Raw genomic sequence first — 455,762 nt, 5'->3', positions numbered from 1 at the left:
CTCGCTCAGCTCCTCGTTGGCCACCGCCTCCCGCAGCACGTCCTCCACCACCGTGATGGCCCGCTGGCGCACCACCATCAGCGTCGACTGCCAGGCCCGGTTGGTGCGCCACAGCTCGGCGACGTAGAGCTGGGTGAGCGCCGGGTAACGGGAGATGAAGTCCAGCCCGGCCCGGATCATCGCGTCCAGCGCGTCGATCCGGCTGCCGCCCCGGTCCGCCACGTCCTCCGCGGCAGCCTGCAAGGAGGTCGCCAGCAGCTCTATACCGTGCCGCAGCAGCTCCTCGAAGAGAACGTTCTTGCTCGCGAAGTTGTAGTAGACGGTGCCCTTCGCGACGCCCGCCCGCTCGGCGATCTCGTCCACCGTGGTGGAGGAGAAGCCCTGTTCGGCGATGAGGGTGACCGCGGCCTCGAAGAGCTTGCGCCGGGTGGCGTCGCGGCGTGTAGTGGAGCTGTCCATGGAGGCGATTGTGCCGTTACCCATGGGGTGCGCGCTCACAGGCTCAGCTCCGGATGCAGGTCCTTCATCCGCACCACCTGGCGGCCGCGCGCCGTCAGGGACGTCAGCACCAGCGCCCCGGCGGTGAACGCCAGCAGCACCGCACTGCCCTGCCATACGGGCGCGAGGTCACCGCCCGTGATCAGCCGGCGCAGCCCCTCCACGATGTAACTCATCGGCAGATACGGGTGGATGGCGCCGAAGAAGCCGGGGCTGGTCTGCACCGGGTAGGTGCCGCCCGCCGAGGTCAGCTGGAGCATCAGCAGCGCCAGCACCAGGATCCGTCCGGCCGGCCCGAACTGCGCGTTGAGCCACTGCACGATCGCCGAGAAGCAGGCCGTGACCAGCACCAGGAAGCCGATCGTGCCGGCCGCCCGCACCATCTCCAGGCCGAGCGCGAAGTGCAGTACGGACATCAGGGCCGCGGTCTGCAGCACCCCCACGCCCACCACCGGCAGCCAGCCGGACACCGCCACCCGCCAGGCGGACGCGCCCATCGCCAGCGCCCGCCGGTTGAGCGGCTGGATCAGCATGTACGCCACCATGGCGCCCACCCACAACGACAGCGGGATGAAGTACGGGGCGAACCCGGTGCCGTAGTTCGGCGCCTTGTGGGCGGAGTCCGAGGCGAGCTGCACCGGGTCGGACATGACCAGGGTGCGTGCGTCGCGGTCCTTCTTGCCGTAGTCGGGGATCTTCTTCACCCCGTCGTGCAGCCCGCCGGCCAGCTTCCGGGAGCCGTCGGAGAGCTTGAACAGCCCGCCGTCCAGGGTGTGCGCGCCGCTCTTCAGCTTGCCCACGCCCGAGTCCAGGTCGCCCATACCGGACGCGGCCCGGCCCGTGCCGTTGTGCAGTTGGTGGGCCCCGTCGTCGAGCTTGCCCGCACCGGCGGCCAGTCGGGCGTTCCCGGCGGCCAGCTTGTGGGCGCCCGCGGACACCTTGTGCGCGCCGTCGTTGAGGTCGTTGATCTTCTTGACCGCGGCGTCCATGTCGGCGCCGAGCGTCGGCCCGTGCTTCGCCAACTCGCCCGCAAGGTCGTGCAGGGCGGCCAGGTCCCGGTCCAGCTGGTCCAGGTTCTTCTGGTCGTGCACGTACCCGCTGATCTCCTCGGCCTTGTCCGCCGCGGTGGCCGCGTCGTCCTTGAGCCGCTTCAGCTCGTCGCAGGAGGTCTCCAGGGTGATGCCGCTCTCACAGCGCGAGTGGTAGTACCTCGCCAGGTGGTCGGAGATCCCCCGGGAGAGCTTCGCCCCTGTGGAGGCCGCCGCCGGCAGCGCGCCCAGGTGGTCGCGGACCGCCTGCGAACCGTCCGCGACGAGCTGCGCCGCCTCGCCGATCTCCTTGCCGTGCGCCCGGACGAAGGGCCCCACCTTGCGGTCGATGCCGTTGACCGTGTCGGCCAGCTGCTGAGTGCCGTCGGCCACCTGCCGCGAGCCGTCGGCCAGTTGGCGCGACCCGTCGGCCGCCGTGCCGGCTCCCCGCGCCAGGTCGGAGCTGCCCTGGGAGAGCCGCCCGGCCCCCGAGTCGAGGTCGCCCAGGCCGGTGACGAGCCTGCCGCTGCCGTCCTTCGCGGTGCCCAGCCCGTCGGCCAGTTTGCCCGCGCCGTCCTTGGCCCGCCCGATGCCGTCCCGGAGGCGGCCGGCGCCGTCCGCGGCCTCCTGGGTCTTGTCGTGCAGGGTCGAGAACGAGACGAAGATCTTGTCGAAGAAGGTGCGCGACGCCTTCTTCGAGGCCGCCGCGCGCACCTCGGAGAACACCGTCCGGGAGATCTGCCCGACGATGTAGTTGTTCGCGTCGTTCGTCCGCACCTTGAGGGCGCCGGTCTCCGGGTGGTCACCGGAACTGGAGGCGATCCGCCGGCTGAAGTCCTTCGGGATGGACAGCGACAGGTAGTACGTGCCGTCCTCGACGCCCCTGGCGGCCTCCTCGGCGTCCACCGGGCGCCAGTCGAAGGTGTGGCTGTCGGCCAGTCCGTCGACGATGTTGTCGCCCGCCGAGATCCGCTTCCCGCCGACGTCCGCGCCCTTGTCCGCGTTGACCAGCGCGACCGGTATCTTGTCCAGCCGCCCGTACGGGTCCCAGAAGGACCACAGGTACAGCGCGCCGTACAGGAGCGGCAGCAGCAGAAGGGCCGCCAGCGCCGCGCGCGGCAGCTTCCCCCTCCCGAACCGCTTCAGCTCAAGCGCGGCCAGCTTCGGCGAGCGCATCGGCCGCCCCCTCCTCGTCGTCGTTCTCGTCCTGTGCGGGGCGCTCGTCGTCCCCGTTCTGCGCGGGGTGCTCGTCGCGCTTGTCCTGCGAGGAGGGCTCGTCGTGCCGGTCCTGTGAGGGCTGCTCGTCGTGGTCGTCCTCAGAGGTGGCCTGCTCCGGGCGGCCGCCCGTATCCACCAGCACCACGCCCTCGCCGCCCTCGGGGGGCTCGCTGCACACCGCGAGCACCGTCGTGCCGGCCGCCGCCAGCCCGCGCAGCATCGTCCAGGCCGCCGCACGCTCCTCGTCGGACAGCTTCAGATCGGTGTCGTCGACGGCGAGCAGCCGCGGGCCGCCGATCAGCGCCAGTGCCACGGACAGCCGCAGCGCCTCCAGCCGCTCCAGGTCGCGCACGGAGGTACGGATCCCCTTGGGCAGCGTCTCCAGATCGAGGCCGGCCGCCTCGAGCGCGCCGTCCACCAGTGCGCGGGCCTCGGCCCTGCGCTCCCGGCGCGGACGCAGCAGCGCACGCGGCGAACCACCGAACCGTCCCTGCAACAGGGCGCGTTCGCGCAGATGCTCGCCTACAGTGAGAGAGGGATCAAGCTCGGCGACGCCCGGCACATGGGCGAGCGCGGACACGGACCGGACCGCGGCCATCTTCTTCGGCAGCGGCAGCCCGCCGACCTCGGCGGTGCCCGCGGCCGGCTTCATCCGCCCGGTGAGCGCGAGCAGCAGACACGTACGGCCCGAGCCCGAAGGGCCCTGTACGGCGATCAGCGATCCGGGCTCGGCAGTGATGTCGATGTCCCTGAACGCCCATCCGCGGGGGCCTTTGACCCCGAATCCCGCGGCCGTGACCGCCGCCCCGTGCGGGGTGCTGTCCACGATCCCCTCCCTTGAACTGACCAGTCAGTTCAAAACACTATGCAGCATCCCACCCCCCGTTCCGCAAGAGGGTGTGGCGAATCGATGGGCAATCCGCCGGGATTCCCTCGGGGTTCCACGGGGATTCGTCCGCGCTCGGCCGGACTTTTCGTGGTGAGTCGGACGGGTGGGGCAGTGGGGGCTCTGGTCGGGATCGGGGCCGGGGTTCCGGTCGCAGTCTGCTCGGGAATCCGGGCGGGAGTGTGCGCGGAGTGCGAAATCCTTCCCGTTTCCCACGAAAGGGCAGGTCAGGGGCGATTGTCAGTGGTGTACCTCACGATGGGGTCATACGGTCCGAATCAGCATTCGGTCCCAACCGGCATGCGACGACAGGAGGTTCGTCATGGCAGCTCGTCCCAACGGGGGCAGCTCCGCTGCGTACGGTCCCCCGAGCGATGTCCACCCCGTCCTGCGGCGGGCCACCGCACCACCCGCCGCCCTCGACCTGCTCGCCCAGGCCCAGCACGGCCTCGACGAAGCCCAGATCCTGGAAACCCCCAACGAGCGGTTCGCCACGGCCCATCTGGCCGCGCTGCGCACCGCCGCCGCGGTCCTCGCCGTCCGCGGCCGTCCGGAGACCACGGTACGGCGCAGGCAGCGTATCCGGAGTGCCTGGGAGGTGCTGCCGGAGGTCGCCCCCGAACTCACGGAGTGGAGCGCCCTGTTCGCCGCCGGAGCCGCCCGCCGGGCCAAGGCCGAGGCCGGCATAGCCGGCGCGGCCAGCCGCCGCGACGCCGACGATCTCCTGCGCGATGCCGCGATGTTCCTGCGCCTGGTGGAGCGCATGCTGCTCCTCCAGCCGTCCCTGCCGCCCCAGCGGGCGGGGTAAGGGGGAGGGGAGCCCGGGGGCGGCAGTCCGAAATCTCCGGGAGAGGTGGTGAGGGGGGTGAGGGGGGTGAGGGGGGAGGGAGGGGAAGAGGGGAGAGGGCGACTTCCTGCCCCTTGCGGTCCCACACCCTGGGGCACCCTCCGGGGCAGCCCCTTCGGCACCCTCCGGGGCTCCAGCCGTCCCCGGGGCGCCACCCAGATCGCCACCCGGGCCGCGGCCCTCCCCCGGCGACCACCCCATCAGCGATCACGCCCCGCATGACGATCACGGCATAACGATCACGCCGCGCGCAATCCGTTCGGCTCTGCAATCGGCGGATGGCGTGGGACGGAATAGGGTGGTGGACGCCTAGATGTTCATGCCCCCGCCGAGGAGCCACCCGCCGTGTCTGACCCGCTGCGCCCGCGCGCATCCCTTCGTACCGCCGTGGTCTGGGACGTCCTCAAGGACGCCCTGGAGCGCCGGGTCAAGGCCGCCGGGCGCGACGCCCTGGACGTCCTCGACACCGGCGGCGGCTCCGGCAACTTCGCCGTGCCGGTCGCCCGCCTCGGCCACCGCGTCACCGTCGTCGACCCCAGCCCCAACGCCCTCTTCGCCCTGGAGCGCCGCGCCGCGGAGGCGGGCGTGGCCGACCGGGTGCGCGCCGTACAGGGCGACGCCCACGGCCTGTTCGACGTCGTCGAGCGTGGCGGCTACGACACCGTGCTCTGCCACGGCGTGCTGGAGTACGTCGACGACCCGGCCGAGGGCATCCGCAACGCCGTCGACGCGCTGCGCCCGGCCGGCACCCTCAGCCTGCTCGCGGCCGGTCTGGGCGGCGCCGTCCTCGCCCGCGCCCTCGCGGGCCACTTCACCGAGGCCCACAAGGCCCTCACCGACCCCGCCGGTCGCTGGGGCGAGGGCGACCCGATGCCCCGCCGGTTCACCGCCGACCAGCTCACCGAGCTGATCGCCTCTACCGGCCTGGAGGTCGGCTCGGTCCACGGGGTGCGGGTCTTCGCCGATCTGGTCCCCGGCGTGCTGGTCGACACCGAGCCGGGTGCCATGGACGCGTTGCTGAAGCTGGAGGCGGCCGCCGCCGAGCAGCCCGCGTTCCACTCCGTGGCCACGCAGCTGCACGTACTCGCGGAGCGCGACTGACCCGCACGGCACGGCCGGCTACCGCGTGCAGTCGGCCACAGGCCACCCGATCAGCCCCTTCGCCCCGTATGATCGGGGTACGACGTTCCGGCATGACGGACAGGCGGGTGGGGAATGCAGGCAGCATCACCACCGGCCGCTGCGGCGGCCCGGACAGTGAATTGGCGTCGAGGGGCGGGTTTCACGGGGGCGAATCCCTGCCTATCCTGAAAGGGTCGCACCCCGGTCGCCCCCCGCGACCGACGAGTAGGAGGACTCCGTGCCGCTCTCGGAGCACGAGCAGCGCATGCTCGAGCAGATGGAGCGAGCGCTGTACGCCGAAGATCCCAAGTTCGCGACAGCGCTTGAGGGAAGCGGGCTGCGTACGTACACCCGGCGACGGGTCTACCAAGCGGTCGCGGGCTTCCTGGTGGGTATCGCCCTGCTCATGGCCGGCATGGTCGCGCAGCAGATCTGGATCAGCGTGGTGGGATTCCTCGTCATGCTCGGCTGCGCGGTGCTGGCGGTCACTGGATGGCGCAAGGCTCCCAAGCCCGGTGAGCAGCAGGCCGGCGCGGGTGCGGGTACGGCGGCACGCCGGCAGACCAGGCAGCGGCGCTCGATGATGAACCGCATCGAGGACCGCTGGCAGCGGCGTCGGGACGAGCAACAAGGTCACTGACGCCCCGAGGTCCGGCACCTCAACCGGTCTGGATCTCTCCTTCTCCGCGGTGCCGTTTTTCTTCGTAGTGCTGTGGTCCTTCAGTTCTTCGTGATGCTGTGGCCGCCCGTCGGGAACGGGCGGCCACAGCGCGTTTTGTGTGTCGCTCAGGCCGCCTGACCTCGGCTCACCTGCGTGCTACCTGAGCGGCCGCGCCTTCCTGAGCGCACCTTGCTGATCACCCTGGTCACGGTTGATCACCTTGGTCATGGCCCGCTGTTCCTGCTGCGCCGGTCATGCCCGCCGCCGGCGTTCCGGCCGTAGGGCTGCCAGTGCGCGTCGTGCCGAGGCGACGGGGCGGCTGGTACGGCACCGGAGTATCAGGGACGCCCAGCGGGCCGCGCAGGCCCACCGGAGGCGGGCCGCGGAGCGCGGGGCGAGCAGGGCGCGCAGCCGTATGCCACGCGTCGCGCCGGCCTGCAACCCGGCCCGCACCTGTTGTACGTCCGAGGCGAGGCCGGATGCCGGCTGGGGCCGCGGGGCGTACAGGACCTGCTCGACGGCGGCCGCGACGCGGTGCGCGGCCGCTGCGGGCTCCGGTTGCAGTTCCCCGACGCGAATGATCCGCGCGGCCGCCTTGCGCGGCGTCAGCGACTCGTCCGGCAGGATGCCGAAATCCCAGGCGGTGTCGAGCAACTCCTGCCAGGCGGCGAGGGCGGTCGCCGTATCGTCCCGGCCCGGGCCGCCGGCCAGCCGCCCGTTGCGGATACGCAGCCGCCACAGCAGCGGGAGCGCGGGCAGCACCAGGACGAGCAGCGCGGCCAGCGCGATGCCGGCCACCGCCCAGGGCGAGGGGCCGTCGTCGGACGGGGGGACGCCGGACTCCGCGGGCAGGGCCGCGCAGGCCGAGCCCGCACCGGACGGCCGCTCGCCGGGTCCGCACGAGGGCGTTGTCGACGGGGCCTCGGGGGAGGCCTCGGGCCGGGAGGGCGCGGGCGCCGGGTTGTCGGGGTCGGCCGTGTCCGAGGTGTCGGGGTAGGCGTAGTCCGGGATGGTGCCCCGGCTCGGGGTCGGCTCGAAGCGGGTCCAGCCGATGCCCTGGAAGTACAGCTCTGGCCAGGCGTGCGCGTCCTTGAGGCTGACCGACGTCGTGCCGTCCGGCTGCTTCGTGCCCGGGGTGAATCCGACCGCGACCCGGGAGGGGATGCCCAGCGTGCGGGCCATCGCCGCCATCGAGAACGAGAAGTGGACGCAGAAGCCTTCCTTGTCCCGTAGGAAGCGCGCTATGGCCTGGGAGCCGCTGCCCGCCCGGACGTCGGTGTTGTAGTTGAACCCGCCGTAGAGCGCGAACCAGTCCTGGAGCTTGACGGCCCTGGCGTAGGCGGTCGGTGCGCCCTTGGTGACCTGGCGGGCGGTGCTCCGCACGACCTCGGGGAGCGAGTCCGGGACCTTGGTGTACTCGCGCAGCAGGTCCGCGGGCGGCGCCGCGGCGCCGGCCAACTGTCGGGACGTGGGCCGCACCTGCAGGCTCTCGACCTGGTACTGCAGACCGCGGGTGTTCTGCCCGCGGTCCCCGACGAGCGTGCGGCCCTGGGGTTCGTAGCGCCAGCGGCCGGAGATGTCCACCTTGGAGGCGGGGAAGGGGAGCGGCAGCCAGTTCTGGGCGTACCACTGCGCGGTGGAGATGGAGGTGTTGATGCGGTTCAGGTCGACCCTGGGGCTGAGGCCGGTCGGTTGGGGGAGCCGCTCGGGGACGTCGGTGACCGTCCGCTCGGACGGCTTCCAGGTCGTGCCGTCGAACTGGTCGAGGGCGACGATCCGCAGATACAGATCCCGGGTGTCGGCCGCGGTGGTGCGGTAGTTGAGGACCTCTTTGTCCTCGGGTTGGTTGAGGCTGTCCTGCAGCGACACCAGGGGGTTCACCGCGGAGATCGTGCCGCCACCGCCGCCGGGGCCCGCACCGCTGCCGGTGCGGCCGAGCAGTCCGCCACCGAGGGAGGGCAGTGCGGCGGGCACCACCAGCGCGATGCCCAGCACCAGGGCGCCGATCCGGTGGCCCGTACGGACCGGGGTCGGGGCGGCTGCGCCCGCCCTGGCGGCGAAGCCCTGGCCGCCCGGCCGGTCCGCTCCGGCAGCCGGGCCGCCGAACACCCGGCCCCACTGGGAGAGCCGGTCCCGGCCCTCGGCCAGCAGGAGCAGCAGATAGCCGGCCGCCGCGAGCAGGAACCACAGCCAGCCCGCGCCGCCCTGGGTCAGCCCGGCCGCCACCGAGTACAGCGCGAGCAGCGGCAGCCCGGCGGGAGCGGCGCTGCGGTACGTGACCGCCAGCGCGTCGACGATCAGGCCGATCACCAGGACACCGGCGATCAGCAGCAGTCGGATGCCGGGGGTGACGGGGGCCGGGATGGCGTACCGGCCGACGTCCTGGACGCCGTTGTTCAGCAACCGGCCGAACTCCGCGAGGGCGTCCGGGCCCGGCAGCAGCCCGAGGATCGCCTCGCTCGGGGCGAAGAGGAAGGTCAGCAGCAGGACGGACACCAGGGCCTGGGCACCGATGGTCAGCGGCCTGGCGAGGGGGACCCGGCGGGCCGCGGCTCCCGTGCCGGTCAGGAACGCCAGCAGCACCGCCGCCTGGAACATCCAGCCGGCCGGTTCGACCAGCGGCAGCAGCGCGCCGGCGGCGCACAGGGTGGCCACCGCCGCGGTCAGCGCCAGCCGCGCCCGGCCGCTCATGTCCCTGCCCCGCATCGTCCGGGGCGGCCTTCGTACGCCCCGCGGTCGTGCGCCAACGTCCAGCTCCCCCTCATGTCCGTCCCCCTGCCACCGCCGCCGAGCCCTCGCCCGTCTCTCCGCCCACGTCGGCCGCCCGTTCGGACATCGTCCCCGCACGGTCCGCCGCCACCCGCCACAGGTCGGGGAGGGAGTCGCCGGGTGTCACCGGCAGCGCCGTCCAGCCCGCCCGCCGCAGCAGCCGCAGCCGCTCGGTCACCGGGACCTGGCCGGTGGAGAACCTGATGCCGCCGGGGCCCCGGGTCCAGGCGTCACCGTCCAGGACGAAGGCGATCGCGGCGCCCGTACGCCGGCGCATCTGCCCGGCGACCGCGGCCTGTTCGTCGTCCAGATCGCCGAAGAAGGCGACCAGCAGTCCTTCGCTGCCGCCGCGCAGCACGTCGTACGCCGCCGAGAGTCCCTCCTGCTCGGAGTGCTCCACGACGGCGAGGGTGTCCAGCAGCAGGCCCGCGGCGTCGGCGGACGCCGCGCCGCCGGCGAAGCCGCCGTGGCCGTCGGGACCGGGCACGGACGTACCGGTGTCCGTCAGCAGCCGGACCGAGAAGCCGCGCTCCAGCAGATGCACCGCGGTCGACGCGGCCGCCGTCACCGCCCACTCGAAGGCGGAGTCGGGGCCGCCTCCCGGATGGGCGAGCTCGCGGGTGTCGAGCAGGACCGTGCAGCGCGTCTTCTGCGGCTGCTCCTCCCGGCGCACCATCAGCTCGCCGCGGCGCGCCGTGGACCGCCAGTGGATCCGGCGCCGATCGTCGCCGTGCCGATAGTCGCGCGGAATGATGTCGTCGTCGCCGGCCAGTGCCAGCGAGCGCTGCAGTCCGTCGCCGTACCCGGCCGCCTCGCCGGCCAGCCGGACGGCGGGCAGCGGCTCGGTCCGGGGCACCACCGTCAGCGTGTCGGAGGCGCTGAAGGAGCGGGTCAGCTCGCACATGCCGAACGGGTCGGACAGGCGCAGCTGCAGCGGTCCCAGCGGATAGCGGCCGCGCAGGTCGGAGCGGACGCGGTAGGAGACCTCGCGGCGGCCGCCGGCCTCGACGCGGTCCAGGACGAAGCGCGGCCGGGGGCCGAGGACGTAGGGCACCCGGTCCTGGAGCATCAGCACGCCCGTGGGCAGCCGGGAGATGTTCTCCATCCGCAGCCGGACCCGGGATTCGGCGGCCGCGGGCACCCGGGCGGGGGAGAGCGTACGGCTGCCGGCGACGCGGTAGCGGGTGCGGTGCAGCACCAGGACGCACACCAGCGGCAGGGCCGCGAGCAGCAGCCCGACCCGCAGCAGATCCGCCTGCCCGAGGAGGTAGGAGCACACCGCGGCGGCCACCCCGGCGGCCAGGAACGACCTGCCCCGTGTCGTCAGCCCCCCGAGGGCCGTCCGTAGCCCGCCCCGCTCGGGCGTCCCCTTGATGCCCCCCTCCGCCATCACAACCCCCGTACGCCGGGCGGCTGCCGGCCGTGGCTCCGCCACGGCTGCGCGGAGGGGTCGGGGACCGGGACGCGCTGCAGGATCTCCAGCACGAGCTGTTCGGCCGAGCGGCGGTTCAACTGGGCCTGGGCGGTGGGCAGCAGGCGATGCGCGAGCACCGGCACCGCCAGGGACTGCACATCGTCCGGCAGGGCGTAGTCCCGCCCCAGGAGCGCGGCGGAGGCCTTGGCGGCGCGCAGCAGATGCAGCGTGGCCCGCGGCGAGGCACCGAGCCGGAGCTCGGGGTGGCTGCGGGTGGCCACCACCAGGTCCACGACGTATCTGCGGACCGTCTCGGCGACATGGACCTCGCGCACCGTGTCGATCAGCTTCAGGATCTCGTGGGCGTGCGCCACCGGCTGGAGGTCGTCGAGCGGGGAGGCGCCACCGTGCACATCGAGCATCTGCAGCTCGGCCGACGGGCTGGGATAGCCGATCGACACCCGCGCCATGAAGCGGTCCCGCTGCGCCTCGGGGAGCGGGTAGGTGCCTTCCATCTCCACCGGATTCTGCGTGGCGACGACCATGAACGGGCTGGGCAGTTCATAGGTCTGCCCGTCCATCGTGACCTGGCGCTCCTCCATGGACTCCAGGAGCGCGGACTGCGTCTTGGGAGAGGCGCGGTTGATCTCGTCGCCGATGACGATCTGGGAGAAGATCGCGCCGGGCTTGAACTCGAAGTCGCGGTGCTGCTGGTCGAAGATGCTGACGCCGGTGATGTCGGAGGGCAGCAGGTCGGGCGTGAACTGGATGCGCCGCACCGAGCAGTCGATGGAGCGGGCCAGGGCCTTGGCGAGCATGGTCTTGCCGACGCCGGGAACGTCCTCGATCAGCAGATGGCCCTCGGCGAGAAGCACGGTCAGCGCGAGCCGTACGACCTCCGGCTTGCCTTCGATGACGCTCTCCACCGACCGGTGGACGCGCTCCGCGGTGGCGGTCAGCTCCCCCCGGGCGCTCGGCTTCCCCCGCACGGGCGGACCCTCAAGGCTCGCTCGTTCGTCATACGTCGTCACTCGGCCCTCCTCGGCCCTGCACTACGGGCCGATGCCCCCTCTGCGGACCCGGCCCCTCCCCGAACACGCGCGTCCCGCCCGGCCACCGCCGGCGCGACGTCACCTACGCATTCTTGCTGCCCGCGCGGCTCCGCGTCATGACCTGTGGATAACTCACCACGCAATATCCGTACCTTCCCGGCGAACCGGTCCTTCCGGCTCGATCCACGGGTCCACCGGGAAGGTTGCGCAGGTCAGGCGCGCGGCTCGATTTCCCGCAGCAGACCCGTTGTCACGTCGAACACAAAGCCGCGGACGTCGTCGGTGTGCGGAAGGAAGGGGGAGGTGCGCACTCGCTCCATGGACTGCCGGACATCCTCGTCGAGGTCCTTGAACGCCTCGACGGCCCAGGTGGGGCGCTGTCCGACCTCGTCCGCCAGCTCGTGGCGGAAGTCCTCGGTCAGGTTGAGCAGACCGCAGCCGGTGTGGTGGATGAGGACGACGGAGCGGGTGCCGAGGGCCCGCTGGCTGATCGTCAGGGAGCGGATGATGTCGTCGGTCACCACACCGCCCGCGTTGCGGATGGTGTGGCAGTCGCCGAGTTCGAGGCCGAGGGCGGCGTGCAGGTCGAGGCGGGCGTCCATACAGGCCACCACGGCGACCTTGAGGACCGGCCGGGCGTCCATGCCGGGGTCGGTGAAGGCGGCGGCATAGCGCTGGTTGGCCTCGACGAGACGGTCGGTAACCGTGCCACCGCTACGGGCGGCGGGGTCGTCGGCGGACTGGGACAGCGGCTTCGACGCAGGTATGGGCATGGATTCACGGTAGTCGCCACATGCTGTTTCGGCTGCATGAGAGGCCGGGCATAGGGGGCAACATCACTCCTTGTGAGGTAATGCACAGGGCCGCCCGCGCGCCCGCCATCCGGGTGAGAGGCCGTCGCGAGGCCCGCGGAAAGCCGTCGCAGGACGCGCGGAACCGGTTGATTGACCGGGACAGCCGGTGGACTAAAGTGGCGCGAAGTGGGAGGCGTGACGCTCTCCTTGGATACCGAATTCCTCGCGTGCGCGAATCGTACGTACGGCTCGGCCTCCTCCCGCTCCTATGGTCTTCCGACGTCACTTCCCCGTCGCCGGAGGGCCACTTCCCCTTCAGAGCGGGCGGGGACCAAGCGGTACGTGCGGCATCCCCCAGCCAGCGGCCGGGGGACCCACCTGCCGCCCGGCCCATCGGAAGGCGCATGAGCAGCAATACTCGCCACGTACCCGTCATGCTCCAGCGTTGCCTGGACATGCTCGCCCCCGCGCTCACCGAGCCCGGTGCGGTCGTCGTCGACTGCACGCTCGGCCTCGGAGGGCACAGCGAGGCGTTGCTCACCGCCTTCCCGGCGGCCCGCCTCATCGCCCTCGACCGTGACCCGGCCGCCCTGAAGCTCGCGGGTGAGCGGCTGGCTCCCTACGGCGAGCGCGCCACCCTGGTGCACGCCGTCTACGACGAGCTCCCCGAGGTCCTCGACCGGCTCGGGACCCCGCGCGTTCAGGGCGTGCTGTTCGACCTCGGCGTCTCCTCCATGCAGCTCGACGAGGCCGACCGCGGCTTCGCGTACGCGCAGGACGCCCCGCTGGACATGCGGATGGACCAGACGACCGGCATCAGCGCCGCCGAGGTCCTCAACACCTACGCACCCGGTGAGCTGGTGCGGATCCTGCGCTCCTACGGAGAGGAGAAGCAGGCCAAGCGGATCGTCGCGGCCGTCGTACGCGAGCGCGAGAAGGAGCCGTTCACCAACAGCGCGCGGCTGGTCGAGCTGATCCGCGACGCGCTGCCGCAGGCCGCCAAGCGCACCGGCGGAAACCCCGCCAAGCGCACGTTCCAGGCGCTGCGCATCGAGGTCAACGGAGAGCTGGCGAGCGTGGAGCGGGCCATCCCGGCCGCGGTGAAGGCCCTCGCCGTCGGCGGCCGGATCGCCGTCCTGTCGTACCAATCGCTGGAGGACCGGCTGGTCAAGCAGGTCTTCGCGGCCGGTGCGAGCAGCACCGCGCCGCCCGGACTGCCGGTCGTCCCCGAGCGCTACCAGCCCCGTCTGAAGCTGCTGACCCGTGGCGCCGAACTCCCCACGGAGGAGGAGATCGCCGAGAACCGCCGCGCCGCCCCCGCCCGGCTGCGCGGCGCGGAGCGGATCCGCGAGAACGTCGAGGACACCGCGTGAGAGGCCAGGGGCGGCCGCGGAGACAGAAACGGCTCTCCGCGCTGTTCCCCTCCTCCGCCGCGGCCCGCGGCACCGCGGCACGCACCCCTTTCGTGCTCCTGATCGTCGTCCTGCTCGGCTCCGGACTGATCACCCTGCTGCTGCTCAACTCCGCGCTCAACCAAGGGTCGTTCGAGCTCGACAAGCTGGAGCGCGAGACCGGCGAGCTGACCGACGAGCAGCAGGCGCTGCAGCAGGAGGTGGACGCCTCCTCCGCCCCGGACGCGCTGGAGCGCCGCGCCCGTGAGCTGGGGATGGTGCCCGGCGGCTCCCCGGTGTTCCTGCTCCCGGACGGCAGGGTGCTCGGCCGGCCGCACACGGCCACGTCCCAGGGCGCGCCGCTGAGCACCTCCGCCAAGCCCTCGGCGTCCGCGCTCCTGGGCGCGGCCGCACTGACCGCCCCGTCCGACTCGTCCGCCCCCTCCGCCCTGTTCGTCCCGCCGGCGCCGCCGGTCGCGCCGCCCTCGATCGAGCCGCCGGTCCCGGTCGGCTCCGTCACGCTGGCCCCGGAGAGCACCCCGCGGCCGGCGGGCCCCCATGGCACCCCGACCGCGTCGGCCTCTGCGGTCTCCCCGGCCCCCAGAGCCGCCCCCGCATCCCCGGCCACCGCCACCCCGTACGTCCCGTTCGCCTCCGGCGCCCCCACCGCGCCCGCATGGGTGCCGGCGCCCGCCCCCTCCCCGACGACCTCCGGCAGGTGAACGCGGCATGACCGAGCCCAGGGAACCCCGCCGGGTACCGCGCCCCGCCCAGCGCGGCGGTCGGGCCGGGAACCGCGCCGGCCGGCCGCCCGCAGCCGGGCGCCCGCGGCCCAAACCCGGCACGCCCCGGCAGGGCACTCCCAGGGCCGGCAACGGCCGACCCGCCTCTCGGCCGGTGCGCCCCCGCTCCGGGCCGCCGCCGCTGCGGCTGGCCAGCCCGCGCCCCCGGCTGCGGCTGGTCGCCCTCGGGCTGACGCTGGTCATGCTGGTCTTCGTCGTACGGCTCTTCCAGGTGCAGGCCGTGGACGCCGACGCGTACGCCGCCAAGGCCAACGAGAACCGCTATGTGCCGGTCAAGCTGGCCGCCGAGCGCGGGGCGATCACCGACCGCAACGGCGTGAACCTGGCCACCACTGTGGACGCGTACGACATCACCGCCGACCCGAGCCTGCTGACGCCGGACAAGACCAAGATCGACGACGCCCCCCGACGGGCCGCCGCGCTGCTGGCGCCGCTCCTCGGCGAGGACGCGGCCACCCTCACCCGCAAGCTCGACCAGCCCAAGGTCCGCTACGTCCTGCTCGCCCGGCAGCGGACCCCGCAGGTCTGGAAGCGGATCAAGGACCTCCGCAAGGACCTCGACGTCAAGGCGGCCACCGCCCCCAAGCGCGCGCCCCGCCCCAACGTGCTGGTCGGGATCTTCGCCGACAAGCACTCCAAGCGCCTCTACCCCAACAAGGACCTGGCCTCCGGCGTCCTCGGCTTCGTCAACAGCGCGGGCAAGGGCGGCGGCGGCCTGGAGGCGCGCCTGGACAAGCAGCTGGCGGGCAAGGACGGCAAGTTCGTCTACGCCCAGTCCGGCGGCCGCCGGGTGCCCACCGCCGACACCCAGGAGATCCCCGCCGTCCCGGGTACCGACGTCGAGCTGACCCTGGACCGCGACATCCAGTGGGCGGCCCAGCAGGCCATCGCCGAACAGGTCGCCAAGTCCGGGGCCGACCGCGGCTACGTCGTCGTCCAGGACACCCGAACCGGCGAGATCCTGGCGCTGGCCAATTCCCCCGCGTTCGACCCCAACGACGTCTCCCGGGCCGACCCGGAGGCGCTGGGCAACGCCGCGCTCTCCGACGCCTTCGAACCGGGCTCCACCAGCAAGCTGATGTCGATGGCCGCCGTACTGGAGGAGGGCGTCGCCACCCCCTCCACCCGGGTCACCGTGCCCAACCGGCTGCACCGCGGCGACCGGCTCTTCGCCGACGACGTCGACCACAAGACCTGGCATCTGACGCTCAACGGCGTACTCGCCAAGTCCAGCAACATCGGCACGATCCTGGCGACCGGCCAGCTCGGCAGGACCCAGCCCGAGGCCAACCGGGTGCTCTACTCCTATCTGCGCAAATTCGGCATCGGCAAGCCGACCGGGCTGGGCTTCCCCGGGGAGACCGCCGGCATCCTGGCCACGCCACAGCACTGGAACACCTCGCAGCAGTACACGATCCCGTTCGGTCAGGGGCTGTCGCTCTCCGCCCTGCAGGCCGCCTCCGTCTACTCCACGATCGCCAACGGCGGCGAGCGCATCGCCCCCACCCTGGTCCGCGGCGGCACCGGACCCGACGGCCACTACGTCCGGGCGCCCAGGCCCGCCAAGAACCGCGTGGTCGGCAAGGAGACGGCGCGCACGCTGGCCGCCATGCTGGAGTCGGTGGTGGACGACGAGGAGGGCACCGGTTCGAAGGCGAAGATCGACGGCTACCGGGTCGGCGGCAAGACCGGCACGTCCAACCGGGTGGACCCCAAAACGGGCCGCTACCACGGCTACACCGCCTCCTTCGCCGGCTTCGCGCCCGCCGACAAACCCCGGATCACGGTCTACTGCGCCGTGCAGAACCCCACCAAAGGCAGCTATTTCGGCGGCCAGGTCTGTGGTCCGATCTACCAGCAGGTCATGGCGTTCGCGCTGAAAACCCTCCAGGTCCCGCCGACCGGCGCCAAGCCCCCGCGGCTGCCGGTCACCTTCACGCCAGGCCAATGAAATCGAGGCAATTCCGCCGTGACGACCATCACCCCCGCCGGGTCCCCCGAGCACCGAAGCCGCGCCTCCACACAACCCTCACTTCGCCCCGGGCCCGATCGGCCCGGTACGCTCACCGCCGTGTCACACGCTGATCAGTCCCCGAAAGCCCCGCACGCTGAGAAGGGTGGCCCCGGCAAGTACCCGGGAGCGCCGCGCCCTGACCAGGTCCGCCCCACCCCCCTGGCGGACCTCGCCGAGCAGCTGGGCACCCCGATCTCCGCCGCGGGCCACCCCGGTGGCGACGCCGCAGAGCCCGTCGCCGTCACCGGGATCACCCATGACTCCCGGGCGGTCCGGCCCGGCGACGTCTATGCCGCGCTGCCCGGTGCCCGGCTGCACGGCGCCGACTTCGTCGCCCAGGCCGCCGACCTCGGCGCCGCGGCGATCCTGACCGACCCGGCGGGCGCCGAGCGCGCCGCCGCGACCGGTCTGCCGGTCCTGGTCGTCGACAACCCGCGCGCACGGATGGGCGCCCTGGCCGTCTCGATCTACGGCGCGCCGGGCGAGGACCTGCTCCAGATCGGCATCACCGGAACCTCCGGCAAGACCACCACCGCCTACCTCATCGAGGGCGGCCTGCGGGCCGCGGCCGCCAAACGCCCCGACGGGGGGCTGACGGGCCTGATCGGCACGGTGGAGACCCGTATCGGCGACGAGCGCATCAAGTCCGAGCGCACCACCCCCGAGGCCACCGACCTGCAGGCGCTGTTCGCGGTCATGCGCGAGCGCGGCGTCCGCGCCCTGGCCATGGAGGTCTCCAGCCACGCGCTGGTCCTGGGCCGGGTCGACGGCTGCGTCTTCGACGTCGCGATCTTCAACAACCTCAGCCCGGAGCACATGGAGTTCCACTCCGGCATGGAGGACTACTTCCAGGCCAAGGCCCAGCTGTTCACCAAGGCCCGCAGCCGCGCCGGGGTTGTGAACCTCGACGACGAGTACGGCAGGCGGCTGGCCGAGGGCGAGTCCGAGGTCCCGGTCACCACCTTCTCCGCCGAGGGCCACCCGGATGCGGACTGGCGCGCCTCCGACGTCGAGGTCGGCGCGCTCGGCTCGACCTTCACCGTGCACGGCCCCGACGGCCGGACCGTGCGGGCCGCGTCCCCGATCGCCGGCCCGTTCAACGTCGCCAACGCGCTCGCCGCGATCGTCTCGCTGGTCGTCGCCGGCATCGACCCGCAGACCGCGGCCGACGGCGTCGCGGCGGTGCCCGGCGTCCCCGGCCGCCTGGAGCGCATCGACGCCGGCCAGCCGTATCTCGCGGTGGTCGACTACGCGCACAAGACCGACGCCGTCGAATCGGTCCTGCGCGCGCTGCGCAAGGTCACCGACGGCAAGCTGCACGCCGTGCTCGGCTGCGGCGGCGACCGCGACCCGCACAAGCGTGCCCCCATGGGCTCCGCGGTGGCCCGTCTCGCCGACACTGCCATCCTGACCTCCGACAACCCCCGCACCGAGGACCCGCTCGCGATCCTCGCCACCATGCTCGCGGGCGCCGCCGAGGTGCCGGTCCACGAACGCGGCACGGTGCTGGTCGAGGAAGAGCGGGCAGCCGCCATCGCCGCAGCCGTCGCCCGCGCCGAGCCCGGCGACACCGTGATCGTCGCGGGCAAGGGCCATGAGCAGGGCCAGGACATCGCCGGAGTGGTCCGCTCCTTCGACGACCGTCAGGTGCTGCGCGAGGCCATCGAGGCATCACTGAAGTCGCAGCAGTCACCGCAGCCGAACCACCGGGGATGACACACCGCCATGCGCGCACAACCCTTTTGCCGCCACCGCCCGCCCCGTATCGGGGGTGACCTGTGATCTCCCTGTCGCTCGCCGAGATCGCGAGCATCGTCGGCGGGCAGCAGCACGACATACCGGACGCCGGCCGCCAGGTGACCGGGCCCGTCGTCACCGACTCCCGCGCGGTACGCCCCGGCGGTCTGTTCGTGGCCTTCGCCGGGGAACGCGTCGACGGCCATGACTTCGCGCAGGGCGCCGTCGAGGCGGGCGCGGTGGCCGTCCTGGCCGCCCGCCCCGTCGGCGTCCCCGCGATCGTCGTCGACGACGTGGTCGCCGCGCTCGGCGCGCTCGCCCGCGCCGTCGTCGACCGCCTGGGCACCACCGTCGTCGGCCTCACCGGCTCGGCCGGCAAGACCAGCACCAAGGACCTGATCGCCCAGCTGCTGCAGCGGCACGGCCCGACGGTCTGGCCCGAGGGCAACCTCAACAACGAGATCGGGCTGCCGCTGACCGCGCTGCGCGCCGATGCCGCCACCCGCCACCTCGTCCTGGAGATGGGCGCCCGCGGCGTCGGCCACATCCGCTACCTCGCCGAGCTGACGCCGCCGAGGATCGGTGTGGTGCTCAACGTCGGCAGCGCGCACATCGGCGAGTTCGGCGGCCGCGAGAAGATCGCCGAGGCGAAGGGCGAACTCGTCGAGGCGCTGCCGTCGGCCGAGCACGGCGGGATCGCGGTGCTCAACGCCGACGATCCGTACGTCCGCGCCATGGCCGCGCGTACGACGGCCCGTACGGTCCTGTTCGGTGAGTCCGAGGACGCCGCCGTACGTGCCGAGAATGTCCGGCTCACGGAGCTCGGACAGCCCGCCTTCACGCTTCACACACCCTCCGGGTGCAGTGATGTGACCATGCGGCTGTACGGTGAGCACCACGTGTCGAACGCGCTCGCCGCGGCCGCCGTCGCCCATGAGTTGGGCATGCCCGTAGACGAGATCGCCACCGCGCTCTCCGAAGCCGGCACGCTCTCCCGCTGGCGTATGGAGGTCACCGAGCGCGCGGACGGCGTGACGGTCGTCAACGACGCCTACAACGCGAACCCGGAGTCCATGCGAGCGGCGCTGCGAGCGCTGGTCGCGATGGGCGCAGCCGCCAAGGCGAAGGGCGGTCGGACGTGGGCGGTGCTCGGTGAGATGGCCGAGCTCGGTGAGGAGTCACTCGCCGAACACGACGCGGTCGGGCGGCTGGTCGTCCGGCTCAACGTCAGCAAGCTCGTGGCAGTCGGCGGCAGGGAAGCGGCCTGGCTCGACATGGGCGCCAAGAACGAGGGTTCGTGGGGTGAGGAGTCGGTGCACGTGTCCGACGCGCGGGCGGCGATCGACCTGTTGCGCAGCGAGCTGCGGCCGGGAGACGTCGTGCTGGTGAAGGCGTCCAGGTCGGTGGGGCTGGAGCGGGTCGCCGCAGCTTTGCTGGACGACCAGGGCATGGTGGGCGCCGCGGGCGCTGAGGGTGGAGCCGCGACCCGATGAACTCGATGAAGCAGATCCTCTTCTCCGGAACGATCGGGCTCTTCCTGACCCTGATCGGCACCCCGCTGCTGATCAAGCTGCTGGCGAAGAAGGGGTACGGGCAGTTCATCCGCGATGACGGCCCCCGCACCCACGGCAGCAAGAAGGGCACGCCCACCATGGGCGGTATCTCCTTCATCCTGGCCACGATCATCGCCTACGCCCTGACGAAGGTGATCACCTCCAGCGATCCGACCTTCTCGGGTGTGCTGGTGCTCTTCCTCTTCGCGGGCATGGGCCTGGTCGGCTTCCTGGACGACTACATCAAGATCGTCAAGCAGCGTTCGCTGGGCCTGCGGGCCAAGGCGAAGATGGCCGGCCAGCTGATCGTCGGCATCGCCTTCGCGGTGCTCTCGCTGCAGTTCGCCGACATGCGCGGACAGACCCCGGCCTCCGACCGGCTGTCCTTCACCCAGGACTTCGGCTGGCAGATCGGCCCGGTGATCTTCGTGATCTGGGCGCTGTTCATGATCCTGGCGATGTCCAACGGCGTGAACCTCACCGACGGCCTCGACGGCCTGGCCACCGGCGCCTCGGTGATGGTCTTCGGCGCGTACACCTTCATCGGCATCTGGCAGCACCAGGAGTCCTGCGCCAACCAGATCACCGCCGGACCGGGCTGCTACGAGGTGCGCGACCCCCTCGACCTCGCGGTCGTCGCCTCCGCGCTGATGGGCGCCTGCTTCGGCTTCCTGTGGTGGAACACCTCACCCGCCAAGATCTTCATGGGCGACACCGGCTCGCTGGCCCTGGGCGGCGCGCTGGCCGGTCTGGCGATCTGCTCCCGCACGGAGCTGCTGCTCGCCCTCCTCGGCGGCCTCTTCGTCCTGATCACCATGTCCGTGGTCATCCAGGTCGGCTCCTTCAAGCTGACCGGCAAGCGGGTCTTCCGGATGGCGCCACTCCAGCACCACTTCGAACTCAAGGGGTGGTCCGAAGTCCTTGTGGTGGTCCGCTTCTGGATCATCCAGGGCATGTGCGTCATCGTGGGACTCGGCATCTTCTACGGCGGCTGGCAGGCGGCGAAGTGACCACGCACGGCTCGACCGACCACCCCACGGGGTTCGCCGGTCTGCACATCACCGTCGCCGGCCTGGGCGTGAGCGGCGTTCCCGCCGCCCGCGCGCTGGCCGGCCTCGGTGCCCGCGTCACCGTCGTCAACAGCAGCGACGGCGACCGCGAGCGCGCGCAGGCCGCGGAGCTGGAGAAGCTGGGGGTCACCGTCCGCCTCGGCGACGGCGACACCCTCCCCGAGGGCACGGAACTGATCGTCACCACCCCGGGCTGGAAGCCGACCAGCCCGCTCTTCCTCGCGGCCGAGAAGGCCGGCATCGAGGTGTGGGGCGATGTCGAGCTCGCCTGGCGGCTGCGCGGCCGGGGCGGCAAGAAGGCAGCCCCGTGGCTGGCCGTCACCGGCACCAACGGCAAGACCACCACCGTCCAGATGCTGGCCTCGATCCTGGAGGCGGCCGGTCTGCGGACCGCCGCCGTCGGCAACATCGGGGTCCCGCTCGTGGACGTGGTGCTCGGCGAAGGGCAGCAGGAGGGCACGTCCTACGACGTGCTCGCCGTCGAGCTCTCCAGCTACCAGCTGCACTGGGCTCCGTCGGTACGGGCGCACTCCGCGGTCGTCCTCAACCTCGCCCCGGACCATCTGGACTGGCACGGCTCGATGGAGGCGTACGCCGCCGACAAGGGCCGGATCTACGAGGGCAACACCGTCGCCTGCGTCTACAACGTCGCCGACCCGGCGACCGAGGACCTGGTCCGGGCGGCCGACGTCGAGGAGGGCTGCCGCGCGATCGGCTTCACCCTCGGCACCCCCGGCCCCTCCCAACTCGGTGTCGTCGAGGGCATCCTCGTCGACCGCGCCTTCGTCGAGAACCGGCACCAGCAGGCCCAGGAGCTCGCCGAGGTCGCCGACGTCCGGCCCGCGGCGCCGCACAACATCGCCAACGCGCTCGCCGCGGCGGCGCTGGCCAGGGCCTTCGGCGTCGCCCCCGGCGCCGTACGCGACGGGCTGCGCGCCTTCCACCCGGACGCACACCGCATCCAGCACATCGCGGACGTCGACGGCGTCACCTACATCGACGACTCCAAGGCCACCAACACCCACGCCGCCGAGGCGTCGTTGGCGGCGTACGAGCACATCGTGTGGATCGCCGGCGGGCTCGCCAAGGGCGCGACCTTCGACGAGCTGGTCCAGAAGTCCGCGGACCGGCTGCGCGGGGTGGTGCTGATCGGCGCCGATCGAGCGCTGATTCGCGAAGCCCTGGCGCGACACGCCCCCGATGTCCCGGTGGTCGACCTCGACCGGACCGACACTGGGGCCATGCCGCAGGCGGTCCGGGAGGCGACCCGTCTGGCCGCGCCCGGCGACACCGTCCTGCTGGCTCCGGCCTGTGCCTCGATGGACATGTTCGTCAACTACAACAAGCGGGGCGAGGCCTTCGCCGAAGCGGTCCGCGAGCTGACCGCAGGGGACCGGTAGACCCTTTCTCCCCGCTGCCGCCGGACCGGCGGCGAGCGCACCCGTGGAGGGGACGAGGATGACGGCCCGATCGGCGAAGGCGGCAGCCCCGCGCCGGCCCCGCCGGACCACGCCGGTGCGCCCGCCGCGGGGCGGCCGTCCCCCGGGCGGCCCGCGGGGGCTCCACATCCGGCTGAGGCGGGCCTGGGACCGTCCGCTGACCGCGTACTACCTCATCCTCGGCGGCAGCCTGCTGATCACCGTCCTGGGGTTGGTGATGGTCTACTCGGCGTCCCAGATCAAGGCGCTGCAGTCCGGGCTGGCCCCGACGTTCTTCTTCCGCAAACAGCTGCTCGCCGCCGTCCTCGGCAGCGGGCTGCTGGTGCTCGCCGCCCGGCTCTCGGTACGGGTGCACCGCATGCTGGCCTATCCGCTGCTCGCCGGCTCGGTGTTCCTGATGTGCCTGGTGCAGATTCCGGACATAGGGGTCGCGGTCAACGGCAACCAGAACTGGATCAGCCTCGGCGGGCCTTTCCAGATGCAACCGAGCGAGTTCGGCAAGCTCGCGCTGGTCCTGTGGGGCGCCGATCTGCTCGCCCGCAAACAGGACCGGAGGCTGCTGACACAGTGGAAGCACCTGCTGGTGCCGCTGATCCCGGTGACCTTCCTGGTGCTCGGGCTGATCATGCTCGGTGGCGACATGGGCACCGCGATCATTCTCACGGCGATCCTCTTCGGGCTGCTGTGGCTGGCCGGGGCGCCGACACGGCTGTTCGTAGGGGTGCTGGGCGCCGCCTCGGCGATCGGTGCGCTGCTGATCATGACGAGCGCCAACCGGATGTCCCGCCTGGCCTGCATCGGAGCGACCGATCCGGGGCCCGGTGATCAGTGCTGGCAGGCCGTGCACGGGATCTATGCCCTCGCATCCGGCGGATTCTTCGGTTCCGGGCTCGGCGCGAGTATGGAAAAATGGGGTGAACTACCTGAACCGCACACCGACTTCATCTTCGCCATCACCGGGGAGGAACTGGGTCTGGCGGGGACGCTGTCGGTGCTCGCCCTCTTCGCGGCTCTAGGCTATGCGGGTATCCGCGTGGCCGGACGCACGGAGGACCCCTTCGTACGGTACGCCGCGGGAGGCGTGACCACCTGGATCACGGCCCAGGCCGTGATCAACGTCGGTGCGGTGCTCGGCCTGCTGCCGATCGCCGGTGTCCCGCTCCCGCTGTTCTCCTACGGAGGCTCCGCCCTGCTGCCCACGATGTTCGCCATCGGGCTGCTGATCGCCTTCGCGCGTGACGAGCCCGCTGCACGGGCGGCGCTGGCCATGCGGCAGCCGGTCTTCGGCAGGAGACCGGCTGGGGTGAGATGGAAGACGATGAGACGGCGCGTCAAGAAGCGGTCGTCTGGAGAGCGGTGAATTTCGGTGCATGTCGTACTCGCCGGTGGGGGGACCGCCGGCCACATCGAGCCCGCGCTCGCCCTCGCGGACGCCCTGCGGAGGCAGGACCCCACCGTGGGGATCACGGCACTCGGCACGGAGAAGGGGCTGGAGACCCGGCTCGTCCCGGAGCGCGGCTATGAGCTGGGCCTCATCCCGGCCGTACCGCTGCCCCGCAAGCCCACCCCCGAGCTGATCACCGTCCCCGGGCGGCTGCGCGGCACGATCAAGGCCGCCGAGCAGATCCTGGAGCGCACGAAGGCGGACTGCGTGGTCGGCTTCGGCGGCTACGTGGCGCTGCCCGGCTATCTGGCCGCCAAGCGGCTCGGTGTGCCGATCATCGTCCACGAGGCCAACGCCCGCCCCGGCCTGGCCAACAAGATCGGCTCGCGGTACGCCAAGTTCGTCGCCGTCAGCACCCCGGACAGCAAGCTGCGCGGTGCCCGCTATGTCGGCATTCCGCTGCGCCGCACCATCGCCACCCTGGACCGCGCCGCGGTCCGCCCCGAGGCGCGGGCCGCCTTCGGTCTGGACCCCAATCTGCCGACGCTCCTGGTGTCCGGTGGCTCCCAGGGCGCCCGCCGTCTGAACGAGGTCATCCAGGCCGCCGTTCCGGCCCTGCAGCGCGCCGGCATCCAGGTCCTGCACGCGGTCGGTCCGAAGAACGAATTGCCGCACGTGGACAACATGCCCGGCATGCCCCCCTATGTCCCGGTACCGTACGTGGACCGGATGGATCTCGCGTACGCCGCGGCCGACATGATGCTCTGCCGCGCGGGCGCGATGACCGTCGCCGAGTTGTCCGCCGTCGGGCTCCCGGCCGCGTTCGTCCCGCTGCCCATCGGCAACGGCGAGCAGCGGCTCAACGCCCAGCCGCTGGTCAACGCCGGCGGGGGCCTGCTGGTCGACGACGCCCAGCTGACCCCGGACTGGGTGCAGAGCAGCGTGCTCCCGGTTCTGGCCGATCCGCACCGGCTGTACGAGATGTCCCGCGCGGCCTCCGAGTTCGGCCGCCGGGACGCCGACGAGCTGCTGGTCGGCATGGTCTACGAGGCGATCGCGCAGCACAACAAGTAGCGCACTAGGGAAGGCAGGGAGCGTGGCCGGACCGACAACCGCCCGGCGCGGCGAGAAGAAGTCACCGTCCGGCCCGCCCTCCGCCCCGGAGGCGCACGGACGCAGATTCCCTTGGGTGCGCTTCCCGTTTCGCGCGCCGGGCCGCCGCGGTCTGATCATCATCACGGTTCTCGCGGTGCTGCTCGGCGCGTTCGGCGTCTGGGCGCTCTACGCGTCGAGCTGGCTGCGGGTGGAGCGTGTGCGGGCCACCGGGACCGAGGCCCTGACCCCGCGTGAGGTCGTCGCCGCGGCCCGCACTCCGATGAACACACCGCTGATTTCGGTGGATACGGACGCACTCGCCCGCCGGCTGCGCGCGCGGCTGCCGCGCATCAGGACGGTTGACGTCGAACGGTCCTGGCCGCACACGATCGGTCTGAAGGTGACGGAAAGGACGCCGGAACTGCTGATGCCGACGGGCGGAAAGTTTGCTGAAGTGGACGCCGAGGGCGTTCGGTTCGCCACCGTCGGCGCCGCCCCCAAGGGCGTTCCGCTTCTGGAAATGGCCGCTTCCGACTCCCCGAGCCTGCGCGAGTTCGGAATCGACCGGTTGCGGCGCGCCGCGGTCGAGGTCGCTCGGGATCTGCCCCCGGCCGTACGCAAGGACCTCCGCAAAGTGCGGGTACGGTCCTATGACGCCATCACCCTCCAACTTTCCGGTGACCGTACGGTCGCCTGGGGCAGCCGCGAACAGGGCGCCGAAAAGGCGAAGGTGCTGACCGCGCTGCTGAAAGCCGCACGTGACGCGCGCCACTTCGACGTCTCGGTTCCCAGCGCCCCCGCGGTATCGGGGAGTTGACGTACTCAGCCGCAGGCCAGCACCCTGGATGGCTACGACTATGGGTGATCACATAGGGTGAAAAGAAAAACGGGAGGTTCGGCGTGTTCGTTGAACGGGCGCGCCTTGTCGACTTAGTGTCTCGTTCCAAAGGGACTATGGAACCAAGGAACACAGGCACAGGTAACCCTAAACTTCAACGTTAGGGTTCGGGTCGGCGATACGAACCGCCCCAATCGGCATCAGTCGGCGTCCACACGCACGTGCGGCGACGACACGTAACTCGAGGCGAGAGGCCTTCGACGTGGCAGCACCGCAGAACTACCTCGCAGTCATCAAGGTCGTCGGCATCGGCGGCGGTGGCGTGAACGCCATCAACCGGATGATCGAGGTCGGGCTCAAGGGCGTCGAGTTCATCGCGATCAACACCGATGCGCAGGCGCTGCTGATGAGCGACGCCGACGTCAAGCTCGACGTCGGCCGCGAAATGACCCGCGGCCTCGGCGCCGGCGCCAACCCGGATGTGGGGCGCAAGGCGGCCGAGGACCACCGCGAGGAGATCGAGGAGGTCCTCAAGGGGGCCGACATGGTCTTCGTGACCGCGGGTGAGGGTGGTGGCACCGGCACCGGCGGCGCACCCGTCGTCGCCAACATCGCGCGCTCGCTGGGCGCCCTGACGATCGGTGTGGTCACCCGGCCGTTCACCTTCGAGGGCCGCCGTCGCGCCAACCAGGCCGAGGACGGCATCGCCCAGCTGCGCGAAGAGGTAGACACCCTCATCGTGATTCCCAATGACCGACTGCTGTCCATCTCGGACCGCCAGGTGAGCGTGCTCGACGCGTTCAAGTCCGCGGACCAGGTGCTGCTGTCGGGTGTCCAGGGCATCACCGACCTGATCACCACCCCGGGTCTGATCAACCTCGACTTCGCGGACGTCAAGTCCGTGATGTCGGAGGCCGGCTCGGCCCTCATGGGCATCGGCTCGGCGCGCGGCGACGACCGCGCGGTGGCCGCCGCGGAGATGGCGATCTCCTCGCCGCTCCTGGAGGCCTCCATCGACGGCGCCCGCGGGGTGCTGCTGTCCATCTCCGGCGGCTCCGACCTCGGTCTCTTCGAGATCAACGAGGCCGCGCAGCTGGTCAGCGAGGCGGCACACCCGGAAGCCAACATCATCTTCGGCGCGGTCATCGACGACGCGCTGGGCGACGAGGTCCGGGTGACGGTCATCGCCGCGGGCTTCGACGGCGGTCAGCCGCCGGCCCGTCGCGATGCGCAGGCCGCCCTGTCGTCCCCGAAGCGCGAGGAGCCGGCCCCGGCCCCGAGCCGTCCGGCCGCCCCGCCGGAGCCGCGTACGCCGTCGTCCTTCGGCGGCCTGGGTTCGGTGCCGGTACGGGACGAGGAGCCGGCGCCCGCCGAGTCCTCCTCCTCGCTGGGCGAGGTCTCCTCGTCGCCGGCGGGCACCCCGCAGGTTCCCCCGGCTCGTCCGTCGTACTCCGACTCCGCGGCCGAGGAACTGGACGTTCCCGACTTCCTGAAGTGACGTAAAGCACCGAAGTGATAGGGCAACAGCACCACGAGAGCGGCGCGCACTTCGCCTTCACCGACAGGTGGGGCGGGGTGAGCGCCGCTCCGTATGAGCAGCTCAACCTGGGCGGCGCGGTCGGCGACGACCCGCAGGCCGTCCGCGCCAACCGTGCGCTCGCCGCACGGGAACTCGGCCTCGACCCGGCCGCGGTGGTCTGGATGAACCAGGTCCACGGCCGCGACGTCGCCGTCGTCGACGGACCCTGGCGCGACGCCGATGTCCCGTGTGTGGACGCGGTGGTCACGGCCCGCCGGGGTCTCGCGCTCGCCGTCCTGACCGCCGACTGCACCCCGGTGCTGCTGGCCGACCCGGTCGCCGGGATCGCGGGGGCCGCGCACGCCGGCCGGCCCGGCCTGGTGGCCGGGGTGGTACCGGCGGTCGTCGGGGCGATGGTGGAACTGGGCGCGATGCCGGAGCGGATCCTCGCCTGTACCGGACCCGCCATCTGCGGCCGGTGCTACGAGGTGCCCGCGGCGATGCGCTCCGAGGTCGCGGCGGCGGTGCCCGAGGCGCATGCGACGACCAGCTGGGGCACGCCCGCGGTGGATGTCACCGCAGGTGTGCGGGCCCAACTCGCCGCGGCGGGCGTGGCGGTGCGTGAGGATTCCCACATCTGCACGCGGGAGTCCGCGGACCACTTCTCTTATCGGCGCGACCGTACGACCGGGCGGCTCGCGAGCTATGTGTGGCTCGGGGAGATCCCCGGCCGGGGGCTGGGGGAGGCCGAGCTGTGACGGACGACCGCAAGACGCAACTGGCCGACAACCTGGCGCGGGTGGAAAATCGTATCTCCGCCGCCTGCGCCAAGGCGGGGCGGCCGCGCGACGAGGTGACCCTGATCGTGGTCACCAAGACCTACCCCGCGAGCGACGTCCGGTTGCTCGCGGAGCTGGGGGTGCGCCAGGTCGCGGAGAACCGCGATCAGGAGGCCGCGGGCAAGGCCGCTGAATGCAGTGATTTGCCCCTTACTTGGCACTTCGTTGGACAACTACAGACCAACAAGGTGCGGTCTGTGGCCGGTTATGCCGGAATTGTTCAGTCGGTCGACCGGGCGCGACTTGTCACCGCGCTCTCCAAGGAAGCGGTCCGCGCCGAGCGCGAGCTGGGGTGCCTCGTCCAGGTGGCACTTGACGCGGAGTCGGGGGAGCGGGGCGCCCGTGGCGGGGTGGCGCCGGACGGTGTGGCGGACCTCGCGGAGGCGATCGCCGGGGCCCAAGGGCTGCGTCTGGACGGTGTGATGACCGTCGCGCCGCTGGCCGGGCCGTACGCCGGACGGCAACTCGCCGCATTCGAGCGACTCATGGAAATCTCAACCGACCTGCGCACCACCCATCCTGCTGCCAACATGGTGTCAGCGGGCATGAGCGCGGACCTTGAGGACGCCGTGGCGGCCGGGGCGACACATGTGCGCGTCGGCACTGCGGTACTCGGAGTCCGACCACGGCTCGGGTAACGTCGCCAAGCAAGTCGGACCACAGCACAAAATATGGTCATTCCCGCAGAAAGCGGGAGGCCCGCGTGGATCCAAGGCCCCCGGTGACGGAGCCGATCCACCACAGAGCGGAGGACGCAGAGAATGGCCGGCGCGATGCGCAAGATGGCGGTCTACCTCGGCCTCGTGGAGGACGATGGGTACGACGGCCGGGGGTTCGACCCCGACGACGAGTTCGAGCCCGAGCTTGACCCGGAGCCTGATCGGGGACGGCGGCAGCAGCACCAAGTGCAGCCCGAAACGCGGCCGGAACGGGACGAACCCGTCCGTGTCGTGACGCCTCCGGCGCAACGCGAACCTACCCCGCTCGCCGCGGAAAGCGGACGACCCGCGCGAATCGCACCCGTGGCATCCATCACACCCGACCGCCCGAATCTGGAGAAGAACGCACCGGTGATCATGCCCAAGGTTGTGTCCGAGCGGGAGCCGTACCGCATCACCACACTCCACCCCCGGACCTACAACGAAGCCCGTACCATCGGGGAACACTTCCGCGAGGGCACTCCGGTGATCATGAATCTCACGGAGATGGACGATACCGATGCGAAGCGACTTGTCGACTTTGCGGCCGGTTTGGTGTTTGGTCTTCACGGGAGCATCGAGCGGGTGACGCAGAAGGTGTTCCTGTTGTCGCCTGCTAACGTCGATGTCACGGCGGAGGACAAGGCCCGTATCGCAGAGGGCGGGTTCTTCAACCAGAGCTGAGACGCAACACCGGGCGCACCAGGGCCCGTAAGGTCAACACAGAAGCAAGGTCAAGGGGAGAGGGACGCGCGAGATGAGTGTCGCTGGTCAGGTGATCTATATCGCGCTGTACTGCTTCCTGATCGTGTTGATCTTCCGGCTGGTGATGGACTATGTCTTCCAGTTCGCCCGTTCATGGCAACCGGGCAAGGCGATGGTGGTCATTCTTGAGGCCGCCTACACTGTCACTGATCCGCCACTCAAGCTTCTGCGGCGGGTAATTCCGCCGCTGCGTCTCGGGGGCGTGGCGCTCGACCTGTCCTTCTTCGTACTGATGATCATCGTGTACATCCTGATCACCGTCGTGAGGTCGGTGTTGTTGGTGTGAACGATACGGTCTTGCCGATTGCCGACGACTACGTTGAGGTGAAGTAGAGATGCCGTTGACCCCCGAGGACGTGCGGAACAAGCAGTTCACGACCGTCCGCCTCCGAGAAGGCTATGACGAGGACGAGGTCGATGCCTTCCTCGACGAGGTTGAAGCAGAACTGACCAGGCTGCTCCGGGAGAACGAGGACCTGCGCGCCAAGCTGGCCGCGGCCACCCGTGCCGCCGCGCAGAACCAGCAGCAGGGTCTGCGCAAGGGACCGGACCAGCAGCAGGAGCAGCAGCAGCGTCCCGGGGCTCCCGTGCCCGCCGCCATATCCGGTCCGCAGCCGGTGCCGCCGCAGCAGCAGGGGATGGGTGGCCCGCCCCAACTGCCCGGTGGTGCACCTCAGCTGCCGCCCGGTCCCGGTGGTCACGGCCCGCAGGGTCCGCACGGACCCGGCCCGATGGGCCCCGGCGGTCCCATGGGTGGCCCGATGGGCGGCCCCGGTGGACCGCAGCTGCCGCAGGCCCAGCAGGGTGGCCCCGGCGGTGACAGCGCCGCGCGGGTGCTCTCGCTGGCGCAGCAGACCGCCGACCAGGCGATCGCGGAGGCCCGTTCCGAGGCCAACAAGATCGTCGGCGAGGCGCGCAGCCGCGCCGAGGGCCTGGAGCGGGACGCCCGCGCCAAGGCCGACGCGCTGGAGCGGGACGCGCAGGAGAAGCACCGCGTGGCGATGGGCTCGCTGGAGTCGGCCCGCGCGACGCTGGAGCGCAAGGTCGAGGACCTGCGCGGCTTCGAGCGCGAGTACCGTACGCGCCTGAAGTCCTACCTGGAGAGCCAGCTGCGTCAGCTGGAGAACCAGGCGGACGACTCGCTGGCTCCGCCGCGGACCCCGGCGGCCGCCTCGCTGCCGCCGTCGCCGTCGATGGCATCGGCCGGTGCGGGCACCATGGGCGGCAACCACACCATGGGTGGCGGCCAGTCGATGGGCGGCAACCACTCCATGGCCGGGCAGCCCAGCGGCGGTCCGTCCTACGGTGGTCAGCAGCAGATGTCGCCGGCGATGACCCAGCCGATGGCTCCGGTGCGGCCGCAGAGCCCGCAGCCGATGCAGCAGACGCCGTCGCCGATGAGGGGTTTCCTCATCGACGAGGACGACAACTGACGCCCGCCTAGCGCGTAACGTCGGCAATCAGGGCCGGGCCCCGAGGGATTCCCTCGGGGCCCGGCCCTTTGTGCTGCCGGGTTCGCGAGATGTGGTCGTCCGTCCTGTCATGGGTGGATATCGCCACCTGGGACATGAATTGGCCTTCGCATTCCCTTTCGGGAAGGGGGCGGATAGGGGGGAAGCAGGGGGGTGAGGCGAAAGGTGTGCGTAACGGCGGAGGTAATGGCGGTTGTAGGGGCGGGTGGGAAAGCGGAAAAGGAAAATGCCCCGGCGTGGTGTACGCCGGGGCATTTGTGCGGTGAGGGGGCTGGTTACACCTTGCGGAGGTGGAAGGTGAGGGCCAGTGCCTCGTCCGTGAAGGCGGGGCCGAAGGAGTCGTCCGGCTCGCCGGGGGCGAAGTCCGTGGCGAGGACCTCGTCGGAGATCAGGCCGGTGTGGTCGGTCAGCGCCGTACGGACCTCGTCGTCCGTGGAGCGCCAGCGCAGCGCGATCCGGTCGGCGACGTCGAGGCCGCTGTTCTTGCGGGCCTCCTGGATGAGGCGGATGGCATCGCGGGCCAGGCCCGCGCGGCGCAGCTCGGGGGTGATCTCCAGGTCGAGGGCGACCGTGGCGCCCGCGTCGGAGGCCACCGACCAGCCCTCGCGCGGGGTCTCGGTGATGATCACCTCGTCGGGGGCGAGCGAGACGGTCTCGCCGTCGACCTCGACGCTCGCCGTGCCCTCGCGCAGCGCGAGCGAGAGGGCCGCGGCGTCCGCGACGGCGACGGCCTTGGCGACCGCCTGGACGCCCTTGCCGAACCGCTTGCCCAGCGCACGGAAGTTGGCCTTGGCGGTGGTGTCGACCAGCGAGCCCCCGACCTCCGAGAGCGAGGCCAGCGAGCTGACGTTCAGCTCCTCGGCGATCTGCGCGCGCAGGTCCTCGGGCAGGCCCGCGAAGCCGTGCGCCGCGACCAGTGCGCGGGACAGCGGCTGACGGGTCTTGACGCCCGACTCGGCACGGGTGGCGCGGCCCAGTTCGACCAGGCGGCGGACCAGCAGCATCTGGGCGGACAGGGTCGGGTCGATGGCCGCCTTGTCGGCCACCGGCCAGCCGGCGAGGTGGACGGAGTCGGGGGCGTCCGGGGTGACCGGGACGACCAGGTCCTGCCAGACCCGCTCGGTGATGAACGGGGTGAGCGGTGCCATGAGGCGGGTGACGGTCTCGATGACCTCGTGGAGCGTGCGCAGCGCGGCCGCGTCGCCCTGCCAGAAGCGGCGGCGGGAGCGGCGGACGTACCAGTTGGACAGGTCGTCGACGAAGGCGGAGAGGAGCTTGCCGGCGCGCTGGGTGTCGAAGGACTCCAGGGAGTCGGTGACCTGCTCGACCAGGGTGTTCAGCTCGCCGAGCAGCCAGCGGTCCAGCAGCGGCCGGTCGGCGGGGGCCGGGTCGGCGGCGGACGGCGCCCACTGGGTGGTACGGGCGTACAGCGCCTGGAAGGCGACGGTGTTCCAGTACGTCAGCAGCGTCTTGCGGACGACTTCCTGGATGGTGCTGTGGCCCACCCGGCGGGCGGACCACGGCGAGCCGCCGGCCGCCATGAACCAGCGGACCGCGTCGGCGCCGTGCTGATCCATCAGCGGGATCGGCTGGAGGATGTTGCCCAGGTGCTTGGACATCTTCCGGCCGTCCTCGGCGAGGATGTGGCCCAGGCAGACGACGTTCTCGTACGAGGACTTGTCGAAGACCAGGGTGCCGACGGCCATCAGGGTGTAGAACCAGCCGCGGGTCTGGTCGATGGCCTCCGAGATGAACTGCGCCGGGTAGCGCTTCTCGAACAGCTCCTTGTTGCGGTACGGGTAGCCCCACTGCGCGAACGGCATCGAGCCCGAGTCGTACCAGGCGTCGATGACCTCCGGGACGCGGGTGGCGGTGCCCTGGCAGGTCGGGCAGGCGAAGGTGACGTCGTCGATGAACGGGCGGTGCGGGTCCAGGCCCGACTGGTCGGTGCCGGTCAGCTCGGTCAGCTCGGCCAGCGAGCCGACGCAGGTGAGGTGGTCCTCCTCGCAGCGCCAGATGGGCAGCGGGGTGCCCCAGTAGCGGTTGCGGGACAGCGCCCAGTCGATGTTGTTGTTGAGCCAGTCGCCGAAGCGGCCGTGCTTGACCGAGTCCGGGAACCAGTTGGTGTTCTCGTTCTCGCGGAGCAGGGCGTCCTTGACGGCGGTCGTGCGGATGTACCACGACGGCTGGGCGTAGTAGAGCAGCGCGGTGTGGCAGCGCCAGCAGTGCGGGTAGCTGTGCTCGTAGGCGATGTGCTTGAAGAGCAGGCCGCGGGCGGCGAGGTCCTCGACCAGGGCCTCGTCGGCCTTCTTGAAGAACTGGCCGCCGATGAGGGCGAGTCCCTCCTCGAAGGTGCCGTCGGGGCGGACCGGGTTGACCACCGGCAGGTCGTACGCCTTGCAGGTCTTGAGGTCGTCTTCACCGAAGGCGGGGGCCTGGTGGACCAGGCCCGTACCGTCGTCGGTGGTCACGTACTCGGCGTTGACGACGAAGTTGGCGCCGTCCAGCTCGACCAGGGAGAACGGGCGCTCGTAGGACCAGCGCTCCATCTCGCGGCCGGTGAAGGACTGCCCGGTGGCCTCCCAGCCCTCGCCGAGGGCCTTCTCCAGCAGCGGCTCGGCGACGACCAGCTTCTCGGTGCCGTCGGTGGCGACGACGTAGGTGACGTCGGGGTGCGCGGCGGCGGCGGTGTTGGAGACCAGGGTCCAGGGGGTCGTCGTCCAGATCAGCAGGGCGGCCTCGCCGGCCAGCGGGCCCGACGTCAGCGGGAGGCGGACGTAGACCGAGGGGTCGACGACGGTCTCGTAGCCCTGCGCCAGCTCGTGGTCCGACAGGCCCGTGCCGCACCGCGGGCACCAGGGGGCGACGCGGTGGTCCTGGACCAGCAGGCCCTTGTTGAAGATCTCCTTCAGCGACCACCACACCGACTCGATGTAGTCGGGGTCCATCGTGCGGTACGGGGCGTCGAGGTCGGTCCAGTACCCCATACGGGTCGTGAGCTCGGCGAAGGCGTCGGTGTGGCGGGTCACCGACTCGCGGCACTTGGCGTTGAACTCGGCGATGCCGTACGCCTCGATGTCCTTCTTGCCGTTGAAGCCCAGCTCCTTCTCCACGGCCAGCTCGACCGGGAGGCCGTGGCAGTCCCAGCCGGCCTTGCGGTCGACGTGATAGCCCTGCATCGTGCGGAACCGGGGGAAGACGTCCTTGAAGACGCGCGCCTCGATGTGGTGCGCGCCGGGCATGCCGTTGGCCGTCGGGGGGCCCTCGTAGAAGACCCACTCTGGCCGGCCCTCGGACTGCTGGAGGGTACGGGCGAAGACCTTCTGCTCCTGCCAGAACTCGAGCACGGCGTGCTCGAGGGCGGGGAGGTCTACCTGGGCGGGTACCTGGCGGTACTGGGGCTGCTCACTCATCGGGGGCTTCCTCCGGCGGACACCTGCTGCGTTCTCCGTCCGGAGGGACGAGAGCCTGGGCTCCCGCGGTACCACCCTCCTTGGCGGCCGCTACTGCACCGCCCCCTCATTGGGGTCGCGCTGCCGGTTCTACTCGCCCTGGGCGGCCCGCGACCCGTGGGCGGAGCCCACTGTCCAAGCCCGTGGGCAAAGCCCACTGTCCAGCGCTTTCTTCCGGCGACTCCGGGGTGATCTTCACGTCGTGCACGCCCCCGGGCTTCCACCGTCCCCGGGTCGCTGCCGGCTGCGTACGACGCTACTCGTCCCATCAATGCCTGTCGCTGGGCCCAGTGTACGGGGCCGCGCCGACAGCGGCCGACCGAATTAAGGCGGCCGGGGGCGGGGAGGGCCGCCGGGGCGCCGTACGGGGACGTCCGCGCCGTCGCCGTGACCCGAATGGCCAGCGGCCGGGTGCCGGACCGCCGGGCGGGTCACCCGGCGGGCGGCTGGGCACAACAGAGGCAGACCGGACTTCCGGGCCGGGTGGCAGGACCCGTCGGGCGGTGCGCCCCGTTGCCGCGTGCCGTGCGGCGACTTATCGTTCCGTCACGATTCGCGAACAAAGTCACATATGCGAAGGGGTCGCGGCCATGGTGGCGAAGAAGACCGCCGCGCAGAAGAGCACGACGCCTGCCGACGAGGCCGTCGCGAAGCGGCCTGCACCGAAGACCCGCGCTCCGAAGAAGGCCGCCGCGAAGGAGGCCGCCGCCGAGAAGACGGCGGCCGGCACGACCACGCCCGACGAGACAGAGGCCGCGAAGCCCACGGCCAAGAAGGCCGCCGCCAAGAAGGCGGCGGCGAAGAAGACCGCGACGAAGGCTCCGGCCAAGAAGGCCGCGGTGCCCGCTAAGAAGACGGGAGCCAAGACGGTGGTGGCGAAGAAGACCGCGGCCGCGACGGCCAAGACGCACGCCGATGACGCCCCGGTGCCCACGGCCCGGATGGCCGCACCGGGCGAGCTCGCCGTACGTCCCGGTGAGGACCCCTGGACGCCCGCCGAGGTCGCCGAGGCGCGCACCGAGCTGATGGACGAGGTGGGGCGGCTGCGGGCGGAGATCACCTCGGCCGAGGACGCCATCGCCGGCCTGATGCGCGACTCCGGCGACGGCGCCGGCGACGACGAGGCCGACACCGGCACCAAGAACATCACCCGCGAGCACGAACTGGCCCTGGCCTCCAACGCCCGCGAGATGCTCCACCAGACCGAGCGGGCGCTGGGCCGGCTGGACACCGGCACCTACGGGCTGTGCGAGAACTGCGGCAACCCCATCGGCAAGGCGCGGATGCAGGCGTTCCCCCGGGCGACGCTGTGCGTGGAGTGCAAGCAGAAGCAGGAGCGCCGCTGAGGCGGGGATACCCGGGTGGGGTGTCGCGGGCGGCACCCGTACCGCCCGCCCCCGCACGTGTGTGCCGTACTCTCGTGATTCAAGCCAGGCACGGTCTGGCCGCGGACACGACGGGCTGAGGGACTCACACGTGGCAGAGGCGGAGCGCATCACCGGTACGCCGGAACCCGAGCCGGGTTCCGGGACGGATCCCACCGCGGGGTCCGAAGGGGGAGGACCGGCGGAGTCGGAGCAGGGCGCCGGCCGCGGCAAGCGGAAGATCGTCGCGCTGCTGCTGATCGCGTGCTTCGTCTACCTGCTCGACCTGGGCAGCAAGGTCCTGGTCGTCGAGAAGCTGGAGCACCACGAGCCCATCCAGGTCATCGGGACGCTGCTGCAGTTCAGCGTGATCCGCAACCGGGGTGCCGCGTTCAGCATCGGCGAGGCGCTGACGATCTTCCTCACGATCATCGCGGCGACCGTGATCGTGGTGATCGCCCGGATCGCCCGCAAGCTCTACAGCCTGCCCTGGGCCATCGCGCTCGGGCTGCTGCTCGGCGGCGCCTTCGGCAACCTCACCGACCGGATCTTCCGCTCGCCGGGGATCTTCGAGGGCGCGGTGGTCGACTTCATCGCCCCGGCGCACTTCGCCGTCTTCAACCTCGCCGACTCCGCGATCGTCTGCGGCGGCATCCTGATCGTGATCCTGTCCTTCCGGGGGCTGGACCCGGACGGCACGGTGCACAAGGACTGACCGAGCGCCCCGCCCCGCGGCGTGGTGCGGTGGGGCGGGGGCCGTTGGTGGTTGGTGTGGGATCGGTGTGGTCCACAAGGGCTGAGTGATTGCCCCCACATCGTGGCCGAGCGGGGCGGGGGCCGTTGGTGGTTTCTCGCCGGGTGGGGTGCCGTGGCCTGGCCTGCTGGTGCCCCGCGGCGGCTGGGCACGCTGCTGCAACTGCCATACTCGTGGGGTGAGCACCATTCCCGAGATCCGCACCCTGCCCGTACCGGACGGCCTGGAGGGCGAGCGCGTGGACGCCGCGCTGGCCCGGATGTTCGGCTTCTCCCGTACGAAGGCGGCCGAACTCGCCGCCGCCGGAAAGGTCCGGGTCGACGGGTCCGAGGTGATGAAGTCCGAGCGGGTGCGCGGCGGCGCCTGGCTGGAAGTCGAGATGCCGCAGGCCGCGCCGCCCGTGGAGATCGTCGCCGAGCCCGTCGAGGGCATGGAGATCGTGCATGACGACGACGACATCGTCGTGATCGTCAAGCCGGTCGGAGTGGCCGCGCACCCCAGCCCCGGCTGGAGCGGGACGACGGTCATCGGCGGGCTCGCCGCCGCCGGCTTCCGCATCTCCACCTCCGGCGCCGCCGAGCGCCAGGGCATCGTGCACCGCCTCGACGTCGGCACGTCCGGTCTGATGGTCGTGGCCAAGTCCGAGCGCGCCTACACCCTCCTCAAGCAGCAGTTCCGCGAGCGCACGGTCGACAAGCGCTACCACGCCCTGGTCCAGGGCCACCCGGACCCGATGAGCGGCACCATCGACGCCCCCATCGGCCGGCACCCGAACCACGACTACAAGTGGGCGGTCACCGCCGAGGGCAAGGCGTCGGTCACGCACTACGACCTCATCGAGGCGTTCCGCGCGGCCAGCCTGCTCGACATCAAGCTGGAGACCGGGCGCACCCACCAGATCCGGGTGCACATGTCCGCGCACCGCCACCCGTGCGTCGGCGACCTGACGTACGGCGCGGACCCCACCCTCGCCAAGCGGCTGGGCGTCGGCCGGCAGTGGCTGCACGCGGTCCGCCTCGGCTTCGAGCACCCCGCGGACGGCGCCTGGGTCGAGTTCGAGAGCGCCTACCCGGACGATCTGCAGCACGCCCTCGACACCGTGCGCGACGAGAGCAGCTGACACGGCGCGTCCGGCACCGGGGGGCCGGAGCGGCGGATCTGTGAGCATCTGGCACGCTTGGGGCGGAATGTGAGCGAATCCGACCATCCCGGAGCGTCGTCACCGTGGACCAGCTGGCTCTGATCTCCCTCCTGCTGCTCGGAGCCGTGGTCATGGTCCCGGTCGGCGACCGGCTGGGACTGCCGTCACCGGTGCTGATGACGCTCGCCGGGGCCGTACTGGCGCTGCTGCCCTTCGTGCCCAACGTCGAGGTGCCGCCCGAGTTCATCCTGCCGGTGGTGCTGCCGCCGCTGCTCTACGCGGCCGTGCAGCGCACCTCCTGGCGGCAGTTCACCGCCAACCTGCGCCCGATCTTCCTGCTCGCGGTGCTGCTGGTCTTCGCCACCACGGCCGCGGTCGCCGCGGTCGCGCAGGCGGTGGTGCCCGGGATGCCGCTGGCCGCCGCGGTGGTGCTCGGCGCGCTGGTCGCCCCGCCCGACCCGGTCGCCGCGACCGCCGTCGCCGGAAAGCTGGGACTGCCCCGCCGGATGGTGTCGATCCTGGAGGGCGAGGGGCTGTTCAACGACGTCACCGCGATCGTGCTGTACCACGTAGCGCTCGCCGCGGTCGTCAGCGGAAGCTTCTCGGTGCCCGGTGCGTTCGGTGCGCTGGTGCTGTCCGCGGTCGTCGCCATGGCCGTCGGTCTGCTGCTCGGCTGGGTCACCAACAAGCTGATGGGGATGCTCGGCGACCCGACGCTGCAGATCGGGCTGACGCTGCTGGTGCCGTTCACCGCGTACATCCTGGCCGAGGAGCTGAAGGGCTCCGGCGTGCTGGCGGTGCTGACCACCGGGCTGTTCCTGGCCGAGTACGCGGTCGACGCCGACGACGTGCTGGGACGGCTCGCCGGATACACCTTCTGGGAGGTCGTCGACACCCTCGTCACCGGCGTCGCCTTCGGACTGATCGGCCTGGAGCTGCACAACATCTTCTGGGCCGCGTCGGGCCGCTGGGACCAGCTGTTCGGCGCCGGCGCCGCCGTCGTCGCGGTGGTCGTCGCCGTCCGCCTGCTGTGGCTGCTGCCCGCCGCCTGGCTGGCCAAGCGGATGCACAAGCGCCGCGACTACGACGAGGACATCCCGATGAGCTGGCGGGAGACGGTCATCCTGTGGTGGTCGGGGATGCGCGGGGTGGCCTCGGTGGCGCTGGCGCTGGCCCTGCCGTACGAGATCGACGGCGTCGCCTTCCCGGACCGCGCCGAGATCCTCTTCATCGCCTTCGCGGTGGTGCTCTCCACCCTGCTCGTCCAGGGCCTCACGCTGCCCTGGCTGGTGCGCACCCTCCGGGTGCGGGCCACCTCCGACGTCGCCGACGCGCTGGAGCGCGACCTGGCGATCCGGGTGATCAAGGCGTCCAAGCGCCGGCTGAAGGAGATCCTGGAGGTCGAGGAGCTGCCCGAGGAGGTCAGGGACCAGCTGGCGCGCCGGGCCTACGACATCGGCGCCCGGATCGCGCCGGACATCGTCGACGACGAGCGGCGCGAGCTCTTCGAGAAGCGCATCACCCGGATGAGGAAGGTGCAGCGCATCCAGGGCGAGATGCTCTCGGCGGCCCGGCACGAGGTGCTGGCGGCGCGCAGCGAACCGGGCGCGGACCCGGAGGTGGTGGACCGGGTGCTGCGCCAACTGGACATACGGAGCCTGCGGGCCGCGCCGTGACACCGGGGCAGGGCCTCACCGCTGCGGCGGCTCCCCGCCCCGGCTCGTCGGCGCCGGCCCGGTGCTGATCCGCGGCAGCGCGTAGGCGTGCTCGGTGCGCAGCCACTCGATGATCCGCTCGCGGACCTCGCAGCGCACCGTCCAGAGGGTGTCCGCGTCCCGGGCGGTGACCAGCGCCCGCACCACGATCGTGGACGCGGTGGTGTCGGTGACCACCAGGCTCCAGGACCGGCCGTCCCAGTCCGGGGACTCCTGGAGGATCTCGTGCAGCCGCTGGCGCATCTTCTCCACCGGCGCGGCGTGGTCGAGGTGGAACAGGACGGTCCCGGTCATCTGGGCGCCGCCGCGCGACCAGTTCTCGAACGGCTTGCCGGTGAAGTACGACACCGGCATGGTGATCCGCCGCTCGTCCCAGGTCCGCACGGTCAGGAACGTCAGGGTGATCTCCTCGACGGTGCCCCACTCGCCGTCCACCACGACCGTGTCCCCGATCCGCACCATGTCGCCGAAGGCGATCTGCAGCCCCGCGAAGAGGTTGCCGAGGGTCGACTGGGCGGCGACACCGGCGACGATGCCCAGCAGCCCGGCCGACGCCAGCATCGAGGTGCCGACCGCCCGCATCTCCGGGAACGTCAGCAGCATCGAGGCGGCCGCGACGACGATCACCACGGCCGTCACCACCCGATGGATCAGCGTCACCTGGGTCCGCACCCGCCGCACCCGCGCGGCGTCCCGGGCGCCCGCCGCATAGCGCGAGTAGGACGACTCCACGATCGCCTTCGCGGCCCGTACGGCGAGCCAGGCGGTGGCCGCGATCAGCACCAGGCCCAGCGCCTGGCCGGTCCCCGCCCGGTGCTCCTGGACCACCCCGATCCCGCTCTCGTCGTACGAGCCGCGCAGCAGGGCCGCGCACAGCGCCACCTGCAGCGGTATCCGGCAGCGGCGCAGCAGCCCCCACAGCGGGGTCTCCGGGTGGGCGGCGTCGATCCGGCGCAGCGCGCGGTCGGTCAGCCAGCCCAGGACGAGCGTGATGACGAGCGAGCCGCCGGCCACGGCGACGGGACGCAGCATGTCCTCGACGGACACGAGAATCCTCCTCGGGTCGAAAGCGCTTGAGAGTGCTGCTACCCGGTCTCCCCTGCCGTCAATGGCACGATGGGGCCAGAACGATCCGACCCAGGGAAGTGATGCAGTGCCGGCCTCCACCGAGCCCGTGACCAGCGGGCCCTTGACGATTGCCCTGTTCCATTCGGTGTGCGGGCTGCGCCCGGCGGTGCAGGCCGCCGCGGACCGGCTGCGCGCCGCGGGACACGAGGTTCTCGTCCCCGATCTGTTCGACGGCAGGACCGCCGAATCGGTGCCGGACGGCATCCTGATCAAGGAGGAGATCGGCAAGGAGGAGCTGCTCAAGCGCGCCATCACGGCCGTCGCGCCGTACTCCGACCGCGGGCTGGTCTACGCCGGGTTCTCCTTCGGCGGCTCGGTCGCCCAGACCCTCGCGCTGGGCGACGACAAGACCCGCGGGCTGTTGCTGCTGCACGGCACCTCCGACATCGCCGAGGGCGCCGTGGCCGACGATCTGCCGGTGCAGCTGCATGTCGCCGACCCGGACCCCTACGAGCCGCACGACTGGCTGAACGCCTGGTATCTGCAGATGCGCCGGGCCGGCGCGGACGTGGAGGTCTTCCGCTACGCCGGCGCCGGCCATCTGTTCACCGACCCCGGGCTGGCGGACTACGACGCCGAGGCGGCCGAGAGCACCTGGAAGGTGGCGCTGGGCTTCCTGGACAGCCTGTGAGCGGTCCGTAGCGGCGCGGCGGGCCCGGGGGACCAGGACGGCCTAGGCGACCGGCCCGTCGGCCCGCTCGATCTGCCGGCTGCCCGTCCGCGTGCGGTACGAGCGCAGATGCGTGCTGGTGGCCTGCGGGTCGGTCTTGTCGGAGATGCCGAAGTAGTCCATCTGCGTGCGCTCGGCGCTGACGTCCAGGACCCCGTAGCCGTGCGAGTCCATGTCCAGCCACTTCACATGCCGGTTGGCGGCCCTGATGGCGGCGACGCCGGCCAGCGAGACGGTGTGCGGGGCGACGTGCAGGAAGTCGTCGACGTTGTCGGAGGTGACGGAGGTGACCACGAACTCCGTCGCCACCGGCCGGGTGGCGGGGTAGGTCGCCGCCTTCAGCGGCACCTCGTTGGCCCAGGCCATGTGGATGTCGCCGGTCAGGAAGACGGTGTTGTCGATACCGCGGTCGCTGAGGTGGCTCAGCAGCTCGTGCCGGTCGTCGGTGTAGCCGTCCCACTGGTCGGTGTTGGCCGCCAGGCCCTCCTTGGGTATGCCGAGGATCTCGGCGAGCGGGCCGAGCAGATGGGCGGGCACGGCGCCGAAGGCGACCTGCGAGACCATGACCGAGGTGCCGACCAGCCGCCAGGCGGTGTCCGAGCGCTCCAGGCCGGCCTTGAGCCAGTCCAGCTGGGCCCGCCCGGTGATCGTCCGGCTCGGGTCGTCGACCGCGCCGCTGCCCGGCTTGGCCTGCTCGTCGCGGAACGACCGCAGATCCAGCAGGTGCAGATCGGCGAGGGTGCCGAAGCGCAGCCGGCGGTAGGTGGTGCCGGCCGTCGAGGGGCGCACCGGCATCCACTCGAAGTACGCCTGCTTCGCGGCGGCCATCCGCGCCGACCAGGGGCCCTCGGTGTCCGGCGAGTGGTTCACCGCGCCGCCCCGCCAGGCGTTGTCGGCGAACTCGTGGTCGTCCCAGATGGCGATGACGGGGTGGGTGGCGTGCATGGCCAGCGCGTCCGGGTCGGTCTTGTGGGCGCCGTGCCGGATGCGGTAGTCGGCGAGCGTGAGCAGCTCGTGGGCGGGGGAGTGCGGGCGGACGACGTACTTGAAGTCCGGGTACTCGCCGGACTTGTACTCGTAGAGGTAGTCGCCGAGGTGCAGCACCGCGTCCAGCTCCGTTCGGGCCGCCAGATGCCGGTACGGCGAGAAGTAGCCGGACTCCCAGTTGGCGCAGGAGACCACGCCGAAGCGGACGTTGCCGGCCGCGGTGTCGTGCGCGGGGGCGGTGCGGGTGCGGCCGACGGGGGAGTGCTGCCCGTCGACGGTGAAGCGGTAGTAGTAGTGGGTGGCCGGGCGCAGACCGCGCACGTCCGCCTTGACGGTGTGGTCGGTGGCCGCCGAGGTCTTCACCGAGCCCCGTGCGACGACGGTGGCGAAGTCCTTGTCGGCGGCCACCTGCCAGCGCACGTCGGTGGCCGGCCCGCGGCCGGAGCCCGGGATGGCCGACGGCGTCGGGGTGACCCGGGTCCACAGCAGCACGCCGTCCGGGAGCGGGTCACCGGAGGCGACGCCGTGCTGGAAGAACCGGCTCTGCTCCGGGGCCTGTTGGGCGTAGGCGGTGGCGGCGCCGGCGAACGGCAGGAGTGCGGCGGTGGCGGCTACGGCCGTGACGGCAGTGCGGCGCGAGATCTGGTCATGATCGGTCACGGCCGCTCACCTTACTGGCCGGTAAACGACAACGGGAGGGCGATTCCCGGGAATACCGAGAATTCGCCCGCCCGTTGGCCGTAAGCCGCTCAACGGGCGCCCGAGGGGTCCTTTTCGCCCTCGCGAATGCCCTTTCCGCCACCCTTGCCGCCGTCCGTCCCCTTCGCCGGGCCGAACTCCTTGTCGATCATCTTCCTGAAGTTGGCCTGGGCGAGCTGGTTGTACTGCGCCTGCGTCATCTGACGCTGCGGGATCTGGTCCATCACCAGCTTCTTGTCACCGTGCATGAAGGTCGGTGTGCCCCTGACCCCCTTGCGCCCGAACAGCGCGGTCATGTCCATCGCCCAGCGGTCGTAGGTGCCCTTCTCGACCGCGGCCTCGAAGGCCTTGTTGTTCTTCAGCTCGGGCACCTCGCCGGCGACCTTGAGCAGCTCGGAGTCCTTGGCGTAGAGGTCCTCGCGCTCGTCGGGGTGGTACTTGGTGGAGTACAGCGCCGTCTTGTACTTCAAGAAGGCCTCGGGGCTGACCTCCAGCGCCGCTCCGAGCGCGCTCAGCGCGTTCTTCGAGCCCTCGCCGCCCGCGTTGTCGTCGATGAAGGTGTACATCGTGAAGCGGACCCGGTACCGGCCGTCCTCGATGTCCTTGAGCAGCGCCGGGCCGCTGCTCTGCTCGAAGGACGCGCACGCCGGGCAGCGGACGTCCTCGAAGACCTCCAGGGTCTCCTTGGCCTTCGGGTCGCCTATCAGGATCTCGGTGTGGTTCTTGCCCTCGGTGTACTTCGGCGCGACGGGCTTGTTCTCCTTGGCGGCCTCCCAGCCGGTGGGCTCGTTGGCCTTCATCACGGCGAAGCCGATACCGCCGGCCACGGCCAGGATGCCGACGACCGCGCCCGCCACGACGAGTTGGCGGCGCAGCCGCTCCTGCTTCTTCTGGCGCTCGCGCTCGGCGCGGATGCGTTCGCGGGCCGCCTGCTTGTTGGCCTGGCTGTTGCGGTTGCTCATGGGTGGTCCCGTTCCCCTCAAGGGTGTTCGTCTCCTACGGACTGGTCAGGCGGCGAACGGACGGGGCGGGCCGCGACGCCGTACGCAGTGCACCAGGAGGGGGAGCGGGCGGGCCGGCGGCAGCGGGCGCAGCGGGCGGATCCGCCGGCGGGGCACAGCGGTCGCGGCGCCGGCCACCGCGGCGGCGGTCCGCAGTGGGCGGAAGGTGGCGGTCGCGGCCGCGCGCAGCAGGGCGTCCAGGGCGGCGTCGCCGCGGTGCAGCCAGCCGGCGGCCAGCAGGCCGACCGCGAGATGGGCCGCGAGCAGCAGCCAGGGCCCGGACACCGGTCCGGCCGACGGCAGCGGGGAGCCCGGATGGGCCGCGAAGCGCGCCAACGGGGTGCCCAACTCGCCGCCCGCGCAGAGCAGATGGAGGCCGACCGCGCGCAGCGGTCCGGTCAGGGGGCCGCCGGCCGGTCCGTAGCAGGCGTGCTGCCCGGTGGTGAAGACGGTGTCCGCGGCCAGCTCCAGCGGCACCAGCAGCGCCGCCACGGGCCGGTAGCCGCGCCCGCGGCCGGTCAGCGCGTAGGCGGCGGCGAAGACGCCGGCGCAGACCCAGGCGACCGTGACGGGCGGCAGTGGGGAGCGCGAGAGCAGCACATGGGAGGTCGCGGACAGCGTGACGCACAGCGCGGTGAACAGCGCCGCCCGCACCGCCCTGAGTTCACCGCCCGGCGCGCCCGCGGGCCGGCCGCCCGGGCGCACCGCCCTCGCCTGCATGGGCGGGAGTCTGCCATGTGCACGGCAGGGGCCCGGGTCAAGATTTGGCATCGGCCGGCGCGCTCACCGCGCGCCGGCCGAGGGATCAGGGTCGCGCTCCGGTCACTTCTTCAGGACCTTGTCGACCATGGAGTTGAAGGCGGCGGCGTTCGACGGGGCCGCCTTGCCCTGGGGGGTGTCCGTGCCGATCACCGTGTCGTTGACCTTCACGGTCGGGGTGCTGGTGACGTCCTTGTGCGAGTTGAACTCGGTCGACACCTCCAGCGCCCAGCGGTCGTAGGTGCCGGCCTTGACGGCCTTCTGGAAGGCGGCGTTGCCCTTGAGCGCGGGGATGGTGTCCGCGACCTTGATCAGGTAGCTGTCGTCGGCGAACTTGTCCGGGCCGGTCTCCTCGGGGTGGAACTCCTTGGAGTACAGCGCGTACTTGTACTTCAAGAAGGCGTCCGGGCTGACGTTCAGGGCGGCGCCCAGCGCGGACAGCGCGTTCTTGGAGCCGGTGCCCTTGAGGTTGCCGTCGAGGAACGTGCCCAGGTGGTAGGCCGCCTTGTACTTGCCGTCCTTGATGTCCTTCTCGACGGTCTCGCCGACGTTCTGCTCGAAGCTGGCGCAGCCCGGGCAGCGCGGGTCCTCGAAGAGGCTGAGGGTGTTCTTGGCGTCCGCCTTGCCGATGACGATGGTGGTGCCCTCGGCGCCGGTGGTGTTGGCGGGCTTGACCAGCTTGGCCTTCGCCGCCTTCGTCCACGCGCTGCTGTCGCCCGCGGTCTTCTCCGCCGTGGAGTCGCCGCCGCCCGAGTTGGCGACCGCCACGCCGATACCGCCGGCGATCGCCAGCACGCCGACGATCGCACCGCCGACGGTCAGCTGCCGGCGGACCCGCTCCTTCTTCGCCTGCCGCTCACGCTCGGCGCGCAGCCGCTCGCGGGCTGCCTGCTTGTTGGCCTGGCTGTTGCGGTTGCTCATGACTGTTCCTGCTCCGTGGAATCCGTGGGTGGGGTGCCTGCCGTCGAAGGCGTACGCACGCGGGGTACGGGCGTACGCGCGCTGCGCGGGCCGGGTGCGAGGACCGGGCGGTCACGCAGCGAGTGCGCAGGGCGGCCCACGGCGCACGACGCAGTGCACCAGCAGAGGGGCGGTCCGCGCCGGGCGGCCGGCCCGGACGGGCACCGGCGCGGGGCGGCGCGGGGCGGCCACGGCGCCGATGACCGCGACGGCGATCAACAGCGGGCGGAAGGCGAAGCCGGCCACCGCGCCCAGCACCTGGGCCAGCGCCGCCTCGCCGCGGCGCAGCCAGCCGGCCGCCAGCAGCCCTATCGCCAGATGCGCGGCGAGCAGTAGCAGTCCGGTCGTGGCGGGCGCGGCGCCGTCCTCGGACAGCCGCGTCAGGGGGCCGCCGACCTGGCCGCCGCAGAGCAGATCCACGCCCAGGGAGTGCAGCGGGCCGGCCACCGGGCCGCCCGCCCCGCCGTAGCAGGTGTGCTGGCCGAGGCTGAAGACCAGGTCGGCGGCGAGTTCCAGGGGGACCAGCAGCGCCGCGATCCGTCCGTAGCCGCGCTCCCGGCCGGCCAGCGCGTAGGCGAGCGCGAAGACGGCGGCGGAGAGCGCGGCGACGGTGGTCAGCGGCAGCGGCATGCGGGACAGCAGCACATGGGATGCCGCGGACAGCGTCACGCACAGCGCCGTGAAGAGCGCCGCGCGCAGTGCCCGCAGGTGTGCCGCCGAGATGTCCATTGCTGCCGAGTGTGCCATGGGCCGGGATAAGTGGCGCCTAAGGGTGATCTAAGTCGCACATACCGGGAAAATCGGTGCGTACGGGACTCGTCGCTCGGCCCTCGGGCAGGGCGTCCGCCCCCTACAGGCCGGGGATCCGGCCGTTGCGGAAGAGGTCGACGAAGATCTGGTGGTCGGCGCGGGCCCGGGCCCCGTAGGAGTGCGCGAAGTCCACCAGCAGGGTCGCGAAGCCGCCCTCGTCGGCCGCGATGGCCGCGTCGATGGCCCGCTCGGTGGAGAACGGCACCAGGGAGTGGCCGCTCTCGTCGTCCGCCGCGGCGTGCATCGTGGCCGTCGCCCGGCCCAGGTCGGCGACGACCGCGGCGATCTCCTCCGGGTCGTCGATGTCCGACCAGTCCAGATCGACCGCGTACGGCGAGATCTCGGCGACCAGCTGGCCCGCGCCGTCCAGCTCGGTCCAGCCCAGCCACGGGTCGGCGTGGTCCTGCAGGGCCCGCTGCGAGATGACCGTGCGGTGGCCCTCGTGCTGGAAGTAGGAGCGGACCGCGGGGTCGGTGACGTGCCGGGAGACGGCCGGGGTCTGCGCCTGCTTCATGTAGATCACCACATCGTTCTCCAGGGCGTCGCTGTTGCCCTCCAGAAGGATGTTGTACGACGGCAGGCCCGCCGAGCCGATGCCGATGCCGCGCCGGCCCACCACGTCCTTGACCCGGTAGGAGTCCGGGCGGTCCAGGCTCGACTCCGGCAGCGTCTCCAGATAGCCGTCGAAGGCGGCGAGGACCTTGTAGCGGGTCGCCGCGTCCAGCTCGACGCTGCCGCCGCCGGCCGCGAAGCGGCGTTCGAAGTCGCGGATCTCGGTCATCGACTCCAGCAGCTGGAACCGGGTCAGCGCGCGGGCGTCGCGCAGCGCGTCCAGCAGCGGGCCCTCGGCGGTGTCCAGCGTGAAGGGCGGCAGCTCCTCCTTGTCGGAGTTCTTGGCCCGTGAGGCCAGCGCGTGGATCCGCTCGCGGTAGGCGGCGGCGTAGGTGCGCACCAGGTCGGTGATCTGCTCGTCGCTGAGGGCCTTGGCGTAGCCGATCAGCGCGACCGAGGCGGCGAACCGCTTGAGGTCCCAGGTGAAGGGGCCGACGTAGGCCTCGTCGAAGTCGTTGACGTTGAAGATCAGCCGGCCGGTGGCGTCCATGTAGGTGCCGAAGTTCTCGGCGTGCAGATCGCCGTGGATCCACACCCGGCCGGTCCGCTCGTCCAGATACGGGCCGCCGTCCCTGCCGCCGTCCTGGGCGGCCTGCGCCTCCAGGTCCCGGTAGAACAGGCACGCCGTGCCCCGGTAGAAGGCGAAAGCGGAGGCGGCCATCTTCCGGAATTTCACGCGGAAGGCCGCGGGGTCGGCGGCGAGCAGCTCTCCGAAGGCGGTGTCGAAGACGGCGAGGATCTCCTCGCCGCGCTGCGCGGCGTCCTGCGCCGGGGCGTGCTGGGACGGCATCGCTGGGTGCCTCCTGAGGTGCGGAAAACGGTACGAGCGTCATGACGGACCCGCGTCACGGAGGGTGGCGCGGATCTGTCACTGACAACGGGCGGGAAGGTGTTCGAGTGCCCGTCGACAACGGGTGAGGGTACGCCTGGGGCGCCCGCGATTGTCAGTGGGGAGTCGTAGACTTCGAGACCGTCGAATCCTCCCCCAGTCGACACGGGGAGGTGCCCCGTCCTCAACCGTTTCCCGGAGGTCCTCCGCTGTGGCAGCCTCGTCCAGGCCCCCGTTCACGCACCTGCACGTCCACACCCAGTACTCACTGCTGGACGGTGCGGCGCGGCTGACGGACATGTTCAAGGCGGCCAACGAGATGGGCATGACGCACATCGCGATGTCCGACCACGGCAACCTCCACGGCGCGTACGACTTCTTCCACTCGGCGCAGAAGGCCGGGGTGACGCCGATCATCGGCATCGAGGCGTATGTCGCCCCCGAGTCGCGGCGCAACAAGCGCAAGATCCAATGGGGCCAGCCGCATCAGAAGCGCGACGACGTCTCGGGTTCGGGTGGTTACACCCACAAGACGATCTGGGCGGCGAACAAGACCGGTCTGCACAACCTCTTCCGGCTCTCCTCGGACGCGTACGCCGAGGGCTGGCTGCAGAAGTGGCCGCGGATGGACAAGGAGACGATCTCCCAGTGGTCGGAGGGGCTGATCGCCTCGACCGGCTGTCCGTCCGGTGAGCTGCAGACCCGGCTGCGCCTGGGGCAGTTCGACGAGGCGTTGAAGTCCGCGGCGGAGTATCAGGAGATCTTCGGCAAGGACCGGTATTTCCTGGAGCTGATGGACCACGGCATCGAGATCGAGCGCCGGGTCCGCGACGGGCTGCTGGAGATCGGCAAGAAGCTCGACATCCCGCCGCTGGTGACGAACGACTCGCACTACACCTACGCCCATGAGTCGACGGCGCACGATGCGCTGCTGTGCATCCAGACCGGCAAGAACCTCTCCGACCCGGACCGTTTCCGCTTCGACGGCACCGGCTACTACCTCAAGTCCACGGACGAGATGTACGCCATCGACTCCTCGGACGCCTGGCAGGAGGGCTGCCGCAACACGCTGCTGGTCGCCGAGCAGATCGACACCACCGGGATGTTCGAGAAGCGCGACCTGATGCCGAAGTTCGACATCCCGGAGGGCTTCACCGAAGTCACCTGGTTCCAGGAGGAGGTCCGGGTCGGCATGAACCGCCGCTACCCGGGCGGCGTCCCCGAGGACCGCCAGAAGCAGGCCGAGTACGAGATGGACATCATCATCCAGATGGGGTTCCCCGGCTACTTCCTCGTCGTCGCCGACTTCATCATGTGGGCCAAGAACAACGGCATCGCCGTCGGCCCCGGCCGAGGCTCCGCGGCCGGTTCGATCGTCGCGTACGCCATGGGCATCACCGACCTCGACCCGATCACGCACGGCCTGATCTTCGAGCGGTTCCTCAACCCCGAGCGCGTCTCCATGCCCGATGTCGACATCGACTTCGACGAGCGCAGGCGCGTCGAAGTGATCCGGTATGTGACAGAAAAGTACGGCGCCGACAAGGTCGCCATGATCGGCACGTACGGCAAGATCAAGGCGAAGAACGCCATCAAGGACTCCGCGCGCGTGCTCGGATATCCGTACGCGATGGGCGACCGCCTCACCAAGGCCATGCCCGCCGACGTCCTCGGCAAGGGCATCGACCTCTCCGGCATCACCGACCCCAAGCACCCGCGCTACAGCGAGGCGGGCGAGATCCGGGGGATGTACGAGAACGAGCCGGACGTGAAGAAGGTCATCGACACCGCCAAGGGCGTCGAGGGCCTGGTCCGGCAGATGGGTGTGCACGCGGCCGGCGTGATCATGTCCAGCGAGCCGATCGTCGACCACGCGCCGATCTGGGTGCGGCACACCGACGGCGTCACGATCACGCAGTGGGACTACCCCCAGTGCGAGTCGCTCGGCCTGCTCAAGATGGACTTCCTGGGCCTGCGAAACCTGACCATCATGGACGACGCCGTCAAGATGGTGAAGGCCAACAAGGGCATCGACCTGGAGATGCTCTCGCTCCCGCTGGACGACCCGAAGACCTTCGAATTGCTCTGCCGCGGTGACACGCTCGGCGTCTTCCAGTTCGACGGCGGCCCGATGCGTTCGCTGCTGCGCCAGATGCAGCCCGACAACTTCGAGGACATTTCCGCCGTCTCGGCCCTGTACCGGCCGGGCCCGATGGGAATGAACTCGCACACGAACTACGCCGAGCGCAAGAACGGCCGCCAGGAGATCACGCCGATCCACCCGGAGCTCGAAGAGCCCCTGAAGGAGACGCTCGGCCTGACCTACGGCCTGATCGTGTACCAGGAGCAGGTCCAGAAGGCCGCCCAGATCATCGCCGGGTACTCCCTGGGCGAGGCCGACATCCTGCGCCGCGTGATGGGCAAGAAGAAGCCCGAGGAACTGGCGAAGAACTTCGTCCTGTTCCAGGAGGGCGCGAAGAAGAACAACTACTCCGACGCCGCGATCCAGGCCCTGTGGGACGTCCTGGTCCCGTTCGCCGGCTACGCCTTCAACAAGGCGCACTCCTCCGCGTACGGCCTGGTCACGTACTGGACCGCCTACCTCAAGGCGAACTACCCGGCCGAGTACATGTCGGCGCTGCTCACCTCGGTCCGCGACGACAAGGACAAGTCCGCGGTCTATCTGAACGAGTGCCGCCGGATGGGCATCAAGGTGCTGCCGCCGAACGTCAACGAGTCCGAGGCGAACTTCGCCGCCCAGGGCGACGACGTGATCCTCTTCGGCCTCACCGCGGTCCGTAACGTCGGCCAGAACGTCGTCGACTCGATCATCCGTTGCCGCAAGGCCAAGGGGAAGTACGCCTCCTTCCCCGACTACCTCGACAAGGTCGACGCGGTGGTCTGCAACAAGCGCACCACCGAATCGCTGATCAAGGCCGGCGCGTTCGACGAGATGGGCCACACCCGCAAGGGTCTGACGGCGCACTACGAACCGATGATCGACAACGTCGTCCAGGTCAAGCGCAAGGAGGCCGAGGGGCAGTTCGACCTCTTCGGCGGCATGGGCGACGACAGCGCGGACGAGGGCCCCGGCTTCGGTCTGGACGTGGAGTTCTCGGACGTGGAGTGGGACAAGACCTACCTCCTCGCCCAGGAGCGCGAGATGCTCGGTCTCTACGTCTCCGACCACCCGCTCTTCGGCCTGGAGCATGTGCTGTCCGACAAGGCCGACGCCGCCATCGCCCAGCTCACCGGCGGCGACTACTCCGACGGCTCCATCGTCACCATCGGCGGCATCATCTCCGGCCTGCAGCGCAAGATGACCAAGCAGGGCAACGCCTGGGCGATCGCCACCGTCGAGGACCTGGCCGGCTCCATCGACTGCATGTTCTTCCCCGCGACCTACCAGCTGGTGTCCACCCAACTCGTCGAGGACACCGTGGTGTTCGTCAAGGGGCGGCTCGACAAGCGCGAGGACATCCCGCGGCTGGTCGCCATGGAGATGATGGTCCCCGACCTCTCGGAGGCGGGCACCAACGCCCCGGTGACGATCACCATCCCGACGGTCAAGGTCACCCCGCCGATGGTCGAGAAGCTCGGCGAGGTGCTCAGCAGCCACCGCGGCTCCACGGAGGTGCGGATCAAGCTGCAAGGGGCGCGCAAGACCACGGTGCTGCGACTGGACCGGCACCGCGTCACACCGGACCCGTCGCTCTTCGGTGACCTCAAGGTGCTGCTCGGTCCGTCCTGCCTGTCGGGCTGACCCGCGGCGGGCCGCCGGTCCGCGCTGCCCCGAGGGGCGCGTCCGCTGTGGACGCGCCCCTCAACTCATCTGCGGCATAGGTCAGTTGTGGCCGAAGCGCCGCTCGCGGTTCTTGCGGGCCAGGTCCCCGGGCGTCGCCGAGGTGGACTTCGACTGGGCCTCCATGGACGACTGCTGGGCCTGCTGCTGACCGCGTTCAGCCGCGGATGCCGCCTTCTGCTGCTGACTGCGGTTCTGCTTCTTGTCCTTGGCCATGACCATTGCCTCCTGAGGGGGAATCTGGGATCGGGGCCGGGACCAGACTTACATGCCGGACAGAAGCCTGCATTTCGGGCAATTACCCTCTGTAATACGCGCGATCACGCGCCGTGCTCAAGATCCTCGCCGAATCCGCCACGCCGATGATCGAGTTCGGGCTGATAACCCCCGTACGGTCGGGCAGACTCGAAGGAAAGTCGAAGGAAAACTCGTGCCACGTGCCGAGCCGGGGGGCGACCGGACTTTCAGCACCTCAGGGAAGAGGGTGGAACGTGGATCGCTGCGTCGTGCTGGTGGACGCCGGGTACTTGCTCGGCGCCGCCGCGAGTCTGCTCGCCGGAGAGCCCGTCCGTTCCCGGATCACCGTCGATCACGCCGCCCTCATCCAGGGCCTGCGCCAGCGCGCCGAGGCGGACACCGAGCGCCCGCTGCTGCGGATCTACTGGTTCGACGGCGCCCCCGACCGGGTCCCGCAGCCCGAGCACCGCAAACTGCGCGTGATGTCCCGGGTCACCGTCAGGCTGGGCGCCCTGACCCGAAGCGACGGCCGCTGGGCGCAGAAGGGCGTGGACGCCGCCATGCACGCCGAGCTGACCGAGCTGGCCCGCAACCGGGCCTGCTCCGACATCGTCCTGGTCACCGGCGACGGCGATCTGCTGCCCGGACTGATGTCGGCCAAGGAGCACGGCGTCGCCGTCCACCTGTGGGCCGTCCAGGCCGCCGACGGCGACTACAACCAGTCCGAGGACCTGGTCGCCGAGGCGGACGAGCGGCGGGTGCTGGACCGTACCTGGATCACCCGCGCGGTGCGCGCCAAGGAACTCGGCGGGCCCTGCTCGCCGTCGCCCGCCCCCCGCCCCGAGATCGCCGCCATCCTCTCCGCGCCACTGCCCGAGTCCGCGGTCGCGGCCGCCGCGGCCGCCGCGGGCCCGGAGACCCCCGACCGCACGCACGAGCACAACGGGTCCAACGGCGCGGCGCGGCCCGCGGCCCGCACCGACGCCGGCCCGCAGCCCGACGACGAGCCGGACGCCGCCGCCGGGCGGGGCGGCGTCCCCACCCCCAAGGACCTGGCCGGGCTCGGCCGGGACCGCGCCACCGGCCAGCAGCCCCCGCCCGCCGCCGGCGCCACCCTGCGCTGGTCGTCCGACAAGGGCTGGGTCGAGCGCGGAGGCCCGGTCGGCGAACCCTCCGAGACCGCCGGCCTGCCCACCCTCGCTCAGCTCACCAGCGCCGAGCAGCGCTGGGCCGACCGCGAGGAGGACATCACCGCCGTCAGCGGCGACCCCTTCGAGGTCGGCCAGGTCTTCGCCCGCCGCTGGACCGACCGGCTCTCCGACACCGCGCATCTGCAGCAGCTGTCGACGGAGTACCCGCGCATCCCGCACCGCATCGACGGCGAACTGCTGCGCTACGCCGCCCGGTTCGGGCTGCTCGCCCACAAGGACGACCAGATCGACGAGCACGACCGCTACGCCATCCGGGCCGGATTCTGGCGCGAGGTCGATCTGCGGACGGCCGCCGAGCACGCGCCGGCCGGTGACTGACGGCCCCCGCCCGCCGCATTCCGGCTCGCCCCCGGAGCCCCGCGGGCCGGTGGCGGGCCGGGGACGCGTACCCTCGTAGCTCGTGAGGACGGGCGCAAAACAGGCGGAGCGCGGCGGGCCGGTGTGCGCCGTGCGGGACCTGGTCAAGACGTACCCCGCGGTGCGTGGGCGCCGCGGGGCGGCCCGGGCACCCGCCGTACGGGCCAACGACGGCATCACCCTGGACGTGCGCCGCGGCGAGATCTTCGGGCTGCTGGGCCCCAACGGCGCCGGCAAGTCCACCCTGGTACGCCAGCTGACCGGACTGCTGCGCCCGGACTCCGGCAGCATCGCCGTACTCGGCCACGACCTGGTGCGCCACCCGGAGCGGGCCGCCCGGCTGCTCGGCTACCTGGGGCAGGAGTCCACCGCCCTGGACGAGATGACGGTCGCCCTCGCCGTGGAGACCACCGGCCGACTGCGCGGCCTCGGGGCGCGCGAGGCGCGCGCCGAGCGGGACGCGGTGACCGACGAGCTGGGCCTGGCGGACATCGCCGGCCGGGCGCTGAAGAAGCTCTCCGGCGGTCAGCGGCGGCTCGCCTGCGTCGCCACCGCGCTGATCGGCGAGCGGCCGCTGCTGGTGCTGGACGAGCCGACCACCGGTATGGACCCGGTCGCGCGGCGCGCCGTATGGGCCGCGGTGGACCGGCGCCGGGCCGAGCGGGGCGTCACGGTGGTGCTGGTGACCCACAACGTCCTGGAGGCCGAGAGCGTGCTCGACCGGGTCGCGGTGATCGACCGGGGCCGGGTCATCGCCTGCGACACGCCCGGCGGACTGAAGGACATGGTGAGCGACGAGGTACGGCTGGAGCTGGTCTGGCGCGACCGCCCGCCGCTGGACGTCCCCGAGGTCGCCGCCCTCGAAGCCGGTGCCCGCATCTCCGGCCGCCGCTGGACCCTCCGCCTCCCCGCCGACCGGGCCCGCTCCGCGGTGGCCGCGGTCACCGCGGGCCCCGCCTTCGCGGCCCTCGACGACTTCACCCTCGCCACGCCGAGCCTGGAGGACGTGTATCTGGCGCTCGGCGGGCGCGGCGAGGGGCTGGTCAAGGCGTGAGCGGGTGGATCGAGTCGCGGGGGCGCGGCGGACGTATCAAGTGCTGCGAAGGCAGCGAGGAAGGCCGGGTGGCAGCGTGAGTACGGTTCCCGCGCAGGCGGTGGCCGGGGCGGTGGCGGGCGCCGGGGCCTGGTCCGAGACCGGGGCCGCCCCGCTGGCGCCGCGCGCCCGCCTGCTGCCCGCGCTCGGCGCCGTCTACCGCGCCCAGCTCTCCCGGGCCCGGGTCGCACGGATCCCGCTGCTGTTCGTCGCCACCTTCCAGTCCATCGGGATCATGGTCCTGCTGCGCGGGGTGGTCGACGACGGCGAGGCGGCGCGGTCGGTGGTCTCCGGCTCCAGCGTGCTGGTCGTCGCCTTCGTGGCGCTCAACCTGCTCGCCCAGTACTTCGGTCAGCTGCGGGCCGGCGGCGGGCTCGACCACTACGCGACGCTGCCGGTCCCGCCGGCCGCCGTGGTGCTCGGCGCGGCCGCCGCCTATGCCTCCTTCACCGTCCCGGGGACGATCGTCACCGCCGTCACCGGCTGTGTGCTCTTCCAGCTGCCGATGGCCAACCTCTGGGTGCTGGCCGCCGTGCTTCCGCTCGCCGGAGCCGCGCTGGCCGGCCTCGGCGCGGCCCTCGGGCTGCTCGCGCCGCGCCCCGAACTCGCCACGCTCTGCGGCCAGTTGGGCATGTCGGCGGCGCTGCTGCTGGGGGTGCTGCCGGCCGAGCGGATGCCCGAGGTGATCGGCTGGGCCCGCGATCTGCTGCCCTCGACCTACGGTGTGGAGGCGCTGGCCCGCAGCTTCGACGTGCACCCCGACTGGGTGGCGGTCGCCGCCGACCTGGGCGTCTGCGCGGCCGTCGGCGTGCTCTCGCTGGCCATCGCGACCTGGGCGTACCGCAGGGCGGCGGCCCGATGACCGGTGCCGGCACCCCGAACAGGCGTCCTGCTGCCGGGCCCCACGGCCCCACCTGGCACGATGACGGGGTGACCGCACCGCTGACGCCATCCGACAACCAACCGCCCGAAGAGCCGCAGTACCCGCAGGCCGCGCCCGCGGCCCCGGCCGGCCACGACGGCCCGGCGAACCCCGAGCTGCCGCGCGAGCTGCGCGAGGGCGCGGTGATCGCGATCCTGGTCGCGGTGAGCGGCGTGCTGCTCGGCGTGCTGTGGAACTGGCTCGCGCCGCATGTCCCGTTGATCGCGGACGCCCGCAACGTCTATCTGAAGAACACCGAAGGCGAGGAGGCGATCGGCGCGGACGGCACCTTCGTGCTGCTCTCGCTCGGCTTCGGTGTGCTCACCGCGGCCGTGGTGTTCCTCTTCCGCCGGCGCGGCGGCATCCCGCTGGTCGTGGCGCTGGTCCTGGGCGGGCTGCTGGGCGCGGCGGTGGGCTGGGTGACCGGCATGTGGCTGGGCCCCACCCCCGACGTGGTCGCGCACGCCAAGCAGGTCGGTCCCGGTGTGGCCTTCGACGGGCCGCTGCGGCTGCAGTCGAAGGGCGCGCTGCTGGCCTGGCCGATCGCCGCCATGGTCACGCAGCTGGCGCTGACCGGGCTCTTCGGTCCCCGCGACCCGGAGCCGCCGGCGCCGGACTGGTCCGGGAGCCACGACTACCACGGGCCGCACGATCACCACGCACCGGACGACCGGCCCGCCCCGCACGATCAGCACGCACCGAACGACCGGCACGCACCCCACGGGCACCACGGGCAGCAGCCGCCGAACGCGACCTGACCGGCGCGCGGCACCACCAGCGGCGGCCGGGTCCACCGGCCGCCCCGCGGCCCCTCAGCCGCGCGCGATCGACGCCACCCGGGCCCCGGTCAGCGCCACCAGGTCCTCCGGCGCCAGCTCGACCTCCAGCCCCCGGCGCCCCGCCGAGACGCACACCGTCGGGCGTCCCTGGGCCGAGGCGTCCACGACCGTACGCAGCCGCTTGCGCTGCCCCAGCGGCGAGATCCCGCCGAGGACATAGCCGGTGCTGCGCTCGGCCGCCGCCGGATCGGCCATCGCGGCCTTCTTGCCGCCCACCGCGGCCGCCAGCGCCTTGAGGTCCAAGGACCCCGACACCGGCACCACGGCGACCGTCAGGGTGCCGTCGACATCCGCCAGCAGCGTCTTGAACACCTGGTCGGCGGGGACACCGAGAGCCTCGGCGGCCTCCTCGCCGTACGAGGGAGCGGCCGGATCGTGCTCATAGGCGTGCACCGTGAACGGGACACCGGACGCGGTGAGCGCCACCGTCGCGGGCGTCCCACCGGATTTCCTGGACTTCTTCGCCAACGTCTTCGGGCCTCGTGTCAGTTCGGGCTGGTCGGCTGCCTGGTCAGATCCACGGCCGGCAGCGACGGGAGCTTACCGAGCAGCGCCGACTCCTGGCGAAGGAGTTTCAGCTCCTGCCCCAGCCGGGTGGCGGTGTCGGGCGCCTCCAGCAGCAGCTGCTTGGCGGGGACGTCCAGCACGGCCGCCGCCGCGACGAGGTAGGACAACACGGACGGATCGGCCGGCAGGTCCTGCCCGCTCGACAGCGTCCGCTCGTTCGCCCAGGCCAGCCGCTTCTGATACGTCCGAAAGGCCCGTACGACCCCGGAGGCGAGCGCGCCCGCGCCCTCCCCCTGGCTCTCCTCCAGCTCCTCCAGCTCGCCGGTCAGATACGGCCCGGAGGCGTCCACCGACAGCAGCCGGAAGCGGGTCGTGCCGGTGGCCAGGACCTCATAGCCGGTGTCGTCGGCGGACGACTTCTCCCGGATGGTCGCCGCGTCCGCGACGCAGCCCACCGAGTGGAACGCCTGCAGCGGATCGTCCCCGAAGCCCGCCGCGGGGCCGCCCTCGGACGGCAGCGTGGCGTCCGGCATGCCCTGGGCGGTGGGTGCCACCTCCCGGCCGTCCCGGATCGCGACCACCGCGAAGCGGCGGTCGTCCTCGGGCACCGCGCTCAGATCGCGCATCATCGCCCGGTACCGCGCCTCGAAGACGTTCAGCGGGAGCACGAGTCCCGGGAACAGCACCGAGTTCAACGGGAAGAGGGGGAGGCGCAGGGAGGTCACAGCCCGTAAGCCTAGACGCTGCGCTTGGCTTGCTTCCCACGTGGTGGGGCCGTCGTCTTTCGGCTGTCCCGCCGTTGCGCCTGCGGCGGGCTGGTTGCCGCTGCGCGGGGCTGTTCGGGGCCGGGTGCGGCCCTCCGGACTTCGCCCTGCGGCCCGCCCCCTCCCGTGGGTGGGGGAAAGGACGCGGGTGGGGGTGGGCATAGTCCCGTACGTGCGGGTCGTGGACCACTCACGCCCACTCCACTTACCGTCTTCCGTCCCCCCACGGGAGGGGACGGGCTGGAGGACGAAGTCTGTAAGCCCGGCACCGCACCCGACGCACAAACGCCCGCCGCTGGGGGTACCTCCCACGCCCTTAGGGCAGTGGGGGAGCAACGGCGCGAAACCCCCGCGGCGGGACAGCCGACAACGTGGGACTAGGCCCGCCGCAGTAGGCGGGACGCGCCCGCTGCCACCGTCGTCGCCAGGATCCAGCCGGCGAGGATCAGTACGGCGGCGGCCCACTGGGCGGTGCCGCCGGGTTTCCAGGCGGCGCCCTGGTTGAGGTCGATCACGGGCAGCAGGAGGTCGAGGGCGTAGAGGTAGGGGTTCCAGGGGGGTGCCTCGCCCGCCTTGAGGGGCGGTGGCGGGGACGTCGAGAAGTAGACCGTGCCGATCGCCCACAGGATGCCCATCCAGACCGCGGCCCGCCCGGGGCGATAGCCGTACGCCACCGTCCAGTCCTGCAGGAAGCCCCAGGCCTTCGCCGCCAGCGGCAGCGTCTCGCGGCGCCGCCGCTGCTTGGCCAGCAGCACCTCACGGGCGTCGGAGTCCTCACCGCTGCGGCGCAGCGAGGTGGCGAGCATCTCGTACGGCTCGGGCGCGTACTCGGGGGTCGCCGCGGCCACCCACTGCAGCCGCTGCGCGAGCGGGAAGTGGCCGCGCGGGATCAGCGTCTCGTAGGCGAAGCCGGCCATCCACAACCCGCCGAGCCCCGGCCAGCTCGCCGACTTGTCGACGAGGTTGACGACCCGGGCGCCGGAGAGGATGACCCGGCCGCGCTGCGGCCGTTCGCCGAGGAAGCGCAGCTCGGGGGTCTGGATGCGGCGCAGCGAGAGTTCCTGGTCGGACTCCATGATGAAGCGGGCGTGCTCGAAGTCCACGGCGTCGCCGAACCGGCCGTCGTCCAGCCGCATCCCGCCCTCGCACTCGAAGCGCTGCATACGGGTGCCCCGCGAGGGGGTGTGCGCGATGCCGTAGGGGGGAGTGGCGCTGCTGGAGAAGGGGGAGTTGGCCAGGCCCGCGGCGGTCAGATAGAGGGTGCGCTCGACGGTGAGCTGGGGGGCGTTCAGCGCCCGGCGGCCGAAGGGGTTGCTCAGATGGCTGCCGCGCAGGCTCATCGACACGCCGATGGTGGCGCCGCGCAGCGACAGCTCGCCGTAGGACTCCAGCATCTCGGCCTGGAGGTCCTGGGTGACGGCCAGCCCGTCCGCCATGATCGACCGGCCCTGGCGGTCCTTGTGCACGACCGCCTGGTTCAGCATCAGGTCGGTGCCTATGTGCGCGTCGGTGAGGCGGACGCCGGACTGCACCACGCAGCGCGGCAGATGGAGGTCGCCCTCGGTGTGCAGCCGGGCCGCCTCCAGCCGGGGTATCGCGCAGTTCACCATCCGCAGGGTGGTGAACCGGCTCTCCGGCAGCACCACCTCGGCCTCGAAGCGGCAGTCCCGCAGCTCCACGAATGGCTCGATCGTGCCGCCCGCAACGTCGAGAGTGTCCGTGATGTACGCACCGGTGAGCTTGAGGGCCGACACCCGGCCCGGCTGCGCCGGCGGCCCGTCGAGCAGCAGCAGCGCCACGACCCGCGCCCGCACCCGGCGCTCCGGGCCCCACAGATGCTGCCCGTGCGGATCGTCGCGCACCGGGTCGCCGATGTGCAGATCGCAGGTGCTGCCGTTGCGGAAGGCCTGCCACATGCTCCATTCCGCCGACGTCAGTCGCAGGTCGGCGGGCGCATCGCCGTCCCTGGGCTCGGTCACTGTGTCCCCCTTGCTCCGTGGTGTGGCGCGACCTCTTCGGACGCACTTCGCGCGTGGTCTGCGCGCGGCACCGCACACGTCCCGCAGGTCTCCCCGTACGCCGCTACGTGGCCCTTGCCCGCCCGGTGACCGCTTGAACACGCGCGGTCAGGGCCAACTCCGGTCAACTTCACGAGGCCGGTTCACCGGGCGTCCGGGGCCCGCGTCGCTGTGTATCACTGAGTGATACACGGGATCGGGCCAGGGATCGGGTCTGAGACACTGGGGAGGTGATCTCCCGAATCGATCTGCGCGGTGACGCCCTCCCCGAGGGTGGCGCCCTGCGCGACCTGCTGCCCCGTGCCGAGTTCGACGTGGAAGCCGCCCTGGAGAAGGTGCGGCCCATCTGCGAGGACGTACGCCATCGCGGCACCGCGGCGCTGATCGAGTACGCGCGGCGGTTCGACGGTGTCGAGATCGAGCGGGTGCGGGTGCCCGCCGAGGCCCTCAAGACCGCCCTGGAAGAGCTGGATCCGGCCGTCCGCGCCGCCCTGGAGGAGTCCATCCGGCGCGCCCGGATCGTCCACCGCGAGCAGCGCCGCAGCGACGTCACCACCAAGGTCGTCCCCGGCGGCACGGTCACCGAGCGCTGGGTCCCGGTCGAGCGGGTGGGGCTGTACGTACCGGGCGGCCGCTCGGTCTACCCCTCGTCCGTCGTGATGAACGTGGTCCCCGCCCAGGAGGCCGGCGTCGAGTCCCTGGCCGTGACCTCGCCGCCGCAGGCCGAGTTCGAGGGCCTGCCGCACCCGACGATCCTGGCGACCTGCGCGCTGCTCGGCGTCGACGAGGTCTACGCCGCCGGCGGCGCCCAGGCCATCGCGATGTTCGCCTACGGCACCGAGGAGTGCCCGCCCGCCAACCTCGTCACCGGCCCCGGCAACATCTACGTCGCCGCGGCCAAGCGCCTGCTCAAGGGCCGGATCGGCATCGACTCCGAGGCCGGGCCCACCGAGATCGCGATCCTCGCGGACGACACCGCCGACCCCGCGCACGTCGCCGCCGACCTGATCAGCCAGGCCGAGCACGACCCGATGGCCGCCGCCGTCCTGGTCACCGACTCGGTGGCGCTGGCGGAGAAGACCGAGCAGGAGCTGGCACCGCAGATCGCGGCGACCCGGCACGTCGAGGACCGGATCGCCCCGGCCCTGGCCGGCCGGCAGTCCGCCATCGTCCTCGTCGACGGCATCGACGAGGGCCTGCGGGTCGTGGACGCCTACGGCGCCGAGCACCTGGAGGTCCAGACCGCCGACGCCGCCGCCGTGGCGGCCCGGGTCCGCAACGCCGGCGCGATCTTCGTCGGCCCGTACGCCCCGGTCTCGCTCGGCGACTACTGCGCCGGCTCCAACCACGTCCTTCCCACCGGCGGCTGCGCCTGCCACTCCTCGGGGCTCTCCGTGCAGTCCTTCCTGCGCGGCATCCATGTCGTGGACTACACCCGCGACGCACTGGCCGAGGTCGCCCACCATGTGGTGACCCTCGCCGAGGCCGAGGACCTCCCGGCCCACGGCGCGGCGATCAAGGCAAGGTTCGGTTGGAAGGTCCCCCAGAGCAAGTGAGCAGGCACGTGACCCGCATCGACGATCTCCCCATCCGGGACGAGCTGCGCGGCAAGTCCCCCTACGGCGCCCCGCAGCTGGACGTGCCGGTACGCCTGAACACCAACGAGAACCCCTACCCGCTGCCCGAGCCGCTGGTCGCGCGGATCGCCGAGCGGGTGGCCGAGGCCGCCCGGCAGCTCAACCGCTACCCCGACCGGGACGCGGTCGAGCTGCGCACCGAGCTGGCCCGCTACCTCACCCGCACCGGCGGCCACGAGGTCGCCAAGGACCAGGTCTGGGCGGCCAACGGATCGAACGAGGTCATCCAGCAGCTGCTGCAGACCTTCGGCGGCCCCGGCCGCTCGGCCATCGGCTTCGAGCCCTCGTACTCCATGCACGCCCTGATCTCGCGCGGCACGGGCACGGAGTGGATCTCCGGCCCGCGCAACGACGACTTCGCCATCGACCTGGCGGCGGCCCGGGAGGCCATCGCCGAGCGCCGGCCCGACGTGGTCTTCGTCTGCTCGCCGAACAACCCCACCGGCACCGCCGTCGAGGCGGAGACGGTGCTGGCGCTGTACGAGGCGGCGCAGGCCGCCAAGGCGGACACCGGCGGTGCGCTGGTGGTGGTCGACGAGGCCTACGGCGAGTTCAGCCACCGGCCCTCGCTGCTGCCGCTGATCGAGGGGCGGCCGAACATGGTGGTCTCGCGGACCATGTCCAAGGCGTTCGGTGCCGCCGGGCTGCGGCTGGGGTATCTGGCCGCCGATCCGGCCGTGGTCGACGCCGTCCAGCTGGTCCGCCTGCCGTACCACCTGTCGTCGGTCACCCAGGCCACCGCGCTGGCCGCGCTGGAGCACACCGATACGCTCCTGAAGTACGTCGAGCAGCTCAAGGCCGAACGGGACCGCCTGGTCACCGAGCTGCGGACGATCGGCTGCGAGGTCACCGCCTCCGACGCCAACTTCGTGCAGTTCGGCCGATTCGATGGCGAGGGCGGCGCCCACGCCGCCTGGCGGGCGATCCTCGATCAGGGCGTACTGGTCCGTGACAACGGCGTACCGGGCTGGCTGCGGGTCACCGCCGGCACCCCGGCCGAGAACGACGCGTTCCTCGACGCGGTTCGCACGCTGTTCAAAGAACGCAGCTTGAAGGAGAACGAGCGATGACCCGCGTAGGACGCGTGGAGCGCACAACGAAGGAAACGTCCGTGCTCGTCGAGATCGACCTCGACGGCAGGGGGGACGTCGAAGTGGCGACGGGTGTCGGCTTCTACGACCACATGCTCGACCAGCTCGGCCGGCACGGCCTGTTCGACCTCAAGGTCAAGACCGACGGCGATCTGCACATCGACACCCACCACACCATCGAGGACACCGCCCTCGCGCTGGGTGCCGCCTTCAAGCAGGCCCTCGGCGACAAGTCCGGCATCTACCGCTTCGGCAACTGCACCGTCCCGCTGGACGAGTCGCTCGCCCAGGTGACCGTCGACCTCTCCGGCCGCCCGTACCTGGTGCACACCGAGCCGGAGAACATGGCGCCGATGATCGGCAGCTACGACACGACGATGACCCGGCACATCTTCGAGTCCTTCGTCGCGCAGGCCCAGATAGCGCTGCACATCCACGTGCCGTACGGCCGCAACGCCCACCACATCGTGGAGTGCCAGTTCAAGGCGCTGGCCCGGGCCCTGCGCTACGCCAGCGAGCGCGACCCGCGCGCCGCGGGCATCATTCCGTCCACCAAGGGAGCGCTGTAGTCCCGTGAACGGTATGTCCACCGCCTTCATCCTCGTCGGACTGTTCCTCCTCGGCGGCGTCTACTCCTTCTGGAAGCAGCAGCTGCCCAAGAGCCTGATCGTGCTGCTGTCCGTCGGCTCGGCGATGTGCCTGGCCGCCGGCGTGCTGCGGCTGGGGGTGTGGAGTTGACCGCCGCCGCACCCCGTAAGAAGGTCGTCGTCTTCGACTACGGCTTCGGCAACGTCCGCTCCGCCGAGCGCGCCCTGGCGCACGTCGGCGCGGACGTGGAGATCACCCGGGACTTCGACCGGGCGATGAACGCCGAGGGGCTGCTGGTCCCCGGCGTCGGCGCGTTCGCCGCCTGCATGCGCGGACTGCGCGAGGCCCGCGGCGACTGGGTCGTCGGCCGCAGGCTGTCCGGCGGCCGCCCCGTGATGGGCATCTGCGTCGGCATGCAGATCCTCTTCGGCCGGGGCATCGAGCACGGTGTGGAGACCGAGGGCCTGGACGAGTGGCCCGGCACGGTCGGCCCGCTGAAGGCCGACGTCGTCCCGCACATGGGCTGGAACACCGTCGAGGCCCCCGAGGGATCGCAGCTCTTCGCCGGTCTGCCCGCCGACGCCCGCTACTACTTCGTGCACTCCTACGCGGTGCACGACTGGGAGCTGGAGGTCGGCAACCCGCACCTCGCCGCCCCGAAGGTCACCTGGGCCACGCACGGCGACCCGTTCGTGGCCGCCGTGGAGAACGGCCCGCTGTGGGCCACCCAGTTCCACCCCGAGAAGTCCGGCGACGCCGGCGCCCAGCTCCTGACCAACTGGATCAACACCCTGTGAGCCCCCAGATGCCGAAGCTTGAACTCCTTCCCGCCGTCGACGTCCGCGACGGCCAGGCCGTCCGCCTGGTCCACGGCGAGTCCGGCTCCGAGACCTCCTACGGCGACCCGCTCCAGGCGGCCCTCGCCTGGCAGCGGTCCGGCGCCGAGTGGCTGCACCTCGTCGACCTCGACGCGGCCTTCGGCACCGGCGACAACCGCGCGCAGATCGCCGAGGTCGCCCGCTCCATGGACATCAAGGTCGAGCTGTCCGGCGGCATCCGCGACGACGACTCGCTGGCCGCCGCCCTGGCCACCGGCTGCACCCGCGTCAACATCGGCACCGCGGCCCTGGAGAACCCCGAGTGGGTCGCCAAGATCATCGCCGAGTACGGCGACCGGATCGCGGTCGGCCTGGACGTGCGCGGCACGACGCTGCGCGGCCGCGGCTGGACCCGCGACGGCGGCGACCTCTACGAGACGCTGGCCCGCCTGGACTCCGAGGGCTGCGCCCGCTACGTCGTCACCGACATCAACAAGGACGGCACCCTCCAGGGCCCCAACCTCGAACTGCTGCGCAACGTCTGCGCCGCCACCGACCGCCCGGTCGTGGCCTCCGGGGGCGTCTCCTCCCTCGACGACCTGCGAGCGATCGCCTCGCTGGTGCCCGAGGGCGTGGAGGGCGCGATCGTCGGAAAGGCGCTCTACGCCGAGGCGTTCACGCTGGAGCAGGCCCTGGAGGCCGTGGCGACATGAGTGGCGTACGCCGCTTCACGGCCGGCGACCCGCGGGCGGAGGACCCCTGGGCGGACGCCTTCGGCCGCTCCCGGGCGGTGGCGCTGCCCAACGGCCTGGTGCTGGTCTCCGGCTGCGCCTGCGTCATCGACGGACAGGTCGTCGCCGCCGACCCGTACGAGCAGGCGGTCACCTCCTTCCGGACCGCGCTGTCGGCGCTGGAGCAGGTCGGCCTCGGCCGTGACGACGTCGTACGCACCCGTATGTACCTGACCCACGCCCGGGACGTGGACGAGGTCGGACGCGCTCACAAGGAGCTGTTCGACTCCGTCCGCCCCGCCGCATCCATGATCATCGTCTCCGGTTTCGTCGACCCGCGCCTGGTCGTCGAGGTCGAGCTGGAGGCGTACAGAGAGGCCCCCGCGTCATGACCCTGGCCGTACGAGTCATCCCCTGCCTGGACGTCGACAACGGCCGGGTCGTCAAGGGCGTCAACTTCCAGAACCTCAGGGACGCCGGCGACCCCGTCGAGATGGCGAAGATCTACGGTGAGGAGGGCGCCGACGAGCTGACCTTCCTCGACATCACCGCCTCCTCCGGCAACCGCGAGACCACCTACGACGTCGTCCGCCGCACCGCCGAGCAGGTCTTCATCCCGCTCACCGTCGGCGGCGGCGTCCGCACCCCCGACGACGTCGACAAGCTGCTGCGCGCGGGCGCCGACAAGGTCGGCGTCAACACCGCCGCCATCGCCCGCCCCGAGGTGATCCGCGAGATCGCCGAGCGCTTCGGGCGCCAGGTCCTGGTGCTGTCCGTCGACGCCCGCCGCACCGACGCCGGCACCCCCTCCGGATTCGAGGTCACCACCCACGGCGGCCGCCGCGGCACCGGCATCGACGCCGTCGAATGGGCCCACCGCGCCGCCGAGCTGGGCGCCGGCGAGATCCTGCTGAACTCCATGGACGCCGACGGCACCAAGGACGGCTACGACGTCGAGATGATCGAGGCCGTCCGCAAGCACGTCACCGTCCCGGTGATCGCGTCCGGCGGCGCGGGGAAGCTCGCGGACTTCGCCCCGGCCGTCGCCGCCGGCGCCGACGCGGTGCTGGCCGCCTCCGTCTTCCACTTCGGCGACCTGCGCATCCCGCAGGTCAAGGACGCACTGCGGGAGGCGGGCCACCCGGTCCGCTGAAGCGCGCGCGACGCGGCCGGGGCAGTCTCCCCGGCCGCGCCCCGGTACCGCTCAGCGCCCCTTGCGCGCCGCCCGGACGAACTCCCGGTTCATCTTGGTGATGCTGAACAGCGGAATGCCCTTGGGGCAGGCCGTGGCGCACTCACCGGCCAGCGTGCAGCCGCCGAAGCCCTCCTCGTCCATCTGCGCCACCATGTCCAGCACCCGGCTCTCCCGCTCGGGCGACCCTTGTGGCAGCACGTTGAGGTGGTTGACCTTCGCCGAGGTGAACAGCATCGCCGCGCCGTTCGGGCAGGCCGCCACGCACGCGCCGCAGCCGATGCACTCGGCGTGCTCGAAGGCGAAGTCGGCGTCCGGCTTGGGCACGGGCGTCGCATGCGCCTCGGGCGCGGCGCCGGTCGGCGCGGTGATGTAGCCGCCGGCCTGGATGATGCGGTCGAAGGCCGTGCGGTCGACGACCAGGTCCTTGACGACCGGGAACGCGGAGGCCCGCCACGGCTCGACGTCGATCGTGTCGCCGTCCTCGAAGGACCGCATGTGCAGCTGGCAGGTGGTGGTGCGCTCCGGGCCGTGCGCGTCGCCGTTGATGACCAGCGAGCAGGCGCCGCAGATGCCCTCGCGGCAGTCGTGGTCGAAGGCGACCGGGTCGTCGCCCTTGAGGATCAGCTCCTCGTTGAGGGTGTCGAGCATCTCCAGGAACGACATGTCCTGCGAGATGCCGTCCACCTCGTACGTGGACATGGCGCCGGGGGCGTCGGTGTTCTTCTGGCGCCAGACGCGCAGGGTGAGCCTCATGCGTAGCTCCGCTGGGTGGGGTGGACGTACTCGAAGACCAGGTCTTCCTTGTGCAGGGTGGGCGCCGCGCCGGTGCCGGTGAACTCCCAGGCGGCCGCGTAGGAGAACTCCTCGTCCTGGCGGGCGGCCTCGCCGTCGGGGGTCTGCGACTCCTCGCGGAAGTGGCCGCCGCAGGACTCGGCGCGGTGCAGCGCGTCGAGGCACATCAGCTCGGCCAGCTCCAGGTAGTCGACGATGCGGTTCGCCTTCTCCAGGGACTGGTTGAACTCCTCGCCGGTACCGGGGACCTTGATGCGGCGCCAGAACTCCTCGCGGATCTGCGGGATGCGGTCCAGGGCCTTGCGCAGGCCCTCGTCGGTGCGGGCCATACCGCAGAACTCCCACATCAGCTCGCCGAGTTCGCGGTGGAAGGAGTCCGGGGTGCGGTCGCCGTCGACGGCGAGCAGCTTCGCCAGCCGCTCCTCGGTCTCCCGCACGACCTCGACGGTGGCGGGGTGCGCGGCGTCCACCTCGTCCTTGTGCGGGTTGCGCGCAAGGTAGTCGTTGATGGTGGCCGGGAGCACGAAGTAGCCGTCGGCCAGGCCCTGCATGAGGGCGGACGCGCCGAGCCGGTTGGCGCCGTGGTCGGAGAAGTTGGCCTCGCCGACCGCGAACAGTCCGGGGACGGTGGTCTGCAGGTCGTAGTCGACCCACAGCCCGCCCATCGTGTAGTGCACGGCCGGGTAGATCCGCATCGGCACCTTGTACGGATCCTCGTCGGTGATCCGGTGGTACATGTCGAAGAGGTTGCCGTACTTGGCCTCGACCGCCTTGCGGCCCATGCGCGCGATGGCGTCGGCGAAGTCCAGGTACACGCCCTGCCCGCCGGGCCCGACGCCCCGGCCCTCGTCGCAGACGCTCTTCGCGGCCCGCGAGGCGATGTCACGGGGTACGAGGTTGCCGAACGACGGGTAGATGCGCTCCAGGTAGTAGTCGCGCTCGTCCTCGGGGATCTGGTGCGCCGGACGGGTGTCGCCCTGGGCCTTCGGCACCCAGATCCGTCCGTCGTTGCGCAGCGACTCGCTCATCAGCGTCAGCTTCGACTGGTGGTCGCCGGTGCGCGGGATGCAGGTCGGGTGGATCTGGGTGAAGCACGGGTTGGCGAAGTAGGCGCCGCGCCGGTGCGCCCGCCACACGGCGGTGGCGTTGGAGTTCATGGCGTTCGTCGAGAGGTAGAAGACGTTGCCGTAGCCGCCGGACGCCAGCACGACGGCGTCCGCGAAGTAGGTGTCGATCTTGCCGGTGACCAGGTCGCGGGCGACGATGCCGCGCGCCTTGCCGTCCACGACGACCAGGTCGAGCATCTCGGTGCGGGCGTGCATCTCGACGTTGCCGGCGGCGATCTGCCGGGACAGCGCCTGGTAGGCGCCGAGCAGCAGCTGCTGCCCCGTCTGGCCCCGGGCGTAGAACGTCCGGGACACCTGCACCCCGCCGAACGACCGGGTGTCGAGCAGACCGCCGTACTCACGGGCGAACGGCACGCCCTGGGCCACGCACTGGTCGATGATCTCGACGGATATCTGCGCGAGCCGGTGCACGTTGGACTCCCGCGCCCGGAAGTCGCCGCCCTTGACGGTGTCGTAGAACAGCCGGTGCACCGAGTCGCCGTCGTTGCGGTAGTTCTTCGCCGCGTTGATGCCGCCCTGCGCGGCGATGGAGTGCGCCCGGCGCGGCGAGTCCTGGAAGCAGAACTGCACGACGTGGTAGCCCTGTTCGGCGAGCGTGGCCCCCGCCGAGCCGCCCGCGAGACCGGTGCCGACGACGATGACGGTGTGCTTGCGGCGGTTGGCGGGGTTGACCAGCTTCGCCTCGAAGCGGCGGGTGTCCCAGCGCTCGTTGACGGGCCCGGACGGGGCCTTGGCGTCGGCGATCGGCTCCCCGGTCGCGTACTGCGGGTACGTGGTCATGGATTCAGCTCACCAATCCGCTCATGACGCCCACGGGCACGGCGATGAAGCCGAGCGTGAGCAGTACGGCGAGGACGTTGCCGGCGGTCTTCAGGGCGCGGTCGCGGGTGCGGCTGCCGACGCCGAGGGTCTGCGCGGCGCTCCAGAACCCGTGCTGGATGTGGAAGCCGAGGGCGACCATCGCGACGATGTAGACGACGTTGCCGTACCAGGTCGAGAAGGTGTCGATGACGTTCTGGTACGGGTGCCCGGCCTGGAAGCCGTTCGGGTGCACCGTGCCGGTCGTCAGGTCCAGGACGTGCCACACGATGAACAGGCCGAGGATGATCCCGCCCCAGCGCATGGTGCGGGTGGCGTAGTTGGCGCGCTGCCGCTTGTGCACGTACTTGCCGGGCCGCGCCTTGATGCCGCGGCGGCTGAGCTGGTAAGCGGACGTGGCGTGGGCGACGACGGCGACCACGAGGACGACGCGGATCAGCCACAGCGTCCACTCGTAGTGCATGAAGGGCTCGCCGACCGTGCGCAGCCAGTGCGCGTAGTGGTTGAACTCGCCCGACCCGAAGAAGATCTTCAGGTTGCCGATCATGTGGACGACCAAGTAGAGCAGCATGATCAGGCCGCTGACGGCCATCACCGTCTTCTTGCCGACGGACGAGTCCCAGAACGCGCGCCCACCCGTCGCCCGACCACCGCCCCTCACGGAGCGCTCTCGCCCGCGTTTCTCCTTCGAAGGCCGTCGTTCTGCCCGTGTGTCCAGTGCCATGAGTCCCGAAGGTAAGGACCGAGCTACCCATCAGTCCAAGACATGGTCCGGCTCATCTCCATAGGCTGAAGCTATCGATGCTTTACATTCGCCTTATGCAGCTGCAGCAGCTCCGCTACTTCACCGCCGTGGCCGACACCCGCCACTTCACCCGTGCCGCCGAGCGCGAGCATGTCGCCCAGCCCTCCCTCTCCCAGCAGATCCGCTCCCTGGAACGGGAGTTGGGCGCCGAGCTGTTCCACCGGGCCCGCGGCCACATCACCCTCACCGACGCCGGCGAGACCCTGCTGCCGCTCGCCCGGAGGATCCTCGCCGACACCGAGACCGCCCGCCGCGAGGTGCAGGAGGTCGCCCAGCTGCGCCGCGGCCGGCTCCGCCTCGGCGCCCCGCCCAGCCTCTGCGCCAGCCTCGTCCCCGACGTCCTGAGCGCCTTCCACGCCACCTATCCCGGCGTCGACCTGTTCGTCACCGAGGACGGCTCGCAGGACCTGGTCCGCGCGCTGGCCGACGGTGAACTGGACCTGGCCCTGATCATCACCCCGCTCCCGGACCAGGCCCCGGCGCTGGCCACCTCCGACCTGCTGCGCGAGGAACTCGTCGTGGTCTCCGCCCCGGACCGGTCCGCCCCACCGGCCGGCCGCCGCACCCGCATCCGGGTCGAGGACCTCCGCGGCCGCCCGCTGGCGATGTTCCGCCGAGGCTACGACCTGCGGGAATTCACCACCGCGGCGTGCCGCGCGGCCGGCTTCGAACCCACCTTCACCGTCGAGGGCGGCGAGATGGACGCGGTCCTCGGATTCGTACGCGCCGGGCTCGGCATCGCCGTCGTCCCCAGCATGGTCGCCGAACGCTCCGGGCTGCGCGTCACCCGCTTCGCGACCCCCGGCATGCACCGCGTGATCTCCGTCGCCCACCGCGGCGACGTCTCCCCGCCGCGCGCCGCCCGCGAGCTGGAGCGGATCCTCCGGCAGCGCCTCGAACCGGGGTCCCTGAGGGCCGGGGCGCGCGGCGCCGTGGCGGGTGATCCGGGCCGGTCGTAGGCTGGCGGCATGTCGACCCATGCCAAGCGTGAACGGCTCCTTCTCGCCGACCTGTTGGAGAGCGCGGGTCCCGAGGCGCCGACCCTGTGTGAGAACTGGACCGCGCGGGACCTGGCCGCGCATGTGGTGGTGCGCGAGCGGCGCGCCGACGCGGCGGGCGGGCTCCTGGTCAAGTCGCTGGCGGCCCGGCTGGAGCGGGTGCAGGCGGAGTTCGCCGCCAAGCCGTACGAGGAGCTGATCCAGCTCATCAGGAGCGGGCCGCCGCGGTTGTCGCCGTTCTCGCTGAAGCAGATCGACGAGGCGTCCAACACGGTGGAGTTCTACGTCCACTCCGAGGACGTGCGGCGGGCGCAGCCCGACTGGAGCCCGCGGGAGCCGGACCCGGTCTTCGCGGACGCCCTGTGGTCGAGGATCGAGCGGATGGCCCGGGTGCTGGGCCGCAAGTCGCCGGTGGGGCTCGTGCTGCGGCGGCCGGACGGGCGGACCGCGGTGGCGCACCGCGGCGCCCCGGTGGTCACCGTCGTCGGGGAGCCGGGCGAACTGACCATGTTCGCCTTCGGCCGGCAGGACGTGGCCGACGTGGAGCTGGACGGGGACAAGGAGGCGATCGAGCGGCTGCGGGGCGCGAAGCTGGGAGTGTGAGCGGGGGCGGGCCAGGGGGTCGGGGTTGCCCCCAGGGGGGGTCGAACGCATCCCGTAGGGGGTGCGAACGCCCCCTGCGGGGCCACAACGCGGCGGGTGCGGGACGTATTCCTGAGCATCGCCGGGTCCGCTTCCCCGACGGTCCCTAGGTCCGCAGCACCACCACCGCCACCACCACGGCCACCACCACCGCCGCCACGAACACCGCCGCCAGCACCAGCGCCGCCACCCGCGCGGCGCGGTCCGGGTCCGGCGGCGGTGGCGGCACGGGTGGTGAAGGAGGCATGTCTGCAGGATGCCGCACGGCACAATGGACCCATGACCAGCAGCCGCACCACCGCCGCCGACTCCCTGTTGGACCCCGCCATCGCCGCCCGCCTCAAGCGGGGCGCCGACGGCCTGGTCCCCGCCATCGCCCAGCAGTACGACACCGGCGAGGTGCTGATGATGGGGTGGATGGACGACGAGGCGCTGCACCGCACCCTGACCACCGGGCGCTGCACGTACTGGAGCCGCAGCCGCCAGGAGTACTGGGTCAAGGGCGACACCTCCGGCCACTTCCAGTACGTGAAGTCGGTGGCGCTGGACTGCGACGCGGACACCGTCCTGGTCAAGGTCGACCAGGTCGGCGCCGCCTGCCACACCGGCGCGCGCACCTGCTTCGACGTGGACGTACTGGCCACCGAGGTCGACCGGGACCAGTAGGCTCCGCTGCCATGACCACGGGAACCACCGGCACCGCCAATCCGGACCTCGACACCTTCCGCACCCTCGCCAAGGACCGGCGGGTCATCCCCGTCACCCGGCGCCTGCTCGCGGACGGCGACACGCCGGTCGGGCTCTACCGCAAACTCGCCGCCGAGCGCCCCGGCACCTTCCTGCTGGAGTCCGCCGAGAACGGCCGCACGTGGTCGCGCTACTCCTTCATCGGCGTCCGCAGCGCCGCCACCCTCACCACCCGCGACGGGCAGGCGCACTGGCTCGGCACCCCGCCGGTCGGCGTCCCCACCGACGGCGACCCGCTCGCCGCGCTGCGCGCCACCGTCGAGGCCCTGCACACCCCCCGCGACCTCATCGAGGGCGCGGGGCTGCCGCCGTTCACCGGCGGCATGGTCGGCTACCTCGGCTACGACGTCGTGCGCCGCCTGGAGAAGATCGGCGACAGCACCACCGACGACCTCCGGCTGCCCGAGCTGAGCATGCTGCTCACCTCCGACCTCGCCGTCCTCGACCACTGGAGCGGCACGGTCCTGCTGATCGCCAACGCGATCAACCACAACGACCTCGACACCGGCATCGACGAGGCCTACGCGGACGCGGTGGCCCGCCTGGACACCATGGCCGACGACCTCGCCCGGCCCGCCCCCGCCGGCGCCGCGGCCCTGCCGCCGTCGCAGATCCCGCCGTTCACCGCCGAATGGGGCGGCGCGGACTACCAGGAGGCCGTCGAGGACGTCAAGGAGCGCATCCGGGCCGGCGAGGCCTTCCAGGTCGTGCCCTCCCAGCGTTTCGAAACCCCCTGCACGGCAAGCGCGTTGGACGTCTACAGGGTGCTGCGGGCCACCAACCCCAGCCCGTACATGTACCTCTTCCGCTTCGAGGGCGGCGACGGCCCGGACAGCGCCTTCGACGTGGTCGGCTCCAGCCCCGAGGCGCTGGTGAAGGTCGAGGCCGGCCGCGCCATGGTCCACCCCATCGCCGGCACCCGCCCGCGCGGCTCATCCGTGCCGGAGGACCAGGCCCTGGCGGACGAGCTGATGGCCGACCCCAAGGAACGCGCCGAGCATCTGATGCTGGTCGACCTGGGCCGCAACGACCTGGGCCGGGTCTGCGAACCGGGCAGCGTCGAGGTCGTCGACTTCATGTCCATCGAGCGCTACAGCCATGTGATGCACATCGTCTCCACGGTCACCGGAACGGTGGCCGAGGGCCGTACCGCCTTCGACGTGCTCACCGCCTGCTTCCCGGCCGGCACCCTCTCCGGCGCCCCCAAGCCGCGCGCCATGCAGATCATCGAGGAGCTGGAGCCGACCCGGCGCGGCCTGTACGGCGGCTGTGTGGGCTACCTCGACTTCGCGGGGGACTCCGACACCGCCATCGCGATCCGTACGGCGCTGCTGCGCGGCGGCACCGCCTACGTCCAAGCCGGCGCCGGCGTGGTCGCCGACTCCGACCCGGTGGCCGAGGACACCGAGTGCCGCAACAAGGCGGCCGCGGTGCTGCGCGCGGTGTACACGGCCAATCACCTGGGCAAGTAGCCGGCCGCGGGCCCGGGGCCACCCCCGCGCGCCGGTCCCCGCCGGCCGGTGCGCGATAGTGGTACGCGTGAGTGCCGCACCCCAGACCCCCACAGACGCCGCGCCCGCCCCCGCGCCGGCGCCGGCCCCCGCGCCCCGCAGCGCCAAGCGCAGCCTGGCCCTGGCACTGCTGGCCGGCGCGGCCGGCGCGGGCCTGGCGCTGCTGGCCTCCGGCCGCACCTGGGCCCGGGGCTCCGCGGTGCTGGCCCAGGGCGAGCTGCCGCGCACCGTGACCGGTGCGGACGTCACCGGCGTGCCCGGCGCGCTGGCCGTCGTCGGCCTGGCCGCGCTGGTCGCGGTCTTCGCGGTGCGCCGGGCCGGCCGGATCGCGGTGGCCGCACTGCTGGCGCTGAGCGGTGCCGGCATCGTCACCGCCGCGGTGCTGGGCAACGCCGACACCTCGGCGCTGCGCGAGAAGGCCGCCACCGCGGTCGGTCTGACCGGCGCCGATGTGCATCACGTCACGCACACCGGCTGGCCGTGGGTGGCCGCGGCCGGCGGTCTGCTGCTGCTGATCGCCGGGTTGCTGGCGCTGGTGCACGGACGCCACTGGCCTGCGATGTCGGGCCGTTACGAGCGCACGCCCGGCGGCGCCCGCGGTCCGCGGCGTGCCGCGGCCGCCCCGGATCCGGACCGTCCGGAGGAGATCTGGAAGTCCCTGGACCGCGGCGAGGACCCCACCCGGTAAGGGGGACCGGCGCGGCATCGGTGACAATGGACCGCGAGGATCACCGCGCCCCGACCCCGGCGCGAGAGAGCAACGAGGAGCAGTCAATGTCGAGCAGTGGCCACGGACACACCCCCGCCGCCTGGACCGGCGTCATCATCTCGTTCATCGGCTTCTGTGTCGCCGGAGCCTTCATCGTGCTGAACAACGTGCCGGGCTTCTGGGCCGGCATGGTGCTGATCGGCGGCGGTGCCGTGGTGGGCGGTCTGATGCGCGCGGCCGGCCTGGGCCAGGAGCCCAAGCGCTCGGCGAAGCCGGCTGTCCAGGCGCAGCCGCAGGAGAGCTGACCACGCTCCCGTGGCGCCGGGTCCCGGCGCCACCTCGCACCACCCCCGAAGGCGCCGCTTCCCGGCCCGTACGCACCCGCGGGTGCCGTACCCGCCGTCCGTGCACACCCCGTACGGCGGCCGAGAAGCTGCGCCTTCGCGCGCGCGGCAGCACAATCGGCACGTGAGCGATCCCTTGGCGCAGGCCCGGCCGGAAGCCCGGCCGGCGGGCGGCGTGCCCCGCCGTCTCGCCGCGCCCCTGGGCGCCCTCGCGGCCGTCGCCGCCGCCTTCGCCGTCGTCGGCGCCGTCGACCCGAACGAGCCCGGCCACTACCCCGTCTGCCCGCTGCTGCACCTGACCGGCGTGTACTGCCCGGCCTGCGGCGGCCTGCGCAGCGCCCACGCCCTCGCGCACGGCGACCTGACCGCCGCCCTGGGTGCCAATGCGCTCGCGGTGGCCGGCTTCGCCGCCTGCGCGGTCTTCTGGGCGGTCTGGTTCGGCCGGGCCGTGCGGGGCCGCCGTACGCCGGGCCCCCGCCCGCGCGCCGTCCACCGGTGGGCCCTGGGCGGGCTGCTGCTGGCCTTCACGGTCGTCCGCAACCTCCCCTTCGGCAGCGGTCTGGCGCCGTGACCCGGGGCCCCGGAGATGTCCAGCTTGTGGGACCGCCGTCAACCGGATGCGGGACCTGGATCCCATGGCGGATACCATCGGAGAACCGGAGGGGACAGCTCGTCCCACGGTCCGCTGTCCATCGCCGCTCAAGAAGGAGGCCGCTCGCGTGAGTGTGCTCGACGAGATCATCGACGGGGTCCGCGCCGACCTCGCTGAGCGGCAGGCGCGCGTCTCCCTCGAGGAGCTCAAGGAGCGGGCCCGCAAGGCACGCCCCGTGATGGACGGTGTCGCGGCACTCAAGGGCGAGAGCGTCACGGTGATCTGCGAGGTGAAGCGCTCCAGCCCGTCGAAGGGCGCGCTCGCCGCGATCGCCGACCCGGCCGGCCTGGCCGCCGACTACGAGGCGGGCGGCGCCGCCGTCATCTCCGTCCTGACCGAGCAGCGCCGCTTCGGCGGCTCGCTGGCCGACCTGGAGGCCGTCCGCGCCCGGGTCGACATCCCCGTGCTGCGCAAGGACTTCATCGTCACCGCCTACCAGCTGTGGGAGGCCCGCGCCTACGGCGCCGACCTCGCCCTGCTGATCGTCTCCGCGCTGGAGCAGGAGGCCCTGGTCTCGCTGATCGAGCGGGCCGAGTCGATCGGGCTGACGCCGCTGGTCGAGGTGCACGACGAGGAAGAGGTCGCCCGCGCGGTGGACGCCGGCGCCCGGATCATCGGCGTCAACGCCCGCAACCTCAAGACCCTGGAGGTCGACCGGGGCAACTTCGCCCGGATCGCCCCCGAGATCCCCGACCACATCGTCAAGATCGCCGAGTCCGGTGTCCGCGGGCCGCACGACCTGATCGCGTACGCCAACGACGGCGCGGACGCGGTGCTGGTCGGCGAGTCGCTGGTCACCGGCAAGGACCCCAAGACCGCGGTCGCCGACCTGGTCGCCGCGGGCTCCCACCCGGCGATCCGCCACGGGCGGGCCTGACCGCCCGGATCGCCGACATGACCGCCGCCTCCCGCATCCGCCGCCCGAGCCACCGCTCCGGCCCCGCCGTGCTGCTCGCCGCGGCCGCCGGGGGCGGGCGGCATGCGGCGCTGGGGCGCGGGTGCCGGCCGCGCGGGTGCCGGGCACCGGCGCGCCGGGTCCATGGACGGCGGGTCCGCTACCACATCGGTTCGGAGCCGGGACAGATCAACGGGCGCCGATGGCGCACGGCCGCCGCGCGCTGACGCGTCGGCCCCCTGCCGGCGTCGCGGTGGCGGTCAGCCACCGCGCGGCGGCAGCACGCCGTCGCGCCGTGCGCGCATACCGTGATGTGCCCTCTCCCGACATAACCGGACTTTCCGGGGCGGCAGCCCCGGCCTAGGAGTGCGTCAGATGTCCTCCGATTTCTTCCTTCCCGACCCCGAGGGGCGCGTGCCCAGCCCCGAGGGCTACTTCGGCGCCTTCGGCGGCAAGTTCATCCCCGAAGCGCTGGTCGCCGCGGTCGACGAGGTCGCCGCCGAGTACGAGAAGGCCAAGGCGGACCCCGCGTTCGCGGCCGAGCTCGACGACCTGATGGTCAACTACACCGGACGCCCCAGCGCGCTCACCGAGGTGCCGCGGTTCGCCGAACACGCCGGCGGGGCCCGGGTGTTCCTCAAGCGCGAGGACCTCAACCACACCGGCTCACACAAGATCAACAACGTGCTGGGCCAGGCGCTGCTCACCAAGCGGATGGGCAAGACCCGGGTCATCGCCGAGACCGGTGCCGGCCAGCACGGCGTCGCCACCGCCACCGCCTGCGCCCTCTTCGGCCTCGACTGCACCATCTACATGGGCGAGATCGACACCGAGCGCCAGGCCCTCAACGTCGCCCGGATGCGGATGCTCGGCGCCGAGGTCATCGCCGTGAAGTCCGGCAGCCGCACCCTCAAGGACGCCATCAACGAGGCCTTCCGCGACTGGGTCGCCAACGTCGACCGCACCCACTACCTCTTCGGCACGGTCGCCGGGCCGCACCCCTTCCCGGCCCTGGTCCGCGACTTCCACCGGGTCATCGGCGTCGAGGCCCGCCGGCAGATCCTTCAGCGCGCGGGCCGCCTGCCGGACGCCGCCCTCGCCTGCGTCGGCGGCGGCTCCAACGCCATCGGCCTCTTCCACGCCTTCCTCCCCGACACCGGCGTCCGCCTGATCGGCTGCGAGCCGGGCGGCCACGGCATCGAGACCGGCGAGCACGCCGCCACCCTCACCGAGGGCACCCCCGGCATCCTGCACGGCTCGCGCAGCTACGTCCTGCAGGACGAGGACGGCCAGATCACCGAGCCGTACTCGATCTCCGCCGGCCTGGACTACCCCGGCATCGGCCCCGAGCACGCCTACCTCAAGGACGTCGGCCGCGCCGAGTACCGCGCCGTCACCGACGACGCGGCGATGCAGGCGCTGCGGCTGCTGTCGCGCACCGAGGGCATCATCCCGGCGATCGAGAGCGCCCACGCGCTGGCCGGCGCCCTGGAGATCGGCCGCGAGCTGGGCCCCGAGGCCCTGCTGCTGGTCAACCTCTCCGGGCGCGGCGACAAGGACATGGACACCGCCGCCCGCTACTTCGGGCTGTACGACGGCGAGAGCGCGGCGGACACCGCCCGCGCGGCAGAGCAGGGGGAGAAGTGATGGCGGGCAACATCGAGCTGCTGAACACGGTGCTGGCGCAGGCCCGCACCGAGAACCGCGCCGCGCTCGTCGGCTACCTCCCGGCCGGCTTCCCGACCGTGGACGGCGGCGTGCGGGCGATGACCGAGATGCTGGACGGCGGCTGCGACATCGTCGAGGTCGGCCTGCCGCACAGCGACCCGGTCCTGGACGGCCCGGTCATCCAGACCGCCGACGACATCGCGCTGCGCGGCGGCGTCAAGATCGTCGACGTGATCCGCACGGTCCGCGAGGTGCACGCCGCCACCGGCGCCCCGGTGCTGTGCATGACGTACTGGAACCCCGTGGACCGCTACGGCGTGGAGCGGTTCGCCGCCGACCTGGCCGAGGCCGGCGGCGCCGGCTGCATCCTGCCGGACCTCCCGGTCGAGGAGTCCGACGTGTGGCGCAAGGCCGCCGAGCAGCACGGGCTCGCCACGGTCTTCGTGGTCGCGCCCAGCAGCCGGGACGAGCGGCTCGCCAAGATCACCGCGGCCGGCAGCGGCTTCGTCTACGCCGCCTCCCTGATGGGGGTCACCGGAACCCGCGAGTCCGTCGGCCGCGAGGCTCAGGAGCTGGTGGCCCGCACCCGCGCCACCGCTGGTGCCCGCCGTGGGCTCCCCGTCTGCGTCGGCCTGGGAGTCTCCAACCCCGAGCAGGCCGCCGAGGTGGCGCAGTTCGCCGACGGGGTGATCGTCGGTTCGGCGTTCGTCAAGCGGCTGCTGTCGGCGGACGGCGACCTGGCGGCCGGGCTCGCCGGGGTCCGCGCCCTGGCGGGTGAGCTGGCCGAGGGCGTACGCAATCGCCGCTAGACGAGCGGCCGGGGCGTCCACGGCGGTCCGGTGCGCGGTCCCTCGATAGGGCGAACATCGGTGCGGAGGGGTGCGGCGGCACCCCTCCGCTTCGTTGTGCACGGGCGTGAACCAGAAGAATCATGAGGGTAGGAGAAGCGCCCGCGAGCGGCTTCAGGCACAGCGGGCGAAGGAGCAGGCGCGCGCCCGGCGGAGCCGCCAGGTGATCGTGGCCGGGTCGCTGCTGGCGGCGCTGGCGATGGCCGGCGGCGTCGCCGTGTGGGTCACCGCGGCCGGTAACGGCGAGAGCGGCACCGACAACGAGACGGCCCGTCCGAAGCAGGCCGGCGGGGGTGATCGGCCCGCCGTCCCCGTCGGCGCACCCGACGCCCCCTCCACCCTGACGGTGTGGGAGGACTTCCGGTGCCCCGCCTGCCAGCAGTTCGAGACCGGCTTCCGCAAGGTGACCCATGAGCTGGAGGACTCCGGCCAGCTCAAGAGCGAGTACCACCTCGTGACGATCATCGACGGCAACATGGGCGGCCAGGGCTCCCTCAACGCCGCCAACGCCGCCCTGTGCGCCCAGGACGCCGGGAAGTTCCGCGACTTCCACGACGTGCTCTACTCCCACCAGCCGCCCGAGTCGCAGGACAAGTTCGCCGACAAGCAGTACCTCCTCCGGCTGGCCGGCAAGGTCAAGGGCCTGGCCTCGCCCGCCTTCACCAAGTGCGTCAACGACGGCACGTACAACGGCTTCGTGCGCAAGTCCGACGACGCCTTCGGCAAGTCCGGATACCGGGGCACCCCGACCGTCCTGCTCAACGGCAAGGACCTCGCCAAGGAGCAGAGCGGCCGGGTCACCCCCGCGGTCCTCAAGAAGCTGGTCCGGGCCGCCAACAAGGGCAAGAAGCCGGGGAGCGTCTCCCCGAGCGCGAGCACACCCGCCGCGCCGGGCAGGGGCGCGGCGGCGGGCGCGAGCGCCTCGCCCCACGCGAAGCGGGCCGGGGCGGCGAGCGCCTCGCCGCGGACCGGCGCGGTGCCGTCCCCCTAGGCCCCGCTTCGGTGCGCACGGTCCTGGTGGGTGCACGCGGCCGCCCGGGGCCCGCGGTGTCACGCTGCGCCGAGGGCGTCGTTACGCAGCCGTTGCCGGGCGGGTTGTCGCCGACCCCGCCCGGCGCGGTAGCGTCGACCCTGCCATGGACCTCGCATTCATTCCCAGCCCGTCGGTCGGCGTCGTACACCTCGGCCCGATCCCGTTGCGCGGCTACGCGTTCTGCATCATCATCGGCGTCTTCGTCGGCGTCTGGCTCGGCAACAAGCGCTGGATCCAGCGCGGCGGCCGCTCCGGAACCGTCGCGGACATCGCCGTGTGGGCCGTGCCCTTCGGACTGGTCGGCGGCCGCCTCTACCACGTCATCACGACGTACGAGCCGTACTTCGGCGAGAACGGCCATCCGATCGACGCCCTCAAGGTGTGGGAGGGCGGCCTCGGCATCTGGGGCGCGGTCGCGCTCGGCGCGGTGGGCGCCTGGATCGGCTGCCGCCGCCGCGGTATCCCGCTGCCGGCCTACGCGGACGCGCTGGCGCCCGGTCTGGCCCTCGGCCAGGCGATCGGCCGCTGGGGCAACTGGTTCAACCAGGAGCTGTACGGCAAGCCGACCGACCTGCCGTGGGGGCTGGAGATCAGCTCCGACCCGGCCATCGGGCGCATCGGCGGCACCTACCACCCGACCTTCCTCTACGAGAGCCTGTGGTGCCTCGGCGTCGCGGCGCTGGTGATCTGGGCCGACCGGCGCTTCCGGCTCGGCCACGGACGGGCCTTCGCGCTGTACGTCGCCGCCTACTGCGCGGGCCGCGCCTGGATCGAGTACATGCGGGTCGACGAGGCCCACCACATCCTGGGCCTGCGGCTGAACGTCTGGACCGCGCTGATCGTCCTCGTCCTGGCCGTCGTCTACTTCGTGGTCTCCGCCAAGCGGGTACCGGGCCGCGAAGAGGTCGTCGAGCCCGGGGCGCTGGAGGAGCGCGCACAGCGCGAGGCCGCCGACGGCGGCGCGGACGCGGAGAGCACCGACGGCGACAGCGGCAAGGTCTCCGTCGAGAAGGCGGGGGAGAAGCCCGCCGCGGGGAAGGACTCCGAGGAGCCCGAGGCCGAGGAAGCCGAGAAGGCCGCGAAGACCGAGAAGGCCGCGAAGACCGAGAAGGAAGCGAAGGCCGAGGAGTCCGCCGAGGACGCGCCGGATGCGGCGAAGGACGCGGCGGACACCGCGGACGCCACCGACGCCAAGCCCGCCGGGAGCGGCAGCAACAAGAAGTCCTGAAGGCGGCCCGACTGCCGACAGCGCCGGCCGGATTCGAGCGATCGAGTCCGGCCGGCGTGCTTTTCGTCCCCGTGGCTCAGCGGCCCCGCCGCTCGGCCAGCGACAGCACCCGCCGGGCCCCGGCGACCACCGCCGCGTCCACGAACCGCCCCTCCGGCAGCGCCTGCGCCCCGCCCTGCGCCGCGGCCGCCCGCACGATCCGCTCCGCCGCCTCGACCTCCTGCGACGACGGCAGATGGGCCGCCTCGATGACCGGGAGCTGGCGCGGATGGATCGCGGCCCGGCCCAGGAAACCCAGCGCCCGGCCCCGCGCGCTGGAGCGGGCCAGGCCCTCCAGGTCGCGGACGTCCGGGTAGACCGACTGCGGCGGCGGGGGCAGCCCGGCCGCCCGGGCCGCGACCACGGTCCGGCTGCGCGGCCAGGCCAGCCCCGCATCGTCGCGCACGCCCAGCTCCGCGCCGAGATCGGCCTCACCGACCGCGATCCCGCGCAGCGCCGGGTGCGCGGTGGCGATGGCGAAGGCGTGCTCGATGCCGAGCGCGGATTCGAGCAGGGCGTAGAGCGCCGGGGTGGCGGGCAGCGCACCGGCGTCGGGGGCGGGGGAGGGCGTGAGCACGGTGGTGGCGCTGGGTGGGGCGGCGGTGGCGGACGCGGGGGCGCCGGGCGCCGCACCGCGGCCGCGCCCGGCGGCGCGGCGCCCGGCGAGGGCGACGACGACGGGCGGCCCCGCCGTCGTCGCCCACCCGGCCGCCCGATGGATGTCGGCCGGCCCCTGCACCTTGGGCAGCCGCAGACCGGCCAGGCCCGGCAGCGCGGCGAGGGTGCGGATCTCGGTCTCGGCGAGCGGGCCGTCCAGCGCGTTGACCCGGACGTGGACGGGCGACGGGCCCGGAGCCGGGTCGCTGAGCAGTTCGGCGGTGGCGCGCAGCGCATAGTCCTTGCGGTCCGGGGCGACCGCGTCCTCCAGGTCGACCACCACCACATCCGCCCCGCAGCCGAGCGCCTTGGCGACCACCCCGGGGCGGTCGCCGGGCACATACAGCCAGGTCAGCGGCGTGCCTAGGGAGGTCTCGCCGGGCGCCCGGGTCATAGCGCGCCCGCCGCCCGCAGCCCGGCGATCTCCTCCGGGTCCATACCGAGCCCGGCCAGCACCCGGTCGGTGTCGGCGCCGTGCGGGCGGCCGGCCCACTGGATCGCCCCCGGGGTCTCGGAGAGCCGGAAGAGGACGTTCTGCATCCGCAGCGTGCCCAGCTCCTCGTCCGGGACCTCGGTGATCGTCCCCAGCGCCTGGTACTGCGGATCCGCCAGCACATCGCGGACGTCGTAGATCGGCGCGATGGCCGCCTCGGCCTTCTCGAAGGCGGCCAGGACCTCGGCCCGGTCGTGCCGGGCGATCCAGTCGCCGACCGCCGCGTCGAGCTCGTCGGCGTGCCGGGCCCGTCCCGCGCCGGTGCCGAACCAGGGCTCGTCGATCACCTCGGGCCGGCCGACCAGCCGCATCACCCGCTCGGCGACGGACTCCGCGGAGGTGGAGACGGCCACCCACGAGCCGTCGGCGGTGCGGTAGGTGTTGCGCGGCGCGACGTTGGCGGAGCGGTTGCCCATCCGCTGCTGGAGGTGGCCCAGCTGGTCGTACCAGAGGGGCTGCGGGCCGAGGACGGTCAGCATCGGCTCGATCAGCGCCAGGTCGACGACCTGGCCGCGGCCGGTGGTGTCCCGTCCGCGCAGCGCGGTCAGCACGGCGTACGACGTGGTCAGCGCGGCGATCGCATCGGCCAGGCCGAACGGCGGCAGGGTCGGCGGGCCGTCCGGCTCCCCGGTGATCGCGGCGAATCCGCTCATCGCCTCGGCGAGGGTGCCGAACCCGGGACGCCGGGCGTACGGGCCGAACTGCCCGAAGCCGGTGACCCGGGCCAGCACCAGGCGGGGGTTGACGGCCGACAGCTCCTCCCAGCCCAGGCCCCACTTCTCCAGGGTCCCGGGCCGGAAGTTCTCGACGACGACGTCCGCGTCGGCGGCGAGCCGCAGCAGGACGTCCCGGCCGCCGGGGTGGGACAGATCGAGCGTCATGGTGCGCTTGTTGCGGCCCAGCAGCTTCCACCACAGCCCGATGCCGTCCTTGGCGGGCCCGTGGCCGCGCGAGGGGTCGGGCCGCCGAGGGTGCTCGACCTTGATCACCTCGGCGCCGAAGTCCCCGAGCAGGGTGGCGGCGAGCGGCCCGGCGAACAGCGTGGCGAGATCGAGCACCCGCAGCCCGGCGAGCGGGCCGGGGCGGGGCCCGGGCTCCGGCGCCGCCGGGCCGCCGGCGGGCTCGGTCATCCCGGTCAGGGACGGGTCGGTCATGATGCGTCAGGCCTCCGGTCGGTCGGGGTGGGTACGACGAGCGCGGCGGTGCGCGCGGCGAGGGCGTCGAAGCCGACGCCGTCCAGCGCCGCGACGCTGGTGGCGAGCCGGTTGCGCAGCGGCCGCGTCCAGCGCTCCGGCAGGGCGGCGGGCGAACCGGCGAGCAGCCCGGCCAGCGAACCGGCCGTCGCGCCGTTGGAGTCGGTGTCCCAACCGCCGGACACCGCACGGCAGATGGAGCCGGTGAAGTCGCCGTCGGCATGGGTGAGCGCGGCGGCCAGCAGCGCGGCGTTCGGCACGGCGTGCACCCAGTGGTGGCGGCCGTACGCGGCGTGCAGCCGGTCGACGACGGCGCCGAAGCCCTCCGGGGTGCCGGTCGGCTCGTCGCGTGCCGCCGCGACGGCGAAGCGGACGGCCCGCGCGAGCCGGGAGCGCGGGGGGATCACGGCGAGCCCGGCCCGCAGCGCGCCGTGCACGTCGGCGGTGCCGCCGGCCGCCTCGGCGAGCGCGCCGGCCGCGAACATCGCGCCGTACACCCCGTTCGCGGTGTGGCTGAGCGCGGCGTCCCGCCAGGCCTGGGCCGCGGCGGCCGCCGGGTCGCCGGGGTGCGTCCAGCCGTGCACGTCCGCGCGGATCAGCGCACCGATCCACTCCCGGAAGGGGTTGCGGTGCCGCGCGGTGAACGGCGGCTCGACGCCGTCCAGCAGGTTGCGGTAGGCGACCCGCTCGGCGGTGAACGTCCGCCCGGCCGGCAGCTCGTCCAGCCACAGCCGCGCCACGTCGCCGGTACGGAAGCCGGGGCCGTGGCGTTCGAGGAGCAGCAGGCCCAGCAGCGGGAAGTTGAGGTCGTCGTCCTCGGGCATACCGTCGATGTGCTCGGCGAGCGAGGTGGCGCGGCTGCGGCGGTTCCAGGGATGCCGCGCGGCCACCGCCGGATCGAGGCCGATCCCGGTGAAGTACGAGGCCAGCGGCCAGTTCCCGGTCGAGCGGGCGAGCCCGCGGATGCCGCTCAACGGCAGCTTCTCCACCGGCTTGCCCAGCAGGCAGCCGGCCGCCCGCCCGAGCCAGGCGGCCTCCAGGCGGGCGGTGGGCACGGTCCCGCCCCGCCGTGTCGCCGCGGCCGCCGGACGAGGCGGGCACGCCGCCTGGATCTCGGCCAGCTCCGTGGGCTCATCGGCCGCCGACGGGCAGGGCAGCGCGGCCAGTTCGTCGAGCAGCTCCCGGGCCAGGGCGCGCAGCGCCGGGTCGCCCGGCCCCGGGGAGGCGCCCGCCCGGCCCGGTGCCGGCGCCCCGCCCGCCGCCCGCCACCGGCGCGCGACGGCGGCGGCGTTCCGGCCGTCCTCCGCCGCCTGCCGCAGCTCGTGCCCGAGCAGGTCCTCGGGCTGCACCCAGGTCACCCGCAGCGGCTCCCCGGGAGCGGGGCGCGCCGCGCGGGCGGTGGCCACCGGCGTGGCCGTCACCGTCCGCCCGCCTCCGTCATCGCCGGGATGGCCGAGATCGCGGTGAAGGCCTGCTCGTGGGTGCGGGCGCGGGCCCGGTCGCGGGTGAAGACCTCGCGGGCGACGGTGGCCAGTGCGGCACCCGGCGCCTGGAGGTCCAGCCGACTGGCGCGGGCGACCTCGGCGGCCCACTCGGCCGGTACCGCCGAGGCGCCGTGCAGGGCGCCGGCCAGCGCGCCGCTCATCGTGGCGATCGAGTCGCAGTCGCGCCCGTAGTTGACCGAACCGAGGACGGCGGTCCGGAAGTCGCCGCCGCCGATCAGCAACATGCCCAGGGCGATGGGGAGTTCCTCGACGGCGTGCAGCCGGGAGGGGCGGCGGGCGCCGAGCGAGGGGTTGCGGTAGTCCGGGCCGACGGTGTCGAAGGGGGCGACCGCGGCGCGCAGCGCGCCCGCCGCAGAGGCGCGGTCGGTGACCGACGCCGCGGCCTCGCAGACCGCTTCGATGGCGGCGCGGGTGCCGTCCTTGGCGAGCCGCAGCGCCTGGACGACGACCGAGGAGGCGGTGGCCCCGGGGGCGAACGCGGCGGCGACGGCCGCGGCGAACACCCCGGCCGCCTCCCGCCCGTAAGAGGACTGATGGGTACCGGAGATGTCCAGCGCCTCGGCGTAGGCCCGGTCCGGATTACCGGCGTTGACGACGCCGACCGGCGCCATGTACATCGCCGCACCGCAGTTGACGATGTTGCCGACGCCCGCCTCGCGTGGATCGGCGTGCCCGTAGTGCAGCCGCGCCACGATCCACTTCTCGGCGAGGAAGATCCGCTGCAGCGGCAGTGCCTCGGTCTCCAGCTCCGGGATCCAGCGCGGGGTGCCGATCAGGTCCGGGACGAGGTGGTCGGCGATGTCGTAGGCGTCGAGGTGGTCGCGCACCGACTCGTAGACCCGCACCAGCGCATGGGTCATCAGGGTGTCGTCGGTGACGTGCCCGTTGCCCTTGTGGTACGGGGCGATCGGGCGGGCGGTGCGCCAGTCGTCGTGGAACGGGCCGACGATGCCCTCGACCGGTCCGCCGTGCCGTTTGACGATCTCCTCCGGCGTCCGGCCCTCCACCGCCCCGCCGAGCGCGTCGCCGACCGCGGCGCCGATCAGGCACCCGGCGGCCCGGTCCTCCAAGGACGGCGGTGCCGTGACGGCCGGTGCGCCGGGTGCGGCCGGCAGGACCTGGGTGACCTGGGTAGCGGGGACGCCCGGCGCGCTCGGCGTCGTCTCGCTGGTGTACGTCATCTGCGGATGAGTCCTTCCACGGTGGGGGTGAGGGGCGGGGGCGAAGCGGCCTCCGCCTCGGCTTGCGGGGCGGCGGGGGAGACGGCCTCCGGCGCGGCGCGGGCGGCGGCTTCCGGGGCGGCCGGCGCCGTGGCGGCGAGCCGCCCGGCCAGCTCGACCAGGTCCGTGCCGGCCAGCCGCGGCAGCGCGCAGCCGGACAGCACCCGGCAGGCGTCGCGCCAGGTGCGCGGCAGCGCCCGGGCGCCGCCCAGGGCACCGGTCAGCGCGCCGGCGAGGGCGGGCGCGGAGTCGGCGACCCGGGAGAGGCAGGCGGCGGCCGGGACCGCCTCGGCGACCAGCCCGTCCGTCGCCAGGGCGAGCGCCAGCGCGACCGGGACGGTCTCGGCGGCGGCGATGCCGTAGCTGTAGACGTGGTCGACGATCTCGTGCTCCAACACCGGGACCAGTGCGAAGGCGGTGCCCGGCCGGCCGGGCCGGTCGGCGGCGAAGGCCCGCGCGAGGTGGATCGCGTGCAGCGCGTTGCGGCGGATCTCGGTGCCCTCGGGGAGCTGGCCGAGCGCGGTCTCCACACAGTCGCCGGCCGGGGCCCCGCCGATCGCGGCGGCGATCGCGGCGGCCATCGCGCGGGCGCCGTGCACCCCGTCGCCGTCCTGGGTGTAGCGCGCGTCGTACTCGGCGAGGTCGGCCGCAGCGGCGGGCTCACCGGGGTGCACCACGGCCAGCACGGCGGCCCGCACGCATGCGGCGTCGTCGAAGAAGTGCGGATTGTCGTGCCCGGTGGCGGGCGGCCGCAGCCCGGCGGCGAGGTTGCCGAGCCCGGCCCGTACGGAGATCCGGGCGCGCAGCGGAAGTACGGCGGACTCCACCTCGGGCGCCCGGTCGGCGGCCGCGGCGACCTCGTTGGCCAGCGCGTTCCAGGCGAGGTCGAGGGCCGCGCGCATCCGGCGGTCCCGACCCAGGCCGCTCAGCAGCGCACCGGCCGCGGTGAGCACCGACTCGGCGGCGAAGGCCGCCCACTCGGCGTCGTCGGAGGGGCCCAGCCGCAGCGGCTCCGGCGGCTGGTTGAGGGCGATCGGCACCGGCAGCGTGGTGGTGGCGTTCTGCTCGGCGAAGGTGTCCAGCTCCCGGGTCAGCCGCCGGGTCCACTCCGGCATCCGCGCCGCCCGGTGCCGGGCCGCCGGCCACCCGGCGGCGTCGCCCGCGGCGAGCCCCAGCAGCAGGCCCTCGATACGGCTGCCGGCACCGGGGCCGGCCACGGCGGCGCTGTCCCCGTTCATCCGGCGACCGCCTCGACCGGGGAGCCCGCCCCGGGTTCCGCCGCGACCTCGGCGTCCGCCCCGGCCGGCGCCAGCAGGTCGGCGACGTCCAGGACGTGGTAGCCGGCCATCGAGGGCAGGCAGCTGCCGCGCGCCGGGCCGATGGCGTCGGCCCACGCCGCGGGGATCGCCGCGGCCCCGCACAGCGCACCCGCCAGCGCACCGGCCACCGCCGCCGTGGTGTCGGCGTCCCGGCCCATGTTCACCGCGGTCAGTACGGAGTCGGCGAAGTCGCCGCGGGCCGCCGCGAAGGCGCCGAAGGCCAGCCCCACGGCCTCGGGCGCGAGGTCCGTCCAGGGGTAGCCGCCGATCACGACGGCGGAGCGCACCGCGCGCTCGGTCCCGAGCCGGGTGATGCCCGGGTCGTGCCGGCAGCGCTGGGCGGCGCCGACCGCGCGGCGCAGCGAGCGGGCGGTCCAGGAGTCCTCCGGCACCACCGACAGCGCGGCGGCGATCACCACGTCGGTGATGGGGGTCCTCCCTGGCCCTCCGGACCCCGTCGAAGGGCCTTGGGGGAGGTCGACCATGGCGGCGGCGACCCCGGCGGCCACCGCCCGGCCGCCGTAGATCCCCTCGCCGTCATGGCTGACCGTGCCGTCGATGGCGACCAGCCGGGCCGCCTCGGCGGGCCGGCCGGCGGCGAACACCCCGAACGGCGCGGCGCGCATCGCCAGCCCGTCGCTCCAGGCGTGCCGGTGCTGCGCGGAGATCGGCGCGGCCAGACCGCGGCGCAGGTTCTCCAGCGTGCCGCGTTCGCTGAAGCCCGCGCCGCGGAACGGCCCCTCGTCGCGGTCGGCGATCCACTGGTGCCAGGCGGCCTCGACATGGGCGACGGTCAGCGCCGAACCGTGCGCCGCCAGCAGCAGCCCCGAGAAGATGGCGTACTCGGTGTCGTCGGTGCCGGCCGGGTCGTCCTCGACGTAGCCCTCGATCCGGCCCCAGCGGCGCCGGATCTGAGAGGGCTTCATGTTCTCCGCGGGGGCGCCGAGCGCGTCGCCGACCGCCAGCCCGAGCAGTGCGCCACGGGCCCGGTCGCGCGGGGAGCCGGGCACGGCGGGGGATGCCGGCTCCGGGGGCGTGGGGTGCTCGCTCATGCCGAAACCTCGCTTCGCTCGGCCCCGCATTCGCGCGGGCGCGCACCTCTCCATGGTTCGCTCGCTGCGCTCGCTCATGCCGAAACCTCGCTTCGCTCGGCCCCGCATTCGCGCGGCGCGCACCTCTCCATGGTTCGCTCGCTGCGCTCGCTCATGCCGAAACCTCGCTTCGCTCGGCCCCGCATTCGCGCGGCGCGCACCTCTCCATGGTTCGCTCGCTGCGCTCGCTCACGCCGTATCCGTGCCACGCGGCGGGCCGCCTCTCCTGCCACCGGCGCCACGGTCACCCGGTCGACGCCCCCGGATGCCGCCGCGGGACGGGCCCCCGCGAAGCCTGTGATCGGGATCTCAGCGCCCATCTCGCGGAAAAGCCGCAGGTCAGCGCGGTAAGTTCGGCCTTCCTTGCTAGCGCGGAAGGGCAATCCGCGCATAGCTTCGAGGTGTTGAAGGGGGAAGCGCCGCCATCGGCCCACACCTCGCTGAAGGGAGTAGGTCCCGATATGTCCGTCATGGAGATCATGGATGCCGCGGCACCGACGCATGCGGCCCACCGCGACAACCACACCCACCGCGATGTGAACGGCGGCTGGCTGCGCCCCGCCGTCTTCGGCGCGATGGACGGCCTGGTCTCGAACCTCGCCCTGATGACGGGTGTCGCCGGAGGCGCGCTGTCGCAGCAGACGATCATCATCACCGGACTGGCGGGCCTGGCCGCCGGAGCCTTCTCCATGGCCGCGGGCGAGTACACCTCGGTCGCCTCGCAGCGCGAGCTGGTGCAGGCCGAGCTGGACGTCGAGCGGGCCGAGCTGCGCAAGCACCCCAAGGACGAGCTGGCGGAGCTGGCGGCGCTGTACGAGTCGCGCGGCGTCGAGCCGGAGCTGGCCCGCGAGGTCGCCGAGCAGCTCTCCCGGGACCCCGAGCAGGCCCTGGAGATCCACGCCCGGGAGGAGTTGGGCATCGATCCGTCCGACCTTCCTTCGCCCACCGTCGCCGCCCTGTCGTCCTTCGGATCGTTTGCGCTGGGCGCCCTTCTGCCTGTCCTTCCTTATCTGTTGGGGGCCTCCGCCATCTGGCCGGCGGTGCTGCTGGCGCTGGTCGGACTCTTCGCCTGCGGCGCCGTCGTGGCGCGGGTGACGGCGCGTTCCTGGTGGTTCAGCGGGCTGCGGCAACTCACCCTCGGCGGCGCGGCCGCGGGTGTGACGTACGTCCTGGGAGTGGCGTTCGGAACCGTCGTAAGCTGACGTGTGAGTGATGTGTCATACGGGTGACGGCATAATTACTCTGTTACCCAACGGTTTCGGTTTGTCGACGACCGGGCATAAGGCCCTGGCGTCGCGGGCAATGTCGCTCGCCGAACGCCGCCTTGTGAGACGGCTCCGATTCCGTCCGCGTCCTGAGATCACCGCGCTGCGGTGTCCGCATGTTGGAAGCCCCTTTTCGCTTTTCGAGAAGGGAGTCATCCTGTAACCTGCACGAAATTTCGCGGAGGGCCAACGTCGTCCCTCGGCAATGCCTATGCCACGACGACGTATGGGAGAGCCGATGCGCTTCGCGTCCACGCACTCCGCGACCCCCGGCAGCACCACCGGTGCCGCCTGGTCGCCCATGGACGGGCGCCCCGCCCAGCAGGGGATGTACGACCCGCGCAACGAGCACGACGCCTGCGGCGTCGGCTTTGTGGCCACCCTCACCGGCGAGGCCAGCCACGCACTGGTCGAGCAGGCGCTCACCGTCCTGACGAACCTGGAGCACCGCGGTGCCACCGGCTCGGAGCCCGACTCGGGCGACGGCGCCGGCATCCTGCTCCAGGTCCCGGACGCGTTCCTCCGCGAGAACGTCACCTTCGAGCTCCCCGAGGCCGGCTCCTACGCCGTCGGTATCGCCTTCCTGCCGTCCGACGCCCAGGAAGCGGCCGCGGCCGTCTCGCACATCGAGACGATCGCCGTCGAGGAGGGCCTGGACGTCATCGGCTGGCGGGTCGTCCCCGTCGCCCCGCAGCTGCTCGGCAACGGCGCCCGCGCCACCATGCCGGCCTTCTCCCAGCTCTTCGTGGCGGACGGCGAGAACACCGGCCTGGCCCTGGACCGCAAGGCCTTCGCGCTGCGCAAGCGCGCCGAGCGCGAGGCAGGGGTCTACTTCCCCTCGCTGTCCGCCCGGACCATCGTCTACAAGGGCATGCTGACCACCGGCCAGCTGGAGCCCTTCTTCCCGGACCTGTCCGACCGCCGCTTCGCCACGGCCATCGCCCTGGTCCACTCGCGGTTCTCCACCAACACCTTCCCGAGCTGGCCGCTGGCCCACCCCTACCGCTTCGTCGCGCACAACGGCGAGATCAACACGGTCAAGGGCAACCGCAACTGGATGCGCGCCCGCGAGTCCCAGCTCGCCTCGAAGCTCTTCGGCAGCGAGGAAGACCTCGCGCGGATCTTCCCGGTCTGCACCCCGGACGCCTCCGACTCCGCCTCCTTCGACGAGGTCCTGGAGCTGCTCCACCTCGGCGGCCGTTCCCTGCCGCACTCCGTGCTGATGATGGTCCCGGAGGCGTGGGAGAACTCCACCTCCATGGACCCGGCCCGGCGCGCCTTCTACCAGTACCACTCCACGATGATGGAGCCCTGGGACGGCCCGGCCTGCGTCACCTTCACCGACGGCGTCCAGGTCGGCGCGGTCCTCGACCGCAACGGCCTGCGCCCCGGTCGCTACTGGGTCACCGACGACGGCCTGGTCGTGCTCTCCTCCGAGGTCGGCGTCCTGGACATCGACCCGTCCAAGGTCGTCCGCAAGGGCCGCCTGCAGCCCGGCCGGATGTTCCTCGTCGACACCGCCGAGCACCGCATCATCGAGGACGACGAGATCAAGGCGCAGCTCGCCGCCGAGCATCCCTACCAGGACTGGCTGGAGTCCGGCCTGATCGAGCTGGCCGACCTGCCCGAGCGTGAGCACATCGTGCACACCCACGCCTCGGTCACCCGCCGCCAGCAGACCTTCGGCTACACCGAGGAGGAGCTGCGGGTCATCCTCGCCCCGATGGCCAAGGCCGGCGCCGAGCCCATCGGCTCGATGGGCACCGACTCGCCGATCGCCGCGCTCTCCGAGCGCCCCCGGCTGCTCTTCGACTACTTCACCCAGCTCTTCGCGCAGGTCACCAACCCGCCGCTGGACGCCATCCGCGAGGAACTGGTCACCTCGCTGATCTCCTCGCTCGGCCCGCAGGGCAACCTCCTGGAGCCCACCGAGGCCTCCTGCCGCAGCGTGACCCTGCCCTTCCCGGTCATCGACAACGACGAGCTGGCCAAGCTCGTCCACATCAACGCCGACGGCGACATGCCCGGCATGAAGGCCGTGACCCTCTCCGGCCTCTACCGGGTCTCCGGCGGCGGCGAGTCGCTGGCCGCGCGGATCGAGGAGATCTGCGCCGAGGCGGACGCGGCCATCGACGACGGCGCCCGGCTGATCGTGCTCTCCGACCGTCACTCCGACGCCGAGCACGCCCCGATCCCGTCGCTGCTGCTGACCGCCGCGGTCCACCACCACCTCATCGCCACCAAGGAGCGCACCCAGGTCGGGCTGCTCGTCGAGGCCGGCGATGTGCGCGAGGTGCACCACGTCGCGCTGCTCATCGGCTTCGGCGCGGCCGCGGTCAACCCGTACCTGGCGATGGAGTCCGTCGAGGACCTGGTCCGCGCCGGCACCTTCCTGCCGGGCATCGAGCCCGAGACCGCCATCAAGAACCTCATCAAGGCGCTCGGCAAGGGCGTTTTGAAGGTCATGTCCAAGATGGGCATCTCCACCGTCGCCTCCTACCGGGGCGCGCAGGTCTTCGAGGCCGTCGGCCTGGACGAGGCGTTCGTCGCGAAGTACTTCCAGGGCACCGCCACCAAGATCGGCGGCGCGGATCTGGACGTCATCGCCAAGGAGGTCGCAGCCAGGCACGTCAAGGCGTACCCGGTCTCCGGCATCGCCGCCACGCACCGCGCGCTGGAGATCGGCGGCGAGTACCAGTGGCGCCGCGAGGGCGAGCCGCACCTCTTCGACCCGGACACCGTCTTCCGGCTCCAGCACTCCACCCGCTCGCGCCGCTACGACATCTTCAAGCAGTACACCGACCGGGTGAACCAGCAGTCCGAGCGGCTGATGACGCTGCGCGGCCTGTTCGGCTTCAAGTCGGACCGCCCGTCGATCCCCCTCGACGAGGTCGAGTCGGCGTCCGAGATCGTCAAGCGCTTCTCCACCGGCGCCATGTCGTACGGCTCCATCTCCCAGGAGGCGCACGAGACCCTCGCCATCGCCATGAACCAGTTGGGCGGCAAGTCCAACACCGGTGAGGGCGGCGAGGACCCCGAGCGCCTCTACGACCCGGCGCGCCGCTCGTCCATCAAGCAGGTCGCCTCCGGCCGCTTCGGTGTGACCAGCGAGTACCTGGTCAACTCCGACGACATCCAGATCAAGATGGCGCAGGGTGCCAAGCCAGGCGAGGGCGGCCAGCTGCCCGGCCACAAGGTCTACCCCTGGGTCGCCAAGACCCGGCACTCCACCCCCGGCGTGGGCCTGATCTCCCCGCCGCCGCACCACGACATCTACTCCATCGAGGACCTGGCTCAGCTGATCCACGACCTCAAGAACGCCAACCCGGTCGCCCGCATCCACGTGAAGCTGGTCTCCGAGGTCGGCGTCGGAACGGTCGCCGCGGGTGTCTCCAAGGCGCACGCGGACGTGGTCCTGATCTCCGGCCACGACGGCGGCACGGGCGCCTCCCCGCTCACCTCGCTCAAGCACGCGGGCGGCCCCTGGGAGCTGGGCCTGGCCGAGACCCAGCAGACCCTGCTGCTCAACGGCCTGCGCGACCGCATCGTCGTGCAGACCGACGGCCAGCTCAAGACCGGCCGCGACGTCGTCATCGCCGCCCTGCTGGGCGCCGAGGAGTACGGCTTCGCGACCGCCCCGCTGGTCGTCTCCGGCTGCGTCATGATGCGCGTCTGCCACCTGGACACCTGCCCGGTCGGCATCGCCACCCAGAACCCGACGCTGCGCGAGCGGTTCAGCGGCAAGGCCGAGTACGTCGTCAACTTCTTCGAGTTCATCGCCGAAGAGGTCCGCGAGCTCCTCGCCGAGCTGGGCTTCAGGACCCTCGAAGAGGCCGTCGGCCACGCCGAGCTGCTGGACACCGCCAAGGCCGTGGACCACTGGAAGGCGCAGGGCCTGGACCTGGCCCCGCTGCTGCACGTCCCCGAACTGCCCGAAGGCGCGGTCCGCCACCAGGTCACCGTCCAGGACCACGGTCTGGAGAAGGCGCTCGACAACGAGCTGATCAAGCTCGCCGCCGACGCCCTCGCCGCCGACACCGCCGAGGCCGCGCAGCCCGTGCGCGCCCAGGTCGCCGTCCGCAACATCAACCGCACGGTCGGCACCATGCTCGGCCACGAGGTGACCAAGAAGTTCGGTGGCGCGGGTCTGCCCGACGACACCATCGACATCACCTTCACCGGCTCGGCCGGCCAGTCCTTCGGCGCGTTCCTGCCGCGCGGCATCACGCTGCGCCTGGAGGGCGACGCCAACGACTACGTCGGCAAGGGCCTCTCCGGCGGCCGCGTCGTCGTCCGCCCGGACCGCGGTGCCGACCACCTCGCGGAGTACTCCACCATCGCGGGCAACACCCTCGCCTACGGCGCCACCGGCGGCGAGCTGTTCCTGCGGGGCCGGGTCGGCGAGCGCTTCTGCGTCCGCAACTCCGGTGCCACGGTGGTCTCCGAGGGCGTCGGCGACCACGGCTGCGAGTACATGACCGGCGGCAACGCGGTCGTGCTCGGCGAGACGGGCCGCAACTTCGCGGCCGGTATGTCCGGCGGCTTCGCCTACGTCATCGACCTGGACCCGGCCAACGTCAACAAGGAGCTGGCCTCCGCGGTCCACGCGCTGGACGACGCCGACAAGCAATGGCTGCACGACGTGGTGCGCCGCCACCAGGAGGAGACCGGCTCGACCGTCGCCGAGAAGCTCCTCGCCGACTGGGATGCGGCCGCTGCCCGCTTCAGCAAGGTCATCCCGCCCACGTACAAGGCAGTGCTCGACGCCAAGGACGCCGCTGAGCAGGCCGGACTCTCCGAGTCCGAGACCCACGAGAAGATGATGGAGGCGGCGACCAATGGCTGACCCCAAGGGCTTCCTGACCCACCAGCGCGAGATCGCCAAGACCCGCCCCGTCGAGGAGCGCGTCAAGGACTGGAACGAGGTCTACCAGCCGGGCTCGCTGCTGCCGATCATCAGCAAGCAGGCCTCGCGCTGCATGGACTGCGGCATCCCCTTCTGCCACAACGGCTGCCCGCTCGGAAACCTCATCCCCGAGTGGAACGACTACGCCTACCGCGAGGACTGGACCGAGGCCAGCGAGCGGCTGCACGCGACCAACAACTTCCCGGAGTTCACCGGTCGCCTCTGCCCCGCCCCCTGTGAGGCCGCCTGCGTGCTGGGCATCAACCAGCCGCCGGTGACCATCAAGAACGTCGAGGTCTCCATCATCGACAAGGCGTGGGACAGCGGCGACGTCACCCCGCAGCCGCCCGAGCGCCTCTCCGGCAAGACCGTGGCCGTCATCGGCTCCGGCCCGGCCGGTCTGGCCGCCGCCCAGCAGCTGACCCGGGCCGGCCACACCGTGGCGGTGTACGAGCGGGCGGACCGCATCGGCGGTCTCCTGCGCTACGGCATCCCCGAGTTCAAGATGGAGAAGCGCCACATCAACCGCCGCATCGAGCAGATGCGCGCGGAGGGCACCAAGTTCCGTACGGAGGTGGAGATCGGCCGCGACATCGACGCGAAGAAGCTGCGCAAGCGCTACGACGCCGTCGTCATCGCCGCCGGCGCCACCACCTCCCGCGATCTGCCGGCGCCCGGCCGCGACCTCAAGGGCATCCACTTCGCGATGGAGTACCTCCCGCTCGCCAACAAGGTGCAGGAGGGCGATCTGACCGTCGCCCCGATCACCGCCGAGGGCAAGCACGTCGTGGTCATCGGCGGCGGCGACACCGGCGCGGACTGCGTCGGCACCGCCCACCGCCAGGGCGCGGCCTCCGTCACCCAGCTGGAGATCATGCCCAAGCCGGGCGAGGAGCGCAGCGCCGGCCAGCCCTGGCCGACCTTCCCGATGCTCTACAAGGTCACCTCCGCGCACGAGGAGGGCGGCGAGCGGGTCTACTCCGTCTCCACCACCCACTTCGAGGGCGACGAGGACGGCAACGTCCAGTTCCTGCACCTGATCGAGGTGGAGTTCAAGGACGGCAAGCTGGAGCAGAAGCCGGGCACCGAGCGGAAGATCCCGGCCCAGCTGGTCACCCTCGCGATGGGCTTCACCGGCACCGACCAGGAGAACGGCCTGGTCGAGCAGTTCGGCCTGGAGCTCGACCAGCGCGGCAACGTCGCCCGTGACGGTGACTTCGCCACCAACGTCCCCGGCGTGTTCGTCGCCGGCGACGCCGGCCGCGGCCAGTCGCTGATCGTGTGGGCCATCGCCGAGGGCCGCTCCGCCGCCCGCGGTGTGGACCGCTTCCTCACCGGAGCCAGCGCCCTGCCGGCTCCCATCAAGCCGACGGACCGCGCACTGACCGTGTGACCGGCAGTGTGAGCGACCGTCTCTGAGTGTCCCGTACAACGTCGTACGGAGGCATGGGGACCGGGGACACCCCGATCCCGACCGCGGCGCCTGTCTCCTTCCCCGACCGGAGGGCAGGCGCCGCGGGTCTTCGCGGGAATACCCCCCACCCCCACCCCGTTGTGGCCCGCAAGGGGCCCTCACGTCCCCTACGGGATCTGTTCGCCCGCCCCCTACGAGCCGCTGCGCTCGTAGGGGAAGCGCCGCCCCAACTGCCGCGCCAGCTCCTGGGCCGGAGCCGGTACGGCCTGTGCGGGGGGAGCGGCCGGCGGCCGGAAGTCGTGCACCGGCGGATGCCACGCCCCCAGGTCGATCCGGCGGTCGCTCAGCGGCAGCACCCACCGCGGGTCGGCGTGCACCCGCAGCACCTGCGCCTCGATCTGTGTCCACGCCCCGTCGGTCACCGTGCGCTCACCGACCCGGCGCGCTTCCAACTGCACCGGGCAGTGCACCAGTCGGGGTGGTCGTACCAGCTCGGACGGCTCCGTCCATGGTGCGTCCGTCGACGGCGCCATGGCGCCCGTCCCTTCCTCGGTCCCCGTCGCGTCCGGCGGCAGATTGAACACCACGTCCGGGCGTACCGCGAGGTTCTTGGCGGTGCGCCCCCGGGTCGGCAGCCAGAGGCTCACGACCGGGCCGAGCTCCCACCGGATCCGCAGCTCGACCAGCACGAATGTTCCGTCGTCGTTCTCCGTGGACAGCAGCGCCGGGGTGACCGAACTGCTCTTCTCCAGCGCGCCTTTCATGCCGTCGAGGATAGAAGCCAGATGATTCGGTACTCACCGAAATGTTATCAGAGGTTACTCTGTGTACATGAACCGATGGGACGCCGATCAGGAAAGCCTCGCGGAGACGCCCGACCTCGCCGCTCTCGCGGCGCTGCTCGCGGACCGCACCCGCGCCGCCATCTGTATGGCCCTGCTCGACGGCGGCACCTGGACCGCCGGTGAACTCGCCGAATACGCCGGTGTGGCGCCCTCCACGACCACCGAGCACCTCAACCTCCTGGTCTCCGGCGGCCTCCTCGCCGAGGAGCGCCAGGGCCGGCGGCGCTATGTGCGCCTGGCCGGGCCGGGCACCGCCGAGATCCTGGAGAACCTCGCCGGCCTGGCCCCCTACCGCCATGTCCCGATCCGCTCCCTGGCCGAGGCCAACCAGCGCAGAGCCCTGCACCATGCCCGTACGTGCTACGACCACATCGCCGGCGCCCTCGGCGTCGCCCTCGCCGAGGCGATGACCGAACGCGGTCTGCTCGCCCGGGAGTACGGCCTGGTGCTGACCGGCGCCGGCGCCCGGTGGCTGACCGCCGTCGGTATTCCCGACACCGGCCCCTCGGCCGCCCACCGCGCCCATGTGCGCACCTGCTTCGACTGGACGGTGCGCCGCCAGCACCTCTCCGGCGCGGTCGGCGCCGCCCTCTACCGCCACGCCCTGGACCGCGCGTGGATCGTCAAGTCGCCCACCACTCGTATCCTCGGCGTCACCGAGGCGGGTCGTACGGCCTTCCGGGAGCTGCTCGGCCTGCCCGACGAGGCGCTCTTCCCGTCCCTCCCGCTCACGTCCCCCCGCGCCTGACCGTCGCGGGGGCGCCCGTAGAGGCGCTCAGTCCTCGCCGACGTGGCGGATCCGGTCGTCGCCGAGCCTGTGCTGGGTGTCCTGGAGCAGGATCCGCAGCAGTCCGGCGAGCTGCTCCTGCTGCTCGGGCGTCAGCCCGCCGACCAACTCGGCCTCGCGGCACAGCACTTGGTCGACGGTGGCCTCGACCAACTCATGGCCGGCCGGGGTGAGTTCGACCAGGACCGTACGCGTCCGGCCCTCGCCCGGCCGCCGGGTCACCAGCCCCTCGCGCTCGGCGCGCGCCACCCGCTGGGAGATCGCCCCCGCGGTGACCATCGAGCGCCGGCCGAGCTCACGGGTCGTCAGGGTGTACGGCTCGCCGCCGCGGCGCAGCACGCTGAGGAGGTCGAGGGTGGCCGTGTCCACCCCGGCGGCGGCCAGCACCCGCCGCCGGTCGTCGCCCAGGAGCTTGGCCAGCTGCCAGATGGGCGTCACGATCCCGATGGAGGAGACCGGAGTGCCGGGGCGTTCGCGCTCCCAGGCGGCGGCGATCTCCTCGACGGGGTACGGGGCGGCCTGCGCCGCGGGGCGGTCGCGGCCGCCCTCCGCCTCGAAATCCCTTGCCACTGGCCCTCCCGGTGATGTTATGTTCAGCTCTAAATATAGACCTAAACGAAGTCCTGGTCCGTGATCCGGATGGAGGGCTGAACATGATGGACGGAGCTCAGCGTATGTCACGCACCATCCTCGTCACCGGCGGCGGAACCGGCATCGGGCGCGCCGTCGCCCACCACTTCGCGGCCCAGGGCGACGAGGTCGTCGTCACCGGCCGCCGCCCCGGCCCCCTCCAGGAGACGGCCGGCGGTCACCCGGGCGTCCGCCCGCTGGTCTGCGACCACACCGACCCCGAGTCGCTCACCGCGCTGCTGGCCCGGCTCCCCGCCCACATCGACGTCCTGGTCAACAACGCCGGCGGCAACACCGACTTCGACACCGCGGGCGACGGCGCAGGCGACCTCGCCGCCTACGCCCGCGACTTCCGCGCCAACCTCGACGCGAACCTGCTCAGCGCCGCACTGACCACCAAGGCGGTGCAGGACCGGCTGGCCCCCGGCGGCGCCGTCGTTCACATCGGATCGATCGCCGCCGACCAGGGGGCGGGCTCCTACGGGGCGGCCAAGGCCGGCCTCGCCTCCTGGAACGTCGAGCTGTCGCGGACACTCGGCCCCCGCGGCATCACCGCGAACGTCGTCGCACCCGGCTATATCGCCGACACCGCCTTCTTCCGCGACCGGCTCACCGCCGAGCGCCGCGAGAGCCTGGTGGCCGCCTCGGCCGTGGGCCGCGCGGGCTCCCCGGACGACATTGCGGGGACGGTCGCCTTCCTGGCCTCACCGGCCGCCCGGCACCTCACCGGCCAGGTGCTCAACGTCAACGGCGGTACCCGCACCACCCGTTGACAGAGTCTAGGCGTCGCCCTCCACCAGGCGGGCCGGGAAGCCGCCGGTCGCCACCGGGCCCCAGCGGCGCGGAACCACCCGGATCAGCGACTTGCCCTGCTTGCGCATCGCCGCCCGGTACTCGTCCCAATCCGGGTGCTCGCCGGCGATGTTGCGGTAGTACTCCACGAGCGGCTCGATCGAATCCGGAGCGTCGATCACCTCGGCCTCGCCGTCGATCTGCACCCACGGGCCGTTCCACTCGTCGGACAGCACGATGACGCTGACCGACGACACCCGCCGGGCGTTGCGGACCTTGGCCCGCTCCGGATACGTCGACATCACCAGCCGCCCGGAGTCGTCCACCCCGCAGGTCAACGGCGAGCCCTGCGGGGTGCCGTCGCTGCGGCGGGTGAGCAGGATCGCGCGGTGACGGGGGCGGACGAACTCCAGCAGCTCGGGCAGCTCGACACGGTTGGTGCTGGCGATGGAAGGGCTCATACGGCCGAGCGTAGGGCGTGGAGCGCGCTCGAAGGCGAACTCGCGGGCGACGGCCCCGCCGCGTCGCGCCCGGCCGGCGGCGATCAGCCCTTGAGCAGCTCCTTGCCGGTGGCCGCGTCCACGACCTTGCGGTCGCCCAGCGGGCCCTTGAGCTTGACCTTCACCTTGTCGGTGGCCAGCATCTCGGTGCACATCCCCTTGGCGCTCTTCTTCTTGCCCCAGCCGGTCACCACCACCAGCCCCTTGGACTCCTGGCTGCGCGCACCGAAGCGGGCGTCGCAGGCGCTGTGCCCGACGGTCACCGTGATCTCCCGTATGTCCTTGCCCTCGGAGCCCTTGGGGCGGTCCGCGCCGACCAGCGGCAGCAGCGCCTCCTGCCGCCCCGCCACCGGCGAGACCTTCGGCCAGTCCCGCGCTATCTGGTCCGCCCGGCGCTCGAAGGCGTCCTGCTTCTTCGGCGGGGGCGCGCTGCCCACGGTCTGCTGCTTCTGACCGCAGCCGGACAGGGCCACGGCGCCGGACGCCGCCAGCGCGAGCACGATGGCGAGCGAACGGGTGCGGGAGAGGTGGGATCCTCGCATGACATGCCTCCTTGGTTCAGCTGTCTGACGTGCCGAAGGCAAGACGGGTTCCGGCCGGATCCGGACGCGTTCGCGGTCCGCTCAATCCGCCCACGGCGCAAGCCGTCCCGCAGCGGCCCGACCGCCCCTTAGCGTCCACACCATGGACGCATTCACCCCGATCACCCCCGCCCGGATCACCACCTCCGTCTGGCAACTCCCCTTCCCCGTAGGGCACGTGTACGCCATCGCCCTCCCCGACGACGGATACGCGCTGGTCGACACCGGCCTTCCGGGGTCGGCCCCCGCCATCCTCGACGCGCTCGCCCGGATCGGCGGCCGGCCGGAGCGGCTGCGGCAGATCGTGCTCACCCACTCCCACCTGGACCACATGGGCTCCGCCGCCGACCTCGTCGCCGCCACCGGCGCCCGCGTACTGGCCGGCGCGCTGGACGCCCCGTACATCCGCGGTACCGCCCCGGAGCCCGTGCCCGCCTTCACCGCCACCGAACGCACGCTGTACGAAGGGATCATGGCGGACCTCGCCGCCGCCGGGGTCCCGCCGCTGCGCCCCACCGCGGTCGACGTCGAACTGCACGACGGCGACACCCTCGACGGCTGGCCGGAGCCGGTCCGGGTCCTCCATGTCCCCGGCCACACGCCGGGCGCGATCGCGCTGCACCTGCCCGGGAGCCGGCTGCTGTTCCCCGGCGACGTCATCGGCACCGGCCCCGACGGCGGGCATGCGGTCCTCGGTCCGGGCAACGTCGAACGTGAGGCGGCCATCGCGGCCTTCCGGCGGCTGGCCGCCCTCGACGACGTCGACACGGTGTGCGTGGCGCACGGCGAGCCGATCCGCACCGGCGCCCGGGAGGTGCTCGCGGCGGCGCGCCCGGAGGAGGACTGGCTGTGACCCGGGTGCCCCGCCGGGGACCCGGGCGGCTCAGCCCGAGTCGCGGGCCTGGACGTGGAAGGTGCCCAGCCGGTGGGTCGCGGGGGCGGTGCCGGGGGCGCGGATGAGGGTGTCGACCAGTTCCGCGATCCGGTCCGGTGCGGTGATCTCGGCGCGGACGCTGGTCAGCCGGGGACGCAGCAGCCGGGCCAGCAGCAGATCGTCCGCGCCGACCACCGCGATGTGGTCGGGGGAGCCGGCACCGATCGTGCGGCCGGCGTCCTGGAGGGCGCGCATCAGCAGCATCGCGTACTCGTCGTTGTAGGCGAACACCGCGTCCAGGTCCCATCGCGGCCAGTCGGCGGCGAGCCGCGCCGCGGACTCCTCGGTGAGCGCGAGGTCCAGCGGCCGCACCCGGACGCCGGGGTGGGCGGCGGCCGCGGCCCGTACGCCGGCCAGCCGGGGCTCCGCGAAGGCGGCGAGGCCCGGCTCGGCGGGCCGCACCACCCCGATCCGGCGCCGGCCGCCGGCCAGCAGATGCTCACCCGCCCGCAGGCCGGCCTCGCGCTGGTCGAGCAGGAGGGTGTGGGCGCCGGGCGGTGCCGACGGCCCGTGGGTGAGGACCGCGGCCGTACCGGAGCGGTGCAGCAGCTCGACGGCGGCCGCGTCCAGCGGCGGGCCGTGCAGGGTCAGCACGGCGGCCGGCCGCAGTTCGGCCCAGGCGCGGGCGGCCGCCACCGGGGAGGCGGCGGGCGCGCCGTGCAGTACGACGGTGTAGCCGAGGCCGTGCAGCGCGGTCTGGAAGCCGGCCAGGAACCGGGTGAAGAGGGGGCCGAAGACCGGCACCGTGTCGGCGTGCGCGGCCAGCAGCACGATGCTGCCCCGGCCGGCCCGCAGGCTCCGGGCCGCCGCGTGCGGCACGTACCCCAGCTCCTCGGCCGCCGCCCGTACCCTCGCCTGGGCGTGCTCGCCGACCCGCCCGGCGGCCTGCCCGTTCAGGACGTAGGAGACCGTCGCGCGGGAGACCCCGGCGCGCCGGGCAACGGCCGCGCTGGTCGGGGGCGTTGGGGTGGCCCGTGGGCCGGCTGGGTCAGTCATGCTGCTGGGCATCCTCGCACAGGGGTTTTGCCCGGAGGGTCGGGGCGCGGCACATTCCTCACGACTACTGACACGTGTAACGTCGGGCGGGTGCGTCCCGGCCCCGAGCAAGTCCCGGTCCGGGAGCGCCGGTAGAGCGGAGCGGACCTGCGGGAGAGGGCACGGGCATGGAACTGCACACCCACGAATGGGGCGCCGGCGAGCGGATCGCGGTGCTGGTCCACGGGATAATGTCCGACCACCGCACCTGGCGCCGGGTCGGCCCGGCGCTCGCCGAGCGGGGCTACCGCGTCATCGCCGTCGATCTGCGCGGCCACGGCCGCAGCCCGCGCGGCGAGTACGGCACCGAACTGTACGCCGACGACCTGGTCGAGACCCTGCCGGCCGCCCCCGAAGTCGCCATCGGGCACTCCCTGGGCGGCCTGGCGCTCTCCCTGGCCGTGGAGCGGCTGCGGCCGCGGCGCGCGGTCTACAGCGAACCGGCGTGGTCGCTCGGCCGGGTCGAACAGCCCGTCGACCCGGCCGTGTTCGTCACCTTCAAGACCGCCCACCGCACGATGGTGCGGAGCTTCAACCCGCGCTGGGACGACATCGACGTCGACATCGAACTCGCCACGGTCGCGGACTGGGACACCGGGACCGCCCTGGCGCTGTCCGCCGAGCGGCTCCAGGACCGGACACCCGAGAAGCCGGTCGTCCCCTCGCTGGTCCAGATCGCGGGGGAGGGCTTCCTCTTCCCGGACGGGGCGGCGGCCGCCGCCGACCTGACCGACCGGGGCTTCGAGGTCCGCACGGTGCCCGGCGCGGGCCACACCATCCACCGCGACGACTTCGACGGCTTCCTGGCGGGGCTGGAGGGGTGGGTGTAGGGACGCGCCCCTCAGGGCCCCCGGCTCGACGGGCCGACCTCGGCCGTAGCGGTCGACGCCCGCTGTTCGCCTTGCGTGGTACGGGAGTTCCCTTTCCTTTCCGTTGGTTCACCTGGTGGACTGAATGATCGTTTCTGCGTGAAACCTACTCATGGGTCGGCCCGCGGGAGTTCGTCTCGGAGGTCCTTATCGGACCGGCGCGGTGGCCGTAGTTTCCCCTGTGACCAGTCGGCGGCGCTCAACCGACACCTTTCGTCTCCGATGAAGGAGCAGATGTGGAACGCCGTAGTCTTCTTCGTGCCGCCGCCGTCGGCGTCGGCACGGCAGCCTTCTCCGGTTCGCTCTGGCGCCAGGCCATGGCCTCTCCCGCACTCCCCGGCACCAGCCCGTACGGGGCCCTGCAGCCGGCCGACGCCAACGGCATCATGCTTCCGGCGGGGTTCAGCAGCCGGGTGATCGCCCGCTCCACGCAGACCGTGTCCGGCACGGGCCACACCTGGCACAGCGCCCCCGACGGCGGTGCGTGCTTCGCCGACGGGTCGGGCTGGATCTATGTCTCCAACGCCGAGGTCGGCAGCGGCGGTGGCGGTGCGGGCGCGGTGAAGTTCAACAGCGGCGCGGCGATAACCGGTGCGTACACCATCCTGTCCGGCACCCACCGCAACTGCGCCGGGGGCGCCACCCCGTGGGACACCTGGCTGTCCTGTGAGGAGGTGAGCAACGGCTTCGTCTACGAGACCGACCCGTGGGGCGTGAACGCCGCGGTCCAGCGGCCCGCGATGGGCCGGTTCCACCACGAGGCGGCCGCCGCCGACCCCGTCCGGAAGGTGATCTACCTGACCGAGGACCAGCCGGACGGCTGCTTCTACCGGTTCGTGCCCACCGTCTGGGGCAACCTGTCCTCGGGCACCCTGCAGGTGCTCAAGGAGGTCTCCGGGGTGCTGTCCTGGGCGAACGTGCCCGACCCGGACGGCAGCCCCACCCCCACCCGCGACCAGGTCTTGGGGGCCAAGCTCTTCAACGGCGGCGAGGGCTGCCACTACCGCTCCGGCATCTGCTACTTCACCACCAAGGGCGACAACCGGGTCTGGGCCTACGACGCGGCCGCCGGCACCATCGCCGTCGTCTACGACGACAACGTCGCCGGCGCCCCGCTCACCGGCGTGGACAACGTCACCGCGGCCGCCGTAGGCGACCTGTACGTCGCCGAGGACGGCGGCAACATGGAGATGTGCGTCATCACCCCCGATGACATCGTCGCCCCGTTCCTGCGGATCACCGGTCAGTCCTCCTCCGAGGTCACCGGCCCGGCGTTCAACCCCGCGGGCGACCGGCTGTACTTCTCCTCCCAGCGCGGCACCTCCGGCTCGGGCAGCGGCGGCATCACCTACGAAGTGACCGGGCCCTTCCGCACCTCGCTGTGAACCTCGCTCCGCTCTCCTGACCGCCTCATGACCGGTGGGCACCGGCGCTCTCGGCACCACCGGTCCCCTTTCGCGGCGCGCGGCACGGAAGGCGGGGGAGAGGGGCGGGACGGCGGCGGTCCTCGTCTCATACCGCGCCGTGCTGCCGGACCAGCAGCGTCCCCAGTGCGGTGCGCCGGTGCCGTACGGACCGGCCCGCGCGGTCCGTGGTGATCAGCCCCGCGCCGCGCAGCGCGGCGGTGTGGGCGGAGGCGGTGGCGTTGCTGACGCCCAGCCGCCGGGCGAGCCCGGTGGTGGAGTGCTCCGCCGCGAGCAGCAGCAGGACGTCCAGGCGGGTGCGTCCCAGCACCTCGGCCAGCGCGTCGGCCGTACCGTTCGCCCCGGCCGGGGTGAGCGGCAGGCCCGGACCGGCCGGGTAGGTCAGGAACAGGGGGTGGCCGGGCAGGTCGGCGATGAGGGGCGGACCGCTCCAGTGGAAGGTGGGCTGGAGCACCAGGCCGCGCCCGCGCAGTCTGCGGTCGGACTCCCCGGGCCCCGCGAACTCCCAGACGTCGCCGCGGAGTCGGCCGCCGGGCACGAGCCGGTCGAGTGCGGCGCCGATACCGTGCTCGGCCACCGTCAGCGCATGGCGGGTGAACTCCGCCCGGTGCAGGTCCTGCACCACGGGCCATACGGGGCGCACCGCCGCTTCGAAGGCCGCGTGCCGTGCGCGGCGCAGGAGTCGGAAGGCCTCGGCGTCGCCCCGGTGCAGCGCGCGGATCCACGGCGGAGCCGGGGCCGGGTGCCGGGCGTAGACCCGCTCGATCTCGGCGCGGACCACCTCCGGGCGGTCGGCCCGCACCGCGTCCAGCCCCTCCGTCAGGCTGTCGCTGAACACGTCGAGGAACCGGGGGGCTTCGCCGGCGGGGACCAGGTCCGCCAGGGGCTCGGCGGCGGCCGGCAGCGCCCGCAGCAGCCGTTGCCGCCAGCGACCGAAGAGCACCGCGTCGTCCGGTCGGGACATCCGCAGCAGGGCCACGTTCAGCTCCTGCAGCGGGGCCGGCCTGGGGGCGAACCGGACCCGGGCGAAGTCGGCGGCCGTGAAGTGGATCCGGATCACTACATTCCTCCGCGGCACCGCGCCATCGTTTCGGCCTGGCCCTCAACGCTCGCCCGTACCGCGGCCGGACGCCAGCATTCGGGTCATGTCCTCCTCATTCACTCATGGCGCCGGCGCGGTGACCCGGCGGACCGTCACCACCTCGGCCGCGCTGGCCGCCGCGCTGCTGCTCACCGGTGGCGGCCGCGCGGCGGCACGGCCCGGGGCGGCGGCGCCCGCCGGCGGCCGGACCCTGCGACTGCCCGCGCCGACCGGTCCGCACCGCATCGGCCACACCACGCTGTATCTGGTCGACCCCGCCCGGCGCGACCCGTGGGAACCCGCCCTCGCCGTACGGGAAGTGATGGCCACGGTCTGGTATCCGGCCCGCGCCGTCCACGGCCACCCGGTCGCCCCGCAGATGACCGCGGCCGCCGCGGCGCTGTTCGGGCGGATCGACGCCGAGATCCACCACCTCCCGAAGTCCGGTGTGGACTGGGCGGCCACCATGACCCACGCGCACATCGGCGCCCCGGCGCAGGCCGTACGGCGCCCGGTGCTGCTCTACAGCCCGGGGGGCGGTGATCCGCGCACCCTGGGCACCGGGGTCGCCGAGGAACTGGCGAGCCACGGCTGTGTGGTGGTGGCCGTCGACCACCCCGGCGACGCCGGCGAGGTCGCCTTCCCCACCGCGAGGGCGGGGCGGGGGCGGGTCCGCCCGACCGTCTTCCGGGGCGATCCCCGCACGTCCCCGGAGACCTTCCGCACCGCGATCGGCACCCGGATCGCGGACCTCCGCTTCGTGCTGGACCAGTTGGAGGTCCTGGCGGACGGCGGCAACCCCGACGCGGCCGGCCGCCCGCTGCCGCCGGACCTCGGCCGGGCGCTGGATCTGCGGCGGGTGGGCGCCTACGGCCACTCGGCCGGCGGCACCACCGTGGCCGAGGCGATGTACGAGGACCGCCGGATCGGCGCGGCGGTCGACATGGAGGGCTACCTCGACCACCCGGCGCCCGGCCCGGACCGGGCGGGGGAGCTGTTTCCGGTCGCCCGCCACGGGGTGGACCGTCCGCTGCTCCTGCTGGAAACCGACGGCTTCCCCGGCCGCGCGGAGCTGGCGCGGTCCTGGGCGGCGATGCTCGCCCACCCGCGAGGACACACCCGCCGGCGGCGGATCGACCACGCCGCGCACGCGGTGTTCACCGACTACGCCGCGCTGGCGCCCCAGTTGCAGGCCGCCGGACTGATGCCGCCCGAGGACCGGGTCACGCTGGTCGGCGCGATCGAGCCGGCCGTCTCGGTGCCCCTGGTGCGGCACCACATCCGGTCGTTCTTCGCCCGGCACCTGCCCGGACGCTGACCGGCCGGTCCGGGTCCCGGCGACGGGCCCCGGTCCGGGTCCCGGCGACGGGCCTCGGTCCGGGTCCCGGCGACGGGCCGGTGCCCGCTCACGTATCGCAGTCCAGCAGGGACTTGCACAGCCCGCAGCGTGCCTGGAGCCGTCCGCGCACCGGGACCCGGATCCGCTGATCGCACACCGGGCAGCGGAACGACACCCGTGGCGGCGGCCCCTCGAAGGCGTAGCCGCCGTCCGGGCCGGGCGGCCGGCCGGTGCGCCGCGGATCCTGCGCCGCCCGGCGGTCCTTGGCGTAGCGGAGCCGGGCGGCCCACCCGGCTCCGGCGAGCGGCGGCCGGCGCGCGTCCTGGCGGGCCCGCGCCGCGCCCGCCGCATACGCGTCGTACGCCTGCGGGCTGGTGAACCACGGGGCCGGGTCCTCACCGAAGAACTCCGCCCGCTTGGCGAGGACATAGCCGAACTCCTCCGGCGTCAGATAGCCCAGCTTCTGGGAGAACGGGCCGTGCTCGCGGTAGGCGTCCAGCAGCAGCCAGCCCGTGCCGAGGTACGCCGCCGCGGTGTCGGTGAGGATCTCGTTGTCGCGGGTGCCGGGGAACGACAGGTCCAGGCGGTGCAGATAGACATGCATCACCTCATGGGCCAGCGCGGCGCCGATGTCCCTGCGGTGCTTCTTGAAGCGTTCGTTGAGTTCGATGAAGTACTCGGGTCCCGCGGTGAGTTCGACGTTCGCGGCGTGTTCCATCTCGCGGAAGCCGACCACCGCCCGTGCGTCCGGCAGCCGCAGCTGCCGCACCATGGCACGGGCGACGCGCTGCGCCCCCAGATACAGGTCCTCGGTGTCGTCGAAGGCCACATCGACCGGGAGCACGCTGGTGGCGAAGGTGCTCACCGTGTCGTACGACAGGCGTTTGAACACGGCGTGGACGGCCGCGCGCACCGTGTCGAGATGAGGGAATCCGTGCTCGATACCGCTGCCACCCATGGTCACCCGGCCCACTCTACGACTGCCCCGGTTCGTCCGGTATGGGCCGTACGGGGCGTGGGTAGTAAGGGAGTTGGCTGGATGCGCACCCTTGTCACCCTGATCGCCCACTCCACATAATCCAAGGGCGCTTCACGGACTCATCCCCCACTGGGTCCGGACGCCTTACGGCGTGCCGCCGTCCTCCACGCACTTTTTCGGCGGGTACGTCCGGCTCCGGTGTTGGCATGGGCTCGTCAGCGACGTGCAACCCCCCACGAAAGGAAGCCCGTTGCGCAGCTACCGGAAGCTCCTGAAGAGAACCACCGCCGTCGGCGCGATCGCCCTGGCCGCCTTCAGCCTCCAGCCCGGCTCGGCCTCCGCGGCCCCCGCCCCCGACCCGTCCGGCTCCCACACCAAGGTCGTCGGCGGCACCAAGGCCGAACAGGGTGAATACCCCTTCATGGTCCGGCTGTCGATGGGCTGCGGCGGCGCCCTCTACGCCAAGGACATCGTGCTCACCGCGGCGCACTGCGTCGACGGCAGCGGTGACAACACCTCCATCACCGCCACCGCGGGTGTGGTCGACCTGGAGGACTCCAGCGCCGTCAAGGTCAACTCCACCAAGGTCCTCCAGGCCCCCGGCTACAACGGCAAGGGCAAGGACTGGGCGCTGATCAAGCTCGCCAAGCCGATCGACCAGCCGACCCTGAAGATCGCCGAGAACGACAAGCTCAACACCGGCGACTTCGAGATCGCCGGCTGGGGCGCCGACAAGGAAGGCGGCGACCAGCAGCGCTACCTCCTCAAGGCGACCGTGCCGTTCGTGGACGACGCCACCTGCCAGAAGGCCTACGGCGACCAGCTCACGCCCGGTGACGAGATCTGCGCCGGCAAGCTGGACACCGGCGGCGTCGACACCTGCCAGGGCGACTCCGGCGGCCCGATGTTCCGCAAGGACGACGCCGGCGAGTGGCTCCAGGTTGGCATCGTCTCCTGGGGCGAGGGCTGCGCACGGCCCGGTAAGCCCGGTGTCTACAGCGAGGTGAGCACCTTCGCCGCGGACATCAAGAAGGCCGCGGGCGAGCTCGGCGGCTGACCGCACCACCCACGCGCACCACGGCCCGGGGAGCAGCGGCTCCCCGGGCCGTCGCGGTGTCCGCGCTCCCGGACCCCGGCCCGGGACTTTGGTCCCCCGCCCGCGGGGCTTTGGTCCGTCCGCGCCCGGGACCAAACTCACCCCCGCGACCGGGCCCTGTGGCGTCAGCGACGGCCCTACGACCCATGGCCGGACCCGCGGGTCCCTCCCTAGCGTGAACGGCATGTCCACCGAGCCCCGCACCCGGCCCCCGGCGCGCGACCGCGACCACCGCGTGACGGTCGCCGCCGCCCTGCTCCTCGCCGCCTGCGCCGCGGCCCTGGCCTACGTCCTGCTGGGCGGCCACCACGACGACCCCGTCGAGACGGAGTCGACCGCCGACGCCCCCGCCCACACCGTCCTGGGCTAGGCCGCCTGCCGAGGCCCCGCCCCGGCCGCGGGCCGCCATCACCGCCGGTCAGATGGACTGACCCGCACGGCCGCGGCGGCCCCGAGGGCTCCCAGGAGGGAAGGCGGAGGCGAGCGATGCCGATCAGCGTGGTCATCGCGGACGACCAGGAGATGGTCCGCACCGGCTTCCGGATGATCCTGGAGAGCCGGGACGACATCGAGGTCCTCGACGCTGGCCCGCCAGGGGGGAGGGGATCGCGCTGCTGGTGCTGCTGACCGCCGTGGCCCACCGCGCCCCCGGCCGCACCGCCGCGCGCCGGGCTCGCCGAGGTCCGCGCGCTGACCGACGCCTTCGCCCGCACCGGCCCGCCGGTCGTGCTCTGCGTGGACCCCGGCGCCGCCGACACGCTGCCCGCCGACGTGGCCGCGGCGGTCTACCGCATCGTGCGCGAGGCGCTGACCAACATCCGCAAGCACGCCGCGGACGCCACGGCGGTACGGATCGGGCTGCGGTCCGTCGCCGGCGGCGTGGAACCGCGCGTCGCCAACGACGGCGGCGCCCCGGCGCGGCTGGGCGAACAGGCCCGCGGCGGCTTCGGACTGGCCGGACTCACCGAACGGGCCGAGGCGATGGGCGGCCGGCTCGCCGCCGGCCCCGCCGCGGAGGGCGGCTGGGAGCTGATCGCCGTACTGCCCCTGGACGGCGACCGGCCCGCCTGACCCCGGCGGCGACATCTGTCCAACACCTGCCCCTCCTTTGTCCATAGGCGCACCCCCCGCCCCGGCAGCACGCTGTCCGCCGACAGCCAGTGCACGCCCGAAGGGGAGGACAGCGCGCGTGAACCCACAGACAGGTGCCCCGCGCGGGCCCAGCCGCAGAAAGCTCGTCGCCGCCACCGCGCTCGCCTCGGTCGCCGGCGCCCTGCCGCTCGGCGCGTCCCCCGCCGCGGCCGCACCGCGCGCGGACGAGCGCGCGCTGCGCTCCGACGCGCTGGAGGTCCGGGTCGACACCGCCTTCCCGCGCATCGTCTCCTACACCGACCGCGGCACCGGCGCCGTGCTGCACGGCCAGGAGACCGCGCTCACCCAGGTCCTCGTCGACGGCACCGCCCGCACCCCCCGCGTCACCCACCGGGCCCGCGCCGACCGTGCCACCTACACCCTCGCCTTCGACGGCGGCACCCGGATCACCGTCGAGATCGCCGTCCAGGGGTGGCGGACCACCTGGCGCGTCACCGACGTCACCGACACCCCCGCGCTCCGCGTCGGCACCCTGGAGATCCCCGGCCTCGCCCTGCTCAGCGTCCGCAGCGACCAGCCCGGAGCCGCCCTGCTGGCCGCCCGCATCGAACTGGACAAGGCCAAGAGCGGCGACACCCTGATCAAGGTCTCCGACACCACCCCCGCCGAGGCCGCACCCACCGGCTGCGCCTACGCCGTCGTCGCCACCGACCAACTGGCCGCCGGCATCGAGACCAACAGCGTCCACGACACCCCTGAGGGCGCCACCACCTGGGAGAACGGCCGGCTGTCGCGGCAGACTCTCAAGGGCGACGGCTTCGTCAAGGCGCAACTGGTCCCCGGCCAGTGGACCCACCGGGCGGCCGGAGCGCCGGTGGCGGCCACCGACCCGCTGCCGCAGGCCACCGTCATCGTCACCCGCGACCGCAACGGCGACGGCCGCACCGACTGGCAGGACGCCGCCATCGCGCTGCGCGACATCATGGTCATGCCGCTGGGAGCCGACGAACAGCATCTGCGGGTGGTCGCGCACATCCCGTTCAACTTCGCCAGCCAGGCCACCAACCCGTTCCTCGCCACCCTCGACAACGTCAAGCGGATCGCGCTGGCCACCGACGGACTGCGGCAGTTCACCCTCCTCAAGGGCTACCAGTCCGAAGGCCACGACTCCGCGCACCCCGACTACGGCGGCAACTACAACGAGCGGGCCGGCGGCCTCGCCGACCTCAACGCCCTGGTCCGCGCCGGCAAGAAGTGGAACAGCGACTTCGCGGTGCACGTCAACGCCACCGAGTCCTACCCCGTCGCGCACGCCTTCTCCGAGACGCTGGTCGACAAGGACGACAAGCAGTGGGACTGGCTCGACCAGTCCTACCGCATCGACGCCCGCCGCGACCTGGTCTCCGGCGACATCGCCCGGCGCTTCGCGCAGCTGCGCAAGGAGACCGACCCCGCCCTCAACACCCTCTACATCGACGTCTTCCGCGAATCCGGCTGGAACTCCGACCGCCTCCAGCGCCATCTGCGCGACCAGGGCTGGCACCTCACCACCGAATGGGGCCACGGCCTGGAACGCTCCGCCCTGTGGTCGCACTGGGCCACCGAGACCGACTACGGCCCCGACACCTCCCGCGGCATCAACTCCCAGCTGATCCGCTTCCTGCGCAACCACCACAAGGACGTCTTCGCCGACAAGTGGCCCACGCTGCTGGGCAACGGCCGGATGGGCAACTTCGAAGGCTGGGTCGGCAAGACCGACTGGCACGCCTTCCACACCGTCATCTGGACCGAGGCGCTGCCCGCCAAGTACCTCCAGGCCTACCCCATCAAGACCTGGGGCGCACACGAGATCACCTTCGAGGGCCCCACCCGGACCTCGGTCAGCGACGCCGGCTCCGCTTCCGTGGACTCTTCGAAGAGCGGAGGCGGAGCGCGGCGGAGCGGCACCCGCAAGATCACCACCGACGGCCGCCTGGTCTACGACGGCGGCACCTACCTGCTGCCCTGGGAGCCCCGCCGCGCCACCGACCCCGGCAAGCTCTACCACTACAACCCCCACGGCGGCACCACCAGTTGGACCCTGCCGCGCGGCTGGTCGTCGGCCAGCGCCGTGCACGCCTACCGGCTCACCGACCAGGGCCGCACCCAGGAGACCCCGATCCCCGTCACCGGCGGCCGGATCACCCTCACCGCGCAGCCCGGCGTCGCCTACGTCCTCTACCGCGACCGGGCCCCCGCCCAGGGCGGCCCCGACTGGGGCGAGGGCACCGCACTGACCGACCCCGGCTTCCACTCCGGGACCCTCGACGCCTGGCAGACCACCGGCCCGGCCTCCGTACGACGTAGCGACCTGGGCGACTACGAGCTGGTCGTCGACGCGGGCGGCGCCGCCGCCGTCACCCAGAAGCTCACCCGCCTCGTCCCCGGCACCTACGCCGCCTCCGTGCAGATCGAGGTCGGCGCGAAGCCGGGGGAGCGGCGGCGGGCCGCCCTGGAGATCCGCACCGCCGACGGCGTCACCGCCGCCAACTGGACCGACACCTCCACCGCCGGCAACTACGTGGCGGCCGACCGCAAGTCCGGCACCCGCTTCCAGCGCCTCTTCACCCGCTTCACCGTCCCCGAGGGCGGCGGCCCGGTCACCCTCGCCCTCACCGCCGCGGCGGGCCGCGCCCGGGTCCGGTTCGACAACGTCCGCGTCGTCCCCGCCGAACCCACCGCCAAGAAGGGCACCCTGGTACACGAGGACTTCGAGCACGTCCCCCAGGGCTGGGGCGTCTTCGTCAAGGGCGACGCGGGCGGCAGCACCGACCCCCGCACCCATATCGCCCAGCGGCACGCCCCGTTCACCCAGCGCGGCTGGAACGGCAAGGCGGTCGACGACGTCATCGACGGCGGCCAGTCGCTCAAGTCGCGCGGCGAGAACACCGGCCTGGTCTACCGGACCGTCCCGCACACCGTCCGCTTCACCGCCGGCCGCCGCTACCGCGTCACCTTCCGCTACGCGAACGCCACGGCCGGCCAGTACGCCTGGATCACGGGCGTCGACGAGCCCGCACTCCGCGAGCTGACCCGCAGCCCCCTGCCCGTCGCCACCCGACCCACCACCCACACCTACGAGTTCACCGCACCCGACCACGGCGAGGCCTGGGTCGGACTGCGCAAGACCGGCGACGACGGGACGGCGGAGTTCGTCCTCGACGCGTTCGAGGTGCGCGAGGTGTAGCGCAGCCGGCCGTGGGGGCGGGTCGGTGCGCCCCCACGGCCCCCTTCAGCCCTGCGCCGCGCAGGGCCCCAGACCGGGCGCCCCCGCCCCTTCCCCCACCAGGGCCGGGGCGCCCTCCCACTCCCACAGCAGCAGCTCGTTGCGGCCTTCGCGCAGCACCGGGCCCGGCACGAACAGGGCGCGCTGCGGCCCCACCGACCGGTAGCGGCCCAGGCAGAACCCGTTGATCCAGGCGACCCCGTGGCTCCAGCCCGGCAGCACCAGATCGGCGTCCCCCGGCCGCCCGGCCACCGTCACCGTCCCCCGGTACAGCCCCGGATCCCCGCCGGCCCCCGCCACCTCCCGGAACGGGACCCTCGCCAGCGCCCCGGCCTCCTCCAGCGCGTCCAGCCGCAGCCCCCGCGACCGTACGCCGTGCAGATACTGCCGCTCGTGCAGCACCCCGCCCACGATCCCCTTGGACTCGGCCAGCCGCGGCCCGTAATTGACCCGCCCCAGGGACGCCACCCACAACTCCACCGACGCCGGCCCCGCCACCTCCCCGATCACGGCGTCCTCGGAGTCCATCACCGCCCGGCGCTCCCCGTCGACATACACCACCGCCCGGTCCCGCAGCCCGCTCACCCGCAGCGGATACCGGCCCCGCGGCCCCGGCACCGCCACCCGGTAGCGGACCAGCCCCCGGTCCACGTCCAACTCCTCGAACGTCGCCGGGACGCCCCCCTCGACCTCGTCGCCGCCCAGCGTCGCCATCACCTCCCCGGCCGGCGCCCACTCCTCCACCACCGCCGCCGCCGGACCCGCCAGCCCCGGCGGCGGCTCGGGTACCGCCGGCAGCGGCCCGTCGGCCCATGGGGCGAGCACCTCCCGAAAGCGCCAGAACTTCTCCGTCGGACGCCCGCGCTCATCGACCGGCGCCCCGTAGTCGTACGACGTCACGGTCGCCCGCAGCTCCCCGTCGTGCAGCTCACCCGCGCGGTTGGCCCCCGCCCACCCGCCGAAGCTGGTGCCGCCGTGCGCCATGTAGACATTGACCGAGGCCCCGCACTCCAGAACCTCGCGCAGCGCCTCCGCCGCGTCCTTGGGCGCGCGCGGCGCCTCCGCCCGCCCCCAGTGCGCGAACCACCCGCACCAGAACTCCATGCACATCAGCGGCCCGCCCGGCTGACGGCGCCGCAGCGCCGCGAACGCCTCCCGCGCCCCCGAACCGAAGTTGACGGTGGCGAGCACACCGGGCACCGACCCACCGCTGAGCATGTGCTCCTCGGGCCCGTCCGAGGTGAACAGCGGCACCCCCACCCCCAGCTCGCGCAGCCGCCCCACGAGGTGCGCCAGATAGCGGGCGTCGCTGCCGTACGAGCCGTACTCGTTCTCCACCTGCACCATGACCACCGGACCGCCGCCCGCGCCGCCGGGCCCCGCCGCCGTGCACTGCCGCGCCACGACCTGCGGCAGCAGCCGCGCGAACCAGGCGTCCACGGCCCGCAGGAACTCCGCGTCCCGGGTGCGCACCCGCCGGCCCAGCGGCCCGGTCAGCCAGTGCGGCAGCCCGCCGTTCTCCCACTCCGCGCAGATATACGGCCCCGGGCGGACGATCGCCCACAGCCCCGCCGCCCGCGCCGCGTCCAGGAACCGGCCCAGCGCCTCGGGGTCGGCGAACTCACCGGGCCGCGGCTCATGAAGATTCCACGGCACATACGTCTCGACGCAGTTCAGGCCCATCGCCCGCAGCATCGCCAGCCGATGGCCCCACTGCCCCTCGTGCACCCGGAAGTAGTGCAACGCCCCCGACAGCAGCCGCACCGGCCGCCCGTCCAGCGTGAAGTCCCGCTCACCCACCGCGAATTGCGCCACGTCACCCCGCCCCTGTGTCGTCCTGCCGCGTCATCGGTCAGCCTCACCCTCTGGCGGCGCGGCGGTCCATGGACAAAGATCGGCCCTGATTGGACGGTTCGACGGAGCGGCACGGCGGCACGGTGGCGGAGGCCGCCATCACGGCAGAGGTACCAAGCGACGGGAGGTCCGGGCGTGTACCACACCTGGATGCGGTACTTCACGCCGAGCCCGCTCCACCACCGGCTCGGCCTGGTGTGCCTGGGAGTCGGCCTGCAGCACGGCACCCTGCCCACGGTCGGCCCGCGCACCCTCGACCACCACGTCGCCCTCGTCATCAGCGCCGGCCGCGGCTGGTACACCGCCCCCGACGGCCGCCGCCGGCCGGTCACCGCCCCCGCCCTGTTGTGGCTCATCCCCGGCGTCCCGCACCACTACGGAGCCGACGCCGAGACCGGCTGGGACGAAAGCTTCGTCGACTTCACCGGACCGGCCGCCGCGACCTACACCGAACTCGGCTACATCGAACCGGACCGGCCCCTCGTACCGCTCGCCGACACCGGCCCGGCACGGACCGCCGTCGGCCGCATCGCCCGCGCGGCGCGACGCGGCAACCCCCTGCTGGAGGTGGAGACCGCCGCCGCCGTCCACGAACTCCTGGTCGCCCTGCGCCGCGCCCGCGCCGACACCGACGCCGACGGCGATCCCGTCCTGGGCGCCTTGGCCCGGGACGCCTTCCTGCCGCTCACGGTCGCCGAGCACGCCGCCCGGCACGGCATGACCCCCGCCGAACTGCGCGCCGCCGTGCGGCGCGGCGCCGGCTGCAGCCCCAAGGACTACCTCCTCGGCATCCGGCTCGGCCGGGCCAAGGAACTCCTCATCGGCACCGACCTGCCCGTCGCCGCGGTGGCCCGCCGGGTCGGCTACGACGACCCCGCCTACTTCAGCCGGCTGTTCACCCGCCGGGTCGGCACCGCCCCGGTCCGCTTCCGCGACCGCCAGGTCCGCTCCGTCCCCGGCGGCTGGTCCACACAGATCCCCGACCCCGATGATCCGCCGCTGGTGCGCTGAGCCCGGGTCGGCTGTCGGGCCTGGTGCGCGCTCGCTTCGTTGTGCGGGGGCCGGAGGGGACACCCCGTACCCCGTCCTCGGCGCGGGCGCATCTGGTACGAGGATCGGGTACCCCGGCGTCCGCTCCGGTCCTGCGGGCGGGGCACGGGGCATCCCCTCCGACCGTCCATGTGGGCGGCTGACCGACCGTACCGATGACGGTCAGCGCTTGCCGGTGGTGCCGCCGGGCCGCAGACGGGACACACGTAGGCCGGAGGGGACGTACGGGGGTCCGCCCGCAGGACCGGAGCGAACGCCGGGGTGCCCGATCCACGTACCAGAGACGCCCGCGCCGAGGACGGACCCCCGTACGTCCCCTCCGGCCCCCGCGACACCGACGAACCCCGCACGGCGCGAGCCCCGACGGCGGGACACGCGGACCCGGCCCCGCCCAGAGCCCGTCAAACCCCCGTGCACCGCCCACCGGCCGTACGGCAGCATGTCCCCATGACCGCACTGCAGCGCGACGAGGCGCAGACCCGAGCCCGACTCATCGACGTCCACCGCTACGCCGTCGAACTCGACCTCACCCACGGTGAGGAACAGTTCGGCTCCAGTACGGTCATCCACTTCACCGCCAAGGCGGCCGGCGACACCTTCGTCGAGCTCAAGCCCGCCGAGCTGCACTCCGCCACCCTCGACGGCCAACCCCTCGACCCCAAGGCCCTCGAATCCAACCGCCTCCCGCTCACCGGCCTCGCCCCCGGCGACCACGAACTGCGCCTCGACGCCACCATGCGCTACTCCCGCACCGGCGAGGGCATGCACCGCTTCACCGACCCCGCCGACGGCGAGAGCTACGTCTACACCCAGCTGTTCATGGACGACGTCCAACGCGTCTTCGCCGCCTTCGACCAGCCCGACCTCAAAGCCGTCTTCGAGCTGACCGTCACCGCCCCCGAAGGCTGGAGCGTCCTCGCCAACGGCATCACCGAACACCTCGGCCAGGGCCGCTGGCAGGCCGCCCCCACCCCCCTGATCTCCACCTACCTCGTCGCCGTCGCCGCCGGCCCCTGGCACTCCGTACGCACCGAACACGCCGGGCTGCCCTTCGGCATCCACTGCCGCCGCTCCCTCGCGCCGCACCTGGACGCCGACGCCGAGGAGATCCTCGACCTCACCCGCCGCTGCTTCGACCGCTACCACGAGATCTTCGAGGAGCCCTACCCCTTCGACTCCTACGACCAGGCCTTCGTCCCCGAATTCAACGCCGGCGCCATGGAGAACCCGGGCCTGGTCACCTTCCGCGACGAATTCGTCTACCGCTCGGCCGTCACCGACACCGAGCGCCAGACCCGTGGCATGGTCATCTCCCACGAGATGGCCCACATGTGGTTCGGCGACCTGGTCACCCTCCAGTGGTGGGACGACATCTGGCTCAACGAGTCCTTCGCCGAGTACATGGGCTACCAGGTCCTGGCCGAAGCGACCCGCTTCACCGACACCTGGACCGACTTCGCCGTCGCCCGCAAGGGCTGGGGCTACGACGCCGACCAGCGCCCCTCCACCCACCCCGTCGCCCCCACCCCCGAGGACGTCCCCGACACCGCCTCCGCCCTGCTCAACTTCGACGGCATCTCCTACGCCAAGGGCGCCTCCGCCCTGCGCCAGCTCGTCGCCTGGATGGGCAACAAGGACTTCCTGACCGGCATCAACGACCACTTCGCCCGGCACCGCTTCGGCAACGCCACCCTCGCCGACTTCATCGACTCCCTCGCCCGCGCCACCGACCGCGACGTCCACGCCTGGGCCGCGCGCTGGCTGCGCACGACCGGCGTCGACACCCTCACCCCCGAAGTCCGCGAGAACCGCGACGGCACCTGGAGCCTGGCCGTCCACCAGACCGGAAGCTCCGACGGCACCCGCCCCCACCACCTCACCGTCGGCCTCTACGACCACGACCCGCACACCCCCGGCCGCCTCCTCCCGCGCACCCCGCTGTCCTGGGACCTGCCGCACGACGGCGACCACACCGCCACCGGCGGCCGCCCCGCCCTGGTCCTGCTCAACGACCAGGACCTCGGCTACGCCAAGGTCCGCCTCGACCCCCGCTCCTGGGACACCGCCCTCGCCGCCCTGTCCGGCCTCCCCGACCCGCTGACCCGCGCCGTCGTGTGGAACGCCGCCCGCGACATGGTCCGCGACGGCGAACTGCCGCCCACCGCCTACCTCGACGCGGCCCGCGCCCACCTCCCGTACGAGACCGACCTCGCCATCGTCCAGGGCGTCCTGGCCTTCGCCCGCACCCAGATCGCCGACCGCTACCTGACCGCCGACCGGCGCCACACCGCCCTGGCCACCCTCACCGCCCTCAGCCGCGACATACTCCGCCGCACCGAAGGCCCCGAGAACGGCACCGCCACCGGACTGCGGCTGGTCGCCGTCCGCGCCCTCATCTCCAGCGCCACCACGCCCGAAGGCATACAGGACTGGCTCGACGACGGCAGCGTCCCCGGCGGCCCGCACCTCGACCCCGAACTGCGCTGGCGCATCCTCGGCCGGCTCGCCACCCTCGGCGCCACCACCCCCGAGGCCATCGACGCCGAACTCACCCGCGACCCCAGCGCCACCGGCCGCGAAGGCGCCGCCCGCTGCCACGCCGCCCTCCCCGACCCGGCCGCCAAACAAGCCGCCTGGGACGCCCTGTTCACCACCGACGAGGGCACCGCCCTGTCCAACTACCTCTTCACCGCCACCGCCACCGGCTTCTGGGCACCCGAGCACCACGACCTGCTCCGCCCCTACGTCGCCCGCTACTTCACCGACGTCCCCGCCCTCGCCGCCGCCCGCGGCCCCGCCCTCGCCGCGGCCGCCGGCCGCGACGCCTTCCCCGCCGTCGTCGTCGAGGAGGACACCCTCCGCCTGGGCGAGACCTGCCTCGCCGACGGCGACCCCACCCCCGCCCTCCGTCGCAAGCTCATCGACCAACTCGACGACCTGCGGCGGGCGTTGGCGGTACGGACCGCCGCGGCGGGCGACGGCGCATAGCGCGCGGCCCCCGCACAGCGGGTGCCGCCGGACCGGCAGCCGGCGGCACCCGAACACTGCGGTACACCCGTACCACTTTCGGGTGGTATGACCGCAAGTGCTGGATGCGGAGCGTATCGGAGCAGTAACTTAGGGCCGCCTAACGACTATCCGAACGGATGGCCTTCGCGGCGCAGCCCGAACGCCCCTCACGGAAGAGCGCATCCATGTCCGTGCCCCCTGCCGGCACCGCCCTCGCAGGCGGCACCAACGGCCCCCGCGCACTGCGCCCCCTCCTCGACACGGTCCTCGACGCCCTCACGACCGGCGCCGAGGACCGCGCCGGCCCCCTCCCGGCCGGCGGCCCCGACGCCGTCGCCCGCGCCGTACACGACGCCTGCCACCCCCTGCTCCCCGAACACGGCACCGGACCGCACGCCGCCCTGCGCACCCTCGTCCACACCCTCGCCGCCGGCGCCGCCGACCCCGCCGACCCCCACTGCGCCGCCCATCTGCACTGCCCGCCACTGGCCCTGGCCACCGCGGCGGACCTCGCCGCAGGCGCCCTCAACCCCTCCATGGACTCCTGGGACCAGGCCCCCGCAGCCTCCGCCCTCGAAGCCCTCACCAGCCGCGCCCTCGCCCGGCTCGTCTACCCCCGGGCCACCGCCCCCGACGCCCTGATCACCACCGGCGGCACCGAATCCAACCAACTCGGCATCCTCCTCGCACGGGAGACCGCCGCCGGCAACGCCCCCCTCCAGATCGTCTGCGGCGCCAACGCCCACCACTCCATCCACCGCTCCGCCTGGCTCCTCGGCCTCCCGCAACCCCTCACCCTCCCCACCCCCGACGGCACCCTCGCCCCCGACACCGTCCACACCTGCCTGGCCAACCTCGCCGGCCACACCGGCCCCGTCCTCCTCACCGCCACCGCGGGCACCACCGACTCCGGCGCCATCGACCCCCTCCCCGCCCTCGCCGACCTCGCCGAACACCACGGCGCCCGCCTCCACATCGACGCCGCCTACGGCGGACCCCTCCTCTTCAGCGACACCCACCACACCGCTCTCGAAGGCCTCACCCGCGCCCACACCGTCGCCCTCGACCTGCACAAACTCGGCTGGCAACCCGTCGCGGCCGGCCTGCTGGCCGTCCCCGACCCCGCCACCCTCGCGCCCCTCACCCACCAGGCCGACTACCTCAACGCCGACGACGACACCGAAGCCGGCCTCCCCGACCTCCTCAGCCGCTCACTGCGCACCACCCGCCGGCCCGACATCCTCAAGATCGCCGTCACCCTCAAAGCCCTCGGCCGCCACGGCCTCGGCGCACTCGTCGACCGCACCCTCGCCGCCGCCCAGGACCTCGCCGACCTCATCGAGGCCCACCCCCACTACGAACTCCACTCCCGCCCCACCCTCAGCACCGTCCTCTTCCGCCCCACCCACGCCGACGACACCACCCTCGCCACCATCCGCCGCACGCTCCTCACCGACGGACAAGCCGTCCTGGGCCGCGCCACCACCCCCACCGGCCTCTGGCTCAAGGCCACCCTCCTCAACCCCCACACCCAAACCGGAGACCTCACCACCCTCCTCAAACTCGTGGAAGGCCACATCCCCCGATGAGCACCGCTCCCGAAAGCCCCATCACCACCCACACCGCGAGCCCCGACGAACCCCTCGACCTCGCCGGCATCGGCATCGGCCCCTTCAACCTCTCGCTCGCCGCCCTCGCCCACCCCCTCACCCAACTGCGCACCGCCTTCTACGACCAGCGTCCCGCCTTCCGCTGGCACCCCGGCCTCCTCATCGACGGCGCCACCCTCCAAGTCCCCTTCCTCGCCGACCTCGTCACCCTCGCCGACCCCGCCAGCCCCTGGAGCTTCCTCAACTACCTCAAGACCCGCGAACGCCTCTTCCCCTTCTACTTCGCCGAGCGCTTCCACATCCACCGCGCCGAATACGACGCCTACTGCCGCTGGGTCAGCGAAAACCTCCCCAGCCTCCACTTCGGCCACCAGATCGACGCCGTGCGCTGGAACCCCGAACACGAGGCCTTCGAGATCGACTTCACCCAACTCGGCACCGAAGGCGAAGCCGAGGCCCTCGGCCGCACCTACGCCCGCAACCTCGTCCTCGGCATCGGCACCACCCCCCACATCCCCGTCCCGCTCCGCCCCCTCGCCGACGCCCCCGCCGTCCCCGTCATCCACTCCGCCGACTACCTCGACCACCGCGAGCAGCTGCTCGCCGCCGACCACATCACCGTCATCGGCGCCGGCCAGTCAGGCGCCGAGATCTTCCTCGACCAGCTCCGCGCCCGCCCCACCGGCCGCGAAGGCATCCACTGGCTCGCCCGCACCCCGGCCTTCGCCCCCATGGAATACAGCAAACTCGGCCTCGAACACTTCACCCCCGACTACACCCGCTACTTCCACGCCCTCCCCGAACGCGTCCGCGACGACCTCGTCCCCCGCCAATGGCAGCTCCACAAGGGCATCGACCACGACACCCTCGCCGCCATCCACGACGAGCTCTACCGCCGCACCCTCGACGGTGGATGGCCCGACGCCACCCTCACCCCCGGCGTCTCCGTACGCACCGCCGGCCGCGTCGGCACCACCAAGGTCGAACTCCACCTCGACCACACCCAGCAAGGCACCCGCTCCCGCCTCACCACCGACGCCGTCGTCCTCGCCACCGGCTACCGCGAACGCCGCATGGACACCCTTCTCGCCGCCCTCGACCCCTACGTACGCCGCGACGCCGCCGAACGCCCCCGCATCGACGCCGATCACCGCCTGGTCCTCGACCCCGGCGTCACCGGCTCCCTCTACGTCCAGAACGCCGAAACCCACACACACGGCGTCGGTGCCCCCGACCTCGGCCTCGCCGCCTGGCGCAGCGCCACCATCCTCAACTCCCTCACCCAGACCACCCCCTACCCCCTCCCCACCCGCACCGCCTTCACCACCTTCGGCCTTCCCCAGCCCACCGCTGGCCGCGCCGGTGCCGTCCCACGCCAGGGATCCACCCTCGTCCCACGCCACTGACCCACGGCGGCGATGCCTCCCCGGCACCGCCGCCGCCCCTCAGAGGCAGCGATTGTCATGCTCCTGACTGGGCTGGCGTGTCCCATGGCACCCGTGCCCACCCGGCCGCCGTACCCCCACCGGCCCAAACTCCCACCCCACCCCTCCGCGATATGCAACCCTTCGCCCACCCGTACCCCAAGGAGCCCCGATGACCGACCCGAGCCACGACGCCCCCATCGAAGACACCCCCATCGACACCACCCCCGCCACCCCCACCGCCCTGCCCTACGGCACCCCCGACACCCCCCGCCTCGCCGTACGCGGCGAAGCCCGCCTCGAAGTCGACCCCGAGATCGCCCGCATCACCGTCACCGTCAGTGCCCGCGGCACGGACCGCGCCACCGCCCTCACCGACCTCACCCGCCGCAACGAACAAGCCCTCACCCTCATCAAGAGCTACGGCGACGCCATCGAAAAACTGGAAACCGGCGCCTTCAGCCTCACCCCCCAACTCACCGAAAAGGGTCGCCACGAACGCATCCGCGCCTACCACGGACGCGTCACCCACACCGCCACCCTCAACGACTTCACCACCCTCGGCGAACTCACCACCCGCCTCGCCGACCTCGACCTCACCCGCGTCGACGGCCCCTGGTGGGCCCTGCGGCACGACTCACCCGCCCACCGCGACGCCCGCACCCAAGCCGTACGCGAAGCCGTCCAGCGCGCCCGCGAATACGCCGAGGCCCTCGGCGCCCACCTCGACGCCATCGTCGAACTCGCCGACCTCGGCGCCGAGAACACCGCCCCCGTCGCCGCCCCCGCCATGCGCTCCTTCGCCGGCTACGGCGGCGCCCCCGTCCAGGAATCCGCCCCCGCCCTCGATCTCGAACCCCAGCGCCAGACCGTCTACGCCAATGTCAACGCGCGCTTTACGATGACCCGCCCCGCCCTATGACCACACTGCGAGACGCCACCGCGCGAGGGCGGAAATCCGCTCATCGGAGCGCCATCGCGCGCATTCCATTACTTGTCAACAGCCTTTCACCAAGCGCTCGTTGAGCAGTCACTTCTTTACAGTTCCCTACCGCCCGGTAAGTCATAGAGTCGAAACATGCGCCGAGCAAAGATCGTCTGCACACTGGGACCCGCCACCGACTCGTACGAGCAGATCAAAGCCCTCGTCGAGGCCGGAATGGACATCGCCCGCTTCAACCTCAGCCACGGCACCTACGCCGACCACGAGGCGCGATTCGACCGGGTCCGCAAAGCGTCCGAAGAAACCCGCCGCAGCGTCGGCATCCTCGCCGACCTTCAAGGTCCGAAGATTCGCCTGGGTCGATTCCGAGAAGGCCCCGTACTTCTCGAACGCGACGACGAGTTCACGATCACCGTCGAACCGTCCACCGAAGGCGACCGCCACATCTGCGGCACCACCTACCCCGGCCTCGCCGACGACGTCACCACCGGCGAACGCATCCTCGTCGACGACGGCAAGGTGACCCTGGAGGTCACGGGAGTCACCGGCCCCCGCGTCCACACCAAGGTCATCGAAGGCGGCATGGTCTCCGACCACAAGGGCCTCAACCTCCCCGGCGTCGCCGTCTCCGTCCCCGCCCTCTCCGAAAAGGACCAGGACGACCTCCGCTGGGCCCTGCGCTACGGCGCCGACATCATCGCCCTCTCCTTCGTCCGCAGCGGCCGCGACATCGAAGACGTCCACCGCATCATGCGCGAGGAAGAGCGCTTCCTCCCCGTCATCGCCAAGGTCGAAAAGCCCCAGGCCGTCGACAACATCGACGACATCGTCGCCGCCTTCGACGGCATCATGGTCGCCCGCGGCGACCTCGGCGTCGAAATGCCCCTCGAAACCGTGCCGATCGTCCAAAAGCGGGCCATCAAACTCGCCAAGCGCAACGCCAAGCCGGTCATCGTCGCCACCCAGATGCTCGACTCGATGATCGACAACTCCCGCCCCACCCGCGCCGAAGCCTCCGACGTCGCCAACGCCGTCATCGACGGTACCGACGCCGTCATGCTCTCCGGTGAAACCAGCGTCGGTAAGTACCCCACCGAAACGGTCAAGACGATGAGCCGCATCGTCGAGGCCGCCGAGGAAGACCTCCTCGCCAAGGGCCTCCCGCCGCTCACCGAGGCCAACAAGCCCCGCACCCAGGGCGGCGCCGTCGCCCGCGCCGCCGCCGACATGGGCGACTTCCTCGGCGCCAAGTTCCTCGTCGCCTTCACCCAGTCCGGCGACACCGTCCGCCGCCTCTCCCGCTACCGCTCGCCGATCCCCCTCCTGGCCTTCACCCCCGACCCGGCCACCCGCTCCCAGCTCAACGTCAGCTGGGGCGTGGAGACGTTCCTCGGCCCGACCGTCGACTCCACCGACGAGATGGTCGCCCAGGTCGACGAGCAGCTGCTGAAGCTCGGCCGCTGCCAGAAGGGCGACATCGTCATCATCACCGCCGGCTCCCCGCCCGGCGTCCCCGGCTCCACCAATCTCGTCCGCGTCCACCACATCGGCGAGGACGACGCCCCGAAGTAGCCCCATCCGCACCACACTTGAACCCGCTGGGCCGAGGAACTGACTGCCGTCCCCGTCAGTACTTCGGCCCGATGTGTTGGTCCATGAGGGCGACGGAGGCGCGCCGGGCGACGGAGATGTTCTCCGCCTTACGGGATTGCCGCGCGGTCTTCCATTCGACGCCGACCCTGTCGAGGGCGTCCGTGTAGAGCCGCAGGATGTCGGCGGACATGTTCGTGAAGAAGTACCGGGGGTACTCGTAGCGCTTGCGCTCGCCACCGACCACGCGCGTCGTCCAGTTCGTGATCCGGCAGCCGTCGGAGTGGATGAGCCCGCGGAGGAACTCCCAGGGGTGCTCGTCCACGATCTGCTGCTGCCAGGCTTCGAGGACGATCGGCCGTTCGTGCTTCTTGCCGGGGCCGTGCTGCGGGAAGAGGCAGGGCCAGTGGTGGCTGTAGCTCGTCACCATGACGCAGCCCTGGCGCTGGACGACGCACACGCTGTTCATCGGGCGGACCGCCTTCACCGCCTCGCGGCACGCCCCGATCAGGCCGGGCCAGGCATCCGCGCACGCGATGCGCAGCACATACCCGCGCCCGCGCGGCTGTCTGCTGATACAGCCGTCACCGAGATAGAGGCCGAGCAGGTATGCATAGGCCATGGCCGCCTCGGGCGGTCGTGGTACACCCTCGCAGCGCGGACACTCCGTCGCGCGCGAAACCGGCTCTATGCGGATCTGCCAGGAGCGGATCGCGTACCGGGATATTCCGGTTTGCTTGCTTACGGAATTGAGGCTGCGGCCTTGGGCGACGAGGGCCAGGGTGTGCTCGCGCGTCTTGCGATCGTACATACATGCGAGCTTGGGGTGGTGGCGGTCATTCCGCGCCTGTTCGGGCTGGCGTTCGCCCCATCGAGCGAACTTTCCCGAATTTCAGGTGACCTTGGAATTGAAGGAGAAGTGCCCCGGGTCGGACTCGAACCGACACTGTATGGGTTTTGAATCCATTGCCTGCTGCCAATTGGGCTACCGGGGCCAGCGGAATCCAAGGGTAACGCCCACCTGCTGTGGGACTACCTTACAGGAGCTAGGTAGGCTCATGGGGCACCGCCTGCCTGAACGAGGAGTCCCGTGAGCCCCGCCGAGCCCGAGCAGCCCGTCGCCGATGACGATCAGTCGCATGTCCCGCCGCTGACCACGCGCGTCGTGATCGCCGAGGACGAGGCCCTCATCCGTCTCGATCTCAAAGAGATGCTGGAGGAGGAGGGCTACACCGTCGTCGGCGAGGCCGGGGACGGGCAGACCGCCGTGGACCTGGCCCGGGAGCACCGCCCCGACCTGGTGATCCTGGACGTGAAGATGCCGGTTCTGGACGGTATCTCGGCGGCCGAGAAGATCGCCGAGGAGAGCATCGCGCCGGTGCTGATGCTGACCGCGTTCTCGCAGCGCGAGCTGGTGGAGCGGGCGCGGGACGCGGGGGCGATGGCGTATCTGGTGAAGCCGTTCTCCAAGAGCGATGTCGTGCCGGCGATCGAGATGGCGGTGAGCCGGTTCACCGAGCTGAAGACGCTGGAGAAGGAGGTCGCCGACCTCACGCAGCGGCTGGAGACGCGCAAGCTGGTGGACCGGGCGAAGAGCATTCTGCAGACGCAGTACGGGCTGACGGAGCCGGCTGCCTTCCGGTGGATCCAGAAGACGTCGATGGACCGCCGGCTGTCGATGCAGCAGGTCGCCGAGGCGGTCATCGAGGACGCCGAGGAGAAGAAGAAGCAGAAGAAGGACCAGTAGTCGCGCGTTGTGCGCGGGCGGCCCCGTACCGGTGGATACCGGTACGGGGCCGCTTGTTTGGGGGGTGGGGTGGTCAGTCCTCGCCCAGGTACGCCTTGCGGACGGATTCGTCGTGCAGGAGCGATTCGCCGGTGCCGGAGAGGGAGATCCGGCCGATTTCCATGACGTGGGCGTGGTCGGCGAGGGAGAGGGCGGCCTGGGCGTTCTGTTCCACCAGGAGGATGGTGGTGCCCTCGGAGCGGAGTTCGCGGATGGTCTCCATGATTTTCTGCATCATGATCGGCGAGAGGCCCATGGAGGGTTCGTCGAGCATGAGGAGTTTGGGGCGGGACATCAGGGCCCGTCCCATGGCGAGCATCTGCTGTTCGCCGCCGGAGAGGGTTCCGGAGGCTTGTTTGCGGCGTTCTCCGAGGATGGGGAAGAGCTCGTAGATCCGCTGGATGTCGGATTCGATGCCGTTGGCGTCCTTGCGGAGGAAGGCGCCGAGCTGGAGGTTCTCGGCGATGGTGAGGCGGGGGAAGAGCCGGCGGCCTTCGGGGGAGTGGGCGAGGCCGCGTTCGACGATCTTGTGGGCGGGCACGCCGTTGAGGGGTTCCCCGTCGAAGGTGATCTTTCCGGCGAGCGGCTTGAGCAGGCCGGAGAGGGTGCGCAGGGTGGTGGTCTTTCCGGCGCCGTTGGTGCCGATGAGGGTGACGGCCTGACCCGCTTCGACGGAGAACGAGATGCCCTTGACGGCTTCGATCTTGCCGTAGGCGACGCGGAGGTCCTCGACCTCGAGAAGTGCGGTCATGGGGTGTCTCCGGTCTGTTCCTCGGCCGGCTGGTGGGCCGGCTCCGCGGTGTCGCTGGTGGTGTCCGGTGCCACGGGCTCTCCGAGGTATGCGGCGATGACGCGTTCGTCCGCCTGGACGACGTCGGCGGTGCCTTCGATGAGTTTCTGGCCTTGGACGAGCACGGCGACGCGGTCGCAGAGGTTGAAGATGAACCGCATGTCGTGCTCGATGACGAGTACGGCGGTGCCCTGGTCGCGGATGGCGAAGACGAGTTCCTGGGTGGCGCGGGTCTCTTGGGGGTTCATGCCCGCGGTGGGTTCGTCGAGCAGGAGGAGTCCGGGCTCGCTGGCGAGGGCGCGGGCGATTTCGAGCTTGCGCTGTTCGCCGTAGGGGAGGTTGCGGGCGAGGTGGTCGCGTTTGTGGGCGAGCCCGGTGAATTCCAGGAGTTCCATGGCGCGTTCTTCGCTGCCGAGTTCGGCCTTTTTGAAGCCGGGGCCTCTGAGCAGCGCCGACCAGAGGCCTTCCTTCGTGCGCGTATGACGGCCCACGAGGACGTTCTCCAGGACGGTCATGTTGGCGAAGAGGCGGATGTTCTGGAAGGTGCGGGCGATGCCGGCCTGGGTGACGAGGTGGGGCTTGCGGGAGAGGCGGGTGCCTCGGTAACTGACCGTGCCCTCGGTGGGGGTGTAGAGGCCGGTGAGGCAGTTGAAGAAGGTGGTCTTGCCGGCGCCGTTGGGGCCGATGAGACCGACGATCTCGCCGCTGTTGACGGTGAGGTCGACGCCTCGTACGGCGGTGAGTCCGCCGAAGCGCATGGTGACACCGGAGGCTTCGAGCATGGTGTCGGTGGCGGTGATGGTGGATGGGGTCATGGTGTCGTCACGCCTTTGCCTTGGTGACGCCGATCGTCGCGTCCGCGTCGGGCAGGCGCTGGTCGGGCACGTCGAGCTGGCCGGTCTCGTGGAATTCGAGCTGCTTCCTGCGGTCGGCGATGAGGCCTTCGGGGCGGAAGCGCATCAGCAGCACGAGGGCGATGCCGAAGAGGAGCAGCTGGTAGTCCTGGAGGAAGTCGAGCTTGGCCGGGATGAGGAAGAGCAGGGCGGCGCCGACGAGGGGTCCGCTGAGGGTTCCCATGCCGCCGAGGATGACGGCGGCGAGGAGGAAGGCGGAGTTGGGCGGTTGGGGCCCGGCGAACTGGAACTGCTCGGGCGTGGCCGTCGTCACCACGTGTGCGTGGACGGTGCCGGCGAGTCCGGCGAGGGCGGCGCCGAGGGCGAAGGCCATGAGGCGGAGCCGGAAGCTGTTGATGCCCATGGCGATGGCGGCCGTTTCGTCTTCGCGGATGGCGATCCAGGCGCGGCCGATGCGGGAGGCTGCGGCGCGTCGGAAGACCATGACGACGAAGGCGGTCACGAGGATCATCAGCAGGTAGTAGTTGCCGTAGGTGGCGACGGGGATGCCGAGGATGTCGTGGGGTTCGCCGAAGTTGAAGCCGAAGATCTCCAGGTTGGGGATGTTCGGGATGCCCATGGCGCCGTTGGTGACGTCGGGGCCGGTGGTGCCGTTGAGGTTGAGCATGGCGATGCGGAAGATCTCACCGAAGCCGAGGGTGACGATGGCGAGGTAGTCGCCGCGTAGCCGGAGAGTCGGGGCGCCGATGAGGACGCCGAAGACGAGGGAGGCGGCGGCGCCGGTGAGGAGGGCCGCCCAGAAGGGGAACTGGATGCCCAGGGCGGATTCGGCGGAGCCGGAGACGAGCGCTGCGGCGTAGGCGCCGACGCCGAGGAAGGCGACGTATCCGAGGTCGAGGAGGCCGGCGAGGCCGACGACGACGTTGAGACCCAGGGCGACGGTGGCGAAGATCAGGATGTTGGCCCCGATGATCGTGTACTGGTCGGTGTCCTGGGTGAAGGGGAAGCTGGCGGCGGCGATGAAGGCGGCGCACAGGGCCGGGCCGCGGTGTGCGTGGGTGAGTTCGGTGAGTCGCTTGATCAGTCCTGCCCGGTTGAGGGCGGGGATGGCGATCACCATGAAGAGGAGGTATCCGACGAAGGGTGCGCCGTCGTCGGTGTCGATGCCGTAGGTGAAGGCGAGGAGCCCGGCGGCGAAGGCGCCGGCGATGATGAGGATTTCGGCCCAGCCGGGCAGCTCGCGGGTGCGGCGTTTGACGGGGGTGGCGGCGAGGGCCGCGGTGAAGCGCTGCCAGGCGTCCTTGGGCGGGGTGTCCGGGGCGTGGTCGGCGGGGAGGCCGAGCGCGGCGAGGAGGGTGAGCAGCGAGGTGACGCCGGCGAGGAAGCCGCCCGGTTCGAGGTTGACCAGTCCGCCGAGTTGGACGGCGATGGCGATGAGGGTGAACCAGGTGGCGGCGAAGGTGGCGAGGGCGGCGAGCAGCACGGGGGCGTTGCGGCCGCCGGGGGTGAGCCACTGCAGGCCGCGGATGCCGAGTCCGGCCGCGGCGAGGAGGAGGGTGAGGACGCCGCCGACGAGGGTGAGGAGCTGGAGTCCGGCGGGGGATCCGTAGTAGGTGAGTTCGCCGGGGAAGTCGTTGCTCCAGGTCCAGGCGAGGCCGGTGGAGACGGCGGTGGCGAGGGCGGCCGCCGCGGTGGCGATGCGGGCGGGGCGCTCGGGAAGCGGGAGGACGCCCGGGGTGCCGGGGGCGGTCGTCTTGGTGATCTCTGTGGTCATCGCTATCACGCCCGATCCGCGACGCGTTCGCCCAGGAGGCCTTGTGGTCTCAGGAGGAGTACGAGGATGAGGAGGACGAAGGCCCAGACGTCCTTCCAGGCTCCGCCGCCGAATTGCTGCATGCCGGGGATCTCTTCGATGTAGGCGGTGGCGAGGGCTTCGGCGATGCCGAGGACGACGCCGCCGAGCATGGCTCCGTAGATGTTGCCGATGCCGCCGAGGACGGCCGCGGTGAAGGCCTTGAGGCCCATGATGAAGCCCATGCGGAACTGGACCTCGCCGGTGCGCAGCCCGTAGGCGACGGCGGCGACGCCGGCGAAGGCGGCGCCGATGGCGAAGGCGAGGACGATGATCCGGTCGGTGTTGATGCCCATGAGCTTGGCGGTGTCGGGGTCCTGGGCGGTGGCCTGCATGGCGCGGCCGCTGCGGGTCTTGGCGACGAAGAAGCCGAGGGCGATCATGCAGGCGGGGGCGGCGATGAGGACGAAGAGGTCGCCGCGCTGGACGGTTGCGCCCAGGATCTCGAAGGAGTGGCCCTTGAACTGGGGGAAGACCCGGGCTTTGTTTCCGCCGGGGTACCACTTCCAGATGGCTTGCTGGAGGGCGATGGAGAGGCCGATGGCGGTGATGAGCGGGGCGAGGCGGGGTGCGCCGCGTAGGGGGCGGTAGGCGAAGCGTTCGGCGGCGACGCCGACGAGGACGGATACCGCGATGCCACCGATGAGCATGATCGGCAGGGCGAGAACGAGTGACATGCCGGTGGGGAGGGCGAGGTAGACGCTGAGTGCGCCGAAGCCGCCGACCATGAAGATCTCGCCGTGGGCGAAGTTGATGAGCTGGACAATTCCGTAGACCATCGTGTAGCCGATCGCGATGAGTCCGTACATCGCGCCGAGGATGAGTCCGTTGGCCAGCTGTTGCGGCAGTTCATTCACCGCAGGGCCTCCGTTGCGTGGGTGAGGGATCCAGCGCGGCTGTCAGTGGGGGATCCAGGATCGCTGGGGGTTACGAGGTTCCGGGGGTGCCGGTGTGCCGGTGTGCCACGGGCCGCGCCAGGGTCGTTCTGGGTGTCCTGGCGCGGCCCGGATGTCTCGGCGTTGAGGGGTCTCGTCGGTGGGTCGGCTCTTACTTCTTGAAGGGCGCGCTGTAGCGGGAGGCCCACTTGCCCTTGTCGACCTGGTAGGCGGTGATCATGGTGTTGGTGGTGTCGCCGTACTTGTCGAAGGCGACGGGGCCGGTGACGCCGTCGAAGCTGACCTTGTTCATGGCTTCGGAGACCTGCTTGCGGGCGTCGTCGGGGAGCTTGCCGTCGTTGCCGTCGACGACGGCCTTGACGGCCTGGATGAGGGCCCAGGTGGCGTCGTAGGTGGAGCCGCCGTAGGCCTCGTAGGCCTCCTTGAAGCCGGCCGCCTTGTAGTCGGCGATGAACTTCTTGGCGGAGGGGAGTTCTTCGACGGGCTTGCCGACGGAGGAGGCGTAGTCGCCCTGCGCCTTCTTGTTGAGCTTGATGTAGTCGGCGCTGTACATGCCGTCGCCGCCCATGAGGGGGACGGTGACGCCGCCGTCCTTGAGCTGCTGGCTGAGGGGGCCGGAGGCGGGGTATTCGCCGCCGTAGAAGACCAGGTCGGGCTTGGCGGACTTGACCTTGGAGACGACGGCCTTGAAGTCGCGGTCTTCGGGGCTGACGTGCTCGGTTCCGACGATCTTGCCGCCGAGCTTGGTGAACTGGTCCTTGAAGGAGGAGGCCAGGCCGACGCCGTAGGTCTTCTGGTCGTCGATGATGTAGGCCTTCTTGACCTTCATCTTCTCGAAGGCGTACTGACCGTCGAAGGCGCCCTGCACCTCGTCGGTGGTGGCGGTGCGGAAGTACGTGGGGAACTGGCGGACGCGCTTGTCCTTGCGCCAGTCGGGGCCCTGGGTGAGGTCGGGCGTGGTGTTCGCCGGGGATATCAGGGTGAGGTTGTTCTGCTTGGAGACCTGCTGCATGGACTGGGCGACGCCGGAATTGAGCGGGCCGACGATGCCGAGGACGTCCTCGTCGCCGGCGAGCTTGGTGGTGTTCTGCTGACCGACGTTGGGCAGGGCCTTGTCGTCGAGGGCTTCGAGCTTGAAGGTGACGCCCTTGACCTCGCCGGCCTTGTTGGCGTTGTCGATGGCGAGCTGGGCGGAGTTGCGGATGCCCAGGCCGAGCGCGGAGAGCTCGCCCGTGGTGGGGGCGTCGAGGCCGATGACGACGGTCGTCTTGGAGCCGTCGCCGCTCTTGTTGTCGCCGCGGGAGCCGCACGCGGAGAGCGTGAGGGCGCCTGCGGTGACTGCGGTGGTGAGGATGAGCAAGGAACGGTGACGCACGATCAGTCCTTTCCCTGGCGCGGCCATGGCTGTCGCGTGGCCGTTTCGCCACCGGGCTGTAAGTGGTACAGGGATGTCCGTCCTCACAGTGAGCCCGGTGGCGCGGTGACTGGCGGTGACTCTAGAGCGGTGTTCGTCGGCTCGGCAGAGGCGCTGACCAGGATGTGACGCTCTTGTTATGACCGGCTACGAGCGTTTCGGTCTCATGCTCCTTACAGCCGGGGGCGGACGCGGCGCGGAGGATGAACTTGCACTTCCGTGGGTGAATCTGAACTGGGGTGTCGGTATTGCGTCCGGGTATCGGACGCGGTGGGCGCGGCGGGGGCGCGGTCGGCCGGTCGCCCGGTGCGCGGGTTGAGGTGGGATTGCATGCATGTTACTCAGCGTTACGGATACGCGAACGGCCCCGCTCCCAAGGTGGGGCGGGGCCGTGGTGGACGGTGGCGCTGTGCCGTCCGTTTTTGGTCAGCCGCGGTAGGTGTCGGTGTCGACGTCGCGCAGCATGCAGGTCAGGCGGGCGGTGCAGACCCGCTTGTCGTGCTCGTCGGTGATCACGATCTCGTAGGTGGCGGTGGAGCGGCCGCGGTGTACGGGGGTGGCGACGCCGGTGACCAGTCCGGAGCGGACTCCGCGGTGGTGGGTGCAGTTGAGGTCGACGCCGACGGCGGCCTTGGTGGGGCCGCCGTGCAGCATCGAGCCGACCGAGCCGAGGGTCTCGGCCAGGACGGCGGAGGCGCCGCCGTGCAGCAGGCCGTAGGGCTGGGTGTTGCCCTCGACGGGCATGGTGCCCACGACGCGCTCCGGCGCCGCCTCGGTGACCTGCACGCTCATCCGCTCGCCGAGGTGTCCGGCGGAGAAGAGGGCGGGCAGGTCGATGCCGAGGCCCGCCCACTGGTCGAGGATCTGCTGCGGAAACTTCGTGGTGTTCTGCTCGCCCATGCTTACGGCTCCGTTCGCTCGCCCGTGATCGTCGTCGATCCGTGCCTGTTCCTATCAGGCCGCTGAGCGGGCGCTCAGCGCGGGGGCTGTCCGTTGCCGCCGGCGGCCTGGTGGCGGTCAGTGCCGGTGGGGGGCCTCCAGGCGGATCACCACGGACTTGGAGGCGGGGGTGTTGCTGGTGTCGGCGGTGTGGTCGAGCGGGATGAGGACGTTGGTCTCGGGGTAGTAGGCGGCCGCGCAGCCGCGGGCGGTGGGGTAGTGCACGACGCGGAAGCCGGGCGCCCGCCGCTCGCTGCCGTCGGTCCATTCGCTGACGAGGTCGGTGTAGTCCCCGTCGGCCAGGCCCCGTTCGAGGGCGTCGTCGGGGTGCAGGAGCACCACGCGGCGGCCGTTCTTGATGCCGCGGTAGCGGTCGTCCAGGCCGTAGACGGTGGTGTTGTACTGGTCGTGGGAGCGCAGCGTCTGCAGCAGCAGCCGTCCTTCGGGGGCGGTGGGGTAGGAGACGGGCGCGGCGGTGAAGTTGGCCTTGCCGGTGGCGGTGGGAAAGCTGCGGCTGTCCCTGGGGGCGTGCGGCAGGGCGAAGCCTCCGGGGCGGGCGACCTTGGTGTTGAAGTCCTCGAAGCCCGGGATGACATGGGCGATCCGGTCGCGGATCGCCGCGTAGTCCTTCTCGAACTTCTCCCACGGGGTGCGGCTGGCGTCGCCGAGGACGCGGCGGGCCAGGCGGGCGACGATGGCCGGCTCCGACAGCAGGTGGGAGCTCGCGGGCGCCAGGCGGCCGCGGGAGGCGTGCACCATGCCCATGGAGTCCTCGACGGTCACGAACTGCTCGCCGCTCTCCTGCAGATCGCGTTCGGTGCGGCCCAGGGTCGGCAGGATCAGCGCGCGGGCGCCGGTGATCACGTGCGAGCGGTTGAGCTTGGTGGAGACGTGGACGGTCAGCCGGGCGCGGCGCATCGCGGCCTCGGTGACGTCCGTATCGGGCGTCGCGGCGACGAAGTTGCCGCCCATCGCGAAGAACACCTTGGCCCGGCCGTCGCGCAGCGCACGGATGGCGCGGACGACGTCGAGGCCGTGCTCCCGGGGCGGCGCGAAGCCGAACTCCTTCTCCAGGGCGTCGAGGAAGGCGGGTGCGGGCCGCTCGAAGATGCCCATGGTGCGGTCGCCCTGGACGTTGCTGTGGCCGCGTACGGGGCACACGCCGGCTCCGGGGCGGCCGATGTTGCCGCGCAGCAGAAGGAAGTTGACGACCTCCTGGATGGTGGGGACGGAGTGCTTGTGCTGGGTCAGGCCCATCGCCCAGCACACGATCGTGCGCTCGGAGGCCAGGACCATGGCCAGCGCGCGCTCGATCTCCTCGCGGGTCAGGCCGGTGGCCCGCAGCGTCTCGTCCCAGTCGTCGTCGGCCCGCGCCAGCGACGCGAACTCCTCGAAGCCGTGGGTGTGTTCGCGGACGAAGTCCTCGTCGACGGCGCCGTCGGCGGCCAGGACGAGGCGGTTGAGGGCGCGGAAGAGCGCCTGGTCGCCGCCGAGGCGCACCTGGAGGAACAGGTCGGTCAGGGCGGTGCCGCCGCCCGCCAGGCCGCGGGGGGTCTGGGGGTTCTTGAAGCGCTCCAGTCCGGCTTCGGGCAGCGGATTGATCGAGATGATCTTTGTGCCGCCGGCCTTGGCCTTCTCCAGGGCGGTGAGCATCCGGGGGTGGTTGGTGCCCGGGTTCTGGCCGGCGACGATGATCAGGTCGGCCTTGTAGAGGTCCTCCAGCAGCACGCTGCCCTTGCCGATGCCGATGGTCTCCGTCAGGGCGGAGCCGGACGACTCGTGGCACATGTTGGAGCAGTCGGGGAGGTTGTTGGTGCCGAACTCGCGGGCGAAGAGCTGGTAGAGGAAGGCGGCCTCGTTGCTGGTGCGCCCGGAGGTGTAGAAGACGGCCTCGTCGGGGGAGTCCAGGGCGGTCAGTTCCTCGCCGATGAGGTCGAAGGCCCGCTCCCAGGGGACGGGGACGTAGTGGTCGGCGCCCTCGGCCAGGTACATGGGGTGGGTGAGGCGGCCCTGCTGGCCGAGCCAGTAGCCGCTGCGGGTGGCGAGGTCGGTGACGGGGTGTGCGGCGAAGAAGTCCGGGGTGACGCGGCGCAGGGTGGCCTCTTCGGCGACGGCCTTGGCGCCGTTCTCGCAGAACTCGGCGGCGTGGGTCTTGTCGGGCTCGGGCCAGGCGCAGCCGGGGCAGTCGAAGCCGTCGGGCTGGTTGACGCGCAGGAGGGTCAGGGCGGTGCGGCGCACGCCCATCTGCTGCTGGGAGATCCGCAGGGCGTGGGTGATGGCGGGCAGGCCGACGGCGGAGTGCTGGGGTTCGCTGACCTTGGGTGCGTCCTGGACGGGGTCCGACGCGGGCGGCTTGCCTGCCATGGCGCTCTCCCTTGAGCCGTGAGCTGGTGCTCGCTCCGCCCTGGCGGCGGATCGTTGCGGTACGCATCAGATCCTGTCACGGACCGGGGTCGGCGGTGTAGGGGCGATCGCGGGCGGTGCGGGGCGGTGTTTCGCGGTGCGGGGCGGGCGGTGTGCGGCGGGGGCCGGACCGCCGCGGCGGGGATTGTCAGTGGGGCGTGGCAGGATCGGGGGCGTGGCAGCAAAGGCAGCGAAGAAGAGCGAAGCGACCGGCACCGAGGCGGCGGCGGGCGGTCGTCCCCGCCTGCTTCTGATGGACGGGCATTCCATGGCATATCGGGCGTTCTTCGCCCTGCCCGTGGAGAATTTCACGACCGTCACGGGACAACCGACCAATGCGATCTACGGCTTCGCGTCGATGCTCGCGAACACTCTGCGCGACGAGGCGCCCACGCACTTCGCGGTGGCGTTCGACGTCTCGCGCAAGACCTGGCGGTCGGCGGAGTTCGCGGACTACAAGGCGAACCGTTCCAAGACGCCCGACGAGTTCAAGGGCCAGGTCGAGCTGATCGGCGAGCTGCTCGACGCGATGCACGTCAAGCGCTTCGCCGTGGAGGGGTTCGAGGCCGACGACGTGATCGCCACGCTCACGGAGCAGGCCACCGCGCAGGGCTTCGAGGTCTCGATCGTCACCGGCGACCGCGACGCCTTCCAGCTGGTCTCCGACGACGTCACGGTCCTCTACCCCACCAAGGGCGTCTCGGAGCTGACCCGCTTCACCCCGGAGAAGGTCTTCGAGAAGTACGGCCTGACCCCCGCCCAGTACCCGGACTTCGCCGCGCTGCGCGGCGACCCGTCCGACAACCTCCCCGGCATCCCGGGCGTCGGCGAGAAGACCGCCACGAAGTGGATCAACCAGTTCGGTTCGTTCGCGGAGCTGGTGGAGCGCGCCGAGGAGGTCAAGGGCAAGGCGGGCGTCAACTTCCGTGAGCACCTGGAGGCGGTGAAGCTCAACCGCCGGCTGACCGAGATGGTGCGCGACGTCGAGCTGCCCTGCGGTCCCCTGGAGCTGGTCCGCGAGGCCTACGACCGCGAGGCGCTCACGGTCTTCCTCAACGCCCTGGAGATCCGCAACCAGGGCCTGCGCGACCGGCTGCACGCCGTCGACCCGGGTGCCGCCGAGGCCGCCGAGGAGGCCGCCCCGGCCGCCGGCGTCGAGGTGGACGGCACGGTCCTGGGCACCGGCGAACTCGCCGGTTGGCTGGCCGAGCACGCCACGGGCCCGCTGGGTGTGGCCACCGTCGACGTCTGGAGCCTGGGCAGCGGCAGCGTCGCCGAGGTGGCGCTGGCCACCGCCGGCGGCCCGGCCGCCTGGTTCGACCCCGCCCAGCTCGACGAGGCCGATGAGCGGGCCTTCGCCGCCTGGAGCGCGGACGCGGCCCGCCCCAAGGTGATGCACAACGCCAAGGGCCTGATGCGGGTCTTCGGCGAGCACGGCTGGCGCATCGACGGCGTCACGATGGACACCGCGCTGGCCGCCTATCTGGTCAAGCCCGGCCGTCGCTCCTTCGCTCTGGACGCCCTGTCCATCGAGTATCTGGGGCGCGATCTCGCCCCGGCGGCCGCCGGCGACGGGCAGCTGGCGTTCGGCGCGGACGAGGAGGCCGAGGCGGACGCCCTGATGGGGCAGGCGCGGACGGTCCTCGACCTGGGCGTGGCGTTCGAGGCGAAGCTGGCGGAGGTCGGTGCGGCCGAGCTGCTGCGCGATGTGGAGCTGCCGACCAGCGAGCTGCTGGCCCGGATGGAGCGGGCCGGTATCGCTGCCGACCGGGGCTGGCTGGAGCGCATGGAGCAGCAGTTCGCCGGCGCCGTGCAGCAGGCGGTGAAGGAGGCGCATGCCGCCGCGGGCCATGAGTTCAACCTGGGCTCGCCCAAGCAGCTGCAGGAGGTCCTCTTCGGCGAGCTGGGTCTGCCCAAGACGAAGAAGACCAAGACCGGCTACACCACCGACGCCGACGCCCTGGCCTGGCTGGCTTCGCAGACCGAGAACGAACTCCCGGTGATCATGCTCCGCCATCGTGAGCAGGCCAAGCTGCGCACGACGGTCGAGGGGTTGATCAAGACCATCGCCGCGGACGGCCGGATCCACACCACCTTCAACCAGACCGTGGCCGCGACCGGCCGGCTGTCGTCCACGGACCCCAATCTGCAGAACATCCCGGTGCGTACGGACGAGGGTCGGGCGATCCGCCGCGGCTTCGTCGTCGGCGAGGGCTTCGAGTCCCTGCTGACGGCCGACTACAGCCAGATCGAGCTGCGGGTGATGGCCCATCTCTCCGAGGACGAGGGCCTGATCGAGGCCTTCACCTCCGGCGAGGACCTGCACACCACCGTCGCCTCCCATGTCTTCTCGGTCGCCACGGACCAGGTCGACGCGGAGATGCGCCGCAAGATCAAGGCGATGTCCTACGGCCTGGCGTACGGCCTGTCGGCCTTCGGCCTCGCCCAGCAGCTGGGCATCCAGCCCGATGAGGCCCGCAAGCTGATGGACAACTACTTCGAGCGGTTCGGCGGGGTGCGCGACTACCTCCGCCGCGTCGTGGAGGAGGCCCGCGCCACCGGCTATACGGAGACGATGCTCGGTCGCCGCCGCTATCTGCCCGACCTCAACAGCGACAACCGCCAGCGCCGCGAGATGGCCGAGCGGATGGCGCTGAACGCCCCGATCCAGGGCACCGCCGCCGATATCGTCAAGATCGCGATGCTGCGGGTCGACGCCGCGCTGCGGGCGGCGCAGCTCCGGTCCCGGATGCTGCTCCAGGTCCATGACGAAATCGTCGTCGAGGTGGCCCCCGGCGAACGCGAGAAGCTCGAGGAGCTGGTCCGCCGGGAGATGGCCGCGGCGGTCGAACTGCGCGCCCCGCTGGACGTCTCGGTCGGCTCGGGCAAGGACTGGGAGTCGGCGGCGCACTGACCCGCCACGGGGGCCGGAACAGCTCCGGCCCCCGCCCGGGCCCGCCCTCGCGCCGGGCCCACGGCTCAGCCGCGGACCCGCGCGGCCCGGTCGGACACGCCCTCGCGCTCGGCCGCGTCCGGCCGCACCCGGTGTGCCCGCCGCTGCAGCAGCCGTACGGCCACGGCGTACAGCGGTAGCCCCAGAGTGAGGCCCGCGCCGGCGCCGAAGAGCACGGTCGGGATGTAGTCCGGCCAGGTCGCGGCGTCGCCGTAGACGGCGTGCGCCCGCAGGGTCCGGTGTGTCGCGCCGACCAAAACGCACAGGGCGAGCGGTGCGGTCAGCAGCAGCCGCAGCCGTACGGTCAGGTGGGGCACGGCGCCCGGGTCGGGCACCGCGGCCACGGCGCCCGCGGGCCCGCCCGTGGCCCGCAGCGCCGACCACCCGAACCACGCCATGGCCACCAGCGCCAGCGCCGAGGTGCCGTACTGCACATACGTCGCCACCGGCAGACCGCCCACGGTGTCGTTCAGAGCGGGTATCAGGCGGGTGCCCCAGCGGCCCGGGTGGGTGAAGGCGTCCCATACGACATGGGACGCCGATCCGAGCACCGCCGAGACGATGAACCACCCCACCAGCGCGGCGAGTTCGCGGGGCCCGCGCGGTCGCCAGGGGCGGCCCCGCAGCAATGTGTGCATCCGGCCCCGCCAGGCCCGGGGCAGCAGCGCCAGCGCCGGCTCGCGCAGCAGCAGCCAGCCGCCGACCAGCCCCGCGGTGACCAGGACGTCCACCGTCAGCACACCGGGCAGCGAGTGGGTGGCGTCACCGAACTCCATGGCGCCCGGCACCACGGTGTCCGCGTAGTACGTCATGTCCGGCGCGAAAGACCCCGCGACGAGCGCCGAGGAGACCAGCGGGCCACGGGCCGCGCCGGTCCGCCGGATAGCCGGGAGCACGGCGGCGGCATGGCTGAGCGTGAACGGCATGAGCATCTCCTTGAACGATTCGGATCATTATGTGTCCGATGACGGTGGTAGATGCCGGGCCCGAGTTGTCGTAGTGTCGCCTGAGTTGACGCGCCGGGGGGCGCGGTACCGCGTCGGTGACGCGGGTCGGGCACAGCGGAGGGGACCACGTATGGCAGCCACATTCCGACGGCGGCTCGGCCGGGGAGCGGCCTCGACGGCCGTGGCGGCCCTGGTGTGCGCCGCCCTGACGGCCTCTCAGGCGCCGGCCGCCACCGAGAGCGCGGCCGCCGGGGAGAGGGAGCCGGCCCCGCCTCCGGCCGACACCCCCATCGACGGCGGCTCGGCGTACTACACCGACCTGCCGCCCCTCAAAAGCCCGGTACCGCCGAGCGGTTCGCAGCACCCCAAGGGCGGTCCCGTCGTCACCGGCCCCGCCCAGGCCGGCATCCCCGCCACCGTTCTGGCCGCGTACAAGAAGGCCGAGTCCCGGATCGGCGGGTCCGATCCGGGCTGCCGCCTGCCCTGGCAACTGCTCGCCGGCATCGGCAAGGTCGAATCCGGCCAGGCGCGCGGCGGAGCGGTCGACGCCGAGGGCACCACCCTCCAGCCGATCCTCGGCCCGCAGCTCAACGGCCACGGCTTCGCGCGGATCACCGACACCGACGGCGGCCGCTACGACGGCGACCTCACCCATGACCGTGCCGTCGGGCCGATGCAGTTCATCCCCTCCACCTGGTCCGGCGGCGGCCCCGACGGCACCGGTTGGGGTGCCGACGGCAACGGCGACGGCAAGAAGGACCCCAACAACGTCTTCGACGCGGCGCTCGCCGCCGGCCGGTACCTGTGCGCCGCCGGCCGCGACCTGTCGACCCGGCAGGACGTCGACCGCGCGATCCTCGGCTACAACAACTCCGAGGAGTATCTGCGGACGGTGCTGTCCTGGTACGCGTTCTACCGCACCGGCACCCACGAGGTGCCGGACGGCAAGGGCGTACTCCCCGTCCAACGGGGCGGCGGCAACGGCGGGCACGGCGGCGGCCGGACCGAAGGCGGTACCGGCAAGGGCCACGGCCGGGGCGCCGGCGCCGGCCACCACCCCGCCGAACCGAAGCCGCACGGCCCCGCCGAGCCCAAGCCGGGCAAGCCCGCCGAGCCCAAGCCGGGCAAGCCCGCCGAGCCCAAGCCGGGCAAGCCCGCCGAGCCCAAGCCGGGCAAGCCCGCCGAGCCGAAGCCGGGCAAGCCCGCCGAGCCCGGCGGCACCGACCCCGCACCGGGCGGCAAGGACCCCCAGAAGCCCACCCCCAAGCCGCCCACCGAGCCCGCCCCGCTCACCGCCCTGGTGCGGGTGGGCGACAAGGACGTGAGCGCCACCGCGGGCGGCGACTTCGCCGCGTCGCCGCGGGTGCGGGCCGAGGACGCGACGGGCAAGCCGGTCGCCGGCGCCCCCGTCCGCTTCACCCTCCCCGCGCCCTCCGGTGCCCGCTTCCCCGACGGCGCGACCGCCGTCACCGTCACCACCGGCAAGGACGGTCTGGCCACCGCGCCCACGCTGCACGCGGGCGACAAGACGGGCGCCTTCACCATCCGGGCGACGGCCGTCGGCCGCACCGTGCCCGCCGTCGCCTTCGATGCCACCGTCAAGGCCGCGCCGGCGCCGAAGGCCGACAAGCTCGTGCGCACCTCGGACAAGGAGCTGACGACGACCGCCGGCCAGGCGTTCGCGGCCGGCGCGGTCGAGATCAAGGCGACGTACCAGGGCAAGTTCGCGGCGGGGGTGCCGGTCACCGCGACCATGGTCACCGACGACCCGGACAAGCCCGTGGAGAACGACAAGGGCCCCTACTTCGAGGACCCCGAGGCCACCGGCGCCGACAAGGGCAAGCCGGTCCGCACCCGCACCGGGCTCACCACGGACGCCGACGGCCTGCTGAAGCTCCCGAAGATCTGCACCGACACCCGCACCGGGACGTTCCTGCTCCGGCTGACCACCGCGGACGGTGCCGTACTCACCGTCGAGCTCAAGGTCACCGCACCGGACCGCGCATAGGCCCCGTGGACCGGGCCGGCAACCGTCCGGTCCTGCGCCGCCGTTCCGCCCTCCGTCCAGGGCGGGACGGCGGCGCGCCACGTCCTCGGGTGAAACGTGTTCTCATCTCGGCCGCCCGTTGCTACGGTGCCCCCGCCCTGACGCCGTCGAGGATCCGGGGATCCCTCCCCGGACACGCACCGCATCCCGGGAGGCCGGCCATGCGCGCCCTGACAGCAGCCGCGATCGGACTGGCCGCGGCGCTCGCTCTCCTCTTCACCCTCACGGCGATCGGCGCGCCCAGCGGCACGACCTCCCCCAAGCCGCTGCTGACCACCGTCCCCGAGCACCCCTGAGGGAGGGACGCCGCCGTCATGCGCCGCACCGCCAGCCTGGTACTGCTCGCCTTCGCCGTCTTCTTCACCGCCCTGTCCCCGCTGATGCGGTGGTACGCCTTCCCGCGGCTCGCCAAGATCCCGCCCAGCCAGTACCAGGACATGGTCCTGGAGGCCAGGCCCGCCACCCTCATCGACTACGGCACGATGAAGGCCGAGCGGGTCCCCAAGGTCACCATCGTCCAGACCCTCAAGGGCGACGTCGCCGCCTCCGACCGCATCGAGAAGACCGCCGGCCGCGACGTCGTCGTCTGGGACGCGCTGTCCTATGTCGCCGGCCCCGACGGCAAGATGGTCTCCCAGATCCCCGAGCGCTACATCTTCGACGCCCACTCCCAGGAACCCGTGCACGCCACCGGGGAGATGGTCGACGGCGACCCGGTGCGCCGTAACGGCATCGAGTACAAGTGGCCGTTCCTCACCGAGCAGCGCGACTACACCTACTTCGACGCCCAGACCCGCACCTCCGCGCCCATCCACTACAAGGGCACCCGCACCTTCCGCGGCCTGGAGGTCTACTACTTCGAGCAGACCATCCCCTGGACGAAGGTCGCGCTCCCCAAGAAGATGCCGGTCAAGGGCATCACCCCGCAGGCCGTCGCGAAGATGGGCACCACCCGCTGGTACAGCACCAAGCGGATGTTCTGGGTCGACCCGGTCACCGGCGCACCGGTCAACGGCGAGGAGATCCACAAGGAGGAACTGCGCGGCGGCGATCTGCTGCCCGGCGGCGGCAGGGTCACCGCCTTCGCCGGCCATGTGAAGATGCGCGCCGACTACGTCGACTCCACCGTCGCCCTGGTGACGTCCCAGCGCACCCTCGTCCTGCTGCTGACCAGCTACCTGCCCTGGGGATTCGTGGTCCTGGGCGCGGCACTGCTCGCCCTGAGCCTGCATCTTGAGGCCCGCGGCCGGCGACCCGGCGCCGGACCCGCCGCCACCGGCCGTGCGGCCCCCGACACGCCCGAGGCTCCGCTCAGCCCCGCTTGAGCCGCGCCGTGGTGTGCCGGGTCGGCTGTGCGGTCGTCGGGTCCTCCGGCCACGGGTGCTTGGGATAGCGGCCGCGCAACTCGGCGCGCACGGAGCGGTATCCGTCCTTCCAGAAGGAGGCGAGATCGGCGGTGACGGCGGCCGGGCGCCCCGCGGGGGAGAGCAGATGCACCAGTACGGGCACCCGCCCGCCGGCCACCCGCGGCGACTCCTGCCAGCCGAACAGTTCCTGCAGCTTCACGGCCAGCACGGGCTGCTCGCCGCCGTAGTCCACCCGTACCCGCGAACCGCTCGGCACCTCGATCCGCTCCGGCGCCAGCTCGTCGAAGCGGGCCGCGTCGCCACTCGCCCAGGGCAGCAGCCGGGCCAGCGCCTGCCCCGCGTCGATCCGCTCCAGATCGGCCCGCCGCCGTGCCCGCCCGACTTCGACCCCGAGCCAGTCCTCGACCCGCTCCAGCAGCGCCGCGTCCGACACGTCGGGCCACGGCGCCCCCAACTCCCGGTGCACGAACGCCATCCGCTGCCGCAGCGAGGCCGCGCCGGGCGACCACCGCAGCAGACCGAGCCCCTCTCGCCGCAGCCCCGCCACCACCGCGTCCCGCAGCAGTTCCGCACCGGGTGCGGTCAGCGGCCGCGACACCAGCTCGATCGCGCCGAGCCGGGTCACCCGCCGGGCCACCACGTCCCCGTCCGACCAGTGCACCTCCTCGCCCGAGGAGTACAGCGCCCGCGCCGCCGCACGCGCGGTCCCCTCGTCGATCACCGCCGCCAGCTGCACCCGAGCCGACACCGCCGCCACCGGCCGGTCCGCCACCGCGACGGCCAGCCACGCCGCATCCCGCAGCCGGGAACCGCCCCGGCCGGCCCGCGGACCCGACCCCGCACCCGCCAGCTCGGCACCGGTCCCGGACGCCATGAGATAGCTCCCGGCACCGCGGGCCCGTGCCACCCGCTCGGGGAACGCCAGCGCGGCGATCAGACCGGCGACCGCGTCGTCGGATGTCGGCGCACCGGCGCCGCCGCCCCCGCTCGTTGCCGCACCGGCGCCGGCCGCCCCGCCCGTCCCCGGCTCCGCGCCCGCCGACGCCAGCCGCCGCGCCTCCTGCCGCCACCGGGCGGCGTACGCGTCGCCGCCCCGCCGCGCGGTGCGCCACGCCTCCGCCAGATCGTCCCCGTACGCCCGCGGCGGCTCCTCGCTCAGCAGCGCCACCACCTCCGCGGCGCGCCGTACGCCCACCTCGGGCGCTCCGTCCAGCAGGGCGCGCGCAAGCCGGGGATGCAGTCCGACCCGCGCCATCCGGGTGCCCCGCTCCGTCGCCCGGCCGTCCTCGTCCACCGCGCCGATCGCCGTCAGCACCTCCCGCGCCGCGGCCAGCGCCCCGGCCGGCGGCGCGTCGAGCAGCGCCAGACCACTCGCCGCCGGATCGCCCCAGCAGGCCGCCTGCAAGGCGAACGCGGTCAGATCGGCCACCTTGATCTCCGGCTCGGGGAACGCCGGCAGCCGCCCGTCCTCGCCCTGCGACCAGCAGCGGTAGACCACACCGGGCGCCTCGCGCCCCGCCCGGCCGGCCCGCTGGCGGGCCGCCGCCCGGGAGGCCCGTACGGTCGCCAGCGCGCTCAGCCCGCGTGCGTGATCCATCCGCGGCACCCGCGCCAGCCCGCTGTCCACCACCACCCGTACACCCGGCACGGTCAGGCTGGACTCCGCCACGGAGGTCGCCAGCACCACCCGGCGCCCGCCGTCACCACCCGCCAGCACCGCGTCCTGCACCTCGGCCGGCGCCCGCCCGTGCACCTGCAGCACCTCGGCGTCCACCCCGGCCAGCTCCCCGGCGACCCGCCCGATCTCCCCGACACCGGGCAGAAAGCACAGCACGTCACCCGACCGCTCGCGCAGCGCCCGCCGCACCACGCCCGCCACATGCGTCAGCAGCGCCGGATCCACCCGCATCCCGTGCGCCGGCCGCACCGGCCGCTCCGGTGGCGCCCACACCGCCTCCACGGGGTGCGACACGCCCGCCGCCTCGACCACCGGCGCCGCCCCCTGGGAGCCCCCCAACAAACGGGCCCACCCCTCGGCGTCCGTCGTCGCCGACGCGGCCACCAGCCGCAGCTCGGGCCGCAGCGTCTCGCGTACGTCCAGGAGGAAGGCCGCACAGGTGTCGGCGTCCAGATGCCGCTCGTGGCACTCGTCGAGCACCACGACATCGACCCCGGCCAGCTCCGGATCACGCTGCAGCCGCTGCAGCAGCACACCGGTGGTCACCACCTCCACACACGTACGCGGCCCGGCCCGCCGCTCACCACGCACCGTGAATCCGACCTGGTCACCGGCCTTCTCGCCCAGCAGCCAGGCCATCCGCCGCGCCGCGGCCCGGGCCGCGATCCGCCGCGGCTCGGCGACCAGCACCCGCCGCCGGGGCCCCGCGCCGGTCAGGCCCGCGAGCTCCAGCGGCACCAGCGTCGTCTTGCCGGTGCCCGGCGGGGCGCACAGCACCGCCGCACCGGCCTCCTCCAGGGCGGCGCGCAGCGCGGGCAGCGCGGTACGTACGGGCAGCTGGGCAAGGGCGTCACGGGCGATCACGCCCCCAGTCTGCCGCCCCGGCCTCCCGCGCCGGCCCGGGTGCCCCCGTTACCCCTCCGCCACGCACACGAAGATCGCCGTCCCCGGGATCAGGTGCCCGCGCAGCGGCGACCAGCCTCCCCACTCCTGGGTGTTGCCCTCCGGCCATTCCGGCTCGACGAGGTCCACCAGCCGGAACCCGCCCGCCACCACGTCCCGCACCCGGTCGCCCAGCGTCCGGTGGTGCTCGACGTACACCGCCCGGCCGGTCTCGTCCTGCTCCACGTACGGCGTGCGGTCGAAGTACGAGGCCGCCACCGACAGCCCCTCGGGCCCCGGCTCGTCGGGGAAGGCCCAGCGGATGGGGTGCGTGACGGAGAAGACGAACCGGCCGCCGGGCCGCAGCACCCGCCGTACCTCGCGCAGCACCCGCACCGGATCGGCGACGAACGGCAGCGCGCCGTACGCGGAACAGGCCAGGTCGAAGCTGCCGTCACGGAACGGCAGCGCCCCGGCGTCCGCCTCCACCAGCGCGGTGGCGTCGTCGTCCGTGGCCTCGGCGATCCGCAGTGCGTGCTGCAGTTGCCGATGGGAGAGGTCGAGCGCCACCGGGCGCGCGCCCTGCGCCGCCAGCCAGCGGGAGCACTGCGCGGCGCCGGCCCCGACCTCCAGGACCCGCTGCCCCTTCAGTCCCTCGGCCGGCCCCAGCAGCCCGGCGTCCGCCTCGTCGAGCCCCTCGGGGCCCCAGACGAACCGGTCGTCCCCGAGGAACGCTCCGTGCTCGCTCTGATACTCGTCCGCGTTGCGGTCCCACCAGCCACGATTGGCGCGGCTGCTCTCGGTGTCCGAGGCGTCGCGGCGGGTCGCCTCCGGCTCGTGCTCTTGGTTCATCGCGCCCGTCGTCGTAGTCTTCGCTCTGCTTGTAGCTGCAGGGACTGTGAGGCCGTTCGACCTCGCGGAACACCGCGCGTGCCGTTTATGGGGCGTTCTGTCCCGGGTGTGCGCGTTCGCGCATTGACCGCGTCCGGCTGCCCCCGTATGCTACAAGTTGCGCTGCGGGCCTGCGCGCCTCAGACGGAGCAGGCCGCGCTCGCATCTGTATGTACCCCTCGGTTTTGAGGCGTTCCGGATCGTTCCCGGTGCTCTGGCACTCGTGGTCCTCCGAAAAGAGCGTCTCCGACACTGTCCGGCTTATGCAGAGGCGATACGGGCTCTCGGCGTAGCAGTACCTACGACTTCAATGTCCGTACCGGAGCCCTTTCCCACATGACGAGCAGCACCGAGACCACCGCCACCACCCCGCAGGTTGCGGTCAACGACATCGGTAACGAGGAAGCCTTCCTCGCCGCGATCGACGAGACGATCAAGTACTTCAACGACGGCGACATCGTCGACGGCGTCATCGTGAAGGTCGACCGGGACGAGGTCCTGCTCGACATCGGTTACAAGACCGAAGGCGTCATCCCGAGCCGCGAGCTCTCGATCAAGCACGACGTCGACCCCAACGAGGTCGTCGCCGTCGGTGACGAGATCGAAGCCCTTGTTCTCCAGAAGGAGGACAAGGAAGGCCGCCTGATCCTCTCGAAGAAGCGCGCCCAGTACGAGCGTGCCTGGGGCACCATCGAGAAGATCAAGGAAGAGGACGGCATCGTCACCGGTACCGTCATCGAGGTCGTCAAGGGTGGTCTCATCCTCGACATCGGCCTCCGTGGCTTCCTCCCGGCCTCCCTGGTCGAGATGCGCCGCGTCCGCGACCTTCAGCCCTACGTGGGCAAGGAGCTCGAGGCCAAGATCATCGAGCTGGACAAGAACCGCAACAACGTGGTCCTGTCCCGCCGTGCCTGGCTGGAGCAGACCCAGAGCGAGGTCCGCCAGACCTTCCTCACCACCCTCCAGAAGGGTCAGGTGCGCTCCGGCGTCGTCTCCTCCATCGTCAACTTCGGTGCCTTCGTGGACCTGGGTGGCGTCGACGGTCTCGTCCACGTCTCCGAGCTGTCCTGGAAGCACATCGACCACCCGTCCGAGGTCGTCGAGGTCGGCCAGGAGGTCACGGTCGAGGTCCTGGACGTCGACATGGACCGCGAGCGCGTGTCCCTGTCGCTCAAGGCGACCCAGGAAGACCCGTGGCAGCAGTTCGCCCGGACCCACCAGATCGGTCAGGTCGTCCCGGGTAAGGTCACCAAGCTCGTTCCCTTCGGTGCGTTCGTGCGCGTCGACGAGGGCATCGAGGGCCTGGTCCACATCTCCGAGCTGGCCGAGCGCCACGTCGAGATCCCGGAGCAGGTCGTCCAGGTCAACGACGAGATCTTCGTCAAGGTCATCGACATCGACCTCGAGCGCCGCCGCATCAGCCTCTCGCTGAAGCAGGCCAACGAGTCCTTCGGTGCCGACCCGTCGGCGGTCGAGTTCGACCCGACCCTGTACGGCATGGCCGCGTCCTACGACGACCAGGGCAACTACATCTACCCCGAGGGCTTCGACCCCGAGACCAACGACTGGCTCGAGGGCTACGAGACCCAGCGCGAGGCGTGGGAGAACCAGTACGCCGAGGCGCAGCAGCGCTTCGAGCAGCACCAGGCCCAGGTCATCAAGTCGCGCGAGGCCGACGAGCAGGCTGCGGCCGAGGGTGCTGCGGCGCCGGCGGCGCAGGGTGGCGGCCAGGCCGGCGGCGGCAACGCCGGTGGCGGCGGCTCGTACTCCTCGGAGTCGGCGGACAACTCCGGCGCCCTGGCGTCGGACGAGGCGCTCGCCGCGCTCCGCGAGAAGCTGGCCGGCGGCCAGAGCTGAGCTTGCGCCGACAGGCGGCGGTTCGCCGCTGCTAGGCACTAGCCGATAGGCGAAGGCCCGTTCCCCTCCGGGGGAGCGGGCCTTCGTCGTGTGTGGGGGCGAGGCGAAGGTCGGGGCTGGGAGCTGGGGCCCAGGCCGGAGAGGGGGGCGGGCAGAGGCTGGGGTGCAGGTCAGCCCACTGGAATGCCCGGATTGGCGACGCCGCGGCCGCCGGTGACCGTGTTGTCGCCCGCGATGGTGACCGGGCAACCGGACGCGTCGTAATGGGTGATGTTGAAGCCGTAGCGGCCCGACCCGGTGGCACCGCTCAGGTCGGACTTGTTGCCGCGGAAGACCGTTCCGCAACCCCAGCCCGGCTGTTGGGAGTGGGTCTCATAGCCGTTGTTGCTGGTGTGCTTGCCGGTGTTGTTCTCGACGACGACCTTGTTGCCCTTGATGTCGACCCAGGAGTCGTCGAAGTGCGCGCCGGTCAGCCCACTGCCGTCGAACGAATTGCCGATGATCTTCGCACCGGTGGTGCCTTCCTTGATGTCGATGTTCTCGCCGCCGACACCGGGCCCGATGGTGTTGCCGAGGATCTGGACATTGTCGCTCTTGTCGTCGGTGCCGCCCGCGCTGCCGACGTAGACCCCCTCGCCCATGCCGCTGCCGTCCTTGCCGGTGTCACGGATGGTCGAGTTCTTGATGACGCCGTTCCTGCTGGACTTCCGGAAGTGCACGCCCTCCATGTCCAGGTCGCGCACGCCGACGGAGTCGATGACGACACCGTCCGAGGCGTCCATCATGATCCCTTTCTGCCCGCCGGTGACGGTGAGGCCCTCGACCGTCCAGTACGAGGCGCCGTTCAGGTGCAGCCCGTAGCCGCCGCTCGCGGTGAGCAGCGCCTTGGGCGAACCGGTGAGCGAAATCCGGGACGAGGAGGTGCCGGCGGCGGTGGTCTTGAAGTTGCCGCGGTACGTGCCGTCGGCGAGCTGAATCCGGTCACCCGGCTTCGCCCCGGCGAGCGCGTCCTTGAGCTGCGCGGCCGTCGAGACGTCGATCACTCGGGACGGGGAGGGGGAGACGGGGGCGCCTGCGGTGGCCGCGGTGACGGAAGTGGCCGACAAGGCCAGCGGGAGTAATGCGGCGGCGCCCAGGAGGACGGCGCGGGGGCCTATCGGGAGGAGAGGCGTGCGACGAGTGGGCATACAACATCCTTCGTGTATATGAACGTTGAGTTTGAGTGTGAACCGTTCTGTGGGGGTGAAGGTAGGGCTGGGGGTGGGGTGCGTCAAGACTTCAGGTGGTGGGGGGCGAGGGGTGAACTGCCCTCCCTCGTGGGGGTGTTGTATTCAGGTTCTTGAATTCGGGGTGGGAGGGGGCGACGGGGCGGTGGGCAGGTGCCAGGGGCATGTCGAACCGGGCTTCCGGGGGTGGCGCACGTCTGGAGGTGGGGCCGCGCCCGGTGGCGGGCGGGGTCTGCGCCTTGCGGTAAGGGACCCGCGCTCGGTGATGAGGGGGCCGGTGCCCGGCGGGGCGAAGAGTGTCCGGAAAGGGTAGGGGTCATATCCGTAGCCGGGAATGCTCGCGGTCGACCGCACGTTGGCGTTCATGAGAACGAGGAGGAGCGGTCACTGTGTTGGATCCCCAGAGTTTGTACACATGGGAGCCGAGCGGGCTCGCGGAGGTCGAGGCGATCGCCTCCAGGGACTCCGCGGGTCTCGTGCTGCTGTACCACTTCGACGGCTACATCGACGCCGGTGAGACGGGCGACCAGATCGTCCAGCGGCTGCTCGACGGCCTGCCGAACGAGGTCGTCGCCCGCTTCGACCACGATCGCCTCGTCGACTATCGCGCCCGGCGCCCGCTGCTGACCTTCGAGCGCAACCGCTGGACCGCCTATGAGACCCCGAGCATCGAGCTGCGGCTCGTGCGCGACACCACCGACGCGCCGTTCCTGCTGCTGTCCGGCCCCGAGCCGGACGTGGAGTGGGAGCGCTTCGCGGGTGCCGTGAAGGAGATCGTGGAGCGGCTCGGCGTGCGCCTCTCGGTGAACTTCCACGGCATCCCCATGGGCGTCCCGCACACCCGCCCGGTGGGCATCACCCCACACGGCAACCGCACGGATCTGATGCCGGGCCACGCCAGCTTCTTCGACGAGGCCCAGGTGCCCGGTAGCGCGGAGGCGTTGATCGAGTTCCGGCTGGCCGAGGCGGGGCACGACGTACTGGGCGTGGCGGCGCATGTGCCGCACTACATCGCCCGGTCCGCGTATCCGGACGCCGCGCTGACGGCCCTGGAGGCGGTGACGGCCGCGACCGGCCTGGTGCTCCCCGGGGCGGCGCATTCGCTGCGGACGGAGGCCCTGCGGACGCAGGAGGAGATCGAACGGCAGATCTCGGAGGGCGACGAGGAACTGGTCGCGCTGGTCAGCGGGCTGGAGCATCAGTACGACGCGGTGGCCGGCGCGGAGACCCGGGTGAATCTGGTGGCCGAGCCGGTCGACCTTCCGTCGGCCGACGAGATCGGGAGGGAGTTCGAACGCTTCCTTGCGGAGCGGGAGGGCGACGGCGGCGCCTGAGGGGGCCGCGCCTCAGCGGGGACCGGCACCTGAGCCAAGGGCGGTGCGTGAGGCGGGGCGTGGCCTGATGTGGGGCCGTGGCCTCCTGCGCGCCGGGCGCCTCGGCGCACCGTATAGCGTGGGCCCATGGTGAAGGTGGGGCTGACCGGCGGCATCGGCGCGGGTAAGAGCGAGGTGTCACGACTGCTGTCGTCGTACGGCGCCGTGATCGTGGACGCGGACAAGATCGCACGCGAGGTCGTCGAGCCGGGTACGCCCGGACTGGCGGCGGTGGTCGAGGAGTTCGGGGACGGCGTTCTCACACCGGAGGGCACGCTCGACCGGCCGAAGCTGGGCGGGATCGTCTTCTCCGACCCCGAGAGACTCAAGGCGCTGAACGCGATCGTGCACCCGTTGGTGGGCGCCCGCTCGGCCGAACTCGAGGCGTCGGCGGGGCCGGACGCGGTGGTGGTCCACGACGTGCCGCTGCTGACGGAGAACGGCCTGGCGCCGCTGTACGACCTGGTGGTCGTGGTCGACGCCGCCCCGCAGACCCAGCTGGACCGCCTGGTACGACTGCGCGGCATGGCTGAGGACGAGGCGAAGTCCCGGATGGCGGCCCAGGCGACCCGTGCCCAGCGGCTGGCGGTGGCGGATCTCGTCATCGACAACGACGGACCGCTGGAGGCTCTGGAACCGCAGGTCCGCGCGGTGTGGGAGCGCCTGCGGGACGTATGAGCCCGGACGGTACCCTCACCGCCATGACTCCTCCTTCCGATCTCGACGCCAAGACCACCGGCTCGGAGCCTGCGGCTGCCGCGGCGGCCGCTTCCGGTGCCGCCGCCTCTCCCTCCGCCGATGACGCGGGCCCCGCGTCGTTCGTCGTGAACATCCCGGGCATCGCGGACGCGGATCTGGAGCCGGAACCGCTCGACCCCTCGCAGATCGTTTCCGGGGAGCCGGAGGTGACGGGCAAGGTCCTCTGGGAGTCGCCGGACGGCCGCCAGCTCCGGGGTATCTGGCAGATCACGCCGGGCGTGGTGACCGACACCGAGGCCAATGAGCTGTTCGTGGTCGTCAGCGGACGTGCCACAATCGAGGTCGAGGGCGGTTCGGTGCTCGAGGTGGGACCGGGCGACGCATGCGTCCTGCGCGAGGGCGACCGCACCCGCTGGACCGTCCACGAGACGCTGCGCAAGGCCTACCACATCAGCCTGTAGCGGGTGGCCGGCCCCGGGGCTGCGGGTGGCGGCCGGCCCCGGGGCTGCGACCTGCTGGGGCGATGGTGTCGGGGCCCGTTGAGGCTCCAGCGTCGGAGCCGGTTGCAGAGGTGTCGCCGTGGCCCCCTGCGGTGGCGGTGACCGTGGCTCGCTGCGGCGATGGCACCGTGGCCCGCTGCCGCGCTGGTCGCCGCGGCGCCCTGCATCGGTGGTGCGGCAACGCCTCGTCGCCCTGCGATTGCTTGTCGGATCGGCGGCTCCGGAGCGGCCCCGGCTCGGTTGGGCCACCTGGCTCGGTCGGAGGCACCGGGCCCGGTTGAGGCCATCCCGGCCGGGGAATGCCGCGACCGACGGGGTTGTTGTGCCGCAGGTGACGCCGTACGGCTCGTGGCTGAGGTATGCCCCGGTGGCGACGGCAACGGGAGAGGAGCAGGACGTGCCCGAGATCAGCCCCGAGACGCATGTCATCGACTTCCGCGCTGCGGAACAGCTGTTGGAGGCCCGCGACCCGCGCGGCGCGATCCGGCTGCTGGACTCGGTCATCACCGCACACCCCGAGAACACCGCGGCCCGGCTGCTGCGCGCCCGTGCCTTCTTCCTCGCCGCCCAACTGCGCCCGGCGGAACTCGAGTTCCAGATAGTGCTGGAACGCGAGCCGGACAATGCTTTTGCCCATTTCGCGCTGGGTCGCACTCTGGAGCGCGCGGGCCGGCTGGACGAGGCGCTGCGCCACTTCCGCCTGGCAGCCGCCCTGGAACCGCGCCCGGACTTCGTTCAGGCCGCCCGCTTCGCACACGGCGACACGGGCAACGGCGAACACACCCCATGACGAGATGGTCAGCGGCGAACGGCCCGGAGGCGATCAGCCGGGCCGTGGGCCGCGGCCGCCGGCACCGCCCTGCCACGCGGGGCGGCGAACGCGCCCTCGCCCCTGAGGTTGCCTACGGCTTGCTGCCGGGTCGGCGGCGGGTGTCCCTGCGTATCTCGAACGCTTCGTTCCGGCCACGATCAGGCTCGTAGGGCGGTACGTCCCTGCCCGGTTGGTAGTGCGGTCCCTGGCGAATGTGGCGGATCACCATGGCCAGGTCCATGACCGCCACCATGGCCACGGCGGCACACGCCGCCGCCCATTCCGGCCGGCCGACGTCGACGAAGGCCACGGCTCCGGCGGTGGCACACAGCAACCCCCACAACGCCAGCCCACAGCGCATTCTCAGCGGGCTGCGTGCGTGCAGCGGCTCATTTCCCGTACGCATCGGCATCCATCTCCTACTTCCAGGATCCACCCGATCGACGGGCCGGTCACCTGTCTCCCCCTGCCTTTCCCCCGCCCCCCCGGGGGCCCCTCCCCCCCCCGCCCCACCCCCTTCCTCCCACCCGCGCCGCACGCCGGCTCCCTCACGCCGGCTCCCTCACCCCGGCTGCCTCACGCCGAGGCCCTCTCGCCCCCTCCAGTTATCTGCCGTTTCACGCCTGCGGCCTCTCGCTCCTCCCTTTCAGTCGCTCCCTCCCCCCCCCCGCTCCCGGTCGTCCGTGCTCATGGCGTGGGTCGCCCGCGGGATGGTTGTTGATCCAGGACAGCCCGCCGATGTCGAGCAGTGATCGCGCCCGGGTGACGGCGACATACGCCAGGCGTGCCTCGTCGATATCGACGGGCCCGGGGACCGGTGAGCCGTCCTCGCTTCGCTCGTCGAGATCGTCGGGGGCTGTGAAGTCGTCCGCGATGCGCACGCTCGCCCACTCCCGTCCCTTGGCCCGATGCGCCGTGGACACCGTCACCTCGGCGGAAGTCTCGGGCGAGAGCCGGTCGAGGGCCTGGAGTACCGCTTGCGCGCCGTGCTCGTCGACGAGCTCCACCAGGGGCAGCAGATCCCGGCCGGCGGGGTCGAACTCTGCGTACTCACGCAGCTCCGCCCAGGTCTCGAAGAGCATCAGCTCGGGATGGGCGGTACGGCGCCCGGCCTCCAGGTCGTGTGCGGCGCGTGCGAGCGCGCTCAGTGCCTCGCCGCCGCCCGCGAGCGCGACCCGGCGGTCCGCCTCCAGCTGCCGTATCACCTCCACCATCGCCCCCACATTCGTTCGGCACAGGATCGCGTCCGGGGCGCGGACCCTGTGTAACTCCGTCTCCAGGCGGGGCGAGCCCGTGAGTCGGATCGGTGCGCCGACGATCGCCAGCCAGCGGTTGGCCTCGGCCGCCAGCGCCGGTCCGAAACGGAAGGAGCGGGAGAGGCTGAGCTGTCTGCCGTCGAATCCGGACATCACATCGCGCGCACCGCGCCAGCCGTAGATGGCCTGGGCGGAGTCCCCGACCAGCACCAGCTGTGCATGGTCGCGCTGAGCGGTGAAGACCTGCTCGACCACGGGATTGGTGTCCTGCGCCTCGTCCAGCAGCAGGAAGTCCGCCTTGATGACCGGCTCGCGCAGCGCCCACATCTTCAGGTAGTGATCATGCTCGAAGCGGACGACGCCGTGGTCCGGATGCTGGAGGTCGGCCCAGGCCGTGCGTGCGTAGGGCAGGACGAGACCGGCGAGTTGAGCGTGCAGCGGCTCGGATTCGGCGCCGCGCAAGGGCGGGACGTGGTGTGGTGCGATCCGGCTGTCGGCGGACTGGCAGAAGCGGGTGACGGTGCGCAGGACCGTATAGGAGAGCGCCCTGTTGTCGACCTTGCGTGCTCCGATGCGTACGGACATGCCGTCGTCGATGCCCAGGGCCGCGCCGGTGCGCCACCCCGCTTGCCGAGGGGCGTTCATCCGCGCCTGGTAGCCCCTGCCCACGGCGGTGTAGGCGAGGGCGTGCGCCGTTCCGCAGGCGACCTCGTCGGGGAATTCCCGGGCGGCGTGGCGGGCGACGGCTCTGTTGAAGGCGATGTACCGGCCGGGCCTGCCCTGTCGCCGTGCGGAGTGCGCGAGCATCGCGAGGGTCGTCGTCTTGCCGGTGCCGGCACCGGCCTGGATCACGAGATGCGCGCCGGTCGCAAAGGCCTCCGCCGCGGCGGTCTGTTCGGGCGTGGGGGTGTGCATGAGGCTCCTCACCGGGATGGGATGATTACTGAGAGTGATGACGTCACTCACTGTAATCGAATGTGGGGTGAGTGCAAGAGGCTTTCTGTGGCCTGTGGATAACTCCGTCCTCGCGCGCGGTAGCGCGGGCCGGATGCGTTGTCAGTGCCGTCTGATTCCATCGACAGCGGACGACAGGTCGCCGAGGCGGCTCGTGGGGCGCGAGACGGGAGGTTGGGGAGGCGTAGTGCGTACGACCGTAGACTCGCAGGTCGGGCGCGCCGGAGCGGGCCGCGGGCGGTCGGCCCGGCGGGTGCCACAGTCGGCAGTGCAGGACCGGACATCAGGGGATGGCATGACAAGGCGGTGGGAGGGCGGCGGTCGGGCCGCCGCCGTGGCCGGCTGTGCCGTGGCCTTCCTGCCCGCCCAGCCGCCGCGCGCCGGCAAGATCGCTCTTTGGCGGCCCGACGGCGGTCCGCTCCCGGAAGCCGACGGGGGAGAGGGAGCGGAAACTCCGGGCGAGGGTCAGGCGATGGAGCGAGTGCAACTGACCGTTGCCCGACTGCACGGCAACGGCGCCCGCAGTCGCACGGTTGCCGCGGTGCTGCTCCCGCTGGCCGAGGCCGTGCCGCTGCTGGTCCGCGCCCGGCACGACCCGGCCGCCGACCCGGCCGCCGCCTGCTGGGGCGCGGCCACCCTGCACGCGCTGCACCTCGCCGCGCGCGGCAGGCTGCTGCCGGGCCTGACCGCCGACGACACCGACGCCTGGCGCGCCGGCCCGCTCGACCCCGAAGACATCGCGCACCTCCGGGCCATCGCCGCCGCCATGCCCGCCGAGGCCTACCCCGTGCCGCTCCCCGGCAGCCGCCCGCTCCAGCTGCACGACCCCGCGGCCCTGGTGCGGCTCTACGTGGACGCGGTCATCGACACGCTGCCGCGCACACCCGCTGCCGGACTGGTGGCCGGTGCCCCGTTCGCCGCCAGTGAGCCGCAGCGGCTCCCCGGCGCACGGGAGTGGGCCGCCGAGGTCGCGGCGGGTGTCGATGCCGGGGTGCGGCTCTCCCTGCGCCTGGACCTCGCGCCGCACCGGCTCTTCGACATCCGGGACGAGGGCGGGGCGGGCGGAGCCGAGGAGCGCAGCGCGGCGGCCGCCGTCCTACAGGTGCACAGCCTCACCGACCCGACCCTGGTGGCCGACGCCCGCGCCCTGTGGGAGGGCGAGGGCCCCGAACACTTCGGGCCCCGCTCCCGCGTCGACACACTCCTCGCGCTGCGCCGCGCCGCCCGCGTCTGGACCCCCCTCACCCGCCTCCTGGAGCGTCCCGTCCCCGACGTGCTGCCCCTGGGCGAGGATGAGTTGTACGACCTGCTGGGCGAGGCCGCCCCCCGTCTGGGGGCCGCGGGCGTGGCCGTCCACTGGCCCAGGGAACTGGCCCGCGGGCTGACCGCGACGGCGGTTCTGCGCCCGGCACCGGGCTCCGCCGCGGACGGCTTCGGCTTCTTCGACTCCGGTGAACTACTGCAATTCCGCTGGCAGTTGGCGATGGACGGGGCTCCGCTCACGGAGGCGGAGATGGACGCCCTGGCCGAGGCGCACCGCCCCGTCGTGCGGCTCCGCGACCAGTGGGTGCTGGTCGACCCCGGACTCGTCCGCAAAGCCCGTAAGCGCGAACTGGGCTATCTGGAGCCGGTCGACGCCCTCGCGGCGACGCTTCACGGCACCACGGAGGTGGACGGTGAAACGGTCGAGGTGGTGCCACTCGGGGCGCTCGCCGCACTGCGCGGCCGCCTCACCGACCAGACGCATCCGCTGCCCCAGCCACCCGGACTGCGAGCGACCCTCCGTGACTACCAACTACGGGGCATGACCTGGCTCGACACCATGACCTCGATCGGGCTCGGTGGATGCCTCGCCGACGACATGGGCCTGGGCAAGACGGTCACCGTCATCGCGCTCCATCTGCACCGGCGGCCCACCGAACCCGTCCTGGTGGTCTGTCCCGCCTCCCTCCTCGGTAACTGGCAGCGGGAGATCGAGCGCTTCGCGCCCGGTACGCCCGTACGCCGCTTCCACGGCGCCGGCCGCAGCCTCGACGGCCTGAACGGCGGCTTCGTCCTGACGACGTACCAGACGATGCGCGGTAGCGCCGCCCAACTGGCCGCCCGGCCCTGGGCGTGGGTCGTCGCCGACGAGGCCCAGCATGTGAAGAACCCCCGCTCCTCGACGGCCAGAGCGCTGCGCGGCATCAAGGCCCCCGCCCGGATCGCCCTCACCGGCACACCGGTGGAGAACAACCTCTCCGAGCTGTGGGCCCTGCTGGACTGGACGACCCCCGGCCTCCTCGGCCCCCTCAAGACGTTCCGAGCGCTGCATGCCCGTGAGGTCGAGGGTGGCGAGGACCCGGAGGCGGCCGAGCGGCTGGCCAGGCTGGTGCGCCCGTTCATCCTGCGCCGAAAGAAGTCCGACCCGGGGATCGCGCCCGAGCTCCCGCCCAAGACCGAGACGGATCATCCGGTGGCGCTGGGGCGCGAACAGGCCGCGCTCTATCAAGCCGTCGTCCGCGAGACCCTCTCCCGGATCGAGACCGCCGAAGGCATCGCGCGCCGGGGCCTGGTCATGAAGCTGCTCACCGCCCTCAAGCAGATCTGCAACCACCCCGCGCAGTACCTCAAGGAGGCCGCCCCGGGGCTGGCCGCCCGCTCCGGGAAGCTCGAACTCCTCGATGAACTCCTGGACACCATCCTCGCCGAGGGCGGCGCCGCATTGGTCTTCACCCAGTACGTGAGCATGGCGCGGCTGCTCGAACGGCACCTCGCCGCCCGAGGCGTCCCGACCCAGCTGCTGCACGGCGGCACCCCCGTCGCCGAACGGGAGAGGATGGTCGACCGCTTCCAGTCCGGGCAGGCCCCGGTCTTTCTGCTGTCCCTGAAGGCGGCCGGCACCGGCCTGAACCTCACCCGCGCCGGGCATGTGATCCACTACGACCGCTGGTGGAATCCGGCGGTGGAGGAACAGGCCACCGACCGCGCCTACCGCATCGGCCAGACCCAGCCCGTCCAGGTCCACCGGCTCATCGCCGAGGGCACGGTCGAGGACAACATCGCCCAACTCCTCAGCGCCAAACGGGCGCTCGCCGACGCGGTGCTCTCCGGTGGGGAGACCGCGTTGACCGAACTGACCGATGCGGAACTGGCCGATCTCGTCTCCCTCAGGAGGCCCGGATGAACCGCCGCCCCACCTCGGGGCGCGCCGCCGCGGCCGACCGTCAGGCCCGCGCGGACCGCACCCGCACCTTCCCGCCCCTGCCCGTCCGGACCGGTGCCCGGGGGCTGTTCGCCGAATCCTGGTGGGGGAGCGCCTGGCTGGACGCGCTGGAGAGCGCCGCCCTCGACAGCGCTCGGCTCGCCCGCGGCCGGACTTACGCCCGCGACGGCCATGTCGACACCATCAACATCACACCGGGCCGCATCGTCGCCACCGTGCGCGGCAGCAGACCGCGCCCCTACAGCGCCGAGATCCGCCTCAGGACCCTCACCGGCCAGGAGTGGGACGCCCTCCTGGACGCGATCGCCGCGGACCCCGGGCAGCTCACCGCCCTGCTGGCCAAGCAGCTGCCCAGCGCCCTGGCCGAAGGCGAGGTGCGCCTCCTCCCGGGGCCGGGCGACCTCGTTCCCCGATGCTCCTGCCCCGACAGCGGCAGGCCCTGCAAACACGCCGCCGCGCTCTGCTTCCAGGTGGCCAGGCTCCTGGACGCGGATCCGTTCGTCCTGCTGCTGATGCGCGGCCGCGGTGAACGCGAACTCCTCGACGAACTCTCCCGCCGCAACGCCGCCCTGACCGCCCGTGAAGCCCGCGCGCACACCTTCGGCACCACCGCAGCAGCCACCGGCAGGCAGCGGCCCGAAACACCTGTACGGGCCGATGCTGGCAAACGCCTGGCCGAGGTGGCCCCGAGCGCCGCGCCCGAGGAATCGGCGGCACCCGGAACGCCGACGCCCCCTGGTGTCCTCGCCCGCACGGCTCTCGCCGACCGCCCCCGGCCGCCGCTCCCGGCGCCCCTGCCGTTGCCGCCCCAGCACGGTCACCCGCCTGCCCTGCCGGACGGCGACAACCTCCCCTTCGACCCCGCCACCCTCGAATTCCTGGCCGCCGACGCCGCCACCCGCGCCCACGCCTGCGTATCCGCCGCCGGATCACCGACACCCGGGGGCGGGCAGCAGGCCCTGCCAAGCCCGTACCCGGATCTACCCCCGTGGCAGGACGCCGTCCGCCTGGCCGCCACCGCCCACCCCACCGCCGGCCTGACCGCCACCACCCGGGCCCTCTACCGCGACCTCGCGGCCGTGACCGGCCGCACACCCACGGACGTGGCCCGCTCCGTCGCGGCCTGGCGCCAGGGCGGCCCAGAGGGCCTCGCCCTCCTCGACGCCACCTGGAACCCCCCGGCCGGTGACTTCGACCGGGCCCGCAGTGCCCTCCTGGCCGCCGATCTCCCCGCCCTGCGCCCCCGCCACAACCACCTCACCGACCCCGACCGCGGCATCCAGCTCCGCTTCGGCCGCGACAACCGCTGGTACCCCTACGAATCCGAACCAGGCGCCGAGGACTGGTGGCCCACCGGACCGGCCGACCCCGACCCCGTGGGCGCCCTCACCGCCCTGCTCGCACGATGACTAACCTCAAGGCCGTGGAAGGTCTCGACACACTCACCCGATCCCTCGCCCAGCGCACCCCCGAACAGCTCGCGGCGCTCCTCACCCGCCACGCCGAGCCGCTCGCCCGCCGCCCCGCCCCCACCGAACTACGCGGCCTGGCAAGCGCGTTGTGGTCCTACGAAACCCTCCACCACCTGGTGCTGCACCTCGACCACCCCCGCCTCCAGGTGCTCGCCGCCACCGCCCGCCTCAGCCAGGAACGCGCCGCACGGGACGCCCACGGCCCCACCGCCCCCGCCGCGGGCGCCGACTACCAGTCCCTGATGGCGCACCGGCTGTCCTTCGCCCAACTGGCCACCGCCCCCGTCCCGCCCGAGGACGTCTTCACCGCCCTCGGCGTCACCGGGCACGCCCGTACCGCCGCAGAAGCCGGACTGCGCGCCCTCTATGACGACGGACTCGCCGCCCCGACCGAGGACGGCAGCGTCGTCGTCCCGCCGCGCGCCCCGCAGCTCCTGGCCGCCCACGACCTCGGCCCGTTCCTCGTGCACGCCCCCGAGCTCGTCCCGGACGACACCGCCGACCCCGGGACGCCCGCCGCATCGGTCCCCGCGACCTCGCTGCACGACGAGTCCCGGGCCGCCGCGGCGACCCTCGCCGCCACCGTGGACCGCCTGCTGGCCTCACTGGCCACACAGCCCGCCGCGCTGCGCAAGGCGGGCGGCCTGGCCGTACGGGAGATCAAGCGGCTCGCCAAGGCGGCCGGCGCCTCCGAACCGCACACCCGCCTCCTCCTCGACCTCGCCCTCGCCGCCGACCTGATCGCGCTGACCCGCACTCCGGCCGGCATCACCGCCCTGCCCACCGGCGCCTACGACGACTGGCTCCTCCTCCCGCCGGGCCGGTGCCTGGCCCCCGTCCTGGCCGCCTGGTCCGCCCTGTGGGCCATCCCCACCCACACCCCGTTCGGCGAGACCCCCACCGCGCTGGTCCGTGGCCACGACCGGCACGCGCCCGCACTACGGCACGCCCTCCTCGCCACCCTGGCCGCCGTCCCCCTGGGCGCGGGGGCACCCCTGCCGCACACGCCATCACCCGGACCGGAGCCCGCGCGCACCGACGCCGCGCTGCGCGGTCTCCTGGAGGCGGCGGACTGGCACCGCCCCCTCGCCGTCAGCCGGCAGCCGATGGCCGCGGAACGCGCCGCGCACACCCTCCACGAAGCGGCCTGTCTGGGACTGGTCGCCCACGGCACCCTCACCCCCCTCGGCCGCGCGCTGCTCGCCGACCCGCGATCCCTCGACGAACCGCTCGGCGACCTGCTCCCGCCGCTGCTCGAACGGGCCCACTTCCAGGCCGATCTGACCGCGGTGGTGCCCGGCCGCCCCGCCGCCGCGCTCGCCGGGCTGCTCGCCTCCGCGGCCGACCGCGAGTCCGAAGGGCACGCCGTGACCTGGCGCTTCACCCCCACCTCGGTGCGCCGCGCGCTGGACGCCGGCCACAGTGCCGGCACCCTCCTCGACGACCTCACCCGCGCCTCGACGACGGGGACCCTGCCGCAGCCGCTGCGCTACCTCGTCCAGGACGCCGCCCGCGCCCACGGCCGGATGCGGGTCCTGCCCGCCGCCTGCTGCATCCGCTCCGACGACGAAAGCCTGGTCAAGGAGCTGGCCGCGCACCGCGCACTACATTCCCTCGCGCTACGGGCCATCGCCCCGACCGTCCTGGTCAGCAGCAGCCCACCGGCGGCCACCCTGGAGGCCCTGCGCGCCGCGGGCTACGCACCCGCCCTGGAATCCGACACCGGCGCCACCACCGTCGAACGGCTCCCCGCACACCGCACCACGGCCCCCACCCCCACCCGCGATCCACACGCACCCCTCACCCTCGCGCGCCGCCTCCTGGGGCTCTCGCCAGGTTCCCAGGACACCGCCACAAGCAGCGGGGTGTGATGACCCCGTGGCGGGCCGCGGCCGCGGTGTCAGTGCCGTCAAGTAGCGTTCTGGAGTGCGGAGTCGATCCGGCGGTCCGAGCAGATCGACCGGCCGAGGAAGGACGAGGTCGACGTGGGGGAGCACGGGGTGGGGGACGGCGTACGGAACGAGTTCGGTGGCAGCGCGTACGGTCCGGTGGTGCAGGCCGGGGCGATCCACGGAGGGGTGCACTTCGAGGTGCGGCGGCCGGAGGTTCCGGTGCCCCGGCAAGTGCCCGCCGGAGTCGCCCAGTTCGTCGACCGCGAGCCGGTGATCGAGGCCATCAGCGGATCGGTGGGGGAAAGCGGCGGGGTGGCCGTGCTCAGCGGTCTGCCGGGGGTGGGCAAAAGCGCGACGGCGCACAGATGGGCGCAAGGGGAGCGCGGCCGGTTCCCCGGTGGAGAGTTCTATGTCGACTTCGCCGAGCTGAGGGCCCAGGTGGGCGGGGACGTCTCGGCCGGCGTCAGCCGCTGCCTGCGGGCGCTGGGAGTCGAGGACCAGTATCTGCCGGGGACACTCGGCGAGTTGACCGGGATGTTCCGCAGCCGGACGGCCGACAAGCGGGTGCTGGTGGTTTTGGACGACGTGACCGAGCCGGCGCAGGTACGGGCGCTGATCCCGGGCGCACCGGGAAGCGTCGTGCTCGCGACGAGCCAGGGCATGCTCGGGGAGCTGCTGACGGTGGGGGCGCGCCTGCTGCCCCTGGAACCCCTCACCGGCGCGCACGGCCTGCAACTGCTCCAGCGCCTGTGCGGAGAAGAGCGCATCATGGCGGACGGGGCGGCCGCCGCCGAGCGGATCGTGGCGAGCTGCGGCGGGCTGCCGGTGGCGCTGCATGTGGCCGCCGCGCGGCTGGTGATGCACCCGCGGTTGTCGGTCGAGGCGCTCGCCGGTGAACTGGCGGATGACGAACGTCGGTTGGATGCCCTGCGCAGGGGAGGTGAACGGGTCGTGACGGCGGTCTTCGCGGTGGCGTACGCCGGGCTGTCCGAGGAGACGGCGCGGCTGTATCGGGTGCTGGGCCTGTACCCCGGGCGCCGATGGGACACAAAGACGGCTGCCGCGGCTGCCGGGATCAGCGGCCCTGAGGCGGCCGAGCAGCTCGAAGCCCTGGAGACCGCGAGCCTGATCACGGTGGCGGCGGACGGGCGGTACGACTTCCACGATCTGGTGCGACTGCACGCCGGACAGCAGGCGGTCGACGAGGACACCGAGACCGAGCGCACCGCCGTCGTACGCCGGGTGGCGGACCATCTGCTCACCCGGGCCGCACACGCCGACCTGGCCGTCATGGGCCGCCGGATGCGCATCGGAGGGTATGTCGAGCGCCTGGAGGGGACGGATCGGAGCCTCGGCTTCCGGGACCGTCAGGAGGCGTTGGAGTGGCTGGACGCCTGGCGCGGCGAGCTGCTTCTCGTCCAGCGGGCCGCCGCGGACCGCCGGTGGCATCGCCACGCCTGGGAGCTGGCCGAGGCGCTGACCGCGCTGTTCCTCAACCGCAGGTACCTCAACGACTGGGCGGTGTCCGGGGAGCTCGGCGCCAGGGAGGCCGCGGCGGACGCCAATCCGGCCGCCGAAGCCCGGCTGCGTTCGCTCCTCTCGCGTCCGTTGATGGATCGCGACGAGCTGGACCGGGCCCGCGGCGAACTGGAGACGGCCATCGCACGGGCCGACGAATCCGGCCATACGCTGCTGCGTGCCTCCGCCCGGGAGTTCTACGGGCGGTACTGGGACCGCTGCGAGCCGGAACGCGCCGTGGCGACATACGAGGAGGCGATGACGCTCTACCGCGCCGCGGGCGACGAGCGCGGTATCGCCATCGGCCGCTACTTCATGGGCTGCGCACAGCACGCCGTCGGCCGCACCGACGACGCACTCGTCACGCTGCAGGACGCCTACGACGGATTCATGGCGATCGACGACCGCCGGATGGGAGCGCGTGCACTGGCCGCCCTCGGGGGCGTGCGGAGGGAGCTGGGCCGCACCGACGAGGCGGTCGCGGCCCTGGAGGAGGCCGTGCGGATGCTGCGTGAGCGCGGTGCCGTCCACTACGAGGCCCCGGTGTGCGAGGCGCTGGCCGAGATGGCCGAGGAGCGCGGGGACCGTGAGCGGTGGCGGCAACTGCTCACCCGGGCGCTGGAGATATACGAGGCGGGCGGCGGCCCGCGCGCCGTCGAGCTGCGCCGCAGGCTGACGGAGGCCGAGGAGACGCCTGAGTAGCGGGGCGAAGAAGGGGGTTATGCACCGTGGCCGTGGCGGGCGACGCTCAGCGCGGCGTCCTCCGTGCGGTTGCCGAGGGCGAGGGTGACGATACCGGCCAACGGGCGTCGCGAGCGCACAAGGGCGTAGACGACGCCGGCCAGCACAGCGGGGTCGGCCATGAGGCCGGTGGCGCACACCTCGACCGTACGGCCGTCGCGCAGCCCGATGCGGCAGCCGCGGCCCGCGACGGTGGCAGCGGCGAGCAGACAGCCGGAGTAACGGGCGAAGGTGTCCTGGATCCATCGGTCGGCGGCGACAGCGGTGGGGGCTGGATCGCGGCGGACCAGGACCGAGGCGCTCTCCGCCAGTTGCCGGTCCCACTCGTCATCGGCGCTGGAGAGGTGGCGGAAAGGGCCGTCGGGAGCGTCGGATCGCTCGGGGACGGCGAAGGAGTCGACGGCGGCAGGGGTGCGCTCGACCGACACCCGGGGGCCGTCGGGTCCCTCGTCGACCGAGGTGGTGACGTAGGCCGCGGTGACCTTCGCCGGTTGGCCCTGCGGTACGGGAGGTTCCGGCGCCCGGCGCGGGGGCGGCGGACCGGTTGGCTCGGGGAGGTCCAGGAAGTCGTAGACGGCGGACCGGATCAGGGCCAGGGCCCGGCCCGGGGCGGCGAAGGCGCTCTCGCCGAGCTTGCGGAGGCGGGCGGCGGTGTCGTCGCCGGCCGAGTGCGCGGCATGGAGCGCCTGCTCGATCTGCGGCCGGAGCGGCGCGTCGGCAGCGAGCCGGGGTGCGATCCGCCCCAGCTCGGCCATGGGGGTGCCGGCCACGGCCTCGTCCTTGCTGAACGCGCCGAGCAGCAGGGGCGTACCCAGCGCGGCACCGTAGAAGGTGACCGATCCGTGGTCGCCGATGAGAAGGTCCGCGGCGATCAGCGTGGCCTGCCAGCCCGCCGTCGGCGCAATGGTCAGCAGCCCGGCGCCATGGGCGGAGTCGAGGAGGGAACGGACGGCGTGATGGCCGTGAGCGGAGGGGATATTGGGGTGGGTGACCAGGGCGACGGCGTAGTCGTCCAGGGGCAGTTCGGCGAGCAGCCGGGCCGGAAGCGCGGGGTCCCGGCCCAGGAGCGAACCCGCGCGCCAGGTCGAACTCAGCATGACCAGGCGGCTGTCGTCCGGTACGCCGAGGGCCCGGCGGTAGGTGGCGCGCAGATCCCGCCCGTCGCGCAGTGCGTCATAGCAGGGGTCGCCGACCAGGAGAGTGTGGCCTGCGGTGGAGGGGTGGGCGGCGGCCAGCTGGGCCGCCTGGTCCGGGTGCGAGAGCGCGAGCCGGGCTCGTCCGCTGCGTAGCAGGTCGTCCGGTACGACTCCGGCGAGTCGGTCCCCGTCGCCGCGGGAGTCCGGGACGACCTTGTGGAAGCCGACACCGTGCGGGAGGACCAGGACGGGGGCGGTGTGGTGTGACGCGGTGAGGTCGGCGTTCTCGGACGCCGTGATGATCAAGTCGGGGGTGATGCGGGCGAATTGGTGCCAGGGCAGGATGCGGGCGCCGGCCGAGGTCAGCAGGGCGTGGACGCCGTCGTTGAACGCGGAGGTGGGGTCGTAGGCGAAGACGAGGGAGACGCGAGGGTCATCGCGCAGCACCGGACGCAGGACGTCGAGGACCCGGACGGTCGAGGTGACGGTGCGCGCCACGGCCACGACGATGCGCTCGCCGGCGAACGTCAGCCAGCGCTCGGGGTCCTCGCCGACGGGCACCCGCAGCGGCGGTATGTGGCAGTGAGCGCCGTCGCGGCCATCGGCGCACGGCCAACCGCAGGCGCCCGCACAGCCGCTCGCGGCTCGCGGCTCGCGGCTCGCGGCTCGCGGCTCGCGGCTCGCGGGCATGCTGCTGTTAGCGCGTGTCACGGTTGTCCGCAACCCCTTGATGGTGATCCCAGCTGTCCTTGGCGCCCCCACGGTAGATCAGCGGCACTGCGCGCAGGTGACCAGGTGTGCGGTGCGTAGAGCACGGACGGGCTCGTGGCCATGACCCCCGGGTGTATCCGGTCATGGCCTCGAGCGCGTCCGTTGCCCCAGGGCCGGACAGGCTCCAGTCGTCAGTCGTCTCCCGGCTTCCGACGGCTTGCCCCGTTGAAGCGCCACCGGGCCGTCGGCCCGAGGCCGAGCGTCCGGGGACGACGCCTGGAGACGGCGGGCAGCGCCGCGACGGCGGGGCTGGCACCGGCCGCTGCGGCGGACCGCGCGCCGGTGGCCGACGCGGATTCGGCCGCCGCCGGCAGGGGAGCCGGGACCGCTATCGCAGACTCCTCCCAGCCCGGTGAACCGCCGCTCGCCGGGCGGATCGGAGCCGTCGTCCGTGCCCGGAGCAGGCCGAGCGCTGCCGACGGGTGCGGAAACGGAGCCGTACGGGCACAGGACGCGACGACATCGACATAGGCGCGACAGACGGCGGCGCGACCGAGGGTGGGGGAGTGGAGGTCCTCGCCGGTGGCCAGGGACCACGGTCCCTGGACGATGCGGCCGATGGTGCGCTGCACCTTCCGGGCGATGCCGGCGTCGTCCATCCCGTGCCGTCGCAGCGTCTCGCGCAACGCGGCGGCGCTGTGGGCGGCGATGGACAGGCCCTGGCCGAAGTCGGGGCTGACGGAGACCACGGCGCCGCCGAGCGCGATGAACCCCGTGGGCCAGGACGCCAGCTGCTCATAGCGCCGCCGACGGTTGGACGTGTCGCGGGCCAGCCGCACCTCGCTGAGCGGTTCGGCTCCGGCGATCAGGTCGCCTATGGCGGAGTTGCCCGTGCGGCGGGCGAACGGGACGAACCGGTTGGCGTGTTCGGTCGGATGCTCGTCCCCGGTGCCGGTGAGGGTGACCAGCCAGCGTCCACCTTCGATGGGCACCAGTGTGGCCGTCCTCGAAGGGACCGGTCGTCCGGCGGTGCGCTGCCCGGGAGCGGGGGTGGTGAGGCGTGTACGGGACGTGAGCACCGGCACGTTCTCGGTGCCCTCGGGGGCGCGGAAGATGCGGGTCGCCGAGACGATCCCGGGGTCCGAGACGTCCTCGCACGCGGCGGGCAGCCCCAATGCGGTCAACCGGTCCTGGGTGGTGGAGTGCCGGCCGGTGGCGTCGATCACCAGGTCGGCATCCAGCCGATACGTTTCGCCGGTGGTGGTGTCCCGTACGCGCACCCCGGTGACATGCTCCGCGGTGCCCGTGAGGCCTTCCGCCTCGGTGCCGTCGAGGACGGACACACCGGGGAGGGCCGGCACCTGCCGGCGCACGACCCGGTCGAGCAGATCGCGTGAGCAGGCGACCAGATACGGCGAGCGCCGCCGCCCTAACCAGCCCTGCGGGGAGCCGGCGGCGAGCTCCGCGGGCAGCGGAATCCGGCGGGCCCCCTCGGCCAGCCATCCGTCCACGCTGCCGGGCAGCAGGGCGTCGACCAGCCGAGCTCCCTCCGCCGCCAGCAGGTGGGCGTGCCTGGCCTGCGGAAGGTCCGTGGGAAGGGCGGGGGTCCGCGGCAGCCGGTCGCGCTCGACGACGATGACATCGGCGTGTGCGGACAGTGCGGCGGCGGCGAGCATGCCGGTGAAGCCGCCGCCGAGCACCACGGCGAGGTGCGGGTGGGTGAACTGCAGCCCGCTGCTGCTCGTACTGCTCGACGAGTTCATGAACAGTCCCTTTCTCGGCGGCGGCGCACGATCTCCCGGTGGGAGCGGGACTCGTCCAGAAAGGGCGGTGCCGCATTCATGCGGGAGCGTCGGCGCGCGGCGGCGATGACGGCGTCGGTGGCAGCCGTGAACGAGGCCGTCAACGAGGACGGCAGGGACGCGGACGCGGTCCGCAGGATGCGCAGAGGTGCCGGTGGAAGTGGTCGTGCCAACTGTGGGTCCCGGCAGGCCGGCGCGATCGCCGGCCTGCCGCCCCCCGATTTCCCCATCATGATTCCCCCTCAGGCCGTGCCCGGGCTGCCCCGTGCGCGGCCACGTCCTCCGCCACCCGCCCGTGTCACCGGGTGGGGCGGGCGAGCACACCTGCCTCGCGGAGCGTGCTCGGCCCCTGGGGACGCAGCCGTCACATCTGGTCAACGGCGGACACAATTCGGATCGTAGGCGGCGGCGATCACATCCGGTAGCCAGGTTTAGGCAACGGACGCGTGAGAGCCACCCCGGGGATACCGATGGGTAGATCCGAAGCAAAACGGTGTAATGGGTGGAAAGCGCCGCGCCCGTTTCTCGCGTCGCGAGAAAACGCACGGGAAATCCACGTGGGAGGGAGGGCTGCGGCAGGCGAACCCCCGGAGGGTTGGCGCGAAATGATCGGACTCCGGCGCTCCGGTCGGCTCCGTGCCTACCCTGTGCGGGCACCGCACCGGAGAACTTGAGGGAGAGTCGTGCGCGCGATTGTGATGCGAGAATTCGGCGGCCCGGACGTGCTGCGGCTCGAGGACGTGCCCGAACCCGCGCCCCGCGCCGGCCACTCGCCGGTCGAGGTGACTCTCGCGGGCGTCAATTATGCGGATGTGCACGTACGGGAAGACACTTATCTCAAGCCCGTGGAGTTGCCGTACACGCCCGGCAACGAGGTCGTGGGGACCATTGACGGCATGCGGCGCGTCGTCGGGCTGTGCCGCGGCGGCGGATACGCGGAGCGGGCCCTGCTGCACCGCCGCGTCACCTGGGACGTGCCCGACGCCGTCAGCGACGAACAGGCCGTCGCGCTGGCGCTGCAGGGCAACAGCGCCTGGCATCTACTGTTCACCTCGCTGCGGATCACCGCGGGCGAGACCGTCGTCGTACCGGCCGCGGCGGGCGGTGTCGGCTCGCTGGCCGTCCAGCTCGCCGCGCACGCCGGCGCGCGGGTCATCGCCCTGGCGGGCTCCCCGGAGAAGCGCAAACTGGCCCAGGAGTTGGGCGCTCACGCGGTCGTCGACTCGACCGCCGAGGACCTGACGGAGCGCATCCTGGAGGCGGCCGGCGGCCCGGTCGAGGCCGCACTGGAGATGACCGGTGGCGTCACCTTCGAGCAGATCCTCGCCGCCGTCGCACCGCGCGGTCGGCTGGCCGTCTACGGGTTCGCCGGCGGCGGTGAGACGAATGTGCCGACGCGTGACCTGATGGCGCGGTCCATCACGCTCTCGGGCTTCTGGCTGCCGCAGCTCTACGCGGACCGCACGGCGCTGCCGACGTCCATGCAGGCACTGTTCGGCGCGGTCGCCGACGGTTCGCTCAAGCCGTTGATCGGCGCCGTCCGCCCGCTCGGCGAGGCGGCGCGGGTGCACCGCGACCTCGCCGCCCGCACCCAGACCGGGAAGCTGGCCCTCGACGTCACCCGCTGATTCCGGTAGTCCGGGGTACCGGGCGGGCACAACGGCTGCGGGAGCGCACCCCGGGGCCGTCCGCCGGGAAGTGCGGTCCGAGCCGCGGGAGACGGGGGCGCCGGCTCGTAGGGGAAATGCCGTGCGTCTTCGGGCGCGGAACTCTGTCAGGGGAGAGAACACACGATGGGCAACAGCACCACAGCGTCCCAACCGGCGGCCTCGCCCGCCTCCGCTTCGGGAACCGCCGCCGAGTCCGAGGGCCCGGGCCGTCCCAAGAGCGCGCGCCGGACGACCAAGGGCGCGTCGTCCGCGGGCTCCCGGGCGTCGGGATCCAGCCATGCCGAGCGGGTCTTCCTCGTCCAGACGGCCTTCGCCGAACTGGGCGGATCCGCCCATGGACCCGGCGAGATCGCCGAATTCACCGGCCTGGACGACTCGGTCGTCTACCGCATCCTGCAGTCCGGTATCTACCAGCGGATCTTCGAGCGGGTCGACCGGGGCCTCTACCGGCTGCGGACCTCGGCCGCCCAGCTGGCCTTCACCGCGCTCGACCACCGCCTCGACGGCGCACAGACGGTGCTCAGCGACCTGCGGACGGCCACCGACGGCGGACTGGCGTTCCTCTACATGGTGGCACCGTTCTCCGGCGCGCAACGGCAGTGTGTCGACATGGCCGTCGGCGACTCCGACCTCGCGGAGCTGGGCATGACGCCGCGCGATGTGCTGTCCGTGACGCGCTCCCTGCGCACCGGCGCCTCCGGGCGGACGATCCTCGCCTACCTGCCGGAGGTGCTGCAGCAGCGGGTGCTGGCCGAGCCCGTACCCGACCAGGCGGGACCGGGCGTCTACCGGGACAACGACGCGCTGATGGAGTCCCTCGCGGAGGTGCGCGACCTCGGATACGCACTCGGGTACGAGGAGTGCATGGCCGGATGGAACTCCTGCGCGGCGCCGATCATGTGGGACGGCTCCATCATGGGTGCGGTCCTGCTGCTCAAGCTCAAGTCCGTGATGCCGAAGGCCCCCGAGGGTGTCATCGAGGCGACGAAGGAGGCGGCGGCCGTACTCAGCCGCTACGGAGCCGCCCGCCCGACCGCCGACCAGGCCTGAACCGCGCCACCAGGCCACCAGGCCGTTCATGAACCGGCTTTCCTCTCCGGGACGGTGCCGGCAGCCGCACAATGGAGTACCGACGACGCACAAGGGGGTCCCATGGAACCGGAGTTGGTGGCGCTCGCCACAGCGGGGGCGACGACGCTGGTGCAGCAGATGGCGACGGACGGCTGGACGGCGGTCCGCGGCAGGATGGCGGCCTTCCTCGCCCGGCGCCGGGGCACCGTGGACGAGGAGGCGGTCGAGGGCGAGCTGGAGGTCTCCCGCGCCGATCTCGTGGCCGCCCGGCAGGAGGGCGACCAGGACGGCGTGGACGGAGTGACCACGGCCTGGCGGCTGCGGCTGCAGCGGTCACTGCGCGAGGACCCGGCCGCGGCGGCCGAACTGCGCGCTCTGCTCGACGAGGTGGCGCCCGACCGGGACCGCACGACGGTACGGGACGTGCACAACACCATCAGCGGAGGTGTCCACCACGCCCCGGTGATCCAGGTCGGTTTCGTCTCCGGGAACTCCACCTTCCACACACCGCCGGGCCGGCCGCACTCCGGTTGACGTGCCGCGCCGGGCGCCGTGCGACCGGGCAGAATGGCGGTGTGCGGCTCGAAGCGATCACCTGGGAACGGCTCACCGAAGCGCTCGCCGAGCGCATCGTCACGACGACGGCGAAGGACGGGAGTCCCTGGCTGAGAGTGGCCATCGACGGGGCTCCCGCTGCCGCGCCCGGTGAACTGGCGGGCCGGCTCGCCGAGGCGCTGCGGATGCGGGGGCGGGCGGTGCACAAGGCCGGCACCTTCGGCTTTCTGCGCCCCGCCTCCCTGCGGCTCGAATACGGCCGTGCGGATCCCGACGCCTACCACGACGAGTGGTTCGACCGGCAGGCGCTGTGGCGCGAGGTCTTCCAGCCGCTGGATCCCGGTGGCAGCGGGCGGGTGCTCCCGGACCTGTGGGATCCGCCGGCGGACCGGGCGACACGCAGTGCCTACGTGACGCTGCCGCCGGGCGGCGTCCTGCTGCTGGACGGCCCCCTGCTGCTCGGTCACTGGTTTCCCTTCGATCTCTCCGTCCATCTGAAGCTCTCGCCGGCCGCGCTCGCCCGTCGCACCCCTGAGGGCGAGCGCTGGACGCTGCCCGCCTTCGCGCGCTACGAGGCCGAGACACGGCCCGAGGAGGCGGCGGATGTCGTCGTACGGGCCGACGATCCCCGTCGGCCGGCCTGGAGCGGACCCGCCTGAGAGCCGGGCCTCAGACGAGCTGCCGGATCTCGCCACGGACGCGGTAGAAACCGCCCGAGGCCGCCGACAGGTCCTCGACGACATACCGCACCCCGGCCCGGCGTATATGGCGCGGGAACTGGACGTTCCAGGACGGCTCATAGCCCTCGGAGACCACATGGACCCGCAGCCGGCCGCCTTCCTGGACGCACTCCACCACGATGCCCGAGGCGGCGGCGGAGGCCACCGTCTGCACCGTGGTCGACGGGGTGTACGTCGGCAGCGCGGCGGCCGACTTCACATCCCGGGCCACCGGCACCGTGCCCGACTGGGCGTCGGCGATGGCCGCGTCGCTCGCGTCGACGCACACCAGGGAGCCGTCGGTGGTGACCATGTACAGCTTCTCGTCCAGATACTGCATCGACAGCGCCGATCCGCCGCCGGTGCCCAGCTTCCACAGGCGGGTGCCGTCGGCGGCGAAGCAGTACACCGACGAGGCCGAGTCGCCGGCGAAGACATAGCGGCCGCCGGGGGCCGTGGCGCAGGAGTAGACGACCGTGTCGCACTGGTAGGAGGCCTCCAGCGCTCCGCCGGCCTTCGACAGCCGTTGCACGACCTTGCGGTTCGTGCCGGCGTACACCGAGTGGTCCTCCTGCCAGCCGAACAGGACCGCGCCGTTGGTCGGGGTGTGCCACAACTCGCCGCTGCCGTCGGCGGCGTAGGCGGTCACGCCGCGCTGATGGCCGTGGTAGATGGCGCGTTCGTCCCTCCGCACCATCCAGGCGTGCTCACCGGAGCTGCGCCGGGACCACTGGTACTCGTCCTCGTGGTCGATGACCGTCAGCCCGCCGTTGCGGTCGGCGACGTGGAGAATGCCCTCCCGGATGTCCAGCCAGAAGATGTCGACGTCGGGGGCGACGTCGTAGGCCGCGAAGGGGAGCTTGGAGGACAGGTCGTAGACCGTGCCGTCGTCGCAGCCGGCGTAGATCCAGAAGTCGTCCGCCACCAGGCACTTGACGCCGTCGGGGAGCTGATAGCGCGCCAGGACCTCACCGTCATGGCCGAGCGTGTAGACATCCCCGCTCTGATTGCCGACCCAGCAGCGGTCCTCGTCGATGTGGATGCCGAACGCCGCGGCGCCCGTACGGAACCGCCACAGCACCGGTGCGACGGCGCGGGCCGTCGACGGGGCGGACGTCACCTGGCGTCGCGTCACCGGGCGGGCGGCGCGCTGCCCCTGGACGGCGGGGGCGTAGCCCTTGCGGACCTTCTCACCGATCTTCCTGGCGGCCGCGGCCTGCGCCTTCTCCCGCGTCGGGAAGGTCGAGGACTGCTGCTGGCCGGCCGCACCGATCCGCCCGTAGCGCACCGAGACGACCGTGTCGTCCACCGCCACCTCGTAGAACTTGTGGGCGCCGCCGCCCTCTTGCGACAGCTCCAGATACGTCGTGGTCACGGACATGGTTCTCCCCTCCCCGGGCGGCCCCCACGGCCGTCCCCCGCTGCTGAAAACCGTACGACCGGCCACTGACAATCGGCCTTCGAGCGCTTGCCGCGGACCGCTGATCGCCCCGCCGGCGGGGGCGGTTAGCGTGAGGGGGTGACGACTTCATTCAACGCATCCGCCCCGTCCGACGCGGCCGCGGCGCTGCCCGGCAGCCAGGGCCCCACCGCAACCGTGGAGGCCCGGCCGCGCTCCGTCGGCGCCGTGCAGACGTCCTACGCGCCCGACCCGGACGGCGACCCGGACCCCGGCGAGATCGTATGGACCTGGGTGCCCTACGAGGAGAACGACGGGCGGGGCAAGGACCGGCCGGTGCTGGTCGTCGCGCGGGAGGCCCACGGCACGCTGCTGGCCGTCCAGCTCTCCAGCAAGCGGCACAACAACGACCGGGAGTGGGTCCCGATCGGGGCCGGCCCGTGGGACCGCGCGGGGCGCGACTCGTGGGTGGCGGTGGACCGTGTGCTGCGGGTGCACCCGGCCGGGATGCGGCGCGAGGCCTGTGCGCTGGACCGCGGCCGCTTCAACCTCGTCGTCAACCGGCTGCGCGAGCGCTACGGCTGGCGCTGACGGCGGCGTCGGCCCTCAGGCGTCCGCCACGGCCAGCAGCTTGGTGACGGTGTTCCAGTTGCGGGCGGTGGCCGTCACCCCCAGAGGGGCGCGGCTCACCGCGGCGGCGAGCTTGGAGCGGCCCATGCCGCCCGGGCACCACAGATACAGTTCGCGCCCGGTCAGCCGGAACCGGTCGGGCGCGAAGGCGTCCGGGTCGAGGGCGTCCAGCCGGGAGGTGTCGGCCGGCACCGCCGACAGGAACGTCACATGCAGGTTCTTGGGCTCCGGCACGGCCTGCGGAAACGGATTCGCGGCGATCGCCGCGGCCAGCTCGTCGCGGGTCCGGACGACGACCGGCACCGTCAGGCCGAGCTCGGCGGCGATCCGGTCCTGGAGCGTCCGGGCCGTCTCCTCCGGCGGTGTACCGGGGTCGGCGAAGACGATATTGCCGGTCTGCAGCAGGACGGAGACGTCCCGGAACCCCAGGGACTCGGCCAGCGCCAGCTGCCTGGCCTTGGGGAAGGAGTTGTGGCCTCCGACGTTGATGCCGCGGAGCAGAGCGATCTGACGGGACATGGCGCTGCCATTCGTGAGGGTCCGGCCCGGGTGCGGACGGACGACGGCCGGGATCAGAAGAGCGGGGCGGGCAGCACACCTTCGAGGGCCAGCAGCAGGCGCTTGGTCTCCAGGCCGCCGCCGAATCCGCCGATCCCGCCGTCGCTGGCCACGACGCGGTGGCAGGGGACGACGACCGGCAGCGGATTGGAGCCCATCGCGGCGCCCACCGCACGGGCCGCGCCCGGCTCCCCGACGCGGTCGGCGAGGTCCTGATAGCCGACCACGCTGCCGTAGGGGACGTCGGAGGCCAGGGCATGCAGGACCCGGGCGTTGAAGCCGGAGGACAGCGACCAGTCCAAGGGGACGGTGAAGGACCGCAGATCCCCGGAGAAGTAGGCGGTCAGCTCGGCGGTGGCCGTCGCCAGATGGGGAGTCTCCGGGAGCGGTGGCCCGCCGAAGAACTGCTCCAGTCGGGTCAGCGCGCGGCGGGTCGTCCGCTCGTCGGCATGGAAGGCGACCTGGGCCAGGCCCTCCCGGGTCGCGGCGAGCAGCAGCGGGCCGATCGGGGTCTCCAGACGCGCCCAGGCCCACTCGCGCCGGCTCGCGGGCCCCGCCGGCGGCGTGGAGGCCTGTTCGGAAACCTGCTCGGAATGCGTCACCTGATCAGGGTAGGACGAACCACCGACAACGCGACGGGGAACGGGCCGTCGCCCGGTGCCGCTCCCCGTCGGTACCGGGCGCTCAGGCGCCGTTCTTGTGCCTGTTCTCCAGCGCGTCCTGCACCACATCGGGCTTGTTGGTGATGATGCCGTCCACATCCAGGTCGGCGAGCTTGATCGCGACGGCCGGGTCGTCGACGGTCCAGGTGTACAGGTCCAGCTGCCGGCGGTGCGGGCCCTTCAGGCCGTGGACGGCGGCGACGTACTCCGGGGTGACCGCCGTGTGGACGGGATTGATCTGATCGCAGTACTTGGCGTACTTGGGGAGGTCGGCGACGGACGGGTTGCCCAGGAAGCCCGTCTTGATGTCCGGCCGGAGCGTGTGCACGGTCTTGAGGGTGTCGGCGTTGAAGCTCTGGATGATCAGACGGTGCTTGAGGTGGTCCCTGTCCAGCCAGCCGCCGCGGCGCAGCTCGCGGAGGGTCTGCATCTCGATGCCCGGGTAGAGCTCCGGCGACTTGAGCTCCATCAGCAGGTTCTGGTCGTTGTGCTCGACCTCGTCCATGTAGTCCTCGAGCGTCGGCACCCGCTCGCCCTCGAACTTCTGCCCGAACCAGCTGCCCGCGTCCAGCTTCTCGATCTCCTTGAGGGTGAAGTCCGCGACGTTCCAGGGGGAGCGGTCGGGGAAGACCTTCTTGACGTTGGTCGTCCGGGCGAGCGAGTTGTCATGGAGGATGACCAGCTCACCGTCCTTGGTGCGCTGAACGTCGTTCTCGACCCATTCGATGCCGAGCTCGGCGGCCGCGTCGATGGCGGCGAGGGTGTTCTCGGGCGCGTACGACGAGGCGCCGCGGTGGGCGACCGTCACCGGAGTGTGTCCGTGCGGTGAGGCCTGGGCGGCGTTGGTGGAGAGGACGAGCGCGGACAGACCCATGAGCGCACCGGCGACAACGGTGGCGACGGGGCGGATACGCATACGGACTCCTCGTGACGTCGTGGGCGTGAGCGAACGTGAGTGACGTGTACCGGGTCGGACGGGCAGAGGCTCGCAGCCGGGCCAGAGCGGGAGGCGGTCGTACGGTGGCCGAGGGCTGAACGAGAAATGGCCGGTCTTCCGTGGAGCGTCGCGCAATTGCAGGATGCCCGGAAAAGCCGTGCAACAGACGTGCGCTCCGATGTCGTCCAACTTGCCGGAGTCGCGGCATCCGCGCATCTTGGCCGATGGTGCGTCACCCATCGTGCTTCTGACCGGTTTTGGTCATATGTAGTGAATGAGCGGCCACCGCGCCTCCGCTCCGTTCGCGAGCGCGCCGCTCTCATGGCAGGGGCCCGGGACGTGTGCCCGGCACCCTCCGCGGCGGTGACGCCGGTGGCTTCGCGCGCCGCTCCGCCGTCGCCGCCGCCCGGCGTCCCCCGCTCGCCGAGCGGCTCGCAGCGGCTCGCCGCGCCGACCGATACCGCCGTAAATCCGCAGGTCGGAGCGATTTTCACGCCGGTTGTCAGCGCTGGGTCGTACGGTGGATCCCATGCGGCCCGAATCAAAGATCGAACGCACGGTGGCGCCCTTCGAGGTCGTCAGCCCCTACCAGCCCAATGGCGACCAGCCGGCGGCCATCGCCGAGCTGGAGCGGCGCATCCGCGGGGGTGAAAAGGACGTCGTCCTGCTGGGCGCCACCGGCACCGGCAAGTCGGCGACCACCGCATGGATGATCGAGAAGCTGCAGCGGCCGACGCTCGTCATGGCGCCCAACAAGACCCTCGCGGCCCAGCTCGCCAACGAATTCCGCGAGCTGTTGCCGAACAACGCCGTCGAGTACTTCGTCTCCTACTACGACTACTACCAGCCCGAGGCCTACGTCCCGCAGTCCGATACGTACATCGAGAAGGACTCCTCCATCAACGAGGAGGTCGAACGGCTGCGCCACTCCGCGACCAACTCGCTGCTCACGCGGCGTGACGTCATCGTGGTCGCCTCGGTGTCCTGCATCTACGGCCTGGGTACGCCGCAGGAGTACGTCGACCGGATGGTCCCGCTGAAGGTCGGCGACGAATTCGACCGCGACCAGCTCCTGCGCCGCTTCGTCGACATCCAGTACACGCGCAACGACGTGGCCTTCACCCGGGGCACCTTCCGGGTCCGCGGCGACACCATCGAGATCTTCCCGGTCTACGAAGAGCTGGCCGTGCGGATCGAGATGTTCGGCGACGAGATCGAGGCGCTGTCCACGCTCCACCCGCTCACCGGCGAGGTCATCAGCGACGACCGGGAGCTGTACATCTTCCCGGCCAGCCACTACATCGCCGGTCCGGAGCGCATGGAGCGGGCCATCGCCGGGATCGAGGCCGAGCTGGCGGACCGCCTCGCCACCCTGGAGAAACAGGGCAAGATGCTCGAGGCCCAGCGGCTGCGCATGCGCACCACGTACGACATCGAGATGATGCGGCAGATCGGTTCCTGCTCGGGCATCGAGAACTACTCGATGCACATGGACGGCCGCGAGCCCGGGTCCGCACCCAACACCCTCATCGACTACTTCCCGGACGACTTCCTCCTGGTCATCGACGAGTCGCACGTCACCGTCCCGCAGATCGGCGCGATGTACGAGGGCGACGCCTCGCGTAAGCGCACCCTCGTCGACCACGGCTTCCGGCTGCCGTCCGCCCTCGACAACCGCCCGCTGAAGTGGGAGGAGTTCCTGGAGCGCATCGGCCAGACGGTCTACCTGTCCGCGACCCCCGGCCCGTACGAGCTCGCCCGCGGCGACGGCTTCGTGGAGCAGATCATCCGCCCGACCGGCCTGGTCGACCCGGAGGTGGTGGTCAAGCCCACCGACGGGCAGATCGACGATCTGGTGCACGAGATCAGGGCACGTACGGAGAAGGACGAGCGCGTCCTGGTCACCACCCTGACCAAGAAGATGGCCGAGGACCTCACGGACTACTTCCTGGAGCTCGGCATCCAGGTCCGCTACCTGCACAGCGACGTGGACACCCTGCGACGCGTGGAGCTGCTGCGGGAGCTGCGATCGGGTGAATACGACGTCCTGGTGGGCATCAACCTGCTGCGCGAGGGCCTCGACCTCCCCGAGGTGTCCCTGGTGGCCATTCTGGATGCCGACAAGGAGGGCTTCCTGCGGTCCGGTTCGGCGCTGATCCAGACGATCGGACGCGCGGCGCGCAACGTCTCCGGCCAGGTACACATGTACGCCGACAAGGTCACCCCGGCGATGGAGAAGGCCATCGAGGAGACCAACCGCCGGCGGGAGAAGCAGCTGGCGTACAACAAGGAGCGCGGCATCGATCCGCAGCCGCTCCGCAAGAAGATCGGTGACATCGTCGCCACGATCGCCCGCGAGGAGATCGACACCCAGGAGCTGCTGGGCTCGGGCTACCGCAAGTCGGGCGAGGCCAAGGAGGCCAAGGGCAAGGCCCCGGTGCCGTCGCTCGGTGCGCAGGCCGGCAAGGGCAAGGGCAAGGCGGGTGCGGTGCTGACGGACCGTCCCGCCGCCGAACTGGCCGAACTCATCGAGGAGATGACGGAGCGGATGCGGGCCGCCGCGGCCGAGCTGCAGTTCGAGGTCGCCGCCAGGCTGCGCGACGAGGTGGGCGAACTGAAGAAGGAGCTGCGGCAAATGAGGGAGGCCGGCGTGCAGTGACCGGGGCGCGACGGGCGGGCCGCGGCCGTCCCGGTGTTGCAGAAACGCCACAAAACGCGGGCCCGGCGCGCCCCGGGCCCGCCGTCGTGCGTAGGGTCGAGGGGGCCCGCCGGAGAGCTGGGCGGGGACAGTACGGAGAAGGGACGGCGCGTGTCGGTCAATTTGTCCAAGGGGCAGGGCATCAGCCTGCAGAAGTCCGACGGCGGAACGCTGACCGCGGTGCGGATGGGGCTCGGGTGGCGCTCGGCGCCGCGCCGCGGCCTGTTCGGGAGGCGCACCAACGAGATCGACCTCGACGCCTCCGCGGTGCTGTTCGCCGACAAGAAGCCGATGGACGTCGTCTTCTTCCAGCATCTGATCAGCGATGACGGCGCCGTCCGGCACACCGGCGACAACTTGGTCGGCGGTGCGGGCCAGGGCGGCGACGACGAGGCGATCCTGGTCGACCTGGCACGGCTGCCGGTGCACATCGACCAGATCGTGTTCACGGTCAACTCCTTCACCGGTCAGACCTTCGCCGAGGTGCAGGACGCCTTCTGCCGTCTGGTGGACGAGACCACCGGCCAGGAGCTGGCCCGCTACACCCTCACGGGCGGCGGCGACTACACCGCCCAGGTGATGGCCAAGGTCCACCGCGCGGGCGGCGGCTGGCAGATGACCGCCATCGGTGAGCCCGCCGCCGGCCGTACGTTCCAGGACCTGGTGCCGGCGATCGTGCCGCACCTGTAAGCACCGCACGTCGCGGCGGCGCGCCCCGGGCCGTGCCGCCGCATCCCGGGCCCGCGCCCGGGCTCGGCCCGGGACGCGATCACCATCAGGGGGAACAACGATGACGGCCGAGCTGGTCCGGGGGCAGAACCATCCGCTGGACCGCACACGGGTGGAGGTCCGGATCACGGCGGGCGGCCCCGTCGTGGCCGGGGTGACGCTCGGCGACGAGCAGGGCAGGCTCCAGGGAGCCGAGGCGGTGGCCCACCCCGGCGCGCCCCGGCGTACCGGCATCGAGGTTCCCCGTCAGGCGGCCGCCGAGCACCGCATCGCCGTCGACCTCGACGCACTGCCCGAGGCCGTCCACCGGGTCAGCGTGCTGCTGGCGCTGCCCACCGGCATCGGCACGCTGACCACCTTCGGCGCCGCCGCCGCGCCGTCCGTGGCGGTCACCGGCCTCGACGGCACACACCTGGCCGACTACACCGTCACCGGCCTGGGGGCCGAGTCCGCCGTCGTCGCCGTGGAGCTGTACCGCAGGCAGGACGCCTGGAAGGTGCGCGCGGTGGGCCAGGGTTACGCCGACGGCCTCACCGCGATGCTGCGCGACCAGGGGCTCGCGCAGGCGGCGGAGCTCGCCGCGGAGATCGAGCAGGCGGTCGGCCTGGGGCACGCCCGCGCGGTGCCGGCGCCCGCGCCGGCCGCGGCGAGCCGGTCCGAACGGCCGGAGCGCTCCGCGGCGGGTCCGGCCGCCGCGCCCACCGCGCAGCGGCCCGCCCCCGCGCCCCCGACGGCGGCCGACGACCTGGCGGCATCCGGGACCGGCGCGGCGGGATCCGGGACCGCGCCCAAGGCCGCCGGGTCCCCGGCGTCCCACAGCCCCGTCGACTACCGGCACCCCGCGCGCCGCAGTGCCCCCGCACCCACCGGTCCGGCCCCGGCCGCTCCCGACGGTCCCCCGCTCCCCGTCGCCGGTGACGCCGCCGGATGGAGCATGGAGGAGCGGCTCTACAACCAGGTCTGGGGCATGTTCGAGGACCTGGCCCGTTCGGTCGCGGCGTACCGCAGCGCTTCCGACTTCGCCGAGTCCCGCCTGGAGCAGGAGCTCGACAGGGCCCTCGCCGACCCGCGCGACCGCCTCGGTACGGCCGCCGATGTCGCCCGTGCCACCGCCCGCGACAAGCACGCCACCCTGGTCACCCAGGCCCGGGCGGCTCTGGACCGCGACCTCGGGCAGCTCGCCGCCGAGTCGGAGGTGGTCGAGCCGGCCCTGCCGCCCGCCTTCGCCCGCTGGGACAACCCCGTATGGCAGGGCTATCACGTACCACTGGAGCGCCCGATGGCGCTGCGCCTGGGCGATCTGCACCTTCCGGAGGTCCTGGACCTGCGCATCCCCATGCTCGTACGCCTCCCCCTGGAGCGCGGCCTGTGGATCGACAGTGGGCCCGACACATACGACCGCGGCGGTTTTCTCCCCGAGCGCGAGTACGGCCGGCGGGAGCTGGGCAGCGCGCTGACGGACGGGCCGCCGGACGAGGCCGAGCTGCGCCGGCTCGCCACGGAGACCGCCGTGGCCATCGCCGCCCGGTTGCTGGCGGTTCACCCCGCAGGCGAGTTCGCGGTCCAGGTCATCGATCCGGGCGGCACGGCGGCGCCGGCGCTGGCACCGCTCCTGGAGTCCGGTGTGCTCGCCCCTCCGCTGCCCGGCGCCAAGGGGGTGTCCGCGGTCCTGGAGGGGCTGACCCGGCGGGTCGACCTCGTCCAGATGGCCGTGCGCAGTCGCGCCGCGGACGCGCTGCCGCCGGATCTCGACACCGCCGAGCAGCTGCTGATCGTGCACGACTTCCCGCACGGCTTCGACGACCGCGCTCTGACCCGGCTCCGCTATCTGGCCGACGAGGGCCCCGCGGTCGGGGTGCATCTGATGATGGTCGCCGATCGCGCTCAGGCCCGGGAGTACGGCCCGGTCCTGGACCCGCTGTGGCGCTCCCTGCTGCGGATCACGCCGGTGCCCGACGCGCACCTCGCCGATCCCTGGGTCGGCCACGCCTGGACGTATGAGCCGCCGCTCGCCCCGAGGGGCAGCCAGGTGGTGCGCCAGGTGCTCGATCGGCTCGCACAGGCCCGCCGCGCCGGACAGAGCTGAACCGGACGGCGCCCCGCCCGGGACACGGCCCCGGCGAGCCGGACGTGACGCCTGCCCGGCACCTCTAACCCGCTGACCAGCTACTTTACCCATTTCTTTACTATTCCTTGGGCTTCCTTTACCCTTCTTGGTGCGGAGGGGAGTATTCCCATCACGACGTACCCGTCATCACGGATTGCGAGTGTGACGAGATCCCGGGGCGTCGGCCCCGTTCCCTCAGATGGAACGGGGCGGAAGAGACCTCCGGCAGCGACGACGCTGTGAGTGCCGTACGACTCTGCCGGAGGAGCAGTGGACGTTTCCCTGAACCTGTGGGTGCTGACCATCCTTGGTCTCTGCGCCCTGATAGCCGCCGATTTCTTCATCGGCGGACGCAAACCGCATGAGGTCTCCATCAAGGAGGCCGGAATCTGGACCGCCGTCTGGATCGCGCTCGCCGCGCTGTTCGGCCTCGGGCTGCTGCTCTTCGGCGGCACCGCGCCGGCCGGGGAGTTCTTCGCGGGCTTCATCACCGAGAAGTCCCTGAGCGTCGACAACCTCTTCGTCTTCGTGCTGATCATGGCGAAGTTCGCGGTCCCCGCGATCTACCAGCAGCGCGTGCTGATGGTCGGCGTACTGATCGCGCTGGTGCTGAGGGCCGGCTTCATCGGCGCCGGCGCCGCGATCATCGCCAACTTCTCCTGGGTGTTCTACATCTTCGGCGCGTTCCTCATCTGGACCGCCTGGAAGCTCATCAAGGAGGCCCGCGCCGAGGAGGAGGACGAGGAGTTCGAGGAGAACCGCTTCCTGAAGCTGGTCGAGAAGCGCTTCCCGTCGACCGACAAGTACCACGGCACCAAGCTGTTCATCGTCGAGAACGGCAAGCGGCTGATGACGCCGATGCTGATCGTCATGCTGGCGATCGGCACCACCGACGTCCTGTTCGCCCTGGACTCCATCCCCGCGATCTTCGGCCTCACCCAGGACCCGTACATCGTCTTCACCGCCAACGCCTTCGCCCTGATGGGTCTGCGGCAGCTGTACTTCCTGATCGGCGGGCTGCTGAAGAAGCTGGTCCACCTCTCCTACGGCCTGTCGATCATCCTGGGGTTCATCGGCGTGAAGCTGGTGCTGCACGCGCTGCACGAGTCCGGAGTGGCCGTTCCGGAGATCAGCATTCCGGTCTCCCTGGGCGTCATCTGCGCCGTGCTCGTCGTCACCACGATCACCAGCCTGCGCGCCTCGAAGAAGCAGGCGGCGGTCGAGGCCGAAAAGGCGGCCGCCGGCAAGGACCCCGTCGACGCCTGAGGCTCGACGCCCACGGCGCACCACCGACGGCGCCCGGCCCCGCTCCCGAAACGGAGTGGGGCCGGGCGCCGTCGCCGCCAGAAGTCCTTCGCTACCAGCCCCGCTTGCGCCATTCCGCCAGATGCGGCCGCTCCGCGCCGAGCGTGGTGTCGTCGCCGTGCCCCGGATAGACCCAGGTCTCATCGGGGAGTGCGCCGAAGAGCTTGCTCTCCACACCGTCGATCAGGCTGGCGAAGTGCTCGGGATTGCCCCAGGTGTTGCCGACGCCACCGGGGAACAGGCAGTCACCGGTGAACAGATGGGGTGCGCCGTGCGGGTCGTCGTAGACCAGCGCGATGCTGCCGGGGGTGTGGCCGACCAGATGGCGTGCGGTCAGCGTGACGCGTCCGACGGTGATCGTGTCGCCGTCATCGACCAGAACGTCCGTGGGCACGGGGATGCCCTCGGCGTCGTGACGGCCCGCGTAGGTGCGCGCACCCGTCGCGTCGACCACCTCGCGCAGCGCGCCCCAATGGTCGCCGTGCCGATGCGTGGTGACGACGGACGCGATGCCGCTGTCGCCGATCAGCGCGAGAAGGGTGTGCGGATCGGCGGCCGCGTCGATCAGCAGCTGCTCATCGGTCGCCCGGCACCGCAGTACGTAGGCGTTGTTGTCCATCCGGCCGACCGCGACCTTCGAGATCATCAGGTCGGACAGTTCGTGCACGTCGGCCGCTCCGCCGACCTTCACTGCTCCGCTATAGCCCATGAGTCCACTCTAGAGCGGGGGTACGACAGGCAGCGCGGAGCCGTGGCTGTCCAGCGCGGAGCCGTCGTCGCGTCCGGTGAGCCAGCCCACCAGCGCCGTCGCGGAGCCCGAGACCACCACGGGCGCGGCCTCGGTGCCCGGGGTGGCCGCCGTCCGGCCGGTGCGCCAGCGGCGGCCGTCGTCCGTGCGCAGCTCCAGTGCCGGTAGATCCGGGTGGCCGGCGAACTTGATCGTGGCGAGGAAGGCGAGATAGCCGTCGACGAAGCCGGGCGGCAGTTGGTCGAGGGTGTGGCCGACGCCGAGATCGAGGTGGTGCAGCTCCACCTCGGCGAGCCGGCGCAGCGGCAGCCGGTCGGCCCGTTCGACGACGCCGTTGCGCATCTCGACCTCGTAGGACCGGCGCTCCTCCGGCAGCCCGTCCACGGCGGCGTCGAACCGCTCGGCGCTCTCCTTGAGGTCCACCAGATGCGCCGCCAGCGGTCGGTCGGCGTCCCGCTCGATGTCGGCGTCCCGGGCCCGGGCGCTCGCGTACATCGGCGCGGGGACGTCCGTACGCGCCCAGGTGAGGAGGTTGACCAGCGCGTCCGCGTTGCGTGCCAGATGGGCCAGGACATGGCCGCGGGTCCAGCCGGGGAGCAGCGACGGCTCGCCGATCGCCGTGTCGTCGAGCTTGCTCACCGAGACCAGCAGCCGTTCGGTGGCCTGGCGTACGGCGGCCACGTCGTGCGGGAAGTCAGGCGGGGTGACGGTCATGGTCCGACGCTAGCGCCACGAAGGCGAGTTCGGGAGTCGTCCGGCGCGTTCGGGGGCGTACGCGGGCGGGGCGGGCGGCGCGCGGCGGCCCGGGGGCCGACGGGACGCCGCCCGCGGAGTCTCCCGGTGGTCAGGCCGCCGCGTCGGGCGCCCCGAACCACCGGCGGAGCGCGGCGTCCAGGTCGTCCGGGGCGGTGGCCGAATCCGGGGTGTCCGCTGCCCAGGCGGTGCAGCCGTCCGGCCGTACCAGGAGGCCGGCCAGGTCGGGCCGTCCGGAGCAGACCGCGGTCAGCACCCGCAAACGGGAGCCGTACCCGGCGGCGCGCCCGCGCAGCCCTTCGTCGTCGGCGAGGTCGAGCAACAGCCCCCACCCGCCGCGCAGATGGTCCGCGAGCCGGCTGCCGTCGGCCAACTCCAGGTCGGGGGCGCTGCGGCCGGTCAGCGGATGGCCGCCCGGCAGGTCGTAGCGGTGCTGGACGCCGGAGATCTTCTTGGCGAAGAAGGTGGTGGCGGCGACGGTTCCGGTCAGCTCGGTGAGCACCGTGCGCAGCGCCCGGGCGTGCGACTCCGGCCGCATCAGTGCCACTTGGGCCCGGGTCCACTCCAGCACCCATGCGCCTATCGGGTGCCGCTCCGCCGTGTAGGTGTCGAGCAGCCCCTCCGGCGCCCAGCCGTGCACCGTGGCGGCCAGCTTCCAGCCCAGGTTCATCGCGTCGCCGATGCCGAGGTTCAGCCCCTGGCCGCCGAAGGGCGAGTGCACATGCGCGGCGTCGCCGGCCAGCAGCACCCGCCCCGCCCGGTAGTCGGGTACCTGGCGGGCGTTGTCCGTGAAGCGGGTCGCCGAGAGCACCTTGTGGATCTCGACCTCCTCGACACCGGAGACGTTCCGCAGGGACGTCTGCAACTCCTCGGCGGTAACGGGCGCTTCACGGTCCGCGGGTGGTCCGTCGAACTCCACGGTGAGGATCCGGCCGGGCATCGGGCCGTGCGCGTAGGTGCCGGTCCCGGTCCAGTTCCAGCCGGCCCCCAGCTTCTCGGATCCGGACATCTCCACGATGGCCTGATGGCCGGTGATCTCGGGATCCGTCCCCGGGAACGGGAAGCCGGCGAGCCGACGGACCGTACTGCGCCCGCCGTCGCACCCCACCAGCCAACCGGTCTGCAGCGACCCGTGGGAGGTATGGACGCGGACGCCGTCCTCGTCGGTGTCGAAACCGCTCAGCGTGACCCCGCGGCGCAGGGCGACGCCCAGTTCGGCGGCGCGGTCGGCGAGCAGCCGCTCCAGGGCCTCCTGGGGGACGAGGCCGACCTCGGAGGCGGGGCCGGGGCTCTCGAAGTCCGGGTCGGACTCGTCCAGGAGATCGCCGCGCAGCATGATGCCGGCGAAGTGCCCGGCGAACCTCGGAGGCCGTTGCACCCCGGACGCGCCCGCGGCCTGCCGTTGGCGCAGGAACGAGCTGAACTTCTCGACGGCGGCGCGCTGCACCTCCGCCAGGTCGGGCAGCATCCCGCGCCGGTAGAAGGCCTCCGCGCTGGGGGAGTTGATCGCCCCCGCCTTGATCGTCGTGTCCACCTCGGTCAGCCGCTCCAGGACGACGACCCGGACATCGGCCAGTGCCAGTTCGCAGGCGAGCATCAGCCCCACCGGGCCGCCCCCTGCCACCACTACGTCTGCGTCATGCTTCATGAGCGAGAGTGTAGCCACTAAAAGTTTTTTGTGACTACAAAATTTTGGAAGGGGCGGCCTAGGATTCCGGACATGGTGGATGAGCAGCGGCGCGACGGCGCGGGGACGGCCGGTGGCGGATGGATCGCCGGCCAGGAGGCGGAGACCGGCTTCGGCGAGGAGGACGGCCGGCTGACGCTGCGCGAGCGCAAGAAGCTGCGCACCCGGCAGCGGATCTCCGGCGAGGCGACGCTGCTGTTCATCCGGCGCGGCTTCGACAACGTCACCGTGGCCGAGGTGGCCCGCGCCGCCGAGGTGTCCACGATGACCGTCTTCAACTACTTCCCGCGGAAGGAGGACCTCTTCCTCGACCGGATTCCCGAGGGGCTGGAGCTGCTCACCCGCGCCGTCCGGGAGCGCGGCGCGGGCGAGACGCCGCTGGCCGCGCTGCGCCGGCTGACGTCCGAGCTGCTGGAGCAGCGCCATCCGCTGGGCGGGGTGGGGGAGGGGTTCGAGCACTTCTGGCGTACGGTGCTGGACTCGCCGGCGCTGCGCGCACGGGGCCGCGAGGCGGTCGAGGAGCTGGAGGGCGCGCTCGCCGGGCTGCTCGCCGAGGCCGCGGGCGGTGACGCCGCGCGGCCGGATCACGGCTCCCGGCTGGCCGCGGCGCTGATCGTCGCGGGGGTCCGGGTGGCGTACGCCGAGGCCGCCGGCCGGCAGCTGCGGGGTGACCCGGCGGACGCGGTGGCCGTTGAGCAGGTCGAGGTGCTGCGGCGGACGTTCGATGCGCTGGAGCGGGCGCTGCCCGGGGGCGGCTGAACCGCCGGGGTGGCGGGTTTCCGCAGCGTACGGGCGTGTGGCCGGGCGGGAAGGATGTGGGGCCGCCACACGTTTGGGTGAAGAGGGCCGGCGAACCCCGTAAATCGAATGCGCGTGCTATAGGCTCGTGTGTGGCATCCCAAAGACAGTGCCGTGGCGGGCCCCATACCCTGGGGCAGGGGCTCCGCTCCGCTTCGCCGCCTCTGCTCATTCACCGAGCGGCGGACGCAGAGCCGCGGCTCCCGCCCCTCTCCAAGAAAGGTGCCGACCGGCGTGGCCGACCGTCTCATCGTCCGTGGCGCTCGCGAGCACAATCTCAAGAACGTCTCGCTCGACCTCCCCCGCGATTCCCTCATCGTCTTCACGGGGCTGTCAGGGTCGGGCAAGTCCTCGCTCGCCTTCGACACGATCTTCGCCGAGGGGCAGCGGCGCTATGTCGAGTCGCTCTCCTCCTACGCCCGGCAGTTCCTCGGGCAGATGGACAAGCCCGATGTGGACTTCATCGAGGGCCTGTCCCCCGCGGTGTCGATCGACCAGAAGTCGACCTCGCGCAACCCGCGCTCGACGGTCGGCACGATCACCGAGGTCTACGACTACCTCCGCCTGCTGTTCGCCCGCATCGGCAAGCCGCACTGCCCCGAGTGCGCGCGCCCCATCGCCCGGCAGTCGCCGCAGGCGATCGTCGACAAGGTCCTGGAGCTGCCCGAGGGCAGCCGCTTCCAGGTGCTCTCCCCCCTGGTGCGGGAGCGCAAGGGCGAGTTCGTCGATCTCTTCTCCGACCTCCAGACCAAGGGCTACAGCCGGGCGCGGGTCGACGGCGAGACCATCCAGCTCTCCGAGCCGCCCAAGCTGAAGAAGCAGGAGAAGCACACCATCGAGGTGGTCGTCGACCGCCTCACGGTCAAGGAGAGCGCCAAGCGGCGGCTGACCGACTCCGTCGAGACCGCCCTCGGGCTCTCCGGCGGCATGGTCATCCTCGACTTCGTGGATCTGGAGCCGGACGACCCGCAGCGCGAGCGGATGTATTCGGAGCATCTGTACTGCGCCTACGACGATCTGTCCTTCGAGGAGCTGGAGCCCCGCTCCTTCTCCTTCAACTCGCCCTTCGGCGCCTGCCCGGACTGCACCGGTATCGGTACGCGCATGGAGGTCGACCCCGAGCTGATCGTCCCGGACGAGGACCGCTCCCTCGACGAGGGTGCCCTCCACCCCTGGTCGCACGGCCACACCAAGGACTACTTCGGCCGCCTCGTCGGCGCGCTGGCCGATGCCCTCGGCTTCCGTACGGACATCCCCTGGGCCGGGCTGCCGGCCCGCGCCAAGAAGGCCCTGCTGCACGGCCACAAGACCCAGATCGAGGTGCGCTACCGCAATCGGTACGGCCGCGAGCGGGCCTACACCACCCCCTTCGAGGGTGCCGTGCCGTTCGTCAAGCGGCGGCACTCCGAAGCGGAGAGCGACAGCAGCCGCGAGCGCTTCGAGGGCTATATGCGCGAGGTGCACTGCCCGACCTGTGAGGGCACCCGGCTCAAGCCGATCGTGCTCGCCGTCACGGTCCAGGAGAAGTCGATCGCCGAGGTCGCGGCCATGTCGATCAGCGACTGCGCCGACTTCCTGCGGGACATGAAGCTCGACGCCCGCGAGAAGAAGATCGCCGAGCGGGTCCTCAAGGAGGTCAACGAGCGGCTGAAGTTCCTGGTCGACGTCGGCCTGGACTACCTCTCGCTGAACCGCGCGGCCGGCACCCTCTCCGGCGGTGAGGCCCAGCGCATCCGCCTCGCCACCCAGATCGGCTCCGGACTGGTGGGCGTCCTCTACGTCCTGGACGAGCCGTCGATCGGCCTGCACCAGCGCGACAACCACCGGCTGATCGAAACGCTGGTGCGGCTGCGCGACATGGGCAACACCCTGATCGTCGTCGAGCACGACGAGGACACCATCAAGGTCGCCGACTGGGTCGTGGACATCGGCCCCGGCGCCGGTGAGCACGGCGGCAAGGTCGTGCACAGCGGCCCGATGAAGCAGCTGCTGGCCAACAAGGAGTCGATCACCGGGCAGTATCTGTCCGGCAAGAAGGCCATCGCGACACCGGACATCCGGCGGCCCGCCGACCCCAAGCGGCAGCTGACGGTCCACGGCGCGAAGGAGAACAACCTCCGCGACATCGACGTCTCCTTCCCGCTCGGGGTGTTCTCCGCCGTCACCGGCGTCTCCGGCTCCGGCAAGTCGACGCTGGTCAACGACATCCTCTACACCCACCTCGCGCGCGAGCTGAACGGCGCCAAGTCGGTCCCGGGACGGCACACCCGGGTCGCCGGCGACGACCTGGTGGACAAGGTCGTGCACGTCGACCAGTCGCCGATCGGCCGCACCCCGCGGTCGAACCCGGCCACGTACACCGGTGTCTTCGACCACGTCCGCAAGCTCTTCGCGGAGACGATGGAGGCCAAGGTCCGCGGCTATCTGCCGGGCCGCTTCTCCTTCAACGTCAAGGGCGGCCGCTGCGAGAACTGCTCCGGCGACGGCACGATCAAGATCGAGATGAACTTCCTGCCGGACGTGTACGTGCCGTGCGAGGTCTGCCACGGCGCGCGCTACAACCGCGAGACGCTGGAGGTCCACTACAAGGGCAAGTCCATCGCCGAGGTGCTGGACATGCCCATCGAGGAGGCGCTGAGCTTCTTCGAGGCGGTGCCGACCATCGCCCGGCATCTCAAGACGCTCAACGAGGTCGGCCTCGGCTACGTCCGGCTCGGTCAGTCCGCGCCGACGCTCTCCGGTGGTGAGGCCCAGCGGGTCAAGCTGGCCAGCGAGCTCCAGAAGCGCTCGACGGGCAGCACGGTCTACGTCCTCGACGAGCCGACCACCGGTCTGCACTTCGACGACATCAGCAAGCTGATCAAGGTGCTGTCCGGACTGGTCGAAAAGGGCAACACGGTGATCGTCATCGAGCACAACCTCGATGTGATCAAGACGGCGGACTGGGTCATCGACATGGGCCCCGAGGGCGGCAACGGCGGCGGAATGGTCGTCGCCGAGGGCACGCCGGAGGAGATCGCATCGATCCCGGCCAGCCACACCGGCAAGTTCCTGCGGGAGATCCTCGGCGACCGCGTCAGCGACGCAGCGCCGGTGCCGGCGCAGGCGAAGAAGCCGGCCGCCAAGAAGACCGCGGCGAAGAAGACCACGGCCAGGAAGACGACGGCGCGGGCCGGCCGGGCCTCCTGACGCCGAGGGCCGTTCCGGCCGGGCCGTCACCGCTCCCGCACCAAGGGCGCGGTGGCGGCCCGCCGCCGTCGGCGCCCCGACCGACCGGTCCACGGTGCGCTACGTCGCCAACCCCATGACGACCGACCGGTCCAAGGAGTTCCTACGTCGCCCACTCCATGGCGAACGGCCGGTCCAGGGGCTCCTACGCCGCCAACTCCGCGGCGAACGGCGGTTCCGCGCCCGCGCGTGAGCAGGTGATGGCGGCCGCGCGGGCGGCGAAGCGCAGGATGTCCAGCCAGGCGTCGGCGCCCAGTGCGGCGACGGCGGCATACGAGAGGGCGCCATGGGCGTCCAGGCGGTGCAGCAGCGCCGCATTGACCGTGTCGCCGGCGCCGATGGTGTCGACGACGGTGACCCGCTCGCCCGGCACCGTCAGCTCACCGCCGTCCCGCGTCAGCACCGTCAGCCCGGCACCGCCACGGGTGATCACGATCGCCGCCGGCCCCGCGCCCAGCCACTCCCGGGCGGCCGCGCCGACCGCGTCCCAGCCGCCACCGGTGCCCGCCCCGGCCAGCCACAGCGCGTCCTCCTCCGACAGCTTCAGCAGCGCCAGATCCGGGAGCCAGGAGCGGAAGCGGGCCCGATAGGCGTCCGGGTCGGGGATCAGACCGGGCCGGATATTGGGGTCGAGCGCGGTGAAGACCCCCCGCCGCGCCTCCCGGCGCAGCAGCGACTCATATGCGCTCGCACCTGGTTCCAGGACCAGCGAGCAGGTGCCCAGAGAGACCGCCCGGACCGCGTCGGGCAGCGCCGGCGGCAGGGCGAAGAGCCGGTCGGCGGTGCCGTCGGCGTAGAACCCGTAGCCGGCCGACCCGTCCGGGCTGATGTCCGCCACGGCGAGTGTGGTCGGCTCACCGCCGCGCTGCACCAGCGAGGTGTCCACCCCGGCGTCGCGCAGCCCGTGCAGCAGCGCCTCGCCGAAGGTGTCGGTGGAGACCCGGGAGCAGAAGGCGGTGGGCGAGCCCAACCGCCCCAGCGCGACGGCGGTGTTGTAGGGCCCGCCGCCGCGCCGCGGCAGCAGCGTCGGCAACTGGCCGTCCAGAGAGGGGTCCTGCGGGCTGGGGACGAGGTCGATCAGCGCCTCGCCGGCGACGACGATCACGGGGTGCGGTTCCTTTCCAGGGCGGCCGGGGGTGCGGCCGGGACGGTGGCCGGGGCGGGTTCGGCGCAGCCGCACGACGTACGGTGCACGAACGCGCAGGGGAGGCGAAGGGTGCGCGCCGGACGGTCCGGTTCCTCCAGGCGTGCCAGCAGCAGCCGGACCGCCGCGGCCCCGATGTCCTTGCTGGGCTGGGCGATCGCGGTCAGTCGGGGCGTGAACAGGTCCGCCCACGGGAAGTCGTCGAAGCAGGCCAGCGCGATGTCCCGGGGCACCTCCAGGCCCAGTTCGCCCAGCGCCCGGAGCGCGCCGATCGTCATCGCGTTGTTGGCGGTGATGATCGCCGTGGGCGGCTGGGGCGCGGCGAGCAGCCGGCGGGTGGCGTCCTGGGCGCCGTCCGCCTCGGAGTTGCCGCCGGCGAGGAGTTCGGGCGCGAAGGGCAGGCCGCGGGCGCGCAGCCCCTCGCGGTAGCCCTGCAGCCGCTCGGTCGTCGTGCTCAGCCCGGGCAGCCCGGCCACCAGGCCGATCCGGGTGTGTCCCAAGTCGGCCAGGTGCTCGACCAGTTGGCGCACCGGACCGGTGCTTTCGGCGCAGACCTGGTCGTACGCGTCACCGACCAGCCGGTCCAGGAAGACGGTGGGGACCCTGCGCCGGGCCAGATAGCCGACCGTCTCCGCGGGCTCCGCGGACGGCGCGACGATCATGCCGTCCACCCGCCGCTCGTGCAGCAGCTGGACGACCTTGCGCTCATGGCGCGGGTCGTCGTGCGGATCGGCGAGCAGCAGGCTGTAGCCGGCCTCCAGCGCGCCCGCCTCGACGCCCTGGAGGATCTCGGTGAAGTACGGGTTGCTGATCGCGGAGACCGCGAGGCCGATCGAGCGGGTGCGGGAGGTCACCAGCGAGCGGGCCAGGGTGTTGTGGGTGTAGCCGAGTTCCTCGATGGCGCCGAGCACCGCGGCCCGGGTGTCCGGGCGCACCGACCGGGTCTCGTTGAGCACATGCGAGACCGTGGCGACGGAGACCCCCGCCCGCCGCGCCACATCCACCATCGTCGTCATCCGGCTTCTTCCTCCCCGCGTGCGGGGCGCCACGGCGGCGCCCACGGCCGCCGCTGCACGGCCCGTCCCACCACATTACGAGTATCCGCCCGCAAGCGTAAACGCTTACGCAAGCGTTTACGTCTTGGCGTCCTTTTCTGTAGGGTCCCCGACATCGCAACCCGCACGACGTCGTGAGGAGGCGCCTTCATACGCGCTCTCGTGGTCACCGCACCGGGCAATCCGGGCAGCGCGGTGCACGGACTCAGCCGGCTGCCGCGCCGCCCCGGCGAGCACTATCTGATCTACGGCGCCGGGACCATGGGCCTGATGATGGCCGCGCTCGTACGGACCGCGGGCGCCGCCTCGGTCTGCGTCGTCGACCTCAACGAGGACCGGCTGGCGTTCGCCGAGACCTTCGGCGTGGACGCGGCCGTGACCGACGCCGGCAGGCTCGGCCGACCCGGCTTCGAGGTCGTGGTCGACGCCACCGGTGTCATCGCGGCCATCGAGGACGGCCTGGGGCGGGTACGCCGCGGCGGTACGTTCCTGCAGTTCGGCGTCGCCGACCCGGCGCGCTCGGCGGCCTTCTCGCCGTACCGCGTCTACCACCACGAGATCGACATCATCGGCTCGATGGCGGTGCACCACAGCTTCCAGCCCGCCATCGACCTGCTCGCCGCCGGCCTCGACCTCGACGCGCTGGTCAGCGACGTCTACGGCCTGGACGGGTTCGACGAGGCGGTGGCCCGCTTCCGGGCGGGCACCGGCCGCAAGATCCATCTCGCCCCGCAGAAGGGCTGACTCCGTGCCCGCACGCATCAAGAACCGGCACCCTGGGCGCGTCCCTCTCCCCGGGTGCCGGCTCGCTGATCGCCTTCCGGTTCGTGATCGGCGTCGGCATCGCCTCCGTCGTCGTACCGCTCTACCTCACCGAACTCGCGCCCCAGCACGCCCGCGGCGGGCTGACGTCCCTGATGCAACTCCTGGTGACCGTCGGCATCTTCGTCGCCTACGTCACCGACTACCTGCTGGCCGGCGCCGGGGCCTGGCGCTGGATGATCGGCCTGGGCGTCGTCCCGGCCGCGATCCTGGCGCTGGGCATCATCACCCAGCCGGAGAGCCCGCGCTGGCTGGTGGGCAGGGGCCGCGTAGAGGAGGCCCGTACGGTCCTGACCCGGCTGCGCGGCGACGCCGGCGCGGCGGGCGAGGAGCTGGCCGAGATCGAGCGGGCCGAGCGCACCGAGCGGGAACAGAGCGAGCCGCTGACCCTGCGGGGGCTTGCCTCCCCGCGGCTGCGGCCGGTGTTCGCGGTCGCGGTCTCCTGGGGCCCGGTGCGGTGGGTGATGCTGCCGGAGCTGTTCCCGATGCGGATCCGGGCCGCCGCGGTCGGCCTGTGCGTGCTGTTCAACTGGCTGTTCAACAGGGTCGTGGCGCTGGTCTTCCCGTCCCTGCTGCACGCCTGGGGCGCGGGGGCGAAGTTCCTGTTGTTCGCCGGGACGACCCTGCCGGGCTTCCTCTTCGTCCAGCGGCTGCTGCCGGAGACCAAGGGCCGCAGCCTGGAGGAGATCGAAGCGGACCTGCTGCAGGGCAGGGCGGACCGCCGCGGAGGCGCGCAGACCGCCCCGGTATCGTCGGAGGCCGGCGCCGCCCACCGATCAGGAGCTATGACATGACCGCGTCCCCCGACCGCCGGACCGTGCTGCGCGGGGCCGCGCTCGTGGGCGCCGCCTGCTTCGGTGCCGCCGCCTGTGCTTCGGGGGAACAGAAGTCGAGCCGCCCGGCCTCGGACGCGCCGATCGAGCTGGGTCCGGCCTCGGAGGTGCCGGTCGGCGGCGCCAAGATCTACGGCGACCAGCGGCTGCTGGTCTCGCAGCCCACCAAGGGCGAGTTCAAGTGCTTCAGCACCGTGTGCACGCACATGGGCGCGATCCTGAACAAGATCGAGAAGGAGCAGGGCGTCTGCCCGCTGCACGGCAGCCGCTTCCAGGTGGCCACCGGCGAGGTCGCCCAGGGCCCGGCGACCCGCCCGCTGGAGGAGGTCCCGGTCCGGGTCAAGGGCGGCAAGCTGATCGCGGGCTGAGGCGGCCGAGCGCCGCCCGGCGCCTCCCGGTCCCGGCCGACGGCGCCCTCCCACCGGAGGCTGCCCTATCCCCAATCCCACCCGATGCGGCTCTCTATCCCCAATCCCACCCGATGCTGTTCTCTATCCCCAATCCCACCCGATGCGGCTCTCTATCCCCAATCCCACCCGATGCTGTTCTCTATCCCCAATCCCACCCGATGCTGTTCTCTATCCCCAATCCCACCCGATGCCCAGTATCCCGGGCCGCACCCCCTGCTCCACGAGGTGCACGGAGCGGTGCCGGCCGCTGAGCGTCAGCTCCTGCTGGGCGCTGCGCGGGGCGCCCGCCGAGGCCTGGGTGAAGCGGCGGCAGCGCACCGGCAGCGCCGCCTCGTCGAAGCGCACCTGAAGGACGTACTGACCGCCGGCGAAACTGAAGCCGCGCAGGTACTCGGTGCTCGGTCCGCCGCTGCCGTCCTCGAAGGCGTAACCGAAGACATGGGTGTCACCGGCCCGCAACCGGGTGTCGAAGAGCAGCTCGGCGACCACCACCCCGGCCGCGTCGTCCCCCCGCACCCGGCCCAGCCGGCAGTTCTCCCCGGGGTGCACCCGCATCCGGGCCGGCTCGCAGCCCGACTCGCCCCGATGGATGGCGATATAACGGTCCACGCCGTCCCGGTGGGCGCGCACCACCTGCAGCGACTCCCGCTCGATCAGCCGGCGTTCGGGCCCGATGCGGACCCGCTCGTGATGCCCCACGGTGTGCAGCCCGCCGTCCGCCGGGGTCTCCAGTTCGGTGAAGAGGCGTTGCAGCGCGTCGGCGGGCACCACCAGCGAGCGGTACGAGCGGGCGGCCGGCCGCTCGGCCTCCGGGCGGTGCCCGCCCTCCGGGACCAGCAGCCGGTGCAGCGAGTACGCGGGCAGGTCGAGGACCTCCTCCAGGGCGCGCACCGCCCGCAGCGATTCGGGGCGCTGCGGCCGCCGGGCGCCCTGCTGCCAGTAGCTCAGGCTGGTCACCCCGATGGTGATACCGCGCTGGGCGAGCTTGTGCTGGACGCGGGTGAGCGCGAGCCCCCGGGCGGTGAGCGCGGAGCGCAGTGCGAGATGGAAGGGGCCGGTCCGCAGCAGCTGTGCCAGCTCCGCCGACTGGGGGGTGTCCTGTGCCATTGCCTCAATCCTCCGGCGCGCAGGTGAACGTTCACAACCGGATCGCGCGCCGCGTGCTCTTCCTGCCTGTTCACTGCAGTACGCCGGGCACCAGCCGTTCACATCTGGGCCCGTCCGTCCACACCCCCATGTCACCTCGCATTGAAGCGTGTTGACCTGCCTGCGACAACACCCGATGCTCCTTCGCAAGCATCCGGATGCGCTCCTCTCCCCCTCACCCCCCAGTCGGGAGGAACGCCATGACCCGTGCACCCCACGCACGCAGTCCACACCGCAGATGGCTGTCGGCGGCGGCGCTCACGGCCGCCGCACTGACCGCGCTCCCCGGGGCCACCGCCACCGCGGCCACGCCCCTCGCGCCCTCTGCGCACACCGCCACCGCACCGCACAGCGCCACTTCCACCGCCTCCACCACTTCCCCGCACGCCGGCGCACCCCGCGCCGCCAACCGCCTCAACATCTCCATGCAGGCCCAGGAGCAGTCCAACTGGTGCTGGGCGGCCTCCGGCAACACCATCGCGACCTGGTACGGCAGGAACTACAGCCAGAACGAGTTCTGCAACGCCGCGTTCAACCGCCAGCAGGGCAGTACGTGCCCCAACAACCAGGCGACCCTCGGCAATGTGCAGACCGCATTCGACTCGATGGGGATCAACTCCGGCTCATATGTGTCGGGGTGGCTCCGCTACGGCACCGTCCAGAGCGAGATCAACGCCAACCGTCCCGTCGAGACCCGCATCCAGTGGTCCTCCGGTGGCGGCCATATGCACGTCATCTACGGCTACGACACCGACCGCAACTGGGTCTACTGGGGTGACCCCTGGGGCTCCAACGACCGCTACAACTGGGGCGACTTCGACTACTACGTGAACGGTAGCTCCTTCTCCTGGACGCACTCCCTCTACCGGATAGGAGCCTGAGGCCATGACGCAGCGCACCGCCGTCCGCGCCGTCGCCACCGGCGCCCTCGCCACCGCCCTCATCGGCCTCGCCCCGCACGCCGCGCTCGCCGCCCCCGTGCCCGGGCCCCAGGCGCCGGCCCGGGCGAGCGTCGCCGCCGCCCGCCAAGCGGCCACCTCCGAGGCGACGCTGGACACCCTCGCCCGCTTCTTCGCCGCCGAGGGCAAGCGCGGGGGCGCCCGCGCGGCAGCCCCCGGCACCCCGAAGGCCGCCCCACACATCGAGGGCGCCACCGTGCCCGTCTACGTCCTGTCACCGGACTTCGTCCGAGGCGGCGGCAAGGACCCCGTCGCCCGCCTGGAGTTCCTCGCCAGCAAGGCCGTCGCCGCCGACGGCCGCACCGCCTCCGTATGGACCGTGCGCCGGGGCGGCGCCTGGAAGGTCGTCAACATCGCCAGCGGAGACGACGAGGCCCGCTACACCGCGGCCGGGGCCGCCCGGGACAGTGCCGGCACGGTCTTCCACGAGCCGCAGATCGACGCCTGGTACGTGCAGCGCGGCGACCGTATCGAGCCGCTGGACGCGGAGGCCCGTAAGGCCGTCGGCGCGGCCGGCACCACCGTGGCGGCCTACCGGAAGCGGGTGGCGAAGGCGTACGGGGACAAGCTCCCGGGCTCCGCGTACGACAAGCGGGGCGAGGCCGGCGGCTACGGCGCGGCCGCCCCCGACGCCAAGGCGCCCGCGGCCGGGGCGCCCCTCGCGCAGCAGCCCGCGGACAAGGAGCGCGCGGCCGCTGCCCAGAAGCCCGCTGAAGGGGGCGCGGTCACGGACGACACCCTGCCGGTGACCGCCGCGACGACGGTGGCGGCCCTCGCCGCCGCGCTCGCCCTGGGGCTGTCCGCCACGGCGGCGCTGCGCAGGCGGCGCGGCGACTGACCCGGCCCGCCGGTGAGCCGGCCCGGCCGGTCGGCGGCCGGGCGCGGCGAGTGACGCGTCGGCTCCGGTGCGGCCGCCGACGTGGCCTGTGCCCCGCCCCCTCCCCCCTCCCCCATAGGGGAGGGGGCGGGGGAGGGTTCGGGGGTGGGGGAGGCGACGACCACGGCCGAATTCCGCCGCCCCACCACGGCCGGACTACGCCCCCGCCACGGCCGCATTCCACACCCCACCACGGCCGACTTCGCCTCCGCCACGGCCTGACTCCGCCCACCACCAAGCCCATTGACACCCCACCGATCCGCTTCCCCCTCCCCCCCGCCGCGCCCCACACCCTGCCCCGGCCCCTCCCACCCCCGCCCCGCAGGCCGTGCTCCCCGCGTCGCAGCTCCCGCCGCCCGCAGGCTCCTCAGCCCCCGCGGCGCCGTCCCGCCGCGGCCCGGGAGCGAACCGGAGCGATCCGGAAACCGTGATTGTCGGTGGCGGTCAGTAGGGTGGTGTTCATGGCAGACCCCAGCAGCTACCGACCCAAGCCGGGACAGATCCCCGACTCGCCGGGGGTCTATAAGTTCCGCGACGAGCACGGCCGGGTCATCTACGTAGGCAAGGCCAAGAGCCTGCGCCAGCGCCTGGCCAACTACTTCCAGGACCTGGCCGGCCTCCATCCGCGTACGCGCACGATGGTGACCACCGCCGCCTCCGTGGAGTGGACCGTCGTCTCCACCGAGGTCGAGGCGCTCCAGCTCGAATACAGCTGGATCAAGGAGTTCGACCCCCGCTTCAACGTCAAGTACCGCGACGACAAGAGCTATCCGTATCTCGCGGTCACCCTCAACGAGGAGTTCCCGCGCGCCCAGGTCATGCGCGGCGCCAAGAAGAAGGGCGTGCGCTACTTCGGCCCGTACGCCCATGCCTGGGCGATCCGCGAGACCGTCGACCTGATGCTGCGCGTCTTCCCTGTGCGCACCTGCTCCGCGGGCGTCTTCAAGCGCTCCGCGCAGATCGGCCGCCCCTGCCTGCTCGGCTACATCGGCAAGTGCTCGGCTCCCTGTGTCGGCCGGATCTCCCCCGGGGAGCACCGCGAACTGGCCGAGGAGTTCTGCGACTTCATGGCGGGCCGTACGGGCGCGTACATCCGCCGGCTGGAGAAGCAGATGCAGGAAGCCGCCGAGGAGATGGAGTACGAGCGCGCCGCCCGGCTGCGGGACGACATAGGCGCGCTCAAGCGGGCCATGGAGAAGAGCGCCGTGGTGCTCGCCGACGCCACCGACGCCGATCTGATCGCCGTCGCCGAGGACGAGCTGGAAGCCGCCGTCCAGATCTTCCACGTCCGCGGCGGCCGGGTGCGCGGACAGCGCGGCTGGGTCACCGACAAGGTCGAGGCCGTCACCACCGGTGACCTCGTCGAGCACGCCCTCCAGCAGCTCTACGGCGAGGAGCGGGGCGATGCCGTCCCCAAGGAGGTCCTGGTACCGGCGCTCCCCGAGCCCGTCGAGCCGGTCGCGCAGTGGCTCACCCAGCGTCGCGGCTCCCAGGTCTCGCTGCGCATCCCGCAGCGCGGCGACAAGAAGGACCTGATGGCCACGGTCGGCCGCAACGCCCAGCAGGCGCTGGCCCTGCACAAGACCAAGCGGGCCTCCGACCTGACCACCCGCTCCCGGGCCCTGGAGGAGATCGCCGAGGCGCTCGGCCTGGATTCGGTGCCGCTGCGCATCGAGTGCTTCGACATCTCCCACCTCCAGGGCGACGACGTCGTCGCCTCGATGGTGGTGTTCGAGGACGGTCTCGCCCGGAAGAGCGAATACCGCCGCTTCCAGATCAAGGGATTCCAGGGTCAGGACGATGTCCGGTCCATGCACGAGGTCGTCGGCCGCCGCTTCAAGCGCTACCTCCAGGAGAAGCAGAAGTCGGGGGAGTGGACGGAGGAGCCGGACGACGACGCCCCGGTGGAGGCCGACGGCCAGGTGGACCCGGACCGCACCGCCGGCGGCCCCGTCGACGACGACGGCCGCCCCAAGCGGTTCGCCTACCCTCCCCAGCTGGTGGTCGTCGACGGCGGCGCCCCCCAGGTCGCGGCCGCCCGCCGGGCCCTGGACGAGCTGGGCATCGACGATGTCGCCGTCTGCGGCCTGGCCAAGCGCCTGGAGGAGGTCTGGCTGCCCGAGGACGACGATCCGGTCGTGCTGCCGCGCAGCAGCGAGGGCCTCTACCTCCTCCAGCGCGTCCGCGACGAGGCGCACCGCTTCGCCATCACCTACCAGCGCAGCAAGCGCACCAAGCGGCTGAAGTCCTCGCCGCTCGACACCGTCGCGGGCCTGGGCGACACCCGCCGCCAGGCACTCCTCAAACACTTCGGTTCGCTGAAGAGGCTGCGGGCCGCGACGATCGACGAGATCTGCGAGGTCCCGGGCGTCGGGCGCAAAACCGCGGAGACGGTCGCCGCGGCGCTGGCCGGGGCGGCGCCGCCCGCCCCTGCGGTGAATACCGCCACAGGAGAGATCATTGAGGATGACGGGGTCCCACCGGCCGCGTTGTCGGCAGAACGGGGGCAGGAACGATGAGCACACCGCACGAAGAGCAAACCGAGAGAGACGGTGCACAGGTGAGTACGGGCACGGTCGGCGAGTCCGACCAGGGAGAGAGCGCCGCGATCCCCGAGTTGGTGATCATCTCCGGGATGTCCGGCGCCGGCCGTAGCACGGCCGCGAAGTGCCTGGAGGACCTGGGCTGGTTCGTCGTCGACAACATCCCGCCCGAGCTGATCGCGCCGATGGTGGAGCTGGGCGCCCGCTCGCAGGGCAACGTCGCCCGCATCGCGGTCGTCGTCGACGTCCGCGGCCGCCGCTTCTTCGCCAACCTCAAGGAGTCGCTGGCCACCCTCGACGCGCAGAACGTCAAGCGCCGCATCGTCTTCCTGGAGTCCTCCGACGAGGCCCTGGTGCGCCGCTTCGAGTCGGTGCGCCGCCCGCACCCCCTCCAGGGCGACGGCCGGATCGTCGACGGCATCGCCGCCGAGCGCGATCTGCTGCGCGAGCTGCGCGGCGACGCCGACCTGGTCATCGACACCTCCAGCCTCAACGTCCATGAGCTGCGCGCCAAGATGGACGCCCAGTTCGCCGGCGAAGAGGTCCCCGAGCTGCGCGCCACGGTGATGTCCTTCGGCTTCAAGTACGGCCTGCCGGTCGACGCCGACATGGTCATCGACTGCCGCTTCATCCCCAACCCGCACTGGGTCCCCGAGCTGCGCCCCTTCACCGGCCTGAACGACGAGGTCTCCGACTACGTCTTCGGCCAGCCCGGCTCCAAGGAGTTCCTGGACGGCTACGCCGAGCTGCTGCGGATCGTCGCCGAGGGCTACCGCCGGGAGGGCAAGCGCTATGTGACCATCGCCGTGGGCTGTACGGGCGGTAAGCACCGCAGCGTCGCGATGTCCGAGAAGCTGGCCCGCCGCCTGGTCTCCGAAGGAGTGGAAACCGTCGTCGTCCACCGGGACATGGGGCGCGAGTGAGCGGGCGCACACCACGGCTCCGCCGGGTCCGCAGATTCGTCCCCAGCGTCCGTACGACGAAGGGCGCCACTCCCAAGGTGGTGGCGCTCGGCGGCGGTATGGGCCTGTCCGCCTCACTGGCCGCGCTGCGCCGCATCACGGGCGATCTGACGGCCGTGGTCACGGTCGCCGACGACGGCGGCTCCAGCGGCCGGCTCCGCGACGAGCTGGGCGTGCTGCCGCCGGGCGATCTGCGCAAGGCGCTGGCCGCGCTGTGCGGGGACGACGACTGGGGCCAGACCTGGGCCCGGGTCATCCAGCACCGCTTCCAGAGCGAGGGCGAGCTGCACGACCACGCCGTCGGCAATCTGCTGATCGTCGCCCTGTGGGAGCAGCTCGGCGACCACGTCCAGGCGCTCGACCTGGTCGGCAAGCTGCTCGGCGCCCATGGCCGGGTACTGCCCATGTCGGCGGTGCCCCTGGAGCTCCAGGCCCAGGTCAGGGGCCACGACCCGGACCGCCCGGACGAGGTCTCCACGGTCCGGGGCCAGGCGACGGTGGCGCTCACCCGCGGTGAGGTGCAGTCCGTCCACGTGGTCCCCGAGGACCCGCCGGCCGTCCCCGAGGCGGTCGCCGCGGTGCGCGACGCCGACTGGGTGGTGCTCGGCCCCGGCTCGTGGTTCTCCTCGGTGATCCCCCATCTGCTGGTGCCGGAGCTGCGCGAGGCGCTCCAGGAGACCAAGGCCCGGAAGGTCCTCTCGCTCAACCTCGCGCCACAACCCGGCGAAACCGATGGCTTCTCCCCGCAGCGTCATTTGGAGGTTTTGGCCCGACACGCCCCTAAACTCGCCTTCGACGTGGTGCTGGCCGACAGGGCCGCCGTGCCCGACATCGAAGGTCTGACGGCTGCCGCCAAGCAGCTCGTCGGCAGCGAGGTCGAGCTGGCGGCGGTCGCGGCACAAGGAGACGACGCCCGGTCGCACACCGGGGGAGCCCCCGACCGGCACGACCCGGAGCTGCTGGCAGCCGCGTACGACCGTATTTTTCGGATGCATGGAAGGATCGGCCCATGGCGATGACGGCTGCGGTGAAGGATGAGATCTCCCGGCTCCCCGTCACCCGGACCTGCTGCCGGAAGTCGGAGGTCTCGTCGATCCTGCGTTTCGCGGGCGGACTGCACCTCGTCAGCGGGCGCATTGTGATCGAGGCGGAGCTGGACACGGGCATCGCCGCCCGGCGGCTGCGCAAGGACATCCTGGAGATCTTCGGGCACAGCTCCGACCTCGTGGTGATGGCCCCCGGCGGCCTGCGGCGCGGCAGCCGCTATGTCGTACGGGTGGTGGCCGGCGGCGATCAGCTGGCCCGCCAGACCGGCCTGGTCGACGGCCGCGGCCGCCCCATCCGCGGGCTGCCGCCGCAGGTGGTCTCCGGCGCGACCTGCGACGCCGAGGCGGCCTGGCGCGGCGCCTTCCTCGCCCACGGCTCGCTCACCGAACCCGGCCGCTCCTCCTCGCTGGAGGTCACCTGCCCCGGCCCGGAGGCCGCGCTGGCACTGGTCGGCGCCGCCCGCCGGCTGGGCATCGGCGCCAAGGCCCGCGAGGTGCGGGGGGTGGACCGCGTCGTCGTCCGTGACGGTGATGCGATCGGCGCCCTGCTGACGCGGCTCGGCGCCCATGAGTCGGTGCTCGCGTGGGAGGAGCGGCGGATGCGCCGCGAGGTCCGCGCCACGGCCAACCGCCTCGCCAACTTCGACGACGCCAACCTCCGCCGCTCGGCGCGCGCCGCGGTCGCCGCGGGCGCCCGGGTCCAGCGGGCCCTGGAGATCCTCGGCGAGGAGGTCCCCGAGCACTTGGCGGCCGCCGGCCGGCTGCGCATGGAGCACAAGCAGGCCTCGCTGGAGGAGTTGGGCGCCCTCGCCGACCCGCCGTTGACGAAGGACGCCGTCGCGGGCCGGATCCGGCGCCTGTTGGCGATGGCCGACAAGCGCGCCCAGGACCTCGGCATCCCCGGCACCGAGTCCAACCTCACCGAGGAGCTCGCCGAGGGGATGGTCGGCTGAACCGAAGCCGCATCCTTCGTCGTACCCGCCCCCGGCGCCCGCACAGGGCGCCGGGGGCGCGGTCGTATGCGGACGGGTTTCGCGAGCGCGGACGGAACGGGCGTCAGAGGGGCTGAAGGTCGCTCACTTGAGCACCTTTGGGCGCCGATGTCAATGTCACGTACGTCTCGTTCAGGGGGTAGGGTCGGAGGCGGTCGGGGACATCCCATACAGCTCGCCGGTAACTGCGCCGGCGTACCAACGAGGAGATCGGTTCGTGACGATCCGCGTAGGCATCAACGGATTCGGCCGCATTGGTCGTAACTACTTCCGCGCGCTCCTGGAGCAGGGGGCGGACATCGAGATCGTCGGTGTCAACGACCTGACCGACAACGCCACCCTGGTCCACCTGCTGAAGTACGACAGCATTCTGGGTCGTCTCAAGCAGGACGTCAGTCACACCGACGACACCATCACGGTCGGCAACCAGACCTTCAAGACGATGGCCGAGCGCGACCCGGCGGCGCTCCCCTGGGGCGAGCTCGGCGCCGACATCGTCATCGAGTCGACCGGCATCTTCACCAAGCGGGCCGACGCCGCCAAGCACCTCGCGGCCGGCGCCAAGAAGGTCCTGATCTCCGCGCCCGCCAAGGACGAGGACATCACCATCGTGATGGGCGTCAACCAGGACAAGTACGACGCGGCCAACCACCACGTCATCTCCAACGCCTCCTGCACCACCAACTGTGTGGCGCCGATGGCGAAGGTCCTCGACGAGAACTTCGGCATCGTCAAGGGCATGATGACCACGGTCCACGCCTACACCAACGACCAGCGCATCCTGGACTTCCCGCACAGCGACCTGCGCCGCGCCCGCGCCGCCGCGGAGAACATCATCCCGACCTCGACCGGTGCCGCCAAGGCCACCGCCCTGGTCCTCCCGCAGCTCAAGGGCAAGCTGGACGGCATCGCCATGCGCGTCCCGGTCCCCACCGGCTCGGTCACCGACCTCGTCCTGGAGCTCGACCGCGAGGTCACCAAGGACGAGATCAACACCGCCTTCCAGAAGGCCGCCGAGGGCCAGCTCAAGGGCGTGCTGGAGTACACCGAGGACCCGATCGTCTCCTCGGACATCGTCAACTGGCCGGCCTCCTGCACCTTCGACTCCCAGCTGACGATGGCTCAGGGCAAGCAGGTCAAGGTCGTCGGCTGGTACGACAACGAGTGGGGCTACTCCAACCGCCTGGTGGACCTGACCGTCTTCGTCGGCGGCCAGCTCTGATCCCTGGTTCACAGCCGAGGCACCGAGATGTGAGGACGGGGCTCGTACGACGCGATGAGGCGTCGTGCGGGCCCCGTTCCGCGACCGACCGACCCATGTGATGGAGTCACTCCTCATGAAGACGATCGACGACCTCCAGGTAGCGGGTAAGCGGGTCTTTGTCCGCGCCGACCTGAACGTGCCGCTGGACGGCACCGGCATCACCGACGACGGCCGGATCCGTGCCGTCGCCCCGACGATCGCCAAGCTCGCCGAGCGCGGCGCCAAGGTGATCGTCGCCTCCCACCTGGGCCGTCCCGAGGGCGCCCCGGACCCGGCCTTCTCGCTGGCCCCCGCGGCCGTGCGGCTGGGGGAAATCCTCGGCAAGGACGTGGCCTTCGCCACCGACACCGTCGGGGAGTCCGCCGCGGCCGCCGTCGCGGGCCTGGCCGACGGCCAGGTTGTTGTGCTGGAGAACCTCCGCTTCAACGCGGGTGAGACCAGCAAGGACGACGCCGAGCGGGGCGCCTTCGCCGACCGGCTCGCCGCCCTCGCGGACCTGTACGTGGGCGACGGCTTCGGCGCCGTGCACCGCAAGCACGCCTCGGTGTACGACCTGCCCCGGCGCCTTCCGCATGCTGCCGGCGATCTGATCGCCACCGAGGTCGGCGTGCTGAAGAAGCTCACCGAAGACGTCAAGCGCCCCTACGTGGTCGCGCTCGGCGGCGCCAAGGTCTCCGACAAGCTCGCGGTCATCGACCAGCTGCTGGAGAAGGCCGACCGCATTCTCGTCGGCGGCGGCATGGCGTACACCTTCCTCAAGGCCAAGGGCCACGAGGTCGGTATCTCGCTGCTCCAGGAGGACCAGGTCCCGGCCTGCCTGGAGTACCTGGCGCGGGCCGAGAAGCGCGGCGTGGAGTTCGTGCTCCCCGTCGACGTCCTGGTTTCGTCCGAATTCCCGGACCTGAAGACCAAGGCCCCGGCCAACCCCGACATCGTCGCGGCGGACGCCATCCCGGCCGACAAGGAGGGCCTGGACATCGGCCCGAAGACCCGCGAGCTCTACGCCGCGAAGCTCGCCGACGCGGGCACGGTCTTCTGGAACGGGCCGATGGGCGTCTTCGAGCACCCCGACTACGCCGGCGGCACCAAGGCCGTCGCGAAGGGGCTGCTGGACTCGCCGGCCTTCACCGTCGTCGGCGGCGGTGACAGCGCCGCCGCGGTCCGGCTGCTGGGCTTCGACGAGAATGCTTTCGGCCACATCTCGACCGGTGGCGGCGCCAGCCTCGAATACCTCGAAGGCAAGACGCTCCCCGGCCTCGCCGCTCTGGAGGACTGAAACACCGTGAACGCTGTCAGTAACGACCGCACCCCGCTGATGGCGGGCAACTGGAAGATGAACCTCAACCACCTCGAGGCCATCGCGCACGTCCAGAAGCTCGCCTTCGCCCTCACCGACAAGGACTTCGACGCCGTAGAGGTCGCGGTGCTGCCGCCCTTCACGGACCTGCGCTCGGTGCAGACGCTGGTCGACGGCGACAAGCTCAAGATCAAGTACGGCGCCCAGGACCTCTCGGCGCACGACTCCGGTGCCTACACCGGTGAGATCTCCGGCCCGATGCTCGCCAAGCTCAAGTGCGCCTTCGTGGCCGTCGGCCACAGCGAGCGCCGCCAGTACCACGGCGAGAACGAGGAGATCTGCAACGCCAAGGTCCAGGCCGCCTTCCGCAACGGCCTCACGCCGATCCTGTGCGTCGGCGAGGGCCTGGACGTCCGCAAGGCCGGCAACCAGGTCGCGCACACCCTCGCCCAGGTCGACGGCGGTCTGAAGGACGTCCCGGCCGAGCAGGCCGAGACCATCGTGATCGCCTACGAGCCGGTGTGGGCCATCGGCACCGGCGAGGTCGCCACCCCCGAGGACGCGCAGGAGGTCTGCGGTGCGATCCGCGGCCGCCTCGCCGAGCTCTACAGCCAGGAGCTGGCCGACAAGGTCCGCATCCAGTACGGCGGCTCGGTCAAGTCCGGCAACGTCGCCGCGATCATGGCGCAGCCGGACGTGGACGGCGCGCTGATCGGCGGCGCGGCCCTCGACGCGGATGAATTCGTGAAGATCGTCCGCTTCCGCGACCAGTAGCAGCTATGACGAGGGCGAGCCCTCGTCGTACCCTGTCGGGGCCGGGACCGGTGCAAGCGCCGTCCCGGCCCCGCACCATTTGTTTGATGGGTCTTGATCCAGACGTCTTGATCTGTCCGTCCGTCCGTCAGTCCTAGAGAGTTGGTCCAGCCGTGGTCATCGGGTTCTCGATCGCCCTCATCGTCTTCAGCCTGCTGATGATGATGCTGGTGCTCATGCACAAGGGAAAGGGCGGCGGCCTGTCCGACATGTTCGGTGGCGGCATGCAGTCCTCCGTCGGTGGCTCCTCGGTCGCCGAGCGCAACCTGGACCGCATCACCATTGTGATCGGTCTGTTGTGGTTCGCCTGCATTGTCGTCCTCGGTGTCCTGATGAAGCTCGGGAGCTGACATACCGTCGGAGGCGCGGCCTATCATGAAGGCGGCGTCCTTGGACGGGTAACTCCGGTCACTGGACGCGCGTTGGGCCTTACGTAGACTGGGGCGTTCCGCAGCGCAGCTGCTGTGAAGGCGTGGCAGCACCATTACGCAGGGAGTTACGACCGTGGCAAGTGGCAACGCGATCCGAGGAAGTCGGGTCGGGGCGGGGCCGATGGGGGAGGCCGAGCGCGGTGAGTCCGCGCCGCGCATCCGCATCTCCTTCTGGTGCTCCAACGGGCACGAGACGCAGCCCAGCTTCGCCGGCGATGCGCAGGTTCCGGACACCTGGGACTGCCCGCGCTGTGGTTTCCCGGCCGGCAAGGACCGGGACAGCCCGCCGGACCCGCCGCGCACCGAGCCCTACAAGACCCACCTCGCCTACGTCCGGGAGCGCCGCAGCGACGCCGACGGCGAGGCGATCCTCGCGGAGGCGCTCGCCAAGCTCCGCGGCGAGATCTGACGGGATCCGTACGCACACGGCCGGCCCGGCCGGAGGGACACGCCCTCCGGCCGGGCCGGCCGCGTTGGTGCGGACCCAACTCCCCGGCGCCGTCGGCCGTCGCCGCCACCCGTTCTTCAGGCCCCCGACAGCGTCCCGTCGGACGGTGGACAGATACCTCTCCCCCCTCTCGGCTTCGCTCGAGTGGGAGGTGCACCCATCACGCGCTGATCAATTAGGTTGGGGGGTGGCGGGGCCGCTACGAGATGAAGAAGGCTGATGTCCGAGATGAACGCAGAAGGCCGCAGCAGGCTCGACCAGACGCCTGAGTGGACCGCGTTGAGCAAGCACCGCGAGCAGCTGGGGGAGGTGCATCTGCGTGAGCTTTTCGAGCGGGATCCCGCGCGCGCCGAGCGCTACACCCTCCAGGTCGGCGATCTGCACCTGGACTACTCCAAGCACCTGGTCACCGACGAGACCCTGCGGCTGCTGCGGGAACTGGCCGCGGCGCGCGGCGTGGCCGGCCTGCGGGACGCGATGTTCCGCGGTGACAAGATCAACATCACCGAGCGGCGCTCCGTGCTGCACACCGCGCTGCGCGCGCCGGGCTCGGCGGTCATCAAGAGCGACGGCGAGAACGTCGTCCCCGCGGTGCAGTCCGTCCTGACGAAGATGGGCACCTTCTCCGACCGGGTCCGCTCGGGCGACTGGAAGGGTCACACCGGCAAGCGCATCAAGACGGTCGTCAACATCGGCATCGGCGGCTCGGACCTGGGCCCGGCGATGGCGTACGAGGCGCTGCGCGCCTACACCCACCGGGACATGCAGTTCCGCTTCGTCTCCAATGTGGACGGTGCCGACCTGCACGAGGCGGTGCGCGATCTGGACCCGGCCGAGACGCTGTTCATCATCGCCTCGAAGACCTTCACCACCATCGAGACCATCACCAACGCCACTTCGGCCCGCGACTGGCTGCTGACCGGCCTGCGGGCCGACACCGACGCGGTGGCCAAGCACTTCGTGGCGCTGTCGACCAACGCCGAGAAGGTGGCGGAGTTCGGCATCAACACGGACAACATGTTCGAGTTCTGGGACTGGGTCGGCGGCCGCTACTCCTACGACTCCGCGATCGGTCTGTCGCTGATGATCGCCATCGGCAAGGAGCGGTTCCGCGAGATGCTGGCCGGCTTCCACCTCGTCGACGAGCACTTCGCCGCCGCCCCGCCGGAGGAGAACGCCCCGCTGCTGCTGGGCCTGCTCGGCATCTGGTACGGCAACTTCTTCGACGCCCAGTCGCATGCGGTGCTGCCCTACAGCCACTACCTCTCCAAGTTCACCGCCTATCTGCAGCAGCTGGACATGGAGTCCAACGGCAAGTCCGTGGACCGAGAGGGCAATCGGGTCGGCTGGCAGACCGGCCCCGTCGTCTGGGGCACACCCGGCACGAACGGCCAGCACGCCTACTACCAGTTGCTCCACCAGGGCACGAAGATGATCCCGGCGGACTTCATCGGCTTCGCGCAGCCCGTCGAGGACCTCCGGCCCGGCCTGGTCGCCCAGCACGACCTGCTGATGGCCAACCTCTTCGCCCAGGGCCAGGCGCTGGCGTTCGGCAAGACGCCGGACGAGGTGCGCGCCGAGGGCGTGGCCGAGGAACTGGTGGCGCACAAGACCTTCCAGGGCAACCGCCCCACCACCACGATCCTGGCCAAGGAGCTCAGCCCGTCCGTGCTGGGCCAGCTGATCGCGCTCTACGAGCACAAGGTGTTCGTGCAGGGCGCGGTGTGGAACATCGACTCCTTCGACCAGTGGGGCGTGGAACTCGGCAAGGTCCTCGCCAAGCGGGTCGAACCGGCCCTGACCGACGGTGCCGACGTGCCGGGCCTGGACGCCTCGACTGCCGGCCTGGTCGCCAAGTACCGCGAGCTGCGCGGCCGTTGAGCACCTTTTTGCGCCTGAGCCGGCGGCGCCGCTCTCGCGGACGGGGTGTCTCGCCGTGGGGGTTGCTCAACTGATGGTTGCTGGATGAGTAAGGGCCCCACACCCTCAGGTGTGGGGCCCTTGTCAGCGGAAGACGCCTCTCAGGCCGAGGCCGGCGGGTAGAGCCCGCGCGGCAGCCGGGTCGCCGCCGCCTCGTCCAGGAGCCACAGGGTCCGGTTGCGGCCCCGGGCGCCGGCCGCGGGGGCCTGCACCTCACCGGCGCCGGAGAGCGCGATGGCCACGGCGTTGGCCTTGTCCTCGCCGGCCGCCAGCAGCCAGACCTCCCGCGCCGCGCGGATCGCGGGCAGGGTGAGCGAGACACGGGTGGGCGGCGGCTTCGGCGCGCCGTGCACACCGACCACCGTCCGCTCCGTCTCCCGTACGCCCGGCAGCTCGGGGAAGAGCGAGGCGACATGGGTGTCCGGGCCGACGCCCAGCAGCAGGACGTCGAAGGTCGGCACCGGGCCGCCGCCGGCGCCGGCCGGCGGTGAGGCGGTCTCATGGGCCGCCGCGGCGGCGAGTTCGGCCGCGTACGCCTCGGCGGCGGCGTCGGCGTCGTTGCCGTACGGGCCGTCGGACGCGGGCATGGGGTGCACCCGGGCCGGGTCCAGCGGGACGCTGTCCAGCAGCACCTCGCGGGCCTGGGTGTGGTTGCGCTCGGGATCGCCGTCCGGCAGCAACCGCTCGTCCCCCCACCACAGGTGGAGCCGCGACCAGTCCACCGCGTCCCGGGCGGGCGCCTCGGCGAGGGCCGCGAGCAGCCCGTTGCCGTTGCGCCCGCCGGTCAGGACGACGGAGGCGAAGCCGCGGGTGGCCTGGGCGTCCACGACCTTCGTGATCAGCCGGGCCGCCGCGGCCTTGGCCATCAGCTCCTTGTCGCGGTGGACGACGACCTGCGGAGCACTCACTTGGCGGCCGCCTTCTTGGCGGGCTTGGCGGTCGCCTTCTTCGCCGCCGGCTTGTCCGCGGCGCCCTCGCCGGCGTCCGCGGCCGGGTCCCCGGCCGCGGGCTCGTCCGAGGCGTCACCGAGCCGGTCCACACCGAACTTCAGCGCACCGGCGTAGATGTCGTCCGGGTCGAGCCGGCGCAGCTCCTCGGCGAGCAGCTCCGAGGTCTCCCGCCGCTTGAGCGCCACCGCGCGGTCCGGCTGGTTGCGCATGGAGAGCGTGGCCAGCGAGCCGTCCGGGCGGTCCAGCACGATCGAGCCGCCGCTGGACTCCATGCGTACGGCCGTGAGGCCGGGGCCGGCCGAGACCTTGCGGGTGACCGGGACGTTCAGCCTGCCGGCCAGCCACATGGCGAGCAGCTCGCAGCTGGGGTTGAACTCCTCGCCCTCCACCTCGGCCGAGGTGACCGTGCACGGGGCCTGGTCGAGCGCCGCCGCGAGCATCGAGCGCCAAGGGGTAATCCGGGTCCAGGACAGGTCCGTGTCGCCGGGGGTGTACGTCTCCGCGCGGGCGGTCAGCTCCCGCACGGGCTGCTCGGCGGCGTAGGCGTCGGTGACCCGGCGCTGGGCCAGCGCACCGAGCGGGTCCTTGGCGGGGTCCAGCGGGGCGTTGACCGCCCACCAGACCACGACCGGGGCGTCCGGCAGCAGCAGCGGCAGCACCACGGACTGGGCGTGGTCGATCGCCTCGCCGTAGAGCCGCAGTATCACCGTCTCGCCGGTGCCGGCGTCCGTGCCGACCCGCACCTCGGCGTCCAGGCGGGCCTTGGCCCGGTCGCGCGGCGACCGGCTGACCCGCTTGATGACGACGAGGGTGCGCGAGGGGTGCTCACGGGACGCCTCGTTGGCCGCCTTGAGGGCGTCGTAGGCGTTCTCCTCGTCGGTGACGATGACGAGGGTGAGCACCATGCCGATGGCAGGGGTGCCGACCGCGCGACGGCCCTCGACCAACGCCTTGTTGATCTTGCTGGCCGTGGTTTCCGTCAGATCGATCTTCATGGCCGACGCCAGCTCCGTCCGTCTCGTGCGAGCATTTCGTCCGCCTCGATGGGGCCCCAGGTGCCCGCCGGGTACTGCGCGGGCTTGCCGTGCTTGTCCCAGTACGTCTCGATCGGGTCGAGAATGCGCCAGGACTGCTCGACCTCTTCCAGCCGCGGGAAGAGGTTGGCGTCACCCAGCAGCACATCGAGGATCAGCCGTTCGTAGGCCTCCGGGCTGGACTCCGTGAAGGACTCGCCGTACGCGAAGTCCATCGACACGTCCCGCACCTCCATCGAGGTGCCCGGGACCTTGGAGCCGAACCGCACGGTCACGCCCTCGTCCGGCTGCACCCGGATGACCAGGGCGTTCTGCCCCAGCTCCTCGGTGGCGGTGTGGTCGAAGGGGGAGTGCGGAGCACGCTGGAAGACCACCGCGATCTCGGTGACCCGGCGGCCCAGCCGCTTGCCGGTGCGCAGGTAGAACGGGACGCCCGCCCAGCGGCGGTTGTCGATGGACAGCTTGATCGCGGCGTAGGTGTCGGTCTTCGACTTGGGGTCGATGCCGTCTTCCTGGAGGTAGCCGACGGCCTTCTCGCCGCCCTGCCAGCCCGCCGCGTACTGCGCGCGCACGGTCTCCTTGCCGAGGTCCTTGGGCAGCCGGACGGCGCCCAGCACCTTGGTCTTCTCCGCGACCAGCGCATCCGCGTCGAAGGAGGCGGGCTCCTCCATCGCGGTCAGCGCGAGCAGCTGCAGGAGGTGGTTCTGGATGACGTCGCGGGCGGCACCGATGCCGTCGTAGTAGCCGGCCCGGCCGCCGATGCCGATGTCCTCGGCCATCGTGATCTGGACGTGGTCGACATAGCCGCGGTTCCACAGCGGCTCGAACATCGTGTTGGCGAACCGCAGCGCCAGGATGTTCTGGACCGTCTCCTTGCCCAGGTAGTGGTCGATCCGGAAGACCTCGTTGGGCGGGAAGACCTCGTGGACGATCCGGTTGAGCTCCTGCGCGCTCTCCAGGTCGTGGCCGAAGGGCTTCTCGATGACGGCGCGGCGCCAGGAGTCCTCCTTCTGGTCGGCCAGCCCGTGCTTCTTGAGCTGCTGGACGACCTTGGGGAAGAACTTCGGCGGCACGGACAGGTAGAAGGCGAAGTTGCCGCCGGTGCCCTGCGCCTTGTCGAGCTCCTCGATCGTCTGCTTGAGCGTCTCGAAGGCCTCGTCGTCGTCGAAGTTGCCCTGGACGAAGCGGCAGCCCTGGACCAGCTGCTGCCAGACCTCCTCGCGGAACGGCGTACGCGCGTGCTGCTTGACCGCCTCGTACACCTCCTGCGCGAAGTCCTCGTCCTCCCACTCACGGCGGGCGAACCCGATGAGCGAGAAACCCGGCGGGAGCAGTCCGCGGTTGGCCAGGTCGTAGACGGCGGGCATCAGCTTCTTACGGGACAAATCGCCCGTGACGCCGAAGATGACCAGGCCCGACGGCCCCGCGATACGCGGGAGCCGTCGGTCCGCGGCGTCACGAAGCGGGTTGGCTCCGTGTGAACCAGACAAGGGAGATCAGCCCTCCGAGGGAGCGAGGCGCTTGAGCTCCGCCTCAGTGGACTTGAGCAGGTCGTTCCAGGCCGCCTCGAACTTCTCCACGCCCTCGTCCTCCAGGAGCTGCACGACGTCGTCGTAGCTGATCCCGAGCTGCGCGAGCGCGTCGAGGTCGGCCTTGGCGGTCGCGTACGAGCCGCGCACCGTGTCGCCGGTGATCTCACCGCGGGCCGCGGTGGCCTCCAGCGTGGCCTCCGGCATGGTGTTGACCGTGCCCGGGGCGACCAGCTCGTCGACGTACAGGGTGTCCTTGTAGTCGGGGTCCTTGACGCCGGTCGAGGCCCACAGCGGACGCTGCTTGTTGGCGCCGGCCTTGTCCAGGGCGGCCCAGCGGTCCGAGGAGAAGACCTCCTCGTAGGCCTGGTAGGCCAGCCGGGCGTTGGCCAGCGCGGCCTTGCCCTTGAGGGCCTTGGCCTCCTGCGTGCCCAGCTTCTCCAGGCGCTTGTCGATCTCGCTGTCCACACGGGACACGAAGAACGACGCCACCGAGCGGATCAGGGACAGGTCCAGGCCCGCGGCCTTGGCCTTCTCCAGACCGGCCAGGTAGGCGTCCATCACCTCGCGGTAGCGCTCCAGCGAGAAGATCAGCGTGACGTTGACGCTGATGCCGAGGCCGATGACCTCGGTGATCGCCGGCAGGCCCGCCTTGGTCGCCGGGATCTTGATCAGCGTGTTCGGGCGGTCCACCAGCCACGCCAGCTGCTTGGCCTCGGCGACGGTCGCCACGGTCTTGTGCGCCAGGCGCGGGTCGACCTCGATGGAGACCCGGCCGTCCTGGCCGCCGGTGGAGTCGAAGACCGGCCGCAGGATGTCGGCGGCGTCCCGGACGTCCGCCGTCGTGATCATGCGGATGGCCTCGTCGACGGTGACCTTGCGGGCGGCGAGGTCCTTGACCTGCTGCTCGTAGCCGTCACCCGAGGAGATCGCCTTCTGGAAGATCGACGGGTTCGTCGTGACACCGACGACGTGCTGCTGGTCGATCAGCTCGGCGAGGTTGCCGGACGTGATGCGCTTGCGCGACAGGTCGTCCAGCCAGATGGCGACGCCTTCGTCGGAGAGCCGCTTGAGTGCGTCTGTCATGGGATCTTGCATCTCCTACTGGTTGAGTACGGGCGTCAGCGCGCGGCGGCTTCGAGCTCCGCGGCCGAGGCCAGGGAGTCGCGCGCGGCGGCGGCGACCGCGTCGGCGGTGAAGCCGAACTCGCGGAAGAGGACCTTGGCGTCGGCCGAGGCGCCGAAGTGCTCCAGCGACACGATGCGACCGGCGTCACCGACGAAGCGGTGCCAGGTCAGACCGATGCCGGCCTCGACGGCGACCCGGGCCCTGACGGACGGCGGCAGCACGCTGTTCCGGTAGGCCTGGTCCTGCTGGTCGAACCACTCCACCGACGGCATCGAGACCACGCGGGTGGGCACGCCCTCGGCCTGCAGCTGCTCGCGCGCCTCGACGGCGAGCTGCACCTCGGAGCCGGTGCCGATCAGCACGACCTGCGGCGCGGCGCTCTGCCCGTCGGGGCCGGCGGCCTCGAACAGGACGTAACCGCCCTTGGCGGCGTCCTCGTTGGCCGGGTACGTCGGCACGCCCTGTCGGGTCAGCGCGAGGCCGTGCGGGGCGCCCACGCCGAACTCCTTGGTGTGGCGCTTGAGGATCTCGCGCCAGGCGATGGCGGTCTCGTTGGCGTCGGCCGGTCGGACGATGTTCAGCCCCGGGATGGCGCGCAGCGAGGCCAGGTGCTCGATCGGCTGGTGCGTCGGACCGTCCTCGCCCAGACCGATGGAGTCGTGCGTCCACACGTACGTCACCGGCAGGTGCATCAGGGCCGACAGCCGGACGGCGTTGCGCATGTAGTCGGAGAACACCAGGAAGGTGCCGCCGTAGATGCGGGTGTTGCCGTGCAGCGCGATGCCGTTCATCTCCGCGGCCATGGAGTGCTCGCGGATGCCGAAGTGGATCGTGCGGCCGTAGGGGTCGGCCTCCGGCAGCGGGTTGTCCGCCGGGAGGAACGAGGAGGTCTTGTCGATCGTGGTGTTGTTCGAGCCGGCCAGGTCGGCCGAGCCGCCCCACAGCTCCGGGATCACCGCGCCGAGCGCGTGCAGCACCTTGCCGGACGCGGCGCGGGTGGCGACGGACTTGCCGGTCTCGAACGCCGGGAGGTGGTCCTCCCAGCCCTCGGGCAGCTCGCCCGCGGCGATCCGGTCGAACTCCGCGGCGCGCTCCGGGTTGGCGGTGCGCCAGGCGGCGAAGGACTTCTCCCACTCCTTCTTGGCGTCGCGGCCGCGGTCGAGGGCGGCGCGGGTGTGCGCGAGCACCTCGCCCACGACCTCGAAGTGCTGCTCGGGGTCGAAGCCCAGGACGCGCTTGGTGGCCGCGACCTCCTCCTCGCCCAGCGCCGAGCCGTGCGCGGCCTCGGTGTTCTGGGCGTTGGGGGCCGGCCAGGCGATGATCGAGCGGGCCGCGATGAACGACGGGCGCCCGGTCTCGGCCTTGGCGGCCTCAAGGGCCTTGGCCAGACCCGCGGGGTCCAGGTCGCCGTTGGGCAGCTGCTCGACGCGCTGGACGTGCCAGCCGTAGGCCTCGTAGCGCTTGAGGGTGTCCTCGGAGACCGCGGTCTCGGTGTCGCCCTCGATGGAGATGTGGTTGTCGTCCCACAGCAGTACGAGGTTGCCGAGCTTCTGGTGGCCCGCCATGGAGGATGCCTCGGCGGCGATGCCCTCCTGGAGGCAGCCGTCGCCGGCGATGGCGAAGATGGTGTGGTCGAACGGAGAGGTGCCCGGCGCCGCCTCGGGGTCGAACAGACCGCGCTCGTAGCGGGCCGCCATCGCCATGCCGACGGCGTTGGCGACACCCTGGCCCAGCGGGCCGGTGGTGGTCTCCACGCCGGTGGTGTGGCCGTACTCCGGGTGGCCGGGGGTCTTCGAGCCCCAGGTGCGGAAGGCCTTGAGGTCGTCCAGCTCCAGGCCGTAGCCGGCGAGGTAGAGCTGGATGTAGAGGGTCAGGCTGGAGTGCCCCGCGGAGAGGACGAACCGGTCGCGGCCGGTCCAGTTCGCGTCCGCCGGGTCGTGCCGCATGAGCTTCTGGAACAGCACATAGGCGGCCGGCGCCAGGCTCATGGCCGTACCCGGATGGCCGTTCCCGACCTTCTGCACGGAATCCATGGCCAGGACGCGGACGGTGTCCACCGCCCGCTGGTCCAGTTCGGTCCACTCGAAATCTGTGGTGGTCGGCTTGGTGCTCACCCTGAGTCAGGGCTCCTCTCCACATGTCGAATGCCGCGGACGGTATGCCCGCCAGGCGGTGTCGAGCCTACCCCCGCCAGTGCGTGCGCCTTTTCGACGCTCAGTCGGTGTTTTCGGCGCTCAGGCGGTGCTCAGTCGGCGCGCTCGACGCTCAATCGGTTGGGGGCGGCCCGCGGGGCTCGTTGCTTTGGGCAACCACATCAGGACCCCCGGCATTCCCGGTCCGGATCCGGCAGCCATACGACCAGAGTGCCGGGCACCCGTCGCGTTCGCCTCCCGAACATCGGGCGAACGCCCGGGAAATCCCGCCGGCGCCACCCTCCGGTCCCGGCCCCAACACGACCGACCCCCGCGAAGATCGCTGTATGGCCAACGTCTAAAGTGGCGTGGTACGCGCAAGCTTTGCCGGGTTTACACGGCCGGAAGGGCTTGCATGCCTTATCTCTTCCGCGGCGGGAGCCGCTGATGTTACTTCCAGGGGTGTGCGTGACGGCCGTCGAATCCCGTCCTGCGGGTGGGGGTGCCTCCCCTGCCGTTCAGGCCATGGAGGAGCTCTCCCAGAGCCCCGGGGGCCCAGATCACCGCTCGCCCGGTGCCCGCGTCAAGGCGTTCGTGGAGCTCACCAAGCCGCGCGTCATCGAGCTGCTGCTGATGACGACGATTCCGGTGATGTTCCTGGCGGCCGGCGGCGTCCCCGACCTGTGGCTCGTGCTGGCGACCTGCGTCGGCGGATACCTCTCCGCCGGCGGCGCGGCCGCCTTCAACATGTACATCGACCGCGACATCGACGCGCTGATGGACCGCACCTCGCAGCGACCGCTGGTCACCGGCATGGTCTCGCCGCGCGAGTGCCTGGTCTTCGCGTCCGTCCTCGCGGTCGGCTCCACCGCCTGGTTCTGGTTCCTCGTCAACCCGCTGTCGGCGATGCTGTCGCTCGGGGCGCTGCTCTTCTACGTCGTCGTCTACACGATGATCCTCAAGCGGCGCACCTCGCAGAACATCGTCTGGGGCGGCATCGCGGGCTGTATGCCGGTCTTCATCGGCTGGTCCTCGGTGACCAACTCGGTCTCCTGGGCGGCGCTGGTCCTCTTCCTCGTCATCTTCTTCTGGACGCCGCCGCACTACTGGCCGCTGTCGATGAAGGCCAAGGACGACTACGAGCGGGTCGGCGTGCCGATGCTGCCGGTCATCGCCGGCAACAAGGCCGTGGCCCGGCAGATCGTCGCCTACAGCTGGGTGATGGTCGCGGTCTCGCTGCTGCTCCAGCCGCTGGGCTACACGGGCTGGTTCTACACCGCGGTCGCGCTCGCCTGCGGCGCCTTCTGGCTCAAGGAGGCGCACGGCCTGCAGTCCCGCGCCAAGGCCGGGATCACGGGTGCCAAGCTCAAGGAGATGCGGCTGTTCCACTGGTCCATCACCTATGTCTCGCTGCTGTTCGTCGCCGTCGCCGTGGATCCCTTCCTTCGGTGATTACCGGCGGGTAGCATGCTGTTCATGGCAGACACCCAGCAGGCGGACGAGCAGCCGGCGGCGGCCACCGGCCAGGCCGGCAGGACCGACAAGCGCACGGCGAAGCTCGCCCAGCAGATCCGCGCCTTCGCCCAGTCGCACGGCGGCACCGCTGAGGGCCAGCTCGCGCACATCGGCCGCGGCCGCACCCGGATCGCCCTCGTCGGCGCCAACGGCGAGTGGGGAAACCTCGTCGCGGACAGCTTCGACTCCGCCAAGGAGGCCGCGGCCAAGGCCGGGATCACCCTCCAGGACGACTTCGACGGCGAGCTGGCCGCCAAGGTCCGCACCGGCCCGTACGAGTGGTCCCGGATGGCGGGCATCCAGGTGGGCGGCCCGGCCAACCCCTGACGGCCCCGTAGGGCGGCTCCGGGGCGCACACCACAAGCGGAGCCCGCTACCTCACCACCACCTCCTCCGTTAAGCCCACGGGCGCGGCGCTTCGACCGCCCCCGGTGGGCTTTCGGCGAGGAGGAGCGGATGGACGGCCTTCCCTTCCTGGTAGATCAGCCACCGCTCATCGACGGGTACAGCCACGGTGCGGTCCACGGCGAGCTGGGCCTCGGCTCCTTCGAGACCCATCTGGCGACCGCGGTCGGCGCGCACGGCCCGGCACCGGCCGGCACCAGCTACTTCGACAGCCTCATCGGCCTGGCGATACGCCGCTGGTGCCCCCCGCTGCTCGGCCTGGAGCCGCACTGTCCGCCGGCCCGCTATCTGGCCCGCAGACGCGAGGTGGGCGCCTACAAAGCCGGCCGGATGCTGCTGCGGGGCTCCGGCATCGGCACGTTCCTGCTGGAGGCCGGCACCCCCAGCGACCTGACCTCGGCCACCGAGATCGCCACCGCCGCCGAGGCCCGCGCCCACGAGGTGGTACGCCTGGAGCCGCTCGCCGAGCAGGTCGCCGACACCTCCGGCAGCGTCGACTCCTTCATCGGCTACACCGCCGAGGCCCTCTACGCGGCGGCCCAGCACGCCACCGCCTTCGCCTCCGGCGCCACCTACTGCGACGGCACCGCTCCCGAGGCCGGTGAGGTACGCCGCGCCGCGGACCGCTGGCTGCGCGCCCGCCGACCCGGTGACCGGCTCGCCGAGCCCGCGCTCGTACGCCATCTGCTGTGGAGCGCGGTGGCCACCGGCCTGCCCGTACAGCTCCACGGCCCCGACCCGCGCCCCCTGGCGGCCTTCCTGCGGGCCACCGCCGGCATCGGCTCGGATCTCGTCCTGCTCCCCGCGGCCCCGCACCACCGCCGGGCGGCGCAGCTCGCCGCCGCCCACGCCCATGTCTACGCCGACGCCGGCCCCCGGCCCGAGGAGACCCTCGCCCAGGCGCCGTTCGGCAAGCTGTTGTTCTCCTCGGGGGCCCGCGGGCTGCCGGAGCTCTATGTGACCGGCGCCCGGTTCTTCGTCCGGGCCATGGAGCGCCTGGTGCGGGAGTGGACCACCGAGGGGCTGTGCGGCCCCGAGGACGGGCGGCGCATCACGGAGATGGTCGCGTCGGGGACCGCGCGCCGGGTCTACCGGCTGGGCGCGGAGGCCACCGCGGCCTGCTGAGGCTCCGCTGCCTCGGGCTCCGCGGCCTCGTCGGCCGCCTGCGGTACGGGACCGCGGTCGCGCAGTGCGAGCAGCACCCGCAGGACGCAGATCCACACCAGTGTCGAGCCGAACATGTGCAGGCCGACGACGAGCTCCGGCAGGCCGAGGAAGTACTGGACGTACCCGAAGACGCCCTGCAGGGCCAGGCAGCCGAGCAGCTCCAGGACCCTGCGGCGCGGGGCGGCCGGGGCCTTGACGGCGCGCAGCGTGAACCACGTCGCGACGCTCAGCCCCACCACGATGTAGACGAAGTCCACATGCAGCTGGGTGATCTCCTGCCAGTCCAGCGGGATGCGGTGGACTTTGTGCGCATCGCCGGCGTGCGGGCCCGCGCCGGTGACGGCCGTGCCGATGACGGTGAGCGCGGCGGTCGCCGCCACCAGCAGCCAGGCCAGCTGTCGCACCGGGCGGGCGGTCAGGTCGCGCGGCTCCTCGTCGCCCTCCTTGGCACGCTGCCAGGTCAGCACGCAGACCGTGAGCAGGGCGGTGGTGAGGAGGAAGTGCGCGGCGACGAGGTAGGGGTTCAGGCCGGTCAGCACCACGATGCCGCCCCAGACCGCGTTGCCCATGACGATCCAGAACTGCCCCCAGCCGAGCCGGGTGAGCGAGCGGCGGTGCGGCGCGCGGGCCCGTGCGGCCACGATGAACAGCCCGATGAAGGCGCACAGCACGTACGTCAGCATCCGGTTGCCGAACTCGATGAGGCCGTTGATGCCCATCGCGGCGGTCGGGGTCAGGCTCTCCGGCGTGCACTTGGGCCAGGTCGAGCAGCCCAGACCGGACTGGGTGAGCCGGACCGCGCCGCCCGTGACGACGATGATCACGGCCATCACGACGGTCGCCAGCGCGGCCCGTCGTACGAAGGCCGCGGACGGCTGCCAGCGACGGGCGATCAGCTCAAGAGGATTCAGCGTGTTCGGCACGGAAGACATCGTAGGCGGCGGCTTGTGCAAGTTTTCACGAGGGGGTCGGGGGAGTCGGCTCCCCGGGGGAAGATGCAGTACGAGGGGGTCCGGGGGGAGTCGGCTGACCGGGGGAAGCGCGGTACGAGGGGGTCCGGGGCGTGGAAAGGTGTCCCGCCCCGGCACCCCTCGTCGCTACTCCCAGCGGAAGAACCGTGCCGCCGCGCCCAGCCCGAGCACCGCCCACGCGGCGAGGATCCCGAGGTCGGCCCAGGGCACTCCGGCGCCGTGCTGGAGCACCTCGCGCAGCCCGTCCGACAGCGCGGAGATCGGCAGCAGCCCGAGCACCGACTGGGCGGCGTCGGGGAACTTCTCCAGCGGGACGATCACCCCGCCGCCGACGAGCAGCAGGAGGAAGACGAGGTTGGCGGCGGCGAGGGTCGCCTCGGCCTTCAGCGTTCCGGCCATCAGCAGGCCGAGGCCGGAGAACGCCGCCGTACCGAGCACCAGGAGCAGCACGACCGCGAGCGGGTTGCCCTGGGGGGACCAGCCCAGCGCGAAGGCGATGACGGTCAGCAGGACGATCTGCAGGACCTCGGTGACCAGCACCGAGCAGGTCTTGGCGGCCATCAGCCCCCAGCGGGGGAGCGGGGAGGCGGCCAGCCGCTTGAGGACGCCGTAGCGGCGCTCGAAGCCGGTGGCGATGGCCTGCCCGGTGAACGCGGTGGACAGCACCGCGAGGGCGAGGACGCCCGGCGCGAGGAAGTCCACCGCCTTCCCGGCCCCCGTGTCGACGATGTCGACGGCGGAGAACAGCACCAGCAGCAGTGTCGGGATGACCACGGTCAGCAGCAGCTGCTCGCCGTTGCGCAGCAGCATCCTGGTCTCCAGGGCGGCCTGCGCGCGGATCATCCGGGGCAGCGGCGCCGCCCCGGGCCGCGGGGTGAACGTGCCGGTTGCGGTACCGGCCTCGGTGGCGGTCATGCGCGCAGCTCCTTACCGGTGAGCTCCAGGAAGACGTCCTCCAGGGTGTGCCGCTCGACGGCTATCGCGTCCGGCAGCACCCCGTTCTGCGCGCACCACGAGGCGACCGTGGCCAGCAGCTGCGGGTCGACCTTGCCGTGCACGCGGTACGAACCGGAGGTCGGCTCGGTGGCGACGCTGTCCGCGGGCAGGGCCTTGAGCAGCGAGGCGAGGTCCAGCCCCGGCCGCCCGGTGAAGCGCAGGCTGTTCTCCGCGCCGCCGCGGCACAGCTCCTCCGGGCTGCCCTGGGCGATCACCCGGCCGCCGTCGATGATCGCGACATCGTCGGCGAGCTGCTCGGCCTCGTCCATGAAGTGCGTGGTCAGCACGGTGCTCACGCCGTCGGCGCGCAGCTCCCGTACGAGGTCCCAGGTCGCGCGGCGGGCCTGCGGGTCGAGGCCGGCCGTCGGCTCGTCGAGGAAGACCAGCTCGGGGCGGCCGACCACGGCCATCGCCAGCGCCAGGCGCTGCTGCTGGCCGCCGGACAGCCGCCGGTAGGGCGTCCGGCCGCAGGAGCCCAGGCCGAGGCGCTCGATGAGGGTGCCGACGTCGAGGGGGTGGGCGTGCAGGGTGGCGGTGTGCCGCAGCATCTCCTCGGCGCGGGCGCCCGCGTAGACGCCGCCGGACTGCAGCATCACGCCGATCCGCGGCCGCAGTGCCGCGGCGTCGGCCACCGGGTCCAGGCCCAGGACGCGGACCCGGCCGGCGTCCGGGCGGCGGTAGCCCTCGCAGGTCTCGACGGTGGTGGTCTTGCCGGCGCCGTTGGGGCCGAGGACGGCGGTGACCTCGCCGCGGGCGACGGTCAGGTCGAGCCCGTCCACGGCGGTCTTGGTCCCGTATCGCTTGACCAGGCCGACGATCTCGACGGCAGGCTCTCGGCCGGGGGTCCGGGGGGCGCCCCCCGGGGAGCTGCTGCGCATGCCGGGAAGTCTACGAAGACGGACCGGGTGGTCATCAACGGGGGTTTGGCGTCCAGGGGGCGCGGGGCCGGGCGCCATGTGGGGCGCCCGGGGCCTGACGGGCGCAGGGGGCCGACGGGACCCGGCGGGGCCGGGGGTGGTCAATCCGGCGGAGTGCGGCGCCATGATTTTCGGCCGCCGTGTTCGCCATGATCGCGCTCGCCCTCACCGGGGCGCGCCACCGCAGGTCGGAGCCCCTTTCGAGGCCCTCGGAGGGGGCTTGAATTAGGTAAGCCTAAGTGATAGAGGCCACGAGTCCACGGTGTGGACGAGGCTTGAACCGGTTTGACGAATTACGCAACAATGGCGTTGTGAAATACGCGAGCGAGGATCAGCGGGAGCCCGTGGTCGACCAGACCGCCGGGCCCGCCGCCTCCGCGCACGGGCGCACCGAGCAGGCGAGAGCGACCGCCCCGGCGCCGCACGACGAACAGCAGGGCACCCGCAACAGGGTCGCCCGCTCCATCCTCGACCACGGTCCGTCCACCGCGGCCGAGCTCGCGCTCCGCTTGGAGCTGACCCAGGCCGCGGTCCGCCGCCATCTGGACGCGCTGGTCGCCGAGGGCGTCGTCGAGCCCCGCGAGAAGCGGGTCTACGGCACGCGCGGCCGCGGCCGCCCGGCCAAGGCCTTCGCCCTCACCGACTGTGGGCGTGACGCCTTCGACCAGGCCTACGACCAGCTCGCCTCCGACGCGCTGCGCTGGATCGCGCAGAGCGCGGGCGGCGGCGAGAAGGGCGAGGCGGCGGTCGCCGCGTTCGCCCGCGCGCGGTTCGCCGCGCAGGCCGAGGGCTACCGCGAGGCGGTCGAGAGCGCCGAGCCGGAGGCCCGTACCGAGGCCCTTGCGAAGGCGTTGACCGCCGACGGGTACGCTGCTACGGCGCGCAGCGCCCCCAATCCCCAGCTCGGTGAACAGCTCTGCCAGCACCACTGCCCGGTCGCCCATGTCGCCGAGCGGTACCCGCAGCTGTGCGAGGCGGAGACCGAGGTCTTCTCCCGTCTGCTCGGGACCCACGTACAGCGTCTTGCCACCATCGCCCACGGTGACGGGGTGTGCACGACCTTCGTCCCGAAGGCCGGTGCCGGCAAGCCCGCTCACAGCACCACCACGAAGACCACCACAGCATCTGCAAGCACGGCCGGGAGGAACCCCGCATGACGCTCCCCACGGAGACTGCTCACCCTGAGCTCGAGGGCCTGGGCAAGTACGAATACGGCTGGGCCGACTCCGACGTGGCCGGCGCCTCCGCCAAGCGCGGTCTCTCCGAGGCCGTCGTCCGCGACATCTCGGCGAAGAAGAACGAGCCGGAGTGGATGCTCAAGCTCCGCCTCAAGGGTCTGCGCCTGTTCGACAAGAAGCCCATGCCGAACTGGGGCTCGGACCTGTCGGGCATCGACTTCGACAACATCAAGTACTTCGTCCGCTCCACCGAGCAGCAGGCCGCCTCCTGGGAGGACCTGCCCGAGGACATCAAGAACACCTACGACAAGCTCGGCATCCCCGAGGCGGAGAAGCAGCGCCTGGTCGCCGGTGTCGCCGCGCAGTACGAGTCCGAGGTCGTCTACCACCAGATCCGCGAGGACCTGGAGGAGCAGGGCGTCATCTTCCTGGACACCGACACCGCGCTGAAGGAGCACCCGGAGCTCTTCCAGGAGTACTTCGGCACGGTCATCCCGGTCGGCGACAACAAGTTCGCGTCGCTGAACACCGCGGTGTGGTCCGGCGGCTCGTTCATCTACGTCCCCAAGGGTGTCCACGTCGACATCCCGCTGCAGGCCTACTTCCGGATCAACACCGAGAACATGGGCCAGTTCGAGCGGACGCTGATCATCGTCGACGAGGACGCCTACGTCCACTACGTCGAGGGCTGCACGGCGCCGATCTACAAGTCGGACTCGCTGCACTCCGCGGTCGTCGAGATCATCGTCAAGAAGGGCGGCCGCTGCCGCTACACGACCATCCAGAACTGGTCGAACAACGTCTACAACCTGGTCACCAAGCGCGCCGTCGCCTACGAGGGCGCGACCATGGAGTGGGTCGACGGCAACCTCGGCTCCAAGGTGACGATGAAGTACCCGGCGGTCTACCTGATGGGCGAGCACGCCAAGGGCGAGACCCTGTCCATCGCCTTCGCGGGCGAGGGCCAGCACCAGGACGCCGGCTCCAAGATGGTCCACATGGCGCCGAACACCTCCTCCAACATCGTCTCCAAGTCGGTGGCGCGAGGCGGCGGCCGCACCTCCTACCGGGGTCTGGTCGAGATCGGCGAGGGCGCCGCGGGCTCCAAGTCCAACGTGCTGTGTGACGCCCTGCTGGTGGACACCATCTCCCGCTCGGACACCTACCCCTACGTCGACGTCCGCGAGGACGACGTCTCCATGGGCCACGAGGCGACCGTCTCCAAGGTCAGCGAGGATCAGCTCTTCTACCTGATGGCCCGCGGCCTGACGGAGTTCGAGGCCATGGCGATGATCGTGCGCGGCTTCGTCGAGCCGATCGCCCGTGAGCTGCCGATGGAGTACGCGCTGGAGCTCAACCGGCTGATCGAGCTGCAGATGGAAGGCGCGGTCGGCTGACGCCCGGCCTCCAGCAGCGACTGACTCCCTGAACGCAGAAAGCGAGCACTACGACAGCCATGGCTGAGGCTCAGAACATCCCGGCGGGTTCCACGACCACCGGCTCCATCGCGGTGGCCGCGGAGTCCACCGTCGCCACCCGGATGAGCGCCCCGCCGTCCTACGACGTGGCGGACTTCCCGGTGCCGCACGGCCGCGAGGAGGAGTGGCGCTTCACGCCCCTCGCGCGCCTCAAGGGCCTGCACGACGGCAGCGCGACGGCCGGCGGCCCCGACCTGAAGATCGACATCACCGCGCCCGAGGGCGTCACCCACGAGCTGGTCGACCGCGCCGACCCGCGGGTCGGCAAGGCCGGCAAGCCCGTCGACCGGGTCGCGGCGCAGGCGTACAGCTCCTTCGAGAAGGCCTCGGTCGTCACGGTCCCCAAGGAGACCGTGCTCACCGAGCCGATCCGCATCGCCGTTCACGGCGAGGGCGGCACGGCCTTCGGCCACCAGGTCATCGAGCTGGGCGCGTTCGCCGAGGCCGTCGTCGTCATCGACCACACCGGTGACGCGGTGCTCGCCGCCAACGTCGACTACCTCCTGGGCGACGGCGCCAAGCTGACCGTCGTCTCCGTCCAGGACTGGGACGAGCAGGCCGTCCACACCGGCCAGCACAACGCCCTGATCGGCCGGGACGCCACCTTCAAGTCCGTGGTCGTCACCTTCGGCGGCGACCTCGTCCGCATCCACCCGCGCATCACCTACGCGGGCCCCGGCGGCGAGGCCGAGCTCTACGGCCTGTACTTCACCGAAGAGGGCCAGCACCACGAGCACCGCCTCTTCGTCGACCACGAGGCGACCAACTGCCGCTCCCACGTGACCTACAAGGGCGCGCTGCAGGGCCAGGACGCGCACGCCGTCTGGATCGGCGACGTCCTGATCCAGGCGTCCGCCACCGGCACGGACACCTACGAGCTCAACCGCAACCTCGTCCTCACCGACGGCGCGCGGGTCGACTCGGTGCCGAACCTGGAGATCGAGACCGGCGAGATCGTCGGCGCCGGCCACGCCTCGGCCACCGGCCGCTTCGACGACGAGCAGCTCTTCTACCTGATGGCCCGCGGCATCCCGGCCGACGAGGCGCGCCGCCTCGTCGTGCGCGGCTTCTTCGCCGAGCTGGTCCAGCAGATCGGCCTCCCGGACGTCGAGGAGCGCCTGATGAGCAAGATCGAGGCCGAGCTGGAAGCGTCCTCGGTATGAGCTACGTACGCGCAGCGGCGCTCAGCGAGCTGGAGGAGGACACCCCCAAGCGGGTGGAGCTCGACGGCGTCCCCGTCTCTCTCGTCCGCACCGAGGGCGAGGTGTTCGCGATCAACGACATCTGCTCGCACGCCAACGTCTCCCTCTCCGAAGGCGAGGTCGAGGACTGCTCGATCGAATGCTGGCTGCACGGTTCGAGCTTCGACCTGCGCACCGGCAAGCCGAACGGCCTTCCCGCGACGCGCCCCGTCCCCGTTTACCCCGTAAAGATCGAAGGGGACGACGTGCTCGTCTCCGTCACCCAGGAGTCCTGAGTCACCCATGGCAACGCTTGAGATCCACGACCTGCACGTCTCCGTCGAGGCCGAGAACGGCCCGCGCGAGATCCTGAAGGGCGTCGACCTGACCGTGAAGCAGGGCGAGACGCACGCCATCATGGGCCCCAACGGCTCCGGCAAGTCGACCCTCGCCTACTCCCTCGCGGGTCACCCCAAGTACACGATCACCGGCGGCACCGTCACCCTCGACGGCGAGGACGTCCTGGAGATGTCCGTCGACGAGCGCGCCCGGGCCGGCGTCTTCCTCGCCATGCAGTACCCGGTCGAGGTTCCCGGTGTCTCGGTCTCCAACTTCCTGCGCACCTCCGCCACCGCGATCCGCGGCGAGGCCCCCAAGCTGCGGCTGTGGGTCAAGGAGGTCAAGGAGGCCATGGAGCGCCTGAGCATGGATCCCGCGTTCGCCGAGCGCAACGTCAACGAGGGCTTCTCCGGTGGTGAGAAGAAGCGGCACGAGATCCTCCAGCTGGAGCTGCTCAAGCCGGCCATCGCGATCCTCGACGAGACCGACTCGGGTCTGGACGTCGACGCGCTGCGGATCGTCTCCGAGGGCGTCAACCGCGTCCGCGAGACGGGCGAGGTGGGCACCCTGCTCATCACCCACTACACGCGGATTCTCCGCTACATCAAGCCCGACCGCGTCCACGTCTTCGCCAACGGCCGGATCGCCGAGTCCGGCGGCCCGGAGCTGGCGGACAAGCTGGAGGCCGAGGGCTACGAGGCGTATGTGAAGGGTGGCGCAACCGCGTGACACAGCTGCCGGGCCTCCTCGACACAGAGGCGATCCGTAAGGACTTCCCCATCCTGGACCGTCAGGTCCACGACGGGAAGAAGATCGTTTACCTGGACAACGCGGCGACCTCCCAGAAGCCGCGCCAGGTCCTCGACGCGCTCAACGCCTACTACGAGCGCCACAACGCCAACGTCCACCGCGGCGTGCATGTGCTCGCCGAGGAGGCCACGGCGCTGTACGAAGGCGCCCGCGACAAGGTGGCGGCCTTCATCAACGCGCCGAGCCGCAACGAGGTGATCTTCACCAAGAACGCCTCGGAGTCGCTCAACCTCGTCGCGAACATGCTCGGCTGGGCCGAAGAGCCCTACCGGGTGGACCGCGAGACCGAGATCGTCATCACGGAGATGGAGCACCACTCCAACATCGTCCCGTGGCAGCTGCTCGCGCAGCGCACCGGCGCGAAGCTGAAGTGGTTCGGCATCACCGACGACGGCCGCCTGGACCTGTCCAACATCGAAGAGATCATCACGGAGCAGACGAAGATCGTCTCCTTCACGCTGGTCTCCAACATCATGGGCACCATCAACCCGGTCGAGACGATCGTCCGCCGGGCCCAGGAGGTCGGCGCGCTGGTCTGCATCGACGCCTCGCAGGCCGCCCCGCACATGGTGCTGGACGTGCAGGCGCTGCAGGCCGACTTCGTGGCCTTCACCGGCCACAAGATGTGCGGTCCGACCGGTATCGGCGTCCTGTGGGGCCGCCAGGAGCTGCTGGAGGACCTCCCGCCGTTCCTCGGTGGCGGCGAGATGATCGAGACGGTGTCCATGCACTCCTCGACCTACGCGCCCGCGCCGCACAAGTTCGAGGCCGGTACGCCCCCGATCGCCCAGGCCGTCGGCATCGGCGCGGCCGTGGACTACCTCACCTCGATCGGTATGGACAAGATCGCCGCGCATGAGCACGCGATCACCGAGTACGCCGTCAAGCGGCTGCTGGAGGTCCCCGACCTGCGCATCATCGGCCCGAGCACGGCCGAGGAGCGCGGCGCGACGATCTCCTTCACCCTTGGCGACATCCATCCGCACGATGTCGGCCAGGTGCTGGACGAGCAGGGCATCGCGGTCCGGGTGGGGCACCACTGCGCCCGTCCGGTCTGCCTGCGCTTCGGAATTCCTGCGACCACGCGAGCGTCGTTCTATCTGTACTCCACGCCGGCCGAGGTCGACGCCCTGGTCGAGGGCCTGGAGCACGTCCGCAACTTTTTCGGTTAACCAAGGCACAGCGGATGAGGACGGGACTGACTGAGCCGTGAAGCTGGATTCCATGTACCAGGACGTCATCCTGGACCACTACAAGCACCCCCATGGGCGCGGTCTTCGGGACGGCGACGCCGAGGTGCACCACGTCAACCCCACGTGCGGCGACGAGATCACGCTGCGCGTGCGGCTCGACGGCGCGAAGATCGAGGATGTGTCCTACGAAGGCCAGGGCTGCTCCATCAGCCAGGCCAGCGCGTCGGTGCTCAACGACCTCCTGGTCGGCAAGGAGCTGGGCGAGGCACAGCGGATCCAGGAGACGTTCCTGGAGCTGATGCAGTCCAAGGGGCAGGTCGAGCCGGACGACGCGATGGAGGAGGTGCTGGAGGACGCGGTGGCGTTCGCCGGCGTCTCGAAGTACCCGGCACGCGTGAAGTGCGCGCTGCTGAGCTGGATGGCCTGGAAGGACGCCACGGCCAAGGCCCTCTCCGAGGAGGCGAAGACCGCATGACCGAGAGCCCGACCACCACCAAGCCGGCCTCCGAGGAGGAGGTCCGTGAGGCCCTCTACGACGTCGTCGACCCGGAGCTGGGCATCGATGTCGTCAACCTCGGCCTGATCTACGGCATCCACGTCGACGACGCCAACATCGCCACCATCGACATGACGCTGACCTCCGCGGCCTGCCCGCTGACCGACGTCATCGAGGACCAGGCGAAGTCCGCCACGGACGGCATCGTCAACGAGCTGAAGATCAACTGGGTCTGGATGCCCCCGTGGGGCCCGGACAAGATCACCGACGACGGTCGCGAGCAGCTCCGCGCGCTCGGCTTCAACGTCTGATCTCGCGCGCGTACAAGGCCCCGGCTCGATGCCGGGGCCTTGTCGCGTTCAGCGGCGCCTCCGCCTCCCTTGCGCTGTGGCGGGGCCGGCTCCGGCGCCGGGCGCCGGCAGCCCCTTGGTCTCGGCCGTGGCGTCCCGCAGCGCCGGCGCCGCCGCCGCGAAGTAGCGGAAGAGCACCCGCAGCTCGTCCTCGCTGAAGGCCCCGAACACCTCGGCCATCCGCCGGCGCGCGGGCCCGAAGGCCGCCTCGTCCTCCTCCGGCGGGAGCGGCAGCGGCTCGACCAGGACCCGCCGCCGGTCCTCGGGGTCGGTGGTCCGCCGCGCCCGCCCGGCGCGCACCAGCCGGTCGACGAGCCGGGTGGTGGCGCTCTGCGAGAGCCCGATCCGTTCGGCCAGGGCGCCGGTGGTGAGCGGCCCGGCGAGGTCGAGCGCGTGCAGCGCGTACAGATCGGTGGGGTGCTGGCCGAGCGCGTCGGCGGCCGCCTGGCCGTGCAGCACGGTGGCGGTGACATAGCCGCGGTAGCTGTCGGCGTGCTGCCGCAGCAGGGTGTCGCGCTGCTCGTCGGACATCTCGCTCACCTTCCGGGGTGGCACCCCTGATGACTGTTTCGGGGGCCGCCCCCTTGCCATATATTTGCACACCTGCATATATTGCATGCGTGCATGCAAATGATTCGGGAAGTCGATACCCGTCAGGGGGAGCCATGGATGCAGCGGTCCACGAGCGTGAGGCGGCGGCCGTGCGGGAGCGCTTCGAGGCGCACCGCCTCGCCTGGGGCGACGCCGACGGCTACGGCCGTTCGTTCGCCGAGGGCGCGGACTACCTCACCTACTACGGCGGCAGGCTGGCCGGCCGTGAGGGCATCGTCGAGGGGCACCGCGGCCTCTTCGCGGGCGTGCTGAAGGGCTCCCGCCTCTGGGCGGAGATCACCGACCTGGAGTTCCTCGCGCCGGACGTCGCCCTCCTGCACGCCCGGGGCGCGGTCCTCAAGGGGAAGCGGACCCGCCCCGGCCGCCGCGCGCTCTCTGTCCAGACGTACGTCATGACCCGGGAGCCGGCGGGTGGCTGGCTGATCCGCGCCTTCCAGAACACCCGCTACCGGCCCCGCGTCGAGGCGCTGGCAGGCGCCCTGGCCCGGCTGGCGCCCAAGGCCGGCTGAGTCCGCGATATGTACGCACGTACGCAACGTTGTGTACGCTCGTACGCATGGCCTATGTGACGCTCGCCTGCGCGATCGTGTCCGAGATCCTGGCGACCACCTCGATGAAGTACAGCGACGGCTTCAGCAGGCTGTGGCCGTCGCTGGCGACCGCGCTCGGCTATCTGCTGGCGTTCGCCCTGCTCGCCCAGACGCTGAAGTCGATGAGCGTCGGGACCGCGTACGCCATCTGGTCCGGCGCCGGGACGGCGGTGATCGCGGCGATCGGGATGGTGTTCCTGGGGGAGAGCACCAGCGCGCTCAAGATCTTCGGGGTGCTCCTGGTCATCACCGGGGTCGTGGTGCTCAATCTCGACGGGGCGCACTGATGCCCCGGCGCTACGACCCGGGCCGCCGGCAGCGGATCATCGAGGCGGCGATCGCGGTGGTCGGTGAGCGGGGTATCGCCGGGCTCAGCCACCGCGCGGTGGCCGCCGCGGCGGACGTCCCGCTCGGCTCGACGACGTACCACTTCGCGACCCTCGATGACCTGCTGATCGCCGCGCTGCGGCAGGTCAACGGCGAGTGGCTGGCCGACTACGCGCGCTGGGTCGACGGGATCGACCTGACGGCGCCGCTCGCCGACGAGGTGACCGCGCTGGTCGGGCGCACCCTGGCGGGGGACCGCTCGCGGGTGGAGCTGGAGTACGAGCTGTATCTGGCGGCGCTGCGGCATCCGGCGGTACGGCCGATCGCGGCCGAGTGCCTGGACGAGATGGTGGCCCTGCTCGGACGGCGGATCGAGGATGTGCACACCGCGCGGGCCGTGGTGGCGTTCACCGACGGACTGCTGCTGCAGCAGCTGCTGACCGGCCGGCCCTTCGAACCCGCCGCGGTACGGGCCGGATTGGCCGGGGTGCTGGGCTGAGGCGGCCCCCGGGGGCGTGGCGAACCGGCTTGTGCGGCCCTACGAACGCCGTTGTGCGACCGTACGGCGCGGGCCCGATCGCTGAGACCGGTTCGCCACCGCGGGCGCCCTCCGGTTAGGTTTCGAACATGACCGATGCTGCTTCCTCCCGTACCACCGGCGCCGTCGCCGCCGGGCTCGCCACCGTCGCCTCCGACGGCACCGTCCTCGACACCTGGTTCCCGGCGCCCGAGCTGGTCGCCGTGACCGCCGAGGGCCCCGGCCCGGCCGGCACCGAGCGCCTCGACGACGAGCGCGCCACCGAACTGCTGGGGGCCGCCGCCCTCAAGGCGATCGGTCCCGACCCGGTCCGCGACGTCGAGGTCGTCGCCGTCCGTACGGTCATCGCCTCCCTCGACGACAAGCCGCTGGACGCGCACGACGCCTACCTGCGCCTGCACCTGCTCAGCCACCGGCTGGTCAAGCCGCACGGGCAGAACCTGGAGGGCATCTTCGGCCTGCTGGCGAACGCCGCCTGGACCTCGCTGGGTCCGGTGGCCGTCGACCAGCTGGAGAAGGTGCGCCTCAACGCCCGCGCCGACGGCCAGCATCTGCAGGTCACCAGCGTCGACAAGTTCCCGCGGATGACCGACTACGTCGCGCCCGCCGGGGTGCGGATCGCGGACGCCGACCGGGTGCGCCTGGGCGCGCACCTCGCGGCCGGCACCACCGTCATGCACGAGGGCTTCGTCAACTTCAACGCCGGGACCCTGGGCACCTCCATGATCGAGGGCCGGATCAGCGCGGGCGTGGTCATCGGTGACGGCACGGACATCGGCGGCGGCGCCTCCACCATGGGCACCCTGTCCGGCGGCGGCAAGCAGATCATCTCGATCGGCGAGCGCTGCCTGCTCGGCGCCGAGTCGGGCATCGGCATCGCGCTGGGCGACGAGTGCGTCGTCGAGGCCGGTCTGTACGTGACCGCGGGCACCCGCGTCACCATGCCCGACGGCCAGATCGTCAAGGCCCTGGAGCTCTCCGGCGGCGACAACATCCTCTTCCGCCGCAACTCCACCACCGGCGCGGTCGAGGCCCGGCCGAACAAGGCGGTCTGGGGCGGACTCAACGAGATCCTGCACAGCCACAACTGACGGCTGCGCGACGGCGGCACCGGGCGGCCCGGCGGAGGAACCTCCGCCGGGCCGCCGCTGTTACCGTCCTGTGGCACGGGGCCGCCGCGGGCGCCGATAGGCTTGCGCCATGCGTGATCTTGTAACGGGGATGCGGTATCTGGGCAAGGGCCAGCGCTGGGTTGCCCGGCACGGCCGGTGGTGGGGATTCGGGCTGATCCCGGCGCTGATCGCGCTGGTGCTCTACGCGGGGGTGCTCACCGCGCTCGCCATCTGGTCCGGCGATATCGCCGCCTGGGCCACGCCGTTCGCCGACGACTGGGGCTCGCCCTGGCAGGGGCTGCTGCGTGGGGTGTTCGTGGCGCTGCTGTTCGCCGGCGGACTGATGCTGTCGGTGCTGACCTTCACGGCCGTCACGCTGCTGATCGGCGACCCCTTCTACGAGTCGCTGTCGGAGAAGGTGGAGGAGAGCGAGGGGCTCTGCCCGCCGGGAACGGACCGGCCGCTGTGGCAGGAGATCTGGATCGCGCTGCGGGACAGCGTCCATGTGCTGCTGCGGGCCGCCGGGTTCGGCATCCTGCTCTTCCTCCTCGGCTTCGTCCCCTTCATCGGGCAGACCGTGATCCCGGCCATCGGCTTCTGCGTCTCGGGCTTCTTCCTCGCCGTCGAGCTGACCTCGGTGGCGATGCAGCGCCGGGACATCCCGGTGCGCGAGCGGCTGCGGATGATGCGCGGCCGCAAGGGGCTCGCGGTCGGCTTCGGCACCCCGCTCGTGCTGCTGTTCCTGATCCCGTTCATCGCCGTGGTGCTGATGCCCGGCGCGGTGGCCGGTGCGACGCTGCTGGTGCGGGACCTGGTGGCGGACGAGGAGGAGCCGCCGGCGGCCGATCCGGCCGGGGCGCCGTACGGGCAGCCCGCGCCGCAGGCCGGTTTCGGCCCGGCGCCCGGCCACCTTCCGCCGCACTCGGGTCGGGCGCCCCGGCAGTCGCCGCCCGCTCCACATCCGCAGCCCGGTCCGGGCTCGTCCGCAGGGCGTCCGCCGACCGGCTGGTGAACTCCTTACGCAACTCCTCATGGTCGCTACGCGGTTGAGCGCGCGACCGGACGGCGCGGAGCGGCCGCCGCACCTCTCGGTGCGACGGCCGCTCGGGCTTCACAGGCCCATCACGCGTCAGTCGGCATTCCGCGAACGCCTCAGGTCCTGGGTCCGCTCGGCCGCGGACTCCTCCGACGACTTCGGCTTCCGCTGGTCGGAGCGCCGCTCGGCGGCACGGTCCTTGTTGCCCGACTTACGGTTCTGCGCCTTCGGCATGGTGACTCCCTATGTCTCGCCGAATGTTGCTTACGTGCCCAGTACCGCACCCCCGGCGACGGTTGGCGCCCGGACGTGGGCCGGTCGAGTGACGGGAGTATCACCCGGGGTGATGCCGGGGCCCGGGATTCCGGCGTGGGCAGGGGCTCACGGCCGGATGCGCAGCACCTGCGGATCGTGGTCGCTGGCCTGGTCGGCGTACTCGGCGTTGAGGTGCACGATGTCGTAGTCGGTCCTGGTCAGATGCCGGCTGGTGAGCATGTGGTCCAGCACCTGCGAATTGCCGTTGTAGACATAGCCGTAGCGCTCCGCGGCGGGCAGCTTGCCGACCAGGTCGGTGAGCACGCCCCCGTCGGTGAGCTGCTTCAGGGCCGGCGAGAACGGGTAGTCGTTGAGGTCGCCGGCGACCACCACATCGGCCCGGGGGTCCTTGGCCAGCAGGTCCTTGACGAAGGTGTTCACCAGCCCGGCCTGCGCCGTGCGCTGGGTCTCGGAGGACCGGGCCGGCGGCTGGAAGCGGCTGTCCAGGCCCTGGTCGCCGCCCTTGGAGTTGAAGTGGTTGGCGATCACGAACACCCGGCTTCCCGGGCGGCTGTTGAGCGAGAACTGGCCGACCAGCGGCTTGCGGCTGGTCTTCCACGCCGGGTCGGCGGGCGCGATCCGGCCGGGGGAGGCGGACAGCGCGGCCTTGCCGTGGTCGTCGACCACCTTCACCGGCGTGGTGGCGTCGCCGCCCTTGACGTCGGTGAAGGACACCCGTTCGGGGTTGAACAGGAACGCGACCCGGATGTTGCCCCCGGGCTGGCCGCCGTCCTGGTCGTCGACCGGGTCGATCTGCCGCCACTCGTAAGCCGGCCCGCCGGCCGCCTTGACCGCGTCGGTCAGCTTCTTGAGGGTGGCCCCGGCGGTGACCACGCCGTCGTCGGTGGGGCCGTTGTCGTCCTGGACCTCTTCGAGGGCGACGACATCGGGCGCGGACAGGTTGCCGACCAGCGCCTTGGCGAGGCGGTCGAACTTGGCCTGCGGGGTCTTGGGGGAGAGGTTCTCGACGTTGTACGTGGCCACCGACAGCTCGTCGGGCCGCTGCTTGCGGGTGGTCTCCGGCGCCGGGCCGTGGTCGGCGAGCTTGCCCAGCTCGGTGGCCTGGAGGGTGTAGCCGCCGAAGCTGTCGTAGTCCAGCGGCCCGGCGGTGGTGCCGGTCAGCTCGTCGCCGACGTCGGCCACCGGGAACGGCCGCTCGTCGAAGGGGATCAGGGACGCCACCTTGACCCGGCCCCCGTTGGGGTCGGCGTACGAGCGGTAGAGGGTGCCGCCGCGCGCCGTGCGGTTGTGGCCCGGCTCGGCGGTCACCCACAGCTCGTGGTGGGTGTTGGTCGCACCGACGACCGGGGTGCCCTTGACCGCGACGCGCATCCCCTCCAGCGACTCGTAGCGGTCCAGCGCGTACGAGGTGGGGCGCAGCGTGAGGCTTTCGATGCTCTTGCCGCCCGCGTCGGGGGCGTAACGATTCGGCACGGAGGCCGGGTTGAGGGTGAAGGCGGCCGGCAGCGACGCCTTCGCGGAGACGGTCTGCCAGGTCGCATCGGTGATCTCGGTGACGGACTGCAGCCCGGCGTCCTTGCCGCCCGGGTAGTACTCGACGACCGTGCCGGAGAAGGTGATCGCCTCGCCGACGGTCACCTTCGGCGTCTCCTTGCCCGTGAAGACGAAGACCGCCTCGCTGGTGGCCGGGTCGCGGTCCGGGTGCGGGTCCTGCACCCAGAAGCCGCGCGCCGAACCGAACGAGCGGATCGCGGTGACCGTGCCGGGCACATCGCCGACCTTCGTGCCGGCCAGCGGGGATATTCGGGTGCTGCCCTGGATGTCGTGGATGCGGGTGCCGGCCGCGGAGGCCGACTGCGTGGCGGTCAGCAGCCCGCCGGCGAGGGCGGCGGCGGCCACCGCGCTGAGGGCGACCGGCCTGCGGAGCGGACGACGGGACGGCATGCATGCCTCCGAGGGGAAGTGGGGGGTGAATACGGGGTCTCGCGGCGCTGTGCGCACGGACGCGGCACGGTGCGCGCTACGCGCGTCAATCTCCGGTGTGCGCAAGGGAGTTGTCAAGGTACTCGCGGTTACCGGCGGACGGTGCGGGGGTGAACCGTCCGAGATACGGAGAATTCCGTCTACGCTGGGGCGGCGCACGAGCCCGCAGTCCGTACGAGGAGCTGAGCACCAGATGTCCGCAGACCGCCCGACCCTGCCGCCGGTGCGGCTGACTTCCGAAGCGGAGCTGGCCCGGGACGCGCTGAGCGCCCCGCTGATGGCCCGGGCCGCCAAGCTCGCCCGCTGGGCCGAGCGCGGTGTCCCGGTCGGCGTGGGCGGCGAGATCCTGGAGGAGTCGCTGGCCGCCGCCACCGAGCTGCTCGGTCTCGCCGGCGACGAGGACGGCCCCGCCTACACCGCCGAGGCCTGGCAGCTCGCGGTGGACACCGGGCTGGTCGAGATCGAGGAGACCGAAGAGACCGAAGAGACCGCGGCGACCGCGGCGACCGCGGCGGAGGACGACGGCGCCGAGGGGCCCGGTGACGCCGCGGTCGGCATCGCCACCCCCGGCGAGGAGCTGAACCTGCTCACCTCCGGCAGCCCGCAGGACGTCCTGGACATCTGGCTCTGCGGCATGGAGACCGTGCTCGCCGACGCCGCGGCCCCGGACCTCGCCGACATCGCCGAGCAGATCGCCGAGGGCGGCGAACTGGACCTGGACTCGATCGACTGGAACCCGGAGGAGGAGGCCGAGCTGCTCAACGGCATCCTCGGCAACCTCTACCTCCTCACCGCCGTCGCCGAGGGCGCCGACCAGGACGTTCCGCTGCCCGCACTGGCCGCCTCCATGATCGTTCCGGACGATATGGACGAGCCCACCGACGACATCCTCGAAGAGGTCTCCGAGGCGATGATGCGCCTGGACGACCAGTTCCGGGTGCTGGAGCCGATCGGGCTGGTCGCCTACCGGCCCCTCGACGAGGCGCTCATCGAGGAGCTGGACGAGGCAGGCGAGACGGTCCGCTCCGCCGAGCCGCTCACCGACGAGGACGTCTCCCGCTACGGCCTGGTCCGCCTCACCCCGCTCGGCGTCTACGCCGTACGCGCCCGGCTGCTGGACGCCGGCGCCGACGCCCCGGCGGTCGGCGACCTCACGGACAAGGGCGCCGAGGTCCTCCTCGACGCGCTGCCCGACTACCCCGAGGCGCTCGCCCAGAGCGAGTCCGAGCTCTGGCTCGCCGCCCGCACCCCGCTGGACGCCGCCCGCGACCTGCTCGCGGCCGCCCGCGGCGACGACGAGCACGCCCCGCACCGCCGGCTCGCCGCCCAGCAGACCCTCTCCCTGGTCTCGCCCGACGCCGAGGACGCGCTGCGCGAGGTGCTCGACGACCGGCAGCTGGGCGGGCTGGCCCGGGTCTGGCTCGCCGAGCGCGCGCTGCCCGGCATCCCCGAGCCGTCCCAGGAGATGATCTTCTGGCTGACGGTGGACACCCTCGCGGCGCAGCTGGGCAGCGTCGACGAGGGCGCCGAGGCCGAGCTGCGCGACCTCGTCCAAGGCCTGACCGACCAGCACAGCGGGTTCTTCGACAGCGCCTGGCGGGTCGACCACCCGGCCACCGCCGAGGTCCTGGAGGCCATGGGCCGTCTGCACCCCGACAAGAAGGCCGCCAAGGAGGCCCGCAAGGCCGCGTTCAAGGCACGCTCGCGCCGGTCGGACTGATCGCGCGGGGCCGGGCCGGCAGTGCCCGCGCCGGGGGCCCGCCGGGTGGGGTGATCCACCGGGCGGGCCCCCGGCCGCTTCCGGACAGGCCGCAACCGCTTCCTGGATGTCGCGCCGCGTTCAGCTGGAGTTCGACGGCGCACGAAAGCGTGTGCGCGCAGGCACAGGGGAGCAGAACCGGCCATCTGGGAGATGACAATGCCGCTCACGCGCAGAGACTTCGCCAAACGTTCCGCCCTCACCGGCGCCGGGGTCGCGCTGGCCGGCAGCGTCGGCGTGCTGGCCACCGCGCCCGGAGCCATCGGCGAGGAGGCCCCCGACGGCGCACCGGACGGCCAGGGCGACCGGATCGGCTACGGACCGCTGATCGAGGACCCCGACGGCATCCTCGCGCTGCCCGCCGGCTTCTCGTACCGGATCATCACCCGCTCCGGCGTCACCAAGCTCGACAGCGGTGAGTCCACCCCCTCCAACCACGACGGCACCGGCACCTTCGAGGGCCACCGCGGCACCACCCTCCTGGTCAACAACCACGAGCTGAAGGGCCCGCGCGCCGACTGGCCGCACCCGGTGCCGCTGGCCGAAGGGCTGGTCTACGACCCGGCGGCGTCCGGCGGCTGCACGGTCGTCGAGGTCGCCAAGGACGGCACCCCGGTCGGCGAGTGGGTCGGCGTCGCCGGTACGTCCACCAACTGCGCGGGCGGCACCACCCCTTGGGGCACCTGGCTCACCGGCGAGGAGACCGAGGACCGGGCCGGCGAGCACGGCATGACCAAGGACCACGGCTACGTCTTCGAGGTCGACCCCTACGACCGCCGGGCCGGCCGCGACCCCAAGCCCCTCAAGGTGCTGGGCCGCTACGCCCACGAGGCCGTCGTCGTCGACCCCAAGCGCGGCCACCTCTTCCTGACCGAGGACGCCGCCGGCCCCAACGGCCTGTTCTACCGCTGGACCCCGCCGCACGGCTTCCGCCACGGCCGCGGACAGCTGCGCTCGCTGGCCGCCGACTCCGGCGTGCTGGAGGCCTTCAAGTGCTTCGACTCCGGCGGCCGGTTCGTCGACGACCTCTCGCGCGCCACCAAGACCGGCACGGTCTACGGCGTCGACTGGGTCGAGGTCCCCGACCGCGACGCGCGGACGGTCTCGGTGCGCAAGCAGTTCAAGGACGGCGAGGTCACCCGCGCCCGCAAGCTGGAGGGCCTGTGGTGGGCGGACGGCGGCGCCTACGTCGTGTCCTCCTACGCCCGTGCGGAGAGCCCCGTCCAGCACGACGGACAGGTCTGGTTCTACGACCCGCGGCGGCGGACCCTGACCCTGAAGGTGCTGCTGGGCGTCAACCCCGACCCCGCCGAGGACGGCGCGTTCGACGGCCCCGACAACATCACCGTCTCGCCCTACGGCGGACTGATCATCGCCGAGGACGGCGAGGGCGTACAGCACCTCTTCGGGGCCACCGACGACGGCCGGACCTACCCGATCGCCCGTAACGACCTCAACATCGGCACCCCCGAGAAGCCGGAGTTCAGCGAGTTCACCGGCCCCGTCTTCTCCCCGGACGGACAGACGCTGTTCGCCAACATCCAGGACCCCGGCATCATGCTGGCCATCACCGGGCCCTGGAAGCGGCAGCGCCGCCGGCGCTAGCGGCGATCGCGACGGCCGGGCCGGGCTCAGCCCGCCCCGGCCGTCAGCACGTAGTAGTCCAGCAGACCGGTCTCGTACGCCGTGAGATAGCGGCGCGCCCACCGGTCCCGGGGCTCCGGTTGCTGGGCCAGATAGCGGTCGTACGGCTCCCAGACCCCGTCGCCGATCGGCCGGACCCGGACGTCGCGCAGACCCGCCGCGACCAGCGTCGCGGCGACCTCGTCGACCACGTGCGGGACGTCCAGGCCGTCGGCGTACGGCGGCAGCAGCTCGGGCAGTACCCGGGCGGCCTCCCGGCTGCGGGCGAAGAACGTCGTCACCGCCAGCCGGCCGCCGGCCCGCAGCACCCGCGCCGCCTCCCGGGCGAACCCGGCCAGATCGCGGAAGTGCTGCGCGGCCTCGACGGAGTAGAGCAGGTCGACACAGTCGTCGGGGAGCGGGATCCGCTCGGCGGCGCCCAGCACGAAGTCCAGCCGGCCGGCGCGGCCCGCGGGCCCGCCCAGCAGCGCCGCGTTGGCCTCCCGGGCGCGGGTGATCTGGTCCGGGTGGGCGTCCAGGCCGATGACCGAGCCCAGCGCGAACTCCCGCAGCGCCAGCGCACAGCCCAGCCCGCGCCCGCAGCCGACCTCCAGGGCGGTGCGGCCCTCCGGCCGCTCGAAGGTGCCGAGCACCAGGCGGTAGAGGTCCTCTTCGCTGCGCACCCGGTCGGCCTCGGTCAGCGGCCGGCCGTCGATGTCCGCCAGCCCCGCCCAGTAGCCGAAGTTGATGAAGCCGCCGGCGAAGGCCGGAACGGTGCTCAGGTCGTGCTCGCCGTAGATCTTCACGACCCGCTCGGGAAGTTCCGGCGGTGGCTCGGGGCCGTCCGGGTGACCCGCGGGTCCGGCTGCGCCGGCCGGCGGCGGCTGCTGGGCCATCGAACGCTCCTCGTGCGGGCCGCGGTGGGGGCGGGGAATCTTGCGGGCGTACGGACGTTGAAGCAGAGGTGGTGAGCTCGACGATACGGACGACACAATTCTCGATCCTGGACCGTTCCCGCACCAGGGAAGGCCATCCGGAGGCGGCGGCGCTGCGGGACACGGTGGACCTGGCGCGGCGCGCCGAGGAGCTGGGCTACCACCGCTTCTGGGTCTCCGAGCACCACAGCGTGCCCGGGGTCGCCGGCTCCGCGCCCACGGTGCTGGCCGCCGCGGTGGCCTCGGCGACCTCCGCCATCCGGGTCGGCACCGGCGGAGTGATGCTGCCCAACCACCGGCCGCTGGTGGTCGCCGAGCAGTTCGGGGTGCTGGAGTCGCTCTTCCCCGGCCGGATCGACATGGGCCTGGGCCGGTCGGTGGGCTTCACCGGCGGCATCCGCCGCGCGCTGGGCGCCGAGAAGGACGCCACCGACGACTTCGCCGACCGGCTCGCCGAGCTCCTCGGGTACTTCACCGGCACCCAGACCGCCCACCCGCAGGTCCACGCCCGCCCCGCCGAGGGCCTGCGGATCCCGGCCTTCGTCCTGGCCACCGGCGCCGGCGCGCAGGTCGCCGCGGCGGCCGGGCTGGGCCTGGTCATCGGAGACTTCCGGGGCCGGCAGCAGATGCTGGACGCCATCGACGCCTACCGCCAGGAGTTTCGCCCCTCGGCCCTCTGGGAGCGGCCGTATGTGGTGCTCTCCCAGACGGTGGCCGTGGCCGGCACGGCGGAGCGGGCGCGCCGGCTGCTGCTGCCGGAGGCCCGTTCGCTGGCGTACTCCCGCACCCACGGCGTCTTCCCGCCGCTGCGGCCCGCCGAGGACGGACCGGCCGTGGCCGCCCTGCCCGAGCGTGAGCGCGGCTTCTACGAGGACGCCCTGCGCGGCCAGATGTACGGCACCGAGGAGCAGGTCGCCGATGCCCTCGGCACGCTGCTCGACCGCAGCGCCGCGGACGAGGTGCTGGTGACGACCAGCACCTACGAGCGCGCGGCGCTGCTGGAGTCGTACGAACGGCTGGCCCGGGTGGCGGGGCTGGTCGCCCGGCCCGCCGGGCCGGCCCTCACAGCGCCTGCCCGCCCGGCTTGACCATCCCGCGCACCGTCCGGGCGTCGACGAACTCGCCCATCGCCGTCATCTCCCACTCGCCGGAGAACTGGCGGATGAGCTTGGCCATCATCACGCCGGTGCGGGGCTCGGAGTGGGTGAGGTCGAAGCGGACCAGCTCCTCGCCGCTCTGCGCGTCCAGCAGGCGACAGTAGGCCTTGGCGACGTCGGAGAACTTCTGGCCGGAGAAGGAGTTCACGACGAAGACCAGGCCGGTCACCTCCGGCGGGACGCCGCCGAGGTGGACGGTGATGGCCTCGTCGTCGCCGGCGCCCTCGCCGGTGAGGTTGTCGCCGGAGTGCTGGACGGCGCCGCCCAGGATCATCAGCTTGCCGAAGAAGCAGTTGTCGATCTTCTTGCGGTCCGGTCCGTAGGCGATGACGGAGGCGTCCAGGTCGATGTTCTTGCCGCGGAAGGCGGGCTCCCAACCGAGGCCCATCCGGACCGAGCCGAGCAGCGGCCGGCCGCCCTTGACCAGCGAGACGGTCTGGTTCTTCTGGAGGCTGACCCGCCCCTTGTCGAGGTTGACCTTGCCGGAGCCGGGCGCGGGGGCAGCGGGGGCCGGCGGAGGGGCAACCGGGGCCGGGGCGCCGGCCGGCGGTCCCCACTGCCCGGCGGGGGCCGGGGGCGCGGGCGGCGCGGCGGGGGCCGGGGCGGCCGGGGGAGTCTGCGGGGCGGCGGCGGGCGCGGCCGGCTCCTCCACGCTGACGCCGAAGTCGGTGGCGATACCGGCCAGCCCGTTGGCGTAGCCCTGGCCGACCGCGCGCACCTTCCAGGCGCCGTTGCGGCGGTAGATCTCGACGACCACCAGCGCGGTCTCGGTGCCCAGCCGGGGCGGGGTGAAGGTGGCGAGGGTGCTGCCGTCGTCCGCGTTGCGGACCGTGCCGGTCGGCTCCGTGCCGGCGAAGGTGGCGCCGGGGGTGTCCAGGCTCGCGGTGACCACGATCTTCTCGATGCCGTCGGGGACGGCGGTGGTGTCCACCGTGATGGTGTCACCGCCGCCGGGCGCCGCGGAGTGGGTCACGCCCGGTCCGGCGGGCTGGTTGTAGAACACGAAGTCGTCGTCGGAGCGCACCTTGCCGTCGGCGGCGAGCAGCAGGCCCGACACATCCAGCCGCACGGGGGCGGTGACGTCCACCGCCACCCGCGCGGCGGTGAGCGGGAGGTTCGAGCCAGGAGTCATAGCGGTCATGCCGGAACCAACGATCGGGCGGCCTTTGCGGTTCCATTACCTGCGGCCGGACGGCGGCCCGCGCCGGCCGTCATCGCTCGCGGGAGTTGCCGAAGAGCAGCCGGTAGGCGATCAGCAGGACCAGGGCCCCGGCGATCGAGGCGATCCACATGGACGGTTCGCCGAAGTCCTTCGGAATCGGGCGGTGCAGGAACTTCGTGGACAGCCAGCCGCCGATGAAGGAGCCCACGATGCCGATCAGGGTCGTGCCGACCAGTCCGCCCGGGTCCCGTCCCGGCAGCAGGACCTTGGCGATGACGCCCGCGATCAGCCCCAGTACGAGCCAGCTGACGATGCCCATGATGCGTTCCTCGTTCCTGCGCGGAGTGTTGGTACGTACACGAGGACGCCACCCGGGCGGGCGGGGTTCCGTGCCGTGGCACGGGCCACGTGCGGATCCGGCCGCGGCGCGGCGGCCGGATCACCGCCCCTCTCAGTACGGCCACCGGGGCGGATCGGTGCAGAAGGCGCCGCCGAGGTGGGCGTGTTCGGGGGAGTCGGGATCCAGTTCGCCCTGTTCGGCGATGAGTTGCGCGGCGTACGGCTCGGAGTCGTCCTGCGGCTCGTACCCCAGGGCACGGGCGGTCGACAGGTCCCACCACAGGCGGGTGTTGGCGGAGGAGCCGTAGACGACGCGGTGGCCGACGTCCGGTGCGGTGAGCGCGGCGTGCAGCAGCCGGGCGCAGTCGGCCGGGCTGAGCCAGATCGACAGCATCCGCACCGAGGTCGGTGCGGGGAAGCAGGAGCCGATGCGGATCGAGACGGTCTCGATGCCGTGCAGGTCCCAGTAGAGCGAGGCGAGATCCTCGCCGAACCCCTTGGACAGTCCGTAGTAGGTGTCGGGGCGGCGCGGGGTGTCGACGGGGATGGCGGCGGATCCGTCGGCGGGGCGCGGGGTGAAGCCGACGGCGTGGTTGGAGGAGGCGAAGACGATCCGTTTCACGCCGGCCTCGCGTGCCGCCTCGTAGAGGTGGTAGGTGCCCTCGATGTTGGCGCGCAGGATCTTCTCGAACGAGGCCTCCAGGGAGATCCCGGCGAGGTGGACGACGGCGTCGACGCCGCGTGCGGCCTCGCGCAGCGCCTCCTTGTCGGCCAGGTCGGCGGTGATGACGTCCTCGTCGCCGGCCGCGTCGTCGATGGCGCGCCGGTCGAGGAGGCGCAGCCGGTAGCCGTGGGGCGGCAGCAGTTCGCGCATCAGGGTGCCGAGCCCGCCGGCGGCGCCGGTGAGCAGGACGGTGCGGGGTGCGGTGGTCATGGGCGGGAACTCCTCCGGCTGGGTGGCGGGACGGCCCGGGTCGCGGCGTCGTGCGTGCCGGGGGACCGCCGCGCTGCGGGGCGGTCGGCGCTGCAAGGCTATGTCCACGAACGGAATTCAGGTGGGTGGACAAAGCGTGCTGGGCGGGATCGCCGCCGGTCAAGACGGTTGAGGGACCGGGTAAATCCGCTTGCGGGGCGGCAGTTGTGTGCTCTTGACCCGTGCCGGACGGCTGCTCTAGCGTGGCGAGTTCAGAAATATGGACGCAGATCAGAAACGCGCACGAGCATGTGAGGGAGAGCCCGTGACCGCACACCCTCCCCCAGCCACCGCTGGGAGGCACCCCCGGCTCGCCGACCGCCTCGACGGACCGCTGTTCTTCCCCGTGACCGCGTACGCGCCCGACGGCGCCCTGGACCTGACGGTCTTCCGGGCGCATGTGCGGGCCGGCGTCGACGCGGGCGCGGCCGCCGTCTTCGCCTGCTGCGGCACCGGCGAGTTCCATGCGCTCACCCCCGAGGAGTTCGCCGACTGCGTCGCGGCCGCGGTCCAGGAGGCCGCGGGACGCGTCCCCGTCGTCGCCGGTACGGGCTACGGCACCGCGCTCGCCGTCCACTTCGCCCGCCTCGCCCGCGAAGCCGGCGCCGACGGGCTGCTCGCCATGCCGCCCTACCTCGTCGTCGCCGACCAGGAGGGGCTGCTGCGGCACTACACCGAACTCGCCGCCGCCGCCGAGCTCCCGGTCATCGTCTACCAGCGCGACAACGCCGTCTTCACCCCCGCCACCGTCGCCGCCCTGGCCGCGACCCCGGGCATCATCGGCCTCAAGGACGGTCTGGGCGACCTCGACCTGATGCAGCGCATCATCAGCGCCGTCCGCACCGACGCCCCCGACGAGGACTTCCTCTACTTCAACGGCCTGCCCACCGCCGAACTCACCGGCCCCGCCTACCTGGGCCTGGGCGTGCGCCTGTACTCCTCCGCCGTCTTCGCCTTCGCCCCCGAGATCGCCCTCGCCTTCCACCGGGCGTTGGCCGCCGGCGACGACGACACCGTGAACCGGCTGCTCGACGGCTTCTACGGACCGCTGGTCGAACTGCGCAACCAGGGCCGCGGATACGCCGTATCGCTGGTCAAGGCGGGCGTACGGCTGCGCGGCCTGGACGTCGGCACGGTCCGGCCCCCGCTCGGCGAACCGGCCCCCGCGCACATCGAGGAGCTGGCCGGGCTGATCGACCGCGGTCTGGCCCTGGCCGCCCAGGCGCCCGGAGCCGGCGCCTGATGCGCACCGCCGCCTTCCTCTACCCGTGGGACGTGGTCGGCGACCCGGCCGCCGCCGAACGCCTCGCCGGCCTCGGCGTCCGGCAGGTCTCCCTGGCCTCCGCCTACCACTCCACCCGCGCCCTCACCCCGCGCCACCCCCGCCACCGCATCGTCACCGCCCGGCACGCCGCCGTCTACTACCCGCCCGACCCCGCCCGCTGGGCCGGCCGGGAACTGCGGCCCTACGTCCAGGACTGGACGGCGGGCCCGGACGCCTTCGGCGCGGCCGCGCGGGCGCTGGCCGACGCCGGGGTGGAGGTGCACAGCTGGGTCGTCCTGGCGCACAACTCCCGCCTGGGCGCCGAGCATCCGACCGTCGTCGTCCGCAACGCCTACGGCGACCCCTACCCCTGGGCGCCGTGCATCGCCCGGCCCGAAGTGCGCGCCTACCTCGTCGCGCTCGCCGCCGAGGCGGCCGTACGGCCCGGCGCCCGCGGCAGCGAGCTGGAGTCCTGCGGCTGGTACGGACTGGCCCATCTGCACGCCCACGACAAGATCGGCGGGGTGCCGCTCTCCGGCGCCGCCCAGTATCTGATGTCGGTCTGCTTCTGCTCGGTGTGCGCGCACGGGTACGGCGAACTCGGCATCCCGGCAGCGGAGTTGAGAGCCGCCGTGGTGCGGGCGATGGAGCCGTTGTGGACGGCCGACCCGGGCGGGCCGGAGAGGGGCGTCCCGGGTGGTTGGGAGAGGGGCCTCCCGAGCGTCCCCTCTGGGCCGGAGCCGGCCGAAGGCCCTTGTGGGAGGCGGGGGGAGTGGGCGGCGGTCGAGGCGCTGCTCGGCGCGGAGCCCGCGGGGCTGCTGCGCGCCTGGCGGGACCGGGCCGCCCGGACGCTGCAGCGCACGGCGGCGCGGGCCGTACGGGATGCCGCGGCGGACGGGTTCCGGGTGCTGCTGCACGCCGACCCCGCCGCGCACCGCTGCGGCGCCAACGCCGGGGTGGACCCGGTGGACGTGCTCGCGCACGCCGACGGCGTGGTGCTGCCGTGCACCGGCGACGCCGCCGCCCGCGCCGCCGTACTCGGACCGTTCACCGGCCGCCCGCGCGGGGCCGCTGCCGGCCCGGACGCCGGGGCGGCTCCCTCCGCCGAGGCCGCCGCGGTCGCGGTACCGACGGTGGCCGCCAACCTCACCGTGGTCTCCGGCATGGGCGGCAGCCCCCGTACGCTCGCCGCCGACGCCGCGCACGCCGCCTCGCTGGGCGCGACGGAACTGCGCCTCTACCATGCGGGATTGGCAAGTGACGCGGACCTGACCGCTGTATGGGACGCACTGCGCGAGATCGGGTGCGGGTGAGCGGATGCGCCTCTACGGAGTGGAGAGGTTCCCGGTCTTCACATCGTCCACGAACGAGGACCAGGACGACGCCGGGAAGACCAGCCTCGGGCCGTGCGGGGCCTTGCTGTCACGGACGGGAACGACGCCCGGGATATTGGCGGCAACTTCCACGCAGGTGCCGCCGTTGTCGCTGTAGGAGGACTTGTACCAACGGGGGGATTCGGTCGTCACGGGGTGCCCTTTCGCAACTGCTCGATCATGGCCACTGACGTCGCTTGAGAGAGCGCTTCGGCCTGTAATTGATGGTAAGCCGTCAGCATGGGCATCACGGAGGTGTTCTCTCGGTCGAGGTGTCCCTGGGCTTGAGACTCGGCGTAGGCGATCACGGACCGGTCTGGCAGCGTCAAGAGGTTGACGGGCAGATTGAGCGTGCGGCGCTCGCCTATCTCGTACGGTGCCACCTGTAGCAGCGTGTTCGGCAGCTCGGCCCACTCGACCAGGCGCGCCAACTGGGCGTCCATGACGGAGCGTCCGCCAACGGGTCGACGGATGCAGCTCTCGTCCATGGTCACAAACACCATGGGTGGACGGGGCCGGATAAGTGCCGCTTGCCGTTCGGCCACGAGCGAGACGCGTTCATCTGCCTGTTCGGGCGTGATGGCACCCCGCCGCACGCCGCTCTCCGCCAACACTCGTGCGTACTCAGGTGTCTGCAACAGGCCGGGAATGATCCCGATTTCAAACTGTCGGATCTCTACTGCCCGGCCCTCGTACCCGACGTACTCCGGAAAGCCCTCCAGCAGGCTGCCGTGTTTGATCTCGCGGTACTCACGCTCGAACGAGTCTGCTGTGCCCTCAAGGCCGAAGACGCGGTCCAGGCTACGCGAGAACCGGAGAGTCGGAGGTTTCCGAGCATTTTCGACGGCCGAAACATGCACGCTGGAATATTCCGCGCGCTCGGCAAGATCGTCTTGAGTCCAGCCGCGCGCTTCCCGCAGACTGCGTAAACGCGCTCCGTAGGCCGCCTGAGGGGAGGCGTCCGGGTTCAACTCGTTGCGATTCAAGGGGCGTTCACTGTCCTTCCGTCCGCAAGTCACAGGTTGAAGGGCCCCTGACTCTAGGTCACGCTGAGGCATCCCGGTAGTGGAAGCGCTACGGAGAGGAGTTGCCGTGCCCGGCAAGCTGACCCCACCCGTACAACTCGGCGAACCCCAGCCCAAGCCGAAACCTGCGGCCAACTGCGACATCTGCCAGGCGCTGGTACATGAGCGTCAGATCGCGCAAGCGCGGGGCGACCTGAGCAAGGTCGTCGACCTGAACATCGAACTTCGAAGCCACCCGGGGCACAAGCAGTGACAGCGCAGCTTGCCAGCGTCCTGCGGGACCGCCGGACCCCCGGCTAGCCATGAGGCCGTGTTCCCTAGGGGCTCGGCTGAGACCAGGATGAAGACTCGCCCTCTCAAGGAGGAGAATCGTGAACATTCGATTGATCACCCAGTTCGCACAAGGTGGCGGGCACGGCAAGGATGAGGGCGATGGGGACGGGCATCCCGGTCGGCCGTGGTCGCCGACCGATGAGCCCCACCCGGACGGTTCGACGCCTCCCGGCGATGGGGACCACCGGAAGTGACGGGTTCTGGTGAGCAGGCGGGGCGGCCCACTCGTGAGGAGTTGGGCCGTCTTTTCCTGGACGCAGGTGTCGTGTCGCCCGACTGGGCCAAGGCGTATGAAGACGTGCCCCGCTCCCACTTCCTGCCAGAGTTGATGTGGCCGCACGACATGGCTACCGGCCGGAATGTCGCGGTCGACAAGGAGCAGGACCCGCAGGTGTGGCGGAGGTACGCCGACTCGGACGACCCCATCGTTACCCAGTGGGACGACGGCGCGCACGACGGCCATGAGCCGGGCAAGTTGTTCAGCTCGTCGTCGTCCATGCCGAGCCTGGTCTTCTCCATGCTGGCCGACCTTGACGTAGAACCGGGTCAGCGCGTGTTGGAGATCGGTGCCGGCACCGGATGGAACGCCGCCCTTCTCGCGTACCGACTCGGAGCCGCGAACGTCGTCACCATGGAGGTGGACGGCACCGTCGCGTCGGAAGCCCAGCAGGCATTGGACCGCTTCGGGCTCCCGGTGGAAGTGGTGCATGGAGACGGCTTTCTCGGCCATGCGAAACGGGCACCGTACGACCGCATCATCGCCACGTGCGGTCTACGAAAGGTCCCGTTCGCGTGGGTGGAGCAGTCCAGCCCCGGAGGGGTGATCCTCGTTCCCTGGGGGACGTATTACGGGCCCAGCGAAGCCACCGCCCGCCTGGTGGTCGCCGAAGACCGCCGGAGTGCGTCAGGGCCGTTCTCGCGCCCCGTGGCATTCATGCGTATGCGTTCTCAGCGGTTCGTGTGGCCCCGGCATGATGAGTACGTGCCGGCGGGCGCGATGGATGCTGCGGACACGTCGTTCACGACGATGGCCGAGGCGGAGTTCTGCGGCACGGGGAGCTTCGACGTGATCGGATTCGCGTTGGGCCTGCGCGTGCCTGCCGTCGCCCACACTGCCGACCGCAAACGTGACGGCAGGCGCGCCGTGTGGTTCTACGGACTCTCGGACCAGTCATGGGCGGTCGTCGTCTTCCGCGATGACCGTGAGGTAGCCAAGGTCTATCAGTCGGGTCCCCGACGTCTCTGGGACGAAGTGGAAGCCGCGTACAGATGGTGGGTGGAGCAAGAGCGCCCCGGCTTCAACCGCTTCGGGCTGACCGTGGACGCCGACGGCGAGTGGGCATGGCTGGACTCACCTGGCAATCCCGTGTTGGCCCAGTAGCCGGACAGCCGGACAGCCGGACAGCCGGACAGCCGGACAGGGCGCATGGCTGTGCCCCGTGGCCCCGCCGCAGCCCCCACCCCGCCCCACCTCACCCCGGCCGTACGAACCCGCACTCGTACGCGGCGATCACCGCCTGGGTGCGGTCCCGTACGCCGAGCTTGGCTAGGACCCCGGCCACATGCGTCTTCACCGTGGCCGGTCCCACCCCCAGCCGCTCCGCGATCTCGGCGTTCGTCAGCCCGGCCGTCATCTGCCGCAGCACCGCCCGCTCCCGTTCGGACAACCTGGCACGCAGCGTCCGTACCGCGTCCTGCGAGGCCCGCTCCCCGGCGTGCCGGGCGGCCAGACCGCGCACCGCCGCCGGGAACAGCAGCGAGTCGCTGCGCGCCACCAGCCGTACGGCCTGGACCAGGTCCTCCGCCCCGGACCGCTTGAGCAGGAACCCGCTGGCGCCGGCCCGCAGCGCGTCGTACACATAGGCGTCGTTCTCGAAGGTCGTCACGACGATGATGCGCGGCGGCTCGGCCATCCCGGCGAGCACCTGCTCGGTCGCGCGGATCCCGTCGATCTCCGGCATCCGCACGTCCATCAGCACGATGTCCGGGCGCAGTTCGCGGATCAGCGGCACCGCCGCCGCGCCGGTCGCCGCCTCGCCCACGACCTCCATGTCGTCCTCGGCGCCCAGGATCGCGCGCAGCGCCGTACGCACCATCCGCTCGTCGTCGGCGAGGACGATGCGCAGCGGACGGGGCCGGTCGCGGCCGCTGCCGCCGTTCCCGTTCCCGTTGTCGCAGCCGTCGCCGTCGCCTTGGCCGGCCGTGCGGCCGCCGTCCCGCGTCGTGGTCATCTCCCGCGCCCCCTGTCTCCCGGCCGGGCTCCCGGCGGATGTCTCGGTGTTCCTACGGTCTTGGTGTGCCTACGGCCTCGGCGTTCCTACGGCTGTACATCGCTGCGCGCACCGCGCTCCCTCCCCGCCAGCGGCAGCCGGGCCGTCAGCCGCCAGACGCCGTCCTGGGCCCCGGCCGCCGCCTCGCCGCCCAGCAGCCTGGCCCGCTCGGCGATCCCCAGCAGCCCGCGGCCCCCGCCCGTGCGGGGCGCCGGGACCGGCGAGCCGGGCGCCGGGCCGGCCACCGGCCCGCTCACCGGGTTCTCCATCCGCAGTGTCAACTCCCGCTCGGTGCGGTGCACATAGAGCTCCACCGGCACCGGCCCGGCGTGCCGCAGCGCATTGCTCAGGCCCTCCTGCACGATCCGGTACGCCTCCCGCGAGACCATCGGCGGCAGCCCCTTGTGCCGCCCCTCCAGCGTCGTCTCGACCCGGACGCCCGCCGCGCGGGTCCGTTCGAGCAGCGCCTGCAGCCCGTCCAGGGTGGGTGCGGGCGCCGCCGGATCGCTGCCGTCCTCCTCGCGCAACAGGCCCAGTACGGTGTCCAGTTCGGCGACCGCGTCCCGGGTGGTGTCCTCGATGGCGGCCAGCGCCTGCCGGGCGAACTCCGGATCGGTGTCCAGTACCCGGCGGGCCGCGCTCGCCTGGAGGGTGACCGCGCTCAGCGCATGCCCCACCGAGTCGTGCAACTCGCGGGCCAGCCGGTTGCGGGTCGCCAGATCGGCGGCCCGGCGCTCGGCGGCGGCCAGCCGGTCGGCGGGCGTGGGCCCCAGCAGGACCGGCGCCAGACGGGCCATCAGCCGCCCGGCTCCCCAGGACGTGCCGACTACCAGCGCCAGCAGCGCCAGCCCGGCGAGCGGGCCGAGCACGCCGGGGAAGGTCTCCTGCCAGGCCGGGAAGCCGCGCTGCAGACCCGTCGAGAACGGAAGGATCATCAGGGATATCGCGGCCGGTGGCGCGGCCAGCGACATCCCGCTGACGATCCCGCCGGCCGCGTTGTGCACCAGGAACCACAGCGCGGTACGCCGTCGGGCGGTCCACGAGTACCCCGGCTCGTCGGCCATCAGTTCTCCCGGCACACCGCAGAACGTCCGTACGGCGCCCGCCGCCATGGACCGCGCCGGGGCGAAGACCAGCCCGGCCAGCCAGGCCAGCGGCAGGGCGGCGCCGAACGCGAGGAACTGGGTCGCGGTGTCGCGGTAGGGGTCGGCGCCGTCCATGACCAGCGACACCAGGACCGAAGCCACCAGGAAGTACGGCATGAGGATCGCGCCGCCGATCACCAGATGGACCCAGCGCAGGGCGTTTCGCCGCAGTCGGTTCATTCGCACCGCACGGCCCCGGGGATCGAGGTGTGCGCGCGCCGGGGCGTCCGGACGGGCTGAGCGGTCATGGTGAGCAGTCTTCCGGCGCCGCCGCCCGCGCGCCTCGGCCGCGCCGACGATCCGCCTCCGCCGTACGGGGGAGGGAGGTCCGGGCGGTGTGGGGCGGGGTAGTGCCGGACGGGGAGGGGGGCCGGACGGTGCCCTCGGGTCACAGCCGCCGGGTGGCGAGCGTCAGCCGGTCGCGGGCGTCGAAGAGCATGTCCTTGATCATCTGCTCGTGGTCCGGGGTCAGCCGGGCCACCGGCACCGAGCAGCTGATCGCGTCCCGGGCCGGGGTGCGGTAGGGGATCGCGACGCCGAAGCAGCGCAGGCCCAGGGTGTTCTCCTCGCGGTCGACCGCATAGCCCTGTTCGCGCACCGCGTGCAGCTCCTCGATGAGCTTCTCGCGGTCGGTGATGGTGTGCTCGGTCAGCTGCGCGAGGGTCGCCGGCAGCAGCGCCCGTACCTGGTCGTCGGTGTACGTCGCGAGCAGCGCCTTGCCCAGCGAGGTGGAGTGCGCGGGCAGCCGCCGGCCGACCCGGGTGAAGGGGCGCAGATAGTGCTGCGACTGGCGGGTGGCGAGGTAGACGACGTTGGTGCCGTCCAGCCGGGCGAGGTGGATGGTCTCGGTGGTGTCGTCGGAGAGCCGGTCCAGTGTCGGTCGGGCCGCCGCCACCACCTCGTCGCCGTCGATGTACGACGTGCCGACCAGCAGCGCGCGCACGCCGATGCCGTAGCGGGTGCCGGTCGCGTCCGTCTCGACCCAGCCCAGGTCGACGAGGGTGCGCAGCAGCATGTAGAGGCTGGACTTGGGGTAGCCCACGGCTTCCTGGACGGAGGCGAGCGAGTGCATACCGGAGCGGCCCGCGAAGTACTCGAGCAATTCGACCGTCCGCACCGCGGACTTGACCTGGGATCCACCGGTATCGGCAGTTGACATCGCCCTTGACCCCTCTGTTCGGACAGCCATAGAGTCCCAGATGTTCAATATCCGGGATGAAGTTCAGCATATCGAACGATGTCTGGTGTGCTGCAAGGCGCGAAAGCCCCGGGAGCGACCGGGCCGCGCACTGCGCGCCCCGGGACGGAGCGGCCCGGAACAGCACAACAGCCCAGTACGGCGCGGTACGGCAGCACTCGGGAGGAATGCACGGTGGCAGCGGCAGCAGCAGCACCAGTCTGGAGTGTCGACCCCCGAACCGGGAAGCGGCGGGAGCAGGTTGCGGTGGAGGCCACAGCCGACGAGGTGGACGCGGCGGTCCGCGCGGCGCACGCCGCCCGGGGCGCGCTCGCCGAACGAGCCGTGCGCGCCGCCCTGCTGCGCCGCGCCGCCGAGCTGCTCGACGAGGCGGGCGAGGCGGTCATCGAGGCCGCCGACGCCGAGACCGCGCTCGGCCCGGGCCGCCTCACCGGCGAACTCGTCCGCACCACCTACCAGTTGCGGGCCTTCGCCGACCTGGTCGAGGACGGCGCGTTCCTCGACGTACGGATCGACCGCGCCGACCCCGCCCTCACCCCGCCGCGGCCCGACCTGCGCCGCTACAAGATCCCGCTGGGCCCGGTAGCGGTCTACTCCGCCAGTAACTTCCCGCTCGCCTTCTCCGTGCCCGGCGGCGACACCGCAAGCGCCCTCGCGGCCGGCTGCCCGGTCGTGGTCAAGGCGCACCCCGACCACCCCGCCACCTCCGAGCTGTGCGCCGCGCTGCTGCGCCGGGCCGCGGCCGAGGTCGGCCTGCCGAACGGTGTGGTGAAACTGGTGCACGGATTCCAGGCCGGTATCGACCTGGTCCGCCACCCGCTGATCGCCGCGGCCGGCTTCACCGGCTCGGTACGCGGTGGCCGCGCCCTGTACGACGCGGCCGCGGCCCGCCCGCGTCCGATCCCCTTCCACGGCGAACTGGGCAGCCTCAACCCGGTCGTGATCACCGAGGCCGCGGCGGACGAGCGCGCCGAGCAGATCGGCGCGGGGCTGGCCGGCTCGATGACGCTGGGCGTCGGCCAGTTCTGCGTCAAGCCCGGCCTGGTCCTGGCGCCCGACGGTGAGCCGGGCGACCGGCTGGTGAAGTCGCTGACCGCCGCGGTCAGCGACACCGAGGCCGGGGTGCTGCTCGACCACCGGATGCGCCAGGCGTTCCTCGACGGCGTCGCCGCCCGCGCCGGGCTCCCGGACGTCGAGGCACCGGTGACCCCCGGCGCGGGCGGCGAGCACACCGTCAGCGCCGGCTTCCTCACCGTCCCCGCTGCCCGCCTCGCCACCGAAGGGCCGCACGACCTCCTGCTGGAGGAGTGCTTCGGCCCGATCACCGTGGTCGCCCGCTACGCCGACGAGGCCGAGATCGGCGCCGTCCTCGCCCGGCTCCCCGGCAACCTCACCGCGACGCTGCAGCTCGGCGAGGCGGAAGGAGCCGGCGGCGACGGCTCCGGGCTGGGCGCCCGGCTGCTGGCCGAGGTCACCCCGCTCGCCGGCCGCGTCGTCGTCAACGGCTGGCCGACCGGCGTCGCGGTCGCCCCCGCCCAGCACCACGGCGGCCCCTACCCGGCCACCACCTCCACCGCCACCTCCGTCGGCGGCACCGCCGTCGAACGCTGGCTGCGCCCCGTCGCCTACCAGGACACCCCGCCCGCGCTGCTGCCGCCCGAGCTGCGCGAGGACAACCCGCTCGGCCTGCCGCGCCGGGTGGACGGCCGCCCCGAGGGCGGGTAGGCCTGCACGGCGTGTACCCCGCCCCCGACGAGTCCGCCCTGACGGTCCGCGCCGCCACCCGCGCGGACCTGGAGGCGATCGCCGCCCTGGACACCGGCGCCCGCGCCGCCCACCACCACGCGCGCTACCCCGGCACACCCTTCGACGCCCCGGCCGAGCACACCCGCTGCCGCCGCGCCTGGTCCCGCGCCCTGCACCGCGACGACACCCCCGTGCTCTGCGCCGTACGGCACGGCACGGTCCTCGGCGCCGCCGCGTACGGCGGCGAGGGCACCCGGGCCGCCATCAGGCCCGACCGGGACTCCCGGGCCACCGTCAAGCTCGACCAGCTCCATGTCGACCCCGCGCACTGGGGCACCGGCGTCGGCCGGGCCCTGCACACCGCCTGCCTGCACGCCTGGCGCAGGGCCGGTTTCGCCCGCGCCGTCCTCGACGTCCGCTGGCACAACCACCGCGCCCGCGGCTTCTACGCCGGCCTCGGCTGGCGCCCCGACCGCCGCCCCGCCCCCGACGCCACCCACCTCACCCTGAGGCTGGACCTGGCTCCCGGCGCGCTCCCGCCTCCGGGGAGCCCTCCCGCCGCGCGATGATCTGCAGCCGCTCGGCCGTCCGCCCGTCCGGCGTCGCCACCGAACCGGTCCGCTCCGCCACCACACCGAAGCCCGCCGCCCGCAGCAGGGCGCGCAGCCGCTGCGGCGGATGGTGCCGGAACACCCCGCCGTCGGGCGTCTCGAACACCCCGTACGTGCCGTAGCGCCCGGCGAAGCGCGCATACCGCTCCCGGTTGAGGGCGTCGTCCTGCACCGGCACATCGCTCAGATACAGCACCCCACCGGGCCGCACCAGCCGCCCCAGCTCCCCGACGATCGCCGACTGGTCCGCGTCCCGGGGAACGCAGGTGAGCACCGCGAACAGCAGCGCCGCGTCGAAGAAGCCGTCCTCGAACGGCAGCGGGAACCCCGCCCACCGCATCAGTTCCAGCCCCGGATGCTCCCGCCGCCCCCGCGCGATCAGCGCCGCCGAGACATCCACCCCGCGCACCCGGTGGTAGCCGAGCCCGGCCAGCTCGGCGGTGAGCCGCCCGTAGCCGCAGCCGTAGTCCAGCACCCGCGCGTCTCGCGGCAGATACGCCTTGAGCAGCTCCGGATCGAGCGGATGGGTGAAGGTCTTGGCCGACCCGGTGGTCTCCCAGAACCCGAGGAAATCCTGTGGCGAGGTCATGCCCGGACGCTACCCGCGGAATAGCCCGGCGCCCCGCGTGGTTGAGCCGGGACGTCCCCCGAGAAGGAAAGTCAGCTCATGCGCGTCGAAATCTGGTCCGACATCGCCTGCCCCTGGTGCTACATCGGCAAGGCCCGCTTCGAGGCCGGGCTCGCCGCGTTCGCGCACCGCGACACCGTCGAGGTGGTGCACCGCTCCTTCGAGCTGGACCCGAAGGCGCCGGCCCCCACGGACATCGCCGTCCTCGACATGCTCGCCGCGAAGTACGGCGTGAGCCGCGCGCAGGCCGAGGCGATGGAGGCCCGGGTCGCCGAGACGGCCGCGGCGGAGGGGCTCGACTACCGCGCGGGCCGCATCCACGGCAACACCTTCGACCTGCACCGGCTGCTGCACGCCGGCAAGGCGCACGGCGTCCAGGACGCGCTGCTCGACGCCTTCTACCGCGCCAACTTCGCCGAGGCCCGCCCGCTCGGCGACCCCGCCGTCCTCCGCGAGATCGCGGTCGGCGCCGGGCTGCCCGAGCAGGAGGCCGACCGGGTGCTCGCCGACTCCGCCGCGTACGCGACGGAGGTCCGCGCCGACGAGCGCGAGGCCGCCGAGCTGGGCGCCACGGGCGTGCCGTTCTTCGTCATCGACCGCCGCTACGGCATCTCCGGCGGCCAGCCCGCCGAGGTGTTCCGGCAGGCCCTGGAGCGGGCGCACGAGGAGACGGCGGTGCAGATCCTGCCGGCCGGCGACGCGGAGGTCTGCGGGGACGACGGCTGCGCCGTTCCCGGGAAGTGAGCACGGGCGGCCACCGAAAGGCCGTGGACGGGGCGGGCCCGCGCCGCGCACAGTGGGATCATGCAGCGACGTGAGCCACTCGGCGGGGCGGAATTCGCGCCCGAGACGACCTATCTGAACTCCGCGTCCAGCGGACTCCTCCCACGGCGCAGCGCGGCGGCCCTGCGCGCGGCCGTGGTGGAGTCCGCCTCCTACGGCACGATGGGCCGCGACTACTTCGCCGCCCCCAACGCGGCCCGCGCCGCCTTCGCCCGGCTGCTGGACGTCCCCGCCGAGCGCGTGGCCGTCGGCAGTTCGGTCGCGGTGCAGTCCGCCCTGATCGCCGCCTCCCTCCCACCGGGCTCCGAAGTCCTCGTCCCCGAGGGCGACTTCAGCTCCCTGGTCAACCCCCTGGGCAGCCACCCCCACGTCAAGCTGCGCACCGTACCCCTGGAGGCGCTCGCCGACGCGGTGCGCCCCGGTACCGCGCTCGTCGCGTTCAGCGCCGTACAGTCCCTCGACGGCCGGATCGCCGACCTGGCGGCCGTACGGGAGGCGGCCCGGGCCCATGGGGCGCGCACCTTCGTCGACGCCACCCAGGCCGCCGGCTGGCTGCCGCTGCGCGCCGGGGACTTCGACTACCTCGTCAGCGGCGCCTTCAAATGGCTGCTGTGCCCCCGCGGTACGACCTTCCTGGCGTTCGGCGGCGACGCGTCGGAGGACTCCGCCTGGCCGGCCGCGCTGCACGCCGGCTGGGTGGCCGGGGAGGACCTCGACGAGTCCACCTACGGCCTGATCCGGCCGGCCGCCACCGCCCGGCGCTTCGACGAACCGCACGCCCACTTCTCCTACGTCGCCGCCGAGCACTCCCTCGCGCTCGTCGAGGAGTTGGGCGTGCCCGCCGTCCACACCCACAACACCCATCTCGCCGCGTACTACCGCGAAGGGCTCGCCGCCCGCGGCCTGACGCCCCGCCCCGCGCCCGGCTCGGCGATCGTCTCCACCCCCGGACTGGCCGACGCGGAGCGCCGCCTGACCGAGGCGGGGGTGCGGATCTCGGTGCGCGGCGGACTGCTCCGCGCCGCCTTCCACCTCTACAACTCGACCGACGACGTCGACCGGCTGCTGTCGCTGCTGGCATAGCGACGGCGCGGCCGCCGCACAGACCCTGCTGTGCGGCGGCCGCGCCACCGGTACCGCCCCATGCCGTACCGACCTACGTCACGACCATGCCTACTTCACCGGCGTGAAGTCCCGCGCCCCGATGTACTCCGGGCGCCGGACCGGAGCCGCGAACGGCTCCACCGCCGCGTTCTCCACGCTGTTGAACACGATGAAGACATTGCTGCGCGGGTACGGCGTGATGTTGTCGCCCGAGCCGTGCATGGCGTTGCAGTCGAACCACGTCGCCGAACCGGCCTTGCCGGTGAACAGCTTGATGCCGTGCGCGTCCGCCATCTTCGTCAGCGCCTCGTCCGACGGCGTGCCCGCGTCCTGCATCTGCAGCGACTTCTTGTAGTTGTCCTTCGGCGTCTCGCCCGAACAGCCCAGGAAGTGCTGATGCGAGCCGGGCATGATCATCAGGCCGCCGTTGGTGTCGTAGTTCTCCGTCAGCGCGATCGAGACCGACACGGTGCGCATGTTCGGCAGACCGTCCTCGGCGTGCCAGGTCTCGAAGTCCGAGTGCCAGTAGAAGCCGGAGGCACCGAAGCCGGGCTTCACATTGATCCGCGACTGGTGGACGTAGACGTCCGAGCCGAGGATCTGACGGGCACGGCCGACCACACGCGGGTCGGAGACCAGCTTGGCGAACACCTCGCTGATCTTGTGCACCTCGAACACGGACCGTACGCTCTGCGACTTGGGCTCGACGATGGCGCGCGGGTCGGTGCGCATCTCGGGGTCGAGTACCAGCCGGTCCAGTTCGGCGCGGTACACCGCGACTTCCTCCGCCGTCAGCAGTTCCCCGATGGCGAAGAAGCCGTCGCGTTCGAAGTCGCTCAGCTCGGACGGCGCGAAGGGGCCGGCCGCTCCGGGCTGCGACCACACCACCGGGTCCTTCCGAGGGGTGATGACCTCAGCGGTCCCACGGGTCGGGTACAGGTCGGCGGTGCGCTCGGGTGCGGTGGTCATGGTGTTGCCTTCCTCTCCTCTCGTACGGAATCTGGCTCTGCGTGCGTGTGGGTGCCTTCCTCGGCGCTGCCGGACGGGGCAGGTCGGGTGACTCCTCAGACCGCCTCGGGCTCGGGCTCGGTGAGAAGCGGGTAGACCCCGTTCTCGTCGTGGTCCTCACGGCCGGTGACCGGCGGGTTGAAGACGCACAGGCAGCGGAAGTCCTTCTTGATCCGCATGGTGTGCTTCTCGTGCCCGTCGAGGAGGTACATCACGCCGGGCGTGATGATGTGCTTCTCGCCCGTCTCGTCGTTGGTCAGCTCGGCCTCGCCCTCGACGCAGACGACGGCCTCGATGTGGTTCGCGTACCACATCGACGTCTCCGTACCGGCGTACAGGACGGTCTCGTGCAGCGAGAAGCCGACCCGCTCCTTGGCGAGCACGATGCGCTTGCTCTCCCACGTGCCGGACGCGGCCTTGACGTGGCGGTCGGTGCCTTCGATGTCCTGGAAGGATCGGACGATCACGGTGAGTCGGTGCCTTTCTGTGGAACGGTGGTGGAACTGTCCGAGGTGGTCAGGCGCAGTCGCGGACCGCGCGGGCGAGGGTGCGAAGGCCCTCGTCCAGCTCCTCGGGGGTGGTCGTCAGTGCGGGCAGCAGCTTGATGACCTCGCTCTCCGGGCCGGAGGTCTCGATCAGCAGACCCAGCTCGAAGGCGCGCTTGGCGACCTTGCCCGCGAGGGGCTTGTCGATGCACTCCAGGCCCCACACCAGACCGCGGCCGCGGTACTCGGCGATGGCCTGGGGGTGCTCCTCGACGATGGCCTTCAGGTGCGCTTCGACGATCTCACCCCGGGCGAGAGTCTGCTTCTCCATCTGGCCGTCGGCCCAGTAGGTGTCCAGCGCCGCGGCGGCGGTCACGAAGGCCGGGTTGTTGCCGCGGAAGGTGCCGTTGTGCTCGCCCGGCTCCCAGATGTCCAGCTCGGGCTTGAACAGGGTCAGCGCGAGCGGCAGGCCGTAGCCGCTGATGGACTTCGAGACGGTGACGATGTCCGGCACGATGCCCGCCTCCTCGAAGGAGAAGAAGGCACCCGTACGGCCGCAGCCCATCTGGATGTCGTCGACGATCAGCAGCATGTCCTGGCGCTCGCACAGGGCGGCCAGCTCACGCAGCCACTCGGTGCGCGCGACGTTGATGCCGCCCTCGCCCTGCACGGTCTCCACGATCACGGCCGCGGGCTTGTTCAGACCGGAGCCCTGGTCCTCCAGCAGCCGCTCGAACCACAGGAAGTCCGGGGTCTGGCCGTCGAGGTAGTTGTCGAACGGCATCGGGGTGCCGTGTACCAGCGGGATGCCGGCACCGGCGCGCTTCATGGAGTTGCCGGTGACCGCGAGGGCGCCCAGCGACATCCCGTGGAAGGCGTTGGTGAAGGACACGATCGACTCGCGGCCCTTGACCTTGCGGGCCAGCTTCAGCGCGGCCTCGACGGAGTTGGCGCCCGTCGGGCCCGGGAACATGACCTTGTAGGGCAGGTCGCGCGGCCGCAGGATGATGTTCTGGAACGACTCCAGGAACGCCCGCTTGGCCGTGGTGGACATGTCCAGGCCGTGGGTGATGCCGTCGCGCTCGATGTAGTCGATCAGGGCGCGTTTGAGCACGGGGTTGTTGTGCCCGTAGTTCAGCGAACCGGCACCGGCGAAGAAGTCGAGGTAGGTGTGCCCGTCCTCGTCGGTCAGTCGGCTGCCCTGGGCACGGTCGAAGACGGTGGGCCAGCCACGGCAGTAGCTGCGCACCTCCGACTCCACGGTCTCGAAGACGCTCAGATCGGGCTGGGTGATGGTCACAGCATGCTCCTGGGAGACGAGTGCGAAGGATGAGGAAGTCTGTGGGTGGGGGGATGGGCGGTGCCGGCGGTCTCACAGGGTGATGCCGGATCCGTGGGCCGCTGCGGCGCGCTGTCCGCGCGGCCCGGGGGGCGCTACTGCCCGGGGGCCGGTGGAGTGAACGGGCCTATGAGGTGCAGCACCTCCGGCTCGTGGCCCTGCTCGGGGAACAGCCCCGCGTCGAAGAGCACCTCGCGTCTGACGGGCACGCAGTGCCGCTCGGCGAAGGACGCGAACAGCCGGTTGGAGGCCGTGTTGTCGGGGGTGATGGTGGTCTCGACGAAGCGAATGCCCAGCTCGTCCATGGCGCGCGTGGTCAGCCCGTCCAGAAGCGCCGCCGCCAGGCCCTTGCCGCGGTGCGCGTCGTCGACGGCGACCTGCCACACCACGAGGGTCTCCGGGCGCTCGGGGCGGAGGTATCCGGTGACGAAGCCGGCCGGCTCGCCCTCCGCGTCACGGGCGACGACGGAGGTGGCGGCGAAGTCGCGACACCACAGCAGGTAGCTGTAGGACGAGTTGAGGTCCAGCACCCGCGAGTCGCGGGCGATGCGCCAGATTGCTGCGCCGTCCTCCACCCGTGGGGTGTCGAGCTTGAAGCCCTCCGGAAATTCTCCGATATCGCTGCGGGCACCTGCATGGTCTGCTTGTGCGGCGGTCATGGGAATTAAATTTACCCAGGGAAAAAGGAAATTGCATCGCGGGCAGGGGTTACGTGAGCGCTCGGGATGTGTTATCGCGCGGGGGCGCCCGGGCGCGCGATCTCGTCAAAAATTGTCCCGATTTGACCAGGAAGTTCGGGGCGAAACGGACACCCTGTGTAGTCGGTCACAGCTCCGTAACAGCCGCGAGATGCGTCCGAATTACGGTATCCGGCGCTAGCGAAATCTTGGCGTTTGAGCTGCGGAAAAGCGGGCAGAAGAATACGGGAAGCTACGCTTGCAGGGAATTGGGAATTCGCCTCCAGTGACCCTTCTGGAAGGTCAGGAAACCCGCCCGGCAAGGCCGTGGCAAGGCCTATGGCAAGGTCCGCGAGAACATGCGGCGGGTTTTGGTGAAACATCCGACGAAACGTCGGTGGAATCCGCCCCGCAGCGATCCGGCCGGGCCCGCCGCCGCGGCCCGGTGAGTCCGCCCGCCCGGCGATCGACCGCAGCTCACCCGCCCGCCCGGCAATCCACCCGGCCGATGCTCGACCACCCCGCCCCGACCGCCCGGTCGGGCCGCCTAAAGTGCCTGTATGACGTCCATGAGTGAAGGTGCGGTGCTGCACCTCAAGGGGAGGGTCCTCGTCGGGCCGGACGAGGTGCGCGACGAGGTGTGGGTCGTCGGCGGCCGGGTCACGTTCGACCGGCCGGCCCTGGCACGCGATGCCACCACGGTCCAGGGCTGGACGCTGCCGGGCCTGGTCGACGCCCACTGCCATGTGGGCCTGGACGCGCACGGCCCGGTGGACGCCGCCACCAGCGAGAAACAGGCGCTCACCGACCGTGACGCCGGCACCCTACTGATCCGCGACGCCGGCTCGCCCTCCGACACCCGCTGGGTCGACGAGCGTGACGACCTGCCGCGGATCATCCGCGCCGGCCGCCATATCGCCCGCACCCGGCGCTACATCCGCAACTACGCGCATGAGATCGAGCCCGAGGACCTGGTCGCCTACGTCGCCCAGGAGGCCCGCCGCGGGGACGGCTGGGTCAAGCTCGTCGGGGACTGGATCGACCGCTCCACCGGCGATCTCTCCGCGTGCTGGCCCCGCGGCGCGGTCGAGGCGGCCATCGCCGAGGCGCACCGGCTCGGCGCCCGGGTGACCGCCCACTGCTTCGCCGAGGACACCCTCGCCCCGCTGGTCGAGGCCGGCATCGACTGCATCGAGCACGCCACCGGACTCACCGAGGACACCATCCCGCTCTTCGCCGAGCGGGGCGTCGCCATCGTCCCCACCCTCGTCAACATCGCCACCTTCCCGCGGCTCGCGGACGGCGGCGCGGAGAAGTTTCCGCGCTGGGCGGACCACATGCGACGCCTCCACGCGCGCCGCTACGACACCGTGCGGGCCGCCTACGACGCCGGCGTGCCCGTGTTCGCGGGCACCGACGCCGGGGGTTCGCTCGCCCACGGCCTGGTCGCCGACGAGATCGTCGAGCTGACCAAGGCCGGTCTGCCCGCCGTGGCCGCGCTGTCCGCCACCACTTGGGGCGCGCGGGACTGGCTCGGCCGCCCCGGCCTCACCGAGGGCGCCTCGGCGGACCTGGTGGTCTACGAGAGCGACCCGCGCGAGGACGTACGGGTGCTGGCGGCGCCCCGCAGGGTGGTGCTGCGGGGGCAGGTCGTCGGCTAGGGACGTGTCGGAGGGCGGTGCGAGGGGCCGGGGCCGGACGGGCCTCGGCCCCTCGGCGTGCGCGGCGGCGAGACGGCGCTGCCTGCGCCACCTGCGCCACCTACGAAGTCAACGGCGTCATCGGTGGCGCCCCGACGCGGTGGGCAGGGTGAACCGCGCCCGTCAACCCGGATCATCCGGCAGGTGGGGCGGCTGTGACACAGGTGATGCAGCGTGCCGCAGGAATCGAATCAAAGCGCGAAAACCACCCATTGGGGTGAACTCACCTCACGTGGCTGCCCGTTCACCCTCGGTGCGGACACGATGTGCGGGTCGAGGTCGCCGGCCCGCGTGATGTCCCCCATCGGCGCGGTCGGCGGCTCCATCTCTCTCGTGGGGGTTCCACACACGTGTCCATCAGTCCCACCTACTTCTCCGGCATGCCCAGACGCCTCGCCGCGACCGTCGTCGCCACGGCGCTGACGGCCGGCCCCGCCGCCCTGCTCGGTGCGGCGCCCGCGCACGCCACCGGGGACCACGGCTCGACCCGCGGCACGTCCGGCGCGGTCGTGCTGCGCACCGGGCTGAACGTCGGCCTGCTCGACAAGGGGGGCGACGTCCCGCTGAACGTCGTCCTGAACGAGGTGCGCGCACCGGCCTCCGCGGAGAAGACCGCGCTCAGCGTCGACCTCGACGGGGTCGACCAGGGCAAGCCGTTCAGCGTGCTGCGCGCCGACGTCGCCACCGCACGGGCCACCGCCGACCGCCGCAAGGCCGAGGGCTACGCGAACCTGGTGCACGCCAAGGTCCGGCTGCCCGGTCTGCCGCTGCTGTCCCTGATCGAGGTCCAGCAGGTCACCGCCAAGGCGGTGTGCGAGGCGGGCGAGCGGCCCCGCGCCGAGTCCAATGTGCTGGGCGACGTCCGCGTCCTGGGCAAGAAGGTCACGCTCACGGCGGGCGGCACGACGGAGGTCAAGGTGCCGGGCGTCGGCGAGGTGCGCCTGGACCTGTCCAAGAAGAGCGTCGCGGACCGGAGCGCCGCGGCCACCGCGCTCGAACTGAACGTCGCGGTCAATCCGTTGAAGCTGAACGTCGCCGACGTGCGCGGCAAGGTCACCCTCGCCCGTGCCACCTGCACCGCCCCGCACGGCAAGACGCCCGAGCAGGGCGGCTCCGGTGGCAGCGGCGGCCCGTCGCAGCCGGGCGGCGGCAGCAAGCCCGACGGTGGCAACAAGCCGGCCGGCGGCGGCACCGAGGTGAGCCGGGCCGGCTCCGGGGCCGACTCCCCCGACCTCGCGGAGACCGGCGGCAGTTCGGTCACCCCGTACCTCGCCGGAGGCGCGGCCCTGCTGATCGCCGCGGGTGCCGGATCGACGCTCTACGCTCGCCGCCGCCGCACCGCCGCACCGCAGGGCGGTCGCGGCTGACAGCCCCGTACCCCGTGCCGGTGCTGTGGGGGCGCCGTGTGCGGGGTACGGCCCGGGGTGCGCCGTTACGTGCCGGAGGCGGCGCGTAACGGCGCACCGCGCCTGCCGTGCGGCCGGGCCGTCGGCGGCTCAGCGGGCGGCCGGCGCGTCCCCGACCCGGCGGTAGTGGTCGAACTGGGTCACTCCGTGGTAGCCGTAGCTCTCGGGGTGCAGTTCGTGCAGGGCGACCCCGGACCGGGCGAGCGGGCCGAGGATGTCCGACAGCAGCGCACCGGCCTCGGCGATGAAGGCGGCCTTCTCCGCGGCGCTGTTCGTGCCGAGGGTGATGCTCGCCTCCACGTGCGCGTCGCGGCCGCCGGTCAGGGGCCTGCCGTCGACGAAGTACCCGCCGGCCGGAACGGGGTTGACGTGGACGATGGTGCGGGCGCTCGACTTGCCCAGGACCGAGACCGCCAGCCCGGTCAGCCCCTCGGCGAGGGCGCGCTGGACATCGGTGGGGAGGTCGGGGTCGGTGACGGTCACACGGAAGTACGGCATGGCTCTCCTCGGCAGCGGCTTGCTCCGTGCCGCCCGATCGGGCGGCACGGAGCAAGCCTCGCCAACCTGGGACCATAGATCCAACGCATGGATGTCATAGCGATATGAGGCTGCCGCATGACCGTCAACCTCGCCCAGCTGAGGGCGTTCCTCGCCGTCGTCGACGCGGGCGGCTTCAGCGCGGCCGCCGCCGAACTGGGCCTGAGCCAGTCGGCGGTGTCGCACGCCGTCGCCTCCCTCGAACGCGAGCTGACCGCCCCGCTGCTGGTCCGCGCGACCCCGGTGCGGACCACGGCGCTCGGTGGGAGGGTCCTGCCGCACGCCCGTATCGCGCTGTCGGCGGCCCGGTCCGTGGAGCAGATCGCGGCCGACGCCACCGAGACCATGACCGGCACCGTGCGGCTGGCCTCCACCCCGACGGTCTGCCAGGGACTGGTCCCCGGCCTGCTGCGGCACTGGCGCGAGGACCAGCCGCGGATCACGCTGCGGGTCTTCGAGGGGGACAGCGCCGAGGTGGCGACCTGGCTGGAGGAGGGGACGGCCGATGCCGCCGTCCTGATCGACCCCCCGCCCGGCCCCGGCATCCAGCTCGCCATGGACGGCTACCGGGCCCTGCTGCCGCGCGACCACCCCCTCGCGGACGAGCCGGCCGTCGACATCCGCGACCTGGAGGACGACCAGTTCCTGATCTCGCCCAACGGCTGCGAGGCCCGCATCCGCACGATCCACCGCCTGGCCGGGCTGCGCTTCACCCCCGCGCACCGGGTACGGGACCTGGCGACCCTGATCAGCATGGTGCAGGCCGGTATCGGCGTGACCGTGCTGTCGGAGGTCTCCCGCTCGCTGATCCCCCCGGACCTGGTGCTGCTGCCGCTGCAGCCGCAGACCTCGCGCCGCCTGGTACTGACCGGACCGCACTCCCGCCCCTGGCACCCGGCGGTGCGCACCCTGGCGGAGTCGGCCGCCGGCCATCTGGCCCGCACCGCCGCCGCGCCGTCCGGGCCGGAGCAGCTCGCGCACACCCCCTAGACCCGCCCGAGGACCTCCGCCAGCGCCGCGGCGAACCGGTCCGTCGTCGCGCGGTCCCGTACCGCCAGCCGCAGCCAGTCCGGGCCCAGCCCGGGGAAGGTGTCGCCGCGGCGCACCGCGAAGCCGCGCTCCCGCAGCCCGGTCCGTACCTCCGCCGCCCCCGGCAGTCGGATCAGCACGAACGGGCCCGCAGCCGGGCCGGCCACCCGGATCTGCCCGAACTCGCCCAGCCGGGCCAGCAGATGGGCCCGGTCCGCGGCGATCTCCTCGGCCGCCGCGGCGGCCTCCGCCAGCGCCTCGGGCGCGCAGCACGCCTCGGCGGCGGCCAGCGCCGGGCTGGAGACCGGCCACAGCGGCTGCGCCCGCTCCAGGGTGGCAATGGTGTCCTCGGCGGCCAGCACATAGCCGATCCGCAGCCCCGCCAGCCCCCAGGTCTTGGTGAGGCTGCGCAGCACCACCAGCCCCGGCAGATCCGTGCGCCCGGCCAGCGACTCCCGCTCGCCGGGCACCGCGTCCATGAACGCCTCGTCCACCACGAGCGTCCGGCCCGGCCGCGCCAGCCGTGCCAGTACCGCCGCGGGGTGCAGGACGGACGTCGGATTGGTGGGGTTGCCGACGACGACCAGATCCGCGTCCCGCGGCACCGCGTCCGGATCCAGCCGGAAGCCGTCCCGTTCGTCGAGCAGCACCCGCCCGACGTCGTACCCGGCGTCCCGCAGCGCCGCCTCCGGCTCGGTGAACTGCGGATGCACCACCACCGGCCGACGGGCCGGCAGGGCCCGCGCGATCAGCACGAACGCCTCCGCGGCGCCCGAGGTCAGCAGCACCCGCTCGGCGGGCAGCCCGTGCCGCGCGGCGATCGCGCGGCGCGCCGCCCGCCCGTCCGGGTAGGCGGCGAGGCCGTCCAGGGACGCGGCGATGCGGTCCTTGAGCCAGGCCGGGGGAGTGCCGGTGCGGACGTTGACCGCCAGATCCGTCAGCCCGGCGTCCGCGCCCCGCACCTCGGCGTCGCCGTGATGCCGCAGATCGGGCTCGGGCGCCGGGTCGGCCGGGCCGGACTCCCGCAGCCGTACCGACTCGGTGGACGCGGGCATGCTCACCGGTCCCCGGCGCGCGCCGCCACCGCGGCGCCCGGCCACGCCGCGCCGCCCGCGACCGTCTCGCGGTAGCGCTCCATGACCACCTCGGCCACCTCGTCGCCGGTGCCGATCGCCTGCGCGCCGTACACCTCGATGTCGGGGTACGCCGCGGCCCAGCCCTCGGTCTGCATGCACAGCCGCTCGAACAGGCCGCCGGGGAAGAAGAAGTACGGCAGGACCACGATCCGGTTCGCGCCGTCCGCTCCGGGGGCGGCCGCGGCCAGTGCCCGGCACCGGTCCAGGCCCGCCGGCACATCGGGCGCCGCCTGCTGGACGAACGCGGTCTCCACGCCGGCGAAGCCGCGCCCCTCCCACAGCAGTCGCGCGGCGCGGGCGACCTCGGCGTTGACGTAGGGATCGTTCGACCCGCGCCCCACCAGCAGCACCGTCGTACGGGCCCGGTCCTGGGGCCGGCGGGCGCCGCCGCCCAGCGCGTCGTCCATCCGCTGCTCCAGCACCTCCAGCAGCCGGGGGTGCGGGCCCGGCTCGGCGCTGCTGGCGAAGCCGACTCCCGGGTGGCGCGCGGCCGCCCGTTCCAGTGCCTCGGGCAGCGTCGGACCGCCCGACCCGGTAGGCGTCAGCAGCAGCGGTACGGCGGCGACGCGGGTCGCGCCCCGCTCGGCCAGCTCGTCGACGGCGTCGTCCAGCGGCATCGGCGCGTCCGTCGGACCGAAGAACCCGCCGGCGACGGGCACGTCGGGGTGGCGCGTGCCGAGCAGGCGCACCAGGCTGCTCAGGGCCTCGGCCCCGTCCTCGTCACGGGTGCCGTGACCGGCGATGAGCAGTGCGGGAGGGGTGGTCACTGATTCTCCTTGGTGCCGGTGGTTTCGCCGTCGGGTGCTTCGTCGCCGATGACCCCCGTCCGCCGGCCCGGGCCACGGCGGGGCGGGGCGAGGGAGGTCATGACGATATCGGCACCCGTGATCGGGGCGGCTGCCGCTCCCTCCCTACCAGCGGTAAGCGCACCGTTCTCTGTTACTGCCGGCGCCGCGAGCGCGCAGGTGGCACGGGCCGGCCGTCCGGGCGGCGCCGACTTCCGCTTGCCGGCGACCAGTTCGGCGCCCGGCCCCGCGGCCAGCAGCGCGGCCGCCTCGGCCACGCTCGGCGTGCCGACGGCGGCGGCCGCGGCCGGGGACGGATCCGGTACCCGTACGGCCGCCAGCGCCGCCGCCGGGAACGACAGCAGCGGCACCCCGAGCCGGTGCGCCGCCCCGGTCAGACCCGGCTCGGCGGCCTTGGTGGCCACCGTCGCCAGCGCCGCGACCGGCCGGTCCGCCTGCCCCGCCGCCGCCCGCGTGGCCGTGATCAGGTCCAGGACCTCGCCGACCGGGACGCCGCGGCTCGCGCCCACACCGGCGATCAGGGGCGCACCGGTCCCGCCGGCGACGTCGGCCGTACCGCGCTTCACCGCGCGACGGCTCCCCGCCCGAAGACCACCGGGCCGTGCCGCCCCTCCAGGACGGCGGTCAGCTGCCCGGCGGGTCCGGCGGCGATCGGCTCGCCCGGCCACCGGACGCCGAGCGCCGCCAGCTCGTCCCGGGCCGCGGCGGGCTCGGGGTGCGTGGCGCCGAGCGAGACCAGCGGCACCACCGGCAGGGCGCGGGAGGGATGCGGGGTCTCGCCCCAGTCGAGCAGGAAGGGCGTCAGGCCCTCCCCGGGAGACGTCAGCTGCCAGGCGATCCGGCCGCCGTCCGGGGTCCGCCGGGCCATCGCCACCGGATCGCCCGGGTCGTACCCGCGGGCCCGTGCCGCGGCGACCCGGGCGGCGATCCCGGTGACGCGGACGGCCCAGGTGACCAGCCGCGGCCCGGTCAGCGCGTCGACGCCGAACCACCGCGGCCCGTCCGGCGCGGGCTGCTCCGGGTCGGGTCCGATGATCTCGAAGTACGCCCCGCCGCCCAGGCCCAGCAGCTCGTTGCGGGTGCCCCGCCCCGGATGGCTGCCGCCGCGCACCGGCCGTACCCCGGTCAGTTCGCAGACCTCGGCGACCGTGGCCTCCAGGTCGGGCGTGGCGTAGACGAGATGGTCGAGAACGGCGGGCGCCCCGGCCGCACCGACGGTGCCCGTCATCGGACGGCGCCCTGTGCCGTCGCGCCCCGGGTCGCGCTCCGTGCCAGCCGGGCGGCCAGCGACGGCTCCGCCGCCCAGTGCACATGCAGATACGACGCATGTACCCCGCCCGTCACGAAGCCCTCCACGCGCCGCTCGGGGTGGGTCAGCCCCCACGCCGGCTCCGCGCCCGCGCCCGGCTCCAGGACCGTGCGGTGGAACTCATGGCCGCGCACCCGTGTCCCGGCCGTGGCCAGCGCATTGTCCCGAAGCGCCACCGCCTCCCGGTAGCCGAGGGTCAGCCGCTCGGTCATCCGGGCCTCGGCGGGCAGCACCCCGCACATCGGCTTCCCGTCGATCGCGCGGGAGAGGTACAGCAGCCCGGCGCACTCGGCGGACACCGGCGCCCCGGAGGCGGCCAGCTCGGCCACCGCGGCGCGCAGCGGGGCGTTCGCCGACAGATCCGGCGCGTACACCTCGGGGAAGCCACCGCCGATCACCAACCCGTCGGTGCCGGGCGGCAGTCGTTCGTCCCGCAGCGGGTCGAACGGGGCCACCTCGGCGCCCGCGGCGGCCAGCAGCTCGGCGTGCTCGGCGTAGGAGAAGGTGAACGCGGCGCCGCCGGCCACGGCGATCAGCGGCTTCGCGGCGCCGGCCGCCGCCGGCTCCGTGCTCGCAGCCGCCACCTCCGCCGCCGGATCCCACGGCGCGTCCGGCAGCTCCGGCACCGTATGGGCCAGCGCCAGCAGCGCCTGGAGGTCGCAGCCCGCGCGCACCCGTGCGGCCAGTTCGCGCACCGACTCCAGCGCCTCGGCCCGCCGTTCGGCGACCGGCACCAGCCCCAGATGCCGCGACGGCGTACCGGCCCGCCCGTCGCGGCGCAGCGCACCCAGCACCGGCACCCCGGACGAGTCCATCGCCTCGCGCAGCAGCTGCTCATGGCGGTCCGAGCCGACCTTGTTGAGGATCACCCCGGCCAGCCGCACCTCCGGGTCCCAGGACGCGAAGCCGTGCACCAGCGCGGCCACCGACCTCGACTGCGAGGAGGCGTCCACCACCAGCACCACCGGCGCCCGCAGCAGCTTCGCCACCTGCGCCGTCGAGGACAGCTCGCCCCTCCCCGACGCCCCGTCGAACAGCCCCATCACGCCCTCGACGAGCGCGAGATCGGCGCCCGCCGCGCCGTGCAGGAACAGCGGTGCGATCCGGTCGGGACCGCACAGGTAGGCGTCCAGGTTGCGGCCGGGGCGGCCGGTCGCCAGGGAGTGGTAGCCGGGGTCGATGTAGTCGGGACCCACCTTGTGCGGCGACACCGTGAGCCCGGCCTCGGCGAACACCGCCATCAGGCCGGTGGCCACCGTCGTCTTGCCCGCGCCCGACGACGGCGCGGCGATCACCAGCCGCGGAATCGACCCGTTGCTCATGCCCGGCTCACCATTCGATGCCCCGCTGGCCCTTCTGACCCGCGTCCATGGGGTGCTTGACCTTCGTCATGTCCGTCACCAGGTCGGCGAAGTCCAGCAGCGCCTCGGGGGCGTCGCGCCCGGTGATGACGACATGCTGCGTACCGGGGCGGTCGCGCAGCACCGACACCACCTCCTCGGTGTCGATCCAGCCCCACTTCAGCGGGTAGGCGAACTCGTCGAGCACCAGCAGTTTGTAGGTCTCCGCGGCGAGGTCCCGCTTGACCTGCTCCCAGCCCTCGCGCGCCGCGTCCTCACTGGAAGCGATGTCGCGCTGCACCCAGGACCAGCCCTCGCCCATCTTGTGCCAGGCGACGGTGCCGCCCTCGCCGGATTCGCCGAGCACCTTCAGTGCCCGCTCCTCGCCGACCTTCCACTTCGCCGACTTCACGAACTGGAACACCCCGACCGGCCAGCCCTGGTTCCAGGCGCGCAGCGCCAGCCCGAAGGCGGCGGTGGACTTGCCCTTGCCCTGGCCGGTGTGGACGAAGACCAGCGGACGGTTGCGGCGCTGGCGGGTGGTGAGCCCGTCGTTCGGTACGACGGACGGCTGTCCCTGCGGCATTACGCGGCCTTCCTGTTGGCGTGATCGGTCCTGTTGCCCTGCACGGTCCGTACGAGCGCGGAGACGCTGTCCGCGCGCAGCTCGTCGAGGGTGACGGCCGTGCCCTGCAGCTCCCGGGCCAGTTCGCCCGCGAGCCCCAGCCGCACCGGGCCCGCCTCGCAGTCCACGACCACCGAAGCGGTGCCCTCGGCGGCCAGCAGCCGGGCGGCCCGGGTGGCCCGCGCGACCGGGTCGGGGCCGCCGGTCGCCCGCCCGTCGGTGACGACCACCAGCAGCGGGCGGCGCGAGGCGTCCCGCATCCGCTCCACCCGCAGCACCTCGTGGGCCCGCAGCAGCCCCTCCGACAGCGGCGTCCGGCCGCCCGTCGGCAGTTGCTCCAGGCGCGCGGCACCGGCCTCGACCGATGACGTCGGGGGCAGCGCCAGGTCGGCGCCGGCGCCCCGGAAGGTGATCATGCCGATCTTGTCGCGGCGCTGGTAGGCGTCGAGCAGCAGCGAGAGCACCGCGCCCTTGACCGCGCTCATCCGCTTGCGCGCCGCCATCGAACCGGACGCGTCCACGACGAACAGCACGAGATTGCCCTCGCGGCCCTCGCGCACCGCCTCGCGCAGATCGTCCCTGCGCACGACCAGGCCGCTGCCCCGCCGCCCGCGCGCGTGCTGGTGCGGGGCCGCGGCCTGCACGGTCGCGGCCAGGTGCAGCTTGCCCAGGGCGCCCCGGGGGCGGCGGGCACCGGTCGTCCGGCCATGTGCCGTACGGGCCCGGGAGCGGCGGCCGTCGGCGCCCTCGCCCAGGCCCGGTACGTCCAGCCGGCGCGTCCGGAACGGCTCGGTGGCCCCGACGGCCGGCCTCTCACCGGCCGCGCCCGCCTGCGGCCGGGGCTCGGGCTCGGACTTCTCGGGAGCCTCGGGTGCCTGCGGGGCCTCCCGCTCCTGCTGGTGCGGCAGTTCGGTCCCCGGAGGCTGCGGCGACTCCTGCGGCCCGCCCTCCCGCGGCGGCGGCGCCCCGCCCGGACCGCCCCCGTCGGGACCGTCGTCCGGACCGTCCGGCTCCGGATCGTCCTCGCCGTCCGCGCTCTCGTCCGCCCCGCCGAACTCCTCCAGCGTCCGGTCGAGCTTGTCCTCGTCCAGGCCGGGGGCGTCGAACGGATTGCGGCGCCGGCGGTGCGGCAGCGCCAGCAGCGCCGCCTGCCGGACGTCCTCCTCCTCGACGTCCGTGCGCCCCGCCCACGCGGCCAGCGCCGTGGCGGTGCGCGCCATCACGATGTCCGCGCGCATCCCGTCCACCTCGAAGGCGGCACAGGTCGCCGCGATCTGGCGGAGCGCCGCGTCCCCCAGCACCACGCTCGCCAGCAGCTCCCGGGCGGCGCCGATGCGCCCGCGCAGCGCCTCCTCCTCGGCCGCCCAGCGCGCCGCGAAGCCGGCCGGGTCGGCGTCGTAGGCCAGCCGCCGGCGGACCACCTCCACCCGCTGCTCCGGCTCGCGCGAGGCCGCGACCTCGACCGTGAGCCCGAACCGGTCCAGCAACTGCGGCCGCAGCTCGCCCTCTTCGGGGTTCATGGTCCCCACGAGCAGGAAGCGGGCCGCGTGCCGTACGGAGACGCCCTCGCGCTCGACGTAGGAGGCGCCCATGGCCGCGGCGTCCAGCAGCAGGTCCACCAGGTGGTCGTGGAGGAGGTTGACCTCGTCGACGTACAGGATGCCGCGGTGCGCGTCCGCCAGCAGCCCCGGCTCGAAGGCCTTCACGCCCTCCGACAGGGCCCGCTCGATGTCCAGCGCGCCGACCAGCCGGTCCTCGGAGGCGCCGACCGGCAGCTCGACCATGCGCGTCGGGCGGTGCTCGACGGCGCCCGGCTCGTGCGGCCCGTCAGGGCAGCCGGGGTCGGGGGCGGCGGGAGCGCAGGCGAAGCGGCAGCCGCCGACCACGTCGACGGCCGGCATCAGAGCCGACAGCGCGCGGACCGCGGTGGACTTGGCGGTGCCCTTCTCGCCGCGTACCAGCACACCGCCGACCGCGGGGCTCACCGCGTTCAGCAGCAGCGCGAGCCGCAGGTCGTCCATCCCCACGACCGCGGTGAAGGGGTACTGCGGGGTCGTGTTGTGCACCGTTGTCATGCCTTGTCATCCTCCACGTCGCCGGCCCGATCCGTCCCATGCGTACCCCTCATGGCGCCCCCGGAGGCACGAACGGCAGCCCCTCCGGCACCCCTTCCTCGATCAGCCGGAGCAGCGCGTCGGTGTCCGCGTGCTCCTCGATCAGATCGCCCAGCCGGTCCAGCTGCTCCTCGCGCAGACCGGCGAAGCTCGTGTCGGGGGCCGGGACGAAGGCCCGCCCCGCGTCCGCCGCCACCCGCCGCAGGAACGCCCGGCGGAAGCCGTCGCTCTCCAGCGAGCCGTGCCAGTGCGTGCCCCATACGGAGCCGACCCGGCAGCCGTCGAGGCCGTGCCCTCGGCCATCGGACATGAACGCCTCGTCGCCGCCGGTCACTTCGGCGACGCCGTGGTGGATCTCGTACCCCTCCACCGGCTCGCCCAGCGCCACGCCGGCCGGCCGCGCGAGGGTCTTCTCCGCCGCGAACCGCACCCGTACGGGCAGCAGTCCCAGTCCTTCGACCGTGCCCGCCCTCGACTCGACCTCGTCCTCGATGCGCTCGCCCAGCATCTGGAAGCCGCCGCAGATACCCAGCACCGGGCGGCCCTCGGCGGCCCGCCGGACGATCGCGTCCGCGAGGCCGCGCTCGCGCAGCCACGCAAGCGCCCGGACGGTGCCCCGGGTCCCCGGCAGCACCACCAGATCCGCGTCGGCCAGTTCCTCGGCCCGGTCCACGAACCGCACCACCACGCCCGGTTCGGCGGCCAGCGCGTCCACGTCCGTGAAGTTCGACATCAGCGGGACGGCGGCGACCGCGACCCGCAGCACATCGGCGCCGTGCGGCGGCGCCACCACGCTCTCGCGGACCGCACCGCGCAGTGAGAACCGCAGGCCGTCCTCCTCGTCGATGCCCAGCCCGTGCGCGAACGGCAGCACGCCCAGCGTCGGCCGCCCGCTCAGACGCCGCATCATCTCCAGGCCGGGCTCCAAAAGCGTCACATCGCCCCGGAACTTGTTGACGAGGTACCCCGCCACCAGCGCCTGGTCCTCCTTCGACAGCAGCGCGGTGGTGCCGAAGAAGGACGCGAACACCCCGCCGCGGTCGATGTCGCCGACCACGACGACCGGTATCCGGGCGGCCCGGGCGATGCCCATGTTGACGATGTCGGTGCGCCGCAGGTTGATCTCGGCGGGGCTGCCGGCGCCCTCGCAGATCACCGCGTCATGGGTACGCCGCAGCTCGGCCAGGCAGTCGGTCACCGTGCCGAGCAACTGCTCCTGCCGGCCCGCGTGGTAGCCGCGGGCACTGAGCTCGCCGACCGGCTTGCCCAGCAGCACCACCTGGCTGCTGCGGTCGCCGCCCGGCTTGAGCAGCACGGGGTTCATCAGCGCGGTCGGCTCCACCCGCGCCGCGGCGGCCTGCATCGCCTGGGCCCGGCCGATCTCCGCGCCCTCGCGCGTGACGAACGAGTTCAGCGACATGTTCTGCGCCTTGAAGGGCGCCACCCGCACGCCCTGGCGCACCAGCCAGCGGCAGATCCCCGCCGTCACCACGCTCTTGCCGGCGTCCGACGTCGTACCGGCCACCAACAGGCCCCCGCCGACGGTCCCGCCGGACACCTTGCTCCGCCCGTTCACCGGCTCTTCCTCCCGCTCCCGCGGCGCGCCGCGCTCCTGTGGGACACCGCGCCCGCCACCAGCCGCCCCGCCACCGTCGTCGCCAGCGCCAGCGCGCTCACCTTCCGCGACAGCCGTACCGCCCGCTCGATGTCGCCCGCCGCGACCGGCCGCGCCCCGCCGTTGAGCACCGGGCGGTGCTCGACCCGCCCGCCGTACGCCAGCGTGCCGCCCAGTCGGACGCCCAGCGCACCCGCGAACGACGCCTCCACCGGGCCCGCGTTGGGGCTCGGGTGCGCCCCGCCGTCCGCCCGCCAGGCCCGCAGCGCGCCGCGCCGGTCGGGGCCGGCGAGCACGGCCAGGGTGGCCGTCAACCGGGAGCCGGGCCAGCCGGCGAGGTCGTCGAGCCGGGCCGAGGCCCAGCCGAAGCGGCGGTGGCGCGGCGACTTGTGACCCACCATCGCGTCCAGCGTGTTCACCGCCCGGAACGCCACCAGGCCGGGCACCCCGCCGAGCGCGCCCCACACCAGGGCGCCCACCACCGCGTCCGAGGTGTTCTCGGCGACCGACTCCACCACCGCGCGGGCCAACTGGGGCCCGTCCAGCGCCTGCGGATCGCGCCCGCACAGATGCGGCAGCCGCTCCCGCGCCACGTCCAGATCGCCCGCCGTGAGCGCTCCGCCGACGGCGCGTGCCTCCCGGCCCAGCGAGGTGCCGCCCAGCACGGCCCAGACCGTCGCCGCGGTCAGTGCGACCCGGGCGCCGCGGGAGCGTCCCGCGGCGCGCTGGAGCAGGGCGGCTCCGGCGGCCGCACCGCCCGCGCACAGCACGGCATGTGCCGCGCCGTACCCGCGGTGGTCGCGCCACAGCCGGCGCTCCACGGCGCCCGCGGCCCGGCCGAACGCGGCCACCGGATGGCCGCGCCGCGGATCCGCCGCGATCAGGTCGGCGAGGAAGCCCAGGGCCGCGCCGCACGCGTATCCCGCGTGTTCGCCGCGCATCGGGTCAGACCGCCGGAAGGGGCCCTGTGGGGCCGTGCAGTGGTGCTCTCGAAGGGCAGCCGGGCATGGCGGTATGTCCTCACTCAGGGTCCGCGCCCTGGCTCGACGTGACGGCGACAAGAGTCTCCTGGCTCCCGGATCGGCGTGGCCCCCGGCCTTCCAGTCCTGGTACGCCGTCAGACGTACGCGAGGCGGACCGTGGCCTTCGCTGGAGGAACGCTCCCCGGTGACAGTGGCGGGACCGCGCCGGATTCTCACCGGACTTCCTCATCTGTCGCCGATTGGCTCCGGCAGTCCACCACGCCCCGCGAACGCCCGTCAACTCATCCTTGACCTGCGACGCTGCCCCGTGGCAGGCGCTGTGGCACACGCCACAGGGTGGCGGCCGCGTCACAGACGGTTGCCTGAGCCCCTGATCCCACGTCACTATCTGTTGCACGGGGGCGAAGGGGCCGCCGGAAGGGGGCTGGGGGATGCCGGAGAGCGCCGGTCATCACGAGATCCGCATCAGGATCACGGGGACGAACAATCCGCAGCAGGACATCGACGACCTCCAGGTGTGGCTGGAGCGCGAACCCTGGCTGAGCCGCCGGGACCACACGTGGGAGCAGCGGCCGCGCCCCGCCCAGGACGCGGCCGGCACGGACGGCGCCGCCGCGGCCGGCCCCGGCGACATGGCCGTGGGAGTGGACGACCTGATCCTGGTGATCGTCGGCGCGGTCGCCGCCGAGGTCACGAAGGGGCTGGGCATCGCCCTGCGGGAGTGGCTGCGGCGCCGCAAGGAGGAGCGGGCCGAGGGCGAGGCGCCCGCCGTCGACGCCGGCACGGGCGGTGAGCTGCAGGCGGTCGGCGACACCGACCGCCCCGATCCGGGCGGACCGGCACGTGAGGGCGGCAGCACCGGCGAGGGCTGACCCGGATGTCCGAATACGACGCGCGGGGAAAGATCAACCGGGCGCTGCTGGTCTGTGTCCATGACTACACGACCCTGACCGGCCTGCCGGCGGTGGAGGACAACGCCACCGAGCTGCGGCGGGCGCTGACCGCCACGGACCTGTTCACCGCCGACGAGGTCGAGCTCTGCCGCCCCGCGGAGCCCTGGGAGCTGGGGCAGGCCCTCAAGGCCGCCGCCGACGAGGCCCGCGGTCTGCTGCTGGTGCACTTCTCCGGCCACGGCCGGGTCGGCAGCGACGGCGGCGATCTGCAGCTGATGGTCGGCGCCTCGGTGCCCCGGCAGAGCCACACCACCGTCTCCTGGCAGGACATGGTGCTCTCCTGCCTCGACAACGCGCGGGCCGAGCGCATCGTGATCGTCCTGGAGTGCTGCTACGCCGGCAACGCCGACGGCGCCTTCCACTCCCTGCGCAAGCCCGTGTCGCTGCTGATGGCCGCCCAGCCCAACCGCCGGATCTTCAGCGGCGACGAGCCGGCCGGCGGCAGCCTCTTCACCCGCGCCGTGGTGGAGGTCCTCGAACGCGGCATCCCCGGTCGGCGCTTCGTCGCCTTCGAGGACCTCGTACGGGAGCTGCGCACCCGGCTCGCCGACGAGCGGACCCCGATGGGGGACGTCTGGGAGCCGCGCTCCGCGAAGCAGAACACCCTCGACGACGTCATCCTGTCCTTCGCCACCCCCGAGGCCCGGCTGCCGACGCCGCCGCGGGTCCGTTTACGCCGCTGGTTCAACCGGCACATCCGGGCCCGGATGCGGCTCCTGCTCGCGCTGTGCACGGTCCTCGCGCTCACCGCCGCCACGCTGGTCACCGTGCACGCGCTGCGCCCGCCGCCGGACTGCCCGCCCGCCCTCGAACTGCGGCTGCTCACCGCCCCGGAGGCCGAACCGACCCTGCGCCAGGCCGCCTTCGGGTACGAGATGTCCGAGCTCAACACCCGCCCGCTGCACGGCGAGGACGATCTGCCCGCGGGCTGCCGGCGCGCCCAGATCACCGTCTACTCCGCCGCCAAGGACCAGGTCGACCAGGGCTTCGCCGCCGCCGACCGCTGGCAGGGCCAGGCCCAGGGCACCGGCAAGGACCTCCAGGACGCCAAGGGCACCGACCCCCTCTACCGGCCGGGACCCCAACCCGACCTGTGGGTCCCCGAATCCACCGCCGACTACGAGGAGGCCCGTCGCGGTATGCCGCCCACCGGATCCCCCGCGACCCTGCACAACACCGGCCCGGTGGCCTACAGCCCGCTGGTCGTCGGCATCCCGGCCACCGAACGGCTCGCCGACGTCGAACCGGTCGGCGCCTCCTGGCAGGAACTCCTCACCGGCACCGACAGCGCACACCGCGACCTGCGTCTCCTGCGCCCCAGCCCGGTGCTCTCCGGCACCGGACTGCTGCACACCATCGGCCTCTACCTCGCCAACGACGGCTCGCACATCGACGCGTCCGGCGCCCCCGACCCCGCCCTCGCCGAGAGCGCCGAGCAGCGGCTCTCCGCCCCGGGCAGCCAGTACGCGGGCAGCACCGAGCTGCTGTGCTCGCTGCGCCCCGACGCCGCCGGCGGCACCCCCGGCAGCGGACGCGCCGCCCGCTCGGCGCCGCTGGTCTCCGAGAAGTCCCTCGCCGACTTCAACCTCGGCCACGCCATCGGCGGCTGCCCCGCCCTGGGTTCCCCACCGCCGCCCGGCGACCGCTTCGCCGCCTACTACCCCAGGAACGTCCCGGCCCTGGACCACCCGCTGATCCGGGTCGACTGGCACGGCGCCGGGGACGCCGCCCCCCGGCAGGCCGCCGCCGACCGCTTCGCCGACTGGCTGCGCGCCCCGGACGGCGGCCAGCGCGTCCTCACCGCGCACGGCTACCGCGCGGTGCCCGGCAAGGACGGCACGGTGCCCGCGCCCGCCGCGAACTCCCCGCTGCGCAGCAGCCGCGCCAACACCGACCTCGACGCCCCGGTCATCCCCTTCACGGCCGGCGCCGACCAGGTCGCCCGGGTGCTGGACGGCTACGACCGGGCGCAGAAGTCCAGCCGGCTGCTGATCCTGATGGACGCCTCCACCTCGATGGCCGACGGCGGCAAGCTCCCCGTCGCCCTCGGCGCGGCCGGGCGGGTCCTGGAGATGGTCGGCGACCGCCACACCTACGGCCTGTGGACCTTCCCGGACCGCGCGCACCCGGGTGATCCGGCGGCGGTGCGCCGGGCCGTTCCGCTCGGCACCGCCGCCCCGGCGCCCGGTAAGGCCGCACTGGACCGGATCGCCAAGGGGGGAGCGGACGCGCTGGTCGAGCACGGCGCCGCGATGGAGGAGGCGCTGACCGTCGCCGTACGGGAGATGAAGAAGTCGGCCGTCAGCAATCAGGCCATCGTGCTCATCATGGACGAGGACGACGGCGGGCCCGGGCGCGCGGCGGGTGTGGAGCGCACCCTGACCGCGCTGCTGAAGAGGCAGCCCGCGGTGCCGGTCCTGACGCTGGTGATGGGCCGGTCCGGCTGCGACACCTTCGTCCTCCAGGGACTGGCCGGCGCCTCGAAGGGGCAGTGCGTGCCCGGCGGTCCGCAGGCCCCCGACCTGCTGGCCGGACTGGTCGCCTCCGTCGGCACCGCGGGCAGGGAGGACCGGTGAGGACGCCGCGCGGCGCGCTGCCGGCCACCCTGTTGTGCCTGACGCTGACGGCGGCGGTCGGCGGCTGCGCGTCGGGCCCGGAGCCCGGCCCCGAGAAGGGGCCGATCGTCTTCGCCACCGGCAGCGACCTCAGCAGTACGGGCGTCCGCCAGGACCTCATCGAGGCCTTCGAGCGGCGCACCGGCCGCTCGGTGCGGATCGTCAAGCTCCCCGACACCGCCGACGGCCAGCGCAGCCAGCTGCTGGCCGCCGGCCAGTCCGGCAACAGCGACTACGACGTGCTCAACCTCGACGTGGCCTGGACCGCGGAGTTCGCCGAGGCGGGCGTCATCCGCCCCTGGGGCACGGCCCTGGACGGCGACTTCCTCGACAGCGTGGTCAAGACCGTCGACCACGACGGCAAGATCTGGGGTGTCCCCTTCAACAGCGACGCCGGGCTGCTGTACTACCGCAAGGACCTCCTCCACGAATACGGCTATGACCAACCGCCCGCCAACTGGGGCGAGCTGAAGAACGTGGCCGGCCAGGTGGCCGACGCCTACAACCGCCGGCTCGCCCGCGAGGGCAAGGGCGCCAAGGCCCCCAAGATGTACGGCATGGTCGCCCAGTTGCGGCCCTACGAGGGGCTGACCGTCAACACCCTGGAGTCCGCCTGGGCCAACGGCGGCGACCCGGACGCCCCGAGCTTCACCAAGGGCGAGCAGGTCGGCGCGCTCCAGCAGGGCGTCGCCGACGTCAAGGACCGGCTCGACTCGATCATGCCGCACGAGGCCACGGCGATGGACGAGACGGAGAGCCGCCGCTGGTTCGCCGACGGCCGCGCCCTGTTCATGCGCAACTGGCCGGTGGAGTACGCCTCGGTCGCCGAGAAGCTCACCCCCGGCAAGCAGTTCGCGGTCGCCGAGCTGCCGGCCCGCCCCACCGACGGCAAGCGGATGTCCGTCCTGGGCGGGCAGAATCTGGCGATCTCCGCCGGCAGCCGCCGGCCGGCCGGGGCGCGGGCCCTGATCGAGGCGCTGACCAGCCCCGGCAGCGAACGCTGTCTGCTGGAGCGGGGGTTCGCCGCGACCCGCGACTCGTCGTACCGGGAGGCGGCCAAGGCGCCCGCCTGCCCGCTGCCGCCCGAGCGCGGTGAGCACGGCACGGGGCGGCGGGCGCCGTGGCCCGGTCAGGAGCCGCCGTACACCCGGACGCTGTACGCGGCGCTGCGGGCGGCCCAGCCCCGTCCGCGCAGCGCCCACTACCAGACCTTCAGCAAGGTCGTGCAGATCCGGGTGTCCGAGTACCTCAACAGCCGCGGCGGTACTGCGATCGCCGACGCGCTGGCCCGCGAGGCCGACGAGGCGCTCAGCGGGCGGGGGTGATCCCCGCGCCCGGGGCCCGGCCCCGTGGGCCGGCACAGCACGAGGCGCCCGGTGGAACGCGGCGGCAGCCGCCTTCCACCGGACGCCTCGTGTCGTCCGCGTCGCCGTTCGTCCGCCGATGCCGGCGGACGCGTCAGCCGGCGACGATCAGATAGATGCCGTACGCCACGGCCGCCGCGCACAGGGCGAAGGCGGCCATCGCACCGGCCCGCGCGCCCGCACCGGGAGCGGTGGCCACCGCGGCCTCGCCCTCCTGGCCCGACTTGCCGGAGGTGCCGACGATGCCGACGGTGAACAGGCCCACGATCCCGACCGTCACCACGAGGCTGACGCCGAAGACCTGGCCGAGAGCTGCCCAGTCGATGCTCATGCAGTGTTCCTTAGGTGAGAGCCGCTAGCGGGTGACCGTCGCGGCCTGGGCACGCGGGGCGGGAGGAGTGGCGGCGTCGGCCGCCGGCGCTTCGGAGTCCTCGGAGGCGTCGGCCTGCGGGGCCCGCTGGCCGGCCGGGGGAGGGGAGACGGTGCGCAGCGCGGCGGTCACCACGCCCACCGGCTCCGCGGCCGGACCTTCGTTGACGTTGGTGTGGTCGATCGGCTTGCGCCGGGAGGCCGCCCAGATCGCGCCGCAGATGCCGAGCGCGAGGATGGCCACCGCGGCCACGCCCCAGTCGCCCTGCTTGGCCAGGAACGCGGCGCCCGCCGCGACCGCACCGGCGGCCGGCAGCGTCAGGCCCCAGGCGGCGACCATCCGGCCGGCCGTGGACCAGCGCACCACGCCGCCCTTGCGGCCCAGGCCCGAACCCATCACGGAACCGGAGCAGACCTGGGTGGTGGAGAGCGCGAAGCCGAGGTGGGAGGAGGCCAGGATGGTGGCCGCGGCGCCGGTCTGGGCGGCGAAGCCCTGCGGCGGCTGGATGTCGGTGATGCCCTTGCCCATCGTGCGGATGATCCGCCAGCCGCCCAGGTACGTGCCGAGGGCGATGGCCAGACCGGCCGAGGCGATGACCCACATCGGCGGGTCGGCGTGCGGGGCGACCACTCCGCCGGTGATCAGCGCGAGGGTGATCACACCCATGGTCTTCTGGGCGTCGTTGGTGCCGTGGGCGAGCGAGACCAGGGCGGCCGAGGCGATCTGGCCGGCGCGGTAGCCCTTGGCGGTGTCGGCCTCGGCGCGGCCCTTGGCCAGTCGGTAGGTGAGCCGGGTCGCGGCCATGGAGGCCAGGCCCGCGACGATCGGGGCGGCCACCGCCGGGATCAGGACCTTCATGACCACGGCCTCGCCGTGCACGCCGTTCGTACCGACGGAGACCAGCGTCGCGCCGATCAGACCGCCGAAGAGCGCGTGGGAGGAGCTGGAGGGGAGACCCGCGAGCCAGGTCAGCAGGTTCCAGATGATGGCGCCGACCAGGCCGGCGAAGATCACTTCAGGTCTGATGCCCGCACCCTCGTCGATGATCCCGCCGGAGATGGTCTTGGCGACCTCCACCGACAGAAACGCTCCGACGAGGTTCAGTGCCGCTGACATCGCCACCGCGGTCTTGGGTCGCAAGGCGCCGGTGGAAATGGTGGTGGCCATTGCGTTGGCCGTGTCGTGGAAGCCGTTCGTAAAGTCGAACACCAAGGCCGTGACGATCACGATCCCGATGAGAAGCGTGATGTGTTCCATTCACCCAGGCAATCAGTTCGAAGGTCAGTGTCGCTCGGGACCGTACGGAGAGTGGGTGAACGGAAGGTGAACTGGGACGGGCGCCGCGATGACGCACCCGCAGTGTTCACGCGGAGGTGTATCTGACGTCACTTCCGCATCACCCGTCGGCTGGCTTCTTGGGGTTTGCTGGCGGAGACCCGTCGCACGGGCCCTGGTCGTCCCGGTGATCGCCGCGGGGCCGCGAAGGCGCGCGGAGGGCTCCGTCGCGGAGCCGGGTGCAGGGCGATCCGCTTCGACGTTAACGGATGATCGGCGCAAGGCGGTTTAAATCCGGCCAATCACCCGTAGTGTCGCAGTTGTCCCCAAATGGCGGATAGCGGACCGGCGGGCCCCCGGCGTACCCTTCCCCGGCCCGCTCGTACGGTGACGCGGACCGCATCCGCATTCGCCGCACCGCGCCGGAGGACCCATGAAGGACCACCCCGACCAGCTCGCCGCCGCCTGGAGCGAACTGGTCGCCACCGCCCGCAGGACCGTCGCCGACGGGCTGGTCGTCGGCACCTCGGGCAATGTCTCCCGCCGGCTGAAGGACCTGGTCCTGGTCACCCCCAGCGGCGTCCCCTACGACCGGCTCGGGCCCGGCGACATCACCGCCGTCGACCTCGAAGGGCGCCAGATCATCGGCGCGCTCCGGCCGACCAGCGAACTCCCCATGCACCTGGCGGTCTACCGCAGCACCAAGGCCACCGCCGTCGTCCACACCCACGCCCCGCACGCCACCGCCGTCTCCACCCTCGTCACCGCACTCCCGCCGATCCACTACATGGCCGCGGAGCTCGGCGGTCCCGTACGTGTCGCCCCCTACGCCCTCTACGGCAGCGACGAACTCGCCGACCACCTGCTCGCAGCGCTCCGCGACCGCACCGGCGCGCTACTGCGGAACCACGGCACCCTCACCTACGGCGACAGCCTCGACCAGGCACTGGACCGCACCGCCCAACTGGAGTGGATGTGCCGGGTCTGGCTCACCGCCCAGTCCGTCCCGGGGCACACCCCCAGCCTGCTGTCGCCCGGTGAGCTGGCGCAGGCCGGCGAGCGGCTGCGCGGCTACGGCCAGCACGGGGACTGAGCCGCCGCGAACGGCCGTCCGCCGCGCCCGGCACCCGCCGGGACCGCCCTCCGCGCCCCGCCGAGTGGCCGCACCCGGGACCGCTGCGCACACTGGTGAGGTGCGTCTGGGTACTGCGGCGGCCGTGGCCGCCGCCACCGTGATCGGTGCCGGGGCGGCCGCCGTGGCGGTCGGCCGGTACGCCGGCGACGTCGCCCTGAAACCCTCGCCCGACCATCCTCTCCCCGGCGACTCCCGCCTCACCGTGCACTCCTCCACCGACGAGCGCATCGCCCTCACCCGCAGTCTGGTCGCCCTGCGGCCCGGTACCTACGGCCTCACCGGCGCGGGCTGCCACGCCGTGGTCGGCTCCGTCGTCCACGGCGCCCCGCACCCCGTCGACGCCGTCGTACGTCGCCTGGAGCGGGTCACCCACGGCACCCTCAAACCGGGCAAGCGGATGCGGCTCACCCCGCAGGTGCACATCGGCAACCCCCGCGACGCCCTCGGCCTCGACTGCGCCGACGTCGACATCCCCGGAGAACTGGGCCCCCTCCCGGCGTGGTTCGTCCCCGCCGTACGCGACACCTGGGTCATCACCGCGCACGGGCTCGGCACCACCCGCGAGCACCCCATGGTCGTGATGCCGTTCCTGCACCGCCACCGGCTGCCCGTACTGGACCTGGCCTACCGCAACGACCTCGGCGCCCCCCGCACCGCCGACGGCATCAACCACCTCGGCCACACCGAATGGCGCGATCTGGACGCCGCGATCCGCTACGCGGTCCGCTACGGCGCCCGGGACATCGTGCTCTACGGCTGGTCGGTCGGCGCGACCATGGCGCTGCGCGCCGCCGCCCACTCCGCGCTGCGCGACCGGATCAGCGGACTGATCCTGGACTCGCCGGTCCTCGACCGGCACGCCACGGTCCGCGCGCTGGCCGCCGCCCGGGGAGCCCCGCGGGCCCTGCTGCCGCTGGTCGTACGCGCCGCCGAGGGCGCCACCGGGATGCCCGTGGACCGGCCGGCGGACGCCGCCGACCCGGCCGAGCTGAACGTCCCCACGCTGCTCTTCCACGGCCCCGACGACCTGATCGCCCCCTGGGCGGCCTCCCGGGCCTTCGCCGCCCGCCGCCCGGAGCTGATCACCCTTCAAGCGGTGCCGCACGCTCCGCACGCCGCGATGTGGAACGCCGACCCCGCCGGCTACGAGGAGGCGCTGCGCCGCTTCCTCACGCCCCTGATGTGACGCCGCCCGCCCCTGAGGGAGCGCCGCCCGCCCCGTCCCGGGCGACGCGGTCTCGGTGACGCCCGGGCATACGGGGGGACAACTCCCCACATCCAGGATGGGTCGGCGGGATGGCGCCGCCCCGCTAGATCGCAAGTCGGGTTCCGATTGGGCTTTCGGGCCGTCAGCGGCAAGACTGCTCCTGTGACGTCCCGTACTCCGCGCGACTCCCGGCTCCGACTCGTCCCCCGTCAACCGGTTGCGGCCGCCCGCCGGGCGGTGACAACCCGGGCCAAGCGCCCGGCGCCCCGCCCACCCGAGGGCACCCCGCCGCCCGCGGAGCTGGCCCGGCAGGCCCGCGCCGTGCTGGCCGGCGCGGCCCGGCTCGCCCGCTGGGCCGACAGCGCCGGCGGTGCCGACGGCAGTCTGCGCGCCGGCCCGGACGGGGCGCTGCCGACGGCCGCCGTGGAACGCGCCGCCGAAGCCCTCGGCCTGACGCCGCAGCAGGTCCGCGTCGACTGGGACCGGGCCCGGCTCGCCGGACTCGTCGAGCTCCACGACGGCCTCGCCCGACCCGGCTGGCGGCTGCGCGCCTGGGACCGCGACGACACGGCCGTGCTGCGCGGCTGGGTCGCGCTCTTCGACGCCTGGTCGCTGGCCCGCCCCACTCCGGCCGGCGCCGGTCCCACCATCGTCGCCGAAGTCGTCGAGGCGCTGCCGCAGCTGCTGTCCCTGCTGCATCTGTCGGCCGGGCCCGTCCGGTTGCCGGTGCTGCTCGACATGCTCGACCAGCGCGTCAGCGAACTGCGTACGGAGCGCTGCGAGGTCCCCTACGGGCAGGACCCCGCCACCTGCGAGGGCACCGGCGCCGCCGGGGCGGCGGGGCCGGCCGACGACGCCGCGGGGGCGTCGCTGGCCGAACTGCTGGGCTGGGCGCTGGACGCACTGCTGACCGTCGGCGCGCTGGTGCCGCCGCACGGCGCGCGGGGTCGCTCCCGCGAGGGCGGATCCTTCGACGGCGGATACGGCGACGCCTATCAGGGAGCGCACGACGCGTCCGAGGCGCAGCTGACACCGCTCGGCAACTGGTCGGTATGGGTCAAGCTGGAGCAGATCTGTGTCGCCGCGCAGAGCCCGGCCGGCAACATCGAGCAGTCCGCGGAGGCGATGCTGCGCGGTTGCGCCCGGCTGACCCCGGGACCGGCCCGCGCCGAATACCGCGCCTGGCTCGCCGCCCGCTCCGTCGGCTCGGCCGTCGAGGAGCTGCTGGTCGTGGCCCGCGGCGAGGACGCGCTGCTGCGCGGCCTGGCCTTCGAGGCGCTGCGCGCGGTCGGCGCACCGGCCGAGCCCGCCGTCCGCGCCGCCGCCGACGAGCCCGGTCTGCGCCCCTACGCCCTGCTGTGGCTGGTCGAGCACGAGGGCGGCGACCCGGAGACCGCGCCCGACGTGCTCACCCGCGAGGAGTCGACCTGGCTGTGGGTGGACACCGCGGCCGCGGTCGCCGACCACGGTGAGACCCAACTGCTGGTGCGCCACCTCGACTCGGCGGTCCAGGGCTCCGTACCGCGCCTCCTGGCGGAGGTGCGCGCCGTCGGGCACCCCCGCACCGTCCAGGTGCTGGTCGCGCTGGCCGCGGCGCACCCCGATCCGGCACTGGCCAAGGCCGTCCGCCGGGCGGCGTTCCAGGTCCACACCGGCGGTGCGTGACCCGTTACGGCGTGCGGGGCCGGGCCGCGGCTCAGGCCCCGGCGCCGCTCGGGGCGTAGGTGCCGAAGCTCCAGATATTGCCCTCGGCGTCCCGGGCCATGTAGTCCCGGGAGCCGTAGTCCTGGTCGGTGGGCGGCATCAGGATTTCCACACCGGCCTGCTCGGCCCGCTTGAAGTGCGCGTCGGGGTCCTCGACCACGACATAGACACCGGCCGGCCCGGCGTCGCCCATCGCCGCGTCGAAGATGCCGCCGCGGCCCTTCGAACCGAGCATCACCACGCCGTTGCCGTAGGAGAGTTCGGCGTGCAGCACCATGCCGTCCTCGCCCTCGTACTTGGCGCCGACGGTGAAGCCGAAGGCCTCCGTCAGCTGCTCGACGGCGGCCTGGGCGTCCCTGTAGAGCACCGTCGGACACATCGTCGGTGCGCCCGTCGTCGCGCCTGCCATGGTGATCACCGAACCCTTCCTGAGCGTCGGGAGGTTGCGGATCGAACAGGTCTGAGTGACCCGACTCACAGTCTCGCACCGGGGTCTGACAACGCCCGGCCCACGCCGCCCGGCACGCCGCCGGCGCCGCGCCGCCCGGCCGCCCGCCCGGCTCCCCGGCCGAACGGGGGACGCGGCGCCGGCCGCCCGCCGTGTCGCCCCGGAGCGCTCCCCGGGCCCCTTCGTCCGTCGCTACGCTCGTCGATCGACCGGCAGATATCCGTCGATCTCCGACGAGGGGGACCCGGGTGTCCACACCTCCCACCGCGCCCGGCCGGCGCATCGGGCGCGGCCTGTGCCCCGTGGCCCTCCCCCTCGTCGCCGCCCTTTTCGCCCTGCCGTCGGCCACCGTCGCCCGCGGTCCCGCCCCGCACGACGACCGCCGCACCGTCGCGCCGGACGCCCTGCCCGGTGGCGGCGAGGCCCGCCGGGATCCGCCGGCTCCCGTGGCCGAGGGGGACCGACCGGTCGCCGTCGACGCCTCCGGGCAGGTCACCGCGGGGCGCACCCCGCCGGGCGGCGCCCCCGGTGACGGTCCGGAAAAACTACTTGCACCGGCCCGTTAGACTGCCCCCTATGGCAGTTCTCCTTTGGGTTCATTAGACGGCGCAGACCGCTCTCGGACCGTCCCGTCCAATCCGCCGTCTTCCTGCCCTGGAGCTTTTCCCATGATCACCGCCTCCGGCCTTGAGCTGCGCGCCGGCGCCCGCGTCCTCATCGACTCCGCCTCCTTCCGTATCGCCAAGGGCGACCGCATCGGCCTGGTCGGCCGCAACGGCGCCGGCAAGACCACCCTCACCAAGGTGCTGGCCGGCGAGGGCATCCCCGCCGCCGGCACGGTCACCCGCGGCGGCCAGGTCGGCTATCTGCCGCAGGACCCGCGCACCGGCGACATGGACGTGCTCGCCCGCGACCGCATCCTGTCCGCCCGCGATCTGGACACCGTGCTGCGCAAGATGCGCGAGAACGAGGACCGGATGGCGAACGGCAAGGGCGCCACCCGCGACAAGGCGATGAAGAAGTACGAGCGCCTGGAGACCGAGTTCCTGACCAAGGGCGGGTACGCCGCCGAGGCCGAGGCCGCGACCATCGCCGCCAGCCTGGGCCTGCCCGACCGCATCCTCGGCCAGCCGCTGCACACCCTCTCCGGAGGCCAGCGCCGCCGCGTCGAGCTGGCCCGGATCCTCTTCTCGGACTCCGACGTCCTGCTGCTCGACGAGCCGACCAACCACCTCGACGCCGACTCCATCGTCTGGCTGCGCGACTACCTCAAGACCTACCGCGGCGGCTTCATCGTCATCTCGCACGACGTCGACCTGGTCGAGACCGTCGTCAACAAGGTCTTCTACCTCGACGCCAACCGGTCGCAGATCGACGTCTACAACATGGGCTGGAAGCTCTACCAGCAGCAGCGCGAGGCCGACGAGAAGCGCCGCAAGCGCGAGCGGGCGAACGCCGAGAAGAAGGCCGCGGCGCTCAACTCCCAGGCCGACAAGATGCGGGCCAAGGCCACCAAGACCGTCGCCGCGCAGAACATGGCCAAGCGCGCCGACAAGCTGCTCGCCGGCCTGGAGGCGGTGCGCGCCGCCGACAAGGTGGCCAAGCTGCGCTTCCCGGACCCGGCGCCGTGCGGCAAGACCCCGCTGACCGCCGAGGGTCTGTCGAAGTCCTACGGCTCCCTGGAGATCTTCACCGACGTCGACCTGGCCATCGACAAGGGTTCCCGGGTCGTCATCCTGGGCCTGAACGGCGCGGGCAAGACCACCCTGCTGCGGCTGCTGGCCGGCGTCGAGCAGCCGGACACCGGCGAGGTCCGCCCCGGCCACGGCCTCAAGCTCGGCTACTACGCCCAGGAGCACGAGACCCTGGACCCGGACCGCACGGTCCTGGAGAACATGCGCTCGGCCGCCCCGGACATGGACCTGGTCGCCATCCGCAAGACGCTCGGCTCGTTCCTCTTCTCCGGCGACGACGTCGACAAGCCCGCCGGGGTGCTCTCCGGCGGCGAGAAGACCCGGCTCGCCCTGGCGACGCTGGTCGTCTCCTCCGCCAACGTCCTGCTGCTCGACGAGCCCACCAACAACCTCGACCCGGCCAGCCGCGAGGAGATCCTCGGCGCGCTGCACACCTTCACCGGTGCGGTGGTCCTGGTGACGCACGACGAGGGGGCGGTGGACGCGCTCCAGCCCGAGCGCATCATCCTGCTGCCGGACGGCGTCGAGGACCTGTGGGGCCAGGACTACGCGGACCTGGTCGCCCTGGCCTGACCGGCGCGGCGGCACTGCGTAGGAGTCACGCGGGGCGGTCGGGGCGGTTGGATCAAGCCCGTATGGATCATTCGGCCGACGTGTGATCCATCATCTGAGTGAGAACGGCTCGTACATCGGCGAGTCTGCGGCATCCGGCCGGGTCCAGGGGACCCGGCCGACGCTTTTTCGGCCACATGCCGTCTGACCTGCGACTTCTCACGGTGCGCGGCGGCCGAGTGACTCTCGGAAAGACCGGAATGTGAGGTTCCATCCCCGGCGGCCGGGTGTCCACCGGCAAAGGATGTCGTACCGAACCTTGCGGAATGGGTGGCCAGGAAGCCGGGGAGGGGTGATCATGAGAGTCCAGAGCGCACTTCCCACGAGGAGGCACGGGTGGCCGAGACTCTGAAGAAGGGCAGCCGGGTGACCGGCGCCGCGCGCGAGAAGCTCGCGGCAGACCTGAAGAAGAAGTACGACTCCGGTGCGAGCATCCGGGCGCTGGCCGAGGAAACCGGCCGCTCCTATGGATTCGTGCATCGGATGCTCAGCGAATCCGGTGTGAACCTGCGCGGTCGCGGCGGAGCCACAAGGGGCAAGAAGGCCGCCTCGGCCTGACGGTCGCGCCTTTGGGTATCGCGGTGTCCCCCCGGTCGACCGAGCCGTCGACCGGGAGGTTACCGTTCAGTCACTTACGCACGCAGGTGCGGCTGGCTGACTCGGAGGCGCTCATGACTCTGCTCGACAAGGACGGCGTGCGGCTCGACGTGGACGGTGACATCGCCACGGTGACCCTCGCCAACGCGGCCAAGCGCAATGCGCAGTCCCCCGCCATGTGGCGGGCGCTGGCCGAGGCGGGTTCGCTGCTGCCGGGAAACGTCCGGGTCGCGGTGCTGCGCGGTGAGGGCAGGTCCTTCTCCGCCGGCCTCGACCGGCAGGCGTTCACGCCCGAAGGCTTCGACGGCGAGCCGTCGTTCATCGATCTGGCGCGCGGCACGGACAGCGCACTGGACGCCACGATCGCCGAGTACCAGGAAGCGTTCACCTGGTGGCGGCGGAACGACCTGGTGTCCATCGCCGCCGTGCAGGGGCATGCCATCGGGGCGGGCTTCCAGCTCGCCCTCGCCTGCGATCTGCGGGTGGTCGCGCAGGACGTGCAGTTCGCCATGCGTGAGACCAGCCTGGGGATCGTACCGGACCTGACCGGCACGCACCCGCTGGTCGGGCTGGTGGGCTACGCCCGGGCGCTGGAGATCTGCGCCACGGGGCGCTTTGTGCACGCCGAGGAGGCCGAGCGGACCGGCCTCGCCAACCTCGTCGTGCCCGGGGAAGAACTCGACGCCGCGGTGGCCGACCTGGCGGCCGCGCTCACCGCCCCGCCCCGGGACGCCGTCATCGAGACCAAGGCCCTGCTGGCCGGCGCCGCCGGCCGTACGTACGAGGAGCAGCGCATCGCCGAGCGGGCCGCCCAGGCGCGCCGGCTGCGGGATCTCGCGGGCGTGGGGGAGTAGCACCGGGCGAGTGCCGGCTCCGCGGCCGGCCGGGCGGCCCGACGGCCCCCGCCCGCCGGCACCCCTTCGCCGGTACCACCCCTTCGGTCCCGCTCCACGGCCGTGACCAGGTCAGTCCCGCTCCACGTCCGTGACCAGCACGGCGACCGTCGACGGCGCGGCCGGCGCGGCCGCCACCGCTTCCCGTACGGCATGAGCGACATCCAGCGCCCGATGACCGGCCGCGACCGCCAGCTGGACCAGTGCATGGCCGTCGGTCAGCCGCACCGGACGCGACGGCCCGCCGAGCGCGGGCGCCAGTCGGGCCACCCCCGCCACCCCCAGCGCGACGGCGGCGATCCCCGCCGGGCCCTCCTGCGTCGCGCCGGTCCGCTCGCCCGCCAGGGGGGAGGCCGTCGGGGGCTCCGTGCGGGGCGCGCGGGACGTGGGCGCCGCTTCCTCGCCCGCCTCCAGCAGCCCGCTCACCCGCAGATCCACCACGCCCACCACCAGCCCCAGGTCCTGGACGGCCGCCTCCAGCAGCGCCGCGCGGACCTGGTCGGCGACGGCGGGCAGCGGCCGGTCGGCGACCGCGGCTGCTGCCTCGAAGTCCGCCTCGATCCGCAGCGGGCCCGGCGGCAGCGCGCTCATCGGTGCCGGCACCGCGGGTTCGGGTGCGTGCTCGGGATCGGCGACCGACAGCCGCAGCGTGCCCAGGCGCACCCCGGCCGGGAACGCGGTGCCCGCGCGCAGTGCGCCGGCAGCCGCCCGCTCGGTGATCCAGGACCCGTCCGCGGGCCCGCCCAGCGGCAGCACCCGCCCGATCCCGAGCTGCTGCCGCACCGACTGCGCCAACTGGTTCGCGGCCACCGCGCACCCCTTTCTGGGCGGGAGACCCCGGCCCGTCCCCGACCCGTCCCGGACGACGTCCCCAGCCTGCCGCAGACCGGCCCGTACGGCAGGCCGGTGTGCCCGGCGGCGCCGTGGGGACACTCCTCTGCCGCATCCCCGGAGCGGCTCCGGGGCACCCGGCCTAGTGTGGGGATCGGAGCGGGCGGCCCGCTTCTCCCCGCGGAAAGGGACACACGGCGATGAGCGAGAGCCAGCAGCACGCAGAGGGGGCCAGGGCACCGGTCAAGAGGGGCGGTGGCGACCCCGCGTCCCGTGGGCGCACCACCATCGCCGACGGTGTCGTGGAGAAGATCGCCGGTCTCGCGGCCCGGGACGTCGTCGGTGTGCACGCCATGGGCAGTGGCCTGGCCCGCACGCTCGGTGCCGTACGCGACCGGGTGCCCGGTGGCGGCGGGCGGTCGGCCACCGCGACGCGCGGGGTGAAGGCCGAGGTCGGCGAGGTGCAGACCGCGCTGGACCTGGAGATCGTGGTCGACTACGGCGTCGCCATCGCCGATGTCGCGCGGTCCGTCCGGGAGAACGTCATCGCCGCCGTGGAGCGGATGACGGGCCTGGAGGTCGTCGAGGTGAACATCGCGGTCAGCGACGTCAAGCTGCCCGACGAGGCGGACGAAGAAGAGGAAGCCGAACCGCGGCTCCAGTGAGCGGGCCCGTCCGGAGCGGCAGCGAAGGAGCGCACGATGAGCATGGCCGTGGTAGGCCTCTTGGCCGGTATGGCGCTGGGCTTCGCCGGATACTTCGGCGGCTTCGGTGCCTTCGTGGTGGTGGCGGCGCTGGGCGCGATGGGGTTCGTGGCGGGCAAGTTCGCGGACGGGGACCTGGAGGCCGGCGACTTCTTCCGTTCCCGCACCGGTGACCGCGACGAACGGCGGCGGTGAGGCCGGGTGGCGACGGGGTCCGCGCCGGCCGCTGCCGCCGACGTACCGGCGGGCGAGCGGGGCGCGACCAGCATCGCGGACCGGGTGGTGGCGAAGATCGCCGCGCAGGCCGCGCGGGAGGCGCTGCGCGCCGAGTCCCCGCACGGCCGTACGGACGCGCATGCGACGGTGACCGTCCACCGGCGCGAGGACCGGGAGCACCTCGGCGAGGCCCGGGTACGGATCGCGGTGGAGCTGGGCTACCCCTCGGACATCGGCGCCCAGTGCCGCCTGGTGCGCCGTCATGTCACCGAGCGGGTCACGGCGTTGGCGAGCATGGCGGTGCCCGAGGTGGCGGTGGAGGTCGAGCGGTTGCGCTCCCCGCTGCTGGAGGGCAGGGGCCGGGAGAGGGTGCGATGAGCGACGACGCCGCCGAACCGCCGGACACCCGGCGACTGCCCACGCTCGGCGACCAGCCACCCGACCAGCCACCCGACCAGCCGTCCGACCCGGCGCCGGGCGCGGACGACGGGTCGGCGCCCGCCGCCTTCGACGACGGCCGGACCGGGCGCTGGTGGTCCGCCCGCCGGGTGCCCGCCGCCGTGGTCGCGCTGGTGCTGCTGGGCGCCGCGGGCCTGCTGCTCTACGACGTGGCCGCGGTGCGCGCGCACCGCCCCGCGATGGCCTGGCGCCGGGGGCTCGCCCGCCAACTGGCCACCGTCCACCTCGACAGCCCCTGGGTCCTGGGCGCCGCGGCGCTGGCGATGGTGCTCGGCATCTGGCTGATCGTGCTGGCCGTCACCCCCGGTCTGCGCCAGGTGCTGCCGATGCGGCCCGCCGCCCCGGGCGTCCGGACCGGTCTGGACCGGGCGGCCGCCGCACTGGTGCTGCGCGACCGCGCCATGGAGGTCGCCGGGGTCCAGTCCGTACGGATGACCGTCGGCCGCCGCAAGGCCAAGGCGCACGCCGTCTCGCACTTCCGCGCGCTGGACGAGGTCCGCGCCGACCTCGACACCGCGCTCGGCGACGGCCTGCGGCAGCTGGGCCTGGCCCACGGGCTCGCGCTGACCGTGCACGTCCGGCGCCCGAAGAAGAGGTGAGCGCGATGCGCCAGGTCCGCAGAACGGCCAACCGGGTGCTGCTCGGCCTGGCCGGCGTGCTGCTGCTCGGCACCGGCGGGCTGGTGCTGTTCGGCGGGCTCGGCCTGCCCGCGAAGTGGCATCTGGGCCTGCCCGCCGGATGGCCCTGGCACGGCCCCGACGGCGTGCTGCTCTCCGCGCACCAGCGCACCCGCTGGACGGACCAGGGCTGGTGGTGGCCGGCCGTCATCGCCGCGCTGGCCGTCGTCGTCCTGCTGATGCTGTGGTGGCTGCTGGTCCAGCTGCGCCGGCGCCGGCTGGACGAGATCCTCGTCGACAGCGGCGACGGCGAGGGCGCCCTGCTGCGCGGCCGGGCCCTGGAGGGCGTACTCGCCGCCGAAACGGAGTCCCTGGAGGGCGTCGAACGGGCCGGTGTCCTGCTCACCGGCCGCCGTGGCGAGCCCCGGATCCGCGCCGTGCTGGCCCTCGCGCCGCACGCCGACCCGGGGACCGTCGTGCGGCGCCTGTCCGACGAGGCGGTGGCCCACGCCCGCCGCTCCGCCGGGCTCGACCGGCTGCCGGCGGAGGTCCGCCTGCAGGCCGTCAAACACCGTGCGGAGCGGGTCAGTTAGCTACCTCGGTGGGCGCACGCCCGCTCAGAAGCCGCGGCGCGAACCGCCGTCCACCGGCACCATCACGCCGGTGACGTACGACGCCGCCGGCGACAGCAGGAAGGCCGCGGCGCGACCGAACTCCTCGGGCTTGCCGTAGCGGCCCAGCGGGATCGCGGCGGAGTTGCGGGCGCGGCTGCCCTCGGGGTCGCCGGAGAGCGCGTCGAGCTGGGTCATCCGGTCGGTGGCGATCCGGCCGGGGATCACGCCGACGACGCGGATGCCGCGCGGGCCCAGCTCGTTGGCGAGCGACTTGGCGAAGCCGGCGAGGCCGGGGCGCAGGCCGTTGGAGATGGTCAGGCCGCTGATCGGTTCGTGCACCGAGCTGGAGAGCACAAAGCCGATCACCCCGCCCTCGTCGAGTTCGGCGGCGGCCGTGCGGGCCAGCCGCACCGCGCCGAGGAAGACCGTCTCGAAGGCCGACTGCCACTGGTCGTCGGTGTTGTCGGCGGCGGTGCCCGGCGCCGGGCCGCCCACGCTGATCAGCACGCCGTCCAGGCGGCCGAAGCGCTCGCGGGCCGCCGCCACCAGGCGCGCCGGGGCGTGGGCGTCGGCGTTGTCGGCCGCCACCCCGAGGGCCCGCTCGCCCAGCTTCGCGGCCGCGGCCGCCGCGCTCTCCTCGGTGCGTCCGGTGATCACGACGTTGGCGCCGTCGGCGACCAGCTCGCGGGCGGTGGCGAAGCCCAGGCCGCGGGTCGCTCCGGTGACGATGTATGTCCGGTCGGTGAGTCCAAGATCCATGGCCCTAGTGTGCCGGGACCCCGTCCAGCAGACCGAAGGCGGTACCCACCAGGCCGATATGGCTGAAAGCCTGCGGGAAGTTGCCCAGCTGGCGGCGCGCCACCGGGTCGTACTCCTCGGCGAGCAGCCCCACGTCGTTGCGCAGCGCCAGCAGCCGCGCGAACAGCTCGTCGGCCGCCGTCCGCCGGCCGTTCAGCGCCAGCGCGTCGACGAGCCAGAACGAGCAGGCCAGGAACGCGCCCTCACCGCCCGGCAGCCCGTCGACCGACCCGCCCTCGGTGCTGTAGCGGCGCAGCAGGCCGTCCTGCGACAGCTCCCGGCGCACCGTGTCGATGGTGCCGGTCACCCTCGGGTCGTCACCCGGCAGAAAGCCGACGCGGGGGATCAGCAGGGTCGCGGCGTCCAGCTCCGTGGAGCCGTAGTGCTGGGTGAAGGCGCCGCGCTCGGCGTCGTAGCCCCGCTCGCACACCTCCCGGTGCACCTCGTCGCGCATCGCCCGCCAGCGGCCGAGGTCCCCGCCCAGATGGGGAGCGCCCTCCATGGCCCGCACCGCCCGGTCGGCCGCCACCCAGGCCATGACCTTGGAGTGCACGAAGTGCCGGCGCGGCCCGCGGATCTCCCACAGCCCCTCGTCGGGATCGCGCCACGTGGACTCCAGGTAGTCCACCAGCGCGCGCTGGATGCTCCAGGCGTGCGGCTCCGCCGGCAGCCCGGCCGTGCGCGCGATGTGGAAGGAGTCGATCACCTCGCCGTAGACGTCGAGTTGGCGCTGCTGCACGGCGGCGTTGCCGATGCGTACGGGCGAGGAGCCGGCGTATCCGGTCAGCCACGGCAGTTCGGACTCCGGCAGCCGCCGCTCACCGGCCAGCCCGTACATGATCTGCAGATCGTCGGGGGCACCGGCGACCGCCCGCAGCAGCCAGTCCCGCCAGGCGCCGGCCTCCTCCAGATACCCGGCCTGGAGCAGCGAGTCCAGGGTGAGGCTGGCGTCGCGCAGCCAGCAGTAGCGGTAGTCCCAGTTGCGGACGCCGCCCAGCTCCTCGGGCAGCGAGGTGGTGGGGGCCGCGACGATGCCGCCGGTGGGCGCGTAGGTCAGGGCCTTGAGCGTGATCAGCGAGCGGATCACGGCCGCGCGGTGCGGGCCGTCGTAGCGGCAGCGCGCGGACCACGCGTGCCAGTCCTCCAGGGTGTCCTGGAGCGCCTCGAACGGTTCGATCTGGGTCGGCCGGGGCTCGTGCGAGGGGTGCCAGGTCAGCACGAACGCGGTGCGCTCGCCCTCGGCGACGGTGAAGTCCGAGCGGGTGCTGAAGTCCTTGCCGTAGGTACTGCCTTGGGAGGGGGTGCGCAGCCAGACGGAGTCCGGTCCGGCGATCGCGACCCGGCAGCCCTCGGCGGCGCGCACCCAGGGCACCACCCGCCCGTAGTCGAACCGCAGCCGCAGCACCCCGCGCATCGCGACCCGGCCGCCGAGGCCCTCGACGATCCGTACGACATCGGGTGCGCGGTCGCGCTGCGGCATGAAGTCGGTGACCCGGACCCGGCCCTCGGGGGTGTGCCAGACGGTGTCGAGGATCAGCGAGTCGCCGCGGTAGGAGCGCTCGGCGCGGGCCTCGGGGGACTGCGGTGACAGCCGCCAGTGGCCGTTGTCCTTGCCGCCGAGGAGGGCGGCGAAGCAGGCGCCGGAGTCGAAGCGGGGCAGGCACAGCCAGTCGATCGAGCCGTCCCGGCCGACGAGTGCGGCGGTCTGTAGATCGCCGATGAGCGCGTAGTCCTCGATGCGTGGGGGCACTCAGCGTGCTCTTCCCGCCCGGCCGGTGCGCTACTCGGCGGTGACGGCTGTCCGGGCTAGGTCCGATCCATCGGACGGGCCCTACGCCGTGGCGTCCGCGGACTCCCGGGCGTCCTCTGCCTCACCGGACGTCTTGGCCGCGGCCGCCGCTGCCGCCGCGCGGTCGCGGCGCTCGCGGCGGACCAGGATCACCCAGCCGACCGGTACCGCCCCCGCGAACAGCCACCACTGGATCGCGTAGGCCATGTGCGGGCCGATGGAGTCGTGGTCCGGCTCGGGCACCAGCTCCGGCTTGCCGCCCGGCTGCTTGGGAGCGGTCTGCTCGACATAGCCGCCTAGCATCGGCCGGCCGGTCCGCTTCGCCTGCTCCTTGCTGTTGATCAGCATGACCTGGCGGGCGGGCAGGCCCCTGGTGTCCTTGATGCCGCTGGCCTCGGTGGTCTCGTCGGCCATCATCCGGCCGGTGACGGTGACCTTGCCCTTGGGGGCGGCGGGGACGTCCGGGAACTTGGTGAGGTCGTCGCCCGCGGAGATCCAGCCGCGGTTGACCAGGACGGCGTCGCCGTCGCCGAGGACCAGCGGGGTCAGGACGTAGTAGCCGATGCTCTGCTCGTCGGCGGCGGTGCGCTGGCGGACCACGACCTCGTGGGCGGTGTCGTAGCTGCCGGTGGCGGTGACCGTGCGCCACATCTCGCGCCGCGGCAGGTCCCGGCCGGGGGCGGTCAGGTCGGTGACCGGGACCGGCTTCGCGGCCAGGCTGGAGGCGATGAGCTGGTTCTGCGCCACCTTGTGCTCATGGCGGTGCAGCTGCCAGTAGCCCAGCTTGATCATGACGGGGATCAGCACGAGACCCACGAGGGTGAGGATCACCCACTGCCGGGACAACAGGAAGCGGTACACGGTCTCGACGGTACCCGGGGCGCCGCGGCCGCCGAGCCCGGGGTCCCCCCTCGGCAGGGGCCGGGGGAGGGGCGGCCGGGCCGTTCAGACCCGGTCGACGATCCCCACCCTCCCGTCCGAGCGGGCGCAGTGGGCGCTGCAGTACCACTTGCCGTCGGCCTCGACGCCCTGGCCGATGACCTGGACCCGGCAGTGCTCACAGATCGGCGCCATGCGGTGGATGGCGCAGGCGAAGCAGTCGAAGACATGCACCGCGCCCTGCGCGTGCACCTCGAACGTCATCCCGTAGTCGTTTCCGCAGACCTCACAACGTGCCATGCGCCACAGGGTGCGGGCGCGCCCCGCCCGGGGCGAGGCGCCGGCGGGTGTGTTGGACCGGCTTCACCCGGAAGCAGGCGGCTAGCTAGCTAGCTAGCGGCCGGCCGGCTGCACGTCCTGGAGCAGTTGCATGAAGGCCGCCTCGTCGATCACGACCGTGCCGTACGCGGCGGCCTTGGCGGTCTTGGAGGTCTGGGCGTCCGGATCGTTGGTCACCAGCAGGCTGGTCAGCCGGGACACGCTCGTCGCGACATGCAGCCCGGCCTCGATCGCCCGGTCCTCCAGCAGCTCGCGGTCCACCGAGGTGTCGCCCGAGAAGGCGACCCGCATCCCCTGGACGAGCCGGCCGCCGGCTTCATAGCGCCCCGGATTGGGATAGGGGCAGGCCGGGCGCTTGCGGGACGGCCGCCAGGACGTCGGGCGGTACGAGGAGGAGGCGGGGCGCTGCCGGGGCGCGGGGGCGTCCGACCACTCCGTCAGCGGCTGGCAGCTCAGCAGCGGCAGCCGCAGGTTCTCCCGCGCGGCCCGCCGCAGACTGGGGCGGAACGCCTCGGCCAGTACCCGGGCGTCGTCCAGTGCGTGGTGGGCGCGCTGCTGGACGACGCCGTAGTGCGCGGCGAGCGACTCCAGCTTGTGGTTGGGCAGCGGCAGCCGCAGCTCCTTGGAGAGCGCGATCGTGCACAGCCGCTGGCGCACCGGGGCGGTGGCCGCGGCGCGGGCGTACTCACGGGCGATCATCGACCAGTCGAACATGGCGTTGTGCGCGACCAGCACCCGGTCCTGAAGGCGCTCCGACAGCTGCGGCACGATCTCCGGGAAGAGCGGCGCGTCGGCGAGCACGGCGCTGGTCAGGCCGTGGATCCACACCGGCCCCGGATCGCGCTGCGGATTGACCAGGGTGTACCAGTGGTCCTGGACCTCGCCCCGCGCGTCGAGTTGGTACACGGCCGCGGAGATGATCCGGTCGTCGCGGGCCAGCCCCGTGGTCTCCACGTCGACCACCGCGTATCCCTGGGGATACCCGGACGGCCAGGGAGCCGACGGCGTCTGCGGGCCCGGCTGCTGCCCGATCTTCGGCGCGATCGGGCCGGCTGCTGCCATGGGGTCTTCGAGCATGGTCACTGAGGATACGGGCCACCACTGACAGCCACCGAACCGCCGTCGGCCACGAGGGCCCGCGGCATGGTTGTTGACGGACCGACCGGGCGGCCCCGGCCGGCGCGCGGGCTGTCGTCCGCGCCTGCCCGCGGCCGGGAACGGGGGCCTTCCGGAGCGTCAGGACGCGGGGCCGACGGGCCGCCGCGCAGGCGTCCCGGGCTCCCCGGCCGCGAGCAGCGAGGCCACCACCGCCTCCAGCGCGGCCGCGAACAGCCGCTCCGTGTCGGCCGGCGCGGCCAGCGCGCGGGCCAGCGCCGGATCGTGCCCGGCGGTGGGGGAGTCCCACAGCTCGCCCTCGCTGGGATGCTGCTCGGGTGACCGCTCCCGGGCACGCTCGACCAGTACGTAGCCGACGACCTGGAACTGGACGGCGCGCACCGCCTCGGCGGCGGCCCGTCCGCGCAGCCCCGCGGTGTGCATCTCGCGGACCAGCGCCTGCTGCGCGGGCAGGAACATCCGTTCCGTCAGGCCGCGTTCGTGCACCATCGCGATCAGCTGCGGCCGCTCGCGCAGCGCTGTGCGCAGGGCGCGGGCGACCGAGACGATGCGCGCGTGCGGGGTCCGCCCGATGGGGTGGATCTCGCCCATCTCCCGGACGGTGCGTTCGACGAGCGCGTCCAGGAGGGACTCGCGGTTGCCGACGTGCCAGTAGATGGAGGTGACGGCGGTGCCCAGCTCCGTGGCGAGCCGGCGCATGGTCAACGCGGCGGGGCCGTGCGCCCGGACCAGCCGAGCGGCCGTGGCCAGAACCTCTTCGCTGGTCAGCGCGGTACGTGTCATGCCCCCCACCTACCCTTTCAACTCCCGTTCCCGCAAGGCTCTTTACCCTTGGCCGCGCACGCTGTAACAGTGTTACAGGCGGGCGCCGCAACCGGCGCCATCCACGGCACCCGCCGCTCGACCTCCGTACGACCCCGCACGTCAACCCCCGCGAGTCACCGACGACGAAGGGCGGTACGACATGGCACGCATACGCTACGGAGCGCGCACCGAGGCGGAGATCGCCGCGGCGCGCACCGCCGCCGCCAAGCTCCCCGACATCTGGTCCACCGGCGTGGTCGCCCTCTGGGAGAGCGATCCGGACGCGGTCGCGGCCGTCCTGCCGCCCCCGCTGAAGCCCACCGGCCGCCCGCTGGTCCGGGCCGCCATCAGCACCGTCGACCTGCCCGGCTACCCCCTGGGTGCCGGCTCGGTCGCCGTCGCGGCCGCGCACCACGGCGTCGAGGGCTGGTATCCGCTGGTCATGCCGATGACCCACGAGCGGGCCCTGATCGGCGGCCGGGAGGTCTTCGGCGAGCCCAAGAAGCTGGGCGAGGTGACGGTGGAGCGCGACGGCCTCGTGGTGCGGGCCGCGCTCGCCCGGCACGGCATCGCGTTCGTCGAGGTGCGCGGCGCGGTCAGCGGCGGCCTGCCCCTCCCGGAGCCGTCGCAGAAGACGGACTTCTACTTCAAGTTCCTGCCGTCGGTGGACGGTTCGGGCTTCGACGCGGACCCGGTCCTCGTGCACTGCCTGCGCGACGAGAAGGTCAGGAAGCTGGAGCGGATCACGGGGGACGTCGTCCTGCGGGAGTCGATGTACGACCCGGTCGCCGACCTCCCCGTGCGCACCCTGGTGGAGATCACCATCGGCGAGAAGACCACCGACCAGAAGGGCAGGGTCGCCGAGCGGGTCGGTGCCCGGGCCCTGCTCCCGTACATCCATCAGCGCTACGACGACCCGCAGCAGATCCTCGACGGCCCGCCCGAGGGGAGCGCCTGACATGGAGCTGCGACCGGGGCAGGTCGCCGTCGTCACCGGCGCGGCGAGCGGTGTCGGGCTCGCCATGGCCCGGAGGTTCGCGGCCGACGGCCTGAAGGTGGTGCTCGCCGACGTCGAACAGGGCGCCCTGGAGAGCGCGGCGGCCGGGCTGCGGGCGGACGGGGCGACCGTCCGCGCGCGCGTGGTCGACGTCGGGGAGCGCGACGAGGTCGTGGCGCTCGCCGAGGACACCTACGCCACGTTCGGCGCCTGCCATGTGCTGTGCAACAACGCGGGCGTCGGCTCCGGCGCCGAGGGCCGCATGTGGCAGCACGAACCCAACGACTGGAAGTGGGCGTTCGCGGTCAACGTGTGGGGCGTCTTCCACGGTGTCCAGGCGTTCGTCCCCCGCATGATCGCGGGCGGGGAGCCGGGCCATGTCGTCAACACCTCGTCGGCCGACGGCGGGATCGCCCCGCTGCCCACCGCCTCGGTGTACGCGGTCACCAAGGCCGCCGTCGTGACGATGACGGAGTCCCTGTACGCGCATCTGAGGGCCGAGCGGGCACGAGTGGGCGCCTCGGTGCTCTTCCCCGGGCCGCACATGCTGCGCACCGGCCTGTGGGAGTCGCACCGCAACCGCCCCCACCGGTACGCCAAGCAGCGGCCCCGCAAGACCCCCTACCGCAGCCTCGACCAGTGGGAGGCCGCGATGAAGGAGGCCGGGCGCGAGATCGAGTTCACCCCGGTCGAGCAGGTCGCGGACCTCGTCGCCGACGGCATCGCCGCGGACCGCTTCTGGCTGCTGCCCGAGAGCGAGCACAGCGACCGGCAGATCCGGGCCCGGTCGCGGTCGATGCTGGACCGGGCGAACCCGGCGTATCTGGAGAGCTTCATTCTCGACTGAGGACGAGGGACATGCGATGAGCAACCAGGACCCGTACCTGATCATCTCCTCCGACTGCCATGCCGGACTGCCCACCGAGGAGTACCGGCCCTATCTGGAGCGCCGCTTCCACCGCGCCTTCGACGAGTTCCTCGGCGAGCGGGACGCCCGCCGCGCGGAGGCGACCCGCCTGGGCATCCGCAACGACGCGTTCGCCGCCAAGTGGTTCCGGGACAACGAGGAGGGCCTGCGCGGTGGTTGGGACAGCGCGCAGCGCCTCAAGGAGCTCGACGGCGACGGGGTGGCCGCCGAGGTCGTCTTCCCCGACGCGGACGCCGTCGACAGCCGGACGGCGGCGCCCTTCGGCGTCGGGCTCGGCCTCTCCGGCGACCAGGACCCCGAACTCGGCATGGCCGGCGCCCGGGCGCACAACCGCTGGCTCGCCGACTTCGTCTCCCGCAACCCCGAACGGCACTGCGGCGTCGCCCTGCTGCCCGTCACCGCGGACCCGGCGAAGGTCGTCGCCGAGGTGCACCGGGCCAAGGAGTCGGGGCTCGGCGCCCTGATGATCCCCTCGATGTGGGTCGACAACGAGCCGTACCACGCGCGGCGTTACGACCCCGTGTGGGCGGCGGCCGCCGCATGCGGGCTGCCGGTCGTGACGCACTCGGGAGCGGCGCCCCGCCACGAGTACGGGGACCACCTCGGCATCTACGTGAGCGAGGTGACCTGGTGGCCGGCCCGACCGCTCTGGTTCCTCCTGTGGTCCGGCGTCTTCGAGCGGCACCCGGGCCTGAAGTTCGGTGTGGCGGAGTCCGGTTGCTGGTGGCTGCCGAACCTGCTGTGGTTCATGGACCGGCTCTACCTGGGCGCCCACGGCGGCAAGAAACTGTCCCCGTTCGCCGAGCTGAAGCGCGCCCCGCACGAGTACCTGGACCGGCAGGTCTTCGTCTGCGCCACCAACACCAAGCGCCGCGAACTCGCCCAGCGCTACGAGATCGGCGTCGACAACATCCTGTGGGGCAGCGACTTCCCACACCCGGAAGGGACCTGGCCCGACACCCGCGCCTGGCTGCGCGGCACCTTCCACGACATCCCGGTCGCCGAGACCCGGCGGATGCTGGGCCTGGCCGCCGCCGAGGTCTTCGGCTTCGACACCGACCGGCTGGCCCCGCTCGCGGCCCGCATCGGCCCGACCCCGGCCGACCTCGGCCAGGACGCCGACCAGAGCGCCGTCGAGGCCTCCTGGGCCCGCTCCCGCGAGGCGGGCCGGCACTGGCTCACCGGCCACGACTTCCCGACCCTGGGGGTGACCCCGTGAGCACCCCCGAGGACCGCTACACGGTGATCTCGGCGGACTGCCACGCGGGCGCCGACCTCCTCGACTACAAGCCGTACCTGGCGGCCGAGCACCACGACGCCTTCGACGCCTGGGCGGCCACCTACGTCAACCCGTACGAGGACCTGCTCGCCGACACCGCCGACCGCAACTGGAACTCCGCCCGGCGGCTGGCGGAACTGGAGGCCGACGGGATCGTCGCCGAGGTCGTCTTCCCCAACACCATCCCGCCGTTCTTCCCCAGCGCGTCGCTGATGGCCCCGGCGCCCACCCGCGCGGAGTTCGAGCAGCGCTGGGCGGGCCTGCGCGCCCACAACCGCTGGCTCGCCGACTTCTGCGCCGACGCCCCCGGGCGCCGGGCCGGCGTCGCCCAGATCCTGCTCAACGACGTCGACGAGGCCGTACGGGAGGTCCGCCGCACCAAGGAGGCCGGCCTCACCGGCGGCGTCCTGCTCCCCGGTACGCCGCCCGGCTCGGGCCTGCCCGAACTCCACTCCGAGGTGTACGACCCCCTGTGGGCCGTCTGCGCCGAGCTGGAGGTTCCCGTCAACCACCACGGCGGCTCGGCCTCCCCGCCCCTCGGCGACGAGCCCGCCGCCCGCGCCGTCTTCATGGTCGAGACGACCTGGTTCTCGCACCGCGCCCTGTGGCACCTGATGTTCGGCGGCGCCTTCCGCCGCCACCCGGGCCTGCGCCTGGTCCTCACCGAACAGGGCTCCGGCTGGATCCCCGGCGTCCTGGGCATGCTGGACTACTACCACGGCCGGCTGGTGGCCGCCGCGTCCCGGGCCGCCACCGCCGAGTCCAAGTTCGGTGCCGGCCTGGCCGCGAGCATGGGGGCCTCGCCGGGCAGCGTCTGGCGCGAGAGCTGCTACGTGGGCGCCAGCTTCATGCGCCCGCACGAGGTCCCGCTCCGCCACCGCATCGGCCTCGACAAGATCATGTGGGGCAGCGACTACCCCCACGACGAGGGCACCCACCCGTACTCCCGCGAGGCCCTCCGCCTCGCCTACGCGGGCCTGCCGCCCGACGAGATCGCCCAGATGCTCGGCACCAACGCCGCCCGGGTCTACGGCTTCGACCTCACCCGCCTCGCCCCGACAGCCGCCCGCGTCGGCCCCACGCACGGCGAACTCTCGGAGCCCCTGGAAAAGATCCCCCCGGACGCCACCAGCCCGGCGTTCGCCCGGGGCGGCTCGGTACGGGTGTGGTGAGACCCGGGCCGGCCGCGCAGCGCCGCGGCGGGTTCAGACGGACGCGGCCGTCGAGGGGCCGAGTACCCGGGCGGTCTCCGGGAGCTCCTCCACCGAACCGTTCCCGTCCACCCGGACCCGGCGCAGGGTGGCCCCGGGCGTACGGGTGACGACCTCCGTGAGGCGGCCGCCGGTGAACAGTCCGGCGGCGCCGTCGTCGACCGCCCAGCCTCCGGGAAGCGCGCGGTCGTTGACGGCCGTCAGGTAGCCGGGGCGGCGCTCGGGCTCGCTGTCGTAGTGCGGGCACAGGCTGCCGGGCAGCAGCCCCAGCCCGTCGGCGAGCGGTGCCGGCGGGCCGAAGGAGTCCGAGAACGCGCTCTGGAACCAGCAGCACGCGCCCGCGCTGATGCCGCACAGCAGCACTCCGGCCGCGTACGCCTCGCGCAGCACCGCGTCCAGGCCGTGCAGCCGCCAGACGGCGAGCATGTTGGCGGTGTTGCCGCCCCCGACGTAGACGACGTCCTGCGCGAGGACGAACGCCCGCAGATCGGACACGGTGCGCCGGAGCAGCTCCAGATGGCTCGCCTCGCAGTCCCGCGCGCCGAACGCGGTGTGGAACTTCTCGATGTACCCCGGTGCGTCGCCGCTCGCCGTGGGCACGAAGCACACCCGCGGCCGCGCCCGCCCGGTGGCGGCCAGCACGTAGTCGTCGAGGAGCGTGTCGGGATCGTCGGAGAAGCCGCCGCCGAGCAGGGCGATGGTGGGTGCGGTGGTCATCGGGCCTCGCTTTCCCTCGTCGTGGCCGCGCCTGCGGTACGACGGCAAGCTACCGGCGGTACGCCGTGCCGGGCAGCTGACATCACGTCTCACATACTTCTGAGTAACAACCCCTAGCGGCACCCCTGTCGCCGCCCTTATGGTGCGGTGCATGCCGCACCTGCCCGATGTCGTGTTGTGGTCCGTACCCGCCTTTGTCCTGCTCACCGTGGTCGAGATGGTGAGCTACCGCCTGCATCCCGACGAGGACGCGGCCGGCTACGAAGCCAAGGACGCGGCCACCAGCGTCGGCATGGGGCTGGGCAGCCTGGTCTTCGACGCGCTGTGGAAGATACCCATCGTGGCGATCTACGCCGCGGTCTACGAACTCACCCCGCTGCGGGTGCCGGTGCTGTGGTGGACGCTGCTGCTGATGCTGCTCGCCCAGGACTTCTTCTACTACTGGTCGCACCGCGGCCACCACGTCATCCGCATCCTGTGGGCCTGCCATGTGGTGCACCACTCCAGCAAGAAGTTCAACCTCACCACCGCCCTGCGGCAGCCCTGGACGACCTGGACCGTCTGGCCCTTCTACGTCCCGATGGTCGCCCTCGGCGTGCATCCGGCCGCGATCGCCTTCACCTCCGGCGCCAACCTGGTCTACCAGTTCTGGGTGCACACAGAACGGGTCGGCAAGCTGCCGCGGCCCTTCGAGTTCGTCCTCAACACCCCCTCCCACCACCGCGTCCACCACGCCTCGCAGGGCGGCTACCTGGACCGCAACTTCGGCGGGATCCTGATCATCTGGGACCGGATGTTCGGCTCGTTCGTCGCCGAGACCGAGCAGCCCGTCTACGGCCTCACCAAGAACATCGAGACCCACAACCCGCTGCGGGTGGCCACCCACGAGTACGTCGCCATCGCCCGCGACGTACGGGCCGCGGACAGCTGGAGCGAGCGCGCCGGACGGGTCTTCCGCGGACCGGGCTGGCAGCCTGCCGGGCGGCGGGCGGCCGAGCCGGCCGCCGCCCGGCAGGCTGCCTCGGTCGAGGAGCCCGTGACGTGACGCCGCGCTGGCCGGGCGGCCTGCGGCCGCTGTCCGTGGCGTTCGCCGTGCTGGCCGCCGTGCATCTCGTGGCGCTGCTCACGGGAGCCGAGACCGTCGAGCAGCTCACCAAGCCCGCGCTGATGCCGGTGCTCGCCGGATACGTGCTGGCGCGCGGCGGCCCCGCGCTGCTGGCCGGTGCGCTGCTGTTCGGCTGCGGCGGCGACACCTTCCTCCAGATCGGCGGGGATCTCGTCTTCCTGGTGGGGATGGGCTCGTTCGCCGCCGGGCACCTGTGCTACCTGCTGCTGTTCGCCCGCCACGGAGCGGGACCCGGCCCCGGGCGGCGGGGGCGCACCGCCGCGCTCACCGCCGCGTACGCCGCCGCGCTGGTCGGGACCGTGGCCCTGCTGTGGCCCGGCCTCCCGGCCGAGCTGCGCATCCCGGTCGCCGGCTACAGCCTGCTGCTGACCGCGATGGCCTTCGGGGCGCTGCGCGCCGGCCCCTGGGCCACGGCCGGCGGGCTGCTCTTCCTGCTCTCCGACACCTTGATCGCGAGCGGTATCGCCCACTGGCCGCAGCTGCCCGCCCCCCAGTTCTGGATCATGGTCACCTACGTCGCCGCCCAGTGCGCGCTGACCATCGGCGTCCTGCGGTCCGCCGCCGATGCGGAGCCGCGGCCCCCCTCCCGCCACACGGGAGACGTCCCGGCGGCCGGCGTCGCGTAAGGCGGGCGGATTTGAGTCTCCCCCCGTGGGAGACCCGACAGTGGACGGCATGTACGAGGACGGCGCGGGCCCCCTGACCATCGGCGCGCTGGCGCGCCTGACCGGCGTCCCGGTCAAGACCATCCGTAACTGGTCCGACCAGGGCCTGCTGCCGCCCGCCGCCCGCACCCCCGCGGGCTACCGGCTGTACGGCGGCGACGCCCCGGCCCGCCTGGAGATCGTGCGCAGCCTGCGCGAACTGGGAATCGGGACGGCGGCGATCCGCTCCGTACTGCGGCGCGAGCGCACGCTCGCCGAGACGGCGGCGCAGTGGGCGGACGCGCTGGACGCGCAGATCCGCACCCTGCGGCTGCAGAGCGCCGTGCTGCGAACGGTGGCCGAGCGGGACAGCGCAGCAGAGGAGCTGCCCCACATGACCGAACTGGCCCGCCTGTCGGCCGATGAACGCCGCCGGATCATCGCGGACTTCCTGACCGACGCCCTGGACGGCGTACCCGACTCCGCCTACCGCAGCGGTCTGCTGGCCGCCGTCCCCGACCTGCCCGACGCCCCCACCCCCGAGCAGCTGGGCGCCTGGGTCGAACTGGCCGCCCTGGTCCGCGAGCCGGAGCTGCCGGCCGCACTGCGCAGGCTGGCCGAGTACAGCGCGCGCACCGCGCCGGAGGGCGCCGGCGCGGAAGCGGAAGCGGCCGCCGTGCGCGTCGCCGAGCTGATGCGTGCACGCGCCGAGGCGGCCGTAGCGGCCGGGATCGCCCCCGACTCCCCGGCCGCGGGGCCCGTCGTCGCCGAGCTGGTCGCCGCCTGGCTCCCCACCCAGGCCGGCACCGCCGAGGCGCCCGCCGAGGACGGCCCATCCGCCCGCGCCCGGCTGCTGGAGCAGCTGCGGACCGCGGCCGAGCCGTCCGTCGAGCGCTACTGGCGGCTGCTGTGCGCGGTCACCGGCCGGCCCGCCCCGCCTGACTGGGGCGCCGCGGGCACCTGGACGACCGCGGCCCTGCGCGCCCACCTCCGGCCGCTGGAGGTCGACCGCTCCGTGTTCGAGGAGACCGACCCGCAACGGGTGCTGTACGCCTACCGGCAGGTGATCCGGGACGTCGGCGCTCTGGTGGCCGCCGTACGACCGGCGGACCTCGCGCTGGTGACGCCCTGCGCGGACTGGAGCGTGGCGCGGCTTCTGGACCACATGGTGTGGGAGAACCTGATGGCCGCCTCGATAGCCGAGGGCGACCCGCGCACCGACCACACCGCCGACCACCTCGGCGACGACCACATCGCCGCCTTCGAGGACTCGGCGCGCGCCGCCCTCGCCGCGTTCACCGGCAGCGGGATGCTGCACCGCCGCTACGGGCCCCACGACGCACCCGGCGCGATGATCGTCCAGCAGGTGGTGGTGGAACTCCTCGCCCACGGCTGGGACTTGGCGACGGCGCTGGGCGCGCCGACCGGCCTCGCGCCGGAGGTCGCCGAGGAGACCCTGGCGGCGGCGCACCGGATCTACGGGGCCGCGCCGCGCACCGAGGGCGGATCGTTCGCGCCCGAGCGCCCGGCCCGGCCCGGGGCCACCGCCGCCGACCGGCTCGCGGCCTTCCTCGGCCGCGAGCGGCCCCCGGCCGGGCTCGGCTGACGGAGGCCGGCCCGGCCGGAGCGCCCGGCACACCGTGCGGTGTGCCGGGCGGGGCGCGCGGTTACTTCTTCACCGCGTCCAGGGCATCGACGATGCCGTAGCCGAAGTGGCTGTTGACGTGCTTGGTGCCGGTGCAGGTCGCGTCACCCGTGGGGCAGCCGGGGTTGTCCGCCTGCTGCTTGAGCAGCCACTGGATCTCCTGCGGGCTGGACTTGGGGTGGGCGCTCTTGAGCAGCGCGGCGACGCCGGAGACATGCGGGGACGCCATGGAGGTGCCGGCCAGGTAGGCCCAGTCGCCGCCCGGCATGGTGGAGAGGATGTTGCCGTTCTTGGCGGGCAGCTCGGGAACCTGCTTCGAGTCGCCGCCCGGTGCGGCCACATCGATCTGGCCGAGCCCGTAGTTCGAGTAGCCGGACTTGAGCTTTTGCACGCCGGTCGCCGCGACGGTCACCGTGCCCGGCAGCTGGGTGGGCACATCCCAGCAGGTCTTCGGGTTGATGGTGCGCTCGACGGGGGTGGAGTCGTTCGGGCTGCTGGCGTCGGGGAGCTTGGCGGCCCCCAGATCGAGGTTGGAGTTGCCCGCGGCGGCGATGTTGATCGCCCCCTTGCGCTGGGCGTAGCTCGCCGCACGGCCGACCGCGTCAACGATGGCGGCCTGGTCGGCGTCATCCTTGCAGTTGAACATCCACGGGTCGACGTAGTAGCTGTTGTTGGTGACCTCGACGCCGTGGTCGGCCGCGAAGACGAAGGCGCACACCACGCTCTCGGCGTAGAACAGGCTCGTCTCCGGCTCGCTGACCTTGATCGCGGAGACCTTCACGCCCGGGGCGACGCCCGCCACGCCGACGCCGTTGCGGGCCGCGGCGATCGTGCCCGCGACATGGGTGCCGTGGTAGTCGCTGTCGGCGTCCCAGGGGCGCCAGGACCCCTTGGAGGTGTCGGCCACGCCGCCGACGCAGTTGGCGGACTGCTTCGCGGAGAAGTTGGCCTTCAGGTCCGGGTGGGTGTCGTCCACGCCGGTGTCGATGACGGCGACGGTGACGTCCCGGCTGCCGGGGTTCACCTGCGCGGCCTTGTCGGCCTTGATGGCGGGCAGGTCCCACTGCAACGGCTCCAGCGGCTCCTGGCCGTTCGCCTTCGCCGCGCTGCCGGCCGCCTTGAGCTGCGACTTCGTCAGGTCCACCTTCTGCGGCTTGCCGACGTCGGTGGTGCCCGAGGCCTTCAGGGGCGCGGTCCGGCTGGCGCCGGCGGTCTGCACGCCCGGCACCGTCCGTATGGTGGCGGCGAACTGCGGGTTCGCCGAGTGGACGACGATCACGCCTATCTGCTCATGGGCGACGATCACCTTCCCGCCGGCCTTGGCTATCGCCTTCTGCACCTTGCCGACGGTGGCATGACCGGGCGTGGTGTTCACGACGTACGAGAGCAGCGGGCCGTCGGCCTGCGCGGCGGCCGGGACGGAGTCCTGGGGCGCGGCGGTGGCCGCGTTCGGCAGGAAGCCGAGCGACGCCGTCAGGGCCAGCCCGAGCGGTACGGCCAGCGCCCGCATGCGTCTGGATCGGGGATGTGCCATGGGGGTACTCCACATCATCCGTGAGACCGCCCGTACGCGGGTTTGCGCACGGGCGGATGCAGTGAGACGTGAAGTTATCGGCGATCACTGACGCACAGCAATGGAACGGGGAGAAAACCTGTCAGGAGTGGTGAATTGATGTGCTGTCAGCTTGGGGCCGCCGCTCGGTTCGCGGGACCTGGCCCGCCGGGCGCCCCGTCAGTCGCCGCGCCGCAGCGTGGCGATGCTCAGCAGCGGCAGGGGGATCCGCGGGCCGTACCAGCGGCGCGCCGCCGGGGCGGTCTCCGGGCGCGGCCGCGACGGGGCGACGGTGAGCGGCGCCGGCAGCCGGACGCTGCCGTACGGGCGCCGGCGGGGAGCGGAGGGCTGCGGGGCCTGATGGGGCGGCGGGTTCACATCGGGCTCAACGAATCGCCCCGCGCGCGGTGGCGGTCGCCGCGGCCGTTCCCCCGAATTTTCCTCGGGGATTCAACCAACGCCCCTCTGTCGCAACGTGTGGCGCGGCCCTACCATGCGTGATCAACATCACTTACGCGGGCTTTACGTCGACCGGACCGTCCCCCGTGCGGACCCGGTGCACCAGCCCCGAGCCAGCCGCCCCCTCGCGTCAGGAGATTCCGTGAGCGCCGCACCCACCATCGATCCGGGGACGCATGAGCCGCCCGACTACATCCAGGTGCAGTCGAGCGCGGAATTCAACGAACTCCGCAGTGCACACCGCTCGTTCGCCTTCCCGGTGACCGTCGCCTTCATCGCCTGGTACCTCGGGTACGTACTGCTGTCGAGCTACGCCGGCGGCTTCATGGCCACCAAGGTCCTCGGCAACGTCAACGTCGCCTTCGTGCTCGGCATCGCCCAGTTCGCGACCACCTTCCTGATCGCCTGGTGGTACTCCCGGCACGCCGCCGCCAAGCTCGACCCCAAGGCCGAGGTCATCAAGTCCCGCCTGGAGGGTGACGCATGACCCCCGCTCAGCAGCCGCTCGTGCTCCAGCTCGCGGCCGGCGGCGCGGGTGAGCACCGCGCCCTGATCATCACCCTGTTCGCCGTCTTCGTCGCCGCCACCCTCGGCATCACCGTCTGGGCCGGCCGTCAGACCAAGGGCACGGAGGACTTCTACGCCGGCGGCCGGCAGTTCAGCGGCTTCCAGAACGGCCTGGCCATCTCCGGCGACTACATGTCCGCCGCGTCCTTCCTGGGCATCGCCGGTGCCATCGCCCTCTTCGGCTACGACGGCTTCCTCTACTCCATCGGGTTCCTCGTCGCCTGGCTCGTCGCGCTGCTGCTGGTCGCCGAACCGCTGCGCAACTCCGGCCGGTTCACCATGGGCGACGTCCTGGCCTACCGGATGCGCCAGCGCCCGGTCCGCACGGCCGCGGGCACCTCCACCATCATCGTGTCGATCTTCTACCTGCTCGCCCAGATGGCCGGCGCCGGGGCCCTGGTCACCCTGCTGCTGGGCATCACCAGCGAGGCCGGCAAGATCCTGGTCGTCGTCATCGTCGGCATCGTGATGATCCTCTACGTCAGCATCGGCGGCATGAAGGGCACCACCTGGGTGCAGATGGTCAAGGCGGTCCTGCTGATCGCCGGCACCCTGCTGATCACGTTCCTGGTGGCGCTCAAGTTCCACTTCGACATCTCCGCGCTGCTCGGCGCGGCCGCGGAGAACAGCGGCAAGGGCTCCGCCTTCCTGGAACCCGGCCTCAAGTACGGTGCCACCGCCACCTCGAAGATCGACTTCATCTCGCTGGGCATCGCGCTCGTCCTGGGCACCGCGGGCCTGCCGCACATCCTCATCCGCTTCTACACCGTCCCCACCGCCAAGGCCGCCCGCAAGTCGGTGAACTGGGCGATCGGCATCATCGGCGTCTTCTACCTGATGACCATCGCGCTGGGCTTCGGTGCCGCGGCCCTGATCAAGCCCGACACGATCACCGCCTCCAACAAGGCCGGCAACACCGCGGCGCCGCTCCTCGCCGAGGCGATCGGCGGCGGCGCGGGCTCCACCGGCGGCGCCATCCTGCTCGCCGTGATCTCCGCGGTGGCCTTCGCCACGATCCTCGCGGTGGTCGCCGGCCTGACCCTCGCCTCGTCCTCGTCCTTCGCGCACGACCTGTACGTCAACGTCATCCGCAAGGGCGGCGCCACCGAGAAGGAGGAGGTCGGCGCGGCCCGCTGGGCGACCGTCGGCATCGGCGCGGTCGCCATCGTGCTGGGCGTCTTCGCCCGCGGGCTGAACGTCGCCGGCCTGGTGGCGCTCGCCTTCGCGGTCGCCGCCTCCGCCAACCTCCCGACGATCCTCTACAGCCTGTTCTGGAAGCGCTTCACCACCCAGGGCGCGCTTTGGTCCATCTACGGAGGCCTCGCCTCCTCCGTCTTCCTGGTGCTCTTCTCGCCGGTCGTCTCCGGCAAGGAGACCTCCATGTTCCCCGGCGCGGACTTCGGCTTCTTCCCGCTGGAGAACCCGGGCCTGATCTCCATCCCGCTGGGCTTCCTGCTCGGCTGGCTGGGCTCGCTGCTGTCCAAGGAGGAGCCGGACGTCAAGAAGTACGCCGAACTGGAGGTCCGCTCGCTGACCGGCACCGGGGCGCACTAGCCGCCCGCACGGTGCGCGCGCACTGAGTCGTCCGTACAGGACCGGGGCGGGGTGGTGTCGTAGATCCCTACGACGCCACCCCGCCCACGTCGTGCTTCTCATCTCTGCTCGCTGTCACACCCATCGCGTAGGCTCGAAGAGGTACTGATCCACACGGGAGACGTACCAAGGCGAACCAGGACGTCAAAAGACGTCCCGAGCCGTCCGTCCCGGGGAGGGGGCCCTGTGCTCATCGACACCTACGGTCGTGTGGCCACCGACCTGCGCGTTTCGCTCACCGACCGCTGCAATCTGCGGTGCACGTACTGCATGCCCGAAGAGGGCCTGCAGTGGCTCGCCAAGCCCGATCTGCTCACCGACGACGAGATCGTCCGGCTGATCGCCATCGCGGTGCGCGACCTGGGTATCGAAGAGGTCCGCTTCACGGGCGGTGAGCCGCTGCTCCGCCCCGGCCTGGTCGGCATCGTCGAGCGGGTCGCCGCCCTCACCCCCCGCCCCAAGATGTCGCTGACCACCAACGGCATAGGCCTTCAGCGCACGGCCGCGGCACTGCGCGACGCCGGCCTCGACCGCGTCAACGTCTCCCTCGACACCCTGCGCCCCGACGTCTTCCAGGCCATGACCCGCCGCAAGCGGCACGACGACGTGCTCCGCGGCCTCGAAGCGGCCCGCGAAGCCGGTCTGACCCCGGTCAAGGTCAACGCCGTCCTGATGCCGGGTCTCAACGACGACGAGGCTCCCGACCTGCTCGCCTGGGCGATCGCCCAGGACTACGAGCTCCGCTTCATCGAGCAGATGCCGCTCGACGCCCAGCACGGCTGGAAGCGCGACGGCATGATCACCGCCGGTGACATCCTCGCCTCGCTGCGCACCCGCTTCGAGCTCACCCCCGAGGGCCAGGACGAGCGCGGCTCCGCGCCCGCCGAGCGCTGGCAGGTCGACGGCGGACCGCACCGCGTCGGCGTGATCGCCTCCGTCACCCGCCCGTTCTGCCGCGCCTGCGACCGCACCCGTCTGACGGCCGACGGCCAGGTCCGTACCTGCCTGTTCGCCACCGAGGAGACCGATCTGCGGACGGCGCTGCGCTCCGGGGCGCCCGACGAAGAGATCGCGCGCATATGGAAGCGCGCGATGTGGGGCAAGAAGGCGGGCTCCGGCCTGGACGATCCGTCCTTCCTGCAGCCCGAGCGGCCGATGTCCTCGATCGGCGGCTGACCCGCCGCGCGCTCCCCGGCGCCCGGCATCACTTCCCGGCGGTGGAAGCCTCCCACTCCTGAAGCGTCACCACGTCCTTGAGGAAGCCGCGCACGCCGAGGAACTGCGACAGATGCTCCCGGTGCTCCTCACAGGCCAGCCAGGTCTTACGGCGGTCCGGCGTGTGCAGCTTCGGGTTGTTCCAGGCCAGCACCCAGACGGCGGCGGCTCGGCAGCCCTTGGCGGAACAGATGACCGCGGCGTCGCCGCCTGCGGTGGAGTCGGGAAGATCAGGGGAGTTCACGGCCTCAACCCTACGTCCTGCGGCCCGGGGCCCTGGAGGCCGTGACCGGGAGCGGACATGACGACGCCGGGCAGCCACGGGGGGAGCCGCCCGGCGTCGGTCCGTCGCTCCGACGGGGGATGCGGAGCGCGTTACGCAGTATGTCACGGGGAATGGTGCGCGGTGCACCGGAACTCCACGATTGATCTGAGCTTTTCTTGAGCTTTGCAGACCGAATGCTGATCAGTGGGCGTCGGGGCGGGGCGTGGACGTGTCCGCCGCGGGCCGCTCCGGTTCGGATTCCGCTGGTGCGGTGGGGGAACCCGGCGTCAGCATCGGCCTGGTCGGCCCCGCGACGAAGGTTTTCGGAAGCGAAGGGGCGTTCTCCCGGCCCGCGTTGGCGATCACCACCGCGATATAGGGCAGCGCCATCCCCAGCACCAGCGTCGCAATGGCAACGGGCCGTTCGACGTTCCACAGCACGACGGTCAGCAGCACGGCCACCGTCCGCACCACCATCGAGATCACATACCGCCGCTGCCGCCCGCGCACGTCCTCGGACAGCCCCTGGCGAGCCCCTGTGATCCGGAAGGCCTGGCCGCTGCTCTGCTTCCGCATCACGTTCCACCACCTGCTAGGTCATGCCGGATTCTCCCCGGTCTCCGGTCGGTTTCCACGGTACGCCGCACCTGCGCCGCCTTCGAGACCGGGGCCTGCCCCCGTTCGGCCGGGTCCGCCGGGACGAATGGTGGATCATCGGCTCCGGCGTGCGGCGTAGCCGATGCGGAGTGACACTGACGGGGCGACCCTCACGCGCACCGCGCCGTAAGAGGAGGCGACATGACGTGGTTGTGGGCGATCATCGTGGGCCTGGTGCTGGGCCTGATCGCGAAGGCCATCATCCCGGGCAAGCAGCAGATCCCGCTCTGGCTGACCGTGATCTTCGGCATGGTGGGCAGCGTCCTCGGCAACTGGCTGGCCACCGGCATCGGCGTCAACGAGACCAGCGGCATCGACTGGATCCGGCACCTGCTGCAACTGGTCGGCGCGGTCCTCGTCGTCGGCATCGGCGACCGCTTGTGGGTATCCATGCGCGGCCGTAAGACAACGGCCTAGCGGTCCGGCGGTTCAGAGGCCCGGGGGAGACGCCCGAAGCCTGCCGACTCCGGCCCGGGGCAGGAAAAAACGGAGGCGGCCGGTGCGTACTCACGCGCACCGGCCGCCTCCGCACAAGCGCGTCCGGTCAGCGGCCCGCGAGCTGCGCCAGCTTCCGGCCGGCCTTGAGGTACGCGACCCCGGCCGGGTCCGTCAGCTTCTCGGCCAGCACCTCGTTCAGCGGCCGGATCGCCTCGGCCTCCGCGAGCACCACCGTCTGCTGGCCGTCCTCGCCCTCCACGACCAGCCGCAGCGCGTTCTGCTTGGCCAGCCGCCGTGCCGCCGAGGCGCTCGGCGTGAACTCCAGCACCTTGGTCAGCACCGCGGCCACCGTCTCCGCGCCGTGCTCGGCGACATCGACGACCGGCAGCGACTCCACGTCGGAGAAGGACTTCTTGGAGAACTGCGCGATGAAGCCGGCGCGCGCCGCCATCGCCGCCTCCAGGCCGTACAGCGCGGCCACGACCTCGCCCGCGAGGACCTTCTTGAGGTCCATCGGGTGCAGCGAGCGGTCCGCGACCCGGCCCAGGACGAGCGCGATCTCCTCGTCCGTCCACTCCGTCCACGCCTTGAGGTACGGCTCCATCAGCCGGTCCGGCACCGACATGATCTTGCCGAAGACATCGTCGGCGGGCGCGCCCAGACCGACGTAGTTGCCCTTGGACTTCGACATCTTGGCGCCGGTGCCGTCCGTGCCCTCGATCAGCGGCATGGTCACCACCAGCTGCGGCCGCTGCCCGCGCAGCTCCATCAGCTTGCGGCCCATCTGCAGATTGAGCAGCTGGTCGGAACCGCCCAGCTCGACATCGCACTCCAGCGCCACCGAGTCCAGGCCCTGAGCGATGGGGTAGAGCAGCTCCGTCATCGTCAGACCGGAGCCGGCCGCGAGCCGGTTGCGGAAGTCCTCGCGCTGCAGCAGCTGCGAGGCCGGCACCTGGGCGAGCAGCGCGAGCAGCTCGGGGAAGGTGTACGGCGCCAGCCACTCGCTGTTCTGCCGGAAGCTGACCTTCTCGAAGTCGAAGAAGGGGCGGACCTGTTCGCGGTAGGTGGCGAGGTTGTGCGCGATGTCCTCGTCGGTGAGCGGCGGGCGCTCTGCCGTACGGCCCGACGGGTCGCCGATCTTGGCGGTGAAGTCACCGATGATCAGCGTGACGTCGTGGCCGAGCCGCTGGAACCGGCTCAGCACGATCAGCGGCACCGCATGCCCCAGGTGCACATCGGTCGCCGTCGGGTCGATGCCCAGCTTGATGTGCAGGCCCTTGCCGGCCGCCCGGCGCTCCTCGATCCGCTCGGCCAGCTTCTCCACGCCCGGCAGCACCTCGACCGTACGGGCCGCGATCAGCTCGGCCTGCTCCTTGGCGGGCAGGTCCGTCAGATCGAGATAGCGCCGGTCGCCCGTCTCCTTGAGCAGCTCCCGGACGGTGCCGTCCGAGGAGAGGTCGGTGGAGAGCAGAGTGCTGGCGCGGGCGACGGATTCGCCGAGGCGTGTCATGGCGTTCCTGATCGATCGGGTTTCCCGTGAGGGAGGACAGGGCGCCCCGGAAGGGACAGGGCTAAAGCATATTGCTATTGCAGCGGTCCCCACGCGCGGGTTTGCGCGCATGCGGTCCGCCACCGGGGCCGGGGCGTCCCGTCCGGCTGCTACACCCCCTGGCTGACCGAGCTCATATTGAAGTCCGGGACGCGCAGCGCGGGCATCGCCGCCCGGGTGAAGTAGTCGCTCCACTCCCGCGGCAGGGTCCGCTCCGTACGGCCCGCCTCCACCGCCCGGGACAGCACGTCCACCGGCGACTCGTTGAACCGGAAGTTGTTGACCTCACCGGTCACCTCGCCGTTCTCGACCAGATAGACGCCGTCCCGGGTCAGCCCGGTCAGCAGCAGCGTCGCCGGATCGACCTCGCGGATGTACCACAGGCAGGTCAGCAGCAGCGCGGGACCGTCGTGCCCGGAGGCCGCGACCATCTCGTCCAGGGAGCGCGAACCGCCGCCCTCCAGCAGGAGGTTGTCGATGGCCGGCGCCACCGGAAGGCCGGTCAGCCCGGCGCTGTGCCGGGTGGTCACCAGCCGGTTCAGCACGCCCTCGTGCACCCAGTCGGTGGCCGCGAGCGGCAGCCCGTTGTCGAAGACCGACGCATCGTCCCCGGAGGAGTGCGCCAGCACGAACGGCGCGCACTCCAGACCGGCCGCCCCCGGGTCGCTGCGCAGCGTCAGCGGCAGCTCGCTGAGCCGCTCGCCGATCCGGGTGCCGGCGCCGGGACGGCCGGCGGCCTCGTCGGCCCCGGCCGGCCGGGAGAAGACCGTACGGCCCTCGGCGGCGTCCCGGGCCCCGGACGACCAGATCTGGTAGATCAGCAGATCGGCGACGGCGGTCGGCGGCAGCAGCGTCTCGTACCGCCCGGCGGGCAGCTCGATCCGCCGCTCGGCCCAGCCCAGCCGCCGGCCCAGCTCGGCGTCCAGCTCCCGCGGATCGACGTCGGTGAAGTCCCGGGTCGCCCGCCCGGCCCAGGCCGAGCGGGGCACCGCTCCGTCGGCGCCCGGGGCCTTGGCGTTCAGCTCCAGCGTCCCGGTGGGCTGGTCGTGCCGCAGCCGCAACCCGGCCGAGGTGCCCAGATACGACGAGACCATGCCGTGGTGGGCGAAGCCGTACAGCTCACGGCCGCCGGAGCGGGCCTGCCCGAAGGCCTCCCCGAGGGCCGGTGCGAACGCCGCGAAGACGTCCGAGGAGGTCTCGGCGGGCGCGTCGGTGAAGTCGGCGGACGCCTTCTCGCCGCCGACCAGCGGCCGGGCGTCCTCGGCGGGCCCGGCGTCCCGGGCGGCCGCCTCCGCGGCCCGTACCAGCGGCTCCAGGTCGTCGGCGGTCACCGCCGAACGGGAGACCACACCCGACGCGGTGCCCTGCCCGCCGTCCACCGTCGCCACGACCGTGAGGGTGCGGCCGCGGGTGACGCCGTTGGTGGTGAGCGCGTTGCCCGCCCAGCGCAGATTGGCGCTGGAGTGCTCGTCCGCGATGACCACACAGCCGTCGGCGCGGGACAACTCCAGCGCCCGCTCGACGATCTCGTGCGGCCTGCTCGTACGGGGCGTACGCGTGCTCATCGACCGGCCTCCTGCAGGGTGTTCACGGTGTTGACGCCCTCGAACCGGGCGGACGGACGGCGGTGCGGGACGGCGGTGGTGCGGGACGGCGGTGGTGGTCGCCGGTGCAGAGACTACCCACCGGCCGCGCCGCCGAAGGGGCACCCTCAGTCGCGCCCCGACTCGGCCGAGGTGTTGAGGATGTTCACTCCCCGGAACAGCGCGGACGGGCAGCCGTGGGACACCGCGGCGACCTGTCCCGGCTGGGCCTTGCCGCAGTTGAAGGCGCCACCGAGGACATAGGTCTGCGGCCCGCCGAGCGCGGTCATCGAGCCCCAGAACTCCGGGGTGACCCCCTGGTACGCGACGTCCCGGAGCTGCCCGCGGAGCCGCCCGTCGCGGATCGCGTAGGCCCGCTGCTGGGTGAACTGGAAGTTGTAGCGCTGCATGTCGATCGACCAGGAGCGGTCGCCGACCACGTAGATGCCGCGCTCCACCCCGGCGATCAGCTCGTCGGTGGACGGCCCCTCCGGCGCCGGTCGCAGCGAGACGTTCGCCATCCGCTGGACCGGCACATGGCTCGGCGAGTCCGCGTACGCGCACCCGTTGGAGCGCGCGAAGCCCGTCGACTTCGCGATACGGCGGTCGAGTTGGTAGCCGACCAGGGTCCCGTCCTTGACCAGGTCCCAGGACTGCGCGGCCACTCCCTCGTCGTCGTAGCCGATCGTCGCCAGACCGTGCTCGGCGGTCCGGTCGCCGGTCACGTTCATGATCTCGGAGCCGTACGCCAGCTTGCCCAGCTGGTCGAAGGTGGCGAACGAGGTCCCCGCGTACGCCGCCTCGTAGCCCAGCGCCCTGTCCAGCTCGGTCGCGTGCCCGATCGACTCGTGGATCGTCAGCCAGAGATTGGACGGATCCACCACCAGGTCGTACGCGCCGGCCTCGACGCTCGGCGCGCGCATCTTCTCGGCGAGGTACTCCGGGATCCTGGCCAGCTCGCCGTCCCAGTCCCAGTGACCGCCGGTCAGATACTCCCAGCCGCGCCCGACCGGCGGGGCGAGGGTGCGCATCGAGTCGAAGTCGCCGGCCGGGTCCACCGCGACCGCGGTCAGCTGCGGATGCAGCCGGATGCGCTGCTGGGTGGTGCTGGTGCCCGCGGTGTCCGCGTAGAACTTGTTCTCCTGGACGGTCATCAGCGAGGCGTCCGCGTGCGCCACGCCCTCGGCGGCCAGCAGCCGCGCGCTCCACTCCGCCAGCAGCTCGGTCTTCTCGGCGTCCGGCACGTCGAAGGGGTTGACCTCGTACGAGGAGACCCAGGTGCGGTCCGGATGCGCCGGCTCCGCCGCCAGCTCCACCCGCCCACCCGTCGCCCACCGCCACCCTTCGTCAGAAGCGCTTCGCGCTGCCCCTCCCGATTCCGTCGCCCACCGCCACCCTTCGACGGAAGCGCTTCGCGCCGCCCCGCCCGATTCCGCGGCCTCGGTCACCTTCGCCGACAGCTTCGCCATCGCCACCGCCTGCGAGGCCACCCGCGCCGCCGCGTCCATCGTCAGATCCACCCCGGACGCGAAGCCCCAGGCCCCGCCGTGCACCACCCGCACCGCGTAGCCGAGGTCGGTGCTGTCCGAGGTCCCCGACGTCCGGGCGTCCCGCAGCCGCCAGGAGGCACTGCGGATCCGCTCCAGGCGGAAGTCCGCGTGGTCGGCGCCCAGCGCGCGGGCCCGGGCCAGCGCGGCGTCGGCCAGCGCGCGCAGCGGCAGGGCCAGGAACGATGCGTCGAGGGCGTGGGCATGGGGTGCAGCAGGCAAAGCGTCCTCCCGTGGTCGGCGCCTGCATCATGCCCTGCGCCGCGCCCCCGGCCCAGAGGACACCCGCGCGCGCCGTGGCGCGTCGGCCGGGTTCTGTGGGGACCCGACAGTGACCGGGCCGCGTGCCTGTCCGTGCTCGATTCCACGGAAGGGGCCCGTGACCGATAGTTTCGTATCGAACGCAGGACGGACAGAAAAGGGAAAGGGTGATCTCTTGAGCCGCTCGGTTCTGGTCACCGGAGGTAACCGCGGCATTGGCCTCGCCATCGCCCGTGCCTTCGCCGAGGCAGGCGACAAGGTCGCCATCACCTACCGCTCGGGCGAGCCCCCCGCCGGGTTCTTGGCCGTGAAGTGCGACATCACGGACGGCGAGCAGGTCGAGCAGGCCTACAAGGAGATCGAGGAGAAGCACGGTCCGGTCGAGGTGCTGGTGGCCAACGCCGGCGTCACCCGCGACCAGCTGCTGATGCGGATGTCCGAAGAGGACTTCACCTCGGTCCTGGAGACCAACCTCACCGGCACGTTCCGGGTGGTCAAGCGCGCCAACCGGGCGATGCTGCGGGCCCGCAAGGGACGCGTCGTGCTGATCTCGTCCGTGGTGGGCCTGATGGGCGGCGCCGGCCAGGCGAACTACGCCGCCTCCAAGGCCGGTCTGGTGGGCTTCGCCCGCTCGCTCGCCCGGGAACTGGGCAGCCGCAACATCACCGTCAACGTCGTCGCGCCGGGTTTCGTCGACACCGACATGACCCGGGTGCTCACCGACGAGCAGCGGGACAACATCGTCAAGCAGGTGCCGCTCGCGCGGTATGCGCAGCCCGAGGAGATCGCCTCCTCGGTCCGCTTTTTGGCCTCCGACGAGGCCGCGTACATCACCGGAGCCGTCATTCCCGTCGACGGCGGATTGGGCATGGGTCACTGATCAGCATGAGTGGAATCCTCGCAGGCAAGCGCATCCTGGTGACCGGAGTCCTCACCGAGGGGTCCATCGCCTTCCACGCGGCCAAGGTCGCGCAGGAGCAGGGCGCGGAGGTCGTTCTCACCGGCTTCGGGCGGGTCTCGCTCGTGGAGCGCATCGCCAAGCGGCTGCCCAAGCCGACCACGGTCATCGAGATGGACGTCACCAACCCGGAGCACCTGGACGGTCTGGCCGCCAAGGTCAGCGAGTACTTCGGTGACGACGAGGGCATCGACGGCATCGTGCACTCGATCGCCTTCGGCCCGCAGGGCGCGTTCAACTTCCTGGAGGCCGACTGGGCGGACGTCTCGACCGCGCTGCAGGTCTCCTCGTACTCCCTGAAGTCGCTGACCATGGCGCTGCTGCCGCTGATGGAGAAGCGCGGCGGTGGCTCGGTCGTCGGCATCACCTTCGACGGGTCGATCGCCTGGCCGAAGTACGACTGGATGGGCGTCGCCAAGGCCGCCCTGGAGTCCACCGGGCGTTACCTGGCCCGTGACCTGGGCGGGCGGAACATCCGCGTCAACATGGTCTCGGCCGGCCCGATCAAGTCGATGGCCGCCAAGTCCATCCCGGGCTTCGAGGAGCTGGCGGACGTCTGGAACCACCGCGCGCCGATCGGCTGGGACCTGGCCGACCCGGAGCCGGCGGGCCGTGGCGTCGTCGGTCTGCTCTCGGACTTCTTCCCGAAGACGACCGGTGAGATCGTGCACGTCGACGGCGGCGTGCACATGATGGGCGCCTGACGCCCCGATCCCGATCACGTCCGTACTGCCCGTCCCGGCCACCGGGGCGGGCAGTACGCGTGGGGGCGGGCGGTACGGTCTGCGGGAATACCGTCCACCCCCGCTCCGTTGTGGCCCCGCAGGGGGCGCCGGCATCCCCTACGGGAGCCGTTCGATCCCCCCTTAGGGCCCCCCGCCCCCTCAGGACCCCGGTACGCCGCTCACGGCCCCGGTACGGCCATTCGGCAGCCGAAGGGGTGCGCGCCCGCCTCGGCGGCGGCCAGCTCGGCGTCGCCCGCGCGGATCGCCTCCACCAGCCGGGAGTGGTCCATGTGCGCCTCCGGGCGCAGCTCCTCGCCGACATCGGCGCGCAGGAAGTCGCGCAGCACGCCGCCGAGGTCGGCGTAGATCTCGGCCAGCACCTCGTTGTGCGAGGCCGACACGATCGCCATGTGCAGGGTCGCGTCCGCCTCGACGAAGGACTCGGCCGCACCGGACTCCCAGGCGGCCTCGCGCCGCTCCAGCAGTGCGTCGATCTGCCGCAGGTCCTGGTCGGTGCGGCGGCGGGCGGCGAGCCGGGCGGCGCTCGCCTCCAGGGCACTGCGCAGCTCGGCGACGTGCTCGGGCTCGGCGGCCGCGAACCGGCGGTTCATCACCCCGGCCAGCTCGCTGGTCGCCACCACGTAGGTGCCCGAGCCCTGCCGGATGTCCAGCAGCCCGTTGTGGGCCAGCGCGCGTACCGCCTCGCGAACGGTGTTGCGGGCCACGCCGAGCTGCTCGACGAGTTCCGGCTCGGTCGGGATACGGGATCCCACCGGCCACTCACCGGAGGTGATCTGGGCGCGCAGCTGCGCGATCACCTGGTCGGCCAGCGCGGACCGGCGGGGCGAGGTCAGAGGCACAACTGCGCTCCGGGGTGCAGGGGTGGACGGGCGGCGGCGCGGCGTGCGAGGGCCGTCGCGGCCCCCGGGAGCCGTCCGGGACAGCCGAGGCTAGCGATGTCGGCTGGACAAGCATTCATCCCATGATTCTATGATGACGTCCATGGCAGACGAAGACCTCGCGACCCTCGGCCCGGCGGCCGGGCCCCGCACCACCTCCACCGCCCTGCGCTCCGAGGGCGCCGAGCCGCAGGTCGGGCCCGGTGCGGCCGCGGCGGAGAGCGGCCGGGCCGGCGGCGCCGTCGGCCGCTGGCTGCCGTGGATCGTGACGGCCGGAATCGTCCTCGCGGCGCTCAACCTCCGCCCGGCCATCACCAGCCTCGGTCCGCTGATGGCGGAGGTCCGCGCGAGCCTCGGCATGAGCGCCAGCGTCGCCGGACTGCTGACGTCCGTACCGGCCATGTGCTTCGCCGCCTTCGGTATCGCCGCGCCCCGGCTGGCCCGGCGCTGGGGGCCCGGCGCGATCGTCTGCGCCGGCATGGCCGCGATCGCCGTGGGCGTGGCGCTGCGCCCGTTCGCGGGCGGCACCGGCGGCTTCCTGGCCGCCAGCGCGCTCGCCCTGGCCGGCATCGCGGTCAGCAATGTCCTGATGCCGGTCGTGATCAAGAACTGGTTCCCCGACCGGGTCGGCCCGATGACCGGGCTGTACTCGATGGCGCTGGCCCTGGGGACCTCGCTCGCCGCGGCGCTCACCGTGCCCATCACCGAGGGGCTGGGCGGCAGTTGGCGCATCGGCCTGGCGGTGTGGGCCGCGCTCGCCGCGGTCGCGGCGCTGCCCTGGCTGGCCGTGCTGCGGCAGCGCGGGGTCGCCGCCGGCCCGGCCGCCGATAGCGACCGCCCCGAGGAGGCGCCGGTCCGGATCACCTCGTCACCGACCGCCTGGGCGCTGGCCGTCTTCTTCGGGCTCCAGGCCACCGCCGCGTACATCACCATGGGCTGGATGCCGCAGATCTTCCGCGACGCCGGGGTCTCGGCGGGGACCGCGGGCGTGCTGCTCGCCGTCACCATGGCCATGGGCGTGCCGCTCTCCTTCGTCCTGCCGCGGCTGGCGTCCCGGATGCGGCACCAGGGTCCGCTCGCGGTGGCGCTCGGCCTGTGCGGTCTGGCGGGTTACGCCGGGCTGTGGCTGGCCCCGGCCGCCGGCGCCTGGGCCTGGGCGCTGCTGATGGGCGTCTCCAACTGCGCGTTCCCGCTGGCCCTGACGATGATCGGGATGCGCTCGACCAGCTCCGCCGGCGTCGTCAAGCTCTCGGCCTTCGCGCAGAGTGTCGGCTATCTGATCTCCATCCCCGGGCCGCAGCTGGTCGGCACGCTCTACGACCACAGCGGCGGCTGGGGGCTGCCGATCGCGCTGATGGCGGGGCTGATGGTGCCGCAGATCGCGGTGGGCGTGCTGGCGGGCCGGGACCGCCGGATCGAGGACGAGGCCTGAGTGCGACACTGGGCGCATGCCAGTGCTCGAACCGAATCCGCAGGGCGGCCAGAAGAAGCTGCTCCTCGTGCTGGGCCTCATGCTCGGCGTGACCGTCGTCGTCGCGATCGTGGCGAGTATCGCCGCTCCGTGAGCCGCCCGCGGCCCGACCCGCGGGTCCGCCGGCGGGTCCGGGGTGGGGGTAGCCCCACCGTCCCCTAGGGGGACAGGGTCAGGGGTAAGTGGGTGGCTTCCCGGGTGGGCACGGCCGCCGGTGATCCGTAGCTTCGAAGTACACCGCACACGGCGGTGGGCGCGCCGCGGCCCGCGGGCGCGCAGCCCTTCGACGCCGCCACGGAGGCGATCCGCATGTCCGCCGCGTCCAGCCCGTCACCCGCGGTCAGCCGGTCACCCGCAGTCAAGGCCCGCCGCTTGCGGACGCGGCTGCCGTGGTGGGCGCTGGCGCTACCGGTGGTCTCGTTCATAGCCCTGCTGGCGCTGGTGGCGAGCGCCTCCGAGGCGAGCGCGGCGAGCCCTCCGCAGGGCCTGACGTGGCTGCTGGAGGCCCTTGCCCGGATCGTCCCCATAGGTGTCTGAGGACCGTCCGCGCCCGGCGTCACCCGGCAGGGGGGAGCGCTTCAACACCCCGAGCCCCGTGCCGTCTTTCGTGCGAAGCTGGGACGCATGAGCGCCGATACACCCCGCCGGATTGTCCTCCTCCGACACGCCAAGGCCGAATGGTCGGACACCGACGACCATGAGCGTCCGCTTGCGGACCGCGGCCGCAAGGATGCCCCGGTGGCCGGCCGCTGGCTGGCCGGGGCCGGGATCAACCCCGATCTGACCCTGTGCTCGACGTCCGTACGCACCCGCGAGACGTGGAAGCTCGCCGTCCATGAGCTCCCCGAGCGACCCAGGACCGTCTATGACGAGCGGATCTACGAAGCGTCTCTGGGCGAGCTCATCGCGCTGCTGAACGAGACCTCCGACGAGGTCGACGACCTGATGCTGGTCGGCCACAACCCGGGAGTGCACGCGCTCGCCGACGCGCTCGCCGGTGAGTCCGACGGTGATCTGCTGCCGCGGATGAACCGCAGCGGCTTCCCGACCGCCTCGATGGCCGTGATCAGTTTCAACGGCTCCTGGAAGTCGGTCGAGCACGGCGTCGGACGGCTGGTCGCGTACTGGACACCGCACGCGTGATCCCGCCGCCTTCGCGCGCGCAGCGGGCGCGGAAGGCGGCCCGGATACGACCGGAGGGCCCCGGCAGCCGTGTGCCGGGGCCCTCCCGTGTGTCCTCGTCGGATGGCGTGCGCGTCATGCCCTGGTCGGATGCGTGCGCGCGGTGCGCTCACTCGGCGTGGGTGTCCGCCGCCTCGACCTCTTCGCGGGTGACGCCCAGCAGATACAGCACGGTGTCCAGGAACGGCACGTTCACGGCCGTGTGCGCCGCCTGGCGCACCACCGGCTTGGCGTTGAAGGCCACACCGAGGCCCGCCGCGTTGAGCATGTCGAGGTCGTTGGCCCCGTCGCCGATGGCCACGGTCTGGTCGAGCGGAACCCCGGCCTGCTGCGCGAAGTCCCGCAGCAGCCTGGCCTTGCCGGCCCGGTCCACGATGTCTCCGGTGACCCGGCCGGTCAGCTTGCCGTCGACGATCTCCAGGGTGTTGGCGGAGGCGAAGTCCAGCCCCAGCTCGTCCTTGAGCGCATCGGTGACCTGGGTGAACCCGCCCGATACGACGCCGACTTGGTAGCCGAGCCGCTTGAGGGTCCGCACCAGGGTCCGGGCGCCGGGGGTGAGCCGTACCTCCTTGCGCACGGCCTCGACCACCGACTCGTCGAGCCCGCCGAGCAGCTCGACCCGGGCGTGCAGGGACTGCTCGAAGTCCAGCTCGCCGCGCATCGCGGCGGCGGTCACCTCGGCCACCTCGGCCTCGCAGCCGGCGTGCGCCGCGAACAGCTCGATGACCTCGTCCTGGATCAGCGTGGAATCGACGTCCATCACGACCAGCCGCTGGGCCCTGCGCTGCAGCCCGGCCGCCACCACGGCGACGTCCACGCCCAGCTGCGCGGCCTCCAGTGCCAGCGCGGTGCGCAGCGCCTCGGTGGCCGTGCCGGACACCGCGAATTCCACGGCGGTCACCGGATACTTGGCAAGGCGGAAAATACGGTCGATATTGCCGCCGGTGGCCGTTATGGCGGCGGCGATGGCGGCGGTGGACTCCGCGGTGAGCGGGTGTCCCAGCACGGTGACGTGCGAACGTCCGGTGCCGCGCGGACGGTTGTCGCCCCGGCCGGAGATGATCTCCGCCTGGAGGTTCAGTGACTCGGCCCAGCTGTGCACGGTGGCCCGCAGGTCTCCTTCGGAGGAGCCCGAGGCGCCCTTGGCGGGGGAGGGGGTGGTGACCAGTGCGCACAGGGTGATGCGCCCTCGGGTCACCACCTGCTCGATGTCCACGACATCGACGGAGTAGGCGGCGAGGGTGTCGAAGAGACCTGCGGTGATGCCGGGCCGGTCCTTCCCGAAGATCTTCACGAGGAGGGTGGGTACGTCGTCGCCCGGGACGGCGGTGGCAGGCGGGGTCTGCGATGCGCTCATGGTGCCCTTACGGTAACCGCCGGGCCGTCGCGCCCGTACGGGTGTCCGGGGTTCGGACCGCCGCGGCCCGTGCTCCCGTGCACCCGTACACCGGCGCTCCGCCCCGGATGCCCCCGTCGATCGTTATGGAGTCGTGTCCGGCCCGCTCCGGGTGTGGCCGCACCGCCGGAACGCCAACGCCCTTGCAGCGGTGACATGTTCGGGCCGATAACGGAACGCAACCGCGACAGTCCGCGGTCTCGATCATGGTTTTGTCCGCTCCATCCCATAATGCGGCCTGCGGGGCGGACGCGCATCGCGTCCGGGACGGGCCCGACCGACCCCCGCCGGACACCGGAGCGTCCGGGAACACCCGTAATCCGGCGATCCCTGCCCATCCATGGGTTCTTCCCGCGCTCCGGGAGAGTTTGGCGGGCCGCCGCACGAGCCGTCCGCACCCCAGCCCCGTCCCGGTTTCCGGTCCACGGGCCGAGCCTGAAATAGTTCCTCACGATGTTCGCCATCCCTAGACTTCCCATACAGGGCGTCACTCGGGGGACTATGTAATGGGGCATGGAGTGCCTGAACTCGTACTCGAATTGAACGGAAGGACCTGGACGCTCGACCCGTCCCGGTCCTACAACGTGGGCCGTGATCCGCAGGGCGACATGGTGCTCGACGACGCCAGAGTGTCCTGGCGCCACGCCACCGTGCGGTGGGGCGGCCGCAGCTGGATCATCGAAGATCAGGGCAGCACCAACGGCACCTACGTCCAGGGCCAGCGGATCCACCAGATGGAGATCGGCCCCGGCTCGACCGTGCACCTGGGCAACGCCACCGACGGCCCCCGGGTGACCCTGTCCGCCGCGGCGCCGGCCGCCGACGCCTTCCACGCGCAGCCCGCGATGGCGCCGCAGCAGCAGGCCGCGCAGGGCTGGCAGGCACCGCCCGCGCAGCAGCCGCCGGCCCAGCAGCCGCCCGTACAGCACCAGCCGCCCGCCCAGCAGGGCTGGCAGGCGCCGCCGCAGGGTCAGCAGCCGCCGTACGTCCCGCCCCAGCAGGCCGGACAGCCACAGCAGCCCCCCGTGCAGCGGCCGGCCGGCGCCGCCGCCCAGGGCGACCGCAGCCCGACCACGTTCCACCGCCTCGACACGGGCCGGGTGATGCGGATCGGCCGTGCGCTGGAGAACGAGCTGGTCGTCTCCGACCTCCAGGTCTCCCGCCACCACGCCGAGTTCCGCGCCACCCCCGACGGCCGGTTCGAGATCCGCGACCTGGGCAGCCACAACGGCACCTACGTCAACGGCCAGCCGGTCACCAAGTCGGGTACGGCCCTGATCGGCCCGAACGACATCATCGGCGTCGGCCACTCCACCTTCCGGCTGGTCGGCGACCGCCTGGAGGAGTTCGTCGACACCGGCGAGGTCTCCTTCTCGGCCCGCCACCTCACGGTCACCGTCGACGGCGGCAAGCAGATCCTCAAGGACGTCTCCTTCGGCGTCCCGGAGAAGTCGCTGGTCGCGGTGATCGGCCCGTCCGGCTCCGGCAAGTCGACGCTGCTCAAGGCGCTGACCGGCTACCGCCCCGCCGACCAGGGCGACGTCCTCTACGACAACCGGAACCTCTACAAGCAGTTCGCCGAGCTGCGCCAGCGCATCGGTCTGGTCCCGCAGGACGACATCCTGCACAAGGAGCTGACCGTCCAGAAGGCGCTGCGCTACGCCGCCAAGCTCCGCTTCCCCGGTGACACCGCGGAGGCCGAGCGCGAGGCCCGGATCGACGAGGTGCTGCACGAGCTCAAGCTCCATGTGCACAAGGAGAAGAAGGTCACCTCGCTCTCCGGTGGCCAGCGCAAGCGCGTCTCGGTGGCCCTGGAGCTGCTGACCAAGCCGTCGCTGATCTTCCTCGACGAGCCGACCTCCGGCCTCGACCCGGGCATGGACCGCGATGTCATGCAGCTGCTGCGCGGCCTCGCCGACGACGGCCGCACGGTCCTGGTCGTCACCCACTCCGTGGCCGAACTCGGCATCTGCGACAAGCTGCTGGTGATGGCCCCCGGCGGTGGCGTGGCCTACTTCGGCCCGCCCGAGGAGGCGCTGAACTTCTTCCAGTACGAGACCTGGGCGGATGTCTTCTCGGCCTTCGAGAACTACCGCGACTACGACTGGATGGGCCGCTGGCGCGGCTCCCCGCACTACCAGATGTACGCCGCGGACATCGACGCCGTCGCCCCGCAGTCGGTGGCGATCCAGCCGCCGCCGGCCCGCATGCAGAAGTCCCAGAGCTGGGGCTCGCAGCTGTGGACGCTGATGCGGCGCTATGTCTCGGTGCTCGCCTCCGACCGGGGCTTCCTGGGGCTGATGGTGATCCTGCCGGCGGTCCTCGGCGTGGTCTCGATGCTGATCCCCAGCGACTACGGCCTCGGCTACGGGCCGCTGAACAAGCACCGCACCAACCGCGACGCGAGCACGATCATGCTGATCCTCGCGGTCGGCATGTGCTTCTCGGGTGCGGCCAACTCGGTCCGTGAGCTGATCAAGGAGCGGGTCATCTACGAGCGGGAACGGGCCACCGGCCTGTCGCGCTCGGCGTACCTGATGTCCAAGGTGATCGTGCTCGGTGTGGTCACGGCCATCCAGGGCGTGATCATCGCGGCGATCGGCTTCTCGACCCGGAACATGCCCACCGAGGGCCTGGTGATCGAGAAGGCCCCGGCCATCGAGATGGCGCTGGCGATCATCGCGCTGGGCTTCACCTCGATGATGTTCGGCCTGATCATCTCCGCGCTGGTCAAGACCGCCGAGAAGACCATGCCGTTGCTGGTCATGTTCGCCATCGTCCAGGTCGTCTTCACCGGCGTGCTCTTCCAGCTGTTCGACACGCCCGGCGTCGCCCAGTTCGCCTGGCTGATGCCGTCGCGCTGGGCCGTCGCCGCGATGGGCGCGACCGGCGACATGAACACCCTGCTGCCGTGGGAGCTGGGCAACCCCGACCCGCTGTGGAAGCACCAGACCGGCGTCTACGTGATGGACATGATCATCCTGATCAGCCTGGGCGTCGGGCTCGCCTTCGTCGTCGCGCGGCTGCTGCGCCGCCACGAGCCGGAGGTCATGCGCAAGTAGCGCGCCCCCGCAGCGCGCGGCACAACGCCCGAGGGGCGGCACCCGGAAGCCGGGTGCCGCCCCTCGGGCGTGCTGTGCTGTGTGCGCGGACTGCGTGAACCGGCGGCTCAGTAGGCCGAGTTGACGTTGTCCATCGAGCCGTACTTGTCGGCGGCGTAGTTGCAGGCGGCGGTGATGTTGGCGACCGGGTCGTAGATGTTCCACGAGGTGCCCTCGACGTGCCACGTCTTGAAGGTCGGGGCGATGACCTGCAGCAGGCCCTTGGACGGGATGCCGTTCTGGGCGTTGATGTCCCAGAGGTTGATCGCCATCGGGTTACCGCTCGACTCCCGGATGATGTTCCGGTAGATGCCGTTGTAGGAGCCCGGGATGCCCTTCTTGGCCATGACGTCCAGCGACTCGCGGATCCAGCCGTCGAGGTTGTCCGGGTAGGTCTTGACGGCCGGCTTCGGGGCGGCGGCGGGGACCGCGGTGCGCACGGCGGACCGGCTGGCGGCCTGCTTGGCCTTGCGCGCCTTCTCGGCCTTGGCCTTCGCCTCGGCGGCGGCCTTCGCCTTCGCGGCCTTCTCGGCGGCGGCCTTCTTGGCGGCGGCCTCGGCCCTGCCCTTGGCGGCGGACTTCTCGGCCTGCTGGGTGATGGTGGCCTGCTGGGTCTTGGCGGCGGTGTCCACCGCGCTGAAGGCGACCGGCTTGGCGTTCTCGACGGCGTCGGCCTGGGCCTTGCCCTGACCTGCGTCGGCCCCCGGAACAATGCTGAAGACCAGTGCGGCGGCACCGGCGGCGGCGACACCGGCGACGGAGAGCTTGTGCGTCCGGGTCAGGCGGTTCAGACCAGAAGTGGCGTGCTTAGGCATGGCGGGACAGACCTTCCGATGGGGGACATCGCACGGGCCCTGAGCGGTGGCGAACGCCGAGTTCCGAACCACGGCGCCGAGCGACGGGAGCCATTCTTAGCGGCCGAAAATTGCCCCGGCAAAGGTGTGACGTACGATCCCGGTTAGTGGAACCCTGGGCGGGAATATTGCGTCCCGTACCGTCATTTCCCAGCTCACGCCCTATTTGGGCGACCACTAACCCGGGTCGTAAGTGATGTGCGTCCTATTAGCGGCGTCACACCGCGGAACGGTTTATCTCGCCAGACGTAATTGCAAACGCACAGTCCGTAGAGGTCAGATCTCCACCACGATCTGGTCAAGGGACTTTCGGACCAAATCGGGCACTTCGCACTCCGGGGCGGGATATCCCACGGGGATCACCGCGAAGGCCTTCTCGTTGGCGGGCCGCCCCAGCACCTCCCGCAGGAAGCGCATCGGGCTGGGCGTGTGCACCAGCGCCGCCAGCCCCGACAGATGCAGCGCGGACAGCAGCATGCCGACCGCGATGCCCACCGACTCGTCCACGTAGTAGTGCTTGCGCCTGCTGCCGTCCTCGCCCAGCCAGTGCCGCTGCTGGAAGACGACGATCAGCTGCGGGGCGTCGGTCAGATGCGGCTTGACCTCGTCCGTGCCCAGCGGCCGCAGCGCCGCGAGCCACTCCTCGCCCAGCCGCCCCTCGTAGGACAGCCGCTCCTCGGCCTCGGCCGCCGCCCTGATCCTCCGGCGTACCTCGGGGTCCTTGACCAGGACGAACGTCCAGGGCTGCTGATGCGCCCCCGACGGCGCGGTGGCCGCACAGGCGATCGCGTCCCGTACCACCTGCTCCGGGACCGGGTCGGCGGAGAACTGGCGGACCGTGCGCCGCCGGGCCATCCGCTCGCGCAGCTCGGCGGCGCGGGCCAGCGACTCGGCCGCGGGCATCCGCTCGGGCCGGTACGGGACGGGCCGGTAGGGCGCACCGTGGGTCGGCGTCCAGTGTGTCGTGGCGTCTGACTGCGTTGGTTGCGACATACACCGAGTCTGGAACTCAGTCCGGCAGCAGCAGATGCAGATCGCCGAATTCGTGCCACAGGTAGCGGCGCCGCACCGCCTCGGCGTAGGCGCGCCGCAGCGCCGCCCCGTCCGCCGTCGCGGCCGCCACCGCCCGGAGCATCAGCAGATGCGAGGCGGTGGGCTCGTGCAGCCCGGTGAGCAGGCCGTCCACCGCCCGCACCCCCCGCTCCGGTGTCACCACCAGATCCGTCCAGCCGGCCGCCGCCCGCACCCGCCCGTCCGCCCCGGTCGCCGACTCCAGCGCCCGTACGGCGGTGGTGCCCACCGCGATGACCCGCCCCCCGGGCGCGCCCCGCTCCGGACCGCACGCCCGCAGCGCCGCCCTCCGCCGCGCCCGTACGGCGTTCACCAGCCACGCCGTCGTCGGCGGCACCGCGAACCGCTCCGGATACGGCGGCTCGAACGCCTCCGCCGACGCCACCCCCGTATGCAGCGAGATCGGCGCGAACTGCACCCCCCTGCCGACCAGCCGCGCCACCAGCTCCGGGGTGAAGGGCCGGGCGGCGCTCGGCATCTCCGCGCTGCCCTCGCCGGGGGAGTCCACGGCGAACACCGTCTGGTACGCGGTCAGCGGCTGGTCCCGGTCCGTGTAGCCGTAGCGGATCGGCCGCCCGTGGCGCCGCATCAGCTCCGGCACCCGCACCCCCGCCGGCCGCGCCCACCACAGCCGCCGGCCGCCGGGGTCCACCGGGGCCTGGAGCACCAGCCGCCCCCCGCCCGGCAGCCGCACTGCCACACCGGCCGGTCCGCCCGCCCGCGGCCGGGTGCTGCCCCGGCCGTCCGGGGTGCGCAGCTCCACCGCCCAGCAGCCGGCCATCGCCCGGCCCGCCGGGTGCCGGCGGTCCGCCCGGGTCGAGAAGTGCACCACCACCGGCTCACCGCGCCCGCGCCCGTCGCCGATCCTGCCGTCCACCGCCGCGGGCAGTGTCCGTGAGGTGTTCACCACCAGCACGTCCCCGGCCGCCAGCAGCTCCGGCAGCTCACCGAAGGCGTGGTGGCCGATCCCGGCCGCGCCCCGGCTCACCATCAGCCGTACGGCGTCCCGGCCCAGGCCCGGTCCGCGCTGCTCGGCCGGCAGCCGCGCCGACAGCTCCTGCGGGACCGGCACCTCGGCCACCTCCGCGATCACCGGGAGCTCGCACCGTCGGGCGCGGGCAGCGGCTCCGCGGCCGTGTAGCGCCCACTGACGGCCGCCCCGTCCAGCAGCCGCAGCAGCGCCGGGACCACCGCCTGGGGCAGCGGCCGCCCGGAGTCGTCGTCGTCCGGCACCGCGGCCGCGTACAGCTCGGTCCGCATGTCGCCCGGGTCCACCCACCACACCCGCAGCCCCGGCTCCTCCACCGCGAGCACCGCCGACAGCTGCTCCAGCGCCGCCTTCGAGGCCCCGTAACCGCCCCAGGTCGGATAGGCCTCGACGGCGGCGTCCGAGCTGACGGTGAGAACGGCGCCCTGGAGCCCTACATAAGGGTGCGAATCGGACAAGTCGCCATTTTGGGAATTCTCGGAATAAGGGTGCGGATCGTATGCCTCGGTGGGGTACCCATCTCCCCTAAAAGGTGCGTCCCCTATATAAGGGGCCTCTCCTTCATACGAGGGCGGATAGGAGAAATATGAGGAGTTACGCAAAAGAGGCAAAGCCTCCTTGATGAGCCCCAGCGGTGCCACCACGTTCACCTCCAGCGCCCTCCGCAGCCCCGCCACCGGAAGCTCCGCCAGCCGCACCAGCGGCTCGGCCCCCAGCGCGCTGGCGTTGTTCACCAGCAGATCGAGCCCGCCCAGCTCCCCGGCCGCGGCCACCAGCGCCGCCCGGTGCGCGCCGTCCGCCACATCCCCGGGCAGCGCCATCACCCTCGCCCCCGCCCCGCGCAGCTCCCGCGCCGCCTCGGCCAGCGGACCGGCCGACCTGGCGTCCACCACCAGATCCCAGCCGCGTTCGGCCAGCGCCCGGGCGAGCGCCCGGCCCAACCCCTTCGAAGCCCCCGTGATGATCGCCACCGGCATGATCGCGTCCCCTTTCCCCTGTGGGCCCGCGGGCCGAGCCCACGCCAACGCCCTCACCGTAGGAACGCCACCACCCCGCGGGCGTCGGCCGCCGGACCGGCCGTGGCCAGGGCATTCGGCCTAGGCCGCGGGTCCTAGACGGAAGGCGTCGCCGGACCGATACGGGCCGCTCACCCCGCCGGTACGGTGAGGCCATGACCAACGGACCGGGAGCCGGGATCCCCGCGGTGAGCACCGCGATCCTGGCGATGAGCAGGCATCTGGAGGTGCGCGACGTCCTGAAGACGATCGTGGCCTCGGCCCGCGAGCTGCTGGACGCCGAGTACGCCGCCCTCGGTGTGCCCGACGATCACGGTGGCTTCGCCCAGTTCGTGGTGGACGGCGTCAGCGCCGAGCAGTGGAAGGCCATCGGCCCGCTGCCCCGGCAGCACGGCATCCTCGCCGCGATGCTGCACAACGCCACCCCCGAGCGGCTCGCCGACGTCCGCGAGGACCCCCGCTTCGGCGGCTGGCCGGCGGCTCACCCGGACATGTCCGACTTCCTCGGCCTGCCGGTCGCCGACGGCGACGAGATCCTCGGCGCCCTCTTCCTCGCCAACAAGCGCTGCCCCAAGGACGCTCCCTCCCGCCAGGCCGGCTGCGGCTTCACCGAGGACGACGAGCGGCTGCTCGGCATACTCGCCCAGCACGCCGCCATCGCCCTGACCAACGCCCGCCTCTACGAGCGCAGCCGCGAGCTGACCATCGCCGGCGAGCGGGCCCGCCTCGCCCACGAACTGCACGACGCGGTCGCCCAGAAGCTCTTCTCGCTCCGCCTCACCGCCCAGGCCGCCACCGCCCTGGTCGACCGCGACCCGGCCCGCGCCAAGGACGAACTGCACCAGGTCGCCGCGCTGGCCGCGGAGGCCGCCGACGAACTGCGCGCCGCCGTCGTCGAACTGCGCCCCGCCGCCCTGGACGAGGACGGACTGATCGCCACCCTGCGCTCGCAGATCCAGGTCCTGGACCGCGCCCACTGCGCACGGGTCACCTTCGCTGCGCAGGGCGTACGGGCGCTGCCCGCCGCCCAGGAGGAGGCCGTGCTCCGGGTCGCCCAGGAGGCGCTGCACAACGCCCTGCGGCACTCGGGCGCCGAGCACGTCGAGGTCACGCTCTCCCGCAACGGCCACGGCGCGCTGCTGCGGATCGCCGACGACGGCAGCGGCTTCGACCCCAAGGCCGTCCGCCGGGCCGGCCGCCACCTCGGGCTGGTATCGATGCGCGACCGTGCCGGCGGCGTCGGCGGAAAGCTCACCGTGGAGTCGGAGCCCGGAAAGGGCACCGCTGTCGAGATGGAGGTGCCCGGTGGCTGACACCGGCTCAATCCGCGTACTCCTGGTCGACGACCACCAGGTCGTCCGCCGGGGCCTGCGGACGTTCCTGGAGGTCCAGGACGACATCGAGGTGGTGGGGGAGGCCTCCGACGGGGCCGAGGGCGTCGCCGCCGCCGAGCAACTGGGTCCGGACGTCGTCCTGATGGACGTCAAGATGCCCGGGATGGACGGCATCGAGGCGCTCCGCAAGCTGCGCGAACTGAACAACCCCGCACGGGTGCTGGTGGTGACGAGCTTCACCGAGCAGCGCACCGTCGTCCCGGCGCTACGCGCGGGCGCGGCCGGCTACGTCTACAAGGACATCGACCCCGAGGCGCTGGCCGCCGCCATCCGCTCCGTCCACGCCGGCCATGTCCTGCTGCAGCCCGAGGTGGCCGGCGCGCTGCTCTCCCAGGACGAGGGCAACGGCGGCCAGGGGCGCGGCACCTCGCTCACGGAACGCGAGAGCGAGGTGCTGGGCCTGATCGCGGACGGCCGCTCCAACCGCGAGATCGCCCGTGCGCTGGTGCTGTCCGAGAAGACCGTCAAGACCCATGTCTCCAACATTCTCATGAAGCTCGACCTCGCCGACCGGACGCAGGCGGCGCTGTGGGCCGTCCGGCACGGCATCGGGGCCTGAATCCCGCACCGCTCCGGGGGTCCGAAGGTCGTCCCGTACGACAATGCGTCAAGCCGAACGTCGACTTCCGATCAGAGATTCATACTGTCGTGTAGCCGTAGCCCGTTCGGCGTATCCCTCCTCGGGCCGGGCCGTTGTTCAGTGCAGTCGTGGCGGCTGGTCACGGCAACGGCAATGAGGAGCAAGAGAGTGAAGAACATCAAGCGCGCAGCGGCCATCACGATGGTGGCGAGCGGTCTCGCCCTCGCGGGCGCCGGCGTCGCTTCGGCCCACGGCCCGCAGGCCGGCGGCCAGGCCGTGCACTCCCCGGGCGTCGTCTCCGGCAACAACACCCAGGTGCCGGTGAACGTCGCCACGAACGTCTGCGGCAACAGCCTCCACATCGTGGGCATTCTCAACCCCAACTTCGGTGAGCGCTGCGTCAACAACTGACCGAGGCCCCGCCTGCATGATCCGCGTGACCCGCGCTCCGTCATGATCCCCGCGGGTCACGCCGGACCGGCCCCGTCACCCCTTGGACGAGCGGCCGCTCCGCACCACCACCGTCATCCGTGGCCCCGAGCCACCACCTAAGGAACTCATCTCATGAACACCGTCAAGAAGGCCGCCCTCGTTCTCTCCGCCACCGGTCTGGCCCTCGGTGCCGCCGCCGGCGCCGCGTTCGCCACCGACGGTTCGCAGGCCGGCGGCCAGGCCGTGCACTCCCCGGGCGTCGTCTCCGGCAACAACACCCAGGTGCCGGTGAACGTCCCCGTGAACATCAACGGCAACAGCGGCAACGTGGTGGGCATCGGCAACGCCGTCTTCGACAACGTCAGCGTCAACAACTGACGCTGCCTGATCACGGGCTGAACAGCTCACCTGCCCCGAGCTGTTCAGCCCGTGGGCGCTGCCGGCCCCGGGCACCCGGTCGGCCCTTCGCTCCACACGGCAACCGTCGATGGCGGCCCTGTGTCACCACGTAAGGAACTCACACTCCATGAACACCGCCAAGAAGGCCGCCCTCGTCATTGCCACCACCGGGCTGGCCCTCGGCATCGCCGCCGGCTCCGCGTCCGCCGCCGGCGGTTCGCAGGCCGACGGCAAGGCCACGCACTCCCCGGGCGTCGGCTCGGGGAACCTGGTCCAGGCCCCCGTGCATGTGCCCGTGAACGCCACCGGCAACAGCGCCAACGTCATCGGTGCGCTTAACCCCACGTTCGACAACGAGAGCGCGAACAACTGAGGTTGCCCGGAACGGGGTGAACAGCTCACCTGCCCGAGCTGTTCACCCCGTCCCGGCGACGGCCCCGTCGTCGACCACACAATGGTCCGGCGGGGCCTGTTCCGTTCATCCCCGGCGGCGCTCCCGCTCCTCCATCGCGGAGTTGTACGCCGCCACCTGCGCCCGCCGGGCCGTACGCTCCACCGGCCGCAGCACCTCCGCACGCGCCGCGATCTCCGACGAGCTCACCGCCCCGCCGTGCTCCCCGTCCCCGCCCGCCGCGCGGGCGATGTCGATCAGCGCGCCGACCCGCTGCGCGAGCTCCAGAACCCGCACCGCTCGCGGCGGATAGCCGGGGGCCAGCACCTGCCGTCCCGCCTCCGCCCGCGCCCGGTACGCCTCCAGTGCCGCCTGCGCCACCGGGCCGGACCCGGCCACATCCAGCTTCGAGAGCAGCTCGGTCGCGTCCCGCAGCGCCTCCGCCAGCTCCCGCTCCGCCTCGCCCAGCGACGGCACATCGGCCGGATGCGCCTCCCGCGCCGGCAGGCAGCGCCAGACCACCTCCACATGCACATCGGGCGCGGCACCGCCTTCGGGCCCGGCCTCGTACGCCTCCGGGACCAGCCCCAGCCCGGCACCCGCGGCGAGCACCGCCTCCCCGGCCTCCAGCGCCCGCGCATTGAATTCCGGCGGACCGCACAGCCCCAGCGGATGCCCCGGCACCGGCAGCGCCACCCGGAGGCCGACCGCCCCCAGCGCCCGCAGCCGGCCCAGCGCGAGGGTCAGCCCGACCGGCTTCTCCTCTCCGGGCAGGCCTTCCACGCGGTGCACCGCGTCGTCGTCCGCGATCCGATGCGCGGCTTCATCTGGCGAGACAAGTCCGACCAAAAGGGCATTTCCCCATGCCGCCAGCCGTCCCGAGCGAGGTTCATCGAGCATGGCCCCCAGCCTAGGGAACGGCACTGACAACGAGTGGCGTAGGTTTGCAGGGGGCTGCGCCTACAGGTGTACGCGACGACCGAGAAGCAATGGGAGACAACGCGCTCATGAGCGATGTGCTGGAGCTGGTGGACGTATCCGTGGTCCGCGAAGGACGGGCTCTGGTGGACCAGGTCTCCTGGTCGGTCAAGGAGGGAGAGCGCTGGGTGATCCTCGGCCCCAACGGCGCCGGCAAGACCACCCTGCTGAATGTCGCCTCCAGCTACCTCTTCCCGACCAAGGGCACAGCCTCCATCCTCGGGGAGCGGCTCGGCAAGGTCGACGTCTTCGACCTGCGCCCGCGCATCGGCGTCGCCGGCATCGCGCTCGCCGACAAGCTGCCGCGCAGCCAGACCGTCCTGCAGACCGTGCTCACCGCCGCGTACGGCATGACCGCGAGCTGGCAGGAGGACTACGAGGCCGTCGACGAGGAGCGCGCCCGCGCCTTCCTCGACCGCCTCGGCATGACCGCCTATCTCGACCGCAAGTTCGGCACCCTCTCCGAGGGGGAGCGCAAGCGCACCCTGATCGCCCGCGCGATGATGACCGACCCCGAGCTGCTCCTGCTGGACGAGCCGGCCGCCGGCCTCGACCTCGGCGGCCGCGAGGACCTGGTGCGCCGCCTCGGCCGCCTGGCCCGCGACCCGTACGCGCCCTCGATGATCATGGTCACCCACCACGTCGAGGAGATCGCCCCCGGCTTCACCCACGTCCTGATGATCCGTCAGGGCAAGGTGCTTGCCGCCGGCCCGCTCGACCTCGAACTGACCTCCAGCAACCTCTCCCACTGCTTCGGCCTGCCGCTGATCGTCGAGCGCAACGGCAACGACCGCTGGACCGCGCAGGGCCTGCCGCTGACCTGAGCCCCGCCCGTCGCCCGGCCGCCCACCCCGCACGGAGCCCCCGACGCGGCGTCAGCCCCCGTCGCCGACCGATCGCACCCTGTCCCGGTCCGCCGCACGGACCTACCATGAAGCCGTGGATCCATGGGTGTGGTGGCTGATCGCCGCCGTAGGGCTGGGTATTCCTCTCGTCGTGACCGCGATGCCCGAATTCGGGATGCTCGCGGTCGGCGCCGTCGCCGGTGCCGTCACCGCAGCGCTCGGTGGCGGCACCGTCCTCCAATTCATCGTGTTCGCCGCCGTGTCGGTGGCGCTGATCGCCGTCGTACGGCCGATCGCGAACCGCCACCGCGGCCAGGGCCCCCAACTCGCCTCCGGGATCGACGCGCTCAAGGGCAGGACCGCCACGGTCCTGGAGCGGGTCGACGGCGGGGACGGCGGTCGCATCAAGCTCGCCGGCGAGGTCTGGTCCGCCCGCGCCCTGGACACCGAGCGGAGCTACGAACCCGGCCAACAGGTCGACGTCGTCGAGATCGACGGCGCCACGGCCGTCGTCATCTGACCTGAACACGCTGCGCCACGAGCCATGTCTCTGAAAGACTGATCAACGGCAAGCCGGTCACACCGGCCGGCACGGACCAGCTACGAAGGGCACGGGAGCCGCTGTGGAACCGATCATCATCGTCCTGATCATCCTGGTGGTGCTCGTGTTCATCGCACTCATCAAAACGATCCAGGTCATCCCGCAGGCCAGTGCCGCGATCGTGGAGCGCTTCGGCCGCTATACGAGAACCCTGAACGCGGGCCTGAACATCGTCGTCCCGTTCATCGACTCCATCCGCAACCGCATCGACCTCCGCGAGCAGGTCGTGCCGTTCCCGCCGCAGCCGGTGATCACCCAGGACAACCTGGTCGTGAACATCGACACCGTCATCTACTACCAGGTGACGGACGCGCGCGCCGCGACGTACGAGGTCGCCAGCTACATCCAGGCCATCGAGCAGCTCACGGTCACCACCCTGAGGAACATCATCGGCGGTATGGACCTGGAGCGGACGCTGACCTCCCGTGAGGAGATCAACGCGGCGCTGCGCGGCGTCCTGGACGAGGCCACCGGCAAGTGGGGCATCCGCGTCAACCGCGTCGAGCTCAAGGCCATCGAGCCGCCGACCTCCATCCAGGACTCGATGGAGAAGCAGATGCGCGCCGACCGCGACAAGCGCGCCGCCATTCTCCAGGCCGAAGGTGTCCGCCAGTCCCAGATCCTGACCGCCGAGGGTGAGAAGCAGTCCTCCATCCTGCGCGCCGAAGGTGAGGCCAAGGCCGCCGCGCTGCGCGCCGAGGGCGAGGCCCAGGCGATCCGGGTGGTCTTCGAGTCCATCCACGCCGGCGACCCGGACCAGAAACTGCTGTCCTACCAGTACCTCCAGATGCTCCCGAAGATCGCCGAGGGCGACGCCAACAAGCTCTGGATCGTGCCCAGCGAGATCGGCGACGCCCTCAAGGGCCTCGGCGGCGCCATCGGCAACTTCGCCCCGCCGACCGGCGGCGGCTCCATCCCCAAGCCCAGTACTCCGAAGCACGAGAATCCGCCGATCGACTGACCCTCGCGCGCCCTTGGTGCATGATCGGGCGAAACCGTACCGATCATGCTCGGGGGAGCCAGCGTGACCATCTGGGAAGCCGTCGCCGTCCTCGCCGCGGGGGTCGGCGCCGGCACGATCAACACCATCGTCGGATCCGGGACCCTCATCACCTTCCCGGTGCTGCTGGCCTTCGGACTGCCGCCGGTCACCGCCAACGTCTCCAACACCCTGGGGCTGGTGCCCGGCTCGCTCAGCGGCGCCTTCGGCTACCGCCGTGAACTCTCCGGCCAGCGCCGCCGCCTGCTGCGCTTCGGGATCACCGCCATGCTCGGCGGCCTGGGCGGCGCGATCCTGCTGCTGGCGCTGCCACCCGAGGCGTTCGCCATAGTCGTCCCGGCGCTGATCGCGGTCGCGCTCGTCCTCGTCGTCGCACAGCCCGCACTCTCCGCCCGGCTCCGTGCCCGCCGTGAGCGCAGCGGCACCGCCGCACACCCCGACGGCGGCCCCCTTCTGCTCCTCGGGCTGCTGGTCGCCAGCGCCTACGGCGGCTACTTCGGCGCCGCCCAGGGTGTGATCTACCTGTCCCTGATGGGCCTGCTGCTCAACGAGGACCTACAGCGCCTCAACGCCATAAAGAACGTCCTCGCCGCGATCGTCAACGGCATCGCGGCGGTCTTCTTCCTCTTCGTCGCCACCTTCGACTGGGCCGCCGTCGCGCTGATCGCCCTCGGCTCCACCCTCGGCGGCCTGCTCGGTGCGAAGATCGGCCGCCGGCTGCCGCCCGTCGCCATGCGCGCCGTGATCGTCGTCGTCGGCCTGCTGGCCATCGTCCGACTCCTGGTCAGGTAGCGGGAGTCGGACGACGGCTCAGCGGGCGGACGGTGCTCCTACGCCGGCAGGGCCATCCACTCCGGCAGCCCCTCCCGTACGGACACCCCCAGCGTCGACAGCAGCGCATCCGCCGGCGTCGGCTCGAACGGCCGCCGCAGCAGCTGCATCCCCGCCTGCTCCGGCGTCCGGTCCGCCTTACGGTGGTTGTCCTCCGCGCACGAGGCGACGGTGTTCAGCCAGGTGTCCCCACCACCGTGCGAACGCGGCACCACATGGTCCACCGTGGTCGCCCGGCGCCCGCAGTACGCGCACCGGTGCTGGTCGCGCACCAGCACACCCCGCCGCGACCACGGCGCCCGTTTTCGGAACGGCACCCGTACGTATCTGCTCAGTCTGATCACTTGCGGCACCGGCACGTCCACCGAGGCGGCCCGGATCCGCAGCCCCGGGTGCGCGTGCTCGACGACGGCCTTGTCCTGCATGACCAGCACCACCGCGCGCCGCAGCGACACCGTCGACAGCGGCTCGAAGCTCGCATTCAGAACCAGCGTCTCACGCATCCCGTCCACCTCCCGGACCCGCTCCGCCCCCGTGGCGAAGTTGCTCCACTGTGCAGCGGCAGGTATTCCCCGAACAACGCAATTTCCGCATGCCACAAGGGAAATGGAGCGAGATCAGAAGATGAAGAAGAGGTGGTCCGGCGGCACCCGCACACCGGGAACGGCACCGCCCCGGGTCCCACCCCCGTGAGACACGCGGGACCCGGAGCGAACGGCAGCCGGCGAGGACGCCCGACACACAACGGGCTCCGGCAAGCGGCCGCCGGCGACACACCTGCGCCCCGCCGCTTCCGCCACTGCGGTACCAGCTGCCCGACGCCCTTGTTACGGGGCGGCGGCGCAGGTACCACTCTGCGTGTCGGAAGCGCCGGGGCGCAACGGAATTAGGGGGCTCAGCCGGCCGGGACCTCGTACTCGGCGATCAGCTGGGCCCGGCCGATGGAGTGGAAGCGCAGATTGAACCCCACCACCGCGGGCGAGGCGTCCGCGTCCGGCCCCAGCTTCTCCTGGTCCACCGCGTACACGGTGAAGACATACCGGTGCGGACCGTCCCCGGGCGGCGGCGCCGCGCCCCCGAAGTCCCGCGTCCCGTAGTCGTTGCGGACATGGACGGCGCCCTCGGGCAGCCCCTTCATCTCCCCGGACCCGGCACCGGCCGGGAGCTCCGTCACGGACGCCGGGATGTCGAACAGCGACCAGTGCCAAAAGCCGCTGCCCGTCGGCGCGTCCGGGTCGTAGCAGGTGACGGCGTAGCTCTTCGTCCCCGCGGGAGCGCCCTCCCACCGCAGGTGCGGCGAACGGTTCCCTTCGGCGAAGACCTGCTCCGGCCGCAGCGTCCCGCCCGGCTCCACCTCATCGCTCAGTACCGTGAACTCCGGCACCGACGGATGGAAATCGTGCGGGAGCGGCCGCCGCTTCAGCTCGGACACGCGAACCTCCTGGTCGCTTGCTGACACCTTGTCCGGCCAGGTTAGAGCCAGTTCCGCTTGCCGCCGACCTCCGCCAGCCACTGGTTGAGGTACGCCGCCCAGTCGGTCCCCTCGAAGTCGTTGAGCCCCACCGTGAACGACCGGTAGGTGTCCGACCCCTCGGTGAACAGCCCCGGCTTCTTGTCCATCTCCAGGATGACGTCCATCTCCCGGTCGTCCGCCACGAACGACAGCTCGACCTGGTTCAGCCCCCGGTACTGCTGCGGGGCGTGGAACTCGATCTCCTGGTAGAACGGCAGCTTCTGCCGGGTCCCCCGGATGTGCCCCTGCTCCAGGTCGGCGGCCTTGAAGCGGAACCCGAGCCGCCCGAACGCGTCGAGGATGGCCTGCTGCGCCGGCAGCGGGTGGACGTTCACCGGGTCGAGGTCACCGGAGTCCACCGCGCGGGCGATCGCCAGCTCCGTGGTCACCCCGACGCTCATCCCGTGCAGATGCGTGCCCAGGAACGTGGTGATCGGCGTCTCCCACGGGATCTCCAGCCCGAACGGCACCGTGTGCGCCGCCCCCGGCTGCACCTCGAACGCCCCGCCCAGCTGCGCCTTGGTGAACTGGATGTTCCGCTTGAACTCCTCGTCACCGCTCTCGACCTCGACCCGGGCCTGCAACCCGACCGACAGCCCCTGGATCTCCTGGGCGACGGACCCGCCCTGGATCCGCACCTCACCCTGCGCAACCCCGCCAGGGACCACGTTCTCCTCGAAGAGCACCGTCTCCACCGACGCGCCCCCGGCACCCAGGCTCGCCAGCAGCTTCTTGAATCCCATGCTCGTCCTCCCCAGGCGGAACGCCTGTGCTGTGTTGTAGCGCGCCGAGTTCTCGGCTCGGTTCCTGCGCATCGCTTCCTACGAACGCGAAACCGCGCATGCCGGTTCCACGACCCAACCTTCCCAACCCCGACGCCCCGCTGGCCAGCCGGGACCCACCACCGCTCCACTACTCTCGGGCCGCATGACCGACGTACCGGAACGAATGCCGCTCCACCGCGACTTCTTCGACCGCCCCGTCGTCGAGGTGGCCCCCGATCTGCTGGGCCGCACCCTTGTCCGCCACACCCCCGACGGCACGATCGAACTCCGGCTGACCGAGGTCGAGGCGTACGACGGCGAGTCCGACCCCGGCTCCCACGCCTACCGCGGCCGCACCGCCCGCAACGCCACCATGTTCGGCCCGCCCGGCCACGCGTACGTCTACTTCATCTACGGCATGTGGTTCAGCCTGAACGCGGTCTGCGGCCCCGAGGGCCGGGCGAGCGGCGTCCTCCTGCGCGCCGGCGAGATCCTCACCGGCGCGCCACTCGCCGCGGCCCGGCGCCCCAAGGCCCGCAGCGCCAATGAGCTGGCAAAGGGGCCGGCCCGCCTGGCCACCGCCCTCGACATCGACCGCACCCTCGACGGCGTGGACCTGTGCGCCGGCGGCCAAGCCCCCCTCACCCTGCTGCACGGCAGCCCGCCCGCCCCCGACCGGGTACGCAACGGCCCGCGCACCGGCGTCGGCGGAGACGGGGCCGATCACCCTTGGCGTTACTGGATCGCCGACGATCCGACGGTCAGCCCATACCGTCGGCACGTCCCCCGACGCCGCACCGCCGGCGCAACTTGACTCTCCACGGTCAACCGCCTAACGTAGCCCGAGCCGTTGGAGACGGGCAGCGCTATCTGCGCAGACCGCCAGACGGCGCAACCAACTACTCTCAACGACTCCCTGACGGGTCTTATTCGGCGTTGCCGAAATTCGACCCGCCGACTCGATTATGAGCCGCAAGGGAAAGCCGCTAAAGTAGTGACCACGCCGAAAGGGCAGCCGCAAAAAGCTGCTCCGAAGCGGACCTCCGACGAAATTCGGAACCGGAATCCAAGTGAAACCGGATCTGATAGAGTCGGAAACGCGAAGAAGCCGAAAGGCGGAAACGCACCGGCGAAAATCGGAGCCGCAAGGATCTGATAGAGTCGGAAACGCAAGACCGAAGGGAAGCGCCCGGAGATCCTGGTGAAACAGGAACAAAGGAAGCGTCCGTTCCTTGAGAACTCAACAGCGTGCCAAAAGTCAACGCCAGATATGTTGATACCCCGTCGACCGGAAACATCCGGGAGATGAGGTTCCTTTGAAAGTCCTACCGGCACAATGTGCGGGTAGGCAACACACAGCGAGGACGCTGTGAACGAGCAGGCTTATTCCGCCTGCTTGTTCCGCTCAACGCGAGTGTCACCCGCAGTTTTTCATTAAACGCAGTCGGGTAAGCATTCACGGAGAGTTTGATCCTGGCTCAGGACGAACGCTGGCGGCGTGCTTAACACATGCAAGTCGAACGATGAACCTCCTTCGGGAGGGGATTAGTGGCGAACGGGTGAGTAACACGTGGGCAATCTGCCCTTCACTCTGGGACAAGCCCTGGAAACGGGGTCTAATACCGGATATGACGCGCGACCGCATGGTCTGTGCGTGGAAAGCTCCGGCGGTGAAGGATGAGCCCGCGGCCTATCAGCTTGTTGGTGGGGTAATGGCCTACCAAGGCGACGACGGGTAGCCGGCCTGAGAGGGCGACCGGCCACACTGGGACTGAGACACGGCCCAGACTCCTACGGGAGGCAGCAGTGGGGAATATTGCACAATGGGCGAAAGCCTGATGCAGCGACGCCGCGTGAGGGATGACGGCCTTCGGGTTGTAAACCTCTTTCAGCAGGGAAGAAGCGAGAGTGACGGTACCTGCAGAAGAAGCGCCGGCTAACTACGTGCCAGCAGCCGCGGTAATACGTAGGGCGCAAGCGTTGTCCGGAATTATTGGGCGTAAAGAGCTCGTAGGCGGCTTGTCACGTCGGATGTGAAAGCCCGGGGCTTAACCCCGGGTCTGCATTCGATACGGGCAGGCTAGAGTTCGGTAGGGGAGATCGGAATTCCTGGTGTAGCGGTGAAATGCGCAGATATCAGGAGGAACACCGGTGGCGAAGGCGGATCTCTGGGCCGATACTGACGCTGAGGAGCGAAAGCGTGGGGAGCGAACAGGATTAGATACCCTGGTAGTCCACGCCGTAAACGTTGGGAACTAGGTGTGGGCGACATTCCACGTCGTCCGTGCCGCAGCTAACGCATTAAGTTCCCCGCCTGGGGAGTACGGCCGCAAGGCTAAAACTCAAAGGAATTGACGGGGGCCCGCACAAGCAGCGGAGCATGTGGCTTAATTCGACGCAACGCGAAGAACCTTACCAAGGCTTGACATACGCCGGAAAACCCTGGAGACAGGGTCCCCCTTGTGGTCGGTGTACAGGTGGTGCATGGCTGTCGTCAGCTCGTGTCGTGAGATGTTGGGTTAAGTCCCGCAACGAGCGCAACCCTTGTTCTGTGTTGCCAGCATGCCCTTCGGGGTGATGGGGACTCACAGGAGACTGCCGGGGTCAACTCGGAGGAAGGTGGGGACGACGTCAAGTCATCATGCCCCTTATGTCTTGGGCTGCACACGTGCTACAATGGCCGGTACAATGAGCTGCGATACCGCGAGGTGGAGCGAATCTCAAAAAGCCGGTCTCAGTTCGGATTGGGGTCTGCAACTCGACCCCATGAAGTCGGAGTTGCTAGTAATCGCAGATCAGCATTGCTGCGGTGAATACGTTCCCGGGCCTTGTACACACCGCCCGTCACGTCACGAAAGTCGGTAACACCCGAAGCCGGTGGCCCAACCCCTTGTGGGAGGGAATCGTCGAAGGTGGGACTGGCGATTGGGACGAAGTCGTAACAAGGTAGCCGTACCGGAAGGTGCGGCTGGATCACCTCCTTTCTAAGGAGCATTTCTTACCAAGCCTGGCTTGGTCAGAGGCCAGTACATCAGCGAATGTCTGATGCTGGTTGCTCATGGGTGGAACGTTGACTATTCGGCACGGTTTCTGAGGGTTCATTAGTACTGCTTCGGCGTGGAACGTGGGTCTTGGGGGATCGTGTCGGGCACGTTGTTGGGTATCTGAGGGTACGGACTGTGAGTCTGGACCTTCGCGATGCCGGCCCCGGTGTAGCGCCAAGTTGCTTGGTGTGTGACGGGTGGCTGGTCGTTGCTTGAGAACTGCACAGTGGACGCGAGCATCTGTGGCCAAGTTTTTAAGGGCGCACGGTGGATGCCTTGGCACCAGGAACCGATGAAGGACGTGGGAGGCCGCGATAGGCCCCGGGGAGCTGTCAACCGAGCTTTGATCCGGGGGTGTCCGAATGGGGAAACCCGGCAGTCGTCATGGACTGTCACCCATACCTGAACACATAGGGTATGTGGAGGGAACGCGGGGAAGTGAAACATCTCAGTACCCGCAGGAAGAGAAAACAACCGTGATTCCGGGAGTAGTGGCGAGCGAAACCGGATGAGGCTAAACCGTATTGGTGTGATACCCGGCAGGGGTTGCCAGTGCGGGGTCGTGGGAGTTCTCTTTCATCGTCTGCCGGCGATGAGACGAGTCAGAAACCGTTGATGTAGGCGAAGGACATGCGAAAGGTCCGGCGTAGAGGGTAAGACCCCCGTAGCTGAAACATTGACGGCTCGTTTGAGAATCACCCAAGTAGCACGGGGCCCGAGAAATCCCGTGTGAATCTGGCGGGACCACCCGTTAAGCCTAAATATTCCCTGGTGACCGATAGCGGATAGTACCGTGAGGGAATGGTGAAAAGTACCGCGGGAGCGGAGTGAAATAGTACCTGAAACCGTGTGCCTACAAGCCGTGGGAGCGTCGCGTTGAGTCTTCGGATTCAACGTCGTGACTGCGTGCCTTTTGAAGAATGAGCCTGCGAGTTTGCGGTATGTTGCGAGGTTAACCCGTGTGGGGAAGCCGTAGCGAAAGCGAGTCCGAATAGGGCGTTGAGTAGCGTGCCCAAGACCCGAAGCGGAGTGATCTAGCCATGGGCAGGTTGAAGCGGAGGTAAGACTTCGTGGAGGACCGAACCCACCAGGGTTGAAAACCTGGGGGATGACCTGTGGTTAGGGGTGAAAGGCCAATCAAACTCCGTGATAGCTGGTTCTCCCCGAAATGCATTTAGGTGCAGCGTCGTGTGTTTCTTGCCGGAGGTAGAGCACTGGATAGGCGATGGGCCCTACCGGGTTACTGACCTTAGCCAAACTCCGAATGCCGGTAAGTGAGAGCGCGGCAGTGAGACTGTGGGGGATAAGCTCCATGGTCGAGAGGGAAACAGCCCAGAGCATCGACTAAGGCCCCTAAGCGTGTGCTAAGTGGGAAAGGATGTGGAGTCGCAGAGACAACCAGGAGGTTGGCTTAGAAGCAGCCACCCTTGAAAGAGTGCGTAATAGCTCACTGGTCAAGTGATTCCGCGCCGACAATGTAGCGGGGCTCAAGCACACCGCCGAAGTCGTGTCATTGCAGCATGAGGGCCAACGCCCGCTGTGATGGGTAGGGGAGCGTCGTGTGCCGGGTGAAGCAGCCGTGGAAACGAGTTGTGGACGGTTCACGAGTGAGAATGCAGGCATGAGTAGCGATACACACGTGGGAAACGTGTGCGCCGATTGACTAAGGGTTCCTGGGTCAAGCTGATCTGCCCAGGGTAAGTCGGGACCTAAGGCGAGGCCGACAGGCGTAGTCGATGGACAACCGGTTGATATTCCGGTACCCGCTTTGAAACGCCCAATATCGAATCCATTAATGCTAAGGCCGTGAAGCCGGCCTGGAGTCTTCGGACAAAGGGACGTGGTGGAGCCGCCGATCCAAGGTGGTAGTAGGTAAGCGATGGGGTGACGCAGGAAGGTAGTCCAGCCCGGGCGGTGGTTGTCCCGGGGTAAGGGTGTAGGACGCTGTCTAGGCAAATCCGGACAGCATGAAGTCTGAGACCTGATGCCGAGCCGATTGTGGTGAAGTGGATGATCCTATGCTGTCGAGAAAAGCCTCTAGCGAGTTTCATGGCGGCCCGTACCCTAAACCGACTCAGGTGGTCAGGTAGAGAATACCGAGGCGTTCGGGTGAACTATGGTTAAGGAACTCGGCAAAATGCCCCCGTAACTTCGGGAGAAGGGGGGCCATTTCCGGTGATGGGATTTACTTCCTGAGCTGGGGGTGGCCGCAGAGACCAGCGAGAAGCGACTGTTTACTAAAAACACAGGTCCGTGCGAAGCCGTAAGGCGATGTATACGGACTGACGCCTGCCCGGTGCTGGAACGTTAAGGGGACCGGTTAGTCACATTTCGGTGTGGCGAAGCTGAGAACTTAAGCGCCAGTAAACGGCGGTGGTAACTATAACCATCCTAAGGTAGCGAAATTCCTTGTCGGGTAAGTTCCGACCTGCACGAATGGCGTAACGACTTCTCGACTGTCTCAACCATAGGCCCGGTGAAATTGCATTACGAGTAAAGATGCTCGTTTCGCGCAGCAGGACGGAAAGACCCCGGGACCTTTACTATAGCTTGATATTGGTGTTCGGTTCGGCTTGTGTAGGATAGGTGGGAGACTTTGAAGCCGTGACGCCAGTCATGGTGGAGTCATTGTTGAAATACCACTCTGGTCGTGCTGGATGTCTAACCTGGGTCCGTGATCCGGATCAGGGACAGTGTCTGGTGGGTAGTTTAACTGGGGCGGTTGCCTCCTAAAGAGTAACGGAGGCGCCCAAAGGTTCCCTCAGCCTGGTTGGCAATCAGGTGTTGAGTGTAAGTGCACAAGGGAGCTTGACTGTGAGACTGACGGGTCGAGCAGGTACGAAAGTAGGGACTAGTGATCCGGCGGTGGCTTGTGGAAGCGCCGTCGCTCAACGGATAAAAGGTACCCCGGGGATAACAGGCTGATCTTCCCCAAGAGTCCATATCGACGGGATGGTTTGGCACCTCGATGTCGGCTCGTCGCATCCTGGGGCTGGAGTCGGTCCCAAGGGTTGGGCTGTTCGCCCATTAAAGCGGTACGCGAGCTGGGTTTAGAACGTCGTGAGACAGTTCGGTCCCTATCCGCTGTGCGCGTAGGAGTCTTGAGAAGGGCTGTCCCTAGTACGAGAGGACCGGGACGGACGAACCTCTGGTGTGCCAGTTGTCCTGCCAAGGGCATGGCTGGTTGGCTACGTTCGGAAAGGATAACCGCTGAAAGCATCTAAGCGGGAAGCCTGCTTCGAGATGAGGGCTCCCACCTCCTTGAGAGGGTAAGGCTCCCAGTAGACGACTGGGTTGATAGGCCAGATATGGAAGCCGGGTAACCGGTGGAGTTGACTGGTACTAATAGGCCGAGGGCTTGTCCTCAGTTGCTCGCGTCCACTGTGTGGTTCCCGGGTTGCGAACAGTCGCAGCGTCGGTTGAACCAAGTTCCACTTTAATTAACTGAAAAGTGTGCTTGTTCGCTCGAACCCGATAGGGTTTCGGTGGTCATAGCGTTAGGGAAACGCCCGGTTACATTCCGAACCCGGAAGCTAAGCCTTTCAGCGCCGATGGTACTGCAGGGGGGACCCTGTGGGAGAGTAGGACGCCGCCGAACAATCTTTCAAGGACCCTTGGTCCCAGCGTTCATGCTGGGACCAAGGGTCCTTTTTGTTTTGCCGAAGCGCGCCGAACTGGTCGGTGCGCGAGAATGAATGCAGTACCGAAGACAGGAGTCACGTCGATGTCCACCAACTCTTCCGACGATCGTTCGGAGCGCCGTCCGCAGCGGCGCGACGACGGTGACCGCGGTGGTTTCCGGCGTGATGACCGGGGGCCGCGTCGCGACAGCCGCGACGGCGACCGCGGTGACCGCGGCGGCTTCCGACGCGATGAGCGTGGTGGCGGGGGCGGTGGGTTCCGCCGCGAGGACCGTGACCGTCCCGCCGGCGGCGACCGCGGGGGCTTCCGCGGGGGTGACCGTCGTGACGACCGGCCGCGTGGCCCGCGTCGTGACGATGAGCGTGGTGGCGGGTTCCGGCGCGACGAGCGCGGCGGGGACCGTCCGGCCGTCCGTCGTGATGACCGGTCGTACGGGGGCGACCGCGGCGGCGACCGCGGCGGATTCCGTCGTGATGAGCGTCGTGACGACCGCGGCGGCGACCGCGGTGGGTTCCGTCGTGACGACCGGCGTGACGACCGCCGTGACGACCGTGGCGGCTTCCGTCGGGACGACCGTTCCTCCGGTGGTGAGCGCGGTGGGTTCCGCGGCGGCGAGCGCGGTGGTGACCGTCCCGGCTTCCGCCGTGACGACCGGCGTGACGACCGTGGCGGCGACCGTGGTGGGTTCCGTCGGGACGATCGTCGTGATGAGCGGCGTGACGACCGTGGTGGCGACCGTCCTTCGTACCGTCGGGACGACCGGCGTGATGACCGTGGTGGGGACCGTGGTGGGTTCCGTCGGGATGACCGTGGCGGCGACCGCGGCGGCGACCGTGGTGGGTTCCGTCGGGATGACCGTGGTGGCGACCGTGGTGGGTTCCGTCGGGACGATCGCGGTGGGGACCGTGGTGGGTTCCGTCGTGACGACCGGGGCGGGGATCGTCAGGGCTTCCGGCGTGATGACCGTGGCGGGGATCGTCAGGGCTTCCGTCGTGATGACCGTGGCGGCGACCGTGGTGGGTTCCGTCGGGACGATCGTCGTGATGAGCGGCGTGACGACCGTGGCGGCGACCGTCCTTCGTACCGCCGGGATGACCGGCGTGACGACCGTGGCGGCGACCGCGGCGGCGACCGCGGCGGGTTCCGTCGGGATGACCGCGGTGGCGACCGTGGTGGGTTCCGGCGTGACGACCGGGGGCCGCGGCGGGATGACCGGGGTGGGTTCCGCAGGGATGACGAGCGCGGTGGGCGTCGGCCGTACGGCGGTGGCCGTGGCCGGGACGACCGTCGTGACGAGCGGCGGGACCGGGACCGGGAGCCGATCAAGCGGCTGCCGATTCCGGAGGACGTCACCGGTGACGAGATCGACAAGGATGTCCGGCAGGAGCTGCTGAGCCTGCCGAAGACGCTCGCCGACGACGTCGCCAAGAACCTGGTGATGGTCGCCAAGCTGCTGGACGAGGACCCGGAGCAGGCGTACGGGTACTCGCGGGTGGCGCTGCGGCTGGCGTCCCGGGTCGCGGCGGTGCGTGAGTCCGCGGGCTTCGCGGCGTACGCGGTCGGCAAGTACAGCGAGGCGCTGGCGGAGTTCCGGGCGGCGCGGCGGATGACCGGCGGTGTCGACCTGTGGCCGGTCATGGCGGACTGCGAGCGCGGTATGGGCCGGCCGGAGAAGGCGCTGGCGATGGCCGGTGAGCCCGAGGTGCAGAAGCTGGACCGGGCCGGGCAGGTCGAGATGCGGCTGGTCGCGGCGGGTGCCCGCAAGGACATGGGGCAGGCGGACGCCGCGGTCGTGACGCTGCAGAGCCCGGAGCTGGCGTCGAGCGCCGTCCACCCGTGGACCGCGCGGCTGCGGTACGCGTACGCGGACGCGCTGCTGGAGGTCGGGCGCGAGGACGAGGCGCGTGACTGGTTCGCCAGGGCGCTGGAGGCCGATCAGGGCGGCACGACGGACGCCTCGGACCGGCTCGCCGAGCTGGACGGGGTGGAGTTCACCGACGTGCTGGAGGAGTCCGGCGAGGCGGAGGAGAGCGACGACGCCGGCGCGGACTCCGGTGAGCGGCCCGACAAGGGCTGACCCGGCAGGGGCCGGGCCGATGCGGGCTCGGGCCGTGTGAGCGGAGGAATGCAGGAAGGGCGGGATCCCGGTGGGGTCCCGCCCTTCGGCGTTTGCGGGGACGGGTCAGGGGGCGTAGGGGGCGAGGGGGTTGCGGAGGGTGCCGATCAGCTGGAGGGCGCCGGCGGGGTCCTGAAGGTCGACCATCTGCTGGTTGTTGCGCAGCTGGAGGCGGTTGAGGCAGGAGAGGGCGAACTCCTCGGCGAACATGTCGTACCGGTCGAACTTGTCGGCGAGGTGCGGGTGGGACTCCTGGTAGTCGGCGACGCAGCCGGCGACCGTGCGCCAGAAGGTCTCCTCGTCGAGGACGCCGAGGTGGTCGAGGGTGCCGCTCAGGAAGCGGAAGAAGCAGTCGAAGACGTCCGTGAAGACCGACAGGAGCTTCTTGTCCTCGGGGACGTCGGCGCGGATGCGTTCGACGGTGGGGGGCAGGACCGCCTGGGGGTCCATGACGGCGATCTCTTCGGCGATGTCCTTGAAGATGACGCGGGCCACCGCGCCGTCCTCGACGACCAGGATGGCGTTCTCGCCGTGCGGCATGAAGACCAGGTCGTAGGCGTAGAAGGCGTGCAGGACGGGGGTCAGGTACGCGTCGAGGTAGCGGCGGAGCCAGACGGCGGGCTCCAGGCCGGACTCCTTGATCAGTGCGGCGGCGAAGGAGTCGCCGTCGCGGTCGGTGTGCAGCAGGGAGGCCATGGTGGCCAGGCGCTGGCCCGGTTCCAGGGTGGACACGGGGCTCTCGCGCCACAGGGCGGCGAGCATCTTCAGGTAAGGGGAGCCCTTGTCGGTGGCCGCCTCGTACTGGCGGTGGTGGTAGCCGATCGCGGCGCGCTCGCGGATGATCGAGAAGCGGGCGGCGCGGAGGGTGTCGTCGGCGGCGATCAGGCGGGCGAGCCAGTCGTTGATGGCAGGGGTGGCCTCCATGTACGAGGCGGACAGGCCGCGCATGAAGCCCATGTTGAGGACCGAGAGCGCCGTTTTGACGTAGTGCTTGGCGGGCGCGGTGGTGTTGAAGAAGGTCCGGATGGACTGCTGGGCGAGGTAGTCGTCGTCGCCGGGGCCCAGGCAGACCAGGCGCCGCTGGGCGACCTCCGCGGCGAAGGTGACGGACAGCTTGTTCCACCACTGCCAGGGGTGGGTGGGGAGGAGGTAGTAGTCGTCGGGGTCGAGGCCGAGGGTGGTGAGGGTGGCGCGGAAGCGGTCTCGGGTGGCCTCGCCGAGTTCGTCGCGGACCAGCGCGTCGTGGTCGAGGCCGGCGCCCGCGGTGAACGTGGCGTGCTCGCGGCGGGCGGCGAGCCAGATCAGCCGGACGGGGGTCGCGGCCTCGGGGGCGTAGGCGTGGTACTCGTGGATGCCGAAGCCGAGGCGGCCGTTGTTGGCGACGAAGCAGGGGTGGCCCTCGGTCATGCCGGTCTCGACGGCCTGGAAGTCGGACGCGGCGAGCTCGGTGGCGGTGGGCTTGTCGGCGGCGAGCTTGTAGGCGGTGCCGGAGAGGGTGGAGCTGATCTCCTCCAGGTAGACCGGGAGGATCTGTGCGCCGAGTCCCAGGGCGTCGCGGTGTTCGAGGAAGAACTCCATGGCGTCCAGGGGGAGTTCGTCGTGGTCGCGGTGGCGGGTGATGCTGTCCGGGTCGATCTGCCAGTGGTCGAGGGCCTGTCTGCGGGCGGTGAAGCGGTATTCGGTGGCGCCGTCGTCGCTGCGCAGGCAGTAGTGGCCGTCGTGGGGCAGGCGCTTGGGGGTGAGCAGCCGTTCATGGGCGAACTCGGCGAGGGCCTTGCGTATCAGCAGGCGGTTGGCGCGGGCCCACAGTGCGGGGGTGAGGTGGGCGACGGCGTCCTGGGCGGTCGGCCGGGTGCCGGCGGTCATCGGTGGTCTCCTTGCGCGGCCAGGAACTGGTCGCGGGTGCAGGTGCTGAGGCAGGCGTCCTTGGAGGGGAGCGAGACGGTGCGCCGGAGCTCGAATCCGACGGCCTTGTTGAGGGCGTGGACGGCGGTGTTGCGGGCGTCCGGCTCGACGACGACGCGGCGGGTGGCCGGGTCGACGAAGAGCATCTCCATGACGGTGGTGAGCACGGCGAGGGTGAAGCCGTGCAGCGGGGTGGCGGTGGGGGCGGTGAGGAAGTGCATGCCGACGTCGCCGGGCCGGGCGGTGTGGATGCCGACCAGTTCGCGGTGGGCGGGGTCGTAGCGCTCCATCAGGAAGGCCGGGCTGCCGTTGTGCAGGCCGAGGAAGGCGTCGTGGAAGGGGTCGGCGGCGATCCGCGTGAACTCCTTCTCGACGGCCGCCGGGTCGCAGTCCTGCATCAGCCAGAAGACGGCTTTGGGGTGGGTGACCCAGCAGTGCAGCAGCTCGGCGTCGGCGGGCGGGTCGACCGGGCGCAGGGAGAACTCCCCGAGTGCGGGGTCGGTGCGGGTGAAGAGGGGGGCCTCGCTCATGCGGGGATCTCCATGGGGTGGTGCGGGCCGGCCGGGGCGGCGAACTCCTGGAAGGCGACGGCCTTTTCGACCGGGTAGTACTCGCGGCCGAGCAGCTCGCGGATGATGCACGAGTTGCGGTACGCGGCCATGCCGAGATCGGGCGTGACGAAGCCGTGCGTGTGCAGCTCGGCGTTCTGCACGAAGATGCCGTGGCCGGTGGTGTCGATGCTGTAGTTGCGGGCCACGTCGTAGCGGCCGGCGTCGTCCCAGGCGATCCGGTCGCGGACCGGGGTGAGGAAGTCCGGTACGCGGTATTGGTAGCCGGTGGCGAGGATCAGCCCCTGGGTGTCGAGGACGAAGCCGGTGCCCTGCTCCTCCTGGCGCAGGCCCAGGGTGTAGGTGCCGGTGGTCTCGTCGTAACTCGCCTTGTCCAGTGCGGTGTTGGTCAGCAGGCGGGTGGGGACCGGGCCGGCGAGGTTCTTCTGGTAGAGCAGATCGAAGATGTCGTTGATCAGGGCGGAGTCGATGCCCTTGTAGAGGTGCTTGTGGGTGGTGTTGAGGCGGTCGCGGGTGGCCTGGGGGAGGGCGTGGAAGTAGTCCACGTACTCCGGGGAGGTCATCTCCAGCGTGAGCTTGGTGTATTCGAGCGGGAAGAAGCGCGGGGAGCGGGTGGCCCAGGTCAGGTGGTAGCCGTGGCTGTCGATGTCCTGGAGGAGGTCGAAGTAGATCTCGGCGGCGCTCTGGCCGCTGCCGATGAGGGTGAGGGAGTCCTTGGCCTGGAGGGCGGCCTTGGCGTCCAGGTAGTCGGCGTTGTGCAGCAGATCGCCGCCCAGGCCCTGGCAGGCCTCGGGGAGGTGCGGCGGGGTGCCGGTGCCCAGGACGAGCTTGCGTGCGCGGTGGGTGGTGCGTTCGCCGGTGGGCAGGTGCTCGGCGTGGACGACGTACAGCTCTTCGCGGGCGTCGTACTCGACGGTGGTGACCTGGTGGGCGAAGCGGAGGGAGTCGAGTTTGCCGACCGCCCAGCGGCAGTAGTCGTTGAACTCGGCGCGCAGCGGGAAGAAGCTCTCGCGGATGTAGAACGGGTAGATCCGCCCGGATTCCTTGAGGTAGTTCAGGAACGAGAAGGGCGAGGTGGGGTCGGCGAGGGTGACCAGGTCGGCCATGAAGGGCACCTGGAGATGGCTGCTGTCGAGCATCATGCCGGGGTGCCATTCGAAGGACGCCTTGTTGTCCAGGAACAGGCCGTCGAGTCCGTCGATGGGCTCGGTCAGGCAGGCCAGGCCCAGGTTGAAGGGGCCGAGGCCGATGGCGATGAAGTCGTAAGGGGCGGACACAGGGGGTCTCCGAGGGGGTGGGCTTGGGAGGTCAGCGCGCGCTGAGCGCCGGCCGGGGCTGCTCGGCGAGGAAGCTGCCGGCGTGCTCGGCGATCAGGTCGAGGACGGTGGCGATGTCGTCGAGCGTGGTCTCCGGGTTGAGCAGGGTGAACTTGAGGTAGTGGCGTCCGTCGACCTTGGTGCCCGCGACGATCGCGTCGCCGGAGGCGAACAGGGCCTCCCGGGCGTGCAGATTGACCCGGTCGGCGAGCTCGGGGTCCGGGTCGGTGCCGGGGAGGTAGCGGAAGACCAGGGTGCTGAGCCGGGGTTCGACGACGACGTCGAAGCGGGGGTCGTCGTGGAGGAGTTTCCAGGCGTCCGCGGCGCGGTCGATCACCTCGTCGAAGAGTTCGCCGACGGACCGGGCGCCCATGATGCGCAGGGTGAGCCAGAGTTTCAGGGCGTCGAAGCGGCGGGTGGTCTGGATCGACTTGTCGACTTGGTTGGGAATGCGCCGCTCGGCCATCCGGCGCGGGTTGAGGTAGTCCGCGTGGTAGGTGACATGGCGCAGGGTCGCGCGGTCGCGGACCAGGATGGCGCTCGAACTGACCGGCTGGAAGAAGGACTTGTGGTAGTCGACGGTCACCGAGTCGGCCCGCTCGATGCCGTTCAGCAGCTCGCGGCGGCGGGAGACCAGCAGGCCGCAGCCGTAGGCGGCGTCGACGTGCAGCCAGGCGCCGTACCGGTCGCACAGCTCGGCGATCTCGGGGAGCGGGTCGATGGAGCCGAAGTCGGTGGTGCCGGCGGTCGCGACGACGGCCATGGGTATCAGCCCCTCGCGCCGGCAGCGCGCCAGCTCGTCGGCCAGGTCGGCGGCGCGCATCCGCTTGTCGGCGTCGACCGGGACGGCGATGACGGCCTCCGCGCCCATGCCGAGGAGGGTGGCGGCCTTGCGGATGCTGAAGTGGCCGCACTCGGAGGTGAGGATGCGCAGCCGGGGCAGTACGTCGGTGAGCCGGGCGCCGGCCGGGGAGTCGTCGCCGGTCGGCTCGCGGCGGCAGGCCTCGTCGCGGGCGAGCAGCATGGCCTGGAGGTTGGACTGGCTGCCGCCGCTGGTGAAGATGCCGTCGGCCTGCTCGCCGAGGCCGATCCGGTCGGCCGTCCAGTCGATCAGCCGGCGCTCGATGAGCGTGCCGCCGGCGCTCTGGTCCCAGGTGTCGAGGGAGGAGTTGACGGCGGAGAGCACGGCCTCGCCGACGAGGGCGGGGATCACCACGGGGCAGTTGAGGTGCGCGAGATAGCGCGGGTGGTGGAAGTAGACGGCGTCGCGGAGGTAGACCTCCTCGAGTTCGTCGAGCGCGGCGGCCGGGTCGTGCAGCGGGGTGTCGAGGTCGACGCCGGCGACGGTGGGCGTGAGGCCGTCGACGGAGATGCCGGTGAACGGGCGGGCGGTGCCGGCGATTTTGGCGCTGATCCGCGTGACGCTCTCGGTGACGGCGCTGCGGTAGCGGTGGGCCGTGGCGTTGTTGAGCAGATACGTCCGGCTGTCGGCCGGGTCCTCGGCAAAGGGCGCGAGGAGACTCATGAAGCTGTCCTCCCTGGTGCGGACTTGACCACGTCCTGCGCAGGGTGGGGTGTGCGCAGGGGCGGGGAGACCCGCCCGAGACGTAGTTAGGTAAGCCTAACCTAACTATGTCTCGGGGCTGGTCGCAGGTGCCGCGGGCGGGCGGAAGCCGGTATTCAGTTGTGGGCGGACGCCGGGGTTCAGTCGGTGTCGGACTCGTCCAGGGTGCGCAGGACCAGACCGGTGGCGGGCTTGGGTCCGAAGGAGGTGGACTTGCGCGGCATCGTCACACCGCACTCGGCGAGTTGACGGACCGTCTCCTCCGATGTGGCGCGCATCAGGACGGCCGAGCCGCCGAGCCGGGCGGCCTGCTCGACGGCGGCCTCGGCGTGGTGCAGATAGCTGATGTCGGAGGGGTGGTCGGGGACGTGCCAGACCTCGTCCAGCAGGACCGAGTGCAGCACGGTCGCGTCCAGCCGCCGCCAGGCCTCGGGCCGGTCCCGGCGGATCGCGCGGTCCAGCAGCTCGGGGTCGGGGCGGTCCAGGAGGTGGAAGGAGTGCCGCCCGCCCGCGAGGACGAAGGCGGTGCCGGGTGTCTCGTCGAGCGCCGCCAGCGCGGCGGGCAGCTCGCCCGGGAGCGTACGGGTGCGGAAGGCGCCGGCCAGATCCGCCAGCGCCTTGGCGGGCGGCAGATGCGGCAGTACGCGGTGGATCGCGCGGACCTGCAGCGGATAGCGGGTGGTGTCGACCAGCAGCACCAGTCCCGACGCCCAGGGCGAGGCGGCGCCGGCCCCGGACTGCTGCTCGTACAGCCGCTGGTAGGTCGCCCAGCGGTGGTGGCCGTCGGCGATCAGGGCCTGCCGGCGGGCGAGATCGTCGTCGATGGCCGCGAGATCGGCGGGGTCGGTGACCGCCCACAGGCGGTGGGTGAAGCCGTCCTCCGTGGTCGTGGCGAGCAGCGGGGTGCCCTCCGCCACGCGCTCGATGACCGCGGTGGCCCCGTTCGCGGAGTTCTGGCCACGGTAGGAGAGGAGCAAAGGCTCGAAGTTTGCGGCCGCCGCGCCCATCAGCGCGGCCCGGTCCTCGACGACCTCGTCGATGACGTCCTCGTGCGGCAGCACCGGACCGTCCAGGCGCAGCGCGCCGATCAGCCCGCGCTGCAGCATCTCGCCGGCGCGCTGCTCGTAGACGTACAGCGCGGGCTCGGGGTCCTGCGTCAGCACGCCCTCGGCGCGCCAGCGGCGCAGGGTGTCGGCGGCCTGGCGGTGGCGGGTGGTGGGGTCCGCGGCGTGCGGGAGGATCAGCCGGACGATGTTGTACGGATCGGCGGTCTCCAGATGGCGCACGCCGTCGGGCCGGACCACCACGTCATAGGGCGGTGAGGTCACGGCGGTGAGGCTGCTGATCCGGTCCGGGGCGTAGCGCAGTCCACGGAACGGGAGGAGGCGGAGGCCGTCGGTACTGGTCATTGAAGAATGCTATGCCGCCGACGCGATGAGGGAAGATCGGGGGACAGGCCGCTATGGCCGGAACTATCGGTATGCGCGGGGCGGGCGACGGCCCGCTCGGACGACGCGGAGCGCGCCCCCTTATGGTGCGCGGTGCGGTGTTCGTCCACATCATGGCAGCAAGGAGCGAGACGGCATGAACGAGCAGGTTCGCAGGTCGCCCGACGGGAGCCGGCGCCCGCTGAGCGAGGCGTACGACACGGCGCTGCTGGATCTGGACGGGGTCGTCTACGCCGGCGGACGGGCCATCGAGCATGCCGTCGCGTCGCTGATACGCGCGCGGGACGGCGGGATGCACCTGGCGTATGTGACGAACAACGCGGCCCGCACCCCGCAGGCCGTCGCCGACCAGCTGACCGGTTTCGGCCTGCCGACCGGTGCCGGCGATGTGATCACCTCGGCGCAGGCGGTGGCCCGGCTGATCGCCGAGCAGGTGCCGGCCGGCGCGCGGGTGCTCGCCATCGGGGGCGAGGGGCTGCTGGTGGCGCTGCGCGAGCGCGGTCTGGAGCCGGTCCGCTCCGCGGACGACGACCCGGCGGCGGTGGTGCAGGGCTACGACCCCACGCTGGACTGGGGGCGGCTGGCGGAGGCCGCGTACGCGGTGCAGCGCGGAGTGCCGTGGTTCGCGTCCAACACCGATCTGACCATCCCCAAGGAGCGCGGGATCGCCCCCGGCAACGGTGCGTTGGTGGAGGTGGTCCGGATCGCCGCGGGCGGGACGCCACAGGTGGCGGGGAAGCCGCAGCCGCCGATGCACCGGGAGACGGTGCTGCGGACCGGCGCCGAGCGGCCACTGGTGATCGGGGACCGGCTCGACACCGACATCGAGGGCGCCTGCAACGGCGGGGTCGACTCGCTGCTGGTCCTCACCGGCGTCACCACCGCCGCCGAACTGCTGGCCGCCCCGCCGCAGCACCGCCCGGCCTACGTGGACGCCGATCTGCGCGGGCTGCTCGCGCCCCAGCCGGAGGTGACCGAGCAGGACGGCGGCTTCCGGTGCGGCGGCTGGCGGGCCGAGGCGGTCGGCGACACGCTCGCCGTGACGGGCGCGGGCACCGCGCTGGACGGGCTGCGGGCGCTGTGCGCGGCGGCCTGGACGGCGGCGGGCGACGGTAGTTGCGGCGCGGACGCGGGCAAGGCGCTGGCGCGGATCGGGATGTGAGGGCGGGACTCTCAGGGAGCCGCCCGCCCCGGGCTCCGCGGGGTCCGGCGTAGCCCGGCCGTGCGGCACTGGTCCTCGACTTCCCGCGGAGCCCGGGCGTGCGGCCTCAGTCCTCGTCGTCGGCCGCCGCCGTGCCGGCCGTCAGCTCCGCGATCAGGTCCTCCTCGGTGGCGCCGCGCCGCCAGTAACCGGTGAACTTCACGGCCCTGCGGTCGATTCCGCGCTCGCCGACCAGGTGCCGGCGCACCGCCCTGACGGTCCCCGCCTCCCCGGCGATCCAGGCGTACGGCGTGCCGTCGGGCAACTCGGCGGCGCGCAGGGCGTCCAGTACCGGCTCGCCGTGCGCCGCGGCCGCCGGGTCGCCGACCAGCCAGGTGATCTCGGCGTCCGCGAAGGTCGGCAACTGCTGCCGGTCGTCCGCGTGACCGACCTCGATCCAGACCTTGGCCCGGGTGCCGGGGGAGAGCCAGGACAGGATGCCGGCGATCGCGGGCAGCGCGGTCTCGTCGCCGGTGATCAGGATCCAGTCGGTGCCGACCGGCGGGCGGAAGTCGACGCCGCCGTTGTCCCCGACGACCGGGGCGAGGACGGTCAGCCGGTCGCCGGGGCGGGCCTGGGCGGCCCAGCGGGAGGCCGGACCGCCGGCCGTGGCGGCGGCCTCGGGACCGGCGCCGTGCAGCGCGAAGTCGACATCGAACTCCCCCTCGTCGGGGCGCTGTTCGCGGATCGTGTACGAGCGCATCACCGGGCGCTCGGCCGGGTCCTGCGCGCGCCAGGCGGTGTACCAGCCCTCGCCCATGTCGTCGAAGACCGGCCGGTCCTGGTGGGGCTGCGGCAGGAAGAGCTTGAAGCGCTGGTCACGACCGCCGGACGCCAGCTCGTCGAGCCGGTCCCCGCCGAAGGTGACCCGCACCATGGAGGGGCTGATCCGCCGGGAGCGTACGACGTGCACATCGAAGAAGCGGAACGGCGCGGTGGCGGGGGCGGCGGTCGTGGTCATACGGGAACCTCCCGGGACGGTGGTGGGGTGGGGGAGCGGACGCGGCGGAACGCGGGTCCGGTGGGCACCGGTCCACCGCGCCCATACGTCAGTTGACCTTCTTGGCGCCCTCGATCGCCTTGGCCAGCGATTCGATCAGCGGCGCGGCGCCGGCGTAGGAGAAGCGCGGCTCGCTGGACCAGGGGGTGATCTGGCCGGCCTTGACGGCGGGGAGCTTGGCCCAGGAGGGCTTGGCGGTCAGGTCCTTGGGCTGGAGGGTGGCGGTCCGGTTGTCCAGCAGGAGCACGTCGGCCTTGTACTTGTCGGCGTTCTCCCAGCTCAGGCTCTCGAAGTAGCCGTCCTTGTCCAGGTGGTCGGGGACGATCAGGTCGACGCCGAGGGACTTGTAGTACATGAGGTCGGCGTTGACGCCGGGGTTGGAGGCGTAGAAGAGGTCGGGGCTGCCGGAGCAGGCGAGCACCTTGACCGGGTGGGACTTGGCGGCCCGGCGCAGCGCCTCGGAGGCCTTCTCGAAGCGGGCCTTGGCGTCGGTGACCTTCTTGGCCTTGAGGTCGGCGCCGAGCGACTCGGCCAGCTCGGCGTAGCGCTCGATGATCTTGACGAGCGGGACACGGGAGGAGGTGAGGGCGACGGACTCGGCCAGCTTGGCGATCTTGTCCTTGCTGTTGCCCGGCACGAACCACAGCGCGTTCGGCTCGTACATGTTGGTGACCAGCAGTTCGGGGCGCAGGCTCGCGTACTTCTCGACGTTGAACTGGTCGTAGGCGTTGCCGATGATGGTGACCTTGTCGACGTCGAGGTCGCCGGCCTGCGGGTCGGGCTTGCCGTTCTTGAGCTTGGTGGGTCCGAAGACGCCGACGATCTGGTCGTCGATGCCGAAGTCGTGCAGTGCGGCCGCGGTGCCGGTGAAGGCGACGATGCGCTGCGGGGTGCTCTTGAGGGAGACCTTCCGCTTGCGGTCGTCGGTGAAGGACCAGGGGCCGCCCTTGCCGCCGCCGGCACCCGCCGAGCCCTTGTCTCCACCGCACGCGGCGAGCAGGGCGCCGATGCCGACGGCTCCGCCCGCGGCGAGTATGCCGCGACGGGAGAGAGTTACGCTTCGGGAGGTGCTCATGGTGGGTGTGCTTCTCTCTGGGTAGGGCCTGCCGGGTGGGGGGAAGGGCCTGCGAGTTGGATGTGAGGGTAGGCTAACCTAACCACCGTGTTGGTTGACAGTCCCCCCGAAGCAGCAACGGCTCCGGCCTCCGCGGTACCCCGACGACGGAATGCGATGCGCTCCGCGGGGCTGCTCGCCTCCGTCGCCGTCCTGGCCGTCATCACCGTCCTCGGCATCGCCGTCGGCGCCAAGCAGATTCCTCTGGACCAGGTGTGGCACGGGGTGTTCCACTACTCCGGCTCCGACACCGACGTGGTCATCCGCGATGTGCGGCTGCCCCGCACCCTGCTCGGTCTGATCGTCGGCGCCGCCCTCGGCCTGGCCGGCACGGTCATGCAGGCGCTGACCCGGAATCCCCTGGCCGACCCCGGAGTTCTGGGCATCAACGCCGGAGCCTCGGCCGCCGTCGTCTCCGCCATCAGCTTCTTCGGCGTCACCTCACTGATCGGCTATGTGTGGTTCGCGTTCGCCGGCGCGGCGGTGGTCTCCGTCGCGGTGTACGTCCTCGGCGGCACCCGCGGCGCCACACCCGTACGCCTCGCCCTCGCCGGCACCGCCCTGACCGCGGTCCTCACCGGCTACCTCAACGCGGTCAACCTGATGGACACCGCGGCGCTGGACAAGATGCGCTTCTGGACGGTGGGTTCGCTGGCCGCCGCCACCCTGCCCACCGTCACGCAGATCGCGCCGTTCCTCGCGGCCGGCGGCGTCCTGGCACTGCTGATCGCCCGGCCGCTGAACGCGATCGCGCTCGGCGACGACCAGGCGCGGGCGCTCGGCGCCCGGTTGACCCGCACCCGGGTGCTGGCGATGCTCGCCGTCACCCTGCTGTGCGGCGGGGCGACCGCCGCCTGCGGCCCGATCGTCTATGTCGGCCTGATGGTTCCGCATGTCGTACGGGCCATCACCGGGCCCGACATGCGCTGGATCCTGCCGTACTCCGCGGTGCTCTCACCGGTGCTGCTGCTCGGCGCGGACGTCCTCGGGCGGGTCGTGGCGCGGCCCGGAGAGCTACAGGTCGGCATCGTCACGGCGGTCGTCGGCGGCCCGGTCTTCATCTATCTCGTACGGCGTCGGAGGATGGCCCAGCTGTGAGTACGACCGTCAAGCCCGGGCAGGGCCCCGGAAAGGCAAGCGGGACCGGGGCGGTCCGGGCCGTGCGGACGCGGGGCGGACTCTCGCTGCGCCTGGACGTGCGCGCCGTCGTCGTCGGACTGGTGCTGCTGGCCCTCGCACTGGCCGCCGGCATCGCGCTGATCGGCTCCGGCGACTACCCGATGACGCCGGGCGAGGTGGTCGCCACGCTGACCGGCGGCGGCGACGCCGGTCAGCAGTTCATCGTGCAGGACCTGCGGCTGCCGCGGGTGTTGGTGGGGCTGTCGGTCGGCGCCGCGTTCGGGGTCGCCGGGGCGGTCTTCCAGACCGTCACCCGCAACCCGCTGGGCAGCCCGGACGTCCTCGGCTTCGCCCAGGGCTCGTCCGTCGGCGCGCTGACCGTCATCGTCTACTTCCAGGCCGGGACCTTCGCGGTCGCCGCCGGCGCGGTCGTCGGCGGGGTCGCCACCGGACTCGCCATCTTCCTGCTCGCCTGGAAGGGCGGCATCCACGGCTACCGCTTCGTGCTCGTCGGCATCGGAGCCAGCGCCATGCTCTACGCGATGGTGCTCTACCTCATGACCAAGGCGAACATCGTCGAGGCGACCCAGGCCACCACCTGGATGACCGGATCCCTCAGCGGCCGCGACTGGGACCAGGTCTGGCCGCTGGCCGCCGTCTGCGTCGTCTGCCTGCCGCTGGTGTTCTTCTACGGGCGGCCGCTGCGGATGCTGGAGATGGGCGACGACGCCGCCTGCGCGCTGGGCGTTCGGGTCGACCGGGTCCGCGTCGTGGTGCTGCTGGCCGCGGTCGTGCTCGTCGCCTCCGCCACCGCGGCGGCCGGGCCGATCGCCTTCGTCGCGCTCACCGCGCCCCCACTGGCGCGGCGGCTCACCCGCTCACCCGGCCCCAACCTGGTGCCCGCCGCCCTGATGGGCGCCGTACTGCTGGTCGCGGCGGACTGGTCGTCACAGCAGATCTTCGGCGCCGACCAGCTGCCGGTGGGCGTGCTGACCGGCGTCCTCGGCGGCGGCTATCTGCTGTGGCTGCTGGCCACGGAGCGCCGGGCGGGGCGGATATGACATACGGCGGGGCGGGCCGGGCGGGCCCGAGGCGGTGCCTTTGGGCCGGTGCGCGTCCACCGGCACCGGACCGACGGCCGCCGGGCAGCAGCAGCGACACGACAACACCAGGAGTTTCGAAGTGAGCCGTCTCACGGCCGAGAACGTCACCCTCGCCTACGACCAGCGGGTCATCGCCGAGAACCTCTCGGTCGCCATCCCCGACCGGTCCTTCACGGTCATCGTCGGCCCGAACGCCTGCGGCAAGTCCACGCTGCTGCGCGCCCTGTCGCGGATGCTCAAGCCGGCCGCCGGATCGGTGCTGCTGGACGGCTCCGCGATCTCCTCGCTCCCGGCCAAGAAGGTCGCACGGACGCTGGGGCTGCTGCCGCAGTCGTCGACGGCCCCGGACGGCATCACGGTCGCGGACCTGGTGGCGCGCGGCCGCTACCCGCACCAGGGACTGCTGCGGCAGTGGTCCGCCGACGACGAGCGGATCGTCCAGGAGTCGATGGCGGCGACCGGCGTCGGCGCGCTGGCCGACCGCTATGTCGACGAGCTGTCCGGCGGGCAGCGGCAGCGGGTGTGGATCGCGATGGCGCTGGCTCAGCAGACGCCGCTGTTCCTTCTGGACGAGCCGACGACATACCTGGACATCCAACACCAGATCGAGGTGCTGGACCTGTGCGCGGAGCTGCACGAGGAGCAGGGGCGCACGCTGGTCGCGGTGCTGCACGACCTCAACCACGCCGCCCGTTACGCCACCCACCTGATCGCCATGAAGGACGGTGCGGTCATCGCCGAGGGCGCGCCGGCCGACATCGTCACGGCGGAGCTGGTGGAGCGGGTCTTCGGACTGAGCTGCCAGGTCATCGACGATCCGGAGACCGGGACGCCGCTGGTGGTGCCGGCGGCGCGGAAGCCGCGTACGCCGCGTGCGGGCGCCGGGGCGGCGACCGGGAAGAGCGCGGCGACTACAGCAGCGTCCTGAGGCGCAGCAGGTCGCGCAGGCCGGCCTCCAGCTTGACGCGGCCGCTGCCCCAGGCCTTGGCGAAGTTCAGCCGCCCGTCGACCAGCGCGACCAGATCGTCGCCGGCCATCGTCAGGCGGATCTCGGCCTTGCTCGGCGGCGGGCCGGGGACGCTGGTCACGCCCTGGATGGTGCCGCCGGCCAGCCGCCCGAGGAACGTCACATCGAGGTCCGTGATGCGGCAGCTGAGCGAACGGTCGAGTGCGGCGGCGCTGCGGACGCTGCCGTCAGCCGAGGACAGGTTCTGGGCCAGCCGGTCGAGCGCGGCACGGCACTGGTCGAGAGTTGCCATCGTGACCGACGATACGCCAGGTCGCGGGCGGCTCGTTCGTCCGCGACCCCGTTCGTCGGGGTAGCGTCGGGGGCATGGAAGAGCCGACGTCCGGCCCGGAGCCGGAGGTCCCCGCGGGGGCCGCGGGGAGCGAGCCAGCGGAGCCCGTAACACCGGGGGAGCCCGAGACCCCCGGGGAGCCCGAGACCCCGACCGCGCCCGCCGGGCCGCGGCCGCTGGGGGTGGGGGTGGTGCCCACCGGCCAGGCAGCGGTCGACGCCGGGCTGCGCCGACTCGCCGACGCCGATCACCTCCCGTCGAGCGGGCACCTCCAGGTGTACGAGGATGTGCACCGTGGGCTGCGCGATGTGCTGGCCGGTCTCGACCAGCACCCCGGGCCGCCCGCCCCTTCCTCGACGACGCACGACAACAGGAGCTGAACCACAGGTGGCAGGAGTGGCACGACGCCGACTCGACGCGGAGCTGGTGCGCCGCAAGCTGGCCCGTTCGCGGGAGCACGCGAGCCAGCTGATCGCCGCGGGCCGGGTGACCGTCGGCGGTGCGACCGCGACCAAGCCGGCCACCCAGGTGGAGACCAGCGCGGCCGTGGTCGTACGCGCCGACGAGAGCGACCCCGACTATGTCTCGCGCGGTGGCCACAAGCTCGCGGGGGCCTTCGCCGCCTTCGTGCCGCGCGGCCTGAAGATCGAGGGCCGGCGGGCGCTGGACGCGGGCGCCTCGACCGGTGGCTTCACCGATGTGCTGCTGCGGGCCGGCGCCGGTCATGTCGTCGCCGTCGACGTCGGATACGGACAGCTCGCCTGGTCGCTGCAGAGCGATGAGCGGGTCACCGTGAAGGACCGCACCAACGTACGCGAGTTGACGCTGGAGCAGATCGACTCCCGGCCCGTCGACCTGATTGTCGGCGATCTCTCCTTCATCCCGCTGGGGCTCGTCCTGCCCGCACTGGTGGGCTGCGCGGCCCCGGACGCGGACCTCGTGATGATGGTCAAGCCGCAGTTCGAGGTCGGCAAGGAGCGGCTGGGCAGCGGCGGCGTCGTGCGCAGCGCGGAGCTTCGGGCGGAGGCGGTGCGCGCCGTCGCGAACCGGGCGGCCGAACTGGGACTTGGCGTACTTGGAGTAGTTGCCAGCCCGCTGCCTGGACCTTCCGGGAATGTCGAGTACTTTCTGTGGCTGCGCGCCGGGGCGCCTGCACTCGACCCGGCGGACGTCGACCGTGCAGTGGCGGAGGGGCCTCGTTGACCACTACCCAGGCAGTTGAAGGCAGCGCAGCACACGAGAACACCGGAGCCGAGCGGACGGTGTTCCTGCTCGCACACACCGGCCGCCCCGCGGCCATCCGCAGCGCCGAACTCGTCGTCCAAGGGCTGCTGCGCAGCGGGATCGGCGTACGGGTGCTGGCGGAGGAGGCCGCGGATCTGCCGCTGCCGCCGGAGGTCCAGCGCGTCGACTCCGAGCAGTGCGCCGCCGAGGGCTGCGAACTGCTGGTGGTCCTGGGCGGCGACGGCACGCTGCTGCGCGGCGCGGACTTCGCCAGGACGTCCGGGGTGCCGATGCTCGGCGTCAACCTCGGCCGGGTCGGCTTCCTCGCGGAGGCCGAACGCGATGACCTCGACAAGGTCGTCGACCGGGTCGTCACCCGGGCCTACGAGGTCGAGGAGCGGATGACGCTCGACGTCCTGGTCCGCAACAACGGCAGTGTCGTGCACACCGACTGGGCCCTCAACGAGGCGTCGGTGGAGAAGGCCGCACGCGAGCGGATGCTGGAGGTGGTGACGGAGGTCGACGGGCGGCCCGTCTCGCGCTTCGGCGGCGACGGCGTGGTCTGCGCGACCCCGACCGGTTCGACCGCGTACGCCTTCTCGGCAGGCGGTCCCGTGGTCTGGCCCGAGGTCGAGGCCCTGCTGATGGTCCCGATCAGCGCGCACGCCCTCTTCGCCAAGCCGCTGGTCACCTCGCCCCGCTCCGTCCTCGCGGTCGAGGTACAGCCCAAGACCCCGCACGGGGTGCTGTGGTGCGACGGCCGCCGCAGCGTCGAACTCCCCGCCGGCGCCCGCGTCGAGGTCCGCCGCGGCGCCGTCCCCGTACGCCTGGCGCGTCTGCATCATGCCTCCTTCACGGATCGTCTGGTCGCCAAGTTCGCCCTCCCGGTGGCGGGGTGGCGGGGGGCGCCTCACTAGGGGCACCGGGGCCCGCCCGGTGCGGGCCCCACCCGGGGCGCCTCAGCGACGGCCCCCTGGGGCCGGGTGGGCGAGGAACTCCCGGGCGCGGGTGAGAGCGGAGTCGCGCCGGGCGGAGAGCTCCTCGTCGGTGAAGACCGGGGTGGGGATGGCCGGGGGTATGCCCGGACCGTCGAAGGTGCGACCGTCGGCGGTCAGGAATTCCTCGTTGGGCAGGCCGAAGGTCCAGCCGTTCGGGAGCCTGCGGTCCAGAATGTCGGAGAAGACGCCCTGGGTGTTCTCGCCGATGCGGGTGGGGGCCGGGGAGCGGCCCATCAGGGACTGGGTGAAGGTCTCACCCGCGCTGATGGTCAGCCGGCCGGTGAGGAACGCTATCGGGCCGGTGTAGACCGGGCCGTGATACGGGCGGATGCGGGCCGGCTGGGGGGTGGTGAACCTGCCCGGGTCGCGCGGGTCGTTGCGCGCCCGCTTGCGGTAGGCGAGATAGGGGCGGTCGGTCAGCCGGGAGGCGATGCGCAGGCCGAGGGGATCGGCACCGCCGCCGTTGAGCCGTACATCGATGATCAGGCCGCGCAGCGCCGTCGGACCCTGTGTACGGGCCCTGGTGAACACCGAGTTCAGGGCGCGGTCGAGCTCGGCCGTATCGCCGGCGTAGTCACCCTTGGCGGTGTAGCCGGCGAACTGGGTGACACGGAAGTAGCCGATGCGGCCGGGGAGATCGGCGTAGGACAGCTTGCCCTGGGCCCAGTGCCGCTGGACGGCGCCCGGGCCGAGGTTCGCGGCGAGCGCCTTGTCGATACGGCCGGTGGAGTCGGGGGTGGGCAGGACGGTACCGGGGCGCTTGCCCGCGAACCACCGGTCGGGGCCCGCCACGACCCTGGTGTGCGCGTCGTGCAGCGGCTCGATCATCTTCCGGAACACCGCGAGGAGTTCGTCGTCGGTGGTCTTTGCGGTGATACGGGGGCGGTAGCGGTCGCGGACCGCCACCCAGTCGATCTTCTTCGCGCGGAAGAAGGGGTAGTTCTCGGCATAGGTCTGCCACAAGACGTCGAAGGCCGCCCGGGGGTCGCGCGACGGGCGCTGTGTGCAGCGGGCCGGCAGGGCGTCGACGCGGTGCAGCGAGCGCCGGCCGACGTTGTCCTCCACACTCAGCCGGGCGCGGCCGGCGCCCGCCGGGGCCACGGTGATCGGGGTCGAGTCCGGGACCGCGAAGCGGCTGCGGCCGGCCGCGTCCGGGTCGCCGGCGCGGGTGCCCGTGACGGCCCCGGGAAGGCAGCTCCCGGCGGTGGTCTCATACGTCTGCAGGCTGCGGCCCTTGATCGTGACGAGGGTGCCATAGCCGTCCATCCGCCAGACGCCCTCCAGCGAGGAGGCCGAGGTGCGGTCGGACCGGTCCGCGGTGGCGTCATGTGGGGCGGCGCCGCCGTCCGGGCCGGAGCGGTCCGCGCGGGGCGGACCGCCACAGGCCGCGGTGGCGGTCAGTGCGGCGGAGACGGCCACCGCGGCGAGCAGCAGCGGCGAGCGGCACAGGCGCCTGGGGTGGCCGGGCCGGGATCGGTGGTCGGTGCCGGGTCGGTCGTTCATAGGGACGTACCTCATGGTGGGTCAGGCCGCGGCCAGGGTTTCCGCGGCGCGGCGGCGCAGGTTGATGTGGACGGGCAGGCCGGTGGCGAGCAGCGCGAGCAGCAGGGTGCCGCCGGCTATCGCGCCGGCCGTCGTCCAGGGCAGATACGGCAGCGCGTCGCCGAACGCCTTCTGCAGCAGCGGGGCGAGGGTGAACAGCGCGATGGCCGTGCCGAGAACGAGGGCGGTGCCCGCGACGACGGCCGCCTCCCAGGCGGCCATCGCCCGCACCTGGCGCGGATGCGAGCCGACCAGGCGCAGCAGCGCCAGATCGCGACGCCGCTCGGCGGTGATCATGGCCAGGGTGTTGGCCGCGGCGATGGCGGCGAAGCCCGCGTAAAGACCCGTGCCGATGTAGTCCAGCCACACCTCGCCGGCCGGGCCGGCGGATCCGGTCCGGTGCTGGGCGGTGGTGTGCACCGCGATCTTCGTCGTGCCGAACGCCACCACCAGGACCAGCGGGACGACGGCGGCGGAGAAGCGGCGGGACTGCGTCGTGACGTTCTGCATCGCCAGCTCGGCGGCGCTGCCGAACCGGCCGATCAGCCGGGACACCAGCCAGGCGGCCGGACCGATGAGACGCGGCCCCAGCAGCCCCACACCCACGCAGAAGAGCAGCAGCACCAGGAAGGCCCCCTGGCCGGCCTCCTCCGCGGACTGGCCGGCGAGCAGCCGGGAGAGGATCACGCCGCCCGCCATCGCCGCGAGCCCCAGGGGAAGCCTCAGCCATCCCAGCTTGCGTCGGCCCGCCGCCGCCTCCTGGAGCGCACGCGCGGGGCGTAGCGCCGCGAACCGGCTCGCCGCGAGCACTCCGGCGATCGCGGAGGTCACCACCGCCACCGCCAGGCACACCGGCAGCGCGGCCCAGCTGAACCGGAAGGGAACCTCGCGGGGAACGAGGCCGTGGCCGACCATCCCGTCGAACCACCAGCGCGCCGGCACACCGCCCAGTGCCCAGCCGGCGAGCGCCGAAGGGACGGCGGCCGCCACCGCCTGCGCGGCGGTCGCCCGCCGGATCTGCCAGGGGCGGGCGCCGATCGCCCGCAGCATCGCGAACTCACGATGCTGCTGGGCCACGGCCGTGCCCATCGTCGAGGCGACCACGAAAATCGACATATAGACCGAGCCGAGGAGCAGGACGATGGCCATGTCCCCGACGCCGTGGGCCGCCATCGCCTGCCGCGCGGCGGGCGGAACGCCCTCCGCGCCCGTCGCGGTCAGCATCGTCATCGAGGCGCCGAGCACGGTCGCGGCGAACAGCGTCGCCACCGCCGTCCCCGTGAACGCGGGCCGGTGACCCCGCAGCGCCGCCCGCGCCAATCCGCTGGACATGAGCACACCTTTCGTTTCGCACTGTGATCAGCGTGCTGGCTGAGCGTGATCACGCACCATGAGGAATCCACCCGTCTTTCGGTGGGGTTTTCCGCAGTACGGGGCGAACGAGGAAGGGGGAGGCCGTCGCGGGGCGCCCCCCGGACCTCGTATGGTCTTATCCGTGTTGGAGGAGATGCGGATCCGGTCCCTGGGCGTCATTGACGACGCCGTTGTCGAGCTGTCCCCGGGCTTCACGGCGGTGACCGGCGAGACGGGCGCGGGCAAGACCATGGTCGTCACCAGCCTCGGCCTGCTGCTCGGCGGCCGCGCCGACCCCGCCCTGGTGCGGATCGGCGCCAAATCGGCGGTGGTGGAGGGCAGGATCAGCGTCGGCGCCCAAGCCCCCGCCGCGATACGGGCCGAGGAGGCCGGCGCCGAGCTGGACGACGGAGCGCTGCTGATCAGTCGTACGCTCTCCGCCGAGGGCCGTTCACGCGCCCACGTGGGGGGCCGCTCCGTACCGGTCGGGCTCCTGGGGGAGTTGGCCGACGACCTGGTCGCCGTGCACGGACAGACCGACCAGCAGGGCCTGCTGCGGCCGGCCCGCCAGCGCCAGGCCCTGGACCGCTACGCCGGCGACGCGGTCGCCGTCCCGCTCGCCAAGTACACCGCCGCCCACCGCAGGCTGCGCGCCGTCGCCACCGAGCTGGAGGAGCTGACCACACGGGCCCGGGAACGCTCCCAGGAAGCCGATCTGCTGCGCTTCGGCCTCGACGAGATCGCGGCGGCCGAACCGCAGCCCGGTGAGGACACCGACCTGGCCGCCGAGGCCGAGCGGCTCGGGCACGCCGAGGCGCTGGCCTCCGCCGCGACCGCCGCGCACGCCGCGCTGGCCGGCAACCCCGAGGACCCCGAGGGCGTCGACGCCACCACCCTGGTCGCCGGCGCGCACCGCGCACTGGAGGCCGTACGAAGCCACGACCAGGAGCTCGCCGCGCTCGCCGAGCGGCTCGGCGAGATCGGCATCCTGATGGCGGACGTGGGGGGCGAGCTGGCCAGTTACGCCGACGGCCTGGACGCCGACCCGTTGCGGCTCGCCGCGGTCGAGGAGCGCCGCGCCGCCCTGAACCACCTGACCCGCAAATACGGCGAGGACATCGCGGCGGTTCTGGCGTGGTCGGAGCAGAGCGCCGGCCGGCTCGCCGAACTGGACGGCGACGACGACCGGATCGGTGAGCTGACCGCGGAGCGCGATGCGCTCCGGGCCGAACTGGGCGAGCTGGCCCAGGCGTTGACCGATGCCAGGACGGCGTCGGCGGAGCGATTCGCGGCCGCGGTCACCGCCGAACTCGCCGAACTCGCGATGCCGCACGCCCGTGTGACCGTCGAGATCCGCCAGATCGAGGTCGCCGAGGACGCCGACGGCATCGAGGTGGGCGGCCGCACCGTGGCCTACGGACCGGCCGGTGCCGACGAGGTCGAACTGCTCCTCGCCCCGCACCCGGGGGCACCGCCCCGGCCGATCGCCAAGGGGGCCTCCGGCGGTGAGCTGTCCCGGGTGATGCTCGCCGTCGAGGTGGTCTTCGCCGGCTCCGACCCCGTACCGACGTACCTCTTCGACGAGGTCGACGCGGGCGTCGGCGGCAAGGCGGCCGTCGAGGTCGGCAGGCGGCTGGCCAGGCTCGCGAAGTCGGCGCAGGTCGTGGTCGTCACGCACCTTCCGCAGGTCGCGGCCTTCGCGGACCGGCAGCTGCTGGTGGCGAAGACGAACGACGGCTCGGTCACCAGGAGCGGTGTCACCGTCCTGGAGGGCGAGGAGCGGGTCCGCGAACTCTCCCGGATGCTGGCCGGCCAGGAGGACTCCGAAACGGCCCGCGCACATGCGGAGGAACTGCTCGAAACGGCGCGCAAGGGTAGCTAACGGAGGCACCCGCCAACCCCGGACGGCGAGGAGCCCCGGCCGGTGAGCGAACGCACTTCGCGCCCCTTGCGCACCGCCGGCCCGGACACAGGCGCCCACTCGCCCGCATACACCTCGGGGCGGGACGTTACGGACACCGCCTAGGGTTGCGGCAGTTGAGCGCGGCACGGTGCCGGGCGAGGGGAGCGACATGGCGGCGGTGGCAGGCGGCAAGGTGCTGGGGCGGATCTCGGCGCTGCTCGGGGCGGCGGGGGCGACACGGGCCGCATACGGCGCGCTGAGGAACCGTCCGCCCGGTGGCGCCGTCCTGTGGGAGCGCAAGAACTACGCCGGTCGGACCGTGAACCTGTACGCGGGGCTCGCGACGACCGCCGGCACCGCGCTCGCCGCCGCCACCGCGCCGGGCCTGCCCGCCCGTACCCGGACCGCGACGGCGCTGGCCGTATTGGCCGCCGGGGGCTGTGGGGCGTACGACGACGTCTTCGGTGCGGACGACCCCCGGCGCGGCTTCCGGGCGCACCTCTCGGCGCTGCGGGAACGCGAGGTCACCAGTGGGGCGGTGAAGCTGTTCGGGATCGGTGCCGCCGGGCTCGCGGCCGGGGCTCTGCTGAAGGAACGCCCGGCCGACAAGCTGCTGGCGGGCGTGGTGATCGCGGGCTCGGCCCATCTGGTGAACCTCCTCGACGTCCGGCCGGGCCGGGCGGCCGGCGCCGTACTGGCCATCGGGGCCCCCGGCCTGCTGCGGCGCGGACCCGGGGGAGCGCTGTCCGCCGCCCCCATGGGCGCCGCGGCCGCCGTCGCCGGGGACGACCTGGGCGAGCGCACCATGCTCGGGGACGCCGGAGCGCATGCGCTCGGCGCGGCCCTCGGCCTCGCCATCGTGACGGCGAACGACCGCCGCGGACTGGCCGCACACGCCGCCGGGCTGATCGCCGCCGCGGCCGCGGGGAACCGCGTCAGCCGGGCGGCCGCGGCGCTCTGACACCGCGCGTCCCTCCCTGGAAGGTCGATCGGCCGTCGGTCGGCCATCAGTCGATCGATCGTCTCTACGGACGGAGGCCGGGTGCGCCCCGGGGAACGGCGTACGCGCCCCGTATCGCCGCGGTGGGCGCACTCCGGAGGGGCGACTCACCCATAGGGACCGTTGACTCACGCGGGCGGTTTGTCGCCCATGTGGGTGATCCGGTGGGCGCTGGGGTGAGACTTCCCACCGGAACGGCGGGCGGACGGTGCCGAATTGACGCCGCCGGGCTGGCATCCTGGGGCGCGGTGCGCAGTTCCGCGTGCGTCCGCCGTGCCGCCGCCCGTCCGTCCGGGTGGGCCGGTGGTCGCCCGGACGTGTGCCGGTGTGTCCCGCAGCAGGGGGCCGACCTGCCGGTTCGGTCCCTCCGACCCCCGCCCCGACTCGAACCAGGAGCCCCGCTCACGTGATCAGCACCCCGACCTCGACGCACGGGCTGTCGCCGCTGCGCACGGTCCAGGTGCTGGGGCACGGCAGCGCAGGCAGCGCGGCACATGTCCGTTCGCTGGCCGAAGGGCTGGTCGCGCGGGGCGTACGGGTGACCGTCTGTGCCACACCGGAAGCCGAGGCGGCCTACGACTTCACCGGCGCCGGGGCGCGGTTCGTGGACGTTCCGCCGCGGACGGATCCCGCGAGTGTGGCGCTGCTGCGCAGCGCGTGCTGGGATGCCGACCTCGTCCATGCGCACGGCCTGCGGGCCGGTCTGCGCGCCTCGATGGCACTGCGCGGACTGCGCGGCCCCAGGGGAGGGCGACGGGTTCCCCTGGTCATCACCTGGCACACCAAGGCGCACACCGAGGGCGCGCGGGCCGGGCTGGTGCATCTGATGGAACGGCGGGTGGCGCGGGCCGCCGCCGTGGTTCTGGGCGCCTGCTCCGACCTCGTGGACCGGGCGCGCGAGCGGGGCGCCCGCGACGCACGGCTCGCGCCGGTCGCGATTCCGCGCCCCCGGTCCGGTGACGCGCCGGCCGAGTCGGAGGAGCAGGACCGGACGCGCCACAAGGAGCGCGCCGAACTGGGCGCGGTGGACCGCCCGCTGCTGCTCGCGGTCGGCCGCCTCGACCGCAGCCAGGGCCATGACCTGCTGCTGGACGCGGCGCACGCGTGGTGCGCGCTCGATCCGCAGCCGCTGGTGGCCATCGCGGGGGAGGGCGACCAACGGGCCGCGCTGCAGCGGCGGATCGACACCGAGCAGCTCCCCGTCCAGCTGCTGGGCCGCCGCGACGATGTGCCCGAACTGCTCGCCGCCGCCGATCTGGTGGTGCTGCCCAGTAGGTGGGAGGCCCGCTCGCTGATCGCCCAGGAGGCGCTACGCGCCGGGGTGCCACTGGTGGCCACCGACACCGGGGGCACCCGCGAACTGGTCGGCCGGGCCGCGGAACTGGTCCGATACGGGGACGCCACCGCCATGGGCCGTTCCGTACTCGCGCTGCTCGGCGATCCCGCGCGCCGGGACGCGCTCGCGGCCGCCGGCCGTCTCCAGGCGACCGGCTGGCCGAGCGAGAACGACACCGTCGCCCAGGTACTCAGCGTCTACGACGAGCTGACGCAGTCGGTTCAGCCCCTCTAGGGTCCGTCCGAGGTCAGGTTCGGACAGACCCTGGGCGCGCCCTCACGTCTTGTCCGTATGGCGCCGGGCGCGCAGGGCCAGCCGCAGGCCCAGCACCGTCTGCGGGTCGTCCAGGTCCGTGCCCAGTAGTTGGGCGATGCGGGCCAGTCGGTCGTACAGGGTCTGGCGGTTGACGTTCAGGTCGCGGGCGGTCTCCGCCTTGCGGCCGGCGCTGGCCAGATAGGCCTCCAGCGTGGGCAGCAGCGGTTGGCGGGCGCCGCGGTCGTGGGCGAGCAGGGGGCCGATGGCACGCTCCACGAAGTCGGTGAGCACACCCTGTTCGCCGTGTTCGCGCATCCGCCACAGCAGCAGCTCGATGTCGAGCCGGCGCGCGTCGTACCAGGGCTGTTCCGGCAGGCCCTGGGCCGCGGCCGCGGCCTGTGCCGCGTGCCGCAGGCCGTGGCCCGCCGCCGCCCAGTCGCCGGCCGTGCCGACGACGACCACCGGGCGGTGCGCCGTCGGCCGGTCCAGGCCCGCGCGGACGACGCCGGCCCGCAGCGCCTCGGCGATCCGGTCGGCGAGCGCCTCGCGGTCCTGGCCGGCGCGCAACGCCACGAGCACCGGGACCCTGCCCTCCACAGGACGTACCCCGAGGAGCACAGGCGCCCCGGGGGCGGCGAGCTCTTCCCGCAGGGCCTGGGCGAGCACGGCCCAGCTGCCGGGGGTGGGCAGGCCGGCGGGCAGCCGCATGACCACCGGGACGACGGGGTCCGAGCCGGGGCGGAAGCCCAGCAGGCGGGCCTGCGCGGGCGCCTCGGCCGCGGAGATCCGGCCCTCCGCCAGGTCGGCGAGGAAATCGCCGCGTCCCCGGGCGGCGAGCACCTCCTCCTGGCGGGACTGGAGCATGACGACGGCGAGCAGGTCGGCGGCGCGCTCGGCGGCGATCCGGTGCACCGGCGCCACGGGGGCGTTGACGGGCAGCAGGACGAGGCGGGCGCGGACCGCGTCGGGGCCGTGGCCGCCGCCGGGCACATCGATGCGTACGCCGCTGTCGCGCAGGCCCTCCCAGGCCAGCAGGGGGTCGGCGTCCGCGGGCCCGCCGCCCTCGGCGCCGGTTTCCGGGCCCGCCGCGTACAGCGGGCTGCCGTCGGGGGCCTCCAGGCAGAGCGGGTTGCCGGTGAAGACGGCCAGCAGCCGCAGCACCTCCGGGGCACCGCCGCCGCGCAGCAGGACGTCCGTACAGCGGCGCAGGATCTCGTCGGCGCGCCGCAGCAGCGCGTAGTGGCTGTTGATGATCTCGGTGTGGATCGCCTCGGTCACCGTGACGTACGGGACCTCGCGATGCAGCTGGATCAGCGGCAGGCCGCAGTCCCGGGCGGCGTCGACCAGCGCCGAGGGCAGGGATTCGAAACGAGAGCCCAGTTCCACGACGAGAGCGGCGATCTCGCGGTCCGCGAGCTTGCGGATGAAGGCCCGCTGCTCGGCGGGCCGGGCACCCAGCCCCAGGCCGGTGGTCAGCAGCAGCTCGCCGCCCTTGAGCAGCGAGGCGATATGCGGGACCTCGCCCGCGTGCACCCAGCGCACCGCGCGGTCCAGCCGGTCCCCGCCGGCCAGCACCTCCGGCAGCCCGCGCCGCAGTGCGGGCAGCTCCAGCGCCCTGCGTACCGTGATCTCGGCTTCGATCTGTGCTTCCGGCCCCATGGCGAGGAACGGTACCCGTAGTCCGCTATCCGGAGTCGCACGATGCGGCGCGTGGGCGGGCGCCTGGGGGTGCGTCGGACCGGTCGGGGACGATCCAGCCAGGGACGATCCGACCGCTACGCACCAGTCACCCGGCCGGGCACCGGCACTGGGCAGGCCCCCGTCGCCCCGCCCCCCACCACCCACTCCCGCCCCTCACCATTCACTCCCGCCCGTCACCCCTCCCTTCCCTCCCCCGTCACGTCGACTCCCGCACCACCAACCGCGCCTCCGTGATCACCGGCGCGAGCTCCACCGCGCCCGCCGCCTCCGCTCCCTCGGCCCCGCCCGCCCTGCGCGGATCCAGCAGCCGCAGCAGCAACCCGGCCATCAGCCGCCCCATCTCCTCCACGTCCTGGCGGACCGTGGTCAGCGGGGGATCCGCCCAGGCCGCCGGCTCCAGGTCGTCGTAGCCGACCACGGCCACATCGTCGGGGACCCGGTGCCCGCGCGCCCGCAGCGTGCGCAGGGCGCCGTTCGCCATCAGGTCGGAGCAGGCGAAGACGGCGTCCAGGTCCGGAGCCGCGTCGAGGAGCCGCGCCATGGCGCGTTCGCCGCCCTGCGCGGTGAACCCGCCGTCCGCGATCAGCCGGGGGTCCGGCTCCGCCGCGCCCAGCGCCTCCCGGTAGCCGTCGAGGCGGTCCAGCGCCGAGGTCTGGTCGAGCGGCCCGGTGATCACCGCTATCCGGCGGCGGCCGCGGTCGAGCAGATGGCGTACGGCCTGACGGGCCCCGTCGCGGTTGTCGGTGTCGACATACAGCAACGGCGCTGCCCGCGGTGCCCGGTCGGCGCCCGCCCAACCGGGCCGGCCACCGTAGACGGTGGGCAGTCCGGCGCGCTCGGCCATGGCGGGCAGCGGGTCGTCGCGGTGCAGCGAGAACATCAGCGCGCCGTCGACATGGCCGGCCGACAGATAGCGGCCGATGCGGTCGTAGTCGGTGCGGTGCTCGACGAACATCAGCAGGAGCTGGGTGTCGGCGGCGGCCAGCGCGCGGCTGATGCCGCGGAGTTGGCGGCCGAAGAAGGGATCGGTGAAGACCCGGGTCTCCGGCTCCGCGATGACCACGGCGACCGCTCCGGTGCGGCGGGTGACCAGTGTGCGGGCCGCGCTGTTCGGTACGTAGCCCAGCTCGCGCACCGCCTGTCGGACCCGTTCCTGGACCACCGCCCGTACGCCCGCACCGCCGTTGACGACGCGGGACACCGTCGCGCGGGAGACCCCGGCGCGTGCCGCGACCGCCTCCAACGTCGGCCGTGGCCCGTTCGGCTCAGACACCATCGAACTCCTTTTTCCACGCGGTGACTTGACGGTGTGCCGTCGAGTCGGCAGGGTTCACAGCACACGATATGAGAGCGCTCTCACGCCGGGTACCCCCCACGGAACTCCTCACGACCCCCCACTGTGCCGAGGAGAGAATGTCATGAGCATGAGAAGGCGGTCCGGCATACGGGCCGGATACCTCACCAGAGCGGTGCTCTTCACCGCGAGCGCCGCACTCGCCACCACCTGTGCCCTCACCCTCCCGACGGCCTCCGCGGCGTCGGACGTGCCGTCCCGAGCCAAGGCCGAGGGCGCCCCCGTGCGCTTCGAGGAAGTCTGGCGTACGGACTTCGACGGCGCCGCCGGATCGCGCCCCTCCGCCGACGACTGGATCACCGACACCGGTACCGGCTACCCGGGCGGCCCCGCCAACTGGGGCACCGGTGAGCGCCAGACCTACACCGATCGCCCCGAGAACCTCCAGCTCGACGGCGCCGGCCACCTCAAGATCACCGCGCTGAAGGACGGCGCCGCCTGGACCTCGGGCCGTATCGAGTCCCGGCGCACCGACTTCGCCGCCCCGGCCGGCGGCAAGCTGCGGATCGAGGCGCGCATCCGGATGCCCGACGTCTCCGGTGCCGACGCGCTCGGCTACTGGCCGGCCTTCTGGACGCTGGGTGCCGAGTACCGGGGCAACTACTGGAACTGGCCGGGCATCGGCGAGTTCGACATCATGGAGAACGTCAACGGGATCAACAAGGTCTGGGGCGTGCTGCACTGCGGCGTCAACCCCGGCGGGCCCTGCAACGAGACCCAGGGCAAGGGCAACTCCCGCGCCTGCCCGGACAGCGCCTGCCAGGCCGGCTTCCACACCTACGCGCTGGAGCTCGACCGCACCGACGGCGCCGCGGAGTCGCTGAACTGGTACGTCGACGGCCAGCGGTTCCACACCGTCGGCGCCTCCGAGATGGACGCCGACACCTGGGCCAAGGCCACCCACCACGGCCACTTCCTGCTGCTCAACCTCGCGATGGGCGGCGCCTTCCCGGACGGCGTCGCCGGCTCGGCCACCCCCACCGACGCCACCCGGTCCGGCGGCTCGCTGCTCGTCGACCATGTCGCCGTCTCCGTGCAGCAGTCCGCGAAGGCCCGTACGGCCGACCGGACCGGCGCCGCGCCCGCCCCCACCGACCAGCGCACCACCCCGCAAGGAGTCAACTCGTGATCACTCGCCGCAGCCTGCTCGGCGGCCTCGCCGCCGGCGCCGCGACCGCCTCCGGAATCGCCCTGGCCGGCCGCGCGATCGGCACGCCCGCCCCGACCGCGGCCCGCCGGTCCGCCCGCTCCGCCGCCTCGATGCCCCTGCACATCGTCAACGACTCCGGCGAGTACGCCCATTCCTCGGTCTGGATCTATATCGTCGGCAACGACGGCAGCCAGCAGGTGCATGTCACCCCGGACGGTGAGCTCAAGCCCGTCGCGCTGGCCGACAACGGTTCGGACGGCTTCACCGACTACGCCATACCGCTCGCCGCCGGCCGCACCACGACCCTCCAACTGCCCCAGATGTCCGGCCGGATCTACACCGCGCTCGGCGGCAAGCTGAAGTTCAAGGCCGTCGAGGACGGCAACGGCAAGGCCGCGCTCGCCTATCCGGCGGGCTGGGTCTCCGGCGACCCCAACTACGACGTACTGCACGACTGCGCGGAGTTCACGTACAACTCCGGCGGGATGTACTGCAACACCACCATGGTCGACATGTTCAGCGTCCCGCTGGCGATCAAGCTCTCCGGAGCCAAGGAGCAGGCCACCGGCACGCTCAAGGACGGCGCCCGCGCCAAGGTCTTCTCCGACGTCCGGGCCGCCGAGGGCTTCGACCGCCTGGTCATCGACGACCGGCGGGTGATCGCCCCCGGCCACGGCCTGGACAGCGGGCTGTTCGCCAAGGACTACCTCGCCCCGGCCATCGACGAGGCCTGGTCCGCCTATGAGGCCAAGGACCTGACCGTCACCACCGACGCGGGCACCTTCACCGGCCGGGTCGGCGGCGGCCGGCTCGCCTTCACCGGCCCCAAAGAGGTCTCCTTCGACAAGCCCTCCACCCGCGACGTCCTCTTCTGCGACGGCACCCTCGCCGCCCCCAACGACGGCACCACCGGCCCGGTGGCCGCCATCCTGGGCGCCGCCCTCAACCGCTCCACCCTGGCCTCGCACGCCGGCCAGCCCACCACCGATCCGGCCGCCTTCTACCAGCAGCGGCTGACCAACCACTACGCCAAGGCCATGCACGCCGCGACCCGCGACGGCAAGGCCTACGGCTTCGCCTTCGACGACGTCGCCGGCTTCGCCTCGTACATCGAGGACGGCGCCCCGAAGGAGATCACCCTCACGCTGACCCCGTTCTGAGCCCCGGCCGGACCGGGACCCCGGTGGCACGCCCCACCCCGGCCCACCGGCACCCGCGCGCAAAAACGGTGCCGCCCCCGAAGACTCCGGGGGCGGCACCGTACGGTCCGGAAGCCGCCGCTACCCGCCGTAGGCCCCGCTGGCCGTCAGCCGCAGCGCGGTGTCGATCAGCGGAACGTGGCTGAACGCCTGCGGGAAGTTGCCCACCTGGCGCTTGAGCCGGGGGTCCCACTCCTCCGCCAGCAGGCCCAGGTCGTTGCGGAGCGAGAGCAGCTTCTCGAAGAGCTTGCGGGCCTCGTCCACCCGGCCGATCATCGCCAAGTCGTCGGCGAGCCAGAACGAGCAGGCCAGGAACGCCCCCTCGTCGCCCTCCAGGCCGTCCACGCCGACGCCCTCGCCGGCCGTCGGATAGCGCAGCACGAAGCCGTCCTCGGTGCCCAGCTCCCGCTGGATCGCCTCGATCGTGCCGATGACGCGCTTGTCGTCCGGCGGCAGGAAGCCCATCTGCGGGATCAGCAGCAGCGAGGCGTCCAGCTCCTGCGAGCCGTAGGACTGGGTGAAGGTGTTGCGTTCCTTGTCGTAGCCCTTCTCGCAGACGTCCCGGTGGATCGTCTCGCGCAGGTCCTTCCAGCGCTCCAGCGGGCCGTCGACGTCCCCGGACTCGATCAGCTTGACCGTGCGGTCGACCGCGACCCAGGTCATGACCTTGGAGTGGACGAAGTGCCGGCGCGGTCCGCGGACCTCCCAGATGCCCTCGTCCGGCTCGTCCCAGTGCTTCTCCACCCACTGGATCAGCTTGAGCTGCAGCAGCGAGGCGTAGTCGTTGCGGGCCAGACCCGTCATATGGGCCAGATGCAGCGCCTCGGTGACCTCGCCGTAGACATCGAGCTGGAGCTGGCCGGCGGCGCCGTTGCCGACCCGCACCGGGCGGGAATTCTCGTACCCGGGAAGCCAGTTGAGCTCGTTCTCGCCCAGCTCCCGCTCGCCGGCGATGCCGTACATGATCTGCAGGTTGTCCGGGTCGCCGGCCACCGCCCGCAGCAGCCACTCCCGCCAGGCCCGCGCCTCTTCGCGGTAGCCGGTGCGCAGCAGGGAGGACAGGGTGATCGCCGCGTCCCGGAGCCAGGTGAAGCGGTAGTCCCAGTTGCGGACGCCGCCGATGCACTCCGGCAGCGAGGTCGTCGGCGCCGCCACGATCCCGCCGGTCGGCGCGTACGTCAGCGCCTTGAGCGTGATCAGCGAGCGGACCACCGCGTCACGGTAGGGGCCGTGGTACGTGCAGTGCTCGACCCACTCGCGCCAGAACTCCTCGGTGGCCTCCAGCGACCCCTCGGGGTCCGCCACGGCCGGCTGCTGGTGGTGCGAGGGCTGCCAGCTGATCGTGAAGGCGATCCGCTCGCCCGGCGACACGGTGAAGTCGGAGAACGTCGTCAGGTCCTTGCCGTAGGTCTCCGCCTCGGTGTCCAGCCACACCGAGTCCGGGCCGGCGACCGCGACCGTACGGCCGTCGATCTTGTGCACCCACGGCACGACCCAGCCGTACGCGAACCGCATCCGCAGCTCCGAGCGCATCGGGACGCGTCCGCTGACGCCTTCCACGATGCGGATCACCTGCGGTGCGCCGTCGCGCGGCGGCATGAAGTCGATCACTCGGACGGTACCGCGCGGAGTGTCCCACTCGGATTCCAATACGAGTGAATCGCCGCGATAGCGCCGGCGGTCCGCCGGCCGCGGTTCGGCACCGTTGACCGGCCCGATCCGCCAGAAACCGTGCTCCTCTGTGCCCAGCAGCCCTGCGAAGACCGCCGGCGAGTCGAAGCGGGGCAGGCACAGCCAGTCGACCGTCCCGTCCCTGCACACTAGAGCGGCGGTTTGCATATCGCCGATAAGTGCGTAGTCCTCGATGCGCCCGGCCACGTGCATCTCCCGTCGAACTGGAGTCACGCCCCCCATGGGACGTTGTGAATCGGTCCGTCCTGCCCATGAAACGTCGCCGAGCAGCGGGACCGGAAATCGGGCGGGGGTGGTGCCTTCCCGGACGGCTCGTTGCGAGTGTCCGAGCAGGATACGACGCACGCGGGTGATCCGCGCGACGCTCGCGACGAGTGAGGTGCTCCGATCGGGTGGCCTCCATCACGTGACACGGTCAAGTATGGGCCGCTCGGGATTGCCGCTGCGTGGCCGGGAGCGACCATGCCCGGTCGCTGATAGCCTGGTACCCCGTGGACCGGTGGGCACGAGAACCCCCGAACCGCAGCGACGGCACCCCTGAAAACTCCGGACGGCGCCGCCTCGCACCTCTCCACCTCGCGACCACGGGAGCTCCCTCTTGGCCATGCCGCCCAAATCCTCGACGACCAAGCACCTCTTCGTCACCGGGGGCGTCGCCTCCTCGCTCGGCAAGGGGCTCACCGCCTCCAGCTTGGGTGCCCTCCTGAAGGCGCGGGGCCTGCGGGTCACGATGCAGAAGCTCGACCCGTACCTGAACGTCGACCCCGGCACGATGAACCCGTTCCAGCACGGCGAGGTCTTCGTCACCAACGACGGTGCCGAGACCGACCTGGACATCGGCCACTACGAGCGGTTCCTCGACGTCGACCTCGACGGCTCGGCGAACGTGACCACCGGCCAGGTCTACAACACCGTGATCGCCAAGGAGCGCCGCGGTGAGTACCTCGGCGACACCGTGCAGGTCATCCCGCACATCACCAACGAGATCAAGCACCGCATCCGGCGGATGGCGACCGAGGACGTCGACGTCGTGATCACCGAGGTCGGCGGCACGGTCGGCGACATCGAGTCGCTGCCGTTCCTGGAGACCGTCCGCCAGGTCCGCCACGAGGTCGGCCGGGACAACGTCTTCGTCGTGCACATCTCGCTGCTCCCCTACATCGGCCCGTCCGGTGAGCTGAAGACCAAGCCGACCCAGCACTCGGTCGCGGCGCTGCGCAACATCGGTATCCAGCCCGACGCGATCGTGCTGCGCGCCGACCGTGAGGTGCCCACCGCCATCAAGCGCAAGATCTCGCTGATGTGCGACGTGGACGAGGCCGCGGTGGTCGCCGCCATCGACGCCCCGTCGATCTACGACATCCCCAAGGTGCTGCACGCCGAGGGCCTGGACGCCTACGTCGTGCGCAAGCTGGACCTGCCGTTCCGCGACGTGGACTGGACCCAGTGGGCGGACCTGCTCGACCGCGTCCACAACCCCGACCACGAGGTCAAGGTCGCGCTGGTCGGCAAGTACATCGACCTGCCCGACGCCTACCTCTCGGTCACCGAGGCGCTGCGCGCCGGCGGCTTCGCGAACAAGGCCCGGGTCAAGGTCAAGTGGGTCGCCTCCGACGACTGCAAGACCCCGGGAGGCGCCGCCGCCCAGCTCTCCGACTGCGACGCGATCTGCATCCCCGGCGGTTTCGGCGACCGCGGTGTGGACGGCAAGGTCGGCGCGATCACCTACGCCCGTGAGAACCGCGTCCCGCTGCTGGGCCTGTGCCTGGGCCTGCAGTGCGTGGTCATCGAGGCGGCCCGCAACCTGGCCGGAATCGAAGGTGCCAACTCCACCGAGTTCGACCCGGCCGCCGCTCACCCGGTGATCTCCACGATGGCCGAGCAGATGGACATCGTCGCAGGTGAGGGCGATATGGGTGGCACGATGCGGCTCGGTATGTACCCGGCCAAGCTGGCCGAGGGCTCGATCGTCCGCGAGGTCTACGGCGACCAGCCGTACGTCGAGGAGCGCCACCGCCACCGCTACGAGGTCAACAACGCCTACCGCGGTGAGCTGGAGAAGAAGGCCGGTCTGCAGTTCTCCGGCACCTCGCCGGACAACAAGCTCGTCGAGTACGTCGAGTACCCGCGCGAGACGCACCCCTACCTGGTCGCCACCCAGGCGCACCCGGAGCTGCGCTCCCGTCCGACCCGCCCGCACCCGCTCTTCGCCGGGCTGGTGAAGGCCGCGGTCGCGCGGAAGACGGGCGCCGCGAAGTAGGCGACGCGACGCGGATACGGTTGCCGGGGTACGGCCTCCTTCCTGGAGGGCGTACCCCGGTTTCTGCGTTGGCCGAGGCTTGTGCACATACAGAGAGGACGTCGCGCCATGGCGATCAAGGACACCCCGGAGGAGTGGACGGTCACCGCGACCACGACGCCGTTCACCGGGAACAAGACCAGCGTGCGCACCGACGAGGTGGTCATGCCGGACGGCACCACCGTCACCCGCGACTACCAGGTCCACCCCGGCTCCGTGGCCGTTCTCGCCCTCGACGACGAGGGCCGGGTGCTGGTGCTGCGCCAGTACCGCCACCCCGTACGCCAGAAGCTGTGGGAGATCCCCGCCGGGCTGCTCGACATCCCCGGTGAGAACCCGCTGCACGCCGCGCAGCGCGAGCTGTACGAGGAGGCACACGTCAAGGCCGAGAACTGGCGGGTGCTGACCGACGTCTACACCACGCCCGGCGGCTGCGACGAGGCGGTGCGGATCTTCCTGGCCCGCGATCTGTCCGAGGCCGAGGGGGAGCGGTTCGAGGTCTCCGAGGAGGAGGCCGACATGGAGCTGGCGCGGGTGCCGCGCGAGGAGCTGGTGCGCGGAGTGCTCGCCGGTGAGCTGCACAACAACTGCCTCGTGGTGGGGGTGCTGGCGCTGATCGCCGCCGAGGGCGGCGCGGGGCTCGACGCACTGCGGCCGGCCGACGCGCCGTGGCCGGCCCGCCCCTTCGAGGCCTGAGCGCCCGCCCCGGCCGCATACCGGTCGGATGATCCGCCGAACCGATCGGGTGACCCGACCGACGTGCTCCGCACGGGACGTGACGGGGCGTGAACTACGCTCGACGGCGACCCCGTCCGCGCTCGCGGGCGGGCTCGTACGCGCGGGTGGACGGAGCGTGACCGGTGACGGATCAGGCGGTGGGCGGGGAGCACCTCCCGCCGGAGTCGGCGGACGTGCCCGCCGCGGCGCTACCGTGCCGGCGCGACGCGGGGCCCCGCCGGGACGCCGCCGCCCGCCCCACCGTCCCGGCGCCCTTGCCCGAGCCCGCCACCCCGTCCGAGCCGGGCGGACCCCGGTCCGCGCGGTCCGCCACGGAGTTCGCCGGCCGCCGCCGTGAGCTCAAGGAGCTGCGCGCCGACATCGCCCGGGCCGGTCTGGACACCCTCTCCGGACGCAAGGGCGCGCGCAGCCGGGTGCTGCTGATCGCCGGACGCCCCGGCTCCGGCCGTACGGCGCTCGCCGAGGAACTGCTGCGCGAGCTGGCCGGCGGCTACCCCGACGGGGTGCTGCGGGCCACGCTGACCGGGCCGGGCGCCCGGCCGGCCGACACCGGGCGCACCGCCCGCGACCTGCTGGCCGACCTCGGCGAGGACGCCCCACCGGGCGCCTCGGAGGACGAGCTGACCGAGCGGCTGCGCGGTGCGCTCGCCGGGCGCCGGGCCCTGCTGTTCCTGGACGACGCCCAGGGCGCCGACGAGGTCGAGCCGCTGCTGCCGGACGCCCCGGACTGCCTGGTGGTGGTGGTCTCCCAGGGGCCGCTGACCGGTATCCCGGACGTCCGGCCGTGCGCCCTGGGCGGCCTGGACAGCGCGGCCTGCGTCGAGGTCCTCGCCCGCTACGCCGGACCGACCCGGATCACCGTCGACCCGCGGACCGCCGAGAGCGTCGCCGAGGAGTGCGGCGGCCAGCCCGCCGCGCTGGTCCTGGCCGGTGCCTGGCTCGCCGCCCGCCCCAAGTCCTCGGTCGCCGATCTGCGCCAGGCGCTGGGCGCCGTCCCGCTGCCCGAGGACCTGCCCAGCGGCGCCCGCCCGCTCTTCCGCGCCTTCCACCTCGCCCATGCGGCGCTGCCACCGCCCGCCGCGCGGATACTGCGGCTGACCACCCTGGCGCCGGCCGGCCTCGTGGACGCGCAGATCGCCTCCGCGCTGGCCGGCTGCTCGGTGGCCGCGGCTGCCACGGCGCTGCGCGACTTCGCCGCGCTCGGCCTGCTGCGGCCGGTCGCCGCCGGGGACGACGCGGACTCCGCCACCCGTACGCCCGACGCCGCGCTGCTCCCGCAGTACCGCCTCCCCGGCTGCCTCGACGCGCTGGTGCGCGAACTGCTCCAGGAGCACGAGCGGCCGGCCGAGATCCAGCTGGCCCGCGCCCGGATGCTGGAGCGGACCGTACGGCTGCTGCAGTCGTGCCGGGCGATGGGCGAGCCGGATGGTTCCCCCGCCCGCCAGCAGGTCGCCGGGCTGCCCCGCTCGCTCCGCTTCAGCTCCCGGCAGGCCGCCGCGCAGTGGCTGAGCAGCCGCCGCGGCGCGCTGCTCGACGCCGCCCGGATCGCCGTCGCGGACGGTGAACTGGACACCCTGGACCGGCGGTTGATGGCGGCGCTGACCAGGACGCTGCTCGCGCACCGGGGCCCGAAGGGCGCGGCGCCCGACCTCTACGCGCTGCACGGGCTCGTCCTGAAGGTCGCCGAGCGGCGCGGGCTGGCGCGCGAGAAGGCCGCCGCGCTGCTGAACCTCGCCGATCTCGACGGCCAGGCGGGCCGGACCGCCCAGGCGGCCACCCGCTATCGGGGCGCGCTGGAGGCGGCCCGTTCGGTGAAGGACCCGGTGGCCACCGTGCGGGCACTGGAGTCGCTGGGCGACACCTACACCGAACTGGGCGACTGGCAGCGGGCCGCGGACTGGTTCGGGCGGGCGCTGGAGCTGCGGCTCGCCCGCGGCGAGGCCGCTGCGGCGGCGCGGCTGCACGGCCGGATCGGCGGGGTGTACGTCTCCGCGGGGCGGTGGGGCGAGGCGCTCAAGGAGTGGCGGGCGGCCGCCAGGACGCATCGGCGGCTGGGCGAGACGGCCGGCCAGGCGCGGGCGATGGGGGAGGTGGCCCGGGTCCAGGAGGGCGCGGGACGGCCCGAGGAGGCGTTGCGGACCTGTCGTGAGGCTCTGGAAACCGCCCGGAAAGCGGACGACGGACGGCTTCAGGCGGTGCTGCAGCTGCGGATTGCGGACACCCTCGAACGGCTCGGCGACCCGGCGGCGGCAGGGGTCCATCGCGCCGTGGGGGAGCGTCTCCTCGAAGATCACCCGGAGTGACCTGCGAAATCGGTAGTGCCTCTGGCAGAAATTAATGCTTTGCAAGGCTAGACAAGAACAGGTCCTTCAATAGACTGGCTGGGCCGCGTACGGCGCGGTCAGTTCCGTCATGCATCGCATGAGGGGATAATTCCTCCTGCACCCTCTCATTCAAGGACCGTGATCGACGTGAAGGTCGGCATCCCCCGCGAGGTTAAGAACAACGAGTTCCGCGTGGCCATCACGCCCGCCGGAGTCAATGAACTCGTCCGCCACGGCCACCAGGTCTTCATCGAGAAGGACGCCGGCCTCGGCTCGTCCATCACGAACGAGGAGTACGTCTCCGCCGGCGCCGCCATCCTCGGCACCGCCGACGAGGTCTGGGGTACCGCCGACCTGCTGCTGAAGGTCAAGGAGCCGATCGCGGAGGAGTACCACCGCCTCCGCAAGGACCAGACGCTCTTCACCTACCTGCACCTGGCCGCCTCCAAGGAGTGCACGGACGCGCTGCTGGAGTCCGGCACCACCGCCATCGCCTACGAGACCGTCGAGACGGCCGGCCGCCAGCTGCCGCTGCTCGCCCCGATGTCCGAGGTCGCGGGCCGGATCGCCCCGCAGGTCGGCGCGTACCACCTGATGCGCCAGGCCGGCGGCCGCGGTGTGCTGCCCGGTGGTGTGCCCGGTGTCGCCGCCGGCAAGGCCGTCGTCATCGGCGGTGGCGTCTCCGGCTGGAACGCGGTGCAGATCGCCGTGGGTCTCGGCTTCCACGTCACCCTGCTCGACAAGGACATCAACAAGCTTCGCGAGGCCGACAAGATCTTCGGCACCAAGGTGCAGACGATCGTCTCCAACGCCTACGAGCTGGAGAAGGCCGTCGTCGAGGCCGACCTCGTCGTCGGTGCCGTCCTGATCCCCGGCGCCAAGGCCCCCAAGCTGGTCACCAACGAGCTCGTCGCCAAGATGAAGCCCGGAAGTGTCCTTGTCGACATCGCGATCGACCAGGGCGGCTGCTTCGAGGACTCCCGTCCCACCACGCACGCCGAGCCGACCTTCCCGGTCCACAACTCGGTCTTCTACTGCGTCGCCAACATGCCCGGCGCGGTGCCGAACACCTCCACCTACGCCCTCACCAACGCCACGCTGCCCTACATCGTGGAGCTGGCGAACCGCGGCTGGGTCGAGGCGCTGCGCCGTGACCCGGCGCTGGCCAAGGGTCTGAACACCCACGACGGCAAGGTGGTCTACCAGTCCGTCGCCGAGGCCCACGGCCTCGAGCACGTCGAGCTGCGCACCCTCCTCGGCTGAGGCTGCGTCAACGAAGCGTGTCAACGCTGCACATCCGGCCGGGCCTTGGCGACAGGGCCCGGCCGGTCGCATGTGTCCCCCGCGCGGTGGCCCGTTCCGGAACGTCGTCTCTCAACTCGCCGCGAACGTAACCCTTTAACCGATTCGCGTACCCCCGAAACATCGGTCCGATACCGCTCGCGCCCTTGACATCGGGGGGTCCGGTTACCGACACATCGTGCCGGGTCCGGTGGATTGTGTTGCTGCGGACGCCCGACACGCCATAGAGTCGCCAACCGTCGGCATGGTGCCACGCTGACCTATCGATAAAGTTTCCTGGTCACGTCCAAGGAGGTAAGACGACTTGTGAATGAGTCGACATTTACTCCCGGAGGTGGTCACCCAGGAGCGGTTGCACGGGGCCAGGGTCCCTCGGGGCTCGAGGCTGTCGGCTCCGTAGCGGTCCGCACCTTCGCAACGCACCAGAGCATTTCCACGACAGCCCACCAGAGTATGGACGGCCATCACGTGAACGCCATGGCCGGCGACCGGGGCAGTGGAGAACCCGCCCGTCTCGCCGACTACGACGACCTGCCCCAGGGGCACTTCTACGATCCGGACGCGGAGTACGAGCCGGACCCCGAATACGCCGCGACGCTCGCGCCGGACGCCGCGCGCCAGCGCCGCGAACGCGTCGGGCCGACCGGACGCCCGCTCCCTTACTTCCCCATCCCCGGCCCGCTCTCCGAGCACGGCCCGGCGAAAATCATCGCGATGTGCAACCAGAAGGGCGGGGTCGGCAAGACCACCTCGACCATCAACCTGGGCGCCGCACTCGCCGAATACGGACGACGGGTGCTGCTCGTCGACTTCGACCCGCAGGGCGCCCTGTCGGTCGGACTCGGCGTCAACCCGATGGAGCTCGACCTGACGGTCTACAACCTGCTCATGGAGCGGGGCATGTCGGCCGACGAGGTGCTCCTGAAGACCGCGGTCCCCAACATGGACCTGCTGCCCAGCAATATCGATTTGTCAGCGGCAGAGGTGCAGTTGGTCAGCGAGGTCGCCCGCGAGTCGACCCTCCAGCGCGCCCTGAAGCCGCTGCTGGCCGACTACGACTACATCGTGATCGACTGCCAGCCCTCCCTCGGTCTGCTCACCGTCAACGCCCTGACGGCGGCTCACAAGGTCATCGTGCCGCTGGAGTGCGAGTTCTTCGCGCTGCGCGGGGTCGCGCTGCTGACCGAGACGATCGAGAAGGTCCAGGAGCGGCTCAACCCCGACCTGGAGCTCGACGGCATCCTGGCGACGATGTACGACTCCCGTACGGTGCACAGCCGTGAGGTGCTGGCGCGTGTCGTCGAGGCCTTCGACGACCACGTCTACCACACCGTCATCGGCCGTACCGTCCGCTTCCCCGAGACCACGGTCGCGGGCGAGCCGATCACCACGTACGCCTCCAACTCCGTCGGTGCCGCCGCCTATCGCCAGCTGGCCAGGGAGGTGCTCGCCCGGTGTCACGCCGAGTGAGTTTGCCGGGAGCCGACGAACTGTTCCGTACCACCGGGGGAGTGGGGCTGCAGCCCTCCAGCCCCCGTCGCACCGCGAACGGTTCGGCGGCCGCGGCCAACGGCGAGGCGTCCCGCGTGCCCGCGCCGGCCGGCGAGCCCGAACCGGCGTCGGAGACGTCGGAGGCGGCCACCGCCGTCCGGCAGCGGCGCTCCGGCAGCGGCTCCGACACCGCGGCGCCGGCCGGGGACGGCGGACCGGCCACCCCGCCCCGGGTGCCCGCGGTCGCACCCCCGGCCGAGCACAGCGGCCGCGAGGCGGACGGCGACGGGGCCAAGGGCCACCGCGCCCAGGCGGGCCAGTCCGGCCCGTCGGGTCCGGACGCCGCCGCGGCCGCCGTACAGGCCGGTGGCCAGGGCCGCCGGCGCGGCGGCGGCCGCGGCGCCAACCGCCGCCCCAGCGGCCGGGAACGGCACGACGAGAAGATCACCGTCTATGTCTCCGCCGAGGAGCTCATGGACCTGGAACACGCCCGCCTGGTGCTGCGCGGCGAGCACGGCCTGGCCGTCGACCGCGGCCGTATCGTCCGCGAGGCGGTCGCCGTCGTCCTCGCCGACCTGGAGTCGCGGGGCGACGCCAGCATCCTGGTACGGCGGCTCCGCGGCCGCTGAGGCGGTGCCCGGACGGCGCCGTCGCCGCGGTGCGGAAACGTCTCGCCGGGTGGGGCTCGGCCGCGTCGGGGCCGGTCAACGGCCATTGCGCGGGCCACGCGGGATAGCCTGCCCTCTCCGCGGGTCATCCCGCGCGTGACCAGCCCGTCGCCTCCGGCGCGGGACCGCAGCACCATGGACCGCGATGCCGACGACCAACGACGACACCCCCGCGCCCCGCGCCCGCAGACCTCTCGGGCGCGGGCCGGGTGCGGGGCCGATGGCGGCACCCGCGCCGGCGGAGCCACCGGCGGCGGTCGAAGCGCCGGTGGCGGACGAAGCGCCGGCCGTCCACGAGGCGCCGGTCGCGGACGAGACGCCGGCGGTAGCGGAGGCACCCCGGCCGACGGCTGCGCCTGAAGCGGCGGACGAGTCCGAGGCTGCCGGCGAGCCCCAGGTGGTGGGCGCCTCCGAGGAGGCTCCCGCGGGGGGCGGCGAGGCGACCTTCACCCTGCGGCTCGACAACTTCGAGGGCCCCTTCGACCTCCTGCTGCAGCTGATCTCCCGGCACAAGCTGGACGTCACCGAGGTCGCGCTGTCCAAGGTGACCGATGAGTTCATGGCACACATCCGGGCCATGGGGCCGGACTGGGACCTGGACCAGACCACCGAGTTCCTCGTCGTCGCGGCGACGCTGCTGGATCTGAAGGCCGCCCGGCTGCTGCCGGCGGCCGAGGTGGAGGACGAGGCGGATCTCGCGCTCCTGGAGGCCCGCGATCTGCTCTTCGCCAGGCTGCTGCAGTACCGCGCGTACAAGCGCATCGCGGACATCTTCAGCGGCCGGCTGGCGGACGAGGCGCGCCGCCGCCCCCGTACGGTCGGGCTGGAGCCGCACCACGCCGAGCTGCTGCCCGAGGTCGTCATCAGCATCGGAGCCGAGGGCTTCGCCAGGCTCGCGGTCAAGGCGATGCAGCCCAAGGCCAAGCCGCAGGTCTACGTCGATCACATCCACGCCCCGTTGGTGAGCGTGCGGGAGCAGGCCGAGGTGGTGATGGCGCGGCTGCGGGAGGTGGGCGAGAGCACCTTCCAGGAGCTGGTCGCGGACGCTCCGGACACCCTGACCGTCGTGGCGCGCTTCCTGGCCCTGCTGGAGCTCTACCGGGAGCGGGCGGTGATGCTGGACCAGGAGGAGGCCCTGGGGGCGCTGACGGTGCGCTGGATGGGCGCGGAGGGGGCCGAGCCGGTGGTCACGGACGAGTTCGACCAGGAACCCTCGCAGCGCGCCGCGGAGGCGGAGCGGGGCGGGCGAGCGGAAGAGGAGCGGGCATGAGCGGCGCGGCCGGTGGCGAGGCGTACGACATCACGGAGACCGGCGCGGACGGCGGCGGCCCCCAAGAGGGCTCCGAGGCGCCCACGGGGGCGCTGGGCGTCGCCGAGCTGGCGCTGAGGCCCGCGCTGGAGGCCGTCTTGATGGTCGTCGACGAGCCGGCGACCGAGGAGCACCTGGCCAGGGTGCTTGAGCGGCCCCGGCGCGCGGTCGCGCTGGCGCTGCGCGAGCTGTCCGACGACTACACCCGTGAGGGCCGCGGTTTCGACCTCCGCCTGGTGGCAGGCGGTTGGCGCTTCTACTCCCGTGCCGAGTACGCGGACGCGGTGGAGGGCTTCGTCCTGGACGGCCAGCAGGCCCGGCTCACGCAGGCCGCATTGGAGACTCTGGCCGTGGTCGCGTACCGTCAGCCGGTCAGCCGTTCCCGTGTCTCGGCCGTGCGCGGAGTCAACTGTGACGGTGTGATGCGCACGCTCCTCCAGCGCGGACTGGTGGAGGAGGCGGGGACGGAACCTGAAACAGGTGCGATCCTGTACAGGACGACGAATTACTTTCTGGAGCGGATGGGCCTGCGCGGCCTGGACGAGCTCCCTGAGCTCGCACCGTTCCTCCCGGAGGCGGACGCGGTCGAGGGTGACTCCGCGGAAGGTATCCCGTCGTTCGACGTAGACGACAGCGGCGACTCTCAGACGGATCATTGATGCGAAGCAGCGGCAGGAACAACAGGGACAGCGGGCGCGGCAACTACCGCGGCGCGGGCAACAAGAAGGACGAGAAGCAGCAGCGCGCCGGCCGCCCCCGTCCCGAGGAGCGCCGCTACGACGTGGGCGGCACCGGCGGCACCGGCGGCTCCTCGGAGCGGAAGGACGAGCGCCGGGGCGGCGGCAGCCGGGGCGCGGATGCCCGCGGCGGCGCCAAGGGCGGTCCCCGTACGGGCGCCGCCTCCAAGGGAGCCCGTCCGGGCGGCAAGGGCGGTGGCCCGCAGCGCGGCCGCGGCCAGGCGCCCGCGCGTCCCCGCGAGTACGACGCCCAGGTCGAGGAGCGCAACCGCGCCCGGCACAACAAGCCGCAGGTCAAGACCCCCAAGACGTTCGGGGAGCAGGAGGGCGAGCGGCTCCAGAAGGTGCTGGCCAGGGCCGGTATGGGCTCGCGGCGGGCCTGCGAGGAGCTGATCGACCAGGCGCGGGTCGAGGTCAACGGCCGCATCGTCACGGAGCAGGGTGTCCGGGTCGACCCGGAGAAGGACGAGATCAAGGTCGACGGCCTGACGGTCGCCACCCAGTCGTACCTCTTCTTCGCGCTGAACAAGCCGGCCGGCGTCGTCTCCACGATGGAGGACCCGGACGGCCGCCAGTGCCTGGGCGACTACGTCACCAACCGAGAGACGCGGCTGTTCCACGTCGGCCGGCTGGACACCGAGACCGAGGGCATCATCCTGCTCACCAACCACGGTGAGCTGGCGCACCGCCTGACGCACCCGCGCTACGGCGTCAAGAAGACCTACCTGGCCGCCATCCAGGGCCCGCTCCCGCGCGACCTGGGCAGGCAGCTCAAGGACGGCATCCAGCTGGAGGACGGCTACGCCCGCGCCGACCACTTCCGCGTCGTGGAGAACACCGGCAAGAACTACCTCGTCGAGGTGAGCCTCCACGAGGGCCGCAAGCACATCGTGCGCCGGATGCTCGCCGAGGCCGGCTTCCCGGTCGACAAGCTGGTGCGGACGGCCTTCGGCCCGATCGCGCTGGGCGACCAGAAGTCGGGCTGGCTGCGCCGGATGACCAACACCGAGGTCGGCATGCTGATGCGCGAGGTCGAGCTGTAGCTCTCGCCGCCGGGGTCCGCCACAGGGCCCCGTTGGCGACCCCGCAGCGCCGGGGTCGCCCTTGCGCCGCCCACCCGCCACCCCTTAACGTCATCATGACGATTAAGGGGTGGTTTTTGATGCAGTCCACGGGGGCGGCCCGGTCCACGGGAGCGACGGGATCCGAGTCGGCGGCGACCGGCGCGCTGATCGGGCTGGCGCTCGGTGACGCGCTCGGCTTTCCCACCGAGTTCAACGACGTACCGGCCATCCTGGCCAAGTGCGGCCCGTGGCGGCGGATGGCGCTGCCCGACCCCGCCATCGTCACCGACGACACCCAGATGACGCTGGCGCTGGGGCGCGGGCTGCAAACGGCCCTGGCGGGCGGCGAGCCGGCTCCGGAGCGCCTCGTGGGCCCGGTGCGCGAGGAGTACGTCGCCTGGTGGCGCTCGCCCGACAACAACCGGGCGCCGGGCGGCACCTGCCTGCGCGCCTGCGAGCTGCTCAGCGCTCCTGACCGGCCCTGGGCCGACGCCAGCCAGATCGGGTCGAAGGGCTGCGGCGCCAATATGCGGGTCGCACCCATCGCCCTCGTACCGGGGCTGACCCCGCAGCAGCGCTCCGGCGCCGCCCAGCTGCAGTCCGCGCTGACCCACGGACACCCCACCGCGCTCGCCGCGAGCGATCTGACCGCCCGCGCGGTGCGCGCCCTCATGGACGGCGCCCGGCCCGCCGAGCTGCCCGGCCTGCTGCGCGCGTACGCCCACGGCCGGCGCACCGTCTACCGGGAGGACTGGCTCGGCGATCTGTGGCGGCGCGGCCAGGACCCGTCACCGACCGCGTTCATCGCCCGTGGCTGGGACGAGTGCCTGGGCGTCCTGGACCGGCTGGAGGCGGCGCTCGCCGCACCGGACGCGGAGGCCGACCCCTGCCTGGCCACCGGCGCCGGCTGGATCGCGGAGGAGGCGCTGGCCACCGGGCTGCTGTGCTTCCTGCTCTTCCCCGACGAGCCGCTCACCGCGCTGCGCCGGGCCGCCTGCACCTCCGGCGACTCCGACTCGATCGCCTGCCTCACCGGGGCCTTCGCCGGCGCCCACCTCGGTGCCGGCGCCTGGCCCGAGGAGTGGGCCGCCCGAATCGAGTACCGCGACGAGCTGCTGGCGCTCGGGGCGGCCTGGGACGCCTGAGGCCCCGGGCCCGTCAGGCGGCGCCGGGCGCCGAGGAGCCGCCCTGGCCGAGTGCCGAGGCCCGCCGGGCCCGGAACAGGAAGTCCGCGACCCGGGCCCCGTCCGGCTCGGCCGGCAGCGGTGAACCGGACACCGCCGCCTCGGCCTCCTCGGACAGCCGCGCCATCCGCCGCTCGACCACGTCCCAGGCCACCTCGCCGCGCCGGACCGCCAGCAGCTCCTCGCGGTCGCCGCCGACGTCCAGCGTCAGCGCGCCCGTACGGAGCAGGTCCCGAGAGCAGGCCAGTAGGCGCAGCAGGTGCATGGCGGGCTTCCACCGGGGTGCGCCGTGCCGCCGCAGATCGGCCCGCAGCTGTTTGAGCTGCCCGGTGGCGTAGCCGGCGAAGGTGCGGTGGACCTGGCGGGACAGGAACGCCTCGCGCAGCGCGAGCAGCTCCCTTCCGGTGCCGTCGAGACGCTCGACGAGCGGGGAGTGCAGGCACTCCAGGACGGTGGGGTTGGCGCGCAGTGCCAGCTGGCAGAAGCGTTCCAGCTCCCAGGAGAACTCCTCCTCGCGGGGCCCCTCCACATGGGTCGGCGGCTTCTCGAAGCCCCAGAAGAGCCTGGTGGGGGCGAGGAACACCCCGCGCCGGTCGGTGTCGCTGCTCGCGGTGGCCAGCCCGAAGGCGCGCGAGCCCATCACACACGCGTAGACGGTGTGCTCGGCGACCAGGGAGTGGCCCGATTGGCCGGTGGCTGCGGACATGGCGGCGATTGTGGCCGGGGGAGGGGCGCTGTGTCACCAGGTTTGCGCGCCGGGTGCGGGGCCGGCGGGAGACCGGTCACCACCGGTGCCCGGCCGGTCGCCGCACCCGTGCACCGCCGTCCCGGGCGGCTGCGCGGTCACCCGTCGTGTACGGAATGTCAGTGCGGCTGGTTACGCTGATCAGTGCGTGCACAGGTGCGTGAACGCGGCACACGACGCAAGGGGAGCAGTGACGTGGCGGTACGAGCGGTCCGCGGGGCCGTCCAGCTGGAGCGGGACGACGCCGAGCATATGCAGGAGCAGGTCGGCGAGCTGCTCACCGCCATTCTGGAGCGCAACGGGCTGCTCGTGGACGACCTGATCAGCGTGTGGTTCACCGCCACCCCCGATCTGCACAGCGACTTCCCGGCCGCCGCCGCACGTGCCCTGGGCATCACGGACGTCCCGTTGCTCTGCGCCCAGGAGCTCGCCGTCACCGGCGCCATGGAGCGCGTGGTGCGGGTGCTCGCCCATGTCGAGACCGGACTGTCCAAGGCCGGGATCGCCCATGTCTACCTCGGCGCGGCCGGGGCGCTGCGAAAGGACATCGCGCAGTGAGGACCGCACTCGTCATCGGAACGGGCCTGATCGGCACGTCGGCCGCCCTCGCGCTCAACGCACGGGGCGTGCAGGTCTTCCTGGAGGACCACGACCAGGCCCAGGCCCTGACGGCCGCCGCGCTCGGCGCGGGCGTCGCCGAGGCGCCCCCGGGGCCGGTCGATCTGGCCATCGTGGCCGTGCCGCCGGCCCATGTCGCGGCGGCGCTGGCCGACGCCATAGGGCGCGGCGCGGCCCGCGCCTACATCGACGTCGCCAGCGTCAAGGGCGGCCCGCGCCGCGAGCTGGAGGCGATGGGCTGCGACCTGGCCGGCTATTTGGGGACGCACCCCATGGCCGGCAAGGAGCGCTCCGGCCCGCTGGCCGCCACCGCCGACCTCTTCGAGGGCCGCCCCTGGGTGCTCACCCCGACCCGCGACGGCGACACCGAGGTGCTCAACCTCGGCCTGGAGCTGGTCGCGCTGTGCCGGGCCGTCCCCGTGGTGATGGACGCGGACGCCCACGACCGCGCCGTGGCCCTGGTCTCGCACACCCCGCAGCTGCTCTCCAGCCTCGTCGCCGCCCGCCTCAAGGGCGCCGACGAGACCGCCGTCCGGCTGTGCGGCCAGGGCATCCGGGATGTGACGAGGATCGCGGCCTCCGATCCGGCGATGTGGATCGACATCCTGTCCGCCAACCCCGGCCCGGTCGCCGACGTGCTCGCCGAGATCGCCGCCGATCTGGACGAGACCGTACGGTCCCTGCGCGCCCTGGAGTCCACCGACGAGCAGAAGCGTGGCAGCGGTGCGGGCGGCATCGAGGACGTGCTGCGGCGCGGCAACGCCGGGCGCGAGCGGGTCCCCGGCAAGCACGGCGCCGCCCCGGCCGCGTACGAGATCGTCGCCGTCTACATCGGCGACCAGCCCGGTGAGCTGGCCCGGATCTTCGCCGACGCCGGCCGCGCCGGGGTCAACATCGAGGACGTCCGCATCGAGCACGCCACCGGTCAGCAGGCCGGCTTCATCCAGCTCATGGTCGAGCCGCAGGCGGTGCCGGGGCTGACCGCGGAGCTGCGGGAGCGGGGCTGGTCCATCCGGCAGTGACACCGTGGACGGCGCCGTGCGGGTGAGCCAGTAACCTTGTGCGAGGCCCTTGTGCCCTTGGACCCCCGCCCCGTGTAACAAGAAAGGTGTTCGTCACCGTGGAAACCGCCGCTCGGACCGCCCCGGCCGCAGTGATTGTCGCCATCGACGGCCCCGCAGGCACGGGCAAGTCCAGCACGTCCAAGGCCGTCGCCGCCAAGCTGGGATTCGGCTACCTCGACACCGGTGCCCAGTACCGCGCGATCACCTGGTGGATGCTGAGCAACGGCATCGACGTCCAGGACGCGACCGCCGTGGCCGACGCCGCCGCCAAGCCCGTGATCGTCTCCGGCACCGACCCGGCCGCCCCGACCATCACGGTCGACGGTCTGGACGCCGCGGGCCCGATCCGCACCCAGGAGGTCACCTCCGCGGTCAGCGCCGTCAGCGCGGTCCCCGAGGTGCGGACCCTGATCACCGACCTGCAGCGCTCCATCGCCGCCGCGGCCCCGCGCGGCATCGTCGTCGAGGGCCGGGACATCGGCATCACGGTCCTGCCGGACGCCGACCTCAAGATCTTCCTGACCGCCTCCCCCGAGGCCCGGGCGGCCCGCCGCAGCGGCGAGCTCAAGGGCAAGGAGGCCTCCGACCTGGCCGCCACCCGCGAGGCGCTGATCAAGCGGGACGCCGCCGACTCCTCCCGCAAGACCTCCCCGCTGGCCAAGGCGGACGACGCGGTCGAGGTGGACACCACCGAGCTGACGCTGGAGCAGGTCATCGAGTGCGTGGTCACCCTCATCGAGGGCGTCAGCGCCGAAAAGGCGGGACTCGCGCGGTGACCGACCGGGGCGGGGCGCCGAGCGCGGCCGGCGCCGGGGCCGGGCAGCGGTCCGGCATCCCGAGCGCCGCGGGTGCCGCGGTCGGCCGGCGGATCGGCATCGGCCTGATGTACGGGCTGTGGCGGCCGCGGGTGCTGGGCGCCTGGCGGGTGCCGTCGTCCGGCCCGGTGATCCTCGCCGTCAACCACTCGCACGGCATCGACGGCCCGATGCTGATGGGCACCGCGCCCCGGCCGGTGCACTTCCTGATCAAGAAGGAAGCCTTCGTCGGCCCGCTGGACCCGTTCCTGCGGGGCATCGGGCAGCTGAAGGTGGACCGCAGCACCGCCGACCGCAAGGCGATCACCGACGCGCTCGGGGTGCTGGAGCGCGGCGGGGTGCTGGGGATCTTCCCGGAAGGCACCCGTGGCGAGGGCGACTTCGCCTCCCTGCGGGCGGGCCTGGCGTACTTCGCGGTGCGCTCCGGGGCGGCGGTCGTGCCGGTGGCGGTGCTCGGCGGCAAGGAGCGCCGCAGCCGGCTGACGTCGGCGGTGCCGCCGCTGCGGGCCCGGATCGACGTCGTCTTCGGCGACGCCTTCGAGGCGGGCGACGGCACGGGGCGGCGCACCCGCAAGGCGCTCGACGAGGCGACGGTGCGCATCCAGGAGCGGCTCACCGCCCACCTGGCCGAGGCACGGCGCCTGACCGGGCGCTGACCCACACTTGAGTGGTGGACCGCGGAGCGCGGCCCACCACTCGCGAAGACCACGCGGCGGCAGCCGCACATTGAATGCGTGAGGAACGGACTTCATGAACGACCAGATCCCCACCGGCGACGAGCACGGTGCGCTTGGCGACGCCGAGTACGCGGAGTTCATGGAGCTCGCCGCGGAGGAGGGCTTCGACCTCGAGGAGGTCGAGGGCGACATCGCCGCGGCCGGCCACGGCCCGCTGCCCGTCCTCGCCGTCATCGGCCGCCCGAACGTCGGCAAGTCGACGCTGGTGAACCGCATCATCGGCCGCCGCGAGGCGGTCGTCGAGGACAAGCCGGGCGTCACCCGCGACCGCGTCACCTACGAGGCCGACTGGAACGGCCGCCGCTTCAAGGTCGTCGACACCGGCGGCTGGGAGCAGGACGTGCTCGGCATCGACGCCTCCGTGGCGATGCAGGCCGAGTTCGCCATCGAGGCCGCCGACGCGGTCGTCTTCGTCGTCGACGCCAAGGTCGGCGCGACCGACACCGACGAGGCCGTCGTCAAGCTGCTGCGCCGCGCCGGCAAGCCGGTGGTGCTGGTCGCCAACAAGGTCGACGGTCCGTCCGGCGAGGCCGACGCCGCCATGCTGTGGTCGCTGGGCCTCGGCGAGCCGCACCCGATCTCCGCGCTGCACGGCCGGGGCACCGGCGACATGCTCGACGCCGCGCTGGAGGCGCTGCCCGAGGCGCCCGCGCAGACCTTCGGCGCCACCGTCGGCGGCCCCCGCCGGATCGCGCTGATCGGCCGCCCGAACGTCGGCAAGTCCTCGCTGCTGAACAAGGTCGCCGGCGAGGAGCGGGTGGTGGTCAACGAGCTGGCCGGCACCACCCGCGACCCGGTCGACGAGATGATCGAACTGGGCGGCAAGACCTGGAAGTTCGTGGACACCGCCGGTATCCGCCGCCGGGTGCACCTCCAGGAGGGCGCCGACTACTACGCCTCGCTGCGCACCGCGGCGGCCGTGGAGAAGGCCGAGGTCGCGGTCGTCCTGATCGACGCGGGGGAGTCCATCAGCGTCCAGGACCAGCGGATCATCACGATGGCCGTGGAGGCCGGACGCGCCCTGGTCATCGCCTACAACAAGTGGGACAACCTCGACGAGGAGCGCCGCTTCTACCTGGAGCGGGAGATCGAGCGGGACCTCGTCCAGGTCCCGTGGGCGATGCGGGTGAACGTCTCCGCGCGCACCGGCCGCCACATGGAGAAGCTGGTCCCGGCGATCGAGACCGCGCTGGCCGGATGGGAGACCCGCATCCCCACCGGGCGGCTGAACGCCTTCCTCGGTGAGATCGTCGCCTCCCACCCGCACCCGATCCGCGGCGGCAAGCAGCCCCGCATCCTCTTCGGCACCCAGGCCGGCACCAAGCCCCCGCGCTTCGTCCTGTTCGCCTCCGGCTTCCTGGAGGCCGGCTACCGCCGCTTCATCGAGCGCCGCCTGCGCGAGGAGTTCAGCTTCGACGGGACGCCGATCCACATCTCGGTGCGGGTGCGCGAGAAGCGCACCAAGAAGAAGTAGCGAGCGGGGCGTCCCGGCCGACCGGGACGCCCCGGGCGCCGAAGCGGCCGCCGCGCAGTACGCCGACCCCGGCAGCGGGTCAGCGGCCGTGCTGGCGGCCGTCGCGCTGTCCGGGGGGCAGCGCCGGGACGTGCCCGCGCGGGGGGTGGTACGGCTGGCGGCCCACGACCTCCCAGTGGCCCGTGGAGGCCGTCGTACGGCCCCAGTTCCCCGTGCCGCGCAGTGTCTCCGAGGTCTCCGGCTCGTCCGAACGGTCCCCGGGCAGGGCCCGGAAGGAGCGGCGGTACTCGGCGTACAGCGCGTCGTAGATCGGCGTGGCCGAGCCGCGGTCGGTCGTGTGCGTCGGCCCGTGTTCGTGCGACGGGCGCATGCCGGGGATCTGGTGGGAGTACGGGGCGCGGGAGGAGGGGTCGTATGCGTGCACGTATGTGCCAACGACCCCGATGGCCGTGGGATGCGGCTTTCCTGCGGAAATGGCTGATCGCGAGGGCATGACCGGCCGAATCGGCGGTCCTGCCCCCGCGATCGGGTGGCGCGGGGCGGTCAGGTGCCGGCCAGCGGCATCGCCGCGGCGACCAGGGCGTCCTGCGCGGCGGCCTCCTCCAGTGCCTGCCGCATCAGGTCCTCGCGGGGCTGATGGCCGATGGTGCCCGCGGGCGCGGCGTACATCAGGACCGTCTGGGCCTTGTTGGCGGCGGCGCGCCAGCCGTCGGAGACCGCCAGCGGCTGGTGGGCCTGCCACCAGGCGGCCTGGTTGCCGGCGCTGCCGGGCTGCAGGACGGCGTGCAGCTTGCCCATGGCCAGCAGCGCGGACCAGCCCGGGTTGAGGGTGGGGAGCCGGTTCATGTCCTTCACCGGCTGGAAGCCCTGCTCCATCAGGAGCGGGAGGAAGTCGTCGGTCAGGCCGGCCGAGCCGGGGCGGGCGATCGGGCCGTCCGGCTCGACCACCAGGGCGGGGCGCAGATCGCCCTCGATCAGCACCAGACCGCAGGTGATCCCGAGGGTCGCCTGGCGCTCGTTGCCGGGAGCCGGGCCGGTCGGCGCGGTGTCCGGTGCAGGAGTACGGGGGGCGGCGTCCTCGCCGGTGATGGAGCGCACGGCTCCCTGGAGCTGCTCCTCGGACACCGGGACGACCTGCGAGGGGATGCACGTGGCATGGGCGAACGCGAGCACCGCGGTCTCCTCGCCCACGAACAGGACGGTGCTGGTGCGCTCCTGCTCGCTGTCGCCTGGGGTGCGGCAGGAGGTGCAGTCGTAGCTGCCGGGGGCGTCGCCACCGGCCAGCAGGCGGTCGGCTTCTTCGTCGCCGATCTCGGCGCGAACGTCGTCGCTGACGTCGAGCATGCGCGGCACGGGTGGCTCCTCGATCTCTGTGCGTCTGCCGGGCGGTCTCCCGGCTTGTACAAGGACAACGGGTGACCTGCGGCAGGAGTCACGCGACGACGGGAACAGAATCGAACCAATCCCCGCACAGCGGAAAACCAAGGAAATGCGCCCAGGAACCGGTCACTTACCGCCAGCTTCCGCGTAGAACGTGGCGCAGTTGGCGGCGTTTTGTACACCGGAGCGGGTGGGACCGGCGCGTGGAGGGCGCGGCGCGCGGGTCGGCGGCGGACGGCTGCTTACCGTCACCGGCTATGTCGGACAACTCTTCGGCGCCGCGGCGCCGCGCGGGATCCGCCGGGCTGCTCCCCGCGGTGGCCGCGGTCCTGGTCCTGTGCCTCCCCGGTGGCGCCGCCGCCGGCGCGGGGCCGGACGGCGGCGACGGTGGTGGCGGTGACGGCGGCGGTGGCCGCGGTGGCGCGAAGAAACGTCACGCCTGCGCCGACGACCAGTGGCCCTGGGGCTGCCTCGCCGAGTGCGAGAGCAGCGGCGACTGGCGCACCAACACCGGCAACGGCTACTACGGCGGACTGCAGTTCTGGCAGCCCACCTGGGAGTCGTTCGGCGGCCTCCGCTACGCGTCGCGGGCCGACCTCGCCACCCGCGACGAGCAGATCCACATCGCCAAGAAGGTGCAGGCCGCCCAGGGCTGGGGCGCCTGGCCCGTGTGCGCCAGGCGCTACGGCCTGATCGCCAAGGGCCGTACCTACGTGGTGCGGCGCGGGGACACGCTGGGCGAGATCGCCCGCACCCACCACGTCAAGGGCGGCTGGCGGGCGCTCTACAAGGCCAACAAGCCGCTCGTGGGCGGCAACCCGAACCGGTTGCGGGTCGGTACCAAGCTGCTGCTTCCCGGACCGGCCGCCCCCGGGCGCAAGAGGGAGCACCAGCATGCGGCCTCGGAGGAGGGATGGGAATTGTGGCCCGAAGGTTCCCTGCTCCCGCTACCGATGCCCTAACTTTTTCGGAACATCTTGGCGAAAGCACCCAACCGGGAACCCCGTTTCGCGGTCTTCCCCTGCAGTGAACAGGACGCGTCGTGCCATCGGGAGGGGAGCACGACGCCGTCCGCGGGCAGCGCGGGAACGACCGGAAGACCAGGGGACACGGGGACGGATGCACATCTCATTCCTGATTCACAACGCGTACGGGATAGGGGGGACGATCCGCACGACGTTCAATCTGGCCCGCACGCTGGCCGAGCGGCACGACGTCGAGATCGTCTCCGCGCTGCGCCACCGCGACGCCCCGGTCTTCGACCTCGGTCCCCGCGTCGAACTGCGGCATCTCGTGGACATCAGGGAGTCCGGCCCGGACGGCGCCGACCCCGCGCACGCCCGTCCCGCCAGGGTCTTCCCGGCCGCCGAGGGCCGCTTCGCCCAGTACAGCGAGCTCACCGACCACCGGATCGCCCAGCATCTGCGGCGCACCGAGGCGGATGTGGTGGTCGGGACCCGGCCCGGACTCAATGTGCACATCGCCCGGCAGACGCGCCGGGGGCCGGTCCGCATCGGCCAGGAGCATCTGACCCTGGACACCCACAGCCGGGCGCTCAAGCTGGCGCTGCGCGGCGCCTATCCGCGCCTGGACGCGGTCACCACCGTCACCGAGGCCGACGCCCGGGCCTACCGCAGCAGGCTGCGGCTGCCCGGAGTGCGCATCGAGGCGGTGCCCAACAGCGTGCCCGCGCCCGCCCTCGCGCCCTGCGACGGCAGTGGCAAGTGGGTGGTCGCGGCCGGCCGGCTCGCCCGGGTCAAGCGCTACGACGTCCTCATCCGGGCCTTCGCGCAGGTCGCCGCGGAGCGCCCCGACTGGCGGCTGCGGATATACGGCGGCGGGACCGAGAAGGCCGCGCTGCGGGCCCTGATAGACGAACTCGGCCTGTACAACCACGTCTTCCTGATGGGCCCGGCCAACCCCCTGGAGCCCGAGTGGGCCAAGGGCTCGATCGCCGCGGTCTCCTCCAGTCTGGAGTCCTTCGGGATGACGATCGTCGAGGCGATGCGGTGCGGTCTGCCGGTCGTGGCCACGGACTGCCCGCACGGGCCCGGCGAGATCATCGCCGATGGGGTGGACGGCAAGCTGGTGCCGGTCGGCGATCCGCAGGCGATGGCCGGCTCGCTGCTCTCGCTGATCAACGACGACGACGCCCGCAAGCGCATGGGCCGCGCCGCGCTGGCCGCGTCCGCCCGCTTCGACCCCGACCGGGTCGCCGGGCGCTATGAGGCCCTCTTCGACGAGCTGCTGGCGTGCCGACGGGGCAACCGGCTGCGCGGCGGGCTGCACCGTGCCCGGGGCGCGCTGCTCAGCGGCGCCTACGCCACCAAGGACGCGGCCCGCGCCGCTCTGGGAGGGGTGCGGACGGCATGACCGGGTCGAGCCAGTTGACCGCGACCGGAGACGAGACGAAGGAGTCGGCCGCCATCGATCAGGAACCCACGGCCTCGGCGGGCGCGGGCCGCGAAGGCGGCGAGCGGCGGTCCGCCGCGCCGCGGGGGCGGGCCGGCGGCGCGAGCGCGCCCGGCGAACTGCGGGCGGACTGCATCGCCGACTCCGCGGGCGGCCTCACTTTCGACCTGACCGCCCCCGAGGGCACACCGGCAGCCTGGAGCGCGGCGCTGGTGCTGCGGCTGCGGGGCGGCGACGGGGCGGACGACGAGGTGCGGCTGCCGCTCGGCCCGAACGGCGCCGGCCGGCTGCGCGCCGTGCTGCCCAGCACCGTCGCCCTCGCCGAGGGCCGCTGGAACGCCTATGCGGACCTGGGCGACGGCCTGGATCCCCGGCGGCTGCTGCCGGGCGTCAACGACCTGCGCTCGCTGGTGGACCGCCGTCCGCTGGCGGGCATCGGCCGGCTCGGCGTACGGATCCCGTACGCGACCAAGTACGGCAACCTCGCGCTGCGCAGCTGGCTGCGCGGGCCGCACGCCGAGGCCGGCGACATCCTCGTGGGGCCCGACGGTATGACGGTCTCCGGCCGGCTCTACGGAGCCGTCCCGGCCGCCGGCGCCCAGGCCGAGGCCCGCGCCCGACGGATACCCGGGCGGCCGGGCGACGTCCCGTGCGCCGTCACCGCCCCGCTGGCCGTCGACGGCCCGGAGTTCACCTTCACGCTGCCCTACGAGGAACTGGCCGGCCACTGGGAGCAGGGCAGCGAGCCCTGGGACCTGTGGCTGCGCCCCGCCGACGGCGCCCGGCCGGTCCGGATCGCCCGCCTGCTGGACGATGTCGCGGACAAGAAGCAGGTCTTCAGCTACCCGGCGCTGCCGGTGGACTGCGCGGCCGGCCAGGTCAGGGTCGGCCCGTATTACACACTCGACAACGACCTGGCCGTACGGGTCGCCGGACCGGACGGGAGCTGACGGGGCGTCCGCCGCGGCGGACGGCCCCCGCGCCGGCCGGTCCTCGTATCGGCCGGTCTCGTATCGGACGGTCCGGTATCGGGATTGAGGACCGCCGCTGTCCGCGAACACTGCGAGACTTCGGGCATGTTGGAGACCTCGGCACGTCTGCTCCGCCTGCTCTCCCTGCTGCAGGCCCACCGGGAGTGGTCCGGCGCGGACCTCGCCGCCCGGCTCGACGTCACCCCGCGCACGGTGCGCCGGGACATCGACCGGCTGCGCGAGCTGGGCTACCCCGTCCACTCCGCGCCCGGGACGGCCGGCGGCTACCGGCTCGGCGCCGGCGCCGAACTCCCCCCGCTGCTGCTGGACGACGAGGAGGCGGTGGCGGTCGCCGTCGGGCTGCGCACCGCGGCTGCCGGCGGCGTCGAGGGCATCGAGGAGACCTCCGTACGGGCGCTGGCGAAGCTGGAGCAGGTACTGCCGCACCGGCTGCAGCGCCGGGTCGGCGCGCTGAACGCCTTCACCGTCCCGATGCTCGGCGGCCGCGGCCCCCGGGTGGACCCGAACGTCCTCACCGAGCTCGCGCACGCCTGCCGCGACTCCCAGCGGCTGCGGTTCGCGTACGAGGCGCACGACGGCACGGTCACCCGCCGCACCGTCGAACCGCACCGCCTGGTCTGCGCCCAGCGCCGCTGGTACCTCGTCGCCTGGGACACCGACCGCGGCGACTGGCGCACCTACCGGGCCGACCGGATCACCCTCACCCCGCCGCACGGCCCCCGCGTTCCGCCCCGCACCCCGCCGGCCGAGGATCTCGCCGGGTACGTCTCGCAGGGCGTCTCCACTCGCGTGTACCCCGAGCGGGCCACCGTGCTGCTGCACGCCTCGGCGGAGCAGGCCGCGGCGCGCATCAGCCCGTCCGCCGGGGTGCTGGAGGCGGTCGACGCGCACCGCTGCCTGCTGCGCACCGGGGCGCACAGCCTGGAGGCGATGGTGGTCCACCTCGTCCTGACCGGATTCGACTTCGAGGTCCGTGAGCCGCCGGAGCTGCTGGCCGGCATCCGGGAGATCAGGGACCGGCTCTCCCGGGCGCTGGCAGCGGGGCCGCCCGCCGCTCTGCGGCCGGGCGGTGCGGATCCGGAGTCCGAGGGCCGGTAGCCGGACGGGCGGATGCCGGGGGAGCGGCGGCGGCCGGCGCCCCGGGCGATGTGCGGGAAATGTGTGCGGAATGTGTCTCGTCGGTCGATTTTCGGACGGTCGATAAACAGTGTCGGGCAAAGGGAATCCGCCGTTGCCGGCGGGTTGATTTCCGAACCGGTGTGCGTCGCGTCGCCCGCCGCGGAGGGGTTCGTTCCGTATTTGATCAAGGTGGAATTGGGGCGGTTTTATATTCCACCCGGTTGCCCCATCGCGCGGCGCGTACGGGTGACGGAAGTTCCGGCAAACGCCCGAACGTATGCTGTGACACAAGTGTGACCATCGACGGACCGGAAAGACACCGAGGTGTGCGACGACCGGGCCTTCCGCGGGCCGGAACGGGCGCCTACGGTGGCTGACATGTCTGATCTACCGAACCTTCCGCACAACCCGCAGGACGACATCGGGACGTATGTCGGCCTCGACCGGCAGGACGCCGAGGAGCGGGCCAGGGCGCGCGGCTGGACCACCGTCCGCTCGCTGCCGCCGGGCGCGATCATCACCATGGAGTACCTCGCCGGCCGGCTCAACTTCGAGGTCGAGAACGGCACGGTGCACCGCAGCTGGCAGGGCTGAGCCCGCCGCGTGGACGACCAAGGCCCCGGCCGCTCCAGGGGGAGCGGCCGGGGCCTTGGCTGCGGGGTGGGGGTGTGTGCGTACCGTCCCCGCGGTCGGTGGGGCGGTCAGCCGCCCGAGTTGCGGCCGCGCCCGGACGTCGGGCTCAGCGGCGTGGTGCGCGGGACGCGGTCCGCGTGCGGCGGCCGCCGGCTGCCGCCGGCCGGGGTGACCGGGGTGCGCTCCGAGCGGATGGTGTACGGGCGCGACGGGTGGTGCGGCCAGCTGTCCGGGGCGTGGCCGGCGGAGCGGCCGCCCGTCCCGGCGCCGATCGTCTCGCGTACGAGCACCTCGCCGTCGGGGGCGATGCGCTGCCGGGAGACTCCCGGGGCCAGCGAACCGGCCGGCAGCGGGCCGCGCAGCGAATCGGGGCGCAGCCGCAGCCACAGCCGCAGCAGGATGCCCATGAGGCGGTCCTCGACCCACGTGACGCCGGGCTCCAGCCAGGGCATCGCCAGCAGCACCAGCAGCCCCGCGGCCCAGCCCAGCAGCACATCACTGACCCAGTGCGTACCGAGGTAGACGGTCGTCATGCCGACGCCCAGCGCGCCCAGCGCGGCGATCACCGACAGCGTGCGGCGGCGCAGCGGGGTGGTCGCCAGGTAGGCGAGCACGCCCCAGGTGACCACGGCGTTCGCGGTGTGGCCCGAGGGGAATATGTCGCCGCCCAGCCACATCTCGTTGGCGCCGACGGTCGTCGCGTAGTGCGGGCCGAGCCGGCTCATGCCGAGCTTGGCGGCGCCCACGGTGATGTTGAGCAGCAGCAGGGAGGCGCCGAGCACCAGCAGCGGGTGGAGGTTGCGCTGACGCCAGCAGCGCCAGCCCAGCCAGGCGGCCACCGCCACCGCGGTCGGTCCGCGCTGCCCCAGGACGACGAAGTAGTCGAGGAAGGCATGGATGTCGGGCCATTGCTTGTACGGCCTGAAGAACATGACTTGCCAGTCGAAGGTGACCAGCCATGAAGTGGTCAGCACCCCGGCCACGATCGCCGCGTACACCGCCAGTGTTCCGCCGAACAGCCATAGGCGGGTCCGGGTCATCTGCGGTGGCCGGGCGCGATCGGTGGGGCGCTCCTCCATCTGGTCGAGCTTCTCATCGGTACGCACTCAATCGACGTTACCGCGTGTGATGTAGCCGCTTGGTCAAACTGTGCGCTTTGTAATGACGATGTGATGTGGAATGCGTCTCAAACGAGGCTTCGCCTCGGGGTTTTGGATGAGAATTCACGGCGATTCTCAATCCCTTCCGGACACTCTCGTGTCGTCGCGCTCAACGCCTTATCTGCTTTTCTCCCGCGGAGTTTATCCGTCATTTGCCCGGGCGCCGCGTGATGTTTCCCCCGGGGCGCCGGGCACGGAGCGGGATCTTCCGGTCGGCGTGACCGGAAGATGATCACGGGGGGCCCGAGCCGTTCAGCCAGAACGCCCCGTAGACCGCGGAGCCCACCGCCACCAGCCCGATGACCAGCCGGCGCGGCGCCGGGCGCCAGTGCGCGAGCCCCGCCGCCAGCGGCAGCAGCAGCGGATAGGCCGGCATCATCAGCCGCGGCTTGGAGCCGAAGTAGCCCTTGGCGGTCAGCGCGAGCAGCAGCACCGTTCCGCCGTAGACCGCCAGCGGCAGCGGCTGGCCCCGTCGTACGCCGCGCACGTACAGCCAGACCAGCAGGCCGACGCCGACGACCAGTCCGAGGCCGGCCGCGAACCCGGGCCCCGACAGCAGGTCCGCCACGAAGGCGCCGAACGCGACACCGCCGTCGAAGCCGTTGCCCCAGCCGCCCTGGACGTCCAGATAGCCGGTGGCCGAGCCCTGCCGCACGCCCACCCACACGAAGTAGCCGCACCAGCCGAGCGGCGCCAGCAGCACGCCCGTCGGCATCCCCCGGTGCTTGCGCAGCGCCGTGCGCAGCCGCACACCGCCGGCCCGCTCCTGCCGCAGCGTGACCACCGCGGTGATCCACACGGCCGCCACCACCGCCGCGCCCACCGGCCGGGTCAGCCCGGCCAGCGACGCCAGCACCCCGGCGCACACCCAGCGCCCGGTCAGCACGCAGTACAGGCCCCAGGCCGCGAGCGCGGTGAACAGCGACTCGGAGTACGCCATCGACTGCACGATCCCGACGGGCAGTGCGGCCCACAGCGCCGCCAGCGCGATGCCGGCCCGCGGTCCGTGCAGCCGTTCGCCGGTCGCGTACAGCGCCCAGGCCGCGCCCAGCGACGCCAGCCACGCCACCGCCATCCCGGCGTCGGCCGGCGACAGCGGCGAGAGTGCCGACAGGCCCCGCTCCAGCCACGGAAGCAGCGGGAAGAAGGCCAGGTTGGAGTGGACGTCGCCGTTGGGCAGCTGGACGGCGTAGCCGTAGCCCTGCTCGGCGACGCGGGTGTACCAGAGGGAGTCCCAGCGGGCGGTCAGCAGGGTGTGCCAGTTCTTGCCGTCGGCGGCCGACCAGAGGGCCAGCACGGCCAGGCCCAGCAGCCGGATCGCCGCGTACGCCGCGAGCGCGGGGGCGGCGCGGCGCAGCGCGGCCCGTACGGCGGGGCCCTCGCGCAGTATCCGGCCGGGAACCCCGACCGAGGCAAGATCGTTCATCCGGACGATTATCCAGGTGGCCGAAGAACGTCCACCGACCGCGGGTGGGGGAACGGACGGCGCTGCGATGAGCGTCTCATCGTGAGGTGAGCCACGCGGCACCTTGGGCGACTCGCGTAGTCTGACGTCTCAACTCGCCCGTGCCGCCGGTTACCCCGGGGCGTTTTTCGCGCCCTGATCCGTGGCCGCGAGAGCATGACTGGAGGTGCTATGTCCGGGACGACCGCGTCCGGCAGTGGACGGACGGCTGGTGTTCCCCGGCTTTCAGGCGGCGGTGTGAACCGCTGGACCGTGTTGATCGTGCTGTGCGTCAGTCTGCTCTTCGTCGCGCTGGACACCACGATCCTCTACGTGGCCGTGCCCTCCGTCACCGAGGACCTGCGGCCCGGACCGGTCGAGCTGCTGTGGATCGTGGATGTCTATCCGCTGATCGCGGCCTCGCTGCTGATCCTCTTCGGCACCCTCGGCGATCGCGTCGGCCGCCGCCGCGTCCTCCTGCTCGGCTACGGCCTCTTCGGCCTGGCCTCGGCCGCCGCGGCGCTCGCGCCCAACCCGCAGATCCTCATGGTGGCCCGCGCCCTGCTCGGCATCGGCGGCGCGATGATCATGCCCGCGACGCTGTCGATCCTGCGGCAGGTCTTCCCCGACCGGCGCGAGCGCGCGGTCGCCATCGGCGTCTGGAGCGCGGTGGCCGCGGTCGGCGCCGCGGTCGGCCCGGTCCTGGGCGGCTTCCTCGTCGAGAACTTCTGGTGGGGCTCGGTCTTCCTCATCAACATCCCGATGATGGCCGCGATGCTGCTGATAGGCCGGTGGCTGCTGCCGGAGTCGCGCGGCGAGCGCAACGGCCCCTGGGACGTGATCGGCGCGGTCATCGCGGCGCTCGGCGTGCTGGGCATCGTCCTGGGCGTCAAGCGGATCGGCAGCGGTATGGCCGTGGTGGGCCCGACCACGCTGCTGCCCATCGCCCTCGGCACCCTGCTGTTGATCCTCTTCGTACGGCGCCAGCGTCGGCGCGCGCACCCGCTGATCGATATGCGGCTGTTCACCCGACCCGCGTTCGGCACCTCCGTCGGCTGCATCGTGCTGGCCATGCTCGCGCTGGTCGGCCTGCAGCTGATCGCCGTCCAGTACCTCCAGCTGGTGCTGGGCCTCAGCCCCCTGGAGACCGGGCTGCGGATGCTGCCGCTGGTCTTCGCCGCGATGGCCGCCGGCCTCACCGGCTCGAAGATGCTGCAGGCCCTCGGCCCGCGGGCGATGGTCTCGCTCGGCTTCGTGATGACCGCCGTCGCGGTGCTGTGCCTGACGGCGATGAGCAGCCAGGACCGCCCCTGGCTCCTGGCCTGCGGCTTCATCCTGCTCGGCTTCGGTTTCCAGTCCACGCTGTTCGGGGCGTACGAGTCGATGCTCAGCGAGGCCCCCGCGGAGCAGTCCGGCGGCGCCGCCGCCATCGGCGAGACCTCCTACCAGCTCGGCGCCGGCATCGGTGTCGCCCTGCTCGGCAGCGTGATGAACGCCGCCTACGCCCCGGGGCTGGCACATGTCGACGGCGTCCCCGGCAAGGCCTCCGCCTCGGCGGCGCACTCCCTGGGCGAGGCCTACAAGGTGGCCGCGGGCCTGGGCGGAGCCGCCCGGGACGCGCTGCGCGAGGCCGCCCGTGAGTCCTTCGTGCGCGGGCTGCACGTCACCCTCATCGCCAGCGCGCTGCTGCTGCTGGTCGGCGCCGCGATCGCGCTGCGGCTGCCGCGCCGGGCCGCGGAGTCCACGGAGCGGGCGGAGACCGAGGGCGAGGCCACCCAGGGCGAGGGCGCCGTGTCGGGCGCCGGCGAGCCGGCCCCGGCGAGGTCCGGCAGCTGAATCCGCGTGGCCCCGGCCGCGCCGCGCGGCGGTGACCCTTGCCGCGCGGCACCCCGGGCCGTACCGTCGGACGCGCAATAACTACCACTGCTAGTTTTTCGCGCGAGCGCTGAAACCCGCCGGAGGCCCGCCATGTCCGCACAGCCGTCCGCACAGTCTTCGACGGTCCCGCCGTTCGACCCCGGCGACCCCCTGGGCATCGACGATCTGCTCACCGACGAGGACCGCGCGGTCCGCGACACCGTCCGCCGGTGGGCCGCCGACCGCGTCCTGCCGCATATCGCCCAGTGGTACGAGGCGGGCGAGCTGCCCGGCATCCGCGAACTGGCCCGCGAACTCGGCTCGATCGGCGCGCTGGGCATGTCCCTGAAGGGCTACGGCTGCGCCGGAGCCTCCGCCGTCCAGTACGGACTGGCCTGCCTGGAGCTGGAGGCCGCGGACTCCGGCATCCGCTCGCTGGTCTCCGTCCAGGGCTCGCTGGCCATGTACGCCATCTGGCGCTTCGGCTCCGAGGAGCAGAAGCAGCAGTGGCTGCCCCGGATGGCCTCCGGCGAGGTGATCGGTTGCTTCGGCCTGACCGAACCGGACCACGGTTCCGACCCGGCGGGGATGCGGACGTACGCCAAGCGCGCGGGCACGGACTGGGTGCTCAACGGGCGCAAGATGTGGATCACCAACGGCTCGGTGGCCGGTGTCGCGGTCGTCTGGGCCGGGACCGACGAGGGCATCCGCGGCTTTGTGGTCCCGGCCGGCACCCCAGGCTTCTCCACCCCCGAGATCAAGCACAAGTGGTCCCTGCGCGCCTCGGTGACCAGCGAACTCGTCCTGGACGACGTACGGCTGCCGGCCGATGCGGTGCTCCCCGAGGTCACCGGCCTGCGCGGCCCGCTCGGCTGCCTCAGCCACGCCCGCTACGGCATCGTGTGGGGCTCCATGGGCGCCGCGCGCGCCAGTTTCGAGGCGGCGCTGGACTATGCGAAGGTCCGGGAGCAGTTCGGCAAGCCCATCGGCGGCTTCCAGCTCACCCAGGCCAAGCTCGCCGACATGGCCGTCGAGCTGCACAAGGGGATCCTGCTGGCCCACCACCTGGGGCTGCGGATGGACGCGGGGCGGCTGCGCCCCGAGCAGATCAGCTTCGGCAAGCTGAACAACGTACGGGAGGCGATCGAGATCTGCCGCACGGCGCGCACGATCCTCGGCGCCAACGGCATCTCGCTGGAGTACCCCGTCATGCGGCACGCGACCAACCTCGAATCGGTGCTCACCTACGAGGGCACCGTCGAGATGCACCAGCTGGTGCTGGGCAAGGCGCTCACCGGCCTGGACGCCTTCCGGTGAGCGGCCTCGCCCGCTAACTCTGGTTGAAGAATCCGCCGTTGCGGTGGTCGTGGGCCTCGCCGCTGAGCACCCTGTAGTCGGCGGGGGTGAGCAGGAAGACCCGGGTGGCGACCCGCTCGATCGAGCCGCGCAGGCCGAAGGTCAGGCCGGCCGCGAAGTCGACCACGCGCTTGGCGTCGGCGGGCTCCATGGACGTCAGATTGACGATCACCGGGACGCCGTCCCGGAAGAGCTCGCCGATCCCGCGGGCGTCCCGGAAGCTCTCCGGCGTGACCGTGGCGATGCGGGTGCCCTGGTCCTGGGCGGTCGCGTCGGCCACCCGGACCCGGGGGTCGGTCACCCAGGGGTTGCTGCCGCCCGAGTCACCGGCTTGGGGTCCCTCGGCGTAGTCGTCGTCGTAGTAGCGCTCGTCATCATTGTCGTCGACGAGGCCAAGCCAGGCACTCGCCTTGCGCACCGATCCCATTGACGCCTCCTCTCACCCGCGGTGTCTGCGTGTCCGCCCCTATCGTCGTCCATGAGGCGGAGGGTGTGCCAAGTGGATAGCCGCCGCACGGGGGGTTCGTGACACATCTGGTGCAAAGAGGGTGGCGCGCCATCAGCTTCCGCGCCCCGTACGGGAACTGACAGTATGAAGAACATCACGGTCGGTACCCGATCGAGTGATACCGAATGGTGTCGGCAATTGGCCGGTGCGCGAGAGGCGCCCGATTCACTTGATCTCCGGCGGGCTGATCTGCGACGTCGCGATCGCCGAGGGGCCGGTGCCCCACTTCTTCAGGATCCGGTCGTAGGTGCCGTCCTTGCGCAGCCGGTTGACCGCGGCCTGGAAGGCGGGCGCCAGCGGCGTGCCCTTCTTGAACACGAAGCCCACGTCGAGCCGCTTGAACGCATTGAGGAACCGCAGGCCCGGCTGCTGCCCGACGGCGTAGCGCAGCCCGTTGACGGTGCTCCTTGCACCAAGTCCTTTCTCGCCAAGGTCCTTTGAGCGTGAGGAGCGCTGCGATGCACCGCCGACACCCGAGAACCCCGCGGATCGACCCGCCCCAGGGCCGCCTGCCGGCCGGCGCCCGGTGCGCTCGCCGGGCGCCCGACCTGTGGAAGGGTGGGCGGCCATGAGCACCCACGCACCCCAGGAGTGGCGGGACTGGCACGCCCGGCGCGTCGCCACCGTCTCCGGCCCCTACGGCCCGCTCACCCTGACCGGGACGCACTGGCCGGCCGACCACCCCGGCGGCCGGATCGAGGGCCTGCCGGGCGTCTGGACCGAGCGGGGCGACGGGATCGTGCTGCGGGCCGCGGCCGGGGACGGTCTGACCGTCGACGGCGAGCCGGCGGACGGCGAGTTCCACCTGGGCCAGGACGGCGACCCCACCGCCACCCGCGTGGCGGTGGGCGAGCGGCATCTGCTGGTGCTGCGGCGCGAGGACCGCTGGGCGGTGCGCGACTACGATCCGGACGCGGCCGCCCGCCGTGCCTTCGCCGGGATCGAGGTCTACGAGTACGACGAGCGCTGGGTGCTGCCGGGCCTGTTCCGCCCGTACGCACAGGGCCGCACGGTCCGGGTGCCGCACGCCGACGGACAGCGGCGCGGCCTCGGTCTCGCCGGTGAACTCGCCTTCACCGTGGCGGGGGACGAGCACACCCTGGAGGTCGCGGTCGAGGGCGACGGCTCCCTGTGGGCGGTGCTCGCCGACGACACCAGCGGCACCGACAGTTACCGCTTCCGCTTTCTGCGGCCGCCCGCCCCTGCCGAGGACGGCACCGTCACCGTCGACTTCAACCGCACCCTGCTGCCGCCGTGCGCGTTCGCCGACCACTTCCTGTGCCCCTTCCCGCCGCCCGGCAACACCCTGCCGATCGCGCTGCGCGCGGGGGAGCGGAACCGAATCGTCCACTGATTCGTCCCATCGCCCGACCGAGGGGGTCAGCACCGCCCCGGCAGCCGTCAACGAGGCTGCCGGGGCGGAGTGTTGGGGCGGCGGTACGGCGGACGGCCGGCGAGACATTCGTGACGCCCTCTTGCGCGGCGGGGGCGGGGCGCCCGAAACTCCGCTCAGCGCTTGTCAGGGGCACGCTGAAAAATCGTGCGGATTACCGCGTGCCCTTCGGCTGCGCCTCACCGGGCCGCTCACCCGCGGCCCCCCGATCCCCCTCGGAGGAATCAGTGAGGAACGAGCGCACCACCCCCCGCAGCGGCGTAGCGAGACGCACCCGGCTGATCGCCGTGGCGTCCGGACTGGTGGCCGTCGGAGCCATCGCCATCCCGACCGCCAACGCCCAGGACCCCGCCCCCGCCCGGACGTTCAGCGCCGCCCAACTCACGGCCGCCGGCAACGCGGTACGCACCGCGGACGTCGCCGGCACCGCCTGGCGGGTCGACAGTGCGACCCACACGCTGGTCGTCACCGCCGACCGCACCGTCTCCCAGGCCGAGATCGCCAGAATCGAGCGGGCCGCGGGCGGCAACGCCGCGGCGGTCCGCATCGACCGGATCGCGGGCACCTTCCGCAAGTTCGTCTCCGGCGGCGACGCCATCTACGCCCCCAGCTGGCGCTGCTCGCTGGGCTTCAACGTCCGCAGCGGCAGCACCTACTACCTGCTGACGGCCGGTCACTGCACCGACGGCAATCCGCCGTGGTACACCAACTCCTCGCACACCACGAGCATCGGCCCGACCGCCGGTTCCAGCTTCCCGGGCAACGACTACGGCATCGTGAAGTACACCAACACCTCCGTGTCCCACCCCGGGACGGTCGGCAGCCAGGACATCACCAGCGCCGGCACCCCGAGCGTCGGCCAGACGGTCACCCGCCGCGGCTCGACCACCGGTATCCACAGCGGCAAGGTCACCGCCCTGAACGCCACCGTCAACTACGGCGGCGGCGACATCGTCTCCGGACTCATCCAGACCACCGTCTGCGCCGAACCCGGCGACAGCGGCGGCCCCCTCTACTCCGGGACCAAGGCGCTCGGCCTCACCTCCGGAGGCAGCGGCGACTGCACGTCCGGCGGCACCACCTTCTTCCAGCCCGTCACCGAGGCGCTCAGCGCGTACGGCGTGAGCGTCTACTGACGCCGACCGGCTGATATCCGCTCCTGCGCACCGCCGCGATCCCCAGGCCTGGGTCCGATGGTGCGGGGCCCCCGTCCGCCGGCGGACGGGGGCCCGACCGCGTCCGCCGCGCGCCTCGACCCCCCTCCGGGCCGGGCATACCATGGAAAGCAAGCCCGAATCGGACGGCATACGGCATACATCAGGGAGCCGTGATGGTCGAAGAACTGGTGGCGGCGGGGGTGGGGCTGGCGTGCGCCGGCGCGGTGTATTTCATGGCGGCGGCGCGCGTGGTCAAGCAGTACGAGCGCGGGGTGGTGCTCCGGCTGGGGCGGCTGGCGTCCGCGGTGCGGGAACCGGGCTTCACCATGATCGTTCCGGGCATCGACCGGATGCGTAAGGTCAATATGCAGATCGTCACGATGCCGGTGCCCGCCCAGGAGGGCATCACCCGCGACAACGTCACGGTCCGGGTCGACGCGGTGGTCTACTTCAAGGTCGTCGACGCCGCCGACGCGGTCATCCGGGTCGAGGACTACCGCTTCGCGGTCTCGCAGATGGCCCAGACCTCGCTGCGGTCGATCATCGGCAAGAGCGAACTGGACGATCTTCTGTCGAACCGGGAGAAGCTCAATCAGGGGCTGGAGCTGATGATGGACAGCCCGGCCATCGGCTGGGGAGTCACCGTCGACCGGGTGGAGATCAAGGACGTCTCGCTGCCGGAGACGATGAAGCGCTCGATGGCCCGCCAGGCGGAGGCGACCCGGGACCGGCGCGCCCGGGTGATCAACGCCGACGCCGAGCTGCAGGCCTCCAGGAAGCTGGCCGAGGCCGCCGCGGCGATGTCCGACCAGCCCGCCGCGCTGCAACTGCGGCTGCTGCAGACCGTGGTGGCGGTCGCCGCCGAGAAGAACTCCACCCTGGTCCTGCCCTTCCCCGTGGAGCTGCTGCGGTTCCTGGAGCGCTCCGGGCTGCAGGCCCAGGCGCAGACCGCGCAGGCCGAGGCGGCGGCCGAACGGGAGGGCGGGCGGCAGCCGGCCGGCGGGACGGCCCCGAAGGAGTCGCGCCCGCCCGCCGCGGACGGTGTCGGCGCCGAGGCCGACCGTGTGCTGTCGGCGCGGCTGGAGGAGCTTCCGGAGGCGGAGGAGCTGCCGTGAGCCGTAGCGCGCGCCCGTAGGCACGCCGTCGTAGAACGGGCGGCGCCCAGGCCCCCTCTCGTGGGAGAGGGGGCTCTTTTCCGGCCAGACCTGGTCCTCACACTTCGCGCACCGCCGCGCTCCCCGCATGCCCGCTGATGTCCGCACTCAGGATCGAAGTGCGCGCATATCGGTGTGGTGACGATGTGATGAAGTCGTGAACTCTCGGATGTGAGACCGGAACTCGGTCTTGTGCGCGAGTGAGGCGGATGGGAATACTCGGCTCCGCACGTTGGCATGGACGCGACTCCCCCGAGGCGCTGCTTTGCGGGGGCGGATCCGTCCGTGTCCGAACCTCACTCTCCGGGCCCGTGCCACTCCCCACAGTCCGGGCCCTTCCCCCCACGGGAGGCTCTGAGTTGAAGCACCGACGCATACCCAACCGGCGCGCCGTCATGGCTGCCGCGGGAGCGCTCGCGCTCGCCGCCACCGCCACCGTCACCCTCGCCAACGCCAACGCGGCCCCCGCCCCCACGGTGGCCAAGCTGAGCTCCGCCGCGGCGACCACCCTGGCATCCCAGCTCAAGACCGGTACGGCCGGGGCGTTCTACGACGCCAAGGCGAAGAAGCTGGTGGTCAACGTCGTCAGCGAGGCGGCGGCCGAGACCGTCCGTGCCAAGGGCGCGCAAGCCAGACTCGTCAAGCACACGCTGGCCCAGCTCGACTCGGCCCGGCAGACGCTGAAGTCCAAGGCGACCATCCCCGGGACCTCCTGGGGCATCGACCCGCGGAGCAACAAGGTCGTGGTGACCGCCGACCGCACGGTCAAGGGCACCAAGCTGGACCGCCTCACCCAGGTCACCAAGGCCCTCGGTGACAAGGTCGAACTGCGCCACAGCAAGGGTGAGTTCAGGCCCTTCATCGGCGGTGGCGACGCGATCTGGGGCAGCGGCGCCCGCTGCTCGCTCGGCTTCAACGTCGTCAAGGACGGTCAGCCCTACTTCCTGACGGCCGGCCACTGCGGCAACGCCGTCCAGAGCTGGTCCGACAAGCAGGGCGGCTCGGAGATCGCGACCACCGAGAAGTCCAGCTTCCCCGGTGACGACTACTCGATCGCCAAGTACACGGGCGACACCCCGCACCCGAGCGAGGTCGACCTCTACAACGGCAGCACGCAGAAGATCACCAAGGCCGCGGAGGCCACCGTCGGCGAGAAGGTGCAGCGCAGCGGCAGCACCACCCAGGTGCACGACGGCACCGTCAAGGCGCTGAACGCCACCGTCAACTACCAGGAAGGCACCGTCGAGGGCCTGATCCAGACCGACGTCTGCGCCGAGCCCGGCGACAGCGGCGGCGCGCTCTTCGACGGCGAGTCCGCGCTCGGCCTCACCTCCGGCGGCAGCGGCGACTGCTCCGGCGGCGGCGAGACCTACTTCCAGCCGGTGCCGGAGGCCCTGGAGGCCTACGGCGCGCAGATCGGCTGACAGGCAGGGCGCGCCGTGCACCCGGCATGGCAGCGGCCCCCGGACACCGCTCGGTGTCCGGGGGCCGGCGCCGTCCCCGGGCACCGCCGTCCGGTGCCCGGGAGCTGGACCGCATCGGTCAGAAGACGAAGACGGAGCCACTGCCGGCGTTCATCGCACAGGAGTTGGCGAAGGTGTAGGTGTAGGACACTCGCTTGCCCTGCCACACACCGTCCGCGGTGACCACTACGGGTGCCCATTCCTTGGTGCACACCCGCCCCGACGTGGTGTTGACCACCGCGCCGAAGTCACCGGCGACCGCGCGCAGTTGGGCGCAGGCGGCCTTCGCGGTCGGGTGGCTGCCGGTCGCCACCGGCGTACAGCTGAGCGTCACCGCGCGCTGCACCGTGGCGGTCGCGCGGCTTTCGCCCTGGCCGACGGTCAGCACCAGTTCGGACGGCGCGTAGAGCCCACCGGACCGCGCGGGCTGCGCCGGGGCGGCGGCGGCCTGTGCGGTGGTGGCCAGCGTGCCGAGAACCAGCGCCGCGCCGAACGCGACCGCCCCAGTGATGTACCGCATGACGAACACTCCTTTGCTCGAAGGTGCAGATGCCGGACGGGAGTCTGGCCCAACCGCGCACCGAAAAGCACCCTGATCGTGCATCGGGCGATCGCTTTGAGTCGTTAAATGAAAGCTGAGGGTAATGGCGCAAACGAGTCGGAGGTGGGCGAAGGGGGACGGGTCGACCGGTGCGCGGCCAGCGGGGATGCCCCGCCCGTCATGCTCGTGGCATGAGCCGTTTGCGGCCGGAAGGTAGGAATCCGGCCGCCGACCGGTCGTTCGGGAGGGTTTCGATCTCCGCCGATTGGCCGAAGTGGAGGGCCGGAGGCGGCCTCCGGGCAGCCCGCGGCGCCGGCCGGGGTAAGAGGCGCCCGGCCCGGGGCCGGCTTACTCCTCCGGCCGGTGCCGCCTCACCCGCCCCCGATCCGGGGTCGACGCACCCGTCCGGCCGGTGCCGCCCGCCCGCGCCCTCAGGCCTGCCCGGTCTCGAACCGGCTCACCTTGCCGTCCGCCACCGTGAACGACCAGCGCGTACGCATCGCCCCCCAGGTGTCGTTGCGGTAGTTCGCCACCAAAGACCGCCCGCCGTCCGACTCCGACTCCACGTCCATGTGCCCGCGCGACCCGAAGATCTCCTGGTCGGACCACTGCCGCAGATCCCGGTCGGAGCCGTCGTCGGACATCGTGGCGTCGGGCGTGAGCGCGGCGAAGAACGCCTGCTCGTCGTTGCTGTTGATGGCGGCGACCAGGGCGCGCACCGCGGGGTCGGACAGTCGGTCGGCGGGGATGGTCATGGCGCTGCTCCTTGGTCTTGGGAGGGCGGTGCGGGCTTCCGGTCGGGCTTGCGGAAGACGGAGAGGATCAGGGTGAGTGCGGTGCCGGCCACCGCCCAGGCGGAGAGCACCAGCAGCGGGCAGGTCACCGCCTCGCCGCGGAAGTAGGCGAGCGAGCGCGCCGTCCAGGTGCCCGCGCCCGGGGGGAGGGCGGGGCCGATGGCCCGCCAGAACGGAGGCAGCAGGGGGTAGGGGTAGGCGCCGCCCGCGCTCGGGTTGCCGAGGATGACGATCAGTAGGATCGCCAGGCCGATGCCGACGATGCCCAGCAGGGCCTGGCAGGCCAGGGTGGTGGCGCCGACCGCGAAGACGACCAGCGCGCCCAGGCCCCACAGCCCGAAGAAGGTGCCGGGCAGGGCGCCCAGGACGGGCCCGACGACGATCGTGCCGGCCAGTCCGGCGGCGATCGCGTACACGGCCAGCGCGGCCAGCCGGATGACCGCCCGGTGCCCGTTGGAGGGGCGCGCCCCGGCGCTGATCGCGAGGATCGCGGCGCACAGATAGCCGCCGACGCACCAGCCGACGACGAGGTAGAAGGACGACAGGCTGCGGGCGTCGCCCCGGTCGGCGGGGGCCACGTCGACCGTGCGCACGGTGCGCCGCTCGGCCTTCTCGGCCGTGCGGACGACCATCTCGACCGCCTGGGAGAGGGAGGCGCCGCCGCCGCTCGCCACCAGGAGCCGGTCGGTGCTGCCGCGCGGGTCGACGATCAGCGCGCCGTCGATCGTCCGGTCCTCGATCTGGCGCCGCGCCGCGCGTTCGGACGCCGCCGTGTGCGGGTCCAGCGGTGAGCCGGGCAGCCGGTCCAGCTTGCGCACCAGCTGTCCGGCGGCGGGCGGCGGAGCGACCACGGCGAACGGCACGTCGACCGGTTTGGGCTGGTGGAAGGCGCCGGCGTAGGACGCGATGAACGCGATCATCAGGCCCAGGACGCCGAGCACCAGCAGCGAGGCGTGCGGCGTCACCGCGCTCCTCACCTCCCCGAGGAAGGTGGTGCGGGTGCCGTCCTCCGTCGTGGGCATACGTCGCTCCTCGCCACACCCGTGCCGCCGTTATGAGGCTTTTGCTCACTTATCTTGCGGTGGGCGACGAGGGTGCGCAGACCGGGTGGGGCTGATCGGTGGACGACGGGAGGTGGCCCCGGCGTGGCGTTCGTACGAATGTTCGATATCCGGGTTATGGTGGAGAGGGGGAACGCGGGACACAGGTGTGACTGAGCGCTTCGTTTGGCGGATGAGCGCTTGAGCTGGCGGGGCTGAGCGTTCCAGTTGGCGGGGTGGGATGACTGAGTGGTCTGCCAATAGGCCCTTGACCCGTCCCCCAGGGGCCGGGTTTAGCGTTCTGGGCGACGAGGAGGTGCAGATGCGTGCAGGTGAGGCAGCCGTGGCTGCCGGTGTGACGATCAAGGCGCTGCGTTACTACGAGGACTGTGGGTTGCTCAGCCCCGGCCGTGCGGCCAACGGCTACCGCGACTACACGACGGAGGACGTCCGGCTGGCCGAGGAGATCCGCAGCCTCGGGGCGTTCGGCCTCACTCCGAAGGAGACCGGGCCATTTCTCGCGTGCCTGCGCGCGGGACACGATGCGGGCGACCACTGCGTGGAGTCCCTGGCCGCCTACCAGCAGAAGATCGAAGCCCTGGACCTTCTCGTCGCCCGGCTGACCCGCAGCCGGGAACAGCTGATCCGCCGCCGAGACACGGCGGCCCGGCGAGGTTTCCCCTCTGCCGCCGAGCCAGCGAAGGAATCCCACGAGATGCTGCCCACAGCCGACCCCCTGCCCGCCGGCCTGCCCGCCCCGGTGGACGACGGCGCCGCCGCCCACCTGCCGGGCCGTACGCTCCCCGCCCTGTCGTTCAACGACACGGACGGCAACGACATCCGCCTGGACGCGGTCGCCGACGGCCGCTGGGTGCTCTTCCTCTACCCGCTCACCGGAGACCCGGCCGCCGACATCCCGGAGGGCTGGAACGAGATCCCCGGCGCTCGCGGTTGCAGCCAGGAGGCCTGCAACTTCCGCGACAACCTTGACGCACTGCGGGCGGAAGGCGTCGACCGTGTGCTCGCCCTGTCCTCGGACCGAGCCGACTACCAACAGGCGCTCGTGGACCGTCTGCACCTGCCCTACCCGATGCTCTCCGACGCCCGGCTCACGCTCGCGGACGAGCTGAAGCTCCCGACGTTCGAGGCTAACGGCCAGACGCTCTACCGGCGCCTCACCCTCGTACTGCGCGGCGCCACGATCGAGCACGTCTTCTACCCCGTCTTCCCACCGGACACCCATGCCGACGAGGTGGCGCAGTGGTTTCGAAACCATCGCGACGCGTGACTGAACCGACGAGGGGCCACCACACCTTCCGGGGTGGCGGCCTCTCGCTGCTGTGGGCAAGGACGTGTGGGGGCACGCTGCCAGGTCCGCGGCTACGCCGACTGGTCCACGTTGGGCTGTGTGCTTCAGTTGGCGAGTCCCGCCATGTGAAGCGCTCAGTCACAACAGGGTCGGCCGGGGGGCGGATGAGGTGCAGGAGGTGCGGATGCCCGGGTTCACGCATCTGCACACCGCTTCGGGGTTCTCGCTGCGCCACGGCGCCTCCCATCCGGAGCGGATCGCCGAGGCGGCCGGCTTCCGGCGCGGTCTGGCGCACCGCCTGCTGACCATGACCGAGGAGACCGCGGGCGAGTGCCTGGTGGACCCGCAGGACGACATCGGGCTCGGCCGGATCCACTTCCCCGAGCCCCGGCTGGTCGGCGCGGAGCACCGCACCGCCGCCCGGGTGCTGCGCGGCTACGACCGCGACCGCGACCGCGAGCGCTGGGCGCGGCTGCACGACGAACTGCGCACGATCGAACGGCTCGGCTACCCCTAGTACTTCCTGACGGTCGCTCAGGTCGTGGACGACATACGGGAGCGGGGCATCCGGGTCGCGGCCCGCGGGTCCGGCGCCGGATCCCTGGTCAACCACCTCCTGGGCATCGCACACGCCGACCCGGTCGCCGCCCGGGCGGACTCGCGGCGGCACAGGCTCAATACGGACACGTGAGAGCGAAGGTGACACTCGGCTACGCCGGCGACGCCGATACCAGCTGGATGGAAGACCTCGCTGTCGAGGAGCTGGAGATGGTCAGCGAGCAGGTGGACGAGGACCTTCGAGCGCTCGACGAAGGCGAACACGTCAGCGGACCTTCCGCGCAGGAGTACCAGCGCAGAGTACGGAAGGCCGCGGCCGTCTTCGCTGGCCGCGTCGTCAACCAGGCAGACAACGCCCAACGCCTGCTGACCAGCAAGCATCCCGACATCCACCACGGGCTGGGTGACTCGCATTCCTGCGGCGCACCACCGTGGAACTGTCCATCGAGGTGGAGAACCTCCGCCGTGAGCAGGAGGACGCCGCCGATGCCACGGTGGTGCACATGCCCCGGCCGCGCGGACCACGCCGCAGGTTCTCGCCCACGGATCCAGGGAGCTGAGCCACGCCGATGAGGCGGCGGTCATGGCATTCCGGCGGTACTGGCAACCAGCACTGGGCGGATGCCGGCTCAGGTTCAAGGGGTTGTTGCAACACCGCCGCTCCGTAGCGAGAGTAGGTGATCCTGGAAAGCTTCCGCCGGAAGTTCGCCAGCCGAGTGTCCTGCATGGGCGGGAGTTGAGGGCGGAAGCGACGGTGTCGAGATCGCCGCGTGTGTGCCGGGCCGGATCGGTGCCCTTGGGAAAGTATTGCCGGAGCAGGCCGTTCTGCTCACGCAGCCGCTCGGCCTGGCCCAGCACCTCAGCCCGCCTGGCCTCCGATGCCTCTATCAACGACGGCACACCACACCCACCCTCGCTCAGCACCCGCACCCCTCAGGGCGGGCTCGACCCCGGCGACGGTAGAAGCCAGCACGACCGGCCACATCCCGAACCCCTGCGAATCACCCCAACGAGGCCCCCTCAGAAGATCTGCACCCAGCCCGGATCGGCGAGTTTGCGCAACTGCCCACGGACCGGCTCGACCTTGCCCGGCGTGAGCGCACGACCCAGCGCCCTTGCGACGTCCTTGGCCGGCAGGTTGGGTGGATGGCGCCGGGCCGGCGGGCTCGGCCGTGGCGGTCGGGCGGGAGCTGCGGGCGGCGGACGCACCCGCGATCGGTGCCGCGGCGATGGCCGTACCGAGACCGATGCGCTTGACCGCCGGTGGTCAGCCGGTGGGCCGGTCCGCCTCCGTCAGGAGCCGTGCGGTGCCGCCGAGTTCGACGCGGAGGTCCGGTCCCGCCGTGGCGGCGATGGTGGCGGGGCTGCCGAGGGTGTCGCCCATGTCGACGGCGATCCGGTGGACGCCGCGGCCGGCCAGGTGGGCGGCGAGACAGGCCGTGCTGTTGGCGTTGGCGATGTCCTCGGGGACGCCGATCGAGGGGGCGAACATCCGGGCCGCGAGCGTGCCCTCGGGCGAGGGCGCCGAGTGGACGTACGCGCCGAGCAGGCCGAACCGGTCGCAGGCCGCCCTGAGCCGGTCCAGGTCCGGGCTGAGCGCGGCGAGCGTGGCCCGGCTGGGGACCGGCACAAGGACGCGTTCGCGGCCCACGCCGGCGATCCGGACGTCAGGACCGACGTCGTCCGGTGCCAGGCCGAGCGCCGGCAGGACCAGGTCGCGTTCCTCGGCGGTGGGTTCGCGCAGGTCGACGGGGCCCGGGTCGAAGGCGGCGGTGATCCGGTCGCCGTCGCGCTCGGCCCGGCCGGCGAAGACGCGCCCCCCTGTGCGCAGGGTGGCCCGATAGGGCCGGTCGCCGCCGTGCCGCGCCGCGAGCAGGGCGAGGGCAGCGACGGTGCCGTGCCCGCAGGCCGGCAGTTCCCCTTCCGCGGTGAAGAAGCGCAGCTCGGTCGTGTCGCCGTCCTGGCGTACGTACACCGCGTGCGAGGTGCCCTGTTCGACCGGGATCCGGCGCCGCTCGTCGTCACCGAGACGCGGGCATGCCGTGTCGTCCTCCAGGACCACGGCCGTGGGGCTGCCGCCCGCGCCGCCCCGCAGGCAGGCGCGGACGACCGTCACGTTCGGCGTCCTCATGGGGCTGTCACTTCGCCTCCTTCAGCGTGGCGTACCCGGTGGTCGCCGCGGTTTCCGTGGTGTGGGCGCCTTCCTGGAGCTGGAAGAGCGAGCCGAAGGGGCGCTCCGCGAGCGGGAGGCGCCACGCACCGGCCTCCACGCGTGCCGTGTCCGACACGCTACCGCGCAGCAGGGTCACCCCTGCCTCGTTGTGGCCGGCGTGCGGCCCGAAGTGGATCGGGTAGGCGTCGGCCGCCCGGTAGGCCGGCAGGAAGGCGCGGCGGTACCGGTCGGAGTGGTTCGGGGAGGAGTAGTGCAGCAGCAGGCAGTGGATGAAGACCACGCTGCCGGCGGGCGCCTCGATCGGCACGGCGAGCGCCGGGTCGGGGGCGCCGGCGCCCGCCACCTTGCCGCGGAAGTATCCGTCGACGTAGTGGTCGGCGAGTCCGCGCTTGTGGGAGCCGGGGACGGCCTGCAGGGCGGAGTTCTCGGTGGTGGTGTCGTCGAGGTAGATCAGGGCCGTCACCAGGTCGGTGTTGGTGTGCGGGTAGTAGGCGAAGTCCTGGTGCCAGTCCACGACGCTGCCGACCTGCGGGGCCTTGAGGTGGAGCTTGCTGTAGTGGAACAGGATGTCGGGGCCGATGAGCGCCTCGACGTGGTCGAGCAGCCGGGGGTGGGCGGCGGCCCGCTCGAACGCGGGGTGCTGCTTGGTGGGCGACCAGATCCGGCGGGCCATGCCGTTGTCGCCCGGCTCCACTTCGGCGACGGAGCCGATGTCGGGGACGTCCAGGATCTCCGTGATGGCTGTGTTGAGCTCGGCGACCTCGCTCGGGTCGAAGAGACGCTCGGCGACCGCGAAGCCGTTCTCGCGGTACTCCTTGACGAGCGCGGCCGTGTCGGGTGCGGACATCCGGGGGGTTCCTCTCTGGTGGGCGCTCTGGTGGGCGGCGGCGGTGGGGTGGGGCGCGGGCCGTGCGGGGGCCGCCGGTCGGCGATGGCCGGTCGGCGGCCCCACGACGGCTCAGGCGCCGCCGACCGGCACCGCGGTCGGGGCCCGGCGCGGGCCGGGCGGGGCGGGGTCGGCCCCGACCGGCACCGCGGCCGGGGCCCGGCGCGGGCCGGGCGGGGCGGGGTCGGCGTCCGGCCCGTCGACGGCGGAGGTGACGACGCCCGCCTTGGCGAACTCCTCGAAGAACGCGGGGAAGGAGAGCCGGACCTCCTCGGAGCCGGAGTAGAGGTTGGCGGACTCCATGCGCAGACCGGCCACGAACAGCGACATGAAGATGCGGTGGTCGCCCCAGTGGGAGAAGTCCACGCCGCCCGGGTACGTGGACCTGCCGCGCACCTCGAAGCCGTCGCAGACCCCGCGCTCGTACCGCGGCCGGATGTCTACGCCCGCCTTGGACAGTTCGCCGACCATGGCCTCGATGCGGGAGGCCTTGTGGAAGTGCGTCACCCGCGCTCCGGTGACCCGGAGGGTGCCGTCGACGTAGGCGCCGAGGGCGGCGAGGGTGGGCACGATGTTGGGGCAGTCGGTGGCGTCGATGTGGAAGTCGCCGCGCAGGCTGTCCGGCGGGGTGTCGACGGTCAGGGTGTCGGCCCCGCGGTCGAGCGTGGTGCGCACGCCGAGCTGCTCCAGGATCGGCACGATCGCCGACTCGCCCTGGGTGCTGGTGCCGTGGACGCCGGTGAAGACGGTACGGCCCGGGTAGAGCGCGGCGGCGGCGAGCAGGTACGAGGCGGAGGTGTAGTCCTCGTGGACGGCGACGTCCCGGGACCGGTAGAGCGAGGGCTCCACGCGGTAGCGCCGGTGGTCGTCGGAGACGGTGACCTCGATGCCCGCCTGTAGCAGGGTGTGCAGGGTCTGCTCGATGTACGACTTCGAGTGGACCCGGCCGGCCACCTCGATCTCCACCGGGCGTTCGGCGAACGGGGCGGCGAACAGGATGGCGGTGATGAACTGCGAGCTGACGTCGCCGGGCAGCCGGCAGACGCCGCCGGGGAGGCGCCCGCCCCAGTTGACGACGGGTGCGTTTCCCTCGCGGCAGATGGACTCGATGTCCGCGCCGAGGTCGCGCAGGGCGTCCAGGAGCGGGGACATGACCCGCTTGCACAGGGTCTCGTCGCCGGTCACGACGACCGGTGACGGCAGGACGGAGGCAAGCGCCGTCATCGTACGGAAGACGAGCCCGGAGCCGTCGGAGCGGATCACCGTCCGGCCGTCGTCCTTGAACTGCCCTCCGGTGCCGGTGATGTCGAGGTGTCCCTCGTGCTCGACGATCTCGGCGCCCAGCGCGCGGCAGGCGCGCTTCATGGTCTCGGTCTCCTCGCAGCGGAGGTCGTTGGTGATCCGCGAGCGCCCCTCAGCCAGGGTGCTCGCCAGGATCGCCCGCTGTGTCTCCGGCTTCGAGGCGGGGACGCGGAACGTCCCCGTGAAGCTGTCGATCGGTTCAACCCGTAAGCGCATGAGGTCTCCGCGTGCTGGTCCTGTCGTCGGCGTGGCCCGGGACGTGCGGGTCACGCGGCGGTCGCCGCGTGCTTGGCGACGGTGTCCTCGTAGATCTCGCGGAAGAACATGGCGAGGATCTCCTGGACGTCGTCGATGTACTTGAACACCTTCTGGAAGTCCTCCTCGCTGAAGATCAGCTGGTGGAGGATGTTCCACATCTCCTGGGAGTGGTCGTCGGTGGTGTCGACGTGGAGGTGGGCGGCCTGGCCCTTGACGTTCTCCTTGCCGAGCCGCTCCTGGAGGTTCTTGACGATGGCCGGCTGGAGCTTGGCCTGGGTGTACTCGACCAGGTAGTTGGACACGACCGGGGCGAGGGCCGACTCGTGCTCCAGGGCGTAGTAGAAGAAGCCCTCGAACAGGCGGGTGGAGAGGTACGGCTCGGTGTCGAGGATCTCCTCCTCGGTGATGCCGGCGGCCGCGGCGTCGCTGACGTACAGCTTGTCGTGGAGCATCTCGTCGGCCTGGTAGTGCGCGTAGTCGTGGGCCGCCTTGGGCGAGATCTGGGCGATCTTGTAGATGGCCTTGGACTGGCTGACCCGGGAGAGGCGGATCCGCCACACGTGCTCGATGAGGGTGCGGCGGTAGTACGCCTGGTGGAGCTCGGGGTCGGTCATGTGGGACGCGAAGGGGACGGTGGCCTTCCACTCCGCCATCTTCTTGTCCATGTAGCGGTCGAGCTCGGCCTTCTTCAGCCGGCTCTGCTCCTCGTTGTAGAACGGCTTCGGGTGGGTGATCCCGGTGTTCTGCACGCGGTTCATCGCGTTCTCCTTCAGGGGAGGGTTCAAGGGAGGGTGGTGCTCGGGAGGGACGTTCACGGGAGGGTGGTGCTGCCGGGCACGACGGCGGCCTCGGCCACCGCCTTCGCCACGTGCGGGGCGACGCCGTCGAAGATGTCGGGCACGATCTGGCCGCGTCCGAGGGCCTCGTCGTCGACGAGGCCGGCGATCGCGCGGGCCGCGGCCACCTTCATCTCCTCGGTGATGCTCGGTACGCCCGCGTCGAAGGCGCCCCGGAAGATGCCGGGGTAGCACAGTCCGCAGTCGATCTGGTTCGGGAGGTCGCTGCGCCCGGTCGCGAGGATCGCGACGACGTCCTGCACCTCGTGGGGCAGGAACTCGGGGTGCGGGTTGGACAGGGCGAAGACGACCGGCCGGTCGGCCATGGTCCGCAGGTCCTCGGGATCGAGGACGCCGCGGCCGGCGAAGCCGACGAAGACGTCCGCGCCGGCCAGGACGGAGCGCAGCGGGCCCGTCTCCTGGTCCGGGTTGGTGTGGTCGGCGAACCACCGTTTGGCGTCCGTCAGGTCGGTGCGGCCCCGGTGCAGGGCGCCCTGCCGGTCACAGGCGACGATCCGCCGTACCCCGATGTTCATGAACAGTCGGGCCGTCGAGGTGCCGGCGGCTCCGGCGCCGGCGACGACCACCTTGAGCTCGCCGAGCTCCTTGCCGACCGCCTTGGCCGCGTTGATCAACGCCGCGGTCGCGGCGACGGCGGTGGCGTGCTGGTCGTCGTGGAGCACGGGGATGGAGAGCCGCTCGCGCAGCCGGTCCTCGATCTCGAAGCACCGCGGGGCGGCGATGTCCTCCAGCATGATGCCGCCGAAGGTCGGTTCGAGGTGGGCGACGGTGTCGACGATCGCGTCGACGTCCTGGGTGCCCAGGCACAGGGGGAAGGCGTCGATGCCGGCGAACTCCTTGAAGAGCAGCGCCTTGCCCTCCATGACCGGCAGGGCCGCCAGCGGGCCGAGGTCGCCCAGGCCGGAGACGGCGGAGCCGTCGGTGACGATGGCGACGGTGTTGCCGCGGATGGACCAGCGGTCGGCGGCGGCCGGGTCGCGGGCGATCCGCTCGGCGACCCGGGTGAAGCCGGGGGTGTAGACCCGGGCGAGGTCCTCGCGGTCGCGCAGCGGGACGGTGGCACGGACCTCCAGCTTGCCGCCCACGTGCAGGTCGAGGATCGGGTCGTCGGGGTCAGCGGTAGCGGACATGGAAATGCTCCGTCGCGTGTCGGTCGAGGAAGGCGGTCTCGGCGTCGAGGTCGTCGGCCGCCACGTCCCACAGGGCGTCCATCAGGCAGATCGCCCGGTCGGAGGCGTCGAGCCGGGTGCCCTCCGCCACGTGCACGCGGAGGATCCGGGGCGGGCGGGTGGGCGGGTCGAAGCCGATCGCGTCGACGGTCCGCCCCTTCTCGCCGTACTTGCTGAGGAACACGGTCGCCCGGGTCGGCGCGCCGGTGCGCAGGGCCTCCAGCTGGGAGGCGTGGGTGAGCCGGTCGTGGAACGCGTCGCGTTCGCCGTCGGGCAGCAGCAAGGACTCGGTCCACAGGTCGAGCAGGGAGTGCCCGGTGACGGTCTGGACGCTGGCGTCGATGAGACTGCCGCCCATCCGGGGGTTGATCTCGATGATCTCCCAGCGCTTCTTCGACTCCCAGTACTTGACCTCGACGTGGAAGGCGCCGCCGGTCAGCCCGTGCTCCTCCAGCGCGGCGAAGCAGCGGGTGACGAAGTCCGCTCCTTCCAGGACGAGTTCGCGTCCGATGGTGGCGGGCGGGCTGACCGACATCCCCTCCAGGGTGGTCCGCTCCAGGCGTTCCACGCGGGCCTTCTCGTGGACGCACAGGTGGTGGACCCGCCCGTCGAGGACGAGGGTTTCGAAGCTGAACTCGGGGCCCTCGACGTACTCCTCGACGAGGAAGTCGTACCGGTCCATGAAGATCGCCTTCATGCGCCGGTCGGCCCGCATCTGCTCCTGGATCGCCGGCAGGTCCGCCAGGTCGCGCACGTCCTCGAGGACGAAGGCCGCGAAGGACGAGGCGCCGCACACCGGCTTGACGAACCAGCTTGCCGAGGGGTCGAGTTCGGGCGTCACTCCCGGTGCGAGCCGACGGACCCGGACCTCGCTGAGCCCTTCGGCGAAGAGGAAGCGGCGCAGCTCGTACTTGTCGAGGCAGAGGCGCAACGCGGGCTCGGCGGAGTCGCGCGCGCCGAGCCGCTCGTTGAGCTCGGCCATCAGGAGTCGGTAGCCCTCGAAGGTGGCGAGGGCGGCCTCGACCCGGTAGCCGCGGTCGGCGAGTTCGCGCACGGCCTTCTCGACGTCGCCGAAACGCAGTTCGGGTTCCTCGGTGACCACGCAGTCCGCCAGGTGGCGGCGGCTCGCGTCCAGGGCCCCTGGGGTCTCCGGGCGGGAGCTGAGCGCGACCAGGGTCAGGCCCAGCCCGGCGGTGGCCGCGGCGGCCTCCTCGGTGAACGACTTTCCCTGGTGCATGAGGAGCAGGACCGCTCTCTTCACCTGTGCACCTCCTCGGTTTTCCGGGTCCGCACTCAGCGCCGCCGGACCGGCTGCCGGCCCGCGGTCTCGCGCTGGTGGGCGCGCAGGATGTCGACGAGCTGTGCGGCGCCGCCCTCGCGGACCGGGTCGAGGACCGGCAGCCCGGTCTCGGCCTCGAGCTTCTCGGCCTCGCGGCGGTAGTCCTCCTCGGTGAAGCCGGCGCTGTTGACGCTGACGGCGGCGGTCTTGGCGGGCCGTTCGAAGACGGTGAGCTCCTCGTTCATGCGGATGAGCTCGGGGATGGGGATGATGGGTGTCTCCCAGACCTTGGTGCGCTCGGCGCCGAGGCGGTGGCAGAAGACCAGGGCGTGCGGCAGGGCGCCGTGCAGGATGGCGAGGGCGACACCGCTGGCCCCGATGTGGTTGAGGGAGCCCTGGCCTTCGACGACGACCCATTCGTTGCCGGCGGCGGCCTCCATGACGACCTGCTCGACGGCGCCGCCCATGAAGTCGCCGGGCACGCCGTCGACGGCGACGCCGTGGCCGGAGATCATCATGCCGCTCTGGCCGGTGGCGGCGAACCCGGTGGAGATGCCGCGGCCGTTGGCCTCGTTCCAGATCTGCAGTGCGGCGGTCTTCTTGCCGATGTTGGAGTCGCTGCCGCAGGTGTGGATGATCCAGGTGTCCAGGTCGAGGACGCGGGCCTTGTTGAGCGGCACCGTCGGGGCGTCCTTGGTCTCCCAGACGGTGATGCCCTTCTCGCGGACGGCGCGGGCGATGTCCGGGTCGCTGGTGAGGCGGTAGTGGATGGAGTTGATCAGGTGGAGGCCGTTCTGGACGGCCGCGAGGAGGTGCGGCTTCCAGCCGGAGGGCAGTTTGGCGGAGTGCAGGCCCTTGCCGATGACCATGACCTCGGGGCGCAGGTGCAGGGCGTCCTCGACCCGGCCGACGATCGGGATCGAGCCGCCGTAGCCGAGGACGTCCTGGACGGTCTGACCGGCCTTGCGGCTGTCGACGACGGCGACGCAGCGGTCCCCGCGGTAGCGGATCAGCGATGCGGCGATCTTGCTCGTGAAGAGGCCGAAGCACCCCTCGGCGAACACCACGAACTTCTTGTCGACCAGCTCCGCATGGTTCAACTGACCCACGTCTTCCTCCACGGACTCGATTGTTCGATTTCGGATGTACGAGATGGTTCGGACGGTCTGCGGCACGGTGTCCGGTGCGCTCTACGGGACGGGCTCGGCCGTCAGTCGGTAGCGGGCGCGCACCTGGCGCACGGCTTCCTCGATCTGCGCCTGCGTGCCGCCCCGGAAGAGGAAGCGGCCGCCCTGGAGCGTGGCGTACGAGCCGGGCCGGGAGACCAGGAACTCACCCGCCTCCGGCACCAACTCCCGGTACAAATAGGGCACTTCGCCGAGGAGGGGGGTGGCGGCGGTGACCTTCTGGGGAAGTGGCCTGGGGCCCGGGATCGTCAGCCAGCCGCCGCTCTGCTCCGGGTCGGAGACCGGCGGGTCGACCGGGCGGCCGAGCAGCACGTCGACCCACAGCCGGAACAGGTTCACGCCGTGGACGTCGTGGATGACGTAGGGAACGTCCGCGCCCGGCACCCGGGCGCCGACCTCGAGGAACACCAGCTCCTCGCCGGTGTCGAAGAGTTCGAGGTGGAAGGCCGAGCCGCGCAGGCCGAGCGCGGTCAGGCAGCGCAGGGCGAAGTCCTCGCACCGGGCGCGTACCGCGGGGTCCGTCTGGAAGACGGAGCCGAGCGGTTCGCCCAGCAGTTCGAAGTCCAGGCAGGTGGAGACGTAGCGCGAGGTGCACAGGAACAGCGGCTTGCCGGAGGCGTCCAGGACGCCGTCGACGTGCAGGATCCCGCCCTGCACGAACTCCTCGATCTCGAGGTCGTGCAGGCTCCGCTCGGCGCACAGGGCCCGCAGCTCCTCGGCCGAGGCGATCTCGCGCACGCCCTGGCTGGAGGCCCCGCGTACCGGCTTGACGATCACGGGGTAGCCGAACGTGTCGGCGACCGCGAGGACCTGGTCCTCGGTGTGGCAGGGCGCCCAGCGCGGCACGCGGACGCCGGCCCGGGCGAGGGTCTCCTTCATGACGGTCTTGTCGCGGAACCGGGCGGTCTCCTCGGGTCCCGCGCCCGGGATGCCGTAGCGCTCGCGCAGGGTCGCCGCGAGGTCGAGGAGCAGTTCGGAGAAGCCGATGACATGGTCGAAGGGGCCTTCGTCGCGGACGACGGCGTCCAGGAGCCGCAGGACGCCGTCCAGGTCGTCGAAGTCCTCGACGAGGTGGACGCGTTCGGCGTCGGAGGGCACTCCGCTGCGACCGCCCGCGTCGCAGACGTACGTGACGCGGTCGGTCTCCGGCAGGAAGAGGTCCTCGGGAGCGGCGAGGCGGTTCTCCCAGCGCCGCTCGTCATCGGGCCGGGGCCAGCGGTTCAAGAACAGGATTGTGCCCGACATGGGGATGTCACCCTCACCGATCACGGGATGCATGGACCTGCCCGGCGAAGGACGAACCCGAACCCGAACCCTGGGCACGGCCCCCGCCGCGTTGCTCGCGCTGCCTCAGCCTCGCATGGGACCGGCTCGGCCAGAATAGGACCTTAGTCCCAGCGGTCCCTGGGCGTTGCGGGCTTGCGCGAGCACGCGGGAACGTGCTGCCGAGTCAGCCCGGGGTGTGCGCGCGGGTGCGGTCGGACCAGTTCACGACGTGCGGCATGAGCTGGCCGACGACCAGGAAGAGGGCTCCCATGACCAGCCAGCCCGGCTCGCCCCAGCCGATGCAGACCAGACCGAGCAGCGGCGGGCCGATCGCGTTGGACAGCCCCTGGCCGATGCCGTACAGACCCGAGTACTGGCCCTGCGCGTGCGCCGGCGCGAGGCCGAAGGACAGCTCGAACGAGGCAGCGGTGTGCCAGAGTTCGCCGACGGTGTGCACGACCACGCCGAGCGCGACGACGACCACCGCGACCCATCCGGGCGCGCCGCCCGCCGCCGCGATGAGGGCGGTGGCGATGAGGAACGCCACCCCCGCGCGGCGCACCACCCGGCCGGCCGCCCGGTTGGAGTCGATGCCGCGGCTGGCCCGCACCTGCAGGCAGACCACGAGGGCGGTGTTGACCGCCACGCTCGCGCCGACGAACCACCGCGGCGCCTCGGTGTGCCCGATGATCCACAGCGGCAGGGCGAAGATCAGCACCTGGGTCTGGATGGACATGATGCCGTCGAGGGCGGTGAGCACCACGTACGGCTTGTCCTTCAGGGCGAGCCAACGCCCGCTCTCTTCGGGGACGTTGACCGGTGGTACGGGCGGGATGCGGGAGGCGATGGCCGCGCAGACCAGGAACGCGACGGCGTTGCCCAGGATGAGGCTCACGTATGCGGTCCGGGTGTCCAGCTGGACGACGACGCCGGCCGCGAGGGCGCCGCAGCCGGCGGCGATGTTGTTGAGGGCCCGCAGGTAGGAGCGGTAGCGGGTGGGGTTCGGGGCACCCACGGCGCGGGTCAGCGGTCCGCGGGCGGCCGTGCCGGCCGAGTTGGCGAGCTCGGCCACGCACATGGCGGCGATCAGCCACGGGAAGGTGTGCACGAACACCAGCGCTGCCACGGCGAGGGCCTGCACGACGACCGCGATCCGGTAGACCTCGCGCGGGCCGCGCCGGTCGGCCAGGTGCCCCACGGGGATGCCGGCGACGAGGCCGATCAGGGCGGCGGCGCCCAGGGCGAGTCCGACCTGGGCGACCGGAATGCCGACGGAGCGGGTGAAGAAGAGCGCGGCCCCGGCCATGAAGAGGCCCTTGCCGATCATGTTGATGAAGGTGGCGGCGGCGAGGAGGCGTTTGGGGCCCGTCTCGGGTATCAGGCCGCGGGCCACCAGCCAGGCCGGTAACCCTCCTCCGGGGGCTTCCCCGGCCGCCGCCTCGGCCCTTCCGGCGTGACCGTCCCGTTCGTTGTGTCGGCGCTGTTCGCTGGTGTCCACTGGCTGCCCCTCCGGCTGCTGGATGGTTGGCCACCGTGGTGGTGGCCGGGTGTGCTCGGGTGCCCTCAGGCGTCGAGGCCCCCGCGCCTGACGAGCTGCGCGGCGATCACACTCCGCTGGATCTCGTTGGTCCCCTCGCCGACGATCATCAGCGGTGCGTCGCGGAAGTAGCGCTCGACGTCGAACTCCGTGGAGTAGCCGTAGCCGCCGTGGATCCGTACGGCGTCGAGGGCGATCCGCATCGCGGTCTCGGAGGCGAACAGCTTCGCCATGCCGGCCTCCATGTCGATCCGGCGGCCCGCGTCGGCCTCGCGGGCAGCGTACAGCGTGAGCTGTCGGGCGGCGGTCAGCGAAGTGGCCATGTCGGTCAGGTAGTTGCCGATGGACTGGTGCTGCCAGATCGGCTTGCCGAAGGACTCGCGGGCCTGGGCGTAGGCGAGGGCGTCCTCGAGGGCGGCCCGGCCGACGCCGAGCGCGCGGGCGGCGACCTGCAGCCGTCCGGTCTCCAAACCCTTCATCATCTGCCCGAAGCCCCGGCCCTCCGCGCCGCCGAGCAGGGCTCCGGCCGGTGCGCGGTGGCCGTCGAAGGAGAGCTCGCAGCTCTCGACGCCCTTGTAGCCGAGCTTGGGCAGGTCGCGGGAGACGGTGAGGCCGGGGCCGTGCTCGACGAGCAGGATCGACATGCCGTGGTGGGCGGGGCGGGCGTCGGGGTCGGTCTTGCACAGCAGGGCGATCAGACCCGAGCGGCGCGCGTTGGTGATCCACATCTTGGCGCCGTCGACGACGTATCCGTCGGCGTCGCGGCGGGCGACGGTGCGCATGGCCTGGAGGTCGGAGCCGCCGCCGGGTTCGGTGAGGGCCATGGTGGCCCGCAGCTCGCCGGTGGCCATCCGGGGGAGGTAGCGGCGCTTCTGCTCCTCGGTGCCGTAGTGCAGCAGCAGTTTGGCGACGACGGTGTGGCCGCCCATGGCGCCGGCCAGGCTCATCCAGCCGCGGGCGAGTTCCTCGGTGACGAGGACGTAGCAGGGAGTGGAGACGGGGGTGCCGCCGTACTGCTCGGGGACGGCGAGGCCGAAGACGCCGAGCCGTTTCATGCCCTCGATCAGGGCCTCGGGGTACGTGTCGGAGTGCTCGAACTCCCGGGCGACGGGCCGAACCTCCTTGTCGACGAACTCGTGGACGGTGCCGACGACCAGCCGTTCCTCGTCGGACAGGATGTCGAGAACGCTCATGCCGTGCTCCTCCTCGGACTACCGTCAGGGGGACTCATGACACCACGCACCGCCCGCGCGCCCCGCGCGCCCGTTCCGAGGACGTCCATGACCGAGCACGACCGGCCGGCCCCGGCCTTCGCCCGCGCGCAGGACGGCACCGCCCTGGCGTACCAGCGCCACGGGGAGGGGCCCCCGCTGGTGCTGCTCGCCGGGCAGGCGAACGACCACCACTGGTGGGACGGCGTGCGCGAGGACTTCCACGCCGTGCGCTCCACCGTCACCCTGGACCTGCGCGGCACCGGCGACAGCGACAAGCCCGAGGGCCCGTACTCCACCCGGCAGTTCGCCGACGACGTCGTCGCGGTCCTGGACGCGCTCGGGATCGCGCGCGCCGACGTGTACGGCACCTCGATGGGCGGCCGGGTCGCGCAGTGGATCGCGATCCGCCACCCGGAGCGGGTCCGCCGGCTGGTCCTGGGCTGCACATCCCCGGGCGGTCCGCACGCCGTGGAACGCGACGCGTCGGTACGGCGGTCCCTCGCGCAGCCGGACGCGGAGGCGGTACGCCGGGTGCTGGCCGACCTGATGTACTCGCCCGCCTGGCGGGCCGCGCACCCCGGCCCTTACCGCACCCTCGGCGACCCGCGGATGCCGGCCCACGCGCGCCGCGGCCATCTCGTCGCCAGCAACGAACACGACGCCTGGGACGAACTGCCGCGCGTCGCGGCACCCACCCTGGTCCTCCACGGTGACCAGGACCGGCTGACCCCGCCGGACAACCTCCCGCTGCTCGCCTCCCGTATCCCCGGCGCCCGCACCCACCTCTTCCCGGGCGCCCGGCACGCCTACTTCGAGGAGTGCCGGGACGAGGCGGGGAAGCTGGTGCGGACGTTCCTCGAGGAGGGATGACGGTGACCGGCGGCACCCCGCCGCCCATCGGAGCGTACGTCGAGGGTTGGGCCCCCTCGCCCCTCACGGCCCGTGATCCGCTGCCCGCCGCGCCGGTGGCGGCCCCGTCGGCGGTGCTCGACCTGCCCGGCCCCGTCGCGGAGGCGGGCGAACCGCTGCCGCCCCTGTGGCACTGGCTGTACTTCCTCGACCGGCGGGCGGTCTGGCCGGACGCCCGTCGACGGCATGGCCTTCGAGGACGGCGCCGAGACCGGGGCCGGTGGAGACGAGGAGCCCGGCGGGGCCGCTGGCGGGAAACGCCAGGGCGCGAGCCGGATCCGGCGCTGTCCATTCGCTGAGGGCTTCGGCCTGGGCGGCGGCCAGCTCGTCGTCACTGCGCTGGTCGGCAGGGGTGATGAGGATCAGACGACCGTCCGTGGCGATCCGCCAGTCAGCAGCGGCGCGGCCGGTGACCGGATGGAGGACGCAGCGGTCAGTTCGCCAGAGCGGCTGGACATATAGCCCCCGGTCCGAAGCGCCGACGGGCGCGGTCCGCGGCGGCTTCAGCCGCGCGGGCGCGGGCATCGCCGGGATCCAACAAGAGCTGGCGGTAGGCCCCGTCGGTCGGCAACAGGTCGTCTGCGCGGATCATGAAGGCGCGCACTCTCGCTCGCTGCAGTCCGAGACCGGCCAGCAGGCTCAGCGCAGCCACGGTGAGGGCGGGCGAGTGGTTGGTGGGTTCCGGCAGGGTGCGGGTACGTGTGGTGGAGCTGCGGTCGGCGTACCGCACCGTGAGGGTGAGTCGGCTCGCGATCTGGCTTTCGCCGCGCAGGCGTTGGCCGATCTGGTCGGCCAGTCCCAGAACTGCGCGGTGGTGCTGTGCCGGGTCGAGACAGTCCCGCTCCAGTACGAGATCGGCGACCAAGTGCACTGCCGGTTCGGAGAGGGTGACCGGGCGGGGATCATGACCGCGGGCGCGCTCGGCCAACAACCGCGCCTGACCGACGCCGAGGAGCCGTTGCAGGGTCACCGAAGGCAGGTCGGTGATCTGGCCGATGGTGTGCAGGCCGTATCTGTGAAGCGTTTCCGCCGTGGTGCGCCCGACCCCGGGTAGCGCGGTGACGGGCCGCGGGTACAGCCAGTTGGCCACGCGATCAGCGGGGACCCAGGTGGTCTCTCCCGGCGCGGACGCGTCGGCCGCCATGGCCGCCAGCATGCGGTTACTCGCGAGCCCGGCGCTGCTGTCAACGCCATAGAGAGCCTTCAACCTGAGCTTCGCCAACTGAACGACGTCATAAGCGGACAGGTCGAAATATCTGATGGCCGACGTCAGGTCGAGCTGGACGGCGTTGGGCGGAACGGCCTGGACATGAGGCGTGACACCAGACATCACTTCCATTACATCGTTGTACTGACGCCCGTTCAGCGCGGCGTGCAGGTGGAGGTGAGCAATGTGCCGCTGCCGTGTAGTCATCCTGCGCTCCCCGGACTGGTGTAGCCGAACTTCTTCAGGTCGGCCGAGCGGGTGCCGGCTGGCTGGAGGTCGGCGTAGGGATGCAACCGGGCGCCGGTGGTGCCGTTGGCCAGGGTCCGCTGCGACTGGGCCGGGGTCGGGTGCGGGTGGCTCTCGCCGAGGAGGGTGAGTGCGGCCTCGGGGCCGTTGTCGCGGCGGGCGGCGGCGATCTCGTCCAGGTCCCAGGCCATGGTGCCGACGACGGTGCGGCGGGTGCCGCGTACCTGGACCGTGCCGCGCACCAGCAGCAGTCCGCTGTGGAAGACGGTGTGTGCGCAGGCCGGGTGGGAGTCCTCGAAGAAGGCCAGGTCGACCAAGCCGGAGCCGTCCTCCAGGGTGACGAAGATGATGCGCTTGCCGCTGGCGATGGGCGGGGTCTGGGTGGAGGCCCGTACGCCGGCGACCAGGACCTGCTGGCCGGCGCGCAGTCCGGCCAGGTGGGCCGCGTCGGTCGCTCCGATCTCGCGCAGGAGGCGGTGGTGGTGCTCCATCAGGTGCCTGGAGACGTCGATGCCGAGGGTGCTCAGCTCGGCGCTGAGGGCTTCGCGTCCGGTCAGTTCCGGCAGGCCGCTCGGCTCCGCCCCGCCCACGGGGCCCGCTTCGATGGGCAGTTGGCCTTTGCCGGCGGATCGGGTGCGGGAGGCCCGGTGGAGTTCGGCGATCTGGAGCAGCAGGTCGCGGCGCGTGAGGCGGCCGTCGTGGAGGGAGTTCAGGGCGCCTATTTCGGCGAGGCGTTCGGCAGTGGGTCTGCTGGGGCGGGCTCGCTGCCAGAAGTCGGAGAGGGATCCGTAGGGCTGGCCTTGTTCGATTCGTGCGCACTCGTCCCCGCTGATGCCGTGTACCGCGGAGAGGGCAAGCCGTACGCCCCGCTGCTCTCCGTCGGTCTTCTCCACGGTGTGTTTCACCTGGGAGTGGTTGATGTCGACGGGCAGGACTTGTACACCGCGGCGACGGGCGTCGGAGACGAGGACGCGCTTGGGCCACATCCCGGGGTCGTGTTCGAGCAGGCCGGCCAGCAGGTATGCCGGGTGGTGTGCCTTGAGCCAGGCGCTCTGGAGGGCGGGTACGGCGAAGGCGACCGCGTGGGCGCGGCAGAAGCCGTAGGCGCCGAAGGCCTCGACGGTCTTCCAGACCTCGTCCCGGACGGCCGCACTGTAGCCACGCGCGCGCGCCAGGCCATGGAACCAGTCCCTGAGCTTCGGCAGCCGGTCCTTCTCGCCGAGCGCCCGCCGGACGACCTCGGCCAGCGCGTAGTCGCAGCCGGTCATGACCGACAGGGTCTCGATGATCTGCTCGTGCCAGATGGTCACGCCGTAGGTGTCGGCGAGCACCGGTTCCAGGTCCGGATGGGCGTACGACGGAGTGCCGCCATGACGTGCGGCGATGTACCGCTCGGGCATGCCCCCGGCGACCGGACCGGGACGGAAGAGACTGATGTCGGCGATGACGTCCTGTGGGTCGCGCGGCTGCAGCCTGGACAAAAGGTCTTGCTGGCCAGCTGACTCCAATTGAAATACGCCCAGGGTCTGGCTCTCCTGGATGAGCTTGAACGCGAAGACGTCGTCGAGCGGTACCTGCTTGGGGTCGTCCAGGTCGATGTGGTTACCGGTCGTCCGTTCGATCTCGGCGACGGCGTGAGCCATCGCCGACTGCATGCGTACGCCCAGCACATCCAGCTTGATGTTGCCCAGGTCCTCGATCTCCTCCTTCGCCGCCATGGCCATGGGGTAATCGCCCTGCGGGGTGGGCTGCACCGGCAGCCGGTCCAGGAGCGTCGCGTCGCTGATGACCACTCCGCAGGGGTGCATGGCCATGCCGTGGACCAGGGAGTCGAGGCCCTCCGCGAGCTCCCACAGCGGTCCGTACCGGTGCGCCTCGGCCGCCAGCTGCCGCAGTTCGGGCAGTTCGGCGAGCGCGCCCGTGATGTCGGAAGCTCTCAGGTGCGGGAAGCTCTTGGCGATCCGGTCGACGTCCGCGGGCGCGATTCCGAGGGCGAGGCCGGTGTCGCGCAGGGCGCGGCGGGCCCGGTAGGTCTCGGGCATGGCGGTGACGGCGACCCGCTCCTTGCCGAACCGGTCGAAGATCGTGTCGTAGCACTCCAGCCGGCGGGCGGACTCCACGTCGATGTCGATGTCGGGCAGGGAAGCCCGGCGCACACTCAGGAAGCGTTCGAACAACAGACGGTGGTCGAGCGGGTTCGCGGTGGCGATGCCCAGCGCGTGGCAGACCATCGAACCGGCGCCCGAGCCGCGGGCCGCGACCCTGATGCCCTTGGCTCGGATGTCGGCCACGACCTGGCCGACGGCAAGGAAGTACGAGTCGTAGTCCAGCGCGGAAATCACCTTGAGTTCCTCGTCCAGCCGGTCGAGCGCCGCTCGGTCGCGGTCCAGGCCCCGCCGGGCCATGCCGGCCTCGCACTGCCGGCGCAGCAGTTGTGTCGCTCCCCCCGCTCCGGGCTCGGCGCCGAAGAGCGAGGGCTCCGGGAAATGCCGCGTGCCCAGCCCCAGGTCCGCTCCGGGGTCGACGGCGCACAGGGCCGCGGTGGCGGCGGTGTCCGCCACCAGGCGGCGTGCCCGCCGGGCGTCGGCTCCGGCGTATTGGGCAACCAGGTGCGCGACGGCCGTCATCGCCTTCTCGTCCTTGAGCCAGCGCTGTCCGCTGTCCAGGCGGCGCCGGTCGATGGGCCGCAGCAGCCGGGCGGCGTCCAGGACGTCGGCGAGGCGGTGCTGGTCGGGGTCGGCGTAGCGGACGGCGTTGGAGAGCACCGCGGTGGTGTGGGTGCGGTCGGCCAGCGCCAGGGTGCGGGCAGCCAGGCGGAGGGATCCAGGACCGATGGAGAAACGTTTATGCACCACGGCTTCCAGCCTGACCCCACTCCCGAAGATCTCCCGCCACGGCGCCAGCAGCCTCATCGCGACGTCTTCCCGCCCGGCCGCCAAGGCTCGTACCGGCTCCGAGAGTGGCCCGAGCAGCACGGTCAGACCGGGACCGCCGTACTCGCGCAGCGCCTCCCACGGCACCACCACCGGTGCCGCGCCGGACGCGGTGCCGACGTGGGCGGCCGACGTGATGCGGCACAGCCGCGCCCACCCGGCGCGGTTCTGCGCCAGCAGCACGAACCGCAGCGGCGGCTCGACGACGTGCGCGCCACCGCGCACCGGGGTGCGGCGTCGCTGGGCGGGCGGCGGGGGCGCCAGGGCCTCCACCGCCAGGTCGACACCGAAGATTGGCCGCACCCCGGTTCCCGCGCATGCCTGCGCGAACCGGACGGCACCGGTGACCGTGTCCCGGTCGGTGAGCGCGAGCGCCGTCACGCCTCGCTCGGCGGCCCGCAGGGCGAGATGCTCGGGGTGGGCGGCACCGTAGCGCTCGGAGTAACCGGACGCGACGTGCAGATGGGCGAAGCCCGCCATGCCGCACCTCCATCACTCCACCCCATTTCGGCCTTTTTATGCCGCATACCCGATATGTTCATCGTACTCTCGTTCGATTACTCTAACCTCATCGGCCCCGGTCAGCGACATGATTCGAACGCATCGTCGATTCGGCAGCGAGGGGAGCGGTAACCGGAACAGGTGCTACGCCGTCACATCCCTAACCGGGCAGCATGGTTGGAGGAAATCGCCCCAGTGGTGCGCACCGCGCCGCAGTCATCGAGCGACTCAAAGTGGAGGGGGGTAACGGCATGTCGCGCAAACGACACTTTCCGTAACAGGGTGAGTGTCGGAACGGACGGGTCAGTCGGACCTCACGGAGGCGTCGGATCGGTCGGCTGCCCGTCCGTGTATGCCGCGAGGCACAGGGCGGTCGGACGCAGAGACGGATCGTCGGTGCCTGTGCAGCCGTCTTTCGTCGCGCGTAGCGCCCAGTCGGCGGCGCGCCTGTGGGCTGGACGCGCGGGACGCTGAGCCAAACAACACGTCGTCGAGGATCTGGGCGCCCACTGTCCTGTCGGCGGAGCCCGGGGCGGGCGGCGTCCTGGGGAGCCACCGTGCCTGCTCCAGCTCACTCCATGGAAGCGGATCGCGGGCGAGGCGAAGGCTGCGCAGGACCCCAACCGGCCACCGGACCTGGCCCTGAGAATCCATGCGCAGTGCGCATTGCACGGCGAGCAGCCGGGCCGCAGCTCCGGTATGGCTCGGCAGGGCTGAGGCCAAGTAGCTGAGCATCTCCTGCACCTGAATCTGGTCGCCCGGCCCACTGGGGCGTCGTCTGTGGCGGCGTGAGGTGCTGTTCGGTGACGCCATGGCCTCGCGCAGGAAGGTTTCCGGAACCACGGCGGCTTGCGTCGTCGCCGAGGCGCAGGCTGTACATGCATCGGCAAGTCGCCAGAGTCGTCCGCCCCGCTCGCGGGCGAGGAGCAGGCGGACAGGGCCCGCGCAGCCGCGGTGTCGGGGCTGCCGGCCACAGCCTCGCTCGTGGCACTGGCAGGTGCGCATGTACGGCGGCAGGGCGTCGCGCCGGGCATGTCCGGCCAGATGTTCGAGCGCCGCGGACCGCGCGGATGCGGCAGCGAGCAGCACGCCTCGGTGGTCGCACTGCCGGCACACAAGCTGCGGCCCTCCAGGACCGGGCCGCAGCTCCACAGTCCAGGCATGCCGAGTTGTCGGGCGTGTTGTGCAAGGCCTCATAGGGCGCGCTTCGGCACCGGGGCCGTACGCCCCGCGGCCACCCTCGGCGGAGCCCGCCGCGGGCCTCAGCCGTAGAGCCGCTCCGCATACCGCGGGCCGTAGTGCTCCATCAGCTCCTCCAGGGATCTGTCCTGGTCCTCAAGGCTCCTGACGATCCGGGCCCGCGAGGGCAGCGCGTCCGGCTGCCAGGTCTCCGGCTTCCACAGCTCCGAGCGCAGCAGGGCCTTGGAGCAGTGGTAGAAGACCTCCTCCACCTCCACCAGCAGCGCCAGCCGCGGGCGGTGGCCCTTGACTATCAGTGCGTCGAAGAACGGGGCGTCCCGCAGCAGCCGGGCGCGGCCGTTGATGCGCAGGGTGTCACCGCGTCCCGGAAGGAGGTAGTTCAGCCCGACCCGGGGATTGGCGAGGATGTTCAAGAAGCCGTCCGCGCGCTTGTTGCCGGGGCGGTCCGGGATCACCAGGGTGGTGTCGTCCAGGACATGGGTGAAGCCCGCGGGGTCGCCCTTGGGGGAGACGTCGCACCAGCCCCGCGCGTCCGCGGTGGCCATCATGCAGAACGGTGAGTGCGCCAGCCACTCGCGGTCGAGGTCGTGCAGCCGATGGCGGGTCTTGTTGGCGGCGTGGGGCGTGGGCTCGCCGATCAGCGCGCGCAGTTCCGCCTCCGATGAGATCTCCTCGATCCCGGTCAGATCCGCCGTCCGTGTGGTCTCCATCTGCGAACCCCCTCGTCGACTCCTTGGTCAAGGCATCACCGACTGTAGGCGACAGCACTGACAGCCGCTCGGCCGCGGCGCAGGAGTGAGGTACGGGACACAGTGTGCACGGAAGGTCGGTGCCGGGAGATCTGGTCATACGGTGAAGGTTGCGTGCTGTTTCCTTCACCGTCACACCGCTGGCCCGCCCTGCTTACTCAGCCGTAACTTACTTGCCAGTCAACTGCGTTGGCCCTTGCGATCCGGATCGCAGGTGAACGGCTCACGGAGCACTTCGGAGTCCCCTCACCCCGCAAGGAGCATCGTATGAAGCTGCGCTGGTCACGAACGCTCACCCTCCTCCCCGCCCTCGCCCTGGCCCTCGGCGTCACCACCGCGCCGGCTGCTGCTGCCCCCACCGTCAGCAGCGGTTGGAACAACTACTCCTGCAAGCCCTCCGCCGAGCACCCCCGGCCGGTGATCCTGGTCCACGGCACGTTCGGCAACTCCGTCGACAACTGGCTCGGCCTCGCGCCCTACTTGGTGGCCCGCGGCTACTGCGTCTTCTCCCTGGACTACGGCCAGCTGCCCGGCGTCCCGCTCTTCAACGGCCTCGGCCCGGTGGACGCCTCCGCCCGGCAACTCGCCTCGTACGTCGACCGGGTGCTGGCCGCCACCGGGGCGGGCAAGACCGATCTGGTCGGCCACTCGCAGGGCGGCATGATGCCCCGGGTGTACCTGAAGTTCTACGGTGGCGCGAAGAAGGTGAACGCGCTGGTCGGACTGGCTCCCGACAACCACGGCACCGATCTGGACGGCCTGACCCGGCTGCTGGACCATTTCCCCGGCGCCAAGGACTACCTCGAAGGGCTGACCCCCGGTCTGACCGACCAGATCGTCGGCTCCGACACCCTCAACCGCCTCAACGAGGGCGGCGACACCGTCCCCGGTGTGCACTACACCGTGATCGCCACGAAGTACGACGAGGTCGTCACGCCCTATCGGAGCGGCTTCCTCGACGGCCCCGACGTGCACAACGTCCTGCTCCAGGACCTGTGTCCGGTCGACCTTTCCGAGCATCTGGCCATCGGGCTCGCCGACCGCCTCGCCTTCCACGAGACGGCCAACGCCCTGGACCCGGCGCACGCCGCCCCGACCACCTGCCTCTCCGGCTGACCGGAGCCGGCCCGGCCTGCTACCCGCGGGCCGGGCCGTCCTCTCCCGCGCCGCCGGGGATGCCGGTGTCAGAAGTTCAGCAGCGCCTCGGCGCACTCCTCCGCCAGCTCCTCGGCGTGCGGCGGCAGCGGCGTTCCGCCGCGCAGATGACGGCGTACCAGAGACAGCGGTGCGTCGACGACGGCGAGCGACACCCGGTCCAGGCTCTCGGTGCCGTGGACGCCCAGGGCGCCCGCGAGCGCCGCCAAAGAGGCCCGCACCCGCATGTTCCCCTCGTTCGCGCGCCGCAGATGCTCGTCCGACCAGTCGTCCCGTCCGAACTCATGGGCGCCGTACAGCAGCAGCGCCGCCTCCCGCGGGTGGGTGCGGCTCCACGCCACGACGTGCCGGGCGGCCGCCCGGCCCCCGGCGCGCGGGTCGTTCGACGACTCCAGGGCCTTGAAGTACCCCTCCTGGAAGCCCTCGACCGTCCGCAGCCACACCTCGGCCAGCAGTGCCGAGCGGCCGGCGAAGCGGTGGTAGAGCGAGCCGCTGGGCGCCCCGACGGCCGCCGCGACCGCGGACATGGTCACGCCCGCGGGCCCGGACTCGGCCGCCAGCGATACGGCGGCGTCGAGCAGCTGCGGGGTCTCGAAACGAGGTGGCCTGGCCATGTTCTAGAGGGTACTCTCCACTATATTAGAGGCTGATCTCTAGAAAGGTCTCTCTGAAACCTCTCGCGGGAACGCGCCGGCGCAGTGTGCCGATGCCGCGCGGTGCCGGAACGGCGGACGGGGAGATCGGAAAGGTCTGCGCCATGGGCGTCTACAACGTGCACGAGCGGGAGCTACCGGTGCCCGCGGCCGAGGCCGGTCTGCTGATCGACGGCCTGTCCGGCGACGGCGACCGCCTCTGGCCGCGCCGCGACTGGCCACCGATGCTGCTCGACGGGCCCCTGGCACCGGGGGTGGCCGGCGGCCACGGCCCGGTCCGCTACACCGTGGCGGCGTACGTACCGGGCCGGTGGGTGCGCTTCACCTTCAGCGGGCCGAAAGGCTTCGACGGCTTCCACGAGTACACCGTCGATCCGCTCGCACCGGACCGCACCCTGCTGCGCCACACCCTCGCCATGCGCGCCCACGGCCTCGCCCGGCTCACCTGGCCGCTGGCCTACCGGCACTTCCACGACGCGGTCCTGGAGGACAGCCTGGACGGCGCCGAGCGGGCCTGCACGGGCGCCGTCGCCCGGCCCGCCCGCTGGAACGGCTACACCCGCCTGCTGCGCCGCCTGAGCCGCTGACCCCGCCGCCGTGCGGGACCGGGCCGGCTGACCCCGCCGCCGCGCGGGACCGGGCCGGCGGATCCCGTCGTAGCGCGGGACCGCCCGGCCCGCCGGCCCTACCGCAGGCCCCGGCGCAGCGTCAGAAAACCGCCGGCGGCGCACGCGAGAACCGCCGGGATCACCAGCAACCATCCGGCGAAGGCCAGCACCGCCGCCGTCAGCAGTGAGCTCGCCACCGCGCCGCACCACAGGGGAGTGCGGCGCGGCAGCAGCACCAGCGCGGCAGCCAGGCCGGCGAGGGTCACCGCCGCCAGACAGGTGGCGGTGGCCCTCATCAGCAGGTCCAGATCGGCGCCGCCGAACCCGGCCGCCGCCCCCACCGCCACGGCCGTCCCGCCCAGCACCGCCAGCGAGCGCCGCGGCACCTCGCCCGGCGCGCCGCCCTTGGCCAGCAGGCGCGGCGCCGCACCGTCCCGGCCGAGCGCCGCACCGAGCCGGGAGGCCCCGGCCAGGTACGAGTTGACCGCCCCGAAGGTCAGGAAGAGCGCGGCCGCGGCGGCCACCGGACGGGCGGCGGAGCCCACGCTCCGGGCGAGCAGTTCGGTCAGCGGGGTGTCGGTGTCGGCCGCCGCCGGGCCCAGCACGCCGATGGTGACCACCGCGAGCCCCAGGTAGAGCACGGTGATGACCAGGAGCGTACGGCGCGTCACCCGCGGCAGATCCCGCCGCGGATCGGCGAACTCGCCCGACAGATGGCTGGCCGCCTCCCAGCCGGCGAACGCGAAGAACAGCACCGAGGCCGCCGACCCGACCGACGCCCAGCCACCGGGCAGGAACGGTGTGAAGTGCGCGGCGGACACCTGCGGCGCGGCGGTCAGCACCGTGCACAGCAGCACCGCCGCCAGCAGCCCGCCGAGCAGCAGCTGGACCCGGCCCGACATCCGCAGCCCGACCGCGTTGGAGACCAGCGCCCCCGCCAGCACCGCGCCGGCGACGGCATACGCACCCGGCTCTCCCCAACCGACCGCGTCGGCCACGTACTTCCCGCCGATCCAGGCCGCCGAGACCACGCCGATCGGCACCGCACCGTAGAACCACCACCCCACCACGGCCGCGGCCCGCGGCCCGATCGCCCGGTGCACATACGTGGCCACGCCCCCGCCGTCGGGGAACCGTGCGCCGAGCGCCGCGAAGGAGGCGGCCACCGGCACGCACATCGCCAGCAGCACCACCCAGGCCAGGATCGAGGCGGGGCCGGCCGCGGCGGCGGCGAGGGACGGCAGGGTCAGGACTCCGGGGCCGAGCACCGCGCCGGCGCACAGCGCGGTACCGCTGCCGATGCCCAGCCGCCGTATATCCGCCCGTTCAGGAGCGGCAAGGGATGTTTCTTGTACGGTCACAGTCGCAGAAGGTAACCGTCTGGCTGATCTATATGATCTCCTGCCGAACGAAATTCGGTAGGTGCGCCACCATGGTTCCCATGGACGACATTGATTCGGCGATTGTCCGCGAACTGCAGCGCGATGCACGGCAGACCAATCGCGAGCTGGCCCGCATGCTCAACATCGCGCCCTCCACCTGCCTGGAGCGGGTCCGTGCGCTGCGCGCCCGCGGCGTGATCACCGGCTATCGCGCCAGAGTGGACCTGCGCGCCCTCAACCGCCCCGTACAGGCGCTGCTGACCATCCGCATCCGCCCCATGAACCGCGAGGTCATCGAGCGCTTCAAGACCTTCCTGACCTCACTGCCCGAAGTGCTCAGCGTCTATGTCGTCGCGGGCGGCGACGACTTCCTGGTCCATGTCGCCGTCCCGGATGTCGACCGGCTGCACACGCTCCTGATGGACCAGGTCTTCAAGCGCCGCGAAGTCGTCGACTGCCGCAGCTCCTTCATCTACCAGCACGTCGCCAACGACATCATCGAGCCGCTGCCCCAGGACGGACCGTAACGGCGCGACGCCGCCCCTGGTCCAGCAGGGACGGCGTCGCTGTCCCCGGAGGGGGCGGTGCCGGGGTACGGAGACCGGGTCAGCCGCGGTGGCGGGCGGCCCGGCGGCGGGAGGTGGCGAACAGCACCCCGGCGCCCGCGGCCAGCACCGCAGCGCCGGCGATGGCTATCGGGGCGGTCGAACTGTCACCGCCGGTCTCGGCCAGGTGCTGCCCGGCGAGCGGCTTGGCGCCGCCCTCGGGCCGCGCGGCGTTGCCGTGGTGTGCGGCGTCGGTGTCACCGGCGAGCGCCGGCCGGTCGGCGCCGGCCTGCGGTGCTGCGTCGCCGTGGCCGCCCGTGCCGCCCCCCTTGTGGCTGTGCTGGCGCAGATCCATCGACGCCTTCTCGGCGCCCGCCGCGATCTGGGTGTCCGTCGGAGCGGAGGCGGTCGGCGCGGGCGCCGCCGCGGAGCCGCCCTTGGCCTTCCCGAAGACCACGTCCGAGCAGGTGTAGAAGGCCTCGGGGCTGTCCGACCGCTGCCAGATGCTGTAGATCAGATGGCGCCCGGACCGCGCCGGCACCTTTCCGTCGAAGACGTACTCCCCGTTGGTCAGCGTCGGGTCGGTCACCTTCGCGAAGGGCTTCGCCTCCAGGTCCGACCACTTCAGCGGCTTGGTCGGGTCGTAGCCGGCCTTGGTGATGTACAGCTCGAAGGAGCCCTTGTGCGGGGCGGTGGCCTTGTAGTGGAACGTGTGCTTGCCGGCCCGCATCTTGGAGGACGGCCAGTCGGCGCGCGGCAGATCCAGGCCCTTGAACGCGGCGTCGCCGCCACTGCAGAGCTTGCCGTCGGGGATCTTCTCCTTCGACTTGCCGCCGGCGTTGCCGTCCCGGACCCCGTTCCAGTCGTAGAACGCCTGCGCCCCACCGACCTGCACGGCGGCCTTGCACGCCGCGGACTGCGGGCTCTCCGGCCCCTCCGCGTAGCAGGCGAAGACCCGGCTGACCGGATCCGACATCGAACCGTGCGCGGCCGCCGGGCTCGCGGTCAGCACGGTGAGCGCGAGCGGGGCGATACCGACCAGCGCGATCCCGGTGGCCTTGCGACGAGCGGTCATCGTGGGGGTCTCCTTCATCAGTTGCGTCGAGAGGGGGCAAGGGGCGGCGATGTGGTGGGGGGTCGGGATGCACACGCCCGCGCCGCCCCCCGGAGTACGGCGCCGACGACTCGCAACGCCGCCTTGCGAGAAGCACGCTAGCCCCGCTGAACAGCGGATTTGAGTCCCGAAGGCCGATCCTGCGGATCTTTATGGTGGGCTTAAGGCATGGCTAAGCGGGGGGACAGGAAGAGGGGCGAAAGGGGGCGCCGTGACTAGGAGTTGGGGCGCCGAGCGTCCGTGACGGTCCGCGTCGGTCCACTTGGGTCTCTGATCCGAGCGGCAAGGCCGTATCCTGCAGTAGGCGAGGCAGGCGCTGCTGATGCGTCGCAGCCGTCCGTTGCAGCCGGGCGACTCCCCACTCCGGGTACCAGATACCCGAGGAACGACCAGGAGGTTGACCGGTGATCACTCTGGCCGCAGTCGGAGGAGTGGCCCTGGTCGAGCTGGGCATGGCCCTGACTCCGGGACCGAACATGATCCACCTCGCCTCCCGCGCGATCACCCAAGGCCGCAGGGCGGGCCTGGTGAGCCTCAGTGGGACCGCCGTGGGATTCGTGTGCTACCTGCTGGCCGCGGCTGCGGGCCTGTCCGCGTTGTTCGCCGCCGTGCCGGTGGCGTTCACGGTGGTCAAGCTTGCCGGGGCCGCCTACCTGGCCTACCTCGCTTGGGGCATGCTCAAGCCCGGCGGCCGCTCGCCCTTCGCCCCGGCCCAGGACCTGCCTCCGGTGTCCGACGCCCGGCTGTTCTCGATGGGGCTGCTGACCAACCTGCTCAACCCCAAGATCGCTCTTATGTACGCCGCCCTACTGCCCCAGTTCCTGGACCCGCAGGCAGGTCCGGCCTGGGGACAACTGCTCCAGCTCGGTGGTGTGCAGATCATCGTGGGCATCTCCGTGAACGCTCTGATCATGCTGGGCGCAGCACGGGTGTCGGGGTTCCTGGCCGCCCGGCCCCGCGCCATGACCGCCCAGCGGTTCACGGCGGGCGGCTTGCTCGGCGTCTTCGCGCTGCGCACCGCCCTGTCCCGCACTCCTGTCTCCACCTGAGCCAGGCCCAGGTGCCCGTGACACCGCATCTTCCTTGCCGATGGACGCGAGTACGTTGCCTCGCCATCGTGCCGGGCGACCGCCGTTGAGGAAGATGCTCGGCACGTCACGGGAGGCGGCGGCCTCAGCCCCGCCACACCTCCCGTACGTACCGCCACTCCTCGGCGAACGGGCGGTAGCCGAGGCGCCGGTTGATCGTGAGCATCGGGGTGTCGGCGGCGTCGTTGCCGGTGAACGCCTCGGTGCAGCCGTGGTCGCGGGCGCGGTGGAGACAGGCGGCCTTGGCCAGGCGGGCCAGGCCCCGGCCGCGGAAGGCGGGGCGGGTGCCGGTCCTCGCGGAGGCGCAGCGGCCCAGGTCGTCGGTCGCCGCCAGGCTGAAGGAGGCGATCTCGCCGTCGACGGTCACCACCGAGGTGAGGTCCAGGTCGATATGCGGGTGCTCCCAGGTGTGCCGCAGCCAGTCCTCGTAGGCCGGCGTCCCGCTCGCGCTATCGTCCGGCTCGGCCGCGCCGGCCTCGGCGTACGCCGCGTACAGGGGGCGCGGGTCGGCCTCCAGGTCCGCGCCGGTGAGCAGCCGGACGCCGGCCGGCAGGGCGGACGGGAGCGGCGGCGGTTCGGTCGCCGCGAGGTCGAGGCGGAGCCGGCGGGCCGGGCGGGTGCGGTGGTAGCCGTGGCGCCGGGCGAAGGAGTGCGCGCCGGGTTCGTCGGCCGCCCGGGCGAAGAGGCGGTCGGCGCCCGCCGCCGCGAGATGCTCCTCGGCCGCGGTCAGCAGGGCCCGGCCCGCGCCCCGGCGGCGGTGGCCGGGGTGGACGTACGGGGTCGCCGCGGCCCGGCCCGGGAGGACGCCGCCCGGCAGCAGCGCCGCGCGGACCGAGCCGACGATCCGGCCGTCCAGCTCGGCGACGAAGAGCCGCAGGCGCTGTGCCGCACAGGCGGTGGAGACCTCCCAGGCGACGCCCTGCGGAGTGCCGAGCAGATACGGCGCGCAGGCCCGTCGCAGATCGGCGACGGCCTTGGCGTCGGCGGGGCGGAAGTCGCGAACGGTAAGCGTCATGGAGGCGGACGGTACGCGCCGAAGCTCCGTTTTACCGCTCCTTTTCCGGTGGCCGAGGCGCCGTTTGCCTCCCCTTTTCCGCACTGCGGTAAGCGGGTTGGCTCATTCCGGACGGGCTCGGCCGAGTATAAGTGGCCAATGCATCTATCCGGGCGTACGGTGATCGAGCGGGCCGTCGCCGGGACGCGGCCGGCCCGCCGTCCACGTATGGAGGGAGCCGCGAACATGTGCGGAATCACCGGATGGATCTCCTACGACAACGACCTGACCACCCAGCGGCCGACGCTGGAGGCGATGACCGCGACCATGGCCTGCCGCGGCCCCGACGCGGCCGGCAGCTGGTTCTCCGCCCATGCCGCCTTCGGCCACCGTCGGCTCGCCGTCATCGACATCGACGGCGGCGCACAGCCCATGACCGCCGAGCACGACGGCCGCACCCTGGTCGTCACGACGTACAGCGGCGAGGTCTACAACTACCGCGAACTGCGCGCCGAGTTGGCGCGGCTGGGCCACTCCTTCCGCACCCACAGCGACACCGAAGTGGTGCTGCACGCCTACCTCCAGTGGGGCGAGGCGTGCGCCGAGCGCCTCAACGGCATGTACGCCTTCGCGCTCTGGGACCCCCGCACCGAGGAACTGCTGCTGATCCGCGACCGGATGGGCATCAAGCCGCTCTACTACCACCCCACCCCGGACGGGGTGCTCTTCGGCTCCGAGCCCAAGGCGATCCTCGCCCACCCCGCCGTGCGGCCCACCGTCGACGCCGAGGGCCTCGCCGAGCTGATCAGCTTCACCAAGACGCCGGGGCACGCCGTCTACCAGGGCATGCACGAGGTCCGCCCCGGCCATCTCGTCCGGGTCGGACGCGGTGGGCTGACCGTCAAGCGCTACTGGGCCCTGGAGGCCCGCGAGCACACCGACGGCCTCGACACCACCGTCGCGCACATCCGCGAGCTGCTCGACGACATCGTCGCCCGCCAGCTGATCGCCGATGTGCCGCTGTGCACCCTGCTCTCCGGCGGCCTGGACTCCTCCGCCATCACCGCGCTCGCCGCCGGCGCGCTGGCCGCCCGAGGCGGCGGCCCGGTGCGCTCGTTCGCCGTGGACTTCGCCGGCTACACCGAGCACTTCCGTCCCGACGATCTGCGCGGCACGCCCGACGGTCCGTACGCCCACGCCCTGGCCGAGCACGTCGGCTCCGACCACCGCGACATCGTCCTGGACACCGCCGCGCTGATGGACCCCGGCCACCGCGCCGCGGTGCTCGCCGCCCGCGACCTGCCCAACGGCTTCGGCGACGGCGACACCTCCCTGTACCTGCTGTTCCGGGCCGTCCGCGAGCAGTCCACGGTCGCCCTGTCCGGCGAGTCCGCGGACGAGGTCTTCGGCGGCTACCGCTGGTTCCACGACCCCGCGGCCGTCCACGCCGACACCTTCCCCTGGATCGCGGCGGGCATCGCCGGCCGCTTCGCCGGCGGCGACGCGGTCCGTGAGGCGCTGCTCGACCCCGGCCTGCTCGGCAAGATCGACCTGCCCGGATACCAGGCGCGCCGATACCGCGAGGCGCTCGCCGAAGTCCCCTACCTCGACGGCGACACCGGTCTGCAGCGCCGGATGCGCGAGGTCAGCTATCTGCACCTCACCCGCTTCGTCCAGGTCCTGCTCGACCGCAAGGACCGGGCCAGCATGGCCGTCGGCCTGGAGGTCCGGGTCCCGTTCTGCGACCACCGCCTCGTCGAGTACGTCTTCAACACCCCCTGGTCGATGAAGACCTTCGACGGCCGGGAGAAGTCGCTGCTGCGCGCCGCCACCCGCGACGTGCTGCCCGACCTGGTCGCCGACCGCGTCAAGAGCCCGTACCCCAGCACCCAGGACCCGCGCTACGCCGAGGCGCTGCGTGCCGAGCTGAAGGAGCTGGCCGCCGACCAAGACGCCCCCGTCCGGCCGCTGCTGGACTCCGGCGCCCTCGCCGAGGCCACCGCGGACGGCGCGACCTGCGACATCCGCCCCGCGGCCGAACTGGCCCTCGGTATGAACGCCTGGCTGCGCACGACCGGTACCACCCTCCGGTTGTAGGGCCTTTCCGACCCCGGCCCAGCGGGCGGCCCCCAAGGCGTGTCCACAAAGCGACAGGCCCTGGAACCTCCCGGCACGCCCGGCGCTCCTGGCCCACAATGAGTGAGACAAACACGCGCACCAACGGGTGCGAGCGCGCCGCGCATCCGGGCTCCCCGGGGCGTGGCTCCGCACCCGTCCGCCACACCACCAGTACCAGGAGCGCCCCGTGTCCCCGCAGGTCTCGACCCTCGTCATCACCATCGACCCGGCCTCCGCCGTCGCGCCGTTCGAGCAGGTACGCACCCAGATCGCGGACCGGGCCAGGGACGGCGGGCTGCCGGTCGGCTACAAACTCCCCACCGTCCGCGGCCTCGCCGAAGACCTGGGGCTGGCCGCCAACACCGTGGCCAAGGCCTACCGCGCCCTGGAGACCGACGGCGTGATCGAGACCCGCGGCCGCAACGGCAGCTTCATCGCCGCCGCCGGCGAGGCCGCGGACCGGGAGGCCGCCGCGGCCGCCGAGAGCTACGCCCGCCGCGCCCAGCGGCTCGGCCTGGACCACCGCGCCGCCCTCACCGCCGTCGAGAACGCGCTGCGCGCCACGTACGGCGCCGGCGCCTGACCGCCCACGCCGGACCACGCCCGCCGGCTCACCCGCCGCCCCGGCGCCCCGCCCACCCCGTATCCGAACGGAGCCGTATGCCCGGTAAACAGGCCCTCGTCCGCCGCCCCGGTCCCCGCCTCGCCGACGGCCTGGTCACCCACATCGACCGGCGCCCGGTCGACCCCGCGCTCGCCCTGCGCCAGTGGGAGGCCTACGTCCAGGCGCTGCGCGACCACGGCTGGCGGACCACCGAGGTGGCCCCCGCCGACGACTGCCCCGACGCGGTCTTCGTCGAGGACGCCGTGGTCGTGTTCCGCAATGTCGCCCTGCTCGCCCGCCCCGGCGCCGACCAGCGCCGATCCGAGGTACCGGACGCCCGTGCGGCCGTCGAGGCGCTGGGCTGCTCCGTCAACGAGATCCGCTCGCCCGGCACCCTGGACGGCGGCGACGTGCTGAAGGTCGGCGACACCGTCTACGTCGGCCGCGGCGGCCGCACCAACGCCGAGGGCGTACGCCAACTCCGCTCCGCCTTCGAGCCGTTGGGCGCCCGCGTGGTCGCGGTACCGGTAACCCGCGTACTGCACCTGAAATCCGCGGTGACCGCACTGCCGGACGGCACCGTGATCGGCTATCCGCCCCTGGTCGACGACCCGTCCGTCTTCCCCCGCTTCCTTCCCGTCCCCGAGGCGTCCGGCGCCCATGTCGTGCTGCTCGGCGGCGGCAGGCTGCTGATGGCGGCCGGCGCGCCCCGGAGCGAGGCGCTCCTCGCCGACCTCGGCTACCAGCCCGTCGTCGTGGACATCGGCGAGTTCGAGAAGCTGGAGGGCTGTGTCACCTGCCTGTCCGTACGGCTGCGCGAGCTGTATGAATGACGGGCCGTCGGCCGGGCGGCAGGTGCGCCTTTCCCGGCCACGCACCCCGCCCCGCCTATCGTGACGCCATGAGCAACCTCGACCTCAGACCCTCGCCCAGCCTGTGCGGCGGCAGCAGCCGAACGGGCCCGGTGCGCGACCTCCAGCCCGGCAAGCAGGTGCCGCTCGGCGAGTCCACCGTCGTCCGCAGACTGTTGCCCAACCTCGGCCGGCGGATGGTCGGCGCCTGGTGCTTCGTCGACCACTACGGGCCGGACGACATCGTCGACCAGCCCGGAATGCAGGTACCGCCGCATCCGCACATGGGCCTTTCGACCGTCAGCTGGCTGCACGACGGCGAGGTGCTGCACCGCGACAGCCTCGGCAGCCTGCAGACCGTACGCCCGCGCGAACTGGGCCTGATGACGTCCGGCCGGGCCATCGCCCACTCCGAGGAGTCCCCGCACGGCCACGGCCCCCTGCTGCACGGCGCCCAGCTCTGGGTCGCCCTGCCCGACGCCCACCGCGACACCGCCCCGCACTTCGAGCACCACACCGACCTCCCGCTGATCACCGGAGGCGGCGGCCTGGCCGCCACCGTGATCCTCGGCGAACTGGACGGCGCCACCTCGCCCGGTACCACCTACTCTCCGCTGGTCGGTGCCGACCTCACGCTCACCGCCGGCACCGACACCCGGCTGCCCCTCGACCCCGACTTCGAGTACGCGGCCCTGACCATCTCCGGGGAGACCGAGGTCGACGGCGTCCGGCTGGCCCCCGGCGCCCTCCTCTACCTCGGCTGCGGCCGCGCCGAACTCCCGCTGCGCGCCCACTCCGACAGCGGTCTGCTGCTCCTGGGCGGGGAGCCGTTCGAAGAGGAGATCGTGATGTGGTGGAACTTCGTGGGACGTACCCACGAGGACATCGCCCGGGCCCGCGACGACTGGTCCTCCGGCACCCGCTTCGGCGAGGTCCTCGGCTACGACGGCGACCGGCTGTCCGCCCCCGAGCTTCCGCCCGGCCCGCTCAAGCCGCGGGGGCGGACGCGCTGATCCGGCGCGGTGCGGGCGGCCGGGGCGGGCCCGCGCGGGAGCGGCGGCGCGCGCGGGGCGCCGGTGCGGTGTGACGGCCGCTCCTCCACGGTCCTTCGGGAAGAAGGTCGAGGAGTTCAACCCATTGCGGATTTTGGGAAGTTGAACTCTCCACGAATCGCGGAAGTCGACGGGTCGCTTCTCCCGGCATCCAGAGGTGCAAAAATTTGCCGATTCGGCTTGGCAACAACCGGCAATTTTTTGCCGGTTGACATCGGGCAGTACCGGCGCCAATACTCTCCGGGAAGATCATCGAGGCGATATCAAGATCGAATCCCACGCTATTAGTGGTTTGGAGTTCCTTTGGATAGCGTCGGCATACGGGCGGACTCTTCGGCACCGCAGAGCAGGCAACACGCCTTCGACGCATCGGCGGCCATGCACAGCTGTCCTGGATTGATGACGGCTTTTCTGCTCGTACCGTCCGCACCCTACGGGGCGGTCGGTCTTGCGGACACGGAGCGCAGGGTTCTCACCCGCCTCAGGGCGAGCCACCAAACGGAAGAATCCATTCGGGAAAACCCGCTGTGGGAGAGCTACCGCTCTTTCTACGCGGCGATGAACGTCAAGCCGAGCAGTGTGTCGACCCCGCTGAAGCAGGCGCTGCGGATCATGCGCCGGGACGCCTACCGGCCGATCCACCCCGTCGTGGACGTCTGCATGGAAATCGAGTACTCGACGCTGTGCAGCTTCCAGGTCTATGACGGCGACCGGATCGGCCACAGCGTCGTCTACGGACCGGCCGACGGCCCGGGGGCGGACGACGGGATGCAGAACGTGCGCCCCGGGGAACTGGTGCTGTCCGACGAGCACGGCATCATCCACTCGCCCACCTGCGGCAACGGCGCCGGGCGGCTCGTGGGCGACACCTCGGATGCGGCCCTCGTCCGTGTCCTGAGGATTCCCGGAATGGCCGCGGACACCTTCACCGGCGCCGTCGACGAAGCGGCCGGGCGGCTCTCGGCCGCCGACGTCCTCGTATTGAGCGCGG

At 72.1% G+C, this 455,762-nt stretch carries 400 protein-coding genes, 1 tRNA gene, 3 rRNA genes, 4 pseudogenes and 1 riboswitch (2 of these 409 cut by a window edge); of the genes and pseudogenes, 240 read left to right on the top strand and 168 right to left on the bottom strand.

Features of this window, described 5'->3' with window-relative positions:
• The 3 genes in view from WAB15_RS11860 to WAB15_RS11850 are tightly spaced (at most 35 nt apart) and all read right to left on the bottom strand, a layout consistent with a single transcriptional unit that may run on beyond the window.
• Window positions 1-459, bottom strand: partial view of a TetR/AcrR family transcriptional regulator gene (locus WAB15_RS11860; RefSeq protein WP_399147547.1) — the 5' portion only. It extends 156 nt beyond the left edge of the window; the window shows 459 of its 615 coding nt (coding positions 1-459); it begins with the start codon at window positions 457-459; its stop codon lies off the left edge, out of view.
• Between the two features lie 35 nt (window positions 460-494).
• Window positions 495-2,702, bottom strand: a complete 2,208-nt coding sequence (locus WAB15_RS11855; RefSeq protein WP_407286184.1) for a YhgE/Pip family protein — start codon at window positions 2,700-2,702, stop codon at window positions 495-497.
• Window positions 2,674-3,570 (bottom strand): ATP-binding cassette domain-containing protein, encoded by an 897-nt coding sequence (locus tag WAB15_RS11850; protein WP_407286183.1) that lies wholly within the window; start codon window positions 3,568-3,570, stop codon window positions 2,674-2,676. The genes WAB15_RS11855 and WAB15_RS11850 overlap by 29 nt, the downstream gene beginning before the upstream one ends.
• Before the next feature lie 382 nt (window positions 3,571-3,952).
• Between WAB15_RS11850 and WAB15_RS11845 the strand changes: the two genes are divergently transcribed.
• The 3 genes from WAB15_RS11845 to WAB15_RS11835 all read left to right on the top strand — a co-directional run bounded on the left by WAB15_RS11845 (window position 3,953) and on the right by WAB15_RS11835 (window position 6,239).
• A complete protein-coding gene (locus WAB15_RS11845; RefSeq protein ID WP_407286182.1) occupies window positions 3,953-4,438 on the top strand; it encodes an SAV_6107 family HEPN domain-containing protein in 486 nt (161 codons plus the stop codon).
• Window positions 4,439-4,822: 384 nt separating this feature from the next.
• Window positions 4,823-5,578 carry a methyltransferase gene (locus WAB15_RS11840; RefSeq protein ID WP_399147551.1) on the top strand — a complete coding sequence of 252 codons (756 nt, stop codon included), beginning with the start codon at window positions 4,823-4,825 and terminating at the stop codon, window positions 5,576-5,578.
• 259 nt (window positions 5,579-5,837) lie between these two features.
• A complete protein-coding gene (locus WAB15_RS11835) occupies window positions 5,838-6,239 on the top strand; it encodes a DUF3040 domain-containing protein (protein ID WP_393494196.1) in 402 nt (133 codons plus the stop codon).
• A 273-nt stretch (window positions 6,240-6,512) separates the two neighbouring features.
• Here the strand turns inward: WAB15_RS11835 and WAB15_RS11830 are convergent, their stop codons facing one another.
• The 4 genes from WAB15_RS11830 to WAB15_RS11815 form a co-directional block, all read right to left on the bottom strand.
• Window positions 6,513-8,951 (bottom strand): transglutaminaseTgpA domain-containing protein, encoded by a 2,439-nt coding sequence (locus WAB15_RS11830; RefSeq protein WP_407286181.1) that lies wholly within the window; start codon window positions 8,949-8,951, stop codon window positions 6,513-6,515.
• Between the two features lie 70 nt (window positions 8,952-9,021).
• The gene (locus WAB15_RS11825; protein WP_407286180.1) at window positions 9,022-10,419 is read right to left on the bottom strand and encodes a DUF58 domain-containing protein; all 1,398 of its coding nucleotides are present in this window, start codon (window positions 10,417-10,419) and stop codon (window positions 9,022-9,024) included.
• Window positions 10,419-11,474: an AAA family ATPase gene (locus tag WAB15_RS11820; protein ID WP_399147554.1), complete on the bottom strand. Its 1,056-nt coding sequence runs from the start codon at window positions 11,472-11,474 to the stop codon at window positions 10,419-10,421. The genes WAB15_RS11825 and WAB15_RS11820 overlap by 1 nt, the downstream gene beginning before the upstream one ends.
• A 233-nt stretch (window positions 11,475-11,707) precedes the next feature.
• Entirely contained in the window at window positions 11,708-12,268 is a 561-nt protein-coding gene (locus WAB15_RS11815) for a beta-class carbonic anhydrase (protein WP_399147555.1), read from the bottom strand.
• 425 nt (window positions 12,269-12,693) lie between these two features.
• Between WAB15_RS11815 and rsmH the strand changes: the two genes are divergently transcribed.
• From rsmH to WAB15_RS11735, 16 genes are all read left to right on the top strand, one after another.
• Entirely contained in the window at window positions 12,694-13,662 is a 969-nt protein-coding gene (gene rsmH, locus WAB15_RS11810) for a 16S rRNA (cytosine(1402)-N(4))-methyltransferase RsmH (RefSeq protein ID WP_407286179.1), read from the top strand.
• Window positions 13,659-14,402: an FtsB family cell division protein gene (locus WAB15_RS11805; RefSeq protein WP_407286178.1), complete on the top strand. Its 744-nt coding sequence runs from the start codon at window positions 13,659-13,661 to the stop codon at window positions 14,400-14,402. Before rsmH ends, WAB15_RS11805 begins: the two co-directional genes overlap by 4 nt.
• 7 nt (window positions 14,403-14,409) lie before the next feature.
• Window positions 14,410-16,434 (top strand): peptidoglycan D,D-transpeptidase FtsI family protein, encoded by a 2,025-nt coding sequence (locus tag WAB15_RS11800; protein ID WP_407286177.1) that lies wholly within the window; start codon window positions 14,410-14,412, stop codon window positions 16,432-16,434.
• Between the two features lie 18 nt (window positions 16,435-16,452).
• On the top strand, window positions 16,453-18,213 hold the full coding sequence (locus tag WAB15_RS11795; protein ID WP_399147559.1) for a UDP-N-acetylmuramoyl-L-alanyl-D-glutamate--2,6-diaminopimelate ligase: 1,761 nt from the start codon (window positions 16,453-16,455) through the stop codon (window positions 18,211-18,213).
• A 62-nt stretch (window positions 18,214-18,275) separates the two neighbouring features.
• Window positions 18,276-19,727, top strand: a complete 1,452-nt coding sequence (gene murF, locus WAB15_RS11790) for a UDP-N-acetylmuramoyl-tripeptide--D-alanyl-D-alanine ligase (protein ID WP_407286176.1) — start codon at window positions 18,276-18,278, stop codon at window positions 19,725-19,727.
• Window positions 19,728-19,732: 5 nt separating this feature from the next.
• Window positions 19,733-20,797, top strand: a complete 1,065-nt coding sequence (gene mraY, locus WAB15_RS11785; RefSeq protein ID WP_399147715.1) for a phospho-N-acetylmuramoyl-pentapeptide-transferase — start codon at window positions 19,733-19,735, stop codon at window positions 20,795-20,797.
• Entirely contained in the window at window positions 20,794-22,257 is a 1,464-nt protein-coding gene (murD, locus tag WAB15_RS11780) for a UDP-N-acetylmuramoyl-L-alanine--D-glutamate ligase (RefSeq protein ID WP_407286175.1), read from the top strand. Before mraY ends, murD begins: the two co-directional genes overlap by 4 nt.
• Window positions 22,258-22,315: 58 nt before the next feature.
• Window positions 22,316-23,656 (top strand): putative lipid II flippase FtsW, encoded by a 1,341-nt coding sequence (ftsW, locus tag WAB15_RS11775; protein ID WP_399147562.1) that lies wholly within the window; start codon window positions 22,316-22,318, stop codon window positions 23,654-23,656.
• Between the two features lie 6 nt (window positions 23,657-23,662).
• Window positions 23,663-24,754 carry an undecaprenyldiphospho-muramoylpentapeptide beta-N-acetylglucosaminyltransferase gene (gene murG, locus WAB15_RS11770; protein WP_384490783.1) on the top strand — a complete coding sequence of 364 codons (1,092 nt, stop codon included), beginning with the start codon at window positions 23,663-23,665 and terminating at the stop codon, window positions 24,752-24,754.
• A 22-nt stretch (window positions 24,755-24,776) separates the two neighbouring features.
• Window positions 24,777-25,592: a cell division protein FtsQ/DivIB gene (locus WAB15_RS11765; RefSeq protein ID WP_407286174.1), complete on the top strand. Its 816-nt coding sequence runs from the start codon at window positions 24,777-24,779 to the stop codon at window positions 25,590-25,592.
• Window positions 25,593-25,875: 283 nt separating this feature from the next.
• Complete coding sequence (gene ftsZ / locus WAB15_RS11760) at window positions 25,876-27,111, top strand: cell division protein FtsZ (protein WP_399147564.1); 1,236 nt, start codon at window positions 25,876-25,878, stop codon at window positions 27,109-27,111.
• Between the two features lie 14 nt (window positions 27,112-27,125).
• A complete protein-coding gene (gene pgeF / locus WAB15_RS11755; protein WP_407286173.1) occupies window positions 27,126-27,890 on the top strand; it encodes a peptidoglycan editing factor PgeF in 765 nt (254 codons plus the stop codon).
• Window positions 27,887-28,609 (top strand): YggS family pyridoxal phosphate-dependent enzyme, encoded by a 723-nt coding sequence (locus WAB15_RS11750; protein ID WP_407286172.1) that lies wholly within the window; start codon window positions 27,887-27,889, stop codon window positions 28,607-28,609. Before pgeF ends, WAB15_RS11750 begins: the two co-directional genes overlap by 4 nt.
• A 123-nt stretch (window positions 28,610-28,732) precedes the next feature.
• The gene (locus tag WAB15_RS11745; RefSeq protein ID WP_399147567.1) at window positions 28,733-29,353 is read left to right on the top strand and encodes a cell division protein SepF; all 621 of its coding nucleotides are present in this window, start codon (window positions 28,733-28,735) and stop codon (window positions 29,351-29,353) included.
• Between the two features lie 73 nt (window positions 29,354-29,426).
• Entirely contained in the window at window positions 29,427-29,720 is a 294-nt protein-coding gene (locus tag WAB15_RS11740; protein WP_030415214.1) for a YggT family protein, read from the top strand.
• A 49-nt stretch (window positions 29,721-29,769) separates the two neighbouring features.
• Entirely contained in the window at window positions 29,770-30,867 is a 1,098-nt protein-coding gene (locus WAB15_RS11735) for a DivIVA domain-containing protein (RefSeq protein WP_407286171.1), read from the top strand.
• Window positions 30,868-31,181: 314 nt separating this feature from the next.
• Here the strand turns inward: WAB15_RS11735 and ileS are convergent, their stop codons facing one another.
• Window positions 31,182-34,319 carry an isoleucine--tRNA ligase gene (gene ileS / locus WAB15_RS11730; RefSeq protein ID WP_407286170.1) on the bottom strand — a complete coding sequence of 1,046 codons (3,138 nt, stop codon included), beginning with the start codon at window positions 34,317-34,319 and terminating at the stop codon, window positions 31,182-31,184.
• A 629-nt stretch (window positions 34,320-34,948) separates the two neighbouring features.
• On the opposite strand from ileS, the gene WAB15_RS11725 reads away from it, so the two are divergent.
• The 4 genes from WAB15_RS11725 (at window position 34,949) to WAB15_RS11710 (ending at window position 39,293) form a co-directional block, all read left to right on the top strand.
• Window positions 34,949-35,704, top strand: coding sequence for a TraR/DksA family transcriptional regulator (locus WAB15_RS11725; protein ID WP_407286169.1), 756 nt, complete (start codon window positions 34,949-34,951; stop codon window positions 35,702-35,704).
• Between the two features lie 130 nt (window positions 35,705-35,834).
• Window positions 35,835-36,437 (top strand): signal peptidase II, encoded by a 603-nt coding sequence (gene lspA / locus WAB15_RS11720; RefSeq protein WP_399147571.1) that lies wholly within the window; start codon window positions 35,835-35,837, stop codon window positions 36,435-36,437.
• 217 nt (window positions 36,438-36,654) lie between these two features.
• The gene (locus WAB15_RS11715) at window positions 36,655-37,596 is read left to right on the top strand and encodes an RluA family pseudouridine synthase (protein WP_393494137.1); all 942 of its coding nucleotides are present in this window, start codon (window positions 36,655-36,657) and stop codon (window positions 37,594-37,596) included.
• Between the two features lie 104 nt (window positions 37,597-37,700).
• Entirely contained in the window at window positions 37,701-39,293 is a 1,593-nt protein-coding gene (locus WAB15_RS11710) for a Na+/H+ antiporter (protein ID WP_407286168.1), read from the top strand.
• A gap of 15 nt (window positions 39,294-39,308) precedes the next feature.
• On the opposite strand, the gene WAB15_RS11705 is transcribed toward WAB15_RS11710, so the two are convergent.
• Window positions 39,309-40,364, bottom strand: a complete 1,056-nt coding sequence (locus WAB15_RS11705) for a mechanosensitive ion channel family protein (RefSeq protein ID WP_407289206.1) — start codon at window positions 40,362-40,364, stop codon at window positions 39,309-39,311.
• A 121-nt stretch (window positions 40,365-40,485) separates the two neighbouring features.
• Here WAB15_RS11705 and WAB15_RS11700 point away from each other — a divergent pair, with 121 nt between their 5' ends.
• Window positions 40,486-41,091: a dienelactone hydrolase family protein gene (locus WAB15_RS11700; RefSeq protein ID WP_399147573.1), complete on the top strand. Its 606-nt coding sequence runs from the start codon at window positions 40,486-40,488 to the stop codon at window positions 41,089-41,091.
• Window positions 41,092-41,133: 42 nt separating this feature from the next.
• On the opposite strand, the gene WAB15_RS11695 is transcribed toward WAB15_RS11700, so the two are convergent.
• From WAB15_RS11695 to WAB15_RS11670, 6 genes are all read right to left on the bottom strand, one after another.
• Entirely contained in the window at window positions 41,134-42,777 is a 1,644-nt protein-coding gene (locus WAB15_RS11695) for an alkaline phosphatase D family protein (protein WP_407286167.1), read from the bottom strand.
• An 89-nt stretch (window positions 42,778-42,866) separates the two neighbouring features.
• Complete coding sequence (locus tag WAB15_RS11690) at window positions 42,867-43,778, bottom strand: thioredoxin domain-containing protein (protein ID WP_399147575.1); 912 nt, start codon at window positions 43,776-43,778, stop codon at window positions 42,867-42,869.
• Window positions 43,779-43,823: 45 nt separating this feature from the next.
• Window positions 43,824-44,537, bottom strand: coding sequence for a hypothetical protein (locus tag WAB15_RS11685; RefSeq protein ID WP_407286166.1), 714 nt, complete (start codon window positions 44,535-44,537; stop codon window positions 43,824-43,826).
• Between the two features lie 102 nt (window positions 44,538-44,639).
• Entirely contained in the window at window positions 44,640-45,497 is an 858-nt protein-coding gene (locus WAB15_RS11680) for a thioredoxin domain-containing protein (RefSeq protein ID WP_399147577.1), read from the bottom strand.
• A gap of 111 nt (window positions 45,498-45,608) precedes the next feature.
• Window positions 45,609-46,265 (bottom strand): hypothetical protein, encoded by a 657-nt coding sequence (locus WAB15_RS11675; protein ID WP_399147578.1) that lies wholly within the window; start codon window positions 46,263-46,265, stop codon window positions 45,609-45,611.
• 121 nt (window positions 46,266-46,386) lie between these two features.
• Window positions 46,387-47,748 carry a DUF2252 domain-containing protein gene (locus WAB15_RS11670; RefSeq protein WP_407286165.1) on the bottom strand — a complete coding sequence of 454 codons (1,362 nt, stop codon included), beginning with the start codon at window positions 47,746-47,748 and terminating at the stop codon, window positions 46,387-46,389.
• A 250-nt stretch (window positions 47,749-47,998) separates the two neighbouring features.
• Here WAB15_RS11670 and dnaE point away from each other — a divergent pair, with 250 nt between their 5' ends.
• Entirely contained in the window at window positions 47,999-51,550 is a 3,552-nt protein-coding gene (dnaE, locus tag WAB15_RS11665) for a DNA polymerase III subunit alpha (RefSeq protein WP_407286164.1), read from the top strand.
• Window positions 51,551-51,631: 81 nt separating this feature from the next.
• On the opposite strand, the gene WAB15_RS11660 is transcribed toward dnaE, so the two are convergent.
• Window positions 51,632-51,805: a hypothetical protein gene (locus WAB15_RS11660; RefSeq protein ID WP_399147581.1), complete on the bottom strand. Its 174-nt coding sequence runs from the start codon at window positions 51,803-51,805 to the stop codon at window positions 51,632-51,634.
• Window positions 51,806-52,080: 275 nt separating this feature from the next.
• Here WAB15_RS11660 and WAB15_RS11655 point away from each other — a divergent pair, with 275 nt between their 5' ends.
• The 4 genes from WAB15_RS11655 to WAB15_RS11640 all read left to right on the top strand — a co-directional run bounded on the left by WAB15_RS11655 (window position 52,081) and on the right by WAB15_RS11640 (window position 56,167).
• Complete coding sequence (locus tag WAB15_RS11655) at window positions 52,081-53,355, top strand: NYN domain-containing protein (protein ID WP_399147582.1); 1,275 nt, start codon at window positions 52,081-52,083, stop codon at window positions 53,353-53,355.
• Window positions 53,356-53,437: 82 nt separating this feature from the next.
• Window positions 53,438-54,448: an ABC transporter ATP-binding protein gene (locus WAB15_RS11650; RefSeq protein ID WP_407286163.1), complete on the top strand. Its 1,011-nt coding sequence runs from the start codon at window positions 53,438-53,440 to the stop codon at window positions 54,446-54,448.
• Window positions 54,449-54,548: 100 nt separating this feature from the next.
• Window positions 54,549-55,349, top strand: a complete 801-nt coding sequence (locus tag WAB15_RS11645; protein WP_407289205.1) for an ABC transporter permease — start codon at window positions 54,549-54,551, stop codon at window positions 55,347-55,349.
• A gap of 68 nt (window positions 55,350-55,417) precedes the next feature.
• Window positions 55,418-56,167 (top strand): ABC transporter permease, encoded by a 750-nt coding sequence (locus WAB15_RS11640; RefSeq protein WP_399147584.1) that lies wholly within the window; start codon window positions 55,418-55,420, stop codon window positions 56,165-56,167.
• A gap of 54 nt (window positions 56,168-56,221) precedes the next feature.
• Here WAB15_RS11640 and ybaK read toward each other — a convergent pair whose 3' ends face one another.
• The 3 genes from ybaK to WAB15_RS11625 all read right to left on the bottom strand — a co-directional run bounded on the left by ybaK (window position 56,222) and on the right by WAB15_RS11625 (window position 59,498).
• A complete protein-coding gene (gene ybaK / locus WAB15_RS11635; RefSeq protein ID WP_407286162.1) occupies window positions 56,222-56,716 on the bottom strand; it encodes a Cys-tRNA(Pro) deacylase in 495 nt (164 codons plus the stop codon).
• Between the two features lie 17 nt (window positions 56,717-56,733).
• Window positions 56,734-57,480, bottom strand: a complete 747-nt coding sequence (locus tag WAB15_RS11630) for an LON peptidase substrate-binding domain-containing protein (RefSeq protein WP_399147586.1) — start codon at window positions 57,478-57,480, stop codon at window positions 56,734-56,736.
• A gap of 416 nt (window positions 57,481-57,896) precedes the next feature.
• Window positions 57,897-59,498, bottom strand: coding sequence for an oxidoreductase (locus tag WAB15_RS11625; protein WP_399147587.1), 1,602 nt, complete (start codon window positions 59,496-59,498; stop codon window positions 57,897-57,899).
• 269 nt (window positions 59,499-59,767) lie between these two features.
• On the opposite strand from WAB15_RS11625, the gene hisD reads away from it, so the two are divergent.
• Genes hisD through hisF form a run of 8 tightly spaced genes read left to right on the top strand, consistent with a single transcriptional unit; the run spans window position 59,768 to window position 65,555 of the window.
• Window positions 59,768-61,093, top strand: a complete 1,326-nt coding sequence (gene hisD, locus WAB15_RS11620; RefSeq protein ID WP_399147588.1) for a histidinol dehydrogenase — start codon at window positions 59,768-59,770, stop codon at window positions 61,091-61,093.
• 8 nt (window positions 61,094-61,101) lie between these two features.
• Window positions 61,102-62,244, top strand: a complete 1,143-nt coding sequence (locus WAB15_RS11615) for a histidinol-phosphate transaminase (RefSeq protein ID WP_399147718.1) — start codon at window positions 61,102-61,104, stop codon at window positions 62,242-62,244.
• Window positions 62,241-62,834, top strand: a complete 594-nt coding sequence (hisB, locus tag WAB15_RS11610; RefSeq protein WP_399147589.1) for an imidazoleglycerol-phosphate dehydratase HisB — start codon at window positions 62,241-62,243, stop codon at window positions 62,832-62,834. The genes WAB15_RS11615 and hisB overlap by 4 nt, the downstream gene beginning before the upstream one ends.
• 13 nt (window positions 62,835-62,847) lie before the next feature.
• On the top strand, window positions 62,848-63,003 hold the full coding sequence (locus tag WAB15_RS11605) for a hypothetical protein (RefSeq protein ID WP_407289369.1): 156 nt from the start codon (window positions 62,848-62,850) through the stop codon (window positions 63,001-63,003).
• A complete protein-coding gene (gene hisH / locus WAB15_RS11600) occupies window positions 63,000-63,650 on the top strand; it encodes an imidazole glycerol phosphate synthase subunit HisH (RefSeq protein ID WP_399147590.1) in 651 nt (216 codons plus the stop codon). The genes WAB15_RS11605 and hisH overlap by 4 nt, the downstream gene beginning before the upstream one ends.
• A gap of 8 nt (window positions 63,651-63,658) precedes the next feature.
• A complete protein-coding gene (priA, locus tag WAB15_RS11595) occupies window positions 63,659-64,384 on the top strand; it encodes a bifunctional 1-(5-phosphoribosyl)-5-((5-phosphoribosylamino)methylideneamino)imidazole-4-carboxamide isomerase/phosphoribosylanthranilate isomerase PriA (RefSeq protein WP_399147591.1) in 726 nt (241 codons plus the stop codon).
• On the top strand, window positions 64,381-64,794 hold the full coding sequence (locus WAB15_RS11590) for a Rid family hydrolase (RefSeq protein WP_399147592.1): 414 nt from the start codon (window positions 64,381-64,383) through the stop codon (window positions 64,792-64,794). The genes priA and WAB15_RS11590 overlap by 4 nt, the downstream gene beginning before the upstream one ends.
• A complete protein-coding gene (hisF, locus tag WAB15_RS11585) occupies window positions 64,791-65,555 on the top strand; it encodes an imidazole glycerol phosphate synthase subunit HisF (protein ID WP_407286161.1) in 765 nt (254 codons plus the stop codon). Before WAB15_RS11590 ends, hisF begins: the two co-directional genes overlap by 4 nt.
• A 51-nt stretch (window positions 65,556-65,606) precedes the next feature.
• Here the strand turns inward: hisF and WAB15_RS11580 are convergent, their stop codons facing one another.
• Genes WAB15_RS11580 through WAB15_RS11570 form a run of 3 tightly spaced genes read right to left on the bottom strand, consistent with a single transcriptional unit; the run spans window position 65,607 to window position 69,059 of the window.
• On the bottom strand, window positions 65,607-66,350 hold the full coding sequence (locus tag WAB15_RS11580; protein WP_399147594.1) for a succinate dehydrogenase/fumarate reductase iron-sulfur subunit: 744 nt from the start codon (window positions 66,348-66,350) through the stop codon (window positions 65,607-65,609).
• Window positions 66,347-68,296 carry a fumarate reductase/succinate dehydrogenase flavoprotein subunit gene (locus WAB15_RS11575; protein ID WP_407286160.1) on the bottom strand — a complete coding sequence of 650 codons (1,950 nt, stop codon included), beginning with the start codon at window positions 68,294-68,296 and terminating at the stop codon, window positions 66,347-66,349. The genes WAB15_RS11580 and WAB15_RS11575 overlap by 4 nt, the downstream gene beginning before the upstream one ends.
• A 4-nt stretch (window positions 68,297-68,300) precedes the next feature.
• A complete protein-coding gene (locus WAB15_RS11570; protein ID WP_407286159.1) occupies window positions 68,301-69,059 on the bottom strand; it encodes a succinate dehydrogenase in 759 nt (252 codons plus the stop codon).
• A gap of 95 nt (window positions 69,060-69,154) precedes the next feature.
• Here WAB15_RS11570 and WAB15_RS11565 point away from each other — a divergent pair, with 95 nt between their 5' ends.
• Entirely contained in the window at window positions 69,155-70,099 is a 945-nt protein-coding gene (locus WAB15_RS11565; protein ID WP_399147597.1) for a LysR family transcriptional regulator, read from the top strand.
• 9 nt (window positions 70,100-70,108) lie between these two features.
• The gene (locus WAB15_RS11560) at window positions 70,109-70,741 is read left to right on the top strand and encodes a TIGR03085 family metal-binding protein (protein WP_399147598.1); all 633 of its coding nucleotides are present in this window, start codon (window positions 70,109-70,111) and stop codon (window positions 70,739-70,741) included.
• Window positions 70,742-70,886: 145 nt separating this feature from the next.
• Here the strand turns inward: WAB15_RS11560 and WAB15_RS11555 are convergent, their stop codons facing one another.
• Window positions 70,887-71,027, bottom strand: a complete 141-nt coding sequence (locus WAB15_RS11555; RefSeq protein WP_407286158.1) for a hypothetical protein — start codon at window positions 71,025-71,027, stop codon at window positions 70,887-70,889.
• 32 nt (window positions 71,028-71,059) lie between these two features.
• Here WAB15_RS11555 and hisI point away from each other — a divergent pair, with 32 nt between their 5' ends.
• From hisI to lgt, 11 genes are all read left to right on the top strand, one after another.
• Window positions 71,060-71,446, top strand: a complete 387-nt coding sequence (gene hisI, locus WAB15_RS11550) for a phosphoribosyl-AMP cyclohydrolase (protein ID WP_407286157.1) — start codon at window positions 71,060-71,062, stop codon at window positions 71,444-71,446.
• A gap of 11 nt (window positions 71,447-71,457) precedes the next feature.
• Window positions 71,458-72,999, top strand: a complete 1,542-nt coding sequence (locus WAB15_RS11545; RefSeq protein ID WP_399147600.1) for an anthranilate synthase component I — start codon at window positions 71,458-71,460, stop codon at window positions 72,997-72,999.
• A gap of 67 nt (window positions 73,000-73,066) precedes the next feature.
• The gene (locus WAB15_RS11540; RefSeq protein ID WP_399147601.1) at window positions 73,067-73,726 is read left to right on the top strand and encodes a TIGR02234 family membrane protein; all 660 of its coding nucleotides are present in this window, start codon (window positions 73,067-73,069) and stop codon (window positions 73,724-73,726) included.
• Window positions 73,727-73,812: 86 nt separating this feature from the next.
• Entirely contained in the window at window positions 73,813-74,052 is a 240-nt protein-coding gene (locus tag WAB15_RS11535) for an HGxxPAAW family protein (protein WP_399147602.1), read from the top strand.
• A 163-nt stretch (window positions 74,053-74,215) separates the two neighbouring features.
• Window positions 74,216-74,662 (top strand): DUF2752 domain-containing protein, encoded by a 447-nt coding sequence (locus WAB15_RS11530; protein WP_407286156.1) that lies wholly within the window; start codon window positions 74,216-74,218, stop codon window positions 74,660-74,662.
• Between the two features lie 148 nt (window positions 74,663-74,810).
• A complete protein-coding gene (gene trpC / locus WAB15_RS11525; protein ID WP_399147604.1) occupies window positions 74,811-75,620 on the top strand; it encodes an indole-3-glycerol phosphate synthase TrpC in 810 nt (269 codons plus the stop codon).
• Window positions 75,621-75,637: 17 nt separating this feature from the next.
• Window positions 75,638-75,865, top strand: a complete 228-nt coding sequence (gene trpM, locus WAB15_RS11520) for a tryptophan biosynthesis modulator TrpM (RefSeq protein WP_407286155.1) — start codon at window positions 75,638-75,640, stop codon at window positions 75,863-75,865.
• Between the two features lie 148 nt (window positions 75,866-76,013).
• Entirely contained in the window at window positions 76,014-77,285 is a 1,272-nt protein-coding gene (gene trpB / locus WAB15_RS11515) for a tryptophan synthase subunit beta (RefSeq protein WP_399147605.1), read from the top strand.
• Window positions 77,285-78,115 (top strand): tryptophan synthase subunit alpha, encoded by an 831-nt coding sequence (gene trpA, locus WAB15_RS11510; RefSeq protein ID WP_399147606.1) that lies wholly within the window; start codon window positions 77,285-77,287, stop codon window positions 78,113-78,115. Before trpB ends, trpA begins: the two co-directional genes overlap by 1 nt.
• A 106-nt stretch (window positions 78,116-78,221) precedes the next feature.
• Window positions 78,222-79,145, top strand: a complete 924-nt coding sequence (locus WAB15_RS11505; protein WP_399147607.1) for a thioredoxin domain-containing protein — start codon at window positions 78,222-78,224, stop codon at window positions 79,143-79,145.
• A gap of 145 nt (window positions 79,146-79,290) precedes the next feature.
• Entirely contained in the window at window positions 79,291-80,415 is a 1,125-nt protein-coding gene (gene lgt, locus WAB15_RS11500; protein ID WP_407286154.1) for a prolipoprotein diacylglyceryl transferase, read from the top strand.
• A 76-nt stretch (window positions 80,416-80,491) separates the two neighbouring features.
• Here lgt and WAB15_RS11495 read toward each other — a convergent pair whose 3' ends face one another.
• From WAB15_RS11495 to WAB15_RS11470, 6 genes are read right to left on the bottom strand one after another with little or no spacing between them, the layout of a single operon-like run.
• On the bottom strand, window positions 80,492-81,505 hold the full coding sequence (locus tag WAB15_RS11495) for an HpcH/HpaI aldolase/citrate lyase family protein (RefSeq protein ID WP_407286153.1): 1,014 nt from the start codon (window positions 81,503-81,505) through the stop codon (window positions 80,492-80,494).
• Entirely contained in the window at window positions 81,502-82,734 is a 1,233-nt protein-coding gene (locus tag WAB15_RS11490) for a CaiB/BaiF CoA transferase family protein (protein ID WP_399147719.1), read from the bottom strand. Before WAB15_RS11490 ends, WAB15_RS11495 begins: the two co-directional genes overlap by 4 nt.
• Window positions 82,735-82,754: 20 nt before the next feature.
• The gene (locus tag WAB15_RS11485; RefSeq protein ID WP_407286152.1) at window positions 82,755-84,218 is read right to left on the bottom strand and encodes an ADP-ribosylglycohydrolase family protein; all 1,464 of its coding nucleotides are present in this window, start codon (window positions 84,216-84,218) and stop codon (window positions 82,755-82,757) included.
• Window positions 84,215-85,483: an ADP-ribosylglycohydrolase family protein gene (locus tag WAB15_RS11480; protein WP_399147611.1), complete on the bottom strand. Its 1,269-nt coding sequence runs from the start codon at window positions 85,481-85,483 to the stop codon at window positions 84,215-84,217. Before WAB15_RS11480 ends, WAB15_RS11485 begins: the two co-directional genes overlap by 4 nt.
• Window positions 85,480-86,760 carry an ADP-ribosylglycohydrolase family protein gene (locus tag WAB15_RS11475; protein ID WP_399147612.1) on the bottom strand — a complete coding sequence of 427 codons (1,281 nt, stop codon included), beginning with the start codon at window positions 86,758-86,760 and terminating at the stop codon, window positions 85,480-85,482. The genes WAB15_RS11480 and WAB15_RS11475 overlap by 4 nt, the downstream gene beginning before the upstream one ends.
• Entirely contained in the window at window positions 86,757-87,893 is a 1,137-nt protein-coding gene (locus WAB15_RS11470; protein ID WP_407286151.1) for an ADP-ribosylglycohydrolase family protein, read from the bottom strand. Before WAB15_RS11470 ends, WAB15_RS11475 begins: the two co-directional genes overlap by 4 nt.
• A gap of 509 nt (window positions 87,894-88,402) precedes the next feature.
• Between WAB15_RS11470 and WAB15_RS11465 the strand changes: the two genes are divergently transcribed.
• From WAB15_RS11465 to WAB15_RS11455, 3 genes are all read left to right on the top strand, one after another.
• Complete coding sequence (locus tag WAB15_RS11465; RefSeq protein WP_399147720.1) at window positions 88,403-89,134, top strand: VIT1/CCC1 transporter family protein; 732 nt, start codon at window positions 88,403-88,405, stop codon at window positions 89,132-89,134.
• 301 nt (window positions 89,135-89,435) lie between these two features.
• A complete protein-coding gene (gene gltB, locus WAB15_RS11460) occupies window positions 89,436-94,043 on the top strand; it encodes a glutamate synthase large subunit (RefSeq protein WP_399147614.1) in 4,608 nt (1,535 codons plus the stop codon).
• On the top strand, window positions 94,036-95,496 hold the full coding sequence (locus tag WAB15_RS11455) for a glutamate synthase subunit beta (protein ID WP_399147615.1): 1,461 nt from the start codon (window positions 94,036-94,038) through the stop codon (window positions 95,494-95,496). Before gltB ends, WAB15_RS11455 begins: the two co-directional genes overlap by 8 nt.
• A 212-nt stretch (window positions 95,497-95,708) precedes the next feature.
• Here WAB15_RS11455 and WAB15_RS11450 read toward each other — a convergent pair whose 3' ends face one another.
• Complete coding sequence (locus WAB15_RS11450; protein ID WP_399147616.1) at window positions 95,709-96,281, bottom strand: hypothetical protein; 573 nt, start codon at window positions 96,279-96,281, stop codon at window positions 95,709-95,711.
• A gap of 67 nt (window positions 96,282-96,348) precedes the next feature.
• Here WAB15_RS11450 and WAB15_RS11445 point away from each other — a divergent pair, with 67 nt between their 5' ends.
• A complete protein-coding gene (locus WAB15_RS11445) occupies window positions 96,349-97,110 on the top strand; it encodes an ArsR/SmtB family transcription factor (protein WP_407286150.1) in 762 nt (253 codons plus the stop codon).
• Between the two features lie 27 nt (window positions 97,111-97,137).
• Here WAB15_RS11445 and WAB15_RS11440 read toward each other — a convergent pair whose 3' ends face one another.
• Window positions 97,138-97,719 carry a MarR family winged helix-turn-helix transcriptional regulator gene (locus tag WAB15_RS11440; RefSeq protein WP_407286149.1) on the bottom strand — a complete coding sequence of 194 codons (582 nt, stop codon included), beginning with the start codon at window positions 97,717-97,719 and terminating at the stop codon, window positions 97,138-97,140.
• Window positions 97,720-97,823: 104 nt separating this feature from the next.
• On the opposite strand from WAB15_RS11440, the gene WAB15_RS11435 reads away from it, so the two are divergent.
• Entirely contained in the window at window positions 97,824-98,552 is a 729-nt protein-coding gene (locus tag WAB15_RS11435; RefSeq protein WP_407286148.1) for an SDR family NAD(P)-dependent oxidoreductase, read from the top strand.
• A gap of 6 nt (window positions 98,553-98,558) precedes the next feature.
• On the opposite strand, the gene WAB15_RS11430 is transcribed toward WAB15_RS11435, so the two are convergent.
• Together WAB15_RS11430 and WAB15_RS11425 are read right to left on the bottom strand one after the other, a co-directional pair.
• On the bottom strand, window positions 98,559-99,032 hold the full coding sequence (locus WAB15_RS11430) for a PPOX class F420-dependent oxidoreductase (protein ID WP_399147620.1): 474 nt from the start codon (window positions 99,030-99,032) through the stop codon (window positions 98,559-98,561).
• A gap of 83 nt (window positions 99,033-99,115) precedes the next feature.
• The gene (locus WAB15_RS11425) at window positions 99,116-99,613 is read right to left on the bottom strand and encodes a hypothetical protein (protein WP_407286147.1); all 498 of its coding nucleotides are present in this window, start codon (window positions 99,611-99,613) and stop codon (window positions 99,116-99,118) included.
• A gap of 142 nt (window positions 99,614-99,755) precedes the next feature.
• Between WAB15_RS11425 and WAB15_RS11420 the strand changes: the two genes are divergently transcribed.
• Window positions 99,756-100,505 (top strand): MBL fold metallo-hydrolase, encoded by a 750-nt coding sequence (locus WAB15_RS11420; protein WP_407286146.1) that lies wholly within the window; start codon window positions 99,756-99,758, stop codon window positions 100,503-100,505.
• A 30-nt stretch (window positions 100,506-100,535) separates the two neighbouring features.
• Here WAB15_RS11420 and WAB15_RS11415 read toward each other — a convergent pair whose 3' ends face one another.
• Window positions 100,536-101,582, bottom strand: a complete 1,047-nt coding sequence (locus WAB15_RS11415) for a LacI family DNA-binding transcriptional regulator (protein ID WP_407286145.1) — start codon at window positions 101,580-101,582, stop codon at window positions 100,536-100,538.
• Between the two features lie 167 nt (window positions 101,583-101,749).
• On the opposite strand from WAB15_RS11415, the gene WAB15_RS11410 reads away from it, so the two are divergent.
• Window positions 101,750-102,451 (top strand): alpha/beta fold hydrolase, encoded by a 702-nt coding sequence (locus WAB15_RS11410; RefSeq protein WP_407286144.1) that lies wholly within the window; start codon window positions 101,750-101,752, stop codon window positions 102,449-102,451.
• 275 nt (window positions 102,452-102,726) lie between these two features.
• Window positions 102,727-103,875, top strand: coding sequence for an alkaline phosphatase PhoX (locus tag WAB15_RS11405; protein WP_399147625.1), 1,149 nt, complete (start codon window positions 102,727-102,729; stop codon window positions 103,873-103,875).
• Between the two features lie 127 nt (window positions 103,876-104,002).
• Here WAB15_RS11405 and WAB15_RS11400 read toward each other — a convergent pair whose 3' ends face one another.
• Window positions 104,003-104,974 (bottom strand): ArsR/SmtB family transcription factor, encoded by a 972-nt coding sequence (locus WAB15_RS11400; protein ID WP_399147626.1) that lies wholly within the window; start codon window positions 104,972-104,974, stop codon window positions 104,003-104,005.
• Window positions 104,975-105,059: 85 nt separating this feature from the next.
• On the opposite strand from WAB15_RS11400, the gene WAB15_RS11395 reads away from it, so the two are divergent.
• Window positions 105,060-106,313, top strand: coding sequence for an alpha/beta hydrolase family protein (locus WAB15_RS11395; protein ID WP_399147627.1), 1,254 nt, complete (start codon window positions 105,060-105,062; stop codon window positions 106,311-106,313).
• An 88-nt stretch (window positions 106,314-106,401) separates the two neighbouring features.
• Here the strand turns inward: WAB15_RS11395 and WAB15_RS11390 are convergent, their stop codons facing one another.
• Window positions 106,402-107,292, bottom strand: coding sequence for a hypothetical protein (locus WAB15_RS11390; RefSeq protein ID WP_407289204.1), 891 nt, complete (start codon window positions 107,290-107,292; stop codon window positions 106,402-106,404).
• Window positions 107,293-107,563: 271 nt separating this feature from the next.
• Here WAB15_RS11390 and WAB15_RS11385 point away from each other — a divergent pair, with 271 nt between their 5' ends.
• The 5 genes and pseudogenes from WAB15_RS11385 to WAB15_RS11365 all read left to right on the top strand — a co-directional run bounded on the left by WAB15_RS11385 (window position 107,564) and on the right by WAB15_RS11365 (window position 112,727).
• The gene (locus WAB15_RS11385; protein WP_399147629.1) at window positions 107,564-108,370 is read left to right on the top strand and encodes a S1 family peptidase; all 807 of its coding nucleotides are present in this window, start codon (window positions 107,564-107,566) and stop codon (window positions 108,368-108,370) included.
• A gap of 223 nt (window positions 108,371-108,593) precedes the next feature.
• Window positions 108,594-108,779: a hypothetical protein gene (locus tag WAB15_RS11380; protein WP_407286143.1), complete on the top strand. Its 186-nt coding sequence runs from the start codon at window positions 108,594-108,596 to the stop codon at window positions 108,777-108,779.
• A 116-nt stretch (window positions 108,780-108,895) separates the two neighbouring features.
• Window positions 108,896-108,988, top strand: a pseudogene (locus tag WAB15_RS11375) (DNA-binding response regulator); the annotation flags it as partial.
• Window positions 108,989-109,144: 156 nt separating this feature from the next.
• Complete coding sequence (locus tag WAB15_RS11370; protein WP_407286142.1) at window positions 109,145-109,480, top strand: sensor histidine kinase; 336 nt, start codon at window positions 109,145-109,147, stop codon at window positions 109,478-109,480.
• Between the two features lie 118 nt (window positions 109,481-109,598).
• Window positions 109,599-112,727, top strand: coding sequence for an endo-alpha-N-acetylgalactosaminidase family protein (locus WAB15_RS11365; RefSeq protein ID WP_407286141.1), 3,129 nt, complete (start codon window positions 109,599-109,601; stop codon window positions 112,725-112,727).
• A gap of 45 nt (window positions 112,728-112,772) precedes the next feature.
• Here WAB15_RS11365 and WAB15_RS11360 read toward each other — a convergent pair whose 3' ends face one another.
• The gene (locus WAB15_RS11360) at window positions 112,773-114,581 is read right to left on the bottom strand and encodes a glycoside hydrolase family 35 protein (RefSeq protein ID WP_407286140.1); all 1,809 of its coding nucleotides are present in this window, start codon (window positions 114,579-114,581) and stop codon (window positions 112,773-112,775) included.
• A gap of 174 nt (window positions 114,582-114,755) precedes the next feature.
• On the opposite strand from WAB15_RS11360, the gene WAB15_RS11355 reads away from it, so the two are divergent.
• The 6 genes from WAB15_RS11355 (at window position 114,756) to pyk (ending at window position 124,228) form a co-directional block, all read left to right on the top strand.
• Entirely contained in the window at window positions 114,756-115,631 is an 876-nt protein-coding gene (locus WAB15_RS11355; protein WP_399147634.1) for a helix-turn-helix domain-containing protein, read from the top strand.
• A 486-nt stretch (window positions 115,632-116,117) separates the two neighbouring features.
• Window positions 116,118-118,658, top strand: a complete 2,541-nt coding sequence (pepN, locus tag WAB15_RS11350) for an aminopeptidase N (protein ID WP_407286139.1) — start codon at window positions 116,118-116,120, stop codon at window positions 118,656-118,658.
• A 206-nt stretch (window positions 118,659-118,864) separates the two neighbouring features.
• Complete coding sequence (locus tag WAB15_RS11345; protein ID WP_407286138.1) at window positions 118,865-120,268, top strand: pyridoxal phosphate-dependent decarboxylase family protein; 1,404 nt, start codon at window positions 118,865-118,867, stop codon at window positions 120,266-120,268.
• Window positions 120,265-121,695: a lysine N(6)-hydroxylase/L-ornithine N(5)-oxygenase family protein gene (locus tag WAB15_RS11340; RefSeq protein WP_407286137.1), complete on the top strand. Its 1,431-nt coding sequence runs from the start codon at window positions 120,265-120,267 to the stop codon at window positions 121,693-121,695. The genes WAB15_RS11345 and WAB15_RS11340 overlap by 4 nt, the downstream gene beginning before the upstream one ends.
• 190 nt (window positions 121,696-121,885) lie before the next feature.
• Entirely contained in the window at window positions 121,886-122,635 is a 750-nt protein-coding gene (locus tag WAB15_RS11335) for an SIMPL domain-containing protein (RefSeq protein WP_407286136.1), read from the top strand.
• 156 nt (window positions 122,636-122,791) lie between these two features.
• Entirely contained in the window at window positions 122,792-124,228 is a 1,437-nt protein-coding gene (gene pyk, locus WAB15_RS11330; protein WP_399147639.1) for a pyruvate kinase, read from the top strand.
• A 55-nt stretch (window positions 124,229-124,283) separates the two neighbouring features.
• Here pyk and WAB15_RS11325 read toward each other — a convergent pair whose 3' ends face one another.
• Together WAB15_RS11325 and WAB15_RS11320 are read right to left on the bottom strand one after the other, a co-directional pair.
• Window positions 124,284-125,057: a transcriptional regulator gene (locus WAB15_RS11325; RefSeq protein WP_407286135.1), complete on the bottom strand. Its 774-nt coding sequence runs from the start codon at window positions 125,055-125,057 to the stop codon at window positions 124,284-124,286.
• Between the two features lie 109 nt (window positions 125,058-125,166).
• Window positions 125,167-125,241: transfer RNA gene (locus tag WAB15_RS11320), tRNA-Leu, on the bottom strand.
• A 95-nt stretch (window positions 125,242-125,336) separates the two neighbouring features.
• Between WAB15_RS11320 and WAB15_RS11315 the strand changes: the two genes are divergently transcribed.
• Complete coding sequence (locus tag WAB15_RS11315) at window positions 125,337-125,993, top strand: ANTAR domain-containing response regulator (RefSeq protein ID WP_399147641.1); 657 nt, start codon at window positions 125,337-125,339, stop codon at window positions 125,991-125,993.
• Window positions 125,994-126,066: 73 nt separating this feature from the next.
• Here the strand turns inward: WAB15_RS11315 and WAB15_RS11310 are convergent, their stop codons facing one another.
• From WAB15_RS11310 to WAB15_RS11280, 7 genes are all read right to left on the bottom strand, one after another.
• Window positions 126,067-126,783: an ABC transporter ATP-binding protein gene (locus tag WAB15_RS11310; protein WP_399147642.1), complete on the bottom strand. Its 717-nt coding sequence runs from the start codon at window positions 126,781-126,783 to the stop codon at window positions 126,067-126,069.
• Window positions 126,780-127,637, bottom strand: coding sequence for an ABC transporter ATP-binding protein (locus WAB15_RS11305; RefSeq protein ID WP_407286134.1), 858 nt, complete (start codon window positions 127,635-127,637; stop codon window positions 126,780-126,782). Before WAB15_RS11305 ends, WAB15_RS11310 begins: the two co-directional genes overlap by 4 nt.
• Window positions 127,638-127,644: 7 nt before the next feature.
• A complete protein-coding gene (locus WAB15_RS11300) occupies window positions 127,645-129,450 on the bottom strand; it encodes a branched-chain amino acid ABC transporter permease (RefSeq protein WP_407286133.1) in 1,806 nt (601 codons plus the stop codon).
• A gap of 5 nt (window positions 129,451-129,455) precedes the next feature.
• Window positions 129,456-130,385 (bottom strand): branched-chain amino acid ABC transporter permease, encoded by a 930-nt coding sequence (locus WAB15_RS11295; RefSeq protein WP_399147645.1) that lies wholly within the window; start codon window positions 130,383-130,385, stop codon window positions 129,456-129,458.
• 190 nt (window positions 130,386-130,575) lie between these two features.
• Complete coding sequence (locus WAB15_RS11290; RefSeq protein WP_399147721.1) at window positions 130,576-131,784, bottom strand: branched-chain amino acid ABC transporter substrate-binding protein; 1,209 nt, start codon at window positions 131,782-131,784, stop codon at window positions 130,576-130,578.
• 480 nt (window positions 131,785-132,264) lie between these two features.
• On the bottom strand, window positions 132,265-132,738 hold the full coding sequence (locus WAB15_RS11285; RefSeq protein ID WP_393492070.1) for a PaaI family thioesterase: 474 nt from the start codon (window positions 132,736-132,738) through the stop codon (window positions 132,265-132,267).
• Window positions 132,739-132,855: 117 nt separating this feature from the next.
• The gene (locus tag WAB15_RS11280) at window positions 132,856-135,141 is read right to left on the bottom strand and encodes an FdhF/YdeP family oxidoreductase (RefSeq protein ID WP_399147646.1); all 2,286 of its coding nucleotides are present in this window, start codon (window positions 135,139-135,141) and stop codon (window positions 132,856-132,858) included.
• Between the two features lie 214 nt (window positions 135,142-135,355).
• Between WAB15_RS11280 and polA the strand changes: the two genes are divergently transcribed.
• Window positions 135,356-138,094 (top strand): DNA polymerase I, encoded by a 2,739-nt coding sequence (polA, locus tag WAB15_RS11275; RefSeq protein ID WP_407286132.1) that lies wholly within the window; start codon window positions 135,356-135,358, stop codon window positions 138,092-138,094.
• Between the two features lie 65 nt (window positions 138,095-138,159).
• On the opposite strand, the gene WAB15_RS11270 is transcribed toward polA, so the two are convergent.
• Complete coding sequence (locus WAB15_RS11270) at window positions 138,160-139,059, bottom strand: DUF4184 family protein (RefSeq protein ID WP_407286131.1); 900 nt, start codon at window positions 139,057-139,059, stop codon at window positions 138,160-138,162.
• A 151-nt stretch (window positions 139,060-139,210) separates the two neighbouring features.
• Here WAB15_RS11270 and WAB15_RS11265 point away from each other — a divergent pair, with 151 nt between their 5' ends.
• From WAB15_RS11265 to WAB15_RS11255, 3 genes are all read left to right on the top strand, one after another.
• Window positions 139,211-141,088 carry a lytic transglycosylase gene (locus WAB15_RS11265; protein ID WP_407286130.1) on the top strand — a complete coding sequence of 626 codons (1,878 nt, stop codon included), beginning with the start codon at window positions 139,211-139,213 and terminating at the stop codon, window positions 141,086-141,088.
• A gap of 200 nt (window positions 141,089-141,288) precedes the next feature.
• Window positions 141,289-141,423: an SPW_0924 family protein gene (locus WAB15_RS11260; RefSeq protein ID WP_399147650.1), complete on the top strand. Its 135-nt coding sequence runs from the start codon at window positions 141,289-141,291 to the stop codon at window positions 141,421-141,423.
• Window positions 141,424-141,441: 18 nt separating this feature from the next.
• Window positions 141,442-142,452: a DUF3068 domain-containing protein gene (locus WAB15_RS11255; RefSeq protein WP_399147651.1), complete on the top strand. Its 1,011-nt coding sequence runs from the start codon at window positions 141,442-141,444 to the stop codon at window positions 142,450-142,452.
• On the opposite strand, the gene hrpB is transcribed toward WAB15_RS11255, so the two are convergent.
• A complete protein-coding gene (gene hrpB, locus WAB15_RS11250; protein WP_407286129.1) occupies window positions 142,439-145,036 on the bottom strand; it encodes an ATP-dependent helicase HrpB in 2,598 nt (865 codons plus the stop codon). The genes WAB15_RS11255 and hrpB overlap by 14 nt on opposite strands.
• A gap of 48 nt (window positions 145,037-145,084) precedes the next feature.
• A complete protein-coding gene (locus WAB15_RS11245; protein WP_407286128.1) occupies window positions 145,085-145,906 on the bottom strand; it encodes a class I SAM-dependent methyltransferase in 822 nt (273 codons plus the stop codon).
• Window positions 145,907-146,281: 375 nt separating this feature from the next.
• Between WAB15_RS11245 and rpsA the strand changes: the two genes are divergently transcribed.
• Complete coding sequence (gene rpsA / locus WAB15_RS11240; RefSeq protein ID WP_033271630.1) at window positions 146,282-147,802, top strand: 30S ribosomal protein S1; 1,521 nt, start codon at window positions 146,282-146,284, stop codon at window positions 147,800-147,802.
• A gap of 170 nt (window positions 147,803-147,972) precedes the next feature.
• Here the strand turns inward: rpsA and WAB15_RS11235 are convergent, their stop codons facing one another.
• Window positions 147,973-148,989: a right-handed parallel beta-helix repeat-containing protein gene (locus WAB15_RS11235; RefSeq protein WP_407286127.1), complete on the bottom strand. Its 1,017-nt coding sequence runs from the start codon at window positions 148,987-148,989 to the stop codon at window positions 147,973-147,975.
• 428 nt (window positions 148,990-149,417) lie between these two features.
• Between WAB15_RS11235 and WAB15_RS11230 the strand changes: the two genes are divergently transcribed.
• The 4 genes from WAB15_RS11230 to WAB15_RS11215 all read left to right on the top strand — a co-directional run bounded on the left by WAB15_RS11230 (window position 149,418) and on the right by WAB15_RS11215 (window position 152,390).
• Window positions 149,418-150,362, top strand: a complete 945-nt coding sequence (locus tag WAB15_RS11230) for a PAC2 family protein (RefSeq protein ID WP_399147655.1) — start codon at window positions 149,418-149,420, stop codon at window positions 150,360-150,362.
• Window positions 150,363-150,488: 126 nt separating this feature from the next.
• Window positions 150,489-151,079 (top strand): dephospho-CoA kinase, encoded by a 591-nt coding sequence (gene coaE, locus WAB15_RS11225; RefSeq protein WP_407286126.1) that lies wholly within the window; start codon window positions 150,489-150,491, stop codon window positions 151,077-151,079.
• 23 nt (window positions 151,080-151,102) lie between these two features.
• Window positions 151,103-151,561 (top strand): cupin domain-containing protein, encoded by a 459-nt coding sequence (locus WAB15_RS11220; RefSeq protein WP_407286125.1) that lies wholly within the window; start codon window positions 151,103-151,105, stop codon window positions 151,559-151,561.
• Between the two features lie 436 nt (window positions 151,562-151,997).
• Window positions 151,998-152,390 carry a tetratricopeptide repeat protein gene (locus WAB15_RS11215; protein ID WP_399147722.1) on the top strand — a complete coding sequence of 131 codons (393 nt, stop codon included), beginning with the start codon at window positions 151,998-152,000 and terminating at the stop codon, window positions 152,388-152,390.
• Between the two features lie 112 nt (window positions 152,391-152,502).
• On the opposite strand, the gene WAB15_RS11210 is transcribed toward WAB15_RS11215, so the two are convergent.
• Together WAB15_RS11210 and WAB15_RS11205 are read right to left on the bottom strand one after the other, a co-directional pair.
• A complete protein-coding gene (locus WAB15_RS11210) occupies window positions 152,503-152,817 on the bottom strand; it encodes a DUF6343 family protein (protein WP_407286124.1) in 315 nt (104 codons plus the stop codon).
• Between the two features lie 211 nt (window positions 152,818-153,028).
• Window positions 153,029-154,582, bottom strand: coding sequence for a UvrD-helicase domain-containing protein (locus WAB15_RS11205; RefSeq protein WP_407286123.1), 1,554 nt, complete (start codon window positions 154,580-154,582; stop codon window positions 153,029-153,031).
• A 334-nt stretch (window positions 154,583-154,916) separates the two neighbouring features.
• On the opposite strand from WAB15_RS11205, the gene WAB15_RS11200 reads away from it, so the two are divergent.
• From WAB15_RS11200 to WAB15_RS11185, 4 genes are all read left to right on the top strand, one after another.
• Entirely contained in the window at window positions 154,917-157,787 is a 2,871-nt protein-coding gene (locus WAB15_RS11200) for a DEAD/DEAH box helicase (RefSeq protein WP_407286122.1), read from the top strand.
• The gene (locus WAB15_RS11195; RefSeq protein ID WP_407286121.1) at window positions 157,784-159,235 is read left to right on the top strand and encodes an SWIM zinc finger family protein; all 1,452 of its coding nucleotides are present in this window, start codon (window positions 157,784-157,786) and stop codon (window positions 159,233-159,235) included. The genes WAB15_RS11200 and WAB15_RS11195 overlap by 4 nt, the downstream gene beginning before the upstream one ends.
• Before the next feature lie 14 nt (window positions 159,236-159,249).
• Window positions 159,250-161,169, top strand: a complete 1,920-nt coding sequence (locus WAB15_RS11190; protein WP_407286120.1) for a helicase-associated domain-containing protein — start codon at window positions 159,250-159,252, stop codon at window positions 161,167-161,169.
• Window positions 161,170-161,283: 114 nt separating this feature from the next.
• Window positions 161,284-163,410, top strand: a complete 2,127-nt coding sequence (locus WAB15_RS11185; protein ID WP_407286119.1) for a tetratricopeptide repeat protein — start codon at window positions 161,284-161,286, stop codon at window positions 163,408-163,410.
• A gap of 17 nt (window positions 163,411-163,427) precedes the next feature.
• On the opposite strand, the gene WAB15_RS11180 is transcribed toward WAB15_RS11185, so the two are convergent.
• Together WAB15_RS11180 and WAB15_RS11175 are read right to left on the bottom strand one after the other, a co-directional pair.
• On the bottom strand, window positions 163,428-165,146 hold the full coding sequence (locus WAB15_RS11180) for a CDP-glycerol glycerophosphotransferase family protein (RefSeq protein WP_407286118.1): 1,719 nt from the start codon (window positions 165,144-165,146) through the stop codon (window positions 163,428-163,430).
• A 341-nt stretch (window positions 165,147-165,487) separates the two neighbouring features.
• Entirely contained in the window at window positions 165,488-167,059 is a 1,572-nt protein-coding gene (locus WAB15_RS11175; protein WP_407286117.1) for an FAD-dependent monooxygenase, read from the bottom strand.
• A 722-nt stretch (window positions 167,060-167,781) separates the two neighbouring features.
• Here WAB15_RS11175 and WAB15_RS11170 point away from each other — a divergent pair.
• The 4 genes from WAB15_RS11170 to WAB15_RS11155 all read left to right on the top strand — a co-directional run bounded on the left by WAB15_RS11170 (window position 167,782) and on the right by WAB15_RS11155 (window position 171,053).
• On the top strand, window positions 167,782-168,726 hold the full coding sequence (locus WAB15_RS11170) for a zinc-binding alcohol dehydrogenase family protein (protein ID WP_407286116.1): 945 nt from the start codon (window positions 167,782-167,784) through the stop codon (window positions 168,724-168,726).
• A gap of 165 nt (window positions 168,727-168,891) precedes the next feature.
• Complete coding sequence (locus WAB15_RS11165; RefSeq protein ID WP_407286115.1) at window positions 168,892-169,818, top strand: IclR family transcriptional regulator C-terminal domain-containing protein; 927 nt, start codon at window positions 168,892-168,894, stop codon at window positions 169,816-169,818.
• 102 nt (window positions 169,819-169,920) lie between these two features.
• Complete coding sequence (locus tag WAB15_RS11160; protein ID WP_399147667.1) at window positions 169,921-170,373, top strand: hypothetical protein; 453 nt, start codon at window positions 169,921-169,923, stop codon at window positions 170,371-170,373.
• A gap of 41 nt (window positions 170,374-170,414) precedes the next feature.
• A complete protein-coding gene (locus tag WAB15_RS11155; RefSeq protein ID WP_407286114.1) occupies window positions 170,415-171,053 on the top strand; it encodes a uridine kinase in 639 nt (212 codons plus the stop codon).
• 10 nt (window positions 171,054-171,063) lie between these two features.
• Here the strand turns inward: WAB15_RS11155 and WAB15_RS11150 are convergent, their stop codons facing one another.
• Window positions 171,064-172,494 (bottom strand): WGR domain-containing protein, encoded by a 1,431-nt coding sequence (locus WAB15_RS11150; protein WP_407286113.1) that lies wholly within the window; start codon window positions 172,492-172,494, stop codon window positions 171,064-171,066.
• 138 nt (window positions 172,495-172,632) lie between these two features.
• Here WAB15_RS11150 and WAB15_RS11145 point away from each other — a divergent pair, with 138 nt between their 5' ends.
• Window positions 172,633-173,103, top strand: a complete 471-nt coding sequence (locus WAB15_RS11145) for a type II toxin-antitoxin system PemK/MazF family toxin (RefSeq protein WP_407286112.1) — start codon at window positions 172,633-172,635, stop codon at window positions 173,101-173,103.
• A 15-nt stretch (window positions 173,104-173,118) separates the two neighbouring features.
• Here the strand turns inward: WAB15_RS11145 and WAB15_RS11140 are convergent, their stop codons facing one another.
• The 3 genes from WAB15_RS11140 to WAB15_RS11130 all read right to left on the bottom strand — a co-directional run bounded on the left by WAB15_RS11140 (window position 173,119) and on the right by WAB15_RS11130 (window position 175,278).
• Window positions 173,119-173,661, bottom strand: a complete 543-nt coding sequence (locus WAB15_RS11140) for a DUF1697 domain-containing protein (RefSeq protein ID WP_399147671.1) — start codon at window positions 173,659-173,661, stop codon at window positions 173,119-173,121.
• A 53-nt stretch (window positions 173,662-173,714) separates the two neighbouring features.
• The gene (locus WAB15_RS11135) at window positions 173,715-174,302 is read right to left on the bottom strand and encodes a methylated-DNA--[protein]-cysteine S-methyltransferase (protein ID WP_399147672.1); all 588 of its coding nucleotides are present in this window, start codon (window positions 174,300-174,302) and stop codon (window positions 173,715-173,717) included.
• 82 nt (window positions 174,303-174,384) lie between these two features.
• Complete coding sequence (locus WAB15_RS11130; protein ID WP_399147673.1) at window positions 174,385-175,278, bottom strand: glycerophosphodiester phosphodiesterase; 894 nt, start codon at window positions 175,276-175,278, stop codon at window positions 174,385-174,387.
• A 550-nt stretch (window positions 175,279-175,828) separates the two neighbouring features.
• Here WAB15_RS11130 and uvrB point away from each other — a divergent pair.
• The 4 genes from uvrB (at window position 175,829) to WAB15_RS11110 (ending at window position 182,099) form a co-directional block, all read left to right on the top strand.
• Window positions 175,829-177,958: an excinuclease ABC subunit UvrB gene (uvrB, locus tag WAB15_RS11125; protein WP_407286111.1), complete on the top strand. Its 2,130-nt coding sequence runs from the start codon at window positions 175,829-175,831 to the stop codon at window positions 177,956-177,958.
• A 150-nt stretch (window positions 177,959-178,108) separates the two neighbouring features.
• Window positions 178,109-178,687: a TerD family protein gene (locus WAB15_RS11120; RefSeq protein ID WP_399147675.1), complete on the top strand. Its 579-nt coding sequence runs from the start codon at window positions 178,109-178,111 to the stop codon at window positions 178,685-178,687.
• 100 nt (window positions 178,688-178,787) lie between these two features.
• A complete protein-coding gene (locus WAB15_RS11115; RefSeq protein WP_407286110.1) occupies window positions 178,788-180,812 on the top strand; it encodes a TerD family protein in 2,025 nt (674 codons plus the stop codon).
• Between the two features lie 291 nt (window positions 180,813-181,103).
• On the top strand, window positions 181,104-182,099 hold the full coding sequence (locus WAB15_RS11110; protein ID WP_407286109.1) for a TerC family protein: 996 nt from the start codon (window positions 181,104-181,106) through the stop codon (window positions 182,097-182,099).
• A 91-nt stretch (window positions 182,100-182,190) separates the two neighbouring features.
• Here the strand turns inward: WAB15_RS11110 and WAB15_RS11105 are convergent, their stop codons facing one another.
• The 3 genes from WAB15_RS11105 to WAB15_RS11095 all read right to left on the bottom strand — a co-directional run bounded on the left by WAB15_RS11105 (window position 182,191) and on the right by WAB15_RS11095 (window position 185,287).
• The gene (locus WAB15_RS11105) at window positions 182,191-182,847 is read right to left on the bottom strand and encodes an MBL fold metallo-hydrolase (RefSeq protein ID WP_399147678.1); all 657 of its coding nucleotides are present in this window, start codon (window positions 182,845-182,847) and stop codon (window positions 182,191-182,193) included.
• Between the two features lie 9 nt (window positions 182,848-182,856).
• On the bottom strand, window positions 182,857-183,600 hold the full coding sequence (locus tag WAB15_RS11100) for a maleylpyruvate isomerase family mycothiol-dependent enzyme (protein WP_399147679.1): 744 nt from the start codon (window positions 183,598-183,600) through the stop codon (window positions 182,857-182,859).
• Window positions 183,601-183,730: 130 nt separating this feature from the next.
• A complete protein-coding gene (locus WAB15_RS11095) occupies window positions 183,731-185,287 on the bottom strand; it encodes an FAD-dependent monooxygenase (RefSeq protein ID WP_407286108.1) in 1,557 nt (518 codons plus the stop codon).
• Window positions 185,288-185,359: 72 nt separating this feature from the next.
• On the opposite strand from WAB15_RS11095, the gene WAB15_RS11090 reads away from it, so the two are divergent.
• Window positions 185,360-186,085: a TetR/AcrR family transcriptional regulator gene (locus tag WAB15_RS11090; protein WP_399147681.1), complete on the top strand. Its 726-nt coding sequence runs from the start codon at window positions 185,360-185,362 to the stop codon at window positions 186,083-186,085.
• Window positions 186,086-186,358: 273 nt separating this feature from the next.
• Window positions 186,359-189,313: an excinuclease ABC subunit UvrA gene (gene uvrA / locus WAB15_RS11085; RefSeq protein WP_399147682.1), complete on the top strand. Its 2,955-nt coding sequence runs from the start codon at window positions 186,359-186,361 to the stop codon at window positions 189,311-189,313.
• 184 nt (window positions 189,314-189,497) lie between these two features.
• On the opposite strand, the gene WAB15_RS11080 is transcribed toward uvrA, so the two are convergent.
• Together WAB15_RS11080 and WAB15_RS11075 are read right to left on the bottom strand one after the other, a co-directional pair.
• Window positions 189,498-190,457: a carbohydrate kinase family protein gene (locus tag WAB15_RS11080; protein ID WP_407286107.1), complete on the bottom strand. Its 960-nt coding sequence runs from the start codon at window positions 190,455-190,457 to the stop codon at window positions 189,498-189,500.
• The gene (locus tag WAB15_RS11075; RefSeq protein ID WP_407286106.1) at window positions 190,454-191,512 is read right to left on the bottom strand and encodes a LacI family DNA-binding transcriptional regulator; all 1,059 of its coding nucleotides are present in this window, start codon (window positions 191,510-191,512) and stop codon (window positions 190,454-190,456) included. Before WAB15_RS11075 ends, WAB15_RS11080 begins: the two co-directional genes overlap by 4 nt.
• Before the next feature lie 201 nt (window positions 191,513-191,713).
• On the opposite strand from WAB15_RS11075, the gene WAB15_RS11070 reads away from it, so the two are divergent.
• Genes WAB15_RS11070 through WAB15_RS11060 form a run of 3 tightly spaced genes read left to right on the top strand, consistent with a single transcriptional unit; the run spans window position 191,714 to window position 193,574 of the window.
• A complete protein-coding gene (locus WAB15_RS11070) occupies window positions 191,714-192,295 on the top strand; it encodes a zinc-binding dehydrogenase (protein ID WP_407286105.1) in 582 nt (193 codons plus the stop codon).
• Entirely contained in the window at window positions 192,292-193,167 is an 876-nt protein-coding gene (locus tag WAB15_RS11065; protein ID WP_407289203.1) for an MFS transporter, read from the top strand. The genes WAB15_RS11070 and WAB15_RS11065 overlap by 4 nt, the downstream gene beginning before the upstream one ends.
• Window positions 193,164-193,574 (top strand): Rieske (2Fe-2S) protein, encoded by a 411-nt coding sequence (locus WAB15_RS11060; RefSeq protein ID WP_399147723.1) that lies wholly within the window; start codon window positions 193,164-193,166, stop codon window positions 193,572-193,574. Before WAB15_RS11065 ends, WAB15_RS11060 begins: the two co-directional genes overlap by 4 nt.
• Before the next feature lie 210 nt (window positions 193,575-193,784).
• Here WAB15_RS11060 and WAB15_RS11055 read toward each other — a convergent pair whose 3' ends face one another.
• Window positions 193,785-194,723: a hypothetical protein gene (locus WAB15_RS11055; protein WP_399147686.1), complete on the bottom strand. Its 939-nt coding sequence runs from the start codon at window positions 194,721-194,723 to the stop codon at window positions 193,785-193,787.
• A 239-nt stretch (window positions 194,724-194,962) separates the two neighbouring features.
• Here WAB15_RS11055 and WAB15_RS11050 point away from each other — a divergent pair, with 239 nt between their 5' ends.
• From WAB15_RS11050 to pgi, 12 genes are all read left to right on the top strand, one after another.
• Window positions 194,963-195,643, top strand: coding sequence for a papain-like cysteine protease family protein (locus WAB15_RS11050; protein WP_407286104.1), 681 nt, complete (start codon window positions 194,963-194,965; stop codon window positions 195,641-195,643).
• Window positions 195,644-195,647: 4 nt separating this feature from the next.
• Window positions 195,648-196,559, top strand: a complete 912-nt coding sequence (locus tag WAB15_RS11045) for a hypothetical protein (protein ID WP_407286103.1) — start codon at window positions 195,648-195,650, stop codon at window positions 196,557-196,559.
• A 500-nt stretch (window positions 196,560-197,059) separates the two neighbouring features.
• Complete coding sequence (uvrC, locus tag WAB15_RS11040) at window positions 197,060-199,117, top strand: excinuclease ABC subunit UvrC (RefSeq protein ID WP_407286102.1); 2,058 nt, start codon at window positions 197,060-197,062, stop codon at window positions 199,115-199,117.
• Window positions 199,114-200,064 carry an RNase adapter RapZ gene (gene rapZ, locus WAB15_RS11035; protein ID WP_384441194.1) on the top strand — a complete coding sequence of 317 codons (951 nt, stop codon included), beginning with the start codon at window positions 199,114-199,116 and terminating at the stop codon, window positions 200,062-200,064. Before uvrC ends, rapZ begins: the two co-directional genes overlap by 4 nt.
• Complete coding sequence (gene yvcK, locus WAB15_RS11030) at window positions 200,061-201,122, top strand: uridine diphosphate-N-acetylglucosamine-binding protein YvcK (protein WP_399147690.1); 1,062 nt, start codon at window positions 200,061-200,063, stop codon at window positions 201,120-201,122. The genes rapZ and yvcK overlap by 4 nt, the downstream gene beginning before the upstream one ends.
• Window positions 201,113-202,102 carry a DNA-binding protein WhiA gene (gene whiA, locus WAB15_RS11025; protein ID WP_018091880.1) on the top strand — a complete coding sequence of 330 codons (990 nt, stop codon included), beginning with the start codon at window positions 201,113-201,115 and terminating at the stop codon, window positions 202,100-202,102. Before yvcK ends, whiA begins: the two co-directional genes overlap by 10 nt.
• A 256-nt stretch (window positions 202,103-202,358) precedes the next feature.
• The gene (gene gap / locus WAB15_RS11020; protein ID WP_399147691.1) at window positions 202,359-203,363 is read left to right on the top strand and encodes a type I glyceraldehyde-3-phosphate dehydrogenase; all 1,005 of its coding nucleotides are present in this window, start codon (window positions 202,359-202,361) and stop codon (window positions 203,361-203,363) included.
• 115 nt (window positions 203,364-203,478) lie between these two features.
• Window positions 203,479-204,681 (top strand): phosphoglycerate kinase, encoded by a 1,203-nt coding sequence (locus WAB15_RS11015; protein ID WP_407286101.1) that lies wholly within the window; start codon window positions 203,479-203,481, stop codon window positions 204,679-204,681.
• A gap of 39 nt (window positions 204,682-204,720) precedes the next feature.
• Complete coding sequence (gene tpiA / locus WAB15_RS11010) at window positions 204,721-205,476, top strand: triose-phosphate isomerase (RefSeq protein WP_399147724.1); 756 nt, start codon at window positions 204,721-204,723, stop codon at window positions 205,474-205,476.
• 152 nt (window positions 205,477-205,628) lie between these two features.
• Complete coding sequence (gene secG, locus WAB15_RS11005; protein ID WP_393491941.1) at window positions 205,629-205,865, top strand: preprotein translocase subunit SecG; 237 nt, start codon at window positions 205,629-205,631, stop codon at window positions 205,863-205,865.
• Window positions 205,866-206,019: 154 nt separating this feature from the next.
• Window positions 206,020-206,355, top strand: coding sequence for an RNA polymerase-binding protein RbpA (locus WAB15_RS11000; RefSeq protein ID WP_016578660.1), 336 nt, complete (start codon window positions 206,020-206,022; stop codon window positions 206,353-206,355).
• Window positions 206,356-206,622: 267 nt separating this feature from the next.
• Window positions 206,623-208,275, top strand: coding sequence for a glucose-6-phosphate isomerase (pgi, locus tag WAB15_RS10995; RefSeq protein ID WP_407289202.1), 1,653 nt, complete (start codon window positions 206,623-206,625; stop codon window positions 208,273-208,275).
• Between the two features lie 140 nt (window positions 208,276-208,415).
• Here pgi and pgl read toward each other — a convergent pair whose 3' ends face one another.
• The 5 genes from pgl to tkt are packed head-to-tail and all read right to left on the bottom strand — an operon-like array spanning window position 208,416 to window position 215,069.
• Window positions 208,416-209,222: a 6-phosphogluconolactonase gene (gene pgl / locus WAB15_RS10990; RefSeq protein WP_407286100.1), complete on the bottom strand. Its 807-nt coding sequence runs from the start codon at window positions 209,220-209,222 to the stop codon at window positions 208,416-208,418.
• On the bottom strand, window positions 209,219-210,259 hold the full coding sequence (opcA, locus tag WAB15_RS10985) for a glucose-6-phosphate dehydrogenase assembly protein OpcA (RefSeq protein ID WP_399147694.1): 1,041 nt from the start codon (window positions 210,257-210,259) through the stop codon (window positions 209,219-209,221). Before opcA ends, pgl begins: the two co-directional genes overlap by 4 nt.
• Window positions 210,256-211,788 carry a glucose-6-phosphate dehydrogenase gene (zwf, locus tag WAB15_RS10980; RefSeq protein WP_399147695.1) on the bottom strand — a complete coding sequence of 511 codons (1,533 nt, stop codon included), beginning with the start codon at window positions 211,786-211,788 and terminating at the stop codon, window positions 210,256-210,258. The genes opcA and zwf overlap by 4 nt, the downstream gene beginning before the upstream one ends.
• Window positions 211,789-211,794: 6 nt before the next feature.
• Window positions 211,795-212,913 (bottom strand): transaldolase, encoded by a 1,119-nt coding sequence (gene tal / locus WAB15_RS10975; protein ID WP_407286099.1) that lies wholly within the window; start codon window positions 212,911-212,913, stop codon window positions 211,795-211,797.
• A 35-nt stretch (window positions 212,914-212,948) separates the two neighbouring features.
• Complete coding sequence (tkt, locus tag WAB15_RS10970) at window positions 212,949-215,069, bottom strand: transketolase (RefSeq protein WP_407286098.1); 2,121 nt, start codon at window positions 215,067-215,069, stop codon at window positions 212,949-212,951.
• A 486-nt stretch (window positions 215,070-215,555) separates the two neighbouring features.
• Between tkt and WAB15_RS10965 the strand changes: the two genes are divergently transcribed.
• From WAB15_RS10965 to WAB15_RS10955, 3 genes are all read left to right on the top strand, one after another.
• The gene (locus tag WAB15_RS10965) at window positions 215,556-216,539 is read left to right on the top strand and encodes a heme o synthase (RefSeq protein WP_399147698.1); all 984 of its coding nucleotides are present in this window, start codon (window positions 215,556-215,558) and stop codon (window positions 216,537-216,539) included.
• A gap of 15 nt (window positions 216,540-216,554) precedes the next feature.
• Window positions 216,555-216,929, top strand: coding sequence for a hypothetical protein (locus WAB15_RS10960; protein ID WP_407286097.1), 375 nt, complete (start codon window positions 216,555-216,557; stop codon window positions 216,927-216,929).
• A 129-nt stretch (window positions 216,930-217,058) separates the two neighbouring features.
• On the top strand, window positions 217,059-218,132 hold the full coding sequence (locus WAB15_RS10955) for an amidohydrolase (RefSeq protein ID WP_407286096.1): 1,074 nt from the start codon (window positions 217,059-217,061) through the stop codon (window positions 218,130-218,132).
• Here the strand turns inward: WAB15_RS10955 and WAB15_RS10950 are convergent.
• The 3 genes from WAB15_RS10950 to WAB15_RS10940 form a co-directional block, all read right to left on the bottom strand.
• The gene (locus tag WAB15_RS10950; RefSeq protein WP_407286095.1) at window positions 218,096-219,097 is read right to left on the bottom strand and encodes a COX15/CtaA family protein; all 1,002 of its coding nucleotides are present in this window, start codon (window positions 219,095-219,097) and stop codon (window positions 218,096-218,098) included. The two genes, WAB15_RS10955 and WAB15_RS10950, sit on opposite strands and share 37 nt — an antisense overlap.
• A gap of 174 nt (window positions 219,098-219,271) precedes the next feature.
• Window positions 219,272-220,060 (bottom strand): ABC transporter permease, encoded by a 789-nt coding sequence (locus WAB15_RS10945; RefSeq protein ID WP_399147702.1) that lies wholly within the window; start codon window positions 220,058-220,060, stop codon window positions 219,272-219,274.
• Window positions 220,057-221,019: an ABC transporter ATP-binding protein gene (locus WAB15_RS10940; RefSeq protein WP_399147703.1), complete on the bottom strand. Its 963-nt coding sequence runs from the start codon at window positions 221,017-221,019 to the stop codon at window positions 220,057-220,059. Before WAB15_RS10940 ends, WAB15_RS10945 begins: the two co-directional genes overlap by 4 nt.
• Window positions 221,020-221,369: 350 nt before the next feature.
• Here WAB15_RS10940 and WAB15_RS10935 point away from each other — a divergent pair, with 350 nt between their 5' ends.
• The 8 genes from WAB15_RS10935 to WAB15_RS10900 are packed head-to-tail and all read left to right on the top strand — an operon-like array spanning window position 221,370 to window position 228,044.
• Window positions 221,370-222,215 carry a helix-turn-helix transcriptional regulator gene (locus WAB15_RS10935; protein ID WP_399147704.1) on the top strand — a complete coding sequence of 282 codons (846 nt, stop codon included), beginning with the start codon at window positions 221,370-221,372 and terminating at the stop codon, window positions 222,213-222,215.
• Window positions 222,212-223,633, top strand: coding sequence for a Fe-S cluster assembly protein SufB (gene sufB, locus WAB15_RS10930; RefSeq protein ID WP_363154524.1), 1,422 nt, complete (start codon window positions 222,212-222,214; stop codon window positions 223,631-223,633). The genes WAB15_RS10935 and sufB overlap by 4 nt, the downstream gene beginning before the upstream one ends.
• Window positions 223,634-223,692: 59 nt before the next feature.
• Window positions 223,693-224,877 (top strand): Fe-S cluster assembly protein SufD, encoded by a 1,185-nt coding sequence (gene sufD, locus WAB15_RS10925; RefSeq protein WP_407286094.1) that lies wholly within the window; start codon window positions 223,693-223,695, stop codon window positions 224,875-224,877.
• Entirely contained in the window at window positions 224,874-225,191 is a 318-nt protein-coding gene (locus tag WAB15_RS10920; protein WP_362916621.1) for a non-heme iron oxygenase ferredoxin subunit, read from the top strand. The genes sufD and WAB15_RS10920 overlap by 4 nt, the downstream gene beginning before the upstream one ends.
• A 7-nt stretch (window positions 225,192-225,198) precedes the next feature.
• Window positions 225,199-225,963 (top strand): Fe-S cluster assembly ATPase SufC, encoded by a 765-nt coding sequence (sufC, locus tag WAB15_RS10915; RefSeq protein ID WP_399147706.1) that lies wholly within the window; start codon window positions 225,199-225,201, stop codon window positions 225,961-225,963.
• Window positions 225,960-227,216, top strand: a complete 1,257-nt coding sequence (locus tag WAB15_RS10910) for a cysteine desulfurase (RefSeq protein WP_399147707.1) — start codon at window positions 225,960-225,962, stop codon at window positions 227,214-227,216. Before sufC ends, WAB15_RS10910 begins: the two co-directional genes overlap by 4 nt.
• Window positions 227,217-227,253: 37 nt before the next feature.
• Window positions 227,254-227,712, top strand: a complete 459-nt coding sequence (gene sufU / locus WAB15_RS10905; RefSeq protein ID WP_393491891.1) for a Fe-S cluster assembly sulfur transfer protein SufU — start codon at window positions 227,254-227,256, stop codon at window positions 227,710-227,712.
• Entirely contained in the window at window positions 227,709-228,044 is a 336-nt protein-coding gene (locus WAB15_RS10900; RefSeq protein WP_399147708.1) for a metal-sulfur cluster assembly factor, read from the top strand. The genes sufU and WAB15_RS10900 overlap by 4 nt, the downstream gene beginning before the upstream one ends.
• Before the next feature lie 48 nt (window positions 228,045-228,092).
• Here the strand turns inward: WAB15_RS10900 and WAB15_RS10895 are convergent, their stop codons facing one another.
• The gene (locus tag WAB15_RS10895) at window positions 228,093-228,614 is read right to left on the bottom strand and encodes a MarR family winged helix-turn-helix transcriptional regulator (RefSeq protein WP_399147709.1); all 522 of its coding nucleotides are present in this window, start codon (window positions 228,612-228,614) and stop codon (window positions 228,093-228,095) included.
• A gap of 134 nt (window positions 228,615-228,748) precedes the next feature.
• Here WAB15_RS10895 and WAB15_RS10890 point away from each other — a divergent pair, with 134 nt between their 5' ends.
• The 5 genes from WAB15_RS10890 to WAB15_RS10870 all read left to right on the top strand — a co-directional run bounded on the left by WAB15_RS10890 (window position 228,749) and on the right by WAB15_RS10870 (window position 232,274).
• Window positions 228,749-229,204 carry an SgcJ/EcaC family oxidoreductase gene (locus tag WAB15_RS10890; protein WP_407286093.1) on the top strand — a complete coding sequence of 152 codons (456 nt, stop codon included), beginning with the start codon at window positions 228,749-228,751 and terminating at the stop codon, window positions 229,202-229,204.
• Between the two features lie 47 nt (window positions 229,205-229,251).
• The gene (locus tag WAB15_RS10885) at window positions 229,252-229,572 is read left to right on the top strand and encodes a DMT family transporter (RefSeq protein ID WP_407286092.1); all 321 of its coding nucleotides are present in this window, start codon (window positions 229,252-229,254) and stop codon (window positions 229,570-229,572) included.
• Window positions 229,572-230,111, top strand: coding sequence for a TetR/AcrR family transcriptional regulator (locus WAB15_RS10880; RefSeq protein ID WP_407286091.1), 540 nt, complete (start codon window positions 229,572-229,574; stop codon window positions 230,109-230,111). The genes WAB15_RS10885 and WAB15_RS10880 overlap by 1 nt, the downstream gene beginning before the upstream one ends.
• Before the next feature lie 128 nt (window positions 230,112-230,239).
• On the top strand, window positions 230,240-231,241 hold the full coding sequence (dapD, locus tag WAB15_RS10875; protein ID WP_399147713.1) for a 2,3,4,5-tetrahydropyridine-2,6-dicarboxylate N-succinyltransferase: 1,002 nt from the start codon (window positions 230,240-230,242) through the stop codon (window positions 231,239-231,241).
• Window positions 231,242-231,350: 109 nt separating this feature from the next.
• Window positions 231,351-232,274, top strand: coding sequence for an EI24 domain-containing protein (locus WAB15_RS10870; protein WP_399149946.1), 924 nt, complete (start codon window positions 231,351-231,353; stop codon window positions 232,272-232,274).
• Window positions 232,275-232,391: 117 nt separating this feature from the next.
• Here WAB15_RS10870 and WAB15_RS10865 read toward each other — a convergent pair whose 3' ends face one another.
• Together WAB15_RS10865 and WAB15_RS10860 are read right to left on the bottom strand one after the other, a co-directional pair.
• Complete coding sequence (locus tag WAB15_RS10865; RefSeq protein ID WP_393491872.1) at window positions 232,392-232,532, bottom strand: hypothetical protein; 141 nt, start codon at window positions 232,530-232,532, stop codon at window positions 232,392-232,394.
• Between the two features lie 147 nt (window positions 232,533-232,679).
• On the bottom strand, window positions 232,680-234,518 hold the full coding sequence (locus WAB15_RS10860; RefSeq protein ID WP_407286090.1) for an endonuclease/exonuclease/phosphatase family protein: 1,839 nt from the start codon (window positions 234,516-234,518) through the stop codon (window positions 232,680-232,682).
• 232 nt (window positions 234,519-234,750) lie between these two features.
• Between WAB15_RS10860 and WAB15_RS10855 the strand changes: the two genes are divergently transcribed.
• Both WAB15_RS10855 and WAB15_RS10850 read left to right on the top strand, forming a co-directional pair.
• Window positions 234,751-236,277 (top strand): hypothetical protein, encoded by a 1,527-nt coding sequence (locus WAB15_RS10855; RefSeq protein ID WP_407286089.1) that lies wholly within the window; start codon window positions 234,751-234,753, stop codon window positions 236,275-236,277.
• Between the two features lie 198 nt (window positions 236,278-236,475).
• Window positions 236,476-237,921 (top strand): alkaline phosphatase PhoX, encoded by a 1,446-nt coding sequence (locus WAB15_RS10850; protein WP_407286088.1) that lies wholly within the window; start codon window positions 236,476-236,478, stop codon window positions 237,919-237,921.
• A 26-nt stretch (window positions 237,922-237,947) separates the two neighbouring features.
• Here the strand turns inward: WAB15_RS10850 and WAB15_RS10845 are convergent, their stop codons facing one another.
• Window positions 237,948-238,835 (bottom strand): class I SAM-dependent methyltransferase, encoded by an 888-nt coding sequence (locus tag WAB15_RS10845; protein WP_399149950.1) that lies wholly within the window; start codon window positions 238,833-238,835, stop codon window positions 237,948-237,950.
• A gap of 71 nt (window positions 238,836-238,906) precedes the next feature.
• Between WAB15_RS10845 and WAB15_RS10840 the strand changes: the two genes are divergently transcribed.
• On the top strand, window positions 238,907-239,962 hold the full coding sequence (locus WAB15_RS10840) for an MsnO8 family LLM class oxidoreductase (protein ID WP_407286087.1): 1,056 nt from the start codon (window positions 238,907-238,909) through the stop codon (window positions 239,960-239,962).
• On the opposite strand, the gene WAB15_RS10835 is transcribed toward WAB15_RS10840, so the two are convergent.
• The 3 genes from WAB15_RS10835 to WAB15_RS10825 form a co-directional block, all read right to left on the bottom strand.
• Entirely contained in the window at window positions 239,937-241,163 is a 1,227-nt protein-coding gene (locus WAB15_RS10835) for a TerD family protein (RefSeq protein WP_399150043.1), read from the bottom strand. The two genes, WAB15_RS10840 and WAB15_RS10835, sit on opposite strands and share 26 nt — an antisense overlap.
• 79 nt (window positions 241,164-241,242) lie before the next feature.
• Window positions 241,243-241,512, bottom strand: a complete 270-nt coding sequence (locus tag WAB15_RS10830) for a GlsB/YeaQ/YmgE family stress response membrane protein (protein ID WP_384442342.1) — start codon at window positions 241,510-241,512, stop codon at window positions 241,243-241,245.
• A gap of 132 nt (window positions 241,513-241,644) precedes the next feature.
• The gene (locus WAB15_RS10825; RefSeq protein WP_407286086.1) at window positions 241,645-242,466 is read right to left on the bottom strand and encodes an NAD-dependent epimerase/dehydratase family protein; all 822 of its coding nucleotides are present in this window, start codon (window positions 242,464-242,466) and stop codon (window positions 241,645-241,647) included.
• Between the two features lie 304 nt (window positions 242,467-242,770).
• On the opposite strand from WAB15_RS10825, the gene WAB15_RS10820 reads away from it, so the two are divergent.
• Both WAB15_RS10820 and WAB15_RS10815 read left to right on the top strand, forming a co-directional pair.
• Window positions 242,771-243,748 (top strand): 5-dehydro-4-deoxyglucarate dehydratase, encoded by a 978-nt coding sequence (locus WAB15_RS10820; protein ID WP_407286085.1) that lies wholly within the window; start codon window positions 242,771-242,773, stop codon window positions 243,746-243,748.
• Entirely contained in the window at window positions 243,748-245,082 is a 1,335-nt protein-coding gene (locus tag WAB15_RS10815) for a hypothetical protein (protein WP_407286084.1), read from the top strand. The genes WAB15_RS10820 and WAB15_RS10815 overlap by 1 nt, the downstream gene beginning before the upstream one ends.
• A gap of 12 nt (window positions 245,083-245,094) precedes the next feature.
• Here the strand turns inward: WAB15_RS10815 and WAB15_RS10810 are convergent, their stop codons facing one another.
• Both WAB15_RS10810 and WAB15_RS10805 read right to left on the bottom strand, forming a co-directional pair.
• Complete coding sequence (locus WAB15_RS10810; protein WP_399149955.1) at window positions 245,095-245,295, bottom strand: DUF397 domain-containing protein; 201 nt, start codon at window positions 245,293-245,295, stop codon at window positions 245,095-245,097.
• Complete coding sequence (locus WAB15_RS10805) at window positions 245,292-246,128, bottom strand: Scr1 family TA system antitoxin-like transcriptional regulator (RefSeq protein WP_399149956.1); 837 nt, start codon at window positions 246,126-246,128, stop codon at window positions 245,292-245,294. Before WAB15_RS10805 ends, WAB15_RS10810 begins: the two co-directional genes overlap by 4 nt.
• A gap of 106 nt (window positions 246,129-246,234) precedes the next feature.
• On the opposite strand from WAB15_RS10805, the gene WAB15_RS10800 reads away from it, so the two are divergent.
• Window positions 246,235-246,420 carry a hypothetical protein gene (locus tag WAB15_RS10800; protein ID WP_399149957.1) on the top strand — a complete coding sequence of 62 codons (186 nt, stop codon included), beginning with the start codon at window positions 246,235-246,237 and terminating at the stop codon, window positions 246,418-246,420.
• A 315-nt stretch (window positions 246,421-246,735) separates the two neighbouring features.
• Entirely contained in the window at window positions 246,736-247,881 is a 1,146-nt protein-coding gene (locus WAB15_RS10795; RefSeq protein ID WP_407286083.1) for a methyltransferase domain-containing protein, read from the top strand.
• A gap of 91 nt (window positions 247,882-247,972) precedes the next feature.
• Here the strand turns inward: WAB15_RS10795 and WAB15_RS10790 are convergent, their stop codons facing one another.
• The 3 genes from WAB15_RS10790 to WAB15_RS10780 form a co-directional block, all read right to left on the bottom strand.
• Window positions 247,973-248,731 carry a response regulator gene (locus WAB15_RS10790; protein WP_407286082.1) on the bottom strand — a complete coding sequence of 253 codons (759 nt, stop codon included), beginning with the start codon at window positions 248,729-248,731 and terminating at the stop codon, window positions 247,973-247,975.
• Between the two features lie 86 nt (window positions 248,732-248,817).
• Window positions 248,818-250,095 carry a sensor histidine kinase gene (locus WAB15_RS10785; protein ID WP_407286081.1) on the bottom strand — a complete coding sequence of 426 codons (1,278 nt, stop codon included), beginning with the start codon at window positions 250,093-250,095 and terminating at the stop codon, window positions 248,818-248,820.
• 208 nt (window positions 250,096-250,303) lie between these two features.
• Complete coding sequence (locus tag WAB15_RS10780; RefSeq protein WP_399149961.1) at window positions 250,304-251,074, bottom strand: IclR family transcriptional regulator; 771 nt, start codon at window positions 251,072-251,074, stop codon at window positions 250,304-250,306.
• A gap of 213 nt (window positions 251,075-251,287) precedes the next feature.
• Between WAB15_RS10780 and WAB15_RS10775 the strand changes: the two genes are divergently transcribed.
• Together WAB15_RS10775 and WAB15_RS10770 are read left to right on the top strand one after the other, a co-directional pair.
• Entirely contained in the window at window positions 251,288-252,838 is a 1,551-nt protein-coding gene (locus WAB15_RS10775) for an aldehyde dehydrogenase (NADP(+)) (protein WP_399149962.1), read from the top strand.
• 11 nt (window positions 252,839-252,849) lie between these two features.
• Window positions 252,850-253,428 carry a GNAT family N-acetyltransferase gene (locus WAB15_RS10770; RefSeq protein WP_407286080.1) on the top strand — a complete coding sequence of 193 codons (579 nt, stop codon included), beginning with the start codon at window positions 252,850-252,852 and terminating at the stop codon, window positions 253,426-253,428.
• On the opposite strand, the gene WAB15_RS10765 is transcribed toward WAB15_RS10770, so the two are convergent.
• Window positions 253,361-254,059, bottom strand: a complete 699-nt coding sequence (locus WAB15_RS10765; protein WP_407286079.1) for a class I SAM-dependent methyltransferase — start codon at window positions 254,057-254,059, stop codon at window positions 253,361-253,363. The genes WAB15_RS10770 and WAB15_RS10765 overlap by 68 nt on opposite strands.
• 78 nt (window positions 254,060-254,137) lie before the next feature.
• Here WAB15_RS10765 and WAB15_RS10760 point away from each other — a divergent pair, with 78 nt between their 5' ends.
• Both WAB15_RS10760 and WAB15_RS10755 read left to right on the top strand, forming a co-directional pair.
• Window positions 254,138-254,842: a DsbA family oxidoreductase gene (locus WAB15_RS10760; RefSeq protein WP_407286078.1), complete on the top strand. Its 705-nt coding sequence runs from the start codon at window positions 254,138-254,140 to the stop codon at window positions 254,840-254,842.
• Between the two features lie 60 nt (window positions 254,843-254,902).
• Window positions 254,903-255,964, top strand: a complete 1,062-nt coding sequence (locus WAB15_RS10755; protein ID WP_407286077.1) for an aminotransferase class V-fold PLP-dependent enzyme — start codon at window positions 254,903-254,905, stop codon at window positions 255,962-255,964.
• 90 nt (window positions 255,965-256,054) lie between these two features.
• On the opposite strand, the gene thpD is transcribed toward WAB15_RS10755, so the two are convergent.
• The 4 genes from thpD to ectA all read right to left on the bottom strand — a co-directional run bounded on the left by thpD (window position 256,055) and on the right by ectA (window position 259,476).
• A complete protein-coding gene (thpD, locus tag WAB15_RS10750) occupies window positions 256,055-256,954 on the bottom strand; it encodes an ectoine hydroxylase (protein WP_399149967.1) in 900 nt (299 codons plus the stop codon).
• 95 nt (window positions 256,955-257,049) lie between these two features.
• Window positions 257,050-257,460, bottom strand: coding sequence for an ectoine synthase (locus WAB15_RS10745; protein WP_399149968.1), 411 nt, complete (start codon window positions 257,458-257,460; stop codon window positions 257,050-257,052).
• 49 nt (window positions 257,461-257,509) lie between these two features.
• Window positions 257,510-258,778 (bottom strand): diaminobutyrate--2-oxoglutarate transaminase, encoded by a 1,269-nt coding sequence (gene ectB / locus WAB15_RS10740; RefSeq protein WP_399149969.1) that lies wholly within the window; start codon window positions 258,776-258,778, stop codon window positions 257,510-257,512.
• Between the two features lie 134 nt (window positions 258,779-258,912).
• On the bottom strand, window positions 258,913-259,476 hold the full coding sequence (gene ectA / locus WAB15_RS10735) for a diaminobutyrate acetyltransferase (RefSeq protein WP_399149970.1): 564 nt from the start codon (window positions 259,474-259,476) through the stop codon (window positions 258,913-258,915).
• Between the two features lie 587 nt (window positions 259,477-260,063).
• Here ectA and WAB15_RS10730 point away from each other — a divergent pair.
• Together WAB15_RS10730 and WAB15_RS10725 are read left to right on the top strand one after the other, a co-directional pair.
• Window positions 260,064-261,155, top strand: a complete 1,092-nt coding sequence (locus WAB15_RS10730; RefSeq protein WP_407289201.1) for an amidohydrolase family protein — start codon at window positions 260,064-260,066, stop codon at window positions 261,153-261,155.
• A gap of 419 nt (window positions 261,156-261,574) precedes the next feature.
• Window positions 261,575-262,561, top strand: coding sequence for an SCO1860 family LAETG-anchored protein (locus tag WAB15_RS10725; protein WP_407289200.1), 987 nt, complete (start codon window positions 261,575-261,577; stop codon window positions 262,559-262,561).
• A gap of 129 nt (window positions 262,562-262,690) precedes the next feature.
• On the opposite strand, the gene WAB15_RS10720 is transcribed toward WAB15_RS10725, so the two are convergent.
• Window positions 262,691-263,098, bottom strand: coding sequence for a 4-oxalocrotonate tautomerase family protein (locus tag WAB15_RS10720; RefSeq protein ID WP_399149971.1), 408 nt, complete (start codon window positions 263,096-263,098; stop codon window positions 262,691-262,693).
• Between the two features lie 117 nt (window positions 263,099-263,215).
• On the opposite strand from WAB15_RS10720, the gene WAB15_RS10715 reads away from it, so the two are divergent.
• Entirely contained in the window at window positions 263,216-264,127 is a 912-nt protein-coding gene (locus WAB15_RS10715; protein WP_407286076.1) for a LysR family transcriptional regulator, read from the top strand.
• Here the strand turns inward: WAB15_RS10715 and cobC are convergent.
• Genes cobC through WAB15_RS10670 form a run of 9 tightly spaced genes read right to left on the bottom strand, consistent with a single transcriptional unit; the run spans window position 264,124 to window position 274,052 of the window.
• Window positions 264,124-265,221 carry an Rv2231c family pyridoxal phosphate-dependent protein CobC gene (cobC, locus tag WAB15_RS10710; RefSeq protein WP_407286075.1) on the bottom strand — a complete coding sequence of 366 codons (1,098 nt, stop codon included), beginning with the start codon at window positions 265,219-265,221 and terminating at the stop codon, window positions 264,124-264,126. The two genes, WAB15_RS10715 and cobC, sit on opposite strands and share 4 nt — an antisense overlap.
• 2 nt (window positions 265,222-265,223) lie before the next feature.
• Window positions 265,224-266,069: a sirohydrochlorin chelatase gene (locus tag WAB15_RS10705; protein WP_407286074.1), complete on the bottom strand. Its 846-nt coding sequence runs from the start codon at window positions 266,067-266,069 to the stop codon at window positions 265,224-265,226.
• Window positions 266,066-266,674: a cobalamin biosynthesis protein gene (locus WAB15_RS10700; protein ID WP_407286073.1), complete on the bottom strand. Its 609-nt coding sequence runs from the start codon at window positions 266,672-266,674 to the stop codon at window positions 266,066-266,068. The genes WAB15_RS10705 and WAB15_RS10700 overlap by 4 nt, the downstream gene beginning before the upstream one ends.
• Window positions 266,671-267,336 (bottom strand): VOC family protein, encoded by a 666-nt coding sequence (locus WAB15_RS10695; protein WP_407286072.1) that lies wholly within the window; start codon window positions 267,334-267,336, stop codon window positions 266,671-266,673. The genes WAB15_RS10700 and WAB15_RS10695 overlap by 4 nt, the downstream gene beginning before the upstream one ends.
• Window positions 267,333-268,739 (bottom strand): cobyrinate a,c-diamide synthase, encoded by a 1,407-nt coding sequence (locus WAB15_RS10690; RefSeq protein ID WP_407286071.1) that lies wholly within the window; start codon window positions 268,737-268,739, stop codon window positions 267,333-267,335. Before WAB15_RS10690 ends, WAB15_RS10695 begins: the two co-directional genes overlap by 4 nt.
• 7 nt (window positions 268,740-268,746) lie before the next feature.
• Window positions 268,747-269,343 (bottom strand): cob(I)yrinic acid a,c-diamide adenosyltransferase, encoded by a 597-nt coding sequence (gene cobO, locus WAB15_RS10685; RefSeq protein ID WP_399149978.1) that lies wholly within the window; start codon window positions 269,341-269,343, stop codon window positions 268,747-268,749.
• Complete coding sequence (locus tag WAB15_RS10680) at window positions 269,343-271,457, bottom strand: putative cobaltochelatase (protein ID WP_407286070.1); 2,115 nt, start codon at window positions 271,455-271,457, stop codon at window positions 269,343-269,345. Before WAB15_RS10680 ends, cobO begins: the two co-directional genes overlap by 1 nt.
• Before the next feature lie 49 nt (window positions 271,458-271,506).
• Window positions 271,507-273,072, bottom strand: coding sequence for a cobyric acid synthase (locus WAB15_RS10675; protein ID WP_407286069.1), 1,566 nt, complete (start codon window positions 273,070-273,072; stop codon window positions 271,507-271,509).
• A complete protein-coding gene (locus WAB15_RS10670) occupies window positions 273,069-274,052 on the bottom strand; it encodes a cobalamin biosynthesis protein (RefSeq protein WP_407286068.1) in 984 nt (327 codons plus the stop codon). The genes WAB15_RS10675 and WAB15_RS10670 overlap by 4 nt, the downstream gene beginning before the upstream one ends.
• Before the next feature lie 120 nt (window positions 274,053-274,172).
• Window positions 274,173-274,323, bottom strand: a riboswitch (cobalamin riboswitch).
• 202 nt (window positions 274,324-274,525) lie between these two features.
• On the opposite strand from WAB15_RS10670, the gene WAB15_RS10665 reads away from it, so the two are divergent.
• The 3 genes from WAB15_RS10665 to WAB15_RS10655 are packed head-to-tail and all read left to right on the top strand — an operon-like array spanning window position 274,526 to window position 278,987.
• Entirely contained in the window at window positions 274,526-274,966 is a 441-nt protein-coding gene (locus WAB15_RS10665) for a hypothetical protein (RefSeq protein ID WP_399149982.1), read from the top strand.
• Window positions 274,967-274,971: 5 nt separating this feature from the next.
• On the top strand, window positions 274,972-277,623 hold the full coding sequence (locus WAB15_RS10660) for a caspase family protein (RefSeq protein ID WP_407286067.1): 2,652 nt from the start codon (window positions 274,972-274,974) through the stop codon (window positions 277,621-277,623).
• Window positions 277,620-278,987, top strand: coding sequence for an extracellular solute-binding protein (locus WAB15_RS10655; RefSeq protein WP_407286066.1), 1,368 nt, complete (start codon window positions 277,620-277,622; stop codon window positions 278,985-278,987). The genes WAB15_RS10660 and WAB15_RS10655 overlap by 4 nt, the downstream gene beginning before the upstream one ends.
• Window positions 278,988-279,120: 133 nt before the next feature.
• Here WAB15_RS10655 and WAB15_RS10650 read toward each other — a convergent pair whose 3' ends face one another.
• Both WAB15_RS10650 and WAB15_RS10645 read right to left on the bottom strand, forming a co-directional pair.
• The gene (locus WAB15_RS10650) at window positions 279,121-279,357 is read right to left on the bottom strand and encodes a hypothetical protein (protein WP_399149985.1); all 237 of its coding nucleotides are present in this window, start codon (window positions 279,355-279,357) and stop codon (window positions 279,121-279,123) included.
• Window positions 279,358-279,381: 24 nt separating this feature from the next.
• Entirely contained in the window at window positions 279,382-280,653 is a 1,272-nt protein-coding gene (locus tag WAB15_RS10645; RefSeq protein WP_407286065.1) for an inorganic phosphate transporter, read from the bottom strand.
• Window positions 280,654-281,104: 451 nt separating this feature from the next.
• On the opposite strand from WAB15_RS10645, the gene WAB15_RS10640 reads away from it, so the two are divergent.
• The 3 genes from WAB15_RS10640 (at window position 281,105) to WAB15_RS10630 (ending at window position 284,678) form a co-directional block, all read left to right on the top strand.
• Window positions 281,105-281,764, top strand: coding sequence for a class II aldolase/adducin family protein (locus tag WAB15_RS10640; RefSeq protein ID WP_407286064.1), 660 nt, complete (start codon window positions 281,105-281,107; stop codon window positions 281,762-281,764).
• Window positions 281,765-281,864: 100 nt separating this feature from the next.
• The gene (locus WAB15_RS10635) at window positions 281,865-282,992 is read left to right on the top strand and encodes an alpha/beta hydrolase (RefSeq protein WP_399149988.1); all 1,128 of its coding nucleotides are present in this window, start codon (window positions 281,865-281,867) and stop codon (window positions 282,990-282,992) included.
• Between the two features lie 183 nt (window positions 282,993-283,175).
• Window positions 283,176-284,678 (top strand): hypothetical protein, encoded by a 1,503-nt coding sequence (locus WAB15_RS10630; RefSeq protein ID WP_399149989.1) that lies wholly within the window; start codon window positions 283,176-283,178, stop codon window positions 284,676-284,678.
• A 31-nt stretch (window positions 284,679-284,709) separates the two neighbouring features.
• Here the strand turns inward: WAB15_RS10630 and WAB15_RS10625 are convergent, their stop codons facing one another.
• Window positions 284,710-285,126: a VOC family protein gene (locus WAB15_RS10625; RefSeq protein WP_399150046.1), complete on the bottom strand. Its 417-nt coding sequence runs from the start codon at window positions 285,124-285,126 to the stop codon at window positions 284,710-284,712.
• A gap of 287 nt (window positions 285,127-285,413) precedes the next feature.
• Here WAB15_RS10625 and WAB15_RS10620 point away from each other — a divergent pair, with 287 nt between their 5' ends.
• From WAB15_RS10620 to WAB15_RS10605, 4 genes are all read left to right on the top strand, one after another.
• Window positions 285,414-285,731, top strand: coding sequence for a hypothetical protein (locus WAB15_RS10620; protein WP_399149990.1), 318 nt, complete (start codon window positions 285,414-285,416; stop codon window positions 285,729-285,731).
• 102 nt (window positions 285,732-285,833) lie between these two features.
• The gene (locus WAB15_RS10615; RefSeq protein WP_399149991.1) at window positions 285,834-287,432 is read left to right on the top strand and encodes an ABC-F family ATP-binding cassette domain-containing protein; all 1,599 of its coding nucleotides are present in this window, start codon (window positions 285,834-285,836) and stop codon (window positions 287,430-287,432) included.
• Window positions 287,433-287,807: 375 nt separating this feature from the next.
• Complete coding sequence (locus tag WAB15_RS10610; protein WP_384441440.1) at window positions 287,808-288,029, top strand: helix-turn-helix domain-containing protein; 222 nt, start codon at window positions 287,808-287,810, stop codon at window positions 288,027-288,029.
• Between the two features lie 113 nt (window positions 288,030-288,142).
• A complete protein-coding gene (locus WAB15_RS10605) occupies window positions 288,143-288,922 on the top strand; it encodes an enoyl-CoA hydratase/isomerase family protein (RefSeq protein WP_399149992.1) in 780 nt (259 codons plus the stop codon).
• A 111-nt stretch (window positions 288,923-289,033) separates the two neighbouring features.
• Here the strand turns inward: WAB15_RS10605 and WAB15_RS10600 are convergent, their stop codons facing one another.
• On the bottom strand, window positions 289,034-289,771 hold the full coding sequence (locus tag WAB15_RS10600; protein ID WP_407286063.1) for a hypothetical protein: 738 nt from the start codon (window positions 289,769-289,771) through the stop codon (window positions 289,034-289,036).
• 221 nt (window positions 289,772-289,992) lie between these two features.
• Here WAB15_RS10600 and WAB15_RS10595 point away from each other — a divergent pair, with 221 nt between their 5' ends.
• From WAB15_RS10595 to amaP, 5 genes are read left to right on the top strand one after another with little or no spacing between them, the layout of a single operon-like run.
• On the top strand, window positions 289,993-290,457 hold the full coding sequence (locus WAB15_RS10595) for an Asp23/Gls24 family envelope stress response protein (protein ID WP_399149994.1): 465 nt from the start codon (window positions 289,993-289,995) through the stop codon (window positions 290,455-290,457).
• Window positions 290,458-290,493: 36 nt separating this feature from the next.
• Window positions 290,494-290,691, top strand: a complete 198-nt coding sequence (locus WAB15_RS10590; RefSeq protein WP_399149995.1) for a hypothetical protein — start codon at window positions 290,494-290,496, stop codon at window positions 290,689-290,691.
• Between the two features lie 6 nt (window positions 290,692-290,697).
• On the top strand, window positions 290,698-291,090 hold the full coding sequence (locus WAB15_RS10585; RefSeq protein ID WP_399149996.1) for a hypothetical protein: 393 nt from the start codon (window positions 290,698-290,700) through the stop codon (window positions 291,088-291,090).
• Window positions 291,087-291,770: a DUF6286 domain-containing protein gene (locus WAB15_RS10580; protein ID WP_407286062.1), complete on the top strand. Its 684-nt coding sequence runs from the start codon at window positions 291,087-291,089 to the stop codon at window positions 291,768-291,770. The genes WAB15_RS10585 and WAB15_RS10580 overlap by 4 nt, the downstream gene beginning before the upstream one ends.
• Window positions 291,771-291,775: 5 nt before the next feature.
• Window positions 291,776-292,381 carry an alkaline shock response membrane anchor protein AmaP gene (gene amaP, locus WAB15_RS10575; protein WP_407289199.1) on the top strand — a complete coding sequence of 202 codons (606 nt, stop codon included), beginning with the start codon at window positions 291,776-291,778 and terminating at the stop codon, window positions 292,379-292,381.
• Window positions 292,382-292,405: 24 nt separating this feature from the next.
• Here amaP and WAB15_RS10570 read toward each other — a convergent pair whose 3' ends face one another.
• From WAB15_RS10570 to WAB15_RS10545, 6 genes are all read right to left on the bottom strand, one after another.
• Entirely contained in the window at window positions 292,406-293,161 is a 756-nt protein-coding gene (locus tag WAB15_RS10570; RefSeq protein ID WP_399149998.1) for an SDR family oxidoreductase, read from the bottom strand.
• A 4-nt stretch (window positions 293,162-293,165) separates the two neighbouring features.
• Window positions 293,166-294,950, bottom strand: coding sequence for a glycoside hydrolase family 15 protein (locus WAB15_RS10565; protein WP_407286061.1), 1,785 nt, complete (start codon window positions 294,948-294,950; stop codon window positions 293,166-293,168).
• Between the two features lie 81 nt (window positions 294,951-295,031).
• On the bottom strand, window positions 295,032-295,850 hold the full coding sequence (locus tag WAB15_RS10560) for an SURF1 family protein (RefSeq protein ID WP_407286060.1): 819 nt from the start codon (window positions 295,848-295,850) through the stop codon (window positions 295,032-295,034).
• A gap of 84 nt (window positions 295,851-295,934) precedes the next feature.
• Entirely contained in the window at window positions 295,935-296,168 is a 234-nt protein-coding gene (locus tag WAB15_RS10555) for a hypothetical protein (protein ID WP_407286059.1), read from the bottom strand.
• Between the two features lie 93 nt (window positions 296,169-296,261).
• Window positions 296,262-297,284 (bottom strand): DEDDh family exonuclease, encoded by a 1,023-nt coding sequence (locus WAB15_RS10550; RefSeq protein ID WP_407286058.1) that lies wholly within the window; start codon window positions 297,282-297,284, stop codon window positions 296,262-296,264.
• 159 nt (window positions 297,285-297,443) lie between these two features.
• Window positions 297,444-298,106: a TetR/AcrR family transcriptional regulator gene (locus WAB15_RS10545; RefSeq protein WP_399150002.1), complete on the bottom strand. Its 663-nt coding sequence runs from the start codon at window positions 298,104-298,106 to the stop codon at window positions 297,444-297,446.
• 181 nt (window positions 298,107-298,287) lie between these two features.
• Here WAB15_RS10545 and WAB15_RS10540 point away from each other — a divergent pair, with 181 nt between their 5' ends.
• The 4 genes from WAB15_RS10540 to WAB15_RS10525 are packed head-to-tail and all read left to right on the top strand — an operon-like array spanning window position 298,288 to window position 302,503.
• Window positions 298,288-299,085 (top strand): acetoacetate decarboxylase family protein, encoded by a 798-nt coding sequence (locus WAB15_RS10540; protein WP_399150003.1) that lies wholly within the window; start codon window positions 298,288-298,290, stop codon window positions 299,083-299,085.
• A 1-nt stretch (window position 299,086) separates the two neighbouring features.
• The gene (locus tag WAB15_RS10535; protein ID WP_407286057.1) at window positions 299,087-299,971 is read left to right on the top strand and encodes an SDR family NAD(P)-dependent oxidoreductase; all 885 of its coding nucleotides are present in this window, start codon (window positions 299,087-299,089) and stop codon (window positions 299,969-299,971) included.
• Window positions 299,972-299,987: 16 nt separating this feature from the next.
• Complete coding sequence (locus WAB15_RS10530; protein WP_399150005.1) at window positions 299,988-301,271, top strand: amidohydrolase family protein; 1,284 nt, start codon at window positions 299,988-299,990, stop codon at window positions 301,269-301,271.
• A complete protein-coding gene (locus WAB15_RS10525) occupies window positions 301,268-302,503 on the top strand; it encodes an amidohydrolase family protein (RefSeq protein ID WP_407286056.1) in 1,236 nt (411 codons plus the stop codon). The genes WAB15_RS10530 and WAB15_RS10525 overlap by 4 nt, the downstream gene beginning before the upstream one ends.
• Window positions 302,504-302,536: 33 nt before the next feature.
• Here WAB15_RS10525 and WAB15_RS10520 read toward each other — a convergent pair whose 3' ends face one another.
• Window positions 302,537-303,259 (bottom strand): Type 1 glutamine amidotransferase-like domain-containing protein, encoded by a 723-nt coding sequence (locus WAB15_RS10520; RefSeq protein WP_407286055.1) that lies wholly within the window; start codon window positions 303,257-303,259, stop codon window positions 302,537-302,539.
• Window positions 303,260-303,410: 151 nt separating this feature from the next.
• Here WAB15_RS10520 and WAB15_RS10515 point away from each other — a divergent pair, with 151 nt between their 5' ends.
• From WAB15_RS10515 to WAB15_RS10505, 3 genes are read left to right on the top strand one after another with little or no spacing between them, the layout of a single operon-like run.
• Complete coding sequence (locus WAB15_RS10515) at window positions 303,411-304,304, top strand: sterol desaturase family protein (protein WP_407286054.1); 894 nt, start codon at window positions 303,411-303,413, stop codon at window positions 304,302-304,304.
• Window positions 304,301-305,011, top strand: a complete 711-nt coding sequence (locus tag WAB15_RS10510) for a lysoplasmalogenase (RefSeq protein WP_407286053.1) — start codon at window positions 304,301-304,303, stop codon at window positions 305,009-305,011. Before WAB15_RS10515 ends, WAB15_RS10510 begins: the two co-directional genes overlap by 4 nt.
• A gap of 25 nt (window positions 305,012-305,036) precedes the next feature.
• Window positions 305,037-306,635: a TIGR03086 family metal-binding protein gene (locus WAB15_RS10505; protein WP_407286052.1), complete on the top strand. Its 1,599-nt coding sequence runs from the start codon at window positions 305,037-305,039 to the stop codon at window positions 306,633-306,635.
• Between the two features lie 61 nt (window positions 306,636-306,696).
• Here the strand turns inward: WAB15_RS10505 and WAB15_RS10500 are convergent, their stop codons facing one another.
• Complete coding sequence (locus WAB15_RS10500; protein WP_399150011.1) at window positions 306,697-308,208, bottom strand: S8 family serine peptidase; 1,512 nt, start codon at window positions 308,206-308,208, stop codon at window positions 306,697-306,699.
• A gap of 198 nt (window positions 308,209-308,406) precedes the next feature.
• Window positions 308,407-308,604 carry a hypothetical protein gene (locus WAB15_RS10495; RefSeq protein WP_399150012.1) on the bottom strand — a complete coding sequence of 66 codons (198 nt, stop codon included), beginning with the start codon at window positions 308,602-308,604 and terminating at the stop codon, window positions 308,407-308,409.
• A gap of 223 nt (window positions 308,605-308,827) precedes the next feature.
• On the opposite strand from WAB15_RS10495, the gene WAB15_RS10490 reads away from it, so the two are divergent.
• The 3 genes from WAB15_RS10490 (at window position 308,828) to moaA (ending at window position 312,021) form a co-directional block, all read left to right on the top strand.
• Window positions 308,828-309,172 carry a DUF485 domain-containing protein gene (locus WAB15_RS10490; RefSeq protein ID WP_407286051.1) on the top strand — a complete coding sequence of 115 codons (345 nt, stop codon included), beginning with the start codon at window positions 308,828-308,830 and terminating at the stop codon, window positions 309,170-309,172.
• Window positions 309,169-310,806 carry a cation acetate symporter gene (locus WAB15_RS10485; RefSeq protein WP_399150014.1) on the top strand — a complete coding sequence of 546 codons (1,638 nt, stop codon included), beginning with the start codon at window positions 309,169-309,171 and terminating at the stop codon, window positions 310,804-310,806. The genes WAB15_RS10490 and WAB15_RS10485 overlap by 4 nt, the downstream gene beginning before the upstream one ends.
• 225 nt (window positions 310,807-311,031) lie before the next feature.
• Entirely contained in the window at window positions 311,032-312,021 is a 990-nt protein-coding gene (gene moaA, locus WAB15_RS10480) for a GTP 3',8-cyclase MoaA (RefSeq protein ID WP_407286050.1), read from the top strand.
• A gap of 28 nt (window positions 312,022-312,049) precedes the next feature.
• On the opposite strand, the gene WAB15_RS10475 is transcribed toward moaA, so the two are convergent.
• Together WAB15_RS10475 and WAB15_RS10470 are read right to left on the bottom strand one after the other, a co-directional pair.
• Window positions 312,050-312,304, bottom strand: coding sequence for a hypothetical protein (locus WAB15_RS10475; protein WP_399150016.1), 255 nt, complete (start codon window positions 312,302-312,304; stop codon window positions 312,050-312,052).
• 222 nt (window positions 312,305-312,526) lie between these two features.
• Window positions 312,527-312,901, bottom strand: a complete 375-nt coding sequence (locus WAB15_RS10470) for a DUF3099 domain-containing protein (protein ID WP_399150017.1) — start codon at window positions 312,899-312,901, stop codon at window positions 312,527-312,529.
• 222 nt (window positions 312,902-313,123) lie between these two features.
• Between WAB15_RS10470 and WAB15_RS10465 the strand changes: the two genes are divergently transcribed.
• Window positions 313,124-313,399: a GlsB/YeaQ/YmgE family stress response membrane protein gene (locus WAB15_RS10465; RefSeq protein ID WP_399150018.1), complete on the top strand. Its 276-nt coding sequence runs from the start codon at window positions 313,124-313,126 to the stop codon at window positions 313,397-313,399.
• Between the two features lie 127 nt (window positions 313,400-313,526).
• Here WAB15_RS10465 and tyrS read toward each other — a convergent pair whose 3' ends face one another.
• The 3 genes from tyrS to WAB15_RS10450 form a co-directional block, all read right to left on the bottom strand.
• Window positions 313,527-314,930: a tyrosine--tRNA ligase gene (gene tyrS, locus WAB15_RS10460; protein WP_399150019.1), complete on the bottom strand. Its 1,404-nt coding sequence runs from the start codon at window positions 314,928-314,930 to the stop codon at window positions 313,527-313,529.
• A 149-nt stretch (window positions 314,931-315,079) separates the two neighbouring features.
• Entirely contained in the window at window positions 315,080-316,534 is a 1,455-nt protein-coding gene (locus tag WAB15_RS10455; RefSeq protein ID WP_407286049.1) for a metallopeptidase TldD-related protein, read from the bottom strand.
• 146 nt (window positions 316,535-316,680) lie between these two features.
• Entirely contained in the window at window positions 316,681-318,321 is a 1,641-nt protein-coding gene (locus WAB15_RS10450) for a TldD/PmbA family protein (RefSeq protein ID WP_407286048.1), read from the bottom strand.
• Between the two features lie 214 nt (window positions 318,322-318,535).
• Between WAB15_RS10450 and fabG the strand changes: the two genes are divergently transcribed.
• Both fabG and fabI read left to right on the top strand, forming a co-directional pair.
• Window positions 318,536-319,240 (top strand): 3-oxoacyl-[acyl-carrier-protein] reductase, encoded by a 705-nt coding sequence (gene fabG / locus WAB15_RS10445; protein ID WP_393501107.1) that lies wholly within the window; start codon window positions 318,536-318,538, stop codon window positions 319,238-319,240.
• Window positions 319,241-319,245: 5 nt separating this feature from the next.
• Window positions 319,246-320,022, top strand: a complete 777-nt coding sequence (fabI, locus tag WAB15_RS10440; protein WP_393501110.1) for an enoyl-ACP reductase FabI — start codon at window positions 319,246-319,248, stop codon at window positions 320,020-320,022.
• Window positions 320,023-320,222: 200 nt separating this feature from the next.
• Here the strand turns inward: fabI and WAB15_RS10435 are convergent, their stop codons facing one another.
• Window positions 320,223-320,903: a FadR/GntR family transcriptional regulator gene (locus WAB15_RS10435; RefSeq protein ID WP_399150022.1), complete on the bottom strand. Its 681-nt coding sequence runs from the start codon at window positions 320,901-320,903 to the stop codon at window positions 320,223-320,225.
• A gap of 142 nt (window positions 320,904-321,045) precedes the next feature.
• Between WAB15_RS10435 and WAB15_RS10430 the strand changes: the two genes are divergently transcribed.
• From WAB15_RS10430 to WAB15_RS10415, 4 genes are all read left to right on the top strand, one after another.
• Window positions 321,046-322,374: a CynX/NimT family MFS transporter gene (locus WAB15_RS10430; protein WP_407286047.1), complete on the top strand. Its 1,329-nt coding sequence runs from the start codon at window positions 321,046-321,048 to the stop codon at window positions 322,372-322,374.
• A gap of 16 nt (window positions 322,375-322,390) precedes the next feature.
• Window positions 322,391-322,507: an SGM_5486 family transporter-associated protein gene (locus WAB15_RS10425; protein WP_393501117.1), complete on the top strand. Its 117-nt coding sequence runs from the start codon at window positions 322,391-322,393 to the stop codon at window positions 322,505-322,507.
• 215 nt (window positions 322,508-322,722) lie between these two features.
• Window positions 322,723-322,950, top strand: coding sequence for a hypothetical protein (locus WAB15_RS10420; protein WP_399150024.1), 228 nt, complete (start codon window positions 322,723-322,725; stop codon window positions 322,948-322,950).
• Between the two features lie 87 nt (window positions 322,951-323,037).
• Window positions 323,038-323,556, top strand: coding sequence for a SixA phosphatase family protein (locus tag WAB15_RS10415; RefSeq protein ID WP_407286046.1), 519 nt, complete (start codon window positions 323,038-323,040; stop codon window positions 323,554-323,556).
• A 148-nt stretch (window positions 323,557-323,704) separates the two neighbouring features.
• Here the strand turns inward: WAB15_RS10415 and serB are convergent, their stop codons facing one another.
• On the bottom strand, window positions 323,705-324,952 hold the full coding sequence (gene serB / locus WAB15_RS10410) for a phosphoserine phosphatase SerB (protein ID WP_399150025.1): 1,248 nt from the start codon (window positions 324,950-324,952) through the stop codon (window positions 323,705-323,707).
• Between the two features lie 545 nt (window positions 324,953-325,497).
• On the opposite strand from serB, the gene WAB15_RS10405 reads away from it, so the two are divergent.
• Window positions 325,498-328,053 carry an FHA domain-containing protein gene (locus tag WAB15_RS10405; protein WP_399150026.1) on the top strand — a complete coding sequence of 852 codons (2,556 nt, stop codon included), beginning with the start codon at window positions 325,498-325,500 and terminating at the stop codon, window positions 328,051-328,053.
• A 107-nt stretch (window positions 328,054-328,160) separates the two neighbouring features.
• Here the strand turns inward: WAB15_RS10405 and WAB15_RS10400 are convergent, their stop codons facing one another.
• The 4 genes from WAB15_RS10400 to WAB15_RS10385 all read right to left on the bottom strand — a co-directional run bounded on the left by WAB15_RS10400 (window position 328,161) and on the right by WAB15_RS10385 (window position 331,982).
• Window positions 328,161-328,907, bottom strand: coding sequence for a transglycosylase SLT domain-containing protein (locus WAB15_RS10400; RefSeq protein ID WP_399150027.1), 747 nt, complete (start codon window positions 328,905-328,907; stop codon window positions 328,161-328,163).
• 315 nt (window positions 328,908-329,222) lie between these two features.
• The gene (locus WAB15_RS10395; RefSeq protein WP_399150028.1) at window positions 329,223-329,939 is read right to left on the bottom strand and encodes a nitroreductase family protein; all 717 of its coding nucleotides are present in this window, start codon (window positions 329,937-329,939) and stop codon (window positions 329,223-329,225) included.
• A gap of 16 nt (window positions 329,940-329,955) precedes the next feature.
• Entirely contained in the window at window positions 329,956-331,110 is a 1,155-nt protein-coding gene (locus WAB15_RS10390) for an S-adenosylmethionine:tRNA ribosyltransferase-isomerase (protein WP_407286045.1), read from the bottom strand.
• Entirely contained in the window at window positions 331,107-331,982 is an 876-nt protein-coding gene (locus WAB15_RS10385; RefSeq protein WP_407286044.1) for an SDR family NAD(P)-dependent oxidoreductase, read from the bottom strand. The genes WAB15_RS10390 and WAB15_RS10385 overlap by 4 nt, the downstream gene beginning before the upstream one ends.
• A 194-nt stretch (window positions 331,983-332,176) precedes the next feature.
• On the opposite strand from WAB15_RS10385, the gene WAB15_RS10380 reads away from it, so the two are divergent.
• The 5 genes from WAB15_RS10380 to WAB15_RS10360 all read left to right on the top strand — a co-directional run bounded on the left by WAB15_RS10380 (window position 332,177) and on the right by WAB15_RS10360 (window position 335,199).
• Window positions 332,177-333,334 carry a GAF domain-containing sensor histidine kinase gene (locus WAB15_RS10380; protein WP_399150031.1) on the top strand — a complete coding sequence of 386 codons (1,158 nt, stop codon included), beginning with the start codon at window positions 332,177-332,179 and terminating at the stop codon, window positions 333,332-333,334.
• Window positions 333,327-333,974: a response regulator gene (locus WAB15_RS10375; protein ID WP_399150032.1), complete on the top strand. Its 648-nt coding sequence runs from the start codon at window positions 333,327-333,329 to the stop codon at window positions 333,972-333,974. The genes WAB15_RS10380 and WAB15_RS10375 overlap by 8 nt, the downstream gene beginning before the upstream one ends.
• Before the next feature lie 189 nt (window positions 333,975-334,163).
• A complete protein-coding gene (locus tag WAB15_RS10370; protein ID WP_407286043.1) occupies window positions 334,164-334,406 on the top strand; it encodes a chaplin in 243 nt (80 codons plus the stop codon).
• Window positions 334,407-334,559: 153 nt separating this feature from the next.
• Complete coding sequence (locus tag WAB15_RS10365) at window positions 334,560-334,805, top strand: chaplin (protein WP_407286042.1); 246 nt, start codon at window positions 334,560-334,562, stop codon at window positions 334,803-334,805.
• Window positions 334,806-334,953: 148 nt separating this feature from the next.
• The gene (locus WAB15_RS10360) at window positions 334,954-335,199 is read left to right on the top strand and encodes a chaplin (protein ID WP_407286041.1); all 246 of its coding nucleotides are present in this window, start codon (window positions 334,954-334,956) and stop codon (window positions 335,197-335,199) included.
• Window positions 335,200-335,304: 105 nt separating this feature from the next.
• Here WAB15_RS10360 and WAB15_RS10355 read toward each other — a convergent pair whose 3' ends face one another.
• Window positions 335,305-336,117 (bottom strand): hypothetical protein, encoded by an 813-nt coding sequence (locus WAB15_RS10355; RefSeq protein WP_407286040.1) that lies wholly within the window; start codon window positions 336,115-336,117, stop codon window positions 335,305-335,307.
• Window positions 336,118-336,206: 89 nt separating this feature from the next.
• Here WAB15_RS10355 and WAB15_RS10350 point away from each other — a divergent pair, with 89 nt between their 5' ends.
• From WAB15_RS10350 to WAB15_RS10335, 4 genes are all read left to right on the top strand, one after another.
• On the top strand, window positions 336,207-337,019 hold the full coding sequence (locus WAB15_RS10350; protein WP_407286039.1) for an ABC transporter ATP-binding protein: 813 nt from the start codon (window positions 336,207-336,209) through the stop codon (window positions 337,017-337,019).
• A gap of 127 nt (window positions 337,020-337,146) precedes the next feature.
• The gene (locus WAB15_RS10345; RefSeq protein ID WP_399150048.1) at window positions 337,147-337,560 is read left to right on the top strand and encodes an NfeD family protein; all 414 of its coding nucleotides are present in this window, start codon (window positions 337,147-337,149) and stop codon (window positions 337,558-337,560) included.
• Window positions 337,561-337,663: 103 nt separating this feature from the next.
• Window positions 337,664-338,602: an SPFH domain-containing protein gene (locus WAB15_RS10340; protein ID WP_399150038.1), complete on the top strand. Its 939-nt coding sequence runs from the start codon at window positions 337,664-337,666 to the stop codon at window positions 338,600-338,602.
• Window positions 338,603-338,665: 63 nt separating this feature from the next.
• On the top strand, window positions 338,666-339,433 hold the full coding sequence (locus WAB15_RS10335) for a sulfite exporter TauE/SafE family protein (RefSeq protein ID WP_407286038.1): 768 nt from the start codon (window positions 338,666-338,668) through the stop codon (window positions 339,431-339,433).
• A gap of 38 nt (window positions 339,434-339,471) precedes the next feature.
• Here WAB15_RS10335 and WAB15_RS10330 read toward each other — a convergent pair whose 3' ends face one another.
• The 3 genes from WAB15_RS10330 to WAB15_RS10320 form a co-directional block, all read right to left on the bottom strand.
• The gene (locus WAB15_RS10330; RefSeq protein ID WP_393501161.1) at window positions 339,472-339,975 is read right to left on the bottom strand and encodes an HNH endonuclease; all 504 of its coding nucleotides are present in this window, start codon (window positions 339,973-339,975) and stop codon (window positions 339,472-339,474) included.
• Window positions 339,976-340,367: 392 nt separating this feature from the next.
• Window positions 340,368-340,904 (bottom strand): YbhB/YbcL family Raf kinase inhibitor-like protein, encoded by a 537-nt coding sequence (locus WAB15_RS10325; RefSeq protein ID WP_399150040.1) that lies wholly within the window; start codon window positions 340,902-340,904, stop codon window positions 340,368-340,370.
• 41 nt (window positions 340,905-340,945) lie between these two features.
• Window positions 340,946-341,728 (bottom strand): sporulation protein, encoded by a 783-nt coding sequence (locus WAB15_RS10320; RefSeq protein ID WP_399150041.1) that lies wholly within the window; start codon window positions 341,726-341,728, stop codon window positions 340,946-340,948.
• A gap of 184 nt (window positions 341,729-341,912) precedes the next feature.
• Between WAB15_RS10320 and WAB15_RS10315 the strand changes: the two genes are divergently transcribed.
• From WAB15_RS10315 to WAB15_RS10290, 6 genes are all read left to right on the top strand, one after another.
• Window positions 341,913-342,563, top strand: coding sequence for a DNA-3-methyladenine glycosylase (locus tag WAB15_RS10315; RefSeq protein WP_399150042.1), 651 nt, complete (start codon window positions 341,913-341,915; stop codon window positions 342,561-342,563).
• 641 nt (window positions 342,564-343,204) lie between these two features.
• Window positions 343,205-344,733, top strand: a 16S ribosomal RNA gene (locus WAB15_RS10310).
• A gap of 304 nt (window positions 344,734-345,037) precedes the next feature.
• Window positions 345,038-348,159 (top strand): 23S ribosomal RNA (locus tag WAB15_RS10305).
• A gap of 115 nt (window positions 348,160-348,274) precedes the next feature.
• Window positions 348,275-348,391: ribosomal RNA gene (gene rrf, locus WAB15_RS10300) — 5S ribosomal RNA — on the top strand.
• The 16S, 23S and 5S rRNA genes sit together here, the layout of an rRNA operon.
• Window positions 348,392-348,599: 208 nt before the next feature.
• Complete coding sequence (locus WAB15_RS10295) at window positions 348,600-349,829, top strand: hypothetical protein (protein WP_407289198.1); 1,230 nt, start codon at window positions 348,600-348,602, stop codon at window positions 349,827-349,829.
• Complete coding sequence (locus tag WAB15_RS10290; RefSeq protein ID WP_399144535.1) at window positions 349,766-350,512, top strand: hypothetical protein; 747 nt, start codon at window positions 349,766-349,768, stop codon at window positions 350,510-350,512. Before WAB15_RS10295 ends, WAB15_RS10290 begins: the two co-directional genes overlap by 64 nt.
• 105 nt (window positions 350,513-350,617) lie before the next feature.
• On the opposite strand, the gene WAB15_RS10285 is transcribed toward WAB15_RS10290, so the two are convergent.
• The 5 genes from WAB15_RS10285 to WAB15_RS10265 all read right to left on the bottom strand — a co-directional run bounded on the left by WAB15_RS10285 (window position 350,618) and on the right by WAB15_RS10265 (window position 357,314).
• Entirely contained in the window at window positions 350,618-352,417 is a 1,800-nt protein-coding gene (locus tag WAB15_RS10285; protein ID WP_407286037.1) for an IucA/IucC family protein, read from the bottom strand.
• Window positions 352,414-352,986 carry a GNAT family N-acetyltransferase gene (locus WAB15_RS10280; RefSeq protein WP_407286036.1) on the bottom strand — a complete coding sequence of 191 codons (573 nt, stop codon included), beginning with the start codon at window positions 352,984-352,986 and terminating at the stop codon, window positions 352,414-352,416. Before WAB15_RS10280 ends, WAB15_RS10285 begins: the two co-directional genes overlap by 4 nt.
• Window positions 352,983-354,302 carry a lysine N(6)-hydroxylase/L-ornithine N(5)-oxygenase family protein gene (locus WAB15_RS10275; protein ID WP_399144506.1) on the bottom strand — a complete coding sequence of 440 codons (1,320 nt, stop codon included), beginning with the start codon at window positions 354,300-354,302 and terminating at the stop codon, window positions 352,983-352,985. The genes WAB15_RS10280 and WAB15_RS10275 overlap by 4 nt, the downstream gene beginning before the upstream one ends.
• A gap of 31 nt (window positions 354,303-354,333) precedes the next feature.
• Complete coding sequence (locus WAB15_RS10270; RefSeq protein WP_407286035.1) at window positions 354,334-355,866, bottom strand: pyridoxal phosphate-dependent decarboxylase family protein; 1,533 nt, start codon at window positions 355,864-355,866, stop codon at window positions 354,334-354,336.
• Window positions 355,867-356,045: 179 nt separating this feature from the next.
• Window positions 356,046-357,314, bottom strand: a complete 1,269-nt coding sequence (locus tag WAB15_RS10265) for a DUF1015 family protein (protein ID WP_407286034.1) — start codon at window positions 357,312-357,314, stop codon at window positions 356,046-356,048.
• Between the two features lie 175 nt (window positions 357,315-357,489).
• Here WAB15_RS10265 and WAB15_RS10260 point away from each other — a divergent pair, with 175 nt between their 5' ends.
• The gene (locus tag WAB15_RS10260; RefSeq protein ID WP_407286033.1) at window positions 357,490-358,515 is read left to right on the top strand and encodes an HAD-IIA family hydrolase; all 1,026 of its coding nucleotides are present in this window, start codon (window positions 357,490-357,492) and stop codon (window positions 358,513-358,515) included.
• 106 nt (window positions 358,516-358,621) lie between these two features.
• On the opposite strand, the gene WAB15_RS10255 is transcribed toward WAB15_RS10260, so the two are convergent.
• Both WAB15_RS10255 and WAB15_RS10250 read right to left on the bottom strand, forming a co-directional pair.
• The gene (locus WAB15_RS10255; protein WP_407286032.1) at window positions 358,622-359,515 is read right to left on the bottom strand and encodes a siderophore-interacting protein; all 894 of its coding nucleotides are present in this window, start codon (window positions 359,513-359,515) and stop codon (window positions 358,622-358,624) included.
• Window positions 359,516-359,603: 88 nt separating this feature from the next.
• Entirely contained in the window at window positions 359,604-360,629 is a 1,026-nt protein-coding gene (locus WAB15_RS10250) for an ABC transporter substrate-binding protein (RefSeq protein ID WP_399144500.1), read from the bottom strand.
• Window positions 360,630-360,785: 156 nt separating this feature from the next.
• On the opposite strand from WAB15_RS10250, the gene WAB15_RS10245 reads away from it, so the two are divergent.
• From WAB15_RS10245 to WAB15_RS10235, 3 genes are all read left to right on the top strand, one after another.
• The gene (locus tag WAB15_RS10245) at window positions 360,786-361,766 is read left to right on the top strand and encodes a FecCD family ABC transporter permease (RefSeq protein ID WP_407286031.1); all 981 of its coding nucleotides are present in this window, start codon (window positions 360,786-360,788) and stop codon (window positions 361,764-361,766) included.
• Window positions 361,763-362,848: a FecCD family ABC transporter permease gene (locus tag WAB15_RS10240; protein ID WP_399144498.1), complete on the top strand. Its 1,086-nt coding sequence runs from the start codon at window positions 361,763-361,765 to the stop codon at window positions 362,846-362,848. Before WAB15_RS10245 ends, WAB15_RS10240 begins: the two co-directional genes overlap by 4 nt.
• A 121-nt stretch (window positions 362,849-362,969) precedes the next feature.
• The gene (locus WAB15_RS10235; protein ID WP_407286030.1) at window positions 362,970-363,818 is read left to right on the top strand and encodes an ABC transporter ATP-binding protein; all 849 of its coding nucleotides are present in this window, start codon (window positions 362,970-362,972) and stop codon (window positions 363,816-363,818) included.
• On the opposite strand, the gene WAB15_RS10230 is transcribed toward WAB15_RS10235, so the two are convergent.
• Window positions 363,802-364,149: a sterol-binding protein gene (locus tag WAB15_RS10230; protein ID WP_399144496.1), complete on the bottom strand. Its 348-nt coding sequence runs from the start codon at window positions 364,147-364,149 to the stop codon at window positions 363,802-363,804. The genes WAB15_RS10235 and WAB15_RS10230 overlap by 17 nt on opposite strands.
• 74 nt (window positions 364,150-364,223) lie before the next feature.
• On the opposite strand from WAB15_RS10230, the gene WAB15_RS10225 reads away from it, so the two are divergent.
• Genes WAB15_RS10225 through WAB15_RS10215 form a run of 3 tightly spaced genes read left to right on the top strand, consistent with a single transcriptional unit; the run spans window position 364,224 to window position 366,329 of the window.
• Window positions 364,224-364,568 (top strand): hypothetical protein, encoded by a 345-nt coding sequence (locus WAB15_RS10225; protein WP_407286029.1) that lies wholly within the window; start codon window positions 364,224-364,226, stop codon window positions 364,566-364,568.
• Window positions 364,569-364,575: 7 nt separating this feature from the next.
• Window positions 364,576-365,391: a TlyA family RNA methyltransferase gene (locus WAB15_RS10220; protein WP_393501446.1), complete on the top strand. Its 816-nt coding sequence runs from the start codon at window positions 364,576-364,578 to the stop codon at window positions 365,389-365,391.
• Window positions 365,388-366,329 (top strand): NAD kinase, encoded by a 942-nt coding sequence (locus WAB15_RS10215; RefSeq protein ID WP_399144493.1) that lies wholly within the window; start codon window positions 365,388-365,390, stop codon window positions 366,327-366,329. Before WAB15_RS10220 ends, WAB15_RS10215 begins: the two co-directional genes overlap by 4 nt.
• Before the next feature lie 42 nt (window positions 366,330-366,371).
• Here the strand turns inward: WAB15_RS10215 and WAB15_RS10210 are convergent, their stop codons facing one another.
• Window positions 366,372-367,913 (bottom strand): S41 family peptidase, encoded by a 1,542-nt coding sequence (locus WAB15_RS10210; RefSeq protein WP_407286028.1) that lies wholly within the window; start codon window positions 367,911-367,913, stop codon window positions 366,372-366,374.
• 21 nt (window positions 367,914-367,934) lie between these two features.
• Complete coding sequence (locus WAB15_RS10205) at window positions 367,935-369,284, bottom strand: FtsX-like permease family protein (RefSeq protein ID WP_407286027.1); 1,350 nt, start codon at window positions 369,282-369,284, stop codon at window positions 367,935-367,937.
• Between the two features lie 151 nt (window positions 369,285-369,435).
• Between WAB15_RS10205 and recN the strand changes: the two genes are divergently transcribed.
• The 3 genes from recN to WAB15_RS10190 all read left to right on the top strand — a co-directional run bounded on the left by recN (window position 369,436) and on the right by WAB15_RS10190 (window position 373,778).
• Window positions 369,436-371,187: a DNA repair protein RecN gene (gene recN, locus WAB15_RS10200; RefSeq protein WP_407286026.1), complete on the top strand. Its 1,752-nt coding sequence runs from the start codon at window positions 369,436-369,438 to the stop codon at window positions 371,185-371,187.
• 190 nt (window positions 371,188-371,377) lie between these two features.
• The gene (locus WAB15_RS10195) at window positions 371,378-372,169 is read left to right on the top strand and encodes a hypothetical protein (protein WP_399144489.1); all 792 of its coding nucleotides are present in this window, start codon (window positions 371,378-371,380) and stop codon (window positions 372,167-372,169) included.
• Between the two features lie 445 nt (window positions 372,170-372,614).
• Entirely contained in the window at window positions 372,615-373,778 is a 1,164-nt protein-coding gene (locus WAB15_RS10190; RefSeq protein ID WP_407286025.1) for a glycosyltransferase family 4 protein, read from the top strand.
• A gap of 42 nt (window positions 373,779-373,820) precedes the next feature.
• Here the strand turns inward: WAB15_RS10190 and WAB15_RS10185 are convergent, their stop codons facing one another.
• Window positions 373,821-375,458, bottom strand: a complete 1,638-nt coding sequence (locus tag WAB15_RS10185) for a PucR family transcriptional regulator (protein WP_407286024.1) — start codon at window positions 375,456-375,458, stop codon at window positions 373,821-373,823.
• 238 nt (window positions 375,459-375,696) lie between these two features.
• On the bottom strand, window positions 375,697-376,776 hold the full coding sequence (locus WAB15_RS10180; RefSeq protein WP_399144486.1) for a LacI family DNA-binding transcriptional regulator: 1,080 nt from the start codon (window positions 376,774-376,776) through the stop codon (window positions 375,697-375,699).
• A 142-nt stretch (window positions 376,777-376,918) separates the two neighbouring features.
• On the opposite strand from WAB15_RS10180, the gene WAB15_RS10175 reads away from it, so the two are divergent.
• Both WAB15_RS10175 and WAB15_RS10170 read left to right on the top strand, forming a co-directional pair.
• Window positions 376,919-377,983: a glycoside hydrolase family 16 protein gene (locus tag WAB15_RS10175; protein WP_407286023.1), complete on the top strand. Its 1,065-nt coding sequence runs from the start codon at window positions 376,919-376,921 to the stop codon at window positions 377,981-377,983.
• Window positions 377,980-379,164: a beta-1,3-glucanase family protein gene (locus WAB15_RS10170; protein ID WP_407286022.1), complete on the top strand. Its 1,185-nt coding sequence runs from the start codon at window positions 377,980-377,982 to the stop codon at window positions 379,162-379,164. Before WAB15_RS10175 ends, WAB15_RS10170 begins: the two co-directional genes overlap by 4 nt.
• A 120-nt stretch (window positions 379,165-379,284) precedes the next feature.
• Here WAB15_RS10170 and WAB15_RS10165 read toward each other — a convergent pair whose 3' ends face one another.
• Window positions 379,285-381,087: a glycoside hydrolase family 15 protein gene (locus tag WAB15_RS10165; protein WP_399144534.1), complete on the bottom strand. Its 1,803-nt coding sequence runs from the start codon at window positions 381,085-381,087 to the stop codon at window positions 379,285-379,287.
• A gap of 412 nt (window positions 381,088-381,499) precedes the next feature.
• Here WAB15_RS10165 and WAB15_RS10160 point away from each other — a divergent pair, with 412 nt between their 5' ends.
• The 10 genes from WAB15_RS10160 to WAB15_RS10115 all read left to right on the top strand — a co-directional run bounded on the left by WAB15_RS10160 (window position 381,500) and on the right by WAB15_RS10115 (window position 393,972).
• Window positions 381,500-383,155: a CTP synthase gene (locus WAB15_RS10160; RefSeq protein ID WP_384439624.1), complete on the top strand. Its 1,656-nt coding sequence runs from the start codon at window positions 381,500-381,502 to the stop codon at window positions 383,153-383,155.
• 108 nt (window positions 383,156-383,263) lie between these two features.
• Window positions 383,264-383,890, top strand: a complete 627-nt coding sequence (locus tag WAB15_RS10155) for an NUDIX domain-containing protein (protein WP_399144482.1) — start codon at window positions 383,264-383,266, stop codon at window positions 383,888-383,890.
• Between the two features lie 164 nt (window positions 383,891-384,054).
• Window positions 384,055-386,235, top strand: a complete 2,181-nt coding sequence (locus WAB15_RS10150; RefSeq protein WP_407286021.1) for a tetratricopeptide repeat protein — start codon at window positions 384,055-384,057, stop codon at window positions 386,233-386,235.
• A gap of 168 nt (window positions 386,236-386,403) precedes the next feature.
• Window positions 386,404-387,519: an alanine dehydrogenase gene (gene ald, locus WAB15_RS10145; RefSeq protein WP_407289197.1), complete on the top strand. Its 1,116-nt coding sequence runs from the start codon at window positions 386,404-386,406 to the stop codon at window positions 387,517-387,519.
• A gap of 492 nt (window positions 387,520-388,011) precedes the next feature.
• Window positions 388,012-389,028 (top strand): ParA family protein, encoded by a 1,017-nt coding sequence (locus WAB15_RS10140; RefSeq protein ID WP_399144480.1) that lies wholly within the window; start codon window positions 388,012-388,014, stop codon window positions 389,026-389,028.
• On the top strand, window positions 389,025-389,678 hold the full coding sequence (locus WAB15_RS10135; protein WP_399144478.1) for a hypothetical protein: 654 nt from the start codon (window positions 389,025-389,027) through the stop codon (window positions 389,676-389,678). Before WAB15_RS10140 ends, WAB15_RS10135 begins: the two co-directional genes overlap by 4 nt.
• Window positions 389,679-389,862: 184 nt before the next feature.
• Window positions 389,863-390,987, top strand: coding sequence for a segregation and condensation protein A (locus WAB15_RS10130; RefSeq protein ID WP_407286020.1), 1,125 nt, complete (start codon window positions 389,863-389,865; stop codon window positions 390,985-390,987).
• Window positions 390,984-391,685 carry an SMC-Scp complex subunit ScpB gene (gene scpB, locus WAB15_RS10125; RefSeq protein ID WP_407286019.1) on the top strand — a complete coding sequence of 234 codons (702 nt, stop codon included), beginning with the start codon at window positions 390,984-390,986 and terminating at the stop codon, window positions 391,683-391,685. The genes WAB15_RS10130 and scpB overlap by 4 nt, the downstream gene beginning before the upstream one ends.
• Window positions 391,685-392,806 (top strand): pseudouridine synthase, encoded by a 1,122-nt coding sequence (locus WAB15_RS10120; RefSeq protein ID WP_399144475.1) that lies wholly within the window; start codon window positions 391,685-391,687, stop codon window positions 392,804-392,806. The genes scpB and WAB15_RS10120 overlap by 1 nt, the downstream gene beginning before the upstream one ends.
• Window positions 392,807-392,925: 119 nt before the next feature.
• Window positions 392,926-393,972, top strand: coding sequence for an ADP-ribosylglycohydrolase family protein (locus WAB15_RS10115; RefSeq protein ID WP_399144532.1), 1,047 nt, complete (start codon window positions 392,926-392,928; stop codon window positions 393,970-393,972).
• A 13-nt stretch (window positions 393,973-393,985) separates the two neighbouring features.
• Here the strand turns inward: WAB15_RS10115 and WAB15_RS10110 are convergent, their stop codons facing one another.
• Window positions 393,986-394,717, bottom strand: coding sequence for a DNA polymerase beta superfamily protein (locus WAB15_RS10110; RefSeq protein WP_407286018.1), 732 nt, complete (start codon window positions 394,715-394,717; stop codon window positions 393,986-393,988).
• Between the two features lie 234 nt (window positions 394,718-394,951).
• Here WAB15_RS10110 and aroH point away from each other — a divergent pair, with 234 nt between their 5' ends.
• From aroH to der, 5 genes are all read left to right on the top strand, one after another.
• Window positions 394,952-395,314 carry a chorismate mutase gene (aroH, locus tag WAB15_RS10105; protein WP_399144474.1) on the top strand — a complete coding sequence of 121 codons (363 nt, stop codon included), beginning with the start codon at window positions 394,952-394,954 and terminating at the stop codon, window positions 395,312-395,314.
• Complete coding sequence (locus tag WAB15_RS10100; RefSeq protein ID WP_399144473.1) at window positions 395,311-396,396, top strand: prephenate dehydrogenase; 1,086 nt, start codon at window positions 395,311-395,313, stop codon at window positions 396,394-396,396. The genes aroH and WAB15_RS10100 overlap by 4 nt, the downstream gene beginning before the upstream one ends.
• 86 nt (window positions 396,397-396,482) lie before the next feature.
• Window positions 396,483-397,214, top strand: a complete 732-nt coding sequence (cmk, locus tag WAB15_RS10095) for a (d)CMP kinase (protein ID WP_399144472.1) — start codon at window positions 396,483-396,485, stop codon at window positions 397,212-397,214.
• Window positions 397,215-397,321: 107 nt separating this feature from the next.
• A complete protein-coding gene (locus WAB15_RS10090) occupies window positions 397,322-397,909 on the top strand; it encodes a lysophospholipid acyltransferase family protein (protein ID WP_399144531.1) in 588 nt (195 codons plus the stop codon).
• A 94-nt stretch (window positions 397,910-398,003) separates the two neighbouring features.
• Window positions 398,004-399,464, top strand: coding sequence for a ribosome biogenesis GTPase Der (gene der, locus WAB15_RS10085; RefSeq protein WP_399144471.1), 1,461 nt, complete (start codon window positions 398,004-398,006; stop codon window positions 399,462-399,464).
• Window positions 399,465-399,543: 79 nt separating this feature from the next.
• On the opposite strand, the gene WAB15_RS10080 is transcribed toward der, so the two are convergent.
• Entirely contained in the window at window positions 399,544-399,888 is a 345-nt protein-coding gene (locus WAB15_RS10080; protein WP_393494858.1) for a hypothetical protein, read from the bottom strand.
• A gap of 119 nt (window positions 399,889-400,007) precedes the next feature.
• The gene (locus WAB15_RS10075) at window positions 400,008-400,817 is read right to left on the bottom strand and encodes a hypothetical protein (RefSeq protein WP_399144470.1); all 810 of its coding nucleotides are present in this window, start codon (window positions 400,815-400,817) and stop codon (window positions 400,008-400,010) included.
• Window positions 400,818-401,101: 284 nt separating this feature from the next.
• Here WAB15_RS10075 and WAB15_RS10070 point away from each other — a divergent pair, with 284 nt between their 5' ends.
• The 5 genes from WAB15_RS10070 to WAB15_RS10050 all read left to right on the top strand — a co-directional run bounded on the left by WAB15_RS10070 (window position 401,102) and on the right by WAB15_RS10050 (window position 405,961).
• The gene (locus WAB15_RS10070; protein WP_407286017.1) at window positions 401,102-401,806 is read left to right on the top strand and encodes a transglycosylase family protein; all 705 of its coding nucleotides are present in this window, start codon (window positions 401,102-401,104) and stop codon (window positions 401,804-401,806) included.
• A gap of 157 nt (window positions 401,807-401,963) precedes the next feature.
• Window positions 401,964-403,217, top strand: coding sequence for a glycosyltransferase family 4 protein (locus WAB15_RS10065; RefSeq protein ID WP_399144467.1), 1,254 nt, complete (start codon window positions 401,964-401,966; stop codon window positions 403,215-403,217).
• Window positions 403,214-404,206: a hypothetical protein gene (locus tag WAB15_RS10060; protein ID WP_407286016.1), complete on the top strand. Its 993-nt coding sequence runs from the start codon at window positions 403,214-403,216 to the stop codon at window positions 404,204-404,206. Before WAB15_RS10065 ends, WAB15_RS10060 begins: the two co-directional genes overlap by 4 nt.
• 126 nt (window positions 404,207-404,332) lie before the next feature.
• Complete coding sequence (locus tag WAB15_RS10055; protein WP_399144465.1) at window positions 404,333-405,346, top strand: helix-turn-helix transcriptional regulator; 1,014 nt, start codon at window positions 404,333-404,335, stop codon at window positions 405,344-405,346.
• 399 nt (window positions 405,347-405,745) lie between these two features.
• Window positions 405,746-405,961 carry an I78 family peptidase inhibitor gene (locus WAB15_RS10050; protein ID WP_399144464.1) on the top strand — a complete coding sequence of 72 codons (216 nt, stop codon included), beginning with the start codon at window positions 405,746-405,748 and terminating at the stop codon, window positions 405,959-405,961.
• 107 nt (window positions 405,962-406,068) lie between these two features.
• Here the strand turns inward: WAB15_RS10050 and WAB15_RS10045 are convergent, their stop codons facing one another.
• Window positions 406,069-407,106, bottom strand: a complete 1,038-nt coding sequence (locus WAB15_RS10045; protein ID WP_399144463.1) for a phosphatase PAP2 family protein — start codon at window positions 407,104-407,106, stop codon at window positions 406,069-406,071.
• Window positions 407,107-407,392: 286 nt separating this feature from the next.
• Window positions 407,393-408,586 carry a hypothetical protein gene (locus WAB15_RS10040; RefSeq protein ID WP_407286015.1) on the bottom strand — a complete coding sequence of 398 codons (1,194 nt, stop codon included), beginning with the start codon at window positions 408,584-408,586 and terminating at the stop codon, window positions 407,393-407,395.
• Window positions 408,587-408,796: 210 nt separating this feature from the next.
• Between WAB15_RS10040 and WAB15_RS10035 the strand changes: the two genes are divergently transcribed.
• On the top strand, window positions 408,797-410,440 hold the full coding sequence (locus WAB15_RS10035) for an MFS transporter (protein ID WP_399144461.1): 1,644 nt from the start codon (window positions 408,797-408,799) through the stop codon (window positions 410,438-410,440).
• Between the two features lie 132 nt (window positions 410,441-410,572).
• A complete protein-coding gene (locus WAB15_RS10030; protein WP_407286014.1) occupies window positions 410,573-411,778 on the top strand; it encodes an acyl-CoA dehydrogenase family protein in 1,206 nt (401 codons plus the stop codon).
• A 13-nt stretch (window positions 411,779-411,791) separates the two neighbouring features.
• Here WAB15_RS10030 and WAB15_RS10025 read toward each other — a convergent pair whose 3' ends face one another.
• Window positions 411,792-412,244, bottom strand: coding sequence for a cell division protein SepF (locus WAB15_RS10025; protein WP_399144459.1), 453 nt, complete (start codon window positions 412,242-412,244; stop codon window positions 411,792-411,794).
• Window positions 412,245-412,490: 246 nt separating this feature from the next.
• A pseudogene (locus WAB15_RS10020) lies at window positions 412,491-412,730 on the bottom strand (ABC transporter substrate-binding protein); the annotation flags it as partial.
• Window positions 412,731-412,893: 163 nt separating this feature from the next.
• Here WAB15_RS10020 and WAB15_RS10015 point away from each other — a divergent pair.
• From WAB15_RS10015 to WAB15_RS10000, 4 genes are all read left to right on the top strand, one after another.
• On the top strand, window positions 412,894-413,679 hold the full coding sequence (locus WAB15_RS10015) for a DUF1684 domain-containing protein (protein ID WP_407286013.1): 786 nt from the start codon (window positions 412,894-412,896) through the stop codon (window positions 413,677-413,679).
• Between the two features lie 266 nt (window positions 413,680-413,945).
• On the top strand, window positions 413,946-414,854 hold the full coding sequence (locus tag WAB15_RS10010) for a S1 family peptidase (RefSeq protein ID WP_407286012.1): 909 nt from the start codon (window positions 413,946-413,948) through the stop codon (window positions 414,852-414,854).
• Window positions 414,855-415,048: 194 nt separating this feature from the next.
• A complete protein-coding gene (locus WAB15_RS10005; RefSeq protein ID WP_399144456.1) occupies window positions 415,049-415,990 on the top strand; it encodes a slipin family protein in 942 nt (313 codons plus the stop codon).
• Window positions 415,991-416,424: 434 nt separating this feature from the next.
• Complete coding sequence (locus WAB15_RS10000; RefSeq protein ID WP_407286011.1) at window positions 416,425-417,453, top strand: S1 family peptidase; 1,029 nt, start codon at window positions 416,425-416,427, stop codon at window positions 417,451-417,453.
• 118 nt (window positions 417,454-417,571) lie between these two features.
• Here the strand turns inward: WAB15_RS10000 and WAB15_RS09995 are convergent, their stop codons facing one another.
• The 3 genes from WAB15_RS09995 to WAB15_RS09985 all read right to left on the bottom strand — a co-directional run bounded on the left by WAB15_RS09995 (window position 417,572) and on the right by WAB15_RS09985 (window position 419,849).
• Window positions 417,572-418,012, bottom strand: a complete 441-nt coding sequence (locus WAB15_RS09995) for a subtilase-type protease inhibitor (protein WP_399144454.1) — start codon at window positions 418,010-418,012, stop codon at window positions 417,572-417,574.
• A 452-nt stretch (window positions 418,013-418,464) separates the two neighbouring features.
• Window positions 418,465-418,788, bottom strand: a complete 324-nt coding sequence (locus WAB15_RS09990) for a nuclear transport factor 2 family protein (RefSeq protein ID WP_399144453.1) — start codon at window positions 418,786-418,788, stop codon at window positions 418,465-418,467.
• Window positions 418,785-419,849 carry a DUF3533 domain-containing protein gene (locus WAB15_RS09985; protein WP_407286010.1) on the bottom strand — a complete coding sequence of 355 codons (1,065 nt, stop codon included), beginning with the start codon at window positions 419,847-419,849 and terminating at the stop codon, window positions 418,785-418,787. Before WAB15_RS09985 ends, WAB15_RS09990 begins: the two co-directional genes overlap by 4 nt.
• Before the next feature lie 340 nt (window positions 419,850-420,189).
• Here WAB15_RS09985 and WAB15_RS09980 point away from each other — a divergent pair, with 340 nt between their 5' ends.
• The 3 genes and pseudogenes from WAB15_RS09980 to WAB15_RS09970 all read left to right on the top strand — a co-directional run bounded on the left by WAB15_RS09980 (window position 420,190) and on the right by WAB15_RS09970 (window position 422,307).
• Window positions 420,190-421,155, top strand: a complete 966-nt coding sequence (locus tag WAB15_RS09980) for a MerR family transcriptional regulator (RefSeq protein WP_407286009.1) — start codon at window positions 420,190-420,192, stop codon at window positions 421,153-421,155.
• A gap of 271 nt (window positions 421,156-421,426) precedes the next feature.
• A pseudogene (locus tag WAB15_RS09975) lies at window positions 421,427-421,819 on the top strand (DNA polymerase III subunit alpha); the annotation flags it as partial.
• A 44-nt stretch (window positions 421,820-421,863) separates the two neighbouring features.
• Window positions 421,864-422,307: a hypothetical protein gene (locus WAB15_RS09970; RefSeq protein ID WP_407286008.1), complete on the top strand. Its 444-nt coding sequence runs from the start codon at window positions 421,864-421,866 to the stop codon at window positions 422,305-422,307.
• A gap of 62 nt (window positions 422,308-422,369) precedes the next feature.
• On the opposite strand, the pseudogene WAB15_RS09965 reads toward WAB15_RS09970, so the two are convergent.
• The 11 genes and pseudogenes from WAB15_RS09965 to WAB15_RS09915 all read right to left on the bottom strand — a co-directional run.
• Window positions 422,370-422,559, bottom strand: a pseudogene (locus tag WAB15_RS09965) (IS30 family transposase); the annotation flags it as partial.
• 442 nt (window positions 422,560-423,001) lie between these two features.
• Window positions 423,002-423,865 carry a PhzF family phenazine biosynthesis protein gene (locus WAB15_RS09960; protein ID WP_407286007.1) on the bottom strand — a complete coding sequence of 288 codons (864 nt, stop codon included), beginning with the start codon at window positions 423,863-423,865 and terminating at the stop codon, window positions 423,002-423,004.
• A gap of 7 nt (window positions 423,866-423,872) precedes the next feature.
• Window positions 423,873-424,754: a phytanoyl-CoA dioxygenase family protein gene (locus tag WAB15_RS09955; RefSeq protein WP_407286006.1), complete on the bottom strand. Its 882-nt coding sequence runs from the start codon at window positions 424,752-424,754 to the stop codon at window positions 423,873-423,875.
• Between the two features lie 111 nt (window positions 424,755-424,865).
• On the bottom strand, window positions 424,866-426,311 hold the full coding sequence (aroA, locus tag WAB15_RS09950) for a 3-phosphoshikimate 1-carboxyvinyltransferase (RefSeq protein WP_399144447.1): 1,446 nt from the start codon (window positions 426,309-426,311) through the stop codon (window positions 424,866-424,868).
• 50 nt (window positions 426,312-426,361) lie between these two features.
• Window positions 426,362-427,111: an iron-containing redox enzyme family protein gene (locus tag WAB15_RS09945; RefSeq protein ID WP_399144445.1), complete on the bottom strand. Its 750-nt coding sequence runs from the start codon at window positions 427,109-427,111 to the stop codon at window positions 426,362-426,364.
• A gap of 53 nt (window positions 427,112-427,164) precedes the next feature.
• Entirely contained in the window at window positions 427,165-428,340 is a 1,176-nt protein-coding gene (locus WAB15_RS09940) for an NADP-dependent malic enzyme (RefSeq protein WP_399144444.1), read from the bottom strand.
• Window positions 428,324-429,640, bottom strand: coding sequence for an acetyl-CoA carboxylase biotin carboxylase subunit family protein (locus WAB15_RS09935; protein WP_407286005.1), 1,317 nt, complete (start codon window positions 429,638-429,640; stop codon window positions 428,324-428,326). Before WAB15_RS09935 ends, WAB15_RS09940 begins: the two co-directional genes overlap by 17 nt.
• 32 nt (window positions 429,641-429,672) lie before the next feature.
• The gene (locus WAB15_RS09930) at window positions 429,673-430,779 is read right to left on the bottom strand and encodes a DUF1611 domain-containing protein (protein WP_399144441.1); all 1,107 of its coding nucleotides are present in this window, start codon (window positions 430,777-430,779) and stop codon (window positions 429,673-429,675) included.
• 69 nt (window positions 430,780-430,848) lie between these two features.
• A complete protein-coding gene (locus WAB15_RS09925) occupies window positions 430,849-432,090 on the bottom strand; it encodes an acetyl-CoA carboxylase biotin carboxylase subunit family protein (protein WP_407286004.1) in 1,242 nt (413 codons plus the stop codon).
• Window positions 432,091-432,295: 205 nt separating this feature from the next.
• The gene (locus WAB15_RS09920) at window positions 432,296-433,609 is read right to left on the bottom strand and encodes an MFS transporter (protein ID WP_407286003.1); all 1,314 of its coding nucleotides are present in this window, start codon (window positions 433,607-433,609) and stop codon (window positions 432,296-432,298) included.
• Between the two features lie 65 nt (window positions 433,610-433,674).
• On the bottom strand, window positions 433,675-434,841 hold the full coding sequence (locus tag WAB15_RS09915) for an acyl-CoA dehydrogenase family protein (protein WP_407286002.1): 1,167 nt from the start codon (window positions 434,839-434,841) through the stop codon (window positions 433,675-433,677).
• An 87-nt stretch (window positions 434,842-434,928) separates the two neighbouring features.
• Between WAB15_RS09915 and WAB15_RS09910 the strand changes: the two genes are divergently transcribed.
• Window positions 434,929-435,732, top strand: coding sequence for an alpha/beta fold hydrolase (locus WAB15_RS09910; protein ID WP_399144436.1), 804 nt, complete (start codon window positions 434,929-434,931; stop codon window positions 435,730-435,732).
• 225 nt (window positions 435,733-435,957) lie between these two features.
• A complete protein-coding gene (locus tag WAB15_RS09905; RefSeq protein WP_407286001.1) occupies window positions 435,958-436,233 on the top strand; it encodes a hypothetical protein in 276 nt (91 codons plus the stop codon).
• Here the strand turns inward: WAB15_RS09905 and WAB15_RS09900 are convergent.
• The 3 genes from WAB15_RS09900 to WAB15_RS09890 form a co-directional block, all read right to left on the bottom strand.
• Window positions 436,205-437,185, bottom strand: coding sequence for a DNA polymerase thumb domain-containing protein (locus WAB15_RS09900; protein ID WP_399144435.1), 981 nt, complete (start codon window positions 437,183-437,185; stop codon window positions 436,205-436,207). The genes WAB15_RS09905 and WAB15_RS09900 overlap by 29 nt on opposite strands.
• Window positions 437,182-440,637 (bottom strand): DNA polymerase III subunit alpha, encoded by a 3,456-nt coding sequence (locus tag WAB15_RS09895; protein WP_407286000.1) that lies wholly within the window; start codon window positions 440,635-440,637, stop codon window positions 437,182-437,184. The genes WAB15_RS09900 and WAB15_RS09895 overlap by 4 nt, the downstream gene beginning before the upstream one ends.
• Window positions 440,638-441,920: 1,283 nt before the next feature.
• Window positions 441,921-442,568, bottom strand: coding sequence for a pyridoxamine 5'-phosphate oxidase family protein (locus tag WAB15_RS09890; protein ID WP_399144433.1), 648 nt, complete (start codon window positions 442,566-442,568; stop codon window positions 441,921-441,923).
• Between the two features lie 306 nt (window positions 442,569-442,874).
• On the opposite strand from WAB15_RS09890, the gene WAB15_RS09885 reads away from it, so the two are divergent.
• A complete protein-coding gene (locus WAB15_RS09885; protein ID WP_407285999.1) occupies window positions 442,875-443,723 on the top strand; it encodes an esterase/lipase family protein in 849 nt (282 codons plus the stop codon).
• Between the two features lie 68 nt (window positions 443,724-443,791).
• Here WAB15_RS09885 and WAB15_RS09880 read toward each other — a convergent pair whose 3' ends face one another.
• Window positions 443,792-444,376, bottom strand: a complete 585-nt coding sequence (locus WAB15_RS09880) for a TetR/AcrR family transcriptional regulator (protein WP_407285998.1) — start codon at window positions 444,374-444,376, stop codon at window positions 443,792-443,794.
• Between the two features lie 143 nt (window positions 444,377-444,519).
• Between WAB15_RS09880 and WAB15_RS09875 the strand changes: the two genes are divergently transcribed.
• Complete coding sequence (locus tag WAB15_RS09875) at window positions 444,520-445,002, top strand: SRPBCC family protein (RefSeq protein ID WP_399144530.1); 483 nt, start codon at window positions 444,520-444,522, stop codon at window positions 445,000-445,002.
• A gap of 98 nt (window positions 445,003-445,100) precedes the next feature.
• On the opposite strand, the gene WAB15_RS09870 is transcribed toward WAB15_RS09875, so the two are convergent.
• On the bottom strand, window positions 445,101-446,384 hold the full coding sequence (locus WAB15_RS09870) for an APC family permease (RefSeq protein WP_399144430.1): 1,284 nt from the start codon (window positions 446,382-446,384) through the stop codon (window positions 445,101-445,103).
• Window positions 446,385-446,464: 80 nt separating this feature from the next.
• Between WAB15_RS09870 and WAB15_RS09865 the strand changes: the two genes are divergently transcribed.
• Window positions 446,465-446,932: an Lrp/AsnC family transcriptional regulator gene (locus WAB15_RS09865; RefSeq protein WP_399144429.1), complete on the top strand. Its 468-nt coding sequence runs from the start codon at window positions 446,465-446,467 to the stop codon at window positions 446,930-446,932.
• Between the two features lie 79 nt (window positions 446,933-447,011).
• On the opposite strand, the gene WAB15_RS09860 is transcribed toward WAB15_RS09865, so the two are convergent.
• Window positions 447,012-448,025, bottom strand: a complete 1,014-nt coding sequence (locus tag WAB15_RS09860) for a lytic polysaccharide monooxygenase (protein WP_399144427.1) — start codon at window positions 448,023-448,025, stop codon at window positions 447,012-447,014.
• 443 nt (window positions 448,026-448,468) lie between these two features.
• Between WAB15_RS09860 and WAB15_RS09855 the strand changes: the two genes are divergently transcribed.
• Entirely contained in the window at window positions 448,469-449,113 is a 645-nt protein-coding gene (locus WAB15_RS09855; protein WP_399144426.1) for a LysE family translocator, read from the top strand.
• A gap of 124 nt (window positions 449,114-449,237) precedes the next feature.
• Here WAB15_RS09855 and WAB15_RS09850 read toward each other — a convergent pair whose 3' ends face one another.
• Window positions 449,238-450,167, bottom strand: coding sequence for a GNAT family N-acetyltransferase (locus tag WAB15_RS09850; protein ID WP_407285997.1), 930 nt, complete (start codon window positions 450,165-450,167; stop codon window positions 449,238-449,240).
• A gap of 225 nt (window positions 450,168-450,392) precedes the next feature.
• Here WAB15_RS09850 and asnB point away from each other — a divergent pair, with 225 nt between their 5' ends.
• From asnB to WAB15_RS09825, 5 genes are all read left to right on the top strand, one after another.
• Complete coding sequence (asnB, locus tag WAB15_RS09845) at window positions 450,393-452,243, top strand: asparagine synthase (glutamine-hydrolyzing) (RefSeq protein ID WP_399144424.1); 1,851 nt, start codon at window positions 450,393-450,395, stop codon at window positions 452,241-452,243.
• A 208-nt stretch (window positions 452,244-452,451) separates the two neighbouring features.
• The gene (locus tag WAB15_RS09840; RefSeq protein WP_393494761.1) at window positions 452,452-452,847 is read left to right on the top strand and encodes a GntR family transcriptional regulator; all 396 of its coding nucleotides are present in this window, start codon (window positions 452,452-452,454) and stop codon (window positions 452,845-452,847) included.
• A gap of 77 nt (window positions 452,848-452,924) precedes the next feature.
• Window positions 452,925-453,701 carry a dimethylargininase gene (gene ddaH, locus WAB15_RS09835; RefSeq protein WP_399144422.1) on the top strand — a complete coding sequence of 259 codons (777 nt, stop codon included), beginning with the start codon at window positions 452,925-452,927 and terminating at the stop codon, window positions 453,699-453,701.
• 68 nt (window positions 453,702-453,769) lie between these two features.
• Complete coding sequence (locus WAB15_RS09830; RefSeq protein WP_399144421.1) at window positions 453,770-454,732, top strand: pirin family protein; 963 nt, start codon at window positions 453,770-453,772, stop codon at window positions 454,730-454,732.
• A gap of 597 nt (window positions 454,733-455,329) precedes the next feature.
• Window positions 455,330-455,762, top strand: partial view of a hypothetical protein gene (locus WAB15_RS09825; RefSeq protein WP_407285996.1) — the 5' portion only. The gene runs 26 nt beyond the window's last position; only the first 433 of its 459 coding nucleotides appear in the window; its start codon is at window positions 455,330-455,332; its stop codon lies off the right edge, out of view.

The sequence above is a fragment of the Streptomyces sirii genome (assembly GCF_045690365.1).
In the GTDB taxonomy this organism is placed as follows: domain Bacteria; phylum Actinomycetota; class Actinomycetes; order Streptomycetales; family Streptomycetaceae; genus Streptomyces; species Streptomyces sirii.
The sequence above is the reverse complement of the archived record's forward strand: the minus strand, read 5'-3'. Positions and strand labels throughout refer to the sequence as shown.

What these genes read in the sequence shown, in the direction of transcription:
- WAB15_RS11855 (WP_407286184.1), bottom strand. Translation starts at nt 2,702, where the DNA reads ATGCGCTCGCCGAAGCTGGCCGCGCTTGAGCTGAAGCGGTTCGGGAGG.
- WAB15_RS11845 (WP_407286182.1), top strand. Translation starts at nt 3,953, where the DNA reads ATGGCAGCTCGTCCCAACGGGGGCAGCTCCGCTGCGTACGGTCCCCCG.
- WAB15_RS11830 (WP_407286181.1), bottom strand. Translation starts at nt 8,951, where the DNA reads ATGAGCGGCCGGGCGCGGCTGGCGCTGACCGCGGCGGTGGCCACCCTG.
- WAB15_RS11825 (WP_407286180.1), bottom strand. Translation starts at nt 10,419, where the DNA reads ATGGCGGAGGGGGGCATCAAGGGGACGCCCGAGCGGGGCGGGCTACGG.
- WAB15_RS11815 (WP_399147555.1), bottom strand. Translation starts at nt 12,268, where the DNA reads ATGCCCATACCTGCGTCGAAGCCGCTGTCCCAGTCCGCCGACGACCCC.
- rsmH (WP_407286179.1), top strand. Translation starts at nt 12,694, where the DNA reads ATGAGCAGCAATACTCGCCACGTACCCGTCATGCTCCAGCGTTGCCTG.
- WAB15_RS11800 (WP_407286177.1), top strand. Translation starts at nt 14,410, where the DNA reads ATGACCGAGCCCAGGGAACCCCGCCGGGTACCGCGCCCCGCCCAGCGC.
- mraY (WP_399147715.1), top strand. Translation starts at nt 19,733, where the DNA reads ATGAAGCAGATCCTCTTCTCCGGAACGATCGGGCTCTTCCTGACCCTG.
- ftsW (WP_399147562.1), top strand. Translation starts at nt 22,316, where the DNA reads ATGACGGCCCGATCGGCGAAGGCGGCAGCCCCGCGCCGGCCCCGCCGG.
- WAB15_RS11745 (WP_399147567.1), top strand. Translation starts at nt 28,733, where the DNA reads ATGGCCGGCGCGATGCGCAAGATGGCGGTCTACCTCGGCCTCGTGGAG.
- WAB15_RS11740 (WP_030415214.1), top strand. Translation starts at nt 29,427, where the DNA reads ATGAGTGTCGCTGGTCAGGTGATCTATATCGCGCTGTACTGCTTCCTG.
- WAB15_RS11735 (WP_407286171.1), top strand. Translation starts at nt 29,770, where the DNA reads ATGCCGTTGACCCCCGAGGACGTGCGGAACAAGCAGTTCACGACCGTC.
- ileS (WP_407286170.1), bottom strand. Translation starts at nt 34,319, where the DNA reads ATGAGTGAGCAGCCCCAGTACCGCCAGGTACCCGCCCAGGTAGACCTC.
- WAB15_RS11725 (WP_407286169.1), top strand. Translation starts at nt 34,949, where the DNA reads ATGGTGGCGAAGAAGACCGCCGCGCAGAAGAGCACGACGCCTGCCGAC.
- WAB15_RS11705 (WP_407289206.1), bottom strand. Translation starts at nt 40,364, where the DNA reads ATGCTGCGTCCCGTCGCCGTGGCCGGCGGCTCGCTCGTCATCACGCTC.
- WAB15_RS11690 (WP_399147575.1), bottom strand. Translation starts at nt 43,778, where the DNA reads ATGAGCAACCGCAACAGCCAGGCCAACAAGCAGGCGGCCCGCGAACGC.
- WAB15_RS11685 (WP_407286166.1), bottom strand. Translation starts at nt 44,537, where the DNA reads ATGCAGGCGAGGGCGGTGCGCCCGGGCGGCCGGCCCGCGGGCGCGCCG.
- WAB15_RS11680 (WP_399147577.1), bottom strand. Translation starts at nt 45,497, where the DNA reads ATGAGCAACCGCAACAGCCAGGCCAACAAGCAGGCAGCCCGCGAGCGG.
- WAB15_RS11675 (WP_399147578.1), bottom strand. Translation starts at nt 46,265, where the DNA reads ATGGACATCTCGGCGGCACACCTGCGGGCACTGCGCGCGGCGCTCTTC.
- WAB15_RS11670 (WP_407286165.1), bottom strand. Translation starts at nt 47,748, where the DNA reads ATGCCGTCCCAGCACGCCCCGGCGCAGGACGCCGCGCAGCGCGGCGAG.
- WAB15_RS11660 (WP_399147581.1), bottom strand. Translation starts at nt 51,805, where the DNA reads ATGGCCAAGGACAAGAAGCAGAACCGCAGTCAGCAGCAGAAGGCGGCA.
- hisB (WP_399147589.1), top strand. Translation starts at nt 62,241, where the DNA reads ATGACCCGCGTAGGACGCGTGGAGCGCACAACGAAGGAAACGTCCGTG.
- WAB15_RS11605 (WP_407289369.1), top strand. Translation starts at nt 62,848, where the DNA reads ATGTCCACCGCCTTCATCCTCGTCGGACTGTTCCTCCTCGGCGGCGTC.
- priA (WP_399147591.1), top strand. Translation starts at nt 63,659, where the DNA reads ATGCCGAAGCTTGAACTCCTTCCCGCCGTCGACGTCCGCGACGGCCAG.
- WAB15_RS11590 (WP_399147592.1), top strand. Translation starts at nt 64,381, where the DNA reads ATGAGTGGCGTACGCCGCTTCACGGCCGGCGACCCGCGGGCGGAGGAC.
- hisF (WP_407286161.1), top strand. Translation starts at nt 64,791, where the DNA reads ATGACCCTGGCCGTACGAGTCATCCCCTGCCTGGACGTCGACAACGGC.
- WAB15_RS11580 (WP_399147594.1), bottom strand. Translation starts at nt 66,350, where the DNA reads ATGAGGCTCACCCTGCGCGTCTGGCGCCAGAAGAACACCGACGCCCCC.
- WAB15_RS11575 (WP_407286160.1), bottom strand. Translation starts at nt 68,296, where the DNA reads ATGACCACGTACCCGCAGTACGCGACCGGGGAGCCGATCGCCGACGCC.
- WAB15_RS11570 (WP_407286159.1), bottom strand. Translation starts at nt 69,059, where the DNA reads ATGGCACTGGACACACGGGCAGAACGACGGCCTTCGAAGGAGAAACGC.
- WAB15_RS11565 (WP_399147597.1), top strand. Translation starts at nt 69,155, where the DNA reads ATGCAGCTGCAGCAGCTCCGCTACTTCACCGCCGTGGCCGACACCCGC.
- WAB15_RS11560 (WP_399147598.1), top strand. Translation starts at nt 70,109, where the DNA reads ATGTCGACCCATGCCAAGCGTGAACGGCTCCTTCTCGCCGACCTGTTG.
- WAB15_RS11555 (WP_407286158.1), bottom strand. Translation starts at nt 71,027, where the DNA reads ATGCCTCCTTCACCACCCGTGCCGCCACCGCCGCCGGACCCGGACCGC.
- hisI (WP_407286157.1), top strand. Translation starts at nt 71,060, where the DNA reads ATGACCAGCAGCCGCACCACCGCCGCCGACTCCCTGTTGGACCCCGCC.
- WAB15_RS11545 (WP_399147600.1), top strand. Translation starts at nt 71,458, where the DNA reads ATGACCACGGGAACCACCGGCACCGCCAATCCGGACCTCGACACCTTC.
- WAB15_RS11535 (WP_399147602.1), top strand. Translation starts at nt 73,813, where the DNA reads ATGTCGAGCAGTGGCCACGGACACACCCCCGCCGCCTGGACCGGCGTC.
- trpM (WP_407286155.1), top strand. Translation starts at nt 75,638, where the DNA reads ATGACCGCCGCCTCCCGCATCCGCCGCCCGAGCCACCGCTCCGGCCCC.
- trpB (WP_399147605.1), top strand. Translation starts at nt 76,014, where the DNA reads ATGTCCTCCGATTTCTTCCTTCCCGACCCCGAGGGGCGCGTGCCCAGC.
- trpA (WP_399147606.1), top strand. Translation starts at nt 77,285, where the DNA reads ATGGCGGGCAACATCGAGCTGCTGAACACGGTGCTGGCGCAGGCCCGC.
- lgt (WP_407286154.1), top strand. Translation starts at nt 79,291, where the DNA reads ATGGACCTCGCATTCATTCCCAGCCCGTCGGTCGGCGTCGTACACCTC.
- WAB15_RS11495 (WP_407286153.1), bottom strand. Translation starts at nt 81,505, where the DNA reads ATGACCCGGGCGCCCGGCGAGACCTCCCTAGGCACGCCGCTGACCTGG.
- WAB15_RS11490 (WP_399147719.1), bottom strand. Translation starts at nt 82,734, where the DNA reads ATGACCGAGCCCGCCGGCGGCCCGGCGGCGCCGGAGCCCGGGCCCCGC.
- WAB15_RS11480 (WP_399147611.1), bottom strand. Translation starts at nt 85,483, where the DNA reads ATGACGTACACCAGCGAGACGACGCCGAGCGCGCCGGGCGTCCCCGCT.
- WAB15_RS11475 (WP_399147612.1), bottom strand. Translation starts at nt 86,760, where the DNA reads ATGAACGGGGACAGCGCCGCCGTGGCCGGCCCCGGTGCCGGCAGCCGT.
- WAB15_RS11470 (WP_407286151.1), bottom strand. Translation starts at nt 87,893, where the DNA reads ATGAGCGAGCACCCCACGCCCCCGGAGCCGGCATCCCCCGCCGTGCCC.
- WAB15_RS11465 (WP_399147720.1), top strand. Translation starts at nt 88,403, where the DNA reads ATGGAGATCATGGATGCCGCGGCACCGACGCATGCGGCCCACCGCGAC.
- gltB (WP_399147614.1), top strand. Translation starts at nt 89,436, where the DNA reads ATGCGCTTCGCGTCCACGCACTCCGCGACCCCCGGCAGCACCACCGGT.
- WAB15_RS11455 (WP_399147615.1), top strand. Translation starts at nt 94,036, where the DNA reads ATGGCTGACCCCAAGGGCTTCCTGACCCACCAGCGCGAGATCGCCAAG.
- WAB15_RS11450 (WP_399147616.1), bottom strand. Translation starts at nt 96,281, where the DNA reads ATGAAAGGCGCGCTGGAGAAGAGCAGTTCGGTCACCCCGGCGCTGCTG.
- WAB15_RS11445 (WP_407286150.1), top strand. Translation starts at nt 96,349, where the DNA reads ATGAACCGATGGGACGCCGATCAGGAAAGCCTCGCGGAGACGCCCGAC.
- WAB15_RS11435 (WP_407286148.1), top strand. Translation starts at nt 97,824, where the DNA reads ATGTCACGCACCATCCTCGTCACCGGCGGCGGAACCGGCATCGGGCGC.
- WAB15_RS11430 (WP_399147620.1), bottom strand. Translation starts at nt 99,032, where the DNA reads ATGAGCCCTTCCATCGCCAGCACCAACCGTGTCGAGCTGCCCGAGCTG.
- WAB15_RS11425 (WP_407286147.1), bottom strand. Translation starts at nt 99,613, where the DNA reads ATGCGAGGATCCCACCTCTCCCGCACCCGTTCGCTCGCCATCGTGCTC.
- WAB15_RS11420 (WP_407286146.1), top strand. Translation starts at nt 99,756, where the DNA reads ATGGACGCATTCACCCCGATCACCCCCGCCCGGATCACCACCTCCGTC.
- WAB15_RS11415 (WP_407286145.1), bottom strand. Translation starts at nt 101,582, where the DNA reads ATGACTGACCCAGCCGGCCCACGGGCCACCCCAACGCCCCCGACCAGC.
- WAB15_RS11410 (WP_407286144.1), top strand. Translation starts at nt 101,750, where the DNA reads ATGGAACTGCACACCCACGAATGGGGCGCCGGCGAGCGGATCGCGGTG.
- WAB15_RS11395 (WP_399147627.1), top strand. Translation starts at nt 105,060, where the DNA reads ATGTCCTCCTCATTCACTCATGGCGCCGGCGCGGTGACCCGGCGGACC.
- WAB15_RS11390 (WP_407289204.1), bottom strand. Translation starts at nt 107,292, where the DNA reads ATGGGTGGCAGCGGTATCGAGCACGGATTCCCTCATCTCGACACGGTG.
- WAB15_RS11380 (WP_407286143.1), top strand. Translation starts at nt 108,594, where the DNA reads ATGTCCACCGAGCCCCGCACCCGGCCCCCGGCGCGCGACCGCGACCAC.
- pepN (WP_407286139.1), top strand. Translation starts at nt 116,118, where the DNA reads ATGACCGCACTGCAGCGCGACGAGGCGCAGACCCGAGCCCGACTCATC.
- WAB15_RS11345 (WP_407286138.1), top strand. Translation starts at nt 118,865, where the DNA reads ATGTCCGTGCCCCCTGCCGGCACCGCCCTCGCAGGCGGCACCAACGGC.
- WAB15_RS11340 (WP_407286137.1), top strand. Translation starts at nt 120,265, where the DNA reads ATGAGCACCGCTCCCGAAAGCCCCATCACCACCCACACCGCGAGCCCC.
- WAB15_RS11335 (WP_407286136.1), top strand. Translation starts at nt 121,886, where the DNA reads ATGACCGACCCGAGCCACGACGCCCCCATCGAAGACACCCCCATCGAC.
- pyk (WP_399147639.1), top strand. Translation starts at nt 122,792, where the DNA reads ATGCGCCGAGCAAAGATCGTCTGCACACTGGGACCCGCCACCGACTCG.
- WAB15_RS11325 (WP_407286135.1), bottom strand. Translation starts at nt 125,057, where the DNA reads ATGTACGATCGCAAGACGCGCGAGCACACCCTGGCCCTCGTCGCCCAA.
- WAB15_RS11310 (WP_399147642.1), bottom strand. Translation starts at nt 126,783, where the DNA reads ATGACCGCACTTCTCGAGGTCGAGGACCTCCGCGTCGCCTACGGCAAG.
- WAB15_RS11305 (WP_407286134.1), bottom strand. Translation starts at nt 127,637, where the DNA reads ATGACCCCATCCACCATCACCGCCACCGACACCATGCTCGAAGCCTCC.
- WAB15_RS11300 (WP_407286133.1), bottom strand. Translation starts at nt 129,450, where the DNA reads ATGACCACAGAGATCACCAAGACGACCGCCCCCGGCACCCCGGGCGTC.
- WAB15_RS11285 (WP_393492070.1), bottom strand. Translation starts at nt 132,738, where the DNA reads ATGGGCGAGCAGAACACCACGAAGTTTCCGCAGCAGATCCTCGACCAG.
- WAB15_RS11280 (WP_399147646.1), bottom strand. Translation starts at nt 135,141, where the DNA reads ATGGCAGGCAAGCCGCCCGCGTCGGACCCCGTCCAGGACGCACCCAAG.
- WAB15_RS11270 (WP_407286131.1), bottom strand. Translation starts at nt 139,059, where the DNA reads ATGCCGTTCACGCTCAGCCATGCCGCCGCCGTGCTCCCGGCTATCCGG.
- WAB15_RS11265 (WP_407286130.1), top strand. Translation starts at nt 139,211, where the DNA reads ATGGCAGCCACATTCCGACGGCGGCTCGGCCGGGGAGCGGCCTCGACG.
- WAB15_RS11260 (WP_399147650.1), top strand. Translation starts at nt 141,289, where the DNA reads ATGCGCGCCCTGACAGCAGCCGCGATCGGACTGGCCGCGGCGCTCGCT.
- WAB15_RS11255 (WP_399147651.1), top strand. Translation starts at nt 141,442, where the DNA reads ATGCGCCGCACCGCCAGCCTGGTACTGCTCGCCTTCGCCGTCTTCTTC.
- WAB15_RS11245 (WP_407286128.1), bottom strand. Translation starts at nt 145,906, where the DNA reads ATGAACCAAGAGCACGAGCCGGAGGCGACCCGCCGCGACGCCTCGGAC.
- rpsA (WP_033271630.1), top strand. Translation starts at nt 146,282, where the DNA reads ATGACGAGCAGCACCGAGACCACCGCCACCACCCCGCAGGTTGCGGTC.
- WAB15_RS11235 (WP_407286127.1), bottom strand. Translation starts at nt 148,989, where the DNA reads ATGCCCACTCGTCGCACGCCTCTCCTCCCGATAGGCCCCCGCGCCGTC.
- coaE (WP_407286126.1), top strand. Translation starts at nt 150,489, where the DNA reads ATGGTGAAGGTGGGGCTGACCGGCGGCATCGGCGCGGGTAAGAGCGAG.
- WAB15_RS11220 (WP_407286125.1), top strand. Translation starts at nt 151,103, where the DNA reads ATGACTCCTCCTTCCGATCTCGACGCCAAGACCACCGGCTCGGAGCCT.
- WAB15_RS11210 (WP_407286124.1), bottom strand. Translation starts at nt 152,817, where the DNA reads ATGCGTACGGGAAATGAGCCGCTGCACGCACGCAGCCCGCTGAGAATG.
- WAB15_RS11205 (WP_407286123.1), bottom strand. Translation starts at nt 154,582, where the DNA reads ATGCACACCCCCACGCCCGAACAGACCGCCGCGGCGGAGGCCTTTGCG.
- WAB15_RS11200 (WP_407286122.1), top strand. Translation starts at nt 154,917, where the DNA reads ATGACAAGGCGGTGGGAGGGCGGCGGTCGGGCCGCCGCCGTGGCCGGC.
- WAB15_RS11195 (WP_407286121.1), top strand. Translation starts at nt 157,784, where the DNA reads ATGAACCGCCGCCCCACCTCGGGGCGCGCCGCCGCGGCCGACCGTCAG.
- WAB15_RS11175 (WP_407286117.1), bottom strand. Translation starts at nt 167,059, where the DNA reads ATGAACTCGTCGAGCAGTACGAGCAGCAGCGGGCTGCAGTTCACCCAC.
- WAB15_RS11165 (WP_407286115.1), top strand. Translation starts at nt 168,892, where the DNA reads ATGGGCAACAGCACCACAGCGTCCCAACCGGCGGCCTCGCCCGCCTCC.
- WAB15_RS11160 (WP_399147667.1), top strand. Translation starts at nt 169,921, where the DNA reads ATGGAACCGGAGTTGGTGGCGCTCGCCACAGCGGGGGCGACGACGCTG.
- WAB15_RS11150 (WP_407286113.1), bottom strand. Translation starts at nt 172,494, where the DNA reads ATGTCCGTGACCACGACGTATCTGGAGCTGTCGCAAGAGGGCGGCGGC.
- WAB15_RS11140 (WP_399147671.1), bottom strand. Translation starts at nt 173,661, where the DNA reads ATGTCCCGTCAGATCGCTCTGCTCCGCGGCATCAACGTCGGAGGCCAC.
- WAB15_RS11130 (WP_399147673.1), bottom strand. Translation starts at nt 175,278, where the DNA reads ATGCGTATCCGCCCCGTCGCCACCGTTGTCGCCGGTGCGCTCATGGGT.
- uvrB (WP_407286111.1), top strand. Translation starts at nt 175,829, where the DNA reads ATGCGGCCCGAATCAAAGATCGAACGCACGGTGGCGCCCTTCGAGGTC.
- WAB15_RS11115 (WP_407286110.1), top strand. Translation starts at nt 178,788, where the DNA reads ATGACGGCCGAGCTGGTCCGGGGGCAGAACCATCCGCTGGACCGCACA.
- WAB15_RS11105 (WP_399147678.1), bottom strand. Translation starts at nt 182,847, where the DNA reads ATGGGCTATAGCGGAGCAGTGAAGGTCGGCGGAGCGGCCGACGTGCAC.
- WAB15_RS11100 (WP_399147679.1), bottom strand. Translation starts at nt 183,600, where the DNA reads ATGACCGTCACCCCGCCTGACTTCCCGCACGACGTGGCCGCCGTACGC.
- WAB15_RS11095 (WP_407286108.1), bottom strand. Translation starts at nt 185,287, where the DNA reads ATGAAGCATGACGCAGACGTAGTGGTGGCAGGGGGCGGCCCGGTGGGG.
- WAB15_RS11090 (WP_399147681.1), top strand. Translation starts at nt 185,360, where the DNA reads ATGGTGGATGAGCAGCGGCGCGACGGCGCGGGGACGGCCGGTGGCGGA.
- WAB15_RS11075 (WP_407286106.1), bottom strand. Translation starts at nt 191,512, where the DNA reads ATGACGACGATGGTGGATGTGGCGCGGCGGGCGGGGGTCTCCGTCGCC.
- WAB15_RS11060 (WP_399147723.1), top strand. Translation starts at nt 193,164, where the DNA reads ATGACCGCGTCCCCCGACCGCCGGACCGTGCTGCGCGGGGCCGCGCTC.
- WAB15_RS11055 (WP_399147686.1), bottom strand. Translation starts at nt 194,723, where the DNA reads ATGGCACAGGACACCCCCCAGTCGGCGGAGCTGGCACAGCTGCTGCGG.
- WAB15_RS11050 (WP_407286104.1), top strand. Translation starts at nt 194,963, where the DNA reads ATGACCCGTGCACCCCACGCACGCAGTCCACACCGCAGATGGCTGTCG.
- WAB15_RS11045 (WP_407286103.1), top strand. Translation starts at nt 195,648, where the DNA reads ATGACGCAGCGCACCGCCGTCCGCGCCGTCGCCACCGGCGCCCTCGCC.
- uvrC (WP_407286102.1), top strand. Translation starts at nt 197,060, where the DNA reads ATGGCAGACCCCAGCAGCTACCGACCCAAGCCGGGACAGATCCCCGAC.
- rapZ (WP_384441194.1), top strand. Translation starts at nt 199,114, where the DNA reads ATGAGCACACCGCACGAAGAGCAAACCGAGAGAGACGGTGCACAGGTG.
- whiA (WP_018091880.1), top strand. Translation starts at nt 201,113, where the DNA reads ATGGCGATGACGGCTGCGGTGAAGGATGAGATCTCCCGGCTCCCCGTC.
- WAB15_RS11015 (WP_407286101.1), top strand. Translation starts at nt 203,479, where the DNA reads ATGAAGACGATCGACGACCTCCAGGTAGCGGGTAAGCGGGTCTTTGTC.
- tpiA (WP_399147724.1), top strand. Translation starts at nt 204,721, where the DNA reads ATGGCGGGCAACTGGAAGATGAACCTCAACCACCTCGAGGCCATCGCG.
- pgi (WP_407289202.1), top strand. Translation starts at nt 206,623, where the DNA reads ATGAACGCAGAAGGCCGCAGCAGGCTCGACCAGACGCCTGAGTGGACC.
- opcA (WP_399147694.1), bottom strand. Translation starts at nt 210,259, where the DNA reads ATGAAGATCGATCTGACGGAAACCACGGCCAGCAAGATCAACAAGGCG.
- tal (WP_407286099.1), bottom strand. Translation starts at nt 212,913, where the DNA reads ATGACAGACGCACTCAAGCGGCTCTCCGACGAAGGCGTCGCCATCTGG.
- WAB15_RS10960 (WP_407286097.1), top strand. Translation starts at nt 216,555, where the DNA reads ATGCTGTTCATGGCAGACACCCAGCAGGCGGACGAGCAGCCGGCGGCG.
- WAB15_RS10955 (WP_407286096.1), top strand. Translation starts at nt 217,059, where the DNA reads ATGGACGGCCTTCCCTTCCTGGTAGATCAGCCACCGCTCATCGACGGG.
- WAB15_RS10945 (WP_399147702.1), bottom strand. Translation starts at nt 220,060, where the DNA reads ATGACCGCCACCGAGGCCGGTACCGCAACCGGCACGTTCACCCCGCGG.
- WAB15_RS10940 (WP_399147703.1), bottom strand. Translation starts at nt 221,019, where the DNA reads ATGCGCAGCAGCTCCCCGGGGGGCGCCCCCCGGACCCCCGGCCGAGAG.
- sufB (WP_363154524.1), top strand. Translation starts at nt 222,212, where the DNA reads ATGACGCTCCCCACGGAGACTGCTCACCCTGAGCTCGAGGGCCTGGGC.
- sufD (WP_407286094.1), top strand. Translation starts at nt 223,693, where the DNA reads ATGGCTGAGGCTCAGAACATCCCGGCGGGTTCCACGACCACCGGCTCC.
- WAB15_RS10920 (WP_362916621.1), top strand. Translation starts at nt 224,874, where the DNA reads ATGAGCTACGTACGCGCAGCGGCGCTCAGCGAGCTGGAGGAGGACACC.
- sufC (WP_399147706.1), top strand. Translation starts at nt 225,199, where the DNA reads ATGGCAACGCTTGAGATCCACGACCTGCACGTCTCCGTCGAGGCCGAG.
- WAB15_RS10900 (WP_399147708.1), top strand. Translation starts at nt 227,709, where the DNA reads ATGACCGAGAGCCCGACCACCACCAAGCCGGCCTCCGAGGAGGAGGTC.
- WAB15_RS10895 (WP_399147709.1), bottom strand. Translation starts at nt 228,614, where the DNA reads ATGTCCGACGAGCAGCGCGACACCCTGCTGCGGCAGCACGCCGACAGC.
- WAB15_RS10890 (WP_407286093.1), top strand. Translation starts at nt 228,749, where the DNA reads ATGGATGCAGCGGTCCACGAGCGTGAGGCGGCGGCCGTGCGGGAGCGC.
- WAB15_RS10885 (WP_407286092.1), top strand. Translation starts at nt 229,252, where the DNA reads ATGGCCTATGTGACGCTCGCCTGCGCGATCGTGTCCGAGATCCTGGCG.
- WAB15_RS10880 (WP_407286091.1), top strand. Translation starts at nt 229,572, where the DNA reads ATGCCCCGGCGCTACGACCCGGGCCGCCGGCAGCGGATCATCGAGGCG.
- dapD (WP_399147713.1), top strand. Translation starts at nt 230,240, where the DNA reads ATGACCGATGCTGCTTCCTCCCGTACCACCGGCGCCGTCGCCGCCGGG.
- WAB15_RS10870 (WP_399149946.1), top strand. Translation starts at nt 231,351, where the DNA reads ATGCGTGATCTTGTAACGGGGATGCGGTATCTGGGCAAGGGCCAGCGC.
- WAB15_RS10865 (WP_393491872.1), bottom strand. Translation starts at nt 232,532, where the DNA reads ATGCCGAAGGCGCAGAACCGTAAGTCGGGCAACAAGGACCGTGCCGCC.
- WAB15_RS10860 (WP_407286090.1), bottom strand. Translation starts at nt 234,518, where the DNA reads ATGCCGTCCCGTCGTCCGCTCCGCAGGCCGGTCGCCCTCAGCGCGGTG.
- WAB15_RS10855 (WP_407286089.1), top strand. Translation starts at nt 234,751, where the DNA reads ATGTCCGCAGACCGCCCGACCCTGCCGCCGGTGCGGCTGACTTCCGAA.
- WAB15_RS10850 (WP_407286088.1), top strand. Translation starts at nt 236,476, where the DNA reads ATGCCGCTCACGCGCAGAGACTTCGCCAAACGTTCCGCCCTCACCGGC.
- WAB15_RS10845 (WP_399149950.1), bottom strand. Translation starts at nt 238,835, where the DNA reads ATGGCCCAGCAGCCGCCGCCGGCCGGCGCAGCCGGACCCGCGGGTCAC.
- WAB15_RS10835 (WP_399150043.1), bottom strand. Translation starts at nt 241,163, where the DNA reads ATGACTCCTGGCTCGAACCTCCCGCTCACCGCCGCGCGGGTGGCGGTG.
- WAB15_RS10830 (WP_384442342.1), bottom strand. Translation starts at nt 241,512, where the DNA reads ATGGGCATCGTCAGCTGGCTCGTACTGGGGCTGATCGCGGGCGTCATC.
- WAB15_RS10825 (WP_407286086.1), bottom strand. Translation starts at nt 242,466, where the DNA reads ATGACCACCGCACCCCGCACCGTCCTGCTCACCGGCGCCGCCGGCGGG.
- WAB15_RS10815 (WP_407286084.1), top strand. Translation starts at nt 243,748, where the DNA reads ATGCGCACCGCCGCCTTCCTCTACCCGTGGGACGTGGTCGGCGACCCG.
- WAB15_RS10790 (WP_407286082.1), bottom strand. Translation starts at nt 248,731, where the DNA reads ATGACCACGACGCGGGACGGCGGCCGCACGGCCGGCCAAGGCGACGGC.
- WAB15_RS10785 (WP_407286081.1), bottom strand. Translation starts at nt 250,095, where the DNA reads ATGAACCGACTGCGGCGAAACGCCCTGCGCTGGGTCCATCTGGTGATC.
- WAB15_RS10780 (WP_399149961.1), bottom strand. Translation starts at nt 251,074, where the DNA reads ATGTCAACTGCCGATACCGGTGGATCCCAGGTCAAGTCCGCGGTGCGG.
- WAB15_RS10765 (WP_407286079.1), bottom strand. Translation starts at nt 254,059, where the DNA reads ATGACCTCGCCACAGGATTTCCTCGGGTTCTGGGAGACCACCGGGTCG.
- WAB15_RS10760 (WP_407286078.1), top strand. Translation starts at nt 254,138, where the DNA reads ATGCGCGTCGAAATCTGGTCCGACATCGCCTGCCCCTGGTGCTACATC.
- WAB15_RS10755 (WP_407286077.1), top strand. Translation starts at nt 254,903, where the DNA reads ATGCAGCGACGTGAGCCACTCGGCGGGGCGGAATTCGCGCCCGAGACG.
- thpD (WP_399149967.1), bottom strand. Translation starts at nt 256,954, where the DNA reads ATGACCACCGCACCCGAGCGCACCGCCGACCTGTACCCGACCCGTGGG.
- ectA (WP_399149970.1), bottom strand. Translation starts at nt 259,476, where the DNA reads ATGACCGCCGCACAAGCAGACCATGCAGGTGCCCGCAGCGATATCGGA.
- WAB15_RS10730 (WP_407289201.1), top strand. Translation starts at nt 260,064, where the DNA reads ATGAGTGAAGGTGCGGTGCTGCACCTCAAGGGGAGGGTCCTCGTCGGG.
- WAB15_RS10725 (WP_407289200.1), top strand. Translation starts at nt 261,575, where the DNA reads ATGCCCAGACGCCTCGCCGCGACCGTCGTCGCCACGGCGCTGACGGCC.
- WAB15_RS10720 (WP_399149971.1), bottom strand. Translation starts at nt 263,098, where the DNA reads ATGCCGTACTTCCGTGTGACCGTCACCGACCCCGACCTCCCCACCGAT.
- WAB15_RS10715 (WP_407286076.1), top strand. Translation starts at nt 263,216, where the DNA reads ATGACCGTCAACCTCGCCCAGCTGAGGGCGTTCCTCGCCGTCGTCGAC.
- cobC (WP_407286075.1), bottom strand. Translation starts at nt 265,221, where the DNA reads ATGCCCGCGTCCACCGAGTCGGTACGGCTGCGGGAGTCCGGCCCGGCC.
- WAB15_RS10695 (WP_407286072.1), bottom strand. Translation starts at nt 267,336, where the DNA reads ATGACGGGCACCGTCGGTGCGGCCGGGGCGCCCGCCGTTCTCGACCAT.
- WAB15_RS10690 (WP_407286071.1), bottom strand. Translation starts at nt 268,739, where the DNA reads ATGAGCAACGGGTCGATTCCGCGGCTGGTGATCGCCGCGCCGTCGTCG.
- cobO (WP_399149978.1), bottom strand. Translation starts at nt 269,343, where the DNA reads ATGCCGCAGGGACAGCCGTCCGTCGTACCGAACGACGGGCTCACCACC.
- WAB15_RS10680 (WP_407286070.1), bottom strand. Translation starts at nt 271,457, where the DNA reads ATGACAACGGTGCACAACACGACCCCGCAGTACCCCTTCACCGCGGTC.
- WAB15_RS10670 (WP_407286068.1), bottom strand. Translation starts at nt 274,052, where the DNA reads ATGCGCGGCGAACACGCGGGATACGCGTGCGGCGCGGCCCTGGGCTTC.
- WAB15_RS10665 (WP_399149982.1), top strand. Translation starts at nt 274,526, where the DNA reads ATGCCGGAGAGCGCCGGTCATCACGAGATCCGCATCAGGATCACGGGG.
- WAB15_RS10660 (WP_407286067.1), top strand. Translation starts at nt 274,972, where the DNA reads ATGTCCGAATACGACGCGCGGGGAAAGATCAACCGGGCGCTGCTGGTC.
- WAB15_RS10650 (WP_399149985.1), bottom strand. Translation starts at nt 279,357, where the DNA reads ATGAGCATCGACTGGGCAGCTCTCGGCCAGGTCTTCGGCGTCAGCCTC.
- WAB15_RS10645 (WP_407286065.1), bottom strand. Translation starts at nt 280,653, where the DNA reads ATGGAACACATCACGCTTCTCATCGGGATCGTGATCGTCACGGCCTTG.
- WAB15_RS10640 (WP_407286064.1), top strand. Translation starts at nt 281,105, where the DNA reads ATGAAGGACCACCCCGACCAGCTCGCCGCCGCCTGGAGCGAACTGGTC.
- WAB15_RS10625 (WP_399150046.1), bottom strand. Translation starts at nt 285,126, where the DNA reads ATGGCAGGCGCGACGACGGGCGCACCGACGATGTGTCCGACGGTGCTC.
- WAB15_RS10615 (WP_399149991.1), top strand. Translation starts at nt 285,834, where the DNA reads ATGATCACCGCCTCCGGCCTTGAGCTGCGCGCCGGCGCCCGCGTCCTC.
- WAB15_RS10605 (WP_399149992.1), top strand. Translation starts at nt 288,143, where the DNA reads ATGACTCTGCTCGACAAGGACGGCGTGCGGCTCGACGTGGACGGTGAC.
- WAB15_RS10595 (WP_399149994.1), top strand. Translation starts at nt 289,993, where the DNA reads ATGAGCGAGAGCCAGCAGCACGCAGAGGGGGCCAGGGCACCGGTCAAG.
- WAB15_RS10590 (WP_399149995.1), top strand. Translation starts at nt 290,494, where the DNA reads ATGAGCATGGCCGTGGTAGGCCTCTTGGCCGGTATGGCGCTGGGCTTC.
- WAB15_RS10580 (WP_407286062.1), top strand. Translation starts at nt 291,087, where the DNA reads ATGAGCGACGACGCCGCCGAACCGCCGGACACCCGGCGACTGCCCACG.
- amaP (WP_407289199.1), top strand. Translation starts at nt 291,776, where the DNA reads ATGCGCCAGGTCCGCAGAACGGCCAACCGGGTGCTGCTCGGCCTGGCC.
- WAB15_RS10570 (WP_399149998.1), bottom strand. Translation starts at nt 293,161, where the DNA reads ATGGATCTTGGACTCACCGACCGGACATACATCGTCACCGGAGCGACC.
- WAB15_RS10555 (WP_407286059.1), bottom strand. Translation starts at nt 296,168, where the DNA reads ATGGCACGTTGTGAGGTCTGCGGAAACGACTACGGGATGACGTTCGAG.
- WAB15_RS10550 (WP_407286058.1), bottom strand. Translation starts at nt 297,284, where the DNA reads ATGCTCGAAGACCCCATGGCAGCAGCCGGCCCGATCGCGCCGAAGATC.
- WAB15_RS10545 (WP_399150002.1), bottom strand. Translation starts at nt 298,106, where the DNA reads ATGACACGTACCGCGCTGACCAGCGAAGAGGTTCTGGCCACGGCCGCT.
- WAB15_RS10540 (WP_399150003.1), top strand. Translation starts at nt 298,288, where the DNA reads ATGGCACGCATACGCTACGGAGCGCGCACCGAGGCGGAGATCGCCGCG.
- WAB15_RS10535 (WP_407286057.1), top strand. Translation starts at nt 299,087, where the DNA reads ATGGAGCTGCGACCGGGGCAGGTCGCCGTCGTCACCGGCGCGGCGAGC.
- WAB15_RS10530 (WP_399150005.1), top strand. Translation starts at nt 299,988, where the DNA reads ATGAGCAACCAGGACCCGTACCTGATCATCTCCTCCGACTGCCATGCC.
- WAB15_RS10520 (WP_407286055.1), bottom strand. Translation starts at nt 303,259, where the DNA reads ATGACCACCGCACCCACCATCGCCCTGCTCGGCGGCGGCTTCTCCGAC.
- WAB15_RS10515 (WP_407286054.1), top strand. Translation starts at nt 303,411, where the DNA reads ATGCCGCACCTGCCCGATGTCGTGTTGTGGTCCGTACCCGCCTTTGTC.
- WAB15_RS10500 (WP_399150011.1), bottom strand. Translation starts at nt 308,208, where the DNA reads ATGGCACATCCCCGATCCAGACGCATGCGGGCGCTGGCCGTACCGCTC.
- WAB15_RS10485 (WP_399150014.1), top strand. Translation starts at nt 309,169, where the DNA reads ATGACCCCCGCTCAGCAGCCGCTCGTGCTCCAGCTCGCGGCCGGCGGC.
- WAB15_RS10470 (WP_399150017.1), bottom strand. Translation starts at nt 312,901, where the DNA reads ATGCGGAAGCAGAGCAGCGGCCAGGCCTTCCGGATCACAGGGGCTCGC.
- WAB15_RS10465 (WP_399150018.1), top strand. Translation starts at nt 313,124, where the DNA reads ATGACGTGGTTGTGGGCGATCATCGTGGGCCTGGTGCTGGGCCTGATC.
- tyrS (WP_399150019.1), bottom strand. Translation starts at nt 314,930, where the DNA reads ATGACACGCCTCGGCGAATCCGTCGCCCGCGCCAGCACTCTGCTCTCC.
- WAB15_RS10455 (WP_407286049.1), bottom strand. Translation starts at nt 316,534, where the DNA reads ATGAGCACGCGTACGCCCCGTACGAGCAGGCCGCACGAGATCGTCGAG.
- fabI (WP_393501110.1), top strand. Translation starts at nt 319,246, where the DNA reads ATGAGTGGAATCCTCGCAGGCAAGCGCATCCTGGTGACCGGAGTCCTC.
- WAB15_RS10430 (WP_407286047.1), top strand. Translation starts at nt 321,046, where the DNA reads ATGGCAGACGAAGACCTCGCGACCCTCGGCCCGGCGGCCGGGCCCCGC.
- WAB15_RS10425 (WP_393501117.1), top strand. Translation starts at nt 322,391, where the DNA reads ATGCCAGTGCTCGAACCGAATCCGCAGGGCGGCCAGAAGAAGCTGCTC.
- WAB15_RS10420 (WP_399150024.1), top strand. Translation starts at nt 322,723, where the DNA reads ATGTCCGCCGCGTCCAGCCCGTCACCCGCGGTCAGCCGGTCACCCGCA.
- WAB15_RS10415 (WP_407286046.1), top strand. Translation starts at nt 323,038, where the DNA reads ATGAGCGCCGATACACCCCGCCGGATTGTCCTCCTCCGACACGCCAAG.
- serB (WP_399150025.1), bottom strand. Translation starts at nt 324,952, where the DNA reads ATGAGCGCATCGCAGACCCCGCCTGCCACCGCCGTCCCGGGCGACGAC.
- WAB15_RS10405 (WP_399150026.1), top strand. Translation starts at nt 325,498, where the DNA reads ATGGGGCATGGAGTGCCTGAACTCGTACTCGAATTGAACGGAAGGACC.
- WAB15_RS10400 (WP_399150027.1), bottom strand. Translation starts at nt 328,907, where the DNA reads ATGCCTAAGCACGCCACTTCTGGTCTGAACCGCCTGACCCGGACGCAC.
- WAB15_RS10395 (WP_399150028.1), bottom strand. Translation starts at nt 329,939, where the DNA reads ATGTCGCAACCAACGCAGTCAGACGCCACGACACACTGGACGCCGACC.
- WAB15_RS10385 (WP_407286044.1), bottom strand. Translation starts at nt 331,982, where the DNA reads ATGCCGGTGGCGATCATCACGGGGGCTTCGAAGGGGTTGGGCCGGGCG.
- WAB15_RS10380 (WP_399150031.1), top strand. Translation starts at nt 332,177, where the DNA reads ATGACCAACGGACCGGGAGCCGGGATCCCCGCGGTGAGCACCGCGATC.
- WAB15_RS10365 (WP_407286042.1), top strand. Translation starts at nt 334,560, where the DNA reads ATGAACACCGTCAAGAAGGCCGCCCTCGTTCTCTCCGCCACCGGTCTG.
- WAB15_RS10360 (WP_407286041.1), top strand. Translation starts at nt 334,954, where the DNA reads ATGAACACCGCCAAGAAGGCCGCCCTCGTCATTGCCACCACCGGGCTG.
- WAB15_RS10355 (WP_407286040.1), bottom strand. Translation starts at nt 336,117, where the DNA reads ATGCTCGATGAACCTCGCTCGGGACGGCTGGCGGCATGGGGAAATGCC.
- WAB15_RS10350 (WP_407286039.1), top strand. Translation starts at nt 336,207, where the DNA reads ATGGGAGACAACGCGCTCATGAGCGATGTGCTGGAGCTGGTGGACGTA.
- WAB15_RS10330 (WP_393501161.1), bottom strand. Translation starts at nt 339,975, where the DNA reads ATGCGTGAGACGCTGGTTCTGAATGCGAGCTTCGAGCCGCTGTCGACG.
- WAB15_RS10320 (WP_399150041.1), bottom strand. Translation starts at nt 341,728, where the DNA reads ATGGGATTCAAGAAGCTGCTGGCGAGCCTGGGTGCCGGGGGCGCGTCG.
- WAB15_RS10315 (WP_399150042.1), top strand. Translation starts at nt 341,913, where the DNA reads ATGACCGACGTACCGGAACGAATGCCGCTCCACCGCGACTTCTTCGAC.
- WAB15_RS10295 (WP_407289198.1), top strand. Translation starts at nt 348,600, where the DNA reads ATGACCGGGGGCCGCGTCGCGACAGCCGCGACGGCGACCGCGGTGACC.
- WAB15_RS10285 (WP_407286037.1), bottom strand. Translation starts at nt 352,417, where the DNA reads ATGACCGCCGGCACCCGGCCGACCGCCCAGGACGCCGTCGCCCACCTC.
- WAB15_RS10280 (WP_407286036.1), bottom strand. Translation starts at nt 352,986, where the DNA reads ATGAGCGAGGCCCCCCTCTTCACCCGCACCGACCCCGCACTCGGGGAG.
- WAB15_RS10270 (WP_407286035.1), bottom strand. Translation starts at nt 355,866, where the DNA reads ATGAGTCTCCTCGCGCCCTTTGCCGAGGACCCGGCCGACAGCCGGACG.
- WAB15_RS10265 (WP_407286034.1), bottom strand. Translation starts at nt 357,314, where the DNA reads ATGACCAGTACCGACGGCCTCCGCCTCCTCCCGTTCCGTGGACTGCGC.
- WAB15_RS10260 (WP_407286033.1), top strand. Translation starts at nt 357,490, where the DNA reads ATGAACGAGCAGGTTCGCAGGTCGCCCGACGGGAGCCGGCGCCCGCTG.
- WAB15_RS10255 (WP_407286032.1), bottom strand. Translation starts at nt 359,515, where the DNA reads ATGACCACGACCGCCGCCCCCGCCACCGCGCCGTTCCGCTTCTTCGAT.
- WAB15_RS10250 (WP_399144500.1), bottom strand. Translation starts at nt 360,629, where the DNA reads ATGAGCACCTCCCGAAGCGTAACTCTCTCCCGTCGCGGCATACTCGCC.
- WAB15_RS10245 (WP_407286031.1), top strand. Translation starts at nt 360,786, where the DNA reads ATGCGCTCCGCGGGGCTGCTCGCCTCCGTCGCCGTCCTGGCCGTCATC.
- WAB15_RS10230 (WP_399144496.1), bottom strand. Translation starts at nt 364,149, where the DNA reads ATGGCAACTCTCGACCAGTGCCGTGCCGCGCTCGACCGGCTGGCCCAG.
- WAB15_RS10225 (WP_407286029.1), top strand. Translation starts at nt 364,224, where the DNA reads ATGGAAGAGCCGACGTCCGGCCCGGAGCCGGAGGTCCCCGCGGGGGCC.
- WAB15_RS10210 (WP_407286028.1), bottom strand. Translation starts at nt 367,913, where the DNA reads ATGAACGACCGACCCGGCACCGACCACCGATCCCGGCCCGGCCACCCC.
- WAB15_RS10205 (WP_407286027.1), bottom strand. Translation starts at nt 369,284, where the DNA reads ATGTCCAGCGGATTGGCGCGGGCGGCGCTGCGGGGTCACCGGCCCGCG.
- recN (WP_407286026.1), top strand. Translation starts at nt 369,436, where the DNA reads ATGGTCTTATCCGTGTTGGAGGAGATGCGGATCCGGTCCCTGGGCGTC.
- WAB15_RS10195 (WP_399144489.1), top strand. Translation starts at nt 371,378, where the DNA reads ATGGCGGCGGTGGCAGGCGGCAAGGTGCTGGGGCGGATCTCGGCGCTG.
- WAB15_RS10185 (WP_407286024.1), bottom strand. Translation starts at nt 375,458, where the DNA reads ATGGGGCCGGAAGCACAGATCGAAGCCGAGATCACGGTACGCAGGGCG.
- WAB15_RS10180 (WP_399144486.1), bottom strand. Translation starts at nt 376,776, where the DNA reads ATGGTGTCTGAGCCGAACGGGCCACGGCCGACGTTGGAGGCGGTCGCG.
- WAB15_RS10175 (WP_407286023.1), top strand. Translation starts at nt 376,919, where the DNA reads ATGAGCATGAGAAGGCGGTCCGGCATACGGGCCGGATACCTCACCAGA.
- WAB15_RS10165 (WP_399144534.1), bottom strand. Translation starts at nt 381,087, where the DNA reads ATGCACGTGGCCGGGCGCATCGAGGACTACGCACTTATCGGCGATATG.
- WAB15_RS10160 (WP_384439624.1), top strand. Translation starts at nt 381,500, where the DNA reads ATGCCGCCCAAATCCTCGACGACCAAGCACCTCTTCGTCACCGGGGGC.
- WAB15_RS10155 (WP_399144482.1), top strand. Translation starts at nt 383,264, where the DNA reads ATGGCGATCAAGGACACCCCGGAGGAGTGGACGGTCACCGCGACCACG.
- WAB15_RS10140 (WP_399144480.1), top strand. Translation starts at nt 388,012, where the DNA reads ATGGACGGCCATCACGTGAACGCCATGGCCGGCGACCGGGGCAGTGGA.
- WAB15_RS10130 (WP_407286020.1), top strand. Translation starts at nt 389,863, where the DNA reads ATGCCGACGACCAACGACGACACCCCCGCGCCCCGCGCCCGCAGACCT.
- scpB (WP_407286019.1), top strand. Translation starts at nt 390,984, where the DNA reads ATGAGCGGCGCGGCCGGTGGCGAGGCGTACGACATCACGGAGACCGGC.
- WAB15_RS10120 (WP_399144475.1), top strand. Translation starts at nt 391,685, where the DNA reads ATGCGAAGCAGCGGCAGGAACAACAGGGACAGCGGGCGCGGCAACTAC.
- WAB15_RS10115 (WP_399144532.1), top strand. Translation starts at nt 392,926, where the DNA reads ATGCAGTCCACGGGGGCGGCCCGGTCCACGGGAGCGACGGGATCCGAG.
- WAB15_RS10110 (WP_407286018.1), bottom strand. Translation starts at nt 394,717, where the DNA reads ATGTCCGCAGCCACCGGCCAATCGGGCCACTCCCTGGTCGCCGAGCAC.
- WAB15_RS10090 (WP_399144531.1), top strand. Translation starts at nt 397,322, where the DNA reads ATGTACGGGCTGTGGCGGCCGCGGGTGCTGGGCGCCTGGCGGGTGCCG.
- der (WP_399144471.1), top strand. Translation starts at nt 398,004, where the DNA reads ATGAACGACCAGATCCCCACCGGCGACGAGCACGGTGCGCTTGGCGAC.
- WAB15_RS10070 (WP_407286017.1), top strand. Translation starts at nt 401,102, where the DNA reads ATGTCGGACAACTCTTCGGCGCCGCGGCGCCGCGCGGGATCCGCCGGG.
- WAB15_RS10065 (WP_399144467.1), top strand. Translation starts at nt 401,964, where the DNA reads ATGCACATCTCATTCCTGATTCACAACGCGTACGGGATAGGGGGGACG.
- WAB15_RS10060 (WP_407286016.1), top strand. Translation starts at nt 403,214, where the DNA reads ATGACCGGGTCGAGCCAGTTGACCGCGACCGGAGACGAGACGAAGGAG.
- WAB15_RS10055 (WP_399144465.1), top strand. Translation starts at nt 404,333, where the DNA reads ATGTTGGAGACCTCGGCACGTCTGCTCCGCCTGCTCTCCCTGCTGCAG.
- WAB15_RS10050 (WP_399144464.1), top strand. Translation starts at nt 405,746, where the DNA reads ATGTCTGATCTACCGAACCTTCCGCACAACCCGCAGGACGACATCGGG.
- WAB15_RS10040 (WP_407286015.1), bottom strand. Translation starts at nt 408,586, where the DNA reads ATGAACGATCTTGCCTCGGTCGGGGTTCCCGGCCGGATACTGCGCGAG.
- WAB15_RS10035 (WP_399144461.1), top strand. Translation starts at nt 408,797, where the DNA reads ATGTCCGGGACGACCGCGTCCGGCAGTGGACGGACGGCTGGTGTTCCC.
- WAB15_RS10030 (WP_407286014.1), top strand. Translation starts at nt 410,573, where the DNA reads ATGTCCGCACAGCCGTCCGCACAGTCTTCGACGGTCCCGCCGTTCGAC.
- WAB15_RS10025 (WP_399144459.1), bottom strand. Translation starts at nt 412,244, where the DNA reads ATGGGATCGGTGCGCAAGGCGAGTGCCTGGCTTGGCCTCGTCGACGAC.
- WAB15_RS10015 (WP_407286013.1), top strand. Translation starts at nt 412,894, where the DNA reads ATGAGCACCCACGCACCCCAGGAGTGGCGGGACTGGCACGCCCGGCGC.
- WAB15_RS10005 (WP_399144456.1), top strand. Translation starts at nt 415,049, where the DNA reads ATGGTCGAAGAACTGGTGGCGGCGGGGGTGGGGCTGGCGTGCGCCGGC.
- WAB15_RS10000 (WP_407286011.1), top strand. Translation starts at nt 416,425, where the DNA reads ATGGCTGCCGCGGGAGCGCTCGCGCTCGCCGCCACCGCCACCGTCACC.
- WAB15_RS09995 (WP_399144454.1), bottom strand. Translation starts at nt 418,012, where the DNA reads ATGCGGTACATCACTGGGGCGGTCGCGTTCGGCGCGGCGCTGGTTCTC.
- WAB15_RS09990 (WP_399144453.1), bottom strand. Translation starts at nt 418,788, where the DNA reads ATGACCATCCCCGCCGACCGACTGTCCGACCCCGCGGTGCGCGCCCTG.
- WAB15_RS09985 (WP_407286010.1), bottom strand. Translation starts at nt 419,849, where the DNA reads ATGCCCACGACGGAGGACGGCACCCGCACCACCTTCCTCGGGGAGGTG.
- WAB15_RS09980 (WP_407286009.1), top strand. Translation starts at nt 420,190, where the DNA reads ATGCGTGCAGGTGAGGCAGCCGTGGCTGCCGGTGTGACGATCAAGGCG.
- WAB15_RS09960 (WP_407286007.1), bottom strand. Translation starts at nt 423,865, where the DNA reads ATGAGGACGCCGAACGTGACGGTCGTCCGCGCCTGCCTGCGGGGCGGC.
- WAB15_RS09955 (WP_407286006.1), bottom strand. Translation starts at nt 424,754, where the DNA reads ATGTCCGCACCCGACACGGCCGCGCTCGTCAAGGAGTACCGCGAGAAC.
- aroA (WP_399144447.1), bottom strand. Translation starts at nt 426,311, where the DNA reads ATGCGCTTACGGGTTGAACCGATCGACAGCTTCACGGGGACGTTCCGC.
- WAB15_RS09945 (WP_399144445.1), bottom strand. Translation starts at nt 427,111, where the DNA reads ATGAACCGCGTGCAGAACACCGGGATCACCCACCCGAAGCCGTTCTAC.
- WAB15_RS09940 (WP_399144444.1), bottom strand. Translation starts at nt 428,340, where the DNA reads ATGTCCGCTACCGCTGACCCCGACGACCCGATCCTCGACCTGCACGTG.
- WAB15_RS09925 (WP_407286004.1), bottom strand. Translation starts at nt 432,090, where the DNA reads ATGTCGGGCACAATCCTGTTCTTGAACCGCTGGCCCCGGCCCGATGAC.
- WAB15_RS09915 (WP_407286002.1), bottom strand. Translation starts at nt 434,841, where the DNA reads ATGAGCGTTCTCGACATCCTGTCCGACGAGGAACGGCTGGTCGTCGGC.
- WAB15_RS09910 (WP_399144436.1), top strand. Translation starts at nt 434,929, where the DNA reads ATGACCGAGCACGACCGGCCGGCCCCGGCCTTCGCCCGCGCGCAGGAC.
- WAB15_RS09905 (WP_407286001.1), top strand. Translation starts at nt 435,958, where the DNA reads ATGGCCTTCGAGGACGGCGCCGAGACCGGGGCCGGTGGAGACGAGGAG.
- WAB15_RS09900 (WP_399144435.1), bottom strand. Translation starts at nt 437,185, where the DNA reads ATGACTACACGGCAGCGGCACATTGCTCACCTCCACCTGCACGCCGCG.
- WAB15_RS09895 (WP_407286000.1), bottom strand. Translation starts at nt 440,637, where the DNA reads ATGGCGGGCTTCGCCCATCTGCACGTCGCGTCCGGTTACTCCGAGCGC.
- WAB15_RS09890 (WP_399144433.1), bottom strand. Translation starts at nt 442,568, where the DNA reads ATGGAGACCACACGGACGGCGGATCTGACCGGGATCGAGGAGATCTCA.
- WAB15_RS09885 (WP_407285999.1), top strand. Translation starts at nt 442,875, where the DNA reads ATGAAGCTGCGCTGGTCACGAACGCTCACCCTCCTCCCCGCCCTCGCC.
- WAB15_RS09880 (WP_407285998.1), bottom strand. Translation starts at nt 444,376, where the DNA reads ATGGCCAGGCCACCTCGTTTCGAGACCCCGCAGCTGCTCGACGCCGCC.
- WAB15_RS09875 (WP_399144530.1), top strand. Translation starts at nt 444,520, where the DNA reads ATGGGCGTCTACAACGTGCACGAGCGGGAGCTACCGGTGCCCGCGGCC.
- WAB15_RS09865 (WP_399144429.1), top strand. Translation starts at nt 446,465, where the DNA reads ATGGACGACATTGATTCGGCGATTGTCCGCGAACTGCAGCGCGATGCA.
- WAB15_RS09860 (WP_399144427.1), bottom strand. Translation starts at nt 448,025, where the DNA reads ATGACCGCTCGTCGCAAGGCCACCGGGATCGCGCTGGTCGGTATCGCC.
- WAB15_RS09850 (WP_407285997.1), bottom strand. Translation starts at nt 450,167, where the DNA reads ATGACGCTTACCGTTCGCGACTTCCGCCCCGCCGACGCCAAGGCCGTC.
- asnB (WP_399144424.1), top strand. Translation starts at nt 450,393, where the DNA reads ATGTGCGGAATCACCGGATGGATCTCCTACGACAACGACCTGACCACC.
- ddaH (WP_399144422.1), top strand. Translation starts at nt 452,925, where the DNA reads ATGCCCGGTAAACAGGCCCTCGTCCGCCGCCCCGGTCCCCGCCTCGCC.
- WAB15_RS09830 (WP_399144421.1), top strand. Translation starts at nt 453,770, where the DNA reads ATGAGCAACCTCGACCTCAGACCCTCGCCCAGCCTGTGCGGCGGCAGC.